The organism is Paeniglutamicibacter quisquiliarum (assembly GCF_019084045.1).
Lineage (GTDB): Bacteria > Actinomycetota > Actinomycetes > Actinomycetales > Micrococcaceae > Paeniglutamicibacter > Paeniglutamicibacter quisquiliarum.
In genome coordinates, this window is sequence record NZ_JAHRED010000002.1 from 1 (window position 1) to 459,985 (window position 459,985).

The window sequence follows — 459,985 nt, forward strand, 5'->3', positions numbered from 1 at the left end:
CCGATCCCTTGTGAAACAGGGGATCGGGGCCGAAATGTGCCCGAGGTGGGACTCGAACCCACACACCTTTCGATACTGCATTTTGAGTGCAGCGCGTCTACCATTCCGCCACTCGGGCGGGCACATTCGGAAGCAGCGAGAATAAGCGTAGCCGATAATAGCTTTGCGCTGAAATCCTCGCGTCCTTGCGGTTATCCACTGTACATGCAGATAGGCTTAACGACGAAACCGAGTATTGATGATGTCCCCGGTCACGCCGGGATTGAAGGAGCACGATGAGCGACCTGCCCGAAGTAACCCGTATTGAGGCCGAGCCCAACACCGGCGCGCCCCGCCGCGTCATTGTCGCCGAGGACGAGACCCTGATTCGCCTGGACATTGTCGAGATCCTGCGCGGAGAGGGCTACGAGGTCGTTGCGGAGGCAGACAACGGGGAAAAGGCCATCGAGCTGGCCCGGGAACACAAGCCCGACCTGGTGCTGATGGACGTCAAGATGCCGGTCATGGACGGCATTACCGCCGCCGAGACCATCGTCAGGGAGCGCATTGCCCCGGTCGTCCTGTTGACCGCCTTCAGCCAGAAGGAACTGGTGGAGCGCGCCCGCGAGGCCGGAGCCATGGCCTACGTCGTCAAGCCCTTTACCCCGGCCGACCTGGTCCCCGCCATCGAGATCGCGATTTCCCGGCACGAGGAGATCCGCGCCCTTGAAAAGGAAGTCGGAGACCTCACCGAGCAGTTCGCGACCCGCAAGCTTGTGGAGCGCGCCAAGAGCCTGCTGACCGAGAAGATGGGACTGACCGAACCAGAGGCATTCCGCTGGATCCAGAAGACCTCCATGGACCGCCGCCTGTCCATGCGCGAAGTCGCCGAGACGGTCATCGACCAGGTCAAGTAACCACGCACGAAACTTGCTCCAACCATGCGCCAGCGGGGTCGCGCGGACCACTCGATGGTTCACGCGACCCCGCTTTTGTTCCGGGCCCCCTGAAACAACGGGCGAGGGTTGGACAGGCTTCCATCCAGGCCACATGACAGTGGACCGCCGCGACGAAAGGCCCTTCATGACAGAGCAGGGTTCCCCGATGGGTGAACGATTCGTACTCGCCGGGACCATCGCCGGACGCAGCCAGCACGCGGTGGTGAACCAGGTCGGGGCGTCGCTGCGCAGGCTGGTGATTGACGGAGTCGAGCTGGTCCATGACTATCCCGGGAATATCGCCGCGCCCTCCGCTGCCGGAGTGGTCCTGGTGCCATGGCCGAACCGGGTGGCCGGAGGGACCTGGACCTATGAGGGCGCGGAGGAACGGCTCGCGGTCACGGAGCCGGCTCGGGGCAACGCCATCCACGGCCTGTTGCGGCACAGCAGCTATCGCGAGGTCGGGCGGACCGAAGGCAGCGTGGTGCTGGCGGCGGATATTTCCGCGGCGCCGGGGTACCCCTTCGAGTTGGCCACGTCCGTGCGCTACGAATTGGTGGCGGACGGCTTGCGGGTAACCCACCGGCTGGAAAACCTCGGAGACCGGAAGGCTCCGGTCGCCGTCGGCGCCCACCCCTACCTGCGGGTCGGTGATACTCCGGCGGCGGACCTGAAACTGCTGGTCAACGCCGAACGGCACCTGGAGGTGGACGGATCCATGATCCCCACCGGCGGGCAGGACCCGGTGGCCGGGACGCGCTACGACTATCGCCAGGGCCGGCCGCTCAACGATGTCGCGCTGGACGACACCTGGAGCGAACTGTCCCGCGACCCCGACGGAAACACGAGGCACTCCCTGGAGGCCCCCGACGGCAGCCGTGTGGAATTGCACATGGACGCGAACTACGGTTTCATCCAGGTGTTCACCGCCCCGGCATTCCCTGGTCCTTCCGGACCGGTGCGCGCCGTGGCCATGGAGCCAATGACCGCGCCGGCGAACGCCTTCAACAACGGGCTGGGCCTGCGCTGGCTGGCGCCGGGCGAAGTGTGGGAAAGTTCGTGGGGGATCAGGCACGTCACCGCGGCCGGTCCCCGATGAATAATGGTTCCAAGACCCTGTACACCCCGTGGAAGGAAACCGAAGCCCGATGAAAACCCAAGGTGTTGTCCTGAGCCTGGCCGTGGCGGATGCCGGTCGCTCCCTGGCCTTTTACCGAGACGTCGTGGGAATCGAAAGCGCCAGGCTGGAGATGGGCATGGTCTGCCTGGAGCTGCCGGGGATGACGATTTTCCTGGCCGAGACCGAGGCGTTCACCAAGTACTCGCGCGAGGCCAAGCGCACGCCGTTGCTCCCGGTTCCGGCCACCGACGCCTTCCTCAGCTGCGCCATCGCCACCGTCGCCGAGGTCGATGAGATTATTGCCGCGGTTTCCGCTTCAGAGGGGAAGGGCTTCGTGCCCCGCTCGATCGGGCACACCAGCGGCCGGCTGCAGTATGTCGGGACCTTCACCGATCCGGACGGCCACCTCTGGCAGTTGGCGTGCAACCTCACCGACACCCGGGGCGAACCAATCTAGGGGCGCCCCCGTGCTATTCGAAGCGCGAGGGGTCGCCCAGGCCGACGCGGGCAACGACTGCCTCGCCGCTGGAATAGTCGATGACCGTGGTGGGTTCGATGCCGCATTCACCGGAATCGATGACGCCCTCGACCACGTGGTCAAGGGCCTCCTTGATTTCCCATCCCTGGGTCATCGGATCCTCTTCGCCCGGAAGCAACAAGGTGCTGGAGAGCATGGGCTCGCCCAGTTCCTCCAGCAGGGCGCGGACCACCGGGTTGTCGGGGATGCGCACGCCAATCGTCTTCTTCTTGGCATGCATCAGGCGCCGCGGCACCTCCTTGGTCGCGGGGAGGATGAAGGTGTAGCTGCCCGGGGTGACCGCCTTGATGTTGCGGAACACCTGGTTGTTGACCTCCACGTATTGGCCCAACTGGGCGAAGTCCTTGCAGACGAGTGTGAAGTGGTGCTTGTCGCCGACCTGGCGGATGGTCCGGATGCGATCCAGCGCCTCGTGGTTGCCGATCTGGGCGCCCAGCGCGTAGCAGGAATCCGTGGGGTACGCGATCAGCCCGCCGTTGCGTATCAGGTCAACGGCTTGTGCAATCGCGCGTGGCTGCGGGTTATCGGGGTGAACGTCAAAGAATCTGGCCATTTCACGAGCTTACGGCCCCGCGCCGATTCACGCACCCGAAACTCCGGGATAGCCACCTGGTTCATTGCCGTCGGCCGGCTGCTCGCAACGGTGCGGCACCTCGCACGACCGGGTCAAGTCGCGCGTGAAGTCGCTCACGTCGCTGCGGCCGGGTCCCCGCGCCATGCCTGACCACGGGGCAAGCAGGGGCGTTGATCCACGCTGCGTGAATTGACTAGTTCGGAGCAGGCCATATGATGAATCTGCGACTTAGGTGAACGGAACCCCAACATTGGGTAAACAATGAGGGCATCCGGAGCAACCAGCGCGACTCGGCCCTCGCCCGCAATCCCACGATTGGTTTATACATGGATCTGACGCTTATCGTCGTCCTGGTCATTGCACTTGCCCTGTTCTTTGATTTCACCAATGGCTTCCATGACACAGCAAACGCGATGGCCACGCCCATCGCCACCGGTGCCATCAAGCCGAAGACCGCAGTCGCGCTGGCCGCGGTCCTGAACCTCGTTGGTGCCTTCCTCTCGGCAGAGGTCGCCAAGACCATTTCCGGCGGCATCATCAAGGAAGGCGGGGAAACCGGTGTGCAGATCATGCCGGCCATGATCTTCGCCGGCCTGATGGGCGCCGTCGTCTGGAACATGATCACCTGGCTGCTGGGCCTGCCGTCCAGCTCCTCGCACGCCCTCTTCGGCGGGCTCATCGGCGCCGCGATCGTGGGCGCCGGATTCGGTGCCATCGACTACAACGTGCTGATGTCCAAGGTGCTGCTTCCGGCACTCGTGGCTCCCGTGATCGCGGGAACCTCGGCATATCTTTGCACGAAGCTCGCCTACTCCGTGACCAAGCGCCAGTCAGGCCTGGCATCCCCGAAGCGCGGCGGATTCCGTTACGGACAGATCTTCTCATCCTCGCTCGTGGCACTGGCCCACGGCACCAACGACGCACAGAAGACCATGGGCGTCATCACCCTGACCCTGGTCGCCTCGGGACTGCAGGATTCCGGCACCGGCCCCCACTTCTGGGTCATCGCCTCCTGTGCCCTGGCCATAGCGCTGGGAACCTACATGGGCGGCTGGCGCATCATCCGCACCATGGGCTCGGGCCTGACCGACGTCAAGCCCGCCCAGGGCTTCGCCGCCGAAACGTCCACCGCCGCCGCCATCCTGGCTTCCTCGCACCTGGGCTTCGCCCTGTCGACGACGCAGGTCGCCTCCGGATCGGTGATCGGTTCCGGACTGGGCCGCAAGGGAGCGGAGGTCCGCTGGGGAACCGCGGGCCGCATCGCCCTGGGCTGGCTCTTTACGCTTCCGGCCGCGGGGATCATCGGCGCAGCAGCCGCAGCACTTGCCCACTTCGGCACCGGCGGACTGGTCATCGTGACCATTCTGGGAGTTGGCTCCCTGCTGGTGATCTGGGTGCTCTCGCGCCGTGAACTCGTGGGCCACAACAACGCGATCAGTGATGTGGATGTCTCCGGGGCCGCAGTGAACATCCCCAGCAAGAAGCAGCGCCGCAAGATGGAGCGCGCCAAGGCCGAGCAGGAGGTCAAGTAATGACAATTCAGTGGGATGCATTCCTGATCGTCGCCGTGACCACCTGGGTCTCCGCACTTTTCATCGTCGGTGCATACTCCCTGGGCGTGCGCATGCTTGCCGTTGGTGAGGATGCCAAGCGCTCGGCAATGCCGGCCAGGCTTGCGGCCTACGGCTGCTTCGCGCTGTGCGGCATCGTGGTCATCTTCGGCATCATTCTCATCGTGCCGTCGCTCAGCGAAAGAATCCTCGGCGCCTGAGCAACAACACGACTGCGAATTCGCCCGCCCGGATCCAAGGATCCGGGCGGGCGAATGGCGTTAACGCCCGTCGGCACCGTCCGTCGGCCGGGAAAAACCCCGTGGCGAATGCCTTCGACGGCGGCGCCTGCGTGGTTAGGATGGGCACCATGACGCAATTTAGGTATTACGTGGCAGCCTCGGCAGATGGCTACATTGCCGATGAAAACGAGCGACTCGACTGGCTCATGGACTTTGACGGCTTCGCCGGCCAAACCGAAAGCTACGATGCGTTCATGGCGGAAATCGGTGCAATCGCCATGGGGGCGGACACCTATTCCTGGATGCTCAATGAGATACGCGAGGAATGGCCCTACCAGGGGCTGCCGGTCTGGGTCTTCGCGCACCGAGAACTCGCCGCCTTCCCGGGAGCGGATCTGACCTTCGTCCGGGGGGACGTGACCGAATGGGCGGGGGACATCGCCCGCAGCGCCAACGGCAAGGACGTCTGGGTCGTGGGCGGCGGCTCGCTGGCCGGGCAGTTCGTGGACGAGGGACTGCTCGACGAGGTTCTGCTCTATTCCATGCCGGTCCTGCTCGGTGGCGGGCGGCCGCTCTTTGCCATGCGCGGAACCGCAAGGCTCAACCCGACATACACACGCGAATATCCCGGCGGGATCCGGGAGACCCGCTACGCGGTGAAGAAGGCCCCCGGGCAGAGCCGCGAATACTAGGAACCCGGCGCGCGCCGATGCGCCTCCAACCCCGCGAGCCACCGTTCGGTTTCCCGGGGGCTGGAAAAACGCCTGACGCGCTCGGGCCCCAGTGCGTCTACCAGCTCACGCATGTTCCGGCGCTTCGCACCGAAGGTCTTGAAGTGCCAGAGCACGATGGAGTCGCGGTCCAGGACCCTTCCCCAGGTCTCAAAGTTGCCATTGCACACCGGTTCGCGGTGCCTGATTCGTGTCGCGGTGCGCAGCAGAAGCCGAAACAACGAGACGGCGCGCGGGTAGTCAAGACAGACGATGAGATCGCAGCGCTCAATGATGTCCTGTCGATAGTGGCCATAAGCCGAATCAAAGATCCACCGAGGGGCGGCGGCGGCCTCCAGTGCAAGGGCCTTCTGCTCCTCCGGGTCGCGCTGCACCCAGCCGGGCAGCCACCCGATCTCCTCGTCCACATAGTGCACCGGTATCTGCAGGATGCGGCCAAGGTCCCGCGCGAGCGTGGATTTTCCGCTTCCGGTGACACCGTGGCAGAGAATGCGTTCAGGGGCATTCCGCTCCGGGGGATTAGCCATCCAGCAGCATGTTGGTGATGCGCGAGGTGCACAGGCGCCGGCCGGCCTCGTCGCTGATGACGATTTCATGGGTGGTCAAGGTGCGGCCCAGATGGATCGGCGTGCACACGCCGGTCACCAGCCCGCTGACCCCGGCGCGGTGGTGCGTGGCGGAAATATCCACGCCGACCGGCTTCTTCGCGCCCTTCCCGTGCACTGCAGCGGCAAAGGATCCCAGCGTCTCGGCCAACGCCACCGATGCGCCACCGTGCAGGATGCCGGCGACCTGTTGGTTGCCTTCGACGGGCATGGTGGCGACCACGCGGTCACGCGTGATTTCCGAAAAATGGATCCCCAGCTTCTCCACCAGCGGCCCGACGCCGTGGCTTGCCAGCATCGGCCACATTGCCTCCGGAACCCCGTGCTCGGAGAGTTGCCGGGCAAAGGGATTGCCCCGGTTCGCCCCGTTGGAGGCAAAGGTGCCAGATGTCTCGAGTGCCGACGCGTTGTCTTCAGTGAAATTATTGCCCATGCCAACTAGGCTGGCACCTGTGAGCGAATCAACCAAACTTGTGGCAACCGATCCCCAGCGCCTGCTCGTCATTGACGGGCACTCCATGGCCTTCCGTGCCTTCTACGCCTTGCCGGCGGAAAACTTTTCAACCGACACCGGCCAGTACACCAACGCCGTGCACGGATTCGTGTCGATGCTGCTGACCATGATTCGGCAGCAGAAGCCCACCCACGTGGCGGTTGCCTTCGACCTTGACACCCCCACGTTCCGCTCACTGGAATACACCGAGTACAAGGGCGGGCGCAACAAGACGCCCGAGGAATTCCACGGCCAGATCGACCTGATCCGCAAGGTCATGGAAGCCATGAACATCCCGTCCATTTCCATGGACGGCTACGAGGCCGACGACATCCTCGCCACCCTGGCCGCCAAGGGCGAGGCGGCGGGCTTCGAGGTCCTGGTGGTCTCCGGGGACCGCGACGCCTTCCAGATGATCACCGAGAAGACCCTGGTGCTCTACCCCAAGAAGGGCATCTCCGACATTCCGCCCATGGACGGCGACGCGGTCGAGGCCAAGTACTTCGTGCGACCCGAACAATACTCGGACCTTGCGGCGCTGGTCGGCGAGACCGCCGACAACCTCCCGGGTGTTCCCGGGGTCGGCCCGAAGACCGCGGCCAAGTGGATCAACCTCTATGGTGGCCTGCCGGGCATCCTGGAGAACATCGATGCCATCAAGGGCAAGGTCGGCGACTCGCTGCGCGAGCATGTGGACAACGTCACCCGCAACCGCCGCCTGAACCACCTGCTGCGCGACCTTGAGCTGCCGGTGGCCTTCGAGGCGATGGTCCTGGACCGCCCGAACCGCGAGGCCATCGAGGAGCTGTTCGACGCACTGCAGTTCAACACCCTGCGCAAGCGCCTCTTCGACCTCTTTGGCGACGATCCGCAGGACGCCGCCGAGGAGGCGGAGATCCCCGCCCACGAGCTGCTCGGCGATGCCGCCGCACTCGAGGCGTGGTTCGCCGCCCACGGCGGGCAGCTGCTGGGCCTGCACGCGTCCACCGTCGGCGGCACCGACGTGGCGGGGCTGGCGTTCGCCTCGAACGATGCCACCGCGTTCGTCTCGCTCGAGGAAATCGACGGGGAAACCGAGGGTGCACTGGCCAAGGTGCTCTCCTCGGTGAGCCATTCCAAGGCGGTGCATGACTTCAAGGGCACCTACAAGCTGCTGAAGAACCGGGGGCTGGAGCTGGCCGGGGTCGTGGACGACACCATGATCACCGCATACCTGATCCAGCCGGACCGCCGCAGCCACGAGTTGCCCGACATCGCCCAGCAGCACCTGCGGATCGCGCTGGATGATTCCAAGGCGCAGGCCAATGGCCAGTTGGCCCTGGACTTCGAGGGCCCGGACCTGGCAACCCCGGCGGTCCGCGCCGCCCACGTGGTGCGCTCCCTGAGCCTGCATTTGGCGGGCATGCTGGTCGAGCGCGGGGGAGAGAACCTGCTCAAGGACCTGGAAATGCCGCTCTCGCTGGTCCTGGCCCGCATGGAAATGGCAGGCATCTGCATCGACTCCGCCAAGCTCGACGGCCTCTACGAAGACTTCACCGCGACCATCAACCAGGCCACCGAAGAGGCCTATGCGGCCATCGGCCACGAGGTCAACCTCTCCAGCCCCAAGCAGCTGCAGGTGGTGCTCTTCGAGGAACTCGACCTGCCCAAGACCAAGAAGATCAAGACCGGCTTCACCACCGACGCCGAGTCCCTGCAGGACCTGCTGGTCAAGACCGGGCACCCGTTCCTGGTGGCGCTGATGGCCTACCGCGACGCCACCAAGCTGCGCCAGACCGTCGAGGGCCTGCGCAAGGCCGTGGCTTCCGACGGCCGCATCCACACCACCTACGCGCAGACCGTCGCCGCCACCGGGCGGCTGTCCTCGCTGAACCCGAACCTGCAGAACATCCCGGTGCGCTCCGAGGAAGGCAGGCGCATCCGCGAGGTCTTCGTCGTCGGCGAGGGCTACGAGACCCTGCTGACCGCCGACTACTCGCAGATCGAAATGCGCATCATGGCGCACCTCTCCGAGGACGAGGGCCTGATCCAGGCCTACCAGGACGGCGAGGACCTGCACCGCTTCGTCGGCTCCCACGTCTTTGGCGTCGAGCCGGCGGAGGTCACCTCCGAGATGCGCTCCAAGGTCAAGGCCATGAGCTACGGCCTGGCCTACGGGCTGAGCTCCTTCGGCCTGTCCAAGCAGCTAAAGATCTCCGTCGACGAGGCCCGCACGCTGATGAAGGACTACTTCGCCCGCTTCGGGGCGGTGCGCGACTACCTGCGCGCCGTGGTTGACCAGGCACGCAAGGACGGCTACACGGAGACCATTTTCGGGCGCCGCCGCTACCTGCCGGAGCTTGCCAGCGACAACCGCCAGCTGCGCGACATCGCCGAGCGCGCCGCGCTGAACGCCCCGATCCAGGGCTCGGCCGCGGACATCATCAAGCGCGCGATGCTCGGGGTCGAGGAGGGCATGGCCGAGGCCGGCCTGAAGTCCCGCATGCTGTTGCAGGTCCATGACGAACTCGTCCTCGAGGTCGCCGCCGGCGAGCTGGAAACCGTGGAAAGGATCGTGCGGGAGAAGATGGGCGCCGCCGCCGAGCTCAAGGTGCCCCTCGACGTGCACGTGGGCATCGGCACGTCCTGGCAGGACGCCGGGCACTAATGTTCGACCGGCCGCTGCGCACCGAGGAGGTCCCGCTGGCCCGCGACGCCGACACCGGCGCCGCGTCCGGCGGGTATGCCGCATGGCTGAACACCGGCTGGGAGGGGTTCCACCAGCAGCCCGCCACGGCGGACCAGCTGGAGCAAATGCTGCAAGCCCACGAGATCGATGCGCGGGTGCTCACCGGGGTCTACGACGACTCCCTGCCCGCCGACCTGGTGGACCCGCTGCTGCCGGTGGCCACCTACGCCAGCTTCGCCAAGACGCTGAACATCGGGGCGGGCCTGGTTCCCGCGCACCTGGTCACCCTGGTCACGGTGCGCCCCACGCACCGGCGCCGCGGCATCCTGCGCCGGCTGATGACCGGGGACCTTGCCCGGGCCAAGGCCGCGGGATTCCCCGTCGCGGCACTGACCGCGTCCGAGGCGACGATCTACGGCCGGTTCGGCTTCGGCCGGGTCACCGAGCAGCAGACCCTGCACCTGGACGTCCGCGGGGAGGTGGGCTTCCACGCTGCCCCCGTCGGTTCGGTGGTCCAGGTCGCCCCGTCGGCACTGGCGGGAATCGCGCCCCGCGTGTTCGAGGCCTTCCACGCTTCCCGCCGCGGCTCGGTCGGCCGCCAGGAGGCCTACCTCCGCCACGCCACCGGGCGCTGGGGCCAAGAGGGCCCGGACCCCGATCCGAAGCTGCGCGCCGCCGTGTACCGGGACGACGCGGGGGAGATCCAGGGCTACGTGACCTACGCCTTCGACGGCTGGGACGCCAAGCCCCTCACACTCAACGTCCGCGACCTCGTGGCCACCGGCGATCCTGCCCGGCGCGAGCTGTTCCGCTTCCTGTCCCGCATCGACCTCATCGAGCGGGTCAGCCACCCCTACGCCGCGGCAAACGACCCGCTGGGCTGGGCGCTGGAAGACCCCGCGAGGATCAGCTACAGCGGGCGCCAGCACGGCCTGTGGGTGCGCGTGCTCGATGTCCCCGCGGCCTTCGCCGCCCGGGAGTACCGCGGATCGGGGAACTTCACGCTGCGCGTTTCCGACCCGCAGTCCCTGGTCGCCGGCAGCTACGCGTTCGAGATCCGCGACGGCCGGGCAACCGTCACGCCGGTGGCCGGCGACGCGCCGGCCGACCTCTGCTGCGGCGCACCCGCCCTGGGTCCGCTGCTGCTGGGCGCCTGCGGGGTCGGGGAGCTGGTCTCCGCCGGAGTGCTGGAAACCTCCGGGGCCGCCCCGGCGGCCACGCTTGCCGCCCTGCTGGACCTGCCCGGCGTGCCACACGCCATCAACGGCTTCTAGGAACGATCCGCCACCACGTCCCCCCCCCAACCCCGGAAGGCAGCCCACGAGCATGAGCGACAACTCCGCGATCCGCGTTGAACGATTCGAACCCGAGCTCATCGACGGAGTCCCGGCCGCCGCAACCCTCGACTTCCTGAGGGCCGTCAGCCGCGGATTCCACGAATCGCAGCTGGACGCCGACGACCTGGGGGTGCTGGCGGGGCTGGAAATCTCGGACAACACGGTGTTCACCGCCGTCTACGACGAGGCGGCCGTGCAGCCCTCCCTGCACGCCGATGCCCCCGTCGCCACCTACGCGGCCTTCCCCGGAACGCTGAATATCGGCGGCGGAAACCTGATGCCGGTGCACCAGATCACCTCGGTCACCGTCAGCCCCACGCACCGCCGCCGCGGCCTGCTGCGCCGGATGATCACCCCTGACCTCGAAAGGGCCCGCGAGTCGGGTGCCGTGTTCGCCGCATTGACGGCCTCGGAGGCCACCATCTACGGACGTTTCGGGTTCGGCCGGGCCACGCAGCGGGCCCGGTTCAAGCTCAAGACCGACCAGGGCGTGCCCCTGCGCGGCCGCGCCGAGGGGAGCGTCGTCGCCGTTGCACCGGCCGAGCTGAAGAAATATGCCCCCGCGATCTTTGCCGCGGCGCATGCCCGCACGCTCGGTTCCATCAGCGCCACCCGGTTCGACGTGGGACAGGCCGCGGGCGAATGGGCCGACTACGACTCGCTCAAGCCGGTGCCCAACCTGCGCGCCGCCCTGCACCTGGATGCGCAGGGCAAGCCCGACGGATTCATGAGCTACCTGTTTTCCGGGTGGAAGGTGGAGCCGCCCACCATGGAGATCGGCCAGATGTGCACGGTGGGCGGTGCCGCGCGGCGCGAGCTGATCGCCTACCTGGGCGCCCACGACCTGGTGGAGAAGATCACCGGCCGCGGCCCGGTGGACGACGTGCTGCCCACCGCGCTGGAGAACGCCAGGGCGTACAAGGCCACCGCCCTCGGCGACCACCTGTGGCTGCGCATCCTGGACCTTGAAACGGCGCTGACCGCGCGCACCTACGCCGGCGACGGGAGGATCGTGCTGCGCATCCGCGACTCGCTGGGCATGGCGGAGGGAACCTGGGAGCTGGCGGTCGAGGATTCCGCGGCCAGCGTGCGCCGGGCCCCGGAGGGCGTCGAACCCGCGGCGGGCCTCGATGTCCGCGATCTCGGCTCGCTGTATCTCGGCGGCTTCAGTGCCGCGCACCTGGCGGGGGCCGGCGTGCTTGAGGTCCACGACCCCGGGGCCGTGCGGATCCTCGACTCCCTCTTCGCCACCGCCACCGTTCCGTATTGCCAGGCCGATTTCTAGGCCTGCCGAGGACCCCGGCCCGGCTTGACAACCGAGGCGGTTCCCGTTTTGACCCTGCGGGCATGGAGGAATAGACTAAGGGGGCGTGTTTCGGCTATTGCCGTGCCCGCACCCAATCTAAATTCGGAATATGCCGGGGCTTCCGGCTGACCGACTCACACAGACTATCCACATCGGAGTCCCTACTACATGACCATCACCTCCAACGAGAAGACCAGTGCCCCGGTCGTTGCAATCAACGACATTGGCTCTGCTGAAGACTTCCTCGCTGCCGTCGACGCCACCATCAAGTACTTCAACGATGGCGACCTCGTCGAAGGCATCGTCGTCAAGGTTGACCGCGACGAAGTTCTGCTCGACATCGGTTACAAGACCGAAGGTGTCATCCCTTCCCGCGAACTTTCCATCAAGCACGATGTTGACCCGGGCGACGTTGTCGCCGTCGGCGACAACGTCGAGGCCCTCGTCCTCACCAAGGAGGACAAGGAAGGTCGTTTGATCCTGTCCAAGAAGCGCGCTCAGTACGAGCGTGCTTGGGGCGACATCGAGAAGATCAAGGAAGAGGACGGCGTCGTCACCGGCACCGTCATCGAGGTGGTCAAGGGCGGCCTTATCCTCGACATCGGCCTGCGCGGCTTCCTGCCGGCATCGCTTGTCGAAATGCGCCGTGTGCGCGATCTGGCTCCGTACATCGGCCAGGAAATCGAAGCCAAGATCATCGAGCTGGACAAGAACCGCAACAACGTTGTGCTGTCCCGCCGTGCATGGCTCGAGCAGACCCAGTCCGAGGTGCGCTCCACGTTCCTCAACAAGCTGGAAAAGGGCCAGGTTCGTCCCGGCGTCGTTTCCTCCATCGTCAACTTCGGTGCATTCGTGGACCTTGGCGGCGTAGACGGCCTCGTCCACGTTTCCGAGCTGTCCTGGAAGCACATCGACCACCCGTCCGAGGTTGTCGAAGTTGGCCAGGAAGTCACCGTCGAGGTTCTCGAGGTCGACCTGGACCGCGAGCGTGTTTCGCTCTCGCTCAAGGCCACCCAGGAAGATCCGTGGCAGACCTTCGCCCGCACCCACGCCCTCGGGCAGGTTGTTCCGGGTAAGGTCACCAAGCTTGTTCCGTTCGGTGCATTCGTGCGCGTCGAAGACGGAATCGAAGGCCTCGTGCACATCTCCGAGCTGGCCGTGCGCCACGTGGAGCTTGCAGAGCAGGTCGTCTCCGTTGGCGACGAGCTGTTCGTCAAGGTCATCGACATCGACCTCGAGCGTCGCCGCATCTCGCTGTCCCTCAAGCAGGCCAACGAGGGCGTCGATCCCGAAGGCACCGAATTCGATCCGGCACTCTACGGCATGGCCGCAGAGTACGACGAAGAGGGCAACTACAAGTACCCGGAGGGCTTCGACCCGGAGACCAACGAGTGGCTCGAAGGCTTCGAGACCCAGCGTTCGGCTTGGGAGCAGCAGTACGCTGACGCCCAGACCCGCTGGGAAGCCCACAAGAAGCAGGTTGCACAGCACCTTGCCGACGACGCTGCAGCAGAATCGGCTCCGGCCGAGTCCGCTTCCAGCAGCTACTCCTCGGATGCTCCGGCAACCGAGGCAGGCACCCTGGCATCCGACGAGGCCCTCGCAGCACTGCGCGAGAAGCTTGCCGGCGCCTAAGCCACACACTTTTGATGGATCACCGATCCACCTGAAGTAACGCGAAAAGGACCACCCGTTCCAGCAATGGAACGGGTGGTCCTTTTGTACGCCCGCCTAGGTGGCGGTTGGCCCCTGCACCGGTCTGTCGACTACCAGAGCATGATCGCGCTTTGCCCCGAAGCCCCCGCCCAGTAAAGCCGGACGCGTGCCACGTACTTTCTGTCCTTGAAGAGCTTGACCTCGATCTTCGAGTTGAGATTGGTGCCGCTGTCGTCGTCGGCAGCCAGCTGGCGCAGCTGCCCGTCGACCTCCTCGAACAGGACCAGGACGGTGTCGGCCGTGCCAAAGGTTCCCAATTCGTACCGCCGGGTCTCGCCCGGCACGATGCTGAAATCCGCCTGGTCACCGGGGCCAAGGGACAGCGGAACCGAAACGAAGGGATTCAGCGCCGGAACGGTTGTCTTGAGCGTCGGGTAGAAGCGCAGCGCCCACTCCTTGTCGGCGGCCGAGAGCCCGCCGGGCGGTTCGAGCCCGTTCTTGTACTTGGCAGGCTCGACGATCAACCCTGCCGGGAACCAGTACTCCATCACCGAATCGGGGTCCCAATTGGATCCCTCAACATCGTTGGAGTCGATCTTGCGCAGGACGTTTGAAAAGGCCTGTTGCCGGGTCCAGTTGTTTGGGGCGCCGGTGAAGTAGTCATAAACCTTCTGCTCGTCCCAGACGATCCCCGCAAAGGGGTTCTGGTGCTCATGGGGCATGCCCAGGGTGTGCCCGATTTCGTGCAACGCGGTGGTGCGTCCATACTCGGTCGTCAGGTCCCAGCCGAAATTCATGGTCGCCTGCGTGGTGGGGATTCCCAGGACATCGCGGCCGACATACGACCATGAGCCATCGGCCTGGTCGAAGCCGATGCGGATCTCGGCCTCGCCGCTGTCGGGCACCTCGACGAACTCCAGGCCGATGGCCAGCGACTTCCATTCGGTGAAGGAATCCCTGACGGCCTGAAGCTGGGCGGCGGGGCCGTTCAGGAACCAGTAATGCAACACCGTGCCGTTGACCCATGCGGTGGCAAAGAGCCGTATGAGGCGTGAGCGCTCTTCGGGCAATCCGGGCGGCAAGGTCCGGGGGGTCCGTGGCTTGACGGTGCAGGCGGGCCTGTCAATCTTTCCGCCCATCGGGGGTCTCCTTTGCTTCGGTTCCGTCGGACCGCCGGAATGGTGCGGCGGCCCGGTTCTCTCGCCCGTGGGGGCGGAAGGTCCTTATCCGGTCTCGCCGGGCATCAGGCCCTGGCCCTGTTCGCCGTTGGCCGGTGGCCCGGGCTTCTCGCCGGGCATCAGCCCCGGTGCCGGCGCCCCTGCTGCCGGTGCGTCATGGTGCTCGCCGGGCATTGAGCCGCCGCCAAGCCCCAAATCCCGCGGTGCGGCGTTCGGCCCGCCCCCGGCCTCCTCGCTGGAGCGGGCGGCAGCCTTCTCGGTCAGCTGGCGCGGGGCATCCTGGGGCACCGCCGACAGCGCCACCTTCCGCACCCCCGCGTCATTGTCGTCCACCAGGTCCATGAGGACCGGCGCGGCGGAGTCCGTCGGCAGGTTTCCGGCCGCCGCGGCGGCGGCGACCCGTACGCTCGCCGTGTCGCTATGTGCTGCCGCGGCGACCACGTCGCGTCCCGCACCTCCCTCGAGGAGGCTTGCGGCATAGGCTGCCTTTGCCGCCAGCATCGGGTCGTTTCCCCCCACCAGCGTTCGCAGGTGGGGCAGGCTTTCCGGCCCCAATGCCGCGGCCTTGGGATAGCTCGGTTCGTCGGGCTCGAGGACCTCGAGCACTTCCTTCATTGACACGCCCATGATGTCCTCCTAAATGTCCTGTGTGAGCGGGCTGCCGATCATGGTCGAAACCTCGGTGCTGACCAGATCGGGCGGGGGATTGGTGATGTTGCCGGTGCCGTTGCCCGTCATGAGGCGGTTGTTGTCGTTGACGTGCCGGAGATTCAGCACGTGGCCCACCTCGTGCCCGAGCGTCCACTGCGTCGCGCCCTGGGCGACGACCGCACCGGGGCGTCCCGCGGGATGTGCGGCACAGCCGTTGAAGGGAGGCACCGTGGATCGGACGAAGTACACCACGACGTCGTTGGCGCCGACGTTGTTGCGGTTGGCGAAAAGCTGGTTTTGCTCGGCCGTCGTCGTCCCGCTGACGCAGCTCCCGACGTCAATGTCGTTCAGTGGCGGCAGGGTCAGGTTCTCCGTGGAAACCAGTTCCACCCCGATGCCGGCGGTGGCATAGACATCGCGCATGCGCTGCACGGCCGTGGCCACCGGCACGCTGGGCGCCGTCAAGACCTTGGCATGCAGCCTTACCGTTTGCCGAACTGCCCACCACCGGTGCCACATGGCGCTGTCGGTTCCCGCGCCGAATACGTCGATCCGGTTCGGTCCCCAGGCCACGGCACCCGGTGCACTGGTGAGCGTCCCGCCCAGGGATTCCCAGCCCGACCAGCCGTTCTGGAACCATTTGTGCCAGAGCGCCGAATCGGTGCCCACGGCAAAAACATCCAGACGGCCGTGGGCCCAGCTGGAGACCGTGGGGGCGCTGGTGAGCGTCCCGCCCAGGGATTCCCAGCCCGACCAGCCGTTCTGGAACCATTTGTGCCAAAGGGCCGAATCCGTGCCCACGGCAAACACATCGATCCGGCCGTTGCTCCAGGAGACGGCCGCGGGGGCGCTGGTGAGTGTTCCTCCCAGGGATTCCCAGCCCGACCAGCCGTTCTGGAACCATTTGTGCCAGAGAGCCGAGTCCGTGCCGCGGACAAAAACGTCCAGCCGGCCGCCGGCCCAGCTGGAGGCGCTGGGCGCGCTGGTCAGCAGCCCGCCGAGGGACTCCCAGCCGGACCAGCCGTTCTGGAACCATTTGTGCCAGAGAGCCGAGTCCGTGCCGCGGACAAAAACATCGATCCGGCCATCGCTCCAGGAGACGGCTCCCGGGTCCGAAGTCAGGACCCCGCCCAGGGATTCCCAGCCGGACCAGCCGTTCTGGAACCATTTGTGCCACAGCGCCGAGTCCGTGCCGCGCACGAACGTGTCAAGCCGCCCGGACGACCATGACGAAACGCTCGGGGCGCTTGTCAGGACCCCGCCCAGGCTTTCCCACCCAAACCAGCTCATTTCGCAACCTTTCACCTTGACGGCCCGCCAGGGGCGGCCGTTTTCCACTGCGCATCGAGACGACATATGCCCATGCGCCTAGCAGCTGCATCCAGTTCAGCCCATGCCGCGTTATTGCGCCGTTACTGTGGTGTGCGGCCACCGGGGCAGTCGCGCAGGCAGGTCATTTCGCCGCACGGTGATGCGCCGGGGTGCGCGCAGTGGGCCCTCCTCACGGGGGCGGGAAGTCCGGGCCCATGGGTTCGTTCCCCGCCGGTTGCAGGCCATTTACCCGATCAGAGGAGTTCATCGGGACCGGCGTCGCGGTGTGTTTGAGTGCCCGGGGAAACTGGGCCGGCTGCCGGTTCCCGAGGGCCCGGGGGATGGCCGTGGTGATGGCGCTCTCAAGGCGACCCGCTTATACCACCAAGGAAGCTTGTTGTCAGTAGTCTTTCGACCAATAGTAAGCGGTTGGGATGGCTTGTATGGTGGCGTTGTCTATAGTCTTATTCTCTTTGGGGGACGCCATGACTTTGGGGCTGGTCCGAGCGTTGGAATCTGGCTTCCTGAATGACGTGCGTCCTCTGCTTCACCTCTTCGGGCCACCTGCCGCCACCCTAGGCGGGAGGAGGCAGCACTTGACGGACGGCCATTCCCGGCTGCTCGGATATCTTGCATTCAACCGTGGGGGACACGATCGCCGTTTTGTGGCCAGTACCTTGTGGCCGGACGTTTGGGCGGATCGGGCCGCGGGCAATCTGAGGGCGGAATTGTGGCGGCTCCGCCGCGACGGCATCGAGTTGGTCGATTCCGATGAGCACCTCTTGTCCCTCCGAGACGGAGTCACGGTGGACGTCCAGTTGCTGGACGACTGGGCCACCAGGCTCATCGCCGGCAACCCGCGGACCAGCGATCTGGCCTGGGTGCCCAGAAGCGTCGATACGGAGGAGATCCTGCCCGGACTCTGCGACGTTTGGATCGATCTGGAACGCCAGAGGCTACAACAGCGATTGCTCCACGCCTTGGAATGCATGAGCCGCGAACTCAGGCTGGCCGGCCGGCTCGCTGAGGCCCTGGACGCCGCCCTGGTCGTGTGCCAGGCCGATCCGCTGCGCGAGTCCGCCCAGGAATCGCTGATTGAAACGTATTTGTGCGAGGGAAATCCGTTGGTGGCCCAACGCCGGTATGAGAAGTACCGACACCAAGTGCTGGACGAGTTGGGAATCGAACCGTCCCCGGCATTGGCAGACCGCCTGGCATTGCATTTCCGCGGCAACCGTCACTGACAGGGGTCCCCGGTCACCGGATCGGAATGCAGGCGGTCCCCGCATCCCCGCTCGCCGCGGCCACCCCGTTTTCCGGCCCTAGAAACGCATCAGGTGGGCAACCGCAGGTCCCCAGCTCCCGACCCACGTCGCAACCGCCTGGATGGGACCGATCAGTGCTTGTCCCGCGACAGCAATTGCGCCTGCAGAGGTCAGGAGCCCCGCGACTTTCTCCAGGGCTTCCCCGACCCTGGAGCGGTCCGGTTCCCTTGCCTGGACCTCGGATTCGATCTCGCCCAGTCCGGCGGAAACCGCAGCAGAGGTGGCGGGATCGAGGCCCGCGTCGTCGACGGCACTGCGCAATTTCCGCACCGCCTCGCGAACGGTGTTGGGGCCGATCGCTTGTCCCCGCTGGTCTCCGTATATTTGCTGGTTGCCTGCGACGTTGTTGATCACGCCGCCGGTTTGGTTGCTGATGTTGAAGCTCATGTTGTGTCCTCAAATATTCAATACGGCGGAGGAAGCGGCAGCTCGCGATCCACGCGTTTCTGCCGCCCGATGGCCACAAGGTGCAGCACGCCTCCAACCAGCATCAGGACCATCCCAATGCCCGCCACCGCCCAGCCGATGAGTCCGGATGGAAACCCGAGGATCTCAACCCCGAACGGATCGATGAAGTTCTCGGGCACCTCTCCACTGCCTGCCGCATCGGTTATGGCCATGAAGAAGCGAAGGATGCCGGCCGCGAAGAAGGCCGCACCGGCCAAGGAGATGAGGAAGCCGGACAACAAGATCCAGCGGGCCCTCGTCTTGGCGGCGGCCACATCCAGGAGGAGACTGCGCCGTTCCTCAAGAATGTGCGTGTTGTATTGGTTCCCGCCAATCATGTTGATCCACTCCGCGCGCTGGTCCCGAACCCCAAAGTGCGCCCCGGTCTCGGTGGGCGGAGCGTTCCGCCGGGACGAATTGTCTTCTAGGGGATTTGACGGATCGGGAGCACCATCAACCGTGACCCCCGTCGACGCGAAGGTGATGACATCGCCGACACGCAGCGCTTGCGGACCGGTCAGTGGCGTCCCGTTTACCCGGGTGCCGGCGGTGGAACCCAAGTCCTCCACATAAAGTTGGCTTCCATCGCGCCACAGCAGGGCATGCCGCCGGCTCACATCTGGACTACCCAATAGCAGGTCGGAGCCCGCTTCGCGGCCCACGAGCAACGAAGCGCCGGAAAATTGCACTTGGTGGCCGCGATGCCCGTTTTCGTCGAGCATGTAGAGACGAGGTTGACTGTCCTGTGAAGTTTCGCCCATCCCAATGCGCCTCTGTAATTCGTGCGCCAGCCCGATTACTCCAAGAATACTCCCGGCGCCGGCGAAAGCGCCTCCCTCGACAGCCACTCGCGGACGCCGTCTTTTTGGGTCAAACAACCGGATCCACGCGGCAGCGCTTCCTGCCGGAATCGGTGACCCGGTGGCAGGATCCGGCCTCCGCCTATTGGACCTGGCTGTCGGGCGGTGGGATTCGAACCTGCCGTGCCGGGTCGACGGATTGCACGCCTTCCACCCCGGCCAGCGTCGGGCGCTTTGCCTCCTCGGCGCGGCCGATGATCTGGCCGAGGGTGCCCAAGACCCGTTCGACCTGCATGCCGGCCGATTCGAGCATCTCGGTGACTTCCTGCACCCTGCCCAGGTACTGGCTTTGTACGGTGACGATGTAGCCAATCGTCTCCGGCGTCGAATCCTCCAGCTGCTCACCCATGGCCGTAAAAGCTTTCCGGCGAATCGTCCTCTGGCACGGGCACGGGCACGGGTTCGGTGGCCGGTGCCGGCGCGGGCTCGGCCGGAACCTGGGCAGGTGGCGGGGCCAGCGCCAATCCGGAACCGACGTCGACGGAGAACCGCTCGAGCCGTTCGGCTTCCTGGACGAGTTCCGCCCAGAGTTCCCGGCCACGGAAACCGGTGGCCTCGGACAGGAGCGCCGCGATGCCGGCGACGTGCGGCGTGGCCATCGACGTGCCGCTGATGGTGTTGTACCGCTTGGGCATCGGCCACGAGGAATGCACCCGAACGCCGGGTCCGGAGACGTCTACCTGGCCGCCCCGGCCCGGCAGGGTGCGGGCGGAGAAGTCCGCGATGTCCAGTTTTTCGTCCAGCGCGCCGACGGACAGGACATAGGGGCTGTTGGCCGGTGCGCCGACGAATCCCGGATTGCCCGCCGAACGCCGGGCGTTGTTGCCGGCGGCCGCGACGATCAGGGTTCCGCGCTCGAGGGCCCGGTGGCCGGCGGCGACATAGGGCGGGTGCACCTCCCGCACGTCGGCACCCAGGGACATCGAGATGATGTGGCAGTCGTTTTGCAGGGCCCAGTCGATGCCGGCGAGGATTCCGGTGTCGGAACCCGACCCCTCGTTGCTGAGCACCTTGCCCGCAAAGATGGAGGCCCCCGGCGCCACGCCGTAGCCGCGGGCGCCCGGCAGCGGGCGCGGACCGCAGGCGGTGCCGATGCAGTGGGTTCCATGGCCGTGGCCGTCGTGGGAGTCCTCGCCTTCGATGAAGGACATGGTGGTGACGTCGCGTCCGGCGAAATCCGGGTGCCCGGCGTCGAAACCGGTGTCCAGCACCGCCACGCGGATGCCGCGGCCGGTGTATCCGGACTCCCGGGCGCGGACCGCCTGCAGGCCCCAGGTAAGGTCGTCGGTGTCGGTAAATGGCGGTCCCGCCGGGGTCTCGGGCTCTTCCGGCGGGCTCGACAGGATCCGGTAGACCAATTCCGGCACGATGCGCAGCGGCATGCTCCGAGATGCGCAACGGGCGCGCAATTCCCCAAGCTGCGCGGAATCCCCGTCCACGACCGCCACGCCAAGGCGCGGGAAGTACGTCTCGAGTGAGAAGCCCTCCTGTTCCAGCATGCGCGGCGCCTCGTCCTGCAGCACGCGGGTGCCCAACCTGTCGCCGGCGGAGGGATGCGGGTCGGCGAAGACGACCACATACCGTCCAGGGACGGGAGTGGCGCCGTTGGCCGAGGGGGATTCGTCGGTGTTGAACATGGCTTGCTCCTCAAGGGTGCGTTGCCGTCCGGCAATGGCCATGGCGGCAACTCAGGCTGGTTCTCCTGCGGACACGTTCCTAGCACCATACCGCCCGCACCGGTGACTTGGGTAGCCAATGCGCGGGGCGGTTCGGCGACTGCCGGCACCTCAGTCGTTCAGCACCACGGGACGGAAGCCGATCTCCTCGGAGCGCTCCAGCGAGAACTCCTGGTTGGGGTAGTCCAGCGAGGCAAAGTACGCATTGGTGTGCGCAATGATTTGGTCCCCGGTCAGTGACTGGCCCTCGAAGGTCGCCGCCCCGGTCGTGTGGGCATCGCGCACCACGGTGACGTCGTAGCCCATGGCAGCCGCGCGCCCGGCCGTGGTGCGCAGGGAATAATCCGATTGCGCGCCGCAGACCACCAGCCGTCCCACGTCCTCGGCGATCAGCGAGGCGTGCAGCCCGGTGCCGGTGAAGGCGTCGCGGTACGTCTTGTGGATCCGGTGCTCCCGGTCCAGCGGCTCCAACGGGGAAACCAGCCGCCAGGCAGGGGAGTGGCGCTCGAATTCACGTTCGTCCTGCACCCAGTAGACCGGCGTGCCGGTGTCGCGTGCCCGCATCAGGAGGTCCTGGATGCGCGAGATGACCTTCTTGGGATGCACGCAGTATTCCATCACGCCGTTTTGCATGTTGATGATGAGAAGTGCAGTTTTTGATCCTTCGAGTTGCTCGTCCATGGAAGCAGTATTGCACCCCGCGGGCCGCTGGCCCGTGATTCGCCCCCGGGCGGGTCCGCGCCCTGTCACGTGGCGGCCGCCGGGACTAAAATGTGCCCATGACCGAGCCGCATTCCATCGCGGTCATCGTCGCCCATCCGGACGACGATGCCTACGGGTGTGCCGGTTCCATTGCACTGCACGAACACGACCCCGGGTTCCGGTTCGTGCTGGTGCTGGCCACGGACGGGGCAGCCGGCCAGATCTCCGCCGGCGTGCCCGCCACCCCCGAAACCCTTGGTGCGTGGCGCCGCGTGGAGAGCGCCAACGCGTGGCGCGCCCACGGCACGATCCCGGTGCGCCACGAATGGCTGGGCTACGACGACGGGCATGTCCCGGAGGTGGACTTCGAGGAGCTTGTCGGGCGGGTGCAGGGAATCCTGCTGGCCGAGCGGCCCCAGGTGGTGGCGACCTTCGGTCCCGACGGGATCACCGGGCACCGCGACCACATCGCCATCGGACGCGCCACCGACGAGGCGTTCCTGCGTGCCCGGCAGGTTCCGGGACCGGGGTTGCGGCGCCTGGTCCACGGCGCCGTCCGCGCCTCGGTCTTTGAACGGTGGAACACTGCCCGGCGGCGCGCAGGGGGCGAGGCGTGGGACCCGAGCCGGGAATACCACCTGCGCCCGGTCCCTGACGATGCCATCGACATCGAGGTCGACACCTCCGCGGTGCGTTCACGCATCGTTGCCGGGCTGCTGGAGCACCGCAGCCAGCGCGAGGTGCTCATCGAACCGGGAGCCAGCGTGCGGCGCTGGGAGCGGGTGGTCTCCCGGGAGCCCGCGGTCATGGCCTGGCCTGCCCGCGCCGCCTGGGAGCCGGTGCTCAGCGACCTTTTTGAGGGCCTCTGAGCCGCCCCGGGTGCGCGGGGACTACGCCCGCGTCGACACCGTCACGGTGAACTTCGGGTTCCGCGCGACCTGGCGGGTGGGGCCGACCAGTTTTTCCAGCTGCCCGCGATAGCCCAGGTGCGAATTCCAGACGCACCACAGCTCCCCGCCGGGGGCCAGCACCCGGCCGGCGTCGGCAATCAGCTTCAGGGCGATCCCGGCGTGCACGGTGTTGCCCATGTGGAACGGCGGGTTCAGGACCACAAAGGACTCGGAGGCGGCGGGCAGCGAGGCCAGCGCGTCGTCCTGCACCGCGGTGATCCGCTCGGCAACCCCGTTGGCGGCGGCCGTGGCGCGGGTGGAGGCCACGGCGGATGCCGACTGGTCCGAGGCGTGCACGCTCAATTGCGGGTGGCTCACGGCCAGGAAGGCGGCGATCGTCCCGTTGCCGCAGCCCAGGTCCACGGCGTGGCCGGCGTCGCGGGGAACCTCGAGGTGCGCCAGCAGGAAGCGGGTCCCCGGATCGAGCTTGGCCCCGCCAAAGGTCTGCGCGTGGGCGCGCAACTGCAGCGGTTCGGGCAGCCCGAGGTCGTGGCTCGATTGCAGCGGAAAGCGCGGGGCGGGGAGCTGCGCCGCGGGGCGAAGGCCGGTGGCGGTGAGCACCCGGGACTTCTGGCGTCCCAGCGAGGCGGTGACCGACGTGAAATAGCGGCCCAGCACCTCGTTCATCGACAGGCTCATGTGCTTGATTCGCCCGGCGGCCATTACCGTCACCTCCGGCCCGGCGTGTCCGGCCACGAAGCCAAGCATCTCCTCCAGGGCGTCAAGGGACCGCGGCAACTGCACGAGCACCAGCGAGGCGCCGGCAAGCAGCTCCCCGCCGAGGCCCAGCTGCCGGTATTCGCCGGCCAGCCCGGGCAGCAGGCGGGCGGCGTTGGCGTCGGTGGCGCGGGCGCCGGAGAGGGCATCCTGGTGCACGCGCAGCCCGCGGACCCCGGCGTCCAGGGCGCCGAGCGCCAACGCACCGTAGTGGTCGCCCAGGATCGCCACCCGGCCCGGCTCCGGCGGCCATCCGGCCGCGCCGGCAACGTCAAGCAGCAGCCTGTCGGCTGCATCGACCGCCTGCAGGTTTTCCGCCTCCACGTCCGGCCAGCGGCGCAACTTCCCAAAATCAAGGCTCATCGGACATCCACCCACTCGGTTCCAAGGTTTGTTGCGGCGCTGGCCCCGGAGCTCAGGGTCGCCAGCCGGTCGCGGAACGCGGCGAGGACCGCGGGATCGTCGTTCAGCGCCAGCCTCAGCGTGGCGAGCCGCGGCCCGTAGTCGGTGCCCAGGACCTGGACGCCGCCGGCGCGCAGGTCGTTTTCCAGCCTGCCGGCCGCGGCATGGTCGGCATCGACGCCCAGGATCCGCAGGCGTTCGCGGCGCAGCAGCGGGGCCGCATCCAGGGTGCCGGAGACCGACTCCGAGTAGGCGCGCACCAGCCCCCCGGCGCCCAGCAGGATCCCGCCGAAGTAGCGCACCACCACCGCAACGATGTCCGACAGATCGGTGACACCCGGCGCGGTTTCGCGCTTCGCCAGTGCGTCGAGCATCGGGATGCCGGCGGTGCCCGAGGGCTCGCCGTCGTCGTTGCTGCGCATCGCGGTGCGGTCCGGGCCCAGGATGAAGGCGCTGCAATGGTGGCGCGCGTCGAAGTGCTTCTTACGCAGCTCGGCCACCAGGGCGCGGGCCTCGGCCTCGGATTCGACCCGGCGCAGGTAGGTGATGAAGCGCGAGCGCTTGATCTCCAGTTCGCGGACGAAGTCGCCGTCCACCGTCGTGTAGGCCGTCGCCACAGAATCGTTGTCCATTACCGATCCAGTCTAGTCAATCGGCGCCGGGGCTTCTCGCTCCCGGGCATTGTCGGTAAAGGTGCGCGGTGGAAGAATCGGTGCGGGGGACGGGAAGCCGAATTGGGGCGGGAAAAAGTGCTGCGACTGAGTCTGCTGGGCGAGCAACGCCTCACCCGCCGGGGCACCGACCTGGCGGCGGGCGGGTCTCGGGCCGTTGAGCTGCTGGCCTACCTGGTCCTGCATCCGGGGATCCAGGTGCCCCGGGCGGTGCTTGCCGGGACCTTCTGGCCCGACACCCCGCAGCCGCAGGCCATGACCAACCTGCGCCGCGAACTGCACAACTTGCGCCTGCTGCTGGGCGGCATCGAGGTCCTTGGCGCGTCCGACGGCGCCATCGGCTGGGTGCCGCGGGCGGGGCTGGGCGTGGACGTGCACGTCTTTTCCACCGAGCGGGCCGCCGCGCTGCTGGCGGCGCAAGCGCACGACCCTGCCGGTTTCCTGGCCCATGCGCAGGCCGCGCTGCGGCAGTACCGGGGTGATTTGATGCCGGGCAACTACTCCGACTGGGTGCCCGAGCCGCGGGAGCGGATCCTGCGGGAATGCACTTCCCTGTGCGACGCGACCGCCGCGGCACTGAGCGCGGCGGGCGAGGGGCAGGCGGCACTGGAGGTTGCAGGGCGGCGGGTCACCATCCAGCCGCTGGAAGAGGTCGGGCACCGGGGGCTGATCCGCGCCCACCTGGCGCTCGGGGACCGGCCCGCGGCGCTGCACGCCTTCCGCCGCTGCGCCGAGGTCCTCGAGGGCGAGCTGGGCGTGTTGCCCGCGGCCGAGACCCGCGCGTTGCTGGGCATGGCGGTGCCGTCCCGGGGCGAACGCCTGGCGAACAGGGGCACGCCTAGCGTGGGCACCGGCACCGAAACCCACACCGCCACGGGAGGCAAGACCATGGAAGAGCAAAGCACGAGCGCCACGGGAACGCAGGAACTTTTTGCCCCGCTGCGCGCATCCCTGCGCGGGACACTGGCCCTGCCGCAGGATCCGGGGTACGACGCGGCACGCGCCGTCTACAACGGGATGGTCGACCACCGCCCGGCCGCGATTGCCCGGGTCGCGGACACCGCGGACATCATCGCCTGCGTCAACTTCGCCCGCGCCAACCAGCTGGAACCGGCGGTGCGCGGCGGCGGCCACCAGGCCTCCGGCATGTCCGTGGCCGACGGCTCGCTGGTCATCGACCTGGGCGCCCTGCGCTCCACGACCGTCGACCCGGCGGCCCGCACCGTGCGGGTGGACGGCGGAGCCGTGTGGGGCGATGTCGACCACGCCACCGTGGCCTTCGGGATGGCGGTGCCCAGCGGGTTCATCGCCTCCACCGGGGTCGGCGGGCTGGCCCTGGGCGGCGGCATCGGCTACCTCACCCGGCGCTATGGGCTGACCGTTGACAACCTGCTGGCGGCCGACGTGGTGCTGGCCGACGGAACGCTGGTCAAGGCCGACGAGGCGCACAACGCCGACCTGTTCTGGGCGTTGCGCGGAGGCGGCGGGAACTTCGGCATCGTCACCTCCTTCACCTTCCGCATGAACGAGATCGGCGAGCACGGGACGATCATTGGCGGGCCGGTGTTCTACGACCTGGCCGACACGCCCGCGGTGATGCGCTGGTACCGGGAACTGCTGCCCGCCCTTCCCGAGGAGCTCTCCGGCTGGTTCGGCCTGCTCACCATCCCGCCGGCCCCGCCCTTCCCCGAGGAGCTCTGGGGCCGGAAGGTCTGCGGCATCATCTGGTGCTACACCGGGGCCCACGAGATGGCCGAGAAGGTGCTGGCCCCGGTGCGCGGGTTCGGGTCCCCGCTGGTGGTTGGCCTGGCCCCCATGCCGTTCGACGCCCTGCAGCGGACCTTCGACCCGCTCTTCCCGGCCGGCCTGCAGTGGTACTGGCGCGCGGACTTCGTCAAGGAGATCTCCGACGCCGCCATCGGGATCCACGCCAGGTACGGGGCGGCGCTGCCCACCGGGTACTCGACGATGCACCTGTACCCGATCGACGGGGCAGCCGCCAGGGTTCCCGCCGATGCCACCGCCTTCGCCTACCGGGACGGCGGCTGGGCGGGGGTGATCGTGGGGGTCGACCCCGATGCGGCCAATGCGGACCTCATCACCGCATGGACCAAGTCCTACTACGACGAGCTGCACCCCACCACGGCCGGCGGGGCCTACGTGAACTTCATGATGGAGGAGGGCGCCGACCGGATCCGCGCCTCCTACCTGCACAACTACGACCGTCTGGCCCGCGTCAAGGCACAATACGACCCGGCGAACCTGTTCCACCACAACCAAAACATCGCCCCCGCGACTGTAGGCTAGGTGCATGCTCAATGTTGGTCTGACAGGCGGAATCGCCGCCGGTAAATCCGCCGTGGCGCGCCGGCTGGTGGAGCTCGGCGCCGTGCTCATCGACGCCGACGCGATTGCCCGCGCCGTTCTGGAGCCCGGGACCCCGGGACTGGCGGAGGTCGTTGCCGCCTTCGGCCCCGGCATCCTGGACGATGCCGGGGCCCTGGACCGCCCGGCGCTCGGGGCGCTGGTCTTTGCCGACGAGTCCAAGCGCCAGGTGCTGAACTCCATCGTCCACCCGCGCGTGCGCGCAGAGGCGGAACGGCTGCGCGCCGCCGCCGCGGGGGATGCCGTCGTGGTCCAGGACATCCCGCTGCTGGTGGAGACCAAACAGGCCGGCAGCTTCGACGTGGTCCTCGTGGTCGCCGCCCCGCAGGCCGAGCGCCTGCGCCGCATGGTCGAAGACCGCGGGATGGCCGAGGCCGACGCCCGGGCCCGCATTGCCGCGCAGGCCACCGACGAGCAGCGTGCGGCAGTCGCCGACGTGGTCATCAACAATTCCGGCACGCTCGAAGAGCTGCGCCAACGCGTCAACGAAATCTGGGAGACCCACATTGCCCCATCCACCAGCCATGCCCGCTGAGAACGCCGAGCACGAGGGGGCCAGGGAGGAACTGGCGGCGCTGCTGGCGGCCGAAATGGCCAAGGCCCGCACCGAGATGCGTGTGATCCGCGGATTGTGGGTGCTTGCGGCAATCACCCTGGCCGCGGCCGTGGTGCTCTGGCTCCTCTTCGGCGGGCGCGACCAGTTCATCGCCCGCGCCTCGGGCTACGACGCGCAGGTGCTGCTCCCGGCCTGGCTGGCCCTTGCCGGGCTGCTCGCCGCCTCGGCCGCAACCGTGCTGTTCATGGTCCGGCTGATGCGCGGCGCCCTGGGCAACATCGTGGAGAAACAGGCCCGCAAGTGAACACCGCCATGGTCGCCGAGTCATTCCTCCGGCACGCACCCGCCGACGGGTCGGCGCCCCACCTGGTGAGCATCCAGCGCGACCCCGAACGCGCAGCGGCGCTTGAAGGCACCATCGGATCCATCCAGCTGCGCTACCACTCGCTGCAGCTGGTCCCCGTGGACCTTCTCGACGACCTGCCCGGGACCTGGCACGCGCTGCTGGACACCGTCGAGGGTTTCCTGGCCGACGGCCTGGCCGAGGCGCGCTACCCGTCCATCGATGCCGGGTTCCGGCTGGATGCAAGCGGGGGCGTCGCCAAGTTCACCGCCGGGAAGGTGCGCCACATCGTGGACGCCGGCGAGCTCATCGACTGCATCCTGGGCGGGGCGGCAGAGTACTTCCGCTTCGCGCCGGGCACGCAGGACGCGGCCATAGCCCGCATCGGCCGGCTGCGGACCAGGGCCGCCGCTGCCGGTCTTTCAGCCTGAGGCGAGAGCGCGGGCATAGCGGGGGTGCCAGGGCGTAGCCTAGATACATGAGTCTTGCGCAGCAGATCAACCGCGTCGTCGCCCCCTTCGAGGTCATCAGCGAGTTCAAGCCCGCCGGCGACCAGCCCGCGGCCATCAAGGAGCTGACCGGCCGCATCAAGGCGGGGGAGAAGGACGTGGTGCTCCTCGGCGCCACCGGCACCGGAAAGTCGGCGACCACGGCCTGGCTCATCGAGCAGGTGCAGCGCCCCACCCTGGTGATGGTGCAGAACAAGACGCTGGCCGCGCAGCTGGCCAACGAGTTCCGCGAGCTGCTGCCCAACAACGCCGTGGAGTACTTCGTCTCCTACTACGACTACTACCAGCCCGAGGCCTACGTCCCGCAGACCGACACCTTCATCGAGAAGGACTCCTCCATCAACGAGGAGGTCGAGCGGCTGCGCCACTCCGCCACCAACGCGCTGCTCACCCGCCGCGATGTCATCGTGGTCGCCACGGTCTCCTGCATCTACGGCCTGGGCACCCCCGAGGAGTACGTCGCGGGCATGGTCACCCTGAGGAAGGGCGCAGAGCTGAACCGCGACACGCTGCTGCGCAAGTTCGTCTCCATGCAATACGCGCGCAACGACATGGACTTCCACCGCGGCACCTTCCGGGTGCGCGGGGACACCGTGGAGATCATCCCGATGTACGAGGAGCAGGCGCTGCGCATCGAGTTCTTCGGCGACGAGATCGAGTCGATCCACACGCTGCACCCGGTCACCGGCGAGGTGATCCGCGAGGAAAACGAGATGTACGTGTTCCCGGCCAGCCACTACGTGGCGGGTGCCGACCGGATGAACCGCGCCATCAAGGACATCGAGGACGAGCTGCAGCAGCGCCTGTCCACCCTGGAGACCCAGAACAAGCTGGTGGAGGCCCAGCGCCTGCGCATGCGCACCACCTACGACCTGGAGATGATGGAGCAGATGGGCTTCTGCAACGGCATCGAGAACTACTCGAGGCACATCGACGACCGTGCCGCCGGCACCGCCCCGCACTGCCTCATCGACTACTTCCCCGACGACTTCCTGCTGGTCATCGACGAATCGCACGTCACCGTCCCGCAGATCGGTGCCATGTACGAGGGGGACATGTCGCGCAAGCGCACCCTGGTCGAACACGGCTTCCGGCTGCCCTCGGCCATGGACAACCGGCCGCTGAAGTGGGACGAGTTCCTCGAGCGCATCGGACAGACCGTGTACCTCTCGGCGACCCCGGGCAAGTACGAGCTGGGCAAGGCCGACGGCGTGGTGCAGCAGATCATCCGCCCCACGGGACTGATCGACCCGGAGATCATCGTCAAGCCCACCAAGGGGCAGATCGACGACCTGCTCGACGAGATCCGCGCCCGGGTGGAGCGCAACGAGCGCATCCTGGTCACCACGCTGACCAAGCGGATGGCCGAGGACCTCACCGACTACTTCACCGAACACGGGGTGCGGGTCCAGTACCTGCACTCGGACGTCGACACGCTGCGCCGCGTGGAGCTGCTGCGCGAGCTGCGCATGGGCCTGTTCGACGTGCTGGTGGGCATCAACCTGCTGCGCGAGGGCCTTGACCTGCCCGAGGTCTCGCTCGTGGCGATCCTGGACGCGGACAAGCAGGGCTTCCTGCGCTCGGCGACCTCGCTGATCCAGACCATCGGCCGCGCCGCGCGAAACGTCGACGGCCAGGTCCACATGTACGCGGACAAGATCACCGACGCCATGGCCCAGGCCATCGAGGAGACCAACCGCCGCCGCGAGGTGCAGCAGAAGTATAACCTGGACCACGGCGTGGACCCGCAGCCGCTGCGCAAGAAGATCGCCGACATCACCGATTCGCTGGCCCGCGAGGACGCCGACACGCAGGAGCTGCTGAACAACCAGCGCCTGGCCAAGACCGCCAAGCGCTCGGCCGCCGGCACCAAGAAGGCCCACGAGACGGTCCGCGCCGACGGCCTTGCAGCGGCCCCGGCGGAGAACCTGGTGGACATGATCGAGCAGATGACCGAGCAGATGCACGCCGCGGCGGCCGAGCTGCACTTTGAGGTCGCGGCCCGGCTGCGCGACGAGGTCTCGGAGCTGAAGAAGGAACTGCGGCAGATGAAGAATGCCGGCCACGCGTAGGGGGGCGTTCACGGGACTGAAACATGGATACGTTAGACTGGTTGCAGCGTAGGGGAGTATCCCACTTGTGCTGTGATCGTCAACACGCGGGGCAACGATGCCCCGCCGGGCGCAGCAGCCGACCCAATCTGAACGGGCGGCGGAGAGACTTGCGGTAATTCCACGTACCCCGTTTTGAAAGGCCCCACATTGGGAAACCACGGCTTGTCGCTGCAGTTTGAGATTATTTCGCTCTCTGCATTGTGCATCATTCTTCTGCTTGACCTGCTTTACGTGGTCAAGAAACCACACGAACCCTCGATGAAGGAATCCGGCCTCTGGGTCGGTTTCTATGTCACCCTGGCACTGATCTTCGGCGCCGTGGTCTGGTGGCAGGCGGGCCCGGACATCGGCCAGCAGTTCATCGCCGGCTGGGTGACCGAATACTCGCTGAGCATCGACAACCTCTTCGTGTTCATCATCATCATGGCCCGCTTCTCGGTGCCGCGTAAATACCAGCAGGAAGTGTTGATGTTCGGCATCATCATCGCCCTGATCCTGCGCGGCATCTTCATCATCCTCGGTGCCGCTGTCATCGAAAACTACTCGTGGGTCTTCTACATCTTCGGCGCGTTCCTGCTCTGGACCGCCTGGAAGCAGGCCACCGACGACGGCGAGGACGAGTCCGAGGGCGCCAACAACGGCCTGGTCTACAAGCTGACCAAGAACCTGCCGATCTCCAAGGACTACGACGGCAACAAGCTGCGCACCACGATCGACGGCAAGCGCATGTTCACCCCGATGGTCATGGTCTTCGTGACCATCGGCATGACCGACCTGCTCTTCGCGGTCGACTCGATCCCGGCGATCTTCGGCCTGACCCAGTCCCCGTTCATCGTCTTCACCGCGAACCTGTTCGCGCTGATGGGCCTGCGCCAGCTGTACTTCCTGCTCGGTGGCCTGATGGACCGCTTGATCTACCTCAAGCACGCGCTGTCGATCATCCTGGCCTTCATCGGCATCAAGCTGGTCTTCCACGCGATGCACGTGAACGAACTCTCGTTCATCAACGGCGGCCGCCACATCGAGTGGGTTCCGGATATCTCGATCACCGTCTCGCTTGTGGTCATCCTGGGCACCATCGTGATTGCCACGGCAGCCTCGCTGCTTTCCCCGGCAGGCCGCCGCGCCGCCGAGGAGCACAAGGCCACGAAGGCGGCACAGGCCGCCGAAGCGGAGCAGGTCGGCAAGGGCGAGTAGCCCTCCGGCCCCACCCCGCACTGCGCGCCCGTCGGGGCCCGGCTTCCACCACGGAAGCCGGGCCCCGACGGCCGTTAAGCCGGACCGGGCATTGGTAGGCTGGGGCGCGTGAACACTTCCCCGATCCCCGCAGCCGTCCACGTCGCGCCCGAGCGGGCGCGCGCCCAGCGCCGCACCGTGGCGGCCCTCTCCGCCTCCCAGCTGCTCAGCGGCGTGGGCAACGGCGCGGGGCTGGCCATCGGCTCGCTGATGGCCGTGGAGCTGACCGGGTCCAATGCCTTCGCCGGGGCGGCGACCACCGCGATCTCCGTCGCCGGCGCGCTCAGTGCGCTGCCGCTGGCCGCCCTTGCCGTGAAGCGCGGACGCCGCGTGGCGCTGTCCTTCGGCTACTTCCTGGCCGCGCTGGGTGCCGTCGGCATGATGTTGGCGCCGGTGCTGCAGAGCTTTGCGGTGCTGATGCTCGGGGCGGCGCTGCTCGGCGTGGGGTCCGCGGCAAACCTGCAGGCCCGCTTCGCCGCGACAGACCTGGCCGACGACGCGACCCGCGGGCGCGACCTGGGCCTGGTGGTCTGGGCCATCACCATCGGCGCGGTGGCCGGCCCGAACCTCATCGGCCCCGGCGCGGTGCTGGGCGCCGGGCTGGGGCTGCCGGCAATGAGCGGGCCGTTCCTCTTTTCCCTGGCCGGCATGGCGCTGGCCATCCTGGTGCTGAACATCGGGCTGCGCCCGGACCCCATCGACCTGGCGCGTGCCTGGGAGGCCGCCGACGGCGTCGCCCCGCACGCACCTGCCGTGGGGCGGCGCCGCGGGTCGCTGGCCACCGGGCTGGTGGCCGTGCGGGCCTCTCCCGGGGCCGCCCTGGGCATCTCCACCATCGTGGTGGCGCACCTGGTGATGGTCGGGGTCATGTCGATGACCCCGGTGCACCTCAAGGACCTTGCGGCCATCCCGGGGCACGAGATGCACGGCGGGACCGCCGACATCCTGGTCGTCATCGGGTTCGTGATCTCGCTGCACATCGCCGGCATGTATGCGCTCTCCCCGCTCGTCGGCTCGCTGGCCGATAGGATCGGGCAGCCGCGGATGATGCTGGCGGGCCAGGGCGTGCTGGTGGCGGCGGTGCTGGTGGCCGGGCTGGGCGCCGACTCGCGTGCCGCTGTCACCACCGGGTTGGTGCTGCTGGGCCTGGGCTGGTCCATGTGCACGGTGTCCGGTTCCGCGTTCCTGGCCTCGCGGGTCGATCGCGGCCGCCGGGTGCTGGTCCAGGGCGTCTCGGACACCCTGATGGGTGCCGCCGGGGCGCTGGGTGCCGCCGGCTCCGGGCTGCTGCTGGCCTGGCTGGGCTACGCCGGGCTCGGCTACCTCTGCCTGGCCTTCATCGTGGTGGTTGCCGCCTTCTGCCTGCGCGAGGTCCTGCGCCCCTAGGCGCGGACGGGCGTTTCCTCGTTGGCCATCCCCAGCAGCTTCGCGAAGATCATGGCGCCCTCGTCGCCGATCCCGTCGTGGTGGAATTCGTCGGTTTCCCACACGCGCATGTTGCCCACCGCGGCGGCGGTTTCCAGCGACAGGTCCCGGTCCACGTACACGTCGTGGGTGTAGACGGCCGCCGCGACGGGCACGGTGTTGGCAGCAAGCACCTCGGGGTCGTAGAGCGGTTCCCAGCCCTCGTGCTCGGCCAGGACCCGCGCGGTTTCCTCCAGCGGGCGCAGCACCGGGTCCGCGTCGAAGTACCAGCGGTACACCATTTCCCCGGTCAGCAGCGGAGGAGCTGCGTCGGGGGAGAATGCCGGGAACTCGGCCAGCACGCGTTCGGCGGCCCAGTTGGTGGCGGACCCCTGGGCGTAGATCGACTCGTGCAGCAGCGCGTAAAGCGGGTTCGCGGCCCGGTCGGCCTGTTCGGCGATCGTCGCCAGGAAGGTGTCCGAGAGCCGCCTGCCGCCCGGGGTGTCGATGAAGGCGCCCTCGAAGACGTGGTGCAGCGCATGCACCCGGGTGTTGCCGCCCAGGAACTGGCCGAGCATTTGCACCAGCGGCACGGTCAGCGCCCGGCCACCGGGCAGGTGCTCCTCGGTGTGGGCCAGGTGCTCCACGATCTCACCCAGCACCCGGCGGTCGCGCGGGTACCAGTCGAAGTATTCCGCGTTGCGCTCGGCCATGCGCCGGTAGGTCGCCCGGTAGACGGTGTCCGCGTCGGCCCCCAGCGAGGCCAGCCCGCCGGTGACCAGTGCGCGGTCCAGCGACGCCGGGGCCAGCGACAGGTAGGTCAGCGTGCAGAAGCCGCCGTAGCTCTGCCCGAAGGTGCTCCAGGAGGAGATCCCCAGCTCGCGGCGGATCGCCTCGGCGTCGCGCACGATCGAGTCGGCGCGGAAGTGCGTGAGGTAGGCGGCCTGGGCCGCGGCGTCCCCGCGCAGCGGCAGGGACTGCCGGTTTGCCGGGGTGCTCAGGCCGGTGCCGCGCTGGTCAAGCAGCAGGATCCGGAAGGTCTTGGCGGCCTCGGCCATCCAGCCGGTGAGGGATGCCGGGCGCGGGGACTTCCCGCCCGGCCCGCCCTGCAGGAAGAGCAGCCAAGGCAGCGCCGCGGGGTCCTCGTGTGCGGTGGAGGAGATCTCACGCGCGAAGACCGTGAGGGTTTCACCCTCCGGGCGCGCATGGTCCAGCGGGAGCTCGAAGAAGTGCTCGGTGCTCCGCATCCCGCGGAAGACGTGGGTGGTGCTCATGCCGGGTTCCCCAGTTCGGCCAGGGCGGCCCCCTCGAGCCGGCGCACCGTCCAGCCGTCCATGGAACCGGCGCCGAGCGAGTCGTAGAAGCCGATCGCGGGGGCGTTCCAGTCCAGCACGCTCCATTCCACGCGCCGGTAGCCGCGCTGAACCGCGATCTGCGCCAGGGTGGCCAGCAGCGCCTTCCCGTGTCCGGCGCCGCGCTCGGATTCGCGGACGTACAGGTCCTCCAGGTGGATCCCGTGGGTGCCTTCCCAGGTCGAATAGGTCAGGAACCACAGGGCGAAGCCGAGCACCGTTCCCTGCTCCTCGACCACGTGGGCATAGACCTGGGGCTCGGGGCCGAAGAGGTGGGCAACGAGGCCGGCCTCGGTGTTCCTCACCGCGTCGGGTTCGCGCTCAAAGATGGCCAATTCGTGGATCAGATCCAGGATTGCGGCGGCGTCGGAGGGCTGTGCTGGGCGAATCAGAGGCATGTGACCAAGCCTACCGGGAGCCAAAGCGTGCCGTGAATCCAACGCGTGGGTGCGCGCCCCTAAGGTAGGGGGCGATCGAGAAGCAAGAACAAAAGCAAGGACGGCACCAAGCAATATGATGGGCGGCCACCACGCGGCCACCGGCGCAGCAGCCTGGATCGCGTTGACCACGAATTTCATGCTCCCCACCGGGAGCCTCCCCGAGCACCTTCCCTGGCTTCCCGGGGCCATCCCGCTGGGCTTCGGCCTGCTGGAACAGAGCCCGATCGCCGGGGTGGCCGGCGCGATGGTCTGCGCCGGGGCGGCGCTGCTGCCCGACGCAGACCACCGCCGGGCCACGATCGCGCACTCGCTGCCGCCGGTGTCCAACGCGATCTGCGCCGGCATCGGCGAGGTTTCCGGCGGGCACCGCAACGGCACGCACTCGCTGCTGGGCATCGCGGCGTTCACGTTCATGGCGTGGGTGCTGGGGCTGTGGACCATGGAGACCGCCCGCTTCGGGTTGATCTACCCGGGTGCCGGGTTGCTGGCGGTGCTGCTGGTCTCCTTCGCGCTGAAGGCCCTGAAGTTCATTCCCGACACCATGGCGAAGCTGCCGTGGCTGATTTCCGTCCCGGCAGGGATCTTCGTCGCGGTGTTCTCGCCGGACGAACAGAACTGGCTGGTGATCGCGGTGGCCGTGGGCTGCGCGGTGCACATCGCCGGGGACATGCTCACCGTCGGCGGCTGCAACCTGATCTGGCCGGTGCGGATCCGTTCGCCGCGCCTCATCCGCCGCCTGCCGCTGCTCAAGGACGTGTGGAAGCCCGGCGGACGCATTGCCATCCCGGTGCTGGGGCGGGCCGGGTCGGTGCGCGAGTGGCTGCTCTGCGTGCCCGTCTCCGCGTACGCGCTGGCCGGGCTGGTGGTGCCGATCGTGCTGCTGGCCCGCAACCAGGTGCTGCCGATGACCAAGCTGCTGGGCTTCTAGGCACACGGGATGCGCCCGCCGGAATCTTCCGGCGGGCGCATTTGTCTCTGCGGAACCTAGTCCTGGCGTCCCACGCCGGTCACGGTGATGACCGGGTACCCCGCCTCGTCGGAGTCCGCGAGGTTCACCGTCGCGTCGATGCCCCAGTCATGGTGACCGGCCGGGTCCGCGAAGACCTGGCGCACCTTCCATGACTCCCTGGACGGGGTGATCAGCAACAGGTTGGGACCGCGGCCGCCGGGGCCGTCGTCGATGTCCTCGTGCTCCTCGAAGTACGCGTCCATGGCGTCGGCCCACTGGTCGGCGCCGAAGCCGCTGTGCCCGTCCAGCTCGGCCAGCGCCCCGTCCTGTTCGTCGGCGAAGAGCTTGACGCGGCGGAACATCTCGTTGCGCACCATCACGCGGAAGGCGCGCTCGTTGGAGGTCAGGCGCTCGGGCGCCGGCGGGATGATCTCGGCGTCGGGCTCGTGGAGCACCCCGTTGGCCAGTTCCTCCCATTCGTCCAGCAGCGAGGAGTCGATCTGGCGGATCAGTTCCCCGAGCCATTCGATGAGGTCCTCGAGGTCCTCGCGCAGCGCGTCCTGCGGCACGGTCTGGCGCAGCGCCTTGAAGGCGTCGGTGAGGTAGCGCAGCAGCACGCCCTCGGAGCGGGCCAGCGAGTAGAACTGCACGTATTCGCTGAAGCTCATGGCGCGCTCGTACATGTCCCTGACCACCGACTTCGGGGCCACCTCGAAGTCGCCGAGCCACGGGGCGCCGGCGCGGTACTGCTCAAACGCGTTGCCCAGCACCTCGGCCAGCGGCTGCGGGTAGCTGACCTCCTCGAGCGCCGCCATGCGGTCGTTGTACTCCATGCCCTCGGCCTTCATCGCCGCGATCGCCTCGCCGCGGGCCTTCTTCTCCTGGGCCGAAAGAACCTGGCGCGGCTTTTCCAGCGTCGCCTCGATGACCGAGACCACGTCCAGCGCATAGCCGGGGGACTCGGCGTCGAAGAGCTCCAGGGCGGCCAGCGCGAACGGGGACAGCGGCTGGTTCAGCGCGAAGTTCTCCTGCAGGTGCACCGTGAGCGCCAGCATGTTCCCGTGCTTGTCGGGGTGTTCGAGGCGCTCGACGACGCCGGTGGCCAGCAGCTCGCGCAGGATGCCCAGCGCCTTGCGCTGCAGGGCGCGTTGGCGCGCGGGCGGCTCGTGGTTCTCGGTGAGCAGCCGCCGGGCCGCGGCGAAGGAGTCGCCCTCGCGCGCCAGCAGGTTCAGCAGGATCGAGTGGGTCACGGCGAAGGAGGAGTTCAGCGTCTCGGGGGTGGATTCGATGATCCGCTCATAGGTCTTCTCGCCCCAGGTCACGAAGCCCTGCGGCGGTTTCTTCTTGACCACCTGGCGGATCTTCTTGGAGTCGTCGCCGAACTTCGCGACCGCCTTCTCCATGGCCTTCTTGTTCTCGATGGAGTGCTCGGGCGCCTGCACGACGACGGTCCCGGCGGTGTCGAACCCGGCGCGGCCCGCGCGTCCGGCGATCTGGTGGAACTCGCGGGCGTTGAGGATGCGGGTGCGCACCCCGTCATACTTGGACAGCGCGGTGATCAGCACGGTGCGGATGGGGACGTTGATGCCCACGCCCAGGGTGTCGGTGCCGCAGATGACCTTGAGCAGTCCGGCCTGGGCCAGCTGCTCCACCAGTCGGCGGTACTTGGGCAGCATGCCGGCGTGGTGCACGCCGATGCCGTGGCGGACCAGGCGGTTCAGCGTCTTGCCGAAGCCCGGGGCGAACCTGAATCCGGCGATCAACTCGGAGATCCGGTCCTTTTCCTCGCGGGTGCACACGTTGATGCTCATCAGCCCGCTGGCCCGGTCGATGGCTTCGAGCTGGCTGAAGTGCACCACGTAGATCGGCACCTGCTTGGTGGAGAGCAGTTCCTCGATGGCTTCCTGCACGGGGTCCTGCGAGTAGTAGTAGTGCAGGGGGATGGGGCGCTCGGCGTGCGCGACGGTGGTGGTTTCGCGCCCGGTGCGCAGCGTCAGCTCGTCCTCGAACCTGCCCACGTCGCCCAGGGTGGCGCTCATGATGAGGAATTGCGCCTGGGGCAGTTCCAGCAGCGGCACCTGCCAGGCCCAGCCGCGCTGCGGGTCGGAGTAGAAGTGGAACTCGTCCATCACCACGGGCCCCAGGTCGGCGTTCTTGCCCTCGCGCAGGGCGATGTTGGCGAGGATCTCGGCGGTGCAGCAGATGATCGGGGCATCCTGGTTCACCGACGAGTCGCCGGTGACCATGCCGACGTTCTCCGCGCCAAAGATCTTGCACAGGTCGAAGAACTTCTCCGAGACCAGCGCTTTGATCGGGGCCGTGTAGTAGCTGCGCTCCCCGCGTGCCAGCGCGTGGAAGTGCGCGGCGACCGCAACCAACGACTTGCCGGATCCCGTGGGGGTGGCCAGGATGACGTTGTTGCCGGCCACGAATTCCATCACGGCCTCGTCCTGCGCCGGGTAGAGCCCGATGCCGCGGTCCTCCACCCATTTGATGAAGGCTTCGTAGGTCGATTCGGCGGTGGCACCGCGTGGGGGAGTGTTGGGCAGCAACTCGGTAAGTTTCATGATGTGTCCAAGACTATCGGTTTACGTGGGCCTTTCCGCCTACGCTGTGGTTATGAAATGGGACCCGAACAAGTACGTGCAGTTCGCCGATCACCGAGATCGTCCGTTTTACGATCTGACGGCCCGCATCACCGCCGCGACACCGCAGCTGGTGGTGGACATGGGGTGCGGTCCCGGACCGCTGACCCATTCCCTGGCCGAGCGCTGGCCGGACGCCCGCGTGGTGGGCCTGGACTCGTCGGTGGAAATGATCGAGCGGGCGCGCGCCAAGCACCATGCGGAGAACCTCTCCTTTGAATCCGCCGACGCGACGCAGTGGATGCCCGAGCCCGAAACCGACGTACTGGTCTCCAACGCCATGCTCCAATGGATTCCCGAACACCGGCAGTTGATCGCCCGCTGGCTGGAGGCGCTGGCCCCGGGGGCGTGGTTTGCCGCGCAGGTCCCGGGCAACTTCCATTCTCCCTCGCACACGCTGATGAGGCAGCTCGCGGAATCGGAGCGCTGGGCGCCGCAACTGTCCGGCGTGCTGCGGCACGACGACGCGTCGGGGGAACCCTCGGACTACCTGAAGATCCTGCTGGATGCCGGGTTTGAACCAGACGTCTGGGAGACCACCTACGGGCAGATCCTCTCCGGACCGGACCCCGTGCTGGAGTGGGTCCGCGGCACCGCGCTGCGGCCTGTGCTGGCCCGGCTCAGCGAGAAAGACGCCGCCGAATTCGAGACCCAGTATGGAGATTTGGTCGGCGAGGCGTATCCGGCCGTTGACGACCATCGTGGCGGAAGCATCACGCTCTTCCCCTTCCGTCGCATCTTCATGGTGGGCCGCAAGCGCTAGATTGCCCCAATGGCAGTGCCCTCTCATAGGGTGGGGGCATGCGAAGAAAGCTCTTGCCTGCGCTCGCCGTGGCCACCTTGATGCTCGGTGCCTGTGCGGGCCCATCCGCTGACGAATTCCGCCAGCGCGATGTCCAGGGAAACACCGCCTGCATCCACTTTGGCAGCGGGTACACGGACGACGGAAACGTAGGACGCGCCAATATGGCCAAGGCAGCGGAACATGGTGCTGCGTCGTCAACGGAGTCGATTCGAGCGGCGGTATCCACGGATGCCGCCGGAGTCCCGGTCATCACAGAAGAGGAATCATTCAAGAGCGCGTGTGAAGCGCAGGGGATGCGCTTCAGGTAAGCAGGACGTCCAACGTGCGTCGCCGCACGCTGCCCAAGGTGGATTTTTGAACCCGGGTTGACATGGATTTTTGGGAGCCAGAAAATTCATCAAGCTCTTCACAATCACCTCCAGCAGGCGTATAGTAGTAAATATGTTCGAAGAGTGCGAAAGCTACTTGTCGAACCCGAGCTCGCTCTCCGCCGAGGCCGCCGGGGAAATACTCCTTGGCCACCGCCATATACCCGTAGGCATGGAAATGCCCGCCAGGGAACGCGCGTTGGCGCAAAGGCCCGGTGACGAATACGTAGATTTCATCGATGACGTTGGCGTTGCCATGACTCTCCTGCCGCAAAATGTGGGAGAGCAGGTCAGGGTGGCGCGGATTTCGGCACTCGAAAGGGCCAAGTCGGCAATCTGCGCGGCCCAGGCCAAGGAAGCCTACGGGCTCGAGCAGGACATCATTGCCCGGCATGAGGACGAGGGGATCTACAAGGAAAACCCGAACCGCGGTGCAGGCGCCGAAGTAGCACTGGCTCGCAAGGCCGCACAACGTCTGGGGTCGAGCTTCATCTCCTACTCGAAATCCATGATCGAGCACATGCCCTATACCTACAACGCCCTGGAACGCGGAGAACTCAACGAAGATCGGGCCATGCTCCTGGTGCGCGAAACGAACCAGTTGGACCCCGGCGTCCGCGAAATCATAGACCGGGAAATCGCCGGTGAGCGCGGGGCGTTGGAAGGCGTAGGCGACAAGCAACTGCTGGCTCGGGCCAAGAAGGAAGTTCTGGCGTTCGACAACAGCAAAGACATGAACAACCACGCCGACGCGATGAACAAGCGACGCATATCCGTAACGCCCACCCCCGACGGGATGATGCGAGTGAGCGGCCTGCTCCCGGTGATTCAAGGCGTCGCATTCCAGGAGGCGTTGAGCAAGGAGGCTGCCAGGCTCCGCTCGACAAATGACGAGCGCACCGATGCGCAGGTCATGGCCGACACCGTCGTGGAGCGTGTCACCGGGCAGGAACTGGCCTCGCGCCCGCCACTGATGATTCACGTCGTGATGACGGACCGATCCCTACTTGCCGGTGATGGGGAGCCGGCGTTCATCAAAGGCTACGGGACTGTATCCGCAGCATACTCACGTTGGCTGATCGCTGGTGACCGCACCGGTCCTGACGGTGAAAACGAAGCCGAAGCCTGGGTCCGACGCCTCTATACGGCGCCGGTCAGCGGTCAGCTGGTGGCCATGGAGTCGGAGGCCCGGATTCTTCCGCAGAAACTCAAGGACTTGATTTCTGTACGTGATCAATTCTGCCGCACGCCCTATTGCGACGCTCCGATTCGCCACTATGACCACGTTTACCAAGTGGCCAGGGGCGGAGAGACGACGGAAGTCAATGGCGATGGCCGATGCGTTCGGTGCAACCACACGAAGGAAACATCCGGTTGGGAAGAATTCGTGATTCTGGGTCCCCGGCACACGATCCTGATAAAAACGCCCAGTGGGCAGATGTACCGAGCCATGGCCCCGCCGTTGCCGGGGACACCGGAATCACCTCCGCCTGGCTCGACCGAAAGTGTTGTGACTACCAGCCTCTAGCGCGCCAATCCTCCAGGCTTGGCCGCTCCGCACCCAACGTCGTCGTGGCCCCGTGACCCGGAAGCACCAGGGTCTCATCGGGATACTGCTCGAAGAGCCGCGTGGTTACGTCATCAAGCAACGAAGTGAAGCGCTGGGGATCGTTTTCGGTGTTTCCCACACCGCCCGGGAACAGCGAGTCGCCACTGAAGATCACCGTGGTACCTCCGCTGTCGCGAAGTGCATAGGCGATGGATCCGGGAGTATGGCCACGCAGGTGCACGCACTCCATGATCGTCGTCCCCACCGTCACCGTGTCGCCGTGATTGAGCGGAACGTCAATGGCCACATCGGCACCGTCCGCAATTCCCTTAACGTCCTCAGTACCCGCATAGGTCTTGGCCCCGGTGCGCTCCGCGTACTCACGCAGCGCCCTGACGTGGTCCCAATGCTGGTGGGTCGTGGCAATGCCCTCAAGCTTCGTGGCAACCCCTGCATCGGAGGAAGCCGACTCGACCAGGCGGTCGATGGCCGGCACATCGTCGGCGGCATCAATCAACAGCTGCGAGCCGTCACCCTTCGACGTCACCAGGTAAATGTTGTTGGCCATTTCGGAGACGCTCACGGACCGTACGGTAACGTCGGTGAGGTCAAGGAAGAATTCACTCATGACAACACCTTACGTGGCGCGTCCATGGCTGCGCGATAGTCTAAAACCAAGGCCTTGCCCCCAGTATCTACGAAGGACGGCTCGCATGGATAGCAAACCACTGGCATTCATCACTCTCGACAGCACCGACAAGATGCCTCCCTACCAACAAGTCAGGCAGCAGATCCTGGTCGCCATCTCGAAAGGGCGCCTCAAGGCAGGAACCAAGCTGCCGTCGGTTCGTGCGCTCGCCGAGCAGCTGGGCCTCGCTGTCAACACCGCGGCCAAGGTCTACAAGGAACTGGAAGCCAGCGGAGCGGTCGTGACCCGCGGGCGACACGGCACCATTGTCCAGGCCACCGGCGACGAGGGGTCGGTTGCGGTGGCTGACGCCGCCTCGGAATTTGCGGCCGTTGCGACACGCTGGGGGATCTCCGAAAAGGCGGCTGTTGGCTACGTTCGCGCAGCGTTCAGTTCCCAGGTTGGATAGACCCAAGTCTTGTTCCTCACAAGGACGCGCAATTCGAAGCAGTTTTCGATTAGCATGTTCTGGTGGCTACTTCCCGCTCCCCTGAAACCCTCCGTCCGCACGACCTGACCCGCTTGGTGGTCAAGGGCGCGCGCGAGCACAATCTACGCAATGTCGACCTGGATTTGCCGCGCGATGCGATGATCGTATTTACCGGCCTCTCCGGCTCGGGCAAGTCCTCCCTCGCGTTCGATACCATTTTTGCCGAGGGGCAGCGGCGCTACGTCGAATCACTGTCGGCATACGCCCGCCAGTTCCTCGGCCAGGTGGACAAGCCCGACGTGGACTTCATCGAGGGACTCTCGCCGGCGGTGTCGATCGACCAAAAATCTACCTCGAAGAACCCGCGGTCCACCGTGGGTACCATCACGGAAATCTACGACTACATGCGCCTGCTTTGGGCCCGCGTGGGCCGGCCGTACTGCCCGGTCTGCGGCGAGGCCGTCACCAAGCAGACCCCGCAGCAGATCGTGGACCAGCTGCTCGAGCTCGCACCCAAGACGCGCTTCCAGGTCCTGGCCCCGGTCGTGCGCGGCCGCAAGGGTGAATTCGTTGACCTGTTCAAGGAGCTGGGATCCAAGGGCTACTCCAGGGCTCGGGTCGACGGCGAAACGATCCAGCTCAGCGATCCGCCCAAACTCGGAAAACAGTTCAAGCACACCATCGAGGTCGTCATTGACCGGCTGGCCATCAACGACAGCGTTCGCCAGCGCCTGACCGACTCGATCGAAACCGCGCTCAACCTTGCCGAGGGCCGGGTCCTGATAGATTTCGTGGACCTCGATCCGGAAGACGAGGGCCGCGTGCGCGCCTTCTCCGAAAACCTTGCCTGCCCCAACGAACACCCGTTGGCCATCGACGAGATCGAGCCCCGCTCGTTCTCCTTCAACAACCCCTTCGGCGCCTGCCCCGCCTGCAGCGGCATCGGCACGCGCCTCGAGGTCGACGAAGACCTGATCATTCCCGACGTCGAGATGCCGCTGGGCCAAGGCGCCATCGCCCCGTGGTCCCTGGGAACCGCAACCAGCGAATACTGGAACCGCCTGCTCGAGGGACTTGGGGCCGAGCTCGACTTCACGCTCGAGACCCCCTGGAACAAGCTGCCCGCGGTGGCCCGGCAGGCGATCCTGCACGGCAAGGACCACAAGGTCGTCGTGCAGTACAAGAACCGCTTTGGCCGGGAACGGAAGTACTCCACCGGCTTCGAGGGCGTGGTGCAGTACATCCACCGCAAGCACCTGGAAACCGAGTCAGACAATGCCCGCGACAAGTACGAAGAGTACATGCGTCAGATCCCGTGCCCGGAGTGCAACGGCGCGCGCCTGAACTCCGCGTCCCTCTCGGTGCTGATCAACGGCAAGTCAATTGCCGAGGTCTCCGCCCTGCCGATGCGCGAGTGCGCAGACTTCCTCGACAATCTGGTGCTCACCGGCCGCGAGGCGCAGATCGCCACCCAGGTGCTCAAGGAGATCCAGGCCCGCCTGCGCTTCCTGCTGGACGTGGGGCTCGAATACCTGAACCTGGAGCGCGCCGCCGGAACGCTGTCCGGAGGCGAGGCCCAGCGCATCCGGCTGGCCACGCAGATCGGCTCCGGCCTGGTGGGCGTGCTGTACGTGCTCGACGAACCCTCCATTGGCCTGCACCAGCGCGACAACCGCCGGCTCATCGAGACCCTCACCCGCCTGCGTTCGCTGGGCAACACGCTGATCGTGGTCGAACACGACGAGGACACCATTGCCGAGGCCGACTGGATCGTCGACATCGGTCCCGGTGCCGGGGAACACGGCGGGGAGGTGGTGCACTCGGGGTCCCTGGAGGACCTGAAAGCCAACACCCGCTCGATCACCGGCGACTACCTCTCCGGCCGCAGGCAGATCGAGGTGCCGGCCAAGCGCCGCAAGATCGACAAGAAGCGCCAGGTCACTGTCGTCGGAGCTCGCGAAAACAACCTCGAGGACCTCACCGCGCGCTTCCCGCTCGGCGTGCTGACCGCCGTCACCGGCGTCTCCGGCTCGGGCAAGTCCACGCTGGTCAACGACGTGCTCTACAAGGTGCTGGCCAACCGGCTCAACGGCGCCAAGCAGGTGCCCGGCCGGCACACCCGCGTCGAGGGCCTGGAGCACCTGGACAAGGTCATCCACGTCGACCAGTCGCCCATCGGCCGCACCCCGCGCTCGAACCCGGCCACCTACACCGGGGTCTTCGACCACATCCGCAAGCTCTTCGCGGAGACCAACGAGGCCAAGGTCCGCGGCTACCTGCAGGGCCGCTTCTCGTTCAACGTCAAGGGCGGGCGCTGCGAATCCTGCTCGGGCGACGGCACGCTGAAGATCGAGATGAACTTCCTGCCGGACGTGTACGTTCCCTGTGAGGTTTGCCATGGTGCGCGGTACAACCGCGAGACCCTGGAGGTGCACTACAAGGGCAAATCCATCGCCGACGTGCTGAACATGCCCATCGAGGAAGGCGCGGAGTTCTTCGCCGCCTTCACCCCGATCGCCCGCCACCTGCGCACGCTGGTGGACGTGGGGCTCGGCTACGTCCGTCTCGGACAGGCCTCCACCACGCTCTCCGGCGGCGAGGCGCAGCGCGTGAAGCTGGCGGCCGAATTGCAGAAACGCTCCAACGGCCGCTCCATCTACGTGCTCGACGAGCCCACCACCGGCCTGCATTTTGAAGACATCCGCAAGCTCCTGCTGGTGCTGCAGGGTCTTGTCGACAAGGGCAACACGGTCATCACCATCGAGCACAACCTCGACGTGGTCAAGTCCGCGGACTGGGTCATCGACCTGGGGCCCGAGGGCGGTTCCGGCGGCGGCGAAATCATTGCCGTCGGCACCCCGGAAGAGGTCGCCAAGGTGAGCGGCAGCTATACCGGAAAGTTCCTCGCGCCGCTGCTCGGCTAGCTGCCGTGGCCGTTCGTGTATGCCTTCGGAGGCATGCACGAACGGTGGCAGCGCCCAGTCCATGCGAGAATACAACAGTGATGATTGCTCCCTCCGCCGTGCTCCTTGACCTCGATGGAACCCTCGTGGATCCGGCCGGGGCCATCACCTCGGGTATCCGCCATGCGTTGACGCAGGCACGGATCGCCGACCCGGGTGAAGAAAAACTTCGTTCCCTCATCGGACCCCCGCTGACCATCGGGCTGGCCACCATCGACGGCGTCACCGCCGAGGACATCGGCTTCCTGATCGCCACCTACCGCGCACAATATGCCGAAACCGGCATGGCCGCCTCGCGCCCCTACCCCGGGGTGAAGGCCGTGCTGGCCGCACTGCGCGCCGCCGGCACCACGGTGCTGGTCGCCACGGCCAAGCCCACGCACATTGCCCGCGAACTGCTCGCGGTGCAGGAAATCACCCCGCTGCTCGACGGCATCTTCGGCAACGACGACGAGGGCGACGGGACTTCCTCGTCCAAGACCCACATCATCGCCGCGGCCATCCGCGCACACGACCTGGATCCGGCACGCTGCGTGATGGTGGGGGACCGCCGCTACGACATCGAGGCCGCCCGCGAGAACAACATGGCGTCCATCGGCGCCGGCTGGGGGTTCGCCGAGGCCGGCGAACTGGCCGCCGCCGGGGCAGGGGCCCACGCCGCCGACCTTGCCGAACTCGCCGACCTGCTGCTGGGCAACGCCGCCGGGGAAGCGGTGCGCAAATCGCTGATGGCCGCCACCACCAAGGGAGCCAGTGCCTAAATGAGCCTGTACACCATGACCCGCTCCTCGATCCGCGGGCTGCTTTCGGGGCTGTGCCGTCCCACCGTCACCGGCCTGGAGAACGTGCCGCGCACCGGTCCGGTCATCATCGCCTCCAACCACCTCTCCTTCCTGGACTCGATCATCATCCAGGCGCTGACCCCCCGCGACGTGGCGTTCTTCGCCAAGGCCGAGTACTTCACCACCCCCGGCCTCAAGGGCAAGGCGATGAAGACCTTCTTCGAGTCCGTGGGCTCGATCCCGGTGCAGCGCGGGGAACAGGCCGCCTCCGTGGCGGCACTGGAATCCCTGGTCGACATCCTGGAAACCGGCGGCGGCATCGGCATCTACCCGGAGGGCACCCGCTCCCGCGACGGCATGCTCTACCGCGGGCGCACCGGCGTGGGCTGGCTGGCCCTGAGCACCGGGGCCCCGGTGGTCCCGGTGGGATTGATCGGCACCGAGAACCTGCAGCCCGCCGGGCGCAACACCATCAAGCCGCACCACTTCACCCTCGCCTTCGGCAAGCCGCTGCAATTCGAGCACCTGGGGCGCAAGCACCCGCTGCCGCAGCGCCGCGCCGCCACCGATGCGATCGTCGACGCCATCGCGGAACTCACCGGCCAGGAACGCGTGGACGCCTACAACCAGACCCCCATCACCGACTAGCACCCAAGGCGAACCCGTGGCAGACCCAAGCAGCTACCGCCCCGCGACGGGGGACATCCCGACCAACCCCGGGGTGTACCGCTTCCGCGACGAGGTGGGACGGGTCATCTACGTCGGCAAGGCCAAGGTGCTGCGCTCGCGGCTGAACTCCTACTTCGCCAACCCCGGCGGGCTCACGCCCAAGACCCACGCCATGGTGCACACCGCCACGAGTGTGGAGTGGACGGTCGTGGGCTCCGAGCTCGAGGCCCTCCAGCTGGAATACACCTGGATCAAGGAATTCAACCCGCGCTTCAACATCGTCTTCCGCGACGACAAGTCCTACCCGTACCTCGCGGTGACCATGGGGGAGAAGTACCCGCGCGCCCAGGTGATGCGCGGGGACAAGCGCAAGGACACCAAGTACTTCGGCCCGTTCTACCCGGCCAAGGCCATCCGCGAAACCCTTGACACGCTGCTGCGCGTCTTCCCGGTGCGCAGCTGCTCGGCCGGGGTGTTCAGGCGCGCCGAATCCTCCGGACGGCCCTGCCTGCTGGGCTACATCGACAAGTGCGCCGCCCCCTGCGTGGGCAGGATCAGCCCCGAGGACCACAAGCAGCTCGCCGCGGACCTCTGCCAGTTCATGGGCGGGGAGGGCACCCGCTTCATCAGGGAACTCGAGGGGAAGATGGCCGATGCCGTCTCCAGGCTCGAGTACGAGCAGGCAGCCCGCCACCGCGACGACATCGCCGCGCTGCGCCGGGTCTTCGAACGCAACGCCGTGGTGCTGGCCGAAAGCACCGAGGCCGACATCTTCGCCGTGCACGAGGACGAGCTCGAGGCGGCCGTGCAGGTCTTCCACGTGCGCAACGGGCGCATCCGCGGCCAGCGCGGCTGGGTCGTGGAAAAGGTCGAGGACTCCACGCCCGCGGAATTCATCGAGCACCTGCTCACCCAGGTCTACGGCGAGGCGGCGGGCGACGACCGGATCCCGCGCGAGGTGCTGGTCCCGGTGCTGCCGGAGAACGCCGGGCAGGTCGCCGCGTGGCTCCACGAACGCCGCGGCTCCGCCGTCTCGCTGCGCGTGCCGCAGCGCGGGGACAAGGCGACGCTGGCCGAAACCGTGCGGGAAAACGCCGAGCAGTCGCTGCGCCTGCACAAGTCCCGGCGCGCCGGGGACCTGACCACGCGCTCGGCCTCGCTGCAGGAACTCCAGGACGCGCTCGGGCTGCCCACCCCGCTGCTGCGCATCGAATGCTACGACGCCTCGCACACCCAGGGCACCAACGTCGTCGCCTCCATGGTGGTGTTCGAGGACGGGCTGCCGAAAAAGAGCGACTACCGCAAGTTCGCGATCACCGGGGAGGCCGCGCGCGACGACACCGCCTCGATGTACGACGTGATCTCGCGCCGCTTCAGGAACTACCTGGCGGAGATGGCCGACACCGTGCCCGTGGTCAGCGGCGAAATCGACATCGCCGACGCCTCCGCGCGCATGCCGGCGCGCAAGTTCGCCTATCCTCCCTCGCTGGTCATCGTCGACGGCGGCCCGCCACAGGTCGCCGCCGCCTCCCGCGCGCTGGCCGACCTGGGCATCGACGACATCTACGTCGTCGGCCTGGCCAAGCGGCTGGAGGAGCTCTGGCTGCCGGAGGACGAGTTCCCGGTGATCCTGCCGCGGGCCTCGCACGCGCTGTACATGGTCCAGCGGATCCGCGACGAGGCGCACCGCTTCGCCATCACCTTCCACCGCAAGAAGCGCTCGGCCTCGATGACCACCTCGCTGCTTGACACCATCGACGGCCTGGGCCCGGCCAAGCGCGAGGCGCTGCGCAAGCACTTCGGGTCGATGAAGAAGATGCGCGCCGCCTCCGTGGAGGAACTCACTGCCGTCCCGGGCATCGGTCCGGTGCTTGCAGCTACGGTGTTCGACGCGCTGGCGGCCGCCGGCACCGGTGCGCCGGCAGTGAACATGACGACCGGAGAGGTGCTTGACTAGCCGGTTCCGGCCCAAAAGGCGACTAGGCTAGGGGTCATGACCTCCGAGCTTGCCCCCGTGAAACCCCCCGAGTCCGAACTCCTGGTAATAACCGGCATGTCGGGTGCCGGCCGCACCACCGCCGCCCACGCGCTGGAAGACCACGGCTGGTACGTCGTGGAGAACCTGCCCCCGACGCTGCTGGGAATGCTCACCGAGATCGTCGCCCACTCCGGGGGATCCATCCCGAAGCTTGCCGTGGTGATGGACGTGCGCTCCAAGTCGCTCTTCCCGCAGCTGCGCGAGAACCTGAACGCGCTCACCAGCGCCGGCATCGCCTACCGCGTGCTCTTCCTTGACGCCGACGACGACCTGCTGGTGCGCCGCTTCGAGCAGGGCAGGCGCCCGCACCCGCTGCAGGAGGACGAGCGGATCGTCGACGGGATCAAGCGCGAGCGCGAGGTGCTGCGCGAGCTGAAGGAAGCGGCGGAAATCGTCCTTGACACCACTGAGATGTCGGTGCACGACCTGGCCCGCTCCATCACCGAACTCTTCTCCGAGTCGGGACCCATCGTGCTGCGGCTGAACGTGATGAGCTTCGGCTTCAAGTACGGGCTGCCCACCGACGCCAACTACGTCGCCGACGTGCGCTTCATCCCCAACCCGCACTGGGTCCCGGAACTGCGCCCGCACACCGGCAAGGAAAAGCAGGTCTCCGACTACGTGCTCGGGGCCAAGGGCGCGGCCGAATTCATCGAGCGCTACATCGGCGCCCTTGAGCCGGTCTTCGAGGGCTACCGCCGGGAAAACAAGCACTACGCCACCATCGCGGTGGGCTGCACCGGCGGCAAGCACCGCTCCGTGGCCACGGCCGAGGAGATCGGGCGCCGGCTGGCCCAGCTGCCCAGCGTGCGCGTGAACATCACCCACCGGGACCTGGGGCGCGAGTAGTCCGCCATGGCGTTTTTCACCGGCCCCATCCCGATCCAGCCCCCCGCCCGTTCCGCCGAGGACAACCAGTCGGTGCGCGTCGTCGCCCTCGGCGGCGGCCACGGGCTCTCCGCCTCCCTCTCGGCGCTGCGCCGGCTCACCACGGACCTGACCGCCATTGTCACGGTTGCAGACGACGGGGGCTCCTCCGGGCGCCTGCGCGAGGAGCTTGACGTGCTGCCCCCCGGAGACCTGCGCATGGCCCTTGCAGCATTGTGCGACGACACCGACTGGGGGCGGACCTGGCGCGACGTCATGCAGCACCGCTTCACCTCCAAGCCCGGCACGACTGCCTCGCTGGACAAGCACGCCGTGGGCAACCTGCTGATCGTGGCCCTCTGGGAGCTGCTCAAGGACCCGGTGGCCGGGCTGCGCTGGGCGGGGGCGCTGCTCGGGGCCCGCGGCCAGGTGCTGCCCATGAGCATCACCCCGCTGACCATCACCGGGGACGTATTGCAGGAGGACGCCGGCTCCGGGCTGGTCAGGCGGCGCATCTCGGGGCAGGCGAAACTGGCCGAGGCCGGAGAATCCGCCCTGGTCTCCAACGTGCGCCTGGAACCCGACGGCGCCGCCGCCTGCACCGAGGCACTTGACGCCATCGAGCTGGCCGACTGGGTGGTGCTGGGCCCCGGGTCCTGGTACACCTCGGTGCTGCCGCACCTTTTGCTGCCGGAAATGCGCGAGGCGCTGCAGCACACGCCCGCCCGCCGGCTGCTGACCATGAACCTGTCCACCACCACCGCCGAGACCGGCGGCATGGACGCGGCGGCCCACCTGGAGGTCATCTCCCGGTACGCGCCCCAGCTGCGGCTGGACGCCGTGCTGGCCGATCCGGCGACCATTTCGGACCACGAGTCGTTCACCCGGGCGGCCGCCCGGCTAGGAGCCCGCACCTTTTTCGGTAAAGTAGGGGTTGGTGCCGGACGCGCAGTCCACGACCCCTTGAGACTTGCCGCCGCATACCACGACGTGTTCACCACGTTCAGCACAGACGAGCCCAGCAGTTAGGAAACAATCCATGGCACTGACGGCTTCCGTCAAGGACGAACTGTCCCGGCTTGAAATCCGGCGGTCATCCGAGCGCAAGGCAGAGGTATCCACCATGCTGCGCTTTTGCGGTGGACTGCACATCATTTCCGGACGTATCGTCATCGAGGCCGAGGTCGACCTTGCCTCCACCGCCCGGCGGCTGCGTGCCGCCATTGCGGAGGTCTACGGCCACACCTCGGAGATCATCGTGGTTTCCGGCGGCGGCCTGCGCCGCGGCAACCGCTATGTGGTCCGGGTGGTGCGCGACGGCGAGGCCCTGGCGCGCCAGACCGGCCTGCTCGACGGGCGCGGACGGCCGGTGCGCGGGCTTCCCTCGGTCATCGTCAACGGCTCCACCGCCGATGCCGAGGCCGTGTGGCGCGGCGCCTTCCTCTCCCACGGCTCCCTGACCGAGCCGGGACGCTCCTCCGCACTGGAAATCACCTGCCCCGGACCCGAGTCGGCGCTGGCACTTGTCGGCGCCGCACGGCGCCTGGGCCTGGTGGCCAAGGCGCGCGAGGTCCGCGGCGTGGACCGGGTGGTGATCCGCGACGGCGAGGCCATCGCTCAGCTGCTCACCCGCATGGGCGCCCACGACGCGCTGATGGTCTGGGAAGAGCGCCGGATGCGCAAGGAAGTGCGTGCCACGGCCAACCGCCTGGCCAACTTCGACGATGCAAACCTGCGCCGTTCGGCCCAGGCCGCCGTCGCCGCCGGGGCCCGGGTCGACCGCGCCCTGGAGATCCTGGGCGAGGAAGTGCCCGAGCACCTCAAGTACGCCGGCGCCCTGCGCGTGGCGCACAAGCAGGCGTCCCTGGACGAGCTCGGCCGCATGGCCGAGCCGCCCATGACCAAGGACGCGATTGCCGGGCGCATCCGCAGGCTTTTGGCCATGGCCGACAAAAGGGCCTCCGAGTTGGGAATACCCGGCACCGAGGCGAGCGTTCCCTTGGATATGCTCGAGCACTGATACACGAGTTTTCCGCCAGCTGCGCGGAGATGCAGTAACGAAGAACAGCGCACCCGCTTCCCGCGGGGTGCCGAAGAGAATGAGGAGTCATTTTGGCTATTTATACCTTGCCCGAGCTGCAGTACGATTACGCGGCCCTGGAGCCGAGCATTTCGGCGCGGATCATGGAGCTGCACCACTCGAAGCACCATGCGGCGTATGTCGCGGGGGCGAATGCGGCGTTGGAGCAGCTGGCCGAGGCCCGCGAGAAGGGCGAGTTCGGGAATGTGCCGAAGTTGTCCAAGGACCTGGCGTTCCACCTGGGCGGTCACACGAACCACTCGATTTTCTGGAACAACCTGTCCCCGGAGGGCGGGGACAAGCCCGAGGGCGAGTTGGCCGCGGCGATCGACGATGCCTTTGGCTCGTTTGACGCGTTCCGGGCGCACTTCACGGCGGCGGCGATGAGCCTGCAGGGTTCGGGTTGGGCGTTGCTGGGATTTGAGGGCCTGGGGTCCCAGTTGGTCATTGAGCAGCTGTATGACCAGCAGGGCAATGTGCCGGTGGCGACGACGCCGTTGTTGATGCTGGACATGTGGGAGCACGCGTTCTACCTGGATTACGTGAATGTGAAGGCCGACTACGTGAAGGCGTTCTGGAACATCGTGAACTGGGCGGATGTCTCGGCCCGCTTCGAGGCGGCGCGTGCCGGTGCCCCGAAGCTCGTGGTCCCCGGCAAGTAACGCGCCACCGCCGGAGACGTAAGCCTCCTCACATTTTTTGCCTTCATAGCGTAAGATGTAAACATCGTGTTTTGCGTGTCTTGCGGTGAATTCCGCAAGACACGCAACAACCCGGTCAGCATCCCGCTGACGACACAACGGAGTGTCCAATTTTTCCAAGCCACTCCGTTTCCTGTGTCCCAACACCGGGGCCCTCTTTTCGCGGCAGTGGCAACACCACTCTGTCAAGGAGAAATACACGTGACTACCCGTGTTGGCATTAACGGTTTCGGACGCATCGGTCGCAACTTCCTGCGAGCCTCCCTCGCGAACGGCGCAGACATCGAAGTTGTCGCAGTAAACGACCTCGGGTCCATCAACGACCTGGCCATGTTGGTCAAGTACGACTCGATCATGGGCCGCCTGGCCGAGGACGTAAGCGTTGACGGTGCCTTCATCGTCATCGGCGACAAGCGCATCAAGGTGCTCTCGGAGAAGAACCCCGCACACCTGGGCTGGGGCGAACTCGGGGTTGACGTCGTCATCGAGTCCACCGGCCTGTTCACCAAGGCCGCGGACGCCGAGAAGCACCTGCAGGCAGGCGCCAAGAAGGTCATCATTTCCGCCCCCGCTTCCAAGGAAGACATCACCATCGTCATGGGTGTCAACCACGAGAAGTACGAGGCCGACAAGCACCACATCATCTCCAACGCCTCCTGCACCACCAACTGCCTGGGCCCGGTGGCCAAGGTGCTCAACGACCAGTTCGGCATCGTCGACGGCCTGATGACCACCATCCACGCGTACACCGCGGACCAGCACCTGCAGGACTCCCCGCACAAGAAGGACCCGCGCCGCGCCCGCGCCGCCGCACTGAACATGATCCCGACCTCCACCGGTGCGGCCAAGGCCATCGGCCTGGTGCTCCCGGAGCTCAAGGGCAAGCTCAACGGCTACGCCATGCGCGTCCCGGTCCCCACCGGGTCGGCCACCGACCTGACCGTGAACCTGGCCCGCGAGGCCTCCGTCGAGGAGATCAACGCCGCGTTCAAGAAGGCATCCGAGGAAGGCCCGCTCAAGGGCTACCTGAAGTACTCCGAGGACCCGCTGGTGTCCACCGACATCGTCCACGATCCGCACTCCGCGGTCTTCGATGCCGGCCTCACCTCCGTCATCGGCACCACCGCAAAGGTCGTCGCCTGGTACGACAACGAGTGGGCATACTCCACGCGACTGGTTGACCTCACGGTTTATGTCGGCGCGCGGCTCGGCTAGTCCCGGACTCTTCCGATAACCTAGTCAAATGACTTCCCACACTCTCGACGAATTGATCGCCGATGGTGTCCTTGGGCGGCACGTTCTGGTCCGCAGCGACCTGAACGTGCCGCTCGATGGTCTCACCGTCACCGACGATGGGCGTGTTCGCGCCTCCATACCCGTGGTGCAGAAGCTGGCCGAGGCCGGCGCACGCGTCATAGTCATGGCCCACCTGGGTCGCCCCAAGGGCGAACCCGACCCCCAATACTCCATCGCCCCCGCGGCGAACCGCCTCGCCGAGCTCTCCGGGCTCAATGTGCGCACGGCAACCGACGTCGTGGGCCCCTCGGCCCGCCAGCTGGCCGGGGAACTTGCCGACGGCTCCGTGCTGGTCCTGGAAAACGTGCGCTTCGACGCGCGGGAAACCTCCAAGGACGGCGCTGCACGTGCCGAATTCGCCGCCGAGCTTGCGGCGCTGACCGGCGCGAATGGCGCCTACGTCAACGACGCCTTCGGTGCCGTGCACCGCAAGCACGCCTCGGTCTTCGACGTGGCGGCGCTGCTTCCGGCCTACCAGGGCGACCTGGTGGCCACCGAGGTGAAGGTCCTCAAGACCCTTACCGAGGCACCCAAGCGCCCCTACGTGGTCGTGCTGGGCGGGTCCAAGGTCTCGGACAAGCTCGCCGTGATCGACAACCTGCTCGGACGCGCCGACCACCTGCTGATCGGCGGCGGCATGGCCTTCACCTTCCTCAAGGCCCAGGGCCATGAGGTCGGCGGCTCGCTGCTGGAAGAAGACCAGCTGGAGACCTGCCGCGGCTACCTCAAGCGCGCCAGGGAACTGGGCTGCGACATCGTGCTGCCCACCGACGTGGTCGTGGCCTCCAAGTTCGGGGCCGACGCCGAGCATGAGGTGCTGGCGGCGGACAACATCACCGGCGGGGCCTTCGGCGCCACCGGCCTGGGCCTGGACATCGGCCCGGACTCCGGGGAAAAGTTCGCCAGCTACATCCGCAGCGCCAACACGGTGTTCTGGAACGGCCCGATGGGCGTCTTCGAGATCCCGGCGTTCGCGAACGGCACCCGTGCCGTGGCCGGCGCGCTGGCCGACTCGGAGGCATTCAGCGTCGTCGGCGGCGGCGACTCCGCCGCGGCGGTGCGCACGCTGGGCTTCCACGACGACGATTTCGGACACATTTCCACCGGCGGCGGTGCCTCCCTCGAGTACCTCGAGGGCAAGGAACTGCCAGGCCTGACTGCCTTGGAGGCGCGTAAGTGACCACATCGACCAACGGTAAATTCGACCGGAAGCCGCTGATTGCCGGCAACTGGAAGATGAACATGGACCATGTCCAGGGCATCACGCTGCTGCAGAAGCTGGCCTGGACGCTGGCCGACGCCGAGCACGACTTCGAGCGGGTCGAGGTGGCGGTCTTCCCGCCGTTCACCGACCTGCGCGGCGTGCAGACGCTGACCATGGGCGACGACCTCCCGGTGCGCTACGGCGCCCAGGACCTCTCCGCCCACGACTCGGGCGCGTACACCGGGGAGATCTCCGGGCAGTTCCTTGCCCGGCTGGGCTGCGGCTACGTGCTGGTCGGCCATAGCGAGCGCCGTGCCCTGCACGGGGAGACCGACGGGCTGCTGGCCACCAAGGTCGCCGCCGCATACCGCCACGGGCTCGCCCCGGTGCTCTGCGTGGGCGAGGGCCTGGAGATCCGCCAGGCCGGCACCCACGTGGAGCACACGCTCGAGCAGCTGCGCGGTTCCCTCGAGGGCATCACCGCCGAACAGGCGCAGACCCTGGTCGTGGCCTACGAGCCGGTGTGGGCGATCGGCACCGGGGAGGTGGCGGGTCCGAAGGACGCGCAGGAACTCTGTGCCGCCATCCGCGCCGAGCTGGCGCAGCTCTTCGGCGCCGAGACGGCCGCCCGGGTCCGGGTGCTCTACGGCGGTTCGGTCAAGGCGTCGAACGTGGCGCAGATCCTGGCCGAACGCGACGTCGACGGCGTGTTGGTCGGCGGGGCGTCCCTGGACGCGGCGGAATTTGCTAACATTGTTAGGTTCGAGCACCACCTGGTGACCGACTAATCGCCACCGAGCTGATTGAAGGGCAATTATGGACGTCATCAAGTTGGTATTGCAGATCTTGCTGCTCATCACGAGCCTGCTGCTCACGCTGTTGATCCTGCTGCACAAGGGCCGCGGCGGCGGCATGTCAGACATGTTCGGCGGTGGCATGACCACCTCGCTGGGTTCCTCCGGCGTCGCCGAGCGCAACCTCAACCGCGTGACCATCGTCCTGGGCATCACCTGGGCCGTCGTCATCATCGGGCTGGGCCTGGTCATGCGCTTCAGCGTCGAGTCCTAGCCTTCGGCAACCAGGCGCCAAGGCAACAAAAAGCGCGGCCCGCCCCATCCTCCGGGATGCGGCGGGTCGCGCTTTTGCGTGTGCGCTCCGGTGCTAGAGAAGGGCCGCTGCGGCGGCGTCCATGAGCCACCAGGTGCCCTGCGTGCCGGCAACCCCGGAGGCCGGGACGCGTTCGCGCGCCGCGGGGGCCTCGCCGAGGGCGACGCCGGCCGCCGGTGCCTTGTCGGCGCCGGCCACCACGAGCCACACGGCGCGGGCGGTGTTGATGGTCTCAAAGGTCAGCGAGACGCGCAGCGGAGGCGGCTTGGGCGATTCCCGCACGCCGATGACCGTTGCCCCGGTGCGGGTGGCGCCCTCGTGGTCCGGGAAGAGCGATGCCACGTGGGAATCCGGGCCCATGCCCAGCATCAGCACGTCGAAGACCGGGACGGCCCCCGCCGTGCCCTCGTTGCCCGCCTCCTCCGCGAGCAGCCGCGCGTAGGCCTCGGCGGCGAGCTCCGGGGTGGCGAAGTCGTCGGTTGAGCCCATCGGGTGGACGCGGCCGCGGTCAAGCCCGTGGCCATCGAGCACGCCCAGCAGCACCTCGGCCTGCACCGCATTGCGGTCGGGTGAGCCGGATTCGACGAAGCGCTCATCTCCCCAGTAGATGTTCACCCGGGACCAGTCCACCGCGCCCAGTGCGGGCGAGGCCGCGACCTGCGCGAGGGAGGCGATGCCCAGGGTTCCGCCGGTGAGCACGATGCTCGCCTCGCCGCGCGCGGCCTGGGCGTCCAGCACCGCGGTGAGCAGCCTTGCGGCAACGGCCGCCGCGGTGGCGGGAAGGTCGGGGTGGATGACGACGTGTCGCCTAGCGTTCGCTGGCACGGATGCTCCTCAGGTTGGTGCGTTTCAGGCCCTCGCGCACGACCTCGCCGAACACCTCGTCCGGGTCGAGGCGGCGCATTTCCTCGGCCAGGCAGTCGGAGACCGAGCGCTGCGGCAGGGAAATCAGCTGGGCCTTCTGGCCCGGCTGGTACAGCTCGGCCACGTCCCCGGGGGGACGGGACAGCTCGACGTCCCCGGAATCGCGCGTGAAGCGCACCGAGCGGACGCCGGTGCCCTCGGGGGAGGAGGCCAGGGTGACCGGGATCCCCAGGCACAGCCGCAGCCAGGCGGCGAGCAGCACGGTGGAGGGGGAGTCCACGGCACCGGTGACGGTGGCGGAGGTGACCTCGGCCGGGTCCAGCTGGTCGAAGACCGAGGCCAGCTGGGCGCGCCAGAGCGTCAGCCGGGTCCAGGCCAGGTCGGTGTCCCCGGCCCGGTAGGACTTGGCCAGGGAGAACAGCGCGGCGCGCGGGTCCTCCTCGGCGCCGGAGTCGGTGATGCGGCGGTGCGCGATCCTCCCCAGCGGGCTGGCCGAGGCGTCGGCCGGCACCCCGTGCGGCCACCAGGCCACGATCGGGGCGTCGGGCAGCAGCAGCCCGGAGACCAGGGATTCGTCCACGTGCGCGTCGGGCCCGAAGGTGTGCAGCACGATGACCTCCGCGGCGCCGGCGTCCCCGCCGAGGCGGATCTGCGCGTCCAGCCGGGTGGTCCCGGTGCTGGCGCCCTGGACCACCACCACGATGCGGCAGGGGTGTTCGCGGCTGGCCAGCGAGGCCGCGGCGATGGCGTCCTCCTCGAACCCGGCGCTGGTGATCACCAGCAGCGTGAGCACGCGGGAGAGCGCGGAGGAGCCGCCGGCCCGGCGCATGGTGACCAGTTCCTTGGAGATCTTCGAGGTCGTGGTGTCCTGCATCTGCACAATCATGGGCGGCGCCATGTCCTTCCGTCGCGGGCCATCAATTCGTCGGCCGAGGCCGGGCCCCACGAGCCGGGGGCGTAGGGTTCGGGCTGCTCGGGCAGCGCCGCCCAATGTTCCTCGAACGGGTCAAGGATGCGCCAGGACTGCTCGACCTCCTCGTGCCTCGGGAACAGCGGCGGCTCGCCGAGGAGCACGTCGAGGATCAGCCGCTCGTAGGCCTCGGGGGAGGACTCGGTGAACGCGTGCCCGTAGCCGAAGTCCATGGTCACGTCGCGCACCTCCATCGAGGTCCCCGGGACCTTGGAGCCGAAGCGGATGGTTACGCCCTCGTCGGGCTGGACCCGGATGACGATGGCGTTCTGCCCGAACTCGTCGTCCTTGTGGTCGGTGAAGAGCAGGTTCGGGGCGCGCTTGAAGGCCACCGCGATCTCCGTGACGCGACGGCCCAGGCGCTTGCCGGCGCGCAGGTAGAACGGCACGCCCGCCCAGCGGCGGGTGTTGATCTCCAGCTTGATCGCCGCGTAGGTCTCGGTCTTGGAGGCGGGGTTGAAGCCCTCCTCGTCCAGGAATCCGGTGACCTCCTCCCCGCCCTGCCAGCCGGAGGTGTACTGCCCGCGCGCGCTTGCCGCGGCCAGGTCCTCCGGGAGCCGCACGGCGGCGAGGATCTTTTCCTTTTCGCTGCGCAGGTGGTCGGCGTCGAAGGAGATGGGTTCCTCCATGGCGGTCAGCGCCAGCAGCTGCAGCAGGTGGTTTTGGATGACGTCGCGGGCGGCGCCCACCCCGTCGTAGTAGCCCGCGCGCCCGCCGATGCCGATGTCCTCGGCCATGGTGATCTGCACGTGGTCCACGTGGTTGGCGTTCCACAGCGGCTCGAAGAGCTGGTTGGCGAAGCGCATGGCGAGCAGGTTCTGCACCGTCTCCTTGCCCAGGTAGTGGTCGATGCGGAAGACCGCGTCGGGCGGGAAGACCGACTCGACGATCTCGTTCAGCTCGCGCGCGGAGGCCAGGTCGTGGCCGAAGGGCTTTTCGATGACCACCCGCGACCAGCCGGCGTCGGCGGAGTCGTCGTTGGCCAGCCCGTGCCTGGAGAGCTGCTCGCAGACGGTCTCGAAGGAGTTCGGCGGGATCGAGAGGTAGAAGGCGTGGTTCTTGCCGGTGCTGCGGCTTTGCGCCAGGTCATCGAGGGTCTCACGCAGGTTCACGAAGGCGTCGTCGTCGTCGAACCCGCCGGAAATGAACCTGAAGCCGCTGGCCAGCTGCTCCCACACGGTCTCGTTGAACGGGGTGCGCGCGTGGGCCTGCACCCAGGCCTTGGCCTCGGCGGCGAATTCCCCGGCGCTCCAGGAGCGGCGGCCGAAGCCGACGACGGCGAAGTTCGGCGGCAGCAGGCCGCGGTTGGCCAGGTCGTAGACGGCGGGCATGAGCTTCTTGCGGGCCAGGTCGCCGGTGATGCCGAAGAACACCAGGGCGGAGGGGCCGGCGATGCGGTCAAGGCGGCGGTCCCGCCGATCACGCAGCGGATTGGGGTGGTTGCGCGCGGGGCGCCGGGAGGTTTCGGGCATCAGGAGGGGAACCTTCAGGTGTTGGGAGGGGGGTGCCGGGGGGACGCGCACCGGGTGCTGGAGGCACCCGGTGCGCGGCGGAAAGCCGGGGCGGGGGATCAGGCCTGGGCCATCTCCCGGACCAGCTTGTCCAATTGCCGGATGCCGGCTTCCTTGTCCGTCAGGTGCAGGCGCAGCACCGGGCGGCCCAGGTCGGCCAGCACCTGCGCGTCGCCGCTTGCCTGCGCGGCAATCAGCTCCCCGAAGGTGAATGCCCGGCCCGGGATGGACAGGTCCATCGAGGATTCGGCGGTGAGCTGCAGGTAGCCGCCCGTGCGCGGCCCGCCCTTGTGGATCTGTCCGGTGGAGTGCAGGAAGCGCGGTCCCCAGCCGAAGGTCACCGGGCGGTCGGCCGCGGCGGCAAGCACCGGACGGATGGCCTCCAGCTCGGTGTCGGCCCGGCGGTCCAGGTAGGCCTGGATGCCAAGGTAGCCGTTGGCCGGCAACGCGGCCACCAGGGCCGCCAGCGCGCCGGCGAGCGAATCGCAGCCCTCCAACAGCCCCGCGGAGCCGCGGACCTCGATGGCGCCCTCGGTGAACGCCGCCGGAACGGGTTCCGGGGTGCCGTCGAGCAGTGAACGGGCGGCGACCTTCGCGGCCTCCACGTCCGGCTGGTCGAACGGGTCGATTTCCAGCAAGCGCCCGGCGATCGCGGTTGCGTACTCCCAGAGCAGCATCTGTGCGCCCAGGGCGCCGGAGATGGCGACCGAGGCGGCTTCGGCATCGATGTCGTCGTCGGTGAGCATGCCAGTGTCGGCGACCAGGCGCACCTGCAGGAAGTCCGCGGCGCCGGAGACGGTTTCCGGTGCCCGGTCCTCCACGACGACCGGCAGCACGCCGGTCTGCTCCTTGCCGGTGGATTCGGCAATGAGCTGTTCGGCCCAGTCGGCGAAACCGGCAAGTCCCGAGCCCTCGTCGGCGAAGATGAGCTTGTCGCGCAGCGGGGAGGTGCCCGCCATTGCGGCGCCCAGGGCCAGGGCGATGTTGTCCTCGTCGTCCTCGGCCAGGAACTCGGCGGCGGCCGCCGCCTCGTCCAGGAACGCCTCGATGTCAACGCCCGCCAGGCCGGCGGGAACCAGCCCGAAGGCGGTCAGCGCCGAGTAGCGCCCGCCCACGGACGGGTCGGCATTGAACACCGCGCGGTAGCCGGCCGCCCGGCTTGCCTCGTCCATCGGCGAGCCCGGGTCGGTGACCACGATGATGCGCGAGGCGGCGTCGAGGCCGGCGTCGTTGAACGCCTGCTCGAAGACCCGGCGCTGCGAGTCGGTCTCCACCGTGGAGCCGGACTTGGAGGCAACCACCAGGGCGGTGGTGGCCAGGCGGTCGGCCAGGATGCCGGCAACCATTTCCGGGTCGGTGGAGTCGCAGGTGACCAGTTCCACGTCGTTGGTCGCGCAGATGACCTCCGGCGCCAGCGAGGAACCGCCCATGCCCGCGAGCACAATGCGGTTCACGCCCTCGGCGCGCAGCTCGTCGCGCAGCGCCAGGATGCCCGGCACCAGGGCGCGGGAGACCTCCGGCGCGTCGACCCAGCCCAGGCGGACGGCGGCCTCGGCGCGGGCCGATTCGACCCACACCGTGGTGTCCTTGGCCGCGATGCGGCTGGCGACCTTCTCGGCCACCAGGGACGGCACGTGCGCCTCGATGGCCGCCTGCGCGGCCCCCGTGGCTATGAACCCGAGGGAGCTCATTTCACGTTCGCGTTCTTGAGCGAGGCGTCGAGGTCGGTCAGCAGCTCGTTCCAGGCGGCCTCGAACTTTTCCAGGCCCTCGACCTCGAGCTTGGCCACGACGTCGTTGTAGCTCACGCCCAGGGCGGCCAGGGCGTCGAGCACGGCGTTGGCCTGCTCGTAGGTCCCGGAGACGGCGTCACCGGTGATCTCCGCGTGGTCGGCGGTGGCCTCGAGGGTCTTCTCCGGCATGGTGTTCACGGTGTTCGGCGCGCACAGCTCGGTGACGTAGAGGGTGTCCGGCAGGGCCGGGTCCTTCACGCCGGTGGAGGCCCACAGCGGGCGCTGGGCGTTGGCTCCGGCGGCGGCCAGCACGTTCCAGCGCTCGGAGGTGAAGGTCTCCTCGTAGACCTGGTAGGCCAGGCGGGCGTTGGCCACCCCTGCCTTGCCGCGCAGCACCAGTGCCTCGTCGGTGCCGATGGCGTTCAGGCGCGCATCGATCTCGGTGTCCACGCGGGAGACGAAGAAGGAGGCGACCGAGTGCAGCTTGGACAGGTCGTGGCCGTTGGCCTTGGCTGCCTCCAACCCGGTGAGGAAGGCGTTGATGACCGCGCGGTAGCGCTCCAGGGAGAAGATCAGGGTGACGTTCACGGAGATGCCGGCGGCCAGCGTCTGCGCGATGGCCTCCAGGCCCTCGACGGTTGCCGGGATCTTGACCAGCACGTTCTCGCGGCCGACCATCTCGTGCAGGACCTTGGCCTCGGCAATGGTCTCGGCGGTCTTGCGGGCCAGGCGCGGGTCGACCTCGATGGAGACGCGTCCGTCGACGCCGTTGGTGGCGGCGGCGATCGGCGCGAACAGGTCGCAGGCCGCGGCGACGTCGTCGCTGGTGATCTTGAAGACGGCTTCCTCGGCGTCCATGCCGGCTGCCGCCAGCTCGGCGACCTGGGCCGCGTAGGACTCGCCGTCCTGCAGGGCGGCGTGGAAGATCGAGGGGTTGGTGGTGACCCCGACGACGTTCTTTTCCTTGATCAGGGCTTCCAGCGAACCGGAGGTCAGGCGTTCGCGGGAGAGGTCATCGAGCCAGATCGAGACGCCGGCGTCGGAGAGGGCCTGGGTGTTTGCGTTGCTCACGGTAAAAATCCTTTGCGTGTGGGGGGTGTTACTTGGCGGCCGAGATGGAGTCGAGGGCGGCGGCGGTGACGGCCTCCGCGGTGATCCCGAACTCGGTGAACAGGCGCTTGTAGTCGGCGGAGGCGCCGTAGTGGTCAAGGGAGATGATGCGTCCGGCATCGCCCACCAGCTCGCGCCAGCCCATGGCCACGCCGGCCTCGACGGAGACGCGGGCCTTCACTGCGGCGGGCAGCACGGATTCGCGGTAGGCGGCGTCCTGCTGGTTGAACCATTCCAGGCACGGGATGGACACCACGCGGGCGGGCACGCCCTGGGCCTGCAGCGCCTCGCGGGCCTCGATGGCCAGGGAGACCTCGGAGCCGGTGGCCAGCAGCAATACCTCGGGGGCGACGACCTCGCCGTTGGCGGTGGCGTCGGCCAGCACGTAGGCGCCCTTTTCGGTGCCCGATGCTGCGCCGAAGCCCAGTTCGCTGCGGTCGTAGACCGGCAGGTTCTGGCGCGAGAGGATGATGCCGGCGGGGTTGGAGGTGGTCTCCAGGATCTTCTTCCAGGCGAAGGAGACCTCGTTGGCGTCGGCCGGGCGGACCACGTCCAGGTTCGGGATGGCGCGCAGGGAGGCGAGCTGCTCGACCGGCTGGTGCGTCGGTCCGTCCTCGCCCAGGCCGATGGAGTCGTGGGTCCACACATAGATGGAGGGCACGCCCATCAGTGCCGAGAGGCGGATGGCCGGTCGCTGGTAGTCGGAGAAGATCAGGAAGGTGCCCGAGTAGGCGCGGGTCGGGGAAGCCAGGGTGATGCCGTTGACGATGGCTGCCGCTGCGTGCTCGCGGATGCCGAAGTGCAGCACCCGTCCGTACGGGTTGCCCTTCCAGGAGTCGGTGGAGCGCGATTCCGGGATGAACGAGGGCGCGCCCTCGATGGTGGTGTTGTTCGAGCCGGCCAGGTCGGCCGAGCCGCCCCAGAGCTCGGGCAGCACGCCGGCAACGGCGTTGATGACCTTGCCGGAGGCCGAGCGGGTGGCGACGTCCTTGCCGGGTTCGAAGACCGGCAGGTTCTCGTCCCAGCCGGCCGGAAGCTCGCCGGATTCCAGGCGAGCCAGCAGGGCGGCGTTTTCCGGGTTGGCCGCGGACCAGGCGTCGAAGCCCTCCTGCCAGGCGGCCCGGGCCTGCGTGCCGCGCTCCTGCACGGAGCGGGCGTGGGCCAGCACCTCGTCGTCGATGGCGAAGTGGGCCTCGGGGTCGAAGCCCAGGGCCTTCTTCAGGCCGGCGACCTCGTCGCCTCCCAGCTTGGAGCCGTGGATGCCGCCGGTGTCCGCCTTGGTCGGGGCGGGGAAGCCGATGACGGTGCGCAGGGAAATGATCGACGGGCGGGAGGTCTCGGCCTTGGCGGCGCGCAGTGCGGCGTCCAGCTCGGCGAGGTCCTCGACGTAGTTCCCGGTCTTGGTCCAGTCCACGCGCTGGGTGTGCCAGCCGTAGGACTCGTAGCGGCCCAGCACGTTCTCGGTGAACGCAACGTCGGTGTCGTCCTCGATGGAGATGTGGTTCTCGTCATAGACGACAACAAGGTTGCCCAGTTCCTGGTGGCCGGCCAGCGAGGAGGCCTCGGAGGTGACGCCCTCCTGCAGGTCTCCGTCGGAGGCGATGACCCACACGGTGTGGTCGAACGGCGAGGTGCCGGCAGCCGCGTCGGCGTCGAACATCCCGCGCATGCGGCGCTGGGCATAGGCGAAGCCCACGGCCGAGGCCAGGCCCTGGCCCAGCGGGCCGGTGGTGATTTCCACGCCGGCGGTGTGGCCGTACTCCGGGTGTCCCGGGGTCTTGGCGCCCCAGGTGCGCAGCGCCTGGAGGTCCTCGAGTTCCAGGCCGTAGCCGGAGAGGAAGAGCTGCAGGTAGAGGGTTAGCGAGGTGTGGCCGGGGGAGAGCACGAAGCGGTCGCGGCCGATCCACGCCGGGTCGGACGGGTCGTGGCGCAGGTGCTGCTGGAAGAGCAGGTACGCGGCCGGGGCCAGCGAGATCGCCGTTCCGGGGTGCCCGTTCCCCACCTTCTCAACCGCGTCCGCGGCGAGCACGCGGGCGGTGTCGACGGCTCGCTGGTCAAGATCGGTCCAAGCGAATTCGCTGTTGTCTGCTAGTGGCGCCACGTTGTGGGTCCTCCCTGTACGGTGTGCATTTCAAAGTCTGTTGGTTGCGCCGGCGTCCCGCCCTGTAAGCACAACGCCGCCGTCCGTCCGGTGGTTGACAGGACAGTTTCGGCGGCGGCGCAACGCTTCCAGCTTAGCGCCATTGGGTGCAAAAGTGCCTGTTTGAGACCGCTTGTTGAGGCATGGCGAAAACAATTGGTGCCGCACCCGGCGGGAGGATGCACCCGCGTGTCGCCCGCATGCAAAGATCGCGGCCCATTTCTACAACACGTAAAAGGGTATGATGGGGGGTGATTGTCCTAATTACCCCCGTAGAACTGAGTAGATGTCTGTGAAGACCGTGTCCGTTGACTCCGCAACGAGGGCTCGCGCAGCTCGCCAGCCGAACGAATCGGCCGGCGAATTCGTCTCGCGCAAGGCCAAGGCCTATGTGGCCCTGACGAAGCCGCGCGTCATTGAGCTGCTGCTCGTGACCACGTTGCCGACCATGATGTTCGCCGAACGCGGTTTCCCCTCGATTTCCCTGGTGCTGGCCACGTTGCTGGGCGGTGCTATGGCGGCAGGGGCCTCGGGCTCCTTCAATTGCTATATCGACCGCGACATGGACAGGGTCATGCAGCGCACCAAGGGGCGTCCGCTGGTCACCGGCGAAGTCACCGAGCGCGAGGCGCTGGTCTTCTCCTGGGTCCTGGCCATCGCCTCGCTGGCGGTGCTCTGGTTCGGGACCAACCCGCTGACCACCGCCCTCGGGCTGGCGGCCATCCTCTTCTACGTGGTGCTGTACACGTTGATCCTCAAGCGCCGCACCGCACAGAACATCGTATGGGGCGGGATTGCCGGCTGCATGCCGGTGCTGATCGCCTGGGCCGCCGTCACCAACAAGATCGAATGGCCGGCCATCATCTTGTTCCTCATCATCTTCCTGTGGACCCCGCCGCACTACTGGCCGCTGTCGATGAAGTACGCCGATGACTACAACGCCGCACGCGTGCCGATGCTCGGCGCGATTTCCAGCGCCCGCCGGGTCTCGGTGCAGGTCGTGCTGTACGCCTGGGCCACGCTGGTGTGCTCGCTGCTGCTGGTGCCGATGGGCTACGCGGGCATCGTCTACACCGTGCTTGCCGGCGTCTCGGGCCTGTGGTTCGTCTACGAGTGCCACGTGCTTTACCGCGAGGCGCAGCGCGACCACGAGCCGGCGGACATGAACAAGAAGGCCATGAAGGTCTTCCACATCTCCATCACCTATCTGACGCTGGTGTTCGTGGCGCTGGCCATCGATCCGTTCGTGGGCGGCCCGCTCTTCGGCTGACCCCACCCCGTCATTCACGCAAGCGGCCCCCGGACTATCCGGGGGCCGTTTCGTTGTCGGCTGCGCCGAGTTGCCTTGGGCGCGCGCCAGGGCCGGCGGCCGGCGCTCAGCGTGCCCCGCGGTTCTCCTCGCCCGCATCGGCATATCCGCCGGGGTGCCGGGTCCCGTCGACGGTGAGCGTGCCGGAAAGGTCCTCGGCGCCGCCCTCGATGTCGATGGCGGCCATGTTTCCGGGACGCAGCACCACGGCGGATGGGATCTCCAGTGCCGGCAGCGCCCCGAGGGGCCGGAATACGCCGGCACCCAGGCGACAGCTGCCGGTGCCGATGAGGCGGAGTTCGAGGCGCAGGGGCGCCGGATGCGCAAGGAGGCCCCGGCACGCTTTCAGCGAGCCGGGGCCTCCTCGGGACTGCGGGGGTTCGGGGAGTGTCAGAACGGGAACTTCCCGGTGGTCCTGTCCCAGACGTTCACGGCGGCCGCGGCCAGCAGCGAGGCTCCGAGCATGTGGGCGAGCACCAGCAGGATCGGCAGCCCGGTGAAGTGCTGGACGTAGCCGATGACGCCCTGCAGCAGCACGACGCCGGCCAGCAGCAGCAGGGGAGTGCGCAGCTTCGCCTCCGCTGCGTGGCGGAACGCCAGCACCAGGGCGACGAGGGTTGCCGCGACCAGCAGGTAGACCGGGACCACGTGGATGCGCGTGACGATGTACGGGTCGAACATGTGGCGCGGGGCATCGGCGTCGCCGGCGTGCGGACCTGTGCCGGTGACGATGGTGCCCAGCACCAGGGCCAGCGCGGAGGCGGCGAACATGGTCCAGGCCAGGAAGCGCTGCGTGGCGCCGGCGGGCGCGCCCAGCGAGGTTTCGCCGCGGCGCAGTGCGCCGGTGCGGTTGACCAGCAGCGTCGCGGCCATGACCAGTGCCGCCGAGACCAGGAAGTGCAGGGACACGACCCACGGGTTCAGGTTGGACCAGACGGTGATGCCGCCGATGACCGCCTGGGCCGGGATGACTGCAAGCAGCGCTATCGACAGGCGGTAGATGGTCTTGTGGGTGGAGCGCATACGCCAGATCGACACGATCATGGCCACCGCGATGGCCGCGAGGATGAAGGTCAGCAGGCGGTTGCCGAACTCGATGAGCCCGTGGATCCCCATCTCGGCCACCGGGGTCATGGAGCCGGGCACGCAGTTGGGCCACTGCGAGCAGCCCAGCCCCGACTTGGTCAGGCGCACGGCGCCGCCGGTGATGATGATGCCGATCTGGGATGCGAGGGAGGCAATGGCCAGGCGGTGCACCGTGGTGTTCACGGTGGCGGGCAACTTGTCCGTCCAGCGGTTGGCGGCGGGGGAGGTGGTGCTCATGGTGTTGTGCTCCAGGATTCTAGTTCCACTTGAACCAGCGGGTTGCGGCGAAGCCGGCAATGAGGGTCCATGCCAGCAAGATGAGGATTCCGGAGACCGACCCGGTTCCGGTGATCAGGGCGGCCCTCAGGGAATCGCCCAGGGCGGCCGAGGGCAGCAGGTCGACGATCGGCTGCAGGTAGTCCGGTGCCCGGGTGCTGGGGAACAGGATGCCCCCGACGGCCGCCAGCAGGACCCACGCCAGGTTGGTGATGGCCAGGGTGGCCTCGGGGCGCACGGTGCCGGCGACCAGTAGGCCGAGGGCGGTGAACGCCGCCGCGCCGAGCACCAGCAGCGCCAGGGCCCAGCCGATGCCCGCGGGCGCGGGCCGCCATCCGAGCAGCAGCGCGGTGCCGCCGATGACGAGGACCTGCAGGAAGAGGACTGCCAACACCGCCATGACCTTGCCGTAGATCAGGCCGGCCCGGCCCAGCGGGGTGGTGGAGAGGAAGCGCAGCACCCCGTAGCGGCGGTCGAATCCGGTGGCGATGCCCTGCCCGGTGAACGCGGTGGAGACCACGCACAGGGCCAGCACGCCGGGGGCGGCGGCGTCGATGGGGTTGGCGGCGACGTCCTTGAGCAGGTCGGTGAAGACCAGTCCGAAGAGGGCCATCAGCGGCAGCACCACGGCCACGACGAGCTGCTCGCCGTTGCTGATCATGCCCAGGGTCTCGTAGCGTCCCTGCAGCAGGATGCGCCGGAGGGTTCCCTGCGCGTTGGCGGCCGCCGGGGCGGCCTGCGTACTAGTTGGCATTGTTTCCCTTGTCGGCAATCTCCAGGAACACGTCTTCAAGCGTGCGCGGTTGCATGGTCAGTGCGTGGGGCAGGATGTCCTCGCGGGTCCACCACGTGGTCAGTTCCGCCAGGTCCCCGGGGGAGCGGACCCCGTCGAGCCGGTAGTGCCCGGGCGTCGCCTCGGCGAGGGTGAGGTGCTCCGGCAGGGCGGGCAGCGCCATGGCCGCCGCCGCGGTGAAGGTCACGGCCTGGGCCGGTGCCTCGTGCGCGGCGTGCGCGGTGAGCTCCGAGACGGTTCCCTGGGCGACGTTGCGCCCCTCGTCGATGATGTAGACGTAGTCGGAAAGCCGTTGCGCGTCCTCCATGAGGTGCGTGGTCAGCACGATGCACATTCCGGCCTCGCGCAGTTCGCCGATGAGCTCGAAGACGACCTGGCGCGATTGCGGATCCAGTCCGGCGCTTGGCTCGTCGAGGAAGGCGACTTCGGGGTTTCCGGCCAGGGCTGCGGCCAGGGCCACGCGCTGCTTTTGGCCGCCGGAAAGCCGGCGGATCGACGTGGTGGCGAACTCGTCGATGCCCAAGCGCTCGATGAGGGAGTCGATGTCCGCCGGGCGGCGGTAGAACGAGGCGACGTGGCGCAGCAGCGGGATCGGGCGCAGCGAGGGCGGCAACCCGCCGTCCTGCAGCATCACGCCCACGCGCGAGCGCAGCGCCGGGCTGGCGCCGTAGGGATCCTCGCCCAGCAGGCGCACGGTGCCGCCGTTGGGACGCAGCAAGCCCTGTGCGCATCCCAGGGTGGTGGACTTCCCGGCGCCGTTGGAGCCCAGCAGGGTGGTGACGGTTCCGGGGTCGGCCTTGAGACTGATGCCGTAGAGCACGCGCATCATGCGGCCGTCCAGGGCGGGGACGGGGCCGAAATCTTTGAGCAAGTCCTCGATCACGAGGCTTGGAGACACATTGGACACCCGGCTATTCTATGTCAGGTAGAAGATGGGGCGGTCGGGGTGTGGCGCCGGTCTCCCCGGGCCCCGGTGGCCGGGTGCGGCATTAAGCCCGCGGCGAGGTAAGCAGTGCCTTACTAGACGGGCGTGCTGGATTAGCGCATGCTTGTGTTGTGTATTCATCGAATCAGACAGTGCCGGTCGGCGACGCCCCGGCACCCAACATTCCCGCGACAGGGGAAGCCGAAGAACGCACCCGCGACCGAGTCCTGTATTCCGTGTTGGAAGACGGCCCGGTCAGCGCCGCCGAACTGGGCGAGCGCCTGGGCTTTACCCCTGCAGCCGTCCGTCGCCACCTCGATGCGCTCTCCAAGCAGGGGCTCGTCGAGGTCAAGCTCGTGGCCAACCAGCGCACCGGCGCCGGCCGGCCCTCACGCCGCTACGTGCTGTCGCACCGCGGCCAAACCAAGATGGGCAACGACTACCTGGACATCGCCACCGACGCACTGGCCGAACTTGGCCGGGCTGCCGGACCGGCGGCCGTCGAGGCCTTTGCCGCCCGCCGCTTTGCCGCCATGGAACGGCGTTACCGTCCCGTGGTGGCCGAGATCGAGGGCCTCGAGGAACGCGCCGACGCGCTGAGCGAGGCGCTCAGCGCGGACGGATTCGTTGCCTCCACCCGCAAGGTCGGCGCGGATTCGCCGACCGCCACCATGCTCAGCGTCCAGCTGTGCCAGGGGCACTGCCCCATCCAAGATTTGGCCAGGGAATTCCCCGTCTTTTGCGAGATGGAAACCCAGGCCTTTTCCCGTCTGCTGGGTGTCGATGTGCGAAGGCTCTCGACACTTGCCAGCGGCGGGCATGTGTGTACGACCCACGTCCCCGTGGGCCGGAACCAAACTCCTCAGCGTGCTGAGAAGAGAACTCGAATCAAGATCACGAAGCAGGAGAGGCCGCGATGACGGATCAGATTGCACAGGAGTCCCCCGACGCCGGCGTGATTACCGAGATCCTGGAGAAGAACCCAGAACTCCAAGGAATCGGTAATTACGAGTACGGATGGAGCGACAAGAACGACGCGGGCGCCAATGCGCGCCGCGGCATCAACGAAGACGTTGTCCGCAACATCTCGGAGCTCAAGTCCGAGCCCCAGTGGATGCTGGACATGCGCCTGAAGGGCCTGAAGTACTTCGACCGCAAGCCCATGCCCACCTGGGGCGCCGACCTCTCGGGCATCGACTTCGACAACATCAAGTACTTCGTGCGTTCCACCGAGAAGCAGGCCACCAGCTGGGAGGACCTGCCCGAGGACATCAAGAACACGTACGACAAGCTGGGCATCCCCGAGGCCGAAAAGCAGCGCCTGGTTTCCGGTGTTGCCGCCCAGTACGAGTCCGAGGTCGTCTACCACCAGCTGCGCGAGGACCTGGAGAAGCAGGGTGTCATCTTCCTTGACACCGACACCGCGCTGCGCGAGCACGAAGACATCTTCAAGGAGTACTTCGGCACGATCATCCCGGTGGGCGACAACAAGTTCGCCTCGCTGAACACCGCGACCTGGTCCGGCGGTTCCTTCGTCTACGTCCCCAAGGGCGTCCACGTGGAGATCCCGCTGCAGGCATACTTCCGCATCAACACGGAAAACATGGGCCAGTTCGAGCGCACCCTCATCATCGCCGACGAGGATTCCTACGTGCACTACATCGAGGGCTGCACCGCCCCGATCTACACCTCGGACTCGCTGCACTCGGCAGTTGTCGAGATCATCGTGAAGAAGGGCGCCCGCGTCCGCTACACCACGATCCAGAACTGGTCGAACAACGTGTACAACCTGGTCACCAAGCGCGCCGTCTGCGAAGAGGGCGCGACCATGGAATGGGTCGATGGCAACATCGGCTCCAAGGTCACCATGAAGTACCCGGCCGTCTACCTGGTCGGCGAGCACGCACGCGGCGAGACCCTGTCGATCGCCTTCGCCGGCGAGGGCCAGCACCAGGACACCGGGTCCAAGATGGTGCACATCGCCCCGAACACGTCCTCGAAGATCGTCTCCAAGTCGGTGGCCCGCAACGGCGGCCGCGCCGCCTACCGCGGCCTGGTCCAGGTGCGCGAGGGTGCCAAGGGCGCACGCAACTCGGTCGAGTGCGACGCGCTGCTGGTTGACCAGATCTCCCGGTCGGACACCTACCCGTACATCGACGTCCGCGAGGACGACGTGACCATGGGCCACGAGGCGACGGTTTCGCGCGTGTCCGAGGAGCAGCTCTTCTACCTGATGAGCCGCGGCATGACCGAAGAGGAAGCCATGGGCATGATCGTGCGCGGCTTCGTCGAGCCGATTGCCCGCGAGCTCCCGATGGAGTACGCCATGGAACTGAACCGCCTCATTGAACTGCAGATGGAAGGATCCGTCGGTTAATCATGACTGATACCGCAACTCACGTAACGGGCGAAAAGGCCCGTCTCGGTGCACCCAGCATTTCCGGTTTCACCGAAGAGGGCGAAAACCTCTCTCCGTTGAACGAAGCAGAAGCAACCGCGCCGTTGGGCGGCGACGCCTCCAAGGCGCACAGCCACGGCGGCGGGGCCGGAATCCCCGATTCCTCCCGCGCCGGTCGCAAGACCAGCTACAACGTCGAGGACTTCCCGGCGCTGACCGGTCGTGAAGAGGACTTCCGCTTCACCCCGCTCAAGCGCATGGGCGGCCTGCACAAGAACGAGCTGGCCGGTACCGCCCCCGAGCTGGCGCTTTCGGGCGCCAAGGCCGCCACCCTGGAAACCGTTGCGATGACCGACGCCCGCGTCGGTTCCGCCGGAATCCCGGAGGACCGCATCTCGGCCAACGCCTGGAAGCATGCGGCCGAGGCCAAGGTGCTGACCATTCCCGCGAACTCCAGCGGCGAACAGGTCACGCTGACCTACACCGGCACCTCCACCGAGGCGGCGGCCAGCCACCTCGTGGTGGTCGCCGAGGCCAACTCCGAGTCCGTGGTGGTCATCGACCACGTCGGGTCCGTGGTGCTGGCGCAGAACATCGAAATCGATGTCCGCGAAGGTGCCAAGCTGACCGTGATCTCGCTGCAGGCCTGGGCCGATGACGCGATCCACGCTTCCTCGCACCTGGCCAAGGTCCGCAAGGACGGCCACCTGAAGCACATCGCGGTGACCTACGGCGGCGACCTGGTCCGCCTGACCCCGTCGGCGCACTTTGACGGCGAGGGCGGCGAGGTGGAGCTCTTCGGGCTGTACTTCGCGGATGCCGGACAGCACCTGGAACACCGCCTGTTCGTTGACCACGCCACCGAGAACTGCAAGTCCAACGTGTTGTACAAGGGCGCACTGCAGGGCAAGGACGCGCACACCGTGTGGGTCGGGGACGTCTTGATCCGCAAGGAAGCCAAGGGGACCAACTCCTACGAGGCCAACCGCAACCTGGTGCTCACCGAGGGCGCACGCGCCGACTCGGTGCCGAACCTGGAGATCGAGACCGGACTGATCGACGGAGCCGGACACGCCTCCACGACCGGCCGTTTCGACGACGAGCACCTCTTCTACCTGATGAGCCGCGGCATCGACGAGAAGACAGCGCGCCGCCTGGTGGTGCGCGGCTTCCTGAACGAGATCGTGCAGCAGATCCGGGTCCCGGAGATCGAGGAACGCCTGGCCGAGACGATCGAGCGCGAGCTCGCCGCCACGGACAGCTAATCCAGGCTTTTCCCACCAACACAAAAACTTCGTCGATCCACATCGACATTCACGGAAAGAGAACGGACCCAAGGCATGTCTACTCTGGAAATCAAGGACCTGCACGTCTCCATCGAGACCGAGCAGGGCAACAAGGAAATCCTCAAGGGCGTTTCCCTCACCATCAAGACCGGTGAAACCCACGCCATCATGGGCCCCAACGGCTCGGGCAAGTCCACCCTGGCCTCGACCATCGCCGGACACCCGCGCTACACCGTCACCTCCGGCTCGATCACCCTCGACGGTGCCGACGTCCTGGAGATGAGCGTTGACGAGCGCGCACGCGCCGGCATGTTCCTGGCCATGCAGTACCCGGTCGAGGTTCCGGGCGTCTCGATGACGAACTTCCTGCGCACCGCCAAGACCGCCATCGACGGGGAAGCCCCGAAGCTGCGGACCTGGACCAAGGACGTCAAGAGCGCCATGGAAAAGCTGAAGATCGATGCCGAGTTCGCCTCGCGCAACGTCAACGAGGGCTTCTCCGGCGGCGAGAAGAAGCGCGTGGAGATCCTGCAGCTCGAGCTCTTCAAGCCGAAGTTCGCCATCCTGGACGAGACCGACTCGGGCCTGGACGTCGACGCGTTGAAGGTCGTCTCCGAGGGCGTCAACCGCGCCCAGGAGGAGAACGAGATGGGCACGCTGCTCATCACGCACTACACCCGCATCCTGCGCTACATCAAGCCCGACTTCGTGCACGTCTTCGTTGACGGCAAGATCGCCGAGCAGGGTGGCGCCGAGCTGGCCGACCGCCTCGAGGACGAGGGCTACGACCGCTTCCTGAACGTTCCGGCCTAGTCATGAGCGTATCGAACGAAACGACCAGCGGGTCGGCGGAAACCGAGCTTGAGGACGTCGAAGAGGCGCTCAAGGACGTCATCGACCCCGAGCTCGGCGTCAACATCGTCGACCTGGGCCTGCTCTACGGGCTGAAGTACGCCGATGACGGTGCACTGCTCATTGACATGACCCTGACCACCGCCGCCTGCCCGTTGACCGACGTCATCGAGGAACAGGTCAGCCAGGCACTGGAATCGGTTGTCGATTCCTACCGGCTGAACTGGGTCTGGATGCCGCCTTGGGGTCCGGAGCGGATCACCGACGACGGCCGCGACCAGATGCGGGCCCTGGGCTTCAACATCTAGCCAACCGCAACGCAAACAAGCGAGGTGCGCTTCCCTTCGGGGAAGCGCACCTCGCTTGTTTGCGTTGGGTGCTCAGGCTCCGGGCTTGTCCAGGCTGCGCGCCGAGAGCGTGTCGCACTGGTTGATGTCCCCGGTCGAATACCCCTGCAGGAACCACGCCTGGCGCTGCGCCGAGGAACCGTGCGTCCAGCCCTCGGGGTTCACCCGCCCGGTGGCCGCCTCCTGGATCCTGTCGTCGCCCACCGCGGAGGCCGCCGAAAGCGCCGACTTCAGGTCGGCCTCGGTGAACGGATCCATGAAGGTGTTGCCGTTGGCATCCTTGGTGTTCGCCGCGTGAGCGGCCCACATCCCGGCGAAGCAATCGGCCTGCAGCTCCACGCGCACCGCGCCGGAGGTCGCCCCGGTCCCGCCCTGCTGGGAGGCGGCCAGGGTGCCGATGGTGTTCTGGATGTGGTGGCCGTACTCGTGGGCCACCACGTATTCCTCGGCCAGCGGCCCGCCGTCGGCGCCGTAGTTGGTGCTCAGGTCGGCGAAGAAGCCGGTGTCGAAGTAGGCGACGCGGTCCGCGGGGCAGTAGAACGGGCCCACCGCGCTGGTGGCCGTCCCGCACTCGGTACTCACCTGCCCGTCGAAGACCTCGACCCCGGGGCGTTGCACCGCCACGTCGTATTGCGGCAGGTAGTTGAGCCAGAAGCTGTCCAGCGACTGCGTCGTGGCAAGGATCCGGCAGTCGGTGCGGGCGTTGGCGTCGGCCCCGGTCTTGCATTCGGAGATGGCCGACGGGCCGGTCTCGCCCGGGCCCTGCTCGATGCCGGGATCCCCGCCGAGCCCCAGCTGCGTCAGCATGTCGGGGTTGATGCCCAGCAACGCGGCGATCAGCACCACGATGATTCCGCCGCCCCCGGCGGCGATCTTTCCCCCGCGGCCGCGGCCGCGGGAGTCCCTGATGCGGCCCGAATCCAGTTGTGCGTCGTCGTTGAAACTCATGGTTCATACAATACGTGCGCACCTGGGTTTTTGGTGGCGTGTCGCGCTCCGGGTCCCCGTTTGCGTCATGACCTGCCGCAATGGCCCGGACGCGTCAGGGGCGCGGAGACGCCGGGCGCACAAGCGCGCCCGCCATGGAATCAGCCACGTAGCGGGCGAAGCGCTCGGAGTCCCATCCGCGCTGCAGCACGAGCAGTTCGTAGAGCTCGGGGGAGCTGTGCAGCCACATGATGTCGACGGCCTCGTCGAAACCGACATCGTCCCTGAGGTAACCGCGCTCCTGCAGGAATCGAGCGTTGTGGCGCATCCGTTCCAGTCGCTCGGCGTTGGACTGGGCCTGGAGCCCGGCCATGTTCGCATCGCTCGCCGCGGCGGAGCGCACCAGCAGCAGGATCGGGGTCAGCGTTACCGCGACCTCGGCGGTGAGCCGTCCCCACAGCGACATCAGCGACTCGGCGTCGGCTGCGTGCTGCCGGAGCCGATCCGAGCGGTCGAAGGCCGCCCCGGGACCACTGCCGCGCAAACCGCGTGCGTAGATGGCCCGGACCAGCCCCGGCTTGCCGCCGAACGACTTGTAGATGGTCTCCACCGAGACCTGGGCGTCGTCGGCGATAAGGGCGATCGTTGTTCCCGGGTATCCCCGGGCCAGGAGCCGCGCTTCGGCGGCGTCAAGGATCGCGTCCCGGGTCTTCTGTGCGGCCGCGCGCCGGCCTCGGGAATCATATCCACGCGGGGTCTTGACTGTGGGCATTTCTGGTTCCATACTTCGTATTGGTTACACCGTACTGTATCAAATAGGAGCTGTCATGGACGACCCGGCGACGCGCGACCTGGCGGCATTGCTGGGACGCCTGGTGGACGCCGTCAATGCACACGATCTCGACGCGCTCGTTGCCTGCTTCGCCCCCGGCTACCGCAACGAGACGCCCGCCCACCCCGCCCGCGGCTTCACCGGGTCCTCGCAGGTCAGAAGCAATTGGGGGCGGATGTTCGCCGGGATCCCCGACCTCGGCGCGCGGGTCCTGAGCCAAGCCATCGACGGCGGAACGGCCTGGACCGAATGGGAACTGCGCGGCACCAGGGTCGACGGTGCGCGGCAGCTGATGCGCGGCGTCATGATCTTCACCGCTGCCGACGGGTTGCTGGATTGCGTGCGACTCTATCTGGAACCGGTGGATGAAGCCGGCGGCGATGTCGATGCCGCCATCGAACTGATAGCGGGTGCCGCGGCGGCACCGGAAAAGGACTTGCCATGATTCTCGTCATCGGAGCCACCGGCCAACTCGGCGGCCTCATCGCCCGACGGCTCCTGCTTCGCGGCGAAGACGTGCGCGTGCTGGTGCGCGACCCTGACGCGCCGCCGGCCCGTGCCCTTGTTCGGGCCGGCGCGCAGGCCGTTCCCGGCGACCTGTCGGACCCTGCATCGCTGCGGGCGGCATGCGAATCGGTGCAGGGTGTCATCACCACCGCGAACTCGATGTCACGCGGCGGGCCGGACACCATCGACTCCGTCGATCGCCGCGGCAACGCGAACCTCATCGATGCGGCTGGCGGTGCCGGAGTGCAGCGCTTCGTCTTCATCTCCGCGCTCGGCGCGGATCGCCAGAGCCCGATGCCCCTGTTGCGGGCCAAGGGCGAGACCGAGCAGCGCCTGAGGGAGAGCGGGCTGGACTTCACGGCGCTGCAGCCGGACTTCTACATGGACCTGCTGCCGATGGCCGTCGTGGGTGCCCCGGCGTTGGCAGGGGACACCGTCACGCTCATCGGCGAGGGCCGGCGCAGGCACTCGATGGTGGCGATGTCCGATGTCGCAGACTATGCGCTTGCGGCATATGGCCGGGACGACGCCATGGGCCGGGCGCTGCGGCTCGGCGGACCCGAGGCCGTGTCGTGGCTTGATGTGATTGCGGCCTTCGAACGGCACATGGGCCGGGCGGTCCCGGTCCGCTTTATTGCGCCGGGGCTGCCCGTGGACGAAATGCCCGAGATGCTCGCCGGAATGCTGGCAGCGCTGGAGACCTATGATTCAGAGCTGGACACCGCTGCCTTGGCCCGTCGCTACGGGGTGGTTCCGACATCATTGGATGACTTCGTGCGCGGCGTGGTGGAGGCAGCCCGCCACGGCGACCGGCTGCGAATGGCGTAATTAGGCCGATGGGCAGCTCGCGCGGGGTGCACGGCTCCGGTTAGTTGCGCTCCATGATGCCGCGGGCGGCCAGCGCATCGGCGGTGCGCTGGGCGTAGGCCACGGTGTTGATGACCACCGGCGCGGCAAGGGTCGCCGGATTGCGTCCGATGCCGCGGGCCCTGGCCGCATCGGAGAGCTCCTGCACCGAGGTCGCGATCGCCGGGATGCTGCGCAGCATCAGGGCCACGGCCAGCGCGATGGTGGCGGGACTCCCTCCCACCAGGCGCACCGGGGCCGCCGCGCGCTCCAGTCCGTCGAGCAGGGCGGCCTGGGTCGTGGTCAGCAGGACCAGACGCCCGCACTGGATGACCGCGAGCATGCCGCTGACCAGGGTGAGGGCGAAGAGCGGGGTGTTCAGGATCGATTGGTAGATGCCCAGGATCGCAAAGATCCACCAGAGTTGGCGCAGCGGCGCGGCCCAGGCACGCAGCACCCGGGGACCTGCCAGGGCAAAGAGCCCCACGCCCAGCGCCAGCGTGCCCAGCCCGACGGCGGGGACGCGAAAGGCGAGCACCGCGGTGCCCACCAGCACGACCACCAGGTACTTGGCCAGCAGCGGGGCGCGGTGCACGGGGCTGGTGCCGGGCAGGTAGTGTCCCAGCAGCATCTGGTGGGAGGCGCTCACGAGGCCAGGCTCCCGTTGCGGACCAGTCGGCGGTATGTGTCCACGGCCTCCGGTGCTGCACCGTCGAAGACCACCCGGCCTCCGGCGACCAGCAGTGCGCGGTCGGCCGCCGCTGCGAAGTCCAGGTCGTGGGTCGCGTAGATGACCTGCTGCTCCAGCGTGCCCAGGGTGGCCTGCAGCAGTTCGTTGTTGGCCAAGTCCAGCAGCGTGGTCGGTTCGTCGGCGACCAGGATGTCCTGGCCCGCCGCCAGCACGCTGCACAGCGCCACCAGCTGCCGCTCGCCGCCGGAGAGGTCGTAGATGCTGCGCCGGGCCAGGTGTCCCAGGCCCAGCGAGGCGAGCGCCTGTTGGGCGGCGGCGCTGCGCGCAGCCCGGTTTCGGTGGCTGGCCTTGAGCGAGAGCTCGACGTCCTCGGCGACGATGGGCATCACCAGTTGCGAGAGCGGATCGGTGAAGAGGAAACCCACGCGCTGCCGCACGGCCTTGGCCTGCCGCACGGTGTCAAAGCCATGGACGGTGACGGTCCCGGTCGAGGGGGAGACCAGCCCGTTGAGCAGGCGCAGCAGCGTGGACTTGCCCGAGCCGTTGGCACCGATCACGGCAATCCGCGACTCGGTGAGCTCGAGGGTGCACGGGGCCAGGATGGTGCGCGGCTCCTGTGCCTGGTCGTCGGCGGGGACGAAGACTCCCGCGTTGTTGAAACGGATCACGCTTAACCGTATTCCCTGCTGCCGTCGTGGATGGAATTGTGCCGCTGTCGGCGGAAGCTAGGCCCGGAAGCGGCGGCGGGCGAAGGCCGGGAAGGCCTTGAAGACGCTGACGGCGATGGCGGCGGCAAGCAGGTTCTTGACCACGTCGCCGGGCCAGTACGCCATGTCGAGGATGAAGGCCTTTTCCAGCGGGATCTGTGCGTTCAGGCTCATGCCCAGGATGCCCAGCGGGTGGATCACCAGGATCGAGCCGCCCATGGCCGCCAGGAACAGCCAGGGGAAGCGGCGCCGTGTCGCCTTGCGCAGCACCAGCGTGGCCAGCGCGCCGGTCACCAGGGCCGCCAGCGGGAAGGCGAGCAGGTAGCCGGCGCTGGGCGCCGCGAGCGCGCCGAGCCCGCCGGAGAACTTGGCAAAGATCGGCACGCCGGCCAGTCCCACCAGCACATACAGCGCGGTGGCCGAGCCGCCGCGCAGCGAGCCCAGGATCAGCGCGGTGAGCGCCACGCCCATGGTCTGCAGGGTGATCGGAACGCCCAGGGCACCCACCGGCACGGCCGGAACCAGGGTCAGCACGGCGATGAGGGCGGCGAAGACCGACACGAGTGCGAGGTCGCGGGCGCCAATGCGGGCTGGGGACTGTACGTAGAGGTGCTGGCCGGGAGTGGTCATGGCGGTGGGGGATTCCTAAGCGTTCAGGGGCGGTGTGCGGGTGTGTGGTGTCGCTGCGCCGCGTGCGGGTCCTGCAAACAGAATACTTGAACACCGTTCAAATGTGGTGATCGACGTCCGGCGGATTCGTCACAAAAGTCAACGGCGGCACCGTGAACGGTCGCGGGTCGCGAGCCTCTGCGGGCGGGACGCGATGCCGCGGGGGAGAATGGAGTCATGGATACGGGTGATGGAACCTCGCTGGATTTGTCCGTGGGGCAGCTGGCCGAAAGGGCGGGCGTCGCGGTCTCGGCGCTGCACTACTACGAGCGCGAGGGATTGATCTCCTCGTGGCGGACCACCGGCAACCAGCGGCGCTTCGACCGCAGCGTGCTGCGCCGCGTGGCCGTGATCCGGGCCGCCCAGCGGGCCGGCATTCCGCTGCGTTCTATCGCCGAGCTCTTTGCCGGGCTGCCCGCCGACGGGACGCCGCGCAAGGAGGACTGGCAGGCGGTCTCGGCGGCCTGGCGCGAGGACCTCCAGGAGCGGATCCACCAGCTTCAGTCGTTGCGCGACGGGCTGGGTGGCTGCATTGGCTGCGGCTGCCTCTCGCTGGCCGAATGCGGATTCGTAAATCCCAACGACCGGCTCGCCGACGGCCGGGGCGGCGCCAGCTTGTTCCGGGAGGAAACGCAATTTGACCTCAACCAAGGTTGAGGTTCTAGCGTGGTGGAGTAACGGGCCAACCCGCCACACCCGGTGGACGCCCCGAAGAGAGGAACCTCGACCCGCCGTGCAAACCCACCTTCCGGCCGCCACGATCGCGGACCAGTTTCGCCTCGCCTTTGGCAACCATCCCGCTGGAGTCGCAGTGGTGACGGCGGCCGGATCCCGCGGACCGGTCGGAATCACCGCCTCGTCGCTGATTTCGGTTTCGGCCGATCCCGCATACCTGGCGTTCAACATTGCGCGGCGCTCCGGCGCCGCCGAGGCCATCCTGGACGCCGAGCACATCCTCGTCCACCTTTTGACGGCCCGGAACGCCGATGTGGCCGCTCTGTTCGCCGGCCCCGGCGAGGAGCGCTTTGCCAAGCTGCCGGGATGGGAGAAGCTGGCCACCGGGGAGCCGCTGATCCACGGCGTGGGTGTGGCGATGCGCTGTTCCATCGAGTCGCGCGTTGCCGCCGGGCCGGCCACGGTGGTCGTTGCCTCGGTGCTCGACGTCATTTCCGGCCAGTCCACCGCCGCACCGTTGGTTTACCACCGGCGCGGCTACCACAGCATCGGTGAGCACACCCGCCTCACCGCTTGACCGGCCCCCGGGAAATCCCGCGGCCGGGTGTCCACGAAACATGAGTTGAGGAGTCATTTTGGCTATTTATACCTTGCCCGAGCTGCAGTACGATTACGCGGCCCTGGAGCCGAGCATTTCGGCGCGGATCATGGAGCTGCACCACTCGAAGCACCATGCGGCGTATGTCGCGGGGGCGAATGCGGCGTTGGAGCAGCTGGCCGAGGCCCGCGAGAAGGGCGAGTTCGGGAATGTGCCGAAGTTGTCCAAGGACCTGGCGTTCCACCTGGGCGGTCACACGAACCACTCGATTTTCTGGAACAACCTGTCCCCGGAGGGCGGGGACAAGCCCGAGGGCGAGTTGGCCGCGGCGATCGACGATGCCTTTGGCTCGTTTGACGCGTTCCGGGCGCACTTCACGGCGGCGGCGATGAGCCTGCAGGGGTCCGGTTGGGCGTTGCTGGGCTTTGAGGGCCTGGGTGGCCAGCTGGTCATCGAGCAGCTGTATGACCAGCAGGGCAATGTGCCGGTGGCGACGACGCCGTTGTTGATGCTGGACATGTGGGAGCACGCGTTCTACCTGGATTACGTGAATGTGAAGGCCGACTACGTGAAGGCGTTCTGGAACATCGTGAACTGGGCGGATGTCTCGGCCCGCTTCGAGGCGGCGCGTGCCGGTGCCCCGAAGCTCGTGGTCCCCGGCAAGTAACACGCCACCGCCGGAGGCGGGCTAGAAGCGGGCCGTCGGCCGGAGCAGCTCCGACCGGCGGCCCGCTTGGCCCGTGGCCCGGCTGCGTCGATCGTTCGACGTCAACGGTGCCCACCGCATCCGGTCGGTGGCCAAGCGTCAGTGGCCAAGCATTGCCGCCAGCATCTGGATCGAGCCCAGCAGGGTCGGGGCTTGTTCGATGAGCAGCAGCAGGCCCAGCGCAATCATGATCAGGCCGCTTGCCAGGGTGATGAAACGTGCCGCGGTGGGGCGCTGGCGCAGCAGCGCCCGGGCGCCCAGGGTCACGCCCGTGTAGATGAACAGCGAGAGCACCATGTGGCTGGTGCCGAGGATCGCCGTTTGCACCGGGACCGGCAACGCTGCGTCCGCGTGGATGAATTGGGGGATAAGGGCCAGGTAAAGCAGCAGGGCCTTGGGGTTCGTGCCGCTGGTTCCCAGCCCGCGGAAGAAGGCGGGGCCGAGGAAGCGCTCCCTGGCCTCGGCGGTGGTTGCCACCATGGTGGTCGTTCGCCGGAGCGTGTCGGCCCCGCCGCCGGCCGTGCCCGGTTCCGTCGGGTCCATGCCGCTGCCATACGGCTCCGGTTCGGTGCCCTCCTCGGCGCTGAAGCCCGCGCCGCGCCAGGAGCGGGCGGTGCCGATTCCCAGCCAGAGAAGGTAGGCGGCGCCGATGAGCGTGAGCCAGGAAAGCAGTTGCGGCATCCCGGCAATCAGGGCCGCCATTCCGCCGACAATGAGCAGGGTGTGAAAGATGTACCCGCTGCACAGTCCCGCCACCGCCGAGGACACCCGGTGCCGGCCGAGTCCCGCGGAAATGGCGTACGCCCAATCGGCACCCGGCGTCATGGCCAGGGCAAATGACACCGCGATGAAGCCGTAGATGACTTGAAGGTCCATGACCGAATCTCTTTCCTGCCGGGAATCTACCCGCAAGCTTAGGAAGAAATAGACGAAATGTGCTTGCCGGTTCTCGCTCCGATTTCCGTCAACTAAGAAGAAATCTCCTGATATGTTTAATTGTGCGCAAGAATCTAGCGCGCAGATTTGAAATCACCGGGAAAACACACGAGGGGAGCCGCCGCATGGACGGAATCGACCGCGCTATCCTGCGACGCCTGCAGGACGATGGACGCATGACCGCAACCGCCCTGGCGGAGGACGTCGGTCTCACCTTGGCGCCCTGCCATCGGAGGTTGCGTGAACTGGAAAACCGCGGTGTGATTCGTGGCTACCGTGCGGACGTCGATCCTGCGAAGGTGGACCTCGCCTTCGAGGCGCTGGTGTTTGTCACCCTCCGGGACCGGTTGACCATGAAGGACTTCGAGCGCGAGGTCGGCCAGATCGGCCAGATCATCGACGCGCAGCGGCTCTTCGGGGAACCGGACTTCCTGTTGCGGGTCATGGCCGCCGACCTGCCGGCATATCAGCGTTTCTACGACGACGTGCTGGTGGCGCTGCCCGGGGTGGAAAAACTCACGAGCACGATAGTCATGAAAAACCTCAAGTCCGGCGGACGGCTCCCGATCTAGGCGACGAATCCGGCTCTTGCGGATTTCGGCCGGCTGCGTGAAGCTGGGGAGAACGCGGCAACTTCTTGCGTCGGCGGACAATCAGCGATCGAGGACAAGAACATGAAATCCCGCGAAGCCGCCACTGCCGATGACGCAGCGACCCCCGGGGTGCCAATGCTGTCTCGTCCCGGCGTCGTAGCCGGAGTCCCGGGAACGACGTCCCGACGATGACTACCGTTCTGGTGGTGTTGCGTGGCGGCCCGTTTGACGGCCGCCAGCTGACGGTCCCGGATTGGCCGGAACCGCTGACGGTGGAGTCCCTGCCCGAGGACCTGCACGTCGAGGCCCGGGTCCGCGCACGCTACCTGGCGGTCGCCGACCTCCCGCCGGATTCCGGGCCCCGGGTGATGGTCTGGGATGGAGCCCATCGTATCGGCGGGATCCACCACGCCTGAGGGACCGCGCACGCACGTGACGGCGAATGAGGGCAGTGCTCCGGACCAGCTGCCTCGCGCCGAAGGGAAACGGCCTTGACCGGGTAAACACCTGGTCAAGACCGTTTCTTTTGGGTGCCCCCGGCGCGATTCGAACGCGCGACCGACAGATTAGAAGGCTGTTGCTCTATCCACTGAGCTACGGAGGCGGGCACAAGAATCATAGCCCAAACCTGAGGCGGGTTGATATTTCACCGATGGCGATACTGGGTTTTGGACGCGCGTGGGACCGTGAAAAAGAATTACTCCGGACGTATGATGAAACAGTAAGAGAGCTGGCCGGGCAGGAACGGCCAGAGTCGCCCTGATCCACTGTTTCGAAGCCGAAAGGATGCCATTGCCACGCCAATCCGCTGCACCCGTTGAACTTGACCGAAGGCCAAACAGCGCGGCATGGCGCAACTCCATTTTCGGCATCTTCTTTTTGTGTGGCTTCGCTTTTGCCACCTGGGTTGCCCGCCTCCCGGCGGTTCGGGTGCAGCTCGACCTTTCCACCGCCGATGTTGGCATCCTGCTCTTTGCCCTGGCGATCGGCTCCATCGGTGGGCTGGCATTTGCGCCGGGGATCCTGGCTCGAATGGGCATCCGCCGCGGAATCATGCTGGGGCTGCTGATTCTGGGTGCGGCGCTGGCCGTGCTGGGCGCCGTGACCGAGGTGCTGGGCAGCACCGTGGGTGCGATGGCGATCCTGGTTCTTTACGGCTTTGTCTTCAGCACCACCGACGTGATGATGAACGTCGATGGTGCTGCCGTGGAACGATCACTGGGCAAGACGCTCCTGCCGCTGATGCACGCCTTCTTCAGTTTTGGCACGATCATCGGCGCCGTCCTGGGGGCCGGTGCCGCGCGCCTGGGGATCGATGTGATGTGGAACTTCGCCGTCGTCGGTGTCCTCATCATGGGCCTTGGCCTGTACTTCGTACGCAACGTTTCGGGTCTCGAGCCCCCGGCGGCGCTCGAGGCCGACAGGGCGCCGGAAGCCGAGTCGTGGTGGCGGCGCCTGGTCGGCACGTTCCGCGACGGCCACCTGATGCTGATCGGGATCATGGTTGCAGGACTGGCCTTCGCCGAGGGCACCGCCAACGACTGGCTCACCATTGCCTCCGTCGACGACCACGGATTCAGCGAGGCCTCCGGGGCCCTGGTGTTCGGCGCCTTCGTGGCCGCCATGACCGCCGGCCGCATCTTCGGCGGACCGCTGATTGACAGGATCGGGCACAAGCGCGTCCTGGTGTTCATGGGCGTGCTTGGGCTCTGCGGCATCGTGCTGTTCATTTTGGCACCTGCCCCGTGGGCGGTTTTTACCGGCGCACTGCTCTGGGGCCTGGGCGGATCGCTCGGTTTCCCGGTTGGCATGAGCGTGGCGGCGGCCCACCCCACCGACGGACCGCGCCGCGTGGGCATCGTTGCCGTCTTCGGCTACTCCTCCATGCTGATCGGTCCGCCGGTCCTGGGCTTCCTCGGCGAACACTACGGGGTGCTCAACGCCTTCGTCCTTGTCGCGGGAATCCTCTTCATCACGTTGTTGATCACGCCGAAGGCCACTGCGGTTCCGAGGACCCCGGAACCGCAGCGAGTGGACTAGTGCCCGAAGCGCATGGGATCGGACGGCTCGTCGCCGGTTCCGTCCAGCGCATCGATGGCGTGGATCTCCTCGGGGGAAAGATTGAACGTAAAGACGTCGAGGTTCTCGGCCATGCGCTCGGGGCTCGAGGTCTTCGGAATGGGCACGACCCCTCGCTCGATCTGCCAGCGAATCACGGCCTGCGCGGGCGTGACCTTGTGCGCGGCCGCCGCGGCCAGCACCGGTGCGGAGTCGAGCAGGTCATGTTTTCCGCGCCCCAGCGGAGCCCATGCCTCGGTGAGGATCCCGTGTTCGGCGTGGAAGGCCAGACGGTCGTCGTCAAGCCAAAACGGCGCGTGCTGGATCTGGTTGACGTCCGGAACGACTCCGGTGGCGTCGATCAATTCCTGCAGTTGCGGGACGGTGAAATTGGAGGTGCCGATGGCCCGGACCCTGCCGCGCTTCAGCAGCTTGACCAGTCCCTCCCAGGCCTGGACGTAATTGCCCTCCTGCGGGTTGGGCCAGTGGATCAGGAATAGGTCGAGGTATTCCATGCCCAGCCGCTTGCAGCTGTTCTCCCAGGCGTCCTTCACTCCCTGGACCGAATGCCACTGCACATTGAACTTTGAGGTAATGAACAATTCCTCGCGGGGAACGGACGTGGAGCCGATGCCCTCTCCGATGCCTTCCTCGTTGCCGTAGTTCTCCGCGGTGTCGATAAGCCGGTATCCGGCATCCAACGCGTGGGCGACTGCTGCTCCGGCCTGGATGTCATCCAGCGGCCACGTGCCCAGGCCGATGGATGGCATGAAGGCGCCATTGTTGAGTTCACGTAACGGGACCGATGCATAGTTGTCTGGCATTTGGCCATGCTATGGCACCGGCCGGAATACCGATAGGGGGGCGCACCGTGGTCCCAATGCTTCGATGTGCCGGCCCCGTGTCAGGACCGGGGCCAACTGCGGCCGGGGGATTGCGGAGGCGGGAAGGGGATGCCCGAAGCCCGTGATGGCTGCACAGACGGTGTGTCGTGGCCGATCGGACCGGCGAAGGCCATGGGGCCCAAGTTCCCCGCACAGCCGGCCCGCGGAAGGGTGCCCTGCTGCCTTGCCCCGCGGCGCTTGCCCACAGCCCCGGGCCCCCGCTGCGAGGTGGCCCGGGCGCGGGATCACACTGGGGTGACGAGGCAAGAAGTACTTGCCCAGAGTCGAACATTGGAGTGCACCATGACGGACCACATAACGTTGCGCGGTGTGGTGGGAACCGAGCCCCGCACCAGCGGGGGAAACAGCGGAACGCTAATTGCAAAGTTCCGGATGGTCAGCAACGAGCGGCGGCAGGACCCGGAGACGGGGCAATGGTCGGATGTACACAGCAATTGGTACACCGTCTCCTGCTTCCGGGCCATGGCCACCAACATGCTTGCCAGCATCCACATGGGCGACCACGTCGTGGTCTACGGCAAGATGCAGGTTCGTGAATATGACCGCCAAGATGGAACCCGGGGTTTCAGCGTGGACATCGAGGCCATGGCGCTGGGCCACGACCTGCGGTTCGGGGTCAGCCGCTTTGACAGGGTCAGGCGCGCCGGGGGAGACGACAACGCCGAGCAACACCTGCGCCACGGCCAACCGGCCCGGGAGCCAGCGGAATCGAGTGACGAATTCCCGGTGACCGGCTGGCCTGATTCCGAGTCCGGCGCGGATACCGAGGCGGCCTAGTTTCCCCGGGCGCCACGCGGCCGCGAATGTGTGCGCGGCCACGGTCCATGGTGGCCGTGGCCGCCCGATGTGCGCAGGAACATGCCGCATACGCTTAAACCGGGCGCGATAATTGGGAGTAAGTCTCCCCGAGGCACTAGCCTTGAGGGCATGGCGGAATTCATTTACACGATGACCAAGGCTCGCAAGGCCGTTGGCGACAAAGTCATTCTCGACGATGTCAGCATGTCCTTCTACCCAGGCGCAAAAATTGGCGTCGTGGGTCCGAACGGTGCCGGCAAGTCTACGATCCTCAAGATCATGGCAGGGCTGGACACGCCCTCCAACGGCGAGGCGCGTCTCAGCCCCGGATACAGCGTCGGGATCCTGTTGCAGGAACCGCCGCTGAACGAAGAAAAGACCGTTCTGGGCAACGTCCAGGAAGGCGTCGGGGAGATCTACCAAAAGATCACCCGGTACAACGAGATCTCCGAAGAGATGGCACAGGACGGTGCCGACTTCGATGCACTGCTCGAGGAAATGGGCCACCTGCAGGAAGCCATCGACACGGCCGACGCGTGGGACATCGACTCCCAGCTCGAGCAGGCCATGGATGCACTGCAGTGCCCGCCGGGAGATTCCTCGGTGACCACCCTTTCCGGTGGTGAGCGCCGCCGAGTGGCGCTGTGCAAGCTGCTGCTGCAGAAGCCGGACCTGTTGCTCCTTGACGAGCCCACCAACCACTTGGACGCCGAGTCCGTGTTGTGGCTCGAGCAGCACCTGCAGGCCTACCACGGCGCAGTCCTGGCCGTGACCCACGACCGGTACTTCCTGGACCACGTTGCCCAGTGGATCGCCGAGGTCGACCGCGGACGCTTGATCCCCTACGAAGGCAACTACTCCACGTACCTGGAGAAGAAGCGCGAGCGCCTCGAGGTCCAGGGCAAGAAGGACCAGAAGCTTGCCAAGCGCCTGAGCGAGGAACTCGAATGGGTTCGCTCCAACGCCAAGGGCCGCCAGACCAAGTCGAAGGCCCGTTTGGCCCGGTACGAGGAAATGGCATCGGAAGCCGAGCGCACCCGCAAGCTGGACTTCGAGGAAATCCAGATCCCTGCGGGTCCCCGCCTGGGTTCCCTGGTCATCGAGGCCAAGGACCTGAAGAAGGGCTACGACGACCGCGTACTGATCGACAACTTGTCCTTCTCGCTGCCGCGCAACGGCATCGTTGGCGTTATCGGCCCCAACGGCGTGGGCAAGTCCACGCTGTTCAAGACCATCGTCGGTATGGAGCCGATCGACGGCGGCGAGCTGAAGATCGGCGATTCGGTCAAGATCTCCTACGTCGACCAGAACCGTGGCGGCATCGACCCGGAAAAGTCGCTGTGGGAGGTCGTGTCCGACGGACTCGACTACATCCATGTCGGCCAGGTCGAAGTCCCCTCGCGTGCCTACGTCTCGGCGTTCGGCTTCAAGGGCCCGGACCAGCAGAAGAAGGCAGGTGTGCTCTCCGGTGGTGAGCGAAACCGCCTGAACCTGGCCCTGACCCTCAAGCAGGGTGGCAACTTGCTGCTCCTTGACGAACCGACCAACGACCTCGACGTCGAGACCCTCTCTTCGCTGGAGAACGCGCTGCTCGAATTCCCGGGTTGCGCAGTGGTCGTATCGCACGACCGCTGGTTCCTGGACCGCGTTGCGACCCACATCCTGTCCTACGAGGGCACCGATGAGGACCCGGCCAACTGGTACTGGTTCGAGGGCAACTTCGAATCCTACGAGGCCAACAAGGTCGAGCGCATGGGCCCGGAGGCTGCCAAGCCGCACCGCGTCACCCACCGCCGCCTGACCCGCGACTAACAGTCGCCCGGTGGCGGCCCGGGGATCCCGGGGCAGCCACCTGCGACAGGGGCCCGTGGTGCGGATGAATTTGGTTTCATCCGCACCACGGGCCCCTTTTTTGTGCAGCCGGGTCCTCTAGCCGTCCTCGGGCACGCGCACCATGCCCTCCTGGGCGACGGTGGCAACGAGCTGGCCCTCGCGGTTGAAGATCCTTCCGGTGGCCAGGCCGCGGGCACCGGAGGCGCTGGGGGACTCCTGCACATAGAGCAACCACTGATCCACCCGGAACGGGCGGTGCCACCACATGGCATGGTCCAGGCTCGCCACCGACATCCCGGGGGTGATCCAGGTCAGCCCGTGGCGGCGCAGCACCGGTTCCAGCAGCGTGTAGTCGCTTGCATAGGCGAGGGCCGCACGGTGCATGGCATCGTCCTCGGGCATCGCGGCCGTTGTCTTCATCCACACCGCGTTCACGGCACGGCGATCCTGGGGGCCCTTGAAGTACAGCGGTTCGCTGATGTAGCGGATGTCGAAGGGCCGGTTGAACGCGTATTCCTGCGCGACCGGATGGTCGAGGTCGCCGATGAGCTCGGCGGTGGTCGGCAGCGATTCGGGGTCCGGCACCCCCTCGGGCATGGTGTCCTGGTGGTCAAGGCCCTCCGCGGGCGCCTGGAAGGAGGCGATCATCGACAGGATCGGCACGCCGTTCTGGTATGCGTGGACCCGGCGGGCGGAGAAGGACCTGCCGTCACGCAGCCGCTGCACGCCGAAGGTGATGGGCAGGGCCGCGTCTCCGGCGCGCAGGAAGTATCCGTGCATCGAATGGATCGGGCGGTCCTCGGTGATGGTCTTGGACGCGGCCATCACCGACTGCCCCAGCACCTGTCCGCCAAAGACCCGGCTGCGGGCCTGGGGCGGGGTGTGGCCCACGAAGATGTCCTCGTCGGTGCGGGCCTCGGGATCCCCGCTGAGCTCCAGCAGCTCAATCAGCTTCTGCGTCGTGGTGTCGTTGATGGTCACGGGTCTGCTCCTTGGGGCCAGGAATATCGATCTGCTAAGACACTATCGCCCCCGCCGTGGGTTCGCCGTATCCGCTGGCGCGGCCGGCACCCGTGTTCCGGCGCATGTCACCGCGGGCAACGGCATTGAGCCGCGCGGTCCCAGACATGAAAGTATGAAGGCATGGCTAGTGAAACCGTTGTGCTCGAGGACCAGGAAACCGTTGCGGACCTGGCCACCTTCTTCTCCCGCGCCCGCTCGATCGAGGACGGCGCGGTTCTGCTGCAGGCCGCCGGCAGCGCCCTGGCGCTCTATGTGCCGGTGCTCTATCCGGAATTCCTGGGCGATCCGGTGCCCACCGTGCTGGGGATGCGCGCGGTGCGCCTGGGCCAACCGGCCAAGGCCGACGGGGTCTATGCCATCTCCGCGCTGACCGACAGGCTGGCCCGGATGGGCGGGTCCGCGCTGGAGCTTTCGATGCCCCCCGCCGAGGTCAGCGCGTCGTGGGCGGGCCAGCAGGTGCCGCGCGGCGGCTGGGAACAGCGCGAGACGGTTGACGACGACGCGCTGCTGGCCGAGGCGATGCGCGGGATCGGCGTGGTGGCCCAGGCGCTGCCCGAGAACGCCGGAAAGCCGGTGCTCAAGACCGTGCGTGCGAGGATCTGGTCCTCGCCCGTCGAGGGTGTGCAGACGCCTATTCCGCTGGGCATGGCCTTTGGCGCGCATGCCCTGGGGTTCCTGCGCGCGGGGGCGGGGTCCACGCTGTATGCCTCCGGGCCGTGGCTGCGCCTGAGCAGCGGCGGCGGGCACGTACTGGCACGCCAGGGCGGCATCCTGGGCTAGGGGGCCGGGGCGGAGGCGGGGCAGCCCGGCGCCTCGTCCGGCGCGTTCATCAGCGAATGCGCGGCGCGGTCGAAGTAGTCCCAGAGGGTCTCGGCCTGCATCGGGGGCAACTCCAGCGAGTCCACGGCAATGCGCATGTGGTGCAGCCAGACGTCGCGGTTGTGCGAGTTGATGGTGTACGGCACGTGCCGCATGCGCAGGCGCGGGTGGCCGCGGCGCTCGGAGTAGGTCGTGGGCCCGCCCCAGTACTGTTCCAGAAAGAGCTGCAGGCGCATGGTCGCGGGGCGCAGGTCGGTTTCCGGGTACATGGCGCGGAATTCCGCGTCCGCCCCGACCGATTCGTAGAACTTCTCCGCGAGCCGGCGGAAGGTCTCGCGTCCGCCGACCTGGGCGTAGAACGTGCCCTCGTAGGCGGCCGGGTCGTGGTCGTCGTTGGGGGAGAGCCTGCCCTCGGGCAACGCGTTGGACAGCGAGGCTCCCACCGGGCGCAATTGCGCCACGGGCTTGCCGAGGCTCTCGCCGGCCTGCAACAGGACCGGCTTGGGTGCGGATGCTGCCTGCGGGTTCTTCTCGTTCACGAATGTCCTTTCAGTTCCCGGCTGGTGCCCGGGACCCTTCTGTGCCCATTATCCCGTGGATGCGGCGCGGGCGGCCGGGCTTTCGCGCAGGGCGTGAGAACGCGGCAGCCTGGGCACCGATCCGGCTACGTCGCCTCGCCCAGGTGCCTGAGTGCCTCGCGCACCGACAGCGGGCTCATGTCGGCCCGGTGCCCGGCGACCCAGGCGCGCACCCATCCGGGGTCGGTCTTGCCGTATTGCCGCAGCGCCCAACCCATGGCCTTGCGGATGAAGAACCCGGGGTCGCCCAGATTGGCCAGCAGCGCCTCGTCGAGCAGGGCGGTGTCGGTTCCGGCCCCCAGGTGCAGCTGGCAGATCATCGACTGGCGGCGCTTCCACGGGTTCGCATCCCGCGACCACTGGCGCATCATTGGGGCGATGGTTTCCGGGTGGGCGCGCAGCAGCTCGCCGTAGCGCCGCGAACAGCCGTCGACGATGTCCCACCAGGCGCCCTCGGTGACCATGCGCTCATAGAGCGGCAGGAATTCCAGGCGCCCGCGGCAGGGTGCGGCGGCGCAGACTTCCTGGGCGGCGTACCAGTGTTCCCGGTGCGTGGCGTTTGACCAGAGCCCGGTGGCAAGTGCCAGTCGGTCGGCCGCGCTTGCCGCTCCCGCATCCCTGGCCAGCTCGCGGGCCACGCGGCGCACCTCGGGGAGGGGCACGCCCAGGAAGGGCTGCGTGGTCTTCATGTAGGCCTGCGCAGCCGCCGCCTTGCCGTCCACGACCAGGGGCAGCAGCCTCGCGGTGAGTAGGTCGACCGCAGCACGCTCCGCCGCCACGTCCATGGTTCAGGCGCCCGGGGCCACGGGGGCGTGGTGCACCGGGAAATTCACGCTGCGGGCGATGAAGCACACCGCGTTGGCTTCGGCATGCAGCGAATCGGCAAGTTCGCGCTGGGACTCGTCCTGCAGTTCCACACGCGGGGCAAGCGTCGCCTCAAGGAACTCGCCGCTGCCGTCGCGGTTCAGCCGCAGCACCCCGGCGGCAGCGTCGGTGTACCCGGTCACCACCACCGAATGCTTCACGGCCACGTGCAGGTAGGAAAGCATGTGGCACTGGGACAGCGCCGCCAGCAGCAGCTGCTCGGGGTTCCACCTGTCCTTATCCCCGTGGAAGGTCGGGTCCGCGGTGCCGGGCAGGTCCGGAAGCCCAGCCGCGCGGATCACGTGGTCGCGCCCATAGCCGCGATAGGAGCTGGTGCCCTCGCCGCGGTTGCCGGTCCAGGAAATGTCGACGCGATAGTTGTGCAGTGCCAGGTTCATGGCTCCATTCTCGCCGAAGGGCGGGGGTTCCGGTGCACCTGACGCTCCGGCACCCCCGCCTCCCGCGGCCGCGACGGTGCTAGGCGTCGGCTGCCTGGGCGGCCAGCGCGCGGACCACCGAATCGCGGGCCTCGATGACGAGCCGGCGCAGGGCGGGGGATTCGTCGCCCAGCCGCTGCAGGAACGCATCGGTTGCGGCCAGCGTTTCGGGGGTGGTTTGTGCCGCCGGGTAGAGCCCGGTCACGATCTGCTGGGCGATCTCGTAGCTCTTGGTCTCCCACACCGTGCGGGCGGCCTCGAAGTACTCGTCGACGTAGTCGGCGATCAGGGCCGCATCGTGCACGTGGTTGAAGCCGGTGATGGCCGCCCGCTGTTCGAGGTTCGAGAGCTTCCCGCCGATCACCGCGTCCCAGGCGGCGCGCTTTGCCTCGGCCGTGGGCATGGCTGCCCGGGCCGTGTGCGCGGCGAGCTGCCCGGTGGCGGTGGCATCGCGTTCCAGCTCGGCGTCGATTGCCGCGGCATCGGCACGGCCGCCGGCGGCCAGGGAGGTGAGCAGGTCCCAACGCATCTCCGCATCCACCGCCAGCCCCTCCAGCACCTGTTCGCCGGAGAGCAGCGCGGCGACGGCGTCGAGCTGCCCGGGGGTGTGCGCCAGGTGGGCGAAGGCGCCGACGAATTGCAGCTGCGCGTCGGAGCCGGACGCCGCCGCCCGCGCCAGGTCCCAGAGCCTGTCGGCGGCGGACTGCCGCGCGGCCGGGGCGTGGGCGCGGTCGACGTAGTAGTCAAGGGCCGTGTTCAGCTGGCGCAGCAGCACCATGATCACGGTGGAATCGGTTTCGTGCCCGATGTTGTTCAGCACCAGTTCCAGGTAGGCGCGGGCGCCGGTCTCGGCGTCGCGGACCGCGTCCCAGGCGGCGCCCCAGACCAGGGTGCGCGGCAGGGACTGGCCGAAGTCCTTCAGGTGTGCGGTGGCCGTGGCCAGCGACCGCTCATCGAGGCGGATCTTGGCGTAGGCAAGGTCGTCGTCGTTGACCAGCACCAACGCCGGCCGCCGGTGTCCCGCCAGCGCCGGGACGGAGGTGGATGCGCCGGCGACGTCGAGTTCCTCACGGTGCACGCGGACCAGGGAGCCTTCGGCATCAAGGTCGTAGAAGCCCACGGCCAGGCGGTGCGGGCGGATCACGGGGTGTTCGGCGACGGCGGTCTGGGTGATCGCGAAGTCGGTGATCAGCCCGGACTCGTCGGTGGAGATCACCGCGCGCAGCGTGTTGACGCCGGCGGTTTCCAGCCACAGTTTCGACCATTCGGACAGGTCGCGCCCGCTGGAGGTCTCAAGCTCGCGCATCAAGTCCGGCAGCTCGGTGTTGCCCCAGGCGTGCTTGGTGAAGTAGCTGCGCACCCCGGCCATGAATTCCTCCTGGCCGACCCAGGCGACCAGCTGGCGCAGCACGGAGGCGCCCTTGGCGTAGGTGATCCCGTCGAAGTTCACCTGGACGTCCTCGAGGTCGCGGATCTCGGCGACGATCGGGTGGGTGGAGGGCAGCTGGTCCTGGCGGTAGGCCCAGTTCTTCTCCAGGATGTTGAAGGTTGTCCACGAGGAGGTGAATTCGGTGTTCTGCGCGGCGGCGAGCGTGGACATGAACTCGGCGAAGGACTCGTTGAGCCACAGGTCGTTCCACCAGCGCATGGTCACCAGGTCGCCGAACCACATGTGGGCCAGTTCGTGCAGGATGGTGATGGCGCGGCGTTCGACCATGGCATCGGTGGGCCGGGAACGGAAGACATAGGACTCCAGGAACGTCACCGCTCCGGCGTTTTCCATGGCCCCGGCGTTGAACTCGGGCACGAAGAGCTGGTCGTACTTTTCAAACGGGTACGGCGTGCCGAACTGCTTCTCGAAGAACTCGAAGCCCTGGCGGGTGAGCGTGAAGATGTTCTCGGCGTCCAGGTGCTCCATGAGCGAGGCGCGGGCGAAGACGCCCAGCGGGATCACCCGTCCGTCGCTGCTGGTCAGCTCGGAGCGGACGCACTGGTAGGGGCCGGCGATGAGCGCGGTGATGTAGGAGGAGATGCGCGCCGTCGGCGCGAAGGCCCACGTCTTGGCTCCGTCGCGGGCGTCGACCGGCGCCGGGGTGGCGGCGTTGGAGATGACGTCCCAGTGCGCGGGTGCGGTGATCGTGAATGCGAAGGTGGCCTTCAGGTCGGGTTGCTCGAAGACCGCGAACATGCGCCGGGAATCGGGCACCTCGAACTGCGAGTACAGGTACACCTCGTCATCCACCGGGTCCACGAACCGGTGCAGGCCCTCGCCGGTGTTCATGTAGAGCGCATCGGCGTCGATGACCAGGGTGTTCTCCGCGGCGAGCCCCGGCAGGGCGATGCGCACGCCGTCGGAGACCTCGGCCGGGTCCAGCTCGGTGCCGTTGAGGTTCACCGAGCGGACGGCGGAGGTGACGGCGTCGATGAAGGATTCCGCACCCTCGGCGGCGGAGAAACGCACGGTGGTGCGCGAGGAGAAGACCGTGTCGGACCCGGTCAGGTCCAGTTCGACGTCGTAGGAGTGGACGGTGATCAATGCGGCCCTGGTGCGGGCCTCTTCGCGGGTGAGGTTCATTCCTGGCATGGTCGCTAACGCGCCTTTCGATGGTTGCCGGTGGCGAAAATCTTGGTGTTCCGGGCCTGCCACCCGGCGTGGCGCCGCGGCGGTGTGGATTGCGGGGCGGCACCGGAGTGTGAAACAAGCCTTGAACAGTGTGCCCATTGTCTCACCAACACCCCACGGTGCCGCAAGTGGCGCGGGACTGGTTTGATGGATGACATGGGAATTGATGTGGTTCTTCTGGGATATGGCGCAATCGGCCAGGCGGTCCACCGGATGCTGGCGCCGCATGCGCAGGTCGTGCGGGTGCTCGGGGTGCTTGACCGGGCCGCCCTGGAGGGCCGGACCGCAGCTGCCCGCGTGGCCGGGCCCGACGGGCACCTGGTCCCGGTGCTGGATCTGGAAACCGCCACGGAACGGGCCGACGTCATTGTCGAATGCGCCTCGCCGGCGGCGGTGCGCACCTATGGCCCCGGGATCGTTGGGGCGGGCACCGACCTGCTCGTCGCCTCCCTGGGGGCGCTCGTCGATGACCGGCTGCGCGCGACCTTGCTGGAAGAAGGGCCCGGACGCTGCCACCTGTCCACCGGCGCCATCGGCGGGCTGGACCTGCTCCGCGCCTCGGCGGGAACCATCGAGCGCATCGCCCTGGGCACGCGCAAGCCCCCTACGGCACTGCTTCACCCCGGACTGACGGATGAACTGCGGGAATCGATTGCCGCGGCCGGCACCGCGGGCGTGCCCCGACACGTCTTTGGCGGTTCCGTGGCCGATGCCGTCCGGCTCTTTCCCTCCAACATCAACGTCGCGGCGGCACTGGGGCTGGCGGCCGGGGACATGGGCCTGGTCCGCGTTGACATCGTTGCCGATCCGGGTGCGACGCTGACCAGCCATGTGATCGAGATGCGCGGGCGCGGCGGGAACTACCGGTTCGCGATCGAGAATTTCCCGGACCCCGCGAACCCCGCCACCAGCGTCCTGACCGCGCGCTCGATGGTCTCCGGCCTGCTTCGGTTGGGCGGGCGCGGGCCGCACTTCATCTAGCGGCCGCCCCGCCGCTCTCGCCCTCAATGCGGTTCCGTGCCCGTCGTCGTGGGGGATCCAGACGCCGACGAGCATGCCTCCGTGCGCCCGGAACCCGGGGCCCCCACCAAGCCTCGGGGCAGTCGACCGGCGCCCGGCGGGGTCATCGACTTAGTGCCATGGCGCACCCGGCGCTAGGCTTGTGCCTGCATCTTCCCCTCCACGGTCTAAGGACACAAAACATGCGCGTTCACATTGCCACCGACCACGCAGGCCTCGAGCTCAGCGCCCACCTCATCGAACACCTTGGCGCCAAGGGCTACGAGATGGTGGACCACGGTCCCACCGCATACGATGCCGAGGACGACTACCCCTCCTTCTGCATCAACGCCGCCCTGGCCGTGGTTGCCGACCGGGCCGCAGGCTTGGACTCGCTGGGCATCGTGCTGGGCGGCTCGGGCAACGGAGAACAGATCGCCGCCAACAAGGTCGCGGGCATCCGCGCCGCACTGGCCTGGAACCTCGACACCGCGCGCCTGGCGCGGGAGCACAACGACGCCAATGTCGTGGCGGTCGGCGGCCGCCAGCACTCGCTGGAGGAAGCCACTGGCATCATCGAGGCCTTCCTGTCCGAGCCGTTCTCCAACGTCGAGCGCCACATCCGCCGCATCGGCAAGATCGCCACCTACGAAACCACCGGCGAGGTCGTGGCCTAACCAGGCCACGGCACACCACCATGCCCGAAGGCCACTCCGTACACCGGCTTGCCCGCCAATTTGACGATGTCTTTGGCGGGCAAGTCCTTGCCGTTTCCTCCCCGCAGGGCCGCTTCGGGCCCGCGGCCCGGATGATCGATGCCCAACGCCTCATCTCCTCCCAGGCGCATGGCAAGCAGCTCTTCCTGGGTTTCGAAAACGACCTGGTGCTGCGGGTGCACCTGGGGCTCTATGGTGCCTGGAGCTTCGGCGGCGACGAACACTTCTCCGGCGCCTCCTCGATCGGAGCCCCGCGCAAGGTGGGGGAGAGCGAGCAGGGCCCCGACGAGGAGACCGGCCCCTACACCGGCCCTCCCGAACCCGTCGGCCAGGTGCGCGCCCGGCTGGTGTCCGAGCACGGCTGGGCGGACCTGCGCGGGCCCAGCGCCTGCGAGGTGCTTAGCGACGTGCAGGCGCTGGCCGTGCGTGCCAAACTTGGCCCCGATCCCCTGGTGGCTGCCGCCGGCGAATTCAACCTGGCCAAGGGCAGGGGCACGGGCGAGGCCAACCAGGCCGCGGCTCGTGCTGCCCGCAAGGACTTCGTGGCGCGCCTGGCACGCAAGAGGACCCCGATCGGAACCACGCTGATGGACCAGGGCGTGCTCGCAGGGGTGGGCAACATCTACCGCGCCGAGGCGCTGTTCCGCACGCGGATCGACCCGTTCCTGCCCAGTTGCGAGCTGTCAGCGCGGAAGGCCGGGATGCTGTGGGACGACATCGCCTCGATCATGGCCGACGGGGTCCGGGAGGGAAAGATCATCACCACCCTGGCCGAACACCGCGATGCGGTGGGGCCTCTTTGGCCCGACAACGCCTACTACACCTACCAGCGGCAGGGCCGCGGCTGCCGCCGGTGCAGCGCCGCCATTTCACTGGCCGAGGTCGCCGGGCGCAAGCTGTATTGGTGCCCGGGCTGCCAGCCCGCCGGCCGATCCCGGGGCTGAGCACCCTCGGTGGACATGTCCCCGTTCGAATCCCGAACACACGGATTGACAAGGATCTGTGCAAGTCCGGGCCCGGATTTGCACGGTGTGGAATTGTGGTGCTAAGGTTTTATCCGTTGCCACCGACGAGGTGGGCAAATGCGGGGATGTAGCTTAGTGGTAAAGCCTCAGTCTTCCAAACTGATGATGCGGGTTCGATTCCCGTCATCCCCTCCAAAAAGATCGACCTGGTTCAATGCGAACCAGGTCGTTTTTCTTTCCCCGGGCAGTGGAATTCCGCCCCCTTGCACCTAATTGTGACGTCGATCCCTTTTCGCCCCGCGGGGCGGCGCCGTGAGGGAATTCCCGTCTCCTTTCATGGTCGCCTGACCCCGGAAACTGCGGTAATTCGGGGCTTTTCCCCATGCGAAAGCACGAATTTTGTTTTCCCGCGATTGCTTGTATGGTTGTTCCGCGCCGTCGACGAAATCCAAACTTCTGGTTGACGGGCCGATTAGTGGAAACTTGTTTATTTTGCATAGACTGTTTCTGCACTTATCGGGGTGTAGCTCAGCTTGGCTAGAGCGCGCGCTTTGGGAGCGTGAGGTCGCAGGTTCGAATCCTGTCACCCCGACTCTGTACCTTCAACCCCGCAACGGATACCGTTGCGGGGTTGAAGTCCAGCTCAGACCAAACATCACACACCAGGAGTACACCGCTGTGAAGAGCGCCGTCGAAACCCTCACCCCCACCCGGGTCAAGCTCACCGTTGAAGTTCCCTACGAGGAACTGAAGCCGCGTATCGCTGAGGCCTACAAGACCATCGCCAAGCAGATCCAGGTTCCCGGCTTCCGCGCCGGCAAGGTCCCGGCCCGCATGATTGATCAGCGCGTCGGCCGTGGCTACGTCCTGGAAACTGCCATCAACGAAGGCATGAACACCTACTACCAGCAGGCCGTCACCGAGAACGAGATCGTTCCGCTTTCGCGCCCCGAGGTCGAAATCACCGAGCAGCCCTCCGCAGAGGTTGCAGGCGAAGGCCAGCTGGCCTTCCAGGTCGAGATCGACATCCGCCCGAGCATTGAACTGCCGGAGTACAAGGGCCTGGAAGTCACCGTTGACGCCACCGAAGCCGGCGAAGCCGACATCGAGAAGGCACTGGATGACCTGCGCGGCCGCTTCGGCACGCTCAAGTCCATCGAGCGCCCGGCCGCCGACCAGGACTTCATCACCCTTGACCTGACCGCTTCGGTCGAAGGCGAAGAAGTCGACTCGGCCACCGGCCTGTCCTACCAGGTTGGCTCCGGCACCATGCTCGAGGGCATGGACGAGGCCGTCACCGGCCTGTCCGCAGGCGAAGACGCAACCTTCGTCACCAAGCTTGCCGGCGGCGAGCACGCAGGTGCCGACGCACAGGTCAAGGTCACCGTCACCGCCGTCAAGGAGCGCGAGCTCCCGGAGGCCAACGACGACTTTGCGCAGCTGGCTTCCGAGTTCGACACCATGGCCGAATTGCGCGAATCCCTCGCCAAGGACGCTGCCGAGTCCAAGGTCATGGACCAGGGCGTTGCCGCCCGCGACCTCGTCCTGGACAAGCTCATGGAGCTCGTCGAGGTTCCGGTTCCGGAATCCGTCATCACCGAGCAGGTCGAGCAGCACTTCGAGCAGGGCGCCCACAACGAGGGTGAAGAGCACGACACCGAAGAGCACCGCACCGAGGTTCGCGAGAACACCGCCAAGGCCTTCAAGAACGAGATCGTGCTCGACGCCGTCGCCGAAGCAGAGAAGATTGGCGTTGCCCAGTCCGAACTGATCGACTACATCGTCCAGACCGCCGGCCAGTACGGCATGGACCCGAACCAGTTCGCGCAGATGCTCGACGGCGCCGGCCAGGTCCCGATGCTGGTTGGCGAAGTTCGCCGCCGCAAGGCACTTGCCAAGGTGCTGGAACTGGCTGTTGTCACCGACACCAACGGCAACGTCGTTGACCTGAGCGACTTCGTGCGCCCGGCAGGCGAAGAAGAAGAGGGCTCCGCATCGTCGGCCTCCTCGGCCTCCTCGGCTTCCTCCGCCTCCTCGGCCTCGGCGGCATCCGCCAAGTAGCGCGGCGCCGTTGACCCGGCATTGAACTCCCCAGGCGCGGAGCCACCTGCAAAAGGTGGCTCCGCGCCTGCTTTTAACCCCGGTTTTAAGCCCATGGCGATGGCGGCCCCGCGCACCATGCGCCGACAGCGAACAGCTGCCCCTGCACCGCCAAAGTCACTGGCCAAGGCAGTAATGTTCAAGGAAGTAAAGAGCCGGTGGCCCGACGGACAGAACATCGGGGCTCGGCATCACGGAGAGGTATCAGAACATGTCCAGTGACTCCCGCACTCCCACGATGGCTTCGGTAGATCCGGCCAATCGCGAGGACTACATCTACAATCGACTCCTCAAGGAGCGGATCATTTGGCTCGGCTCGGAAGTCCGAGACGACAACGCCAACGCGATTTGCTCGCAGCTGCTCCTGCTCTCCGCGGAAGACCCGGAGAAGGACATCTACCTGTACATCAACTCCCCGGGCGGATCCATCACCGCCGGCATGGCGATCTACGACACCATCCAGTACATCCCCAACGATGTCGTCACCGTCGCCACCGGCCTGGCCGCTTCCATGGGCCAGTTCCTGCTCTCCTCGGGCACCCCGGGCAAGCGCTACGCCACCCCGAACGCCCGCATCCTGATGCACCAGCCCTCCGGCGGCATCGGCGGCACCGCCTCGGACATCCGGATCCAGGCCGAACTGATCCTCCACATGAAGAAGGTCATGAGCGAGCTGACCGCCCAGCAGACCGGCCAGACCGTTGAGACCATCCTCAAGGACAACGAGCGCGACAAGTGGTTCACCGCCACCGAAGGCCTCGAATACGGCTTCTTCGACCACATCGCCCAGTCCTCCGGCATCGTCTCCGGTGGCGGCGGGGTTGCAGCAAAGTAACGCGACGGAACCCCGGCAGACCTAACTGATTTCCCAGGAGATACGATGAATTTCACCCCGCATGCCACCTCCGGCGAAATGCCCTCGGCACGCTACATCCTTCCGCAGTTCGAGGAGCGCACCCCGTACGGGTTCAAGCGCCAGGACCCCTACGCGAAGTTGTTCGAAGACCGCATCATCTTCCTTGGTGCCCAGGTCGACGACGCCTCCGCAGACGACGTCATGGCCCAGCTGCTCGTCCTGGAGTCCATGGACCCCGAGCGCGACATCACCCTGTACATCAACTCGCCAGGCGGCTCGTTCACCGCGATGACGGCCATCTACGACACGATGCAGTTCGTCCGCCCCGAGATCCAGACCGTCTGCCTGGGCCAGGCCGCCAGCGCCGCTGCGGTGCTGCTGGCCGGCGGCACCCCGGGCAAGCGCCTGGCGCTTCCCAATGCACGCGTGCTGATCCACCAGCCCGCCATGGGCGGCGGCGAACGCGGCACCGCGAGCGACCTGCAGATCCAGGCCGAGGAAGTCATGCGCATGCGTGCCTGGCTCGAGACCACCCTGGCAGGGCACAGCAACAAGACCGCGGAAGAGGTCGGCAACGACATCGAACGCGACCTGTACATGACCGCCGCCGAGGCCAAGACCTACGGCCTGATCGACGAGGTCCTGACCCCGCGCAAGATCAAGTCCCAGGGCAGCATCACCCGCTAGGCGCGGGACACGGCGGGCGGGCGGCTTCCGCGGGGCGCGAAACATGCGCACCACGGGCCGCCCGTTCGCCCATTCTGACGGCGCTCTGTCATAGAGTTAAGGCAGTTCAGCATTTCCGGTTCTCTCGGGCCGGTCTTACCGGTACCAGATAAGGGGACCAATACGATGGCACGCATGGGTGAAGGGTCTGATCTGCTCAAGTGTTCCTTCTGTGGCAAGAGCCAGAAGCAGGTTCGCAAGCTGATCGCCGGCCACGGCGTCTACATCTGCACCGAGTGCATCGAACTCTGCAACGAGATCATCGAGGAAGAGCTCGCCGAGGTCGAAGAGGGCGTTGACTTCGAACTGCCCAAGCCGAAGGAAATCTTCGACTCCCTGCAGGAATACGTCATCGGCCAGGAAGGCGCCAAGCGCTCGCTGGCGGTGGCCGTCTACAACCACTACAAGCGCATCCAGGGCGGCGCGGCGGCCAAGTCCGTTTCGGCACTCTCCGACGCCAACTCCCTCGACGAGGTCGAGGTCGCCAAGTCCAACATCCTGCTGATCGGGCCCACCGGCTGCGGCAAGACCTACCTGGCCCAGACGCTGGCCCGGCGGCTCAACGTTCCCTTCGCCGTCGCCGACGCCACGTCGTTGACCGAGGCAGGCTACGTGGGCGAGGATGTCGAGAACATCCTGCTCAAGCTCATCCAGGCGGCGGACTACGACGTCAAGAGGGCCGAGCAGGGGATCATCTACATCGATGAGATCGACAAGATCTCGCGCAAGAGCGAGAACCCCTCGATCACCAGGGACGTCTCGGGCGAGGGAGTCCAGCAGGCCCTGTTGAAGATTCTCGAGGGCACCGTCGCGGCGGTTCCGCCGCAGGGCGGACGCAAGCACCCGCACCAGGAATTCATCCAGTTGGACACCACCAACGTGCTGTTCATCGTCGCGGGCGCCTTTGCCGGACTCGAGGAGATCATTTCCTCCCGTGCCGGGCGCAAGGGAATTGGCTTCGGCGCACCGCTGTCGGCGCTGAAGTCCGAGGCCGCCTCGTATTCGGACGTGCGCCCGGAGGACCTGCTGAAGTTCGGGCTCATCCCGGAATTCATCGGCAGGCTCCCGGTGATCAGCACCGTGGAAAAGCTTGACCGCGAGTCCTTGATCAAGATCCTGTCCGAACCCAAGAACGCGCTGATCAAGCAATACCAAAAGATGTTCCGCATGGACGGCGTCGAGCTGACCTTTGAACTGGGTGCCCTGGAAGCCATTGCCGACCTCGCCCTGGCCCGCGACACCGGAGCCCGGGGACTGCGCGCGATCCTGGAGGAAACCCTCAGCGCCACCATGTTCGAAATGCCGAGCCGCGACGACGTCGCCGAGGTCGTCATCACGGCCGATGTGGTGCTCAATGGGGCCGAACCGTCCCTGATCTCCGCGCAGGTCGTCGACAAGCGCGGGAAGAAAACCGCCTAGCAATTACGTTGTAAACCCCGGGTCCGGCCCCACGGGGAAGCCCGGGGCTCGACCACTCATGTCATCCAATCGAAGGAGTAGTACGTTGTCCGAGAAGACTCACGTTGATTTCTGGTTTGACCCGGTCTGCCCCTTCGCCTGGGCGACCTCCCGCTGGGTCCTGGAGGTCGAGAAGGTGCGCGACATCGAGGTGGCGTGGCATGTCATGTCGCTTTCCGTGCTCAACGACGGCCGCGAGGGCCTGAGCGACCACTACCGTGAATTCGTGGCCAAGGGCTGGGGGCCTGTGCGCGTCCTGATCGCTGCCGCGCAGAAGCACGGCGACGCGGTACTTGGCGATCTCTACACCGCCATGGGAGAGCTGCTGCACTACGAAAAGGTCGAGGACTACAGCGAGGTCATTTCCCGTGCACTGGCCAAGGTCGGCCTCGAACCGGAGTTGGCCGACGCGGCCACCGGCACCGAGCATGACCAGGCACTCAAGGCCAGCCACGAGAACGGGATCTCCCAGGTCGGACAGGATGTCGGCACCCCGGTCATGGCCCTGAACGGCACCGCATTCTTCGGACCTGTCATCACCCGCGTCCCGGTGGGCGAGGAAGCCGGCAAGCTCTTTGACGCCGCCGTCACCCTGGCCTCCTTCCCGTACTTCTTCGAAATCAAGCGGAGCCGGACCGAGAGCCCGCAGTTCGACGTCCCGGCCAGCGAACAGGAAAGCCTGTCAAGGGCCTAAATATCCAATAAATAAACCAAGGGGCCGGAGCAAACCACAAAGTTTGCTTCGGCCCCTTGCTGGTTCGCAGGGCGGAGCGTATAAAAGTAATACGCATCACTACCGGAATGATGCCGAACAAAAACCGAATTCGCGGTGACGAGCTATTGGAATCTCTTCTAGCTCGGCTGCAGCAGCGAAGCAGCAAGACCCACGCAACGAGGATTTTGTCCGGTTCTCTAAATCAACGCTGTACGAGAACCATCACCGAGTCGAAGCCCCTCCGACATTAGTTTGTCAGCCGAAGGGGCTTCCCCTCTGTCTGCCGCCTGGTGCGATGCCGGAAGAGGGGACGGTCCCGGTTGAAAAGACGAGGGCGCCGTGCCCCACCCCGCGGGGTGGGGCACGGCGCCCTCGTTGCCGGGACCCCGGCACCTGGAAGCTAGGCCTGGACGGTGTCCTCGGCCGGTGCCAGTACCACGTCACTGACCGTCAGGTCGCCTTCGACCGCAACCAGGCTCATGTCCTTGGCGTTGCCGGCTGCCAGCAGGTCGCCCAGTCCGCTGCGCAGCAGCTCCAAGGTGGCCTCGGGCGCGGAGATCACGCCGGAGAGCACCGCGGTGCGCTGCTTGACCTTGGCCTCGGACTTGGCCTTGCGGATTCCCGAGAGCGCCTCGCCGACGATCGGCAGCACCGCGGTGTTGGCACCTTCGATGGCGCCGGCCAAGTGGGCGGAGCCGGGCCACGGAGCGCGGTGCACCGAGCCGGCGCGCCACCAGCCCCAGACCTCTTCGGTGGCGAAGGGCAGGAACGGGGCAAAGAGGCGCAGCACCGAATCCAGCGTGGTGGCCAGGGTGGCAAGCACCGACGCCTGTTCCGCGTCGCCGCGGGCACCGTAGGCCCGGTCCTTGATCAATTCGACGTAGTCGTCGGTGAACGACCAGAAGAACGACTCGGTGATGTCCAGTGCACGTGCGTAGTCATAGGCGTCGAAGGCGCGGGAGGCGTCGTCGATGACCTGCGACAGGCGGGCCAGCAGCGACTTGTCCAGGCCGTTGGTGACCACCGAGGCATCGCCGGAAATGACGTTGGCCTCGGTGGCGCCCAGGTTCAGCACGAACTTGGAGGCGTTGAGGATCTTGATCGCCAGGCGGCGGCCGATCTTCATCTGGTTGATCTCGTACGCGGTGTCGGCACCCAGCTTGGCGCTGGCCGCCCAGTAGCGCACGGCGTCGGATCCGAAGTCGTTGAGCACGTCGGTGGGGACCACCACGTTGCCCTTGGACTTGGACATCTTCTTGCGATCCGGATCGAGGATCCAACCGGAGATCGCCGCGTGCTTCCACGGGGCGACATCGTGCAGTGCGTCGGCGCGCACGGCGGAGGAGAAGAGCCAGGTGCGGATGATGTCGTGGCCCTGCGGGCGCAGGTCGAACGGGAAGACCTTGTTGAAGAAGTCCTCATCCCGGCTCCAGCGGCCCACGATCTGCGGGGTCAGCGAGCTGGTGGCCCAGGTGTCGAGCACGTCGGCGTCACCGACGAAGCCGCCGGCTTCGTTGCGCTGGGACTCGTCATATCCCGGGGCCACGTCTGCCGCGGGATCGACCGGCAGCATCTCATCGGTCGGCAGGATCGGGTTCTCGTAGTCCGGTTCCCCTGCCGCGTCCAGCGGGTACCAGACCGGCACGGGAACGCCGAAGAAGCGCTGGCGGGAGACCAGCCAGTCGCCGTTCAGGCCCGAGATCCAGTTCTCGTAGCGCGAGCGCATGAAGGCGGGGTGGAATTCGATCTGCTCGCCGCGCTTGATGAGGCGTTCGCGGCGCTCCTCGTCGCGCCCGCCGTTGCGGATGTACCACTGGCGGGAGGAGACGATCTCCAGGGGCTTGTCGCCCTTTTCGAAGAAGTTCACCGGGTGGCTGATCTTCTTCGGTTCCCCGTCGAGCAGGTTCGCGGCGGCCAGCAGCTCGACGACGCCCTCCTTGGCGGAGAACACGGTCTTGCCGGCGATCTGCCCGTAGGCCTCGGCGCCGGCCGGCGTGGTGATCCACTCCGGGGTCTCGGCGATGACGCGGCCGTCGCGGCCGATGATGGCGCGGGTCGGCAGCTGCAGTTCGCGCCACCAGGTCACGTCGTTCAAGTCGCCGAAGGTGCAGACCATCGCGATGCCCGAGCCCTTGTCCATCTTGGCCAGCGCGTGCGGGTAGACCGTGACGGGCACATCGAAGAGCGGGGAGGTGACGGTCTTGCCGAAGAGCGGCTTGTAGCGCTCGTCGTCCGGGTTTGCGACCAGGCCGGCACAGGCGGCCAGCAGCTCGGGACGGGTGGTCTCGATGAAGACCTGGGTGCCGTCCTCGGCGGTGAACGGGTAGCGGTAGTACGCGCCGGGCATTTCCCGGTCCTCGAGCTCGGCCTGCGCCACCGCGGTGCGGAAGGTGACGTCCCACAGCGTGGGCGCCTCGGCCATGTACGCGTCGCCGGCTGCCAGGTTGGCCAGGAAGGCGCGCTGGGAGACCGAGCGGGAAACGTCGTCGATGGTGCGGTAGGTCAGGTCCCAGTCGACGGACAGGCCCAGGGTGGAGAAGAGGTGCTCGAAGACCTTCTCGTCCTCGACGGCCAGTTCCTCGCAGAGCTCGATGAAGTTCTTGCGGGACACGACGTCCCAGTCGCGCTGGTTCTTCGCCGGGGTCGCCGGGGGGCGGTAACCCTCGACGTAGGCGTACGTGGGGTCGCAGCGCACGCCGTAGTAGTTCTGCACGCGGCGCTCGGTGGGCAGGCCGTTGTCGTCCCAGCCCATCGGGTAGAACACGTTCTTGCCGCGCATGCGCTGGTAGCGGGCCAGCACGTCGGTCTGGGTGTAGGAGAACATGTGTCCCACGTGCAGCGAGCCCGAGGCCGTCGGCGGGGGAGTGTCGATCGAGTAGACCTGCTCGCGCGTGGTCTCTGCGTTGAATTTGTAGGTGCCTTGCTCGCGCCAGCGGGCGCCAAGGCGTTCCTCCAGGCCCTCAAGAACGGGCTTGTCCGGAACGGAAACGATGACGGGCGTGTCTGTGCCCAAGGTGTCTTCTGCCATGTTGACCATTCTCCCATGAGCGCGGGCATTCCCCCCAGTCGGGCCCGGTTGATGCGCGCCACAGGGAGGCCGGGGGCGCACGCCACGATGCCGCGTGCGCCCCGGGCCCGGGACTACGGTGCGAACCAGAGCGTGGTTTCCCCCGGGACCAGCGCGGGCGGCACGGGCGGCGCACCGCTGGCCACGACGATCCTTTCCGGGTCCAGTCCCTCGGGCAGCGCCGCCGGCGTGGCGCCGAAGTTGGTGAGCACCTCCCACCCGTTGGGCCGGCGGTAGTGCGCGAGCGTGGCATCGGGTGCCGATACCCAGTGGAGGGACTCGGTGGTTTGCAGCGTGCGGCGCCATGCCAGGGCGCTGCGATAGAACTCCAGGGTGGAGTCCTTCACCCCGTCCTGGGCGTTGACGGCGTGGTCGGCAAACCAGTCGGGCTGGGGCAGCCACGGCGGGCCGCCGAAGCCCAGGTGCTCTTCCTGCGCATTCCAGGGCAACGGCACGCGGCAGCCGTCGCGGCCCTTGACCCTGTTCCCGGTGCGGAACCAGGTGGGATCCCGCAGTGCGTCCAGGGGCAGGTCCGCGGCCTCCAGGAGGCCAAGTTCCTCGCCTTGGTAGAGGTAGGCGGAGCCCGGCAGGCCCAGCATGAACAGCGTCGCCGCGCGGGCCCGTCGCAGCCCGCGCGCCGGATCGGTTGCGGGTTCCTTGCCGCCGGAGAGCAGCCACGCATCCTGGGCAGCGGCGTCGGTGCCGTCGGGCAGGGAGTAGCGCGAGGCATGGCGCACCACGTCGTGGTTGGAGAACACCCAGGTGGAGGATGCGCCGGAGGCTTCGGCCTCCTCCAGGCACCGCGCCACGATGTCGCGGAACGCGGCGGCCGCAAAGGGGGCCTGCAACAGATCGAAGTTGAAGGCCTGCCCCAGACCGGTGGGCCGGGCGTAGCGCAGGCGCCGGTCGGTGAAGGGAACCCAGGCCTCGGCCACGGCAATGCGCGGCGGGTCGTATTCGTTGAGCACCGAACGCCAGCCCGCATAGATCTCGTGGACCTCGTCGCGGTCAAAGAGCACGTCGCTGCCGTCATCGACGATGATTTCCAGCGAGGGCTTGGAGCGCAGCGGATGTGCCATGTCCTTGACCAGCGCATGCGCCACGTCGACGCGGAAGCCGTCCACGCCGCGGTCCGCCCAGAAGCGCAGCGTGGTGTGGAAGTCCTCGCGGACCTCCGGGTTGTCCCAGTTCAGGTCCGGCTGTTCGGAGGCGAAGAGGTGCAGGTACCACTGCCCCGGCGCCCCGGCGTTTTCCCCGGCGGCTTCGGTGACGCGGGTCCAGGCCGGTCCGCCGAAGTGCGAAGGCCAGTCCGAGGGCGGGAGTTCGCCGTTTTCGCCCAGCCCGTCGCGGAAGTGGTAGCGGGCCCGCTCGGGGGAGCCGGGTGCCGCTGCCAGGGCGGCGGTGAACCATTCGTGGCGGTTGGAGGAGTGGTTGGGCACCACATCGGCGATGACCTTGATGTTTGCGGCATGGGCGGCCGCGACCAGGGCGTCGAAGTCCTCCAGCGTTCCCAGGCGCGGGTCCACGTTGCGGTAGTCATCGACGTCGTATCCGCCGTCGGCCAGGGCGGAGGGGTAGAACGGGGAGAGCCAGATCGCGTCGATGCCCAGGTTCGCGAGGTAGCCCATGCGCGAGGTCACCCCCGGCAGGTCGCCCACCCCGTCACCCGAGGCGTCGGCGAAGCTGCGCGGATAGACCTGGTAGACGGCGGCCTGGCGCCACCAATTGGCATCGAGTGCGGTGGTTTCAGCGTGCTCGTTCATTATTTGATGGATCCTCTCATGACACCGGAAATAACCCAGCGTTGTGCAAATAGGTAGACCAGCAGAAGTGGTGCCATCGCCATCAGGTACGAGGCGAATGCGGTGGAATAGTCGGTGTTGAACTGGCTCTGGAAGACGTACTGGACCAGGGGGAGGGTGCGGGTGGTCGGATCGGAAAGAATCACCAGGGGTAGCAGGAAGTCGTTCCAGGCCCAGAGGCAGGTCAGGATTCCCACCGTCGCATTCATGGGCGTCAACAACGGGAAGATGACCTTCCAGAAGGTGGTCCAGTGGCTGGCCCCGTCCATGATGGCCGCCTCCTCGAGTTCCGGGGGGATCGACTTGATGAATGCCGTGTAGACGAAGATGTTGAAGCTCAGCCCGTAGACCGTGTAGAGAAGGAACAGCCCGACCGGGTTGTCCAGGCCCAACAGTGCGGTTTCCTTGGTCACCGGCAGCATGATGATGGGGAACGGGACAAAGAGCGCGGCGATGAAGAAATAGTAGAGGGCCTTGAAGAATGGCCGATTCATGTTGCGTGCGATGGCGTAGGCAACCATGGAATTGGTGATGATCGTCAGGACCACGGCCGAGGCCGTCACGATTCCGGAGACCAGCAGGGCGTTGGGGAAGTTGGTGAGTTCCCAGGCCTTGGTGAAGTTCTCGGGGTGGATACTGGTGGGCAGCTCGAATCCGGTTCCGCCGAGCTGGTCCGAAGACTTCAACGCGGTGACCACGGTGAAGTACAACGGGATGAGGACAGTCAGCGAAAGCACTGCCACCAGGGCGGTGAGCGGAACATTGACGTTGGAAATTCTTCGCTTCTCCACCGGACCGTGCGGCGGAGTGGATCCGGAATCCTGTTCGCCGCTCACGGACTGCTTGGTTATGGGTTGTGTGCTCACGAGAAATCGGCCTCCTTGCGTTGTAGGGTCCGCATCTGCAGCAGCGAAAGGACCACGATGACGATCAGGTAAACAACCGAGTTGGCCATTTGGTAGCCGTATTCCCCACCTTGGAATCCGCCCCGGTAGATGACCATGGCCACCGATTCAGTGCTGGTGCCCGGTCCGCCGCCTGTCAGTGCAACGATCTGGTCAAAGGCCTGCAGCAGGCCCTTGAGTGCGAGCACCATGTTGATGGTGAAGAACGCGGAAATCATGGGAAAGGTGATGGAGGTGAATTGCCGCCAGTGCGACGCCCCATCGAGGCTTGCAGCCTCGTAGAGTTCCGCGGGGACCGTTTGCAGTCCTGCCAGGTAGATGATCACGCTAAAGGCGATCGACTGCCAGGCCGTCACCCCGACGATGCCCAACCACGCAAGATCGGGGTTGGTGAGAATAGAGGAGGAAAGCCACTCGATACCCAGCGCCTGGCCAATGAGCGGCAGGTTGTTGGAGAGCAGGTAGTTGAAGACGTAGCCGACGATCAGCACCGAAAGCACGTTCGGGATGAAGAAGATCCCGCGGAACGCGGTCTGGAACTTGATTTTCGCATTCAGCAACAGGGCAATGAAAAGGGCGCCGACGTTCACCACGATCGTGGTGGTCGTGGCGAAGAGGAAGGTGAACGCGTACGAGGAGAGAATCCTGTCGTCCCTGAACAAATTCACGTAGTTCCCGAAGCCGACAAAATTCCATTCGCCGTATCCCGCGTAGTTGGTGAAGCTATAGAAGATGCCGGTCAGCGCCGGAATGGTGTGAAGTACGACGAAGAGCAGGAGGGCAGGGATCACCATCCAGTAGAACGTTCGATTCACTGTTTCGCTGCGCAGTTTGTTCCTTGCGGGGCCCGCGGCGAGGCGTGGTGCGCCCATGGTCATTCCCCTTTCTTCGTTGAGGTGCGGGCGGCGGCCTTCGCAAATTCGCGGTCCGCCCGGTCGAGGAATGCGGCCGTGTCGCCGTCAAGCATGAACTGCTGCAGCATTGCCGTGAACGGAATGCTGGTGGGTACCTGGTGGTCGAAGTAGCCGATCACCCTGCCCTGATCGAAAATTTCCTGGACTCCGGCCAGGGCCGGATCCGTGATTGGCCCGGCATCCGTCAGCGGCACGAGTGCGGACTGTCCCGCGGCGTATTTTTTCATCGCCTCGCTGCTCATCAGGAACTCTATGAACGCCGCGGCTTCCTTCGGATGCTTGGTGTCCCGTCCCATCGCCAACGTGACGTCGACACCCGTGACCAGGGTTGTGTCGGCCGGGTCGTTGGTGGTCGGGTAGGGGAACGACGCGATCCTTGCCTCGGGGTTTGCGGCCCGGATAGCGGGAATCGCGAAGCTGCCCTGGAGGTACATGGCCGATTTTCCCGCGGCAAAGGCGGCGTTCCCGTCGCTGTAGCCGTCGCTGTCTGCACCGGGCTGGCGGTAGCCGAAGAGCTGCTTGAGCTTCTCGGCGGCCTCCACCCCGTCCGCGGCGAAACTATGTGTCCCTGTCTGCGGGCTCCACGAGGAGGAGCGGATATCTTCGAAGAATCCAGCCGGTTTGAGATTTCCGGCAAGGTTCACATAGGTGGGCAGGACCGTCCATGCATCCTTGAGCGTCAGGTGGAACGGTGCCACCCCGTTGTCCTTGAAGGTGTCCGCCGCGGCAATGAGCTCATCCCAGGTACGTGGAACCTCGACGTTGTATTTGGCGAAGATGTCGGGGTTGTAGAGGATCGCGCTGGCGTTGTTTGCAAAGGGCAGGCCGTTGGTCTCGCTGCCGTGGCAGGTTCCCAAGGAGTTCAGGATTTCCTGGACCTCGGGTTTGACCCGGGAGGCGGAGGGAAAGGCCGATAGGTCAGCGAACACACAGGACCCAGCCAGGTCCGCGAAATTCCCGTTGCCGTTGAGCGTGAGCACGTCGGGGGTTTTGCCCTTGACGAGCAGTGTGCGGATGGCGGTATCCGGGTCGGGAACGGCATTGATGACCACGTCTACATCCGGATTCTGGGCTTCGAATTCGGCGACAAGGGCCTTGAATTCGGTGACGGCCTCGGGTTTGAACTGAAAGAAGTCCAACGTCACGCGGCCCTCGCCGGCCGGGGCGCAGGCAGCCAACGAGGCTCCGAGTGCCACCGTCAGGAAGGCGCCGGCGAGGCATCGCCAGGTGCTCGGGCGGGGTTTTTCGTTGTTCACGGTTGCTCCTTAGCCGTCGGTCCGGTCAAGCATGATCAGTACCGATTGCTCGGGGAACAGGACGGGCGACTGCAGGCCCATCGTTCCCAGGGTGGCACCACTGAGGACGTGCGGGGTTTGTGTCCAGGAAAGCGCTGACTGGCCATTGCCCACCGCATCATTCAGCGGTTCGCTCAGTCGCACCCGATACCTGGCCGCGGGGTTCAAGCCAGGCAGGGTGAAACGTCCGGCGGGGTAGGTGAGCGAGGCCTCCCGCAGCGTGAAGGCGAAGACTGCCCGCGTGGCATCGGCGGCAACCACGCCCCGGATGTCGATGGCGGCATCGGGATGATCAGCGTGGACGCTGTCCCCGCTGTGGAAGAGGGCTCGATTTTCCTTGTGGAAGTCCACCCACTGCGCGAGCTCGGCGCTCAGGGAATCGTCGATCCGGGCGATGTTCCATTCAATCCCAAAGTGGCCGAAGATCGCGGTGCGTGCCATGAACCCCAGGTCGTGCCTGCGCCCGGTGGAGTGGGAACGGGGCCCGCCGATATGGGCACCCATGAGTTCGTAGGGGATCAGCAGGTTGGTGTTTTCCTGGTTGTCCAGCCGCTCGATCGGATCGATGCAATCGGAGGTCCAGATGCGGTCGGTGTGTTCGAGGATGCCCAGGTCGACGCGGGCGCCACCGGATGCGCAGCTTTCAATTTCAAGTCCCGGGTGCCGGGCCTTGAGCTCGGCGAGCAGCCGGTAGAGCGCAAGCGTGGTTTCGCGGACCGCGGCGGTTCCGCTGTGCGCGTGGGACGCTTCGAGCAGGTCGCGGTTGTGGTCCCACTTGATGTAGCCGATGGGGTACTTCGTGAGCAGGCTGTCGAGGCGTTCCAGGAGGTACGCGTAGCAATCGGGATGCGAAAGGTTGAGGACCTGTTGCTGGCGCGCGGCCACCGGCCAGCGGCCGGCCGTGTGCAGGATCCAGTCGGGGTGGTTGCGTGCCAGGTCGCTGTCCGGATTCACCATTTCGGGTTCGAACCAAAGCCCGAATTCCAGGCCGAGCCCGGTCACGTGGTCGATGAGCGGGGACAGTCCGTGGGGCCAAACGCCCGGGTCGACAAACCAGTCGCCGAGTCCGGCGGTGTCGTCGCGGCGGCCATTGAACCAGCCGTCGTCGAGTACGAAGCGTTCGACGCCCACGGTGGCTGCCTTGTCGGCAAGGTCCTTGAGGGTCTGCAGGTCGTGGTCGAAGTACACGGCCTCCCAGGTGTTGAGGGTGACGGGGCGTGGCCTTCGCGGGTGCTGGGGCCGGCCCCGCAGGTCCTTGTGGAATCGGGCAGAGAGCTGGTCCGTTCCATGCCCCCAGGAGCCGAGCGCCCACGGGGTGCTGTAGCTGCTCCCCGGTTCCAAGGTGAGTTCCCCGGGCAGCAGCAGTTCCCCGGCGGTGATGAAGTTGTCGGAGGTGATGGTTCGCTCGGCGCTTAGCCGGTGGTTGCCGCTCCACGCCAGGTGGACGCCGTGGACAAGGCCCGAGCGGTGTCCGAACTGCGTCTCCCCGGCCAGCATCAATAGGCTGGCGTCGGCGCCGGGCCGGCCGCGACGAGATTCCCTCACGTGCGAGCCGACCGTCAGGGGTCGGCGCTGGGCGCTGCGTTCCTTGAGGTGGCGACCGGTGCTGTCCTGGATCGTGGTTGCGGTGTGCGGCAGCGGGAACACGGTGGAGAGCCTGTTGACCAGGTAGGCACCGGGACCGGAGTTTGTCAGCGTGTGGCGCTGGGAGAGCACTCCGTTGGCACTGAGCCGAAGCTCGGTGACCAATTCGAGGCCGGCGTCGGGGTCATCGGCGCTGATGGACAGGGCGTGTTCGTCGGACCGGATTCTGCTGGTGGCCAGGGCGGTGGCCCATGACCGGGAGGTGCGGTGTCCCTCGAGTGCAGGAGAGTGCTGCCATCCGAAGCGTTCCTGGGGGAAGATGCCCAACCGGGCAGGTTGGTCGATCCCGCCGGAGACGCGTTGGGGACGTGCTGCGCTGGCAAGATCCCGCAGTTCGTTTTCATCGAGCTCACCGGTGTCCGGGCCCCAGTGGATGATCGTTGGCATCCCGGCGGTGGTTGCATCGATGATGACGGAGGTGCCACCGCGGTGGAGCTGGTGGTACGGCGCGAAGGGGTGGTCTGTCGTGGTCATCTATTATTTTTACTCCAAAACTAATGAGTGTGTCAAGCACCACACAATCAGGCGAAAAGTGGGTATTTGATCGCCCGCGCCTAGATCCTTTGGCGGGTTGAGTCGATATTTATGACCGAAATGAAATAAACTGGTCGCATGTCACCCGAAGCCATGACGAGCAGCGACTCAATCGCCACACGCAACCAGCCCGCTGGGCAGTCGGCCGACCGGATTCCGTTGCTCAGTGAACCGGAATTGGAAGTGGCCAGGGCCATTCTGATCCATGGCCCCAGCTCCAGGGGGGAGCTCTCCCAGCGGCTGAATCTCAGTGCAGCCAGCCTGACCCGGCTGAGCAAGCCATTGCTGGATGCGGGAATCGTGAGCGAAAGCGAGCTGGTCCTCAATGGAAGCGTGGGGCGCCCCGTCCGGTTGCTCGATATCCGGCAGGAGGCCACCTTCTTCGTTGGCATCAAGATCACCGGCCAGTTGGCGCAAGGGGTGCTCACCGACCTGCGCGCCAAATCTCGGGTAAGCGCCACGCGTGACCTGCCAACCCGCGAGGTCGCGGACGTGCTTGAGGTCCTGGTGGAGCTGATCGGCGATCTCCGCGAGCGGGCCGGCCAGCAAATATCGGGGGTGGGCATCTCCCTCGGCGGCCAGATATCCGACGGGATGGCCATCGAACGGGCACCGTTCCTGGGCTGGCGCAATGTCCCGCTTGGAGACCTGTTGCATCAACGCACGGGCCTGCCGGTCCTGGTCGAAAACGACGTGACGGCACTCGTTGCCGCCGAACAGTGGTTCGGCGTGGGGCGCGAGGCGGCGAATTTCGCTGTGGTCACCATCGGCGCGGGCGTCGGGTACGGATTGGCCATTCACCGGCAGGTGGTGCGTGGCCGGGATGCAGGTTTGGGCCTGGGCGGACATTTCCCGCTCGATCCCAACGGCCCCCTGTGTATGGAGGGGCACCGCGGTTGCTCCACGGCGATGCTTACGATCCCCAGCATCTGTGCGCAGATTTCCACCGCCCTGCTTCGCGAAGTCGGCTACGGGGAGGCGTTTGCGCTGGCCGCTGCGGGGAACAAGGTGGCCCACTCGGTGCTTCAAGCTGCTGCGCTGGCACTCGGGCGGTTCCTTGCCGCCGCAGCGAACCTGACCATGGTCAATGTGGTGGTCCTGGGCGGGGAAGGCATCGAACTGTTCAGCAGGTTCGAGCAGACCGTACGCAGTGCACTTGCCGCGGATAGGGACCCCGAGGCATCCGAGGTGCGGATTGCGGTCCTTTCCCCGGAGTTCGATCAATGGGCAAGAGGTGCGGCGGCGGTAGCGATCCAAAAATACGCCTTCGCCTAGTGTCACGAAACCGAAACCACCACGGCCCGGTCCGCGCAACGCACCGGGCCGGATGCGACCAGCCGACTCTCTGGAAGAATTGCCGATTTGGTCCTAGGGTCTTGGGATGGGTACTTTTCGATTGCTGCGCGCCTACGAGCCCGCCGATGGCGGCTATCGGATCCTAGTTGACCGCCTGTGGCCACGCGGACTCGGCAAGGAGCGGGCGGCGCTCGATGACTGGGCCAAGGACGTCGCCCCCTCCACCGAGCTGCGCGTCGCCTTCAGCCACAAGGCCGAGCGTTTCACCGAGTTCACCGACCACTACCGCCACGAGCTGGAGGCCGGGTCCGCCGCCGCGGGGGCGCAACGGCTGCTGGGCATCGCGCGGGAACACCAGGACGTGGTGCTGCTCTACGCGGCCCGCGACACCGTGCACAACCACGCGGTGGTGCTCCTCGATTTCCTGCGCGAGGCGCAGCAGGGGACCTAGGCCGGGACGGGCAACCGGGACCGGTGCCTCCCCGCGCCACGAACCGACATGGCGCTTGGGGGCCGGCCGACCTGCTGGATAGGCTTTGGTCATGTCATCACAGAATCCAGTCATCCAGCACGCAGCCGTCGTCACCGGGGCCTCCAGCGGCATCGGGGAGGCCACCGTCCGCGCCCTGACCGCCTCCGGATGGAAGGTCTACGCGGTTGCCCGCCGCGCCGAGCGGCTTGCGGCGCTCGCCGGGGAAACCGGCGCCGTGCCGGTTCCCGCGGACGTCACCGACGACGCCCAGGTCGCCGCCCTGCTGGCGGCCGTCGAGGCCGGCGGAGGCATCGACACGCTGATCAACATCGCCGGCGGCGCCCGCGGCGCCGACTACCTGGCCGAGGCCAAGAACGAGGACTGGGACTTCATGCTCCAGGCCAACGTCATGGGCACGATGAAGATGACCCGCGCGTTCCTGCCGATGCTCCGCGCCCACGGCGAGGGCACCGTGCTCAACCTGACCTCGACCGCCGGGCTGGTCAGCTACGAGGGCGGGTCCGGCTACAACGCAGCCAAGGCGGCGCAGCGCGCACTCACCCAGGCGCTGCGGCTGGAGGAGGTGGAGCACAACGTGCGGGTCATCGAGGTGCTCCCGGGCCTGGTGCACACCGAGGAATTTGCGCTGCGCCGCATGGGCGGGGACCGCGAGTTGGCCCAAAAGCCCTACGCCGGGGTGGCCAAGCCGCTGACCGCGGAGGACATCGCCGACGTCGTTTCCTACGCCGTCAACGCCCCGCACCACGTGAACCTCGACGAGATCGTCGTCCGCCCGGTGGCGCAGGCCGCGGCCCACAAACTGATCCGCGGCCAGGCGTGAGCGGCACCGCCGGCGGCCCGGGGCCGGGGCGGCTGCACGTGGTTGCCTGCGCCCACGGCACCGACAATCCCCACGGGCGGCGGCTCGTCGACGGGTTGCGCGACGACCTTGCCGTGCAGCTCGCGGCCGACGGCATCGATGCGGCCGTCCACGAGGCCTACGTCGATGTGCAGGAACCCCGGCTGGGAGCGGTGCTTGCCGCACTGCCTCCCGGCGAGGAAGCCATCGTGGCACCCCTGCTGCTCTCCGAGGGCTTCCACAGCCGCGTGGACATCGCCGATGCCGCGGCCGCGCGCCCGCACACCGGCGTGAGCGCACCGGTGGGCCCGGACCCGCGACTGGCCGCGGTGCTGGCCCGCCGGCTGGCCGAGGCAGGGCACCGGCCCGGGGACGCGGTGGTGCTCGCCGCGGCGGGCACCCGCGTCGAGGCCGGAGCACTGCAGGCGGCCCGGATGGCCGGGCTGCTGGCCGCAGAACTGGGCCAGGAGGTCGCGGTGGCCTATTGCTCGGCAGCCGCGCCGTCGGTGCCCGAGGCCGTGGCCGCGGCCCGCGCCGAGGGGGCCCGCCGGGTGGGCGTCGCCAGCTTCCTGCTGGCCCCGGGGTTCTTCCACGACCGGCTGGCCGGAAGTGGCGCCGACTATGTGTCGGGGGCGCTGCTCCCAGGCGTCACAATCGCGAAATGTGTCGCCGGAAGACTCTCAGAGGCCCTGTCCGCGGGGTCCGCCGACACCGAATAGGTCGCCGCGTTACGGCGTGACGCCGCGGGTCGGTGGCGTTGGCGGGCCGCCGCGGACCCGCCCTAGTGTCGAAGCCATGACACAGGCAACCGACACCCCGGCACGCACCCGGCCCGCCCGCCCGGCGGCCAAGCCGCACGGACAGTGGAAGATCGACGGGCCCGCCCCGCTGAACGCCAACGAGGCGTTCAAGGCGGACGACAACGGGCTGAACGTGCGCGAGCGCATCGAAACCGTCTACGCCCGCGGCGGCTTCGACTCCATCGACCCCACCGACCTGCACGGCCGCTTCCGCTGGTGGGGCCTCTACACCCAGCGCAAGCCCGGCATCGACGGCGGGCGCACCGCCACCCTGGAGCCGCACGAGCTCGAGGACCGCTACTTCATGCTCCGCGTGCGCATCGACGGCGGCACCCTTTCCACCGACCAGCTGCGCACCATCGGGGGGATCTCCCGCGACTTCGCCCGGGACACCGCGGACGTGACTGACCGGCAGAACATCCAGCTGCACTGGATCGATGTGGTGGACGTGCCGGAGATCTGGCGTCGGCTCGAGGCCGTGGGCCTGGACACCACCGAGGCCTGCGGGGACGTGCCCCGTGTCATCCTCGGCTCCCCGGTGGCGGGCATCGCGAAGGACGAGATCCTGGACCCGACCCCGGTCATCGCCGAGATCCGTGAGCGCTTCATCGGGGATCCCGAACTGGCGAACCTGCCGCGCAAGTTCAAGACAGCCATCTCCGGTCACCCGTCCCAGGACGTGGTGCACGAGATCAACGACATCGCGCTCATCGCCGCCATTCACCCCGAGCTCGGACCCGGCTACGACCTGTGGGTCGGCGGCGGACTGTCAACCAACGCCCGGCTGGCCGAGCGGCTTGGTACATTTATCCGCCCCGAGATCGCCGCGGACGTGTGGCTGGGGGTCGTGTCGATCTTCCGCGACTACGGGTACCGGCGTTTGCGCAACAAGGCGCGGCTGAAGTTCCTGATGGCCGACTGGGGACCCGCGCGCTTCCGCGAAGTGCTGGAAACCGAGTACCTGGGCTACGCACTGCCCGACGGGCCGGTGCCGGATGCTCCCACCACGCCGGGGGACCACGTGGGGATCCACGAGCAGAAGGACGGACGCTTCTACATCGGCGCCAGCCCGAACGCCGGCCGTCTCTCCGGCACGCTGCTGCTGGAACTGGCCGACCTGCTGGAGCGCCACGGCTCCAGGCGCTTGCGCACCACCCCGCACCAAAAGCTGCTGGCACTGGACATCCCGGGTGAGTCGGTGGCCGCCGCAGCCGCGGAGCTTGATGCCCTGGGTCTGGCCACGGCTCCCTCGATCTTCCGCCGCTCCGCGATCGCCTGCACCGGCATCGAGTTCTGCAAGCTGGCGATCGTTGACACCAAGGACACCACCATCGCGGCTGTGGCCGAACTCGAGGCACGCTTCGCCGCCAAATCGGCGGTGCGGCTGCCCGCGGCCCTGAGCCTGCACGTGAACGGCTGCCCGAACTCCTGCGCCCGGATCCAGACCGCCGACATCGGGCTCAAGGGCCAGCTGCTGCCAGATGGCAACGGCGGGCAGACCCCCGGATTCCAGGTCCACCTGGGCGGGGGACTTGCCACCAGCGAACGCGGGGAGGCGGGGCTTGGCCGCACCGTGCGTGGACTCAAGGTCACCGCGCAGGAGCTGCCCGACTACATCGAGCGGGTACTGGAAAACTACTCGGCCGGTTCCCAGGACGGCGAATCCTTCGCCACCTGGTCACACCGCGCCGCGGATGAGGACGTTGTATGAACGCCGCCGACCTAAAGACCGCTGACAGCGTGGCCGCTGACCGCGCGCTGGCCGAGGCCGGCGCCGCCGAGCTGGGCCTTGACGCCTCCGCCACCGAGGTCATCGCCTGGGTGGCGGCGAACTTCTCCGTTGCGGAGGTAGCGGTCGCCTGCTCGATGGCCGACGCCGTGTTGCCGGCGGTCGTCGCCGAGCAGCTGCCCGGTGTCGACGTGCTCTTCCTGGAGACCGGCTACCACTTCGCCGAAACCCACGCGACCCGCAACGAGGTCGCGGCCTCCCTGGACGTGCGGATCGTCGACGTCCTGCCCGTGCGCACGGTCGAGGAGCAGGACGCCGAGTACGGGCCCAGGCTGCACGAGCGCGACCCGGGCACATGCTGCCGGCTGCGCAAGATGGAACCGCTGGCCCGGGCGCTCTCCGGCTACCGGCTCTGGTTCACCGGGGTCCGCCGCGAGGAGGCCCCCACCCGCACCAACACCCCGCTGATCACCTGGGATGCGGCGCACGGACTGATCAAGGTCAACCCGCTGGCCGGCTGGAGCTTCGACGAGCTGATTTCCCACGCCACCACGCACAGCGTCCCGGTGAACCTGCTGCTCTCCAACGGCTACCCCTCGATCGGCTGCGCCCCCTGCACCCGGCCGGTGGCCGAGGGCGAGGACCCGCGGGCAGGCCGCTGGGCCGGGGTCGCCAAGACCGAATGCGGCATCCACCAATGAGCCTCGCCCGCACCCCCTACCACTTCCCACCCACGAAGGAGCCAGAGATGAGCATCACCGCACCGGAGATCACGGCACCGTCCGTCGACGTGCTGGACGCGTTGGAGGCCGAATCCATCCACATTCTGCGCGAAGTCGTTGCCGAGTTCGAACGCCCCGCCATGCTGTTTTCCGGCGGCAAGGACTCGGTGGTCATGCTGCACCTGGCCACCAAGGCCTTCTGGCCCGGGGTTGTCCCCTTCCCGGTGCTGCACGTGGACACCGGGCACAACTTCGACGAGGTCATCGAGTTCCGGGACGCCACGGTCCGCGAGCTGGGGCTGCGCCTGGAGGTGGCACGCGTGCAGGACTACATCGACGACGGCCGGCTCACCGAGCGTGCCGACGGGACCCGCAACCCGCTGCAGACCACCCCGCTGCTCGACGCCATCGAGGCCAACAGGTTCGATGTGCTCTTTGGCGGCGGGCGCCGCGACGAGGACAAGGCCCGGGCCAAGGAACGCATCCTCTCGCTGCGCGACGAGTTCGGGCAGTGGGACCCGCGCAACCAGCGCCCCGAACTGTGGAACCTGTACAACGGGCGCCACACCCCGGGCCAGCACGTCCGCGCCTTCCCCATCAGCAACTGGACCGAGCTGGACATCTGGCGCTACATCGAGCGCGAGAACATTGCGCTGCCCTCGCTCTACTACGCCCATCAGCGCGAGGTCTTCGAGCACTCCGGCATGTGGCGGGCCGTCGGCGCGTTCAGCCGGCCCGGGGACGGGGTGCCCACGGTGCGCCGCACCGTGCGCTACCGCACCGTGGGGGACATGTCCTGCACCGGGGCGGTGCTCTCCGAGGCCGACACGGTCGCGAAGGTCATCGCCGAGGTCGCCACCACCACCATCACCGAACGCGGGGCCACCCGCGCGGACGACCGCATCTCCGAGGCGGCCATGGAAGACCGCAAGAAGGACGGGTATTTCTAATGAGCACCACGAACCTGGACATCGCCGCGGACACCGCCGCGCCGCAGCTAGGCCGACGCGGGCTCTTCCGCTTCGCCACCGCCGGCTCGGTGGACGACGGCAAGTCGACACTCGTTGGCCGGCTGCTCCACGACGCGAAGGTGGTCCTCGCCGACACCCTCGAGACCCTGGCCCGCACCTCCGCCGCCACCGGCTTCGGCGGCGGGGACGGCACCCTGGATTTGGCGCTGCTCACCGACGGGCTGCGCGCCGAGCGCGAACAGGGCATCACCATCGACGTGGCCTACCGCTACTTCTCCACCGGGGAGCGCTCCTTCGTGCTCGCCGACTGCCCCGGACACGTGCAGTACACCCGCAACACCGTCACCGGCGCCTCCACCGCCGATGCCGCCATCGTGCTCATCGACGCCCGCAAGGGGGTGCTGGAGCAGACCCGCCGGCACCTGGGCGTGATCGGCCTGCTGCGCGTGCCCAACGTGGTCATCGCGGTGAACAAGATCGACCTGATCGACTACGACGCCGGGCGCTTCGCGGACATCGCCGCCGACGTGGCCGCGGTGGCCGCGGGCCTGGGGCTGCCGGTGCCGCACACCCTGCCGGTCTCCGCGCTGGTCGGGGACAACGTGGTGGAGCGCTCCGCGCGCACCCCCTGGTACACCGGGGAAACGTTGCTGGGGTTGCTCGAGTCGCTGCCCACGCGCGATGAGGCACAGGCCATCGCCGAGGACTTCCGCTTCCCGGTCCAGCTGGTGCTGCGCCCCCAGGGTGCGCTGGCCCCGGGGCTGGCGGCGGAGGAGTTCCGCGACTACCGCGCCTACGCCGGGGCCATCACCGAGGGCTCGATCGCCGTGGGGGACGCCGTCACCATCGCCTCCCCGGGGGCGCCGCGCCGGGACACCACCGTCACCGCGATCGATGCCGCCGGGGTCCGGCTGGATTCCGCCGCGGCGCCGGCCTCGGTGGCGCTGCGGCTTGCCGACGAGCTGGACATCGCCCGCGGGGACACCATCGCGGCGGCCGGCACGCTGCCGGACTCCTCGGCTGACCTGTCCGCCCGGCTGTGCTGGCTCTCGCCCAAAACGCTGCACCCCGGCGCGAGCGTGCTCATCAAGCACGGGACCGCGACGGTGCGGGCGAAGGTCACCGCCATCGAGGGCCGGCTGGACCTGGAGGACTTCGGGCTGCTGCCCGCCGCCGGGCTGGAACTGAACGACATCGGCGCGGTGGCACTGCGGCTGGCCGGCGAACTGCCCACCGAGCCCTACGCCCGCCACCACCGCACCGGGGCGTTCCTGGTCATCGACCCGCAGGACGGCAACACGCTGGCCGCCGGGCTGGTCGGCGACCGGCCCGTGACCGCCGGCTAGCGCCGCCGGTCCGCACCGCCGCACCCCGCATTTCTCCCACCCCGCTCCCGCACCACATCGACTACGAAGGACACCTGCGCCATGGACACCATCCGGTACACCGCCGCCGGGCCGCACCGCGGCCCCGGCCGGCGTGCCCTGCTCGCCGGCGGCACCGGGCTGCTGGGCCTGCTGGTGCTCGGGGCCGCCGCCACCACCACGGTGCCGCGGCCCGGGTCGGCGGGCGCGGCGCCGGCCTCTGGCGCGCCCGCCCTGCGGCTGGGCTTCTTCGCCAATCTCACGCACGCGCCGGCGCTCGTGGGCACCGCCAGGGGCCTGTTCGCCCGCGAGCTGGAGGGCTCGGGCACCACGCTGGAAACGAGCATCTTCGGGGCCGGCCCCGCCGCCGTCGAGGCGCTGAACGCCGGGGCCATCGACGCCGCCTACCTGGGGCCCAACCCGGCGATCGCGGCGTTCACCTCCAGCGGCGGGCGCGGGCTGCGCGTGGTGGCCGGGGCCGCGGCGGGAGGGGCCCAGCTGGTGGTCCGCGCCGGGATCGCCGACGCCGCAGCCCTGCGCGGGGCGACGCTGGCCACCCCGCAGCTCGGCGGCACCCAGGACGTCGCCCTGCGCACCTGGCTCGCGGCCCGGGGGCTGGAAACCGACCTGCGCGGCGGGGAGGTGGCGATCACCCCCACCGCCAATGCGCAGACGCTGGAGCTTTTCCGCTCCGGGGCCATCGACGGCGCCTGGCTGCCCGAGCCGTGGTCCTCCCGGCTGGTGCTGGAGGCCGGCGCGCGCGTGCTGGTGGACGAAGCCGAGTTGTGGGACGGGAAGGACACCGGCGCGCCGGGCAAATTCCCCACCACGGTCCTCGCCGTATCCCCGGACTTCGCCGCCCGCCACCGGGAAACCGTCGACGCGCTGCTGCGCGGCCACCTTGCCGCGCTGGACTGGATCAACACCGCGGCCCGGCCCGAGGTGCTCACGACGCTGAACACCCAGCTGGAGCGGCTTGCCGGTGCAGCGCTGGAGCCCGCCGTGCTGGAACGCGCGCTGGGAAATCTGTCCTTCACGGCCGACCCGCTGGCAGGCGCCTACCCGCGGCTGCAGGCCAACGCCGTCGCCGCATCGCTGGCCGAGCCCGCAGGCCTCGACGGGCTGGTGGACACCTCGTTCCTGGATGCGGCCCGGACCGCACGCGCCGATGGCGGAGCGGGGGCGGGCGCATGAGCATCGTCATCGAGAACCTCTCCAAGGACTACGGCGCCGCGCCGGTGCTCTCCGGCATCAGCACCACAATCGAGACGGGCGAGTTCGTGGCGGTGCTCGGCGCCTCGGGCTGCGGCAAGTCCACGCTGCTGAACGTGATCGCCGGGCTCGAACCGCCCACGGCCGGATCCGTCAGCGTCCCGGCGGGAGGTGCCGCCTTCATGTTCCAGGACGCCGCGCTGCTGCCCTGGCTCACCGCCCGCGCCAACATCGAGCTCGCCCTGGAACTGCGCGGCATCCCGCGCGCCGAACGCCGGGAACGGGCCGACGGTCTGCTGGAGCTGGTCCACCTCTCCGATGCCGGGGCCAAGCGCCCGCACGAGCTTTCCGGCGGCATGCGCCAGCGCGCCTCGCTGGCCCGCGCGCTCGGGCAGGACAGGCCGGTGCTGCTGATGGACGAGCCGTTCGCGGCGCTGGATGCGATCACCCGCGACCTGCTGCACGACGAGCTCGAACGGCTATGGCGCGCCCACCGGCGCACCGTGGTGTTCGTGACGCACAACGTCCGCGAGGCCGTGCGGCTGGGCCAGCGCGTGCTGCTGCTCTCCTCCCGCCCCGGGCGCGTTGCCGCCCAATGGCAGATCGACGCATCGGTGCGCACCGACCCGGCCGCGGCCGCGGCACTGACCCAAGACATCACCGCCCGGCTACGCGAGGAGATCCGCCACCATGCCCACTAGCGCCACCGCGACCGTCGAAAACCGGATCGAGGGCACCGTCGAGGACCTGAGGGAACTCGAGGCCGGCCTGGACCACCTGCAGGAGGGCCCCGCGGCCCCGCGGCGGCCCGCCGCCACGCGGGTGCTGCTGCCGCTGGGCACGCTGCTGGCCCTGCTGAGCCTGTGGCAGCTGGTTGCCTGGTTCGCCTCCCCGCGCGTGGACCTGGTCCCGGGCCCCGGCGAGGTCCTGGGCGCCGCCGCGTCGCTGGCCGCCGACGGCAGGCTGGTCGAGGCCGTGGCGACCTCGCTGCAGCGCGGCGTGCTCGGCTTCCTGCTGGCACTGGCCATCGGCACCCCGCTGGGGCTGCTGCTCTCGGCCTCCGCCGTGCTGCGCCGCGGGATCGGCCCGCTGGTCTCCGGCCTGCAGGTGCTGCCCAGTGTCGCCTGGGTGCCGGCGGCCATCATCTGGTTCGGCCTCACCGACGCCACCGTCTACTTCGTGGTCGTCATGGGCGCCACCCCGTCGATCATCAACGGGTTGCTCTCCGGCGTGGACACCGTCCCGCCGCAATACCGGCGGCTCGGCACGGTGCTCGGCGCCTCCCGCGCCCAGGGCCTGCTGCGCATCGTGCTGCCGGCGGCGCTGCCCGGCTACCTGGCCGGGCTCAAGCAGGGCTGGGCGTTTTCCTGGCGCTCGCTGATGGCGGCGGAGATCATCGCCGTCGGCGGGTCGATCGGCTTCGGCCTGGGCTCGCTGCTGCAGCAGGGCCGGGACCTGTCCTCGATGGCGGTGGTCTGCTGCGCGATCCTGGCCATCCTGGTCGTCGGCATCGTGATCGAGCTGCTGGTCTTCGCCCCGCTGGAGCGCAGGCTGCTGCGCCGCCGCGGCCTGGCCCCGGGGGCCGGGCGATGAGCCGGCGGCAATCCCGCCACCCGCACCACCCCACCCACCATCGGACCCACCCCAGGGAGCAGGCCATGACGGCATCCAACGATTCACCCATCCACCCGCTGGCCCTGCGCCTGGCCGGGAAGGACGTGCTCTGCGTGGGCGCCGGAAAGGTGGCGGCACGACGCATCGCCCAGCTGCTGGAGGCCGGCGCGAAGATCACCGTCATCGCCCCGGAGGCCGTCGGGCCGATCGCCGAGGCCGCGGCCGCCGGGAAGCTGCTCTGGCTAAGGCGCGGCTATGCGCCCGGGGACCTGGAGGGCATGTGGCTGGCCCACACCGCCACCGGGAACACGGAGCTGGACGCCCGGGTCTCGGCCGATGCCGACGCGCGGCGGACCTGGTGCGTCAACGCCTCGGACCACGCGGCCTCCAGCGCCTGGACCCCCGCCGTCGCGCGGACCGGGGAGGGAACCACCGTGGCGGTCACCGCCGGCGGGGACCCGCGCCGGGCCGCCGGGCTGCGCAACGCCATCGCGCTGGCAGCGGACACCGGGCTGCTGCCGCTGCGCCGCCGCCGCTCCGGGCCCGGCTCCGTGGCCCTGGTCGGGGGAGGCCCGGGCGATCCCGGGCTGATCACCGTCACCGGGCGCCGGCTGCTGGCCGCCGCCGACGTGGTGGTCGCGGACCGGCTGGGCCCGCGCGGGTTGCTGGGCGAACTCGACCCGTCCGTGCGCGTCATCGAGGTCGGCAAGGCCCCCGGCGACCACCTGGCCACGCAGGATGAGATCAACGCGGTGCTGGTCGCCGAGGCACGGGCGGGCAACCGCGTGGTGCGGCTCAAGGGCGGGGACCCGTTCGTGCTGGGCCGCGGCGGCGAGGAAGCGGCCCACTGCCGTGCGCACGGCGTCGAGGTGTCCGTCGTCCCCGGGGTCACCAGCGCCATCTCGGTGCCCGCCGCCGCCGGGATCCCCGTCACCCACCGCGGGGTGGCCACCGGCTTCTCGATGGCCACCGGGCACGAGGAGCTGGCCGAACTGCCGGCCCGCCCCGACCACACCCTGGTCCTGCTCATGGGCGTGGCCCGGCTGGCACGCAACGCCGCCACGCTGCTGGGCCGCGGGCTGCCCGCCGACACCCCCGTGGCGATCATCGAGCGCGGCTGGTGCCCGGACCAGCGCATCACGATCGACCGGCTCGATGCCATCGCCGCCACCGCCGCGCGGATCGGCGTGGCGAACCCCGCGGTGATCGTCATCGGCGACGTGGTGCGCATCAGCCCGCACGCCGCCGGGGCCCTGGCCCCGGCCGCGAACACCCGGCAGCTGCTGCCCGCCGGCTGAGCACACCCCAACACCCCACCAAACCGGCCATACCCCCAGGAGGACCCCCATGCCCCAGAAACACCCATCCGCACCGGCACCGGCGGCGACACCCGCCGCCTTCGCCGGCCGCCCGCTGCGCGTTGCCATCATCGGCGCCGGCCCCGCCGGAGTGTACGCCGCGGACATCCTGACCAAGGCCGAGCGCGACTTCGAGCTCGCGATCGACCTCTTCGACCGCTACCCGGCACCCTACGGGCTGATCCGCTACGGCGTCGCCCCGGACCACCCGCGCATCAAGGGCATCGTCAAGGCGCTGCACAAGGTGCTGGACCGCGGGGACATCCGCTTCTTCGGGAACGTGGACTACGGAACCGACCTGTCGATCGCGGAGCTGCGCGAGCACTACGACGCCGCCATTTTCGCCACCGGCGCCATCAACGACGCGGACCTGAACATCCCGGGCATCGAGCTGGAGGGCTCCCACGGCGGCGCGGACTTCGTCTCCTGGTACGACGGGCACCCGGACGTGCCGCGCACCTGGCCGCTGGAGGCCACGGAAATCGCGGTGCTCGGCAACGGCAACGTGGCCCTGGACGTGGCCCGCGTGCTCTCCAAGCACCCCGAGGACCTCTTGGTCACCGAGATCCCCGAGAACGTGTACCGGGGCCTGGCCGCCTCCCCGGTCACCGACGTGCACGTCTTCGGCCGCCGGGGACCTGCCCAGGTCAAGTTCACGCCGCTGGAGTTGCGCGAGCTTTCGCACAGCCAGGACGTGGACATCGTGCTCTACCCGGAGGATTTCGAGTTCGACGCCGCCTCCGACGCCGCGATCAAGACCAACAACCAGGTCAAGACCATGGTCGGCACGCTGACCAACTGGCTGATCGAACAGGAGGAGCGCGAGGAACGGGGGGAGGCCGTCGACGCCACCGAGTCCGGGCGCCCGCGCCGCCGGCTGCACCTGCACTTCCTGCATTCCCCGGTGGAGGTCACGGGCACCGACGGCAAGGTCTCCGGCATCAGGTTCGAGCGCCAGGAGCTCGACGGCACCGGAAACGCGCGTGGCACCGGCGAGTTCGTCGACTACCCGGTCCAGGCCGTCTACCGCGCCATCGGCTACTTCGGCTCGGCGCTGCCGGAGATCGAATACGACGGGCGCACCGGCACGGTGCCCAACCTCGAGGGCAAGGTGCTGGATGCCGCCGGCACCCAGGTGCCCGGGCTCTACGCCACCGGCTGGATCAAGCGCGGCCCCATCGGGCTGATCGGCCACACCAAGTCCGACGCCGCCGAGACCATCGCCCACCTGCTCGCGGACCTCAACGAGCTGCCGGTTGCAGCGAACCCCGCACCCGATGCGGTGACCGCGCTGCTGGACGCCAAGAAAGTCGCCTACACCAGCTGGGACGGCTGGATCGCGCTGGATGCGCACGAGCAGGCGCTCGGGACCGCGGCAGACCCGGCGCCTACCCCGCAGGGACCGGTGGCGCGCGAGCGGGTCAAGGTCGTTGACCGCGCCGAGATGGTTGCAGTGTCCCGCGCGGTGGACGAGCCGGCGGCCTCCCGCGGCTGAGCCGGCGGCCACCGGGCCGGACGGGCGTTCGGCGGCGGGTGTCGGCAAAACGTGGTCGTGCCCGGCTAGGCTCGGGGGACAAGCGCGGATGGTCGGCACCTCGCCGGCCATCCGTTCGGCACCAGGGGGAGAAGCGTCATGAGCATGCAGGCCAGCGGAAACAACCAGCCCGGAACGGGTGTTGCGGCACTGGGGAACTTCCCGCCCGGAACACCGGTCTTCGAATTCCGCGGGGGAGCGGCAACGTGGTTCGGCACGCAATTGCTGGGCATGGCCATCACCATCTTCACGCTGGGGATTTGCTATCCCTTTGCGGTGGTGCTGGTGGAGCGCTGGCGGGCCAGGAACACCTTCCTGATGGGTAGGCCGCTGCAGTTCGCCGGCACCGGGTGGGGTATCTTCGGGCTGTGGGTGAAGTGGTTCCTGTTGTGCATCATCACCCTGGGCATCTATTCGTTCTGGGTGTACCCGCGCCTGACGGCGTGGAAGGTCGAAAACACCGTGTTGAACTAGACGTCACTTTTGCGCCGTGCCGCGGGCGGCCTGCCGCTCCCGAGGTGAGGGGATCAGGCCGCCCGCTGGGGTTCGGCCGCGGGGTGGAAGATCCAATTGAGCCGCGGCAGCTGCAGGGGATCGCGGGATGCGGGCAGGATGACATAGGGCCTCCCGCGGATCATCTCGATCCGGAACCTGCCCGCGTGGTACGCCTGGTGGCACATTGGACACAAGAGGCAGCCCCGCGAGACATCGGTCCTGCCGCCGAGGTTCCAGGCATCCACGTGGTGCGCCTCGCACCGGTTCGGCGGCATGGTGCACCCGGGGTTGGCACAGCCCTTGTCGCGCACCGCGATGGCGCGGCGCTGGGCGCGGTTGAAGTATCGTCGTGTCCGCCCAAGCTCGAGCGGGACCCCGGCACCGTCCAGCACGCTCGGGATGATCCCGGCGTTGCAGGCGATGCGCCGGCAGCTGGCCGGTGAAATGTCTTCGCCGTGGTCGGTGATCCCGGCGGCATCGAGCTGGCCCATGAACGTTTCCAGGGTGATGGTCACGTTCATCGTGAAGTTGGGGGCCAATGGCATCTGCCCGTCGGCGGCATCCGGGGAGCCGGGTTCCGCCGGGCTGGTGGTGATGCGCACCGAATCGATGATGAGCTGGTGCAGGCGGCGGGCCCGTTGGCGGCTCAGCGCAGCCTCGATCGATTCCCCGGGCCGCATCTCGACGGCGGGCTCCAGCTGCGGGGGCTGCCCCAGGTCGGTGAACCCTGCCAAGGGCCGTTCCCCGACCGGGGTGTTCTGGTCGATGGCCCATTCGGGGATGGGCGGGCCCGCCTCCGGGACGGGAGCGGGCGCAGTCCCGGCCCTGGTCCTGGGACTGTTGAGGATGTCGGCGGCGGTGGCCAGCAGTTCGTGGCCCTCCGCGGTGGTGATGACCTTGTACTCGTAGCCCTTGCGGGTGTGTCCGAGGTAGTAGGCGCCGACGAACATCTCCTCGGCCGCCTCGCGGCGGGTCGCCGTCGCATCGTCGAGCCGCTTCGCCTGGTCCTTGAGCAGTTTCTCGGTGCCCTGGGAATTGCGGGTGCGCGCGGCCTCGGCCAGCTCCGCCTCCAGCGCCCGGCCGGCCTCCCCGTCGTCCATCCGGTCGCGGGAGGGGGCGAGATTATCGAATTTCCGGGCCAGCGTGGCCAGCGCTTTCGGGTCCGCGGCGGCGTCGTCGAGCACCTGGCCCAGCAGCGGGAACCTCGGCGGGACGAGGGAGCCGTTGAACCCGGTGTGCGGGACCAGGTTCTCGGCGCTCTGCACGCGGTGCTGGGCCTGGAAGTGCGTGAGGTTCAGCTCGCCGGCCAGGAAATCGGTGTCGTCGCGGAACAGCGGCGTGGTCCCGGGACGCGTCGGCACATCGACCGGCAGCTCCGGTGCGGCGGCGAAGGCGACCGGATCGCGCAGGAGTTCGTTGAGTTCGGCCAGCGGCGCCTCGGTGATGGCGTGCACCTGCGCGTCGACGGCGCGGGAGGCGGCCAGCAGCTGGCCGTAGCCGGCCTGCCGGTGGATGGCCTCGGTGAGCGCCACGAAGGCCGCGGCAAGCACCGGGGACGAGCCGACGGAGGCGGCTGCCCGTTCGAGCACCGCCCGAAGCACCGGCGCGAGGATCGCCAGCTCGCGCAACCCATCGCCCCGGGTGCAGGGCTCCGAGGCCCGCTCGTCCGGGGTAGCGGTGGTGCAGGGAAGCGCCATCGACATGGCGTCCAGCACCGTCGCCGCAAGCGCTGGCGTGTTGGTCATGGATCCAGCATGGGCCGGGAACGCCGCCCGCGGGGCGGCCGCGGGGAAATTGTGGATAACCCGCTCCGGCGGCTCCCGGATCACCGCGATCGCCGGGATTGAGCGCCGGGCGCCAAGGCGCGCTAGACTTGTGGCAACATGACGTCGACCCGGCAATCACCGGCGAGTCCTTGGAAGAACGGTGAACACCCGGCGTGCCGGGGGAGAACCCGGTAGAACCAAGCGGGTAAGCCCGTCACAGCAGTCAACGAGCGGCCAGGGACGGTCCGGGTAATTCCGGGGCGAACCGGGCAAGCGGGGTGGTACCGCGAGGTGGAGCGACCAATTGCTTCGACTCGTCCCTGTGTTGGAGAACGCCTAAGCGCCCACGCGCCTTCGATCACCAGGACTGCCGCAGATGACCAGCTACCCCAAGGCCTCGACCGACCCGCATGGCACAACGCCATCCTCTCCCCGCTTCCCGGAGATCGAGGAACGGGTCCTTTCCTACTGGAAGGACGATTCGACCTTCCAGGCCTCCATTGACGCCCGCGATGCAGGTGTTGACGGGGCCAACGAGTTCGTCTTCTACGACGGCCCCCCCTTCGCCAACGGCCTGCCGCACTACGGCCACCTGCTCACCGGGTACGTCAAGGACCTGGTCGCCCGCTACCAGACCCAGCGCGGCTCCCGCGTGGAGCGCCGCTTCGGCTGGGACACCCACGGACTGCCGGCCGAGCTCGAGGCCATGAAGCAGCTGGGCATGAGCGACAAGGCGCAGATCGAGGCCATGGGCATCGACAAGTTCAACGACGCCTGCCGCTCCTCGGTGATGAAGTACGCCGACGAGTGGCAGGACTACGTCACCCGCCAGGCGCGCTGGGTCGACTTCGAGAACGACTACAAGACGCTGAACGTCGAGTACATGGAATCGGTCATCTGGGCCTTCAAGCAGCTGCACGACAAGGGGCTGACCTACAAGGGCTTCCGCGTGCTTCCGTATTGCTGGAAGGACGAGACCCCGCTGTCCAACCACGAGCTGCGCATGGACGACGACGTCTACAAGGACCGCCAGGACCAGACCGTCACCGTCTCCTTCCCGCTGCTGGCCGGGGAGTCCGCGGTCTCCAAGGAGCTGGCCGGCGTGCAGGCCCTGGCCTGGACCACCACCCCCTGGACGCTGCCGACCAACCTGGCCCTGGCCGTGGGACCCGACGTCGTCTACGTCGTGCTGCCCGCCGGCGAGAACGGCGTGAAGGCCTCCGGGGCGACCGGCAGCTTCATGCTGGCCGAGGACCTGCTCGGCTCCTACGCCAAGGACCTGGGCTACGCCGATGCCGCCGCTGCCGCCGCCGCCGTCACCGCGCGCCACACCGGTGCGGACCTTGCCGGGATCAGGTACGCGCCGCTCTGGGACACCTTCGCCGACGTGGACACCTGGAACACCGGCAATGCGTGGCAGCTGCTGGTCGCCGACTACGTCACCACCACCGACGGCACCGGCATCGTCCACCAGGCCCCGGCCTACGGCGAGGAGGACCAGAAGATCTGCGAGGCCGCCGGCATCCCGGTGATCCTCTCCATCGACGAGGGCGCGAAGTTCCTGCCGGTGTTCAAAGGTGGCGAGCTGGCGGAAATCGTCGGCGTGCAGGCCTTCGAGGCCAACAAGGCCATCACCAACGTGCTGCGGAGCGATGCGCGCCTCATCAAGCAGGCCTCCTACGTGCACTCCTACCCGCACTGCTGGCGCTGCCGCACCCCGCTGATCTACCGCGCCATCTCCTCCTGGTACGTCGAGGTGACCAAGGTCAAGGACCGGATGCTGGAGCTGAACCAGCAGATCAACTGGATCCCGGAGAACGTGAAGGACGGCCAGTTCGGCAAGTGGCTGGCCAACGCCCGGGACTGGTCGATCTCCCGCAACCGCTACTGGGGATCCCCGATCCCGGTCTGGGAATGCGACGGCGCGAACTGCACCCACCGCGAGGTCCACGGCTCGCTGGATGAGATCAAGGCGGCCTTCGGGCGCCTGCCGCTGAACAACGAGGGACAGCCGGACCTGCACCGCCCGTTCATCGACGATTTGGTCCGCGCGCATGAGGGCTGCGCCGATGCCGGCACGCTGCGCCGCGTCGAGGACGTGCTGGACGTGTGGTTCGACTCCGGGTCGATGCCCTACGCCCAGGCGCACTACCCGTTCGAGAACAAGGAGTGGTTCGACACCCACCACCCGGCTGACTTCATCGTGGAGTACATCGGGCAGACCCGCGGCTGGTTCTACACCATGCACGTGCTCTCCACCGCGCTCTTTGACCGCCCCGCGTACAAGAACGTGATCAGCCACGGCATCGTGCTGGGTTCCGACGGGCAGAAGATGTCCAAGTCGCTGCGCAACTACCCGGACGTCAACGAGGTCCTGGACCGCGACGGCTCCGACGCCATGCGCTGGTTCCTGATGGCCTCCCCGATCCTGCGCGGCGGCAACCTGGTCGTCACCGAGCAGGGCATCCGCGAGGGCGTGCGCCAGGTATTGCTGCCGATGTGGAACGTCTGGCACTTCTTCTCCCTCTACACCAACGCCGCGAACGGCGGCGCGGGCTACGAGGCGAAGATCGCGCACAGCTCCACCGACCCGCTCGATGCGTACATGTTGGCTGCCACCGGGGACCTGGTCCGCGAGGTCACCGCGTCGCTGGATGCCTACGACATCTCCGAGGCCGCCGAAACGATCCGCCGCTACATGGACACGCTGACCAACTGGTACGTGCGCCGGAGCCGCCAGCGCTTCTTCGACGAGGACACCCGCGCCTTCGACACCCTGTACACCGCGCTGGAGACCCTGACCCGCGTCGCGGCCCCGCTGCTGCCGCTGGCCACCGAGGAAATCTGGCGCGGGCTGACCGGCGGGCGCTCGGTGCACCTGGCGCAGTGGCCCGACGCGGAACTCTTCCTCCGCGACGACGACCTGGTCGCCGCGATGGAGACCACCCGCAAGATCGCCTCGGTCGGCTCCTCGCTGCGCAAGGCGGCGAACCTGCGCGTGCGCCTGCCGCTGGCCGGCATGACCGTGGCCGTGCCGGGCGCCGCGGCGCTGGAAGGGACGTTCGCCGGGATCATCCGCGACGAGCTAAACCTGCGCTCGCTCACGCTCCTGGACGCCGGGCAGGCCGACGCCGGGCAATACGGCATCAGCCAGCGCCTGGTCGTCAACGCCCGCGCCGCGGGCCCGCGCCTGGGCAAGAACGTGCAGGTGGCCATCAAGGGCGCCAAGTCCGGGGACTGGTCGGTGGACGAGGCCGGAGTGGTCACCGCCGGGGGACTGGGGCTCCAGGAACACGAGTACACGCTCGAGACCGTCGTGGAGGCCACCGAGGGCGCCGACTCGATCGCCGCGGCGGTGCTGCCCGGCGGCGGCTTCCTGGTGCTTGACACGCAAGTCACCCAGGAGCTGGCGGCCGAGGGCACGGCACGGGACATGATCCGCGCCATCCAGTCCGCCCGCAAGGACGCCGACCTTCTGGTCTCGGACCGCATCCGCACCGAGATCACCGCCGACGCCGCCACCGTGGCGGCGCTGCACGCCAACGCCGAGCTCATCAAGGGCGAGACGCTCAGCCTCGGGCTGGTCCTGGTGGCCGGGCCCGACGGCCAGGCCCCCGTGGTCAGCGTCGAAACCGTTGCCGCGGCCGAGGCCGCCGACAAGGAAATGGGACCCACCACATGAGCAACACCTTTGACAGGTTCTCGGTAGAGAGCGTCTACGCGGAGCTTCTGGCCCGCGCGCCGGAGAACAAGATCGAGCCGCGCATGGAACCCATGCGCCGGGCCATGGAGATCCTGGGGGAGCCGAACAAGGCCTACCCGATCATCCACGTCACCGGCACCAACGGGAAGACCTCCACGGCGCGGATGATCGAATCCCTGCTGCGCGCCCACGACCTGCGCACCGGGCGCTACTCCTCCCCGCACCTGGTCTCGGTCACCGAGCGCATCGCGATCGACGGGGAGTCGGTGGACGATGAGACGTTCGTGCGGATCTGGGACGAGATCCGCCCCTACCTGCAGATCGTCGACGACGAGCTCGCCGCGAAGGGCGAGAACCGGCTGACCTACTTCGAGGCAGTGACCATCCTGGGCTTCGCGGTCTTCGCCGACACCCCGGTGGACGTGGCGATCATCGAGGTCGGCCTGGGCGGGATCACCGACGCCACCAACGTGGGCGACGGCCAGGTCTCGGTGTTCACCCCGATCTCCCTTGACCACACCGACCTGCTGGGCGACACCGTCGAGCTGATCGCCGACGAGAAGGCAGGCATCATCAAGCCCGGCGGCTTCATGGTCTCCAGCGCGCAGCCCGCCGACGCGGCCCAGGTGCTGCTGGAACGCGCCCGCGGGCTCGAGGTCCCCTACAGGTTCGAGGGCGTGGAATTCGGCGTCGAAAACCGCACCGTCGCCGTCGGCGGCCAGCAGATCGACCTGCAGGGCCTGGCCGGGCGCTACCCCGGCATCCTGCTGCCACTGCACGGCGAGCACCAGGCGCAGAACGCCGCCGTGGCCCTGGCCGCGGTCGAGGCGTTCATCGGCGGCGGGGAAACCCCGCTGAACCACGACCTGGTGATGGAGGGCTTCGGCGCCGCCACCAGCCCCGGGCGCCTGGAGGTCATCCGCAAGGCCCCGACGGTGCTGCTTGACGCGGGGCACAACCCCGACGGCATCCGCGCCTCGGCGGCCGCGGTGAAGGAATCCTTCGGCTTCACCAAGCTGGTGCTGGTCATCGGGATCCTGGCGGAGAAGGACGCCCCGGCCATGCTCGCGCAGCTGCGCGAATCCTACCTGGACCTCACCGAGGACATCTGCATCACCCAGTCCAATTCGCCGCGCGCCATCCCCGCCGGGGAACTGGCGGGAATGGCGCTGGAGGCCGGGTTCAACGAGGAGGACATCTTCGTCACCGAGCGCCTGGACGACGCCCTGGAATGGGCCGTGGGACGCTCCGAGGCCGGGGAGGACTTCGGCGGCGGCGTGCTCGTCACCGGGTCCATCACGCTGGTCGGCGAGGCCCGCATGCTGCTGGGAGGTGCCTAGCCACATGGCGAAAATGACCAAGGCGCAGCGCGAATGGCGCCCGGGAGTGCCGAAGAAGCCCCGCTCGACCCGTGTGATGTTCGCCTCCACGGTGCTGGTGCTCGAGGCGTTCCTGGCGATCTTCGTGGCGCTTGCCCTCTTCGGGCTCAAGCGCGAGGAACTGTCCCCGGTCCTGGTGATCGGCGCCGGCGCGGTGGTCGCGCTCATCTGCGTCTTCACCTGCGCGCTGCTGAAGAAACCGCTGGGATACGCCATCGGCTGGGCGCTGCAGCTGCTGTTCATCCTCACCGGGTTCCTGCTGACCTCGATGTTCTTCATCGGGGCCGCGTTCGCCGCCACCTGGTGGTACGCGGTCACCAAGGGCCGGTCGATGGACCTGGAGACGGCCCGCCGGGCCCGCGAGCAGGCCGCCTGGGAGGCGGCGCACCCGCCGGAAGATCCCGGCGCACCGACTGCCCAACCGTAGAATCAAGACCAACGACACATGTGCACCACCACCACAGAAGGAGCCGCACCCATGGCCATTGAACGCACCCTGATCCTCATCAAGCCCGACGGCGTCAAGCGCCAGCTGACCGGCCAGATCCTTTCCCGCATCGAGGCCAAGGGCTACGTGATCGCCGAGCTCAAGCAGGTCTCCGCGACCCGCGAACTGCTCGAGGCGCACTACGAGGAGCACGTGGGCAAGCCGTTCTACGAGCCGCTGGTCGAGTTCATGCTCTCCGGCCCGCTCGTGGCGCTCATCGCCGAGGGCCAGAACGTCATCCCCGGCTTCCGCTCGCTGGCCGGCACCACCGACCCGACCACCGCGGCCCCGGGCACCATCCGCGGGGACCTGGGCCGCGACTGGGGCCTGAAGGTCCAGCAGAACCTGGTCCACGGCTCGGACTCGGTCGAATCCGCCGCCCGCGAAATCGGCATCTGGTTCTCCTGATCCAAGGGGGGATACCCACCCCCGCAGAGAGGGCCCGGCACTTCCACGCGAGTGGAAAATGCCGGGCCCTCTTTCGCCTCCGCGCAGGCCGCGTTCAGCCCGCGGTTGGCCGCCGGACCCGGATCCTGCCCGCCAGCACATCCGCGCCGAGCGCCAGCGCGGAGCCAATCGCGTAGGCCAGCAGGTCAAGGGGCGCGAAGCCCGTGCCCAACACCAGCCGGACCGGCGGGAAGGCGCGGGCCAGGTCCGCGGGAATGCCGGTGAGCTGCAGCAGCTCGATGAGCACGCAGAGCACCAGGGCGGCGGCGGCAATCGAGAGCGCCGCGGCCCGGGGGCGCAGCACCGTGAGCAGCAGGTAGATGAGCACCGCGTAGAACACGCCACCGGAAAGGTCGGCCGGCAACCCGGCACCCAGGAAACGCGAGGCAAGGCCCGCCGCGACGACCGGCGGCACCAGGGCGGCGGCCGCCAGCCGCCGCGCTCCGTGCCGCCGCCCGGCGGCCGGGGCCTCAGGCGCCAACGAAGGCGCCGGGGAAGCGCAGGACGACGGTGGCGGCGGTGATGACCAGCAGCACGACCACCGCAACCCAGGTCCATTCGCCGGCCGCGCGGCGCAGTGCCGCCGGCGCGGGGAGCACGCCGTGGGCGATGTTGCGGGCCGTGGTGTACATGAACATCGGGATCATCATCGCCCAAACCACCATGCAGTAGGGGCACAGGGCGTTGATTTCGTAGAGCGCCTGGGACCAGAGCCACACGATGAACACCATCGCCAGGGTGACTCCGACCTGCACGCCGACCCAGTACCAGCGGGCGAAGCGGGCCCCGGCCAGCAGCGCCATGCCGATGGTGACCACGATGCCGAAGCCCACGATGCCCAGGAACGGGTTGGGGAAGCCCAGCAGGGCAGCCTGGGTGGATTTCATGACGGTGCCGCAGGAGACCCAGGGGTTGAAGTCGCAGCTGGTCACGTAGTCGGGGTCCTTGTACAGGGCGATGCGCTCGAGCACCAGGATCCCCGAGGCGATCCAGGCCACCGCGCCGGCGAGCACCAGGAACAGGCCAAAGGGCCGGTCCCGGGCCATGCGCGGCACCGCGTCCCCGTCGCGTGGTGGCGCGGCTGCTGCTTCGGACATGCTCATCGGTGCTCCCTCGTGGCGGTTCGGTTTTCCCCCGGCGTGCGGCCACCCGGGATTTCCGGCGTGGATGCCACGCCGGGCCGGGAAGTTGCGGGTGGCCACAGCTGAAGTCTAGTGGCCCCCGGCGGCGCGGATCCTGCCCCGCGCCGGGGGTTGGCACAAGGGAAGGGGCAATGCGCGGCGCGCGCGGTGCCCGTCGGCGTGTCGATGTGAGACAATTGCAGTGGTTGTTCGTGGATCCACAGTCTGCTTTCAACCCAACGACAGGCTTTCAAGCCCGATTGCGATGCATCTGCTGCGTAGAGACCGCCTATACGAAGGTCTGAGCGAATACCGCGATATGGTCGCCGCAACGTAAAGCGGCTTGCTTGGAAAAGCGCCGTTGGCCTTGCACGGATGCCGCGCCCCGCAATGGTGGGCGCACCCGTTCAAGACATCTACAAGGACTTCCGCTGGGACACGCGGCCACAAGGCCCGGTCCGGCGAACCAACCAGGGGAGACGCGCTATCTGTGGGAGCAGCCGACCCGCCGAGGAGCACTCTTTTAACATGGCACTGAATCGCGACGAATCAAAGGCAGCAATGGGCCAGGGGCCAAAGGGCCGCAGCCGTACCTCCCGCCCGCCGCGCGGCAACTTCAACGAACCGTCACCGCCGCCGCCGCGCCGGGCCATGACCCTGGCCGAGCTCAACGACGCAGCAGCCGCACCGACGCGCAAGGTGCGCGCCAACGTTTCCCCGCGCGCCGCCACCGCGCGCCGCGCCCCTGCCACCCGGAACGCCCCCGCCCGGGAAGCGACGGTTGAATCGGTCGTCGCCGAGGCGACCGGCAAGGCCCCGGCCGCCAAGGTCCAGGCACCTGCCGCCGAGGCAGTGACAGCCCCCGCGAAGGCACCTGCCCGCCGCGGCCCGCGCCGCGCCACCTCCGGGGTCACCTCCCCGGGAGCGGCAGCCGTGGAGGCGCCGGCAGTCATCGAGGCCCCGGCCGCGCTGGCCGCCGCCGAGGCCCAGACCGAAATCGTTGCCGAGAAGTCAGCGGCCCCGGCCGCCGAGGCCGCAGAGCCGAAGACCGCCGCCAAGCGCCCGGCCCGCGGCCGCGGCCGCAAGGCCACTGCCCCGGCTTCGAACACCGAGGCGCCCGCCGCCGAGGAGGCCCCCGAGGTTCCGGCCGCCGAGGCAGCCGTCGAGGCCACCGAGGAGCAGGCCGAAGGCACCGAGCCGGCCAAGGCCACCCGCCGCCGTCCGGCCCGAGGCGGCCGCGGCACCCGCGCCGCCCAGGAAGCCGCCGCCGAAACCCCGGCCGCCGAGTCCGCCGAACCCGAGGCCGCTGCCGCCGATGCAACCACCGAACCGGATCCGGCAACCATCTCCGACCCGTTCGCCATCCCCGAATCCGCGCTGTCGCTGATCTTCCAGGCACCGAGCCTGCCCGCCGCCGGCACCCCCGCCGACGAGGACGAGCACCAGGAAGCGGCCGGCAGCGGCCGCCGTGGCCGCTCCGACGCGGCCGGCGAGGACGCCGATGACGAAAACGCGGACGGCTCCGGAGCCGTCTCGCGCCGCCGCCGTCGCCGCCGCCGCGGCGAGGCCGACCTTGAGTTGGCCGGCGGATCCGAAAACGACCCGCCCAACACCATCACCAGGGTCCGCGCCCCGCGCACCACCCTGGAACCGGTGGTCTCCAACAAGGTCACCGCCGTGCGCGGATCCACCCGCCTCGAAGCCAAGCGCCAGCGCCGCCGCGACTCCCGCGAGTCCGGCCGCCGCCGCCAGGTCATCACCGAGGCGGAGTTCCTGGCCCGCCGCGAATCCGTCGACCGCCAGATGATCGTGCGCCAGCGCGAGGACCGCATCCAGATCGGCGTCCTCGAGGACGGCATCCTGGCCGAGCACTTCGTCTCCAAGACCCAGCAGGACTCCCTGATCGGCAACGTGTATGTCGGCAAGGTGCAGAACGTGCTCCCGTCGATGGAGGCCGCCTTCGTCGACATCGGACGCGGACGCAATGCCGTGCTCTACGCCGGCGAGGTCAACTGGGACGTCGCGGGCCTGGACGGCCAGCCGCGCCGCATCGAGCACGCCCTGAAGTCCGGGGACACCGTCCTGGTGCAGGTCACCAAGGACCCGGTCGGCCACAAGGGCGCCCGCCTGACCTCCCAGATCTCCCTGCCCGGCCGCTACCTGGTGTACGTGCCGGGCGGCTCGATGACCGGGATCTCGCGCAAGCTTCCCGACGTGGAGCGCAACCGCCTGAAGAAGATCCTCAAGGACCACCTGCCGGAGAACGCGGGCGTCATCGTGCGCACCGCCGCCGAGGGGGCCTCCGAGGAAGAGTTGATGAACGACATCAACCGCCTGCGCGCCCAGTGGGAAGGGATCGAGGCCGCCTCGACCTCCACCAAGACCCTGGCACCCGAGCTGCTCTACGGGGAGCCGGATCTGACCATCAAGGTCGTCCGCGATGTCTTCAACGAGGACTTCACCAAGCTCATCGTCTCCGGCGACGAGGCCTGGGACACCATCGAGGCCTACGTCACCTACGTGGCCCCGGACCTGGTCTCGCGCCTGGAGAAGTGGGAGTCCGACGAGGACATCTTCGGCCACTACCGCCTCGACGAGCAGATCCACAAGGCCCTGGACCGCAAGGTCTTCCTGCCCTCCGGCGGCTCCCTGGTGATCGACCGCACCGAGGCCATGACCGTGGTCGACGTGAACACCGGCAAGTACACCGGATCCGGCGGAAACCTCGAGGAAACCGTCACCAAGAACAACCTGGAGGCGGCCGAGGAGGTCGTGCGCCAGCTGCGCCTGCGCGACATCGGCGGCATCATCGTCATTGACTTCATCGACATGGTCCTGGAGTCCAACCGCGACCTGGTGCTCCGCCGCCTGGTCGAGTGCCTGGGCCGCGACCGCACCAAGCACCAGGTTGCAGAGGTCACCTCCCTTGGCCTGGTCCAGATGACGCGCAAGCGCATGGGCACCGGTCTGCTGGAGGTCTTCGGCGAGAACTGCGAGGCCTGCAACGGCCGCGGCGTGATCACCCACGACGTGCCGGTGGAACACCGCCGGTCCTTCAACTCGGCCGGCGAGGCCCACGGCCCGAGCAGCCGCGCCGCGGAGAAGCCCTCGCGGGCCGAGCGCCGCCGCCGCAACCGTTCCACCGACGGCGAGGCCGGCACCGAAGGCGGTGCCGAAGGCGGTGCCGAGGAAACCACCGAGGCCCCCGCAGCGGTGTCCGCGCCGAACGAGGCCAAGGCCACCGCCACGCGCAACGCCTTTGCCACGATCGCCGCGGCGGCACATGCAGCCCACGAACACGACGATGCGGAAGCCGCCGACGGCGGCGCAACGCTGACCGTGGCAGGGGAGTCGGTGGTGGTTCCCGCCGCGCGCCGCAACCGCCGTGCCGCCTCCTCCGAGGCCAGCGCGCCGTCGCTGACCCTGGAGAACCTGGAAGCCGCGCTGCCGGACAACTCCCCGGTGGCCGACGCGCCAGCCGAGGCCGAGGAAGGCGAGTCCGCGCAATCGCGTCCGGCCCGCTCCCGCACCCGCCGCAAGGCCCGTGCCAAGGCTCCCGAGGCAAGTGCCGCCCCCGCCGCCGAACAGCCGGCTGCGGCATCGGCACCCGTGATCTCGGGTGTGGCCGGGCAGGCCTCCGACGATGCGCCTTCCGAGGCGCCGGCGGCAACCTCAACCAAAAAGACTTCGGGCATCGAGCCGGTGGCGCGCGCCAAGCGCAGCCGCCGTGCCACGAGCCCGCAGGGTGGATCCGACACCGCAGTTTCTGTGGCATCGGACACGCTTGCGGCATCGGGTACCTCCCATGTCGCTTCGCTCGCTGACCCAACCAAGGCCCCGCAGCCGCCAATCGCCGCCAATGCGCCGATTATGCTGGGTGTCGGGGTGCCGGTCAAAGAGTTGAAAGAGTAGGGGTCTTGACGACTCGCGGGGCAGTCTGTATTTGCCCCCGCAGCGCTTTTTAGCGTAGTCTAGATCCTCGGTGCGAACGCCAGCTATCGGATTCTTCCGCTCGGCGTGCCAGCACAGCGCAATCCCCGGTTTGTTTTGGGGTAGTGATGCGCAGCAAGACAGATTGAACGTCGAGTAGAAGTGAGTACCCACGTGGTGTACGCAATTGTCCGCGCTGGCGGCCGCCAGGAAAAGGTTTCTGTTGGAGACCTCGTTACCCTTGACCGCCTGAAGGCCGCCCCAGGCGCCTCCATTGAATTGCCAGCCCTGTTGCTGGTTGATGGCGAGAAGGTAACTTCGGCAGCCGATGAGCTTGCCAAGGTTAAGGTGACCGCTGAGGTCATTGAGAACCTTCGCGGCCAGAAGATTGTCATCCAGAAGTTCAAGAACAAGACCGGTTACAAGAAGCGCCAGGGTTTCCGCGCTATGTTGACCAAGGTCAAGGTCACCTCGATCGCTTAATTGCGGTTGATTCCAAGAATTCTCATTACCTGAAGGTAGGCATTTTCAATGGCACATAAGAAGGGCGCGAGTTCCACTCGCAACGGTCGCGATTCCAACGCCCAGTACCTTGGCGTCAAGCGCTTCGGTGGTCAGGTCGTTTCGGCCGGCGAAATCATCGTTCGCCAGCGTGGCACCCACTTCCACCCGGGCGCCGGCGTGGGACGTGGCAAGGACGACACCCTGTTCGCACTGGAAGCCGGGGCTGTCGAATTCGGCACTCGCCGCGGCCGTAAAGTCGTGAACATCGTTACCGCTGGCTAACTAGCGCGTAACCGCATTCATTACACTGTAGAGGGTGGGCCGCACGGCTCACCCTCTATGTGTTTTTCCAAAACCCCCAGTTTTTTGCCGCACCCCGCCCCCGGGCGGGCAGCGGAAAACACCATCCTTTTTTGCTAGGAGCTTTCAACCGTGGCAGCCTTCATCGACCGAGTGGTCCTCCATGTCTCCGGTGGTACCGGTGGGCACGGCTGTGTCTCCATCAAACGCGAAAAATTCAAGCCCCTCGGCGGACCCGACGGCGGCAGTGGCGGCGACGGCGGAAACGTGGTCCTGCGTGTAGACGCGCAGACCACCACCCTGCTTTCCTACCACCACTCGCCGCACCGCCACGCCGGAAACGGCGAGGGCGGCAAGGGCGACCTGCGCCCGGGCAAGAACGGCGAGTCCCTCGTCCTGCCCGTGCCCGAGGGCACCGTGGTCAAGAACCGCGACGGCGACATCCTGGCCGACCTGATCGGTGACGGATCCGAATACGTCGTTGCCTCCGGCGGCCTGGGCGGCCTGGGCAACGCAGGGCTCTCCAGCCAGCGCCGCAAGGCCCCCGGGTTCGCGTTGCTGGGCACCCCCGGCACCGCCGCCGAGGTCATCCTCGAGCTGAAGTCGGTCGCCGACGTCGCCCTGGTGGGTTACCCCTCGGCCGGAAAGTCCTCGCTGATCGCCGCGCTCTCCGCGGCCCGGCCCAAGATCGCCGACTACCCCTTCACCACCCTGGTCCCGAACCTCGGCGTGGTCCAGGCGGGCGACGTGCGCTACACCGTCGCCGACGTGCCGGGCCTGATCCCCGGAGCCTCGCAGGGCCGCGGCCTGGGCCTGGAGTTCCTGCGCCACGTCGAACGCTGCGCCGCCCTGGTGCACGTGCTTGACTGCGGCGCCCTGGAAACGGACCGCGACCCGGTTGCCGACCTGGAAACCATCCAGGCCGAGCTTGACGCCTACGAGGTCGACTCCTCGTTTGCCGGCGCCGACGGCCAGATCATTCCGCTGAACGAACGCCCCCGCCTGATCGCCCTGAACAAGGTCGACATGCCGGACGGCCGTGACATGGCAGAATTCGTGCGCCCGGAACTGGAGAAGCGCGGCTACCGCGTCTTCGAGGTCTCGGCCATGAGCCGCGAGGGGCTGCGCGAGCTCTCCTTCGCCATGTCCGAGCTGGTCACCGAGGCGCGCGCCAAGATCGAGGCAGCCCCGCTGCCCGTTCCCGTCGAGGTGCTGCGCCCGCGCGGCAGCAAGGCCAGCAAGGCCGGATTCGTCATCCGCAAGGAGGAGCGCAACCTCGAGCCGCTCTTCCGCGTCATCGGCGAAAAGCCCGAGCGCTGGATCATGCAGACCGACTTCCGCAACGACGAGGCAGTGGGCTACCTCGCCGACCGCCTGGCCAAGCTCGGCGTCGAAAACCAGCTGTACAAGCTGGGCGCCAAGCCCGGTGACGCGGTGGTCATCGGCTCCGAGGTCGACGCCGTGGTCTTCGACTGGGAGCCGACGATGGCCGCCGGTGCCGAGCTCCTGGGCTCGCGCCGCGGACAGGACGAGCGCCTGGCCGAATTCGGCGCACGCCCCTCCCGCGAGGAGAAGCGTGCGCAGCACGAGGCGCGCAAGGGCGCCAAGGCCGCGGCCCGCGAGGACCTGGAAGCCGAGCGCAAGGCCGGAATCTGGACGGAGTCCGTCAACTACAAGCACCAGCTTCCCAAGTCCGGGGAGTAACACAGCACCGTGCGCGCCACCCACCAGCCCTCGGGCATCACGCAACGCCAGGACCTGCCCCGTGCCTCACGCATCGTGGTCAAGGTCGGTTCCTCGTCCCTGACCACGCTGGCCGGGGGCATCTCCGAGGAGGCGCTCAGTTCCCTGGTTGACCGCCTTGCCGCGGTCAACACCGCCGGGACCGAGCTGATCCTGGTCTCCTCCGGCGCCATCGCCGCCGGGCTGGCACCCCTGGACCTGGGGCGCCGCCCGCGGGACCTGGCCACGCAGCAGGCAGCCGCCTCGGTGGGCCAGGGGCTGCTGATGGCCAAGTACACCCAGGCGTTCTCCGCCCACGGGGTCACCGTCGGCCAGGTGCTTTTGACGGCCGACGACCTGATCCGCCGCCAGCAGTACGCCAACGCCTTCCGCGCGCTGAACCGGCTGCTGGCCCTGGGCGTGGTGCCGATCGTGAACGAAAACGACACGGTGGCCACCCACGAGATCCGCTTCGGCGACAACGACCGGCTGGCGGCCCTCGTGGCGCACCTGGTCAAGGCCGATGCGCTGCTGCTGCTCTCCGACGTCGACGCGGTCTACGACGCACCGCCGAACGCCGGGGGAGTGCGCGTCTCCCGGGTCGACCGGGCCGAGGACCTGGCGAGCCTGCGCATCGGCTCCACCGGGGGAGCCGGGCTGGGCACCGGCGGCATGGCCACCAAGGTCGAGGCCGCCACCATGAGCGCCGAATCGGGCATCCCCACGCTGGTCACCTCCACCGCCAACGCGGCAGCCGCGCTGGCCGGGGCGGACGTGGGAACCTGGTTCTCCGCCCGCGGCGGACGGCGCTCCACCCGGATGCTGTGGCTGGCCCACCTCGCCACCACCCAGGGGCGGCTGCTGCTGGATCCCGGGGCCGTGCGCGCCGTGGCCTCGGGTGTCGCCTCGCTGCTGCCTGCCGGGATCACCGGGGTCAAGGGGTCCTTCGAGGCCGGGGACGCGGTGGAAATCACCGACGCCGCCGGGCGGGTCATCGCCCGGGGACTGGTGAACTTCTCCTCCGCGGAATTGCCGCAGATGCTGGGCCGCTCCACCCGGGAACTCGGCGAGGACCTGGGGAGCCAATTCGAACGCGCCGTGGTGCACGTCGACGACCTGGTCGTCGTCTAGGACCCGGGCACGCGATGCCCGGCCCGTCCCCGTGCTTAACATGGGGGCGGGCCGCTGTGCATCCACCGTAGAATGGGTGATCATGAGCCAGAACATTGACGCATCGCTGAATCTTACCGACGTAGCAGGTCCCGCCGACGGCATCGCGGCCGCCACGGTGGCCGTGGGCAAGCTCGCCGACCGGGCCCGGTCCGCCTCGCGCGTGCTGGCCCGCGCCGACCGCAACTGGAAGGACCGGGCGCTGCTGGCCATTGCCGCGTCGCTGGATGCCAACCGCGCCGCCGTCATCAAGGCCAACGCCAAGGACATTGCCGCGGGCCGCGCCAACGGCACCTCCGACGCGCTGCTGGACCGGCTCAAGCTCAACGACGCGCGCGTGGACGCGCTGATCGCCGCGCTCGAGGAACTGGCCGGGCTGCCGGACCCCGTGGGCACCGTGCTGCGCGGCCAGACCCTGCCCAACGGGCTGCGGCTGCGCCAGGTCCACGTCCCGATGGGCGTCATCGGCGCGATCTACGAGGCCCGCCCCAACGTCACCGTCGACATCGCCGGGCTGGCCCTGAAGAGCGGCAACGCGGTGCTGCTGCGCGGGGGAAGCGCCGCGGCGCACTCCAACGTGGCATTGCTGGCGCTGATCCGCGACGCCCTGGAATCCGTGGGTCTGCCGGCCGACGCCGTGGCCTCGGTCGACGCCTGGGGACGCGACGGCGCCGACGCGATGATGGGTGCGCGCGGGAAGATCGACGTGCTGATTCCCCGCGGCGGCCGCGAGCTGATCCAGCGCGTGGTCACCACCGCCAGCGTCCCGGTCATCGAGACCGGCGAGGGCAACGTGCACATCTACCTCGACGAATCGGCCGACGCCGCGATGGCGGTGCCGATCCTGCTCAACGCCAAGACCCAGCGCCCCTCGGTGTGCAACACCGTGGAGACGCTGCTGCTCAACGCGAACGCCAAGGCCTCCGGCGAGGTCCTCGCGGCCCTGCACAAGGCCGGGGTGCGCCTGCACGTCGACGCCCGCGCCAAGGCGCTTGCCGGCGCGACACCCACCGTCGACGCGGTCGAGGCGGACTGGGACACCGAGTACATGGACCTTGACCTGGCCGTTGCCGTGGTCGATGACCTGGGCGGCGCCATCAAGCACATCCGGGCGCACAGCACCGGGCACACCGAGGCAATCCTGACCAACAATCTCTCGCACGCCGAGCGCTTCATTGCCGAGGTCGATTCGGCCGCGGTGATCGTCAACGCCTCCACCCGCTTCACCGACGGCGGGCAGCTGGGCCTGGGGGCGGAGGTCGGCATTTCCACGCAGAAGATGCATGCGCGCGGTCCCATGGGCCTGCGCGAGCTCACCACCACCAAGTGGATTGTGCAGGGCGATGGGCATGTTCGTTCGTAGCCGCGTGCCAAGGTGGGTACGATAGAGGCTAACGAGTCATAAAAGATACAACACAGTGCCGCCCACGCATGTGCGCGTCCGGCACGCAACAACCTGGAGAAACATGTTTACCCAGTCCCTGAACGCGGCCCTCGCCGCTTCCGAAAACGCCGGTGGCGGCATGTCCACCGAAACGCAGGCACTGATTGTCGGCGGCGGCATCTTCCTGCTCTTCATGGTGATGCTGCTGATCACGATGTCCTACTCCAACGTCGGCAACCGCCACCAGGTCAAGCCGGAGCCCGAGGACACGCACCGCACGCACACCAACAAGCACGGCCATCACTAGCCGTCTGACGGCCGAACGAACGGACCGCCCATTTCGCCTGGGCGTCATGGGCGGCACGTTCGATCCGATCCACCACGGCCACCTGGTGGCCGCCAGCGAAGTTGCAGCGGTCTTCGACCTGGACGAAGTCGTGTTCGTGCCCACCGGGGAACCCTGGCAGAAGCTGGACCGCGACGTGGCCCCGGCCGAACATCGCTACCTGATGACGGTGATCGCCACGGCGGCGAATCCCCGATTCACCGTGAGCCGGGTGGACATCGACCGTCCCGGCCCCACGTACACGATCGATACGCTGCGGGACCTGCGCGCGCAGCGTCCGGACGCCGAGTTGTTCTTCATCACCGGCGCGGACGCCATGGCCCAGATCCTGGGCTGGAAGGACGCCGAGGAGCTCTGGCAGCTGGCGCACTTCGTGGGGGTCACCAGGCCCGGCCACGAGCTGCCGGTGCTTGACCGCAACGACGTTTCGTTGATGGAGGTCCCGGCCATGGCGATTTCCTCGACTGATTGCCGGGAACGGGTGCGGACCGGACATCCGGTGTGGTACCTGGTGCCGGACGGCGTGGTGCAATACATCGCCAAGTACAAGCTGTACAACGACAAGAACAACGCAGTAAGCAACGGCCAGGTATAGAGACGGCCGGGAATGGACAAGATGAGCGACGAGACCGGGCCCGCGCTCAGCAGGCGAGCCCTGCGGGAGCAGCGACGTGCCGAGGCCGAAGCCCAGCTTGCCCAAGAGCAGGCGCAGGGCCAGGCGCCCGCGACCCCCGCCGGCAAGCCGGCCAACGCCAAGCCTTCCGTGCCCGCTCCCGCCGCTCCGGCTGCAAAGACCCCGCCGGCGCCCAAGGCGCCCGCACCCGCGGCAAAGACGCCTGCTCCCGGGACCAAGACCCCAGCACCCGCGGCGAAGAGCCCGGCTCCGGCCGCCAAGCCGGCAGCCCCGGCCGCACCTGCGCCCGCCGCCAAGTCAGCGCCGCAAGCCGATGAGCCCGTGCGCAGCCGCCGCGCCGCCGCCGGCGTGGTGGACGCCGTGTCCCAGCGCACCGAACGCACCTCGCTACAGCGTGCCCGCGACCGCGAGGCACTGCGTACCCGCCGCCGGCTGGAACAGGAAGTCTCCGAGCTTTCCCCCAAGGATCCGTCTCCAGCCGACGACCCCGCACCGCTGACGCGCAAGCAGATGCGCCTGCAGGCGCTCAGCACCGCCAAGGAGGCAGGCTCCGGCGCCGAACCGGGCCCGGCCAAGGCCCCTGCACAGCCCCAAGCCAGTGCAATGGCCAAGCCTGCTGCATCCAAGCCAGAGGACGCCAAGCCCGCTGCCGCAGCGAAGGCTCCCGCCAAGCCGCGTGTTGATCCCGCGGCGCAGGCACCCGGTGCCGTGGCACCCCAGATGAGCGTCGAAGAGGCCTTGGCGCTGCGCCGGCGCTCCGGCGGGGCGGCCCCGAGCGAGCCGCTGCTGATCCAGCCCGAGGAAGACCTGGCCGACGTGGACCTGGAGGTCCTGGCCCAGCAACGCGAACTTGCCGCCCGTGCGGCCATCATTTCCCGCCGCGCCGCCGAACGCCAGCGCATGCAGGAAGAAAACAGCCAGCGTGCCGGCGCCCGCCGCTCCGACCCCTTTACCGGGGCGATGAACCACCTGCGCGAAGAGGACATCGAGAAGAAGCTGGTCAACACCGGCATCACCGGTCCGCTGACGCGCGGCTACAACATTGCCATGACCGACCAGGGCACCATCGTCGAGAATCGGCAAACCCCCGCGGCTCCGGCCACCAAGACTCCGGCATCGGCGCCCCGCGCGCCGAAGCCGACGACCCCGGCAGCGAAAGCCCCGGCGGTCACACCTGCGCACAAGCCAAAGGCTGCTACTCCGGCCCAGGCACCGGCTCGCGACTCCACGTCTCCCGCCGCTTCACAAGCTGCCGCAGCAGCACCGGCACGGACGGCGGCGGCCAGGCCCGCTGCCTCCGCACCCGCCGGCCCCAAGGCCCCCGTGGCCCCGGGCGCCGGCAAGGCAGGGCAAGCACCCGATACCAAGGATGCCCCCGCCGAAAATGGTGGGTCTTCGGTGGCTCGCCCACCCGTGCGTGCCGTTCGCGCGCAGGGGCTTGAGCCACTGGATGTGCAGACCGCCGGAATGCGCCGTGCCAACAACATGTACTTGATGGTCATCGCGGCTTTGTCCGTTGGAGGCGCGGCACTTGTTGCCGGTCTCATTATGTTCCTGAACTCAAACTAGCGCCCACCGCGTCGCACCCAATTTCTCAAGGAGAACCCCATGAGCGCCCACGAACATTCCATCGACCTGGTGCAGACCGCTGCCCTCGCCGCTGCCGAGAAGCAGGCTGAAAACCTGGTCGCATTGGACGTTTCCGAACGCCTCGGTGTCACCGATGCGTTCCTGATCGCCTCGGCCGCTTCCGAGCGCCAGGTCAATTCCATTGTTGACGAGATCGAAGACAAGCTCGCCGAGAAGTTCGAGATCCGTCCGGTTCGCCGCGAGGGTCGCGGCCAGGGCCGCTGGGTCCTGCTCGACTACGCGGATGTCGTCATCCACGTCCAGCACAACGAGGACCGCGTTTTCTACGCCTTGGAGCGCCTCTGGGGCGACTGCCCGGTCATCGAACTGCCGACCACGGGCGAGCCGGCCACCGACATGTCGCACGTCGAAACGCTCCCGGATTCGCTCTAGGTCCCTCGATTTGCGCCACACGTTTTGTGTGGCCTATGATGGTTGAGTTGCCCGCAAGGGCGGCTCTCATTTGGGGGTATGGCGCAGTTGGTAGCGCGTCTGCATGGCATGCAGAAGGTCAGGGGTTCGAATCCCCTTACCTCCACCAAAATGTATGAATGAAAAGGTCCCCGGCTTCGGCCGGGGACCTTTTTGCTTGCCCAAGGCCCTGTCTTCGCGGCCCCGGTTCCGGGCCCGGAAGCGGGAAGATGGCCCCGAGCGTAGCCGGGTCGCGTGCGGAGAAGGCCCTTCGTTTTCTGTGGATGGTGCGGGGCCTCGCATGTGCTCGCCTTTGTGAAAGGGACGACAAGTCCCAGGCATTGTGAATAACGGTACAAGTCTGTAAGTTTGTGTCATGATTGTCATCACCATAGACCAGCGTAGGTCCCGCTCGGGGCCGGACAAGGTCGAGTCCCTGCTGCGCCGACTGGACGGCGAGTACAACGCGGTGCGGGGATTCGAGAGAACCGCGGGCGATGAGCTGCAGGGAGTGCTCGACGACGGTGCCATGGCCGTTGCCTTGGCCCTGGACGTCGCACACACGGGGGAGTGGAGCGTAGGAATCGGGGTGGGGTCGGTGCAGACCCCGATGCCCCGGGAAACGCGGGCGGGACGAGGGCAGGCCTTTGAGTATGCGCGGGATTCGGTCGAGCGGGCAAAGAACTCAAGTGGCGCCCTGGCGCTGTCGGGCCCCGGGCCGGAAGCGGAGCGGATCGAGGCCGAACTGCAGCTCCTCGCGCTGGTCAACGCGCGACGAACCAAAACGTCGGCCGAGGCCGGCACACTGGTGTCACAGGGCCTGACCCAGCAGCAGGTCGCTGCACGCCTGGAGATCACGCAGCAGGCCGTTTCGGCGCGCCTGGCCTCGGGGCTCTGGTACGAGACCGCCAGGCTCACCGATCTGGCGGGTCGGGCGCTGGCAGACTATTCGATGACGATGGAAGGCGGGCAGGGTTCATGAGCTGGATTGCCTGGGCATTGCTGGTCAGTGTTATTCCGTTGGGCACCCCTAGATACTTCGCGGATTCCGGCTTTCGCTGGCCGTTGAAGCAGTCGACCGCCAGCTACCTGCTCGTGGCCGTGCTTGGCCTGGCAGGTCTCGCCGCTGCGATCGGCGACCACCTTCCCGCCGCATCCTCCATCCCGCATGAACTTGTGGTCGTGGCAAGCGTTGCGGCCGCAACCCTGGGTGGGGGCCCGGTCACCGAAACGGTCTTCCGGCTTGCGGCCTTCAAAAGGGCCGCCGGGGACGACGCTTCCGATGATGTGGAGCCGAGCCCGCTGCGCGGAGGCATGTGGATCGGGTTGTTGGAACGCGCGGCAATAGCCTCGACCCTGTGGGCCTCCTGGCCGGAGGGCCTGGCAGTGGTTCTGGCGGTGAAGGGTCTGGGGCGATTTTCCGAGCTTAAGCAACACGCGGCCGCGGAGCAGTTCATTCTGGGAACCTTCGTCAGCGTTTTGTGGGCATGCGCGGCAGTTGGAGTGGGCCGGATCATCAGTCTCTAGGCCAGGGACCGCGGGGATGTACTGCCGCGTGGCGTTTACGGCCAGGCGGACGAGTTCTGCGGTCGTACTAGAATGATGGGCATGAGTGACGTATTGCCATCGTGCCCGCAGTGTTCAAGCCCCTATACATATGAAATGGGCGCCCTGCTGGTTTGCCCCGAGTGCGCCCACGAATGGTCGGCCGAAGCCGACGCAGTGGACGAGCCGAAGGAAGCCGTTATCAAGGATTCCGTCGGCAAGGTGCTTTCCGACGGCGATACCGTCACCATCGTCAAGGACCTGAAAGTCAAGGGGCAAGCCCAGTCCATCAAGGTCGGCACCAAGGTGCGCAACATCCGTCTGGTCAACGGCGTCGACGGCCACGACATCGACTGCAAGGTCGATGGGTTCGGGCCCATGCAGCTCAAGTCTTCCGTCGTAAAAAAGGTCTAATACGCCGCATTCAGCCATTGGCCAAGCGCCACCTCTCCTGAAGGAGGGGTGGCGCTTTCGTTTGGGCCGCAGGTGAACCTGGCGACCGGTCATGAATTTGATATCGCTGAGCAAATCGGAAAGCACGACGGCAATACCCCGAGGCGTCTTGGTGCTCGCGAGCTCCGCCGCGAATCAGGCCAGTGGAGTTGCCGGCGCATCTTCCCCTGCGGCGGCCAGGTCGGTAATCCTTAAAAGCACCCCCGTCTTGTTGGCCACGGAGTTGTGGATCGACTGGATCGCGGCGCCGCGTTCGCGGGCCGGGACATTGGGTTTGTCTGCATGATGGGAATCCGTGAGAAGGCATAGAGCTCCAGTGACTGGAAGCGTATCGTAGCGACACAGCGACCAAGGCTTCAGGCAATGAGGAGACCGCCATGAAAAGCCGACGACAGAATCACTTCACCATCATCATTGGAGCTGGCCACTGCGGATTGGCCATGGCCCACGAATTGGCGGTGAAAGGTGAAGAATTCGTGGTGCTTGAAGCAGGGCAGACTCCGGGGAACAGCTGGAGTTCCCGGTGGGAATCCTTGGAATTGTTCACACCTGCGGAACATGACGGGTTGCCCGGCAAGAGGTTTCCGGCAGCACGCGGAACATTTCCCACCGCCAGGGCCGTTTCAGAGTACTTGCGGACGTACGCCGCGTCCTTCCAGCTGCCGATCCAGACCTCGACAACAGCCCGCCGACTGGAAATGGGCCCCGGCGGCGGATTCCGCGTACGAACCGATAGGGGAGTGTTCGAGGCCAGCCGGGTGGTAGTGGCCACGGGCGTGCAGCAAATGCCCCGGATTCCTCCGCTTTCGAAACAAATCTCCGCAGATGCAATGCAACTGCATTCGAGCGAATACCGGAACCCTGCCCAGATCCCGGATGGCCCCGTGGCAGTGGTTGGATTCGGGACGTCCGGTGCCCAAATCGCCTGCGAGCTGGCTCCTGGCCACCGGGTCACCATTTCCGGAAGGCCCACACCCCACGTCCCGGAAGCACTCATTCGCTACGCCCCCGCGCTGTATTGGCTCCTGGTCCATAGGCTGTTGACGCGATCGACTCCGGCTGGCCGGAAGGTCGCCCAGCGGATCCACAATCGAGGTGCACCGCTGATCCGGGTGTCCACCCAGGACGTTGCAGCCGCAGGCGTAGCCGCTGTCGGGAGAATCGAAGCGGTGCGCGATGGGGTGATGACGACCCAGGACGGGACCCCGGTCGAGGCGTCCACGATCATATGGGCCACGGGATACCGCCCGGACTATTCATGGATCGAGGGGCTCGGGACGGATGGGAACGGCTATCCATTCCACCGCCGGGGCGTCAGTACCGAGTTTCCCGGATTGGGGTTTCTCGGCATTCCCTTCCAGTATGGCCTGACCTCCGGCATCATCGGCGGGGCCGGTCGCGATGCGCGCCATCTGGCGCGTCGGTTGGATCCCGCCCCTGCGGTTGCGGCCAAAATGGGGTTCGTGCCGGATCCGGGAGGGACGGCGAACGGGTAAGGCCGGGCCCTGTCGGGACATGCTATCTTGGCGTTGGTGCACTGGCCATCCGAATGATGCGCCGTGCCTTCGACGCTCCTCATCGTGAAAGACTTTCCCCCTCCATGACACAGCCGCTAAAATCCTCCAACCCTGCCGCCGCCCAGGCCAACTCCATCGACGATTTCAAGCAAAACCTTGCCTCTGTCAGGTCCCGGATCGATGCCGCGGCGCGAAAGGCCGGGCGGGACCCCGCCTCGATCCGGTTGTTGCCGGTTAGCAAGACCGTGCCGGAGGACCGCCTTCGCCTGGCTATTGCGGCGGGAATGGATTTTCTGGGGGAAAACAAGGTCCAGGAGGTGGCTCGAAAGGCGGAGCTCCTGGCCGACATTCCGGGACTGAAGTTCTCCGTCATTGGAAGCCTGCAAACCAACAAGGCAAAATTCGTGGCGAAGTATGCAGACGAATTCCAGGCGCTGGACAGCCTTCGCCAGGCGGAAGCCCTGCAGCGCCGGCTCGAAGTCGAGGATCGCCAGCTCGATGTTTTTGTCCAAGTCAACACGTCCGACGAGGAAAGCAAGTCCGGTCTGGCCCCGGAAGACGTTCGGGAATTCGTGAACCAGCTGCCCCGGTTTGACCGGCTCCATGTCAAGGGCCTGATGACGCTCGCATTGTTCAGTGACGACAGCGAAGCGGTTCGCGCATGTTTCGTGCGACTGCGGGAACTCCGGGACTCACTGCGCGAAAGCGCGCCCGCCGGGATGTCCATCGAGGAACTGTCCATGGGCATGAGTGGCGACTTTGAGCTGGCCATTGCAGAGGGTGCGACTGTGGTGCGTGTAGGACAGGGAATCTTCGGCGCCCGGTCGCTGCCCGTCGCCGGCTAGCTGCCCGGGGCAGTCCGAAGCCCTCGGGTTTCGCCGCAATCCGGAAAAATCCGCGGGAAATGTTCCGATTGCCGTGGCAACGGTCGGGAATTTGACCTGAATCAGGGCCGGTGGAGACGGAATCCCGGTTTCGCTGGGAGCACGACTGCGGTGGGCGATTTATCTTTTGCCGGCACCCGGATCCAAGTTTTCAGTCGTGCACCGCCCAGCGTTGGATGCTGCACGGGTATGCCCTCTGTCCGTTTGACTTCCCCGGTCTCGGGGGCGCAGCGCGAACGAACGTTGAGTCAGGCGTCCATCATATTGCCAGCCGCCTAAGGGGAAAATTTTCTTCATGGGTGCGGCTCTCGACCCGCTGCGTTTTTTGTGGGGGAGAGTGCGGCGTTTGGCGGCCAGGTCTACTACCAGTAGTGCTAGCGTTCATGCTGTCGGGCCATATCTAGTGGTTTGACGCCAGGTACTCGACACGCCGTGCTGAACGACACGCCAGTTCTTTAATCTGTGGTTGATTGCTCCACAGGGTGTGGATAGATTTTCGATTTCGCTGGATTCATGCGGTTTAACGGCCGCTCTTTATCCACAAGGCTTGTGGACAGGTGTGGGGTCGAATGACAGGGGTGTAATACATCATGTTGGGGTCTAACGCCCCGACCCCTACTAGATGTAGTATTGAATTAGCTGGTGAGGCCTAGTGCGCGAACCTCCGGAATACGGAGAAATGTACGAATCCCCGCCTCCTGAGGGCTCAATCGCCCTCGGAGCAAAACGTTCGTATGTCTCTTCCCGCGGGGAATGCGCATAGGGACCCAGCCACTTCACATACACAGAATTTTTGCACGAGGGGATTTACGGATATGACCGTCACGGTTTACACGAAGCCAGCATGCGTACAGTGCAACGCAACCTACCGAGCTCTTGATAAGAAGGGCATCGTCTACCAAAGCGTTGACATTTCGCAGGATCCCGCTGCCCTGGAGCGCGTACGCGCCCTGGGCTACATGCAGGCACCGGTTGTCATCACCGATGCCGACCACTGGTCGGGCTTCCGACCGGACAAGATTGATGAGCTGGCCCAGGATTTGAGCTCCTCCGTGGCCTAACCAGCCACCTCCAGCCTTACCGATTCCAGTGATTTCGAGGCGATCAAGATGCCTGCTTCATCGTTGGCTACACCGCCAATGCATGATCACGCCGTTCCGGCAGAGGTACTTACCAACAGCAAATTGATCTATTTCTCCTCGGCCTCGGGTTATACCCACCGATTCGTGGAGAAACTGGATCTGGGATGCGCTCGCATTCCGTTGCTGAACCATGAACCGCACTTGGTGGCGGCTGAGCCGTATGTGCTACTGCTTCCCACCTATGGCGGTGAAAAGGGCGAAAGATCAATACCCCCGCAAGTCGTCAAGTTCCTCAACGATGAGCGCAACCGAAACCTATTACGAGGCGTAATTGGTGCCGGAAACACAAACTTTGGAACCACATATTGCTTGGCCGCAATCAAGATCGCAGCCAAATGCAACGTTCCGCTTCTATACAAATTTGAGCTCATGGGCACTCCAGAAGATGTGACCCGGGTTCGCGAAGGATTGGAAGTCTTTTGGACACGAAAGTCGCAGTACCTGAAATGAAGCAGGATTCTAAGGAATTGCCGGCCGCTTTTCAGGGCCTGGGTTATCACGAGCTGAACGCCATGCTGAACCTTTACGGGGCAGATGGGCGCATCCAGTTCGAGGCCGATCGTGCCGCGGCACGCCAGTACTTCCTGGAGCACGTGAACAACAACACCGTGTTCTTCCACGACCTGGACGAGAAACTCGAATACCTGGTCAAGCACGAGTACTACGAGCGCGAGACGCTCGACCAGTACACGATGAACTTCATCCGCGACCTCTACCGCGGTGCCTACGCCAAGAAGTTCCGCTTTGAGACGTTCCTGGGTGCCTTCAAGTTCTACACCTCGTACACGCTGAAGACATTTGACGGCAAGCGTTACCTTGAGCGCTACGAGGACCGCGTCTGCATGGTTGCACTTCACCTGGCACGCGGCAACGAGGAAATGGCAGTCGCCCTGGTCAACGAGATCATCGAGGGACGCTTCCAGCCCGCCACCCCGACGTTCCTGAACGCCGGCAAGGCCCAGCGCGGCGAACTCGTCTCCTGCTTCCTGCTGCGCATTGAAGACAACATGGAGTCGATCTCCCGCGGCATCAACTCCTCGCTGCAGCTTTCCAAGCGCGGCGGCGGCGTTGCCCTCTCGCTGACCAACGTCCGCGAGCACGGCGCCCCGATCAAGCAGATCGAGAACCAGTCCTCCGGCGTCATCCCCGTGATGAAGCTCCTCGAAGACAGCTTCTCCTACGCCAACCAGCTGGGCGCACGCCAGGGCGCCGGTGCCGTGTACCTCAACGCGCACCACCCGGACATCCTGCGCTTCCTGGACACCAAGCGCGAGAACGCCGACGAAAAGATCCGCATCAAGACCCTGTCCCTGGGCGTCGTGGTTCCGGACATCACCTTCGATCTGGCCCGCAAGAACGAGGACATGTACCTCTTCTCGCCGTATGACGTCGAGCGGGTCTACGGCGTGCCGTTCAGCGACATCTTCGTCACCGAGAAGTACTACGAGATGGTCGATGATGCGCGCATCAAGAAGACCAAGATCAACGCGCGCGAATTCTTCCAGACCCTGGCGGAGATCCAATTCGAATCCGGCTACCCGTACATTATGTTCGAGGACACCGTAAACCGCGCCAACCCGATCAAGGGCAAGATCTCGATGAGCAACCTGTGCTCGGAGATCCTGCAGGTCTCGACTCCCTCGGAGTACAACGAAGACCTCGGATACAAGACCGTGGGCAAGGACATCTCCTGCAACCTCGGCTCGATGAACATTGCCAAGGCCATGGACGGCAAGGACCTCGGGGCCTCGATCGAGACCGCGATCCGCGCGCTGTCCGCAGTGTCGGACATGTCCTACATCAACTCGGTGCCCTCGATCGCCCAGGGCAATGCCAAGACCCACGCCATCGGCCTGGGACAGATGAACCTGCACGGCTACCTGGCCCGCGAACGCGTCCACTACGGCTCCGAAGAGGGGTTGGACTTCACCAACATCTACTTCTACACCGTGGTGTTCCACGCGCTGCGTGCCTCGAACAAGCTCGCCATCGAAACCGGTGAGTCCTTCGACGGCTTCGCGGATTCGAAGTACGCCTCGGGCGAGTTCTTCGACAAGTACACCGAGCAGGAATGGGTTCCGGGCACCGAGCGTGTGCGCGAACTCTTCGCCGGGATCGACATCCCGACGCAGGACGACTGGCGTGCGCTGAAGGCCTCCATCATGGAGCACGGCATCTACAACCAGAACCTGCAGGCCGTCCCGCCGACCGGCTCGATCTCCTACATCAACAACTCGACCTCCTCCATCCACCCGGTGGCGGCGAAGATCGAGATCCGCAAGGAAGGCAAGATCGGCCGCGTGTACTACCCGGCCCCGTACCTGGACAACGACAACCTGGAGTACTACCAGGATGCCTACGAAATCGGCTACGAGAAGATCATCGACACCTACGCGGTTGCCACGCAGCACGTGGACCAGGGCCTGTCCCTGACCCTGTTCTTCAAGGACACGGCCACCACGCGCGACATCAACAAGGCGCAGATCTACGCATGGAAGAAGGGTATCAAGACGCTCTACTACATCCGCCTGCGCCAACTGGCTCTCGAAGGAACCGAAGTGGATGGTTGCGTCAGCTGCATGCTCTAATCGCAGCCGCTTCACCCCCGGTTGCCAGGTCGCGATAGCCTAACAACCGAATGCGTACGGCGGCGGGTTCCCACCCGCCGTCGTACGCGCACCCGTTACAACCAAAAACTTAGCAAGAAGAGGGACGGAAATGACTGAGAAGCTGAAGCTGGCCAGCCACGTCGAAGCCATCAACTGGAACCGCATCCAGGACGACAAGGACGTCGAGGTGTGGAACCGACTGGTCAACAACTTCTGGCTGCCGGAGAAAATCCCGCTGTCCAACGACGTCCAGTCGTGGAACACGCTCACCGAGGCCGAGAAGCTGCTCACCATGCGCGTCTTCACCGGCCTGACCCTGCTGGACACCCTGCAGGGCACGGTCGGAGCCGTCTCGTTGATCCCCGATGCACTCACCCCGCACGAAGAGGCCGTGTACACCAACATCGCCTTCATGGAATCGGTGCACGCCAAGAGCTACTCGTCGATCTTCTCGACCCTGTGCTCGACCAAGGAAATCGACGACGCATTCCGCTGGTCCACCGAGAACGAGAATCTGCAGAAGAAGGCGCAGATCATCGAGAGCTACTACTACGGTGAAGATGCGCTGAAGCGCAAGATCGCCTCGACCCTGCTCGAGTCGTTCCTGTTCTACTCCGGCTTCTACCTGCCGATGTACTGGTCTTCCCGCGCCAAGCTGACAAACACCGCAGACCTGATCCGTTTGATCATCCGCGACGAGGCCGTCCACGGCTACTACATCGGCTACAAGTTCCAGAAGGGCCTGGAGGGACTTTCGGAGGAGCGCAAGCAGGAGCTGAAGGACTACACCTTCGAGCTCATGTTCGAGCTGTACGAGAACGAGGTCCAGTACACCCACGACCTCTATGACGGTGTCGGCCTGGCCGAGGACGTCAAGAAGTTCCTGCACTACAACGCCAACAAGGCGCTGATGAACCTGGGCTATGAAGCCATGTTCCCGGCATCGGTCACCGATGTAAACCCGGCGATCCTTTCGGCACTGAGCCCGAACGCAGACGAGAACCACGACTTCTTCTCCGGCTCGGGTTCCTCGTACGTGATCGGCAAGGCCGTCAACACCGAAGACGAGGATTGGGACTTCTAGGTCCCACCCCAACCACATCGGCCCAAGGGCGCCAGCGTCACCACAACGGTGAAGCCGGCGCCCTTGGTGATTTTCAAGTTAGGTGGCGAAAACCGCTGGCGTTCCTGTCGGGACGCCAGCGGTTTTCGCGGTTAACAGTTGCATCGCGAAGAGCGATTCCTCGAATTTGCCGCCGCGGCCCGAATCGGGCGCACCCATTGCCCATGTCAACTACGTCGGGCGGACAGTATCCGCTGCTTTCATCCAGGTGCGGACCCGGAAGCATGATGAATCTGCTGATGCGCGGGGGAAGCCTGGGGCGACCTGCTCGCGGCCGATGACCTCCAGGGTCAGATTCTTGGAGCCCATGGCGGTCAGGAAGACGATGCCTTCCCGGTTGCGCTTCATGCAACACTCCTTCATGAAGCGCCCCGGTTTTGAGAACGCGCCCCAGGTCACCTATCTTTGACTTAAGTAAGCCTAACCTAAGTTCGAGAGCGCCCCTGTGATCATGACGCCTGCCCCCGCCAGCCCCGGCAACCACACCTCCGGCAATGTCCCCGGCTCGGGCACCTACCGCGATGGCTGGGGGATTCCGCACCTGCGGGCCGATTCCGCAGACCAGCTGGCGCATCTGCAGGGCCTGAACGCCGCCACCGACCGCTCCTGGCAAATTGAGCTGGAACGCTGGCGCTCCGAGGGGCGCACCGCCGAAATGCTGGGCGCCGACGGCGTGCCGTGGGACCGTTTCTCCCGCCAGTGCAGGCTCGACGACACCGCGCGCCGCTGCTTCGAGTCCCTCGACGCCGACACGCAGCGCTGGTGCACCGGCTACGTGGACGGCATCAACCAGGCGCTCGACGCCGGGCTGCGCGGCGGGCCGGAATTCGATCAGTCCGGCACCGCTCCGGCCCGGTGGAACCCGTGGACCCCCCTGGGCGTGTTCCTCGTCCAGCACATCCTCTTCTCCACGTTCCCGAACAAGCTCTTCCGAGCCCATGTCGCCCGGACCCTGGGACCCGAGGCCGTCGCCCTGTTCAGCATCGAGGCCCCCGTATGGTCCGGCAGCAATGCCTGGGCCGCCCACGGGTCGGCCACCGCGGGCGGGTCGCCGCTGATCGCCGGGGACCCGCACCGGATCCTGGAACTGCCCGGGGTCTACCAGCAGATTCACCTGTCCTGCCCCGAGTTCGACGCCGTCGGCTTCGCCTTCCCCGGCGTCCCGGGCCTGCCGCACTTCGGCCACACCGGCCATACCGCCTGGGCCATCACCAACGCCATGGCCGATTACCAGGACCTCTTCGAGGAAGAGCTGCGCCGGAGCGCTGACGGCGGCATCCAGGCGTATGGCCCCCTGGGCTGGGAATCCGCCGTCGCGAGCGTCGAGACGATCCTGGTCCGCGGCGGGGCATCCGAGGACGTGGAGGTTATCGAGACCGCCCGCGGCCCGGTCGTCGCCGGGGGACTCGACGGCGGCGCGTTGAGCCTGCGGATGCCGGCCCGGGTCGAGGGGCGGCTGGGTTTTGAGGCACTGCTGCCGCTGTTGCGCAGCCGCCGCGTCGCCGACGTGGAGACGGCCTTGGAGCGGTGGGTGGAGCCGGTAAACAGCGTTCTCGCTGCGGACACCGAAGGAACCGTGCGGCACTTCCTTGCCGGGCTGGTGCCGCGGCGAAACCACGAGAACCGGCGCGTGCCGGTGCCTGCAGCCTCGGCCGAACATGCCTGGGACGGCAGCTATGTGCAGCTGCCGAGGACCGGGGTGGACCGTTTCGCGGTGAGCGCCAACGACCGCGAAGCGGGAGGCGGGGACCCCGTCGGAATGGAATTCGCTCCCGCCCACCGCGCCCGGCGGATCCGCGAACTCCTGGAGACCGCCGATGCCGAACCCCTCACCGTGGCGGACATGCAGGCCATCCACTCGGACACCCTGCTCGGCTCGCTGCCCGCCTTCCGTGCCCTGCTGGGATCGCTCGATGCCCGGACGCTGGCGCCCGCCGCCGCCCGGCTCCGCGCCCGCATACTCGCTTGGGACGGCCACATGGCCGCGGGCAGTGGCGACGCAGGGGCGTTCGCCGCGTGGCGCTCGGCCCTGGTCCGCAGGATTGCCCGGCACCCGGCCCTGGAACCCCTGGCCACAGCGCACGGGTATTCGCCGCTGTTCGGGCCGTGGCTTTCGGTGGCCTCCCGGGTGGGCTTCGCCATTGAGACCCTGCTGCTTCGTGGCACCGAGCTGGGGATCGACACGGGTGCGGAGGCTGCGGCCGCCCTGGCCGAGGCCGCCGCCGGGCCGGAGGAAAGCTGGGGTGGGCACCACACGCTTCTGGCCGTGCACGAGCTTCCCGGCCGGCTCGCGGCCCGCGTCCCGGCCACGGCCCTCTCCGGCGACACCGGCTGCGTGCTCGCCACCGAGTCCCTGCCCGGCGTCGAGGACCGCAGCTTCCGCGGACCGGTGGCCCGCTACGTCTGGGACCTGGCGGACCGCGCGAATTCCCGCTGGGTCGTCCCGTTCGGCGCGGACGGCAACCCCGAACGCCCCCATTTTTCCGACCAACTGCCGCTCTGGGCGGCCGGCGGCCTCGTTCCGGTCATCACGGACTGGAACCTGCTGGTCAAAGACCCCGCTCTTGCCACGGAACCCCCATCCGGAAGGACCCCATGAAAACCACCCCCACAACGGCCCAGGACCTCGGCCTTCGCGCCGCCCTCTACACCGAGGACCTCGAATCCTGGGGGACGGTACGGGTCGTGCCGCTGTCCCCGGAGGGCGACCTCGACCTCATCCACGGCTGGGTCACGCAGGATCGTGCCCGGTACTGGGGCATGACCGAATACTCCCGCAGCGACGTCCTGGAGGTCTACCAGTTCCTCGAGTCGCTTCAGACGCACCACGCGTTCCTGGTGCTGCTCGATGGCGAACCGGTGGCCCTCTTCCAGACCTACGAGCCACTGCATGATCCCGTGGGGGAGGCCTACCCGGCCCGAGTTGAGGACATCGGGATGCACCTGCTGCTGGCACCGGCCACCCGTCCCGTCCCGAATTTCACGCCGCGGCTGGCCACCTCGCTGATCAATTTCATGTTCTCCGACCCCGCCATCGACCGGATCGTGGTGGAGCCCGATGCCCGGAATGACAAGGCGGTTCGCCGGCTGGAGGCCACGTGCTTTGAGCTTGGGCCCAAGATCCAGCTGGCGGAGAAGGAAGCGCAGTTGGCCTACCTGACGCGGGAACGCTTTGGGCGCACGGAAAGGTTGCGTACGCGCTGAGCCTTGATCCGTGGCCGATGCAGATACGACGTTCACGGGCCGGTTTTCGAATCTCCCGTCGGCCGGCAGCACGGCCCCCCGCTCATGGCTGGCGCGCCGGGCGGGCCGGTAGGCAAGGGCGTCACTGCCCGGTTGAAAGTCGCGTCGCTGGCCGCCGGGATGGTTGGCGGAGCTGGTTTCTCAACGCCATGGCCGAGGCCGCCGCGGGTAGCGGAGGCACTTCGACGACTATTCCATCGTCGACGCGGCCGCCGCGTAATTCGGGGTCAAGGCCGAGAAGGCGCAAAGCCATCCGGAAGGCCGGCGGATGAAGGTTTCCGTCACCCACTCGTCGGCAGCGAACGGCTCTCCTTGCCACCGGCCCTTGTTGGTGCCGTGGGCCAGCACCACCGCCACGTCGCCATAGACCCTGGCCTCGAGGACCTCGAAGGACATCTCGGAGTGGGTAAGGTTCCCCGACTCGACGGCCGCAAGGAACCCCTCCCGTTTTCCCGGACCCCCTTCGGGAGTGACCATCGTCCAGTCCGGTTCGGCGAAGGAGCCGATCCGTGTTGCATCGTTGGCGACTATGGCTTCGGCCCATCGGTCGAGGAGAAGTTGGAACGCTGCAAGATTGTCGGTTTCCATGTGCACAGTATGGGCCCGCCATGCACGGCAGGCAACAAACCGGGGCGGGCGGGATGAAGGAAAGGCACTTAGGGCGTGCCGGTGGTGCGGAGACAAGCACGGGGAACATGCCGGCGGCCCCGGACTGCACCGTCCGGACAGGGGAGTGGAAACTTAATTTGCCGGCACACCAGGGATCCACAGCGGCTCTCCGGCTCGGCCAGGTCCGGGCGCAGGGACGTGGTCCCGGTCGCAACCAGCGTGCGCGTGTCCGACCATGATTTGCCTCCACTGGCCACAAACCGGCACCCGAGCCGGCTGAGTGAACGCAGGTCGCTTCTCCAAGTCCCTAGGCATCGCCCCCGTGCCTCATCCCGGTTCAAACCTATGAACTTTCAAGGTCATCCAGGGTTCGGGCCTTCTCCGCCCGCGCGCCCGGGCACGCCAGGAACATGACCACCGTGACGGCCTTGCGGGGGCTCACCGTCAGCGCCATTCCCTCGAGGTTCTCCGCGCCCTAGGTCACCCCGACCTTTTGCCATGAGGCAACGCGTCCAGGCACGTGAAATCCTTTCGTGAGTCAATTCGGTCCCTCTAATCTGCGAGCACTTTTCATGAGTCTCGCCGGCCCCTTGAACTCCACTGGGACCGGGCCTAGCATTGCTGGCACGGGCACGGACGGGGCACCCGATTGTCCAGGTGCCGGTGAGGCCCGAAAACGAACTGGCCGTCCTCGGGACAGGGGACCGGCAGAGGGCTACGTCGATCGGATCGGGGGAACATCATGGGCGAGACTACGGCAGGGGTGTCGTCGGCGGAGCTAATGGTGGACCTGATCATTTCCCTGGACGGGTACGCCTCGGCCGAGGGATGGCCCGGCTGGTGGGGCCTTGAGGCGCCGGAATACCTTGCCTGGCTCGAGCGGGAAGGGCAGAAGCAGCACACCTACCTCCTCGGCGCGAACACCTACCGGTTGATGTCCGCCATGTCGGCGGAGGCGGCGGCCGCGGATTCCGGATTCTCCGAGACCGAAGCCGCCAGTCTGACGGGCCTTGCCGACGTGCCCAAAGTCGTCTTCTCCTCGTCCCTTCGGGCGCCCCTGAGCTGGCCGAATTCGAGGCTGGTGAGCGGGGATGCGGTCGAGGCCGTGGCCGAGATGAAGCGGAGCGGCAACGGTCCGATGAGCACCCTCGGGAGCCTCAGCCTGAGCCGGTCGCTACTGACCGCGGGACTCGTGGACCGCTTCCGGATAGTCGTTTTCCCCGTGATCACGGGCAGGACCGGCAAGGAACGCATCTACGACGGGTATCCGGACGTGGCACTCGAAATGGTGGACAGCAGAACCTTCGACGGACGGCTTCAGCTGCTCGAATACGTCCCCACCGTGCTCAACGGTCCGCCGGGCACCGCACCGAAGTGAGCCCATCCTAGTGAGTCTGCCTTTTTGGAAGTGGTCGGCCGGCAGGGCAGCCCCATGTGCCGGGTGTGCTAGGAAGCCGCAGGATTCTTCCGGGTTGGCCTGGCCCGAACATGCATGCGTTCGCCTTGCGGCCCAAAGAGGCTGAGGAACTCCACGCCCTGCCCGTCCGCCAGCCCAAACCAGTGCGGGGTGTGCGTATCGAATTCGGCCGCCTCGCCGGCCGGGAGGACGAGGTCGTGGTCCCCGAGCCGCAGTCTCAGGTTCCCCTTCAGGACATAGAGCCATTCATAGCCCTCGTGGGTCGCCAGCGGCGGGTCGGCAATGGTTTTGCCTGCCGGGATCACGTGTTTGAATGCCTGGAGCCCGCCGCCGGTCCCGCGGCTCAGCGGCAGGATGGTCATGCCGTGGCGGACGATGGGCCTGATGTGGATGCGCGGGTCCCCGGTGGCCGGAGCCCCCACCAAGTCGTCCAGGGGCACACCGTGGGCGCGCGCCAGTGGCAAGAGTTGTTCCAGGGTGGGTCTGCGCTGGCCGGATTCCAGTCGGGACAGGGTGCTGACCGAAATGCCGGTCTGCGCTGAGAGCTCCTGCAGGGTGAAGTTGCTGCCGTTCCGCAGGCTGCGCAGCCGGGGTCCGACTTGCGCGAGGGTGCTGTCCAGGTCTTGTTCCATGGTCCCATTTTGCCATACCGGCAAAAATGATTGCCAGATGTTGGGAGATGGATCCATGCTGGGTGGTGCACCGGATTTCCCCGGTGAAAAGACGATCCAAGGAGCATGAACCATGAACACGACGCCGGATACATTCGACGTGGCCATCATCGGCGGGGGAGCGGCGGGACTGGCCGCAGCCCAGGCGCTGGGACGCTCCCGCCGCAGCGTCGTCGTCATCGATGCGGGGGAACCGCGCAACGCCCCGGCCGAAGGAGTGCACAACTTCCTCACGCGCGACGGACTGCCGCCACGTGAGCTACTTGCCCTCGGCCGGGCAGAGGCGGGGGGCTACGGCGTCGAATTCCGCGACGCCCGGGCCACGGCAACGCGCCGCGACGACGCCGGCTTCGGAATCGAGCTGGAGGGCGGGCGGTGGCTTGCCGCCCGCCGTATCATCCTCGCCTCGGGTGTCAGCGACCAGCTTCCTGAGGTTGCGGGATTGGCGGCATACTGGGGCAAGAACGCGCTGCACTGTCCCTACTGCCACGGCTGGGAGGTCAGGGACAGGGACATTGCCGTACTCGACAGCCCCTTTGCCGTCCACCAGGCCCTGATGTTCAGACAGTTGAGCGATCGCGTCACTCTGTTCACTGCACCGGGGCGGGAATTTGATCCGCTGGAACGCGAAAAGCTGGAGGCTCGCGGCATCGGAATCATGGCGCAGGAAATCATCGCGGTGCGCGGCAACGAGACGCACCTGACCCACTTGGCCTTCCGGGACGGTGGCGAGCAGGCAGTCGATGCCCTGGTTGTCATGCCGCGCTTCACGGCGGGGATCGCGGCCCTGGCGGGCGTTGGCCTGCAGGCAACGGCGCACCCCTCGGGCATCGGCACACACGTGGCCGCCGACGAGACCGGCAAGACCGAGATCCCGGGGCTGTGGGCGGCAGGGAACACGCGGGATCCCATGGCGCAGGTGATGATGGCCGCCGCCGACGGGCTGCGCGTTGGGGCGATGGTCAACGCCGACCTCATCCAGGAGGAGACCGACGCGGCGGTGGCTGCCTTGCGTGCCCGTGCCGTCGTCTAGAAGAGCTGGCGCCAGTTGGTGGATGCAAGGTCCAACAGCTCGTCGCCCTTTCCCGACATCACGGTGCGGACGGCGTAGAGCGCAAAGCCCTTCGCCTGCTCGGCGGTGATGGCCGGGGGCATTGAGAGTTCCTGGCGATCCGTCACCACGTCGATGAGGGCGGGACCGTCATGGGCCAGGGCGTCGCGCAGGGCGTTGGGCAGGTCCTTCGACTTTTCCACCCGGAACCCGCGGATGCCCATGGCCGTGGCGACGTCGGCGAAGTTGGGATTGGACAGGTCGGTGGCGAAGGTGACGAACCCGGCCGCCTTCATCTCGAGTTCCACGAAGTTCAGTGACGAGTTGTTGAAGACCACGATCTTCACCGGCAGCTTCGACTGGACCAGCGTGAGCAAATCGCCCAGCAGCATGGCCAGCCCGCCGTCGCCCGAAAGGGTCACCACCTGCCTGCCCGGGTTCGAGGCCTGGACCCCGATGGCCTGCGGGATTGAGTTGGCCATGGTGCCGTGGTTGAAGGATCCCAGCAGCCTGCGCCGCCCGTTCATGGTGAGGTAGCGGGCCGCCCAGACCACCGGGGAGCCGACATCGGCCAGGAAGACGGCGTCGTCGTCAGCCAGCTCGTCCAGCGTGCGGGCCAGGTATTGCGGGTGGATCTTCGCGCCCTTGCGCGCGGGGGTGGCCAGGTCGTCGAGCTTCTCGCGGGTCTTGCGGTAGTGTTTCTGCGCGTCCTGCAGGTGCGTGGTGTCGGCCTTGCGCTCCAGCAGCGGTGCCAGCACCTCCAGCGTGTCGGCGACGGTGCCGACCAGCCCCGCGTCGATCGGGGTGCGCCGGCCCAGCTGTTCCCCGCGCACGTCGACCTGGATGATCTTCGCATCCCTCGGGTAAAACTGTTGGTAGGGGAAGTCGGTGCCCAGCAGCAGGATGGTGTCGGCGGCGTCCATGGCCCGGTACCCGGAGGCGAAGCCGAGCAGGCCGGTCATCCCGACGTCGTAGGGGTTGTCGTACTCGATGTGCTCCTTGCCGCGCAGCGCGTGCACCACCGGGGCGCCGAGGATCCCGGCGGTGTCAATGACCTGCGCGTGGGCACCCGCCACGCCGGCGCCGGCCAGGATGGTGACCCGCTTGGCGGCGTTCAGCAGCTCCGCGGCCCGGGCCAGGTCCTCGGCGTGGGGCAGGACGGCGGAGCGGCTGGCGTTGAGCACCGAGACGCGCGTGCCCTTGGCCTCGGCAAGGGCGACGTCTCCGGGGATGACCAGCACCGCGACCCCGCGCCGCTCGATGGCCGTGCGCATGGCGATTTCCAGCAGCCGCGGCATTTGCTCGGGGGCGGAAACCGTCTCGCAGAACACGCTGGCCTCGCGGAAGAGCTCGGCCGGGTGGGTCTCCTGGAAGTAGTTGCTGCCGATCTCGGAAGTGGGGATGTGCGCGGCGATGGCCAGTACCGGGACGCGGTTGCGGTTGGCGTCGTAGAGCCCGTTGACCAGATGCAGGTTTCCCGGTCCGCAGCTTCCGGCGCAGACCGTGAGCCTGCCGGTCATTTCCGCCTCGGCGCCGGCGGCGAAGGCGGCGGTTTCCTCGTGCCGCACCGGGAGCCAGGCGATCGACCCGTCCTTGCGCATCGCGTCGGTGAGGCCGTTGAGCGAGTCACCCGCCACCCCGTAGATCCGCTGGACTCCGTTGGCCTTGAGGGTGGCGATCATGGTTTCGGCGACAGTGGGCATCGGTATCTCTTCCTGGCGGGTCGGGACGATTGTTCCCCACCCTACGCCGGGGCCTCTCGGCCCGCCAAGGGTTTTTGCTGGTCACCGGGTGATTCCGCGGCTGAATTGTGGCCCGGGTCGCATTGCTCGCTAAGCTGGGTCCCGGATACACGGTGGCAGGAGTGCCACGCGGACGAGGGAATGGGAACCATGACGCAAACGGCGGCCGAACATAATCTTCCGGAACTCGCGGTGGGAGACTTCTACTACCTTCCGACCGGCGTGGGCACCTACCGCTCCACGGTGCACGCCCAGGGCGCCTGGAATCCGCACGAGCAGCACATGGCCCCGGCCACCGGGGTGCTGGTGCACGCCCTGGAGCTTTTCGCCCCGCGGCCCGACATGCGCATGGCCCGGGTGTCGCTGGACATCCACGGCATCATCCACGGCGGGGAATTTGAGATCACCACGCGGATGATCCGCCCCGGCCGCACCATCGAACTCATCGAGGCGGAGATGGTGTCGCAGGGCCGCACCTGCATCGTCGCCCGCGGCTGGCGCCTGTTGACCCTGGACAGCTCAGCGGTGGCGGCCACCGAGGACGCCGGCGTCGTCCACCCCGAGGAGCTGGTGACCTTCGAGGGCATGTCGCCATGGCCCGGCGGGTACATCGAGGGCCTGGAATTCCGCGGCGCCGACGGGCACCGGCCGGGCAAGGGCGTGGTGTGGATGCGCAACAACTTCGAAATGGTCGCCGGCACGCACACCTCCGACCTGGTCAGGCTGCTGGGGATGGTCGACACCGCCAACGGCGTGGCCCCCCGTGTGGAGCCGGGCCCGGAGTCCTGGATGTTCCCGAACGTGGACCTGCAAATCCACATGCACCGCAAGCCCGCGGGGCAGTGGCTCGGCATCGAGGCGCAGCAGACCTACGGAACCGACGGGATCGGGCTGACCAGCGCGGTGCTGCACGATGTGCACGGGCCCTTCGGGCGCAGCGAGCAGATCCTCACCGTGCGCCCGGCGCCGGCCGGACTGTAGCCGACGGGGCCCGGCCGAGGCGCTGCTCGGCCCGCCGGAAGGCGGATTCGAGTTCGGCGACCGCGTGCCCGTAGCCGGCCGCGGTGCTCCCGGGGCCCGGATCCGGCGGGTTGCGACGCAGGCGCTCGGCCCGGGCCAGTGCCCTTGCCAGCTCGCCCGTCTCCGGGACGCGCACGTCGTTCATCCCCGGGTTCTCGATGGCCGCGGCCGGGTCCAGCTCGTAGCGGCCCCACGCCCGGAGCACCCGGTCGTGGCGCTCCTCAAGGGCCAAGTGTTCGGCTGCCACCCGGGAGCGGGCGTCAGCCTCCGCCCGGAGGACGGCGGCGCGGCGCAGATAGCCGCAGGCGGCCAGGCCGGTGCAGGCCAGCGCCGCGAGCATGCCGGCCCCGGCCCACGGGTCCAGCAGGACGGCCCCCAGCACCAACGGTGCAAGCACGCAGAACCCGCAGAAACCGTACCAAAACCTGGCATCGGGATCCCGCTCCACGGTGGGGCCGGAGGCCATGAGCCAGGTCGTGCCGATGCCCACGGCCAGGGCAAGCAGGCCAAGTGTTGGAACCAGCATGCGCCACCTCCGGGTCACCGGCCCGGCATCGCGACCTGCCGGGCCTCCTGCTCCATTCCAGCCCGATCCGCAACGGCGGTCAAGGGGCAGGGGTGAACCGGCTCAGGCGGCGGCCAGCATCGCCTTCAGCGCCCGCTTGCCCACCGGGGCGAAGCCGGCCGCCAGGTGCCGGGCACGGATCTCGCGGTCGGCGCGGAACAGCGCGTATCCGCGCTTGAGCAGGAACGGCAGCGGCTTGCGCCGCTCCCGCACATCGCGCACGAGCCGCCGGATCGCGGTGCCCAGGGGCGAGACCTCGATGTAGTACGCCCGCACCGGAACGCCCAGGCGCTGCAGCGGGGCCAGGATCTCGGAAACGAAGATTCCCTCGGCGACCAGCGGGCCGCCGTTGAGCTCGATCCGGCGCATCGAGTCATAGCTGGAAGTGCTGATCGAATAGTTCGGGACCTCTGTCGCGCCGCTTTCGAGCAATTCGACCAGGGCGTCGACGGCCAGCGCGCAGTTCCACGTCCCGGCGTGGTCCCAGTCGATTTCGCCGTAGCCGGTCTGCGGCAGCGGCGTTCCGGGGGTGTGCTCGGAGATCTCGCGGTAGAAGTTGTCGAGTTCCACATGGGGTCGGCCGAAGCGGTGGGCCAGGTAGGACTTTCCGGATCCGGAGGCCCCTCCCAGCAAGATCAGGGGGGAATGTTGTTTCGGCACGACATCCATTATTCACTGCCGCGCATCCGGACCTAGAATCGTCCCCATGAGTCTTTGGAATCCCGATGCCGACCACCCGCTGCACGTGCGGATCGAGGATGCCTCGGGGGACCCGGAGGCCGACCTGGGGGCCGGGATCGAGCTGTTGGGTGCGGTGCGCAACGGGGAGGCGCCGGCGACGCTGCGCATCTACCGGCCCGATCCGACCCTGGCCTTCGGACAACGCGACGTGCGCCTGGCCGGATACGCGCTGGCCGTGGCGAGGTCCCTGGAACACGGCTTTGCCCCGGTGGTGCGCAAGGCCGGGGGTCGCGCCGCCGCGTACCACCGCGGCACGGTGATCGTCGACCACGTGGAGCCCGCAGCCGAGGCCATGATGGGCCACCAGCACCGCTTCAAGGCGCTGGGCGCACTCTACGCCGACGCCCTGCGCCGCGGCGGCATCGACGCCCGGGTGGGGGAGATCGCAGGGGAATACTGTGCCGGGGAATTCAGCGTCCACGGGGTGCCGGGTGCGGCCTCCCGGACACGGAACGAGGTGAAGCTGGTGGGCACCGCGCAGCGCGTGGTGTCCGGGGCGTGGCTGTTTTCCAGCGTGTTCGTGATCGAGGATTCGGCACCCATCCGCGCGCTGTTGGACGACGTGTACCTGGCCATGGAAATCCCGATGGATCCGGCCACCGTCGGCGCCGCCGACGACCTGCTGCCCGGCTACACGACCGAGGCGTTCATTGACGACCTGCTGGCGGAATACGCAGTGCATGCGGAGCTGGTCCGGGCGTAGCCCCGGGATTCATCGGGATCGCCTGCCCACGGCCAGGCCCGCCCAGAATGCGGCGGCGCAGGCGGCCAGGACGACGAGCAGCCAGCCGGTGATCTGCAGCGGGCCGAGAAAGAGCATCCCCGGGGCGAAGGCACCCGCGGAAAGGGGCGCATAGGCGAACCAGCCGAAGTCTGCCTTTTCTCCGCTGCCCGCGGCCAATGTCGCGACGCCCGCAACCAGCGCGAGCAGGGCAATGGTTCCGGCGAGCGCCGCCGCCCCGCGCCGGGGATGCTTCCGCGGGTGCCTGGGATCGTCCATGGGATGAGTATGCCACGTGGCAAAGCTGAAAGTGGTGGTGGGTACGGGTTTACGGGGTGCCTGCCGTTGCCGGGCCGCCGTGGGACCTGCCCCGCGGCGCGCACACGCCGTGTGCAGGGGTGTGCATTGCGCCGCGCGCCGGAGCGGGCAATACTCGTCCCTATTGCACCGAGCCTTGCCCGATCCCCGGAGGTACCTGTCATGGCCCAAACGCCGGCACCCGCCCATTGTCCGCCGCCCGCCGCGGACACCCCCGCCCTGGAGAACGGATGGAACGCCTGATGCGCGCGGCCATCCTGCGCGAACTGCCGGGGGACGGAAGCGGCAGCTATGCCCAAAGCCTGCCGCTGTCCATCGAGGAGCTGCCCACGCAGCTCCCGCGCGCCGGGGAGGTCGGCGTGGACATCGTCTACTCCTCGCTGTGCCACTCGGACCTTTCGGTCATCAACGGGTCCCGGCCCCGCCCGCTGCCCATGGCCCTGGGCCATGAGGCGGTCGGACGGATCGCCTCGCTGGGCGAGGGCGTGGGACACCTGGAAATCGGCGCCAAGGTCGTGCTGGTCTTCGTGCCAAGCTGCGGCGACTGCCGCGCCTGCGCGGCAGGGCGCCCGGCACTGTGCCACAGGGCCGCGGCGAGCAACGCCTCCGGTGACCTGCTCCATGGGCCGGCGCTGCTGCGCGGGGCCGGCGGGGAGCGGGTCAACCACCACCTGGGGGTCTCGGCCTTTGCCGACCACGCGGTCGTGGCAGCGGAATCCGTCGTGCCGGTCGATGAGGACGTGCCCGACGAGGTGGCGGCCATGTTCGGGTGCGCGGTGCTCACGGGCATCGGGGCCATTCGGCACACCGCGAAGCTGGAGGCGGGCCAGTCGGTGGTCGTCTACGGGCTGGGCGCCGTGGGGTTGGCGGCGATCATGGGCGCGGTGCTTGCCGGTGCCGGCAGCATCATTGCCATCGACCCCAACACGGCCAAGCACGAACTCGCGCTGGCGGCAGGGGCCACCGCCGCGGGCACGCCCGAACAGGCGCGGGAGCTGGTTGCGGCGGCCACCGGCGACGGGGCCGACGTCGCGATCGAGGCATCGGGCTCGGCCCGGGTGATTGGCGAGGCGCTTGAAGTGCTGACCCGCGGAGGGGCGGTGGTCTGCGTGGGACTGCCGCACCCGGAAGCCGAACTCACGGTGCCGGCGCTTTCCTTCGCCGGGGCGGGCAAGCGCCTGCTGGGCTCCTACATGGGGGACGCCCGGCCGGCGGAGGACATCGCCTTCTTCGTCGGGGCCTGGCGCGAGGGCAGGCTCCCGGTCCACCTGCTGCACAGCGACACCCGGCCGCTGGGGGAGATCAACCAGGCCCTGGACGCGCTGGCCGGGGGCAGGGTCATCCGCCGGCTGCTCAAGCCCTGAAAAGGGTGTGGGCGGCAAGGGAACGGTTTCCCGTTCACTTGCCGCCCACCCGGGGAGCTGCGCGTGCGGCTAGTGCCCGCGCTTGATCCATTCATCCAGGTTCGGGGCCTCGGCCCCGATGGTGGTGGCATCCCCGTGTCCGGTGTTCACCACGGTGGCACCGGGCAGGGTGAGCAGGCGTTCGCGGATCGAGTCGATGATCGTCTCGAAGCTCGAGTAGCTGCGCCCGGTCGCGCCCGGTCCGCCGTTGAACAGCGTGTCGCCGGAGAACAGGGTTCCCAGGGACTCGGCGTAGAAGCAGGTCGATCCGGGGGAGTGCCCGGGGGTGTGCAGGGCCACCAGGGTGGTCCCGGCAACCTCGAAGGTGTCCCCGTCCTTGATTTCCGCGTCAGCGGCGGTGCCCGGGAAGATGGCTTCCCAGAGCATCGCGTCGGCCGGGTTCAGGTGGATCGGCGCCTGCACCAGGTCGGCGAACGCGCGGGCGTAGCGGATGTGGTCGTCGTGCCCGTGGGTCAGCAGCACGGCCTTGACCGCGCGGTTGCCGACGGCTTCCTTGATCTTGGACGGCTCGTGGGCCGGGTCGATCACGAAGACCTCGTCCTCGTTCCCGATGATCCACACGTTGTTTTCCACGTCCCAGGTGCCCCCGTCCAGGGAGAAGGTGCCGGAGGTGACGAGGTTTTCGATCTGTGCCGGCATTAGAGTTCCACCACCGAGCGCAGGACCTTGCCCTCGCCCATCTTGGTGAAGGCCGCCTCCACGTCGCCGAGCCCGATGCGCTCGGAGACGAACGCGTCAAGGTCCAGTCGGCCGAGCTTGTACTGCTCGACCAGCATCGGGAAGTCGCGGGACGGCAGGCAGTCGCCGTACCAGGAGGACTTCAGCGACCCGCCGTGGCCGAAGACATCCAGCAGCGGCAGCTCCAGCTTCATCTCCGGGGTCGGGACGCCCACGAGCACCACGCGGCCGGCCAGGTCGCGGGCGTAGAACGCCTGCTTGTAGGTTTCCGGGCGGCCCACGGCCTCGATGACGACGTCGGCGCCGAAGCCGCCGGTGACGGCCTTGATGCCCTCGACGGCGTCACTGGTCTTGGAGTTCACGGTGTGCGTGGCACCCATCTTGGTGGCCATGGCCAGCTTGTCGTCGTCGATGTCCACCGCGACGATGGTGGTGGCCCCGGCCAGCTTCGCCCCGGCGATCGCGGCGATGCCGACCCCGCCGCAACCGATCACCGCGACGGACTCGCCGCGCTTGACCTCGCCGGTGTTCATGGCCGCGCCGATGCCGGCCATGACCCCGCAGCCCAGCAGGCCCACGGCGGCCGGGTCGACGTCCTCATCGACCTTGGTGCACTGCCCGGCGGCGACCAGGGTCTTCTCGGCGAACGCGCCAATGCCCAGGGCCGGCGAAAGCTCGGTGCCGTCCTCCAGGGTCATCTTCTGTGAGGCGTTGGCGGTGTTGAAGCAGTACTGCGGGGTGCCCTTGGCGCAGGCGCGGCACTGGCCGCAGACCGCGCGCCAGTTCAGGATGACCCGGTCGCCGACCGCGACGTTGCTGACACCCTCGCCGATCTTGGAGACCACGCCGGTGGCCTCGTGGCCCAACAGGTACGGGTAGTCGTTTCCGATGCCGCCGAGCTTGTAGTGCAAGTCGGTGTGGCAGACGCCGCAGGTGAGGATGTCAACCACTGCCTCGCCCGCGGCGGGGTCGGGAACAATGATGGTCACCGTCTCGACGGGGGCATCCTTGGCGCGGACGATTACGGCCTGGACTTTTTGTGACATGTCACTCCAATTCTTGCGGGGCGGTCGCGCACGCGCGCGACAAAAACTTTAACGTGGAAGGGGTGCCGCCTGCCTTTCGGCAAGTGGCACCCCTCCATCCAAGCACAGCCTGACTAGACGCGCTCGAGGACTTCCTCAATCCGCGGGTTTGTTGCGGCGGTTCCGTCCGGGAAGATCAAGGTCGGGACGGTCTGGTTCCCGCCGTTGAAGGCCTCCACCAGCTCGGCGGTTCCCTCGACTTCCTCGATGTTTACCTCGGTGTAGCCGATCCCCCTGGCATCCATGAGGCGCTTGAGGTTGCGGCAGTAGCCGCACCACGAGGTGGTGAACATCGTGACAGCGCCGGCATCGGGAATGTACGGGGCAAGTTTTTCATTTTCACTCATACCCCATGTAACCACGGACGTGAGAGTCTTATTTCATGTGCGGACGATATGTGATGGCCAAGGCAATCGGCGACCTGGTGGCGGAGGCGGAGGCCGAGGCCGACGCGAACCTGGAACTGCGGCAATCCTGGAATGTGGCCCCGACGACCGACGTGCCGATCGTTCTCGAGCGGCTCGTCGAGGGCGCGGTGCGCCGGCAGGTTCACGTGGCCAAGTGGGGGCTTGTTCCCTCCTGGGCGAAAGACGCCGCCGTTGGCGTGCGGGCCTTCAACGCCCGCAGCGAGACGGTCATTGAGAAGCCCACGTTCCGCTCCGCCGTCAAGGCCCGGCGCTGCGCCGTGCCGGCGGAGGGCTACTACGAATGGCTCGCCGGGGACACGCCCAAGGCCAAGAAACGCCCGTTCTACGTGCATCCTGCCGACGACTCGCTGATCTTCTTTGCCGGGCTCTACGAATGGTGGAAGGACCCGGCCAAGGAGGACGGGGACCCTGAAAAGTGGCTGCTCTCGACCACAATCCTCACCGGCCCGTCCCCGGAGCCCGATGCGGACGTGCCGGTCCTGCGGGAACTGCACGGGCTGCACGACAGGTTGCCGCTCCCATTGGCCAAGGATTCGCTGGCCGAATGGCTGGACCCGGAAAACAAGGATGCCGACGAGCTGGTGGAGATGGTTCGCGCGGGGGCCGATGAGGTGGCATCGGGCTGGGAGCTGCGCGAGGTCGATGCTGCGGTGGGCAACGTGCGCAACGACGGACCAGAGCTCGTCGAGGCGCATTCGGGCCTGTTCTAGGCAATGGGGTCCTTGAGTCCCGGCGGCAGGTGCCTCTGAAGGCGCCGCAGCCGGCGGATGGTCCTAACTTTCTTGATCTCGGCCATCCATTCCGATTCCGTGGGTGGCCTGCGCAGGGGGTCGCGGGCGGGCCACTTGATCTTCTCGCGTGAAACCTCGAGCCTCCACGTAATGATCCAGGCCGCGATGATTGCCGTACACCGCGTTGCCAGAACCGCTGGACGCGTCGGTTCCACTCCGAAAAATTCGAGCCACGCGCTGGCGCCGAAAAATACGGAAACCGCCAAACCGACCACGAGACCAGAGGCCAGTCGGGAATATCCCCGGACCCGTCGCCGGGCCATGTCCAATAGCGCATGAATGTGCTGGCTTTCTTGCTCCGTTGATCTGCGGTGTAATGCGCCCATGGATCTCTCAGCTTCGGCAAGCTCGGTTTGGAGGTCCGCGATCATCCGCGAGTCCTCGTGTTGTCTTTTCTGTGCTCGCGCGGCTGCTTGTTCGTCACGGGCCTTATGTGCCTTGGACTTCTGGGCCTTGAAGGTCGTGGTGATTGCTGCTGCAACGGCACTGGGCGTGATGAACGAAGCTACAGCGGCCCTATCTGCCAGTGAAACGTCTTCGGCATGGCCGACCGCTGTTACCACCGGCACCTCTGCAGTCATGATGAGGTCGGCAAGTTCCCTGCTTTCGAAAGCCTGCATCCCCAACCAGTGACCGCCGCCGCGGACAAGCACCACCAGCCCATGGCCTTCCTCCTTTGCGGCCCGGACGAGTTGGCTGAAATGCGCCAATGCGCCTTCGCGATGCCAGTTGATGCTTTGGTAATCGACGTTGCGAGGGCGGTTGTATTTGCCTTTCAATTCAAACCGCAAGTCGTTCCTCCCTTGGGAACGCTCTGGCCCGATGACCGTCACGCCTTCAAGCTTGTCGGCGGGAACGGGAAGCCCTCGGTCAGAGTTCCAATGGACCTCGTTTCGCGGAAGTCCGGCACGAGGATTGCTCGGATAGCTTCTGGCAAAATCAGCTAATCTCTGTAACTCTTCACGGTGCAATTTGCCAGTCCGACGAAACTCGGGACGGATGAGCGAAACATGAAGTTTCAGCGAATTGCGCCATATGTCGGTTTCGCCCTGCACTTTTAGACTCATGCCGTTGTTTAACGCCGCGGCTAGTGATGAACCTCGAGAACGAAGGTAACCATCAATATTGATCGCGTCAGAGTGCCGAATCTGGCAGGGGATGATGAATATCTCTTCGCTCTGGCCACGGCTCGATTCCTTGGTAACCAAGTCGAAACTCCACACGGAATTAGAGCTCTTCCAGGCGTTCTTACACTCTCCGGTCACCCAGTACCGCTGCTTGGAACAAGCAGCCTCAATCTTCCGGCTGAGGGCTCCTGCGGAGATAGTTTCTATCGGGAATCCTGTTGAACGCGTCATTGCCGGATCCTTTCACCGGGTTGCAGACATTGTTGGTTGTGAGTGTCCGATTGAGGCTAGCGCCCCGACATGTCAATTGGGCATTCCTGAACCAGTGGATCATGACTTGTCTGCAGTCCTCATGTCCTGACGATATTGCAGACGGGACAGGTCTCGCGGGCCCACGCCGACGCAGTACAGGTGCTGGACCGTCGCGGATTCGCTGACCTCTCGGCCAACCGGCTACGTACGAATGCGTATGGCACATGCCGGGTCCCGGGAGAAGACTTGGGCGTATCGGTGCGAAGGGTACGTACCGCCAACGGAAGAGGAATCGGCAAATGGGTATCAAGACTTGGGGGGTCCGGGCCGCAGCCGCCGCCGGGGCGGTTGCGTTGCTTTCGGTCGTGGCGGCCCCGGCGGCACTGGCGCACGATTGCTTCAAGAAGCAGTGGAGTGATGCTGCCTACGCACAGCAACTGAAGCAGGACCGGTGGATCCCGCTGGATGTCATTGCGGACCGGTTCGTCATTGCGGAGATCGCCCCGGACTGCGAGGGCAAGATCGATTTCGTCCCCTACCTGGAGCCGTGGATGGAGGCCGAGGGCATCTCGCATGTGCCCCTGATTTACCTGAACACCAACATCTCCGAAAGCTCGGCTGCCGCATGGGCCAACGAAAACGGTAACTCGATTCCGGCCCTGCTGGGTTCGGGCAAGGAGAGCCAAGCCATCGGCTACCTGGAGAACCACTTCGACGTCTTGGACCAGCTGGTCTTCGAAGCGCTGACGGACGCGGTGTCCAACGGGGTGTGCGAGCTCCAGACATAGCCGCGCACGTGATCGGCGCCGAAAGGTTGCCAGGGGGCGACCCGCTCCCGGTTGGCGCTACGGCGTTTCGTGCCTTTGGCTGCTCCAACCCGGTGGCACGTCAGTGGCCGCCGGCCATGGCCACCAGTGCGCCTCGGCTTTGCACCCCGCACTTGCCGAAAAGCGACTTGAACTGGTCCTGAACGGTGTACCTGCCGATGCCCAGCGCGCGTGCGAGCGCCGCGGTGTCCAGCCCGGTTGCCGCCAGCTCGAGCAGCCGGTATTCGCGCGGGCTCAGAGCGAAGCAGCGCGCAAAGACCGCCATGCGCTCGGCGGGCAACGCATCCTGGATGGTCACGGCGATGGGCGCCGTCCCGCCGTCGGCCGGTGAGTTCATGCGCGTTGCCGACAAGCGCGCCCACACACCTTCCCCCACATGGACCAACGCGCTGGCAGGGTGGGCGTCGACGCCGTGCTCAACGGCCAGCAACTGCGCGGCCACGTTGAGCACCTCCGCCGGGATGCCATGGTGGGGGCGGGGTCCGGGCTGCAACAGGTCCAGCCAGGCGACGGGCGAAGCCGTTTGGCTGATGATTCCCAGGTCGTCGCCCAGCACCAGCACCGCCTGGGCATGGGTTTGCGTCCCCGAATCGTTTCCGACCTGGAATTGCCGCGCCGACCAGTTCCGCAGACCGGTGGTGACCGCCGGGGCCAGCGCCGAGAGCTCGTCCGCTTCCTCGCCGGTGAAGGTGCCGGCACCGGCGCCCCGCCACAAATCAAGCCAGCCCCAGACACCCCACCTGTCCGCGAAAACAATCGAGAGGATGTCGGTGATTCCGTACCGGCAGAGGACCCTCGCCCAGGATTCGCTGCGTGACAGCTCTCCGGCGGTGGCTGCGGCCAGCGAGACGGCGCGGGGCGGACTCGTCGGCAGCGATGTCCACCGGTTCAGCGCCGTGGCGTACTTGAGGCTAATCAGCAGGGGCAGTTCCTCGGTGCACGGGATGCGGGCCATCGGGGAGATGCCGACGGTGGTGAGCGGATCGGCCAGCGGCTACACCCAGGCCTCGTGCCCGACGAAACCGGCGATTTCCCGAAGCACCGCACGCCGGTATTCGTGGCTCTCGAGCCGCGCGCCATCCAGGGCGGCAATGCGCTGAACGCAGCGGCCTTGGGCCCACCTGCTTCCCATGTGACAAGTATGCGCGCACGCCTTGCACGCAGGGGGGTGCGGAGAGACCGGGTATCCCAGAAAACTGGGATGGCGACATGCCTGGCGTCGCGCCTACGCTCAAGGCATCGGCCACGGAAACGGCCCCGAGGAAAGGAAAGCGTGATGTACACGCTCCAGATTGAACATGGCGTCAAGGACTTCGAGATGTGGAAGGGCGCATACGGCGCCGACCCGCTGGGACGCACCGGCTCCGGAGTCCTGGCCGAGCGCATCTACCGCCCCGTGGGCGACGAGCACTATGTGGTGCTGGACTTGGATTTTGCCACCCGCGGGGAAGCTGCGGAATTCCTGGAGCGGCTGCGGTCCAAGGTGTGGTCCATGCCCTCGGCATCCCCCGCGCTGGCCTCCGGTCCCAAGGCCCGCATCGTGGAGCAAGTGGACGTCGCAGGTCGCGCGTAGGGTCGGGGCGGGACATCGGCCGCCCCTGCGCTACGTACCAGTGCGTATGGCGCAGGGCGGGCTTGGGCGGAAGACTGGTGCCTGTCGGCGCGAAGGGAACGCGCCACCAAACTTGGAGGAGTCTGTAATGGGTATCAGAACTTGGGGAGTGAGGGCCGCTGCGGCCACCGGGGCCGTCGCGTTGCTGTCGGTGGTGGCGGCCCCCGCGGCGCTGGCACACGAATGCTTCAAGAAGCAGTGGAGCGATGCCGCCTATGCGCAGCAGCTGCAACAGGACCGGTGGATCCCGCTGGATGTCCTGGCGAACCAGTTCATCATCGCGGAGATCGCCCCGGACTGCGCGGGCAAGGTCGACCTCGTCCCGTATCTTGAGCCATGGATGGAGGCGGAGGGCATCTCGCACGTGCCGCTGATCTACAACAACTTCAACATCTCCGAAAGCTCATTTGCCGCCTGGGCCAATGAGAGCGGGAACTCGGGACCGGGCTTGCTGGGTTCGGGCAAGGAAAGCCGTGCCATCGGCTACATCGGCAACCACATCGGCTTCCTGGATCAGATGCTGACCGAGGCGTTAATGGACGCGGTGTCCAACGGGGTGTGTGAGTTCCCGGAGTAGTCTCCGGGACGTACATCGGCACCGGCGGGCTGCTGGGGGAGCAACCCGCATTGTTGGGCGCGGAGGACCGCTGAAAGGCGGTCCACCGCGCCCAATTTGCGGTACAGGTTCTCCTGGTGCTTGTGCACGGTCCGGGGCGAGACGCAGAGCCGGGCCGCGATGCCGTTGACCGTGCAACCCTGGGCGACCAGGACCAGAACCAGCTGTTCGCGGGCCGTCAGTGGACGCCCCGGTGCCGCGGCGGGGACGGAAGGCAAGGACTCCAGCAGGCGGATGTGTGTATCCAGGCCGCGGACGATGGGCTGCAGGCACCGGGCGGTTTCCCTGTCGCGCTCGAGGTACGCGCCGTCGCTGACGAAACCGTAGGTGGCCGACTCCGGACCGGAGATATCGAGGGGCAGCGAGAGCTGGTGCGGGCTGAGGCCGAGCTGCTCGATCATGGAAGCGGCGAACTCGGAAACCGGCCAGCCGCGCTCGCCGACCTCCAACAGGGTCACCGGGGTGGGGTCGGCGGTGGTGTTGTGGTAGGCAAACATCGGGTGGTCGGTCCCGGCGCGCTCCACGGCCAGTGGCCAGGCGGGAGTGTCCAGGGCGGCATACCGCCCGAAGATCGCCACCGCCCCGATTCCACCTTTTAGGGCCAAAGGGGCACGCGCCGCCGCGAAGGCATGGAACGATTTCAACAAGGCATCGTGCAATTGTTTCCGGGCAACCCGGGGGTCGGTTTCCTGCAAGATCCCGGCTGCCGTCTCGAGCCACCGCTCCCGCAGGCGGTCGGTGCTGTCCATGCAGGCTTTCCTTCCCCAAGTTCGCTGCGACGGAAGTACGCGTTGGGGATAGGTTACGCCGCGGGGCGCCCGCGCGGGAAGGGTACGCGCGCACCTGGCGCGAAAGGGCGGGAGGTCCTTGTGCCCGCGGTGCCCCGAGGAAGCTGTCCGGTGCCAGAAAGGGTGTCCCGGGAGGGTATCCCTCTTCCTGGCACCCGCCCGTACGCTTAAGGGCATGGATAATCGGTCGGAAGTGCGCGAATTCCTGATGTCGCGGCGGGCGAAGGTCACCCCGGAGCGCGCGGGGTTGCCAACGATCGGCAACCGGAGGGTTGCCGGTTTGCGCCGCGGAGAAGTGGCAAGCCTGGCCGGGGTCAGCGTGGAGTACTACGCGAAGCTCGAACGAGGGGCGATCGCCGGGGCCTCGGCGTCGGTCCTCGACGCGGTGTCCCGGGCGTTGATGCTCACCGAGACCGAGCGCGCACACCTGTTTGACCTGGCCCGCGCCGCCGACGGCATTCCGACCTCGGGGCGCCAGCGCCGTCCGAGCTCCCCGGCCCGACCGCCGCGTGAATCCCTGCAATGGGTCTTGGACTCGCTGAAGGACTCCGTGGCCTTTGTGCGAAACGAGGTCCAGGACCTGGTGGCCGTCAACGAACTGGGCCGGGCGTTCTATTCTCCGGTGATCGGCGATGGCGGACGGGTGCCCAACCTGGCCCGGTTCCAGTTCCTGGATCCGGCGTCCCGGGACTTCTACCCCGATTGGGAGCTGTTTGCCCAGATGTGCGTGGCCATCATCCGGAACGAAGCGGGCAGGGATCCGCAGCACCGCGGCATCCAGGATCTGGTGGGCGAGCTGTCCACGCAGAGCGATACCTTCCGTACGCTGTGGGCCGCACATGACGTGCGGACCCACGGCACGGGAACCAAGCGGTTCAACCACCCGGAGGTGGGAGAGCTGCAGCTGGCCTACGAGGAGTTGGCAATCACTGCGGATCCGGGCCTGGTTCTCCTGGTCTATACGGCGCGGCCGGACTCGGAGTCACACCAGAAACTCCAACTGCTCGGTTCATTGAACAAGACCCGACTGCTCAATCAACCCGCCCTTCGCGTAGAAAAAGGGAACTAGGAACCTTGGCACACAAAAACCTGCCCGAACCCCCAGAGGCGCCATGAACGCCCCCCGGGCAGCCACGGTCTGAGACGATGAGCGGAACTTTTGCAAACACCCGGACGAAGGGAAAACATGGAACTCACCGAATTGCTGGCGGAATTGGATGCGGGGCGCACCATCACGGGGGACTCGCCGTTGCACGGCCTGATGCACCGGGTCAGCCAGGAAGCATTGCGCCTCACGGGCGAGCTCAATGGCGGGTACCGGGAACCCGAACGGGTCCGGGAGCTGCTGGCGCTGCTGATCGGCAAGCCGGTTGACGATTCCGTGACGCTTTTCCCTCCGTTCAATGCCGACTTCGGCAAGAACATCACCCTCGGGAAACGGATCTTCATCAATGCCGGGTGCAAGTTCCAGGACCAGGGCGGGGTGTCCATCGGGGACGACACCCTCATCGGGCACAACGTGGTCATTGCCACGCTGAACCACGACCTTGCGCCGAGCCGCCGGGCGGACATGCATCCGGCCCCCGTGGCGATCGGCCGCAATGTGTGGATCGGATCCAACGCCACCATCCTGCCGGGGGTGAGGATCGGGGACGACGCCGTCGTGGCCGCCGCCTCCGTTGTCACGAAGGACGTTCCCGAAGGCGCCGTTGTCGTGGGTTCGCCGGCACGGGTGGTGCGGACCGTGGCCGGGTAGGGACGCCCGGTGTCGGTGCGGCCGCCATGCCGACACCGGGGCCGCGCTGATAACCTCGATCCCATGAAGCCGTACGAGCTCGAGGTGCTTACGGCACTGCGCCGGGCCAAGGACATGATCGACAGGGAGTACGCCAGGCCCCTTGACGTGCCCACCATGGCGGCCAAGGCCATGATGTCCCCGGCGCATTTCTCCCGGCAGTTCAAGGTTGCCTACGGGCAGAGTCCGTACGCCTACCTGATGACCCGGCGCATCGAGCGGTCCATGGCGTTGCTGCGCGCCGGGGTCAGCGTCACCGACGCCTGCATGGAAGTGGGGTGTACCTCCCTGGGCTCCTTCAGCACCAGTTTCACCCAGATCACCGGGGAAAGCCCGAGTGCCTACCGGAACCGGGAGCATGCCGCGGTGCACGCCATGCCTGCCTGCATCGCCAAGTCCGTCACCCGGCCAAAAAGCACCAAGGCGCCGCGTTTCTAGGTGCCCGGCGCTCGCCGAGGGGCAGATGCACCGCGCGGTGCCGAGCGAACCCCGGCGGAGGACATCGAGCAGGATCCAAGAAGCGCGCCCGGGCAGCGGGTGCCTATGGTGGAGCCATGGACATTTCACTGCAGTACTCGCACATCACCGTCAACGACGTCGACGAGGCCATCGGGTTCTACCGCGACGGGCTGGGCCTGAAGGTGGAGAACGACGTGGCCTCGGGGGAACACCGCTGGGTCACCCTGGGCACGGACACGCAGCCGGGGCTGGGCATCGTGCTCTCGGACCCGCATGCCGGACGCTCGGAGGCCGACGGCGATGCGGTGCAGGAGTTGCTCACCAAGGGCGTGCTGCCCATGACGGTCTTCAGCACCAACGACCTCGACGGGCTCTTTGAGCAGGTCCGCGCCACCGGGGCCGAGATCCTCCAGGAGCCCATCGACCAGCCGTGGGGTCCCAGGGACTGCGCCTTCAGGGATCCCTCGGGCAACATGATCCGCCTCAACCAGCGCTAGGAGCATCCCGGCATTCGAGACCAGGCAGGCCGGGCACCGCCGTGGTGGCGGTGTCCGGCCTGTGGTCGTGGTCTGTGCACCTACCGGATCGGCGGGTACGGACCGATGGGCTCGGGCTCGATCGGCGGATAGGGCGGCTCCGGATCAGGCGGATGGGGATGGTCCGGATGAGGCGGGCGGGGAACGGGGCCCGGGTCCGGTGGCGGCTCGTTCGGCGGAACAGGCGGAACGTGGCCGGGCTCGGCTGGCCGGGCCGGGGGCTCGGGAGGCTGTGGGATGGTCATGGTCACTCACTTTCTTCCGATAGTGGATGCAAGGCCAGTGTAGGGCGCGCACCGGTGGTGTCGGAACCCCGGTACCCCGAGCGCCGTGGATCATCACCGAGTCCGGGCAAATGCGCGTCTGCGGTCGTGCAGCACCAACAGGATGGCCAACCCCGTCAGCACGCCCGCCACGATGCCTGCCTCTGCGGCCAGCACGCGCGCCACCGGATATTCGGGAGCGGGCCTCGCGTCGACGCGGGTGGCGGACAAGCTGCTGAAGAGGCTTTGGGCAAAGAGGACCGAGGAGGAGATCCACGCCGTCGCCATGGGCGGCAGGAACCTGCGCGGCCCCCGGCGGGTGGCAAGCACCAGCACGCCCCATGCCCCGGCGAGCGCCCATGCGCCCGTGCTGAATGAGATCAGGTGCCACCACACATCGCGTTCTGCGAGCAGGATTGGGTCGATGCCCAGTGTTCCACCCACCGACCAGTACACCTTGGTGGCGCCGAGCAGTACGCAGCCCGCAGCGGCGAATCCGGCGAGGCCGATTTGCAGCTGGCTTGTGCTTCCCGGCAACCCCGGGTGGCCAAGCGGACCCCCGAGCGCTTCCGGCCACCGCGCCTTGGCGTATCCGGCCAGGCAGGCCGGCAGTCCGAGGCCCGTCCCGACCAGGGACACCATGACAAGCAATTGCTCCCAAGCCCAGACATCGGCGGCGCCGGCGGCTTGGTCCCGGGCCATGGCCGCCGGTCCGAGCACCGGTGCCAGCAAGGCGGCCGGAACCACCAAGCCGGTTCCCACCCAGACGGGCAGTGCCACCAGTGGCGCGGGCAGCCGTTCGCCCCAGGGCCTGCAGAACGCCATGGCCAGGACGATGGCGGTCGTTGCGAGCAGCACTGTGGCGGCGTTGACCATCCGCCAGCCCACCTCACCCATGTGTTCGGCCGGAAGGAAGATGCCCAGGGTCCAGGCGATCTTGATCAGCAGGTAGGGCATCAGCACGATGGCGACGCCGTAGCCGGTGATGCGCCGGAATGCCAGCAGCGGCGCGTGGGGGAACGCTGTATCGGTGTGCATGACCTTCAAGTTACCGAGTGCCCGGCCGTGACGGATCCCCCGGGGGAGCGATTCGGATCCCCCTTCCGAGGGAGGCGGAGGGCGCGGGCGTCGTGTCAGACTGGGTGGCATGAGGATCCTGTGGCGGCGGTGGTTGTTCCTGGTGGTCGGAGGGGCGTTGTTTACGCCGTACGCCATCCTCGCGGGCGTGGCGGTTCCCCTGGCTGCACCGGCACTGAAACCGGGAATCGACGGTGCGTTCGTCGCCGCGTTCATGGCGGTCATTCTCCTCGCCATTGCTGCAACCTCCCTTCTGCCGGTTGTCAGGACGCTTGAGGGTGCCCTGGTGCCGGTGTTGCTCGGCGGTGCGGCATCCTCCCTGGTGGTCACGCCGGCCCTCACCTGGGAAGAGCGGGGGCGGACGGCGGCCTGGTACCTGCTGCACACGATTTTCGGCGCGGTCATTTCGCTGGCCTCCGTTCTTGTCCCGACGACTGCCATGCTGCTGCTGTCGTCGTGGATCCGCGGTGACGCCGTGGTCCCGGCGGGTGATCGCGAGGTCTCGGTTCCCGATTCCTGGGCGCCGTTCCTGGCGCTCGGCATGGTGGTGTTGCTGCTGGCCGCCATCCGGGGTTCCGGCGCGGCGGCGGCGTGGCTGTCACCGCGGCTGCTCGGGCCGGGCCCGGCGGCACGAATCGCGGAGCTGGAACGGCGGAGCGCAGAGCTCACCGAACGCAACCGGCTGGCCCGCGAGCTGCACGATTCCATCGGGCACGCGCTGACGGTGACCACCCTCCAGGCCGGCGCCGCCCGCACGGTGCTGCACACCGACCCCGGCTTCGTCGAGCGGGCACTGCTGGCGATCGAGGAAACGGGCAGGTCGGCGGCCGCCGACCTCGATGGCTTCCTGGGGCTCCTGCGCGAGGACGACGACGCGCGTGCTGCGCAGCCGGGCCTGGGGGATGTCCAGGCGCTCGTTGCCTCGCACCGCAAGGCGGGTCTTCCCGTCACGCTGGGCATCGAGGGGGACCTCACCGCCGTTCCGCCGGTGATCGGGCGCGAGGTCTACCGGATCATCCAGGAGGGGCTGACCAATGTGCAGCGGCACGGTGGAGCGGTGCCGACCGAGGTCAGCCTGGCCGTTGACGGCGATGAGCTGGTCGCCCAGGTGCGCAACCTGGCCGGCCGCGGGCCGGGCGCACCCCGGGGACGGAGTGGCGGCCATGGCCTGGACGGGATCCGCGAGCGCGTTCAGCTACTGGGCGGGCGGGTCGAGGCAGGGGCGACCGGGCACGGCTGGTTGTTGCTGGCTATCGTGCCGGCGGGGACCCCGCGATGATCACGGTCCTGCTGGTCGACGACGAACCCCTGGTGCGCAGCGGACTGCGTGCGGTGCTCGCCGGCGCCGGGGACATCGAGGTGGTGGGCGAGGCCGCCGACGGGGCCGAGGTGCCGGGGTTGGTGGCGCGATTGCACCCGTCCATGGTGCTGATGGACGTGCGGATGCCCGGGATCGACGGGATCTCGGCGACCCGGCAGCTGATGGCGGCAGCGGAACCGCCCAGGGTGCTGGTGGTGACGACGTTTGAAAACGACGAATACGTCTACGCGGCGCTGCGCGCCGGTGCCAGCGGCTTCCTGCTCAAGCGAGCCCGGCCGGAGGAAATCGTGCAAGCGGTGCGCACCGTCGCCGCGGGGGATTCGTTGCTGTTTCCGGCCGCGATCCGGTCGCTGGCGCACTCATTCGGCGACGGCGAGGAGGCTGCGTCCATCAAGCGGCTGAGCGGGCGCGAGCGGGAGGTGCTGCGGCTGATGGCCCGGGGGATGTCAAACGCCGAGATCGCCGGTGAACTCTTCGTTGCCGTGGAGACCGTCAAGACCCACGTCGGCTCCGTCCTGGGCAAGCTCGGGGCCCGCGACCGCACCCAGGCCGTGATCCGCGCCTACGAGTCCGGATTCGTCGCCTCGTCCCCGCATTGAGCGCCGGCACGTCTCCCCGGGGGGAATGCCTAGCCGACGGCCTCGCCGACCTCCAGTGGCCGGGCCGGTTTTCCCTTTCTCGGGGCTTGGATCGCTGTCCCGGCCCCGAGGTAGGTACGGTCCCGGTACCCGGTGGGGCTCACCCCGAATCTTCTCTTGAAAGCCGTGCTCAAGGCGAAGGGGCTGCCGTAGCCGACCTTGGCTGCGATCTGCGTGGTGGTCAGCCGGGGGTCGGCGAGCAGTTCGCTGGCCAGCAGCATCCGCCAGTTCGCCAAGTACGTCATGGGTGGTTCGCCGACGCCGGCGCGAAACCTGCCGGCAAGGGTCGCCCGCGACACGTTCAGGCGCTGCGCCAGGGAATCAAGGCTCCAGGCCTCGGCGGGGGACTCGTGAAAAAACGTCAGCGTCCGGGCGATGAGCGGATCCGTGCCACCGGCGAGCCAGCCGCGGGCGGTGTCGGGATGGAGCGCCACCCAGGCGCGGATCGAGTGGACGAGAAGCACATCGAGCAGCCGGTCGATGGTACTGCCTTGCCCGGGTGCGTCGCTGATGATTTCGCCCTCGAGGAATCCCATGAGCGACGGGTTGACTTCGCCGGCCGGGACCACCGCGATGCGGGGCAGTGCGGTCGTGACGGCCGCGCCGATCTCGGCGTCGGTTTCGTAGGTGCCGATCAGCATCGTGGTCTGCCCGGCGGCGGCGTTGCCCCAGGTGCGTATTCCGTGGGTCATGCTCGTTTGGAGATCGGTCCCCGACGGGGAGGTGCACCGCTGGCCGGGATGAATGACCACATCCGGGGCGCGGGATGGATCATCCGATACGGTGTAGGGCTCCGGGCCGCGGACGATTGCCACGTCCCCCTGCCGCAACCCGAATCGTTCATCCCCGGCTTCCAGCCAGGCGTTGCCGGACATCATGGCCATTAGCGTCAGGGGAGCCCGGTCCTGCACCTTGATGGACCAGTTCGGGTCCATGACCACGCGGAGGGCGAAGGCGCGGCGGGCACGGGGGCCGTCGAGCAGGTGGGTGAGTGGATCCATACGCCCACTCTAGACGATCGCGTATGGATGTTCACCGTAGGACTATTCAAAGTGTAAACCGGGTGCGGTTGACTGGTGCCATGACCCATACAAATGTGCTTGTTCTTGGCGGTACCGGTCGCACCGGCCGCCGCATCGTCCGCCGTCTTCGGGACCGCGGCATCCCGAACCGAGTCGCCTCGAGGCGCGGAAGCAGTCCGTTCCGCTGGGAGGACCGCTCGACCTGGGACGCAGCGCTGCGGGGGGCCTCGGCCGCCTACCTCTGCTATTCGCCGGACCTGGCCTTTCCCGGCGTGGCCGAGCTGATCGGGGAATTCGCCCAACGGGCACGAAGCCTGGAGGTGAATCGCCTGGTGTTGCTCTCGGGCCGCGGGGAGGAGGGCGCCCGCGCGAGCGAGAAGGCCGTACAGGAAACGGCGGCCGAGTGGACGATCATCCGCTCGTCGTGGTTCGCGCAGAACTTCAGCGAACACTTCCTCCTCGGTCCCGTCCTGCGCGGACGGCTGGTGCTCCCGGCGGGCGATGTCAGCGAACCCTTCATCGACCTCGAGGACCTGGCCGAGGTCGCGACCGACGCGCTCGCCGGCGACGGGCATTTCAACACCGTCCACGAGGTGACAGGTCCGCGCCTGTTGTCCATGCACGAGGTGGCGGCCGGGATCTCCGAAGCCGTGGGACGGGATGTCGAATACGTGCCCAGCACGGCCGCGGAGTTCGTGGCCGACGTCGCCCGTGACGGCGTGCCGCACGATGAGGCCCTGCCGCTGGCCGAACTCTTCGAATCGATCCTCGACGGGCGCAATGCCTCCATCACGACGGACCTGGAATCCGCCCTGGGGCGACCGGCGACCGACTTCACCGACTATGCCCGGCGCGCTGCCGCGAGCGGCGCCTGGAATCCGCGCACCGAGTCCCGCCCGTGAGCGGCGCAATCCTGACCGCCGCCACCATCGCGTCCGCCGCCGGCGCAGGTGTCTCCGGCGGGGTGTATCTCGCTTTCTCGGCCATCGTCATGCCCGCGCTGCGCGGACTTCCCGCCGGCCAGCGAGTCGCCTCGATGCAGCTCGTCAACGCCAATGCGGTCCGGCTGCCCTTCATGACGGTCTTTTTCGGGGGCGCCGCGGCCTCGGTTGCCCTGGTCGTTGCCGAGCTCGGCTCCGAGACGGCCGCACCGGGGGCGGCACAGCGCCTCGTGGGTGCTGGCTTTCACTCGCCGCCTTCGGCATCACCATCGTGCGCAACGTCCCGCTGAACAACGACCTGGCCCGGATCGCGCCCGGCACGGCGGACGCCGCGGCGCCATGGGCGGCGTTTGACCGGGGATGGAGCCGGGCCAACCATGTGCGGGCGGCCGCCTCGATCGGGGCGGCGCTCGTGCTCCTGGATGCGCTCGCCAGGCCGGCGTGAGGAGCGAGGATCCTGCCCCCGAAATGGAACCCGGAGGACCGGAAATTTCGATCCTGCCCACGACTCTTTTCCCGTGGTGCGGACGTAAAATGAGAGGGCCGAAATTCCACCAAGGATGGTCCCCATGTCCCTCGCAAACAGCCCACTGACCACCATCATTCCCGTGACCAACGCGGATCGGTCGCGGAAATTCTACGAAGACTCGCTGGGTCTTCCGTTCCGGGAGAAGGCCCCGGACGGAAACCTGGTTTTCACCCTTGACGGATCGGGCTCGCTCGCCCTGATGACCGACCCCGAGGCAAGGCCCTCCCCGCACACCGCGGCAAGCTTCGAGGTCAATGACATCTCCGCTGTCATTGGCGAACTCGACGGCCGCGGCGTGGTTTTCGAGGACTACGACCTGCCGGACCTGAAGACCGTTGACCATATTTGTGTCCTCGGTTCGGAAAGGGCCGCCTGGTTCAAGGACCCCGACGGCAATATCCTGTGCCTGCACGAGGACACCGCCTAGATCTCCGCAATGGCCACCGCGCCCCTGCCCTCCGTGGGACGGCAGGGGCGGGTTTCCTCAGGTCGCGCACTGGAAGCGAAGTTCGTGCCCGTCGGGATCCTTCACATGGGGCAACACCCAGCCGATGGCCCCGGGATGGACGCCGGGATGGCGCTCCCCCAGGGCAGTCAACCTGGAGGCAAGCTTCTCCAGGGCCTTGCGGTTGGGCGCTCCGAAGGCAAAGTAGTCGAAGCCGGCGAGCGCGGCGGCCCGCTCCGGATCGAGCCACAGGCCAAGCGCCGGGCCACCCCGGGGATGGCTCATCAGCAGCCCGATGATGTTTTCGCCGTCGCGGAATTCCATGACCCGTTCATAGCCCAGGCGGCTCTGATACCAGGCGCGGCTGCGTTCCAGGTCCGTTACCGGAAGCTTCACGTGGTGGACGCCGTCAAGTTCGGGAACCTCGGAATTCATGTGCTTCCCCTTTCGCGGTCGGGCAATTTCAACAATATGTCCGCCGGAGGCAAAAGCACAGGGTGCGCCCGCGCAGGCGATCTGCCGGAAGGATGGCAGGATGTCGTTATCAACGAGAAGTCACCGGGGCTGCTTGGCATGAAGGGGGAGAACCATCAAGGATGAGATACGCGGCGCGGTCGACGCCGCCGAACAGGCATCGAATTCCCGGACCTTTGTGGCGATCGCGCGGGCAGGCTTCGTGGTCAGCGGCGTCTTGCACGTGCTGATCGGGGTCATTGCCTTCCAGCTCGCCTTCGGGGAATCCGGGGAGGCGGACCAGGGCGGGGCGATTTCGCAGCTCGCGGCCCAGCCCGCGGGGTATGCCCTGATCTGGATCGGTGCGTGCGCATGCCTCGCGCTGGGATTGTGGGAGGCCAGCGGGGTGGTGTTCGGATACCGGCATGCGCCGGCCAGGAAGCGGCTGGGCAGGAAACTGGCGGCCGCCGGGCGGGCAATCGTGTTCTTCGCCCTGGCCGCGAGCTTCGCCTCCTTTGCACTGGGCAACCGCAAGGACAGCGGTGAATCCACCAGCGATGCCTCGGCCCAGGTCATGCAGATGCCCGGTGGCCCGCTGCTCCTGGTGGCCGTAGGCGCAGGCATTGCGATTGCCGGCATCGTCTTCGCCGCCAAGGGCGTGATGAGGTCCTTCACCAAGCAACTGGACCTGCCCGCGGCGCGTTTGCCGCGCCAGGCCGCCGTCGTCCTGGGCGCTGTTGGCTACGTGGCCAAGGGCATCGCCCTCTTCCTGCTGGGGCTGCTTTTCATCGTGGCCACGCTGCAGGCGAATCCGGAGGAATCCACGGGCCTGGACGGCGCGCTCAAGTCGGTGCGTGCCCAACCCTTCGGACCCTATGCACTTGCCTTCATCGGCATCGGGCTGGGGTGCTACGGGGCCTACCTGGTCTTCAAGTCGCGCCTGGCGAAGATGGACTGAGACCCTGTCCCGGCAGGCGGCGGGGACATGCCCCGCCCCCGGGCGATGCTGTGGAAACCCGGCGAAAGGCGATAGCGTGGGCCACATGAGTGCAGATACGCCGAACCCAGCTGAAAATGAAGAGTTTGAGAACAACCTGACACCCAACACCGACGAACGGATGGTGAGCGAGAAACAGCTCTCCAAGTGGAAGAGTGAAGGCGGGGCGTTGCCGGCCGACTTCGACCCGGACCGGTCCGAGGGCGATTCCGGGCAGTAACCGCCGGTTGCTTTTCCGGGGGTGCAGGGCCACTGGCCCTGCACCCCCTTTGCTTAAAGGTGCCGCAGGTAGCGTCCCGGCATGTTCATGAAGGATCGCCAATTGGCTACCAGATCGAGGCCTTCCCAATCGCTGGCACGCAAACCCCATGGGCCGACCTCATAAATGTCCGCTCCGGGCAGGGAAGCCAGCAGCGGCGAGTGGGTGGAGAGGAGCACCTGGGAATCCCCCTCGGCAACCAGGTCCCTCAGGATGCCCACCAGGGCCAGCGAGCCGGAGAACGAGAGCGCGGACTCGGGCTCGTCAAGCACCCACAGGCCGCCCTCGCGGAACCTGTCCACGATGAGTTCAAGGAACGACTCGCCGTGGCTCATCGTGTGGAATTCCGGGTCGCTGCGCCGCGTGGAGGGGTTCTCTTCCAGGTAGGTGTAGAACCCGTGCATGGTTTCGGCGCGCAGGAAGTATCCGCGGCGGCTGGCGCCGACGTTCCTGGCCAGCTGCAGGTGCCGCTCCAGTCCCGACTCCGTGACCCGCGTGCTGTGTTGCGCCCCGGTGGATCCGCCCTCGGGCGAGAGTCCGTAGCACTGGGCGATGGCCTCCACCAGGGTCGATTTTCCCGAGCCGTTCTCGCCCACGAAGACCGTCGCCGGGCCCAGGTCCAGGCCCTGTTCCAGCAGCTGGCGCACCGGCGGCAGGGTGTGGGGCCACCGGTCGCGGGGTGCGGGGGCCAGCGGGTGCTCGGTGATGCGCCGGATCGGCAGGATGGAGGCCTTCACTGGGCAGGCGTCCCGACGGTGTCCGTGCGCCGGCTAGACACCGGTGACGGTTCCGTCGTCGTCGATGGCGAAGGACGGGTTGTGCACGAAGTCCCAGCGGAAGCCGTCGGGGTCGGCCACGCAGGCGCTGGTGCCTCCCCACTCCCGCCGGGTCGGGGCGCTGACCGAGGTCGCGCCGGCGGCCAGGGCACCGGCATAGAGCTCGCTGACCTCCTCGGCGCTGGCGGTGTTGTGGCCCACGGAGAGCGGCGGTGCCAGTGTCCCGTGCCCCACCTGCCCGTATTCGCCAGGCATCGATTCGACGTTCCAGAGCGCGAGGAGCAGCCCGAACCCGGCCTGGACGAAGAGGATCTCGCCGGGGATGAAGCTGATTTCGCGGAAACCCAGGCCCGTGACGTAGAAGTCGCGCGAGCGCTGGACGTCGCGCACGCCAAGGGTGAGCGCGGTGATGGACGGGGGCGTGATGGGGGTCATGGAGCCCAGCATAGGCCCATGTGAGACCCCGGCAACAGGGCACCAGGACAACAAATCGTCGTACACGTGTTCTAGTCTCACCTTGTATAGAACAAAGTTTCTAATAAAATGGTTGATGCACGGGTGCGACCCGCGGCCGCCGCACGCCCTCCCGGGGGTTGGCGGCGACGGGCGCATTGGTGCGAGGGGAAGGGTGGTGGGCGAGTGGGAATCTTTACCCAGTCGATCGAAGTTGACTGCACGCCGGCGGGGGTGCCGATCCGCCTGCGCTGGCAGGGCCGGGAATACAAGCTGGCGGCCGAGCCGGTGCGCTGGTTCGAGCGGCGCAAGTGGTGGACCGAGGAATTGCGCGCCGAACGCGGGCGCGGCCCGGGGCTGGTGGACTACGAGGTCTGGCAATTGCAGGTCAAGCTCGCCGGCGTGGGGCCGCTGCGCACCTTCGAGGTTTCCCGCCAGGTCGAGACCGGCCGCTGGCGCATCATCCGCATGCCCGAGGCCTACCGGGAGAGCGCCTAGCGTGAAATTGCGGGGGCGCCGATGCCCGGCCGGGGACGGGCGCGTCACCCCCCGGCTCTGGCCGCGGGAGGGGCGAGGTGCAAGGCTGGGGGGAAGGTGCCTGGATGACGGCAGCGAGGAACTCGAACACGGGAGTGCTCCATGGAAGAAGTATTCGATGCCGCGATCATCGGAATGGGACCCGGCGGCGAGGTCGCGGCCGACCGGCTGCTGAGTGCCGGCAAGAAGGTCGTGGTCTTCGAATCCGAGCTCATCGGCGGGGAATGCGCCTACTGGGCCTGCATCCCCTCCAAGACCATCCTGCGGGGACCCGAGGTGAACGTCGAGGCCGACGGGGCCGCCGGCGCCTCGGCGGGCGCCCTGGACTGGGAGAAGGCGCGGGACTACCGCGACTACATGGCCCGGCACCTCGACGACGGCGCCCAGGCCGAGGGGTATGCCAAGCGCGGGGCGACGGTGGTGCGCGGCAAGGCTGCCATCACCGGCCCCGGCCACGTGGAGGCCAACGGAAACCAGTACCTGGCGCACCACATCATCATCGCCACCGGGACCTCGCCCGCGGTTCCGGAATTCCCCGGAATGGACGAGATCACCGCCTGGGGCAACCGCGAGGTCTACACGCTCGACACGCTGCCGAAGTCGGTGGCCATCGTGGGCGGAAGCGCGGTGGCCCTGGAGACGGCATTCTTCCTGTCCGGATTCGGGGTCGAGGTCACCGTGCTCAATCGCGGCGCCCGGCTCCTGGGCCGCGAGGAACCCGAGGTCTCGGCGCTCGCCGAGGCCCACCTGCGCGAGCGCGGGGTCAAGGTCATGGCCAACAGCTCCGTGGCCCGAGGGCGGCGCGGGGAGGACGGAACCAGCATCCTGGCCCTGCGCGAGGGCGGGGAGGTTGCCGTCGACGCCGTCGTCTTCGCCACCGGCCGCACCCCGCGCATCGAAGGCCTGGACGTGGCGCGGGCCGGGGCGACCCTCGACGGGCGCGGGCACGTGAGGGTGGACGAGCACTGCTGGGCCGCCGAGGGGCTCTGGGCCATCGGGGACGTCACCGGGATCATGCCCTTCACCCATGTGGCCAAGTACCAGGGACGCATCGTCGCCGACAGCATCCTGGGCAGGGAGCGGAGCGCGAGCTACGACGGGATCCCGCGCGTGGTGTTCGCCAGCCCGGAAATCGCCGCCGTGGGCCTGACCCGCGAGCAGGCGGAGGGGCGCGGGATCGACGCGGTCTCCATCCGGGTCAACCTGCCCGAGTCGATCGCCCGCCCCTGGACCTACGAACAGGACCCGCACGGGGACCTGGGGATCCTGGTGGACCGGCACCGGAGGGTCCTGGTCGGGGCCTGGGCCATCGCCCCGCTGGCCAGCGAATGGATCCACCTGGCATCCATGGCCATCAGGGGCGAGACCCCGCTGAAGGTCCTGCGCGACATGGTGCCGCAATTCCCCAGCTATTCCGAGGCCTACCTGGTGGCCCTCGACAAGCTCGGGGCCACCGAGGGGATCTAGCCGCCCGGGCGTGGGGTGGGCATTCTCACCGACACGGGTCCCGGCTCAGGTCAGCGACGGGATACGCGCTTCCGTCCGGGCGGGGTGCCGGCCCTGCCGTCCCGCAAGGCTTGATTAGAACACGTGTTCTAATATGATGGAGTCATCCCCCCGCGGGCACGGCTCCAACAGGATGCCCGGGCCCCGAAGCCACGCCCCGGCACCCGCCGGAGCGCATGACCCAAGGGGGAGCGGGAAGCGGAAGGCAAGGGAGGCGCAGCGGCCATGGGATTCACCCACCTGCACGTCGCCTCGGCCTTCAGCGCACACTACGGGGTGTCCTGGCCCCGGGACCTGGTCGCCGCGGCGCTCGCCGATGGCGCCGACGCCCTGGCCATCACCGACCGCGACGGACTCTACGGAAGCGTCAAGCACCTCAAGTCCTGCATCGAGAACGGAATCGACCCCATCCTCGGGGTGGACCTGGCCATCCTTGAACCCGCGCCCGCGCCCGCACGCGCCGTGGGCGGCAAGCCCCGCCCCATGCGCACGGCGGGACGCATCGTCGCCCTGGCCAAGGGGCACGCCAAGGGCGCCGGATACGCCGCCCTCTGCCACCTGGTCACTGCCGCCCACCTGGACACCACCGCCACGGGGATGCGCAAGGGGCATGTCGGCATCACCCGCGAGGACCTGGCCGCCCATGCGCTCGGCCCGCAGGGGGAAACGCTGCTGACCATCCTGCTGGGACCGGGCTCCGACATCGGCCTGGCCACCGGACACCGCCACTACCCCCAGGCGCGCGCCGCACTGCGCACCTGGCGCACCCTCCTGGGGCCCGACGCCCTGAGGGTGGAGATCGCCACCCACCTGAACAACCCCGGGGACAGGCTCAGCACCGCCCACGCCATCCGCATGCTGCGCTGCGCCGACTCCCTGGACATCGCCCCCGTGCTGACCAACGCCGTCCGGTACGCGGAACCCGACGGGGCCGCCACCGCCGACGTCCTGGACTCCGCCCGGGCGCTGAGCTCCCTGGAAACCCTCAACGACATCCAACCCAACGGGCAGGGCTGGCTCAAGCCCGCCGGGCACATGCACCACCTCGCCGCCGAGATCGCCCGCGCCGCCTCCGACTCCGCGCTGGCGGCCACCCTGCTGCGCAACACCGCCGCGCTCGCCGACTGGGCGCGCCTTGACCCCGTCGCCGACACGGGATGGGGCATCCCCGTGGTCCCCGAGGCCCACATCATCGGCATCACCGCTGACCCCGACACCGAACTGGCCGCCCGCGCCGAGGCCGGCATCACCCGCCTGCTGCCGAACCAGGCGCACGACACCGTGCTGCGCCACCGCCTCCAGGCCGAACTGTCCACCATCTCCGACCTCGGCTTCGCCCCCTACTTCCTCACCGTTGCCGAAGTCAGCTCCATGATCACCGGGATGGGGGTGCGCTCCGCCGCCCGCGGGTCCGGCGCCTCCTCCCTGGTCAACTACCTCATCGGCATCAGCCAGGTAAACCCCCTCGCCCACGACCTGCTCTTCGAGCGCTTCCTCTCCCGCGACCGCGCCACCCTGCCCGACATCGACATCGACGTCGAATCCGCCAGGCGCCACGACATCTACCAACGGATCTTCGAGCGCTTCGGCCATGAGCGCGTCAGCCTCATGAGCATGCAAAACGGCTACCGCGCCCGGGGGGCTGTACGCGACGCCGGCCAGGCCCTGGGCATGGAGGAGGGGGACATCGACGTGATCGCCAAGCAGCTCTGGCGCTTCTCCGCCTCGTCCTTCCGCGAGGCCCTGGAGGAAAAGCCCGAACTCGCCCCCTTCGCCGACCGCCTCGGCACCGAAAAGCAGCTCGACCTGCTCGTGGACCTCACCGAACGCCTCGACAGGCTGCCCCGGCACATCTCCATGCACCCCTGCGGAGTCATCCTCTCCGACGCCACCCTGCGCGACCGCACCCCCATGGAGCCCAGCGGACTGGGACTGCCCATGAGCCAATTCGACAAACACGACATGGACCCCATGGGCATGCTCAAGCTCGACGTGCTGGGGGTGCGCATGCAATCGGCCATCACCTACGCGCTGGAGGAAATCGCCCGCATCCACCCCGATGCACACGCCGTCGCGAAGGCGGGGGGACACCGGGGGGAAGCTCCCGGGCAGATCCCCGGCTACATCGGGCCCCGCGGCGCCATCGACCTCGCCCTGGTCCCGCTCGACGACGAACCCACCTTCGAGCTCATCCGCTCCACCCACACCCTGGGCTGCTTCCAGATCGAATCACCCGGGCAACGCGAACTCATCGGCAAGCTCGCACCGCGCGAATTCAACGACCTCATCATCGACATCTCCCTCTTCCGCCCCGGACCCATGAAATCCAACATGGTCAAGCCCTACCTGGAAAACCGCCACGGCTTCGCACCCGAAAAATACCCCCACCCGGACCTCGCGCCCGCGCTCGCCGAGACCCACGGGGTCACCGTCTTCCACGAGCAGGTGCTGCGGATCTTCCACGTGATGACCGGCTGCGGGCTGGCCAAGGCCGATGTGTACCGCCGGCTGCTGGGCAACCCGAAGGCCGAGCCGGCGGTGGAGGGCCTCTTCCGCTCCCGGGCGCTGGCACGCGGCTACTCCCTGGAGGTCATCGACGAGGTCTGGCACACGCTGGCGGCCTTCGGCTCCTTCGGGTTCTGCAAGGCCCACGGGGCCGCCTTCGCCGTGCCCACCTACCACTCGGCCTGGCTCAAGGCCCACCACCCGGAGGCCTTCCTGGCCGGGATCTGGGAACACGACCCGGGCATGTACCCCAAGCGGCTGCTGGTCGCCGAGGCCAGGCGCATGGGCATCGAAATCCTGCCGCTGGACATCAACCGCTCCGCGCCCGGCTACAAGGTGGAGCGGCTCGACGGGCTGCTGCCCCCCGCGCGGCTGCCGGTGGTCCCGCGCGCCCCGGGGGCCGCGCCCCCGGGCAGGTACGGGATCCGGCTCTCGCTGCGCGGGATCCATTCGGTCTCCGAGCGCGAGGTCGCCCGGGTGGCCGCCGGGCAGCCCTACGACTCGATCGCCGACGTGCGCGCCCGCTCCGGGCTCACCCGCACCTCGCTGAACCACTTTGCCGCACTGGGGGCCTTCGACTCGCTGCAGGCGGGGATCGGGCGCGGAAACCGCGCCGACCTTCTCGAGCACCTGCGCACGCGGCCGGGCAAGGCGCCGGCGCAGCGCCACCGGCCGATCCCCGGGCAGCTGGCCCTGCCGCTGGGGGACGTGGAGCTTTCCAACATGGCCATCGGTGCGGCGCACACCCCGCTGGAGGAGGTGGTGCGCACCGAGCTGGACCTGATGTCCATCGACGTCAGCGCGCACCTGATGGAATCCCACGCGCCGCTGCTGGACTCCCTGGGCGTCTCGCGCGCGCAGGACCTGCTGGGGATGCGCAACGGCACCGAGGTCTTGGTGGCGGGGGTGCGGGTGGCCACGCAGACCCCGCCGATGCGCGGCGGACGCCGGGTCGTGTTCATCTCGGTGGACGACGGCACCGGCTGCGTCGATGCCACGTTCTTCCACGAGGCCCAACAGCGCTGCGGCCCGCTGCTCTTCTCCACCCGGCTGCTGCTGATCCACGGGCTCACCCGCCGCACCGGGCCCCGCGGCATCAGCCTCCAGGCGCTGGATGCCTGGGACCTCTCGGCCAAATCCACGCTTCCGGCGCCGGGCCATCTGTCGGACCCCGCCCGGGCGCGCAACGAGTCCTTCGGCAGCTCCGCCGCCAAGCCCGTGCCCTCCGCCCAGGGCAAGTCGCTGGCCAGGCTCATGGCCGACGAGGACCTGGACACCCGCGGCTACCTGGGAGCCTGATCTCGGCCGGGTCCCGTTGGCTCGCTAGCCCAGGCGTTCCCCGGTGAGCAGGTGCTCGCGCAACCCGGGGATCGAGTACCTGACCTCGCCGCGCCCGGCCGGTTCAATCAGCCCCGCCTCGATGAGGCGGGCGCGGTAGTTGGCGGCCAGCTGCAGGGATGCCTTCATGCGCGCGGCCACCGCGGCGGTGCTTGACGGGCCGTTGTCGTGGGACATCGCCCGAAGGTAGTCCATGTCCCTGTCGGAGGCCTTGGAGATGGCCGGTCCGACCACCATGCGGATGTTGCGCTTCAGGGCGGCGGCAACGGCCTTGTCCGCAGACTCCCGGTCAACCACGCCCGAGCCCCTCTCGGCTTCCTTCCACAGGAAGTAGCCGATCAGCTGGATGAGGAACGGGTATCCGAAGGACGCCTCGGCGGCCTCCTCCAGGAACCCGTCGGGAAGCCGGATCCCGGCCGCCGAGAATTGCCGGGCATAGGAATCCCTCACGTCGCGGACCTCGAGGGAGTGAAGGTCGATCTTGTCGGCCCGGCGCAGGAACGTGGCCACTCCTTCGTTGAGGATGTCGGAGATCGCCGCCGGCAGCCCGGCGCACACGAAGCTGATGGGCAGCCCGTCCCGCACCCAGTGCTGGATGACGGCGGCCAGTTGCAGCAATTCGCTGCGGTCGGCATCCTGGATCTCATCCAGCGTGATCAGCAGCCCGGTGCCGTTTTCGTCCAGGCGGCGCAAGAGCTTGGCCCCGAGGTTGCGGAACTCGACCTGGCGCCCCCGGGGAAGCTGCGTGGTGACACCGAATCCCGCAGCGGTGAACGCCAGGATCTTCCGCGGGGGAGGGCCGTCGCCCAGCTCCTCGTCGACCAGGAGTGCGGAATCGGCGATCCTGGCCAGGAAGCCGGGGGTGGACGTCTCGGAGATGACAGCCCAGCCCTGTTCCTGTGCCAGCCCCTGGGCCTCGTTGAGCATGACGGTTTTCCCGACGCCGCGGGCCCCGGTGATGATCGTGAGCAGGCCCAGCACGCCGGAGCGGATGCGCAGGCCGTATTCGAACTCCTCCAAGGTGTCGGAGCGGTCGATCAGTTCCGGGGGAGTCCTGCCGAAGGTCGGGCGGAACGGATTTTCCCTGTCGGGCATCGGGTTTCCTGTCGGTGAATTGGCGTGAACTCTATTTATTCACACTTTACACATCTATTCACAGGACACCAGCTCGCGGCGCTTGCGCGCCCGCAAGCCTTTACACGGGTTTGGCCGCGGCGTTAGCGTGTGCAGCATGGATTGGAAATTGGAGCTAGTCTTCGTCCCCGTGTCCGATGTGGACCGCGCCAAGGATTTCTACGTCAACAAGGTGGGCTTCAATGCCGACCACGACCAGCGGCCCACCGACTCGATTCGCTTCGTCCAGCTGACCCCGCCGGGCTCGGCCTGCTCAATCACCATCGGCGAAGGCCTGGTCGACGCGGCTCCCGGGACCGCGCCCATGCTGCAGATGGTGGTCAGTGACATCCAGGCGGCGCATGACCAGTTGAAGGCCAACGGGGTTGACGTCAGCGACGTGGTGGTGCTGGACTGGGGCCATTTCGTCTACTTTGCCGATCCCGACGGCAACAAGTGGGCGGTGCAGTACCTGCCGACCCGGCCCAACGGGTAATGCCCGGAACCGGCAATAAATTGCCGAATTGGGCCTGGATGCGGATTACTTGAGTGCCATAAGCCTCTTTCGGCAGGATATTGCCGAATGTGGGTTATTCGTGGATCATGGTGAGGGTAGACCACGATAGCGGCAGCATATTGCCGCCCACAGGAGTGACATGGACGCCGTCTCGGCCCTCGCCCGGGAGCTCCGTCGCGCCCGCAAGGAAGCAGGGCTGACCCAAGGGGACCTGGCAGATCTGGCAGGCGTCTCCGAGCGGACGGTCCGCGCACTGGAAACCGCCACCGGCAACCCGTCGCTGCGTGCAGTGGTGTCCGTATTCGACGTGCTGGGGCTTAAGGTCGGTGTCGCACGGTGAGCCTCGACCTGCAGGGCCTCAAGCGCATCCGGCGGGCCGATGTCTACAAGAACGGCACCCTCGCGGGGGAGCTGTCACGGCTGGATACCGGGGGCATTCGTTTCACTTATCTCGCCCGGTACCTCGCCGAGAAGCAAGTGCCCGTCGCATTTTCCCTGCCGCTCATGCCCGAGGCGGTCGAAACGCCCCATGGTGCCCTGCCCGCATTCTTTGCGGGCCTGCTCCCTGAGGGGCACCGGTTGACCGTGCTCAAAAACGCCGCAAAGACCAGCTTCGACGACGAATTGACCCTGCTGTTGGCCGTGGGGGCGGATGTCCCGGGCGACGTGCAGGTGGTGCCCGCCGGCCAGCCCCCTTCCGAGCCCGAGGTGTTGGCAGATGCCTCAACCCCCGCCGAACTCGACTTCGCCTCCCTGGCGAATTCGGTCGACCGCCACGGCCTGCCCGGGGTGCAGGACAAGGCCAGCGCCTCGATGCTCACCACCCCGCTGGCCACGCGCGGCCAGCGGTATCTGCTGAAACTGGATCCGGCCGAGAACCCGCACCTGGTGGACAACGAGGCGGCGCACCTCGCCGGGGCAAAAAACCTGAAGATCCCCGTGGCCTCCGGTCGGATCATCCACGACCGGAACCACCTGCCCGGATTGCTCATTGACCGTTTTGACCGGAGACCCGGCGCCGACGGCCGGTGGCGGCGCCTTCCGCTGGAAGACGGGACGCAGGTGATGGGGCTGCCGCCGGCCGCCAAGTACGGCGTCGCCTCCGAGGAAGTGGCCATGGCCCTGGCGCGCCTGTGCATCGCCCCCGTGGTGGCAAGCCGCAACCTCTACCTCCAGTTCCTCTTTGCCTGGCTGACCGGGAACGGGGATCTCCATGCCAAGAACCTCTCGGTCCTCGGCACCGAAGGCGGCGGTTTCCAGATGTCCCCGATGTACGACGTCCCGTGCACCCTGCTCTACGGCGATGACACCATGGCGCTGCCGATTGCCGGAAAGACCAAGAACCTCAAGGCCAGGCATTGGGCGGAATTTGCCGCGTCCCTGGGCCTGCCGCAGCGCGCGGCCGCCTCGGCCAGCCACCTGGCGCTTAAAGCAGCCTCCGCCATCGACCTGGCGGCGTTGCCTTTTGACGGCTCCCCGTTGCGCGGCGCGGAGCGGGAACTGCGCTTTCGCCGGCACGAACTCGAGCAATAGCGAAATCCCGATCGTCCCTGGCCTTGATGAACCGCCGGGGCCTTCAGTGTCTTGATCCTGGTCCGGGAAGCATCAGGGCTTCACCGGGTAGCGGGACGTGATTGCGATCCGGTTGAACATGTTGATGGCCGCGCTGAGCCAGGCGACCGCGGAAATCTGTTCGTCGGACAACACCGCGGAGGCCATCGTGTAGACGCCGCGCGGGACATGGTCAACCGAAACCATGGTGATGGACTCGCACAATGCCAGGGCCGCGCGTTCCACGGCAGTGAAGTACTCGGAGTCGGCCCACGCCGCGACCACCGCCAGCCGGTCGGTCGTCTCTCCGAGCTTGAGTGCGTCGCGGGTGTGCATGCGCAGGCAATAGGCGCAGCCGTTGAGCTGCGAGGCCCTGACCTTGAGCAGTTCGCGCAACTTGGGATCGATCCCCGCCGCATCGGCCGCCTCGCTGGCGGCCTTGTTCATGGCCAGTAGTGCTGCATAGGCCGCAGGGTCGGACTTGCTGAGATTCACACGGGTTTCCATGGCTAGATGCTAACCCGGGTTGCCGACAAGCAATAGGGGCCCCGTGCGGCCGTACTTGAACAATCTCCGGGTTCTCGGAAAGATGCTCCGCGTGTTGTGACTTCCCGGGCGTTTCCACAGGCGTTCAATACCCTTGATTGCGCCGGGCATGACCAAGGCTAGGGGCCTAACCTTGGACAACGCGTCGGATAGCCAAGGTTAGGGCCCACATCGTTGGATGACTCGTCGGCCATCCAACGATGGGGGCCCGGCGTCGGCGGCCCGAAGAGACCCGCCGGGGGTCGGATCGGGTGGTTCTGCCCCGGATTTTCGATGCTGGCCCCGGGCGGCCGGGAACGTAGGCCCGCGCCCGCGGCAGAATGTCGACGGGCCGTATGGCGCAGGGGACATGACAAGCCACGTTGCGGATTGGTTGGCAGGCTCGGAAGTCGGTTAAGCTGGGTGGTGGCTGGCTGTGGCCACCGTACGCCACAAGCCATGAAGCCGAACCACGAAACGAGGAGCCGTAGTGCTTGAGCAAATCACACTGACCGTCGATGGGGAACAACGCGAGGTGAATGCCGGCACTACCGGGGCCGAGCTGTACTTTGACGACCGCGAGGTCGTTGTCATGCACGTCGACGGCGTGCTGCGAGATTTGGCCCGCCCGCTGGAGGCCGGGACCGCCGTCGAGCGCGTGACCATCGATTCGCCCGCCGGGCTCGAGGTCCTGCGCCACTCCACCGCGCACGTCATGGCCCAGGCCGTGCAGCAGCTGCGCCCCGACGCCAAGCTGGGCATCGGCCCGTACATCACCGACGGCTTCTACTTCGACTTCGACGTCGCCGAGCCGTTCACTCCCGAGGACCTGAAGACCCTCGAGAAGATGATGCTCAAGATCGTCAACCAGAACCAGAAGTTCGCCCGCCGCGTCGTCACCGAGGACGAGGCCCGCAAGGCCATGGCCAACGAGCCGTACAAGCTCGAGCTGCTCAACAAGGCCAACGAGGCCGATTCCGCCGGCGAGGGCGTCAACGTCGAGGTCGGCGCCGGCGAAATCACCATCTACGACAACGTCGACCGCAAGTCCGGCGACACCGTGTGGTGCGATTTGTGCCGCGGCCCGCACCTGCCCAACACCAAGTTGATCTCCAACGCCTTCGCGCTGACCCGCACCTCGGCCGCCTACTGGCTGGGCAACCAGGACAACCAGCAGCTGCAGCGCATCTACGGCACGGCCTGGCCGACCAAGGATGCCCTCAAGGCCTACCAGGAGCGCATCGCCGAGGCCGAGCGCCGCGACCACCGCAAACTCGGCGTCGAGCTGGACCTCTTCTCCTTCCCCGACGAGCTGGGTTCGGGCCTGCCGGTGTTCCACCCGCGCGGCGGCATCATCCGCAAGGAAATGGAAGACTACTCGCGTGCACGCCACGTGGAGGCCGGCTACGAGTTCGTCTACACCCCGCACATCACCAAGGGCCACCTCTACGAGGTCTCCGGGCACCTGGACTGGTACCGCGACGGCATGTTCCCCCCGATGCACGTGGACGCGGAGCTCAATGAGGACGGCACGGTGCGCAAGCCCGGCCAGGACTACTACCTCAAGCCGATGAACTGCCCGATGCACAACCTGATCTTCCGCTCGCGCGGACGCTCCTACCGCGAACTGCCGCTGCGCCTGTTCGAATTCGGCTCGGTCTACCGCTACGAGAAGTCCGGCGTGGTCCACGGCCTGACCCGCGTGCGCGGCATGACACAGGACGACGCCCACATCTACTGCACCAAGGAGCAGATGAAGGACGAGCTCACCGAGACGCTGAACTTCGTGCTGGGGCTGCTCAAGGACTACGGACTGGATGACTTCTACCTGGAGCTCTCCACCAAGAACCCGGAGAAGTTCGTCGGCGACGACGCCATCTGGGAGGAAGCCACCCGGACGTTGTCCGAGGTTGCCGAGGCCTCCGGCCTGGAACTGGTCCCGGATCCGGGGGGAGCGGCGTTCTACGGACCGAAGATCTCCGTGCAGGCCAAGGACGCGCTGGGCCGCACCTGGCAGATGTCCACCATCCAGCTGGACTTCAACCTGCCCGAGCGCTTCGAGCTCGAGTACCAGGCGGCCGACGGCACCCGCCAGCGCCCGGTGATGATCCACCGCGCCCTCTTCGGATCCGTGGAGCGCTTCATGGGCGTGCTCACCGAGCACTACGCCGGCGCCTTCCCGGCCTGGCTTTCGCCGGTCCAGGTCGTGGGCATCCCCGTGGCCGAGGCCTTCAACGAGTACATGTTCGACGTGATCGACAAGCTCAAGGCCGCGGGCATCCGGGCAGAGGCCGACATCTCCTCGGACCGTTTCCCGAAGAAGATCCGCACCGCGTCCAAGGACAAGATCCCGTTCGTGCTCATCGCCGGCGGCGAGGATGCCGAGGCCGGTGCGGTGTCCTTCCGCTTCCGCGACGGCAGCACCGACAACGGCGTGCCGGTGGACGAAGCTGTGGCACGCATCGTCGCCGCGGTGAAGAACCGGGAAGCCTAGAGTCCATGGGGGAGTCCACGCGCGAACACGCCATCGAAGCACCGCAGGGTATTTCGCAGGAGGAACAGGACGCGGCCATCACCGACGATTTCGAGATCGCCGGGGTGCCCGATTCCTTCCAGCGCCTGTGGACTCCCTACCGGATGGCCTACATCAAGGCCGGCCAAAACCGGGACAAGGGCGAGGAGGCCTGCCCGTTCTGTGTCGGGCCGACCCGCAGCGACGAGGACGCGTTGATCCTGCACCGCGGCAAGACGGCGTATGTGATCCTGAACCTCTTCCCCTACAACCCGGGGCACCTGCTCATCTGCCCGTACCGGCACGTTCCGGACTACACGGACATCACCGAGGAGGAAACCGCGGAGATGGCGGCCCTGGCGCAGAAGTCCATGCGGGTGCTGCGGCACGTGTCGCGTCCCACCGGATTCAACCTGGGCATGAACCAGGGAGTCACCGGGGGAGCGGGCATCGCCGCGCACCTGCACCAGCATGTCGTGCCGCGCTGGGCCGGCGACGGGAACTTCTTCCCGATCATCGCCCAGACCAAGGCGATCCCCGCCACGTTGAGCGACATCCGCGACGATCTTGCCGCCGGATGGCTTGAGATCGACTAATTGACGACGAGAAACCCGTGAATCGGCCGCCGTGCGTGTGCGCGGCGGTCCATTCATTTAAGTCCCGCTGCGGAAAATGCCGCTCTGCCCGGACCGGGTGATTCAAGGGTGCCGACGGAAATCTGTCACGAAATCTTCCGCGGCTGCCCCGGCCCACCCATGGCGGGCAGCGACACGCCAACAGCCGCGGCAACCCGCCGGTAGCTATCCCGACCGCGAGAAACGCCCCGCGGGAATTCAGGGCCGGGCGCCCCGAAGTGGACTTGGGCTTGCGCTCGGCAGGTTTCCTGTGGCCCGCCGCCAAAACCCTATGATCCAGCGGTATTTGGTGCTTTGCTTGAAGGTGGGCAGCATCCAAAATCCAGGAGACTTGTCTACCGGTTTTGAATTGTGACGACATGCCCGAGGTCTTTGTTACGTCCTCGTCCTACGATGATTCGCATACTGCTCACCTTATTGAAAGGAAACCAAGGTGTCTGAAAACGAAGGCGTCTCGACCCCCGCAACTACCGTAGGTAGCGACCGCGTCAAGCGCGGCATGGCGGAAATGCTCAAGGGCGGCGTCATCATGGATGTTGTCACCGCCGAACAGGCCCGCATCGCCGAAGACGCAGGCGCCGTCGCCGTCATGGCGCTCGAGCGCGTCCCGGCCGATATCCGCGCCCAGGGCGGCGTCTCGCGCATGAGCGACCCGGACATGATTGACAGCATCATCGATGCCGTGTCGATCCCGGTCATGGCCAAGGCCCGCATCGGCCACTTCGTCGAGGCGCAGATCCTTCAGTCCCTGGGTGTCGACTACATCGACGAGTCCGAGGTCTTGTCCCCGGCCGACTACGAGCACCACATCGACAAATGGCCGTTCAAGGTACCCTTCGTCTGCGGCGCCACCAACCTCGGTGAGGCACTGCGCCGCATCAACGAGGGTGCTGCCATGATCCGCTCCAAGGGCGAGGCCGGCACCGGCGACGTCTCCAACGCCACTGGGCACATGCGCAAGATCCGCGCCGAGATCGCCAAGCTCGCGGCCCTTCCGAAGGACGAGCTGTACGTGGCGGCCAAGGAACTGCAGGCCCCGTACGAGCTGGTCAAGGAAATCGCGGCCACCGGCAAGCTGCCGGTCGTGCTCTTCACCGCCGGCGGCATCGCCACCCCTGCCGACGCGGCCATGATGATGCAGCTGGGCGCCGACGGCGTGTTTGTGGGCTCGGGAATCTTCAAGTCCGGCAACCCGGCACAACGTGCAGCCGCCGTGGTCAAGGCCACCACCTTCTACAACGACCCGGACGAGTTGGCGAAGATCTCCCGCGGCCTGGGCGAGGCCATGGTCGGCATCAACGTCGCCGACATCCCGGCACCGCACCGCCTGGCCGAGCGCGGCTGGTAGCGACCGGACGGTCGCCCGCTTCTTCCTCAGGTAGGAGCGCAAGCGGTGATCCGCGCCCTTCGCTCCCGCGGCGGGCGGTCGATTCATCCCGGAGCACGGCACCGGGGCCCGTTGGACTTTTCCATCGCGCCCCGGTGCCGTTCTCTTTGTCAATCCCTCGAATACCGCACCTCCACGGAACGGAGCGCCGTCGATGCCTGGTCCGGCGCAGCTGTTCCATACTCCGGGGCTGCCCGAGCGGCGGCGCGCCTTGGGCGGCCCAGCACGCGTCACTGAAGCTGCCCGTCCGTCGCACCTGGGGATGACTCTGTCCGCCCGACGGAGGGGACTAAGGGGTTTGTAGGTGTCTGTGCCTCTTTCTGGGTCGTGATCACCGCGGTGAGGTTCAAGTCGGGCTTCCGCTAGCGCATCGCCGCTTCTGGTGCTGAGTTTGGGAGAGCCCAGCCCTGCCCATGCGAACCTTGAGCGCGCTGTCACCCCAGCCGCGAGGGAAACGAGCTGTTGACTGGGACCTCAACGGCAGTCGATCTCCGAGTTAGGAAGACCGATGATTGGTGGCGTCGACTCGCTTAACGTCGCGGTCTCGACGGCGACCGCCCTATACGCAACACAGTAACGATGGGTGCCTCAGCATCATCCGGGTCGCAAGGATGCTAGAAACATCGACGGCGACGAGGTCTCCGGACAGAATCGGTCACGTCAGCCGCTTCCTTCCAATGTTGCTGCCGAACTCGGATGCTTCCGACGGCGGCCGTTATGACTATTTGGCGGCTATGTCGGCGTCATTGGGATTCGACTTCGCAGCGTCCAGGATCGAAGGGCAGGCCGGAGCCCGGGCGTCGCACGCGTCATCGGCGGGGCAGGACTTCAGGGGGCATTTTTCCCAAATTTTCGAGGCCAACGCGGCCACGGCGGCCGGCGACGCGCGGGTGTTGGCGCAGGCGTTGCGGCAGGTCGCCGGCTTTGTACGTCAGATGACTGAGGCTGCGCGTGAAGAAGACGCCCGGCCCAGGACGAACAACGAGTGGGTGCGCCAGCACAACGACAGGAACATCCTGGAGAAGGGCTGGGACTGGTTCGTCGGTGAGGAACCGCGCCCGGCGATGGCTGCGGGGGCGTCCCCGACATTCCCTCCGGCGGAGGCAAGCACGGGGCAGCGGCAGAATCCCGCGCCCGGATCCGGCGGCTCTTCCGGTGGGGTGTCGTCGGCAAGGCCTTCCGATTTGCGTTCCTTCGTCAGGGGTTCGCGTGGCTTGAACGATTCGCTGGAGGGTGAACCGGGGAGGCTCGAGCGCGCGCTGGCCGACTTCGCATCGACATGTACTTGGGGGAAGATCGAGGCGTCGGGCCTGATGCGCGGGTACCGCGAGTATCTGAGGGCCAACGAGGCGGACGCGATGTGGGCCTCGGTGGTTGCCGACGCATTCGAGGCCGCCGGCGGTGACGCCGCCGTATCAAGCGTCTCGTATGCCGCCTTGGCGCAGGCCCTTGCCGCAGCCGGGGTCGATGCCTCACGTGCCGTTCTTCAGGTCGATCCGCCGACGGCCGCGGGAGCGATCCCCACGACCGGGTTCGCCAACGACCCGGTGAACACGGCAACGGGAAACTTCATCGAACCGGAAACCGACCTGTCCTTCATGGGCATGGCCTCGCTACTGGACTTCTCCCGGATGTACAACTCGCTGCCCTCGGCCCTGGAGAGCCCCGGGGTATTCGGCCCGGGCTGGGCCTCGGTGCTGGACCAGCAGCTGAGGTTCAGCGACGAGGGGTGCCGTTGGGTGATGGCCGACGGCCGTGCCGTGGATTTCCCGCGCGAAGGGGCCGGGTATGGCCGCTGCGTGGGCGAGAACTACTGGCTGGCCCGCGAGTCCGCCGCGGCGGACGGCCTGGCGGAGTTGGATTCCCTGCGCGAGGGCACCTCCGAGCTGCTGGTCATCCGGGACAAACAGGGCGCCTGGTGGGCCTACACCCTGGCCGGCGTCTGGGTCGGGACTGGGGCCGGGCCGGGGCGCACCGTGTCCGTCCACCGGGACCGGCCCGCCGAGGGCGCCGGTGCCGGGCAGGTGACGCGGCTGACGCAGGTGCGGGGCAGGTTCCTCGAGATCGACTATGCCGACGGGCTTGTCGCCGTGGTCAGGGCCTCGGACGGGCGGCGCGTCGAGTACGGATACGACTCCGCCGGCCGGTTGACGTCCGTGGCCACGGAGCTGGGCGCACGCATGTACCGATGGAACGACCAGTGCCTGATCGACGCCGTGGTTTCGGCCGCGGGCGTCCTCGAGGCCGAGAACACCTATGACGAACACGGCAGGGTTGCCCTGCAGGTGACTCAGCACGGGCGCAGGACACGCTTCGCGTACCTGCCGGGCCGCGTCACGGCCGTCTCCGACGAGGACGGGTCGCGGTCGAACGCGTGGATCGCCGACGCCAGGGGCCGGTTGGTCGGCGTCCTGGACAGCGATGACCGGCGCCAGTCCATGGCCTATGACGCCCACGGGAACCTCGTCTCCTTCACCGAGCGCGACGGGTCGGTCACCGTCCACGCCTACGACGAGAGGGGCCGGCGGATCCGGACCGTGACTCCGGAGGGCGCCGACCTCACCTACGGGTGGGACGGACAGGACCGAATCACCACCCTCGTGACGGCATCCGGCGCCGTCGTGGCGTACGAATATGCCGACGACATCTGCCGCGATCCGTCGGCGATGATCGACGCGTTGGGCGGGCGCACCGAGCTGGACTGGCGCAACGGGCTGCTGGCCCGGGTCATCGACCCGGTCGGGGTCGAGATCGGGTTCGAGTACGACGGGTTCGGCGACCTCGTCGCGACCCGCAACGCGGTCGGCGATCTCGCGCGGATCGTTCGCGACGGCGCGGGCCGTCCCGTCGCGGCGATCAGCCCCTCCGGCGCGCAGACCCGTTTCGCCTACGACGCATCGGGTGCCTTGGTGCGTCGCGAGAACCCGGACGGCGGCGTCTGGGCCTTTGAACACGACCAGGCGGAGCGGATCACCGCCTCCGTCGCCCCCGATGGCGGGCGGACCGAGCTTCAGTATGCCGCCAACGGCGAACTGGCCCGGACGGTGGACCCCTTGGGCCGCAGTGTCGAGCGGATCTTCGATGAGCTGGGCAACGTGACCGGCACGGTGTTGCCGGACGGCGCCCGGTGGGGCTTTGTCCATGACGATCTTTCCCGCCTGGTCGGCATCAAGGATCCCGCCGGCCATGACTGGGCGCGGGAATACGACTCTCTCGGCAATTTGAGCGCCGTCGTTGACCCGACGGGCGTCCGCACGGATTCCAGTACGGACCGCAAGACCGGCACGGCGAAGCTGTCGGAGGCGTTTGCCTCCTCGACCATTCGCTTTGACGAGTACGGCCGCCCCCTGCGCGTGGAGGCCGAGGACGGCTCAGCGGAGCTCATCTCCTATGACGCGGCGGGGAACCCGGTCGAGCTTGTCGACGGCGAGGGCGGGCTGACGGTGTTGGGCCGCGACGTGGCCGGGAAGATCACCTCGGTCACCTCCCCGACGGGCGCGGTGACCCGGTACGAGTATGACGCGTGTGGTCGGCCGTGGCGGACCACGGACCCGTTGGGTGCCGTCACCGAGTTGGCCTACGACGCCGACCAGCGCGTCGCCGCCCGCACGTTGCCCACCGGCGAGGTGGAGAGGTTCGAGTACGATCCGTGCGGACGACTCTTGCTGCACCGCAATCCCGGGCGGGGCGTGTCCCGGTACGCATACGACAAGGCCGGGCGGCTGACGTTTTCGCAGGATGCCTGGAACGGCACGCGCCGGTTCAAGTACAACGTGGCGGGGGAGCTGACCGAGACAGTCAATGGCGTGGGCGGGCGGACCCGCTTCGAGTACGACGCTCGCGGGCGTTTGCTACGGGTCACCGATCCGGTGGGAGGGGTGGTGACGCGCACCTATACGGACACGGACCAGGTGGAGTCGTTGACCGATCCGCTGGGCCGGGTGAGCACCGCGACATATGATCCCGCGGGGCGGCTGCTGTCCCGGACGGATCCGGACGGGCAAACCACGTCCTGGGCCTACGATGCCGCCGGGCGCGAGGTTTCCGTCTCGGTGGACGGGGAGCTGGTTTCCGCGCTCCAGCGGGACCTGGTACGCCGCCGGGTGGTGGTCACCGATTATTCGGGCCCGGACGGGCTGGCGGTCGAGCAGGAGTTGTCGTTCGACCGGCGGGGGCTGCTGACGGGCCGCACCCGTGGTGGGGCGGGCCTGTCGTGGGAGTACGACGCGGATGGGAACCGCGTTCGGTTCACCGACGCCCAGGGGACGGTGACGGGGTACACGCGTGATGCCGCCGGCCAGGTGGTTGCCGTGGAGAATTCCCTGTTGGGCCCGGCGGTGTTCGCCCACGATGCATCGGGGCGGATCACGTGCGCGACGGTGGGGGACCTGGTGCAGGAATGGGTCTACCGGCATGGATACCTGGCCGAGCACAGCCGGTCTGATCGCAGCGGTGCTGGCGCAACGGATGTGACGCTGATCGGCCGGGATGCCGAGGGCCGGATCACGGGACTGACGCGTGCCGGGGCGGTGACCCGGTACGGGTACGACGGCGCCGGGCAGATGGTCACCGCTGCCACCACGCGGGCTGGTGGCGCCGGCACGCACTCGGGGTGGGAATACGACGCCGGCGGCCGCCTGCTGCGCGAGACTACGCCGGATGGCGTGCGGGTGTATGAGTACGACATTGCGGGACAGTTGCTCGCGGTGACGGAGCCCGACGGTGCCCGTGTCGAGTACGTGTATGACGGGTTGGGCCGGCGGAGTCGGTTGATCGCCCCGGATGGGTCGTGGACGGAGTATGCCTGGGGTTCAAATGGTTCCCTGGCGGGATCGACCGTGCGTACCCCGGAGGGTGGTGAGGTCTCCCGGCACAACTTGTGGGTCGATGCCCTGGGTGAGCTGGCAGGTGTCGACGGTGCCGAGCTCTGGTGGGATACGGCGAACCCGGTTCCGACGTTGGCCGGGATCGGCGGCGGGCAGGTTCTATCCTTGCCGGGCGGTGTGACCGGTCTCAGTGATGGGTGGGCGAGCGCTGGGTGGCGTGCGGCGCGTCCGACGGATCAGCTCGATCCGTGGGCCGTCATCGGTGCCCCTTACCTATTGGGTGCGACGCCTGGTGGCGAGGGGCCTGTCGGTGTGTTGCCGGCGGGTGTCGGCCTGACCGGTGGTGGCGGGCTGGAGGTTGCGGGGCTGGAGTGGCTGGGGGCGCGTGCGTATGACCCGTCCGTTCGCGGGTTCCTGTCGACCGATCCCTTGGCGCCGGTCCTGGGTGCGGGGTGGGATGATGCTGATCGGTGCCGGTGCGGACACGATCATTCAGAAGGCCACGACCGGCGATGTGAACTGGGGGCAGGTGGCCCTGACGGGAGCTGTCGGGCTGGTTGCCGGTCCTTTGGCCGGACGGGTGGGTGGCCTTGTCGCTTCCGGAGTCGGACGTGCCGGAACCGCGGTGACCTCGCGGTTGCTGCCGGCTGCGGGCCGCATCGGCTCCGCAGCTGTTTCGGGGGCAAGCCGGGCGGGTTCGGCCGTCTCGGCGGCTGCCTCGCGGGCTGGTTCTGCGGTGGCTTCGGGGGTCTCCCGTGTCAGCACGCGTGCTGGGAGCTACATCGCGAGGTTGCCGGGACGGCAGATGGTCAGGTCTGCGGTGTCCAACGGCATCGGCGGAGGTGCGGTCAACACGGGAATGTATTACGGGACCACGCCTCGAAATGATTGGTCGACGCGGGGCGGTTTGGGAGCCGCTGCCGGCGGGTTCCTCGGCGGTGTAGTCGCTGGCCAAGGCGGGTATCTCTTCCCTCGCGCAACAGGTCGAATCCTGCGCGCTGCCCAATACGTTGCGGGCGGAGGGGGAAGCTGGGCCGGCGGGTACCTCGACCATGCCATTACGGGGGAAGATTACGACGGGATGGAACAAGGTTACGACATTGCTGGTGGACTCCTTCTTTCACGGTTCCCGGGCGCTTCAGATATGGGCCCGATTTTGGGCTCGAACCCGAGTTGGATGACGCACTCCTTTGCTGCGTACGGTGGCGCCCACGCGGGCGCTATTGTTGAAAGCGCGAAATTCGTGGGTGGAGAAGTTATTGAGAGAGGGACAGGAGTAGAGCCGTGGTAGCACAAAATGATGGTGATGGTGTGGGTGCGGGTAACCAGGATCCGGATACTGAATTCAGTGAGCAGGATCTACTACTTGGAAGGAAAGCCTCGAAATTTTTCCAAATTATTTGTGTAGCCGCTTTTGTTGTGTGCGTAATCGCCGCAATTTTCGTTTTCATGAACGTGCCCTTGGACACCAGAATGCCTTACGAGGGAAAATATGATCGCAGTGGAAGCGGAATTCCCATGCCTATTGCTTTGATTATGTCCCCGGCCGTTCTTGTCCTTCTGTGGAGAACGGGAAATAAACCTGACTCGAATAATATGCGGAAAGGGTCGAGGATCGCCTTGTATATAATTGGACCGGTCTTCGTGGCTGTATGTGTTTATTATCATTTCGTTTTTGCGGAAGGGATTCTCGTCGAGGGGGGATATCTCGCGGGGTGAAATGATTCGGGGGTCCGGACCTCGGTGGTTTGAACCCAAGTAACTCGGCTCACCCCAAGACCCTTCCTTGATGGCGTATCGCAGAATCAGGTCGATGCCCGGTTTACTTCAAGATGGTTTTTACGAAATGAGGGAAAGTGGTCAACCCTTCCAGACGCCGTGAGCGACCAAGTGTGAAGAGCAAGATAACGTTCTTCTCGATTTTGGGAATGATCGTACTTCTTGGACTATTAATTATAGTGGGATTGCCGGCATTATTCGCGTATGACCGGAATAATCTGGACTCTATAGTGTGCACCGTTTCCAGTGTCGAAGAAGAGGTCGGTCCTCGCACAGGAACTTCCATCCTAATCAACACACAAGAGTGTGGCCAACTTAGATTCTCGGACGGAGTGACATTCGAAAATTGGAAATCCGTGGCAGAGAATCTCGAGCCTGATAGTCGTTATGAGTTTCAAGTCGGGAAGATTTCCAAGGCGGCAATGTCAATTGCCGGATCAATTGGATGGAGCGTTTCGGTGTGGTCATTTCGGGAGCTGTAGCGAGGTGTGCATCGTGCACCATGAATCCGGGCGATAACCAAGAAATGAGACGACGAGAACACCCTGCAGAGAGGGGATGACCATCTGTACATTGACGGTACAGTTCCTGACGACTCGGTGCGTACGATGATTTTAAGATCACCAGCCAAAAAGGTTGAGGGCTACTTTTCGAAGCATAGAAGAGCCAGTTTGGTCCTGCCGGACGGTTGGTACGGGCGACCTTTCGATTCGCTCTTTTCACTAACGCTTGCTGAAGATACGGCAAATGGTCTGAGGATTGAGCTTGAAGGCGGGCGACAGCTGATTTTTCAAGGCGACTTGGATATTGTCAAGACGGGCTTTGAAAAGTTTCCTGCTTTGAAACTAGACAGGTATCGATCATTTTCCTGGTGGCCGCATGACGGAATCTCTGAGGAACGTAAATTCGGAAAATCGGGTCCGGTGTTTTTTGTTTCTTAACGCTTGAACGGATAGGTGGCAGCTTCGGTTCGGCCGCGACGGAAGGGTTCTCGGTTCTTCAAGACTCGATATTTATTGGGACCAACCGTTCATGGCACAATTGCGGATGCTGAGGTGGAAGGTCCGGTCATTTGGTATACGAATGCTATTCGCAAAATTGCTCGCGAGTGCCCCAGGCCTTGTTGTGAAGGCGCTTTCTTGCGGCAAGAAGGAGAGCGATTCCTTCGAGGCCTTTTCGCAGTTGCCGACGTGGTCCAATTAATCGGGCAGCCCCGTCGCCGCCGATGCTGAGGTAGGTTCTGTCTGGGGTGTTGTGGTGGTCAAGCCAGGTTGACTGGGACAGCTGTGCCGTCTGGGTTCGACGTGCGGGAGTACGCAAAGATACATTCGTTGGTCCAGGTGCAGTGCGGTCGATCGACTTTTCGGTTGGCCCACGAAGTACGGGCGGATGAACTCCTGCTCCATATTCCGGCCGCCGTGAACTTCGCGGATTCCTCTCAAGTGCTGGCAGGCGAACGTGGTGTCAGTGATGAGCCGGAAGCGATGGGGCTCCTCGAGAAACTAACGCGGGATTGCACCTTGCAAAGCTTAAACACCTGTGAAGGCGTCACCCGCTCCCAGACCCCGGTTTCTTCCGGATGAAAGGCCATCTTGCGGCAGCCCATCGGCGCATTGGCCTTGTCACCGAGCAGACGTCTCTGAGCCCCGCCGCTGCGCTACACGAAGAACGACTCCGGGTCCATGTGTTACGCCTGGAGCCGTTCTTCGTGTACCACTTGTCGAGGCTGGATGTCAGCGCAGCACGAGGTGCCGTCCGCGGCCGAGCAGGCGCATGCCGTTGGCCTCAAAGAACGGTGCCGAGCGCGGGGAAGCGGCGGCGATTAGTTCGATGTTTGATTCTTCGTCCAGCCCCAGGGGGTTGACCATGCCGCGGGCCAGCCCGTTGAGCAGGGCCGATCCAATGCCAAGCCGGCGATGCGCACGCGAAACAGCCAAGCCGTGGATGGCCAATTGGCCGCCGAATGCCTGCTGGGCAAAGGCGCGGCCCACCAGATCACCCTCGAGGGTGCGGGCTGTGGCCTGTTCTACACGGCGCAACGCCGGGTGTCCGGCGCTAAGACCCGCGGTGGCCGGATCGCGCCACAGGTTGGCGACCTGGAGTTCCTTCGCATCGGGACCGACGGCCTCGGGGATGTCCGTGCCCAGGCGCACGCGCCCGTCCCAGGGCTCCTCGGGTCCCACCAGTTCCCCGGCATGCCAGGAAATCTGTGCGGCATCGGAGAATCCTGCGGCCTCCAGCGGGCCCGAGGGTGCACCGGAATTGACCCAGGCATCCACCCGGCGTGCACCGAGGCGGGTTCCCTCGGCCAGGCCCGGGCGCAGCCCGGCTTCCTGCGCGTGGGCTGGGAACAGCAATACCAGCCGCGCTCGGGCCGGCTGCCAGGCCCACGAGCACCCGTGGGTGGTGAAGAGCTTCCCGCCCGTGGCAATGGCTACCGCCTGGTGCCAGTGGGAGAGCGCCTCCTGGGCAAAACTAATGGTTGTCACGCTTTGATTTCCTTTGCCAGGCCGCGGCGAAGCAGCAACGGTTCGATCAGTGCCGGACGGCCGCGGAAGACCTCATAGGACTCCAGCGGGTCCCGCGTGTTGCCGCGCGAGAGCAGCTCCGTGCGGAACCTTTCCCCGTTCTCCCGCTTCGGCCCGCCGTTCTCGGTGAACCATTCAACGGTGTCGGCGTCGAGCACCTCGGACCAGATGTAAGAGTAGTACCCGGCCGAGTATCCGCCGTCGAAAATATGCTTGAAGTACCCGGTGCGGTAGCGCGAGGGGACCAGGTCCGGGATCAACCCGGCCTCGGTGAGCGCCCGCTGCTCGAATGCGAGCGGATCCACGACGAGTTCGCCGTCGGTGAGCGAGTGCCAGGCCAGGTCCAGGACGGCGGCGGAGAGGTACTCGGTGGTGGCAAAGCCCTCGCCCCACAGGGCAGCGGCCTCCAGCGCCTCGACCGTCCCGTCGGGCAGCGGTTCCCCGGTGCGGGTGTGTGACGCATAGCCTGGCAGCACCTCGGCGTGCAGGGCCCACATCTCGTTGACCTGCGAGGGGTATTCGACGAAGTCCCGCGGGACGCTGGTGCCGGACAAAGACGGATAGGCGCCATTGGAGAAGAGCCCGTGCAGCGCGTGCCCGAACTCGTGGAAAAGCGTGTTGACCTCGTCCAGGCTCACCAGGGCAGCCTCGCCCGCCGCCGGCTTGGGAATGTTCAGGGTGTTGGTGACCACCGGAAGCTCGACCAGCAGCGACGCTGATTCGCGGATGGAGTTCATCCACGCGCCGCCGGCCTTGGTGGATCGGGCGAAGTAGTCGCCCAGGAACAGGCCGAGTGTCGACCCGTCTTCGTTGAAGACCTCCCAGGTGCGCACGTCAGGGTGGTAGGTCGGCAAGTCGAAGCGTTCGGTGAAGCCCAGACCGTACAGCCGGGTGGCGGCGGCGAACACGCCGCGCTCGATCACCGTATCGAGCTCGAAGTATTCGCGCAGCGCCGCGGTGTCCAGTGCGTGGCGTTCGCGCGCCACAGCCGCCGAGTAATAGGCCCAGTCCCAGGGCTCGATTCGCCCGCCCGAGAGCTTTTCCAGCTCCGCCGCCTCGGCGCGGGCATTCGCCACGGCCGGGGGGATGAGTTCGGCCAGCCGGCGGCGCACCGCGTCCAGGTCGGGGGCGGTGGCCTCCTGCAGCACGACGTCGGCGTGCGTGTTGTGGCCCAGCAGCCGGGCCCGAGTCGAACGCAACGACGCCATCCGGGCCGCCAACTCAAGGGTCCGGTTCTCTCCCTCCAGCCCGCGGTTCACCGAAGCCTCAAAGAGCCGGCGGCGGGAATCGGAACGCACCAAGCGCTCCAGCAAGGGCTGGGAGGTGGGCAGCACCAGAGTCAGCAGGTAGCCGTCGGCGTGGCCGGCGGCCCGGGCTGCATCGGCCACTGAAGCAAGTTCCCCGTCGCTGAGCCCTTCCAGTTCCGCGGCATCGGCGAAGTGCACGGCTGCTTCGTTCATGGCGCCCAGCAGCCTGCGCGAGTATTCGCTGGACAGGTCGGTGATCTCGCTGTTGAGGGCACGCAGCCGTGCCTTGCTTTCGGCATCAAGTTCGGCGCCGGCGGCACGGAAGGTGCGCAGGGTCTCGGAGACCAGCCGGGCATCCTCGCCCGCGAGCCCGGCGGCGTCCAGGGAGGCCAGTCGTGCAAAAAGTTCCTCGTCCAGGTGGATGGCATCCTCGTGCGCCGAGACCAGGGCCTGAAGCTGGGGGTCGATCTCGCGCAACTCATCAGTGCCGTGCGCCGAGTACACCGTCCAGTACGCCATCAGGGCCCGGCGCAGCAGCGCGCCGCTGCGTTCCATGGCCACGAAGGTGTTCTCGAAGGTCGGTGCCTCGGGGTTTTGTGCGATGGCCCGGAGTTCCTCCAGCTGACCGTCCACGCCGTGCCGGACCGCGTCCAGGTAGTGGCGAGCTTCCAGGGCTGAATAATCTGGGAATTCAAACGGCAAGGTGCTTCGCTCAAGCAACGGATTATGCATGCTGTTAACCCTGTCATAAGCCCGCGGTGCTGTCCGTTTCCCGCGCCGCAAGACCCGGGGCAGGGTTAGGCTTTTGGCTATGTCTCATCGATTCGTGCGCGGCACCGTTGTCCGAAGACGCGCAGCCCTGTGCGCGGCGTTGCTGCTCGTCTCCGCGTTGGGTGCCTGCGCCCCCGCGCCGCCTTCGCCGGGGCCCTCCGGAAGCACTGCGGCGACGGCTTCAAGCCTCTCCGCTCCCACCGGACAGCCCGCGCCAACCGAAGCTGCGAGCGCGCCGGGGACCCCAACCAATGCCGCGTCGGCGTCCCCGAAGGACCCTGGCTGCCCGGGGGATGAGTGCATCGAGGTGGCCGTGGCCGGCGACATCCTGCTGCACCCGGCCTTGTGGGACCAGGCGGAGAAGGACGAGAAGGGATCGATGGACTTCGGGCCGCTGCTGGAGGGCATCGAACCGTACCTGGCGGACAGCGACCTGGCGCTGTGCAACCTGGAAACCCCGGTCGCCGCCCCGGGCGGGCCGTTCAAGGGATACCCCATGTTCAGCGTTCCGCCATCGGTCATCCCCGCCCTGAAGGACGTCGGCTACGACGGCTGCACCACCGCCAGCAACCACTCCATGGACGCCGGCGTGCCGGGGGTCAAACGGACCCTGGATGCGCTCGACGAGGCTGGGCTGGTCTCCACCGGTACGTACCGCAGCGCAGCCGAGGCCGCGAAGCCATTGGTGGTTCAGGTCGGCAGCGCGCGGGTGGCCGTCATCGCCGGCACCTTCTCGCTCAACGGGGTGGCAGAGGATGCGCCGTGGCGGGTGGACGACATCGCCAAGGCCTCGCTGGTTTCCCGCGCCAAGGCAGCGCGTGCGGCCGGCGCAGATATCGTGATGGCGGCGCTCCACGACGGGGCCGAGTACAGCAGCGAGCCCACCGCCTCCCAACTGCAGCTGAACCGAGCCCTGGCCGACAGCGGGGAATTCGATTTCATCTACTCCCACCACACCCACTCGGTCCTGCCGATCGAAAAGCGCAAGGGCACCTGGATCGTCTACGGCCTGGGAAACTCGGTGGCCAAGCACGCAACCAGGACCGTGCTGAACCAAGAGGGCCTCACGGTCAAGATGCAATTCGCGCGCACCGGGAAAAGCTGGAGTCCCGGGAAGCTGGTGTGGGCACCGCACATCATGAAGCAGGACCCGCTGCGGTGGTGCGCGCTGCCCGCCGCCGACGGGGAGCCCTGCACCACCGAGCGCCAGGACGCGGCCTCGCTCAAGCGCACCACCGACACCGTGAACTCCATGAACGCACGCACCGATGGCGCGAAAATGTGGTCGTTGCCATAGCCTTAGCCGTCCGACGCGCCGGAGCGAGTCATGAAAATATTGCCTGAAGCCTGCCCGGGTTTACGCTGAGCTGTCCACGCGCTGCATCGCGGCGCGCGCGGCACCAGCAGTCCACAGACAGTCAGAGAAGAAAGTGATCCACGATGGCGCCACGTATTGGGGTTCTTGCCCTTCAAGGGGATGTACGCGAACACTTGGCCGCACTCGATTCGCTGGGCGCGCTGGCGTTGCCGGTGAAGTCCCCGCGCGAGCTGGAAGACCTTGACGGGTTGGTCATCCCCGGCGGCGAGTCAACCGTGATCGACAAGCTCTCGCGCATGTACGGGGTATCCGTGGTGCTCAAGGCCAGGATCGCCGACGGTTTCCCGGTCTACGGGTCGTGTGCCGGCATGATCATGCTGGCCGACACCATCGCAGACCCCACGAAGAACCTCCGGGGCGAACCCCAGCAGAGCTTCGGGGGAATCGACATGGTCGTCAGGCGCAACGCCTTTGGGCGGCAGGTCGACTCCTTCGAGGTGGACCTGGCGATCCGCGGGCTCGAGTCACTTCCCAGCCAGGACCCGGAACGGGCCACGGCACCGGTGCGCGCGGCATTCATCCGCGCGCCGTGGGTCGAAAGCGTGGGCGAGTCGGTGCAGGTACTGGCCAAGATCCCCGCCGAGAACACGCCCTTGAGCGCGGATGGGCTTCGGGTGGATAGAATTGTCGCAGTACGTTCGGGAAATTTGCTGGCGACCTCCTTCCACCCAGAGGTGGGCGGAGAGCGCCGGATCCACGAACTCTTTATTCAAATGATCAGAGGAGACGCGTAAGCATGTCCGGCCACTCCAAATGGGCTACCACGAAACACAAGAAGGCTATCCTCGACAGCAGGCGTGCCAAGTCCTTCGCCAAGCTGATCAAGAACATCGAGGTCGCCGCCCGCGCGGGCGGCGCCGACCTGGCCGGAAACCCGGGCCTTGAGCTTGCGGTATCCAAGGCCAAGAAGACCTCGGTGCCCAGCGACAACATCGATCGCGCCATCAAGCGCGGCGCCGGCCTGACCGGCGAGGTCATCGACTACACCGAGATCCTCTATGAGGCACGCGGCCCGCAGGGTTCGGCGTTGCTCATCGAGTGCCTGACCGACAACAAGAACCGTGCGGCCTCCGAGGTCCGTCTGGGCATCACCCGCAACGGCGGATCGATCGCCGATCCGGGTTCCGTTGCCTACATGTTCACCCGCAAGGGCGTCGTGGGCCTGCCGAAGAACGGCCTGACCGAGGACGACGTGCTGATGGCCGTGCTCGACGCGGGCGCCGACGAGGTCAAGGAAGCCGGGGAATCCTTCGAGATCCACTCCGAGCCCACCGACCTGAGGGCCATCGTAGCGGCGCTCGAGGAAGCCGGCATCGCCTACGAGAGCGATGAGATCGAATTCGTTCCCTCGATGCAGGTGCAGCTGGATGCCGACTCGGCGCGCAAGTTCCTGAAGCTGGCCGACGCACTCGAGGAGCTGGACGACGTCCAGAACGTCTACTCGAATGCCGACATCAGCCCCGAGGTCATGGCGGAACTGGAACAGGACTAGTCCTCTTTCATGGCCTTGAGAGTGGTTGGCGTCGACCCCGGACTGACCCGTTGCGGGCTGGCCGTGGTCGACGTCGAACCCAACCGCCGCGCAACGCTCATCGACGTGCGCGTTGTGGGTACCCCGCCGGGCACGCCGCTGGACCAACGACTGTTGGCCATCGCCGACGGCATCGACGCGTGGCTCGACGAGCACAAACCCGACGTGGTGGCCCTGGAGCGTGTCTTCAGCCAGTTGAACGTCAGCACCGTGATGGGCACCGCCCAGGCCTCGGGCGTTGTCATCGTTGCCGCGGCCCGCCGCAACATCCCGGTGGCGCTGCACACCCCCACCGAGGTCAAGGCTGCCGTGACCGGCTCGGGCGCCGCCAACAAGAACGCCGTGGGCAAGATGGTGGCCAAGATCCTGCGCCTGGACGAGCCGCCCTCTCCCGCCGACGCGGCCGACGCCGCGGCCCTGGCCATCACGCACGGCTGGCGCGGGGCGGCATTCGGCTCCGCCGGTGCCGCCGCCTCCGCCTCGGGATCACGTCCCGCGGGCGGATCCTCGGGCCTGACCCCGGCCCAGCGCGCATGGATCGCCGCCGAGGCGAAGGCCCGTTCCGTCAAGTCCCGATAGCCCGGAAGGCGGAGCCTCCGCGGGAGGTGCCCGCCGAACCTGTAAGCTGTTCGTAGATATATTCGCATGGCTGGCGTGTTCGACGAACTTCCGCGCGGCCCGGTACCACGGAGGAACGCCCACATGATCAGTACGCTGCGAGGAGTGCCGCAACAGGTTAACCTGAACAACGCGGTCATCGAGGTCGGCGGCTTCGGCATGCTGATCCAGGCCACCCCGCAGACCCTGGCCACCTTGCAGGTGGGCCGCGAAGCGCTGGTGCACACCTCCATGGTGGTGCGCGAGGACTCGATGACGCTCTTCGGCTTTGCCAGCGGGGACGAACGCGAGGTCTTCGAGGTTCTCACCGGGGTCTCGGGCATCGGCCCGCGCACCGGGCTGGCGATCCTCTCGGTGCACACCCCGGAGGAGGTCCGCATCGCCGCGAGCACCAAGGACACCAAGGCCTTCACCAAGGTCTCGGGCATCGGGCCCAAGGGCGCCGAGCGCATCGTGCTGGAACTCAACGGCAAGCTCGTCCCCACCGGGGCCCCGGTGCCGGCAGGCAGCCCCCTTGCCGCCAGGTCCTGGGAGCCGCAGGTCCTCGAGGCCCTGACGGGGCTGGGCTGGACGGAAAAGGACGCGGTCAAGGCCCTGGACGCACTGGCCAAGAACGACCCGCAAATTGTTGCAAGCGGCAGCGTGCCGGAAATCCTGCGGGCGGTGCTGCGTTCCCTGGGGCGCGGGAACCGGCCCGGAAACTAGGAGTAGGACATGACCGAAACCGGCGCCCTGACCAATGCCGGCCCCGAGCCCGAGGAACGGGTGCTCGAGGCCGCGCTGCGCCCGAAGAACCTGGACGACTTCGTCGGCCAGGCACGGGTGCGCCAGCAGCTCTCGCTGGTGCTCGAAGCGTCCAAGATCCGGGAACGCACCGCCGACCACGTCCTGCTCTCGGGCCCCCCGGGTCTGGGCAAGACCACGCTGTCGATGATCATTGCCGCCGAGATGAACGCGCCGCTGCGCATCAGCTCCGGCCCGGCCATCCAGCACGCCGGCGACCTGGCCGCCATCCTCTCCTCGCTCACCGAGGGGGAGGTGCTGTTCCTGGACGAAATCCACCGGATGAGCCGCCCGGCCGAGGAAATGCTCTACATGGCCATGGAGGACTTTCGGGTCGACATCATCGTGGGCAAGGGGGCCGGCGCGACGGCGATCCCGCTGGAGCTTCCGCCCTTCACCCTCGTCGGCGCCACCACCCGCGCCGGGCTGCTGCCCGGGCCGCTGCGCGACAGGTTCGGCTTCACCGGCCACCTGGAGTTCTACAGCGTCGAGGAGCTCGAGCTCGTGTTGCGCCGCTCGGCGATGATGCTCTCGCTGAAGGTCAATTCCGCCGCGTTCTATGAAATCGCCTCCCGCTCGCGTGGCACCCCCCGCATCGCCAACCGGCTGCTTCGCCGTGTGCGCGACTGGGCGCTGGTCAACCGGCTCGAAAGCATCGACGCCCGCGCAGCGTCCGCCGCCCTGGACATGTACGAGGTCGATGCCCGCGGACTGGACCGCCTGGACCGCGCGGTGCTCCACGCGCTGTGCACCAAGTTCGGCGGGGGACCGGTGGGCCTGTCCACCCTGGCTATCGCCGTGGGCGAGGAGACCGAGACGGTGGAGACCGTCGCGGAGCCGTTCCTGGTCCGCGAGGGCCTGCTCGGGCGCACCCCGCGCGGCCGCATCGCCACCGCCGAGGCCTGGAACCACCTGGGCCTGCGCATGCCCGCCGATGCCATGTTCGCCGGCCAGGCCAGTCTTGAGCTCGAACCCGACGACGGGGAATAGCCGCCGGTTCACATCCGGCGGCGCCACCGGCCCGGATTCAAAGGACATTCGCAGGCCAAAACGCCTGCGTGGTCGGGGTTTGGCCAGAAACTCCCTATAGTATGGATGAGCCCACCGGCTGCGCAATTGCGATTGCGCGCGCCGTTGACCATGACTTAGAAACAGGTATCCACACGTGACCGAAAACGTTTTGGCCCAAGCCGCTGCCGGCGGACCGGCCCCGTTCGACCCGACCATGTTGATCATGCTTGCCGCCTTCGGCCTGCTGATCTTCATGATGATGCGTGGCCGCAAGAAGGCCGCGAAGGCGCAGGAGGAAATCCGTTCCAACCTCGCCGTTGGCGCCGAGGTAATGACCCAGTTCGGTCTCTTCGGCACCATCTCGAGCATCGACACCGAAGAAAACAAGATCGTCCTCGAAGTTTCCCCCGGCAGCTTCGTCACCGTGCACTCCCAGGTGGTCGCCAAGGTCGTGGCCCCCGAGCAGGCTGCGGCAGTTGAGGTCCCGAACGACGCGTCGTCGCTGACCCCGGAGCCGACCGAAAACACCGAGGCCGCCGAGGCCGAGACCGCGGAGGAGACCCTGCGTCGCCTCAACAACGACGACAAGGGCCCCAAGGCCTAAGCGAACCGGGCCTTCGGGCACCGCTTCCACTCCCAGCAGTGAACGGCGGTCTGTTTACCGCGGGCCACGGGCCCGCGGGTGGGCGAGCCGGCCTCGACCGACCTTCACCAAGCGGCCCGGAGCGGCCAGGTTCCCCTGCGGGGGAGTTGCGGCCGGCTTCGGGTTTTCCGCGGAATCTTCGTCCCCGCCAGGGCGACGGAACAACCAGAAAGCCTCACGATGTCATCTACTGGTCCGATCAAGCAGGCGCGTAAATCCCTGCTGTGGCTCGGCGTGATCTTCCTTATTTCGGCAGCCATCCTCATTACCGGTGTGCTGAGCGGGAAGGCAGCATTTGCCCCCAAGCTTGCCCTCGACCTTGAGGGAGGCACCCAAATGATCCTGGCACCGCGAGTGCAGGGCGGCGCCGCGGCAACGCAGGAGCAGCTGGAACAGGCGGTGGAGATCATCCGCCAGCGCGTGGACGGCACCGGTGTCTCCGAAGCCGAGATCACCACCCAGTCCGGACGCAATGTCGTGGTTTCCATGCCCGGCGTCCCCGACACCCGCACCCGCGAATTGATCCAGGCCTCGGCCAACATGGAGTTCCGCCCGGTCATCCTGGCCGGCCCCTTCACCGCCGTGCCCGCGGACCAGCGCCTGCCGAAGGCCGATTTGCCCAAGCCGTCGGCCGAGCCGGAAAACGGCTCTGACACCAACTGGATCGACGCGGCGCTCTACCAGAAGTTCGAGAAGTACGACTGCCCGACCGAGCTTGGCCAGGGATCCGAGGAAACCCACGACCCGGCCAAGCCGATGATCTCCTGCGACCCGGACATGGGCCAGAAGTACATCCTTGGTCCGGTCGAGGTCCCGGGTGCCGACATCGCCGATGCCTCGTTCGGCATGGTCCGCGGCAACCAGGGCGCAGTCACCGGCCAGTGGGGCGTGAACCTGGAATTCAACAACGAAGGCAAGACGAAGTTCGCCGAGGTCACCCAGCGCCTCACCGCCATGCAGGGCGCGCAGAACCAGTTCGCGATCGTCCTTGACGGCACCGTCATCTCCGCCCCGACGTCGAACGCGGTGATCCCCGACGGGCGAGCCCAGATCACGGGCAACTTCACCGAGCAGACCGCCAAGGCCCTGGCCGACCAGCTGAAGTTCGGCGCGCTGCCGATCAGCTTCGACATCCAGTCCGAGCAGCAGATCTCCGCAACCCTGGGTTCGGACCAGCTGCGCAGCGGCCTGATCGCCGGCCTCATCGGCCTGCTCCTGGTGGCCGTATACTCAATCTTCCAGTACCGCCTCCTCGGCGTGGTGACCATCGTGTCGCTGCTGGTCTCGGGCGTGCTGACCTACCTGGCGCTGGTGCTGCTGGGCTGGTCGATGAACTACCGGCTGTCGCTGGCAGGTGTTGCGGGCCTGATTGTCGCCATCGGCCTGATCGCCGACTCCTTCATCGTGTACTTCGAACGCATCCGCGACGAACTGCGCGATGGGCGCCCGCTGCCCTCCGCCGTGGAAATCGGCTGGAAGCGCGCCAAGCGGACCATCCTTGCGTCCAAGGCCGTGAACATCCTGGCCGCCGTGGTGCTCTACATCGTGGCCGTGGGCAACGTGCGCGGCTTCGCCTTCACCCTGGGCCTGACGGCCGTGGTCGACATCGTCGTGGTATTCCTGCTCACCCACCCGATCCTGCAGCTGCTGGGCAAGACCAAGTTCTTCGGCGAGGGACACCGCTTCTCCGGGCTCGACCCCTCGCTGCTGGGGGCCGTTCCGCTGTACCGCGGCGCCGGACGCGTGCGCAGCTTCAGCACCGAGGCCGAGGCGGCCCGCGGCAAGAAGAACGCCAAGGCTGCATCCGAGGCCGAGCGCCGGCAGACCATTGCCGAACGCCGCAAGGCCGCGACCAGTGTCTCGGCGACCACCCAGCAGGACGATCGCGCCGGTAAGGATTCATCAAATGGCTAATCTCGCAACATGGGGCAACGCGCTCTACACCGGCAAGCGCTCCTACCCGTTCACGGGCAAGCGCAAGCTATGGCTGGGAATCTCCGCCGTTCTGGTCCTGCTCGCCATCCTGGTGCCCATCGTCAAGGGCGGATTCAACCTGGGCATCGAGTTCCGCGGCGGATCCGAGTTCACCATCTCCAAGGTCGAACACACCGACGTGCCCACGGGCGAGGCCGCCGTGGTGGCGATCGCCCCGGAGCACCACCCGCGGGTCACCAACATCGCACCGAACACCATGCGCGTGCAGACCGACAAGCTCACCGACGACCAGACCCTGGACGTCGCGGAAGCGTTGGCCGGCGCCTACGGCGTCACCAAGGCCGAGGTGACCTCGACCTTCGTCGGCCCGACCTGGGGCGCGGACATCTCCAAGCAGGCCCTGATCGGGCTGGCGGTCTTCGTGGTGCTGGTGGCTCTGCTCATGGCGGCCTACTTCCGCACCTGGAAGATGTCCATTGCCGCGATTATCGGACTGCTGCAGGTCGTGGTCATCACCGCAGGGATCTACTCGCTCTCCGGCTTCGAGGTCACCCCCTCGGCGATCATCGGCTTCCTGACCATCCTGAGCTACTCGCTGTACGACACCGTGGTGGTCTTCGACAAGGTCCGGGAGAACACCGCCGGGTTCGAGGGCCAGACCAAGCGCAACTTCGAGGAACTGGTGAACCTGGGCATCAACCAGACCCTGGTGCGTTCCATCAACACCTCGGTGGTGGCGGTGCTGCCGGTCGCCTCTATCCTCTTCATCGGCTCCTACCTGCTCGGTGCCGGAACGCTGAAGGACCTGTCGCTGGCGCTGTTCATCGGCATCATCGTCTCGGCACTCTCCACGCTCTTCGTCCAGGCCCCGCTGTACTCGCTGCTGCGCGACGGGGAGCCGGAGATCGAGAAGCACAACAAGAAGATCGAGGCGAACCGACTGGCCAACGCCTGATCGATGCGCCAGCAGCGCCGTTTGGCGGTGCGTTGGACGGCGGGGACCCGGAGGATGGCTCCGGGGCCCCGCCGTCCTCCTTTGGCCCGGAAGTGCTATAACCTAGCAAGAGGAAGTTGGAGCGGCCTTCGTCCCGGTGGCCCCGCGGGGCGCCCGGCTGCGGGGGCCTGTTTCAACAGCGACGAACTTAGTGCGGCGCCAGCGCCACGGCGACGGACCCCGATCGAGAAGGAGGCACGCGATGGCCGAGAACCACGGTGTCATGATGCCAGGGGCCCCCAATCCCGTACCCAGGCGCGGAACGATCTCCCGGCTGGTCCGCCTGGCCGGTCGCGGGCCCAGCGCACAGCCCCCGACGCTGGAGCCGCTGCTGCGCACGGTGCGCGCGCAGAACCCCAAGGCCGACCTGGACCTGCTGGCCCGCGCCTACGCCGTGGCCGAGCACTGCCACGAGGGCCAGAAGCGCAAGAGCGGGGACCCGTACATCACCCACCCCGTGGCGGTTGCCACGATCCTGGCGGAGATGGGCATGACCGGCGCGATCCTTGCCGCCGCGCTGCTGCACGACACCGTCGAGGACACCGACTACTCCCTGGAGACCCTGACCCGCGAGTTCGGCGAGGAGATCGCCAAGCTGGTCGACGGGGTCACCAAGCTGGACAAGGTGCAGTTCGGGGAGGCCGCGCAGGCCGAAACCGTGCGCAAGATGGTCATCGCCATGTCCAAGGACATCCGCGTGCTGCTGATCAAGCTCGCCGACCGCCTGCACAACGCGCGGACCTGGCGCTACGTCTCCCCGGAGTCCAGTGCCAAGAAGGCGCGCGAGACCCTGGAGATCTTCGCGCCGCTGGCCCACCGGCTGGGCATGAACACCGTCAAGTGGGAGCTGGAGGACCTTTCCTTCGCCGCCCTGCACCCCAAGGTGTACGAGGAGATCGTGCGCATGGTGGGGGAGCGGACCCCGGAGCGGGAGAAGTACCTGACCACGGTGCGGTCCGCGATCGCCGAGGACATCACGGCCGCGCGGCTGCGGGCCACCATCAGCGGCCGGCCCAAGCACTACTATTCGATCTACCAGAAGATGATCGTGCGCGGCAAGGACTTCGACGACATCCACGACCTGATGGGCGTGCGGGTGCTGGTGGACACCGTCAAGGACTGCTACGCGGTGCTGGGGCTGATGCATGCGCGCTGGACCCCGCTGCCCGGGCGCTTCAAGGACTACATCGCGCTGCCCAAGTTCAACCTGTACCAGTCGCTGCACACCACCGTGATCGGACCCGGCGGCAAGCCGGTGGAGATCCAGATCCGCACCCACGACATGCACCAGCGCGCCGAGTACGGCGTGGCGGCGCACTTCAAGTACAAGCACGGCTCCGGCCAGGACGGCCGCAGCGTCGAGGAACAGGACATGGACTGGCTGCGCAGCCTCATGGACTGGCAGAAGGAAACTTCCGACTCCAACGAGTTCCTGGACTCGCTGCGCTACGAGATCAACACTGCCGAGGTCTTCGTCTTCACCCCCAAGGGACAGATCATGTCCCTGCCGGTGGGCGCGACCCCGGTCGACTTCGCCTACTCGGTGCACACCGATGTCGGACACCGCACCATCGGTGCGCGCGTGAACGGCAAGCTGGTGCCGCTGAATTCCGAGCTGCACCACGGGGACATGGTGGAGGTCTTCACCTCCAAGGCCGAAAACGCCGGCCCGTCCCAGGACTGGCAGGGCTTCGTCAAGTCCGCCCGCGCGCGCAACAAGATCCGCCAGTGGTTCACCAAGGAACGCCGCGAGGAAGCCATTGAAAAGGGCAAGGAGCAGCTGACGAAGGCGCTGCGGAAGAACAACCTTCCGCTGCAGAAGCTGATGACCCACGACGTGCTCTCGGCCGTCGCCCAGGAGCTGCGCCACCACGACATCTCCGCGCTCTATGCGGCGGTCGGCGACGGCCACACCTCCGCCCAGAACGTCATCGAGCACCTCACCGCGCTGGTTGGCGGCGAGGCCGGCGGCGTCGAGGAGGTGCTGGAGGAAACCCCGATCTTTGCGGTGCCCAGCCGGAGCGCGGACTCGGATGCCGGGGTCATCGTCCCGGGCGCCGGCGAGGTGCTGGCCAAGCTGGCCCGCTGCTGCACCCCCGTGCCGCCGGACCCGATCCGCGGGTTCGTCACGCGCGGTTCCGGGGTCTCGGTGCACCGCACCGACTGTGTGAACCTCAAGCAGCTCGAACAGCAGCCCGACCGCCTCGTCGAGGTGCAGTGGGCGCCGACCAAGTCCAGCGTCTTCCTGGTGGAGATCCTGGTCGAGGCGCTGGACCGCAAGTCGCTGCTCTCGGATGTGACGCGGGTGCTCTCGGAGAACCACGTGAACATCCTGGCCGCCAGCGTCTCCACCTCGCGCGACCGCGTCGCGTTCTCCCGCTTTGCCTTCGAGATGGGCGACCCGAAGTACCTCAGCCACGTGCTGAACTCGGTGCGGCGGATCGACGGGGTGTACGACGTGTACCGCACCTCCGGCGGGACCCGCCGCTCCTAGCGGGCGGCTCCCGCGAGGTCAGGGACCTCAGGCCGCCGCGGGCTGCTCGCGATCCATCAACCGGGTGATGGCGCCCAGCGCCCGGCGCCGGCCCGGGCGGCGCACCTGGGTGCTGATCTGCTCCAGCATCTGGGGGTAGCCGCAGCGCAGGCGGGCCGAGGAATTGATGGCGGCCAGCACCGGCAGCGATTCGCGCAGTTCGGAATTGAAGGCAATATCCATCGCGGTGCGCAACGGCGAAGTGACGGCGACGCCGCCCACCGTGCAGATCTGCTCCTCGTCCAGCGTCCCCTCGCTCAGACGCAGGATCATCCGCGAGGTCGGTGCGCAGGGGCGGTGGTAGCGCGGCACCACGATGTCCAGCTCGCGCGGCATCGGCGCGCAACCGTAGACCCAGGCCGCCGTGACCTTGCACAGGGCACGGCCGCTGGCGAGCTGCTCCCCGGCCACCGCGGCGGCGACCCGCGCCCGGGTGGCCGAGTTGTCGGGGTGCAGCACCGAGACATAGGCGCCCGGCAGCATCTCCCGCAGCGAGCCGCGCAGCCTCAGCGCCTGCAGCTCGTTGAGCGTGAACGGCTCGTCGACCAGGATGACCTGCGGGCCGCCGCGGCCCGGGGCCGGAGGCCGGGGTGTTCGTTCCGTCGGCCGGTGGCCGGAATCCGGATCGCTCCGGGGGATTGTGCGTTCCATCCCTCCACTTTCACAGGCCCGGGTTCCCGGCGGCAGGGGAGAGGCCGAAATTGTGGATAACCCCCGCTGTGGACGGGGACCGGCCGGGGACGGGATGCAGAGGTTAAACAACACCGGGCGGGTGCGGTTCCGTCGAACCGTACCCGCCCGGTGGGCGTTGCGTGTGTGCCGTTACTGGAAGTCCGCGGAGGACTTCTGCAGGGTCTCGAGCCACAGGCGACGGGCGTCCAGGGCTTCCTGGGCCGCCTTGATCTTGGACTCGACGCCCTTGGCCTTGGCCTTGGCCAGGTCCTCCTCGAGGCCGGCGATGGCGTCCTCAAGCTGCGTCAGCATCGAGTTCGAGCGTGCCTTGGTCTCCGGGTTGGACCGGCGCCACTGCTCGTCCTCGGCCGAACGGACGGCTTCCTCGACCTGGCGCAGCGAGGACTCGACGCGCTGCATGTCGGCACGCGGAACCTTGCCCGCGGCCTCCCAGCGGTCGCGGATCGAGTCCAGCAGCTTCTTGGCCGTTGCCAGGTCCTTGATCGGCAACAGCGCCTTGGCCTCGACCAGCAGCGCCTCCTTGACGATGAGGTTCGCGCCGAACTCCTCGTCGATGGCGGCGTTCGCGGACTGCCGGGCCTCGAAGAAGACGTCCTGCGCGGCGCGGAAACGTGCCCACAGGGCGTCGTCGTCCTTGCGCGAGGCGCGCTTGGAGGCCTTCCACTCGTCCATCAGGCGGCGGTATTCACCGGCGGTCGGTCCCCAGTCGGTGGAGCGCGAGAGTTCCTCGGCGCGGGCGATCAGCGCCTCCTTGGCGGCCTTGGCCTCGGAGTTGGTCGCATCGAGCTGCGAGAAGTACGCGCGGCGGTGGCGGTCGAAGGTGGTGCGTGCCCCGCGGAACCGCTTCCACAGGGAATCCTCGGTGGAACGGCCCAGGCGCACGCCCGACTTCTGCGCGGTCTTCCAGGCGTCGAAGAGGTCGTTCATGCGGTTGCTGCCCTGCTTCCACTGCACGGTCGTCGGGTCCGTGGCGGCCAGCGCCTCGGCCTCGGCGACGATGGCCTCGCGGGCGGCGAGCTCGGTGGCGCGCAGCTCCTCGTTGGCCTTGCGCTCAACGGCTACCAGTTCGGCGACGGCTGCACGGGCGGTCTCGATGCGCGTCTCCAGTGCGGGGATGTCCCCGACCATGGCACGCTCGGCCACCGTGGCGGCCAGGTGGTCCAGGGTCTTGTTCATGTCCGAGCTCGGGGCCTTGGCCGCAACGCGCTGCTCCAGCAGCATGAGCGAGGAGACGACCTCGTCGTGCTTGCGCACGAAGTAGGCCAGGGCCTCCTCGGCGGTGGCATCCGGGTACTGTCCCACGGGGTGCTCGGCACCGTCGATGATCACGAAGACGTGCCCGTCCTCGGAAACGCGGCCGAACTTGGCGGCTTCCTCCGGCGGGGTGGTGAACGTCGGGGGAGCGGCAACGGGGGTGGCGACCTTCGCGGCGTGCTTGCCCGAGGGGCGCGGCGACGGGGCCATGGCGGCAGGGGTCGGCACGGGGTGGGCGGGTGCCGCCGGGGCGGCCTCGGCTTCCGGTGCCGACTCGGCCTTGGCGGGAGCTTCTGCCGCGGGTGCTTCCTCGGCGGGAGCTTCTGCCTCTGGTGCTTCCTGGGCTTCGGCTTCTTCAGCTGCCGGGGCGTCCGTTGCCGGTGCCTCCACTGCCGCTTCCGGCTCGACGGCCGGGGTTGCCTCTACCGTGCTTTCGGTTTGCTGCTCCTCGGCCGCTGCTGCTGGCTGGAGATTGTCGTCGGATTGCTGACTGGTGGTCACCGCTGAAACTCTTTCGCTAGGTTCGGCCCCGGATATGCGCCGGGACACAACTGTCACCGCCACTTTACCCGCCTAGGCCCAAGCCCCGGTACTCCGCCGCCGCAAAACCGTGACGCATTCGCGTCGTTTCGCCCTCGGCGCAGTGACACGCCATTAGACTTGGTTCCCTACGTGCCCGCCGCCGGCGGCCGGGTTCCCCGGAACCGGCGCTGCGCGGGGCGTGGCAACCAACCAGCTTTCCCCTCATTAGGAGTACAGACTTCATGGCACGCAAGGCCTCACTATCCGGCTTCCCCGAATGGCTCCCGCAGGAGCGTGCGGTGGAGCAGCATGTAATGGACACGCTGCGTCGGATCTTCGAGCTGCATGGGTTCGCCAACATCGAGACCCGCGCCGTGGAGACCGTCGGACAGCTGCTGCGCAAGGGTGAAATCGACAAGGAGGTCTACGGGCTTTCCCGCCTGGCCGCCGAGGAATCAGCGAAGAACGACCCCAACGCGCTGGCCCTGCACTTCGACTTGACCGTCCCCTTCGCCCGCTACGTGGTCGAGAACGCCGGACACCTGCCCTTCCCGTTCCGCCGCTACCAGATGCAGAAGGTCTGGCGCGGAGAGCGCCCGCAGGACGGCCGCTTCCGTGAATTCACCCAGGCCGACATCGACGTGGTGGGCGACAGCGAACTGCCCTTCCGTTACGACGTCGAGCTCGCCCTGGTCATCGCCGAGGCGCTTTCGGCCCTGCCCATCGGGGACTTCCGCCTGCGCGTGAACAACCGCAAGCTCGCCGAGGGCTTCTACCTGGGCCTGGGACTGGAAGACACCGCCGGCGTGTTGCGCTCCATCGACAAGCTCGAAAAGATCGGTGCGGCCAAGGTCGCCGAGGCACTGAAGAACGAACTCGGCGCCACCGACGAGCAGGCCGCGGCCGCACTCGCGCTGGCCTCCATCTGCACCGCCGACACCTCCTTCGTCCAGCAGGTCCGCGCCCTGGGCGTCACCCACCCGCTGCTCGAGGAGGGCCTGGACGAACTCTCCCAGGTCATCGAGGCAGCCGTGCGCCGCGCCCCGGGCAAGGTCGTCGCCGACCTGTCCATCGCCCGCGGCCTGGACTACTACACCGGCACGGTCTACGAGACGGTGCTGGTGGGCCACGAGTCCCTGGGCTCGATCTGCTCGGGCGGCCGCTACGAGTCGCTGGCCTCCACGGGGAAGAAGAACTACCCGGGCGTGGGCCTGTCCATCGGGGTGACCCGCCTGGTCTCGCGGATGCTCGCCGAGGAAACCGCCACCGCCGCGCGCACCGTTCCCTCCGCGGTCCTGGTGACCCTGGCCAACGACGACTCCTGGAACGAGGCGCAGGACGTCGCCGCCGCCCTGCGCGCCCGCGGCATCGCCTGCGAGGTGGCCGCCAAGGCGGAGAAGTTCGGCAAGCAGATCAAGTACGCCGACAAGCGGGGCATCCCCTTCGTCTGGTTCACCGCCGAGGATGGAACCCACGAGGTCAAGGACATCCGCAGCGGCGAGCAAACCACCGCGGATCCGGCCTCCTGGATGCCCGCGGACGCCGACCTGTCCAACCTGGTCACTGCCGCCCGCCCCTAGCCCGGAGACGCGCAACGGGACCTGCCCCTGGCGGCGCCGGCGTGAGTCAGCGCACACCGATGCGGGTTCCGGTGCCGCCGGCACGACAGTGCCGGTAAACTCGCACTTAGATTCTTCCCTTTCCGCACCCGAGGCACACACCCGCCGCCGGCGTCACGCAGCCTTCGGAACACCTGCGGAAACAAGCACCCTTGTAGAAAGGAATGCAGTGCTACGCACTCATCAGCTCGGCACCTTGACCGCCGAGCACATCGGAGAAACCGTCACCCTCACCGGTTGGGTGGCCCGCCGCCGCGACCACGGCGGGGTCGCCTTCCTTGACCTGCGCGACGCCTCGGGCATCGCCCAGGTCGTGGTGCGCGAGGAGGAAGTCTTCCACCCGCTGCGCAACGAATTCGTGCTGCAGATCACCGGCAAGGTCGAGCGCCGCCCCGAGGGCAACGAAAACCCCGCCCTGGCCACCGGGCAGATCGAGGTCATCGCCGAATCCGTCGTCGTGCTGAACACCTCCGCGCCGCTGCCCTTCCAGATCGACGAGCACGTCGAGGTCGGCGAGGAGGCGCGCCTGCGCCACCGCTACCTCGACCTGCGCCGCCCCACCCCGAGCCGCAACATCCGCCTGCGCTCCGAGGCCAACCGCATCGCCCGCAACCTGCTGCACGACGACGGCTTCGTCGAAATCGAGACCCCGACGCTGACCCGCTCCACCCCGGAGGGTGCCCGCGACTTCCTGGTCCCGGCGCGCCTGGCTCCGGGTTCCTGGTACGCGCTGCCGCAGTCCCCGCAGCTGTTCAAGCAGCTGCTGCAGGTCGGCGGCTTCGAGAAGTACTACCAGATCGCCCGCTGCTACCGCGACGAGGACTTCCGTGCGGACCGCCAGCCGGAGTTCACCCAGCTGGACATCGAGGCGTCGTTCGTCGAGCAGGATGACATCATCGCGCTCGGCGAGTCGCTGGTGAAGGCCCTCTGGAAGCTGATCGACGTCGAGATCCCGACCCCGATCGCCCGCATCACCTACCACGAGGCCATGGCCAAGTACGGCTCGGACAAGCCGGACCTGCGCTTCGGCCTCGAGCTGACCGACATGACCGAGTTCTTCAAGGACACCGAGTTCGGCGTCTTCAAGGCGCCGCACGTCGGTGCCGTGGTCATGCCGGGAGGCGCCTCCCAGCCCCGCCGCACCCTGGACGGCTGGCAGGAATTCGCCAAGCAGCGCGGGCACAAGGGCCTTGCCTACGTGCTCTACAAGGAGGACGGCGAGCTGGCCGGCCCGGTCGCCAAGAACCTGACCGACACCGAGCGCGCCGGCCTGGCCGAGGCCACCGGCGCCAAGCCCGGGGACTGCATCTTCTTCGCCGCCGGCCCCAAGACCGAGGCGCGCGCCCTGCTGGGCGCCGCCCGCGTGGAAATCGGCCACCGCACCGGACTGATCAAGGACGGCGACTGGGCCTTCGTGTGGGTCGTCGACGCCCCGATGTTCGAGCCGGCCGCCGCGGCCGTTGCCTCGGGCGACGTGGCCGTGGGTACCGGCGCCTGGACCGCCGTGCACCACGCGTTCACCTCCCCGAAGCCCGAGTTCATGGACACCTTCGACACGGATCCGGAAAACGCGCTGGCCTACGCCTACGACATCGTGTGCAACGGCAACGAAATCGGTGGCGGCTCGATCCGTATCCACCAGGCCGATCTGCAGCAGCGCGTGTTCAAGATGATGGGCATCGACGAGGAAGCCGCGCAGGAGAAGTTCGGCTTCCTGCTCGAGGGCTTCAAGTACGGCGCGCCTCCCCACGGAGGAATCGCGCTGGGCTGGGACCGCGTGCTGCAGCTGCTCACCGGTTCCGATTCGATCCGCGACGTCATCGCCTTCCCGAAGACCGGCGGCGGATTCGACCCGCTGACCAGTGCCCCGGCGCCGATCACGGCCCAGCAGCGCAAGGAGGCCGGCGTCGACTCGAAGCCGGAGGCCAAGAAGGCCGAGACCAACGAGCCCGCCAAGGTCGAGGCGAAGTAGTCACGCACCGCCCATAGGCGGTTGCCCGGGGGCGTCCACCATCATGGTGGGCGCCCCCTTGCCTGTCTGCCGGGAATCCGTCGGGGGAGTGGCGGGGCCGACGGCGAGGGCCGGGTGCCGGTGGGGATTTCTGCCCGTGTGTTCCCCGGTTCGTGGTGCCCGGTGCGACGGGGGAATGCCGCGTGGTCGGCGGGGCGCACCCGACACGGGAAAGCCGGTGGGGAAAACCCGTGCAAATGGTGGACAACGTTAGTAGTGTTAGTTATCTAGATAAATTTTTGACTTAGTCCGATTTTTGCCGGCGTGCGTCACCAGCGCACCTCGCCCCCACAGAAAGGCCACGACATGGACCCCCTGTTCCCGCGGGTATCCGGCCACTTCGCCCCGGCACAACGTACCGAGGCCTGCCTTCTGGCGGGGGAGGGGGCATGCTGAGCGGCGGCAAGGAGTTTCCGGGAGCCTGGCAGCGCGCCCTGCTCCCGCTGAGCCTGCTCGACGCACTGGAGGCGGGCCCCAACCACGGTTATGCGCTGGCGCAGATGCTCGAGGCGCGGGGATTCTCGCCCGTCAAGGGCTCCACGCTCTACCCGGCGCTGGTCAAGCTCGAGGCCGCGGGGCTCATGGACAGCATCTGGGAAGACGGCGACGGGGCACCCGGCCGGAAGGTCTACACGCTCACCGGCACCGGTCGCGGGCACCTGGCCTCCCAGCGCGAGCTCTGGGCCTTCTTCCAGGACGCGGTGCTGCGCCAATGACAACTTTCGCGAACGCCGATGCCACATTGCCGCGTGGTTCTGTGCGGCGGGACCTGCAAACCGCTGGAGGACAACCATGAGCCGGAACGCACGCGGGACCACCGCCTGGGACGACGAACTGCGGAACTGGCCGGAGGGCCAGCGGGAGTGGGCGGAACTGGCGGCGGCCTCCATGCTTTTCGCCGATGCGGCGCAGGACGACATCGGCCCGGCCCTGGCCGAGCTGCGTCAAACCGTTTCGGCCAGCGGCCAAACCCCGACGGAACTGTTCGGGGAACCCGTGCACTACGGGCGCATCCGGCGCAGGCCGTCGCGGCGCTGCGCGAGGCACGGGAACATCGCCGTCTCTCCGGCACGCAAGACCACATCGCCCAGGATTTCGGGAACGTCGAGCTGTTCGCCGCGCAACTTGCCCCCCGGCACCCGTAGTTCGATCAAGCGCGGCGTGGTGCTGCGCCGGGCCGGCACCAGCCTTCTCATTGGGGGCTTCGGCGTGGGCCTTCTCGCTGAACTCCTCGAGGGACCCGTCACCGCGTGGCTCATCATCCGCGGTGCCATGTGGCTGTGCCTTGCGGCCTGGATCCTCTGGTCCTGGCTGCCCAAGCGGATCGACGCCGACACGGCAGGGGCCAGACGAGGCCGCGTGGCAGATGCCCGCGCGCTATCGGCCCAACAGTCGGAGGACTGACCAAGGAACCGGTGACGGGGCCGCGCTCAGCCCGGAAGATCGGCGGTGTCGACGATGAGCGTGTACGGACCGGAGTTCACCAACGACACCTCCATCATCGCGCCGAACACGCCGGACTCGACGTGGGCGCCGAGCGCGCGAAGCTGTTCCATGAACTCCTCGTACAACGGCTCGCTCACCGCGCCGGGGGCCGCGGCCGTCCATCCGGGACGCCGTCCCTTGCGCACATCCCCGTAGAGCGTGAATTGGCTGATCACCAGGAGCGGGGCACCGAGGTCCTCGCACGACTTCTCGCCCTCCAGCATCCGCAACCGCCACACCTTGGCCGCCAGCTTGGCCGCCAACGCCGGGGTGTCGCCGTACGTCACGCCCAGCAACACCACCAGGCCGGGGCCGTCGATCTTCCCGACGACCGAACCCTCCACCTCGACAGAGGCCCGGGAAACCACTTGCAACACAGCCTTCATGCATCCACCTTCACATCGTGGTCCAACGCCGCGGCGTCCTTCGCCGCCCACGAGCCGCCGGACGTAGCGAGCCTACCGTTTTGCGCACCGGCGGACACATTCGGGACCACGCGGGCGGACTGCGCCCACTTCTCCGCACAGATAGCCCCATCGCGGGGCAAGCGAGGCCCGGGAAGCGGACACTGGTGGACATGGGCACCCCACTTTTCGCGCCACCGACGGCGCACCGGAGCGCCGCGGAGCTTGGCCGGACAATGGCCGCCGCGGCACTTGCCCTGTCCGAAGCCATCGACGGGCTGGGACAGGTGCCGCTTGACGCCGCGCCCATCGGACCACCGCCTATGGCCAGCTCGTGGTCACCCGGCGTGCCGAGGCCGCCGAAATCCATCGGCTGGATCCCGTACTTGCCCAGAAGATCGACGAGCTCGTGGCCCACCCGGAGGAACTGGCCAATGGCACCTCCGGCATTCCGCCGGAGCAACTGCGCCCCGGGATGGCACCGCACCGCAATATCCTGGCCTACATGCAGGCGCACCTGCATATTTCCAGTGGCGATGGCCGCCGCCGCATCACCGGTGCGAAGCTCCTGGTCGCCTCGACCGGATCCGCGGACGACAACGGCGAAACCCCGGCGGCACCCAGCTACCCGATCCTGGCACGGGCCGCGGCCGACGGCAGCGCTGACGTCGGCAACCTCGCTTCGGTCGCTGGGCGCCTGGAATCCATGCAGCCGCGCATCAGTTCCAGGCCCGACGCGGGCAAGGTCAACAACGCCATCGAGGAATCCCTGGTCCATGAGGCACGCAACGGCGAGCCAAAAATGTGCGGCAAGGCCCTGCAGGACTGGGGCAGCTTCCTGGCGGAGAACGGCACCCCCATCAGCGACGAGGAAATCCGTGCCAAGCGCGGCTTCTTCTACCAAGGCTTCCGCGACGGCAGCGACGAGTACCTGCTGCGCTGCGACCCGATGGACTCCGAGGTGATCCTCGCCTTCGGCGAGGCCTGGACCAACCCCCGCTCGCTCAAGTCCCCGCCGTTCTCGGCCTCAACCAACCCGGACCTGCCAGCGTCCGGCCCGGAAGAAGCCGTCCCGGATATCGAGGACGTTTCGGCCTCGGGCACACCAACCTTCTCCCCGGCCGGCGCACCGGCACCGGAGTGGGCCAGGCCCGCCGGTGTTGCAGCCGAGGGCATGCCGCTGAGCGAACTGGCCTGCGGACTTCCGCCCGAGGGCTCGGGGCTCGCAGGATTATTGGCCCAGGACCCGCGCACTAGCCCGCAACGGCTGCTCGATGCCCTGGTTGCTGCATGTTCCGGGGCGTTGAACGGAACCGGCATCAGCGAAACCGGCGGCATGCGGGTCAAGATCGGGGTGCTGATCGGCTACCGCAGCTTGCTGGGTCAATGCGAAGATGCGGGATTGACCGCCCACAACCGCCCCGTCTCCGCGGCCAACATCAGAAGGTTCGCCTGCAATGGCGACATCCTGCCGGCAGTCATGGGAGAAAAGGGGGAAGTCCTTGATCTCGGCCGAGAGGTCCGCGGGTTCTCCAAGGCCCAGCGCAAAGCCATCGCCATTCGGGATCGCGGGTGCATCGTTCCGGGCTGCACCCGCCCGGCCTCAACTTCCGAATGCCACCACGTCATACCCTGGCTCGAGGGTGGCGAAACGAGCGTGGAAAATTCTGCCCTACTGTGCGAATACCACCACATCCAAGTACACGCGGGACTTATCACGCTGAAATCTATCGATGGCGTGCCCTATGTCATTGCGATCGACGGACAACCTCGCGGTGCGCCGCAGCGAAACCTCTATTGGCACCCCGAGCTTCGCACCATCGGGTTTACGGCGCCCCTGTTCGATTAGGTTCGCTGCCGACCCAAGACGGCAGACCGCCGATTGTGCACGGCCAAGTTCCCGGGTGCTGTCTCCCCGCCGGTGGGGTCACCCCCATGCCTCACCGCCGTGCGTGATGCGGCAGCACCCGGACCACCCCCGGCAGCGAGCAACCACGATTCCACTAGCCGACGTGGGGGAATCCACCGTCCCAGCAGGTTCCACGGCACGGTCAAGCGAAGGCGGAAGATGTTCCGGATTCGGCGACGGCAATGCTGAACTAGGCTGGTGGAGTGAACGATCTGCTCAGTGCCTTGGGTGACGACGAGGAAAACGACGAAGAACAGGTGCGCCCGCGCGCGCCCCTGGCCGTGCGCATGCGCCCCCGCTCGGTCGAGGAACTCGTCGGCCAGCAACACCTGCTCAAGGCGGGCTCGCCGCTGAGGCAACTTGCAGGAATCGCCGGACCCGGCCCGTCCGGCCCCTCAAGCATCATTCTCTGGGGACCACCCGGCACCGGGAAAACAACCATTGCCCACGTGATCGCCCGTGCCCCGGGCCGCCGCTTCGTCGAGCTCAGCGCAATCACCGCCGGAGTCAAGGACGTTCGCCGCGTCATGGACCAGGCACTGGAGGACCGCGATTTGCGTGGCTTCACCACCGTCTTGTTCCTGGACGAAATCCACCGCTTCAACAAGGCCCAACAGGACGCACTGCTGCCCGGCGTGGAAAACCGCTGGGTGGTGCTGGTCGCCGCCACGACGGAGAACCCGTCCTTCTCCGTCGTCTCTCCCTTGCTGTCGCGTTCGCTGCTGCTGACGCTCCGCCCCTTGGAAGAGGGCGACATTGCCGCGCTCATCACCCGCGCCCTGGCCGACGTGCGCGGGTTCAACGACGAGCTGGTCCTGGACCCGATGGCTCTTGACCATCTGGTGCGCATGGCCGGGGGAGACGCCCGCCGTGCGCTGACGGCACTGGAGGCCGCCGCGGGTGTGGCGTGGAGCGCGGCCGAATCACATGGACTCCTGGCGCGCCGCACAGCGCAGAAGGCGGACGCCACCTCCGACGACGACGATTCCGACGAGCAGTCCGAGCACGGCCCGGCAGGCAAGCAACCAGAAGAACCCCTGGAAGCCGGCCCCTCGGCTGCCCTCGAAACTGGCGGCAGCGACGGCGAAGGCAACGGGGAGACAAGCGCGAACGAGCCTCCGGCTTCCGTCGAAGCTGTCGCGGCGGACGGGAACCCTGACCAGAAGAACACACCGGATGCCGCGGGACTGAACCCCTCGGGCCAGATTGTCATCACCATCGAACACACCGAACGTGCCATGGACGCCGCGGTGCAGCGCTACGACAAGGCCGGTGACCAGCACTACGACATCATCAGTGCGTTCATCAAGTCGGTCCGCGGTTCCGACGTTGACGCCGCACTGCATTACCTGGCAAAAATGCTGGAGGCCGGGGAAGATCCCCGTTTCATCGCCCGGCGCATCATGATCAGCGCATCGGAGGACATTGGCATGGCCGACCCCACCGCCCTGCAGACGGCGGTCGCCGCGGCCCAGGCCGTGCAACTCATTGGCATGCCCGAGGCGCGGCTCATCCTGGGGCACGCCGTCGTACACCTTGCCACGGCGCCCAAGTCCAACGCCGCCTACAACGCCATCAACGCCGCCGTGGCGGACGTCAGGGCCGGACGCGGCAGGGGAGTGCCCATGCATTTGCGCGACGCCCACTACGCCGGCGCCCAGCAACTGGGCCACGGCAAGGGCTACCAGTATTCCCACGACGCCCCGCATTCGGTGGCCACCCAGCAATATGCACCGGATGACTTGTTGGGCGTCGACTACTACAAGCCCACCGCCAACGGGGCCGAGAGGTCCATCGGCGAACGCGTTGAGCGCATCCGCGGAATCATCCGGGCCAAGGACCGCCGGACCAGATAGACCCAGGGGGGGGCAATGGGCATATCTCACACACCCAACAATCAGCGGGCGTGAACGTTGGGTTTCGCGGCGGTGGTAGGATTGATCCTTGGCTGGCAAGCTGTCCAACCGCAAACCATCGGAAACCTCGGTCTCGGATGGTGCGCAACGTGGCAGTTGTAGTGAATAGGGAAGCGGCTTCCCACAACTCTCCATCATGGAGGCCAGATCCAATGACAGCCGCTCACAAAAGAAAAGGACACTCGTGGCTAACAACACTCGTGCCCGCCGCAAGGTTCGCCTCTCGCGAGCCCTCGGCCTTGCCCTGACTCCCAAAGCTGAAAAGTACATGGAGCGTCGTCCCTACGGTCCGGGCCAGCACGGCCGTGCCCGCAAGAAGCAGGACAGCGACTACGCAGTGCGTCTTCGCGAAAAGCAGCGTTTGCGCGCCCAGTACGGCATCCGCGAAGCACAGATGACCCGTGCCTTCGAAGAAGCCAAGCGCACCGCGGGCATGACCGGTGAAAACCTGGTCGCGCTCCTGGAAATGCGTCTGGACGCCTTGGTTCTGCGTGCAGGCTTCGCCCGCACCATCGCCCAGGCCCGTCAGCTTGTTGTGCACCGTCACATCATGGTCAACGGCCAGCGCGTGGACCGTCCCTCGTTCCGCGTGTCCGAGGGTCAGCTGATCCACGTTCACGAGCGTAGCGAAAAGATGGGCCCGTTCCAGATCGCCGCTGCAGGCGCCCACCGCGATGTTCTCCCCGCCGTTCCGGCCTACCTGGACGTCAAGCTTGAAGCCCTTCAGGCCAAGCTCGTCCGCAAGCCGAAGCGCTCAGAGGTTCCCGTAACCTGCGAAGAGAACCTCGTCGTCGAGTACTACGCACGCTAAATTCACCGGGCTCACGCCCAACGAATTGAGCTTGCAACACGAAGCCCGTGGCCCCGCGCCGCGGGCTTCGTGTTATCCAAGACGTTTCGGTTCCGTGCTACCGCCAACCTTTCGGTAAGGTGGAAAAGCACATGTCACCAACGGTAGAGGAAAAGCACATGACAGGGTCGGACATCGCCGGACTCATTGCGGCAGGCGTTTTTGCCGTGCTGGTGGCATTGCTTGCCATCCCCATCTGGAAGCTCGGGAAGGTGTTCGATGAGCTGCGCGGCGCCGTAAGGGACGTCTCCGACGGCACCACGCCGCTGCTGACCGAGGTCACCAACACCGTGGCAACCACCAATGACCAGCTTCGCAAGGTCGACGGCATCACCTCGCATGTCTCCGATGCGTCGGCCAACATCAGCGCACTGTCCTCCCTGACTGCAGCCACCGTCGGCAGGCCGCTGATCAAGATCGCGGCATTCACCGCCGGGGTCCGTTCGGTCCTCGATACCAAGCCGACCGGCAAGGGACGACGCTCGCGCTGATTCCGGCCCGAAACTTGGGGCCTTGGCAGCAGCCGCCTGATGGCCCCTGCCATGGGGCAGCGCACGTTCCAACCATCCACGAAACGAGGAAACCGCAGATGAAGAAACTATTCTGGGTCGGCATCGGAATCGGCGTCGGCGTCCTGACCGCCCGCAAGCTCGGCGAAGCCCGGGACCTTGCCAGCTCCGACGGACTGAACCGCACCGTTGGCCGCATCAGCGACTCGCTGCAGGAACTGGCCGAGGCCTTCCGCACCGGGATGAATGAGCGGGAAACCGAATTGCGCCAGGCCCTGGGCCTGGATGAAACACCTGGCCCAAGCCACCACTAGACTTGTTTTCGTGGCACGCGTGCCGATGACCGCCGTCATGGCGGTTCCCGGCAGCACGCACTTCCCCCGCCGAAAGGCCACGGGGGGAGCGGCAGACGAAAGCCACACCCAAGCACAGCGCCCGTAAGCACGAAGGGATCGAAGAGGAACGATGAAATCGCAGGAAATTGCACGCCGGTGGGTCGACTACTTTGAGTCGAAGGGCCACACCGCGGTTCCCAGCGCCTCGCTGGTCTCCTCCGACCCGTCGTTGCTGTTCACCGTCGCCGGCATGGTGCCGTTCATTCCGTACCTGACCGCCCGCGAGGAACCGCCCTACAGCCGCGCCACCTCGGTCCAGAAGTGCATCCGCACCGGTGACATCGAAGAAGTTGGCAAGACCGTGCGCCACGGCACCTTCTTCCAGATGGCCGGCAACTTCTCCTTCGGCGACTACTTCAAGGAAAGCGCGATCTCCTACGCCTGGGAGCTGCTGACCAGCTCCGTCGCGGACGGGGGCTTCGGCCTGCCGGCCGAGAAGCTGTGGATCACGGTTTACCACGAGGACACCGAGGCGCTGGAGATCTGGCGCGACAAGATCGGCATCCCGGCCGAGCGCATCCAGAAGATGGGCATGGAGGACAACTACTGGTCCACGGGCCAGCCCGGCCCCGCCGGCCCCTGCTCGGAAATCTTCTACGACCGTGGACCCGAGTACGGCATCGAGGGCGGCCCGGAGGCCGACGACACCCGCTACATCGAGATCTGGAACCTCGTGTTCATGCAGTACCAGCGCGGCGAGGGCACCGGCAAGGACAGCTTCGAGATCCTGGGCGAACTGCCCAAGAAGAACATCGACACCGGCCTGGGCCTCGAGCGCCTGGCGATGATCCTGCAGGGCGTCGAGAACATGTACGAGACCGACCAGGTCCGTCCCGTGCTTGACAAGGCAGCCGAGCTTTCCGGCAAGACCTACACCTCCACCGAGGACCCGGCGGACCCGAACCACGCCGACGACGTGCGCATGCGCATGGTCGCCGACCACATCCGCTCCTCGCTGATGCTGATCTCCGATGGCGTCTCCCCGGGCAACGAGGGCCGCGGCTACGTGCTGCGCCGCCTGATCCGCCGCGCCGTGCGCGCCATGCGCCTGATGGGCGTGGAAACCGCGGTCCTCCCCGAGCTGCTCCCGGCCTCGCGCGACGCCATGAAGGGCGTCTACCCGATCGTCGAAACCGACTTCGAACGCATCGCCCGCATCGCCTACGCCGAGGAGCGGGCCTTCCTGCGCACCATCGCCTCGGGCACCACGCGCCTGGAAGAAGCGCTGCAGGTCTCCAAGTCCAAGGGCGGATCGCTCTCCGGCGAGGACGCCTTCGCGCTGCACGACACCTACGGCTTCCCGATCGACCTCACCCTGGAAATCGCCGCCGAGGCGGGCCTGGCCGTCGACGAGCCCAAGTTCCGCGAGCTGATGAACGAACAGCGCACCCGCGCCCAGAAGGACGCCAAGGCCAAGAAGGCCGGCCACGCCGACCTGACCGTCTTCACTCAGCTGCACGAGCGCGGCGACGTCATCTTCACCGGCTACGAGGAACTCACCAGCGAATCCACCGTGCGCGGCATCGTGCACAACGGGTCCCTGGTCGAGGTGGCCGAACAGGGCCAGCAGATCGAGCTGGTCCTCAACGAGACCCCGTTCTACGCCGAGGCCGGCGGCCAGGCGGGCGACGTCGGATTGATCACCGGCGACGGCTTCGTGCTCGAGGTCCTCGACGTCCAGGCACCGATCCGCGGGCTGAACGTCCACCAGGCCATCGTGCGCGAGGGCGAACTGCCCTCCGGCGCCACGGTGCTGGCCGAGGTCGACCGGCAGCGCCGCCATTCCGGGGAGCAGGCGCACTCCGCCACCCACCTGGTCCATGCCGCACTCCACGAGATCCTGGGCCCCGACGCCCTGCAGTCGGGTTCCTTCAACAAGGCCGGCTACCTGCGCTTTGACTTCTCCTGGTCCGAGGCACTTTCCAATGCGGCCCGGAACGAGATCGAAGAGGTCGTGAACCTGGCCATCCGCAACAACCACCAGGTGAACACCAACGTCATGCCGCTGGCCGAGGCACGCGCCATGGGCGCCATGAGCCTGTTCGGCGAGAAGTACGGCAACACCGTGCGGATGGTCGAGATCAACGACGCCTGGAGCCGCGAGCTCTGCGGCGGCACCCACGTGGGCGCCACCGCACAGATCGGGTCCCTCACCCTGCTGGGCGAGGCCTCGGTGGGCTCGGGCAACCGACGCGTCGAGGCCCTGGTCGGCATGGAGGCATTCCGCCACGGGGCGGCCGAGCGCGCCCTGGTCTCCGAACTCTCCTCGATGTTCAAGGTCCCGGCCGCACAGCTCAACGAGCGCATTTCCGACACCGTGGCGCGGCTTCGCACCGCCGAAAAGGAAATCGAGAAGCTCCGCGGCGCGCAACTTGCTGCCCAGGCCGGTGCCCTGGTGGCCAAGGCCCGCGACATCAACGGGATCAAGGTCCTGGCCCACGACGCCGGCGAGGTTCCCTCGGCCGACGCGCTGCGCACCCTTGCCCTGGACCTGCGCGACCGCCTGGGTTCCGAGGCGTCCACCGTCGCACTTGCCGGTGCGTCCAACGGCCGCCCGCTGGTCCTGGTTGCCACCAACGACGCCGCCCGCACCAAGGGTGCCAAGGCCGGCGCCCTGGTGCGCACCGCGGCGAAGATCCTGGGCGGCGGAGGCGGCGGCAAGGACGACGTGGCACAGGGCGGCGGCCAGGACGCCACCAAGACCGCCGAGGCCCTTGAAGCCATGGTCCGTTCGATCCAGGAGCTGTCATAGCCTCGGCGTCCGGGTCCTGGGCGCCAACCCCGCGTCCCGGGGTGCTGCTTGGCGTCGACGTGGGCATGGCCCGCGTCGGCGTCGCGGCCAGTGACCGCGACGGGGTGTTGGCCACCCCGGTCAAAACGCTGAAACGCGATGTGAAGAAGTCCAGTGACATTTCCGTTCTGGTGAAGCTGGCCGCCGAGCGCGAGGCAGCGCAGATCTATGTCGGCCTGCCGCGCTCGATGTCGGGCGGGGAAACTGCCTCAACCACCATGGCCCGGGATTATGCCCGTGACTTGGCTAATGCACTTCTGCGCACCGGATCGGACGTGGAGGTGCGACTGGTGGACGAGCGACTGACCACCGTCAGCGCCCATCGTTCGCTGCACGATGCCGGACTGGACGGGCGCAAGCACCGTGCGGTGGTTGACCAGGTCGCTGCCGTGGAGATTCTCCAGCAGGTGCTCGAAATGCGCCGCAATGGCCAGGTTTCGCCCGGCCAGCTCGCGGCCCCTGGCGTCGACGGGCCAGGCGATGACGACTGAGGCGGGACGATCCGCCGACGCCGGCCGGAAACCCGGGAGCCCCGACGCCCCCGATGCACTGCCCTGCGACCCCGCTTTGGGTTACGATCGCATGAGATCTGAATCGGCTGAAGAAGTGGGCCCGCGTCGCCCCTCGGCTACTACGTTGCCTGCGGGCAAGGGAGAAAACCGCATGACTAACGAATCGTCCATCGATTCTCCGCGCCACGAATCCGGGGTTTCGCCCCGGCGTGCCGCCCGTGCCGCGCGCGAAAATGCAGAGCGCACCCGCAGCGAGGCGCAGCCCCCGGCTCCGGAAGCCGCCCACGGGCAGTCCGCCGCCCCCGACCCGGCCTTGCCGGAGCGTCCCTCCGCCGCCGAGGCGGCCAAGGAGGCGGCGGAACTCAAGGCCGCCGCGGCGGCAGAGGATGCCCGCGTCGCAGCGGAGGATGCCCGCATCCAGGCGGAGGGGGAGCGCACCAAGGCACTCGACGCCGCCCAACGAGCCCGCACCCAGAGCGCCCAACGTGCGCGCAAGGAAGCCATTGAGGCCCAGCGCGCCGCGGCCGAACGCGTTCGCCAGACCCTTCGGGCCAACGCCGCCCCGCTTCGCGACAGGTCGGCCGCCGCCCGAAGCGCGGTCACCCCCGATACAGCCACCGCTGCACCGCAGGCGCCGGACCGCAATCCGGTGCGGCCCGCCGCGAACACGCCCGTTGACCGCGATGCCCCCCGGGCAGGGAACGCCGGCCAAGCCGTCTCCGCGGTCCCCGACGCCACCCCGGCCCAGGTGTCCTCACCGGCAGGTGCCCGGTCCGTGCCGCCGGCCCCGTCCAAGCCGCCGGTAGTGAAGGCGGCCTACGCCCCTGCGGAATCGGCACCAGAGACAATGGACGGGACAATCGGCGGTGGTGCGGATTCCGCCGCGACACCTTCCGACGCCCTCCCGGGCCAGGCGCCCACCGGGCATTCCCCGGCCCCGCCGGCAACGGTGCGCGGCCATCAACCGCCGGCCGCAGCCGATGCACGGGCCACCGCGGTCACCAACGCCGACGAAGCCCGCCACCATGGCTCCGAGCAACTTTCCACGGACCTTCACGAGGGGCCACCTGCCCATCCGACGGAGCCGCACGGGTCGCTGGAACGCCAAAACCTGTTCCTGACCTCCACCTCGTCAAACCTGCAGGCCCGCAGGGCACGGCGTCGCCGGCGCAACTGGATCGTGCTGGCGGTGCTCTTGGGCTTCTGCGCAGTCATCTTCGGCATCGTGATCTCGCTCCAGGGCCTGATGGACCGAGTGAGCCCCCGGGACTTCCCGGCACCCGGCGGCGAGGCCGTCACCTTCGAGGTGAAATCCGGTTGGGGTGCCCAGCAAATCGGGCGCGAGCTCGAAAGCCGGGAGATCGTGGCCAGCGACAAGCTGTTCCTCGAGGCCATCCAATTGGTGGAGACAGAGAGCCGCGAGATCCATCCCGGCACCTACGAGCTGCGCCGCGAAATGCCCGCCCTGTCCGCGGCGGAGATCCTGATCGGCGAGCCCGCCGCCAAGGTGTCCTACGTGGCCATCAAGCAAAACACCCGCATGAACCAGGTACTGGAAGAAATCTCCACGGCCACCGGCCTGTCCTCCATTGAACTCGGGGCCCTCGCCGAGGATCCCGAGGCCTTCGGCCTCAACCCCGAGATCCCGAACCTGGAAGGCTACCTGCACCCGGGAGAATACCGCTTCCCGCTGGACGTCGATGCCACGACGGTGCTCAAGACCCTGGTCGATGCGACACTCAAGACGCTGGGGGACAACGGCGTCACCGACGCGGACCAGCAGTACCACGTGCTGCAGGTCGCCTCGATCCTGCAGGCCGAGGCCCGCCAGAACGACTACGGCACCGTGGCCGGTGCGCTGGAGAACCGCCTGCACCCCAGCAACACCGAGACCAACGGACTGCTGCAGGTCGACTCGGCGGTGATCTACGGGCTGGACAGGTACACCCTGCAGATCAGCGAAAAGGAAAAGAAGGATGCGGGCAACGCGTACAACACCTACGTGCACAAGGGCCTGCCGCCGACGCCGATCGGCTCCCCGGGCGACCCCGCGATCAAGGCCGCGGCGAACCCGGCGCCCAACGACTTCTACTACTGGGTCACGGTGGACACCAACAGCGGCCTGACGAAGTTCGCCAAGACCTACGCCGAGCACCGCGTGAACCAGAACGAATTCCGCGCCTGGTGCGCCGCCAACACGGACGTCTGCAAGTGAGTGTCCCCGCGGCAACCCGCCGTGCCGCGGTGCTGGGCCACCCGATCGGGCACTCCCGGTCGCCGCTGCTGCACGGGGCCGCCTACCGCGCGCTGGGCGTGGACATCGACTACAGCGCGATCGACATGCTCCCGGAGGATGCGGCAGCCTTTGCCGCCCGGCTGCGCACCGAACCCGGCTGGGTCGGCGTCTCGGTCACCATGCCGCTGAAGGCGGCGCTGATCCCGCACCTGGACGCCCTCTCCGAGCGCGTGCAGCGCCTGGGCGCCCTGAACACCGTGGTGGTGGAGCACGTCGCCGGATCCGTCCGGCTGACCGGGCACAACACCGACGTCGACGGGATCGTGCGCGCACTCCAGGAGGCGCTGCCCGCGCGCCGCGGGAGCACCGCGCCGCGGGAGCGCCGCGCCGCGATCCTGGGCGCGGGCAACACGGCCCTCGCCGCGCTGGAGGCCTGCTCCCTGCTGGGCCTCACGCACGTGGACCTGGCGGTCCGCAACGCGGCACGCGCAGAGCCGGCCCTGGCCCTGGCGCGGACGCTCGGCCTGGCCTGCGCCGCCGTGGAGGTATCGGCGGCGGCCGGGCGGCTGGCAGACTACGAGGTCGTCATCTCGACGCTTCCCGCGCATGCAGCCGACGAACTCATCGGCCCCCTGGGCCTGGACCGGGCAACCGGGATCCCGGCGCCCGGGGCGGTGCTGCTGGATGTCGCCTACGACCCCTGGCCCTCGGCGATCGCAACGGCCTGGGAGTCCTTTGGCGGCACCGTGGTGTCGGGAATGTCGATGCTGGTGCACCAGGGCGTGGAGCAGGTCAAGTACTTTTCAGGAATTCAGGACGCCGACTGGCGCCACGTCACAAATGTGATGTGCGACGCAGTGGGGCTATCCCGGCCCTAATCGGAGCGCGGGTACATGGCAGGATGGAGTACATGTTGCGTTGGTTGACGGCGGGCGAATCACACGGCCCCGCATTGGTTGGAATTATCGAGGGACTGCCCGCGGGCATTGCCATCTCTTCACAGGATGTGCGCGATGCCCTCGCACGCCGGCGCCTGGGCTACGGCCGCGGTGCGCGGATGAAGTTCGAGCAGGACCAGGTGTCCTTCATGGGCGGGGTGCGCCACGGGATCACCCAGGGCGGCCCGGTGGCCATCGAGGTGGGAAACACCGAGTGGCCCAAATGGGAAAAGGTCATGAACCCCGACGCGGTGGACCCCGAGGAACTGGCCTCGATGGCGCGCAACGCGCCGCTGACCCGCCCGCGCCCCGGACACGCCGACTTCACCGGCATGCAGAAGTACGGCTTCGACGACGCCCGCCCGGTCCTGGAGCGCGCCTCGGCCCGCGAGACCGCCGCCCGCGTGGCGCTGGGCTCGGTGGCGGCGAACTTCCTGGCCCAGCTGGGCGTCGAGCTGGTCTCCCACACCGTCTCGGTCGGCACCGTCGCCTCCCCGGAGAATTCGCCGCTGCCGCGCGCGGCCGACGTGCGCGCGCTGGACGCCGATCCGCTGCGCTGCTTTGACGCGGACACCTCCGAGGCCATGGTCGCCGAGGTCGACGCCGCCCACAAGGAGGGGGAGACCCTCGGCGGCATCGTCGAGGTGCTGGCCTACAACCTGCCCCCGGGCCTGGGCTCCTACGTGCACTGGGACCGCCGCCTCGACGCGCGCCTTGCCGGTGCCCTCATGGGCATCCAGGCGATCAAGGGCGTGGAGGTCGGCGACGGCTTCCTGACCGCCTCGCGCCGCGGATCCGCCGCCCACGACGAGATCGTGCGCGGCGAGGACGGGGTCATCGACCGCTCGGGCAACAAGGCCGGCGGCATCGAGGGCGGCATGAGCATCGGGGACGTGCTGCGCGTGCGTGCGGCCATGAAGCCGATCGCCACCGTCCCGCGCGCCCTGCGCACCATCGACACCGCCACCGGCGAGGCGACCACCGCGCACCACCAGCGCTCGGATGTCTGTGCGGTCCCGGCCGCCGGCGTGGTCGCCGAGGCCATGGTCGCCCTGGTGCTGGCCCAGGCCATGCTGGAGAAGTTCGGCGGCGACTCGCTCGGCGAGGTCAAGCGGAACCTGGAGAACTACCTTTCGGCCATCCCCGGGAACCTGGGGTCGGTCCGCCTTCCATGAGCACCCCGATCTTCCTGATCGGGCCGATGGCCAGCGGCAAGAGCGCCGTCGGCGCGCTCCTGGCGCGCCTGCTGGGCACGACCCTGATCGACACCGATGCGATCGTTGTCGCGGCCAACGGCCCGATCCCGGACATCTTTGCCGCCCACGGCGAGGAAGGTTTCCGCCGCTTCGAGGCCCGCGCGCTGGCCGAGGCCGTGCGCCCGGCTCCCGGGAACGATCCCGGGGCGTCCCCTGCCGCCCCGGCGGTCGTGGCCACCGGGGGAGGTGCGGTGCTTTCGGCAGCAAACCGCGAGGTCATCGCCTCCGGATTCAGCGTCTACCTGCTCACAGACGCCGCCACCGTCGCCCCGCGCATCGGGGGCGACACGACCCGGCCGCTGCTCGGCGGCACGCCGATGGAATCGTGGTGCCGCATCTTTTCCGAGCGCAGCGGGCTCTACGAGGCGACCGCGACGTTGACCATCGACACACGGGGGCTGACGGCGGAGGAAATTGCCGAGTCAATCCTCACTGCCTACCGTGATGCCGGACACTGAAACACCATCTGGGAGGCCGAAACACGTAGGCTTAAGTTCGGCGAGGGGCGCATTGGCGCGCCCCGAGCATGGCTAGAAGTCACCGGCGAAGACCGGTTGGCGCGTTTTCACTCACGCACCGAGGACCCACTGCAACACCGCGCAAGCGGGTTTCGGCCCCGGCGCGCTACGCAGCACTTTGGAGGATCCAACGATGAACCCAGCACCCACGACGATTCAGGTCACCGGCTCGGCTCCCGCCGAGAACTACGAGGTGATCGTGGGCAACGGCCTGCTGGGCCGCCTTCCCGGCCTGCTGGGCGAGCGCGTCAAGAAGGTGCTCATCATCCACCCCCGCGCCCTGCGCGCCACCGGCGACATCGTCAAGGACGACCTTGAGGCCGCCGGCTACACCGCGCTGAGCGCCGAGATCCCCGACGCCGAGGAAGGCAAGCACATCGAGGTCGCCTCCTTCTGCTGGCAGGTGCTGGGCAAGAACGACTTCACCCGCTCCGACGCCATCGTGGCGGTGGGCGGCGGCGCCGTCACCGACCTGGCCGGCTTCGTCGCAGCGACGTGGCTGCGCGGCACCAAGGTCATCCACATCCCCACCTCCCTGCTGGGCATGGTCGATGCCGCCGTCGGCGGCAAGACCGGGATCAACACCGCCGAGGGCAAGAACCTTGTCGGCGCCTTCTTCCCGCCGGCAGGGGTGCTGGTGGACCTGGACACGCTTTCCACGCTCCCCAAGAACGAACTGGTCACCGGCCTGGCAGAGGTCGTGAAGTGCGGTTTCATCGCCGACGAGCGCATCCTCGAGCTCATCGAAGAGGACCCGGCCGACGCGACCGACGCCACCTCCCCGCGCCTGCGCGAACTCATCGAGCGCGCCATCGCGGTCAAGGCCAAGGTCGTCTCCAACGACCTGCGCGAATCCGGGGAGCGCGAGTTCCTGAACTACGGGCACACCCTGGCCCACGCCATCGAGCTGGCCGAACGCTACTCGATGCGCCACGGCGCCGCGGTGTCCATCGGCATGGCCTTCGCCGCGGAGCTGGGCCGCAGCGTCGGGCGCACCTCCGACGAGGTCGCGGACCGCCACCTTTCCATCCTCAAGACCCTGGGCCTGCCCACCACCTACCGCGGGGACCGCTGGCAGACCCTGCTCGACGGCATGCGCCGGGACAAGAAGACCCGCGGGGACCTGTTGCGCTTCGTGGTGCTCGACGGCATCGGGCGGCCCCGCATGCTCGACGTGCCCGACACCTCCCTCTTGTTCGCCGCCTACCAGGAGATCGCAGAATGAGCACCGCCACGCACCTGACGCACACCGAGGCCCTGTTGCAGGTGCCGGCCGGCGGCCTGGCCAGCGCCCCGCGGCAGAACATCGAGTCCGGGATCCCCGGGGTGCGGCTGAACCCCACCCTGATGCGCCACGAGATCTCCGACGCCGAACTGGCCGAGGAGACCCTGCGCACCGGCGACCCCAGCTCCCAGGTGGTGGTGCTGCTGGCCAAGGGCGAGCTGCGCGCGGCCAGCGAGCTGGTCGCCGAGACCCGCTTCATCGACCCGCAGAACTTCGCGATGCGCGTGCTTGACACCTCGCTGACCCGCGCCGCGGGGGACGCACCTCGGGCCATCAACCGGCTGCGCGCCCTGCTGACCGAGTTCAAGGACACCGAGCACGAGGCCATCCTGCAACAGCACCTGGGCTTCGCCTACGTGGAGAGCGGGGACCTGCTGGCCGCGGCCAACCGCTTCCGCAAGGCCCTTGACCTGCGCACCGCCGCGGACGCCGACGCCCACCTGGTCGAGTCCTCGCGCGCCTGCCTGGAATCGGTGCTGGAGCACACCGCGACCGGGACGGCCGACGCCCCGCATCCGGCGGCCGTGAACGCGGCGGCGCAGCACCCGGCCACCGCGCCGATCGAGCTGCAGCACCCCGCGGGCGGCTGACGCGCGAGGCGTCCGGCAGATCACCATCGCGGGGAAACCCGCAGTGCGCACACGTGCGCTAAACTTAGTCTTGGATTTTTGACAACACGCCTGAGGGAGGCCGCCCACGCGGCGGCCTCCGTCCGCCGGCGCCTCGTGCGCATCGCGGGCCCCCGGCGACATACGGAAGAAGAGTAGATCGTGGCATCAACCACCGACATCAAGAACGGACAGGTCCTCAAGATCGAGGGCCAGCTCTGGACCATCATTGACTTCCAGCACGTGAAGCCGGGCAAGGGCGGCGCCTTCGTGCGCACCAAGATGCGCAACGTGCTCACCGGCAAGGTCGTCGACAAGACGTACAACGCCGGCGCCAAGATCGAGACCGCCACCGTTGACCGCCGCGACTACCAGTACCTGTACCAGGACGGCGAAGACTTCGTGTTCATGGACCTGAGCGACTACGACCAGATCACCGTTCCGGGCACCGTCGTGGGCGACCAGGCCGGCTACATGCTCGAAAGCCAGAACGCCACCATCGCCATGCACGAGGGCTCGCCGCTGTACATCGAGCTGCCGGCCTCCGTGGTGCTGGAAATCACCTACACCGAGCCGGGCCTGCAGGGCGACCGCTCCTCCGCCGGCACCAAGCCCGCCACGCTGGAAACCGGCGTGGAGATCCAGGTGCCGCTGTTCGTCGAGCAGAACACCAAGGTCAAGGTCGACACCCGCACCGGCGATTACCTGGGGCGTGTCTCCTAGTGAGCGCACGCGCCAAGGCCCGCCGCCGGGCACTTGACATCCTTTTTGAAGCCGAACAACGCGATGTCTCGCCCCTGGCGGCCATGCGTTTGCGCCGTGAAGCCACGGACATCACCATCAACGAGTACACCGTCACCCTCATCGAGGGCGTCATGGGCGAGCTGGACCGGATCGACGAGATCCTCTCCTCCTACTCCAAGGGCTGGACCCTGGAGCGCATGCCCGCCGTGGACCGCACCGCACTGCGGATCGGCACCTGGGAGTTGTTGTACAACGACGACGTCCCGGACGGCGTTGCCGTGGCCGAGGCCGTCGCCCTGGTCCGCGAGCTGTCCACCGACGAGTCCCCGGAGTTCGTCAACGGGCTGCTCGGACGCGTCCAGCAGATGAAGCCGACGCTGCTGGCCTAGCAGCGCCGCTTCCCTTCACCGCCGGCCGGCGGGGTCCCCGATCACCCGGGCTCCCCGCCGGCCGCGGTGCGTTAACGGACCGGGCGCCGGGTGCCCGCGGCCCCGGCGGGGGACCGTCGGCGTGGGCGGACCCCGTGCGGGGTGAAATGTGCCACACTGTGTGCTTGGGCCACGGAAACCGGCAGCTGCTTGGTTCTGTTCCCGGAATCACTCGCGTTCGCCACGATCTGAGGAGAAACCGTTGAATTGGCTTGACCGCTCCCGCTCCCTGGCCCCTCCGGGCTTCAACCGCTGGCTGATCCCCCCTGCCGCGCTGGCGGTGCACCTGTGCATCGGCCAGGCCTACGCGACCAGCGTCTACAAGTCCGCGCTCATTGGGCACTTCGAGGTCTCGCAAACCGCCATCGGGGTGATCTTCTCCATCGCCATCGTGATGCTGGGCCTCTCCGCGGCCTTCATGGGCACCTGGGTGGAGCGCAGCGGGCCGCGCAAGTCGATGTTTGTCGCCGCCACCTTCTGGGGCGCGGGATTCCTGGTCGGCGCCGCCGGGATCTTCACCGGCCAGCTGTGGCTGCTCTACCTGGGCTACGGCTTCATCGGCGGCATCGGGCTGGGCATCGGCTACATCTCCCCGGTCTCCACGCTGATGAAGTGGTTCCCGGACCGCCCGGGCATGGCCACGGGCATGGCGATCATGGGCTTCGGCGGCGGGGCGCTGATCGCCTCCCCGATGTCCACCGCGCTGCTCAAGGCCTTCGACGGGTTCGACCCGCTCACCGACGGCGCCGACTGGATCGCCTCGGGCGCCTCGGTCGGCAAGCTCTTCCTCACCCTGGGCGTGGTCTACTTCCTGGTGATGATGTACGGGGTGGCCAACATCCGCGTCCCGGCACCTGGCTGGAAGCCCCGCGGCTGGGACGAGACGAAGACCAGGTCCTCCGCCATGGTCACCACCGCCCACGTCTCGGCGGCCAACGCCATCAAGACGCGCAGCTTCTGGCTGCTCTGGGCCGCGCTGTTCCTCAATGTCACCGCCGGAATCGGCATCCTGGAGCAGGCCTCGCCGATGATCCAGGACTTCTTCCGCGGCGCCGACGGGAACTCCGCGGTCAACGCCGCGGTGGCCGCCGGCTTCGTGGGCATGCTCTCCATCGGCAACATGGCCGGGCGCTTTGTCTGGTCAAGCACCTCGGACGTGATCGGGCGCAAGCGGATCTACATGGTCTACCTGGGCATCGGCGCGCTGTTCTACGTGGTGCTGGCCTTCCTGGGCGGCGGCTCGATGCTGCTCTTCGTGGCCATGGCCGTGGTGATCATCAGCTTCTACGGAGGATCCTTCGCCACCGCGCCGGCCTACCTCAAGGACCTGTTCGGCACCTTCCAGGTCGGCGCGATCCACGGCCGACTGCTCACCGCCTGGTCCGCGGCCGGCATCGCCGGGCCGCTGATCGTCAACGGGCTGCTGGACGCCCAGGGCAAGCCCGGCACGATGGTCGCGGGCAACTACCTGCCGGTGCTGCTGACGATGGTGGTGCTGCTGGTCATCGGCTTCGTCGCCACCACCATGATCAGGCCCGTTGACGCACGATTCCACGAGCCGGAGGAAGAACTTGCCTCCGCCACCCCGAAGGGACACTAGATGCGCGCGCAACAGCCCGAATCGGGCGGCACAACGGACGTACCGGTGAACCCGGCCGTGGGCAGGCTGGTCTTTGGCTGGCTGCTGGTCGGCGCGCCGCTGGCCTACGGGGTCATCACCACCCTGTCCCGCGTGGGCCAGCTCTTCCAGTAGCCGGACCGCGTCGCGGACCCCGGGCGGGCCCGGGACGCGGGCCTGCGGCTAGAGCCCGGTGAGCAGCTGTGCCCGCTGCCGGTGCGACTGGTGCAGCAGCGCGGCCTCCCGGGCCACATCGGCCCCGGTTCCGTGGCCCGCGACGATGCGCTGGCGCACCGCGGCAAGGTTCATGGCGGTCGTGGTGAACTGCTTCATCTGCCGCCCGCGGCCGATGCCGGCGGCCCAGCGCCGGGCGCGGCGCCGCCCGGCCCGCGTGGCGAACATCGCCACCTCCGCGTCGGTGAACCAGCCGGCCCCCCGGTAGTCGGCCAGGCGCTGCTCGGCGAGCCTCCGCTCGCCGCGCTGCAGCAGGATCACGGCGATGACCGCGGCGATGAACAGTGGCACCTGCAGCAGGAAGTAGAAGCTCAGGAAGTCGTTGAAGAAGATGCCCACCCCGCCGTTCCACAAAAAGTGCCCGACAATCGCCGGGACCAGGCCCAGCCCGAGGTAGATCGGCCAGCGCCCGCGCCTGCCCGCGGCGGCGCACAGCCCCAGCGCAAAACCCGTCCATGCGGTGAACATCACGTGCGCGAAGGGGGAGAAGAGCCCGCGCAGCACGAAGACGGTCGCCAGTTCGCCCGGCGCCCCCGGATCGGCGTAGCTGGACCCGAAGTAGAGGATGTTCTCGGTGAACGCGAAGCCGGCGCCGACGATGCCGCCGTAGACGATCCCGTCGATGGGCCCGTCGAAGTGGGCGCGGTTGATCCAGAAGACCAGCAGCACACCGGCGCCCTTGGCCAGCTCCTCCACGATCGGCGCCTGCACGACGGCGCCGAAGAGGTCCATCTCCAGCCCGCCGGCCGGATCGAAGAACAGCTCCATGAACACGTCGCCGACCAGCAGCGACCCGGCGACCGAGGCGCCGGCGCCCCAGAGCAGGCCCAGCGCCAGCAGGGCGCGCGGCTCCGGGTCCCAACGGTCCACCCAGCGCAGCCCCAGCAGGCACAGCGCCAGCGGGACCATGGCCAGGGCGCCGAGCCACAGCACCGTGCCGGAGCCGAAGACCCCGGAGAGGAACCACGCGACCCCCAGCAGCACCGCGGTGCAGAGCACCAGTGCCAGGGTCACGATGCCGCCCGTGCGGGAGGCCGGGCCCGGGGCCGCACCACCGGTCCACGGGTCCAGCGGTGCGGTGTTCGGGGAGGGCTGCGGGGGCTGTGAGGTAACGCGCATGTCTCAAATCCTACGTGGCGGACGCCCTGTGCTAATTTTGATGGAGCAAGCAACCTTTAAATTCCGTCCAGTGAGGCGGGGAAGGAGGCCGCACATGAGCAACGAGCAGAACCATGCCCGTGCCACAGCGCCCGTCAGTGCCCGGATTGTCCTCTCCAGCGAAGACATCGACCGCGTCATCACCCGCATCGCCCACGAAATCATCGAGGCGAACAAGGGAACGGCGGACCTGGTGCTCCTGGGCATCCCCTCCCGCGGCTTCCCCCTGGCCCAGCGCCTCGCGCAGCGCATCGCCGCCACCGAACCCGGACTTGACGCCGCCGCAATCACCGGACAGCTCGACGTGACGATGTACCGCGACGACCTGCGCCACTCCACCACCCGCACCCCGGTGCCCACCCGCCTTCCGGCCGGCGGCATCGACGGCAAGGTCGTGGTGCTGGTCGATGACGTGCTGTACTCCGGGCGCACCATCCGCGCCGCCCTGGACGCCATTGCCGACCTGGGCCGCCCGCGCATCGTCCGCCTTGCAGTCCTGGTCGACCGCGGCCACCGCGAACTTCCCATCCGCGCCGACCACGTCGGCAAGAACCTTCCCACCGCCACCACCGAAAAGGTGCGCGTGCACCTTTCCGAGGTCGACGGGGAAAACAACAACGAGGTCGTCATCGAGGCCCACGCATGAAACACCTGCTCTCCACCGTTGACCTCTCGCGCGCCGACGCGATCCGGATCCTTGACATCGCCGAGGAAATGGCGGCCGTGGGCACCCGCGAGGTCAAGAAGCTTCCGGCGCTGCGCGGCCGCACCGTGGTCAACCTCTTCTTCGAGGACTCCACCCGCACCCGCATCTCCTTCGAGGCCGCGGCCAAGCGGCTGAGCGCCGACGTGATCAACTTCTCCGCCAAGGGCTCCTCGGTCTCCAAGGGCGAGTCGCTCAAGGACACCGCGCAGACCCTGCAGGCCATCGGGGCGGACGCGGTGGTCATCCGTCACGGCGCCTCCGGGGCCCCGGCACGCCTGGCCGCCACCGACTGGATCGACGCGCCGGTGGTCAACGCCGGGGACGGCACCCACGAACATCCCACCCAGGCGTTGCTTGACGCGTTCACGCTGCGCGCCCACTGGTCCAGGGTCCGCGGGGAGGCCTCGCTCGGGGCCGACCTTTCCGGCATGAAGGTCGCCATCGTCGGGGACATCCTGCACTCGCGGGTCGCCCGCTCCAACCTCTGGCTGCTGCGCACCCTGGGCGCCGAGGTCACCATGGTGGCCCCGCCGACCCTGCTGCCGCATGGCTCGTCCGCCTGGCCCTGCACCATCAGCTACGACCTGGATGCCACGCTGGCCACCGGCGTCGACGCGGTGATGATGCTCCGCGTGCAGGGCGAGCGGATGCACGATTCCTTCTTCCCCAACACCCGCGAGTACTCGCGGCTCTGGGGATTCGACGACGCCCGGCTGGCGGCGCTGGACGCGCAGCCCGGGACCGAGACCATCATCATGCACCCGGGCCCGATGAACCGCGGCCTGGAAATCTCCTCGGCCGCCGCCGACTCGCCCCGCTCCACCGTGCTGGCCCAGGTGGCCAACGGCGTCGCGGTGCGCATGGCCGTGCTCTACCTACTGCTATCGGGGGACCAGCAGCGTCCCGCCGGCCTCTAAAGAACTTGTCAAGAAACGGGAGCCAATCCTCATGAGCACCACCAACAACGCCTACCTCATCCGCGGCGCCAGGCCGCTGGGCACCGAGGCCAGCGACATCCTGGTCCAGGACGGCAAGATCGCCGCCCTCGGCGCGGACGCCGCCACGCACGCAGCCGCCGCCGACGCCACCCTCATCGAGGCCGCCGGCCAGATCGCCCTGCCGGGCATGGTCGACATCCACACCCACCTGCGCGAACCGGGCCGCGAGGACGCCGAGACCGTGGAAACCGGAACCCGCGCCGCCGCGCTGGGCGGCTTCACCGCCGTGCACGCGATGGCCAACTCCAACCCCGTGGCGGACACCGCCGGGGTCGTGGAGCAGGTCTGGTCCCTGGGGCGGCGCTCCGGCTGGGTCGACGTGCGCCCGGTCGGCGCGGTCACCGTCGGGCTGTCCGGCGAACAGATGAGCGAGATCGGCGCGATGGCCGATTCCCGTGCACAGGTCCGCGTCTTCTCCGACGACGGCATCTGCGTCTTTGACCCGCTGATCATGCGCCGCGCGCTGGAATACGTGAAAGCGTTCGACGGCGTCGTCGCCCAGCACGCCCAGGAACCCCGCCTCACCGAGGGCGCCCAGATGAACGAGGGCGAGGTCTCCGCGGTGCTCGGCCTGGCCGGCTGGCCGGCAGTGGCCGAGGAATCGATCATCGCCCGCGACGTGCTGTTGGCCGAACACGTCGGCTCCCGCCTGCACGTCTGCCACGTCTCCACCGCCGGGAGCGTCGAGATCATCCGCTGGGCCAAGTCCCGCGGCGTGAACGTCACCGCCGAGGTCACCCCGCACCACCTGCTGCTGACCGACGAACTGGTCAAGAGCTACGACCCGGTCTACAAGGTCAACCCGCCGCTGCGCGCCGAGGCCGACGTGATGGCGCTGCGAGCCGGACTTGCCGACGGCACCATCGACGTCATCGGCACCGACCACGCCCCGCACCCCTCCGAGGCCAAGGAATGCGAGTGGGCCGCCGCGGCCATGGGCATGACCGGGCTGGAAACCGCGCTCTCGGTGGTGCAGCACACCATGATCGAGACCGGGCTGATCACCTGGGCCGACTTCGCGCGCATCACCTCCAGCGCCCCGGCCGCCATCGGCCGCGTGGAAGACCAGGGCCGCGAACTCGCGGTCGGCGAGCCAGCCAACATCACCCTGGTGGACGCCGAGGCACGCTGGGTCGTGGACCCCGTCGCGATGGCCACCAAGGGGCGGAACTCCCCGTTCAAGGGCCTCGAGCTGCCGGGCAAGGTCACCACCGTGTTCTTCCACGGCCACCCCACGGTGCTGGGCGGAGAGCTGAACACCCCGCGCATCACCGAGGCAGCCTGATGGGACAGTACACCGCAGCGGTGGCCACCACCCTGGCGATCATCGTTCTGATGGTGGCGCTGATCCTGCTGGGCTGGCGCAACCGCCTGCGCCGCCAGGCCTCGGTGCCCGCACCGGCCCCGGTCCCGGTGGACGCCGACGGCGCGCCGGCACTCGGCGCGCCGCTGGGGGAGAGTACCGAGGGAGTGTACGTGTGCACCACCACCGCCGGCGACTGGCTTGACCGGATCGCCGCGCACCGCCTGGGCATCCGGACCAACGCGGACCTGTCCGTCCACGCCGCAGGGGTGCTGCTGGCCCGACACGGCGCGCCCGACCTCTTCATCCCCGCCGCGGACCTTGCCGCCGTCTCCCGCTCCAGCGGCATGGCCGGGAAGTTCGTGGAGAAGGACGGCCTGCTGGTGATCAGCTGGATGCTGGGCACCCAGGCCGTGGACACCGGATTCCGCCCCCGCTACCACCAAGAACTCCCGGACCTCGCCGCGCGCATCGCCGCGCTGGCAGGCACCGGAACCAACGACACGCAACCACCCGCCGAAACAAAGGAAAACCAGTGACAGCAGTACAGGGAACCGAGCAAGCCCTCTTGGTGCTCGAAGACGGACGGGTTTTCCGCGGCCGTAGCTACGGCGCGATCGGCACCGCCCTGGGCGAGGCGGTCTTCTCCACCGGCATGTCCGGCTACCAGGAGACCCTCACCGACCCCTCCTACGCGCGCCAGATCATCGTGCAGACCTTCCCGCACATCGGCAACACCGGGGTCAACGACGACGACGCCGAATCGACGCGCATCTGGGCCGCCGGCTACGTGGTCCGCGACGCCGCGCGACGCCCGTCGAACTGGCGCGCCCAGCGGTCCCTCGACGAGGAACTGCGGGCCTACGAGGTCGTGGGCATCCAGCAGGTCGACACCCGCGCCCTGACCCGCCACCTGCGCGACCGCGGCGCCATGAAGTCGGGCATCTTCTCCGGCGAGGCAGCCACGGCAAGCGTCGAGGAACTGGTGAAGGCGGTGAACGCCCAGCCGTCCATGGAGGGGCAGAACCTCTCCGCGCTGGTCTCCACCAGCGAGGCCTACACTGTCGAGCCGAAGGACCACGGCTTCACCGGCGAGGTGGAATACTCCATCGCCGCGATCGACCTGGGCATCAAGGCGATGACCCCGCAGCGCTTCGCCGAGCGCGGGGTGCGCGTGCACGTGCTGCCCCACAACGCCACCTTCGCCGAGATCACCGCCCTGGACGCAGACGGCGTGTTCATCTCCAACGGCCCCGGCGACCCGGCCACCGCCGCCACCCAGGTCGAGCTGGTCCGCCAGGTGCTCGACGCGCGGATCCCGTACTTCGGCATCTGCTTCGGCAACCAGATCCTGGGCCGCGCCCTGGGCTACGGCACCTACAAGCTGCGCTTCGGCCACCGCGGCATCAACCAGCCGGTGCTGGACAAGGCCACCGGCAAGGTGGAGATCACCAGCCAGAACCACGGCTTCGCCGTCGACGCACCCCGCGAGGGCGCCGCGAACGCCCCGCTGGAGCGCTTCGGCCGCGTCGAGGTGTCCCACATCTCGCTCAACGACTCCGTCGTCGAGGGCCTGGCCTGCCTGGACATCCCCGCCTTCTCGGTGCAGTACCACCCCGAGGCGGCCTCCGGTCCGCACGACGCCAGCCACCTGTTCGACAGGTTCATCACCAACATGCGCGCGGCCAAGAACACCGCCGCCACCGCATCCACCCAGGGAGAGAAGTAATGCCTAAGCGCGAAGACCTCAAGTCGGTCCTGGTCATCGGCTCCGGGCCGATCGTCATCGGCCAGGCGGCCGAATTCGACTACTCCGGCACCCAGGCGCTGCGGGTGCTCAAGGAGGAGGGCCTGCGGGTCATCCTGGTCAACTCCAACCCGGCCACCATCATGACCGACCCGGAGTTCGCCGACGCCACCTACGTCGAGCCGATCACCCCGGAGGTCGTGGAGAAGATCATCGCCAAGGAGCGCCCCGACGCGATCCTGCCGACCCTGGGCGGCCAGACCGCCCTGAACACCGCCATCGCCCTGGACAAGGCCGGCGTGCTGGAAAAGTACAACGTCGAGCTGATCGGCGCGAACATCGAGGCCATCGAACTCGGCGAGGACCGCGAGAAGTTCAAGGGCGTCGTGGAGCGCTGCGGCGCCGAATCCGCCAAGTCGGTCATCGTGCACACCATGGAGCAGGCCTTCGCCGCCGTCGAGGAACTGAACTACCCCGTGGTGGTGCGCCCCTCCTTCACCATGGGCGGGCTGGGCTCGGGCATGGCGTACAACGCCGAGGACCTGCGCCGCATCGCCGGCGCCGGCCTGCAGTACTCGCCGACCACCGAGGTGCTCCTGGAGGAGTCGATCCTGGGCTGGAAGGAGTACGAGCTGGAAATGATGCGCGACAAGAACGACAACGTCGTGGTCATCTGCTCCATCGAGAACTTCGACCCCGTGGGCGTGCACACCGGCGACTCGATCACCGTGGCCCCGGCCATGACGCTGACCGACCGCGAGTACCAGCGCCTGCGCGACATCTCCATCGCGGTCATCCGCGAGGTCGGCGTTGACACCGGCGGCTGCAACATCCAGTTCGCCATCGAGCCTGACACCGGGCGCATCGTGGTCATCGAGATGAACCCGCGCGTCTCCCGCTCCTCCGCGCTGGCCTCCAAGGCCACCGGCTTCGCCATCGCGAAGATCGCCACCAAGCTCTCGCTGGGCTACACGCTGGACGAGATCCCCAACGACATCACGCTCAAGACCCCCGCGGCCTTCGAGCCGGCCCTGGACTACGTCGTGGTCAAGGTCCCGCGCTTCGCCTTCGAGAAGTTCCCGGCGGCCGACGCGACGCTGACCACCACCATGAAGTCCGTCGGCGAGGCGATGGCCATCGGCCGCAACTTCACTGAGGCCCTGCAGAAGGCCCTGCGCTCCCTGGAGCAGAAGGGGTCCGAGATCGCGTTCAACAAGCCGATGGACTTCGAGATCGAGCAGCTGCTCGAGGACTCGGTCAAGGGCTCCACCGAGCGCCTGTACAACGTGCAGCGCGCGCTGCTCGGCGGCGCATCCATCGAGCAGGTCTTCGAGAAGACCGCCATCGACCCGTGGTACCTGGACCAGCTGGTGCTGATCAACGAGACCGCCGCGATGATCCGCTCCAACCCGGACCTCAACGAAGACGTGTTGCGCGAGGCCAAGCGCCACGGCTTCTCCGACGCGCAGATCGCCAAGCTGACCAACAAGACCGAGGCGGTGGTGCGCGGGATCCGCCACGCGCTGGGCATCCGCCCGGTATTCAAGACCGTTGACACCTGCGCCGCCGAGTTCGAGGCCTTCACCCCGTACCACTACTCCTCCTACGACGAGGAGACCGAGGTCGCGCTGCACGAAAAGCCCTCGGTCATCATCCTGGGCTCGGGCCCGAACCGCATCGGCCAGGGCATCGAGTTCGACTACTCCTGCGTGCACGCCACCATGGCGCTGCGGGCCGCCGGCTACGAGACAGTCATGGTCAACTGCAACCCGGAAACCGTCTCCACCGACTACGACGTCTCCACCCGCCTGTACTTCGAGCCGCTGACGCTCGAGGACGTGCTGGAGGTCATCCACGCGGAGGAATCCACCGGCGGGGTCCTCGGCGTGTTCGTGCAGCTCGGCGGGCAGACCCCGCTGAAGCTGGCGCAGGAACTGGCCGACGCCGGCGTCCCGATCCTGGGCACTTCCCCGGAGGCCATCGACCTGGCCGAGCACCGCGGCGCCTTCCAGCGCGTGCTGGATGCCGGCGGGCTCATCGCCCCGAAGAACGGCACCGCCGTCTCCTTCGAGGAAGCCAAGCGCATCGCCGACGAGATCGGCTACCCGGTCCTGGTCCGCCCAAGCTACGTGCTGGGCGGCCGCGGCATGGAGATCGTGTACGACGAGGCCAACCTCGCCCGCTACATCACCAACGCCACCGAGATCACCGCCGACCACCCGGTGCTGGTTGACAGGTTCCTCGAGGACGCCATCGAGATCGACGTCGACGCCCTGTTCGACGGCACCGACCTCTACGTCGGCGGAATCATGGAGCACATCGAGGAGGCCGGCATCCACTCCGGCGACTCCGCCTGCGTGCTGCCCCCGATCACCCTGGGCCAGGACGTGCGCGACCGCGTGGTCGCCGCCACCCGCGCCATCGCCGAGGGCGTGGGCGTGCGCGGCCTGATCAACATCCAGTTCGCGCTGGCGTCCGATGTGCTCTACGTGATCGAGGCCAACCCGCGCGCCAGCCGCACCGTGCCGTTCACCTCCAAGGCCACCGGCGTGCAGCTGGCCAAGGCCGCGGCGATGATCGGCGTCGGGGTGTCCATCGCGCACCTGCGCTCCGTGCACCACATGCTGCCGGAGTCCGGCGACGGGGCCAACCTGCCCGAGGGCGCGCCGGTCTCGGTGAAGGAGGCAGTGCTTCCCTTCGCCCGCTTCCGCACCCCGGAGGGCAAGGTCGTCGACTCGCTGCTCGGCCCGGAAATGCGCTCCACCGGCGAGGTGATGGGCATCGACAAGTACTTCGACACCGCCTTCGCCAAGTCCCAGGCCGCCGCGAACAACCCGCTGCCGACCAAGGGCAAGGTCTTCGTCTCGGTGGCCAACCGCGACAAGCGCTCCATCGTGATCCCGGTCAAGCACCTGGCCGACATCGGGTTCGAGATCGTCTCCACCGGCGGCACCGCCGAAGTGCTGCGCCGCAACGGCATCCCCTCCACCGTGGTCCGCAAGGTCCGCGAGGGATCGGTCGAGGGCGAGTCGAACATCGTGGATTTGATCACCGACGGGGAGATCGCCATGATCCTGAACACCCCCTCGGGCGGCGAGGCACGCGGGGACGGCTACGAGATCCGCGCCGCCGCCGTCTCGGTGGGCACCCCGATCATCACCACCGTCGCCGAATTCGGCGCCGCCATCCAGGCGATCGACGCGATGCGCCACTTCGAGTGGACCGTCACCTCGTTGCAGGAGCACGCCAAGACCCTGCAGGCCGCCGGCGTCGCCGAGGCCGAGGCCGCTGCGGCAGCCGCCGCGGTGACCAAGGACGGCGCCAATGCCTAGCGCGGAGGCACGGGCGGCCGCGGCGGCCGCCCGTGCGCCCTTCGGGCAGCGCCTGGCCGCCGCCATGGACGCGCACGGCCCGCTGTGCGTGGGCATCGACCCGCACCCCGGCCTGCTGGCTGCCTGGGGGCTGGAAGACGACGTGCACGGGCTGCGCAGCTTTTCGCTTTCCGTCGTGGAGGCCCTGGCCGGGCACGTCGCGGCACTGAAGCCGCAGGTGGCGCTGTACGAGCGCCACGGCTCGCGCGGCCTGGCGGTGCTGGAGGAAACCCTGGCGCTGTGCGCGGCCGGCCACGTCCTGTCGATCGCCGATGCCAAGCGCGGGGACATCGGCTCCACCATGGCCGCCTACGCGGATGCCTGGCTGGGGGAGGGCAGTCCGCTGGCCGCCGACGCCGTGACGCTGAGCCCCTACCTGGGCTACGAGTCGCTGCGCCCGGCCCTTGACCTCGCGGCGGCCACCGGCCGCGGCGTGTTCGTGCTGGGATTGACCTCCAACCCGGAAGGCAAGTCCGTGCAGCATGTCGGCGGCGCCGACTCCGTGGCCAGGGGCATCGTCGGCGCGGTCGCCGCGGAAAACGCCGGGGCGACCCCGTTCGGCTCCACCGGCCTGGTCATCGGCGCCACCGTGGGCGCGGCACTGGAGGAACTGGGCATCGACCTGGCCGCCTCCCACGCCCCGATCCTGGCGCCGGGGCTCGGCGCCCAGGGCGCCACGGGCGCGGACATGAAGGCGTCCTTCGGCGCGTTCTGGCCGCAGGTGCTCGGCACCTCCAGCCGCGACGTGCTCAAGGCGGGCCCCGACGCCGGGGCGCTGCGCGACGCCGCGGCCGCGACCCGGGACTCGCTGCTCTAGCCGGCGGGCCGGCGGGCACTGGTTTCCCGGTGCCATCCGAGGCCCCCGGCGCAACCCACGCGGGTCGCGCCGGGGGCCTCGTCGTCCCCACGCGGGCTCCCATGGGGAGCCCCGCAGCGGCCGGGGCAGGCCCGGACCGTCTCCCGGCCGGGCCCCCGACGCATCGGCGCATGTGGGGCCAGCATCCGCCCCAAACATGGATTGCGGGATGATCTTGCTTACACCCGCCGCCCCGCAACCTGCCCCATGACCGGAATTTGCCCCTCGTTCACGCATTACTGGTAGCCACAGCACGATTAACCATTGCATCGGGGCCCATCATTCGTTATCTTCAGTTCAGGGCTTGTTGCCCTGGTGCTTGACCCAATAGATGGAACGGCGGCAAAAGGCATGGTACTGCGAGAACTCTCAGACGAGGACCGTATTCGCGCGCGGGCAAAGGCGCTGGCTGCACGCACGCGCAGGGCCGAAATCAAGAACCAGTTCGGCACCGGAAAGCTGGGCATCAATGAACTTCTGGACCTGGTTCCCCACGACGAGGCCATCGGCAGGCTGCGGGTCATGGACCTGTTGGAGTCGGTCCCGGGCGTCGGGGAGATCCGGGCACACACGCTTATCGATAGACTAGGCATCTCACCCAGCAGGCGCCTGCGCGGGCTGGGGCGCAAACAGCGCATCGCATTGGTGGAACATTTCCAGCAATCGCCCCCCAAAACGAAAGAGTAACGAAGCACACCATGACGGTTAGCCCCCACCCCGCGGTCACAGTCCTCGCCGGTCCCACGGCCGTAGGGAAGGGAACGATCTCCACCTACATTCGCGACAACTACCCCCAGGTGTGGCTCTCGGTTTCCGCCACGACGCGCCAGCCGCGCCCGGGCGAGGTCGACGGCGTGCACTACTTCTTCGTGGGGCCGGAGAAGTTCGGGGAACTGGTCAACGACGGCGAAATGCTGGAGTGGGCCGTCGTGCACGGCCAGAACAGCTACGGCACCATCCGCACCAAGGTCGAGGAGGCCGTGGCCGCGGGGAAGCGGGTGTTGCTGGAGATCGACCTGCAGGGCGCGCGCCAGGTCAAGGAGAACCTGCCGGAGGCGACATTCGTGTTCCTGGCCCCTCCCAGCTGGGAGGAATTGGTGCGCCGACTTGTGGGCCGCGGCACCGAAACACCCGAGGAGCAGCAGCGCCGGCTGGAAACCGCTAAACTGGAGCTTGCCGCGGAATCGGAATTCGACGTGACCATCGTCAACGACGACATTTCGCGGGCCGCAAACGAGCTGGTGACCCTCATGGGGTTGACCCCGCACGCACGCTAAAAACTTTTGTGCAAGGCCCGCCGGGCCCTTGGTGCCGCACGGCACCGGGGCCCGGCGGATGCAGTACCCCCTACGTCTTGATCCACCACCTAGTTATTTGGAGGCTTCGTGAACACGAACCTTGAAGGCATCATCAGCCCGTCCATCGACTCGCTGCTGACCACCACCGATTCGAAGTACGCATTGGTGATCAACTCCGCCAAGCGCGCACGCCAGATCAACGCGTACTACGCACAGCTGCACGAGGGCCTCTTCGAGTACGTCGGCCCGCTGGTCGACACCCGCCTGAACGAGAAGCCGCTGTCCATCGCCCTGCGCGAAATCAACGAGGGCATGCTCAACGTCTCGAAGATCGAGGAAGCCGCCGAGTAGCCACTCGGCCGCAAACGATTACACCGCGTGGGTGCCGGCGCAGCCGGGGGTCGGGCCGAATCCGGTCCCTTCCGGGCCGGCGCCACGCACTAACGCATCGGTGGTAGCAGTGAAGCGCATTGTCCTAGGTGTATCCGCAGGGATCGCCGCCTACAAGGCAGCTTTGCTGCTACGGCTGTTTAAGGAGGCGGGGCACCAGGTCGATGTCATCCCCACCGAAGCCTCGCTGCAATTCGTCGGCATCGCGACCTGGGAGGCGCTGAGCGGGCGCCCCGTGCGCACCTCCGTCTTCGAGGCCGTGGACACCGTCAACCACGTCCGCCTCGGCCAGGAGGCCGACCTGGTCGTCATCGCGCCGGCCACCGCCGACGTGATGGCGCGGGCCGCCGCCGGCATGGCCAACGACCTGCTCACCGGCACCCTGCTGGCCACCGGCGCCCCGGTGGTCATGGCTCCGGCCATGCACACCGAGATGTGGGAACACCCCGCCACGGTGGCCAACGTCGCCCTGCTGCGCAGCCGCGGCGTGCACGTGATCGACCCCGCGGTCGGGCGCCTCACGGGCAAGGACTCCGGCGCGGGCCGGTTCCCCGAGCCGGAGGAGATCTTCGCGGCGCTCGCGCCGTACCTTGAAGCCGCTCCCGGCGTGTCCGGGGCCGACGCGCCGGGGCAGGTGGCGGCAGATGCCGGTCCGCTGGCCGGGAAGGTCGTCGCGATATCCGCCGGAGGCACCCGCGAGCCGCTGGACCCGGTGCGCTACCTGGGCAACCGGTCCTCGGGCCGGCAGGGCATCGCCCTGGCCAAGGCCGCCCTGGCCGCCGGAGCCACCGTGCGGTTCATCGCCGCCCACATGGACCTGCCCGCACCCGCAGGCGTGGAATTGAGCACCGCCTCCACCGCCCGGCAACTGCAGGACGCCGTCACCGAGGCCGCCCGCGGCGCCGACGTGCTGGTCATGAGCGCCGCCGTCGCCGACTTCCGGCCGGCCCAATACGTGGACGCGAAAATCAAGAAGTCCGAGGACCGCGCCGACCCGGTGATCACCCTGGTGCGCAACCCCGACATTCTGGCCACCCTGGTTTCGGAGCGCGCCGCCGCGGGCGGTGCCGGGGACCTGCCGCCGCTGATCGTGGGCTTCGCGGCGGAAACCGGCGACGCGGAGGCCGGCGTGCTCGAGTACGGCGCGGCCAAGCTGAAGCGCAAGGGCTGCGAAATGCTCGTCGTCAACGAGGTCGGGGAGAACCTGACGTTCGGCACCGACGAGAACTCCGTGACCATCCTCTTCGCCGACGGCACCGCGCCCGTGCACGCTTCCGGGTCCAAGGACCGGGTCGCCGCCTCCGTCATCGCCGCCATCGCCCGCGCCCTGGAGCCGGTGCGCCAGGGCTGATCCGCCCCGGCACCGCGGCGCGGAGTCAAGCCGGCATCCGCGCGGCGTCATGCAGGCGCCGCCGGGCGCCACGAATCGTCACGAAGCCGGTGTGGCCACTTCCACATGACCCCGACGTTCGGCCGATCCGGCCGGCATGTGCACTTACCGGTAGAGTGGCAAGGTGACTTTAGAATCCCCGCAGCTACGCCTCTTCACCTCCGAATCGGTTACGGAGGGCCACCCGGACAAGATCTGTGACCAGATCTCCGATGCCATCCTCGACGCCATGTTGGCCCAGGACCCCAACTCCCGGGTTGCCGTGGAGACCCTGACCACCACCGGGCTGGTGCACGTGGCGGGCGAGGTGACCACCGACGGGTACGTGGAGATCCCGGAGATCGTGCGCCGCACCATCCTGGACATCGGCTACGACTCCTCGGCCAACGGCTTCGACGGCGCGCGCTGCGGCGTGTCGGTGTCCATCGGGCAGCAGTCGCAGGAAATCTCCGACGGCGTGTTCAACTCCCTGGAGGTCCGCGAGGGCACCGCCGTGGATCCGCGCGACGCGCAGGGCGCCGGCGACCAGGGCCTGATGTTCGGCTACGCGTCCGATGAGACCGCGACGCTGATGCCCACCCCGATCCACCTGGCGCACCGCCTCTCCGAGCGGCTCACCCAGGTGCGCAAGGACGGCACGCTGTCGCTGCTGCGCCCCGACGGCAAGACCCAGGTCACCATCGGCTACGACGGGGACAAGCCGGTCTCTGTGCAGACCATCGTGGTCTCCTCCCAGCACGCCTCCGAGCTCTCGCTGGAGGACCTGAAGGACGGCCTGCTGTCCGAGGTCGTCAACCCGGTGCTCGCCGGCACGGAGCTTGACACCTCCGAGACCCGCATCATCCTGAACCCCTCGGGCCCCTTCATCATCGGCGGACCGGTGGGCGACGCCGGGCTGACCGGACGCAAGATCATCGTCGACACCTATGGCGGCTACGCCCGCCACGGCGGCGGCGCCTTCTCCGGCAAGGACCCCTCGAAGGTCGACCGCTCGGCCGCCTACGCCATGCGCTGGGTCGCCAAGAACGTCGTCGCCGCCGGCTTGGCGAGCCGCGTCGAGGTCCAGGTCGCCTACGCCATCGGCGTGGCGCGCCCGGTGGGCCTGTACGTGGAGACCTTCGGGACCGAGACCGTCGACCCGGTGCGGATCACCGCGGCGATCAACGAGATCTTCGACCTGCGCCCGCTGGGCATCATCGAGGACCTTGACCTCAAGCGCCCGATCTACCAGAAGACCGCCGCCCACGGCCACTTCGGCCGCGAGGAGGCCGACTTCACCTGGGAGAACCTGGACCGCGTGGATGCGCTGAAGGCTTTCTTCAACGCCTAGCCGAGACTCCGGCCGGGAGTCTGTCCGGCGGATCGGGTGCCGCGCCCGCGAGGCGATGCGGCACCCGATCCGCGGTTAAGCCCGTTGCGCGGCCGGCGGTAGGCTAAATCTCGAGGTGTCCAAGGGGAGGTGTGGTGCATGGAAAAGTCGGCTCAGCCCTCGTTGCTGGCGGGCTTTGACCTGTCCGCCCCGCTGCCCGGCATCCCGAACATGGCCGGTGAATTGCCGGTCGCGCGGGTCGTGATCGACTCCGCCGTCCCGCACCTTGACCGGCCCTTCGACTACCTGGTGCCCGCCGAGCTCGACGCGGCGGCGCAACCCGGCGTCCGGGTCAAGGTCCGCTTCGGCGGGCAGGAGCTCGCGGGCTTCCTGACCGAGCGGCTGGCGCACTCCGACCCCGGGATCAAGCTGCAGCCGCTGCGCGCGGTCATCTCCCCGGAGGTGGTGCTCAGCGCGCCGGTGCTTGCCGTGGCCCGGGCCGTTGCCGAGCGCTACGCCGGCGGGGTGTGGGACGTGCTGCGTTCGGCCGTCCCGGCCCGCATGGCCCGGGTGGAGACCGAAAAGTCGCCCGCAGGGGACGCCGCGGCCGAGCCCGCGGCGGCCGCGGATGCCCCCGCCGAACCCTCATCCGCGCTGCTGGCCGAATACCACGGGGGAGCCCAATACGCGGCAGGGCTGCGCGCCGGGGAGGCCCCCCGCGCGGTGCTCTCCGCGGTGCCCAACCGGCCCGGGGACTGGCCGGCGCTGTTGCTCGAGGCCGCAGAGCTGACCCTGGCCGCGGGGCGCGGGGTGCTCATCGTGGTTCCCGACGCCCGCGACCTCGCCCGGCTTGCCTCCACGCTCGACGAGCGCCTGGGCGCCGAGGGCTACGCGCGGCTCAGCGCCGAGGACGGCGCCACCCCGCGCTACCGCAACTTCCTGCGCGTCGCGCGCGGACAGGCGCGGCTGGTCGTGGGCACCCGCAACGCGGCCTTCGCCCCGGTGCGCGACCTGGGCCTTGCCATCATCTGGGACGACGCCGATTCCTCGCACGCCGAGCCGCGCGCCCCCTACCACCACGCCCGCGAGGTATTGCTGCTGCGCTGCGGGATCGAGAATGCCGGGCTGCTGCTGGCGGCCCCCGGGCGCAGCGCCGAGGCCCAGCGGCTGGTGCGCAGCGGCTGGGCAACCGAACTGGTCGCGGACCGGGCGCGGCTGCGCGCCCACGCCCCGCGGGTCATCGCCGCCTCCGACGAGTTCGAGGCCGACCGCGACCCGCTGCTGCACGCGGCCCGGCTCCCGGCCGCCGCCTGGCGCGAGGCCAAGGCGGCGCTGGCGCACGGCCCGGTGCTGGTGCAGGTGGCGCGGACCGGGTTCATGCCGGCGCTGCGCTGCGAACGCTGCCGCACCCCGGCACGCTGCACCGCCTGCAACGGGCCGCTGGCCCTCGACGACGCGCGCGGGGCCCCGGCCTGCGGCTGGTGCGGTCTCGTCGCCCACGCCTGGAACTGTGTCGAATGCGGGTTCATGCGGCTGCGCGCCGCGTCCATCGGCGCGGACCGCACCGCCGAGGAACTGGGCCGCGCCTTCGCCAACGTCAAGGTCGTTGCGGCCACCGGGGCCAAGCCGCTCTACACCGTGCCCGATGCCCCGGCGCTGGTCGTGGCTACCCCGGGCGCCGAGCCGGTGGCGGAGAACGGGTACGCGGCGGTGCTGCTGCTGGACGGGGACCGGATGCTGTCCCGCGAGGGGTTGCGCACCGGGGAAGAGGTGCTCAACCGCTGGATGGGGGCCGCGCACCTGGCCCGCGGACGCGACGCCTCGGGGGAGCGCCCGGGCGGCGGCACCGTGGTGGTGGCGGGGGAACCGGGGGAGCCGATGCGCGCGCTGGTGCGCTTCGACGCCGCCGCCTATGCGGAGGCCGAACTCGACGAACGGCGCGACCTGGGCCTGCCCCCGGCCGTGCGCACCGCCATGGTCAAGGGACCGGCGGCGGCGGCCGACAAGTTCATGGCGGCACTGGCGGTGGGCGACCAGGTGCGCCGGCACGGACCGGTGCTGCTGGGGGAGGGCGAGCACCGCTGGTTGCTGTTCTTCTCCTACGCCCAGGGTCCTGCGGTCACCGCGGCCCTGCGCGCGCTGCGGGCCACCTTCAGCGCAGCGAAGGAACCTGTCGTCTCGATCCGCATCGACCCGGACGGCGTCCTCTAGTTTTCTCATCCGACGGCCTGCCGGGTTGGCCCGGGCCGGTGCTACCGGGCGGTCGGCCGGTCCCTTGACGGGTATAGGGTGCGCGGCATCCCGCGCGGCACCCAGGGGTGCTCCGCGGCCAGGAAATCCTCGATGAGCGAGGCCGCCTCGGCGGGCTTCTCGTAGTGGATCAGGTGCCCCACCCCGCCAATGACCCGCATCGAGGCACGCGGGAACGTGCGGGCCAGGGACCGCTGGGCCTTCACCGACCCGAGCTCGTCCTGCTCGCCGACCACCAGCAGCGTGGGCTCGTTGATGCGGGCCGCAACGTCGCGCACGGTCTGGGTGATCGAGGCGGCGTAGGCCTCGCGCAGCGTGGCCCGGGATGTGAACCCGGAAAAGAAGCGCCGGTGCTGGTCCACGACGTAGGCGCGCATCGCCGGGTCCCGTGACTTGAGCATGGCCAGCGACATCACGTCAGTGATGAGCCGCGAGCGCAGCAGCGCCTCGCCCAGGGGGGCCGGCAGCCGTTCCCCCGCCGCGTAGTACGCCCCGGCCGCCCGGGACATCACGGCCTGGCCGCCCTCGAGCGCGGGCTCGCAGATCGGGTTGATGAGCACCAGGCGCGCAAAGGCGCCGGGATGCCGTGCCAGGTACGCCGCGGCGACGATGGTGCCGAAGGAATGGCCCAGCAGAATGGTGTCGGGGCCCAGCCCCAGCTCCTCGCGCAGCGCGCCGATGACCTCGCCGTAGCCGGCCACGTCGTGGCGCGGCGTCGCGGGGGTGGCCGCCGGGGAGGCCGCCGTCGGCGCGCCCGTGGCCGACACGCCGGAAGCCGGGGCCGGATCCGCGCCGAACGGGGTCGATGCGCCGAAGCCCGGCAGGTCGGGCACGACGATCGCGAAGTCCGGCAGCTGCCCGATGACCCGGGCCAGGCCGTGGTGGTCGCCGCGGAAGCCGTGGACCGCCAGGATGACGCCGCGGCAAGGGCCGGTGGCCGGGTAGGTCCAGGTGGATACCTGCGCGCCGTGGATGTGGTGGATGCTTTTCAGGGCGCGGCGAGTGGAATGCGGCGGGATCGGGGGCATGGTTCCAGCCTATCTCCAATGGGTGGTGGGGAGCCGTCATGCCGGGACGAAGATGCCCCCGCGGGATCCTTCATGCGCTCCCGAGAACGTGGCAAGGCGGTGCATCTGAGCAGGTGGACGAACAGTTGAAAGACCGCCAAGGGCCACAGTTAATCCGCACGGCAGGTCCTGCGATGACGCGCGGGAACCGGGCCGCCTTCCAACAGGCAGGGGAGCCCATGATCCCGGAATCGATGGCAGAAGTCCCGCAACCCCGGAGACCAGCTCCTGGAACAAGCCCCAAGCCCTCCGCCGCTTCCCCAACTGCGTCCACACCACCCCGATCGACTCCACGGCGAGCGCCCCGTCGGCTGACCGCAAACTGTCCTGCTCCCTTGCAATCATGGAGGGATAGGCACATCCTTCAACGCCCGGAACGGCGCTCACAACCTCGGAGAACAGCCCATGACGGATACCTGCCGTTCCACCCCGCCACCCCCACCTCTCCATCCAGAAGCCGGCCATGAGCACCAACGACCACCTCCCACACGTCACCGTCCACAAAAACCCCTATGTCTGCCCGTCATGGATCGTGTCCTACGGGGCCATCCACATCGGCTCGGCCCACAGTATCCACGTCGCCCACACGGCCGCAGAGATTGCCGCGTATTACTCGCGGATCATCAACCCGCCCAATTGCCACGCCGGCTACCTCATCACCAACGTGCAGCAGGCCCTGGCCACCCGCGGCTACGGCGAGTACTGGACTCCGGCCATGCGCTGCGCCCGGGGACACCTCGCATCGGCCGTCTGCGTCGCTGCGTAAGCGCCTGCCCTGTGAGCCGGTCGATGCCACTGTGCGGCCAGTCGCCGTTCAAATGCCACCCTGGCACGCCGATTGCCGGCCTGGAATGAGCATGATGCCGGACGACATGCACCTCGACACGTAGCCGCGGCGGTGCGGCCTCGAAAGGTGGATCGTCGTTGGAGACGAGGCCTGCGTCGAGGTGCTTGCCCGCCTCGAAGTCCGGCCTCCTTTGGAACACAACATCGTCAAAGCGGCGCTGTTCATTGCCGGCGCCCAGGCGCCGGGCAACGCTCCGGCATTCCCGCAAAGCACAGCCGAAGTGCTTCGGTCAGCGCATGCCCCTCACCAGGCAGGGGTTCCTAGCTGGGCACACGCGGGGCCGGTTCGGCAACGATTCGCCTACGCTTCACCCGCGGGGCTAGGCACCGGCCCGCGCCCCCCGGTAATGTCTACAAGACCATGTGAAGCCCGCTTTACGCCCGATGTGACACCGAAGGATGGCCCCGCCGTGGAAGCCGCAGCGTCCCACCGATCCGCACTCGCCGCCCTGCGCGCCCGGCCCGGCGCCAAGGTGCTCATCGTCGGCGGGGGAATCAACGGCGTGGCGACGTTCCGCCACCTGGCGCTGCAGGGGGTGGACGTGGCGCTGGTGGAGCGCGGCGACTACTGCCAGGGCGCCTCGGGCGCCTCCTCGCACATGATCCACGGCGGCATCCGCTACCTGGAAAACGGGGAATTCCGCCTGGTCCACGAGGCGGTGCGGGAACGCAACACGCTGCTGGAGATCGCCCCGCACTACGTCAAGCCGCTGCGCACCACCGTCCCGATCTTCTCCACCTTCTCCGGGCTGCTGGCCGCGCCGCTGCGCTTCGTGACCCACCGGCCCGGCCTGCGGGCCGAGCGCGGGGCAGTGCTGATCAAGATCGGCCTGATCATGTACGACGTGTTCGCCGGGGCCATCGGGCGCAACACGCCCTGGCACCGCTTCCGCGGGGCCAAGGCCTCCCTCGCGGTGCTCCCGAAACTGCGGGCCGACGTGAAGTACACCGCCACCTACTTCGACGCCTCGGTGCACGACCCCGAGCGGCTGACCCTGGACGTGCTGCGCGACGGGCTGGAGGCAAACCCGCACGCGCGGGCCAGCAACTACGTGGCCCTCATCGGCCACGGCGAGCGCGGGGCGCGATTGCGCGACGAGCTCACCGGGGAGGAATTCGACTTCGACGCGCAGGTCATCGTCAACGCCACCGGCGCCTGGGTGGATATGACCAACGCGGCGATCGGCACCCCCAGCAGCTTCATGGGCGGGACCAAGGGCAGCCACATCGTGCTTGACCATCCCGGGCTGCTGGCCGCCTGCGACGGACGGGAGATCTTCTTCGAGCACTCCGACGGGCGCATCGTGCTGATCTACCCGCTGCGGGACCGGGTGCTGGTGGGCACCACCGACATCGATGCGGACATGGGCGAACCCGCCCGCTGCACCGACGAGGAAGTCGCGTACTTCTTCGAGCTGATCGGCCACGTCTTCCCCTCCATCCCGGTGTCAGCGGAGCAGATCGTCTACCGGTTCTCCGGGGTCCGCCCGCTGCCGCGCCACGACGACACCGCCCCGGGCTTCGTTTCGCGCGACTACCGGATCGAACACACCAGGCTTGCCGGGGGTGCCCCGATGCTGTCGCTGGTCGGCGGGAAGTGGACCACCTTCCGCGCGCTGGGCAGGACCCTGGGCAACAAGGTGCTGGCCGAGCTCGGGGTCTCGCCGATCCCCGGCACCCGGTCGCTGCCCATCGGCGGGGGGCGGGACTACCCCCGGACCCCGGCGGAGCTGGAGGCCTGGTATTCCCGGCGCGCCCGGCAGGCCCCGCGGGCACGGCTCGAGGTGCTGTTGCAACGCTATGGCACCCGCGCCGACGCGGTGCTGGGGTTCATCGGACCAGACGACGCGACGCTGCCGGGCTGCCCGGAACTCTCCGCGGCCGAGGTGCGCTACCTGGGCACGCACGAGCAGGTCGGGACGCTTGCCGACGTTTTCATCCGGCGCACCTCGCTGGCCTTCCGCGGGCTGGTGACCGAGGCGCTGCTGGCGCAGGTTGCCGAGGCGCTGGCACCGGTGCTCGGCTGGGACGCAGCGCAGACCGCGGCGCAGGTCCAGGCGTGCCGGCGCGTGCTCACCGAGGAGCACGGGGCGCATGTGGCCCTGAGCAACGCCTGACACCGCGCACCGCACGGCGCTTCCCGCCGTCGAACGCCACCCCCTACTGAACGGCACCCTTGAAAGGCACCGACATGCACAAGTACGTGATCGCGATCGACCAGGGCACCACCAGTTCCCGGGCCATCGTCTTCGACCATGCCGGCACCGTGGTCTCCACGGGGCAGATGGAACACAAGCAGATCTTCCCGCATGCGGGTTGGGTTGAGCACGATGCCGTGGAGATCTGGAACAACGTCCGCAAGGTCATCGGCATTGCGCTGGCCGAAGGCAACCTCACCCGGCACGACATCGCCGCCGTGGGAATCACCAACCAGCGCGAAACCACCGTGGTGTGGGACAAACGCACCGGCAAGCCCATCCACCACGCCATCGTCTGGCAGGACACCCGCACCCAGGGCATCGTCGAGGAGCTGGCGGCCGACGGGGGAGTCGACCGGTACAAGGAACGCGTGGGCCTGCCGCTGGCACCCTACTTTTCCGGCACCAAGGTCAAATGGATCCTGGACAACGTGGAGGGGGCTCGCCGGGAGGCCGAGGCGGGGAACCTGCTCTTTGGCACCACCGACACCTGGGTGACCTGGAACCTGACCGGCGGCACCGATGGCGGGGTGCACATCACCGACGTCACCAACGCCTCGCGCACGCTGTTCATGGACCTGGAGACGCTGGAGTGGGACCAGGGGATCCTGGCCGACTTCGGGGTGCCGGTCGCCATGATGCCCGCCATCAAGTCCTCCTCCGAAGTCTACGGAACCGTGCACACCTCGCAGCTTCTGCGCCAGGTGCCGATCGCCGGGATCCTGGGCGACCAGCAGGCGGCCACCTTCGGGCAGGCTGCCTTCGGGCCCGGGGAGGCCAAGAACACCTACGGCACCGGCTGCTTCCTGATCTTCAACACCGGGACGGAAATCGTCCGCTCCAGGAACGGACTGCTGACCACCCTGGGCTACAAGCTGGGCGACGCCGCACCGGTCTATGCGCTGGAAGGGTCGATCGCTGTGGCCGGCTCGCTGGTGCAGTGGCTGCGCGACAACATCGGGATGATCGCCACCGCCGCGGAGGTCGAGGAACTGGCAGCCGGCGTGGAGGACAACGGCGGGGTGTACATCGTGCCCGCATTCTCCGGGCTGTTCGCCCCCTACTGGCGTGCGGACGCGCGCGGGGCCATCGTGGGGCTGACCCGCTACGCCAACAAGAACCACATTGCCCGGGCGGCGCTGGAATCCACCGCCTTCCAGACCCGTGAAGTGCTGGACGCCGTGAACGCCGATTCCGGGGTCCCGCTCACCGAACTCAAGGTCGACGGCGGCATGGTTGCCAACGACGCGCTGATGCAATTCCAGGCGGACCTGCTCGGGGTCCCGGTGATCCGCCCGAGGGTCACCGAGACCACCGCGCTGGGGGCCGCCTACGCCGCCGGGCTGGCCGTCGGCTTCTGGAAGGACCTCGGGGAGTTGGGCGCCAACTGGTCCGAGGACAAGAGATGGGAGCCGTCCATGGAACCGGCGGAGCGCGATCGGCAGCTGCGGCTGTGGAAGAAGGCCGTCACCCGCACCTTCGACTGGGTCGACGAGGACGTGCTTTAGGCCACTGTGGCTGGCGCCGGGGGCGGGCGTGCATCCGGCAAGCCCGCGGGGCCGGCGTCTTGTGGGGTAGAATATGGGGCATGAACGCAGTGCTCTTGCTAAGTTAGCCGCATGGGATAAACCCATGCGGCCGCCCCTTGATTGCCAAGGGGCTTTTGTGTGTCAGGGGGCCTACGCCGCCGATACACGCCAGCAACAAGCAGGACAGCCACGTTTCACCCACAGGCGCATGAACAGAAGAAGGCGAAACCCGATAGTGAGCACCCAGCCGACCGGCACCGAAACCGCTGACAACGAGTCCGCCGCAGCGGCCTACAGCTTCCAGGACATGGAAGCGAAGTGGGCACCGGTGTGGGACAAACTCGGCGTCTTCACGCCCAAGGACGACGGTAGCGCCGAACGCCGCTACGTGCTTGACATGTTTCCCTACCCCTCCGGCGACCTGCACATGGGCCACGCCGAGGCCTTCGCCATGGGAGATGTCGTCTCCCGCTACTGGCGCCAGCAGGGCTATGACGTGATGCACCCGATCGGCTGGGACTCCTTCGGGCTGCCGGCCGAGAACGCCGCCATCAAGCGCAACGCCCACCCCGCCGAGTGGACCTACAAGAACATCGACACGCAGGCCGCCAGCTTCAAGCGCTATGCGATCTCCGCCGACTGGGACCGCCGCATCCACACCTCGGACCCGGAATACTACCGCTGGACCCAGTGGCTGTTCACCCGCTTCTATGAAAAGGGCCTTGCCTACCGCAAGAACCACCCGGTGAACTGGTGCCCGACCGACCAGACCGTGCTGGCCAACGAGCAGGTCGTCAACGGCGCGTGTGAGCGTTGCGGCACCGTCGTGACCAAGAAGTCGCTGAACCAGTGGTACTTCAAGATCACCGACTACGCCGACCGCCTGCTCGATGACATGGAAGAGCTCAAGGGCCACTGGCCCGAGCGCGTGCTGGCCATGCAGAAGAACTGGATCGGCCGCTCGGAGGGCGCCCACGTCGATTTCGTCATCGAGGCCGCCGGCGACAAGGAAGCCCACAAGACCACGGTCTTCACCACCCGCCCGGACACCCTGCACGGCGCCACCTTCTTCGTGGTCGCCGCCGATGCCGAGCTGGCCAACGAACTGGTCACCGAGGAGCACCGCGAGGCCCTGGAGGCCTACCAGGAAAAGGTCAAGGCGCTGAGCGAAATCGAGCGCCAGGCCACCGAGCGCGAGAAGACCGGCGTGTTCACCGGCCGCTACGCCATCAACCCGCTCAACGGCGAGAAGCTGCCGGTCTGGGCCGCCGACTACGTGCTGGCCGAATACGGCACCGGCGCGATCATGGCAGTGCCCGCGCACGACCAGCGCGACCTTGACTTCGCCCGCACCTTCGACCTGCCGGTGCGCGTGGTCCTGGACACCGGCGAGGAAGACCCGGCGGCCACCGGCGTTGCCACCGCCGGCGAGGGAACCCTGGTGAACTCCGGGGAGCTGGACGGACTGCCCAAGGCCGAGGGCATCGCCCGCGCCATCGAGATCGTCGAGGCGGCCGGAACCGGCGAGAAGTTCGTGAACTTCCGCCTGCGCGACTGGCTGCTGAGCCGCCAGCGCTTCTGGGGCACCCCGATCCCGATCATCCACTGCGCGCACTGCGGCGAGGTCCCGGTCCCCGACGAGCAGCTGCCTGTCCGCCTGCCCGATGACCTGCGAGGCGAGGCACTGGCCCCCAAGGGCACGAGCCCGCTGGCCGCGGCCGAGGACTGGGTCAACGTGGACTGCCCCAAGTGCGGTGCCGCCGCCAAGCGCGACACCGACACCATGGACACCTTCGTGGACTCCTCCTGGTACTTCCTGCGCTTCGTCTCCCCCCACTACACCGAGGGCCCCTTCGACCCGCAGGCGGTGCGCGACTGGATGCCGGTCGGGCAGTACGTGGGCGGGGTCGAGCACGCGATCCTGCACCTGCTCTACTCGCGCTTCTTCACCAAGGTCATCTTCGACCTGGGGCTGATCGACGTGACCGAACCCTTCAGCGCGCTGCTGAACCAGGGACAGGTGCTCAACGGCGGCAAGGCCATGAGCAAGTCGCTGGGCAACGGCGTTGACCTGGGCGAGCAGCTGGACAAGTTCGGCGTCGACGCGGTGCGCCTGACCATGATCTTCGCCTCCCCGCCGGAGGACGACGTGGACTGGGCCGACGTGTCCCCGGGCGGTTCGCAGAAGTTCCTGGCCCGCGCCTGGCGCATGGCGCAGGATGTCGACAGCGACCCGGGCACCGACCCGGCCACCGGCGACAAGGCGCTGCGCCAGGTCACCCACAAGGCGGTGCACGAGGCAGCCGCCATGCTCGAGGGCGGCAAGTTCAACGTCGTCGTCGCCAAGCTGATGGAGCTGGTCAACGCGACCCGCAAGACCATCGACTCCGGCGCCGGCGCGTCGGACCCGGCGGTCCGCGAGGCCGCCGAGGCCGTCGCGGTCATCCTCTCGCTCTTCGCGCCCTACACGGCCGAGGACATGTGGGCGGCCCTGGGCCACGAGCCATCCGTCGCCAACGCCGGCTGGCCGGCGGTCGACGAGGCCCTGCTGGTGCAGGACACCGTCACCGCGGTCGTGCAGATCCGCGGCAAGGTCCGGGCGCGCCTGGAGGTCTCGGTGGACATCACCGCCGAGGAACTCGAGGCCCTGGCCCTGAACGACGAGGCAGTGGTGCGCTACCTGGACGGCGCGGCGATCAACAAGGTCATCGTGCGCGCACCGAAACTCGTCAACGTGGTTCCCGCCTCCTAGCGGGGGAAGGTAGCCTACAGAGATGAACGCCACCCAGCCGCCGCCCAGACCGCCGAGGCCCGCCGGCCCCGGCGGCTGGGTGGGGCGGCTGTGGGGCAGGCGCGGCGCCGAACCTGCCCGCCAGATGACACCGCCCCGGGGATTCGTGCCCGTGGGCGTGGTCACCGATTCGGCCGCCGCGCTTCCCGAGGTCTGGGTGCGTGAACACGCCCGATACCTGCGCGTGGTGCCCATGCCGGTCATGGTCGACGACCAGATCTTTTCCGAGGGCACCGACGACGTGCCCACCGAGCTGGCCCTCGGCCTGGCCATGGGCAAGGCCGTGCGCACCTCGCGGCCGGCACCGGGGCAGCTGCTGCGCGCCTACCGGGAACTCGCCGATGCGGGGGTGAAGGAAATCATTTCCATCCACCTCTCCTCGGTGCTCTCCGGGACGGTGGATGCGGCGCGCCTGGCCGCTGAGTCCTCGCCGGTGCCCGTCACCGTGATCGATTCGCTTACCGTGGCCCTGGCCCAGGGATTCGCGGTGATGGACGTCGCGGAGCTGGCCGCCGCCGGGGCTCCGCCGGCAGAGCTGGAGGCGGTGGCCAACCGCGCCGCCGAAAACCACGTGTACTTCGCCGTGCCCTCGCTGGAACAGCTCCGCCGCGGAGGACGCATCGGCACCCTGGCCTCGGTGCTGGGCACGTTGCTGAACGTCAAGCCGATCCTTTCGGTGCGCGACGGACAGATCGTCGCCCACGAAAAAGTCCGCACCCATTCGCGCACGCTGGCTCGCCTGGTGGCCATTGCCCGCGACGAGGCAGCCGCGCGTGGGCCCCAGGCGCGCCTGGCGGTGCACTACTTCGGGAACCAGGAAGCCGCCGAGGAAATCGTGCAGGAACTGGCCGGCGCCTCCCTGTTCGAGGTCCTGGCTGTCCCGGTCCCGGCCGTGCTCGGTGCCCACACCGGGGCCGGCGTGTTGGCCGTCGCGATTTCCGGCGGCATCGCGCCCCCGGCGCCCAGACCTGCCAAACCTGAATCCAAGGTAAAGCCCGAACCGAAGCCAAGGCCGGAGCCCAAGCCCCGCACCGAGGCGCAACGCCGGGAATCGCGTCGTCGCGCCGCCGCGCCCTTTCCGCAAGGTGCAGCAGCGCCCGCCACCCAAGAACCTGCTTCTCCCGCCAATCAGGCCAACCCCGAGGACACGGGAACGAACTAGCGCCCCCGGCAGCCGGACCCCGGCGCTACCGGGCCGTGGTTCTCCACAACCGGGCACCGCCGGCGCCGCACGGACCCGAGGATCGTGTGCACTGGAGGGCATGGGCTCTCACGAGTGGGTGGATCATGCCACAAGGAGCAACCTGGCTCCCGTCCCGGGTCGCCTGCGCGTGCTCATTGGCAGGTCCGCCGCGATTGTCCTGATTCTCGGGGCCCTGACCTGGATCTCGGTGTCGCTGTTGTTCAACCCGCCGCCGCGTGCGCCAGGAGCCGCGGAATCCATCCCGCTGGAGACTGCCCCCATATCGCAGGCAAATCCCGTGCCGGCTCCCGACAGAGCAGATGCGCCACCGGTAACGCAGGGGATCCAGTGGCCGGAGGAAGATCCGCAGGAGCCGGGCGCCACTGCCCCTCCGGTGGCCGGCGCGACAGCCGTGGTCCATCTGGTCGGCGCCGTGAAGAAACCCGGGGTCTATTCCCTGCCGCTGGGCTCCAGGGTCCTCGACGCGGTGGATCTGGCCGGCGGCCTGGCCAAGGATGCAGCCCCAGAGGCGATCAACCTTGCCGCACAAATCCGCGACGGCGAACAGATCCGCATCCCGCGCAGGGGCGAGACCGGGCAGCCGCCGGCTGCCGGGGTCCCGGCTCCCGGGACGTCGGACGGAACCAGCGGGACCGGGACCCAGCCGGGGAAAATCAACGTGAACACGGCCGACCAGGGGCAACTGGAGGAGCTGCCGGGCATCGGCCCTTCCCTGGCGGGCAGGATCCTGGAGTTCCGGCTGGCCAACGGACCGTTCAAGAACCTCGGCGAACTTGATGCCGTGAGCGGCATCGGCCCGGCGCTGCTGGGCAACCTGCGCGAACGCGTGGTCTTCGATTGAGCCGCCCGGGCTGCGGTCGGGCGGGCTGGATCTTGCCCGTTGGTTCCCGCCCGACGTCCCGGGAGACGGGCATCGCCAGCGCGACTATGGCACGGCGGCCCTTTGAGCACATCGTCGTCTAGATACTGGTGTTCAATGTCTTCTTCTTGCCAGAACCTGTCGAGTTCTGAGATCTTCGGTGCCAAGTGGGACAAGTCCACTTCCTTGTCGGGGGCTGGAATGCACGAAAAGTGGGTTCGGGACGAGGACACCGAGTACACGAATCTCGTGTATGAGCGCGATGCCTTGCTTTGGGCGCAAAGGAAAGGGTTGGTCTGGCACGGTAGGATACCGAGTACTCAAGAGGCGTTTACCAATAGCTTCTATTCCAGGCCTGACGGTGAAGGTGATCCGGTTGACGACCATAGTCAAATCCAGAGGGCCGACCCCGAGGGCCAAGGCAATCTCGAGGCACGCTTCGACATGATTAGGTGGGTAATGAAATGATCCGGACACGATTCACTGCTGCCGTGTTGGTGCTGTTGGCGGCGCTTACCGGGTGCACGTCCGGGGCAGCGACCGGCACGACCGGAACCGAAGGGACTGCCCCCGTGGAGAGTGAGCTGACCTAGCAGGACGCCAAGGCCAAGGCCCAGGCAATGGAGCTGGAAATCGCCGACCTGATTCCCCAAGACAAGGTGGCCAAGATCGAGCAGCGGGAGACGGGCCTGCTGTTCAGTTGCTCCGAGACACAACACAATTGGAGTGGGTCAACCAACGTCACCTTAGCTGAGGGGACCCAGGAAGAACCAATCTTGAAGGCGATTGAGGCGCATTACCGGGATGGCCCCTTCGCCATCAAATCCGATCTGGACATCGTTGGAGACTATCGGGTGCAATTACGCTCACGAGACGCCGCAGAAAGCTACATCTTCGGCATATTCGAGCCCGGAACGATTCGCATTGCATCGGGGTCTGCGTGCTTTACCTTGCCGGAGGGCGTGCCTTCACGCGGCGAGTTCTAGGCATCGATGGCAGGGGTGGCTACATCCTGGCTCGCCCGTATGATGACGTGCAGTTGGCCTCCGCGACATCCGGCGATGAAGCCGTCAAGGTAAATGGCGACGGACCGGTCATGGAGACGCCCACCAGGATGGTATTTGCGGAGCGTTCATGCTCAAGGCGGCGGCGCAATCGTCAGCGTTGCCGGGCGGGTTGTTCGCTGAATCCGCTCACCGCCGATTGCGCCACGGATTGATCCACGATCGCGTTTTGCGCCGAGCGGGCGGCCATTCGCGGCCGGGGTGGGGTTGCTCAGCGTGGGACCGCTTATGCCTGACGTAGGGGAGGCCGCACCATCATCGCTACCGCCATTGAAGACAATTGGAAAACTCTCGGAGACGCGCACAAGAAGGTGGTCAGATGATCCGGACACGATTCACCGGCGCCACATTGGTGCTATTGGTAAGTCTCACCGGTTGCGCACCCTCTGATCCGTCGGTGGCACTGAACTATACGAAGACAACGGGGGGCGAACCTGTGGAGAATGAGTTGACGTGGCAGGAGGCCAAGGCCCAGACACAATCCATGGAACTGGAGATCGGCAAGCTGATTCCCGAAAAAATAGCTCTGGGACATTCTCAGTAATTCTTGTCGGTGGTGCCTCGGCAATGCAGTTTTCCGGTGCTTGATCTTGGAGCCGGCTGACCGAAACGGGAAGGGCCGCCGACCCGGGGAAAATCACGGAACCGACTGCGCCCGGGCCCCCGGTAAATGGATCGGGCTAGGGCATGGTTGATTTCGGGCTTGCGGACAAGGCTGAAGGAGGTGAGTGACTATGACGTTGCTCGACGCCCGTACGGAAGATTGCATCGGCCCTGAGCGTCAAGAATAAACTCAAGTGACAAAATCCCATGGACGTGCGACGAGCACACCCCCTTTGCCATCAGTGCCTAGAAGTCGCCGCCCGGATAGACACCCTCAGGCAACGTGAAGCAGGGAGATCCAGAATCGATACGAATTGTGTCGGGGTCCCATCCTGCAGCCACGATATAATTCTCTGCAGTGTTCAATGACCGTAACTGGATTTCGTAATTTCCCACATTGTCAATATCTGTTTCGATATCGAACTCGCTGTCCTGGTAGTGCGCTTCGATATCTTTCACCAGTGGCTCCGGTTCAGTACCCTCCGTCAACGTAACTGTGGCTGATCCGAGCCAGTTATGTTGTGTTTCGCTGCAACTGAACAGGGTACCGGTTTTCTTGTTATGGATCTTGACGGCCTTGGCTTCGGGAATCAGCTCCGCGATCTCCAGTTGCATGGCCAACGTCCGGGCCTTGGCCTCCTGCCATGTCAATTCGCTCTCCACAGCGCCTCCCTCCTCCGTTGTCGTCACGCTGGTCGGGTCCCCAGACTGATCACTTGGCATGCATCCGCTGAGACCTGCCATCAGCACCACCGCGGCGATGGCTGTCAATCGTGTCCGGATCACTTCATTACCTCGTTGAGCACGTGCTTCAGCACCTTCCTATTCTCTTGGCTGTTGGTGGCGATGAGAGTGTGGTCGTCAATCGGGTTCCCATCAGGCAGGATACTTCCATGGTTAGGCCTGTTGTAGCCGTGATTAGTAAATGATTCATGTGTAATTGGTACCTTACCGTCCCAAACCTGACCCGTTCGTTGCGCCCAGAGTAGGACGTCGTCCTTATACGCGAAATTCGAGTACAGGGTCTCCGCATTCGGAACCCACTGTTCTTGCATCCCGGCCCCGGAGAGGGATATCGACTTCTCATACTCGGCACCGAAGATTTCAGAGCTCGTGAGGTTCTGGTACCCCCAGCTGTGCCCGATCCCGACCTGCTCGGTGCCCTGAAGGAGCGGATCGGTTTTCATCCCCGGCTGGAAGCTTGCCAGCTGCCGTCCAGCGTCCAATCCACGCCCTGGATCGTTAGCCTCACCAAGGCGGCCGAGATCCGTCCCGCGCTCACGCTGGTTTTCCCCCGGGAAGAGCCCGTCTTTGTACACGAACGCCACCGTACCCGGGGCTTCTTCCACCAGGTACCTGGAGAATTCCTGGGTTCCACCGTCGTAAAAACTCTTCAGGCTCGTAAACGTGCCCGGAACATACGTGGCCACCCGCCGCGTGTCCTCGCTCGGGGTGCCGATCATCTCAACACCGAATACCCGCTCGATGCACGAAGCTCCACCTTGCTGCCGGGGCCGCGTAGCCCGGCCCACCACTTGGCGACCCGTTCCGGGGGCACTGACGCCAGGGGGTTGACCCATTCCGGATTCCCCGACGCAACTTCCGCCTCCAGTGGAAAATCACGGAACCGACGGCGCCCGGGCACCCGATGAAAGATCCGGGCCAGGGCATGGTTGATTTCGGGCTTGCGGACAAGGCTGAAGGAGGTGAGTGACTATGACGTTGCTCGACGCCCGTACGGAAGATTGCATCGGCCCTGAGCGTCAAGAATAAATCCAAGTACCAAAGTCCCAGGGGCACCCGGCGAGCACCCATCTTTGCCATCAATGCTTAGAAATCACCACGCGGATACTCTCCTTCAGGCAAGGTGAAGCATGCAGAGCCAGAAGCGATACGAATTGCATTCGGGTCATCTCTGACGATGATGTAGGACGCTGCAGTGTCTGGAGAGCGTAGCTGCACCCGATAATTTCCAGTGATGCTGAGATCTGTTTCGATGGTGAAGCGGCTGTCCTGGTACTGCGCTTCAATCGCCTTGACGAGAGGCTCTGGTTCTGTCCCCTTGCTCAGAGTGACAGTGGTCGCCCCATTCCAATTGTGTTGTGTTTCACTGCAGCTGAATAGAGTACCGGTTTTCCCTTGGTCGATCTTCACCACTTTGTCTTCGGGAATCAACTTGGCGATCTCCAGTTCCATGGCTTGCGCCTGGGCCTTGGCCTCCTGCCACGTCAACTCGTTCCCCACAGGTGCGGCCTCTTTCGTTGTCGTCGATTTGGACGGTTCACCGTACTGATCACTTGGCGCGCATCCAGTGAAACTTACCATCAGCGCCACCGCAGCGACTGTGAATCGCACACGATTCATCTCTTCACCAACTCCCTCATGTCTTCGAGCACTTTCATATTCTCTTGGCTGTTAGTCGCGATGATGGTGTGATCTTTTTTGCTGTCAGCGGAGATACTGTTGTAAAAGGAGGTGGGTCTAATACCAGCAAGCATGCTTGAACAAGTTGCACGCGAAGCCCAGGGTCAGCCCTGCTTCTCCAACGGCTCCACCAGGGTGTGCACGCTGTGCTCCTGACGGGAAAGGGTAATCACGGCGCCGAAATGGGTCTCGGGGCATACTCAGTACTTCTTGTCGGTGGTTGCCTCGGCTATGCGATTGTCCAGTGCCGGATCGTGACCCGCGCAGTCGGCACTCCGCATTGGCGACCTGCTGGTGAAAGACCAACGCCCGGGACATGGATCTCGGCGTCACCGGCTCGCGACCTGGCCGCCAGCCGGCTGCCCGAAAACGGGAAGGGCCGCCGACCCGGGAAAATCACGGAACCGACGGCGCCCGGGTACCCGATGAAAGATCCGGTCCAGGGCATGGTTGATTTCGGGCGTGTGGACATTGATGAGGCCGGAGGCTGACTAGGACTTTGGTCGACGTCAGTACAGAAGGCCGCATCGGTCTTGAGCACCCAGGGGCATCCAGCGAGCACCCACCTTTGCCAGCAATGCTTAGAAATCACCACCCGGATACTCGCCTTCAGGCAAGGTGAAACAAGCAGAACCAGAATCGATACTGATCGTCCCCTGGCCATCCTTGACGATGATGTAATTCTCTGCAGTGTCCGGAGAACGAAGCTGCACCCGATAGTCTCCGACAATGTCGACATCTGTTTCGATGGTGAAGCGGCTGTCCTGGTAATGTGCTTCAATCGCCTTGACGAGAGACTCTGGCTCTGTCCCCTTGCTCAAAGAAACAGTGGTCGCCCCATTCCAATTGTGTAGTGTTTCACTGCAGCTGAATAATGTACCGGTTTTTCCCTGGTCGATCTTCACCACTTTGTCTTCGGGAATCAGCTTGGCGATCTCCATTTCCATGGCTTGCGCCCGGGCCTTGGCCTTCTGCCACGTCAACTCGTTCTCCACGGGGGTGCTCCTTTCTATTCCGACCGTACTGGTGGGTTCACCAGACTCGCTGGGCGCGCACCCCGTAGTACCTAACAGCAGCGCCACCGCAGCGACAGCCAATCGCACTCGAATCATTTCTTCACCAGCTTTTGCATGTCCTTTAGTACTTTCTTATTGTCTTGACTGTCGGACGCGATGACGGTGTGGTCGTCAGCCAGGCCGCCCTCACCGAAAGGCCTGGCGTAGACATGGTTCTCAAAAGCCTCATGGGCACGTGGCACTTTACCGTCCCAAACCAGCCCCGTATCTTGCATTATGTACAAGCCATCTCCCTCGTATACGTAATTCATGTATTGCGTTTCCGCATCGGGGACCCACTGTTCATGCATCCCGGCCCCCGACAGGGAAATGGACTTTTCGTATTCGGCACCAAAAATTTCGGAACTCGTGAGGTTCTGATACCCCCAACTGTGTCCGATGCCGATCTGCTCGGTTCCCTGAAGCAGCGGGTCCGATTGCATCCCGCGCTGGAAGCTTGCAAGCTGGCGTCCAGCGTCCAAGCCACGTTCCGGGTCGTTCGCCTCACTAAGACGAACATTATCTTGCTCGCCGGCGTAGGGGTCTTCCCCCGGGAAGATTCCGTCCTTATACACGAACGCCGTCGTACGAGGAGCCCAACGGACCAGGTACTTAGAAATTTGTTGAGTACCGCCATCGTAAAAACTCGCTCGGCTCGTAAAGGTGCCGGGAATATACGTGATCACGCGCTGAGTATCCTGATCCGGGGCTCCGATCATTTCAATGATCCGCGACTTCCCACGGTCATACAAATACAACTGCACATCCCCGGACCTAACCTTCTTCAGGTACTCGATCTCCTTCACGAGGAATTCCCGGCGCCCCTCGGTCCGGTACGCCATCGGGTCACCGACAGCGACTTTCCGAAGCATGGCGAGCTCCGACTCGGCCGCCTCGATATCCGATCCCGCAACCAATTCATTGGCATACACACGGTCCAGCGCAGGGATTCCGTCCAAGGACCCGAACACCTTGGGTGCAGATCCCAGTAGAACCCGCTGCTGCACCGAATAGCCGTTCGATGCATCAAGCTCCACCTTGCTGCCGGGGCCGCGTAGCCCGGCCCACCACTTGGCGACCCGTTCCGGGGGCACCGAGGCCAGGGGGTTGACCCATTCCGGATTCCCCGACGCAACTTCCACCTCCAGTGGCGAAGCCGTGGCGAGAAACGTCAGGAGGGTCTCCCCGGGCACCTCGCTCGGGGAGATAGCCAGGGCCAGAGACGTCGTGGACAACTCAATCGGCACGGTCAAATCGGCGCCTTGCCCGGCGGTACGGAACGCGTCCGCAATCCACCACAATTTCTCGTCATCATCGCGGTCATCCTTGTTAAACCGAGAGACGGCCGGAGCGAACGCGTCCACGTCACTCAACGCCCACGAGCATGAAGCCTGGAACTGACCAAGGGCACGCACGACGCGTTCGCACGTCTGTTCAACGACTTCGCGCTGTTCGGTGAACAGTGCTGACGCCCGCTTCAAAGCGTCCGGCACGGCGGAACTCGTGCCCGAGCCCCCGCCGGTTGCCCACACGTGAGGCTCGAAGACCATCGGTGGGAGAACCACTTCGGGGCGGCGAACCTCGGACTCGGAGAACCATCCAGGAAACGTAAGCCCCAGAACCCGGGCCCTCACATACTCGGCACCAACAGCCATGAAGCCGTCCTGGGCCAGATGCCACAGGGCCTTCGCCTGCTCGTTCTTTAGTTCCTGGCGGGCCTGTTCGGCCTGGGTCTTCGCGAACCGCACCTGACTTGTCAGATTCTCCAGCGCCCCGACCACTATGTTCCGTGCCGCCGACTGCGCAGCAGCATTCCGCTGGAACATCACGGCGAACGGCCCACGAAACTCATCCAGCGCCTCTCCGGTCACAGATGCTCGCGGCCCACGCTGCTCGCTCAACACCGCAACTGCCTCATCGCACGCGGAGATCAGCTGATCGGCGACACTTTCGTCAAAGTCCATTCGAAACCTTTCCCATACGGAACCTTGGAACGCCCACCCGTGCGCTGGCAATGCCCAGCAAGCGGAAGACGGCACGCTGGCAGTCCTCAACAGTCAGAAGTAGCCCGGTCCTGCGGCAGCAACGGTGTCGCTAGGCGCCGCACACCGTGGTGACAACATCTTGAGAAGGGCACTGCAGCCGGGTCCACGCTTCGCGCTCCGTGCGCGCTTCATCGAACGTAGCCATCGTATCCATATACCGACGAATGACCAAATGGTTTACTAACTGCGAGGTTCCAAGATTCGCGATATGGAGGAACTTCACCCTCTACTCGCGGACGTAGGCCATGTCCATCGCGGGTGTGAGGCCATCGGGGCCGGTCAGCCCGTCCTTCTTGAAGGTGTTGCGCAGCAGCAGGACTTCGCTCGGGTCGATTCCCGACACGTGGAAAGTGCTGCTGACCCTGAGGCGCCCCTCGAATCCGGCCACGGGCAGCGTCTAGCTTGGCAACCTTGAACGCGCGCTACTCGACCACGGAGAAGCCGAATCGTTGCCGCCAAGCTCCTATATGTGCGTCCGCATGTCCGAAACCAACCATGATGCCGGTTGAATCGGCCAGACCGAGCCAAGGTTGCGCCTCGGCAGCAGTGCCGATGTCGTGCTCCTTCCGCCTCCGATTCCCGGAAGGCACCGTTGTTGTCCACAGCCGGGCGCTGCCCGGACCGCATGGCAACGTTCATCGTATGGTCTTGAGTGCATGGGTTCTCACGAATGGGGCGATGCTGGAGCAGGAAGCAAGCGGCACCAGGATCCGGGCCTGGGGCGGCTTGCAAATTTCCTCCGCGCTGCGCTGGCACGGCGGCCGAAAGACGAACCGGAGCCGGAACCGGGGCCAATCGATGTGCGCGGTTGCTGGGCGTTGGCCGCGACCTGGGCCGCGGCGCTGGGCGGGGTGCAGCTGGCCGAAGCCCGCCAGCTGTATTGGGCGGTGGGGCTGTGGCTGGCCGGCGGCACGGGGTTGCTGGCGTTGCTGCGTCCCCGGCACGGGCGGCTGGGCGGAGTTGCGACGCCCAGCTTTGCAGCACCGGCACTGGCCTGTGCCGCTGCCGCGTTGGTCTTCACGCAATTGGTGCTGACCGGGGCTGGCAGCAACCCGGCCGAGCTGGAGGCAGCGGCGTCCGGCGGGTCGCCGGTGCGTGTCCAGCTCGCCTTCACAGCAGCCCCGAGGGCCGGGAGCGTCATCGACAGGTTCTCCGAGGACGCCCGGGAACATCGACAGTTCACCGTCGAGGCGCGCGTGCTCTCCGTGGCCCGGCGAGGGAACTGGGTCGTCTCCGGAGTGCCGGTGCGGCTGAGCTATGCCGAATCCCGCGCCGGAGGCGTCCCGCCGGCCGGCGGCAGCACCGTCGAGGTGCTGGCCAAGGTTTCGGCCGCCGAGCCCGGGGACCGGCAGCGCTTCTGGCTCAACGCCGCCGCGGACCTGCTGCCGGTGGGCGAGCCCAAGCCGCCTGGGGTGTTCGAGGCGATGCGCGCCCGCTTCGTGGCGGCCTGCGCATCGCTTCCGCAACCGGCCCGAACCCTGCTCCCCGGCATGGTGTTCGGGGACCGCAGCGGGACGGACGAGGCCCTTAATGAGGCCATGAAGGTGGCCGGACTTTCACATTTGAGTGCTGTCAGCGGGGCAAACTGTGCCATGGTGCTGGGCTTCGTCATTTCCCTTGGTCGCATGCTGGGACTCGGCCGGCTGCCTACGCTGGGGCTGGGTCTGGCGGCGTTGCTCGGATTCGTGTTCCTGGTGGGCTACGAACCCAGTGTCCTGCGCGCGGCGGTGATGGGGACCATCGCCGCGGTGGGCCTGCACGCTTCCCGCGGCAGAAACGCCCTCGCGGCCCTGATCCTCGCCGTCGTGCTGCTGTTGGCCATTGATCCCTGGCTGGCCGGCGAGCCCGCCTTCCAGCTATCGGTCCTGGCCACTGCCGGAATCGTGGTCATCGGCCGGCGGATGGCCGCTGGGCTGAATCGGTGGATGCCTGCCATCCTGGCGGAGGGGACGGCGATTGCGCTGGCGTCGCAGATCGCCTGTCTTCCGGTCCTTGTGGCGCTGAACCCCGCCTTCTCGCTGTACTCGGTTCCGGCGAATCTCCTGGTTTCGCCCTTCATTGCCCTCATCACCGTGGCGGGGACGCTGGCCGTGGTGGTCCTGATGGTGTTCCCGCTGGCGGGCATGGCACTGGTGTGGGTGGCCGGGATGCCCACCATGCTGGTGGGTCTGGTGGGAACCTGGATTGCGTCGCTGCCCGGGGCGCTGCGTCCGTGGCCGGTTGGGGTGGCGGGCGTTCTGCTCGCGTGGGGAATCGTGCTGGGAACGCTGGTGGCACTGGGCCACGTGCATCCGTCCTCCGGATCCTGGAGATCGCGCATGCCCCTGGCGGCACAGGGCGTGGTGACCGGGGTGCTGCTGGGCCTGCTGTTGCCGGTCACCGCGCTGGTGCCGGCACCCGTCGTCGACTGGCTGGTGGTTGCCTGCGATGTCGGCCAGGGCGACGGGTTGTTGATCAATGCCGGAGTCGCCGGGGCCGTGGTGGTCGACACCGGCAGGACCCCGGAGGACATCGCGGCCTGCCTGCAGCGGATGCGCGTGAGGAAGGTGGCCGCATTGTTCATCACCCACCGCCATGCGGACCATGACGGCGGGATTGCCGGGGTGGGTGAGCGGCGGCCCGTGGAGGACCTCTATTGCTCGACGGCCGATGACCCGGCGGACCCGCCCCGGCTCACCGACTCCCGTGGCATCAAGGTGCCCGCCAGCCAGCTCGGTTCCGGCGCGACAGGAACCGCCGGCACGGTGGCCTGGCGGGTCCTGGGCCCGATCCCCAACGGGGTGTTCACGGGAGAGAACGACGCTTCCCTCGTCATCCGCTTCGAGATCGAGGTGCCTGGGAACCAGCGCCGGATCTCCGTTCTGGCGACCGGCGACATGGAGGATGAAGCCATGGACCAGCTCATCGACAAGGGACTTATCGGGCACGCGGATGTGCTCAAGGTTTCGCACCACGGTGCCGAAAATGGCGGCGTTCGCACGGCGCCGACAGTCCGCCCGGCACTGGCGCTGGTCAGTGTCGGCAGGGAGAACACCTATGGGCACCCCTCGGACGAGGCCCTGCGGGCCTTGGAGGAGAACAAGGTGGCCGTGATGCGCACCGACCTCAGCGGAACCATCATTGTCGGCTGGGACGGGGAAGGGCTGCGGGTCTCCTCGCTGGGTCCGGCCGAGGAATCGACACCGACACGGATGCCGGCAAAGGGCCGTGGGTGACGAAGCTTTTTCGGGTTGGCGATAGGATCGATGGGGTTCGTCAAACACTAGGTAAAGGTCGGTCATGGCAGCGCCACGAGGAGCATCCAAGAACGCGGGCATTTCATGGCGGTCCGTGGCCCCTGCCCCGCTGATCCTGTTGCAGGGTACCGAGGAGTTGCTTGCCACACGGGCCTTCGACACCGTGCGCAGCACCCTGCGTGCGGGCGCCGAGATCGAGTTGACCCGCTTCGAGGCGAGCAGCTACGAGCGCGGGGAAATGCTGCTGGCATCCAGCCCGTCCCTCTTCAGCGAAACGAAGCTGATCGAGGTCCGTGGCCTGGCGACCATGAACGAGGATTTCCTCAACGACGCCCTGGCCTACGCGAAGTCCCCGGCACCCGAAGTCACCCTGGTCATGCACCACGGCGGGGGAGTGCGCGGCAAGAAGCTGCTGGATGCCCTCAAGGCCGCCGGGGCGGTGGTGGTTGACTGCCAGCCGCTGAAAAAGGACGCGGAAAAGATCGACTTCGTCACCCAGGAATTCCGGGCCGCAAAGCGCAAGCTCAGTGCCGAGGGCGCACGCGCCCTGGTTGCCGCCCTGGGCAGCGACCTGTCCGAATTGGCTGCCGCCTGCTCGCAGCTCTTGCAGGACACCACCGGAGCCATCGACCAGGACATGGTCGACAAGTACTACGGCGGGCGCGTGGAGGCCACCGGATTCAAGGTGGCCGACGCTGCGTTGGCCGGCCGGGCGGACATCGCGCTGAGCACCTTGCGCCACGCCCTGGCCACGGGCACCGACCCGGTGCCCATCGTTGCGACGCTGGCCATGAAGCTGCGCCAGGTCGCCAAGGTCGCCGGGGCGCGCAAGTCGTCTGGGCAGCTCGCCAGCGAACTCGGCATGCCGCCCTGGCAGGTCCAGCAGGCCCAGGAACAGGCCCGGCACTGGAACCCCGACGACCTCGCCCGCTGCATCCGGTTGGTGGCCGAAGCCGATGCCCAGGTCAAGGGCGCCTCGCGGGATCCGGAATACGCCGTGGAGCGTGCCGTAACCCAGATTTCCCTGGCCGCCCGCCGCTAGTACCAGGGCGGAGGGACGCTGAGTCTGGAGCACGGCGAAGAGCCTGCCATGTGCTTTCGATTTCCCCTCGCCGGCAGTCTCGAATTGCCGTGGAACGCAACCACGTCCCGCGCCAAAGCCGCGTCGATCGCTACCGGTTCCGGGCTATGCTCACAGCATGAAGCAGGGAAAGTCCGTTGTCCTGGCCGCCGGGTTGCTGGCGGTGTTCATCACCGTTGTCTTGGCCGTGGTCAAGCCCGGGGCCGCCTGCCCGGCTGTGGCGTATGTTGACGTGGGCGACGTGGAGATCGAATTTGCGGCCGAGCCCTACTCGGTGGCTGCCTGCTTCGGGATCGAATGCAGTCCGCAACCTGTCGCGAGGTCGGCTGAGGGAAAATGGGCAGTTCCGCAGTCCCCGCCGTACCTCCCGCCGGAACCGGGTGCCCGCGGTGGGGAAATACGCGGTCACGTCACGACTCTTCGGGTGGTGGCCACAGGCTCGTCGGGCCTTGCGGTGGATCGCTCAAATGCCATCTGGTCGGAATCCACCGGTGCTTTCCGATTCTGGACCGTTTGCCCCGGTCCCACAAGATACTTGCCGGTGCAGGTGCCCTGAGCGCAGGGGCGAACGAAGGGTTCTCGACTTCGCGGAACGATCCCCACCCGACTAGCCCGTGAAGCGAGGGGCCCACACTGGGCCCGGATGATGGACGTCCACCGGAATTCCCCTAGATCGGCCCACAACGACGCACGTCGCGGGGGAGGGCTGCCGTCATCAAACACGAAAGGCTCCCTTTCCCCTAGAAATGGAGGAAAAGGAGCCTGACGATTCAGTGAAGCAATCCTTAGAGGGCGTTAACCTTCTTGGAGATGGCCGACTTGTGGTTGGCTGCGTTGTTCTTGTGCAGCACACCCTTCGTAGCGGCCTTGTCGATCTTGCGACCTGCTGCAACCAGGGCAGCTGCTGCTGCATCCTTGTCTTCGGCTGCAACGGCAGTGTTCACTGCGCGGATTGCGGTGCGAAGCTCGGACTTGACGGCAGCGTTACGCTGGCGCGACTTCTCGTTGGTGAGAATGCGCTTCTTCTGGGACTTGATATTAGCCACTGTATTAAACTCTCTTGCTCATCGCTTGTATGGTCGGTGAGGGATATCTTCCGGGCCATTGACTGAGCGGCGTGGGGATACCTATGGCGACCCGGGAGAAGTGCCCGTCGACCTGCGCGGACACACAAGAAGTAATACTAGCAGGTTCGGATGGCCATCACGAGTCGAGATCGTGGGCCAGCGCTGTGAGCTACGACTGCCGTGGCGAAGCGGGGATCGCGGCTGTGCCCGTGCATTGCACGTGCCCGCACGGCGATGGCCGGCACCCGCAGTGCGGAGGCCGGCCATCGCCGTCGAGGTCGGGAGGCTAGTGGGCAAGTTCCATGAGTTCATCGATCGACACCGCAGGACCGGGGACCGGGCGCCCCAGGATCGAGGACAGCACCTCGAAGAGCGCGGCGCCGGGGTCCTGGACCATGCGGTGGGAGCGCCATCCGATGTGCTTGTCCGGGCGGACCAGGATGACGCCGTCCTCATCGACCTCGCGTTGGTGCAGCCAGTCGCCGTAGAGGTCCTGCACCTCGAGGCCCTCGCCGATGACGACTGCGGCAAGTTCGATGCCCAGCCGCGAGGCGACCTCGGCTGCGGCGTCGGCCCATGCCTGCCCGGTGATGCCGGTGAAGAGGGTGAACCCGGTGCCCTTGGCAATGTCGTGGGTGGAGAACTTCCGGTCCCTGTCGCCGATCCAGGCGTGCGGCAGGCGCAGCCCGGGGTATGTCGACTTCTGGTGATGGAGCATCGGGTCCTGCGTTGGTTCGGGCCGCGTGCCGCCGTCGGAAACCACCGCGCTTGATTCGTAGAACTGGCCGATCTCCGTGCCCTGGGCATTGAATTCGTAGTCCTTGTTGTCCAGTGCGGCCCGCAGCGCCTTGCGGCGTGCCGCGCCCTCGGGCGAGTTCTCCTTGCGCAGCTTCAGCTTCTCGGTGAACTCCTCGTCGGTGGTCGCATCGGTGACACCCAGGGCATCGAAGATCGGCTTGTACTCGCGTCCGGAGTCGTTGGCGCGGGTGACGATCTGCTTGGCCACCGGTGCCCGTTCGGCCGAATAGGTCTCCAGCAGCTCCTCGCCGGCCTGGCCCTTGATGACTGCCGCCAGCTTCCAGGCCAGGTTGTAGGCATCCTGGATGGAGGTGTTGGAACCCAGCCCGTGGCTCGGCGGGTGCTTGTGGATGGCGTCTCCCGCGCAGAAGACGCGCCCCTTCTGCAGGTGCGTGGCGTATTGCTCGTTGTTTCCCCAGAGCGAGTAGCCCAGGATCTCCACCTCGAGGTCCTCGATGCCGACCAGGTTGCGGATGACCCTGATGGCTTCGTCGTTGTCGAGGACCGGGGGCTCGCCGTTGATGTCGAATCCCCAGCAGATCAGCCACTCGTTCCACGGCCTGACCATGCGGATCAAACCGGCGCCCAGGCCGCCGATGTTGGAGCCGGGATTGAAGACCCAGTAGAGGATCGACGGACGGTGGGCGGCCAGGTGGGCGAGGTCGGCCTTGAAGGTGATGTTCATGGAGCCGCCGATGTCCATGGCGCCTTCCATCGGCAGGTCGATGTCCGCGGCCACCTTCGAGCGCGCGCCGTCGGCGCCGATGAGGTACTTGGCGCGGATCGTGTACTCGTGTCCGGTGAGCCGGTTCAATACCTGCACGCTCACGCCCTCGCTGTCCTGGGTGTGGCCGAGGTATTCGGTGGAGAACTGCGTCTGGGTGCCGCGCATGGTGGCGTTCTTGAGCATGATCGGTTCCAGCAGGGTCTGCGGGATGTCGCAGGGCATCGAGGGGGAGGCCAGCTCGTAGTCGGCGCGGCGGTCGGGGCGCAGGCCCCAGGTGGGGCGGCGGCCGATTTCCTCGCCCGCCATGGACTCGCAGTAGACGGTGTCACCCATCAGTTCGTGCGGCGTCGCCTCGGCCAGGACCTGGTCCTCGATGCCCGCGTCGCGAAGCACCTCCATGGTGCGCTGGTTGGTGATGTGCGCCCGCGGCGTGTTGGCGGTCCAGCGGTACTTGGTGATCATGATGTTCGCGATGCCCTGGTTGGACAGGAACAGCGCCGCGGAGCTGCCGGCCGGTCCGGATCCGACGATCAGCACGTCGGTCTGGACCACATTCGCGGTCTCCGGTGAAGCGGTTTCGGTGATTCCATCATTGAAAACAGGCATTTCGTGCCCCTCTTTCTTGGACTGGTGCTCATTGCCCTGGGGGGCGGAGCCGGGTATGCCTCGAGTGTTGCAGCTCACATGGCCGTCGCGGACCGGACTTGGCCCCGGTGGCCGCACAGTTCCAAAACATGTCCGTTGCGTGCAAATACCCGTGGCGAACCCGTTGGCTGCCCGGGCGGGACCTTTCGGGTGGCTGTGATTCGGGATACACTTTTGGGTCCATGGGCGAGAATCAAGATGATGTCACGCGGGTATCCGCTGCCGGGCAGGGAGTGGCCGGCGAGGCCCTCCCTGCGGTGCCCGGATCCAGGCCGGCCAGTCAGCTGCGTTTCAGCACCAATGGCATTCCGGCCACAAATCGGCTCGAGCTGTGGGAGCACCACAATGCCAGGGCATTGATTCCCCTGGATATCAGGACGATGGACGAGGCGCCGCTGGAGGCCAGGGAAATCAGCCTGCGCCACGGGGCGCTTCGATTCGGCGGGGTCACCGGCAGCGCGCAGGTGGTGGAGCGCAGTGAACGATTCATTCGGCAGAACCCCACGGACGCGATCGCCGTCTTCTTCACCCTGCGCGGGGAGGCCCTCTTTTACCACCGCGACGGCCACGAAATCGTCAAGCCGGGCCAGGCCGTGATCTGCGACGCGGACCGTCCGTTCATGCGCGGATTCAGCAGTGGCCTGAAGGAAATGGTCCTGACCATCCCGCGCGAGGACTATCTGGAACTTGCCGGAGGCGAGACGCTGTCCAGGCCCCGGATCACCGACTTCAACCAGGGAGCGGCGTCGAACCAGCAGATGCGGGCGCTGGCCACGCTCGTCAGCGACACGCTGTCCGGGCAGGCCGGGGACCCCCGGCATCGGCCGGGGGCCGTGCTGGACCTGCTCGCCCTCCTGGTTTCCGGCGACGGCGGCGCCTCCGGCACCGGGTACCTGGCCGCGGCCCACAGTCACATCGAGGACCACTTGTGCGACCCGCAGCTCGGCACGGCCCGGGTTGCCGCGGCCATCGGGATCAGCGAGCGGCACCTGTCGCGGATCTTCGCCGAGGCGGGGGATTCGCCCGGGACCTACATCCGGGAGCGGCGCCTGGAACTGGCTCGGGAGATCCTGGCCGATCCGGGAAGGCAGTCAACGCCGGTGGGGGCCATTGCCCTGAGGGTCGGATTCGCCTCGCAAAGCTACTTCGCCAGGGCCTTCAAGTCCCGGTATGGAATCACTCCGCTGGCGCAGCGCCGCGAGGCGCTCGGGGGTACCGCGCCGTAGTGCCGGCCGCGGGCGCTGCGGTGTGGTGCGGCCGGGACCCCGTCAGGAAGCGGCGAGGCGCTCGGCGACGCGGGCGAAGGCCTGCTGTCCCAGCACCGCACCCTCGCGCCGGATCCCGGCTTCCTGCAGGCGAATGATGCGGTCCAGTTTCACTTCGCTGGGGCGGCCCTGCCGGTCCCAGGACCCGGTGCCGATGTCCACGTAGTCCCGGTCCCGGGATTGCCCGTTGTTGCGGTCCTTCGAGGTGAGCATCAGCGCGAGCAGGTACTGCCCCTCCTGCCCGACCAGCAGCACCGGCCTGTCCTTGCCCTGGGCGTGGTCCTCCTCGTAGGGCACCCAGGCCCAGACGATTTCCCCCGGGTCGGGCCGGCCATCGGCGCGCGGGGAATACGCCGCATCCACCGTGCCGCGGAAGTCCCCGGGGTAGCCGCCGAATTCCCAGCTCCCCGCCCCGGCCGCCGTCTCGGGTGCAGTTGGGGCCGAGGGGCGCCGGCGGTCGGTGGCGGCGGGGCGCCGACCGGCCGGGCGGCCGGTGCCGCGCTGCTTGCTGGCCGCGCTTCGGAGGGCGGAGGAGAGAGCGCGGCCAAGGAACCTGAGGACGGAGGCGGTGTTGAACTTCATGTGGTCAAACTACCAGTTGGAGCATGTACCTGAGTCGCAATGCGACACCGTGCCCCAATCATGGGAGAATGGCCTGTGCGAAGTATTTTGCACCCCCAAACATTTTCGTCCCCCATTAGCGAGGTCCCTTACGTGTCACCCATGGCCCGCACCGCACCGGTGCCTGCCGCGACTGATCCGGCGATCATCAGAAACTTCTGCATCATCGCCCACATCGACCACGGCAAGTCGACCCTGGCCGACCGGATGTTGCAGCTCACCGGAGTCGTCTCCCAGCGCGATATGAAGGCCCAGTACCTGGACCGGATGGACATCGAGCGCGAGCGCGGAATCACCATCAAGTCCCAGGCCGTCCGCATGCCGTGGGAGGTCGACGGGCAGTCCTACGCGCTGAACATGATCGACACCCCCGGGCACGTCGACTTCACCTATGAGGTCTCGCGTTCGCTGGCCGCCTGCGAGGGCGCCATCCTGCTGGTTGACGCCGCCCAGGGCATCGAGGCCCAGACGCTGGCTAACCTCTACCTGGCCATGGAGAATGACATGACGATCATTCCCGTGCTCAACAAGATCGACCTTCCGGCAGCGCAGCCCGAAAAGTACGCCGCCGAGATCTCCAAGCTCATCGGCTGCGACCCGGAGGACATCCTGCAGGTCTCGGGCAAGACCGGCATGGGCGTCGAAGCGCTGCTGGACAAGGTCGTCCGCGACCTGCCGGCACCGGTCGGCGATCCGAACGCCCCGGCCCGGGCCATGATCTTCGACTCTGTCTACGACACCTACCGTGGCGTTGTCACCTATGTCCGGGTCGTCGACGGCAACCTCTCGCCGCGCGAAAAGGTCCAGATGATGTCCACCGGCACCGTCTACGATCTGCTGGAAATCGGTGTTTCCTCCCCGGAGCCAAAGCCCAGCAAGGGCCTGGGCGTCGGCGAGGTGGGCTACCTGATCACCGGCGTGAAGGACGTGCGCCAGTCAAAGGTCGGCGACACCGTCACCAACTTCGCCAAGCCGGCCGCAAAGTCCCTGGGCGGCTACCAGGACCCCAAACCCATGGTGTTCTCGGGCCTGTATCCGATCGACGGTTCTGACTACCCGGCCCTGCGCGATGCGCTGGACAAGCTGCAGCTCAATGACGCCGCGTTGACCTACGTCCCGGAGACCTCCGTGGCCCTGGGCTTCGGTTTCCGTGTCGGTTTCCTGGGCCTGTTGCACCTGGAAATCACCCGCGAGCGCCTCGAGGCCGAGTTCAACCTTGACTTGATCTCCACCGCACCCAACGTGGTGTACGAGGTCATGACCGACGACAAGAAGCTGCGCACCGTGACCAACCCGAGCGAGTTCCCCGACGGGAAGATCCTCGAGGTCCACGAGCCGATGGTGGCCGGCACGATCCTGGCCCCGAACGAATTCGTCGGCGCCATCATGGAACTGTGCCAGTCACGCCGTGGTGTCATGCGAGGCATGGACTACCTCTCCGAGGAACGCGTGGAGATCCGCTACTGGCTTCCGCTGGCAGAAATCGTCTTCGATTTCTTCGACGTGCTGAAGTCAAAGACCCGCGGTTACGCCTCGCTGGACTGGAAGGCCGACGGCGAGCAGGTCTCGGACCTGGTCAAGGTCGACATCCTGCTCCAGGGCGAACAGGTCGACGCATTCAGCGCCGTCACGCACCGCGACAAGGCCTACGCCTACGGGCTCATGATGACCCAAAAGCTGCGCGAACTGATTCCGCGCCAGCAATTCGAGGTGCCGATCCAGGCAGCCATCGGTTCACGCATCATTGCCCGTGAGTCCATCCGCGCCATCCGCAAGGACGTTTTGGCCAAGTGCTACGGCGGCGACATCAGCCGCAAGCGCAAGCTGCTGGAAAAGCAGAAGGCCGGCAAGAAGCGGATGAAGATGGTCGGCCGCGTGGAGGTTCCCCAGGAGGCCTTCATCGTTGCCCTGTCATCCGACGAGCCCAAGAAGAAGTAGCAATGCCCTCTGCCCTGCCCCTCGGGGATCCGGCGCCCTCGGACGGGTTGCTTCCGGCAACCTGCGCCGACGGCGCCGCGGAGCGCACCTTCTCGGTGTACGTCCACATTCCGTTCTGCGCGGTGCGCTGCGGCTACTGCGACTTCAACACCTACACGGCGCACGAGCTTGGATCGGGCTCCAGCCAGGACACCTACGCCGAGGCGGTTTCCGCGGAGATCGCCTTTGGCGCGCAGGTCCTGGAGTCCTCCGGCGTTCCCCGCCGCGAGGTTTCCACCGTCTTCTTCGGCGGGGGCACCCCCACGCTGCTGCCCGCCGGCGACCTGGTCCGGGTGCTGCGTGAAATCCGCACCCGGTGGGACCTGGCCCCCGATGCGGAGATCACCACGGAGGCCAACCCGGACTCTGTGACCCGCGAGTCCCTGCAGGAGCTGGCGGACGGCGGGTTCACCCGCGTGTCCATCGGCATGCAGTCCGCGGTGCCGCATGTGCTGGCCACCCTTGACCGGACGCACAACCCCGAGCGCGTGGGCATGGCCGTGCAATGGGCCAGGGAGGCCGGCCTGCAGGTGAGCGTCGACCTGATCTACGGGACCCCGGGGGAGTCGATCGAGGACTGGCGCACCAGCGTGCAAACGGCGCTGTCCTACGATCCGGACCACATCTCGGCCTATGCGCTGATCATCGAGGAGGGCACCCGGCTTGCCGGGCAGATCCGCCGCGGCGAGGTCGCCAACATCGACGACGACGACCACGCGGACAAGTACCTGATTGCCGACGAGCTCTTTGCCGCGGCCGGCTACTCATGGTACGAGGTCAGCAACTGGTCCAAGGACGAATCCACCCGCTGCCTGCACAACCTTGCCTACTGGCGCGGCGGCGACTGGTGGGGAGCGGGCCCCGGCGCGCACTCCCACGTGGGCGGTCTGCGCTGGTGGAACGTCAAGCACCCGGCCGCCTACCAGCAGCGGATCGACGCCGGCAGCTCGCCGGCCGCCGGACGGGAAACCCCCGACGCGGAGGCCCGCTACCTGGAGAAGGCCATGCTGCTGACCCGGATCGTCGACGGCATGGACACCGCCGACCTGGAACCGGCCGGCCGCACGGCCATTGCCGGGCTGATTGCCGACGGACTGGTGGTGCCGGAGGCGGCGTTCGCCAAGAAGGTCGTGCTCACCCTGCAGGGCAGGCTGTTGGCCGATGCGGTGCTGCGGCGCCTGCTGGATTTCTAGCCCCCCAGACGGACCGCACCCATGCAAAAAGCAAGGCGTGGCCGGTTGCCCCGAGGGGCACCGGCCACGCCTTCCTTGTGTGCGTGAAGTCGGGGCTGCTACCGGAAGAGGCGCAGGTTCAGCCCGTAGCGGTAGGGACGGGACTTGTTGGCGTTGATCCCGGCGCGCACGCCGCTGATGGTCAGGAAAAGCCAGATGGCCACCACCAGGATCGCGAAGAACCAGCCGATGCCGGGGATCATCGAGAACAGGTGCAGCACGATGGCCAGCACGGTCAGCGGGAAGGTGAAATTCAGCGCTTCCTTGGACTCCTGCGCAGTGAACGGTCCGCGGGCACGGAACACCGCGTAGATCACCAGCGAGGGAATGCAGCCGAGGATGGCGCCGAAGTGCGCGATCATGGCCCACTGGCGGTCCTCGGAGGGCGTCAGGGGCAAGGGTGCGGCCGAGGAGCCTTCGAATCGATCCGACTGGCTATCGCCCCCGGGTGCATTTCGTGCCTCGTTTACCACTGCTGATGTCCTCTTCGTTGGGTTGGGTGAACCGTTGGCCAGTTTATCCCCAATCCGGTGCCGACGGTGCACACGAAATGCCGCGTGGCGCGGAATCGGGGCCGGAGGGCGGGATTGGCCGGGAATCCGCGCCGTCCACGAGGCCCCACCTGCCCGTTCGCGTGCGACCGGTGAGGAACCTCACGCCGCACCCGGCCGGACGGGTGCCGGGTCCGGGTGTTTTTCAGTGGTCCTCGGCCGTCAGGAAGTCGATGACTTCCTCGACCCGGCCCAGCAGCGAGGGTTCCAGGTCCGCATAGGACCTGACCTGGCCAAGGATCCTCTCCCAGCCCTGGGCGACGTCGATTTGCTCGGCGTGCGGCCAGCCCAGTCCCTTGAGGATGCCCGTCTTCCAGTCGGTTCCGCGCGGGACCACGGGCCACGCCTTGATCTTCAGCACGGAGGGGCGGATGGCCTGCCACACGTCGACATAGGGGTGCCCGACGATCAGCACGTTGCCGGCGGCCCCGGGCACGCGCATGGCCTCGGCCGCGATCTTCGCTTCCTTGGTTCCCGCCAGCAGGTGGTCAACCAGGATGCCGAGCTTGCGTTGCGGGGACGGGGCGAAGGCGCGGATGGCTGCGGCAAGGTCGTCAACGCCGTGCAGCGGCTCGACCACGATGCCCTCGACGCGCAGGTCATGGCCCCAGACCTTTTCGACCAGCTGGGCATCGTGCTTGCCTTCCACCCAGATGCGGCTGGCCCGGGCGGTGCGTGCCTTCAGCTCGGTGACCATCCGCGAACCCGAGGCGCTGCGGGCGGTTCCCCGGGGGGCCGGGGGAGCGGCGGCCGGTTCGATGATTTCCACCGGCTCGCCCTCGAGCAGGAAGCCGAAGCCTGCGCGGAAGGACTTGGTGCGTCCGCGCCTGTCCTCGAGGACCAGCACGCGCATGCCGCCGGATTTCTCGGTGCGGACCACTTCGCCGACCCACCCGCTTTCCACGTCCTCCAGCACCAGTCCGCGCGCCAGCGGGACCCTGCGCAGTGCGCGTTTCTTGGGGGCGCTGATGTCCTGGGCGCCCCAGCCGTGGTTGCTCATCGTGTCACTTTCACCTAGTGGTCAACAGGTCCCGGACCGAGGCATGGGCCGGCGCCGATCGCCACGTCGCGGGCTTCGTGCCATGGTGCGACGAACCGGTGTGTCGAACGCGGCATCGCGGTCTGGGACCAAACCATGCTAACAAGCGATGTGAAACGTATTAGACTTGGCAGTTGAACGTGTCGAGTGCCAATGCGTGCCTCCGGACCCCGACCTTGCGCCGGGTCGAGGGCCGCACCCCGCCTCGGCCATGGTGACCCGGCTTGTCAGGAGAGGTGAGAATGACCGAACCGCGTCGGCTCGAAGTCCTTCGAGCCATCGTTGAGGACTACGTGCAGTCGCGCGAGCCGGTGGGTTCGCGCGCGCTGCTCGAACGCCACGACCTGGGTGTCTCCGCCGCCACGATCCGCAACGACATGGCATCGCTGGAGGAGGAGGGGCTCATCGTCGCCCCGCACACCTCGTCCGGGCGGATCCCGACGGAAAAGGGCTATCGGCACTTCGTCGACCAGATCGGCGACATCAAGCCGCTCTCCGGCGCCGAGCGGCGCGCCATCGCGGCGCTGCTGGAGGGTTCCCACGACGTCAACGACGTGCTGGAAAACACCGTGCGGCTGCTGGCCAGCATCACCCGCCAGGTCGCCCTGATCCAGGTCCCGCACTACTCCAACGCCACCGTGCGCCACATCGAGCTGGTCGGCCTCGGCGCCGGGCAGACCCTGGTGGTGCTCATCGCCTCCAGCGGCAAGGTCGAACAGCGCGTGATCCTGCTCCCGCCCTCGGTGGGGGAGACCGACCTGCAGCGGCTGCGCGCGGTGCTGCTCGCGGCGCTTGACGGCAAGCCGATTGCCGATGTTGCCCGGCTGGCCCAGGTCGTCCCGGAGGCGGTCGAGCCGAGGCTGGCCCCGGCCGCCCGCGCCCTGGCCGAGGTGCTGGGCGCGCTGGCGCGCAACAGCGCGGTGGACAGGATCCTCACCGCCGGCACTGCGAACCTGGCCAGGGCCAACATGGACTTCCCGCTGAGCATCACCCCGGTGCTGGAGGCCCTCGAGGAACAGGTGGTGCTGCTGCGCCTCTTCTCCGAACTCGAGCAGGACGCCCACGGCATTGCCGTGGGCATCGGCACCGAAAACCAATACGGGGCGCTGACCGAGGCCTCGGTGGTCGCCACCGGATACGGCCCCGGCGAGCAGGCAATGATCGGCGTGCTGGGCCCGACCCGGATGAACTATCCCACCTCGATGGCCGCGGTTCGCGCGGTCGCCCGATATCTTTCCCGAATCCTGGCCGGCTAATGCGGGTCGAAACACATTTTGTGAAGTACGAAAGGACACAGCGAGCACTGTGAGCACCCATTACGAAGTCCTGGGCGTCGGCAAGGACGCCACCGGCGAGGAAATCAAGAAGGCCTACCGGAAACTGGCCCGCAAGCTGCACCCGGACGTGAACCCCGGGGACGACGCCTCGGAGAAGTTCAAGCTGGTCACCCGCGCCTACGAGGTGCTTTCGGATTCCGACAAGCGCGCCAACTACGACGCCACCGGCCACGAAAACGGCACCGGCCAGACCGGCTTCGGCGGCGGCGGTGGATTCGGCGGCGGTTTCGGGGACATCTTCGAGCAGTTCTTCGGCGGCGGCGGGGCCCAGGGACCGGCCTCGCGCACCCAGCGCGGCCGCGACGCCTTGATCACCGCCACCATCGACCTGGCCGATGCCGTCGCCGGCACCGTGTACCCGCTGGAGATGGAAACGGCAGTCACCTGCCCGACCTGCGAGGGCAGCTGCTGCCGCCCGGGCACCTCCCCGGTCACCTGCACCATCTGCCGCGGCGCCGGCCAGGTGCAGCGGCCGGTCCGCTCGTTCCTGGGCCAGATGATGACGGTGGAGACCTGCGCGGCCTGCCGCGGCTTCGGCACCACCATCCCGGACCCCTGCAACGAATGCAACGGCCAGGGCCGCATCCGCGAACGCATCTCCAAGCAGCTCAAGGTCCCCGCGGGCGTCGCCAGCGGCACCCGCATCCACCTGGCCAACCAGGGCGAGGCCGGCCCCGGCGGAGGACCCAACGGCGACCTCTACGTCGAGATCGAGGTGCGCCGGCACAAGATCTTCGAACGCGACGGCGTCGACCTGCATGCCCGCATGAACGTGCCGATGACCGCCGCGGCGCTGGGCGCCGACCTGGAGCTGGAGACCTTTGACGGTACCCAGGTCATCGAGGTCGAATCCGGTGCGCAGTCGGGGGACACGGTCCGCCTTCCGGGCCTCGGCGTGCCGCGGCTGCGCGGCGGCAAGCGCGGGGACATCATCGTCCACCTGCAGGTGGAGACCCCCACCAAGGTCGATGCCGCGCAGCGCGAGCTGCTCGAGCAGCTGGCCAAGCTCCGCGGGGAGGAATTCGCCGAGGGGCGCATGGAAAACAGCGGCGGCATGTTCTCGCGGCTGCGCGGGAAGCTGGGCAACCTGGGCGCATGAGCAACCAGTGCTTCTTCCTGGCTCCCGGTGAGCTCAAGGACGCGCGCGTGGGCGCCGGGCTGAGGCTCGAGGGCCCCGAGGGCCACCATGCGGTGACCGTCAAGCGCGTGCGCGTCGGCGAAAGCATCGACCTGGTCGACGGCACCGGGGTGCGGGCGGTCGCCGAGGTCACCGCGACGCAGAAGGCGGCGCTGGACGCCGTCGTGCGCGAACTCGAATCCGAGGCGCTCCCGCCGCTGGCCATCACCCTGGTGCAGGCGCTGGCCAAGGGGGACAGGGACCTGCAGGCGGTGGAGTCGGCCGTCGAGCTGGGCATCGACGCGGTGCGTCCCTGGCAGTCGGACCGCGCCATCGTGCGCTGGAACGACGCGAAGGCCGCCAAGGCGCTGACCAAGTGGGAGGGCACGGTGCTCGCCGCGCTCAAGCAGTCCCGCCGCACTTTCCTGCCCGAGGTGCGCCCCATGCTCAACAGCGCCGACCTCGCCCGGGAGATCGCCGGGCGGGTTTCCGGCCCGGACCCCGTCCTGGTCATCGTGCTGCACGAGGCCGGCACCGAGTCCCTCTCCGCGGTCGTGGCCCGGTGGCTGGACGAGAACCCCGTGCCGGCATCGGCCGTGCCCGGGAAGCGTCCGGAGATCCAGCTGGTCGTGGGGCCCGAGGGCGGGATCTCCGATGCCGAAATCCAGAAGTTCACCGCCGCCGGAGCCCAGGTGGCGCTGCTGGGAAGGCACGTGCTGCGGGCCTCCACCGCCGGCCCCGCCGCCCTGGTGCTCACCCGGCACCTGGCCGGACAGCTCTAGGAACATTCCGCGCAATTGACGGCGCGGACGCACGGAACAAAAAGATCCCCCGGGAACCGGCCGGCATGCAGGCGGGTTCCCGGGGGATCTGCGTTGGGAAGCGGCGCGCCAACGCTACTGCTTGACGGTGAAGTCCTTCGATTCGGTCCCGGCGCGCTGGCCGGTCTGCGCATCGACGCCCCAGGCGGAGAACGAGTAGTCCCCGGGGGCCAGCACGTAGGTGAAGGAAAACTCGTTGTGGCCCAGCGCCTCGCCCCCGGTGTGAAGCGCCCCGGAGGCCACGACGGTGCCCTGGTCCCCGGATTCGGCCCGGCGGGTGATTTCCCAGAACTCCCCGCCGGAGAACATCGCGCTGACCCCGTGGAAGGTGACCTGGCCAGCCTTCTGGGTGGTGCCGAACTGCGGGTCGATGATCCACAGCGGCGCGGCCAGGCTCGCGTCGCGCGTGAAGTTGTGGTCCAGCGCAATGTGGCCGAAGGCCTCGTGCCCGGATTCCCCGTCGACAAGGATCCGCACGCTGGGTTCCAGCCCCTCGGTGAGGATCCCGGCATTGGAGGCCGCGGCCGTGGCGGTGAACACCAGCTGGGCAATGGACCGCTCGGCCAGGCCGGCATCGACCGCGGAGCCGAAGGCCTTGGCCGAGAGGTCCAGGGTGATGACGTTGTCCGGGCTGATTGAGGCACCCACCGCCGCACTGGGGCGCCAGGCGCTGAAGTAGCGCGGGTCGGCGGGTTTCTGCGAGAGCATGTAGCGCACCGAATCGGCGATCGGGTCCGCCGCGCCCTTGACGCGGACAAACTCGCGGTAGAGGGACACCGTCCCGTCGTTTTCCGCCAGCCAGTAGACCGGCACGTGTGCCGTGGTGTTCAGCGATTCCATTTCCACGCTCGGCAGCGGCGCGGGCGTCTGCACGCTGGTGGCAGCCTTCGGCATGGAATATCTCTCGCCGGGCACCCCCAGCCCGCAGGCGGCAAGGGTGCCTAGCACCACCGTGAGCCCCAGCACCGCAAGGCGGGACCGGGGGGATCGACTGGAACGGAACATCGGGATATAGGGACTTTCTGCAGGTAGCCGGGGGGACATGTCGGGACCGGGGTGGCGGGGGATCGCCGCCGGTCATTCCCCAGCTTGGCATAGGTTGACGAACGGTAGGGCGGGAAATCCGCGATTCGCGTGGACTGTTGCGTGATTGATATGTACGAATGGAAGTTGTGCCCGAATCGTTGCACAACCCCGCCAGATACCTTCCGCCCATTGGTTTTGGCCGGGTGCGGGCGCCGAAACGCGGCCGCGGTTCGTCCCGGCCGCCGTGTCCCGGTACCGGTGACGCCATCCACGATAGGATTGGGAGTGTGCAGGGAACCATGGCCGCGGAAAGACCGCAGGCGCCATTCGCCGGCACGGAATGCGGAGGCTGCAACAGTCGTATGGACCAACAAGTGAGCCAAGTCGGCCAGCCCCGGGGAACGGACGCGCTGGTCCAGTTCGACAGTTCGGACCAAATGGTCGCCACGCTCGGCGCACACGATGAATTGCTGCGCGTCATCGCCGGAGCCTATCCGCAGGTGGAATTGCACGCACGCGGCAACGAGCTGCGCGTCGCCGGCGACGCGGCCCAGGCCCACAAGGCGCTGCGCGTGATCACCGAGGCCCGCACGCTGGCCGGAAACGGCACCCGCATTTCCGCGCAGACCATCGAGCAGCTGGTGCGCATGCTGGAAAGCTCCGGCGCGGACGAGGCCCAGTCGGTGCTGGGGCTGAAGATCCTCTCGGGACGCGGCAAGGCCATCCGCCCCAAGACCGTGAACCAGAAGAGCTACGTCGACGCCATCGACGAGAACACCGTCATCTTCGGCATCGGCCCCGCCGGCACCGGCAAGACCTACCTGGCCATGGCCAAGGCGGTCGCCGCGCTGCAGGCCAAGGAGGTCAGCCGCATCATCCTGACCCGCCCGGCCGTCGAGGCGGGGGAGAAGCTCGGCTTTCTGCCCGGCACCCTCACCGACAAGATCGATCCCTACCTGCGCCCGCTCTACGACGCCCTGCACGACATGATCGAACCCGACTCGATGCCCCGGCTGCTGGCCGCCGGCACCATCGAGGTCGCCCCGCTGGCCTACATGCGCGGGCGCACCCTGAACGACGCCTTCATCATCCTGGACGAGGCGCAGAACACCACGCCCGAACAGATGAAGATGTTCCTCACCCGGCTCGGCTTCGGCTCCAAGATCGTCATCACCGGGGACATCACCCAGGTCGACCTGCCCGGCGGCACCAAGTCCGGGCTGCGCGTGGTCACCGAGATCCTCGAGGGCGTGGACGACATCGCCTTCTGCGAACTCGACGCCACCGACGTGGTCCGCCACCGGCTGGTCGGAGCCATCGTCGGCGCCTACGAGCGCTGGACCGCGCGCCAGGACCCCAACTTCAACCGTTCCAAGGCCCGCGCCCGCCGTCGCGCCACCACCGGGAAAAACCCCGAGCACCCGCCCGAAAAGAAACAGCAGGGCCGCGCGCCCGAAAACCAGGAGCAGTCCCCATGAGCGTAGAGGTCAACAACGAATCCGCGATCGCCGCGGACCTGGAGCGCGTCAGCGCGCTGGGCCGCCACATCCTGGCCGAACTCTATGTGCACCCGGAAACCGACGTCTCCATCATCCTGCTCGACGAGGAGCCGATGAGCGCGCTGCACGTGGAATGGATGGACCTGGAGGGGCCCACCGACGTGATGAGCTTCCCGATGGACGAGCTGCGCCCCGGCGTCCCCGGCTCGCCCACCGAGGCGGGCATGCTCGGCGACATCGTGATCTGCCCGCAGGTCGCCACCGTCCAGGCGCAGGCCGGCGGGCATTCGGTGGAGGACGAGATCCTGCTGCTGGCCACCCACGGCATGCTGCACCTGCTGGGCTTCGACCATGCCGAGCCGGAGGAGAAGGACGTCATGTTCTCCCTCCAGCGCCAGCTGCTCGAGGGCTTCCTGGGCCGCCCGGCTCCCCGGGAGACGATGGACTAGTGACCGCGGCCATCCTCGCGTTCGGCGCACTGGTCTTCATCCTCAGTGCAGCCCTCCTCACCGCCGCCGAGTCGGCGTACCTCTACCTCTCGCGGCAGCAGGCCGAAACCCTGCGCAACGACTACGCCTCGCCGCACCTGGCCAACATCCTGGCCGACTCGCAAAGCCACACCCACGCCGTGCGCTTCTGGCGGATCTGGTTCGAGACCGCCGCTGCCGTGGCGATCGCGATCCTCTACCTTGACCGCCTCGAGAACGTCTGGCTGGCCGGGCTGCTGGCCACCGCCACCATGGCGGCGGTCGGCTTCGTGCTGGTCGGGGTGTCCCCGCGCCGGCTGGGACGCAGCCACGCGGACACCGTGGTGCGCTACACCGCGCCGCTGGTCCGCTTCCTGCGCGTGGTCCTCGGGCCCATCCCCACCTGGCTGGTGGGCATCGGCCAGGCGCTGAGCCCGCGCTCGGTCGCCGAGGAGGACGGCTTCCTCTCCAAGGAACGGCTGCGCGACCTGGTCGACAGGGCCACCGAGGGCGACGGGCTGGAGGACGAGGCGGCGGAAATCATCAACTCGGTCTTCGACCTCGAGGACACCTACGTCCGCTCCGTCATGGTCCCGCGCACCGACATGGTCACCATCGACAAGGGCGAGGGGCTCAATGCCGCCATGGACCTGTTCCTGGCCTCGGGCTGCTCGCGCGTCCCGGTGATCGGGGAGAGCGCCGACGACATCTTCGGCATCGTCTACCTCAAGGACGTGGCCTACAAGCTGCACCTGGGCCCGGAGAGCACCGACAAGGTGGAGGACCTTGCCCGCAAGGTCCGCTACGTCCCGGAGTCCAAGTCCGTGGCGGAGCTGCTGCCCGAGCTGCAGCAGGAATCCACGCACATGGCCATCGTCATCGACGAATACGGCGGAACCGCCGGACTGGTCACCCTGGAGGACCTCATCGAGGAAATCGTCGGGGAGATCGACGACGAGTACGACAGGCAAAAGGTCGAGATCGAGGAGGTGGGCGACGGCAGCTTCGTGGTGCGGGCCCACACCTCCATCGACGAACTGGGCGAACTCTTCGACATCGACATCGACGAGGACGAGGTCGACTCGGTGGGCGGGCTGCTGGGCAAGGTGCTTGAATCGGTGCCGGTGCTCGGATCCCACGCCACCTTTGAAGGCATCGAAATGAAGGTCCTCTCGCTGAGCGGACGACGCAACCGGATCGGCAAGATCCTGGTGCGCAAGGTAGAAAAACAACCCAAGACCGGCGAACACCCCGCCGCCAAAGATGCAGGGCATCACAAGGAGCAATCATGAGCCGGAACATCAAGAAGCCACAGATGCTGCCCACCGGAGGCTGGCCCGAGGACTTCCGCGCCGGATTCACCTCCTTCGTGGGCCGCCCCAACGCGGGCAAGTCGACGCTGACCAACGCGCTGGTCGGCCAGAAGGTGGCCATCACCTCCTCGAAGCCGCAGACCACCCGCCACACCATCCGCGGCATCGTGCACCGCGAGGATTCCCAGCTGATCCTGGTCGACACCCCGGGGCTGCACCGCCCGCGCACACTGCTGGGCCAGCGCCTGAACGACCTGGTGGCTGACACGCTCTCCGAGGTCGACGCGATCGGCTTCTGCCTGCCGGCCAACGAGAAGATCGGCCCGGGCGACAGGTTCATCGCCACCCAGCTCGCGCAGCTGCAGAAGAAGCCCATCGTCGCCATCGTGACCAAGGCCGACACCGTGGACCGGGCAGCGCTGATGGCGCAGCTGATGGCCGTCACCCAGCTCGGGGTCGACACCCTGGGCGAGGGCGGCTGGGCCGCGGTGGTCCCGGTCTCGGCCACCGGGGACTTCCAGGTCTCCGAGGTCGCCGACGTGCTGGTGGCCCAGATGCCGCTCTCCCCGCCGCTGTACCCGGACGGTGAACTGACCGACGAGCCGGAGGCCAAGATGGTTTCCGAGCTGATCCGCGAGGCGGCCCTGGAGGGCGTGCGCGACGAGCTTCCGCACTCCCTGGCCGTGGTCGTGGAGGAAATGGTCCCGCGCGAGGGGCGCCCGGAGGACAGCCCGCTGCTGGACGTGCGGGTGAACCTGTACGTGGAGCGCTCGAGCCAGAAGGCCATCGTCATCGGCAAGGGCGGCGCCCGGCTGCGCGACGTGGGCACGCGTTCGCGCAAGGCCATCGAGGCGCTCCTTGGCACCCGGGTCTACCTCGACCTGCACGTGAAGATCGCCAAGGAATGGCAGCGCGACCCCAAGCAGCTGGGCAAGCTCGGCTTCTAGGCGCGCACCGCCCGGTGCCTCGGGATCCCCGGGGCACCGGCGGCTTTGTGACACGCAAATGCAATATTGTGCGACCGGCTTCCGGTGCGGCCGACACCTGGTGCTAGGGTGAAGTTGTGCATTTCGGACTACTTCTACTAAGCCGCCGCGGCGAGACCCAGACAGGACTCTAACGCGTCCTTCGGCCGACCCCTCGCTGCGGAGTCACCCACCGTCCCGGCCCACTTTCTCACCACCAAGGAAAAGGCCCCCTGAAATGCAAAACCTGCAAAAGCCCTCCGGAATGCCCGTCCACAAGTATGTGCCGTTCCAGGACCAGATCCACGTCTCGCTGCCCGACCGCACCTGGCCGGACAAGTACATCACCACCGCCCCGCGCTGGTGCGCCGTGGACCTGCGCGACGGCAACCAGGCGCTGATCGACCCGATGAGCCCCGAGCGCAAGCACAAGATGTTCGACCTCTTGGTCAAGATGGGCTTCAAGGAGATCGAGGTCGGGTTCCCCTCGGCCTCGCAGACGGACTTCGACTTCGTCCGCCAGCTCATCGAGCGCGGCATCCCGGACGACGTGACCATCCAGGTCCTCACCCAGTCCCGCGAACACCTGATCGAGCGCACCTACGAGGCCCTCGAGGGCGCCAAGCAGGCCATCGTGCACCTGTACAACTCCACCTCGGTGCTCCAGCGCCGCGTGGTGTTCAACCAGGACGAGGACGGCATCGTCGACATCGCGCTGACCGGCGCGCGGCTGTGCAAGAAGTACGAGGAGCAGCTGGTCGGCACCAAGATCACCTACGAATACTCCCCGGAGTCCTTCACCGGCACCGAGCTGGAATTCGCCAAGCGCATCTCCGACGCCGTGGCCGAGGTCCTCGAGGCCTCCCCGGAAAACAAGATGATCCTGAACCTGCCGGCAACAGTGGAAATGGCCACGCCCAACGTGTACGCCGACTCCATCGAGTGGATGCACCGCAACCTGGCCAACCGCGATTCGATCGTGCTGTCCCTGCACCCGCACAACGACCGCGGCACCGGAGTCGCCGCCGCCGAGCTCGGCTACCTGGCCGGCGCCGACCGCATCGAGGGCTGCCTCTTCGGCAACGGGGAGCGCACCGGCAACGTCGACCTGGTCACCCTGGGCATGAACCTCTTCGGCCAGGGCATCGACCCGATGCTTGACTTCTCCGACATGGACGAGATCCGCCGCACCGTCGAGTACTGCAACCAGCTGCCCGTCGCCGAGCGTTCCCCCTACGGCGGGGACCTGGTCTTCACCGCCTTCTCCGGCTCCCACCAGGACGCCATCAAGAAGGGCTTCGAGGCCATGGAGGCCGAGGCCGCCGCGGCCGGCAAGACCGTGGACGAGATCACCTGGGGCGTGCCGTACCTGCCGATCGACCCGAAGGACATCGGCCGCTCCTACGAGGCAGTGATCCGCGTGAACTCGCAGTCCGGCAAGGGCGGGGTCGCCTACCTGCTCAAGAACGAGCACTCGCTGGACCTGCCGCGCCGCGCGCAGATCGAGTTCTCCGGCGTCATCCAGCGCAAGACCGACGGCGAGGGCGGGGAAATCTCCTCCGCCGAGATCTGGAACGTGTTCCAGGACGAGTACCTGCCGGTCACCGAGGGCTCGGACGCGCAGGAGTGGGGCCGCTTCAAGCTGGGTTCGGCCACCGCCGAGACCGCCGAGGACGGCAGCTTCGCGCTGACCGCGACCCTGCTCATCGACGGGGTCCCGCACCGCCGCACCGCGGCCGGCAACGGCCCGATCAACGCGCTGGTGAACATCCTGGGCAACGAGGGCGTGGACGTGCGGGTGCTCGACTTCACCGAGCACGCCCTCTCCGAGGGCGGGAACGCCGCCGCCGCTGCCTATGTCGAGGCGGCAGTGGGCGAACGCGTGCTCTGGGGCGTGGGCGTTGACACCAACACCACCATGTCCTCGCTGAAGGCGCTCATTTCCGCGGTCAACCGCGCGGTGCGCGACCAGCACTGAGGCCGGGAAACGCAGTAGAGGGGGTCCCGTGCGCCGCAACGGTGCACGGGACCCCCATTATTTTGAGATGATGGACAGCGTGGCACGTTCAGGGTTTACCGCAAAAAGCTACCGCACCCGCGGCATTGTCCTGCGCACCCACAAACTGGGCGAGGCCGACCGGATCATCACGCTGCTGAGCCCCGAGTTCGGGATCGTGCGCGCGGTGGCCAAGGGGGTGCGGCGCACCAGTTCCAAGATGGGGGCGACCCTCGAGCCGTTCATGGAGGTCGATGCCCAGATCGTGGCCGGCCGCTCGCTGCACACCATCATCCAGGCCCAGCTGCGCCACCCCTACGGGCAGGCGCTGGTGGCGGACTACTCCGCCTACACTGCCGGCGCGGCAATGCTGGAGACCGCCGAGCGGCTCACCGATGCCGACGCCGAGTCCATCGCCCCGCAGTACCGCCTGCTGCACGGCGCGCTGGCCGCACTGGCCCGCGGCGGGCACGAACCCGGGACGGTGCTGGATTCCTACCTTTTGCGCGCCCTGGCCACCGCCGGCTGGGCGCCGAGCTTCACCCACTGCGTGCGCTGCGGCGCGGTGGGTCCCCACCAGGCCATCAACGTGCCCCTCGGCGGGGTGGTCTGCCACGACTGCCGGCCCGCCGGATCGATGTCCCCGCCGCCGGCCACGGTGGCCCTGCTTGCCGCCCTGCTTGACGGCGAGTGGGCAACGATCGACGCGGCCGACGGGGCCACCCGTGCGCAGGCGGCCGCGGTGGTGGCCAATTACCTGCAATGGCACCTTGAACGCGCAGTGAAATCCCTCAAACTCGTGGAGCGAAGATGAGCAAGGCCCCCAAGATCACCGGCAAGCCCGGACCCGTGACCCCCGCGATGCGTCCGGGCGATGCCCCGATGCCGCAGATCCGCCCCGAGCTGGTGCCGCAACACGTCGCCATCGTGATGGACGGCAACGGCCGCTGGGCCAATGCGCGCGGCCTGCCGCGCACCGAGGGCCACCGTGCCGGGGAGGCGGCGCTGCTGGACGTGATGGCCGGCGCCGTGCAGATGGGCATCAAGTACGTCTCGGTGTACGCCTTCTCCACCGAAAACTGGAAGCGCAGCCCGGAGGAGGTGCGCTTCCTCATGGGCTTCTCCCGCGACGTGCTGCGCCGCCAGCGCGACACCCTCAACGAATGGGGCGTGCGCGTGCGCTGGGCAGGGCGCGAGCCGAGGCTGTGGCGCACCGTGGTCAACGAGCTCAAGGACGCCGAGAAGCTCACCGCCGCCAACCAGACCTGCCAGCTGACCATGTGCGTGAACTACGGCGGGCGGGCGGAAATCGCCGACGCGGTGAGGGCCATCGCCGAACAGGTGGCCGCCGGCACCCTGAAGCCCTCGCAGGTGAGCGAGAAGACCGTGGCCAGGCACCTGGACGAGCCCGAGATGCCCGACGTCGACCTGTTCCTGCGCACCAGCGGCGAGCAGCGCACCTCCAACTTCCTGCTCTGGCAGTCGGCATACGCCGAGATGGTGTTCATCGACGAGCTGTGGCCCGACGTGGACCGCACGACGCTGTGGGACGCGGTGCGCGAATATGCCAGCCGCGACCGCCGCTACGGCGGTGCGGTGGACAAGCCGGTGGCCGCGGCCCCGGCCCCCGGAGCCTGATCCCGCGGGGCCCGGGGCCGGGGTCAGGGGCTCACGGCGTCCGCGCGCGCGGCATGTCCCGGCAGGTAGCCGGCGCCCCACCTGTCGATGGCGGCGTAGGCGGCGGCCCGCGGTTCGGGCTGGGACGCGAACACGTCGTGCATGGCCCCGGCGATGAGCGTGTTGGCCACCTCGGAACCCAGGCGAAGGGAGCGGTCGCGCACCACCTGCACCTCCAGCACGGAGTCGTGGTGAAGCATCGACTCGTCGAAGGCGGTGCCCAGGTGCGAGGTCTTCGAGGTCAGCACGAGCACCGGCACCTTGATGTCCAGGCCCCGTGAGACCTCGCGGTGCCCGGCCATCACCGCGGTGATCCAGCCCGCTGTCACCGGGAACGCCACCGCCGGACGCCACAGCGGATGCAGGTCCCAGGAACCCTGGGCCTGCCGGCTCATGGAACGCCAGTAGTTGTCCAGTTCCGGCAGGTGCAGCTTGGCCCGCGGCCGCCGCCGTGCGATGGGCTCGACCACGCCCTGGGCGGCGTAGCGCACCAGGTAGCTGCCCTGCATCTCCAGCCACGGGCTGTTGAGGATCAGTGCGTGGAAGGCGCCCGGGTGGCGGTTGACCCAGAGGCTTGCCACCAGTCCGCCGGTCGAATGCGCCACGCAGATCCCCGTCGCGTCCGGCCCCTCCAGCGAGCGGATCATGTGCAGTGCGGCGTCCAGGTCGGCGTCGTACTCGTCCAGGGACGCGGTGAAGCCGGGGTTCAGGTGGTGGGGGCGCAGGCTGCGCCCGTAGCGGCGCAGGTCCAACGCATAGAAGGCGTAGCCGCGCGCGGTCCAGTAGCGGGCCAGTTCGGCGTTGTAGAAGTAGTCGCTCCAGCCATGGACCGCCAGCACGAAGCCCGCCTTCCGGTCAGGTGTCCCGGACGCGGGCGCGGGGGAGGGCGAACTTGGCCGCGGCCACAGCCGGTCAAGGGCGGCACGCAACCTCGAACCTGCAGTGGTTCCCGCGTGCTCCGGTTCCGGGGTGGGGAGCCGGTGGCGCACCAGCGTGGCGCACAGCTCGCCCTCCGCATCCGCGCCCAGCGGCAATGTCGTGTAGCTGAACCCCTCGCCCAGGATGTCGGGCTCCCAGGCTCCGGGCCGGGTCGTTGCGCTGAAGTCCGGCCAGGCGGCGCTGGGATCGTTCTCCGGCGGGAGCGCCGACCTTGAACCGAGGGAGGAGGCGTGCGACATGTGTTGAGCATAACGAACTTGAAGTTGTTTGGAAGCGTGGTTGCGGGGAAGACTAGGAGTCATGCGCATATACCCCACGATTTTCCGCCTGGTCTTCACGAAGATGGACCCCGAAAAGGCACACCACTTTTCCTTCGATGCCCTGCGGCTGGCCGAGAAGCTCGGGGTGTCGGTCATCGCGCGGAAGCTGTGCGCCCCTGACCCGGCGCTGCGCCGCACGGTGATGGGCATCGACTTCCCCTCGCCCTTCGGCCTGGCGGCGGGGTTCGACAAGGAAGGCGCCGGCATCCCGGCGCTGGCGGACCTGGGCTTCGGCCACGTGGAGGTCGGCACCATCACCGGTGTCGCGCAGCCGGGCAACGAGAAGCCCCGGCTTTTCCGCCTCGTGGAGGACAAGGCCGTCATCAACCGCATGGGGTTCAACAACGACGGCGCGCGCGCGGTGGCGCCGCGCATCCGCGCCGCACGGCTGCGCCTGGCAGGGCGCTTCGGGGCCCGCCGCCCGGTCATCGGCGTGAACATCGGCAAGACCAAGACCGTGGAACTCGACGACGCCGTCGCCGACTACTTGGTCTCCACCCGCGAGCTGGCGGCCCATGCCGACTACCTGGTGGTCAACGTGTCATCACCCAACACCCCGGGGCTGCGCCTGCTCCAGGGCGTCGAAACGCTGCGGCCCTTGCTGGAAGCGGTGGGCGCGGAAGCCGACCGGGTCGCCGGGCGCCATGTCCCGCTGCTGGTCAAGATCGCCCCCGACCTCAATGACGCGGACATCTCCGACGTCGCCACGCTGGCCACCGAGCTGAAGCTCGACGGCATTATTGCCACCAACACCACCATTGCCCGCGAGCCGCTGGTCTCCGACGCCTTCAAGGTCGCCGAGATCGGGGCGGGCGGACTGAGCGGGGCCCCGCTGAAGGCCCGCTCGCTGGCGGTGCTCAAGGTGCTGCGCGAGAAGGTCCCCGCCGACATGGCGATCATCTCCGTGGGCGGGGTCAGCACCGGGGAGGACGTCATCGAACGCCTCCAGGCCGGCGCGGACCTGGTCCAGGGCTACACCGCATTCCTCTACGAGGGCCCGCTGTGGGTCCGCGGCATCAACAAGGCGCTGGCCGCCGCGCAGGCACAGGGCAGGTCCCTGGCCAGCAAGTAGCCGCCGCCCCGTGGGCCCCGTCACCGAGCAGTCGGCGACGGGGCCCACGGCGTTTGTGCCGTGCCCCGGGGGAGCACGGCGGGCGCGGCAGCCGGATCCCGGGCAGCGAAAAGGCGTGTGGCTCCCCGGCCGGATCCAGTCCGTGGGGTGCCACACGCCTTGGTGTGGATTCTTGAACGCCTGTGCGCGGTGTTAGCGCGGGTCCTCGCCGCGGCGGACCTGCGGCTTGGGCAGGCGCAGCTTGCGGAACTGCAGGCCGCGCATGATGCCGTAGTAGGTGACGCCGCGTTCGACCGAGCCGAAGCGGGCGACCAGGCCCTTCCGCAGGCCGCGGGACATGATGAACGCGTCCACGGCCACCAGCGCGACCAGGATCCACAGGGCAAAGGTCACGTACACGGTCACTTGCGGGTACCTGGAGAGGCTCAGCGAGACGATCAGGAACGCGAAGACCGCGAACATCAGGTATTCGCCGATCATGAAGCGCCGGTCCACGTAGTCGCGGGCGAAGCGCTTCTGCGGTCCCTGGTCGCGGGCAGCCATGAAGCGCTCGTCACCGGTCTCGTTGGCCAGCCGCATGCGGTTCTGCGCCTCGAGGCGCTGGGTGCGCTCGGCCGCGCGCGCCAGCTTGCGGTCGGTGGGCACCAGCGGGCGCTGGTTTTGCGCCTGCTGCGCACTGCGCTTCGGGGTCGGGGCATTCTTGCCGGCGGGCTTTGTGGTCTCTTCTGTGGGCGCTTCTATGGAAGCTGCCTGATCTTTCTTGCGTCCAAACACCCTGTCAGTCTAGCTTGCACCCGGCACGCCATCGTCATCGGGCGCCCGGCGCGGTTGTAGGCTTTTTCCCATGACTACCAAGAACACCGCCGCCCCGGCCACTTTCGGCGTGGATCGGGACTCCCTGGACGCACACGTTGAGATGGACTTCGAGCGCATTGTCTCCGAACTGGGCAGGCTCGTGGCAATTCCCGGCATTGCCTGGGAATCGTTCGACCCCGCCCAGCTTGACCGCAGCGCCGAGGCAGTGGCGCAGCTGGTGCGGGAGGCCGGCATGGAAAATGTCGAGATCCTCCGCGTGCCCACCGCCACCGGTGCCATGGGCGGCCCGGCGATCGTGGCCAACCGCCCCGCCCGCGACGGAAAGCCCACCATTTTGCTCTATGCGCACCACGATGTGCAGCCCCCGGGCGACGAGGAGCTGTGGAACACCAAGCCGTTCGAGGCAACCGAGATCGACGGCCGGCTCTACGGCCGGGGAGCGGCCGACGACAAGGCCGGCATCATGGTGCACATCGCCGCTCTGCGCGCGGTGCTTGACACCATTGCCGACTTCGGCCTCGGCGTCACGTTCTTCCTCGAAGGAGAGGAAGAGGCCGGTTCGCCCAGCTTCCGCCAGTTCCTGGAGACCCACCGCGACCGCCTGGAGGCGGACGTGATCGTGGTGGCCGACTCCTCCAACTGGAAGGTCGGGGTCCCGGCGTTGACCACGTCCCTGCGCGGCATGGTCGGGGGAGTGGTCGAGGTCCGCACGCTGAACCACGCGGTGCACTCGGGGATGTTCGGCGGGCCGGTGCTCGATGCCCCCACCGTGGCGGCCCGCCTGATCTCCACCTTCCACGACGCACAGGGCAACGTGGCAATCGAGGGGCTCGTGTCCAACGAGCACGCCCTGGTTGACTACCCCGAGGCAGCCTTCCGCGAAGATTCCTCCGTGTTGGACTCGGTGCAGCTCGCCGGCAGCGGCAACATTGCCGACCGCCTGTGGAACAAGCCGGCACTGTCCATCATCGGCATGGACATTCCCTCGGTGGCGGTGTCGTCAAACACCCTGTTGCCGTCCACGCGTTTCAAGCTGAGCCTGCGCGTGGCCCCCGGCCAGGACCCGGAGGCGGCCACCGAGGCGGTGCGCCGGCACATCCTGGGCCAGGACCTGGGAGGCGCGCAGGTCACCTTCGAGGCCGAGGAGGCCGGGCAGTCATTTGCCACCGACACCTCGGCGCCCGCAGCCCAGGCCAGCCTGTGGGCCTTGGGGGAGGCCTGGGGCGTTCCCGCCGTGGAGACCGGCATCGGCGGATCGATCCCGTTCATCTCCGACCTGCTGGATGTCTTCCCGGCGGCCCAGATCCTGGTCACCGGCGTGGAAGACCCGGATTCCCGGGCCCATTCGGCCAATGAGTCGCTGCACCTGGGCGATTTCCGTCACGCAATTTTGGCCGAGGCCCTGCTCTTGGCACGCTTGAACAACCACGGGCTATAGGACCCGCACTTCGTCGCCGCGCCAGCATTTGCGGTCTCGTCGTACCATTGAAGGTGAGGGGCCACGCTTGAGGCGTCGCCCAAGTGAGCAGTATATGGAGGATCACGCATGACAACTGCAGCCAATGAGACCACCGCGGACACCACGGAGCTTCCGAGCCACGAGGTCAAGCTTTCGGACGTCGCGGCAGACAAGGTCCGTTCACTGCTTGAACAGGAAGGCCGCACCGATCTTCGTTTGCGCGTCGCCGTTCAGCCAGGGGGATGTTCGGGCCTGATTTACCAGCTCTACTTTGACGAGCGCCTGCTTGAGGGCGACGCCGTCAAGGACTACGACGGCGTTGAGGTTGTCGTGGACAAGATGAGCGTTCCCTACCTGGACGGCGCTTCGATTGACTTCGAGGACACCATCTCCAAGCAGGGCTTCACCATCGACAACCCCTCTGCCGGGGGCTCTTGCGCCTGTGGAGATTCCTTCCACTAAGACGGAACCAAATGCACCGCCCATACGTTGAGACATCTTCGTCCCTGGGCGGTGTTTTGGTCGGCATTCGCATGCCCGAGAGGGTAAGCTCTACGATAAGTAGTAAAACTATGGTTTTCTTCGACCTCATCAGCGTTGATTCACTTGAGTCCGGCCGCTGGGAGGCGAAGACTCATTCAGCACCAACAAAGAGGAAGGGCCGTCTGTGAGTTCGCAAGACCGAACCAGCAGCCGCCGGAAAGGCATAGCCAAAGTCTTGGCGATTGCTGGTTCCGGTGCATTGTTGTTGACGGGATGTTCAGCGGAAGTCCAGCGAGGTTGGCTCCCAAACGTCGAACGTGACACCACCAACCACACCGGTATGATCCAGGATCTCTGGGTCAACTCGTGGATTACCGTACTTTTGATCGGTATCCTGACCTGGGGCCTGATGCTTTGGTGCATCATCGCCTACCGCCGTCGCAAGAATGACACTGGCTACCCGCGCCAGCTCAGCTACAACCTGCCCATCGAGATTTTCTACACGGCCGTTCCGCTCGTGCTGGTCCTGACGTTCTTCACGTTCGCGGACAGCACCGAGAAGTCGATCAACGCCAAGGTGGAATCCGAGCTCGTCGTAGATGTCCGTGCCAAGCAGTGGGCATGGGACTACAACTACACCTACGGCGGCCAGGAAAAGTACGACGCAACCGTTCAGGCGCACCTGACCGGCAAAGAGGGCGTCGAAGACACCCTGCCGACCCTGTACCTGCCGGTTGGAAAGAGCGTCACGCTTGAGTTGAACAGCCGCGACGTCATCCACTCGTTCTGGGTCCCCGCATTCCTGCAGAAGATGGACATGTTCCCGGGGCACACCAACTACATCTACCTCACGCCACAGGTCGAGGGACGATTCGACGGCAAGTGCGCGGAGCTCTGCGGCGAGTACCACTCGGAGATGCTCTTCAACGTGGAGGTCGTGTCCGAAGAGGAATTCCTCGACCAGCTGGCCCTCATGAAGGACGGCCACATTGGTGAGGAACAGGACCGCAAGCCGGGCGAGGTCAATCAGGCCTCGGCCCACGCCACGGAAGGGAAGTAACCCGTCGTGACTACTTACGAATACGCCACCGACGAGGTCAAGACCCTCGCGCCGCGCGTGGTCCCAATTTCCAAGGGACGGATCTTCGTCAACTGGATCACCTCCACCGACCACAAGACGATCGGGTACATGTACCTGATCACCTCGTTCATCTTCTTCTGCATTGGCGGCGTGATGGCCTTGGTCATCCGCGCCGAGCTGTTCGAACCGGGCATGCAGATCCTGCAGACCAAGGAACAGTACAACCAGCTGTTCACCATGCACGGCACCATCATGTTGCTGATGTTCGCGACCCCGTTGTTCGCGGGCTTCGCCAACGTCATGATGCCACTGCAGATCGGTGCACCGGATGTCGCCTTCCCGCGCCTGAACGCGCTGGCATTCTGGTTCTTCTCCTTCGGCTCGACCATTGCGTTGGCCGGTTACCTGACCCCGCAGGGTGCAGCCTCCTTCGGCTGGTTCGCCTACGCACCGCTGTCCAACACCACCTTCAGCCCCGGCGTGGGCGGGGATCTCTGGGTCTTCGGCCTGGCGCTCTCGGGCTTCGGCACGATCCTCGGTGCGGTCAACTTCATCACCACGATCATCTGCCTGCGTGCACCGGGCATGACCATGTGGCGCATGTCCATCTTCACCTGGAACACGCTGATCACCGCGATCCTGATCCTGATGGCCTTCCCGCCGCTGGCCGCGGCACTGTTCGCACTCGGTGCGGACCGGCGGTTCGGGGCGCACGTCTTTGATCCCGAGGCAGGCGGCCCGATGCTGTGGCAGCACCTGTTCTGGTTCTTCGGCCACCCCGAGGTCTACATCATTGCGCTGCCGTTCTTCGGCATCGTCTCGGAGATCTTCCCGGTGTTCTCCCGCAAGCCGATCTTCGGCTACAAGGGCCTGGTCTTCGCGACCATCTCGATTGCGGCACTGTCCGTCTCGGTGTGGGCGCACCACATGTACGCCACCGGCCAGGTCATGCTCCCGTTCTTCGGCTTCATGACGATGCTGATCGCGGTACCGACGGGCGTGAAGTTCTTCAACTGGATCGGCACCCTCTGGCGCGGATCGATCACCTTCGAGACCCCGATGCTCTGGAGCATCGGCTTCATGGTGACCTTCCTCTTCGGCGGCCTGACCGGCATCATCCTGGCGGCACCGCCGCTGGACTTCCACGTCTCGGACACCTACTTCGTGGTGGCGCACTTCCACTACGTGGTCTTCGGAACCGTTGTCTTCGCGATGTTCGCGGGCTTCTACTTCTGGTGGCCGAAGTGGACGGGCAAGATGCTCAACGAGCGCCTGGGCAAGATCCACTTCTGGCTCCTGTTCATCGGCTTCCACGGCACGTTCCTGATCCAGCACTGGCTGGGCGTCATGGGCATGCCGCGCCGCTACGCCGACTACATGCCGGAAGACGGGTTCACCACCATGAACCAGTTCTCCACCGTGTTCGCCTTCATCCTGGGCATGTCGATGATCCCGTTCTTCTGGAACGTCTGGACCACGCACCGCAACGGCAAGAAGGTCACCGTGGATGATCCGTGGGGCTTTGGTGCATCGCTGGAATGGGCAACCTCTTGCCCGCCGCCGCGCCACAACTTCCACTCGATCCCGCGCATCCGCTCCGAGCGCCCGGCTCTTGACCTCCACCACCCGGAACTGAGCGCACGCTCGACCCCGGAAACCGCGGTGGCCAAGATCTTCGGCCCGGCAGACCAGAAGGACATGTAGAGATGAAAATTGAATCTTGGCTCTTCCTGGGCGGACTCTTCTTCTTCACCCCGGTGGGGATCGTCTACGGCATCATGACCGAGTGGAACGAACCGGTCGGCTTCCTGGCCCTGTTCATGCTCTCCGGCATGTGCATCATGATCGGCTGGTACCTGCTGCACACCTCGCGTCGCGTCGGTGCCCGCCCCGAGGACCGTCTTGACGGCGACATCCACGAGAACGCCGGCACCGTCGGCCTCTTCGCCCCGTGGAGCTGGTGGCCGCTGGCCCTCGGCACGGGTGCGGCGATCGGCTTCGCCGGCCTTGCACTGGGCTTCTGGGTCCTGTACATCGGCGTTGGCCTCACGATCATCGGCCTCGTTGGCTGGGTCTACGAGTTCAGCCGCGGCAACCACGCCCACTAACCCGGGCCGGTAGCAAGCGCAGTACCTCGGCGGAAGCGGTGCTTCTTTCCCCTCGCGGGGAGGGAAACACCGCTTCCGCTGTTTAAGCGTCCATCGGCTGCATGCGGGACAATTGGAAGATGAGGGGCCGGATGCCGGCCCGCCGACACTGGAGCAAACGTGAAACCCTACGCGCCACAGCCCAAGGTGCATGGCCACATCGACGAGGACTCGCCGGTCAGCAAGTACCGGCAAATCCGCGAGATCCTGCGCACCCACGCGGCGACCGTCTGCAAGCCCGGCTACCGGCTGCCGCCCGAACGCGAGCTGTCCGAGGGATTCAACGTGGCCCGCAAGACCCTGCGACAGGCCATCGACTCGCTGGTCGAGGACCAGGTGCTCAAGCGGGTGGTCGGAGTGGGGACCTTCGTGGCACACCCGAAGCTGGACCTGCAGATCCGGTTGAACTCCTACAGCGAGGAAATGGTCCGGCGCGGCATGGTCCCCGATGCACACGTGCTGCGCTTCGAGGAAGCGCCCGCCTCCAGCACCCTGTCGCGGCACATGGAGATCGACGAGGGTGAACCGGTGATCCGCTTCAGCCGCCTCCTGCTGGCCGACGGCAAGCCCATGAGCCTGGATGAGAACTTCATGCCCAGCGCGCTGGTGCCCGGCTTCCTGAACGACCCTCCGCCCATTTCGCTCTACCAGTCGCTGCATGAACGCTACGGCCTGATCCTGGAGTGGGGCGAGGACCAGATCGAAAGCACGGCCGCGACGAGCGAGCATGCCGGACTGCTGCAGGTCGAGGTGGGTTTCCCGCTGCTGCGCATCACCCGCTACGCCTTCGTCGGCGAGGTGCTCGTCGACTACTCGATCTCCCTGTACCGCTCGGACCGCTACAAGCTGTTCGTCCCGCTGCAGCGCCAGGGAACCCGGAGCCCGCGCTACACCACCCTGAGGTAGTCCGGGAGCCCAGAGGGCGGCGCCAGGCCCTTCCGGCGGGCACAAGGCGCCGGAGCCGGTCCGGCGGGGCGGTCTCGCGACGGGACAGTGGCGCCAGGGGAGCATCCGTGCCAGGTCTTGCCGGTCCCGGTGACCGGGCGGAGACCAGGCGGGATGGGCGTGAGGCGCCCGCGCAGAGCGCCCGTGTCCAGGCGCGCGTGGGCAGCGGATGCATCATCGAGCGGAAAGACCTGTTCAACGCGGGCCAGAAGGACCCCCTGGCCGGCGAGCTGTTCGCCGTCCACCTGCTCATCCAGGGCGCCGACGCGGATGCCACGATCGGGGGCGGGCTCCTGTCCCGGCCACAATCCGCGATACGCCCCGGCGTCCCTGACGGCGGCCAGCGCCCGGTGCCCCAGTCCGGCGGCATCCAGCGCACCGTCGAAAGCGGCGTGGGTAGGCTCAGCGCCGCGTGGCAGGAAGTGCCCGTCACCACGGCCCTGCAGCAATTCGCTGTCCCGCTCCGACGCCAGCCCGGGGGCTCCAGCCCGCGGTGATGCGTCACCAGTTCCATGGCGTGCCCTCCGACGGCACCGGCCGCCCCGGTGACCGGCAGGCCCTGGCCGGGGCATCTCCAGGATTTCCGCGGGGCCTGGGCGTCGTCCAGCGAAGCGGGGGCGGGGGCAACGGCCGCGGCATCGAGCACGACGTAGTCGGCGTGCGTGCCCAGCGGCTTGCAGTGGCCGGTGGCCAGGTGTGTCACCCGGATGCCCAGGGTGAACTCGCTCCGGCCCCAAGGGCATCGACGGTGCCGGCGACATCCCAGCCCAGTCCGATTCGTTCCTGCGTGCAGCCGACGACCGCGGATCGCATGGCCGCGTCCACGGGATTCAGCGCACCGGCACCAACCTTGACGAATACCTGGTCAGGTCCGGTGCCGGAAGCGGGGTTTCCACGATGTCGACGGACTCGGGCCCTCCGAAGCTGGAGACGGTTGTGGCGCGCATGAGCATTGATTCTTCCGGTGCCGGGGCGGGTGGCCGCTGCGACCCTTCGGCGGGGTACTTGCGCTCCAGCCGGGAACACACAGCATGCGTTGGGCGAGAGGGCACCTTGCCAATGACTGCGCGAGGGCCGCCGCCGGCCGGGGGAGTGCCGGCATTTCGCACCTGGTCCATGTTGCCCGCCCGTTGATCCGGATCGAGGGTGGTTAAAACACTGCGGGGGCCCACCAATCGGTGGGCCCCCGCAGTCAGGATGATTTCCTGGCAGGTACTACTTTTCGATGGACTCCGTGGAGGAGCCTTCGATTTCTGCCGGTCCGTGTCCATGCTCGGCATGCAGTGCTGCCAACTCGGAAGGAGTCACCGGGGCGACGCGATCCTCGAAGAAGAACTTGGACAGGGCGCCGCGGCGCTTTTCGCTGCGGCTGACGTGGCCGGCTGCGTTCGGCTGGGCCGGGATGACCTTGCGGTCCTCGTAGTTGACCAGCGTGTGCAGCTTGTAGGCATCCAAGGCCTCGTGGCGTTCCGAGAAGGTGCCTTCCGGCGTCATCTCGATGATGCCGGTTTCGCGACCGTGCAGGACGATCTCGCGGTCCTTGCGCTGCAGCGACAGTGCGATGCGGCGGGCAACGATGAACCCGAGGATCGGGCCGAGGACGAACAGCACGCGCAACCAGTAGGTGACGTCGTTCAGCGACACGTGGAAGTGCGTTGCGATCAGGTCCGAGGAGGCAGCTGCCCACATCACGCAGTAGGAGACGACACCGGCAACACCCATGCCCGTACGGAACGGGGCGTTGCGCGGGCGATCCAGCAGGTGGTGTTCGCGCTTGTCCTTGGTGATCCAGCTTTCGATCCACGGCCAGGTGAACATGATCGTGAACATGATGCCGGCCGGGACCAGCGCCGGCAACAGCACGTTGAGCGTCAGGGTGTTGGTGCCCCACGGCAACGGGACGAGCCACTCGAAGGAGAAGTTGCCCAACATGCCCGGCATCAGGCGCAGGGCGCCATCGACGAAGCCGATGTACCAGTCAGGCTGGGTGCCTGCGGATACCGGCGACGGGTCGTACGGGCCGTAGTTCCAGATCGGGTTGATGGTCAGCAATCCGGAGATTGCCGCCACGATGCCGAAGACGATGAAGAAGAATCCGCCGGCCTTGGCCGCGTAGACCGGACCGACCGGGAAGCCCACGACGTTGTCGTTGGTGCGGCCCGGGCCGGGGTACTGGGTGTGCTTGTGCACAACAACCATGAACAGGTGCAAGGCAACCATGAGCAGGATGATCGCCGGAACGATCATGATGTGCAGCGAGTACAGGCGCGGAATGATGACGGTGCCCGGGAATTCGCCGCCGAAGAGGAACAGCGAAAGGTAGGTGCCGACGAGCGGGATCGACTTCATGACCCCGTCGATGATGCGCAGGCCGTTGCCGGAGAGCAGGTCATCGGGGAGCGAGTAACCGGTGAAGCCGGCAGCCATCGCCAGGATCAGCAGCACGCCGCCGACTACCCAGTTCAGTTCGCGCGGCTTGCGGAATGCGCCGGTGAAGAACACGCGGAGCATGTGGACCGACACCGCGGCGACGAACAGGATCGCCGACCAGTGGTGGACCTGGCGCATGAACAAGCCGCCACGCACGTCGAAGGAGATATCCAGCGACGAGGAGTAGGCGGCGGACATGCCGATGCCCTTGAGCGGGTTGTACGAGCCGTTGTAGATGACGTGTGCCATCGACGGATCGAAGAAGAACGTCAGGAACGTTCCGGAGATCAGCAGCAGGACGAAGGTGTACAACGCCACTTCGCCGAACATGAAGGACCAGTGGTCCGGGAAGATCTTGCGACCGAATTCCTTGACGATGATCGAGCCGCCGACACGCTGGTCGACGAAGTTGGCAATCCGACCGGTGGAGGTCTTCGGGGTGTACTCAGTTGTGGTGCTCATGGATTAGCCACGCTCCCAGTAGCTCGGTCCAACAGGCTCCTGGAAGTCGCTCTGGGCGACGAGGAAGCCGTTGGAGTCAACCGTGATTGGCAGCTGCGGCAGCGGGCGACCGGCCGGTCCGAAGATGACCTTGCATTCCTGCGTGAGGTCGAACGTCGACTGGTGGCACGGGCACAGCAGGTGGTGCGTCTGCTGCTCGTACAAGGCCACCGGGCAACCGACGTGCGTGCAGATCTTCGAGTAGGCAACAATGCCGTCCACGTGCCAGTCCTCGCGACCCGCGGAGACCTGCATCTTCGACGGATCCAGGCGCATCAGCAAAACAACGGCCTTGGCCTTCTCGTTGAGCATGTCCTCGGCCTCGTCAAGTCCCTCGGGAATGACGTGGAACGCCGAACCGATCTGAACATCCGCTGCCTTGATGGGGGTGCCGGACGGGTCGCGGGTAAGGCGAACATCCTTGTCCCACATGGTGTGGCGGAACTGCTCGATCATTTCGCCGGCATTCTTGCCGGAGCGGTCAAGGTCGCGGAACATGAAGATGGCCGGGATCGGAGCCAAGGCAATGGCGCCGATGAGGGTGTTGCGAATCAACGGACGGCGCTTGATGCCGGTCTCTTCGATCACCTGGTTGATGATTTCCTCGGCGTCCTTGCGATCAGCCTCGGTGGTGATCTCATGGCGCATTTCCGAGATTTCGTGGTCCGGCATCAGGGTCTTTGCCCAGTGGACAATGCCGATACCGATGCCGAGCATGGCAAATGTGGTGCCAAGGCCGAGCATCGCGTTCTGGACACGGATTTCCGAGATGTTTTCCGGACGTCCGAGAACGAAGTAAGCAATAAAGAACGACAGCGTTCCGATGATGGAGATGATAAACAGCAGCGCTACCTGACGCTCTGCTCGCTTCTCTGCATGCGGGTCGGTATCTGCCAAGCGCTTCCGATGCGGCGGAAGGCCGGGATCCTGGAATTTCTCCAGGGTTCCCGTGCCAGCCTTAGCAACGGTGCCCGAGTCGTCCGGACTGCCGTGACTATGGTCGCCCATGTTGTCTCTCATCCTTTTCTCAAGATTCATTAGTACGTAGTGATGTTGGCGGCACGGGCCGCCAGCGACCTAGGAAGGACGCGAGGTGAGCCAGATGGTGAAGGCGATGATGATGCCCAAACCACCGGTCCAGATGAAGAGACCTTCAGCGACCGGACCCAGCGAGCCAAGCTTGGCCCCGCCCGGTGAACCCTGTGCTTCAATTTCCTTCAGGAAGGTGATCACGTCACGCTTCTCTTCGGGGGTGATGTTCGAGTCGTTGAAGACGGGCATGTTCTGCGGGCCGGTAATCATGGCTTCGTAGATGTGCTTCTCGGATACACCGGCGAGGGCCGGGGCAAACTTGCCGCGCGTTAGTGCGCCGCCGGCAGCGGCGGCGTTGTGACACATTGCGCAATTCACGCGGAATACCGTACCGCCTGCGGCAGAGTTGCCATGGGATGTATCAAGCATGTCTTCGGACGGGATTGCCGGTCCGGCACCCAGGCTGGCTACGAATGCCGACAGCTGGGAGATCTGGGTTTCATCGAACTGTACCGGCTTGGCCTGAGCCTGGGGCCCCTGCATCTGCATCGGCATACGTCCGGTTCCGACCTGGAAGTCGACTGCAGCGGCGCCTACGCCAATCAGCGAAGGACCGTCAGCCGATCCTTCTGCATTCAAACCGTGGCAGGTAGCGCAGTTCGCGACGAAGAGCTTGTTGCCCTCCTCGATGTCACTTGCGCTATATCCTGTGGCCGCCTTGGCCTCGTTGACGCTGCCGGCGGCCATGTACAGGCCTCCAGTGATGAGCAGGCCCATCAACAGCAGTGCGACGGCGGCGAGTGGATGGCGGCGCCTTTGCGAAAGAGCCTTCACTTGCTGGTTCCTCACTTATTTCTTAGAACGGGGAAGTTGCCGAAAGCAGGCAACGTAGTTGGTTGCGCTACTTCAGGAAGTAGATGATCGCGAACAGGGCGATCCACACGACGTCGACGAAGTGCCAGTAGTAAGACACAACAATCGCACCGGTTGCCTCGTAGTGACCGAACTTACGTGCAATAAGCGCACGGCCGATGATCAGCAGGAAGGCAATGAGTCCGCCAGCCACGTGCAAGCCGTGGAATCCGGTGGTCATGTAGAAGACGGAACCGTAGGCATTGGAGTTCAGCGCAATACCGTGAGCGATGAGCTCGGTGTATTCGTAGGCCTGAACGGAAACAAAAATGGCACCGAGGATGAAGGTCAGGACGAACCATTCGACCATTCCCCATTCCTTCAAGTTGAACAGTCCGCCGGTGCGGCGAGGCTTAAGATCCTCGGCACGGAAGACACCCAACTGGCAGGAGAACGAGCTCGAGACCAGGATGATCGTGTTGATAAGTGCGAACGGAACGTTGAGTTTCTCGGTTTCGGTCGCCCACATTTCCGGCGATGCAGCGCGGAGTGTGAAGTACATGGCGAAAAGCGCGGCAAAGAACATCAGCTCGCTGGCAAGCCAGACGACAGTTCCTACCGACACCATGTTGGGACGGTTCGGCGCAGGATGCGCCGGGGCAATTAGGGCATGAGTCGCAGTTGTCACAGAGCCATTATGTCTATAAAAGTACCTCCGACACCAATGCATCTGGCCCCGCGTGGCGGGAAATTTCACCGCTTCACGCCTACAGCCGCGGAAACACGCGGGATTAACATTTCAGACTTTCTACGATTCGTAGATAACCTAGTGGCGTGTCAACGATTCGAACGAACCCAAAGTTCCCCACATGGCCGTCAATTCTCTCTGCGCTGATCGCCGGCGGCGATCTCGAGCGGGACCAAGCGTATTGGGCCATGGGCGAGGTGATGACGGGCAATGCCAGCGATGCGCAGGTGGCCGGGTTCCTTGTCGCGCTCCGTTCCAAGGGCGAAACCGTTGCCGAACTCACCGGCCTGGTCGAGGCGATGGTTGCCAATGCCCGGCCGCTTGTTGTCGAGGGCGAGCACCTGGACATCGTGGGCACCGGGGGTGACAGACAGAACACCGTGAACATCTCCACGATGTCGACGCTGGTGTGCGCCGGGGCCGGGGCGCGGATCGTGAAGCACGGGAACCGGGCCTCGTCCTCCTCGTCGGGTTCCGCGGATGTGCTCGAGGCCCTGGGCGTCCGCCTCGACGTACCCGTCGAGAAGCTGCATGACGTCTTGGACGCGGCGAACATCACCTTCTGCTTCGCCAACATCTTCCATCCCTCCATGCGCAACGCCGCAGTGCCCCGGCGCGAGCTGGGCGTGCCGACCGCGTTCAACTTCATGGGGCCGTTGACCAATCCCTCCGAACCGACAGCATCTGCCATCGGCTGTGCCGACCTGCGCATGGCGCCGCTGATGGCCGGCGTGCTGGCAGCACGGGGCGTCCGCGCGCTGGTCTTCCGCGGCGAAGACGGGCTGGACGAGCTGACCACCACGGCCGACAACCGGGTGTGGGAGGTGCGCGACGGAAAGGTCACCGAGTCGCGATTCGATGCCAGGGACCTGGGCATGGCCCGGGTGACGCTCGATGACCTGCGCGGGGGAGACGCGCAGTACAACGCCCAGGTGGTGCGCGATGTGCTCGACGGCGCCCAGGGCCCGGTCCGCGACGCGGTCCTGCTCAACGCCGCGGCCGGGCTGGTCGCGTTCGACCTGGACGGCTCGGGGTCGGTGCAGGAGCGACTGGCAGTGGCCGTCGGGCGGGCGGCGGAGTCGATTGATTCCGGTGCCGCGCGCCTGGTCCTGGAGAAGTGGATCCAGGCGACGGCCTAGCTTTTCGGGGCGTGCGGCTTCGCACCCCGGCTGGCGCGTCTCCCGTCCCTTGCGGATGGGAGACGCGCCAGTGCCGTTTCAGGGGCCCGGGACCCGGTTTGCCGGCCTCCGGCCGGGATTGCATTTTGCGGACGCTGGCGAGCGCCGTGTGGTTTTTGGGGCTGGGGCCGGCGGCGGGACCGCGTTTCGGGGTTAACCGGCGGTGGCGGGTGTGCCGCGGTCCCCGGTCGGGGTCGCGGCACACCCGCCACGGGTCGTGCGCCGTGCGAAAGCCGTTCGGCTACTCGAGACCGAGCGAGAAGGCAGCATCCAGGTCGTGGCTGGAGTAGGCCCGGAAGGCGATATGGGTTTGCGTCCCGGTGATCCCGGGGACCTTTGAGAGCTTGTTGGCGATGACCTCGGCCAGGTCCTCGTGGTGGCGGACCCGGGCGATGGCGATCAGGTCCCAGTCGCCGGCGACCGAATAGACCTCGGAGATGCCGTCGATGTCAGAGATCTTTTCGGCGCACTCGGGAATGCTGTCAGAAGCGGTTTGGATCATGACGAATGCAGTGACCACGTTGATACCTCCAGATGGTTATGGGCGGTGGTTTTCCGGACTTGATGCGAGCCTAGTTCAGGATCCGGGCGTGCGCACGCGGCGGCGCGCAATAAGGGTGGTGACCACTCGGCGGCCCACCAGGAGCACGCCCAGCACGATCGTCGCGACAATGATGAACGGCACCGCCGCGGTGGCGCCGAACAGCACGCGCAGGGCCAGGCCCAGGGCAACGGTTCCGAGCCAAACGAGGACCCCGGTGGGCCAGATTCGCGAGTGCGTGGTCCAGGGGCGCGAGAGCAGCGTCAATGCCGCCAGCGCCAGCAGGAAGGGCGCCGCCGTTTGGAGCACCCCGAGGATGGTCAGGGATTCTTGGTGGGAGCCCCGTCCGGTCAACGCGAAGATCAGGACGAGGACCACGTCGATCGCGAAGTACGCGATCCAGGTCTTACGAGAGGTCATGTATCTATTCTACGGCCCGTAGTACGGTGGTGCGCCCGCGAACGACGGGACCTCCGCTTGGCCAAAGCCTAGGTGTATTAACCACGGACGTTAGTGACATGCGGCGTGGCTAAGTGACAAAAAGAAGACCTCCAAGTGAAGTGGTGTTTGCGACAACATTCACGACATCCCGGAGGTCTTCTTCATGTCCCATAATAATGCCATCCTCGCGCCCAAGGGCCGCCTGAAGCTGGCCCGGTGCATCGTGGAGGACCGCTGGCCCCTGCGCCGGGCGGCCGAGCGCTTCCAGGTCTCCGTCACCACCGCCGCCCGCTGGGCCTCCCGCTACCGGGAGCACGGCGAGGACGGGATGCAGGACCGCTCCAGCCGACCCCACCATTCACCGCGGCGTGTCCGCGTGCGCACCGAGCGGCGGATCATCGGGCTGCGGGTGAACCGGCGCTGGGGCCCGGCGAGGATCGGCTACCTGCTGGGCCTGCACCCCTCCACCGTCCACAAGGTCCTCTCCCGGTTCGGTCTCTCCCGGCTGTCGTGGCAGGACCGCGCCACCGGGCAGGCCATCCGCCGCTACGAACACGAGGCGCCCGGGGACATGGTCCACGTGGACATCAAGAAACTCGGGCGGATCCCCGACGGCGGCGGCCACCGGGTCACGGACCGGGCCGCCGGGAACCGCAACAAGACCGGGACCCCGGCCAACCGCCGACCCGGCTAGGGGTGGGACCCAAGTACGCCTGAAACCTGCCAAGCCCGTGGTTTATCGGTCGGTGGGGAGGGTGTCGATGGCGTTTTGGCGGTCGGCTTCGGATGGTTTCGTGTAGCGGCGGGTGGTCTCCAGCCGGGCGTGGCCCATGAGTTCGGCGACGAGCACGACGTCGTGGCCCTCGCGCACGAGGTTGGTGCCGAATGTGTGGCGCAGGATCTGGGTGGTGAAATCGATGTCGGGGTTATCGGTGAAACCGGCGTCGTTGGCCAGATCCCCGAGGATGTCATCGCATCCCTTGACGCTCAGTCGTTCTCCGCGGTGGTTCAGGAAGACCGCGGGGTTGTTGGCCGCGCCCGGCCATGAGGGGCGTTCTTCGTTGATCCACAAGGCGAGGTTCTCCCGCAGCACGGGGTGGACGGGGACTTCCCGGTAGCGGCCGCCCTTGCCGGAACGAACGATCAGCAGGCCCTTGCGGGCCGAGAGGCGCACATCCCCGAGGTCGAGTGCGGTGATCTCGCTGATCCGCAACCCGGCATAGAACGGGATGTAGCCGATGGCCCGGTTGCGGGGGTGGGTGCAGCGTTCACAGGTGCGCAGCCAGCGTTTCTGGTTGCGTGCGTCCAGGGCCCTGGGCGCGGTGGAGGGCAGCTCGAGCCGTTTGGCGTTCGGGGCGCCCACGCCGGTGCGGGTGTAGAAGTCGGTCAGGGCCGCCAGGTGCGCGTTGATCGTGGCGGGTTTGCGCTTGAGGACTTTCTGAAGGTGGGTGCGCCAGTCCCGGACGGCTCCGTCGCGCGCGGCCGGGTCAAAGAGGGCCGAGCTGTCCACGCCGGCGCCATCGAGCCAGGCGAAGAAGGTACGCACCCGTGAGGCGTAGGCGCGGCGGGAATTGTCATCGAGCGGGGCGGACCCCAGAAGCAGGAGGTATTCGCCCCAGAGTTGTTCCAGATGCGGGGCCAACACGGCAGGGGCACGTCCCCGTCGGGGCTTTTCGTCTGCCGCCGTTGTGATATCTGAAGTTGCCCGGGGGTCTTCCCGCCCCGCAGATTTCGCGATATCTGAAGTCATTGCAGTATTCTACTTCAGATATTTGTTGTTATCTGAAGTTGTTTCGGCCTGTGCGCCTCGCTGGTGCCTCCGGTTCCCTGCGGGAGAGGAAGATTCGTGACGTCCGTGGGCAGGACCGCCTATCCGAGATTCACCGCTGCGGTATCGGAGCGGCAGCTGGCAGAGTCGTTCACCCCGACCGAGGAGGAGAAGGACTGGGCCGGGGAAAAGACACGGGACGAAGCCGGTCGTGCGGTGCTGCTGACGGTGCTGAAGTGCTATCAGCGGTTGGGGTATTTCACGCGGGCCGAGGAGGTTCCCGCGGCCGTCACCGGCCATGTTGGAGCGCTGTTGGGTGTGACGATCGACCTTGCCGACGCGTCCCGGGCAGAGAGGACCTGGTGGCGCTATCGCGATTATGTCCGCGTCCGCATGGGCGTCGTCTACGATGCCAAACGGGTTCGCCGGATGGCTGCCGAGGCGTTGGAGGCCGCGGTGGTGACCAAGGACCACCCTGCCGACCTGATCAACGTGGCGTTGGAGGAACTGCTCCGTGCCGGCTGCGAGCTGCCCGGGTACTCGACTCTCGACAGCATGGTCGCCAGGATCCGTGCCCGGTACAACACCGCGCTGTTCGCCGGGGTTCAAGAGCGGATGGCTCCCGGTGACCGGCTGCGGTTGGAACGATTGCTGTTGGTGGACCCCGTATCGCGGCGCAGCGAGTTCGAGACGCTCAAGGCGCCCGCGGGCTCGGCGATGAAGCTGGGGAAATTCAAGGACCGCATCGAGCTCCTGCGCCGGCTCGACGCGGTCGGCGAGACCGGCACCTGGCTCGGCGGTGTCTCGGCGCAGCGGATCTCCCATTTCGCCGGGCAGGCCCGCGCCGTCGATGTCGATGAACTCTCCAGGACCGGGGAGCCCAAGCGGCTGACCCTTATCGCGTGCCTCCTGCATGAGACCCGCATCCGCCTGCGCGACGAGACCGTCGAGATGTTCTGCAAACGCATGGCCCTCGTTCACAAAAAGGGACGCGAGCGGCTCGAGGAACTCAAACTCGCCCACCGCGCCGAGTCGGAGTACCTGCTCGATGTGTTCGGAGAGGTCCTCTCCCTGGCCCATGAGGTGTCCGGGAACGAAGGGAACCCCGAGGAAGGGTTCGACGCGGCCGCGACGGGGCAGAAACTCCTGGAAACGCTTCAGGCCGCCGGCGGCCTGAAGCGGCTGACAGCCGCACACGAAGCGGTCTCGGCCCACCACGGACGCAACTATTTGCCGCTGCTGGAATCGTTCTGCCGGGCTCACCGCTCTGCCCTGTTCGAGCTGTTGGAGGCCCTTGCCCTGGAAGCGACCAGCGCCGATGCCAGCGTGGTGAATGCCGTGAACTTCATTCGTGCCTGCCGCAAACGCACCGGCGAATACGTCCCCGAAACCCTCACGGTTGCCGGCGAAGATGGCACCTTGCAGACGCTGGCACTCGATCTGGACTCCTTCGCCACCGAGGCCTGGAAGAGGGTCATCCGTGACAAGAAGCACCCCGGCAAACTCGCGCGCCGCCACCTGGAGGTCTGCGTGTTCTCATTCCTCGCCGCGGAACTGCGCTCGGGCGATATCGCCGTGGTCGGCGCCGACTCCTACGCGGGGCTGCACCGGCAGATGATGACCTGGCAGCAGTGCCAGGACCTCGCCGAGGACTTTTGCTCCCAGACCGGCATCCCCGCAACCGGGAGCGGGCTGGTCGAGCACTTCAAGGCGCAGCTGGCCGACACCGCACGGGCCGCCGACGCCGGCTACCCGGCCAACACCGACCTCGTCCTGGAAGGCGACCGGCCCTTGCTCAAACGCCGGAAGGGAGCCGACCGGAGGCCATCGGCCATCGTCCTGGAAGAAGCCGTTCATGAGCGCCTGAGCGAACGCGGACTTCTGGACATCATTACCGTCAGCGCCCACCGGCTGGGCTGGCACAAGCATTTCGGACCGGCCTCCGGCGCCGACCCGAAACTACGCGACGCCTTGGGTCGATACTGCCTCACGGTCTTCACCTACGGCACCCTCCTTGGCCCCGCACAGGTCGCCCGCCATATGGAAGGCGCCGTCAGCGCCCATGAGCTCTACACCGCGGGGAACAAGCACACCACGGCCGAGAAGATCACTCGTGCCTCGGCCGAGGTCATCAATGCCTTTGCGCAGCTGGACGTCGCCTCCGTCTGGGGCGATGGGCGCACCGTCGCCGCCGACGGCACCCAGGTCGACACCTGGGAGAACAACCTGCTGGCCGAGTCCCATATCCGCTACGGGGGATACGGAGGCATCGCCTACCGCCACGTTTCCGACACCTACATCGCCCTGTTCAGCCACTTCATTCCCTGCGGAGTGTGGGAAGCGGTCTACATCATCGAAGGACTGCTGCAAAACGACTCCGAGCTGCAACCGGACACGATCCACGCCGACACGCAGGGACAGTCCCTGCCGGTCTTCGGTCTCGCCGCGCTCCTGGGCTTTGACCTGCTCCCACGTATCCGGGATTGGAAAGACCTCATTCTCTACCGCCCCGACACGGCCACCCGCTACACGCACATCGACTCGCTGTTCGGTGACACGGCCATCGACTGGGGACTGATCGAGACCCACTGGCCCGACCTGATGCGCACCGTCATTTCCATCCGCGAGGGCTGCCTGTCCTCGGTCACCCTTTTGCGCAGGCTGGGCAACCACTCCCGCAAGAACCGCCTCTACCGGGCCTTCCGCGAACTCGGGCGCGTCGTGCGCACCATCACGCTGCTGCGCTACCTATCCGACCCCGAACTGCGCGAACACATCACCGCGATCACCAACCGGGTCGAATCGTTCCATAAATTCAGCGACTGGCTGGCCTTCGGGAACGAAATGATCGGCCACAACGACCCCGAACACCAGGAAAAGATCATCAAGTTCAACGAGCTGCTGGCCAACATCGTCATCTACTCCACCGCCTGCGACATCACCGCCGCCGCCAACGAGCTCGCAGCCGAAGGCCACACCATCGACACCGAAGACCTGGCCACGATCTCCCCCTACATCACCAGGACCATCCGCCGCTTCGGAGACTACGTCCTCAACCTCGCCCCGCCGGACCAAGACCCGCAAACGAAACTGGACCTGCAACCAGGGGCACTATTCCCACCCACCAGTATCAGACCCCGAATCTAGAACCATGCATTCCCCGCCGTGGAGCGTGGCAGGTTTCAGGCGTACTTGGATCCCGTCCCTGGTACGGCCGACGCCATGCTGGGAGGTAAGCGGGGTCAGTTCAGGAAACGGCTCGACGCTCGGTAGAAGATCGCGTTGAAGCTGTGGTCCAGGTCGATGTCGCGGACGTTGAGCCGCAGGGCGCTGTACAGTCCACGCTCCTTGTTGATCAGCATGTTGGCCATCAGCCAGTACACCTCGTCCCAAGCCGCTGCTACTTCGGCAGTAACGGCATCGCCGAGCACATCCACGATCGCCCACATCAGGTTGTCGTGCACCACCTGGTATTGATCCGGGTGCAGGCCCAGGGACGCATGCTTATGGGCAATCCTGGACAGCAGATGCTCCGGAAGGTGCGTGGGGTCATTGACGAGAAAGCCAGCGAAGGCCGCAATAGACCCGGCCAGGGCCTGCTGCTGGCGCCCGTCGGCCTGGTTTCCCCGGTTGAACAGCCCGTCCAGCAGCTCCGGATGCCCTTCAAACATGTGGTCGTAAAACCGGGATGCTATCTCCTGAATATGCTCGCCCACTACCGGAAGGGTCGCCCTGATAACGGGCAAGGAACTATCAGACAACGTATTCTGGCCTCCTCCGGCACATGCTTCATCGCGCTTAGGTGAAGCCCGACTTCGCACTAACACCACCGCGTCGAACCGCACAGACCTCGAAAGCAGGGAGCCTTGCTACTCGGTGACGCCCGGTCAGGACCAATCCCTCCAGATCCCCAGCCGCCGGTTCTGGCTGGCACGACAGGCCACGCGACCCGTCGTTTAGCGTCTGAGTCCGCGGACAGGAAGAAACAGGGCATTCTGCAGCGGGCCGGCACCACCCGCTGCAACTGTCAGCTCCTGACATAATCTGCACCACCACGGGCTGGGAAAGAGGATGCCTTTCAGCCATTGCTGATATGCGGACATGATGGCGCAGCGGAGCCGCGAATCGAGCAGCCCGCATCTAAAATGATTGGGCCGCGTTTTGATCATTAGTCCGGAAACTGTAGCGGTTTGCGCCTTGCTGCCCCTAGGGTGGCAGCATGGCTGAGGATCGGTTTGTCCCGGGGCTCGACGGAGCAGCCTCGGATGCGATGTTGAAGCTGGGCCGTTTCTTCACGAAATGGGACCAGACGGAGGACGGCAGGGCGGTATTCAGGGAGGGCGGCCGTAAAGGCGACATCTTCTACCGCGACCGCTGGAGCCACGACAAGGTGGTCCGCTCCACCCATGGGGTGAACTGCACCGGCTCCTGCTCGTGGAAGGTGTATGTCAAGGACGGCATCATCACTTGGGAATCCCAGCAGACCGACTACCCGTCGGTGGGCCCGGACAGCCCGGAATACGAGCCGCGGGGGTGCCCCCGCGGGGCGGCCTTTTCCTGGTACACCTACTCACCCACCCGCGTCCGCTTTCCGTACGCCCGCGGTGTCCTGGTGGAGATGTACCGGGAGGCGAAGTCCCGGCTCGGCGATCCGGTGCTGGCCTTCGCGGACGTCGCCGGAGACCCGGAGCGGCGGCGCCGCTACCAGCAGGCCCGCGGCAAGGGCGGCCTGGTGAGGGTGTCCTGGCAGGAGGCGATCGAGCTCGCTGCTGCCGCGCACGTGAACACCATCAAGACCTACGGGCCGGACCGGTGCGCCGGCTTTTCGCCGATCCCGGCGATGTCAATGGTTTCGCACGCGGTGGGCACCCGCTTCATCCAGCTAATCGGCGGCGTCATGACCTCCTTCTACGACTGGTACGCGGACCTTCCGGTCGCCAGCCCCCAGGTGTTTGGGGACCAGACGGATGTGCCGGAATCCGGGGACTGGTGGGACGCGCGCTACCTGATGATGTGGGGCTCCAATGTTCCCGTCACCCGGACCCCGGACGCGCACTGGATGGCCGAAGTGCGGTACCGCGGCACCAAAGTGGTCACGGTCAGCCCGGACTACGCGGACAACACCAAGTTCGCCGATGAATGGCTTCCCGCCCAGGCCGGCACCGACGCCGCCCTCGCGATGGCCATGGGCCATGTCATGCTCAAGGAGTTCTTCGTTGACCGGGACGTGCCGTTCTTCTCCGACTACGTGCGCCAGTACACCGACCTTCCGTTCCTCGTCAGGCTGGAAAAGCGCGACGACGGCGCGCTGACGCCGGCGAAATTCCTCACCGCCAAGGACATCCGGGCCGAGGCCGGGGCTGAGGACGCGGCGTTCCGCACCGTCCTGTTCGACAAAAAGGCAGGCCGTCCCGCCGTCCCTAACGGCTCGATGGGCTTCCGCTATTCGGACAGCGGCGAGGGAAAATGGAACCTGGACCTGGAAGGGATCGAACCCGCACTGTCCTTACGTGAAGTCTCCGGTGAAAGCGCCGAGATCCTGCTGCCCTGCTTCGAACAGGCGGACGGCGCCGGCAGCGTGCTACGGCGCGGGGTGCCCGTCATCGAAGTCGAGGGCCAGCTGGTCACCACCGTGTTCGACCTCATGCTCGCCCAGTACGGGGTGGGCCGCGACGGGCTGCCGGGAGAGTGGGCCGCAGGCTACGACGACGCGAACACGCCCTACACGCCCGCCTGGCAGGAGGAAATCACCAGTGTTCCGGCGCAGGCGTGCATCCGCGTGGCACAGGAATTCGCCCGAAACGCCGAAGAATCCAAGGGCCGTTCCATGATCATCATGGGTGCCGGGATCTGCCAGTGGTTCCACGGCGATACCACCTACCGCGCCGTGCTGGCGCTGGTGATGCTGACCGGCTGCATGGGCCGCAACGGCGGCGGCTGGGCGCACTACGTGGGGCAGGAAAAGACCCGCCCGGCCACCGGCTGGGTGTCCCTCGCGAACGCCCTGGACTGGTCCCGGCCGCCGCGGACCATGATCGGCACCGGTTACTGGTACATGCACACGGACCAGTGGCGGCAGGACGGATACTCCGCGGACGCGCTGAAGTCCCCGCTCTCCACCGGAGCCCTGGACGGGATGCACACCGCGGACGCAATGGCCCAGTCCGCGAGGCTCGGCTGGATGCCGTTCTACCCGCAGTTCGACCGGAACCCGCTGGACCTCGCGGACGAGGCGGAGGCCGCCGTCGCCGCCGGTTCCGCGAAGGACACACCCAGCTACATCGCGGACGCGCTCAAGAACCGCACCCTGAACCCGGCGATCGAGGACGTGGATGCCCCGGAGAACTGGCCCCGGACCCTGGTGCTGTGGCGCTCCAACCTGTTCGGTTCCTCGGCCAAGGGCAACGAGTACTTCCTGCGGAACCTGCTGGGCACCCATAACAATGTCTTGGGCAAGGACCACGCCGAGGGGCTCAAGCCCACCAACGTGAAGTGGCATGAGCAGGCCCCGGAAGGAAAACTGGACCTGCTGGTCTCCGCGGACTTCCGGATGACCTCCACCACGCTGCTGTCCGACGTCGTGTTTCCCGCTGCCACCTGGTACGAGAAGCACGACCTCTCCTCCACAGACATGCACCCGTTTGTGCACGCCTTCAGCCCGGCGATCGACCCGCCGTGGGAGACCAAGACCGACTTTGACACCTTCCACCTGCTGGCCCGGGAGTTCTCCCGGATGGCCAAGACCCACCTGGGTGTGCGCCGGGACCTGGTCAGCGTGCCGCTGCAGCACGACACTCCCGGCCAGCTCGCCCAGCCCGGCGGGATCGTGCGGGACTGGCTGGAGACGGACATCCCCGCCGTGCCGGGGCAGAACATGCCCATTTTTTCGGTGGTGGAGCGGGACTACACGGCCATCGCGGACAAGCTTGCCGCCGTCGGGCCGCTGGCCGATAATCTGGGCTTCACGGTCAAGAACGTCACCTACAAACTCCAGGGCCCGTTGGAGAGGCTCAGCCGGTCCAACGGGGTGATGCTCGGCGGGGCCGCGGACGGCCGACCGGCGATCGACACCGACGCGAAAATGGCCGAGGCCATCCTGGCGTTCTCCGGCACCACCAACGGTGCCCTGTCTGTGCAGGGCTTCAAGGACCTGGAGATCCGCACCGGCCGGAAACTGGCGGACCTGTCCGGGGGCTCGGAGGAAAAATTCATCACCTTCGCCCAGACGCAGGCCGGCCCGGTCCCGGTGATCACCTCGCCGGAATGGTCCGGGTCCGAGACAGGCGGCCGCCGCTACGCCCCGTTCACCATCAACGTCGAAAGGCTCAAGCCCTGGCACACCCTGACCGGGCGGATGCACTTCTTCCTCGACCACGACTGGATGATCGACATCGGCGAGGCCCTGCCGATCTACCGGCCGCCCCTGGACATGCACCGGCTGTTCGGGGAACCCAAACTTGGCGCGAACGGGGAGCTTGAGGTGGTGGTCCGCTACCTGACACCGCACTCCAAGTGGTCCATCCACTCCGAATACCAGGACAACCTGCTGATGCTCTCGCTCTCCCGCGGCGGGCCCACGGTCTGGATGAGTCCTGCCGACGCGGACTCCATCCAGGTCAGGGACAACGAGTGGGTGGAGTGCCTGAACATCAACGGCGTCCTGGTGGCGCGGGCGATCGTCAGCCACAGGATGCCACCCGGGGTGGTGTACGTCCACCACGCGCAGGAGCGCACCATCGACGTGCCGAAGTCCGAGGCCACGGGACGGCGCGGCGGCATCCACAACTCAGTGACCCGGCTGCTGGTCAAGCCCTCGCACCTGATCGGCGGCTACGCCCAGCTGGCCTACGCGTTCAACTACCTTGGCCCAACCGGAAACCAGCGCGACATGGTTGCCACCGTCCGCCGTCGTTCCCAGGAGGTGCAGTACTGATGCGTGTCATGGCTCAAATGGGCATGGTCATGAACCTGGACAAATGCATTGGCTGCCACACCTGTTCGGTGACCTGCAAGCAGGCCTGGACCAACCGTGCCGGCACCGAATACGTCTGGTTCAACAACGTCGAAACCCGCCCCGGGCAGGGGTACCCCCGCCGGTACGAGGACCAGGAAAAGTGGCTTGGCGGCTGGGAGCTTAACAAGCGCGGCAAGCTGGTCCTGAAGGCCGGCGGCCGGGTCAAGAAGCTCCTCGGGATCTTCGCCAGCCCGGTCCAGCCCGAGCTCAAGGACTACTACGAGCCGTGGACCTACGACTACAAGACGCTCATCGATGCGCCCCTGGGGGATGACTTCCCGGTGGCCCGGCCCAAGTCCCTGATCACGGGCAAGGACACCAAGATCACCTGGTCCGCGAACTGGGACGATGACCTGGGCGGTTCCACCGAGCACGGCCATTTGGACCCGATCGTGGAGAAGGTCCGGCGGGAATCCGAGGACAAGATCAAGTTCGCCTACGAGCAGGCGTTCATGTTCTACCTGCCGCGGATCTGCGAGCACTGCCTGAACCCCTCCTGCATGGCATCCTGCCCTTCCGGCGCGATCTACAAGCGGGTGGAGGACGGGATTGTCCTGGTGGACCAGGACAAATGCCGAGGCTGGCGGCAGTGCGTTACCGGCTGCCCGTACAAAAAAATCTACTTCAACCACAAGACGGGCAAAGCCGAAAAGTGCACCTTCTGCTACCCCCGCGTGGAGGTGGGGCTCCCCACGGTCTGCTCCGAGACCTGCGTGGGCAGGCTGCGGTATCTGGGGCTGTTCCTGTACGACGCCGACGCCGTCACCGCGGCCGCGTCCGTCACGGACCCCCAGGAGCTCTACGACGCCCAGATGGACGTGCTGCTGGACCCCAACGACCCCGCCGTCCAGGCCGAGGCCCGGGCCCAGGGCATCCCGGAGGACTGGATCGACGCCGCCCGGCGGTCCCCGGTCTACGCCCTCGCCAAGGTCTACAAGGTGGCCCTGCCGCTGCACCCCGAATACCGGACCATGCCCATGGTCTGGTACGTCCCGCCGCTGTCCCCGGTAGTGGACCTGCTGCGGGACCAGGGGCACGACGGCGAGGATCACGGCAACCTCTTTGGCGCCATCGACGCGCTGCGCATCCCGGTGGAATACCTCGCGGAACTCTTCACGGCCGGGGACACCGACCGGGTCACGACTGTCCTGAGGAAGCTTGCGGCCATGCGCTCCTATATGCGCGGCATCAGTCTGGGCAACGATCCCGACGACTCCATCCCCGAAGCCGTGGGCATGGACGGGCAGACCATGTACGAGATGTACCGCCTCATGGCCATCGCCAAATATGACGAACGCTACGTCATCCCGAAGGCACACGTGGAACAGGCGCATGACCTGGAAGAGATGGGCTGTTCGCTGGATTTCGACGGCGGACCGGGCATGCAGGACTCGTCCCCGTTCGGTGAGGCCAGCGGCAGGCCCGTCCCGGTGGCGGTGGAAACGTTCCATGCCCTCCGGGACCGGCAGACCACGGACGAGATGGGGTCCGGGTCCGGCCTCAGCGGCCGGGTCAACCTACTGAACTGGGACGGGCGCGGGGCGCCGCCCGGGCTCTTCCCGGGACGCTCAAGCGCTTCCACAGACAGTGCCTCGGCGGGCGGGGAACAGCCGTGAGCCGGCGCGATCAGGTGGTCTACATGGCCGCCGCCTGGTGCCTGTCGTACCCGGATGCGGATCTGATTCTCAAGGTCCCGCTGATGCGGGCCGCACTGGCTGAGTTTTCCGGTGCGGTCCAGGACTTCGACGGCGTCCTGGACCTGTTCGAATCCTCGGAGCGATTGGAAATCCAGGCCCATTACGTGCGCGAGTTCGATCTCGGCAAGCGGCATGCCCTGCACCTGAGCTACTGGACGGACGGCGACACCCGGCGCCGCGGTGAAGTCCTAGGCAACTTCAAGAAGGCCTACCGGCAAAGCGACATCCTGGTGGACACCCACGGCGAACTGCCGGACTACCTGCCCATGGTCCTGGAATACGCCGCGCGGGTGGATCTTGCGGCGGGCCGTGACTTGCTGATCCGGTACCGGGCCAGCCTCGAGATGCTCCGCTTCGGCCTGCTACGCGATGAGTTGCCGCATGCCCGCATCCTCCAGGCCATCTGCGCCACGCTGCCCGGGAAATCGCCGGCCGATGAGCAGGCTGTCATGCGGATGGCCGGCTACGGGCCGCCCACCGAAGCCGTGGGGCTGGACCCGTACGATCCTCGCCTGCTGCCCGTGAAAGGGGTTTGACCATGCTGACCTTCGAAACCAGGCCGGGAGCAGCCGTCGAACTCACCGCCCTGGACATCGTCCTTTGGGGCGTCCTGCCCTACGTCATGGTGGTGGTGCTGGTGGGCGGCAGCATTTGGCGCTACAAGTACGACCAGTTCGGCTGGACCACCAGGTCCTCCCAGCTGTATGAGTCCCGGCTCCTGCGGATCGCCTCGCCGCTGTTCCACTTCGGTTTGCTGGCGGTCATCGCAGGCCACTTTTTTGGCCTGGTCATCCCGATGGCATGGACGCAGGCCGTGGGCATGAGCCAGGAGTTCTACCATTTCAACGCCCTGCTGGTGGGAGGCATCGCGGGGGTGGGAACCCTGGGCGGAATTCTGCTGCTGATTTATCGCCGCCGCACCACCGGACCGGTCTTCATGGCTACCACCAAAAACGACAAATTCATGTACGTGGTCCTCACCGCCGCCATCTTATTCGGCCTCTGGACCACCCTGGCCAGCGTTTTCGAGGGCGAACACGGGCACAACTACCGCGAAACCGTGGCCCCGTGGTTCCGCTCACTTTTCATCTTCCAACCTGACCTCGCCGCCATGGCAGCTGCACCGTTCTCCTTCCACCTGCACACCCTGGTGGGCATGGCGCTCTTTATGATCTGGCCTTTCACCCGGCTGGTCCATGCCTTTACCGCGCCGCTGCATTACCTGTTCCGTCCATACATTGTCTACCGCTCGCGTGACCGCATTCGCCCGGGCGGAAAGGCCGGCGGCGACGGGTCAAGGAACGCGACCCCGCCCGCCCGGCGCGGCTGGTCCGCCGTCGGAACCAGGGACCGGGATACCCGGAACCAGTGAACAGAGGAGCTCACAGTGACCGGGTCCGCTCAATCTACTGAGTCCGCCCGCACCGGCAAAGGGCTGCAGCTGGCATTGGCCACCAGCGCCTCGGTGATGGCCTTCTGGGCCTGGAACATCGTGGCGCCGCTCGGCGCCCGGTACACCCAGGAAATGGGGCTGACCCCCACGGCAACTGCCGTTCTGGTCGCCATGCCGATTTTTGTGGGATCGCTTGGCCGGATCGTGGTGGGAGCCATGGCGGACCGTTTCGGCGGCCGCGTCATGTTCACGTTCGTACTGCTGGGCAGTGTTCCCCCCGTCCTGCTGGTCGCCCTTGGCGGCACGCTCGGCTCGTACGCGGTGGTGCTGGGAGCAGGCCTGCTGCTGGGCATCGCCGGCACCGTGTTCGCCGTCGGAATTCCCTTTGTCAGTGCTTGGTATGAGCCCGCCCGGCGTGGTTTCGCCACCGGTGTTTTTGGGGCCGGCATGGGCGGAACCGCACTCGCTGCCTTCCTCACTCCGCGCCTGGTAAGCGCGATGGGTTACCTGGCAACGCATCTCCTGATCGCCGGGCTCCTTGTCGCCATGGCCGCCCTGGTCTGGTACAACGTCAAAGAGGCGCCCGGGTGGCAGCGGAACACCTCCCCGGTGGTTCCCAAGCTGAAGGAAGCGGCAGGCCTCGCGGTCACCTGGAAGCTGTGTTTCCTCTACGCCATCGTTTTCGGCGGATTCGTTTCCTTTGCTACGTACCTGCCCACCTACCTCCGGGACGTCTACGACTTTGATCCCACAGCAGCAGGCACGCGGACCGCGGGTTTTGCCGTGGCGGCCGTCATTTTCCGACCTATCGGCGGCGTGCTGGCGGACGGGATTGGTTCCAAACCGGTGGTTCTTGCGTCGCTGGCTGGCATTGCCGTCCTGGCCTACATCGTGAACCTTCGGCCCGACGGCGAGATCCCGGCCGGACTGACGTTTGTGGCGATGGCGTCAGCGCTCGGCCTTGGCGCCGGGGGTGTGTTCGCATGGGTGGGCAGGCTGTCCCCGCCGGGCAAGGTGGGCAGCATCAGCGGGATCGTCAGCGCCGCCGGTGGCATGGGCGGTTACTTCCCTCCACTGGTCATGGGCGCCACCTACAACGCGGCGGACAACAGCTACTTCATCGGGCTCATGCTGCTCGTGGTGACGGCTGTGGCAGCGTTCGTCTTCACACTTGCTGTCGTCCGCCTGCCCGCCGCGGTTGAAGCTCCCGGGCATGCGGACGAGGGTTACGGCCGTCCGGACAGCTAGCCTGATGCCGGGCACGGACCACCACGGTCAGGGACGACCAGTCAGGGGCAATCTGCGGGTATACGCTCCTACTCGGAGCGGCGTCCGCCATCATCCGTTGATCAACCAACGGGAGTATTTTAGAACGGATCGTGGGTTGTCCTTTACATTGCTCTACGAACGGCAGAAGGATGTAACCATGATGTTCTCTCATGATGACCCGATCCTTGTCCTTGACGATGAGCAGTGCTGGAAGCTGTTGGAGAACACCCAGCATGGGCGCTTGGTGCTGACCGCCGCCGGTGAAACGGACGTCTTTCCCATCAACTACCGCGCTCACGACGGCCTCCTGCTGCTGCGTACGGCACCTGGCACCAAGCTTGCCGAGCTGACCATCAATGAGAACGTGGTGTTCCAGGCAGATGGCATCACCTCTGACGAAGCTTGGAGCGTCGTAGTCAAGGGACGCGCCCGGGTCCTTGAGCAGGGTTCGGACATTGCCGCAGCCGAGGCGCTGAATCTCAAGACATGGATCCCCACGCTCAAGGACTTCTACGTGGAAATCAAACCGTCGCGTGTCAGCGGGCGGCACTTCAACCTGGGTGAGCAGCCAGAACGCTTCTGACCCGGCCCGAGTCCGTGTTCTAGGGTGCTGGCCGGCTCTCTGAGGATGCTCTCCAGCTTCACCGCGACGTCCGTCCCGGCGCATTCAGATAGATTCCGTGGTGATCCCCCTTTTGGGGGCAGAACCGGCGCTGTGATGGGAGCGGCACCAAAGCGCGAGCTTTCGCGCACCGGGGCACTTCATCAGGGACGCAGGGTGGGTTGGGACCTCGGGAGTGCTTCAATCATTTCGACGGGTGTCTGTGGCCGCTTGGAGGTGTGGCTTTGAGACGACCTGGCAGTTTGCCTGTCAGCTGCACCGTTGACATCGGGCGGCAGTTTCTCGACAGGGACGGGGACAAGCTTAAGGCCGCGCTAAACGGTTTTCCGCTGGCCGTAGAAGCTCAGGATCGCCGCCCAGGCGTGAACCCCCACTGAAGGCGCCAAGCACCCAGCAATTGGGTTAGGCAACCCTAGGTCCCTGCCCGCACCAAATGAGCTGATGCCGCTGACGGGCAGTAAGCATCGCCACGAGACAGCTTCGTCCGGCGGACACCATTGCCCTCAACCAGACGGAATTAACCAGGCGATCAGCCAACCATATCCATCCTGGCGGGGCCAGTGGCAGTTGATGCAACCAATCTAGAGCAGTTCTTCGTCCGAGATGGTTGGAGTGTCCGGCCGGATACACTGTTATTTTCCGGCTCGGATCGACGGGACTGTGGGCCTCGTCACGCATGCGGGACGCCGCTTAAGCTGGGTGCCATGACCATGCCCGATCACTCCCCGAGTTCCTTCGGTTCGCGCGTCGCCGAGGCAGTGCAGACCCTCACCCCGGGATATTTCGCTCTCACTATGGCCAGCGGGATCATTTCGGTGGGGCTTGAGCTCGAAGGCTTCCACGCGCTGTCCGCTGCACTCCTCGTGATCTGCGCGGTCTCTTACACAGTGATCCTCGTGCTTAGCCTGGTGCGTCTGGTCAAGTTCCGCGAGGATATGCGGCGCGACTTCATGGATCCCGCCCGGGCGTTCGGCTTCTTCACTTTCATCGCCGGGACGAATGTGCTCGGTGTGCGGCTCGGAATGATGGGGTGGCCGGGGGCGACGGCGCTGCTCCTCGTTGTCGCGGTGCTTGCCTGGGTGGTGCTCGGCTACGTCGTACCGTGGACGGCTGTGCTCGGCCGGGACGAAAGGCCCGTGGTCAAGGATGCTAACGGCACATGGTTCATTTGGTGCGTGGCGAGCCAGTCCGTGGCGGTCGCGGCGGCGTCCGTTGAGCCTCTCGCCGGGCCAGACTGGCGCGCGGCCTTGGCGCTGGTCGCCGTCGTGGCCTGGTCCGTGGGGCTGATTCTGTATGCCGCTGTGGGGATCTTCGTCTCGTTGCGGCTCATGACCTACCCCATCAGGCCGGAGGACCTCCGCCCGCAGTACTTTGTGGCCATGGGTGCCATGGCGATCAGCGTCCTGGCAGGCGCGCGGATTGTCGAGATGGCGGGTGCGCCCATGGTGGACGCAACCCTCGGGCTCGTGGCCGGTTCGTCCGTGGTGTTCTGGGCCTTCGCCTCGTGGCTCATTCCCGTGCTCCTCGCGGCCGGGTGGTGGAGGCACGTGACCCATCGCGTGCCGCTGACCTTCGAGCCCGGGCTCTGGAGCGTCGTCTTTCCCCTCGGTATGTACGCCGTGGCGGGAATTTACCTGGGGCGTGCGGACCGACTGCCGATTGTCGCTTTTGTCGGCCGTGCAGAGTTGTGGGTGGCCGTCGCAGCGTTCCTCGCGACCTTCGCCGGAATGCTCTGGCACCTGTGGGCCGCGCTGGTGCGCCCCGGCATGCGCCCCCGTGCGCTGGGTCCGGGTGCCGGGATGCCAGACCGTCGGGAACCCGGAACGTCGGGACGCCAGACGGAGGGACACTGACCGGCCGCAGCAGGGACCGGTCCACCGCATGAATACAGACCGCTTGAATAACGGTCGCTACCAGTATCAGACCCTGAATCTAGAACCATGCATTCCTCGCCATGGAGCGTGGCAGGTTTCAGGCGTACTTGGGTCCCACCCCGGCTACGCCTACCTGCACAACGCCGTCGATGACCACTCCCGCCTGGCCTACACCGAGATCCTCGCAGACGAGCGGAAGGATACCGCCGCCGGCTTCTGGGAACGGGCGAACGCCTACTTCGACTCGGCCGGGATTACGGTCAAGCGGGTCCTAACCGACAACGGGTCCTGTTACCGGTCCCACGCCTTCAGGGACGCCCTCGGACCGGAGATCAAGCACAAGCGCACCCGACCCTACCGGCCCCAGACCAACGGCAAGGTCGAGCGGTTCAACCGCACCATGCTCGAGGAATGGGCCTACGCCCGGCCATACAGCTCGGAGGCCGAACGCGTGGCCGCTTTTCCGGCGTGGTTAGACTATTACAACCACCGTCGAGGACACACCTCACTGAAGGGTCTGGCACCGGCCGACCGCGTTCCCAACCTCCGTGGTTAATACACCTAGGCACCGCCGGTCTTGGCCGGAGTGGGAGCTGCGGACTTGGATGGCGTCGGTGCGGGCGCCGGTGCAGGTTTGGGTGGCCTTGCCTTCGTGGGCGTGGGCGCGGGCGTGGGGACCGGGGTCTTGGTCTTGGGCGCGGCAGGGCGGGGGAGCAGGTCCAATTCCACCAGCACCGTCTTGTCGGTGTAGCCAAAGACCCGCCCCGAGGGCGTGGCGGCGAGCCGGGGGCCGAAGCGCTGCCTGCCCTTCGGGCTGCCGATGACGGCCTGGGTGCCGGCGCGGAAGTCGATGACCGTGGTGGTTCCCGTCGCGCTGTGCACGACCTTGGAGCCGTCGCCCACCTGGGCGATGTCGGCATTGGCCCATCCGGGGCGGTGGGCGGCGTTGCGGGCGGCGGTGAGGCGGTGGCGCCGGACGAGCTTGCCGTTGGCCGGATCGATGATGTTGATGCCCTCGACGTCGGCGACCACCAGCCACCCGGCGATGAGTTTGGGGGCGTAGAGGGCGCCGGAGGAACGCACCGGGGTGGTTTCCCAGACCTTCTTCCTCGTGGCGATCTCCAGCTTGAAGACCTTGGCAGGTCCCTTGGTGTCCGGGATGCCGTAGCCGTTGCGCACCGAGGAGGTCCCGTAGACGTAGCGGTCGTCGGCCGCCAGCCCGATGACGGAGTGGGCCTTGACGAAACCGGCGCCGCCGCCGTCGAGCACCCAGGCGACCTTGTTGGTGCGCGGATCGATCATGCCCAGCACGCCGCCGGCCCGCCCGTAGTCCGGGACGGTGCCGAAGAACACGTTGCGCGAGTTCGCTGCCCAGCCGAAGGGCCGGGACTGGTGGTACTTGCGGCTCAGCCGCTCCAGGCGCACGTAGCCCTCGGGCCCGTCCTTCTTGCGGCTGTCGACGCTGATGATGTCGGCCGATCCGTAGGAGCCGATGTAGCTGCGCGTGGCGTCGAACTCGATCATGCCCTCGATCTGGTTGACCAGGTGCTCGTCGTCGGGGGAGTTCCAGCGGCCGCCGGTGTCGGGGTTGACCGCGGCCAGGCCGTCGCCCATGTAGCCGCCGACGTAGACGTTGCCGTCGGAGTGGCCCAGCAGCGACTGGATGGTGAACTCGCCGTCGGCCAGTGAGACGGTGCGGACCTTCTCGACCTTGCCGGTGGCCAGGGTGAAGAACTCGATGCGCAGGCCGGTGGGGATCTGGCTGGCCACGAGCACCTGTTTGCCGTTGGATGCCAGCGCCAGGGGCGCATCGGTGCCCACGGCGCCCAGCTTCGCGTCGCGCCAGGTGGCGGTGTCGGTGGCGTAGAGGATGCCCTTTGAGACGGTGAAGGCGCGGGCGCCGCCGGTTGCCCCGGAGGTGCGGCGTCCGGCCCAGACGCGCTCGACCTTCCCGGCCCACTTGCCGGTGGCGGGATCCAGCAGCAGCTGGGCGGGGATGTCGCTGGCGCTGACCGCGACGCGGTCCCCGATCACGTCGATGGAGGAGATGAAGCCGTTGGGCATCGGGTCCGGCAGCTGGATCTCGGTGCGCCGCCCGGGGTTGTCGGCGGGGAAGCTGAAGATCCGCGGGTTGCGCGATCCGGTGCCGGCCCAGACGGTGTCGTCCGGGCCGATGGCCAGGCGCCTGACGTAGTCGCTGTCGGCGGCGAGCCGTTTGTGCACGCGGATCTTCTTCGTGGCGGCGGCGTAGGTGAAGGTGGCTCCCAGCGGGTAGGTGCCGCCCCAGAGGTTGCCGGAGGAATCCAGCTGCAGCTCGTACAGCGTGGTGGCGCCGGGGACGGCGCCGATCCGGCGCGCCTGCTTGGGGCTGGCCGGGCTCCAGCTAAGCAGGTCGCCGCCGGTGCAGAGGTAGAGCGTCTTGCTTTCCCGGTGCCAGGCCATGGACTCGATGCCGCCGTTGTGGCTTCCGGCGATGCTGACCACATGCACCGGCGCCCCGGCCTCCGGATTGACGATCTGCAGCTGGTTGACCGGCCCGACGATGGAGACCGCGAGCCAGGGGGCGGGGGCGGAGGTGAGTCCGGGCAGCGGCACCGCGGCCTTGACGTTCAGTGCCGGGAATGCCCCCTCGAAGCGGGAGATGGCGCCGCGGGTGTTCGCGGCGCGCTTCAGCGGGGCGGTCAGCCTCGGGTCGCGCGGGTGCCACGGCGGTGGCCCGGGCTTGGCGGTGGGGGTTGGTGCGGGCGTCGGCCCGGCGGTGGGGCCCGGTGCCGGCGGCGGGGGACCTGCCGGGGCCCGGACGGGGGATGCCGGGGGCGAGAGCGCCACCCCGCCGGCGGCAAGGGCAGCGAGGGCGAGCAGCCCGCGTCGGGTCAGCGGATGCGGATCCTGCGGGGCGTCGTGGTGCACTGTCATCTTCCGGTGGTCCCAAAATGGCTCTGACGGCCTTGAGACTAACAGCCGCACGTGGACGCTTGCCCGTTGCGCACGCCGGGACATGGCGCATCTCACAGGCGCATGTGCGGGATTCCGCCCTTCGGCCCGGCGATCACCCGGCGGCAACATTCCCGCGGGGCCGTCTGCGCCGCAGGGGGCTACGGGCCGTGCTCGAGAACATACGTATGTATCACGGTGCCGTTTTCCAGGGGCAGCGAACCTGCCAGCTGCAGCCGGGCGGCGGCCGTGTGGTGGACCAGGAGGCCGGCGTCGGGCGCATTGCCCAGGAAGAAGGGGTGGATCCACAGCCGGATCTCATCGAGCAGCCCGTGCTCCAGCAACGTGCCGGCGAGCCGTCCGAAGCCGTAGGTCACGATGTCCCGCCCCGGTTCGTCCTTGAGGCGCGCGATGGCCGCCGCCGCGTCGGCGCCGATGAGGACGCTGTTGTTCCAGGTGGCTTGGCGCAGGGTCGTGGACACCACGTATTTCCGCATCGAGTTGATGCGGTCGGTGTAGGGATCGCCCTCCCGGCCCTGCCACACCCCGGCAAAGGCAAGATAGGTGTCCCGGCCCAGCAGCACGGCATCGCACTGCTCAATGAGCTCCTGCTGGATCGCCGCCCGCTCCTCGCCGGGGTCCTCCAGGACCGGCCAGCGCTGCGGGTTGGTGATGACGCCGTCGAGCGTGACGTAGGTGGAGTTGATGATCCGCCGCATGGGGGCGCTCCCTTGACTCGTTGCCGTCGCCTGGTTGCCGTTGCACCAAGGTTCGCAGACCGGCGCGGGGAAGGGAACCCCGCCGGGCCCGCAAGCGCATCACCCCCGGAAGTACAGCCCGGAGTGCAGCTTGCATCCCGGATTGAACGCCGCGGCGCAACCCGGGCACGAGTCGACGCCGAGGTACTCGGCGATTCCCAGGACGCGGCCGCAGACCCCGCAGAGCACCGCCGGCTCGTCGCCGGAGCCCGCGGGCCACTGCGCCGCGTCGTGGCCCGCGGCCTCGGCGTGGCAGAGGTGGCACGGGTAGAACTCGCCGCAGCACACGAACCTGATCGCAATCACGTCCAGCGGGGTCCGGTAGTGGACGCAGCGCGTCTGGCCGTCGACGACGGGACCCAGGACCTTGGGCCGGCCGGGGTTCACCGCACGCCCCGCGCGGTCAGTGCATCCCCGAGCTCGTCGGCGTGCTTGAGCGCCACGATCAGGAACGGGACCACGAAGGTGCGCGGGTTGTTCCGCGCCCCGCGGGCCCGCTGCGCCTCGCGCACCTCGTTGGCCCGGCGGCCGAGCACCGGGATGGTGCCGATGGCCACCGTGAGCAACAGCGCGATCCGCTGCGGGTCCAGGCCCAGCCGCTGCAGGGGGCGCAGTCCGCGCTCGATCGCGTCAAGCAGTTCTGTCACCCGCGTGGTGAGCGCCAGCAGCGAGGCGAGCGCTATCGCCGCGGTGACGCGGGCGGCGTTGGCGACCGCGGGCTCCGGTCCCATGAAGACCAGCTGGCTGGCCAGGGTGATGCCGATGACCCAGCGCAGCGCGTGCACCTGGCGGCCCAGTTCCCGGATCCCTGCCATTCCCGGGCCGAGCCCGGCCAGCGCGTAGCCCAGGGCGGCGGCGGCCGCCGCGGCCGCCGCCGTCCACCAGTGCGATGGCAGCAGCGAGACGGCGAGCACGGTGAAGAGCACCAGCAGCAGCTTCGGGCCCGCGGGCAGCCGGTGCAGCCAGCCGGACCCGGGCCGGTAGAGCGTCAGCATGCCAGCACCGCCTCGTACCGGGCGATGACCTCGTCCGGTTCCCCGACGGCCACCGCGGAACCGCCGGCGAACAGCACCGCCTGCTCGCACCGTGCGGCCAGGGCGAGGTCGTGGGTGACGAGCACCAGGCGGTGGCCGGCGTCCTCGAACAGGTGGTCGGCGACCCGCCGGGCGTTGCGCGCATCCAGGTAGGCCGTCGGCTCGTCGGCGATCACCAGCTCCGGGCGGCGCACGAACGCGCCGCACAGCGCCAGCAGCTGCTTTTGCCCGCCGGAGAGGTCGTGGGAAGGCCTCGGGGCCAAGGCCGCGAGGCCGAAGCGTTCCAGCGCCGCGGCCACCCGTTCCTCGAGCTCGGCCGGACGGAGCCGGTCGGCGCGCAGCGAGAAGGCGACGTCCTCGGCGACCGTGGGCATGATGATCTGTGCGTCCGGGTTGCTGAACACGATGGCGATGCGGCGGCGCAGCTCGGCGGCCCGGCGCGCCGGGTCGATCCCCAGCACGCCCAGCTCGCCCGAGGTCCGCGGGACCAGGCCGCCGAGCAGCCGCGCGAAGGTTGACTTGCCCGAGCCGTTCTCCCCGATCACGGCCACGGTGCGCGCGCCAAGGGCCAGGGAAACATCGTGCAGCACGTCGGTGGCGCCCAGGCGCACCCCGACGCCCTTGAGGTGGATTCCGGGCGCGCTCACCGGATGACCTCCAGCACAGCGGCGATGCCCATGCCGCCGCCTATCGACGCCGCGGCGACGCCGAGGGTCCCGGCCGGTGCCCCGGCGCGCACCAGGCGGCTGAAGAGGCGCACCACGGCGATCGCCCCGCTGGCCCCCCACGGGTGTCCCAGGGCCAGCGCGCCGCCGTCGGCACACAGCCGCGGGTCGTCCTCCGCGAGCCCGATCCGGTCCAGCACGGCCAGGCTCTGCGCGGCGAACGCCTCCACGATTTCCAGCGCCGCGATCTCCGCCAGCCCCCGGCCCGCCGAGTCCAGGGCGGCCCGGATGGCCCCGGCGGCGCCGATGCCCGGCAGTGCCGGATCGCATCCGGTTATGGCGGAGGCCCGGATCGCGAGCCCCGGGCCGGACCCGGCCGGTGCGAGCACCAGGGCCGCGGCGCCGTCCCCGATGCGCGTGGCGGTGCCGGCGGTGAGTGTGCCGCCGGGGAAGAGTGCCGGCAGCCGGGGGAGCAGGCGCTCCGCGGTGCCGATGGCGTCGTCGTGCCGCAGCCCGGCCAGCGGCACCAGTTCGGCATCGAAGCGGCCGGCGTCCCGTGCCGCGCGGGCGTGGGCGTGGCTGCGTGCGGCGTGGGCGTCCTGGCGGGCGCGCGACATGCCGTCGTGTGCCGCGAGGTCCTGGGCGGCCCGGGTCATCTCCGGGTCGCTGAAGCCTTCCGGGGCAAAGGGCGCGCGGCCGTAGGCCACGCCGTCCACCGAGCGCACCGGTGCAGTCGACGCGCTCTCCACGCCGCCGGCCACGCGCAAGCGCCGGTCCCCGGCGCGGATCGCGGCCGCGGCGTCCATCACCGCGGCGAGCCCGCTGCCGCACTGCCGGTCAACCGTTGCCCCGGGCACAGCGTGCCCCAGCCCCGCCGCCAGCGCGGCGATGCGCCCGGAGTTCCCGCCCGGTCCCATGCAATTGCCCAGGATCACGTCGGCCACCTCGGGGGCCGAACCCGTCACCGCCGCGGCGTCGGCCAGCGCCGCCCGGATCACCGGTGCCGCCAGCTCCTCGACGCGCAAACGTGCCAGGGCGCGGCCCCGCGTGCCGACGGGGCTGCGCCGGGCGGCGATGATGACCGGATCGTGTTCAGGCAGCAAGGGGCTGCACCTCCCCGGCCATGACCAGGCCCGGGGCCTCGGCGCGTGCGGGCTTGCCCGAGGCGGTCCGCGGGATCAGCCCGGTGAACCAGCGCCGCGGCCGGTGTGCAGGCGCCAGGCGGTCAGCGGCCAGGGCCCGCACATCCACCGGCGCCCCGGCCTCCAGTTCCAGCAGCGCCGAGACCAGGGCGCCGACGGGTCCGCGCGGCAGCCCGAAGACGAGCGCATCGCGCACCCCCGGGATCGAGCGCAGCGCCGCCTCGACCTCTTCGGGAACGATTGTCGCCGAGGCGCTCAGGATCGCATCGTCGGCCCTGCCCAGCAGGCGCAGGCGCCCGTCGATGAGTTCGGCGCGGTCGCCGACCGTCGCCCACGCCCCCTCGCGGCGCAGCGGACCGGGGGAGCCGGCGTAGCCGGACGCGGTGAAGGGGGAGCGGACCCAGACTTCGCCCTGGCGGATTTCCACCTCGACCCCGGGGAAGGGGCGCAGCCCGTCGCCCTCGTCGCAGGCGACGAAGGACAGCTCGGCCGCTCCGTAGTAGGCGGTCACGCGGATGCCGGCTGCCTCGGCGCGGCGGCGCAGTTCCGGGTCCAGGTGGGACCCGCCGACCAGTGCCGCGCGCAACCGCGGCGGCGCCCCGGCATCGAGCACGGCCCGCAGCGCCTGCGGGGTGCAGTGCAGGGCATCGGCATCCGGGGCGTTGCCCGGCACCGGGCGCGGGCCGCCGGACAGCGCGTGGGCGAGGGAGAACAGGGTGAGGGAGGAAGCGGGCGGGGCCGGGAGCGCCACGGCGTCCCCGCTTCCGGCGCCCAGGAACGCGCCGACCGCGGCGAACGAATCCTCCCACGACGCCGCGCTGCGCAGCACGATCCGCGGGGCGCCGCTGCTGCCGGAGGTGAGTGTTGCCCAGGCCGTTCCCTCGGGAACCGCCGCGGCCGCGGCGGCCGCGTTGACGGCGTCGCGGTGCGCCGAGGGCCACCGGGGATCACCGACGAGGGGGACATCCCCTGCCTCGCGGATCCGTGCGAGCCGCCCGAGCAGGCCGGCTTCCGCGCCGTCCACCGGGATGATCACCGGACCCGCTCCGGGGCCGGGGCCGGCGTCGAGGCCCACACGCGGGCAAAGGCACGCGGGTAGGCCCGGACCAGCGTCATGACGATGACGGTGGCGGTCACTGCCTTGATCAGGTCGCCCGGGATGAAGGCGAGGCTCATCATCACCGTCTCGCCCAGCGGCAGGCGTGTCACCATGCTCTGCACGGGAATCCCGATCGCATAGATCACCAGGATGCCGCCGGTGAGCATGCCGGCAAGCGTGCGCCAGCCCACGGGCTTGCGTCCTCCCGCATGCACGACCAGGCCGATGACGAAGGCACCAACGATCCAGCCCAGCAGGTAGCCGGCCGATGGGCCGAAGAACACGCCGATGCCGCCGCGGCCGCCTGCCAGCAGGGGCAGGCCGATCGCGACCAGCGCCATCAGCACGGCCATCGACAGGGCGCCGAGCCGCGGTCCGAGAATGGCGCCGGCGAGCATCACGCCGAGCGTCTGGACGGTGATCGGGACGCCGCCGGCGACGCTGAAGCCGCCCGGCAGCCCCAGCACGGCGACCACCGCGGCGAAGACTGCGACCCGCGCAAGGCCGGTGGCGTCAAGCTGCCGGGTGCCGCCTCGTATCGAGAGGGGAGAAGGATTGGTCATGGGAGATTCCTTACGCGCAGCATGTTTGAACGGCGTTCAATTGAACAGTGTTCACTATAGTGATGCCGTCGCCAAAGCCAAAGCACTCGAAGTCACATTTCGTGAAACCGCCATTCCACCGGCCGTGCCCACCGTTGGCGGCCTCTGGCCGTCGGATACTCCCGCGCGGGGCCGCAGCAAATGCAGTGGGCCCGGCGTCGCCAGAAGTCAGGGACTGTTGTCCGCGTCAGGCCGGTGTCCGTTGGCTGTGGGGGAGTGGCCCCCACCCGTCCGAGGCCACGGCAAAGGAATCGGGGTCAAGCGCTCACTGTCGATTACTTGTCATTCATGGTGGCTCCGACACGAGCGGCTCGGCCCGTTGCCCTTCCGGCGGGCATCAGGAAGGTCATTGTTTCAGGACAACTCCAAAGAACATGGCCGACAACCATCACTACCCGACGGACGGCAGATGGTCCCGGTGAAGGCGTTGAAGGCCCATTGCTGTCGCGCCGCCGGCGTTGATTGATAGGATCCTGAGCATGTCCAGCCCGCCCGCCGTCAGGCTTCGTTCCCGTTCTGAGGACGACATTGACGTCTTATTCCGAATTGCCGACGATCTGGCCACTTGGGAGGAACGGAGCGCGGCATCGCCTGCGCCGCTGACTAGGGAAGCCTTCAGGAGCCGGCTGAAGCAGGGCGAAGCCGACGACGCAGGCAAGGACGTGCGTTTCGTGATCGATGTGGACGGCGCCGCCGTCGGCAGTGTTTCGCTTTTCGAGTTCGACGAGCTCGCCCGCCACGCAGAAGTCGGAATCGCGTTGGTTCCAGAAGCTCGCGGAAAAGGCATCGGGAGCGCCGCCATCTCACAAATCGTTGAGTTTGCCTTCGTGCGCTGCAACCTGCGCCGAGTCCACCTGCAAGTGATCGAGTCCAACCTTGGCGCGATCCGTGCCTATGAGAAGGAGGGATTCGTGATCGAGGGTCGTCAGCGCCAGCACGCCTGGGTTCGCGGAAAGTACGAGGATATCGTCATTATGGGGTTGCTACGCTCGGCGTAGCGATTTCACAATCCGGGAGAGGTTCGCCACCCCCCTCCGGGGCTGAGCGTCGCCGCGCGAAACCTTTCCGAACCCTCGCTACGTCGCGGCGGGCACGATCCTGTCATGGGAACCCGGCACCACAGGATCGGAGTGCAGGTTGGGCACCGGCGGCAAGGGTTCGCCGTCCCGGCACCGCTTTATCGGGTCAGTTTCTTCAGGCCCTTCTTCGGCGGCACCCGCACAGGATGGGGCCAACGGGGGCTCAGGGTATCGCCCAGAGTGGTGCCCCGAAGCTTGCGTCCGAACATGGGCAGTACCCACTCGGTGACCCACACCCGGTGTTCCCGTGCCCGTTGCCGCACGCCGCGCGGTGCCTTGCGTTTGTCCCGATGCGTGATGCCGTGCGGCACCTCGAGGACATCCAGGACCCTCGCTGCCATGTATTTGTGCCCGGCCTTGGACATGTGCAGCCGGTCGGGCCCCCACATGCGGGAATTCGCATAGGCCGTGAACGAGGCGTAATCAACCAATACGGCGCCGTACTTCGCGGCGATGAGCCGGACGCCGTCGTTGTAGGCATGGTTCTTGCGGCGCAAGGGCCCCAAAATGGGCGAGACCTCCACGTCGTAACCGGTAAAGAGCACCAGCGTTGCGCCCGTCTGCGCCAGCCGACTGACCAAGAATTCGTACTCGGCCAAGATGTCGGCGATCTTCGTCCCAAGGTCCATGACGTCGTTGCCGCCGGCATACAGCGTGATGAGCGTTGGCTCCATCGCGATGGCTGGCTCCAGCTGCTCCGCGATGATGTGCCGAAGCCTCTTGCTGCGGATGGCGAGATTCGCATACTCCCAACCCGGACTGTCGCAGGCGAGAGCCTCGGCTAGCCTGTCGGCCCAGCCCCGGACGCCATTGGGCCGCCGTTTGCTGCCATCTCCGACTCCCTCCGTGAAGGAATCTCCCACAGCAACATAGCGGCCCGGTCCACGATCAATCATGAGAAACTAAATGGCTTCCCGTCTCGATTGCGAGGCATGGGGCGGCAGGAGGGGCTCGTCCGCGCGCACCGGAACCGAAGAGTTCGGCTCGTGAGCAACTTCCGATTGTGGCGTCCCTATGAACGGGACCCTCGACTGGGCTACGGCCGGCTCCGCCAGATTGGTCGCAAAAAGGGGTTGCCCGCCGTTGTGCCAACCTCGAAGCGGCCCGGCAATATCAGGCCCGGGGGAGTAGGACGGGACCGGGCAATTGGCCAGGCAGGCCCTCGGAGCTGCCTCCGTGTCGAAACCACCCACCTCATGGCGCATTTGTGCCAGCCTGAGCACAAGCGCTGGGCCAGGATTGCGCGCGCCGGTAACCGAAATTGTCATCGGCTTCCTCGCGCGCCCGCCGGAATCCGCGGGTGCTCTTCAATGGCCTGGGTGTAGAGATTCATCAGCTGCTCACACACAACCTGCCAGCTGCGGCCTTGTACTTGCTGGAAGGCCGAGGCCGCGAAGGCCGCACGTTTGGCGTCGTCGCCGATGAGGTCCATCGCGTAATCACGCAACTGGGCCAGATTTCCCGGTGCGTAAAGCCAGCCCGTGCGGGAGGAATCCACGAGATCCACGGGGCCGCCGCGCCCGGTGGCCACGACGGGGACGCCCGATGCCATGGCCTCCTGGATTGTCTGGCAAAAGGTTTCGAGTTCGCCCGGATGCACAAACAGGTCAAAGGAGGCCATGGCGGCGGCCAGCTCCTCACCGCCAAGGAATCCGGTGAAGTATGCGTCCGGAAGAAGGGATTCGAGCGTTTCCCGCTGCGGTCCGTCGCCGACGATGACCAGCCGGGTGTTGGGGATCCCGGCCAGGACAGCCAGGTCCTCCACCTGCTTTTCGAGGGCCAGGCGCCCTACGTAGCCAATGATTTTTTGTCCCTGGGGCGCGACCGTGTCACGGAAGCCGGGGCTGCGCTTGTCAGGGTGGAAGCGGTCGGTATCCACACCACGGCGCCACAACTCCAACCTCGGAATGCCGTGGCCCTGCAGTTTCTGCAGTGAGTCGCTCGAGGGAACGAGTGTTTTCGTCGCTGCCACGTGAATCCGTTTCACCCTCTGCCATGCCCAATTTTCCAGGAATGGCATGCCGTAGCGAGCTGCATATCCGGGAACGTCTGTTTGGTAGACAGCTACCGTGGGAATGCCCAAGGCCGCCGCGGCCCGGACGGCTCGCCAGCCCAGGACAAAGGGCGATGCCAAGTGGACAACGTCGGGATTGAACTCAGCCAGCAGCGTCTTCACCCGAACCACCCCACCGATGGCAACCCGGATGTTCCGGTAACCGGCCAGGGGGACGGCGGGCAGCCGCCTGACGGTTGCACCTTCCATCGTAGGAGGCGCATTCTCCAGCGTCGACGGGGCGATGACCAAGACCTGGTCCCCGCGCGCATCCAGATGCTGCAAGACTTTCAGCAGCGAATGGGTGACTCCGTTCATCTCGGGAAAGAACGATTCAGCAACTATGGCAACCTTCACGCCTCAACCATGGCCGCCGAAGGTTGCCGCAGGGCGCAACTTCAGGAACACGGCGGTGAAGAGTGGGTTAACGGCTGCGTGCAGAGCTTCACTGACTCACTTCTTGGGCTTACCACGCGGTCGGTTGGCGCAGGACGCCAGCGCCCTATTGCCTGTTGGCGTCGATTTCTCGCATATGTACGCGAACAAGATCTGCGACCAGGCGACCGGGCAGGGTCTTGTCCAGCGTGAACTGGATCGAGTGTTCGGTGGTCTTGTAGTCCTTGAGCTGGTCCTTCAGCTCCTCGATCGCCCATGACGAGGGGTAGAAACTCATGTGCTTCTTGGATGCGGTGAAGTACACGAGTGCCCGGTTCCTGTATTTGAGAGTCGGCATCCCATAACTTATGGTCTCTTCGGTGTCCGGCACGAGCTGTGTTACGAGCGCGCGGATCCGGTCGAGTTCTGCCCGATACGCGTGGTCGAGCGCATTGAGATACTCTTCGACGCTCTTCGCTTTTTCACCCATGGCACGAGTGTATCGCCGGCCACCGTCCCGCTTCGCTCGGCCACCGGTTCATCAGAACTGTGCCGTCGGGTAGGTAGAAAAATGGCCGACAAACCGGCTCGCCGATCGGAGGGGCGGGTAGCGTCGTTCTTGGTCTGCGTTTCGATCCTCTCCGGCTCGGCCCGGCACAGAAATCCAAAGTCTCTTACACCCCGAAAGTCGCTACCGGAGGGATTCCGCACCAGACAAATCTGAATGCGTCAATCACGAACTCGGAGGCGCTACCCCGGTGGGCTCGAGGCCCGTTATCCCCGCCACCGGGCGCTCGAGGGGCCGTGAATGGCGGTGTGGGCCACGAATGGCGTTTGATCGGCCGGTGCGATGCGCGGTGTCCGCGTCCCGCAAACCGCATGCTTACCGGGCAATCGCGGAGATTGCCGCGTGGGGCCGGTCGCCTGGATCCTGGCGTGCTTCGGTATGTGTCACTTCGAACCCGGCGTCATGCAGCAGGCTACTCATCTGATCTACCGACCAGTAGTACGCCGGGGTAACAGCATGGTCGAGCGGTTCTGCGGGCCCGCCATCGAAAAAGCCTACGAGCAGGTGCCCTTGAGGCGAAAGAACGCGCGCGAACTCGGAGAGAACGGGCGGCAAGTCCGCTGGGGGCAGGTGAATGAGTGAATACCAGGCGAGCACTCCGTTCAGGCTTCCATCGGCTTCGTCGAGGGCGCGCAGCGAGGATACCTGGAATGGCACCTCGGGGAAGCGAAGACGGGCACTTTCAACGAATTCGGGTACGAGATCAATGCCTGAGATGTCTGCACCCCGTTTATGCAGAAAGTCAGTCCAATGTCCTGGTCCGCATCCGGCGTCGATGATACGGCCGCTAATCTGCTGAGCCCAATGCTCAATGCGGTTCCGATCCGGCTCAGGCATGTCATCGATTGCCCCAAGGATGGCCGTGTACTCGGACGCTCGAGCGGCGTAAGCCTGCTGAACTTGGGAGTCAGTCATGTAAATAAGCCTAGAGACTCGCTAGCGCGACCGTTGGCGCGACATGCTCAAGCGTCGTCCCGAAAGGCGGGGCCCGTATAGGTAGCAGAGGCACAGTCCCGTAAGTGGTTCGCTGACCGGATGGCAGATTCATTGCGTTCCGTAGCCCGAAACTCGGAACATGCTCCATTCCAAAAGAGGAACCTTCATCGGACACTTTCCTGCTTCTATCCCGGCTCCTCGTTCCCGGTGCGGTGATCATGGCCAATTGTGGGTCCGCACGGCCTACATTGGAACCAGGCACGGCCCGGCACGGCGAGAAGACGAGGACAAATGAAAGCATCCAAGCTAGCCATCTACCTGGACGACGAGGACAAAGGGTTTTGGGATTTTGACGAATCCGGGCCTCTGGATCTGAGCCATCTGGCCGAGTTGGGTCCCCTGTGGGCCGTCAGTGCGCCGCATGCCAAAGTCACCAGCTTGCCCGCAGGGTACGACTGGTCAACCGTCACATCGGTGGGCATTCGATGGCATGGATGTTGGGCACCGGTGCTTCAACAGCAGCAGGTCGGGGACATCTGGATTTCACACGCCACCCAGCAGGCATTGTCCCAATTGGACCGGAAGCTCACCCACGAAAGGTATGAAGGAGGGGCACACCTGGAAAGGCCATCGCTGTCCGCGGACGATGCCTGGTTCATGCCCAGGTTCGAGGCCGAGCGCGTCACCATCGACACCTGCGCCGTAGCCGATTTCGCCAGCGCCGGACCGTTCACCTCCATTGGACATCTCTCATTCTCGGACGTCGCGGCGGTGCGCAACTTGGCGCAGCTGTCCCGGCAAGGCCACCTGGAAGTCCTGTTCCTCCAGGACACCAAGGTCCTTGACCCCGAGACCTTCTGGGACATCCAGGCCACGCGCGTCGTCGTCCATGGCATCAACCACGCGAACGTCCAGTGGTTCTACGACATCTGGCCCGATCGCCCGGACAACTGGTTCGAGCGCTTCCGCATCACCGGGTGCCTGGCAGATGACCTGTACCCCCAGGGAAACATCGAGGATCCCTTCGAGGGCTACAATTACCATCCAGACCTCGACGAGGAGGAACCATGGTTCGGGGCACTCGAATTCGACGTTGAGCCCATGCCCCGCACATCGATCACCGAGCCAAGGTTCTGGCAGATCATCGACCAGGCGCATGAATCCTGCGACGGAGGTGCCGAAGAGTTCGCCGAGGCCCTACGCGAAGGACTGCGTCAGTCCGACCAACAGGAAGTCGTGGCCTTCGACCAGCTGTACGCCCTCAAGACCCAAGCCCTGTACTCATGGGAGCTGTGGGGCGTGGCGTACCTGCTGCTAGGCGGGTGCAGCGACGATGAGTTCACGGACCTGCGCACCTGGATCGTGGCACAGGGCCGGGACTTCTACCTCTCCTGCCGCAAGGACCCCACCATGCTGGCCAACGGACAACTCAAGGACCCCACCGAGGTGATGGACGCCGAAGAGGTCCGGTACGTCCCCGATGAGATCTTCATGGAAATGACCGGCACCTCGATCGAGGAACAGTATCCCGACCAGCCATCGGCATCGATGGCCGGACAGGCCCCGGCCGGGGTGCCGTGGGACGACTATCCAGACAGGCTGGAAGCTCGCTTCCCCCAGGTCCAGGCGCTTTGAACGTAGCGACTCGTGCCTGTTGGTCCAGCAGGCAGACCGATCTCCTTCTTGGGATGGCGGCTCCGGCGTCCCGAAAGCCGAGCCAGATGACACAGGTCTTTGCTGCCGAATCAGTGGCGTCGTCCCGCAAGGGGCTTGTCCGGTTTGGCATTTCGGACCGTTCCGTAAGGGGGTCGATGACCGGTGGCCAGACTGGGTAGGCGAACGTATGAAGTTCAACGTGTGGCCGGTCCGCAAGCGGAACCCTCAGCGGGACGTCACTCAGGCGGCAGAGATCTGGGCCAGCATTACAGCCGGACGGCGGGCGGCTGACAAGAGTGCTTTGGCCCGGTTCTCCCCGTCGGGCATCAGCCGGACGGACCGCGAGCCCGAATGCATCCCCGCTGGCCCTGAGCCGATCGCGGTCAGGACGGCTCGGGCTCGGTGGTGCCCGCCCTTGGGAAACTACGGGGACCGCCACGCCAGGTTGGCAATCCAAGCCAACAAAACCGTCGTGAGAGCATTGGAGGGATTCAACGTTTCCTTGACTTGCACAATGCTTGCCATTCACATGGGCGCTTGGAATCCTTGGAATCTTTACTGGAAGATCAGGTGGTATCCGATGCCTGCCCAAACTGCTCGGGCTGCACTCCCCAAATTGCTGACCCAACGGACCTTCCAGTGGGGCGTTGCATTTGCTCTTATCTCGGCCGCATCGGCTGCGTGCTTTGCCGTCTTGGGGGCATATGGTTCGAGTCTCCCGCCGGGGCAGATATTCCATGCCGGGCTGGAACAAACGCAACTGATGTTCATCGCGCTCACTGTCGGCGGGCCGAGCGCGGCCATCGGCTTGTTTCCCTTGGTTCCCCCGCTCGTGGGGCTGATCCCCGTCGGATGGGTGAGGGTGGTTATGGGATCGATGGTCTATGTGGCGATCTTGGCCGCTGCGGCGTTGTGGGCGCTCTATTTCTTGATGCTGTTCCTCGTCGCGTTCTCGTTCAATTCATCCAAGGTCACAGCCGAGGACGGACAAAGCGTCATCGTCGCCCAGCAGGGCGTGCGACATCCCGGCTACAGAATATACCGCCAGATTTCCCCGTTCATCTACGGGGCGAGCCTCAGCGGCGACTCGGGCGAACGCGAGTTCCCGACGCAGCACTGCACCCTGGCCTCCCAGGGACCGGACCTTGTCTTGAGCTGCGACGAGTACACCATCCGCGTGCCGCCCGCACCGGAGTGAAGAACACTCCCAGGACCGACATCGTTTTGCTTCCCGTGCACGTAACCCCACCAGGACAGGAACCCCATGAAGAAGATGACCCTTGCCGCCTCGTTGCTTATCGGGGCACTGGGGCTTGCAGGCTGCACCACTGCGGAGCCGACGCCCGATCCCGACACGGCCAAGCGTCAGGCATGGGCCGACCAGAAGATCAACCAGTGGCTCAGTGCGAACAACTCGCAAAACCTGGACCAGATGGGCGATCCCTTTGACTTGGTCAAGTCCTGGGAATCCCCGGAGGAAGGCAAACTGGTGGTCTACGTCGATTTCAACGAAAACGGCGTGGTCGACCTCAACATGGTCTCCAACAACATCGTGCGCAGCGTCCGCCACATGGACGACGACTTGCTGTCCGTCGAGGCGGTCAACGGCGCCGGGCTCGGCATCACGAACCCCGGCAGCATCTCCACCTACCCGCGGCCGGACTAACCATTGTGCCTGTGGCAGCGCCGATACAATCCCGTAACAGGAACCTTCTGTGGGACGGAATTCTAGATCTTGAGGTCTTCTCATTCGAAATGGGTCACGGGGTCCGGCAGCCGCAGTCATGCTTGATCTCACATGGGCCAGCCCCAAGTGGCGCCCGGCGGAACGTCCGCATAGGCTCAGCAGTAAACCCATCAAAGCTAGGAACGACATGAAGAAGACGGGGTCTGGGGAAGATCGGTACGGAAATTCACGCTAAGGAGTCCGCTGCCTGTTGAATGGGGGCATGGCGGTCGATTTTCTAAGTGATGAGCAGGCCGCGGGGTTCGGCAGATTCCCCGACGAGGTATCGGCGGAGGACTTGGAACGCTTCTGTTGGTTGGACGATGCCGACCTGTCAGTGGTTGGTCGCCGCCGGGGAATGCACAATCGTCTGGGATTTGCCGTCCAACTGATCACGGTGCGGGCGGTGGGACGGTTTCTGACGGATCCGCTGGCCGTCCCGTGGCCGGTGGTGGAATCCCTCGCCGGGCAGCTGGGCATCGCCGATGCCTCGGTTCTCAAGTTGTACGCGCAACGGGGACAGACCGGTTACGAGCACGCCGCGGAAATTTCCGCCGTGTACGGGTATGTGGAATTCGCCGATCCGGCCAGGCACGAGGAGCTGAGGCTGTTCCTTTCGGCCCGGACGTGGACCTCGACGGAGGGACCGGTGCGCCTTTTTGAACGGGCGGCGCTCTGGCTACGCGAGCACAAGGTCCTCCTCCCCGGCGTCTCCACGTTGACACGCCTGGTCTCGGAGGTTCGTGCCGGATCAAATGACCGCCTCCATTCCATGCTGGTCGACGCGGCCGGACCCGCCTTGATCCTGGAACTTGAAGGCCTGCTGCACGTCGGGCAGGGCTCCAGGCTGACCGCGTGGGAGCTGCTGCGGACCGGACCCTCGAGGGTATCGGTGCCGGAATTGCTGCGGCAGCTGGACCGACTGGCACGCCTGCGGGCCCTGGGTGCCGGGACCATCGATCTGGAGACGATCCCCGAGGGCCGGATGAACGCCCTGGCCCGATACGGGTTGGCGGGCAAGGCCTCATCGCTTCGAGGACTATCCGGCCCGCGCCGCGGCGCAACCCTGCTCTGCGCCGTGCGCGCCTTGACGGCCGAGGTCGCCGATGATTTGTGCGATGCCATGGACGCCATTGTCACAGAACGCGTTCTGCGCAAGGCGGCCAGGGAATCCACCGCCGCCCGGTTGAAATCCCTGCCGCGCCTGTCGAGGGCGTCACTGCAGCTGGCAAAGGCCGCGAAAACACTGGTCGAGGTCCTGGGCAGTACGGAATATTCCAGCGCAGAGGCCGCCTCGGCGCTGGCCGAGCAGGTTTCCCTGCCCGAGCTACGCGCCGCGGTGGACGTGGTGAACGAATTGGTGAACCCCGAAGGCACCGAGGGCGACACCGCGGCGGAGATGATGCGCCGGTTCACCACCGTGCGGTCGTTCCTGCCGGCGTTGGCAGCCGCGGCACCCTTCGGGTCCACCGCGGGCGGGGCGCCAACGTTGGCGGCGCTGGCAGCGCTGCCGGAGATTCTGGATGGCCGCAGGAAGGACCCGGGCGAGGTTGACCTGTCCGTGCTCTCGCCGGCGTGGCAACGCCTCGTCACGGCTTCGGAAGACATCAATCGCAAGGCCTATACGGTGGCGGTGATGGAGGCCGTCCATAAGGCGCTGCGGCGTAGGGACATTTTCGTGGTGGGTGGGCGTCGCTGGGGAGATCCCCGGGCGCGGTTGCTGACCGACCCGGCATGGCAAGCAACCAAGGACGAGACCTTGAGGGCGCTCCAGCTGCCGGAAGAGCCAGCGGACCACCTGGCCGATGTTCGCCACCGCCTTGATGCCCGTTATCTTGCGGCGGCCGAGCAACTGGCCGACAATCCCGCGATACGCATTGATGATTCCGGCAAAGTCCACCTCTCACCTTTGGAGGCCAAGACGATACCGGAGTCCCTGGCACAGTTGCGGGGGCTGGTTGCTGGGATGCTGCCGCGGGTGGACCTGCCCGATGTGCTGCTGGAAGTGCATTCCTGGACGGGGTTCCTCTCGGAATTCAGCCACGTCTCGGAGGCCTCCGCAAGGATGGGCCAGCTCGATGTCTCGGTCGCCGCCATCCTGGTTGCCGAGGCGTGCAACGTCGGGCTGACACCGGTGGTCAAGGACGGCCACCCCGCACTGTCCCGCGGCCGCCTGACGCACGTAGATCAGAACTATGTGCGCGCCGATACGCTTCGCGCGGCCAACGCCCGGCTGATCCAGGCGCAGTCCGGTCTGGGACTCGCGCAACGCTGGGGCACAGGCTTGTTGGCGTCCGTTGACGGGATGCGCTTCGTGGTGCCGGTGTCCACCGTCAATGCCGGGGCGAATCCGCGCTACTTCGGCCAGGGCCGCGGCCTGACCTGGCTGAACTATCTCAACGACCAGGTCTCCGGGCTGGGTGCCGTCGTGGTCCCGGGGACGGTCCGCGATTCCCTGCATATTTTGGATGGGCTGCTCGATCTTGATGGCGGCCAACGCCCCGAGATGGTCGCCACCGATACGGCCTCCTACTCGGACCAGGTTTTCGGGCTCTTCACCCTGCTCGGATACCGGTTCTCACCCCGCCTGGCAGGGTTGCCGGACCAGCGGTTCTGGCGCGTCGACGCCACGGCGGACTATGGGAAGCTGAACGCGGTGGCCGGCCGCAACCGAATCAACATGGAGCTCATTACGGCGAACTGGCCGGACATGCTTCGCCTTGCCGGGTCCTTGACCGCCGGGACGGTGCGCGCCTCGGAAGTCCTGCGGGTCACCCAGGGCGGTGGGACACCGACCCTGCTCGGAAAGGCGTTGGCGGAGTACGGCAGGATCGCCAAGACCGAGCATCTGCTGGACTTCATCGATGCCGACGAGGGTTATCGTCGGCAAATCCACACCCAGTTGACTGTGCAGGAATCCCGGCATGCGCTGGCCAGGCTCATCTTCCATGGCAGGAGGGGACAGATACGCCAGTCCTACCGGGAGGGCCAGGAAGACCAACTTGGCGCACTCGGCCTGGTCCTGAACGCCGTCATCCTGTGGAACACCCGCTACTTGGACGCCGCGCTCACCGAGCTCCGCCACCGGGGAACCGGTGTTGCCGATGAGGATGTGAGGCGGCTTTCGCCGCTGGTCTCGGAACACATCAACATGCTGGGCCGCTACTCGTTCGCCACGGACTCCACCGGCACGCAGCTTCGACCCTTCCGGAACCCCGAGGAGGATCGGGAGGCCTGAACGAAGCAGTACTTTGTTGACCGCTACCGGCCCGCGGGGCAACCTTTACCGGACAAAAGCCCATGGCACCAGTCCGGCGCGTGGGAAGACCTTGCGGGAAAACAGCTAGCAGGTCGTCCCCATGCAGGTCACACCGTAGGGCTTGCAAGTCCCGCGCCAAAGTTGCCTTCCCTCGCTGACCTTCCTGATATTTGATTTCATGGTTCGATGCCTTCGCTGCAACTCGAATCCTGAGATTCGTTCCAGCCCGATTTCGTGACCTCTGCTGCGGGTCCGAGTGTCGGAGATCCCGGCAACCGCCCTGCCCGGGTCTGCAAGGGAAAACCCGTGGATCGTTGGTGGGACTCGGCATGTCCAAGTCCCCGCGCATCTGCCTCATCCTTGGGCATCGAGGGAAGCCTCGGTCATAGAGTCATTTGTGCCCTTGGGGGTGCCTACTCCGGAAATTCCTGCACGAGGGGATGGTCGAATCCGGGTGTCCCTGGAGTCAATCGGAAGCGGTAGGTCTTGGCGGTCTCTCCGTCCTTGGTGGTGTGCTCGTGCACGGGAGTCCAGCCGAGCCGTTCGTAGAATCTCCCGGCACCGCCCGGACCGGTCTTGGTCACCAGCTCGGCCAGGGGCGCCCCCGCCTCCGCAGCCCGGGCGAGAAAATGGTTGACCAGTTGTCCACCTATGCCGTGGTGCCGGGATGCAGGGTCCACCACGAGAGCGGTGATGACGGCAATGCGGGGCAAGAGTGCCGGCATCGTGCCGGCGTCGGCCGCCGCAGTGGCAGGGCGTTTGAACAGTCGGCGAAGGTAGGATCTTCCACGGGTGCGCAGGAACCCGAGGCACAACCGTGGCCGTCGAGCCAGAGCGAGAACTCCGTGGAGGCCCAGTCGGGTGCGGTGCCATTGCAGAACGTCATCGACGTGCCGCAATTGGTCGCTGGAGCCAAGCAGGAAACCCAGCGGCACCGGCCCTCCCGGGCCCTGGGCCTCGGCAATGAACGCGACCCCCCAGGGGGCCTCGAGGAAGGTCGCGTGCCAGTGACTCACGAACCTGTGCCCCAACCGGGGAAAGAGCCCGTCGCGCAGGAACCTGCATTGCCAGTCGGCCGTCAAGGGGAGGTCCGCGGGTGCGACGGGGCGTATCGTGACGCCCGAATGCAGGGTTTTTGGCATGGTGTTTTCTCGGGAGTGGGGGCGGAAACCGAGGGGGATCATTTGCCGTCCGCGCTGAAGGTTGTTCCGCCATCGGTGGAGCGTTCAACGCCGGTGGGAGTGGCAACCCAGATGTGAGGGCTCTCGTCCGGGCCGGCGGCGACGAGGGCCGAGGGCTGTGCGATGACCGCCCCGGTCGCCCGCCAGGTCCTGCCCGCATCCGAGCTCAGGTGCACGGCCCCGTTCGGTTCGATGCCAACGACCGTTGAAGCAGTGGCAAAGGCCGTGAGCAGCAGGACCGGCCGGTCCGAAGGAGAGGTCCAGGTTTTGCCGCCGTCGGTGGAACGGTGCACGCCTGCCTCCGTGGTGGCCAGGACGACGTCACCGGTCGGAGTCCCGGACAAGTGGTAGGGGGCGAATCCGGCATCGCGGGTCGTCCAGGTTTCCAGGTCTGCGGTGGTCTTCAGGGTTCCGTCGAAACCAATGATCCCGCTGCGGGTGACCGCCAAGGCGTGGAAGTCGGAGATACCACCCTGGGAAACTTCTTGCCAGGTTTCCCCGCCGTCCTGGGACCGGAGCAGCCCTGCCGGTTCAGGCAGGCCGGTCTCCGGCGCCGGGTGTCCGGAGGCGTAGTAGTGGTCGTTGCCTGCTGCCGCGAAGCCCATCAGGTCGATGGTGGGGCCAATCTTTTCCGGTGTTCCGGAGCCAAGGCCAAAGAGCCCGTCGTGGGTGGCCAGCATCACCTCCCCGGTTTCGGAATCCACGGACATGCCATGGATGTGGGCGAAGGGCTGGACCGGTGCAACTTCTGGTTGCGGGCCTGGGGAGGACGCCGGTGTGCAGGAGGTCAGCAAGAGCAGGAGGGCGGTGGCGGCGGCCATGCGGCCCCTGGTGCGGGCAGCGGGAAGGGAAGGGTTGATCATGAGGGAGTTCTCCAGAACAGAAAAATGGGGGGGAAGCCATGACGAGGGTGTTGCGGGGCGCATCGTGCGCCCCGCAACCAGTTGGCAAGGCGGTTTAGAGGCCTGCCAGCAGTTCCTTCATCTTCTCGATTTCCCCGCTCTGGTCCCGGGCCATCTTTTCGGCCTGGGCTACGGCGTCCGGGTTGGACCCGTTGGCGGCCTCTTCCTCGGCCATGGTGACGGCACCCTCGTGGTGCTTGATCATCTGGGTCAAAAAGAGCTTGGCGGCCTCGGTTCCCTGGGCGGCTTCCAGCGTGGACATGTCGTCCTGGCTCATCATGCCCTCCATCCCGTGGTCACCGGACATGGTGGCCGATTCACCCCACGCGCTGAGCCATCCGTTCATGGTCTTGATTTCCGGTCCCTGGGCGGCCTTGATCTCCTGGGCCAGGTCGGTGATCTCCGGGTCGATGCCGTCCTTGGCGAGCACCACCTCGCTCATCTCCACGGCTTGCTCGTGGTGCGGGATCATCATCTGGGCGAACGTCGCATCGGCGCCGTTGTGGTCGGCGGCCGCGGGGGTTTGGGCGGACGGGGAGGCGGTCATGGTGCCGTGGTCCATGCCGGGCGTGGTGGTGGTGTCCGTTCCGGTGTCGGTGGCGCAGCCGGTCAGTGCCAGGGCGGCTGCAAGAGCGGTCACCGAAATAAGGGTCAGGCGTTTCATGGAGTTTTCCTTCACAAGTCATTTGGATGCTGTCGATCGGCCCGCAGGGGTGCGGGCGCGCGAAAACTGGCCCGCACCAATGTGGCGGGGACAAGGTTTTACGTGCGACTGATGGACAGTTCGATCAGTGAAGGAGTCGGTGGGATGTGATCGGTGGCGCCGGTGACCGGCGGCGGGCCACGCAACCCCAGGCTGCCGGGAAGCACCAGGAGCACCGGGAGGAAAAGCCAGGAGATGCTGCCGGCCACTGGTGCCAGGTCACAGCCCGCGGCCTGCGGTATGTCCCCGCAGCAGCTGGGGCATTCCATCTCCGCCCAGACAGTCGCCGGGGATGACACCAAGGAATCGTGGGTGTGGTCCGCGGGACCGGCATGGTGGTGGTCCCCGCCGGTCGCAGTAGCCGCCACCGCGGAGCCGGCCGTGGAGGTTCCGGCGTGGGCGCCGGTGATGGTGTGCATTCCCATCAGGCCCAGGATGAGCAGGACCAGCCCCAGCAGGGCCGGCAGCGGGAGGAAAGACGCAGCGGGACGACGACGCAGCGGTGTGCCGATGCCCATGTCTCCCGCCTTTCGCTCGATTGCCTGCCCTCCAGCTTACCGGGGCGTTCCGGGGCCCGGCGTCCCGGGTGGGTGGATGGTGGTCGGGCTTAGTGGTTGGTGGTCGGGTCGAGCCTGAGCCGGCGCAGCAGCTGCGCGTTCAGGGCGACCACAATGGTGGATACGGACATCAGGATCGCGGCCACCGCCGGGGAGATGGCGACTCCGGCGAAGGCCAGGGCCCCGGCGGCCAGGGGAACGGCGATGATGTTGTAGCCCGTGGCCCAAGCCAGGTTCTGGATCATCTTGCGGTAGCTGGCCCGGGACAGATCGACCATGGAGAGCACTGCGCGCGGGTCGTTGCCGGCCAGGACCACCCCGGCCGATTCCACCGCGACGTCGGTGCCGGCGCCGATGGCGATGCCGACCTCGGCCCGTGCCAGTGCGGGGGAGTCGTTGACCCCGTCGCCGACCATGGCGACCTTTAGTCCCCGGCCCTGGAGCTCGGCGACCTTCTTGTCCTTGTCCTGCGGCAGGACCTGGGCGAAGACCTCGTCGATGCCCAGCTGTGCGGCCACGGCCTCGGCGACCTGTGCCGCGTCGCCGGTGATCATGGCGACCTTGATGCCGCGGTGCTGCAGGGCGCGGATCGCCTGGAGCGACTCCTCGCGCACCTCGTCCTCCAGTGCGATGGCGCCGATGACCTCTCCGTCCCGGATGACGTGGAGCACCGAGGCGCCGCGGTCGGCCCACTGCTTGGTGCGTGCGGCCAGGGCCGCGGGGATTTCGTGGTGTTCCTCGGCGATCAGGTTCGGCCCGCCGACGGCCATCGTGGAGTCCTCGACCTCGGCGGTGACCCCGCGCCCGGTCAGTGATGCGAACCCGGTGGCCTGAGGCACCGCCATGGCCCCGGACCGTGCCGCTTCGACGATGGCCCGGGCGGAGGGGTGCTCGCTGTCGGCCTCGACGGCGGCGGCCAGCGCCAGCACCTGGTGATCCTCCACGTTCTCGGTGCCGGCGAATCCGGTCACGGCGGGCCGGCCCTTGGTCAGGGTGCCGGTCTTGTCGAAGAGCACGACGTCGATGGTGCGCATCCGCTCCAGGGCGATGCGGTTCTTGATCAATACCCCGGCGCGGGCCGCCTGTTCGGTGGAGATGGCGATGACCAGCGGAATGGCCAGTCCCAGGGCGTGCGGGCAGGCGATGACCAGCACGGTCACCGTGCGGATGACCGCTTCGTCGGGGTTCCCCAGCAGCATCCAGATGATGAAGGTGAGGATGCCGGCACCGAGCGCGAAATAGAACAGGAACGCGGCGGCCCTGTCGGCCAGGGCCTGGGCGCGGGAGGATGATGCCTGGGCTTCTGCGACCAGCCGTTGGATGCCGGCCAGCGCGGTATCGGCACCGATGGCGGTGACCCGCACCCGCAGGGCGCTGTCGGTGGACACGGTGCCGGCGATGACGGTGTCGCCGGGGCCCCGGGGAACGGTCCGGGATTCACCGGTGATCATGGATTCATCCAGCTCCGCCCGGCCCTCGGTGATTTCGCCGTCGGCCGGAAGGCGCGCCCCGGAGCGGACCAGCAGGATGTCCCCGGCGGCCAGTTCGGACAGGGCCACGGTTTGGGTGCCGGTGTCGGTGATGCGTTCGGCCTCGTCCGGGAGCAGTTCGGCCAGGGCATCCAGGGCGCCCCGGGCCGATCCCAGGGCGCGCATCTCGATCCAGTGCCCCAGCAGCATGATGACCACCAGCAGCGACAGTTCCCACCAGAAGTCCAGGTTGAAGCCGCCGATGCCCAGGGTGGTGGTCCATGAGGCGGCGAAGGCGACGGTGATGGCCAGGGAGATCAGCAGCATCATTCCCGGCTGCCGGTTTTTCAGTTCGCTGGCGCCGCCCTTGAGGAACGGGGCGCCCCCGTAGAGGAAGATGACGGTGCCGAGCACCGGGGGGATCAGGGACGAGCCGGGGAACACGGGGATGTGGTAGCTCAGCAGGTGTCCGACCATGGGGCTGAAATAGACCACGGGGAGGCTCAAGGCCAGGCTGAGCCAGAACTTGCTCCTGAACATGGCGGTGCTGTGCCCGGCATGCTGCCCATGGTTGTGGACGACATGGTCATCCTCGGCACTCGAGCGGGCATGCCCATGCGGGCGTTGTTCCCCCGCTGGCTGCCCGGCAAAAGGATGGTGGTCTTGTTGCTGATCGACGGGCATGGGCCCGGGGTCCATGCGATGGTGACCGGTGTTCATGATTCTCCTTCAATCCCGGCGGCGCCGCGTCCGGGGATTCGGCGGAAGTGGATCCTCCGGGCACCGGAATCCGATACCCCGAAGTTATACCCCAATGGGGTATGTGTCAAGAGGTCGAGCGCACCCGGGTATGGGGCTCGCGCGGAGCCAATATCCGTGACGGTGGCCGTTTCGCCGATATCCGACACTGGCTGCAATATGGGGCGGCGGCCCGCCCGCTGGATGGCTGATGGGCGCCTATCCGCCGGAAGGGTCCCGGATTCCCGCCAGGATGACCCCGACGAGCCGGCACACGGCTTCTTCGGAGGGCATTTCGGCGGCGGCAGCGGTTGCGTGCAGGCAGTAACCAGCCAGTTCCGCCGAGGTCAGGTCCCTCCGGATGGTCCCTGTATGGGGTTTCGGGAGTAACGACGTGAAATTGCGCGCTAGGCCTCAAATGACTTGTTAGGGTAAACCCCAAACAGACGTAAGCCTGATGAAACGTGTGGTTTTCAACGCTAAATGTCGTAGCCACAAACCTCGGAAGGTGCTTCGGCCCGCCCCGGCGCCAGTCCAACGGGCGACCATGAAGCCGCCAAGCCCTCGTGGGGATGCGCGGTCCATGGGCGCCCACCTTTAACGCCTGGCAGGTATTCCCGGCCGCGCGACCCGCAACCAGCGGGGTGGGACATCGATCAGATGTAGCGGCAGACCTGGTCGGCGGAGCAGGAATCCGGCTCCGGCTTGCTTGCCTTTTCGTGGAGCTGGAAAATGGTTTCCCGGAGGGCCAGGAGTTCGGCGATCTGGGCATCGAGTTCCCCGAGGCGCTGCCCGAGCAGGCCCTGGACGTGCGAGCACGGTGTCTGGCCGTGCTCGCGGATCTTCAGGATCTGGCGGATCTGGCCGAGGGTCAGCCCGGCGGCCTGTCCGCGGTGGATGAACGCGACCTGCCCCACGGCATCCTCGGCGTAGTCCCGATAGCCGGATGCCAGGCGCTCGGCGGGAGGGAGTAGCCTCGACTCCTCGTAGAACCGCAGGGTCTTGGTCGTCGTGCCTGTTGCTTCCGCGAGCTGTCCGATCCTCATGTTCCCCGATTCCTCCTTCGGTGGCCACCCAACTTGACCTTCCATTGTACTGGAAGGTTCATGATGGTTCATGGGAAGTCTTGAACGACAGTGAAGAGGTATCTTGATGAGCAACGAACAGTTCGATTTGGCGATTGTTGGTTCCGGGGGCGGCGCGTTTGCGGCCGCGATCCGGGCCACCGGACTGGGCAAGCGGGTCGTGATGGTGGAGCGCGGCACCGTGGGCGGGACGTGCGTGAACACCGGGTGCGTGCCCTCAAAGGCGCTCCTGGCCGCCGCGGAGGCACGTCACGTGGCGTTGGACGCGGCCCGCTTCCCCGGGGTGGCGGCCTCGGCGGGCCCGGTGGACATGCCGGCCCTGATCCGGGGCAAGGCCGCGCTGGTGGAAAGCATGCGAACGGAAAAGTACATTGAACTGGCCGCCGACCACGGGTGGACCATGCTCGAAGGGGAGGCCTCGTTCACCGGAACCCAGGACGAACCCCGACTCCGGGTCGCCTCCCCGGACGGTGCCGAAAAAACGATCGAGGCCGACCACTATCTCGTGGCCACCGGCTCCGCCCCCTGGACGCCTCCCGTCCCTGGACTGGACGAGACAGGGTACCTGACCTCGACGACGGCGATGGAACTGGACGAGGTCCCCGAATCAATGCTGATCATGGGCGGGGGCTATGTTGCCCTGGAAATGGCGCAGCTTTTCTCCCGGCTCGGTTCCCGGGTGACCATGCTGGTCCGTTCCCGGCTGGCCTCGCAGGAGGAACCGGAGGCATCCAAGGCATTGGCCGAAGTTTTTGCCGACGAGGGGATCCGGGTGGTCCGGCGGGCCTCCGCGGAGACTGTGGAGCGCGATCACGCCAACGGAGGGGTCCTGGTCTCGGCATCCGTGGCCGGCGGCAGGGAAACGTTCCGGGCATCCCGGCTCCTGGTGGCCACAGGCCGACGCCCCGTCATCGACGGGTTGAATCTTGACGCCGTCGCCGTGAAGACCGGCGCCACGGGCGAGATCGTGATTGATTCCCGCCTGGCCACGTCCAACCCGCGCATTTGGGCTGCCGGGGACGTGGCCGGACACCGGGAGTTCGTTTACGTCGCCGCGGCCCACGGCGCCCTGGCCGTGGACAATGCGTTCACCGACGCCGTCGCCGAGGTTGACTACCGGCACCTGCCCCGGGTCACCTTCACCAGTCCCGCCATCGGGTCGGTCGGCATGACGGAGAAGGAAGCCGTCGCTGCCGGGATCCGCTGCGAGTGCCGGGTCCTGCCCCTGGAGTACGTGCCGCGAGCCGTGGTCAACCGCGACACCCGCGGCTTCATCAAGGTCGTCGCCGAGCTCGGCACCGGACGGATCCTGGGCATTTCCGCCGTCGCCAGGGACGCCGGGGAACTGGCCGCCGCCGGCGTCTACATCCTCGAAGCGGGGATGACAGTCGCACAGGTCGCCGCCGCCTGGAGCCCCTACCTGACGATGGCCGAGGGCATCAGGATCGTCGCCAAGGCCTTCACCACCGACGTCGCCAAACTGTCCTGCTGCGCCTAAGCGAAACCCACCTGAAGCAGAGGACTTCAATCTCAGGTGTCCGCTGCACTACAACCGCAGTGGCGCACCTACCGACAGGGGAAAGCGGTCAGACCAACCGCTGACGGTCGCGAGGCGTCTTGAGACATAAGAACTGCACCAACTTTGGCAATCGGTCGCATTGAAGTCCCGGGAGGCAGTTTGTTCCAAAAAGTCGTCTTGCCGTAAAACGTCTTACGAGGTTGGCATCCAAGAGTTTTTGAGACAAAATGGCCATGTGAGACATTTGGGATACACGCGTGTGAGTACTTCGAGCCAGGATGCGCAGTTGCAGCTCGACGCGCTTCTCAAGGACGGGGTGCAAAAGCGGGATGTGTTCGCCGATGTCACCTCCGGCAGCAGGACGGCGATCGAGCGGCCCGGGATGAAGAAGCTGCTGGAATACGCCGAGGCCGGGGACACCGTGGTGGTCTGGCGGGTCGACCGGCTCGGCCGTTCCTTGATCGATGTGCTGAACACCGTGAACCTGCTGCGCGAACGCGGTGTGCAGGTCCGGTCTATTTCGGACGGGATCGACCCGGCGACCTCGACCGGGCGGATAATGCTGAACCTGCTGGCTTCCTTGGCTGAGTATGAGCGTGAGCTGATCGTTGAGCGCGTCAACGCAGGGATCGCCGCGGCCCGGCAATCGGGCACCCGTTTCGGCCGGCCGCTCTCGGACCCGGCCGTGATCGCGGACAAGCTCGCGATCGCGAAGGACGCCCGCGCGAGGGGACGCACCGCAGAGGACGCAGCACGCTTGGTCGGGTGGAGCCGCGCGACGCTCTACCGCCATCTCGGGCAAGACTCCGGATCCGTCAAGGGCCAGTGATCGCTGATTTCTCTGCGGAGTGCGGTCAAATTCTGAACGGCACATGTCCGAAGAGAAAAACCTCCGCGAGCGTCATTAACTTCACCCTCAGCTGGGGACCAGGATCATACGCTTAGCGCCAACCGCTGTAACGATGGTCCTACAGGCCAAATTTCAACATCCACATACGAAATCAATACCGGTCCGTCCTTAGCGTGAATTTCCGTAAGGATCTTCCCCAGACCCCAAGACTGCGCTCTCCACCGCATTATTGATCAGCATAATTGGCCTGGCTGGATGCACCACCGCCGCAGTTGAACCTTCTCATTCAACCCCGGAGGCAACTAATGCCGAAGCAAGCACGCCCGCACCGACCGAGGCGGTAACGGCCCGGACACCGGAGGACGTGAAGGCCTCTGCCATGGCGGCAGGCCGCCCTGAAGCTGCCTTCGACAGGAACTGCGAAGTCTGGAAATCGCCCGAGGCCACTACAGAGCCCGAAGCATGGGCCAACGAAATCGGCGGAGCATGGCTCGAGGCCAAGAAAGCGAAGTGCCCGGACGGAATCACTCTTCCTGGCTACTATGTCGAGTCGTGGAAGCCCAGTGCGCCTGGGGAAATCACCCTCATCGTTGACCGTGCCATCGACACAATTGAACTCAATGAGCATTTCAGCAATCTTGAATGGGTCGCTTTCGGGTTCATTTGTGAGCTGTACCGGGATAGGCCGGATCTTTCGAAGGTAGTCGCCATTACAGACGGGGGCGGACGAAAGGAAACGGTGACACGCGAGGATCTTGAGGCCCAAGGGAATCTGGACCTCACGTCGAACAGCAATTGCTAGTCTGAGCACCCTTGTGAACACTGGGGCCGAACCAGTCCCGTGCGCGGCTTTGAAAGCATGCGCGAATCAACACGGGCGGCAACCATTGATCCTGAAGACACATGCAGTGGGAGCCGATCATGCCAAGTGGCCGACCTGGAAAAGGGCCGCGCTATGGAAGCCGGTACACGCCCCTAACCGACAAACTCAAACGCAAAACATCGGTGCATCCTTAGAAAATCTAAGGGTGCAGCGATCTCATGTGCTACCGCATGGCATTGATTTAAGCCTGAATGATCCTGGTGTAGTTCTCCCAGTTGTAGGGCGTGTGGGCTACCTGCCGTTAGCCCGTGATGGAGGCTAGTGGATTGTATGGTCCGGATTCGTCGCGTCGTAGATGATCCGCGATGCTGCGATGTCGCTCCGATGGGTGAGGGACCAGTCCGCAAGCTGCTTGACCAGGTGGGTGAGGCTCGCTCCCAGATCGGTGAGTTCGTAGGTGACTTGCGCGGGCACCGTGGGGTAGACGGTGCGGGTTACCAGCCCGTCGCGTTCCAGACGCCGGACGGTGAGGGTGAGCATGCGTTGGGAGATACCGTCGATGGCGCGCTGCAGTTCCCTGAAACGACGGACACCCGAGGCCAGTTCGACGATCACCAGGACTGACCATTTGTCCCCAACACGGGTGAGCACGTCCCTGATGCCGCAGTCCGGATAGTCCGCCTTGCCGCATGGCTCCAGCGATGCGGTTACTTCCATGTGCCCCTGTGACATCAAAGTGCCTCCTTGTGCGCTTCCCATTGGTTACTGATGATGATCATAGTTACTTTTCATAACCATAGGCGGGAATGTTTCATGATCTTAGTTACCGGGGCCTCAGGCCAGCTGAGCAGTGCCATTGTTGAATCCCTGAAAGCAGCCAATGTGCCGGTGACTCGCGCCACACGCAGCCCTGTTGTAGGCGGTAGTGATCGGCTGGTCGATTTTGACGATCCCGGCACCCTGGACTTCGCCGGCATCGACACGCTGGTGTTGGTGTCTGCCGGCTACGCCGAGGATGACGTGGTGATTGCCCGCCACGAACGTGTTGTGGCCGCTGCGGAGCGGGACGGAGTGCAGCACCTCATTTACACGAGCGTGGCCACGGAGGGTGACCACCTGGGCTTTGCGCTGGCACATCGTTGGACCGAGCGCCGCATCCAGGGCAGTGAAATGCGCTGGACGATCCTGCGAAATGGGATCTACGCCGAACTCCTTGGGGCGTTGATGGCACCGGACGGCGGAATCATCACGGCCCCGCTTGGCCACGGTGGTATCGCCGCCGTGGCCCGGGAGGATCTTGCTGAGGCAGCCGCCGTCGTGGCTGGCAACCCCGATGCCCACGCCGGACAGGTCTATGACTTGGTGGGCTCCCGCGCAGTCACGGCCGAGGAAATTGCCCGGCATGAGGACCTTCGCTACCAACCCGAATCCTTCGAGGCACGACGAAAAACCCTTAACACCAGCGGACTGCTGCCGTTCCAGCCGAGCATGCTGCTCTCGATCTATTCCTCCGCCGCGAACGGGTTCCTGGCCACGACGGGCAACGATCTGGAGGGGCTTCTTGCACGGCCCCTGACGGACCCGGTCCAGGTTGCAGGAGCAATGCTTCAACAGCATTAGGAACAGACGGGAAGACTCTCCCAATACAGCGAACTATTGAGAGAGTCTTGTTCGTTGGGGGAACGCTCACCGGACCGCCTCGCCCAGCATGCTTCCGAGGAAACAAGACATAGACTGAGCCACTATGAAAGAGATCGACGATGAAGTTACTTACCTCCGGTTCGAGCATGTTGCCCCGGACGAAGTTTGGGCCGAGGTCGCGAGTCTCTTCGTCTTGAGTTTCGCAGCCCCTCCCTACAACGAACCACCAGACGAACTACAAAGCATCGATCAATGGGGCCCCGACAAACTTGCTAGCCCTGGTGGGCGACTTGTTGCGGCTAGACACAATGGACATCTGGTCGGCTTTGCGTTATCTCAGAGGCTTGACCAAGACAATGCCTGGCTGCGACGACTAGACACGATGCTGCCAGCGATAGACGCGGGAATTTCGCCTTCGAGAACCGTTATTGTCCAGGAACTAGCTGTTGACGAGAACTTTCGAGGTCGAGGGATAGCCAAACAGTGCATCCGTGAACTCCTCTCGAGCCGAATCGAACAGGATGCTGTCTTAGGTGTTTTCGGCCAGGCATCCCAGGTCCGAGAGATTTATAGACACTGGGGTTTTGCGGAGCTCGGCACCTCTCCCATTTACGGCGGAGCCGTGACCCTACATACCTTGCATCACAAACTTCCATGGACGGCCTAGTCATCCAAGCGTGTGGCTTTCAACGCTAAATGTCGTAACTCCAAACGCATTGGCTCTCGGTTCACACTGTTTCGCAAAGGGAACAAGGCCGAGTTTTGCTTTGTAACCGAATCCGTCGCATCGTCCCGCAAGGGGTCTGTCCGGATAAGGCTTCTGTAGCGTTCCGCAAGGGGGTGGGCTACCGGAACGCACTCATGGCTGACTTGGATTTTAGAAGTTTCTTAGATTCACAGGAAAGTCGACCGTCCCGTAACCCCCGTCCGGTGAAATGTCCGGTGAGCGGGCGCTAAACGGGGCACGAAATGCAGACGGTTCTAGCTTTTCGGCGGAGCATCGATCCACGTGGTTTGGTCGGAAGAATTGTGTTGGATCCGGGGCTTCGTGAAACCCGACCCTGTTCCATTCAGTGCCAAGGTGGGTGGAAGCCGCCTTGCGATTTTCAGCCACCGGTGATTTCGGGGCCAACCCGCCCCAGGGAAGAATTCCAAAGCAGCCGAGTATGCGACACGCATGCTAATACGGTGATGCGATCGCGGCTGTGAGACAAACCCATTGACGGATACGGTGCCGCGGCCACGAGCGCTTGGCCGCTCGCCTGCTGGGGGAGTGCTGCAGCCAGATCGACAAATGCGCCCGCGACTGAGCGGTGGTTCAGGAAATATTCATGCCACCTTCAATTGCTGAGATTGGCGGCTTCGAAGACCATATGAAGCTTCCTGTGTCCACGACGGGTGATGACGCTGGTGTGGTGGCACCAGGTAATGCCGATTTCCGAACAGTCACGACCTCGCTGAAGTGGTTGGTTTTCCGGTTTTGGCTTAAATGATCCAGATCACATCCATGGGCCATCGTGCCATGGGGCAGGTCGGGATCTGGATCCTATCCGAGGGCTGGCCGTCAAGTGGAGAGCGATCAGTTGACATGAATCTCGGGCCGCGATGTGGAGTCAACACGGTCAGTCGCGCATCAGCTCGATGAACTATTCCGTCTTCTTTACGGCTTGTAGTTGTCGAGCCAGTACAGGTTGACGACGAGGGGGCGGGGGAGGGGCCCGACTCTATGACAGCCACAGCCACAGCAGCCAGATTCGCAGATTGTTGCGTGGTGGAAAATACTTTCTGGTAGTGATCGTCGATGTTGTTGTCGGGACGAACGTTAACCGCGATGCAGGGGCTGCCGGCGGATTTCGTGAGGTTGACGGGAACGTAGAAAGAGGGTTCCTTTGATTTTGGAATCGTGTTGGAGCGGTTGCGAGAAAGAAGCCGACTACTTCCCGACGGTGGTCGAAGATGAGGAGTCGCTCGCGTTTGCGCCGCGATTGCCATCCGGCGTCGCCCAAGTTGGTCGCTCACCGCAGCGGTTCCTTCTGAACAGACATGACGTGAGCTGGTCGTAACTGAAAACGGCCAGGTTGTTGTCAACGCTTGAAGTGTGGGCGTATCCGAGCCGTATTTGCTCGCAGCCACACAGTGTGCGCTGGTGCCAGGCTCCCAATTTTGCCGTGGGATGTGTTCAGCGTAGATGAGCCGGGATGAATCGGCACTGCTGTGAGTTGCACCGGTCCGAGAGGGGCTCTCGAAACACTAGTTGACATAATGTAGATTATCGGCGGTTTATCCATAGTCGGGGAAGTGGCGAAATCTCGGGTTTTCCTGACCATCTGATGTTGCCCACAAGCATGCATGCGCACGCCCGAATTGGCCTGCGGCTACACCCGCGGTCGCCTGGCTGTCGGCTCGTCTCGGCGCGGCCTGGCGACTCGGGCTTCCGCGACGCAGGCGCCGCCGCGGAGTTCCCGAAAAATACCGGAGTAACCCTGAGGTATCTACACGTTTTCCCACAGCGGCCGATCTCCCGACGGCTTTGGCTCAGGATAATAAACACTTGACATAACTACCCGGCGGCACGTTTTGGCACTTGCATAGTTATTCAGGGAAACTCGATGGTATGCCATACCCAAAGTCGCCAACCCGGCGTTCAAGCCTGCGCGGCGCAGCCCTTCACATGCGTGACGCCATGCAGCACGCCGTCGGCGCACGCGCGACCAGCGAGCACCTGGAACTCGATGCCATGCAGCTCGAGACCATCGACCTGCTGACCAGCAGTGCCGGTGCTCACCTGGCTCCCCTGCACCGCTCCCCCGGGAAAAACCACGTCTACCTCTGGGGGCCGCCGGGCCGCGGCAAGACCTGGCTGCTGGGAGCCTTCTTTGATGCGCTTCCCACCGAGCGCAAGCTGCGGGTCCATTTCCACGATTTCTTCCGAGACCTGCACGCCACGGCCCACAAGGCCACCACCCTTGCCCTGGCGCAAATCGGCGAACCCGATTCCGTCGGGGAATCTCGCGGCCGCGCCGATCGCGTGGAGGCCCGCACCAGTGCCATCGAGGAATCGATCGAAACGATGCTCGGAGAAGTGCAGGTGCTGTGTTTCGACGAATTCCACTGCAATGATCCCGGCGACGCCATGTTGTTGGCGCGAACCGTCAAATACGTCATGGACCGCGGAATCTTGCTGGTTACCACCTCAAACTACCCGCCCGAGGAACTGCTGTCGGACGAGTATTATCACCACCTGGTCCTGCCGACGATCACCACCATCCGAGAGCAGATGACCGTGCATGAGCTCGATGCAAACCGCGACTACAGGACCATCGAACGCCAGGAGGGCGGGCGCTCAGGCTTCAGCAGCGGAACGCTGCTGCGCTCACCGGGCTCCGTCCAGCTGCTTCGTCTGGGGCTGACGGAGCCGCGCTCCTGCGACGCCGTGCGGCTGAGGCCGACCAGCCAGGAGATCCAGGCCCTGCGCATCTCCGGCCGGCAGATCTGGTTCGGCTTCGCGGACCTTTGCGAATCCCTGACCTCCACCCTGGACTACCTGGTGCTGGTGCGCGAGTACGACCACTGGATCATTTCCGGCGTCCCAGGTTCCGGGCGGATGTCCCCCTTCGGATTGCGCCGCCTGGCCAACGTCATCGATGTGCTCTACGACCACCAGATCCGCCTGGACCTGTTCGTCGAAGAGGGCTTCACCGATTCCTTCGGCCACCTGCCCGAACTCGAGGCAGCACGGCTGCGCAGCCGGATCAATGCCCTGGACTCCGGCACCGGAGAATCCGCGGGACGAACCACGTACCTGGAAGGTGCAAACGCATGAGCCCGCACGACGAATCGACATTTCCCGGTGCCTGGTCCCCCGAAACGATCCGGACCGAGGTGGACCGGATCGTCAGCGTGCACGAGTCTGGAGAGCTGCCCTCCATCGTGCAGCTGGGACACCCGGTGTTGCGCATGCCGGCTGCCGAGTTCACCGACCAGCTGGATCCCGCGGCGCTGCGCGCCTTCCTGGACACCATGCGCGCCGTGATGATCGATGCCCCGGGCGTCGGCCTCGCGGCCCCGCAGCTGGGCATCCCCCTGCGCATCGCCGTGCTGCAGGACCTCTACGAAACCGTCCCGGAGATCGCCGCAGCGCGCGAACGCGAGCCGCTGGAATACCTGGAAATCATCAACCCCCGATATCGTCCCGTCGGCGATCGGATGGCTAGCTTCTATGAGGGCTGCCTGTCGTTCAACGGCTACCAGGGGGTGGTGGAGCGTCCCGCCGACATCGCCACCTCCTTCCGTGACGCCCACGGCGCGACCGTCGAACGCCACTTCTCCGGGTGGCAGGCCCGGATCTTCCAGCACGAGACCGACCACCTTGACGGCATCGTGTACATCGACAAGGCACTGACCCGGTCGTTGTGCGCCAACCACGAATACCCTCGCTGGGCCAACCCGGGGATCGCCGGCGCCCGGGCGGGTCTCGGGTTCTAGGCAGGAAGCTTACCCGCCACGCCCGGGCCGCAGCTCCCCCGGCCGACGCGCAATGCAGGCTCCGGCCCGGTGGCGGGGATCGCAGGCATGGCAGGGCAGGACCCCGGCGCCGCTACAGTGGTCAGCAGGCCACGGCACACCGCCACCCACCGCAGCAACGACACCATTGGAGCAGTACATGAATCCGGACGACGGCCTTCGCTGTCCCGTATGCCGGCTGGCGTTGCACCTGCAGGCCCAGCCGGGCAGGCCATCGCGGCTGGGCTGCGATGCCGGGCACGCCTTTGACGCCGCGAAGCAAGGCTACTTCAACCTGCTCGCGGGCAAAGGAACAAACTTCCGGGAAGACGGTGCCCAGATGGTTGCGGCCCGGGCCGCCTTCCTGGACGCCGGACACTACGAGTCACTGGCCGAGGCCCTGGGCCACCGGGCCCGCGCGGCCTTGCGCGGAAACGAAGACCCGCGGATTCTCGATGCCGGTGCCGGGACCGGCTACTACCTCAACCAGGTACTGCAGGCCCTGCCCGAGTACGCCGCGGCCAGCGCCGTCGCCCTGGACATTTCCCGGTATGCCATGCGACGAGCGGCAAAGGTCCCCCGGACCCTGGCGCTGGTATGGGACCTGTGGCGCGAGCTCCCCCTGGAAGACGAATCGTTTGACGTGCTGCTGAACATCTTCTCCCCGCACAACGGCTCCGAATTTTCCCGCGTGCTGCGCCCGGGCGGCACGGCGCTGGTCGTGACCCCGCTGCCCGGGCACCTGGCCGAGGGCGCCGAGCTATTGGGGCTGCTGGCCATCGCCCCGGACAAGGCGGCCGGTGTCGTGGCCTCCATGGGCGACGGCTTCACGCTCAGCGCCACCGAGGAGGTGCGGATACCGTTGGTGCTTGATGCGGCCGCGGCCTTCGAATTGGCGATGATGGGCCCGGCCGGCCACCACCTGGATCCCGGGGAGCTGCGCGGCCGGCTGGCCGCAGCGGGAGGCACCATGCTTATCACCGCGGCATTCCGCATCCAGGAATTCCGCCGGAACCGGTAGCCCGCGCAAGGGCCGCGGGCATGCGGGCCGGCATCGCAATGATGAGTGTCCGGCGAGTGAACATCCTCCCTTGTGCTGATTCAATTTGGCCCCCCGATCAGGCAAAATGGAAGCTACGAGGTTGGTTTGCATCCAACGCATCCGGACTTGAGGGGTAAACATGTATGTGTGGCTTTTAGACAATGCTTGGGTGGTCTGGCTCGCGCTCTTCCTCTTGTTGGCCATCATCGAAATGATCTCCCTTGACCTGTACTTCATCATGCTGGGCGTCGGCGCCCTCGGTGGCGTGGGGGTCGCCCTGCTGGGCGGCGAATTCTGGTTGCAGGTCGTGGTCTTCTCCGTCGTCTCCCTGCTCATGATCATGTTGGTCCGACCCATCGCACTGCAGCACCTGCGCAAGGACCCGGAGGCGTTGCGTACCAATGTCGATCGGCTCATTGGCGAAGACGCGCTGGTGCTGGAACCCACTTCCAGGATGAACGGGCGGGCCAAGATCGGTGGGGAAACCTGGTCGGCGCGCACCGAGGACGAGGTGGCCCTCCAGCCGGGGACCTACGGTTCCGTGGTCCGCATTGACGGGGCGACCGCCTACATCACGTTGCGTACCAAGATGCTGGGCCTGGACTAAGGACCTAAGGAAAGTTTTTCGGTGCTCCGGACGGGGCGCCCCAACGAAAGAGAGAAGAGATGCAAACATCGGGTCTTGGCCTTACGGTCGTCCTGGTAGTACTGGCAATCTTCGTGATCATCGTGCTCTTGCGCTCCGTGCGCATCGTGCCGCAGGCGCGGGCCGGAATCGTGGAGCGGCTGGGCAAGTACCACCGCACCCTGCTTCCCGGGCTGACGATCTTGATCCCGTTTGTCGATCGCTTGCTCCCCATGCTGGACCTCCGCGAACAGGTTGTGAGCTTCCCGCCGCAGCCGGTGATCACCGAGGACAACCTGGTGGTCTCCATCGACACCGTGGTGTACTTCCAGATCACCGAGCCGCGTGCGGCCACCTATGAAATCGCCAACTACATCCAGGCCGTGGAGCAGCTGACCACTACCACGCTGCGTAACGTGGTCGGCGGGCTGAACCTCGAGGAGGCGCTCACCAGCCGCGACCAGATCAACGGCCAGCTGCGCGGGGTCCTCGACGAGGCCACCGGCAAGTGGGGCATCCGTGTTTCGCGCGTGGAGCTCAAGGCCATCGATCCGCCGCTGTCGATCCAGGATTCCATGGAGAAGCAGATGCGCGCCGAGCGTGACCGCCGTGCCGCGATCCTCACGGCCGAGGGCACCAAGCAGTCCGCCATCCTGACCGCGGAGGGCCAGCGCCAGGCCTCCATCCTGAAGGCCGAGGGCGATGCCAAGGCATCGATCCTGCGCGCCGACGGCGAGGCACAGGCCATCCAGAAGGTCTTCGACGCGATCCACGCCGGAAAGCCCGACCAGAAGCTGCTGGCCTACCAGTACCTCCAGACCCTGCCGAAGATTGCCGAAGGCTCCTCCAACAAGCTGTGGATCATCCCCAGCGAGGTCGGCGAGGCGCTGAAGGGAATCGGCGGAGCGCTGGGCAACTTCACCGAGGGCGCGGGCGACGACAAGCCCGAAAGCACGAGCAGCACCCTGATGTAACGACCCATCCGGGCCGGGAATCCTCGGGCGGGCGACCTCACAACCGAGGGCGCCCGCCCGAAGCCGCGTCGGGGCCGTATAATGGATACTTCGAGACTTGCGCCCCGCGGGAATTATAAGCTGGACCGGGACGTTTAAATCGGTAGCCGAACCCGTATGTAATCGCAGTAGGGAGACAATATGAGCGATCGCAGCCTGCGAGGAATGCGCCTTGGCGCACAGAGCATGGAAACTGAGGCTGGCGTCGAGCCAGCAGCGCGCCAGCGCGTTGAATATCGTTGCGAAGACGGCGAGCAGGTGTTCGTGATTTTTGCCGCCGAGGCAGATATCCCGGCAACCTGGACTTCCAAGACCGGCAAGCTTGCCAAGCTGGTCAATGGCGAGGCAGAGCCGGAGGAATCCAACGAGAAGCCGGTGCGTACCCACTGGGACATGCTCCTCGAGCGCCGCTCCGTTGATGAGCTGGAAACGATCCTGAAGGATCGCCTGGACAAGTTGCGCACCACCCGTGGTGCGGCCCAGGCGGCACTCAAGGGATAACGACCCCTGGATTCACAAATGGCGAGGGCCCGAATGGATTATTCCATTCGGGCCCTCGCCATTTGGGGATGCCCATCACGGCATCCGGGCGGCTACTTGCGGTTCGTGAGCTTCTTCCAGCGGGCGCTCAGACCCCACTTGGTCACGTTGAGCATGGCCTCGATGACGATGTTTCCGCTCATCTTCGAGACGCCAAGTTCGCGTTCCACGAACGTGATCGGAACCTCCACGATCTTCTTGCCCATTTGGGCCACGCGGAAGGTCATGTCGACCTGGAAGCCGTAGCCCACGGATTCGACGGCGTTGAAATCCAGGGCTTCGAGGGTTTCGCGGCGGAAGGCGCGGTAGCCGGCGGTGATGTCTCGCAGGTTCACCCCGAGCATGGTGCGCGAGTAGAAGCTGCCCACGCGCGAAATCATCTTGCGGTGCAGCGGCCAGTTGACGACCGAGCCGCCCTTGACCCAGCGGGAACCGATGACCAGGTCCGCGCCCTTGGGGATCTCGGCGAGCAGCAGCGGAAGCTGTTCGGGCTTGTGGGATCCGTCCGCATCCATTTCCACGAGCACGTCGTAGCCGGCATCCAGGGCCCAGCGGAAGCCCGCCAGGTAGGCGGCGCCCAAGCCGGCCTTGCCGGTGCGGTGCATGACGTGGATGGCCTTGTCGTCTGCCGCCATCTTTTCGGCAAGGTCGCCGGTGCCGTCGGGGGAATTGTCGTCAACAATCAAGACATCCGAATCGGGCACTGCGGCACGCAAACGGCCCACGGTGATGGGAAGCGATTCAAGCTCGTTGTAAGTCGGAATGATCGTGACTACGCGCACGCGGCAGTCCCTTTCTGCTGATGGAATGATCCGCGGAAGAGGGCCGCAAGGGGCCAAGTACCAACGTGCCGCTAGGCGGGAACCCGCTGCGACTGGTTTCAGGGATCGGGTGGGGGTCAGTGCTCAATTATACGCAACCGCCCTCGCGAAACCCGGACCCTCGCCGTGTGATGCGCAAGACCATTTCGCATTGCCCGCGGGTACAGATCGACCCCGCGGGCTTCGGTCCGTCCCCTCCCAACGGCATGCGGCGGGAAGGGTGTTATCTAGTGCCTACGGGGTCGATTTGTTCATGCGCACCGGAATGCCGGTAAGCCGGATCGAAGGATCAGACATTGGTTCCAGCCTACCGTCCAGTTTTTAACTGTCAACCGTTTCCGGACCACCGGCTTCATCAAACTACTCAAGTCAACCGATAAATCGCGGGCTGGCGCACTTTGCCGGAAAATAAACAAATCAACTGGCAATACTTCGTTTCAACCCTTGCAAAAACCAGAATCGTCTGATCCCCAGCCAGCGGCAAAGATGATTCTAGGAAACGCCGAGCGCATCGAAGAGTACATGCCCGGCACGCACCGTTCGCAGGCATTTGGGCAATTCGTCTTCCAGGACCGGCAGCATGGGGGTGCCGGCACGGGCGTCGGTGCTCCAGGAGGAAACACGGAGATCCGGTGTCTGCACCGACAGTTCGGCGGCGTCCCAGATTGCGAACGTGGCTTCGGCCCCGTTGACCAGTTGGCCTGCCATCGGGTTCGGTGCGCCAAGGGCGCGGAAGCCCGAACGGGTGTGCGCCATGAAGGCGGCCCTGGCCGAAACGCGTGCCTGCGGATCGCTGAGCTCCAGGCAGGCCTTGACGGTGCTCCACGGGCTCACCGAGGTGACCGGCGCATCGGAACCCACCACGACTGGCACGCCCGCAGCCAGGAGCTGTCCCACGCCATTCATCGCGGCGGCGCGGGAGCCCCCCAGCCGCCGCTCGTAGAGACCGCCCTCGCCACCCCAGGCGGCATCGAAGCCGGGTTGCATCGAGGCGGTCAGCCCGAAGGCCAGCATTTGGGCCCGAGCCGCCTCGTCCACCATCTCCACGTGTTCCAGGCGGTGCCTGCCGGCCTGGACCTTTGCCAGGCCCACGGATTCGGCGGCCCGGGCAAAGCCCTCAAGCGCCAGGTCCAGCCCGGCGTCCCCGATGACATGGAAGGAGGCCTGGATGCCGGCCAGCGAACAGGCAGCGACGTGGGCGGCGACGGTCTCAACGTCCAGGTAGGCAGTGCCCCGCTCCCCCGCGGCGTCGGCGTAGTCGCCGCGCAGCAAGGCGGTGCGGGAACCGATCGACCCGTCGATGTTCAGGTCCCCGCCCAGCCCCACCACCGCGGAGGAGTTGAAGGAGGCCAGGAGTGCCCGGGCCTCGTCCTCGGTGCCCACGGCCTGGCCCCAGTAGGCGTAGACCTCCGGAGTGGTGGCCTTCTCTTCGTCCGTGCGGGCCAGCAGCGACTCGAGGTCCGCGCGCCCGGAGATGTGCTCGGCGGCCATCTCCACCACGGTCCCGTGGCCGGTGGCCGCCAGGTGCTGCAGCGCGAGATCGCGGTTTTCGGTGTCCGCTGCCGGATCGCCGGCGAGGACCGCTGCCCTGACGCGCGCATGTGCACTCCCGCGGACGAGGCCATCGGAGTATTCGGGGCCTTCCGCGATGCCGACCCGCTGGGCGAGCCGGGGGCTGATGAGGGCCGAGTGGACGTCGACTCGCGCCAGGTAGACCTCGCGGTCGGGGGCGGCCTGTTGCAGCTGTTCGGCGGTGGGCACGGTGCCGGTGTCGAAGGTGGACTCGTCCCACCCGGCTCCCAGAATGGCCCCGCCGGTGGTTGCCGCGGCCGCCGCAAGTGCCTCGAGCAGCTCCGCGGCGCTGCGGGCCGCACCCAGGTCCAGGCCCTTGAGCCGGGCACCGAGCGAGGACAGGTGCACATGCGAGTCGACGAATGCCGGGGTGATGAGCGCACCTTGCAAATCGATCTCGGTCATTCGTGCGTCAAGCAAGGCACCTGCCGCGGCCTCGGTGCCGATCCAGGCCACCGTGCCGTCTTCGACGAGCATTGCGGTGGCAAACGGGTCAGCCGGGGAATAGACGGAGCCGTTGCGGTACATCTCAAGAGACAATTGTTTACCTTTACTTTTTCTCAAGCACGCCGCAGGTGTCGGCGTCCTTCAATCCTGCCGGTGCCGGGCCGGGTCCCGCCGTGGCGGGACTCAGTCGACAACGTTTGAATAAGCGACAACCCCGCGGCGGATCCTTTGCACCGCCTGGTTGCAGGAACGGGCCAGTCCGGTGTTCAGGTCAGGGATCTTGGCCAGTTGGTCCAGCACGTCAATGACCTGCTTGGCCCAGCGGACAAAATCGCCGCCGGCCAGGTCGGTGCCGCGGAGGCACTCGCGCAGGTCCGAACCCCGGGCCCACTTGTAGATCGGCCAGATCAGCCCGGAGTCAGGTGCCGCGGTCTCGGGCAGGCCGGCGTTGGCCTCCGCGTCCGAGAGGCGCGACCACAGGTTCACCGAGGTTTCCCAGGCAATCTGCACCTTAGCGGTGGGCATGCGCGGATCCGGACCGTGGTCCTCGCGGCGCGCCTGGAACACGAGGGCCGAGATGAATCCGGCAAGCTCCTCGGCGGTCATCTCGTTCATGGCCCCGGTTTCCATGACCAGGGAGGTCAGCAGGTCGCGTTCGCCGTAGATGCGCCGCAGCCGCTGCCCCGCCTCGGTGATTTGGGCCTGGCCCATGTCGTTCGAGGCCGGCACGAGGTACTCGAAGTCCTCGAGCACCTTGGCGACCTTGTCGAAGGTCTTCGAAATGGTGTTGGTGCGGCCGCTGATCTGGGACCGCAGCTTGTTGGTGTCGCGCAGCAGCTTCGCATGGCGCTCGCCCCAGCGCGCATGGTCCTCGCGTTCGGGGCACCCGTGGCACGGGTGGGCCTTGAGCGCGGCGCGCAACGCCGTGATGCGTGCTTCCTGCTCGTCGCTGCCGGTGAAGTTGAAACCGGGGACATCGTCCCGGGGCGGGCGGGACTCGGCCAGCGCGTTGTGCAGCGATGCTGCCAGGTCCCTGCGCTCCTTGGGGCTGCGGCCCGTGAAGCCCTTGGGGATCCGGATCCGGGAAATGACCTCGACGGGGCCGTTGAGGTCCTGGACGCCGACGCGCCGGATGTGCTTGTCCTCGGTCAGCACCGTGGGGCGCGGGTCGTGCCACGAATTGTCCAGCTCGATGACCACGCAGCGTCCTAGCTTGCGGGCGCCGTGGATTTCGATGATGTCCCCGCGCGCCAGGGTTTCCAGGGATTCGGTCGCCGCCGAGCGGCGCAGCCGCGACACGGTTTTTGACGCGTCCTTTTCCGCCGCAGAGAGCTGCTCGCGCAAGGACGCGTATTCGCCGAAGTCCCCCAGGTGGCAGGTCATCGATTTGGCGTAGCCGGCCAGCGACTCCTCGCGGGAGCGCACCTGGCGTGCCATCCCGACCACGGAACGGTCGGCCTGGAACTGGGCGAAGGAGGTTTCCAGGATGCCGCGTGCCCGCTCCCGGCCGAATTGTGAGGTCAGGTTGAGGGACATGTTGTAGGTGGGGCGGAAACTGGAGTTCAACGGGTAGGTCCGCTTGGAGGCTAGCCCGGCAATCGCCGCGGGGTCGGTGTCCTGTTGCCACAACACCACCGCGTGGCCCTCGACGTCGATTCCCCGGCGTCCCGCACGTCCGGTCAGCTGGGTGTACTCCCCCGCCGTGACCGACACGTGCGATTCGCCGTTGAACTTCTCCAGCTTTTCCATGACGACGGACCTGGCCGGCATGTTGACGCCCAGGGCCAGCGTCTCGGTCGCGAAGACGGCCTTGACCAGTCCGCGGACAAAGAGGTCCTCGACGACTTCCTTGAAGATCGGCAGCAGGCCGGCATGGTGGGCTGCGAACCCGCGCATGAGTCCCTCGCGCCACGGCCAGAATCCCAACACCTCCAGATCGTCCGGCGGCAGCTTGTGGGCGACCATGTCGATGGTCTGTTCGATTTCCGTGGCCTCGGCAATGGTGGTCAGGGCGAGGCCCGAACGAACGCACTGGGCAACGGCGGCGTCGCAGCCGTTGCGCGAGAAAACGAACACCAGGGAAGGCAGCAATCCGGCATGGTCAAGCGCCATGATCATGTCCGGCCGGGAGACCCGGGTGCCCAGTTGCTCGCGCTTCTCCCCCCAGGTCCCTCCGCCTCCCCCGCGGCGTCCACGTCCGCGCTGGACGCGACCCCGGGACCCGGTCAGGCTGCGGTGGGCCATCTTGGAGAGCTCGGGGTTGACCTCGGCCACGCGCTCCGGGGCGTCCGCGACCTGGTCGAAGGACACGTCCTCGGCGAACAGGTCAAGGAGCCGGCCTCCGACCATGACGTGCTGGTAGAGCGGGATGGGACGGTGTTCGGAAACGATGATGCGGGTATCCCCCCGCACGGCGTCGAGCCAGCCGCCGAATTCCTCGGCGTTGGAGACCGTGGCGGAAAGCGAGATGACCTGGACATCCTCGCGCAGGTGGATGATGACCTCTTCCCACACCGCGCCGCGGAACTTGTCCGCCAGGTAGTGGACCTCGTCCATCACGACGTAGCCCAGCGAATCCAGCGTGTCCGAGTCCGCGTACAGCATGTTGCGCAGGACCTCGGTGGTCATCACCACGATCTCGGCCTCGCCGTTGATGGTCATGTCGCCGGTGAGCAGCCCCACGCGTTCGGCGCCGTAGGTGGCCACAAGGTCGCTGTACTTTTGGTTGCTCAGCGCCTTGATGGGGGTGGTGTAGAAGGCCTTGCGACCGGAGCGGAGCGCCTGGAAAATGGCGAACTCCCCCACCACCGTCTTGCCTGCACCGGTAGGGGCCGCCACCAGAACCCCGGAACCGGACGCCACGGCCCGGCATGCTTCCTCCTGGAACGGATCAAGGTCGAAACCCAGGCTGGCACGGAACTCGGCAAGCCCGGATTCGCTCTCCTGGTCTTGTTCCTTGGCTGCGTCAAATCGCTCGGCCGGCATGCTCACGCTGCGACCCCTTTCAGGAGGGTTGTAGGTGCGCCCGTGTCCGTACACCGGACACGGGGCATCCTATGGAAGATCCGGCGAATCGGGAAGCTCGGATCCCTCGCCGGCAGTGGCGGCGTTCTCGGCCTCAAGCTGGGCCCGCTTCTTGTCGCGCTTGCGGTCATTCAGGTGGCAAATAAGTGTTGCCGTCGCAAAGGTCACGAACAACGGTCCGGCCAGGGCAAACATGGTGATTGCATCGCCGCCCGGGGCCGCCATGGCGGCCACGAGGGCAATCAGGAATACCGTGATGCGCCAATGGCGCAGGATCAACCTGGCCTTCAGCACACCGACCAAATTCAACCCGACCATCAGGACCGGTGCCAGCATGGCCAGCCCGAAGGCGATCAGAAGCCGGAACACGAACGGCAGGTACGTGTCGGTCGTCAGCCAGGACTGGGCGTTTTCCGGGGTCAGCGAGATAAAGAACTTCAAGGCATGGGGCAATACCCAGTAGGCCATGCCGACGCCCAGAATGAAGAGCGGGGCCGCCGCCGCGGCGAACCCGATGGCCGTATTGCGTTCCTTCTTCTTCAACCCCGGGACTATGAAGGCCCATAGCTGATAGATCCAGATCGGCGCCGAGAACACCAGCCCCAAGAGCAACGAGGTCTTGAGCATGATGTCGAAGGGTGCCATGACGGAGGTGAAGTTGACTTCTCCACCGTATGCGCGCACCGGGGCGATGATCAGGCCAAGGACCTCATCGTAGAGGAAGAATCCCCCGACCGTTCCCAAGACCAGGGCGATCAGCGAAATGAAGAGACGGTTCCTGGCCTCCACCAGGTGCGCCTTCAAGGCCATGCGGCCCTCGGGATTGTCCTTCCGCCCTTTTTTGGAGTTCACTACTTGTTCGCTCACGAAGGACTAGGCGTTGTTCTCACGACGGTCGGGATCAACGATGTTGCCCTCGACGGTTTCATCGCCTGCCGCGGGAGCCTTCTCATCGTCCTTCATCTGACGGACCTCGGACTTGAAGATACGCAGTGACTGGCCCACGGAGCGCGCCAGACCGGGAAGCTTCGGGGCACCGAAGAGAAGCAGTGCCAAAATTACGATGATGACCAGATGCCATCCTTGGATTCCACCCATGGGGAACCTACCTTTCAATCGTGTTAAGTCTACAGTTAGAACAGTTCGAGGTCGCCCACGCGTTGCGCTTGTCCGCGACGCGTTTTGCGTTCAATACGCGCCTCGCGCCTGGCGGCCGAACGACGCAATTTCCCTGCATCACGCGCCGCACGGGCATCCTCCGGGTCCTGGAACAGTGCTGCGACCCCCGAGGGGGTCCGTTCCAAGATCTCGGGGTACGTGCGCGGCTCGGGATCCGCATCCATCGAGGAACCCACCCGGTCCATGGCATCGCCGGCTTCGCTGGCCAAGGCCATGAAGCCGCGGAAGAGCCGAATTCCGGCCAGGACAAGGAACAATAGCGCGCCCAGCGCGAGCACCACCCACAGCAACAGCCAAAACCACCAAGGCAACATCGCTACTTCACCTCCCGGGTCGTCACTGCCGCACGGAGCCAGGACTCGACGTCGCTGCGCAAGGAGTCAGGTGCGATGACCCGCAGGTCGCCGCCGTGGTACGCGACCATCCCCGGAAGGGTGGCCGTGGAGGTCATCCGGATCTCGGCGATGTTCTCCTCGGAGCCCTTGGCCCACTGTTCCGGGGCATATTCATCCACCAGCGAAGCCAGGCGCGGCCCGAACCCCAGGACAACGAGCTCGTCGGTGGCGCTGGGGGTGAACAGAATATCTTCATGGTCATCGTGCCGGTGCGGATCGAGGGTGAAGCCATGCCCGCTGAGGGCCGCCGCCTGGATTCGGTCGATGCGGAAACTCCGGATTTCGTTGTTGGGCACCGAGAACGCACGCAGATACTGTCGGCCGGCATTCTCGACGAGCCGGATGGGCTCGACCTGCCTGACGCCCACCGCGTCGCTGGAGGCGCTGTAGTAGTCCAGCTCGACCACCTGGTGCTCGCGGATCGCCCGCACCAGGGTTGAGTAGATGTCGTTTTCCTCGGTTGAGCGCAGCGAGATGGACAGCACCGATTCGAGGCCCTCGAAGCCCACCGCAGCGGCCTGCAGCTTGCCGTAGGCCGAGTCGACCGCCGCCGCATGTTCAAAGTCCGGGAGCCCGCGCAGCGATGCCAGGCCAGCCAGCATCGTGGCGGCCTCCGTCAGGCTGAGACGGATGGGGGAATTCAGGGCCTCGGCGTTGTTGATGCTGATGGTTCCCGCCTCCCATTCCACGTCGATCAGTTCATCCGGCAGCCCGTTTGGCACCCCGCACATCATGATCGTCTGCAGGTGGGCCAAAAGCTGCTTTTCAGTCAACCCGAAGTGGGTGGCCGTTTGGTCAACGGTGGGTGAACCGAACTTGGCCACGTAGGAAATGATGTCGAGGTTTCGGGCCACGGCCTCGGTGGACGGCGGGCGCCCTGCATTGCGGCGCTTGCTGAGTTTGAAGTCGGGAACAGTGGCCTGTTGCGCCGCCAATGCGCCCTCCAGGCGGTGGCGCACCGCCGTTGCCAGGGGTGCCGGCTCCAGCACGCGGGCCGCCGCCCCCAGTTTCGCCACATCGGCCGCCAGCCCCATCAGGTCGTGGAATTGCAGCACGAGTACGTCGTGGTCATCGCCCGGGGTAATGGATTCGGCCCGGGAGCGCAGTGCCCATCCCGAATCCTTGGCCACCGAGATCCGTGCTTGCTCTCCGGCAATGTCCGGATCCAGCCGGCCCAGGGTCTCCGCCATGGAGAACCCGGCAGGACGCGAGGAGTGGGGCTGGCCGGTGCGGATGTCGCTAAGGATGCGGGTCAGGCGGAACATCCGCACGTCGTTGCGATCATGGTCGAGGCCCACCAGGTACCAGTTGCCGAAGCGCGAACCGATCCCCCAGGCGTCCACGGTCCGCGCGCTGGCGCGGCCCTGGGCGTCGAGGTAGTCGAAGGTGAGCACCTGGTGTGCCCAGACCGCCTCGAGGCAGGCAGCGAACGCCGGGCCGGCGGCATGCAGGCGCGGGACGTACTCGGTGAACCTCACCCCGCGGCCGGTGTCCTCCAGTCCGGCCGAGAGCCGGCCGGTGGCCCGGGTGGCGGAGGATTCCAGGTCGGTGTCCTTCCACAGCTGCGCCGCGAGTCCCAGCACCGCGGCTTCCTCGGTCGTGAAGCTCACTTCGGGCAGCCGGTAGCTGTCCGGGGCGATCAGGTAGCGTTCCTCGGAGCCTGTGCCAAGGGTCTTGACCGGGACGCCCATTTCACGCAGGTCCTTCTTGTCCCTGTCGAACTTCCGGTCGAAGGCGGCGTCGCTCAGCGACTGGTAGTCATCGACGATCTTGCGCAGTTCACGCTTGGAATATCCATGCGGGGTGTTGATCAACGCATAGGTGAGACTGACGAGTTTCTCGGCACGGGAAGGACCACCGGGGTTATTTTGAGCCACGCTCGCAAGATTACCCCGTGGCGCCAAGGCCGGGCCAATGCAACGCCGCGTTAACAGGCTTTGGCCGCGTTCTCCCTGTTTAACTTGGGAAAACACGGCCAAAGGCGTAGTGCGGTGCTTAGCGCACGGCCACCAGGTCGACCACGAAGATCAGTGCCTCGTTCGGGCCGATGGCCCCGCCGGCGCCACGCGAGCCGTAGGCCAGCTCCGAGGGGATTTCCAGGCGGCGGCGGCCGCCGACCTTCATGCCGATCAGGCCCTGGTCCCAGCCCTGGATGACCTGGCCGACTCCGGCGCGGAAGTCCAGCGGGGTGCCGCGGTTCCACGAGGCGTCGAACTCCTCGCCGGTGGACCAGGCCACGCCGACGTAGTGGGTCGAGACGGTGGAGCCCGGAACGACCTCGGCGCCGTCGCCGACGACGATGTCCTCGATCTTCAGCTCCGTTGGGGCGTCGCTTCCCGGGAATTCAATCTCGGGCTTGGTGCGGTCGTATTCACGCTGTCCAAAAGACATGGTGGAATCCTTTCGGTTGGTTGCTAAAAGCTTCTAGCTACTTTACTTCTTTGAGCTCAACAAAGAAGACCAAGGGGCCCGCCGGGGCTCCCGCGGCCCCGCCGTAGGCAAGGTCGGTCGGAATGGTCAGCATGACCTGGGTGCCGGCCTTCAGGCCATCCAGGCCCTGTGTCCATCCGGGAATGACGCCCGCGAGGTTGAAGTCCGACGGCTCGCCGCGGTCAAAGCTGGAATCGAACTGCTTGCCGTCTTCCCAGCGGACGCCGGTGTAGTGGGCAGAGACGTCAGAGGTGGCGGTGGCTGCCTTGCCGGTGCCTTCCTTGACGATGTCAACGACCAGGCCGGCCGGGACATCCTTGTCCTTCGGGATGGTGATGGCGGGCTTGGAATCCTTCATTTCGAAGGTGGGCAGCGAGCCTTCGTCCTTGAGCTTCTTGACCTCGTCGGCCCCGAGCTTCTTGGATGCCTCCGGGATCGGCTCCGAGGCCACGACCTTCAGCACGACCACGGTCTCGGCCTTTGCCGCGCTGGGGCTTGCCGAGGGAGTGGCGCCTTCGGCGGGTGCCGCCTCGGCAGCGGGCTCGACCATGGCCACCCACGATCCGACCTTCGCCTGCATGAGCGTCTCGTAGAGTGCCGGCAGCTGTGCCTTGAATTCCTCATTGGTCGGCAATGTCACCGGTTCCCCGGCAAAGCCGGAGCCGAGCAGGCTGGCATCCTCGGCCTTGTAGGCAATGGACTTGAACTTGATGTTCTGGTTTTCCTTGATTTCATCGCCCTTGCCCTCGACGATGACCTTGGCACCGGTTGCCGTGGCAACCAGCGGGGCGTCGAAGGTGACGGTCGGATCGCTGGAGTCATCCGCGCCGGGGGTGACCTTGATCGATTCCAGGGGGGCAACTTCACCGCTTGACGCCGTGGTGGTTGAGCCACAGGCCGTCACCAGCAGCAACGAAGCCGTTGCAACGAGTGCCATTACTTTGCGCACGAAATCAACTTTCAGTTGGGGATTATGGGACTGGAAACACCCACAGTGATTGTTGGGCTTTCGAGACTGTCTTCAGCCAGCTTAAAGGCCGAAACTGTGAATCACCTTATTGTGGGTGGAAATATGCCGCTTTAAGGCTGCCCGCCCATGGCCGAAATCAGCGCATCGACCCGCGAATCCGTATTGGCGAAGGGATCCTTGCACAGCACCGTCTGCCCCGGGTGGTCATTGAGCTTGAGGTGCACCCAGTCAACGGTGAAGTCACGCTCCGCATTCTTCGCTGCCCGGACGAAGTCGCCGCGCAGCTTGGCCCGCGTGCTTTGCGGCGGGTTGTCAACGGCGAAGGCGATGTCGGCGGGATCCACCACCGTGGCGACCCTGCCCCGGGATGCCAGCAGGTGGAAGAGCCCGCGCTGCGTGTCGATGTCGTGGTACGTCAAATCCAGTTGTGCCAGGCGCTGCGCGCCCAGGTCCAGCCGGTGCCGGTTTGCATAGGAATTTATCAGCTTGTGCTTGATGGCCCAGTCGATCTCCGTGTCGATGCCCGAGAAGTTGCCCGACTCCACGGCGTCCAGGGTTCGGGTCCACAGATCGAGCACTGCAGGGACCTGCTCGTGGTGGGCCCCCTCGCGGGCGACGAAGTCGGTGGCCAGTGCGAGGAAGCGGCGCTGGAGCGCGAGCGCGGTGAGGTGCTTGCCGTTGGCCAGCTTGACCAGGGTGGTGCCGTTGAAGTCGTGGGAGATCTCGCGGATGGACCGGATGGGGTTCTCCAGCCGCAAATCCTCCATGATCTTCCCTGACTCGATGATCCGCAGCATCAGGTCAGTGGCACCCAGCTTCACCAGCTGGGTGGTCTCGGACATGTTCGAGTCCCCCACGATCACGTGCAGGCGGCGGAAGTACTCGGCGTCGGCGTGCGGCTCGTCGCGGGTGTTGATGATGGGCCGGGAGCGGGTGGTGGCCGAGGAGACGCCCTCCCACACATGGTCGGCGCGCTGGGAGAAGGCGTACAACGGCTCGCCGTCGACGGTCACGATCTTGCCTGCCCCGGCGATCAGCTGCCGGGTGACCAGGAACGGAATCAGGATCTCCGCCAGCCGGGCGAACTCGAGCTTGCGCGGGATCAGGAAGTTCTCGTGGCAGCCGTAGGAGTTCCCGGCGGTGTCGGTGTTGTTCTTGAACAGGTAGAGCCGGCCGGTGAACCCGTCGGCCGCCATCCGCTCCTCCGCACTGGCCACCAGGTCGTTGAGGATCGACTCCCCCGCCCGGTCGTGGGCGATCAGCTGGGTGAGCTCGTCGCACTCGGCCGTGGCGTACTCGGGGTGCGAGCCGACGTCGAGGTAGAGCCTGGAGCCGTTGGTCAGGAAGACGTTGGAGCTGCGGCCCCACGCCACCACGCGGCGGAAGAGGTAGCGGGCGGATTCCTCCGGGGTGAGCGGGCGTCCCCCGGGGTCCGAGTAGGTGATTCCGTATTCGGTTTCGATGCCGTAGATCCTGCGGTCCATGCGGGCCTACTTCCCTGCGCCCAGGAACCGGGCAATGGTGGGGGTGTCGAGACGGCGGAAATGGCGGTGCGAGCCGGATGCGGTGACGCGCTCGAGCACCGCGACCTCCAGCAGCCGGGCGTCCTCGGGGCTTACCCCGACGCCGGGCAGCACCAGGGCCGCGGCGCGGATGACCTCGTCGGTCCCGGCGGCGGCCAGGTCCTTGTCGGCCCAGTACCCGTTCCAGGCCTCGCGCAGCACCGGGGTGTCGCCGCCCATGATGATGTATCCGGGCTGTTCGGCAATCGAGCCGTCGAAGTTCAGCGAGAACAGCGTGTCGTCGGCGGGGGTCGCGCCCAGTTCCAGGACCGCCAGTTCCACCTCGAAGGGCTTGGCCTCGGCGGTGAACACCGCCCCCAGGGACTGGGCGTAGACGCTGGCCAGGCCGCGGCCGGTCACGTCGTGGCGGGAATAGGAGTAGCCCCGGGTGTCGGCGTAGCGCACCCCGGCCTGCCGCAGCGACTCGAACTCGTTGTACTTGCCCACCGCGGCGAAGGCGATCCGGTCGTAGATCTCCCCGATCTTGTGCAGCGATCCCGAGGGGTTCTCCGCGATCAGCGCGATCCCGTCGGCGCAGGAGGCCACGATGACCGCCCGGCCCCGGGCAATGCCCTTCCGGGCGAAATCCGCCCGGTCCTTCATGAGTTGCTCGGGCGAAACGTAGTATTGCGCGCTCATCTAGGCTTCCTTCCCGCTGGCGGTCCGTGCGGCAATGATCTCGGTCGCCATCCCGGCGAGGATGGGCTCCTCGACGCGGTGCGCTCCGGCGGCGTCAACGGTGTAGACCACCGGCCACAGCTGGCGCACGGCATCCGGTCCCCCGGTGGCCGTGTCGTCGTCCGCGGCGTCGTAGAGCGCCTCCACGGCGACGCGCACCGCGGCGGTGGCATCCATGTCCGGTTGCCAGAGCTTCTTCAGTGCGCCCCGGGCGTACGGGGAGCCGGAGCCGATCGAGTGGTGCTCCACTTCCTCGTAGAGCCCGCCGGTGATGTCGAAGGAGAAGATCCGCCCGGTCTCGGCCAGGGTGTCGAAGCCGGCAAAGAGCGGGACGACGCTCATGCCCTGCATGGCCAGGGCCAGGTTGGCGCGGATCATCGAGGCCAGCCGGTTGGCCTTGCCGTCGAGCGAGAGCCGGGTGCCCTCGATCTTCTCGTAGTGCTCGAGCTCGACGCGGAAGAGCTTGGCGATGTCGATGGCGACCCCGGCGGCGCCGGCGATGCCGACCACCGAGAACCTGTCGGTCTCGAAGACCTTCTCGATGCGGCGGCTGGCAATGACGTTGCCCATGGTCGCGCGCCGGTCCCCCGCCATCACGATGCCGTCCGTGTAGGAAAGCGCGACGATGGTGGTTCCGTGCGGAACCTGCCCCGCGGCACCCGCGGGTGCCTGGGCCGGGGCCCCGGGCAGCAGGTCGGGACGGTCCCGGTTCAGGTACTCCATGAAGGAGGGGCCGGGACCGAGCTCGATCACTGACCGCCCTTTTGCACGAACCCGCGCACGAATTCCTCGGCGTTGCGCTCCAGCACGCCGTCGATCTCGTCGAGCAGGTCATCGACCCCGGCGTCCTGGCCGGCCGCGGCCGTGACTTCCTGCTCGGTCTCCTGGGCCTGGGCTTCCTCGCGGCGCTGTCCCGAGTGCTGTTCCTGTGTCATTGCCGTGACGCTCTTTTCCGTCTCTCGCGTGCCCGGCCGCATTGGCTGCGGTGCCCGGCACTGTTTTCGCTGGTATTTCCATCTTGCCACTGGGTAGGGCTTTTAGCTCCGCAGCGTGGCAATGAACTCGTGAATCGACAATTGTTGGTCCAAGAGGTCCCCGACCAGGGCCTTGGTGCCGCGCAGCGGCTCCAGGGTGGCGATGCGCTCGAGCCGGCGCGCCCCGGGCACCGTGAAGGACACCGAATCCCAGCTGGCCGCGACCACGTGCTCCGGGTACTGGCTCAGCACCCGCCCGCGGAAGTACGCGCGGGTGTCGGTCGGGGGGTTCAGCGCCGCCCGGGCGATCTGTTCCGGGGAGTAGAGCGTTTCCATCAGCCCGCGTGCCGCCAGGCGGTGGTACAGGCCCTTTTCCGGGCGGATGTCCGCCCATTGCAGGTCCATCGCCGCGATCCGCGGATCGCTGAAGTCCAGGCCATGGCGCTGGGCGTAGGAGGTCATGAGCTTGTACTTGGCCACCCAGTCCACGGTGGAGGCGGCGGCCATGATGTCGGTTTCCAGCAGCTGCAGCGTTTCCTCCCAGCGCCGCTGGATCTCCACGGTGGCCTCGTCGGTCGCGTCGGTCGCCCCGCTGTGCTCGGCCGCCGCCCGGGCATAGATCCACTGGATCTCCAGGGCAGTGAGCCTGCGCCCGTCGGCGAGTTCGACCTTGGTCTTCAGCGTGGGGTCGTGGCTGATCGCCTGCAGGGCGGCGACCGGATCGCGCAGCTCGAGCTCCGGGGCGGTGCCCGCCTCGATCATGGACAGCACCAGGGCCGTGGTGCCGGTGCGCAGCAGCGTGGAGACCTGCCCGAGGTTCGCGTCCCCGATGATCACGTGCAGCCGGCGGTACTTCTCCCAGTGCGCGTGCGGCTCGTCGCGGGTGTTGATGATCGGGCGGCGGATGGTGGTCTCCAGGCCGATCTGCGCCTCGAAGAAGTCGGCCCGCTGGGAGACCTGGAAGCCCGGGTGCGATCCGAGCATGCCGCGGCCCACCCGCCCGGAGGCGCAGATGACCTGGCGGGTGGCGAAAAACGGGATGAGCCCGGCGGTGATCGAGTCGAAGGGCACCGAGCGGGGCATCAGGTAGTTCTCGTGCGCCCCGTAGGAGACCGACTTGTTGTCGGTGTTGTTCTTGTACAGGTGCACGTCCGGCAGCCCGGCCAGCGACTCGATGCGGCGCACCGCCGCGAGCGCCACGTGGTCACCGGCCTGGTCCCAGAGCACCGCGTCGAACGGGTTGGTGGTTTCCGGGGAGGAGTACTCCGGGTGGGCGTGGTCGACGTAGAGCCGGGCGCCGTTGCCCAGGACCATGTTCATCAGCACCTCGTGGTCGTACTCGCCGGCATCGTACAGGGTGGAGCCGATGGTCACGTCGCCGCCGGCCAGCGCCACCTGCTCGGCGTCGAGCTCCGGTTCCACGTCCGTGAGCTGGGAGGGGTCCGCCTGCGCGCGGGGCTGGACGAAGCCGCGGGCGTCGTTCAGCGGGGTCTCGTCGGTGTAGTCCCAGTGGGTGCCGGCGATCCTTCCGCGGGCCTCGCGGATGGTCGCCGCGTAGGCGTTGATGACCTGGGCCGAGAGCATCGTCGCATTGGCCCCGGGCATGGCCGGGGCCAGCACCCCGTACTCGGTCTCCAGCCCCATCACGCGGTGCACGCTCACAGGTACTGCCCCGTCTCGTCGGCCCCCGGGGCCTGCAGCGTCTTCCCGCGCCCGTTCTTGTCCGCCACGATGGTGCGGATGAAGGTGATGCGCTCGCCCTTGCGCCCGGAGATCCGCGCCCAGTCGTCCGGGTTGGTGGTGTTGGGCATGTCCTCGTGCTCGTGGAATTCCTCCACCACCGCCGCCAGCAGGTGCTCCATGCGCAACCCGCGCTCCTGGCCGGTGAGCAGCGCCTTGATGGCCGACTTCTTGGCCCGGTCCACCACGTTGCGGATCACCGCGCCGGAGGCAAAGTCCTTGAAGTAGAGGATCTCGGTCTCGGTGTTGGCGTAGGTGACCTCGAGGAACTGGTTCTGCTCCCCGGTGGAGTACATGGCATCGACCGTCGCCTGGATCATGGCGCGCACGCAGGCCGCGGGGTCGTTGCCGTGCTCGGCCAGGTCGTCCGGGTGCAGCGGCAAGTCCGCGGTGAGGTACTTGGCGAAGATCTCCGCCGCGCCCTGGGCGTCGGGGCGGCGGATCTTGATCTTCACGTCCAGGCGTCCCGGGCGCAGGATCGCCGGGTCGATCATGTCCTCGCGGTTGGAGGCGCCGATGACGATGACGTTGTCCAGCCGTTCCACCCCGTCGATCTCGGCCAGCAATTGCGGGACGATGGTGGTCTCCACGTCGGAGGACACCCCGGTGCCGCGGGTGCGGAAGAGCGAGTCCATCTCGTCGAAGAACACCACCACGGGGTTGCCGCCGGCGGCCTTTTCCCGGGCCCGGGAGAAGATCAGCCGGATGTGGCGCTCGGTCTCCCCGACGTACTTGTCCAAAAGCTCGGGGCCCTTGATGTTCAGGAAGTAGCTCTTGGCGGTGCCGGTGTCGCCGTTGCGCTCGTTGGTGCGCTCGGAGAGCGAGTGCGCGACGGCCTTGGCGATCAGCGTCTTGCCGCAGCCCGGGGGGCCGTAGAGCAGGATGCCCTTGGGGGCGGTGAGCCCGTGCTCGCGGTAGAGGTCCGGGTGCAGGAAGGGCAGCTCGACGGCGTCGCGGATGGCCTCGATCTGGTCGGACAGCCCGCCGATGTCCGCGTAGGAGATGTCCGGGACCTCTTCGAGGACCAGCGACTGCATGTCGGAGAGGTGCACCTTTTCCAGGGCCAGGCCGGTGCGGGCGTCAAGGGTCAGCACGTCGCCCACGCGCACCACGTCCTTGGCCAGCGGGTGGGCCAGGCGGATGACGCGCTGGTCATCGGCCCGTCCCATGGCCACCACCCGGTGGTCCCCGAGGACCTCCTTGACGGTGACAAGTTCCCCGGACTGCTCGTAGCCCAGGCCGGCGACGATGACCAGGGATTCGTTGAGCAGCACGTCCTGGCCGATCGCCAGCTTCTCGAAGTCAAGCAGCGGGGAGATGCCCACCCGCAGCTTGCGGCCGCCCTGGACGATGTCGGCGGACTGCACCCCGGTCGAGGAGATCGCGGTGCCCGCGGCGGGATGGCTGCGCGGGTGCAGCTCGACGATGGTGCCGTGGCTGAAGGGGGTGTCCCCGTCCTTCTCCAGCCCCGACTTCAGGGCCAGGATCTCCTCGCGGGTGCGCTCGAGCATGGCGACCAGGCGGGAGTTGTTGGCCCCCGCGGAGGCGAGCTGCCTGTCGAGCAGGCGGTTCTTGTCCCGCACCACGTTCAACTGCCGTTCGGCGGCCGCGATCTGGCCCTCCAGCCGTGTGCGGTCAGTTTCGTCGCCCATGTTCCACCCGTTTCACAAATATTCCGAGAACGCGTGTGCCGGGGTGAACCGGCACACGCCACTGCTGTTCCCATCCTATGCACGGGCGCCGCCCAAAGGCGGAAATGTGACCGCCGCCTCCCCCGCGGCGGGCGGGCTATGCCCCGGGGGCCTGGGGGCCGGATTCGGCGTCGGTGCCGGTTTCGGCCGCCTCGGGCAGCGAGCCGCGCTGGGTCATCGACTTGGCGTCCTTCGCGGCGCGGCGCAGCTTGCGGGCCGAGACGCCGCGCTCCCCCAGCGCCTCGTGGTGCCAGGCCTCGGGCTCATCCGAGCGGGTCCAGGTCGCCAGGTCCTCGGCGGAGTAGGTGTGTTCCTTCACGCGCTTGGCGCCGGGGATGCCCACGGCGCCGTCGGCCAGCCGGCGGCAGGTGATCAGGAAGGCGGTGTGCGCGACCATGCGGTGGTCCGGGCGCACCGCCAGGCCCTCGACGTGCCAGCCGCGGACCATGGTCTCGAAGGATTCGGGCTCGGTGTACAGCCCGGTGGCGCGGATCGCCTCGACGGTGCGCGACATCTGCGTCACGGTGGCCACGTAGTTGACCCACACCCCGCCGGGGGCCAGCACGGTGGAGACCGCGTCGACGCATTCCCAGGGCGAGAGCATGTCAAGGACCACGCGGTCCACGGAGCCGGGCTCCTCGGTTTCCAGCACCTTTTCCTGGAAGTCGCCGATGGAGATCTGCCAGGCCGGGTGCGGGCCGCCGAAGACGGTGTCCACGTTGCCGCGGGCGATCTCGGCGAATTCCTCGCGGCGCTCGAAGGAGTGCAGGTAGCCGCCGTCCCCCACGGCGCGCAGCAGCGACATCGACAGGGCGCCGGAGCCGACGCCGGCCTCCACGACGCGGGCGCCGGGATAGATGTCGCCCATCTGGATGATCTGGGCGGCGTCCTTGGGGTAGACCACGGTGGCGCCGCGCGGCATCGAGAGCACGAAGTCCTTCAGCAGCGGGCGCAGCGCCTGGTAGCGGACCTCGGCGGTGTTCTCGACGACCGAGCCCTCGGCCAGGCCGATCAGGTCGTCGTGGAAGAGCACGCCCTTGTGCGTGTGGAACTCCCCGCCCGGGGTCAGCGTGATGGTGTTGATCCGGCGCTTCTGGTCGGTGAGCTGGACCCGGTCTCCGGGGCGGAAGGGGCCGCGGCGGCTGGTGGCCCCGTGGGGGGTGGCTGGCATGTCGCTCATACTCGGTTCTGTGTCCTTAGGTCCTGTGCTGGTGGTGAAGTTCGGTGGTGTTCCCGCTGGCCGGGGCCGTGCGGGATGCCGCGCTAGTGCGGCTTGCCGGTGATGGCGGAGACGATGCGCGCCTGGGACAGCAGCCCGATGACCCGGTGGGAGTCGTCGATGACCGCGTATTCGCTGCCGTGCAGCGTGGCCAGGTAGCCGATCAGGGCGCGGCCGTCGGCGTTCGCGTCGACCACGGCACCGGGGTCAAGGGCGCGGGCGGCGGAGAGCGCGGGGGTTTCGGCGAGCACCGCGGGGTCGATGCCGTGCAGCGTCGCCTCGTCGATCACGGCGACGGGGTTGCCCGCCGTGTCGATGAGGATGACCCGTCCGCCGCGGCTGGCCAGCCGGCCGGTGACCTCCGCGAGGGTGGAGTCCTGGCGGATGGCGGTGGCGGGCTCCATCAGCGCGCGCACGGAGACCAGCGGCAGGCGCAGGCGCAGCTTGGCGTGCGCGATGCCCTGGGAGGCCCCGACCCACATGAACCCGCCGACCAGGATCGCCACGACGAGGACCTGGAAATTGAGGGGTTCGTTGCGGGTCAGCGGGACGATGACGAACCAGCCCACGACCAGCACCACCAGCACCCGCCCGGCCCAGCCGGCGGCAATGGTGCCGCGGTCCTGCGAGCCGGTGTAGCGCCAGACGGCCGATTCGACCAGGCGCCCGCCGTCCAGCGGAAGGCCGGGAAGCACGTTGAAGATCGCGACCAGCAGGTTCGCCCAGATGAGGATGTCCCAGAGCAGGAACACCACGCCGGCCGGCTGCACGAGCAGCAGCAGCAGGTACCCGGCGCCGGCGATCACGAAGTTGGCGGCCGGGCCGGCCATGGCCACGGCCAGCGAGCGGCCCGGGGTGGCGTTGAAGGAGGAGAACTGGGTGTGCCCGCCCCAGAGGTTCAGCGTGATCCGGGCCCCGGGCCAGCCGAAGGACTTTGCCGTCAGGGCGTGCGCGAGTTCGTGGATGAGCACCGAGAAGGCCAGCAGCACCGCGTAGGTGAAGGCGACCAGGTAGGCTCCGGCCCCCAGGTCCGGCCGGGAGCGGGCCACGGTGGGCCCGAAGACCATCACGATGAGCCCGGTGATGACGAACCAGGACCAGGCCAGGGACACGGGGACCCCGAAGACGGAACCCAGCGGAATCCCGTCGCGCTTGGTGGCCGGTTCGCTCATGCGCGCACCCCGGTGGACGCCAGGGCGTCGAGGGCGTTGATGTCCAGGTCCAGCAGCGAGTCGGCGCGGTGCCAGGCGGCGGAGTCGGGCACCGGGGCGATGTGCTCGACGAGCAGCGCGGTGATGCCGCTGGCCGCCGCCGAGGCGATGCCCGGGGCCGAATCCTCGATCCCGATGACGCGGGAGGGCTCCAGGTCGGGCACGTGCCCGCCGAGCAGTTCCAGGCCCAGCAGGTACGGGTCGGGGTGCGGCTTGCCGTGGGCGACCATATCCCCGGTGACGCGGAAGGCGAAATAGTCCTTGGGCAGCGCCTCGAGCACGGCGGCCGCCAGCGGCTCCTCGGACATGGTCACGAGTCCGCAGGGGATGGACGCGGCGCGCAGCGCCTCCAGCAGTTCCAGCGCACCGGGGCGCCAGTCGACGTGGCGCCGGACCCCGGCCAGGACCTCGCCGGTGAGCCGGTCGATGATCTCGCGCTCGGGCAGCCGGACCCCGGCGCGCTGGAGCGCGGCGGCGGCGTCGGGCAATGCGTTGCCGACCAGCGACAGGGCCTGGGCGTGGCTCCACTTGCCGCCGAATTCGGCCACGAGCCGCCCCTCGGCGGCCATCCAGTGGGGTTCGGTGTCAAGCAGGGTTCCGTCCATGTCCCACAGCACGCCCTGGATCCCGGTGTTCCGGGGGCGCGCGGGCATGGGGTCGCAATTCTGGGTTGGCATGTCCCAATTCTAGTCGGTGCGCACTTGCCCCGGCGACCGGTGCGCGCGCTAGGGTGAGGATGTGAGCGAAGATATGAATGATCCAGTGACACTTTCCTCCCTGGTGGCCGCATCCACGACTCCCGGGCCCGTGCGCCCGGCGATCATGGTGGTGGCCTTCGAGGGCTGGAACGACGCCGGGGACGCCGCCAGCTCGGCCCTCAAGGACATCAAGGCCGCCACCGGCGCCGTGAGGGTCGCGGGCATCGGCGACGACGACTACTACGACTACCAGTTCTCCCGCCCGCAGGTGCGCCGCAATGCCGCCGGCAAGCGGATCATCAAGTGGCCGACGACGCGGATCTACCGCGCGTCGCTGCCCGACGGGCCGGTCGATTTGTTGCTGGTGCGCGGCGTGGAGCCCACCTACCGCTGGAAGGCCTTCATCACCGAGATCCTCACCCGCGCCGAGGAGGAAAACGTGCAGGGCGTGATGGCGCTCGGTTCGCTGCTGGCCGATGTGCCGCACACCCGGCCGATCCAGGCAGCGGTCTCCTCCGACGACGCGGCGGTGCGCGAGGCCCTGGGCGCGCTGCCCGCCACCTACGAGGGACCCACCGGGATCCTGGGGGTGCTGGCCCAGTTCTCCGAGGCCGCGGGCCTGCCCACGCTCTCGATCTGGGCGGCGGTGCCCCACTACGTGGCCCAGGCCCCCTCCCCCAAGGCGCAGCTGGCACTGCTGCACCGGGTGGAGGAGCTGCTGCCGCTGGCCCTGGACCTGCACGAGCTCGGCGAGGACGCCCTGGCGTGGGAGCGCGGGGTCGATGCGCTGGCCACCGGGGACGCCGACATCGCCGCCTACGTGCAGCAGCTGGAGCAGGCGCAGGACGAGACCGAGCTGCCGGAGGCCACCGGCGAGGCGATCGCCCGGGAGTTCGAGCGCTACCTCAAGCGCCGGCACCGCCCGGGCGCGGCGGGGGGACAAGGCCCGGGTGCCCCGGAATCCCCGGGGCCGGGCGGCCCGGCAAACAGCCCGGATTCGCCCGACGGCCCGGATGGGCCGCGGCCCGGCGACTAGCGGCCGCCCACGCAAACGCGTCCCCCGTCCCCTGCCCCGCGAGGGGTCCGGGGACGGGGGACGCGTCTTGGGGCGTGGCCCGGTGTCCGGTTGCGGCTAGGAGAGCTTGAGGCCCAGCAGCGCGTCAAGCGCGTCGGCGAGCAGCTGCCCGCCGGCTTCCAGCGATCCGTCGTCCTCCGCCGCTTCCTGCGCGGAGAAGGCATCGAGCACCGCCAGGGCCGCCGGGGCGTCCAGGTCGTTGGCCAGCTTGGAGCGGATGCGGGTGACGACCGCGGTGGCCTCGGCCAGGGTGGCGGAGCCGATGCGCCGGCGCCAGCGGGCCACGCGCACCTGCGCCTGGGCGAGCAGCTCGTCGGTCCAGAACCAGTCGCTGCGGTAGTGCTGGCCCAGCAGCACCGTGCGGATCGCCACCGGCTCCACCCCGGCGGCGCGGAGCTTGGAAACCAGCACCAGGTTGCCCAGGGACTTGCTCATCTTCTCCCCGTGCAGGCCGACCATGCCGGTGTGCACGTAGGCTTCGGCCAGCGCCTTGCCGTCAAGGGCCGCGGCGTGTCCGGCGGAGAATTCGTGGTGCGGGAAGATCAGGTCCGATCCGCCGCCCTGCACGGTGAAGGGGGCGGGCAGGAAGCGGCGGGCGATGACCGAACACTCGATGTGCCAGCCCGGGCGCCCGGAGCCCAGCGTCGCGCCGTCCCATTCCGGTTCCCCGGCGCGGGCCACGCGCCACAGCAGCGGGTCAAGGGCGTCGCGCTTGCCCGGGCGCGCCGGGTCTCCCCCGCGCTCGGCGAAGAAGCCGAGCATGGTTTCGCGGTCATATCCGCTCACGGTGCCCAGTTCCCAAGCCTCGGATGCCGCGGCGGCGGCGTCGAAGTAGATGTCCCCGTCGGGTTCCCCGTTCTCCCCCGGGACGGCGTAGGCCAGGTCCTTGGCGACGAGCTCCTCGACGAGCGGGACCAGCCAGGTGATGGATTCCACGGCGCCGATGTAGTGCTCCGGCGGGATGACGTTCAGTGCCTCCATGTCGGCGCGGAACAGGTCGGTCTGCTCCTTGGCCAGCACCTGCCAGTCCACCCCGGTGGCGGCGGCGCGCTCCAGCAGCGGGTCGTCGATGTCGGTGACGTTCTGCACGTAGGTGACCTTTCGGCCGGCGTCGCGCCAGGTGCGCTGCAGCAGGTCGAAGGCGACGTAGGTGGCGGCGTGCCCCATGTGGGTGGCGTCGTAGGGGGTGATGCCGCAGACGTAGATGCTCGCCGGCGCGTTGGACGCTTCGGCCGGGGCGGTGTCCTTCAGCCGTCCGGCGGAGGTGTCGTGCACCTGGAGGATCGGTGCGTTTCCCGGGACATGCGGGACGGTGGGCGCGGACCATGCAAGCACGGGGCGTCCTTTCTCTTAGGTGATTGCCCGAACGTGGCCGGGCGCAGTGCAGTTACTTGGAACAAGTCCAAAGGACCCCGCGGTTATTCCGCATTGGGGGATCCGGTTTTGCTAGGCGTTGATCACACCGAAGCCCAGCAGCAGGTACAGGGCCAGGCCAAGGGCCACGCGGTACCAGACAAAGATGCGGTAGCTGTGCGAGGAAACGTACTTCAGGAACCAGCCGACGATCACGAAGCCGACGACGAAGGCGATGAGCGTGGCCAGGCCGGTCTGCGGCAGCGAGTACACGCCGGGCTCGTCAAAGGACTTGGCCAGCTTGTACAGCCCGGAGGCGAAGACCGCGGGGATGGCCAGCAGGAACGAGTAGCGGGCCGCCGCTCCGCGGGTGTAGCCCATGAACAGCCCGGCGGTGATGGTGCCGCCGGAGCGCGAGACCCCGGGAATCAGGGCGAGGGCCTGGGCGAGGCCGAAGAGGATGCCGTGCCTGGTGGTCAGCGAGGTCAGCTCGCGTTCCTGGTTGCCGTAGTAGTCGGCAACCGCCAGGATCAGGCCGAAGACCACCAGGGTGGTCGCCACGATCCACAGCGAGCGGAACGAGGTGTCGATCTGCTCCTCGAAGAGCAGTCCCAGCACCGCGATGGGGATGGAACCGACGATGATCAGCCAGCCCATCCTGGCGTCGGGGTCGCTGTGCGGCACCCGGCCGCGCAGCGCGTTGAACCAGGCGCCGATGATCCGCACGATGTCCTTCCAGAAGAACACCAGCACCGCGCTCTCGGTGCCCAGCTGCGTGATCGCGGTGAACGCGGCGCCGGGGTCGGCCGCGTTGGGCAACAACTCCCCGACGATGCGCAGGTGGGCGCTGGAAGAGATGGGGAGAAATTCTGTCAAACCCTGGATGAGCCCCAGGAATGCCGCTTCAAACCAATTCACGTACCGACACTACTTCACCAAGGCGCGGCAACGCCCATTGGCACTCCACGCGGAGCCGAACTTAATACCGTGGTCGCAGCCGCGCGGACGGCTCCGGCGGGTCGGCCGCGCCGGTGCTCCCCGGGGGCCGGTTTGCCCGCCTACCGGGTGCGGGGTTCGACCTGGTCGTCCCCGTCGTACGGATCGTCGTCGTCGCTTTCCTCCACCACGCTCAGGGGCAGGAATTCCTCGTAGGCCTCGTAGAGTGCGTCCTCGTACTCCTCAAATGCGTCGGCAACGGCCAGGAACGCCGAGCTGATCGAGGCGTCCTGGGCGCCGCGTTTTGCGGCAACCGCCGAAAGGTGTTCTTCGAGGCAGCTGGTCAATACACTGAGGGCAACACGCGGGTCTGTACTCATGTGTTCGACGTTACAGGCACAAGCCACACTATGGACAGGGTCATGATTGAAAAGAAAATCCCCGTAGCACGCCCCGGTGACCAGATGCCCGGGGACCCCGGGCACCTCTTCGAATACCTGGTCATCACCGCCCGCCCGGGCGAGCACCGCTCGGTCGCCCGCGCCGCGCTGCGTGAGCATTCCGAGTACGGAAAATGGGAATTGGTGCGCACCTGCCTCTACGAGGGCGGCGGCCAGAAGCACTGGATGCGCAGGCGCGTCATGCGGGTCAAGCCGACCATGAACCTCAGCGCCTGAGCCCCGCCACGCCCGCGGCGGCTACGCGCTGGGCGGGCCCAAAAGCCATGAGGCCACAGTGGAGTGGGCCGATTCGGCGTCCGAGGGGTGGTACAGGCTGGCCAGCGCGTCGCGGTAGAGGCGCTCGAGCTCCGAGCCGCGGAAGTACTGCCCGCCGCCGGAGACCTTGGCGGCGATGTCGATACAGGACCGGGCCGCGTCCCCGGCCGCGGTGCGCAGCGTGACCAGCCGCGGGAACCAGGATGCCCCGTGGTCAACCAACTCGTCGAGGTCCCGGGTGGTCATCCGCAGCATCGAATCGAGCCTCAGGACCTCCATCCCCGCATTGGCCACCTGCCACCGGATGTCCGGGTCCTGGTCGTAGGTGCGCCCCCCGAACTTCAGCGAGCTGCGCCTGGCGGGGTTCGCCGCGGCCAGCTCCATGCCGCGCTCGGCCAGCCCCACGTAGACGGAGGCCGTCAGCGAGAGGAACGAGGCGAAGATGCCGAAGACGAGCGGATCGGGCACCGGCCCGACGGGCAGCCTGGTATGGATGTGCTCGGCCGGCACGCGGGCGTCGGTGAGAACGGTGGAGTTCGACTGGGTGGCGCGCATGCCCAGGGTGTTCCAGTTCTGCGGGATCTCGATGCCGGGCGCGTCGCGGTGCAGGAAGCCGTGGACCAGCTGCCCGTCGGCGGTGCTATCGTCCTTGCCGAAGACCCCGAGCCGGGTCCACACCGGGGCCAGCGAGGTGAAGACCTTGGTGCCGGTGAAGGCGTAGGAGCCGTCGGCGGCGGGCACCGCGCGGGTCACCGAGTCAAAAAGGACCTCGTCGTTGCCGGCCTCCGACACGCCGAAGGCCATGACCTCCCCCGCCTGCACCCAATCCAGCACCATCTCCAGGCGGTCGTCCCCGCGGGCGGCCAGCAAAGTGGCGACCCCGGTCCACACCAGGTGCATGTTCACCGCCAGCGCCGTGGCCGGGGCGTGGGCTCCGAGCAGGCGCTGGGCGGCCGTCATGCTTTCCATCCCCCAGCCCAGGCCGCCGCGCGACTCCGGCAGCATCGCGCGCAGGTAGCCGGCCTCCGTGAGTTCGGCAAAGTCCTCGGCGCAGAAGGTGTTCTCGGCGTCGTAGTGCGGCGCCCGGCCCCGGAACCGCTCGAGCATTTCGGGTACGAGGACCTCGTTGATGGTTTTCATGCGTGTGGACTTCACTTTCGGCTGGGGTGGAGGTCGGCGCTTTCCGGGCGGCGGGCCCGGGGAGCCGTCAGTAGGTGGTCAGCAGGTCGCGCAGCACGCGGGTGCCGAACTTCAGCGAATCGACGGGGACGCGCTCGTCGACGCCGTGGAACATGCCGGTGAAGTCCAGTTCGGCCGGCAGGCGCAGCGGCGCAAATCCGTAGCCGGTGATGCCCAGCCGGGACAGTGCCTTGTTGTCGGTGCCGCCGGAGAGCATGTAGGGCAGCACCACCGCCTCCGGGTCCTCACGATTCAGCGCGGCGACCATGGAATCGACCAGGTTCCCGGCAAAGGGAACCTCCAGCGCGCGGTCCAGGTGCAGCGCGGACAGCTCCACATCCGCCCCGGCCAGGGCGCGCAGCGTTTCCATGACCTGCTCGTGTTGTCCCGGCAGCGTGCGGACATCCAGCAGCGCCTCGGCGGCCCCGGGGATCACGTTGTGCTTGTAGCCGGCGGAGAGCACCGTGGGGTTGGCGGTGTTCTGCAAGGTGGCGCCGACGAAGCGGGCGACGTTGCCCAGCTCCGCCAGCAGCACCTGCGGGTTGTCGTCGGTGAACGCGATGCCGGTCATCTCCGAGACACCCTGAAGGAAGGCGCGCGTGGTGTCGGTGTAGGAGATCGGCCAGTCGTGTTCGCCGATGCGGGTGATGGCCGCGGCCAGCCGGGTCACCGCGTTCTCCTCGTTGATCTGCGAACCGTGCCCGGCGCGCCCGGCGGCGGTGAGCTTGAGCCAGGCGATGCCCTTCTCCGCGGTCTGCAGCAGGTAGGCGCGCCTGCCGTCGATGGTGGCGGAGAACCCGCCGACCTCGCTGATGGCCTCGGTGGCGCCCTCGAAGAGCTCGGGGTGGTTCTCCACCATCCAGCGTGCCCCGTAGTCGCCCCCTGCCTCCTCGTCGGCAAAGAAGGCGAAGACCAGGTCGCGGCGCGGCCGGGTGCCGGTGCGCCGCATCTCGCGCATGACGGCCAGGATCATCGCGTCCATGTCCTTCATGTCCACCGCGCCGCGGCCCCAAATCATCCCGTCCTTGATCTCCGCGCCGAAGGGATCCACCGACCACTCGTCCTTGAACGCCGGCACCACGTCCAGGTGGCCGTGCACGATCAGGGCAGGCAGGGACTTGTCGGTGCCCTCGATCCGGGTGACGACGTTGGCGCGGCCCTGGGCGGATTCCAGCACCTTTGCCTCGAGCCCGACCTCGGCGATCAATTCGGCCACGTATTCGGCGGCCTTGCGCTCCCCCGAGCCTTCGTTGTTGCCGTAGTTGGTGGTGTCGATCCGGATCAGCGCCTGGCAGATGCCGGCGACCTCATCCTCGGCGACAACGGTGGCCGGGGCGTTCTGCGCAGCTGACATGGGGGAATCCTTCTGTCTCTCGGGGTGGGAGGTCGAACTGCCTCCACCCTATCGAGGTATGCGTTCACCGCGCGAGGGGTATCACGGCGCGGGTCGCGGGGCGGGCTCCCCCGGACACGAGAAAACCCCCGACCTGACTTTCGTCTGGTCGGGGGTTGATCCGTGCGAAGGAGGGGACTTGAACCCCCACCCACTTACGTGGACTAGCACCTCAAGCTAGCGCGTCTACCATTCCGCCACCCTCGCTGGTGGCCGCTGCACCGGAGCAGTTCGTGAAGAACTTTGTTTCCGTTGTCCGCGGCGAGATAAGACTCTAGCACGGGTTTGGGGCGCACTTCAATTCGGGGTCTCCCGCGCCCAAAAACCCCGGGTTTACAAGGCTATTTGCGCTCAAATCGGCGGAAAACCCCGCCCTGCCCGGGAATTTGTGAGCAGGGTCATATCCGCGTGCCGCCAAAACGGGTTTTCCCGCGTTCCGGGCAACACGACGCCGGGCCCGCGGCGTTGCATAGGATGGTCGTGTTCCCTCGCCCGATGACAGATCGGACGGCACACGGGAACCCAGATTCCACATTCTCGTTTGTAGGCGGCCGAGTACCGATGTCAGATTCCAGCACCCTTCCCACGCGCATCGCGATGATTTCCCTGCACACCTCCCCGCTGGATCAGCCGGGAGCCGGGGACGCGGGCGGGATGAACGTCTACATCCGCCACCTGGCGCTCGCCTTGGCCGAGCGTGGCGTGTGCGTCGATGTTTTCGTCCGGGCCGCCGGCGACACCAGGGCAGTGGAAATGGCCCCGGGGGTCACCTGCCACGAGGTGCGCTCCGGCCCCGCCGGCAAGCTGGGCAAGGAGGAGTTGGCCGACCACCTGGACGAGGTGGCCCTGGCGATCCGGCGATATGCGGCAGGCCTTGCCCCCTATGACGCGATCCACTCGCACTACTGGCTTTCCGGGATCGTGGGGCTGCACCTGCGTGCCGCGTGGCAGGTTCCGCTGGTGCACACCATGCACACCATGGGAAAGGTCAAGAAACTCTCCGCGCACACCGAGGAATCCGGTGCCCGCATCCGCGGCGAAATGCTCCTGGCCAAACAGGCCGACCGGCTCACGGCCAACACCCCCGCCGAGGTCGAGGAACTGGTCCACCTCTACGGCGCCGACGCGGCGGCACTGGACGTCGTTGAGCCCGGCGTGGACCTCGGCGTCTTCAGCCCCGGGGTGTGCGCGAAACGCGAAGGCGTACCAAATTCGCTGCGCGTGGTCTTCGCCGGGCGCATCCAGAAGCTCAAGGGCCCGCAGATCCTGGTGCGGGCGCTGGCGATCCTCGCCCGGGAACGGCCCGAGCTCGATGTGAAGCTCTCGGTCATTGGTGCGCGTTCGGGGTCCAAGGAGCTGAACCTGCAAAAACTTGTCGAGGAAGAGTCGGTGGAGCACCTGGTGCGGTTCTCGCTGCCAATGCCCGCCGCGCACCTGGCCAGGGCCTTCCGCCTTGCCGACGTGGTGGCGGTCCCCTCCTACAGCGAGTCCTTCGGGTTGGTGGCCCTCGAGGCACAGGCCTGCGGAACCCCGGTGCTGGCCAGCCGCGTCGGCGGGCTGCCCTATGCGGTGCAGGACGGGCAAACCGGCATCCTGGTCGACGGTTCCGAGCCAGCCGCCTGGGCCGTGGCCCTGGCGAAGCTCGCGGCCGACGAGCCGCTGCGCCGCATCCTGGGTCGGCAGGCGGCCGAATTCGCCGCGGGGCACGGGTGGGAACAAACCGCCGTGGCTGCCTTGTCCTCCTATGCCGGCGCGATCCTGCGCAAGACCACGCGCGGGGCGGGCGCCTCCCACGCCGGATAGCGAGTCAGGTGCCGCGGGCCGGAATTGCGGCGCCCCGCGGACCCAAGAGGCCTGCGGGGCACCGTCCGCGGGCCGGAGGCACCGGCGTGCGTGCGCGTTCCCTAAAGCGCGGTGATCGAGCCGCTGAAGTGCGGCTTGCCGCTGCGCGCCCCCCACCCGCTGAAGGTGGTGCGGCCCGCGCCGACGTCGAACGCCACGTCCACGGTGGAGGGCAGGAACACCGGGGTGGCGAACTCGATCTCCCAGTCGTAGCCGGTGCCGTGCGGCGCGGCCGCGGCCAGCGCGCGCCCGGCCAGGTACATGCCGTGCGCAATCGCCCGCTTCATGCCCAGCGCCCTGGCCGAGGCGGCCGAGAGGTGGATCGGGTTGTAGTCACCCAGCACCGCCGCATAGGCGCGCCCGGTGTCGGCCGCCAGCTTCCACGAGGCGGTGCGCCCCGGGGCGGCGAAGGCCGCATGCGGTTCGGCCGGTGCGCCCGGCCCGGCGCCGGGCCAGACCCCGCGGGCCAGGTAGGTGGAAACCCCGCGCCAGACCACCTCGGAGCCCTCGCCAACCTCGACCACCAGGTCGAGCTGGGTGCCGGCGCGGTGCCCGCGCAGGTTCTCGGCGTGTGCGGTGGCCGAGAGCGTGGCTGCCGGCGAGATCGGCCGGACGTGGGTGGCCTTGTTGGCCAGGTGCACCATGCCCAGCAGCGGCAGCGGGAAGTCCTCGCGCACCATCACCGACATGGCCAGCGGGAACACCATCCCGTGCACGAACACGCTGGGCAGCTCATCGCGCACGGTGTCGCCCATCATCCGCTGGTAGTCAACCAGCTTTCCGGGATCGACCCGCAGTCCGTCCAGGTGGTGTTCGACCTGCGGCAGCGCTCCGCCGGCGGGTTTGGCACCCGGAAAGAGGGCGGTAAGCCGCGCGCCGGCGGCCCTGGCATAGAGCGTGGCCAGCGAGGGGGCGGCGGCGAGCACCACCCTGGTGCGCGCGCTCATGCCCCCACCAGCGACTGCCCGCACACCCGCAGGGTGCGCCCGTTGATGCCCGCTGCCGCGTCGGAGGCCAGGAAGCCGATGGCCTCCGCGACGTCGACCGGCAGCCCGCCCTGCATCAGCGAGGGCATCAGCATCCGAGCCACGGCCCGCGTTGCCACCGGGATCTTGGCGGTCATGTCGGTCTCGATGAAACCGGGTGCCACCGCGTTGATGCCCCCGCCCTTGGCCGCGAAGGCAGCAGCGGAGGCCCGCACCATGCCGATGACCCCGCCCTTGGAGGCCGCGTAGTTGGTCTGTCCGCGGTTCCCGGCGATGCCGGAGGTCGAGGCCAGCGACACGATGCGCAGCCCCGGCAGGTCCGCGGCGAGGAATGCCTCGTTCATGGCCAGCTGCGAGGAGATGTTCACCGCGATGACCGAGTCCCAGCGGGCCGCATCCATGTTGGCCAGCAGCTTGTCGCGGGTGATCCCGGCGTTGTGGATGACGATGTCCAGGTGCCCGTGGCGCGCCAGGGCGTGCTCGATGATCTTTTCGCCGGCGTCCGGGCGGGTGATGTCAAGTTGCAGGGCGGTGCCGGCGACCTGGTTGGCGACCTTCGCCAGCGCGTCCCCGGCCGCCGGGACATCGACCACCACCACGGTGGCGCCGTCGCGGTGCAGCGTGGCGGCGATGGAGGCCCCGATGCCGCGGGCGGCGCCGGTGACCACGGCGACCTTTCCGGCCAGCGGCCGGCCGAAGTCCTCCGGCAGCTTTCCCTCGGCCGAGTCGACGGCAAGGAACTGCCCGCTGACGTAGGCGCTGCGGCCCGAGAGCAGGAAGTGCAGTGCGGCAAGCGCGGAGGGGGCGGTGGCGGGAACGCCCTCGGCGAGCACGATGCCGTTGGCGGTGGCCCCGCCGCGCAGTTCGCGGCCGACCGAGCGCAGCGCACCGTCGATGCCCTGGCGCACGGCGGCAACCGCGGGGGCGTCGGCGGGCAAGGCCGGGCGGCTGATGCCCACCACGCGTCCGCCCGGCGCCAGCTGGCGCAGCGCCGCCCCCGCCGCGAGCATCGGCGCGGACAGTTCGCCCGGGTCGGCAAGCTCGTCGAGCAGCAGCACGATCCCGCCGAGCCTTGCCACCCCGACGGCGTGCCGGCGCACGTCAAGCCCCCAGGCCAGCAGCGTGTCGGCGAGTTCCTGCGCGCCGGAGGAATCCCCCAGCAGCAACAGCGGTCCGGGGACCAGCGGCGCGCCGGGTGTGTGGCGGCGCAGGATCGAGGGGCGCGGCAGGCCCAGGGACTTGGCCAGGTTCTTGGTGAAGCCGGAGTTCACGAGCTCCAGGTACTTGTCGGCCATGATCAGCGTGCCTCCAGGATCGCCACGACGCCCTGCCCGCCGGCGGCGCACACCGAGATCAGGCCGCGGCCCGAACCCTTTTCGTGGAGCATCTTCGCCAGGGTGGCCACGATGCGTCCGCCGGTGGCGGCGAAGGGGTGGCCGGCGGCCAGCGAGGAGCCGTTGACGTTGAGCTTGCTGCGGTCGATGGACCCCAGCGGGGCGTCCAGGCCCAGCTTGTTTTTGCAGAAGTCCTCGCTTTCCCAGGCTGCCAGCGTGGAGAGCACGGTGCCGGCGAAGGCCTCGTGGATCTCGTAGAAGTCGAAGTCCTGCAGCGTGAGGTTGTTGCGCTCCAGGATCCGGGCCACCGCGTAGGCCGGGGCCATCAGCAGACCCTCGGCACCGTGCACGAAGTCCACGGCGGCGGCCTCGAAGTCCACGAAGTTGGCCAGCATCGGCAGGTCGTTTTCGCGGGCGTACTCCTCGGAGCCCAGCAGCACCGCGGAGGCGCCGTCGGTCAGCGGGGTGGAGTTGCCCGCCGTCATGGTGGCATCGGCCCCCAGGTTCCTGCCGAAGGCGGGCTTCAGGGTGGCGAGCTTCTCCAGCGTGGAGTCGGCGCGCAGGTTCGTGTCCCTTGAGACCCCGGCAAACGGGGTGATGAGGTCGTCGAAGAAGTTCCGCTCGTAGGCCGCCGCCAGGTTCTTGTGGCTGGCCAGGGCGAGCTCGTCCTGGGCCTCGCGGCTCACGTTCCAGGCCTTGGTGGTGATCGCCTGGTGGTCGCCCATCGACAGGCCGGTCCGCGGCTCGCCGGTGCCCGGGGCGTGGGGGGCGAGGTCGCGGGGGCGGAACTTGGACAGCGCCTTGAGCTTGGCGCTGGTGGAACGGGCGCGGGACAGGTCCATGAGCACCGCCCGCAGGCCCTCGGAAACGGCGATCGGGGCATCCGAGGTGGTGTCAACGCCGCCGCCGATGGCCGAGTCGATCTGGCCCAGCTTGATCTTGTTGGCCAGCGACCCGATGGCCTCCATGCCGGTGGCACAGGCCATCTGCACGTCGTAGGCGGGGGTCTGCGCGGACAGCGAGGTCCCCAGCACGGATTCACGCACCAGGTTGAAGTCCTTGGAGTGCTTGAGCACGGCGCCTGCGGCGACGGCTCCCAGGCGCTGGCCCTGCAGGCCGAAGCGGGCGATGAGCCCGTCAAGGGCTGCGGTGAGCATGTCCTGGTTGCTGGCCTTGGAGTAGGCGCCGTTGGATCGGGCAAAGGGGATGCGGTTTCCGCCGATGACGACGGCCGGACGGATGGCTTGCAATGGTTCGGACATGCTGTGGTGCTCCCGGGGCAGATGTGAGGTGGATTACTGATACCCAGCGTACCTGATACGCTGGGTATCGTGAACAACCCCCAACCCATGGACACGGCGGATGCGCAGTCCGAGACAGCCGGCGACGGCCGCTCGGCGCGCTGGGACACCCATCGCGCCGCCCGCCGCCTCGAATTGATCAAGCTTGCACGGCACACCATCCACCGGCAGGGCCCCGGCGCCTCCATGGAGGACATTGCCGCGCGGGCCAACACCTCCAAGTCGGTGTTCTACCGGTACTTCGGCGACAAGGAGGGCCTGCGCCAAGCCCTGGGAGCCTATGTCATCACGAATTTCCGCGCCCAGGTGATCGCCGCCGCCCGCCAGAGCACCGGCGAGGGCGAAGCGCTGCACGCCATGGTGCTCGCCTACCTGCAGATGGCCTCCACCTCGCCGAACATCTACTTCTTTGTCACCGCCAACCCGGTCACCGACCTGCTCACCGACCCGGCGGCCGAACCTGACCCAAACAGCGGCAGCGGCGCGCTGAACGGCTTCTTCGACGAGCTCACCTCCATGATGCGCACCCGAATGCACTCCTATATGGGCATCCCGGAGGGGCAACACGCCTCGGCAGCCCTGGAGCTGTGGCCGCGCGCCTCCATCGGCATGGTCCGCGCCGCCGGCGAACTCTGGCTGCGCGCCCCCGACACGCCCGAGCGCCCCGGCATCGAGGAGCTCGCCGCATCCATCACCTCGTGGCTCACCCGCGGCGTCGCCCCACAGGTCGACCGCGGGTTTGCCCCGGCACCACCAGCGTCACCCCACAACCAGGCAAGCCCCACCGAAAGGCAGACACGCCCGTGACAACCGAACAAATTTCCCCCCAGGCCACCGATACCGCCGTTGACGTGGCGGCCCTTGGCGAGCAGCTGCTGGGCCGCTGGGCGTCCATCCGCAAGGAAGCCCGCGCCCTGGCCGGCACCGAGGCCGTGCGAGGCATCCCGGGCCTGGGCATGGACGAGCACCGCGAACGCGTTTTCACCCAGCTGCACGAGCTGGTCAACGCCGGCAGCGTGCACCGCGCCTTCCCCACGCACCTGGGCGGGCAGGACAACCACGGCGGCTCCGTCGCCAGTTTCGAGGAACTGGTCACCGCCGACCCGTCGCTGCAGATCAAGGCGGGGGTCCAGTGGGGCCTGTTCGGCTGCGCGGTGCTGCACCTGGGCACCGAGGAGCACCACAACAAATGGCTGCCGGGCATCATGAGCCTGGAGATCCCCGGCGCGTTTGCGATGACGGAGATCGGCCACGGCTCCGACGTCGCCTCGATCGGCACCACCGCCACCTACGACCCCGACGCGCAGGAATTCGTTGTCAACACGCCGTTCAAGGCCGCCTGGAAGGAATTCCTGGGCAATGCCGGGGTCCACGGCAAGGCCGCGGTGGTCTTCGCGCAGCTCATCACCAATGGCGTGAACCACGGCGTGCACGCCTTCTACATGGACATCCGGGACGAGAACGGCTTCCTGCCCGGAATCGGCGGGCAGGACGACGGGCTCAAGGGCGGGCTGAACGGCATCGACAACGGCCGGCTGCACTTCACCAACGTGCGCATCCCGCGCACCAACCTGCTCAACCGCTACGGGGACGTCACGGCCGACGGGACCTATTCCTCGCCCATCCACTCCCCGGGCCGCCGCTTCTTCACCATGCTCGGCACCCTGGTACAGGGCCGGGTCTCGCTGGACGGGGCGGCCACCGCCGCCTCGAAGATCGCGCTGCAGATCGCGGTGACCTACGGCAACCAGCGCCGCCAGTTCAACGCCTCCTCGGACGTGCAGGAGGAAACGATCATGGACTACCAGCGCCACCAGCGCCGGCTGATCCCGCGCCTGGCCCGCACCTATGCCGCGTCTTTCGCGCACGAGGAATTGCTGGAGAAGTTCGACGGCGTGTTCTCCGGGGCCACCGACACCGATGCGGACCGCCAGGACCTGGAGACCCTGGCCGCGGCCCTGAAGCCGCTGAGCACCTGGGACGCGCTTGACACCCTGCAGGAGGCCCGCGAGGCCTGCGGCGGCGCCGGGTTCATCGCGGCAAACCGCTTCGCCGCGCTGCGTGCCGACCTGGACATCTACGTCACCTTCGAGGGCGACAACAACGTGTTGCTGCAGCTGGTGGGCAAACGCCTGCTCACCGACTACGGCCAGGAGTTCCGCCAGCTCAACGCCGGGGTGCTCGCCCGCTACGTCGTCAAGCAGGCCGAGAACGTGGCGCTGCACCGCACCGGGCTGCGCTCGGTCGGCCAGGCCTTCGCCGACACCGGGGACGAGCGCAAGAGCGCGAACTTCTTCAAGGACGAGGCCAACCAGCGCGCCCTGCTCACCGACCGGATCGGTTCCATGGTCGGGGAGATCGCCGATTCGCTGCGCGGGGTCGACACCAAGGACCGTGCCGCCGCGGCGGCCGCCTTCAACGTGAACCAGGACGCGCTGATTTCCGCCGCCCGCGCCCACGGCGAGCTGCTGCGCTGGGAGGCCTTCACCGCCGCATTGGGCAACACCGCCGATGCCGGAACCCGCACGGTGCTGACCTGGCTGCGCGACGTGTACGCCCTGTCCCTGATCGAGGAGAACCTCGGCTGGTACCTGATGAACGGGCGGCTGTCGATGCAGCGCGCACGCACCCTCACCGGCTACATCAACATCCTGCTCGCCCGCCTGCGCCCCCACGCCCAGGACCTGGTCGACGCCTTCGGCTACGGGCCCGAGCACCTGCGCGCGGACATCGCCGACGGGTCGGAACAGGAGCGCCAGGACGAAGCCGCGGAATACCACCGCCGGCTACGTGCCAGCGCCGACGCGCCCATCGACGAGAAGGTGCTGATCGCCCGCGAAAAGGCCGCCAAGAAGGCGGCGCACCAGGCGGCGAAAAACAGGTAGCCGGCCGGGCACCCTTTCGGGGAGGGCGGCGCGGGCCAAGCGGCAGGCAACTGCACGCGGGCCCGCCCCGCCCTCCCCGTCCATGTTGGGTGGCGCCTAGCAGCGCGCCCGTTGGACGAAGGTCGCGGCGCCCGGACCCGTGAGCTCACCCTCGCCCACGGGACGGCCCGAGACCGCCAGCAGCAGCGTGATCGCAGGGCCGCGAACCTCGTTCCCGGCACCATGTTCGAATGCAGCATCGGTGGCAACCAACGTGAACCCCGCGGCCAGCTCCTTCCCGCCGCCCATCTTCACGCTCGTGCGCACCTGGTGGGCCAACGCCGTGGAGACCTGGGCGGCCGGGTAGTCACCCTGCATGCCCAGCGGACGACGAATGTCCTCCCCGTGCACGAAGGCCTCGACCAGCCGCGTGGCAGGGGCGGCCGGCGGGGTGCTGGTGCGCGTGAGCACGTCGCGGAACCCGGCCAGGGTTTCCGCGGGGTCCTGGCGACGCTGCGCGGTGACGCCGGCGGCGTTGTCCTTGTCGAAATCGAATCCGGCAAGGACCAGGCGGCGCATGAAGCCCAACCTCGTGGTCTTGGCGGTGTCCGTCAGATGGGCCAGCACGTCATGGACATCCCAGCCGGGGCACAGCGACGGTGTCTTCCATTGGCCTGGTTCCAGGCCTTCGAGGTCCTTGAGCAACGCCAGCCTTTCGGCGTGCACCACGGGCCAGACATCAAAGTTGCGCCGAGGGGTCATGGAACCACCCAAGCAGCGGCGCAGCGTGTTGGCAAGAAGACCGGTCATGGCCGCTGGGCCCCGCGGCGGACACGGCACGCCGCGATTCCCGTTTTTCGGCCGCCACCTCGGGATACGCCCGGCTCCGAGGTGCCCCAAATCCGTGGATTCCGGTTCAGCCGGAGTGCGCCGTCGCATAGAATTGATGCAACGCGGCTTATGAAAGGGCGATACTCCCCCATGAAGAAGAACTCAATTTTTGCTCGACTGTTCCGGATTGGAAAGTCCAACGCCAACGCTGCGCTGGATGCGCTGGAGGATCCGCAGAAGATGCTGGACCAGCAGGTTCGCGACTACTCCAACAACATTTCGCAGGCGGAGACCGCGGTGGCGCAGACCATCGGCAACCTGCGCATGCTCGAGGACGACTACAAGATCGCCGTAAACGATGCGCGCGAATGGGGCCAGAAGGCGTTGGCCGCCTCCAACAAGGCCGAGGAATACACGGCCGCCGGCGACAGCGTCAACGCCGAGAAGTTCAACAAGCTGGCCACCCTGGCCATCCAGCGCCAAATGGCCAGCGAGAAGCAGGCCAGCAACGCCGAACCGAACATCGCCTCGCAGCGCGAGATCGTGGAGAAGCTCAAGACCGGGCTGAACACCATGGGCACCAAGCGCCAGGAACTGGTTGCCAAGCGCGACGAGCTGGTGGCACGCGCCCGCAACGCCAAGACCCAGGGCCAGATGATGGACGCGGTCAAGGCCCTGGACATGAACGACCCGACCTCGGAAATCAACCGGTTTGAATCCAAGATCCGTGCCGACGAGTCGCGCGTGCGCGGCGCGGCGGAACTCGCCGCATCCTCCCTCGATGCACAGTTCGCTTCCCTCGAGGACCTGGGCGAGGCCACCGAGGTCGAGGCCCGCCTGGCCGCCCTGAAGGGCGAAAGCAACATCCTGGAGCAGGGCTCTGCCGCGCCCCAGCTCGAGGAAGCCGCGGCTCCCTCGGAAATCGAGGCCCGCCTGGCCGCACTGAAGGCCAAGAACCAGTAGCGCCCTGCCCGGAGCGGAAACGGCCCCGCTACCGGCACCAAAGGTGGCGGATGCGAACGACTCGCGTCCGCCACCTTTGGCGTGCCCCGAAGACGGCCCGCCCAGAGATCTGTGTGCAGCCGGCCCGAACGGCAGTGGCCTCGTCGCTGCCTCGCCGTCCGGTTGCGGCGCCGGGGGCCCTGCTCCCCTTCATCAGGTGCCCGGCACCCCGTGGGCCGCTTCAATAGGAAGTCTTCATGGCCTTCCTGACCTCTTCCAAGGTTGCCTCCGCCACGGCGTTGGCGTGTTCGTTCCCCTTGCGGAGCACGCTGCGAATGATGCCCGGATCCTGCGCATAGTCCATCCGCCGTGCCCTGATCGGCGCCAGGAACTCATTCACGGCCTCGGTCACCACTGTCTTGAGGGCTCCGGATCCCCCGTCGCCGATGTCCTCGGCGACCGCGTGGGGATCCCTGTCCAGGCACAGCGCGGCCAGCAGCACCAGGCTGGAAACCTCGGGCCGGGCCGCCGGGTCGTAGGAGATGCGCCGGATCGAATCGGTCCTTGCGCCGCGAATCAGTCGAGCGGTTTCATCGGCGTCGTCGGCTAGGGCGATGGCGTTGCCGCGGCTCTTGCTCATCTTCCCGCCATCTGTGCCCAGCAGCAGCGGGGCGGCCGACAGCAGTGCCGCGGGTTCGGGGAAGATGTCCGCCCGCGGGGAATACCGGGCGTTGAAGCGCCGCGCGATCGTGCGCGTGAGTTCGAGGTGCGGCAACTGGTCCTGGCCCACCGGCACGACGGTGGCCTTGCAAAACAGGATGTCCGCGGCCTGGTGCACCGGATAGGTGAACATCAGCCCGCTGACCGAGGACTGCCTTGAATGCGCGATCTCGTCCTTGACGGTGGGGTTCCTGCCCAGTTCCGCAACGGACACCAGGGAGAGGAAGGGCAGGAGCAGTTGGTTCAGGGCCGTGACGGCGCTGTGCGTGAAGATCGTCGCACGGGCCGGGTCGATGCCCACGGCGAGGTAGTCAAGCACCAGGCCCTGGACCGCGGCGTCGAGGTTCTCCGCCACGTCCCGGTCCGTCAGGACCTGGTAGTCCGCGACGAGGATGAAGGACTCGACGCCGAGATACTGCAACCGCACCCGGTTCTGCAGCGTGCCGAAGTAGTGGCCCAGGTGCAGTCTCCCCGTGGGACGGTCTCCGGTCAACACCCGGTAGCGGCCCGGGTCGGCGTGCAGTCCTTGCTCGATCGGGGATCTGCCCCCGGCGGCGGAGGTACCGACGGACGAGGTCGTGGTGGCTTGCTGGTGCTGTTGCAACTGGTGCTCCCTGGGATTGGTTCTTGTCGCCGTTCGCCCGGCCGGACACAGAAGCCCCTCCAGGGGGCACAAAAATGGCCGTCCTTGCGAACGGCCTGGTGTGAATCACGAAACGCGGCTGTTCCTAGGGGGAACGCCACCACGCAAGACTCCGTGTATTGATCATGGACCAATCCTAAGCCCGCGACGCGGCGGTCCCGTTCGGTGCGTGCCGATCCGGCCGGGAAGTGCCGTTGGTCGCATGCGCCGAACGGTTATCCGCCCGCCGGTGGCGGCCGGTAGACTTGATGGCGACATGACTGAGAATTATTCTGCGGCCGATGCGGCCGGCAACGACGAAATCTTTACCGACGCCGAGCTCCAGGCGGCGCTCAAGGTGCTGGGCCAGGTGCACCGCCTGGACGCCGAGGACGAGCGCCACGTTGCCGTGCGCCGGGCCACGGGAAAGATGTTCAAGGCTGCCAAGCGGCACCGCAAGAACGAGAAGCGCTCGGCCATCAACGCCGCGGACCGCGCGGTCGTTGAACGCACCGCCACCGGCTCCCCGCAGCGCCTGGACGACGAGACCCTCGGCCTTGACCTGAGCACTTCGACCGAGGAGCACACCGCCGGGGAGTACATCAAGCCGCGCGGCTGCTATATCTGCAAGCAGCGCTACACCACGGTCGACGCCTTCCACCACTACCTGTGCCCGGAGTGCGCCGCCGCCGGGCGCGAACGCCGCGACGCCCGCGCCGACTTGACCGGCAAGCGCGCGCTGCTCACCGGGGGACGCGCCAAGATCGGCATGCACATCGCGCTGCGGCTGCTGCGCGACGGCGCCCACACCACCATCACCACGCGCTTCCCGCGCGACGCGGCCCGCCGCTTTGCAGCGCTGGAGGACTCCGCCGACTGGATCCACCGCCTGCGCATCGTCGGCATCGACCTGCGCGATCCCTCCCAGGTGATCTCGCTGGCCGATCGCGTCGCCGCCGAGGGCCCGCTGGACATCTTGATCAACAACGCCGCGCAGACCGTGCGCCGCACCTCGAACTCCTACCTGCACCTGGTCGAGTCCGAGTCCCAGCCGCTTCCTGCCGAGCTCGAATACTCGGCCGGCGGCCCGGAGGTCTGGGGCGAGGCCAATCCCCCCTCCGAGCACCCGCGCGCGCTGGCCAGCGCCTTCCGGCTGGAGGACTCGGCGCTGCTGGTCCCCGCCACCCCCACCACCTACGACGCGCAAGCCGTGGCCGACCTGGCGATGACCGCGGGCTCCGCCTCGCTGGAGCGGATTGCCGCCGGCACCGCGATCGACGCCGGCGGGCTGGTGCCCGACGTGGTCACCGAGAACTCCTGGACGCAGATCCTGGGCGACGTGGACGCACTGGAAATGCTCGAGGTGCAGCTGTGCAACGTCACCGCGCCCTTCCTGCTGGCCTCGCGCCTGCGCCCGGCGCTGGCCGCGTCCGATGCGCACCGCAAGTACATCGTGAACGTCTCCGCCATGGAGGGCCAGTTCTCCCGCCGCTACAAGGGCGCCGGGCACCCGCACACCAACATGGCCAAGGCCTCGCTGAACATGCTCACGCGCACCAGCGCCGAGGAAATGCTGCAGACGGACCGGATCCTGATGTCCGCGGTGGACACCGGATGGATCACCGACGAGCGTCCACACGACTCCAAGGTCCGCATGGTCGCCGAGGGCTGGCACGCGCCGCTTGACCTGATCGACGGCGCGGCCCGGGTCTACCAGCCGATCGTCGACGGGGAACGCGGCATCGACCTCTACGGCTGCTTCCTGAAGGACTACGAGCCCTCCCCCTGGTAGGAACTGCGCCTGCGCCGCCCTGCCCGGCGCTTCCGGAGCGGCTCAGCTGCCCTCGCCGGCCGCGGTGACGCGCCCGGTGCCGCCATCCACGGTGACCCGGTCCCCGTCGGCCAGCAGGCTGGTGCCGGTACGGGTGCTCATCACCGCGGGGATGCCGTATTCGCGGGCCACGATGGCGGTGTGCGAGCCCATGCCGCCGGTGTCGACCACCACGGCGGCCGCCCGCTGGAACAGCGGCGTCCAGGTCGGATTCGTGTAGGGGCAGACCATGATCTCCCCGGCGCGGAGCTCCCCGAAGCCTTCGGGCCCCATGATCACGCGCACCGTTCCCGTGGCGGTGCCCCGGCTGGCCGGCGTGCCGGTCAGCAATGCGCTGCCGTCCGAGGCACGCGGGGCGAAGGCTGCATCCAGGTCCAGCAGCGGGACGCCTGCGAGCCCGTCGCGCTTGGCGGCCCGGGCACGCACGATGCCGCGTGCGACAGCTGCAGCTGGGCCGGCGCAGGGATTGTCAAATGCTCGTTTCATGTTTGAATGGTCTGGTGGATCACATGCGCAGAAACCCGGGCCCGAACGAAAACCTCTCACGCGACGAGGCCGCCTGGCGCGCCGCCACCCTTCAGGTGGTTTCCTGCGAGGTGGACCTGGACCTTTCGCAGGCGCAGGACCCCGCGGTGACCGGGTACCGTTCCGTCACCACGCTGGCCTTCAGGGCCACCGGCACCACCGGCACGTTCATCGACTTCATCCACGAATCCATCGGGTCGATCACGCTCAACGGCTCCCCGGTCGACCCCGCAGACGCGGTCGCCGGCTCGCGCATCTACCTGACCGGGCTCACCGAGGGCGACGGTGCAGTGAACACCGTGGTCATCGACGGTTACGCGAAATACTCGCGCAGCGGCGAGGGCCTGCACCGCTACGTCGATCCGGCCGATGGCCAGACCTATTGCTACACGCAGTTCGAACCGGCCGACGCCCGCCGGGTCTACGCAAATTTCGAGCAGCCGGACCTGAAGGCGCCGTTCACCTTCAGCGTGCGCGCCCCGCAGGACTGGCACGTGGCCTCCAACCAGTCAGCGGCCCGGGTTGACCACCACGGCGACGGAACCGCCACCACGCGCTTCGCCCCCACACTGCCGATCTCCACCTACATCACCACGGTGCTCGCCGGGCCCTATTTCGTGGCCACCGACACCTACACCCGCGCCCTGCCCGACGGGACCGAGCTGGTGATTCCGCTCAATGCCACCTGCCGCGCCTCCCTGGCCGGGCACTTCGACGCGGAGAACATCCTGGCACTGACCCGGGCCGGGCTTGACTACTTCCACGAGCTCTTCGACTACCCCTACCCGTGGGGCAAGTACGACTCGGCGTTCGTGCCCGAATACAACCTCGGCGCCATGGAAAACCCCGGCCTGGTCACCTTCACCGAGCACTACGTCTTCACCTCGCGCGCCACCGAGGCCCAGCACGAGGCCCGCGCCAACACCATCATGCACGAGATGGTGCACATGTGGTTCGGCGACCTGGTGACCATGGCCTGGTGGGACGACCTGTGGCTCAAGGAGTCCTTCGCCGACTACATCGGCACGCTGGCCAACGCCGAGGCCACCGGGTTCGACACCGCCTGGGTTGCCTTCGCCAACCGCCGCAAGGGGTGGGCCTACGTGGCCGACCAGCTGCCCACCACCCACCCGATCGTCGCGGACATCACCGACCTGGAGGCCGCCAAACAGAACTTCGACGGCATCACCTACGCCAAGGGCGCCTCGGTGCTCAAGCAGCTCGCCGCCTACGTGGGCGCCGAGGCCTTCCGCGACGCGTCCCGCGCCTACTTCCGCACCCACGAATACGCGAACACCACGCTGGCCGACTTCCTCGACGCGCTGGGCACGGCCTCGGGCAGGGACATGGGCTCCTGGGCCGACGCCTGGCTGAAGACCGCCGGCGTCCCGCGCCTGGGCGTGGAGCTCTCGCTCACCGATGCGAAGATCACCGCCGCGACGCTCACGCAGGCGGGAACCGACCCGAGAACCGGAACGGGCATCACCCACCCGCACGTGCTCAACGTCGGGCTGTTCAACGTGGTCGACGGGACGCTGGCCCGCACCGCTTCACACCGCGTGGAGCTGGCCGGAAGCTCCGTGCAGCTCCCCTTCCTGCTCGGGGAAGCCCGCCCCGACCTGATCCTGCCCAACGACGGCGACGACACCTACGCGATGGTGGATTTCGACGAGGTTTCGCTGGCGACGCTGCTGGCGCACCTGGGCACGCTCTCCGATCCGCTGGCCCGCGCGACCTGCTGGGCGGCGCTGTGGAACATGGTCCGCGACGCGAAGCTGCCGGCCCCCGAATTCCTGGAGGCGGTGCGCGCGCACGCCGAATCGGTGACCGAGGTCGGGGTCTTCGCGCAGCTGCTCGCCCAGGCCACGACCGCCGTCAACCGCTACCTTCCCCCGGCGCTGCGCGATGCCGAACGCGCCGCCCTGGCCGAGGCGCTCACCGACTGGCTGGGCCGGGCGGAACCCGGCGGCGACAAGCAGGTTGCCGCCGCGCGCGCCCTGGCCGTGCTGGCCCGCGGCCGGGTCGCCGGGGAGCTGGTCGACTCCCTGCTGGCCGGCGGGCAGCCCTTCGACGGGCTGGAGCTGGACGAGGACCTGCGCTGGGCGCTGTGGCAGGCCAAGGCCGCCTCCGGCACCCTCGATGCGGCGGCGCTGGCCCGGCTCGAGGCCGACGCCGCGGCACACCCCTCGGCGGTGGCAGTCTCCGGCCGGCTGCTGGCCCTGGCCGCACGACCGGATGCCGCCGTGAAGAAGGCGGCGTTCACCGCCGTGCTCACCGGACGCGATGCCGACGGTTCGGCCCTGTCCAACGAGGCCGTCTCCGCCACCGCGGCAGGTTTCCTGCTCGGCACCCACAAACTGCTCGACGGGCACTACTCCGAGTACTGGCCGGCACTCGAGGCCATCTGGGAATCGATGAGCATCGGCATGGCCACCCGCGTCATCTCGGGGCTCTTCCCCGCGGCCCAGGACCTCGGCGAGGAACCCGTCCACCCGGTCATGGCCCGGGTCGATTCCTGGCTCCTGGAGCACCCGGACGCCCCCGCGGCGCTGCGCCGGATCCTGCTCGAGGAACGCGACTACCTTTCCCGCTCACTGGCCGCCCAGCGCCTCAGCGCCGGCTAGCGAGCCGGTGCCGAAGCTGGCGACTTGGCCAGGTTCGGCCGGCCACGAATTCACGCGTGGCCCCGGCCTCGCCGGAAACGCGCAGGCGGGCCCGGCGGCGCGGGGTCATCGGATGCAGAACTCGTTGCCCTCTGGATCGGCCAGCGTGTACCAGGCGAAGGGGCCCTGTGCGGCCGCATGCAGGAATGTCGCACCACGTTCCACAAGCCTGTCGCGCACCTCGTCGCGGTCCCCCAGATTCAGGTCAAGGTGCAGGCGGTTCTTCACGGTCTTGGGCAGGTGAACCAGCTGAAAGAGGATCCGCTGGCGCTGCTGCTTGCCAAGCTGGTCCAGCGGGCAGATTCCCGCCCCGCTCCTCCAGGCCAGCTCGCCGTCGAAGATCAGGGTCTCGTCCTCGCTGGCGTGCCCCTCGTCGATCATCTTCTGGATGAAGTCCGGGTCGCTGGGTTCCACCGTCCAGCCGAGGGTTTCCGCCCACCACACCGCCTGCCTGTGGGGGTTGATGCTGTCGATGGTGATCTGCAGTGGGTGGTCCATGACCACACGTTATGCCGCCGAACCGCCCGATTCAAGGGCCCGTGCCCAACGTGGCGCGCTTCGGGGCGACAGGGCGTGCCGAAGGTGGCGTGGAACCGGTCGCTGCGACCCCTTCCTCGCCACCGTGCCGCGGGGCCATGTCCACCGTGCCCATTGCCTCCCATGCCCGCCGGCCGTACTCTGGGCCGTGGAATGGCGGCGCGGCAATGCGCCGGCCTGCCGACACGGCCCTGAAAGCGAGCAAACCATGTCACGGGTGAGGGTCCACAACTTCAGCCTCTCGATCGACGGCTACGGCGCCGGCCCCGGGCAGGGACTCGCGGAGCCGCTCGGCGCGGGCGGCGAGGAGCTGCACGGGTGGATCTTCCCCACCGCCTACTGGCACGAGCGGAGCGGGGAGCCCGGCGGGAGCACCGGGCGGGACGACGCGTGGCTGCGGGCCGGGGACGAGGGCATCGGGGCCACGGTCATGGGCAGGAACATGTTCGGACCCGTGCGCGGGCCCTGGGAGGCGTGGGATGCCGCGGGCGACGCCGGGCCGTGGCGCGGCTGGTGGGGCGAGCGCCCGCCCTTCGGGCACGAGGTCTTCGTGCTCACCCACCATGCCCGGGACCCGGAGGTGATGGAGGGCGGCACCACCTTCCACTTCGTCACCGACGGGATCCGTGCGGCGCTCGAGGCCGCCCGGGGCGCCGCGAACGGAGCGGACATCCGCATCGGCGGGGGCGTGCACACGGTGCGCGAGGCCGTCGCCACGGGGCTGGTGGACGAGCTGCACGTGGCCATCGCGCCGGTGCTGCTCGGCGGCGGCGAACGGCTCTTCACCGGCAACTGGGCCGAGGACGGCTACCGGCTGGCCGCCTCGGAGCAGGGCGAAGGGGCCATGCACGTGCGCCTGGCGCGCTCCTGATCCCCTCTTGCCGCCGGCGCCGGATCGCGCCGGCGACGCAAGCTAATCTGGTTCACATGTATTTGGAAAACATCGTTTTCGACGCCGTTGACCCGCGGCGCGTTGGCAGGTTCTGGCAGGAGCTCTTGGGCTGCGTGCAGCTGAGCGACTCCGCGGAGGGATTCGAAACGCGGCTGGCGATCGACGGCGGCCCGGCCCTTGACCTGTGCTTCCAGCCGGTCCCCGAGGCCCCGCGGGATCCGGTGCGGCTGCACCTGGACCTGCGCGGCGGGCCCGGGCGGGACGCGGTCGTTGCCGCGGCGCTGGAACTGGGGGCGGTGCGCCTGGACATCGGCCAGGGGGAGGTCCCGTGGGTCGTGCTGGGCGATCCGGAAGCCAACGCCTTCTGCGTGATGGAGGACCGTGCCGCCTACTCCGACACCGGGCCGATCGCCGCGCTCCCGCTGGACAGCGCCGACCCGGACGCCGACGCCGTCTTCTGGTCCTGGCTGACCGGCTGGGCCGCGCTCCCGGCCGATGCCCGCACGCTGCGCCACCCCTCGGGCCGCGGCCCGCTGCTGGTGCTGTGCCCCGAGCCCGCGGCCAAGGCCGGCGCGAAGAACCGGATGCACCTGGATCTGCGGTTGGAGACGGGCGACGATGCCGACGAGGTCGCCGCCGGCATTCTCGCCCGCGGCGGCAGGGAAATGCACCCGGACTGGGGCGAGCTACCCTGGCGCATCTATCAGGACCCCTCGGGCAACGAATTCTGCGTGCTGCCGGCCGGCTAGCCTTCACCCTGCCAAGGGGCAACGGCCGGCCCGCCGCCGGTTGGTGATCGGGCGCACATCTGGCATACGGTGGCATGTATCCATGTTCTGCCGTTCCAAGGAGTGCCCATGAGTGTTTACGCTGTCACCAATCCCGCCACCGGCGTCGTCGAGGCGACCTACCCCACGGCCACCGATGCCGACATCCAGGCGGCCCTGGGCCTCGCCCACGGCGCCTTCGGGTCCTGGAACACCACGGAGATCGCCGTGCGCGCTGCCCTGCTGAACCGCGTCGCGGACCTCTACGAGGAGCGCCGCGACGAACTCTCCGCGATCATCACCCGCGAGATGGGCAAGCCGATCTTCCAGTCCGGCAAGGAAATCGACATCACCGTGTCGATCTACCGCTACTACGCGGCCAACGGGGCGAAGTTCCTGGCCGACGAGGAGCTGGAGGTCGCAGCCGGCGGCACCGCACTGATCCGCAAGGAGGGCGTGGGCGCGCTGCTGGGCATCATGCCGTGGAACTTCCCCTACTACCAGGTGGCCCGCTTCGCCGCGCCGAACCTGATGAACGGGAACACCATCCTGCTCAAGCACGCCCCGCAGTGCCCCGAATCCGCGCTGGCCATGGAGCAGATTTTTGCCGACGCCGGGGCGCCGGAGGGCGCCTACGTGAACATTTTCGCCACCAACGACCAGGTCGCCGGGATCATCGCCGATCCCCGCGTGCAGGGCGTCTCGCTTACCGGCTCCGAGCGCGCGGGCTCCGCGGTCGCGGAAATCGCCGGGCGCAACCTGAAGAAGGTCGTCCTTGAACTCGGCGGCTCCGATCCCTTCCTGGTGCTGGAGGACGCCAACGTGAAGCGTGCGGCCAAGCAGGCGATGGTGGGCCGCTTCGGCAACACCGGCCAGGCCTGCAACGCCGCCAAGCGCATCATCGTCGACGCATCGGTCTACGACGAGTTCGTCGAAAACTTCACCGGCGCCGTCGCGGGCATCAAGGTCGGGGACCCGGCACACCCGGAGACCTTCCTCGGCCCGCTGTCCTCCGCCGCGGCCCGGGACGGGCTGGCCGCCCAGGTGCAGGACGCCATCGACAAGGGTGCCACCGTGCTCGCCGGCGGTGCCGCGCTTCAGGGCGACGGGTCCTTCTTCGCTCCCACGGTGCTGGCCGATGTCACCGAAGACATGCGCGCCTACACCGAGGAGCTCTTCGGCCCGGTGGCCGTGCTCTACAAGGTCTCCGGCGACGCGGAGGCGGTGGCCCTGGCCAACGCCTCGGCCTACGGCCTGGGGGCCTCAATCCAGACCGAGGACATGGACCGGGCGCACTCCATCGCCCGGCAGCTGGAGGTCGGCATGGTCTCGATCAACCAGACCAGCGGGTCCGCCGCGGAACTTCCCTTCGGCGGCGTGAAGCGCTCGGGTGTCGGGCGCGAGCTGGGCAAGTACGGCATGGAGGAATTCGTGAACCGCAAGCTGGTCACCTTCCGCGGCTAGCGCCGGTCCCCCGGCCGGTCCGCGCGTGCCCCGGTGTGGCTCCTGCACACCGGGGCATACGGGCCCCGCGCCGCGCGATGCCGGCGGATGTGAGGCAATCGGCAACCGCCACACCGCGCACGGCGGATAGAATTGGGGCAGCAAGTACCGCGCCCGAGCTGGCCCGGCGTTGAAACCCCGGCAGGAAAGCACAACCATGAACCCTGAACGCATGAACGTTGAGTCCTTCAACCTCGACCACCGCACCGTTGCCGCACCCTATGTGCGCGTCGCGGACCGCAAGCAGCTGCCGCTCGGGGACGTGATTACCAAATATGACGTGCGCTTCACCCAGCCAAACGTCGCCCACCTCGAGATGCGGGCGATCCATTCCCTGGAGCACCTCTTCGCCGAGGCCTCCCGCAACCACTCGGCCTCGGTCATCGACTTCTCCCCCATGGGCTGCCAGACCGGCTACTACCTGATCCTGCAGGGCGAACCGGACGTGGCCGCCGCGGCGAACCTGATCGAGGCGGCCCTGACCGACGTGCTGCAGGCCACCGAGGTGCCCGCCGCCAATGAGATCCAGTGCGGCTGGGGAGAAAACCACTCCCTCGCCGACGCCCAGGACGCCGCCCGCGCGTTCCTGGCCCAGCGCGCCGTCTGGGAGCAGGTCACCGCGTGAGCCGGATCGACGTCGTGGTCATCACCGCCATGGGAGAGGAATCCACCCCCTTCCTCCAGCGCGCCTCCGCGGTCGGGGACCCGGTGCGCGTGGGCAACTCGGTGCAGCGCACCGGCACCCTTGACGGGCTGGGCGCGCTCTTCGTCCAGGGCGGCATCGGCCTGGTCAACGCCACCGGGGCCGCCACTGCTGCCCTGCTGCGGGCCGCGGCCGAGGACCCCGAGGCCCCCGCACCGCTGGTCATCAGCGCCGGCAGCGCCGGCGGGCTGGGCGACACGGTGCGGGTGGGAGACGTTGTCATCGGCTCGGTGGTCATCAACGCCGACGCGGATGCGCGCGCCTTCGGCTACGAGCTCGGCCAGGTGCCGGGCATGCCCGCCTCCTACGCGGCACCCGAGGTCCTGCTCGAGGCCGGCAACGTCGGGAACCCCGGGCTCGGCATCGTGGCCACCGTGCACCACGGGCTGCTTGTCTCCAGCTATTCGTTCGTCGGCCACGACCGCGCCCCCGTCATCAAGGGGCAGTTCGACGGAGTGCTGGCCACCGACATGGAATCCTCGGCGATCGCCCAGACCTGCGCCTCGTTCGGGGCACCGTTCCTGGCCATCCGCGGGATCTCGGACCTCTGCGGGCCGGCCTCCGATGCCGATTTCCTGGTCCACGTCGACGACGCCGCCGAGCGCTCGGCCGTGATCACCGCTGCGGTCCTGCGGTCCTGGCAGGATGCCGGATCCCCGCGTGCGGAAAACGAGTTGGCCCTCGCCTGATCCGGCGGCCTGCGGCGCCATCGCGGCCGCAGTTCCCCGGCACCCTGCCCGGACCCGCGCAGCAGCGGGCCCGGGCAGCGTCGTCTACGGGACGCGCGCGGTCCATTCGGGGGTGGAGAACTTGGTGGCCGCCAGTTCCCGTGCGGTTTGCCGCGTGGCCTCGTCGACGGTGCCGGCGGTGGCCGCGTAGCGGCGCGTGAACGTGTCAATCATCGCCGAAATGATCTCCGCGCGGCCCATCTTCGCCTGGCTCTTGAGCGGGTCCACGCGCTTGACCGCGGAGGCGATGCCCTTGTCGGAGATCTTCTCCCGGCCGATGCGCAGCACCTGCAGCATCTTTTCCGCGTCGATGTCATAGCTCATGGTCACGTGGTGCAGCACCACGCCGCCGGCCAGCCGCTTTTGCGCCGCCCCGCCGATCTTCCCGGCCTCGGTGGCGATGTCGTTCAGCGGCTTGTAGTGCGCCTTCACGCCGATCGAGGCCAGCGCCTCCATGACCCAGGCGTCCAGGAACGGGTAGGAATCGGCGAAGCTCATGCCGTCAACCAGCGAGGAGGGCAGGTAGAGCGAGTAGGTGATGCAGTTTCCCGCCTCCATGAACATCGCCCCGCCGCCGCTGATCCGCCGGACCACCTGGATGCCGTGCTCGGCCGCTGACTGCGCGTCGACCTCGTTCTGCACCGACTGGAAGGAGCCGATGATCACCGCCGAGTCGTTCCAGTCCCAGAGTCGCAGCGTCGGGCCGCGCGTGCCGGCGGCGACCTGCCGGGCCAGCACCTCGTCGAGGGCAACGTTTTCGACGATGGGCATGGTGTCCGGGCCCAGGACCTCCCAGGCATGGTCGGCCCAGGTCGTGGCGTGCCCCAGTGCCCGGCGCACCACGCGGGCCACGGCATCGGCGTCGAAGCCGAACATCACCGCGCCCTCGCGCAGCCCCGCGTTGACCGCGTCGCGGACCGCTGAGTGTTCCACTGTCGCCGGCAGGCCGACCAACGCGTCGTTCAGGTCGTAGAGGGCCTCGTCGGGCTCCAGGAAGAAGTCCCCGTTGATGGAGGCGGCGGTGATCGCCCCGTCCTGGACCAGCAGGTCGGCGACGACCAGCTTCCCGCCGACAACCTTGTATTCACCGTGATGCGTGTAGCCCTGAGTCATGGACTCCATCCTAGTCACCGGGCACCGCACCCCGCCAAGCGGGGGCGGGCCCCGCCGGCTGGCGGGCGCCCGGGTCGCGGCGGGGTTAAGCAACAACGGGACCCTCCCAAAAAGGAGGATCCCGTGTGCAGGCGTGAAGGCGGAATTACTTCTTGCCGCCGAAGCCCTTGAAGCGGGCGTTGAAGCGCTCGACGCGGCCGGCCGAGTCCATGATGCGCTGCTTGCCCGTGTAGAACGGGTGCGAGGCGGCGGAGATTTCGACGTCGATGACCGGGTAGGTGTTGCCGTCTTCCCACTCGATGGTTTTCTTGCTCGTGGCCGTCGAACGGGTCAGGAACTTCTCGCCCGAGGCGAGGTCATGGAACACCATGGTGTTGTACTGCGGGTGAATATCAGCCTTCATGCTAAACCTTTGCTCACGTCACTGGATTTTGCCAGCAACCAAATGTGCCAAACCGGCCCGTGGGATCACGAAGCCGACGTTCCAGTGTAGCGGAACGGGACAAGGATTTTCCAATTCAGGCGCGGGTTGCTGCCGCTAGCGTGCGCGCAGCTCCCAGAAGGCCACGGCCGAGGCAGCCGCGACGTTCAGCGAGTCGACGCCGGGGCGCATCGGGACCATGACGTGCAGGTCCGCCCGTTGCAGCACCGCCTCGCTGACCCCGGCGCCCTCGGTGCCCAGGACCAGTGCGAGCCGCTCGTGGTTGCCCGCGGCAACCTCGTCGATGCCCTGGGCATGGGCCGTCAATTCCATGGCGGCGATGGTGAACCCGGCCGCGGCCACGGCGCGCAGGTCATCGGGCCACGCCTCCAGGCGCACCCACGGCACCTGGAACACCGCGCCCATGGAGACCCGGATGGACCGGCGGTACAGCGGGTCGGCGCAGCGCGGGGTGACCAGCACCGCCTCGATGCCCAGTGCCGCCGCGGATCGGAAGATCGCGCCGAGGTTGGTGTGGTCGACGATGTCCTCGAGGATCGCGATCCGCTTGGCCCCGGAGAGCACCTGGTCCAGCGCCAACGGGGCGGGGCGGTCCATGGCCGCCAGCGCACCGCGGTGCAGGTGGAAGCCGGTGATGGATTCGAGCACCGCGTCGGAGCCCACATAGATCGGTGCCTGGGGGTGGGCGGCAAACACGTCGCGCAGTGAATCCAGCCACTTCGGCGCCATGAAGAAGGAACGCGGGCTGTGCCCAGCGGCCAGCGCCCGGCGCAGGACCTTGGAGCTTTCGGCGATGTAGCGCCCGTTGGCCGGGTCCGCGACCTGGCGCAGCGCGGCGTCCGACAGACCCACGTAGTCATGGGCCCGCGGGTCCTTCCCCGAGTGCAGGAAGACCAGGCGTCGGGCGAGGTCTGCGCCGGCCGCCGCGCGCACCGCGGCCTCGGCTTCGTGCCCCGCATCGAATCCGGGGGCTTGTCCGGGCGCGGGCATCAGGACCCCGTGAGGAGCTTGGCGACCATGTTGGCCAGCGCCACCAGGCCCAGCGCCACGATGACGGCGCGCAGCCAGCCCGGGGAGAGCCTACGCCCCACCTTTGCGCCGATGAACCCGCCGATGAGCGAGCCCACGGCGATCAGCAGCACCACGGGCCAGTGGATGCGCTCGGGGGCGAAGACCAGGTAGGAGATTGCCGCGACCAGGTTGACCACCAGGGACAGGATCACCTTGATGGCGTTGGACTGCTGCAGCGAGGCATGCAGGAAGATCCCGAACACGGCCATCAGCAAGATGCCCTGGGCGGCGGTGAAGTAGCCGCCGTAGATGCCGATGAGGAACACCAGGATGTACAGGGTGGGCCCGATGCGCGTGCGGTCGGCCTCGTCGGGGTTGATCCCGACGCTGGTTGCCTGCCGCGTCTTGGCCCAGGCCGAGAGCCGGGGCTGGAAGATCACCAGCAGCAGGGCCAGCACGATCAGCACCGGGGCCACGTACCCGAAGACGGTGTCGGGCAGGTGCAGCAGCAGCCAGGCGCCGATGAGCCCGCCGACCAGCGAGACCGGGACGAGCTTGAGCATCGTCCGCCAGACGCTGGCGGCCTCCCGCCGGTAGCCCCAGGCGCCGGAGAATCCCCCGGCGACCAGGCCCATCGCGTTGGAGACCACCGCGTTGACCGGTGCGAACCCGAGGGCCACCAGCACCGGGAAGGTCACCAGGGTGCCAGATCCGACGATGGTGTTGATGGTCCCGGCCCAGAGGCCCGCGAAGAAGATGATGATGTCGCGCCACAAGTCCACGCCGGAAACCGCTCCCCTGTTGATGATTGTTGCTGTGGGCCACGACCCGCAGGGCGGTGGCGGCGGCGATGCCGCGGTGCTCGGCTAGTGCTTGGCGACGGCGCTGAAGCGCCCGCGCTCGGCGCGCAGGCTCAGCGGCGTGCCGAAGGTCTCCGACAGGTTGTCCTCGGTCAGCGTCTCGGCGATGGGGCCGGCGGCGACCACGTGGCCGTCGCGCAGCAGCAGGGCGTGGGTGAAGCCCGGCGGCACCTCCTCGAGGTGGTGGGTAACCAGCACCATCGCCGGGGCCTCCTCGTCGTTGGCCAGCTCGCTCAGCCGTGCCACCAGGTCCTCGCGGCCGGCCAGGTCAAGACCGGCGCCCGGCTCGTCGAGCAGCAACAGCTCGGGATCGGTCATCAGCGCACGGGCGATCTGCACGCGCTTGCGCTCCCCCTCGGAGAGGGTGGCGAAGGGGCGGTTGATCATGGTGGACATGCCCCAGTCGTGCAGCAGGGTGAATGCCCGGCGCTCGTCGAGCTTCTCATAGGCCTCGCGCCAGCGTCCGGTCATTCCGTACGATGCGGTCAGCACGACGTTCAGCACGTTCTCGCCCTCGGGGATGTGGTTGGCCAGGGCCGCGGAGGACAGGCCGATGCGGGGGCGCAGCTCAAAGACGTCGACGGCGCCGAGCACCTCGCCCAGCACGCCCGCCACGCCGCGGGTGGGGTGCATCCGGGCACCGGCGATCTGCAGCAACGTGGTCTTTCCGGCGCCGTTGGGTCCCAGGACCACCCAACGCTCGCCCTCCTTTACCTGCCAGTTGATGTCAGTCAATAGATCTTTGCGTCCGCGTACCACGGAGACGTCGGCGAGGCCCAGCACTTCATTCATGGGTAAAACACTAGGCCAGTGAACCGCCTTTGACCCAACCGGCCGCGCCAGACATGCCGTGGGAACGCCCCCGGGCGCGCCCCGGAGCCCCGCTCGCCCGAAGCACGCGCGGCGCCCCGGGACCGGAACCGGGGGTGTGATGTCGAACAAGAAGCCGCGCAACAAAGCGTGCGACGTTTTGGGCGGGCGCCCGCGGCCGCGGGAGAATAAACGAATGCATTCCACTGCCTTCATCGTGTTCCATTCCGCCGCCACGCCGTGTGCCGAACCCGCCGGCCTGCGCCGCACCCTGGCCGCCGCCGGCCACGAGGTGATCGACGAGCAGGCGTTCGACGGTGCCGGCCGCAGCGGGGCGCGCTGGGAGGTCACCGGGACGGTGCGCCAGCTGCGCGCCCTGGTGAACCCGCTTGACAACCTGTTGGCCCGTTCCGAGGACCCCGCGCTGCGCGCCTCAGCCATCGCCGTGGTTCCGGCCGGGCTCGTGCGCGCGAAAAAGATGCTGCTTGTCATGGACGTGGACTCCACGCTCATCAAGCAGGAGGTCATCGAGCTGTTGGCGGCCCACGCCGGACGGGAAGCGGAGGTCGCGGCTGTCACCGAGGCCGCCATGCGCGGCGAACTGGACTTCGCCGCCTCGCTCCACGCCCGGGTGGCAACCCTGGCCGGACTCGATGCGGGGGTGATCGATGCGGTGCGCTCGCGCCTGGAGCTCAGCGACGGTGCGGCAGAGCTCATCGCCGCCTTCAAGGCGGCGGGGCACCACGTGGGGGTCGTCTCCGGCGGCTTCGCCCAGATCCTTGACCCGCTGGCGGCCGAGCTGGGCCTGGACTTTGCCCGCGCCAACGACCTGGTCGTCGTCGACGGGCAACTCAGCGGCACGGTGAACGGGCAGGTGGTGGACCGGGCCTACAAGGAGACCATGTTGCGCACCTGGGCCCGCGAACTGGGCATCGACATGGAGCACACCATCGCAGCCGGCGACGGGGCCAACGACCTGGACATGGTCGGCGCCGCCGGACTCGGGGTGGCATTCAACGCAAAGCCGCTGCTGCGCGATGCCGCCGACGCCCGGATCGACCAGCCGCGCCTGGACATCATCGCCAACTTGGTGGGGATCTCATAACGATTTGCTCCTAATCACCTGATATTTAGTCCCTCGTTTGGATGCCACCGGTAGGATGCAGGAGGCGGCCCAACCCTTTCGCGGGGTGCCGCAATCCCAAACACGGTACGCCGGCGTGCCCCCGATGGAAGAGAACGAATCGTTTTGCAGAGTGAAGAATTGGGTCGCAAACATCGCGCCCCGGAACGCAAGTCACGCCGTGGTTGGCTCATCGGCGGGGCCTGTGTCGTACTTGCCGGCGGACTGTATTCAGGTGCCGCCGCCTATGCCGGCTCGCAGATTCCCGCCAACACCACCGTCCACGGGGTGAACGTCGGCTCGCTGTCCACGGAGGCGGCGCGCCAGGTCCTTGAGCAAAAGCTCACCCCGGCAACCACGCAGGAAGTCGCCGTGCAGGTCAACGGCAAGCAGGAAGCCATCGACCCGGTGGCCGCCGGACTGGCGATCGACATCGAGGGGACCCTGGACGGGCTCACGGGCTTCGACCTGAACCCCGCCACGCTGCTGGAGCGCTTCACCGGCCAGCTGCACATCGAACCGTCCAGCCACGTCGACGAGGCCAAGCTGCGCGCCGAGCTCGATGCCCTGGCGACAAGGGTCGCGGCCAAGACCGCCGAGGGCAAGCTGGCCTTCGACGGCGCCACGCCGGTGCTGACCAAGCCGGTCACCGGCGTGGCGCTGGAAGTCGACGAATCCGCGGCCGTCGTCTCGGAGTCCTGGTTCGACGCTGCCGAACCGCTGGAGCTTCCTGCCGCGCTGAGCGAGCCCAAGACCTCCGCGAAGACGTTGGAGACCGCCCTGGAGGAGACGGCCAAGCCGCTGGTTGCCGGCCCCATCAAGCTCACCGACGGGAAGTCCAGCGCCTCGCTGACCCCGGAACAGCTGGCGGATGCGGCCTCCTTCAAGGTCGCCGACGACGCCGTGACCATGTCGCTGGACGCCAACAAGCTGGTCGAGGCCGCCGCCCAGGGCTCCGACGGGTTCAAGTCCACCGCGAAGGACGCGAGGATCGTCCTTTCCGGCGGGGCCCCGAAGGTCATCCCCTCCGAAAACGGCACGTCCATCGACTCGAAGGACCTGGACAAGCTGGTGCTGGCGGCTTCCAAGGATCCCCAGCGGACCGCCAAGGTCGCCCTGACCACGACGGTCCCGGAGCTGACCACCGCGGAGGCGAAGAAGCTCGGCGTGAAGGAAGCCATCGTGACCTTCTCCACCCCGTACCCGGCCGCCGACACCGTGCGCACCAAGAACCTCTATGCCGGCACCAAGCGGCTCACCGGCGTGCTGGTCATGCCCGGGGAGACCTTCTCGCTGGAGAAGGCGCTCGGCCCGATCACCACGGCCAACGGATACTACGGCTCCGGCGTGGTCGTCAACGGCTTCGCCACCGAGGCCGTCGGCGGCGGCCTGTCGCAGATCTCCACCCAGTTGTACAACGTCGGCTTCCTGGCCGGCTACGACGACATCACGCACAAGCCGCACAGCCGCTGGTTCGAGCGCTACCCCGCCGGCCGTGAGGCCACCCTCTGGGAGGGCCAGGTCGACATGGCGTGGAAGAACAACACCCCCTACGGCGTGATGATCGAGGCCTGGGTTGGCGGCGGGAAGGTCAACACCCGCCTGTGGAGCACCGACTACTGGACGGTCGGCAGCAAGTCCTCGGCCAAGTACAACCTCACCAACCCCGGCACCGAGTACAACCCGGCCAAGAACTGCAAGCCCGAAAGCGGCGGCAAGAAGGGTTTCTCGATCAACGTCACCCGCACCCGCACCTCGGCGGACAAGACCCTGCCGGTCGAGACGAAGTCCTGGACCTACCAGCCCTGGAACAAGGTCATCTGCGGGAAGAAGCCCTAGGCTCGGACCCCCGCAGCACGCCGACGGAGGCGCCGCCCCACCCGACACCGGGAGGGACGGCGCCTCCGTCGCGTCGGCCCCCGCCCCGCCCAAGCGCAGTCGCGTTCACGCCCTCCCATGTCGGCCGGGGGTCCTTTCACGTAGTCTGGAGCCGTGGGCCGCACGAGTGAACCTGCCAGGCCCGGTTCTATTCCTGTTCCCTACCCACCTGGAGCCCGAGATTGGATCCGACCGGCACCCCAGCGTTTCTCCCCCTCCTGCTGCTTTCCGTCGTCCTGACCGCGCTCTTCGCGCTGGCCGCGGCCTTCGCGGTGCGACGCATCCTGGGGGTCCCGGTCGGGTGGCCGCGCTCGTTCGCGGTCGGCCTCGTCGTCTGTTTCGGCGGCACCCCGCTGACCACGGTGTTCCTGGCCAATTCCGGGATCCACGACGCCGAGGACGCCGCGCTGGCGGTGGTCCCCACGCTGCTGCTCTTCGCTCTCTCGATTGCCTGGGCCTTCGCGCTGGGCACCGGGTTGCTGGTGGCGGTGGAGGTGCTGTGGCCCACCGGCAGCCTGGGCACGCCGTGGGGCGTGCTGCGCTCGCTGCGGGCCTCCGGCGCGCGGCGCAGGCGCTACCTGCAGGTCACCCGCACCGCCTTCCGTGAGGGACTGCTGCGTCCGGTCAGTGCACGCTCCATGCAGGGCGGAACCACCGAGGCCGCCCGGACGGCGCGCTCCCTGGCCGCCACGCTGGGCAAGTCCGGGGTCACTTTCATCAAGCTCGGGCAGATGCTTTCCACCAGGGCCGACACGCTGCCCGCGGAGTACATTTCCGAGCTTTCCCTGCTCCAGACGCGCGCCGAGCCGGAACCATTCAGCGCCCTGCGCCCGATGCTGGAGGCCGCGCTGGGCCGGGAGCTGGACGAGGTGTTCTCCTCGATCGACACCGAGCCGCTGGCCTCCGCATCGGTGGCCCAGGTGCACGCGGCGGTGCTGAAAACCGGGCAGGCGGTGGTGGTGAAGATCCAGCGGCCGACGGCCCGCACGCAGGTCAAGGTCGACCTGGACATCATCGAGCGGTTCGCCGGAATGCTCGAGCGCCGCACCGCGTGGGGCCGGGCACTCGGCCTCGAGTCGCTCGCGGCGGGATTCGGGGCCTCGCTGCGCGAGGAATTGGACTACACCGTCGAAATGGCGAACATGCGTGCCGTGGCGGCGGGGAACCCCGCGCTGAAGATCCCGCGGGTGTATCCGGAGTTCTCCTCGAACAAGGTGCTGGTCATGGAACACCTGGACGGCGATCCGCTGGGCGAGGCCTGCCTGGACGCCGCGACCCCCGAATTGCGCAGGACGCTGGCGGTGGAACTCTTCGACGGGATCCTGCAGCAGGTGATCGTCTCGGGCGTCTTCCACTCCGACCTGCATCCCGGAAACATCCTGGTGCTGCGCGGCGCCGGAACCGGAGCCGGCGCGCCCGCGGGCCCCGCCCTGGCGCTGCTGGACTTCGGCTCCGTGGGACGCCTCGGGCGCGACACCCGGATGTCGCTGGCCGGGTTCCTCGTGGCCGTGCAGGCCGACGACAACGTCGCGGCCACCGACCGCCTGCTGGAAATGGTGGACCGGGCTCCCGCACTGGACCGGCGGGCCCTGGAGCGCGGCATGGGGATCCTGCTCACGCACCTGGACGGCTCCCCGCAGGTGCTCTTCACCAAGCTCTTCCAACTGCTCCAACGCCATGGACTCGGCGTCCCGCCGCAACTTGCCGGCGCCCTGCGCGCCATTGGTTCCCTTGAAGGGACCATCAGGCTGCTGGATCCGGGGTTCGACGTCATCGGCGAGGCCCAGCAGCGGTCCCTGGCCTGGATCTCCGCCATGACCACGCCCGAGGCCCTCAGGAACCTGCTGGCCTCCAACGCCATCGGCTTCGTCTCGACGCTGCAGCGCATGCCGCGGAACCTGTCCATGCTGAACGAAAAGATCGAGAGCGGGAACCTGCAGGTCAATGTCCGGCAATTCGCCTCCCCCACGGACCGCGGCTTCCTCACGGGGCTGGTCCACGAGGGCATCATCGCCGGGATCTCCATTGCCGCCATCATCGGCAGCATCCTGTTGATGGTTTCCGACTCCGGGCCCATGCTGGCGCAAAACCTGCGCCTCTACGAGTTCCTCGGCTACACGCTGGCCCTGGGCGGATTCGTGTTCGGGCTGCGCTCGCTGCTGCGCATCCTGATACCGCGGAAATGAGCCGTGCAGGACCAGGTCCCGGGTACAGGAAAACCGTGCATTTCGCGCCTCCCCCAGGGAAGGTGGAAATGCACGGTTGCCTGCAAGGTGCCCGGATCCGGGAGGCCCGGCTACTTCTTCAGGAAGTCGCCCGCCCCGCCCACGTACTCGGTGTGCCCGGTGGGGACGTCGGCGGTGACCATGGCCGCGACCTCGGCGCCGAACTCCTGAACGGAGTAGAGCTTGCCGGCGGCGGCGCGGCGGGCCTCGATGGCGCCGGGCTCGGCGCGGTCCAGCAGCGTCGCGGTGATGGTGCCCTCGATCATGTCGCCGGAGACGACCACGAAGCCGATGCCCTTGGCCTCGAGTGCCGGGATGAATTCGCGCAGTGCCAGTTCGCCGGCGCGCTTGGAGCGGGCCACCGGCTCGTAGGCGTCCATGGTCTCGACCTGGTCGATGAAGTGTGCCTGGTGGCTGGTGACAAAGACGACGCGGGAGCCCGGGGCCATCTTCGCGGTGGCCGCCTCGAGCATGGCGACCTGGGCGTCGCGGTTCAGGCGCAGCGCGTAGTCCTCGCCGAGGCCCGATTCCATGCCGCCGGAGGCGTTGAGCACCAGCACGTCGACCGAGCCGAAGTTCTCGGTGGCCGCATCCACCAGTGCGGCAGGTCCCTCGGGGGTGGTCAGGTCGGCGCCCACGGCCACGGCGCGGCCGCCGGCCTCGGTGATGCCGGCAACGATCTTGTTGGCGCGCGGCGCCTTCTGGCGGTAGTTGATTACGACGCCGGCACCCTGCGCGGCGAGGATCTTTGCAACTTCGGCGCCGATGCCCCGGGACGACCCGGTGACGATCGCGGACTTGCCCGTGAGATCGGTCATTTACACTCCTTGTGCAGCACTGCTTGAAAGGTTTCGGTCCCCCGACGGTGCTGGGGAACTTGGGGTGTCCGTACAAAATACCGGACGCTGGTATCAATCCTGCCAGCATTCCATGGGGAGGAGACTTGTAGGAATCCTCCAAACGAGTCTAGTCCACCGGGGCCGGCGGGACCTTCCCGTGGGTATACCAGACGACGTCGTCGCCGAAGGGGTTCTTGTAGGCCAGGCGCGGAACCGAGAGGCCCTCACCCTGGAAGACCAGGTCCCCGACGGCGCATTGGCCCTCCTGCAGGGTGTCGCGGCGCAGCTGCGAATCGCTGTCCACGAGCCGCGCGGAGACATATTGCTCGTTGAGCATCACGAAGTCCGCGGGCGCCACGCTCCGCTGGGTTTCCGGCGGAAACTCCCCGGTCCCGGTGTCGCCGCCCGCGCAGAAGCGCACCTGCACCGCCACCTGCGTCTCGCGCTCCCCCGCGGCCGCCGGGATCCTGTCGAAGCCGGTGGCGGTGATGGTCGTCCCGTTGCCCAGCTGCGCCGTCTCGCCGATCGTGATCCGCGCCGTGACCTGCGGTTCATCGAGGCTGGACGCCACCATGGGGATCACCAGGAATCCGGCAAGTGCCACGGCACCGGCCAGCAGCCAGGCAGGTGGCCGCTTTGCCCGCCGCAGGCGGAGGGCAATACCCGCGGGGTCGGCGTCGTTGTTGATCCCCAGCCGGGGCAGCCCGTCGAGCAGCGGGTCCAGGAGCTGCTGCAGTGACCGGTGGTGCTTGAAGAGCCGGGGGTGGAAGGTGAGCACCTGCTGGTTCCGGTCGACTACCGCGAGCGTTCCGGCCGGGTCTTCGAGAACCGCCAGGGCGTCACGGACAGCGATGCGGGTCTCGAGCATCGTGCCTCCGCCATGTTCCGCCACCCTGGTGCGGAGGGCCAGCGCGCCCTGCCCCACGACCAGGGTCACGGGTCGTCCCGTGGACACGTCTCCGGTGGGAAGGGAACGGAAGGTGCGTTCGCGCCCCGAGGCCTCGCTCCCGGAGCGCTTCGGCCGGTCCGCGGACCGCGGGTCATGGGTGCCCGGATCCAATGCCAGGTGCAGGAACCGGGTTGCCTCGATGAGTACCTGGCGCACCCGGCCGGTGTCCGCACCGGCATCGTCCACGAGCCCCAGTACCCTGCGTTCCCGTGCGAGGCGCGGGGAGAGTCGGTGGTCGGTGTGCCGCACCGCATCCTCCACCCACGGATCGGGAACCAGTGCCATGCTCCGGCCGAAGTCCTTGAGCACGCGCTGCCGGGTGGCCTGCGCCAGTTTGCCTTCGGTGCGCAGGAAGACGCAGAATTCAGCGCCAAGCCCGAGCATGCCGATGCCGATGGCATCAGGGTCAAGCCCCGCATGGGTTGCGGTTTCCGCCAGCTTCGCGCGGAGCAATTCGGCGGCGGCCAATCCGGACGCCGAGCGGGGCACGAGCGTGGAGAGCAAGATCGTCTCCTCGCTCACGGGGAGCGACCCGGGTCCATTGCCCGTGGCGGGCTTCGCAAGCGCATCGAGGCCCTCGGGAAGGACGCCGTCGGCCCCGGTGGCCGTCCGCCTGTGGGTGCCGTCGGCCCACTGGAGTTCGGGTGCGGGACCCTTGTCTGCTTCCTGGACCGCGAAGCCCGACCCGATCAGGGATTCGGCGGTGGTGAAGAAGACGGCTCTGGTGCGTCCGGAGGCCGGGTCCAGCCGTGACAGCAACACACGGGCCCGTTCACGCGCGTCGGTCGCCGAGACCTGGAACCCGGCCAGCGCGGCCGCGTTGCGGCCGGTTCGCTGCACCAGGTCGGCGGGCCAGACCGGATGTTCCGGGCGGGCAGGGTCTATCTGGTCGGTGACTATCCAACCGGCGAAAAGCCCCGGCAGCCGACGCCAGGCCGCCCCGACGGTATCGGTGGCACCGCGGATCGTCACGGTCGATGTGTCGCTGCCGAGTTCGACTAGCACCTCGGGAAAGCCGGTGCGTCCGGCACCCAGCTCCACCGGCCGGGCCAATTCGGCGCGCAGCGCCGCCAGGGCAATCGACAGGGAGCCGGTGGCCGCAAGTTCCTCGTCGAGCAGTCCGAGGCCGAAGGTGACACCGATCCTGGTCTGGGTGTCCTCGTCGTCAAAAAACTGCCAGTTGATTCCGGCCCAGCCAGTCATCCAGATCCCACATCGTCTCGCGTTGGCGCCCGCCGCGTGGACCGCAACGGCAACACCATGCTATCGACACGGTGGGCCCGGTGCCTCCGGCACGCCGCCGGAGGTGTGAACCGCCGCCGACCGGAAACCCGGCTTCCGGGAAACCGCCTAGGCCAATTCCGCCCGCACCATGTTGCTCAGGGCCTTGCCGTCAAAGCGGCCGGCTACCTTTTCGGTGACCCGCTTCATGACGGTGCCCATCTGTCGCATTCCCAGTTCCGAGCCGTCGGCGCGCAACTCGGCCACGACCTCGGCGACGATGGACTTCGCGTCGTCCTCGGTCAGGGCTGCCGGCAGGTAGGCCTCGATGATGGCGGCTTCCTGCTCCTCGGCGGCGGCCCGATCTGCTTGGCCGGCCTCGGTGTAGGTGGTCGCGGTTTCGCGGCGGCGCGCGGCTTCCTTCTGGAGGAGTGAAATCACCGCTGCATCGTCGAGTTCAAGCGGGGTCTTGCCGCCCTTTTCGCGGGTGTTGATTTCTCCGAGCAGGTTGCGCACGGTGGTGAGCTCCACCTTGTTACCGGCCTTGAGGTGGGCGGTCATGTCCGCGCGAAGGCGGTCCTTAAGGGTTTCCATGATGGCGTCTTCTTCCCGTCGTAGCCCGGCAGATACGCTGTGCGGCTGCACCCGTACCGTTGCCGGTTTCACCACCAGTTTATTGCGTGGCCGGGGATCACGTCGCATCGGGTCGGTCCGTGGGCCTTGCCGTCCCCCGGGTGCCGGCTCCGGGGGTGTCTGGGCTTGTTTTGGGGGCCGGGTCCGTGCGTGAGGTTGCCGCGGTAAGAGTCGGACTAAGTCAAAAATTTATCTAGATAAATAAAATACCCATGGATTTCCACAACCGAGGAGCGAACTGGATCAATCCTCGGTTGTGTTGCCGGGCCGCCCTACCCACGCGGCCAAGGCGGCCCGGCTGTCGCGGCCTGCGCGTCATACGGGGTCCGCCGTTGGGGCGCATCGCCTCCCCGAGGCGGGGCTGAGGGCAAGGCGCCCAAACGGGCAGGCGGGAGTGAGGCACCAGATCCATTCCCCACTCCCCCGGCGTGCGTGGTCCCGATTATGTGAGTCCAGGTGGCGCCGGGAGGACCTAGTGCCCCATGCCCAGGCCTCCATCGACCGGGATGACGGCACCGGAGATGTAGGCGGCCTCGTCGCTGGCGACCCAGCGGACCACGTTGGCCACTTCCTCGGGCTCGGCGAAGCGGTTCGCCGGGATAGAGGCCAGGTAATCCTTCTGCGTGGCCTCGGGCAGGGCCGCGGTCATGTCGGTGTTGATGAATCCGGGGGCCACGACGTTGGCGGTGATGCCGCGCGACCCCAGTTCGCGGGTGAGCGAGCGGGCGATGCCGACCAGCCCGGCCTTGGAGGCCGCGTAGTTGATCTGGCCCGGGGATCCGTAGAGGCCCACGACCGAGGAAATCAGCACCACGCGGCCCTTGCGCATCTTGATCATGCCCTTGGAGGCGCGCTTGATGACGCGGAACGCACCGGTGAGGTTGGTGTCGATCACGGAAGTGAAATCTTCCTCGTTCATGCGCAGCAGCAGCATGTCGCGGGTGACCCCGGCGTTGGCCACGAGCACCTCGACGGGTCCGTGGGCGGCCTCGACCTCGGTGAATGCGGCATCGATCGACGAGGTGTCGGTGACATCGGCCTTCACGCCGAACAACCCCTCCGGAACCTCCCCGCTGCGGTAGGTGATGGCGACCTTGTCGCCGTTGGCTTCGAAGGCGCGGGCGATGGCCAGGCCGATTCCGCGGTTGCCTCCGGTGACCAGTACGCTGCGGCCGGTGGGGGTTTCGGACATGGATCCTCCATAAAGAAGTTCTGGGGTGGGTGGGGGTCTGCGGATCCAATTCTAGCCCGAGCGCCGCCGGCCGGATCCTGCGCCACTGGTCGGCGCGCCCCTCCGCGCCACGCAGCGGGTCTGGACAGGGCCGCCGCGTAGGTGGATCCGGGGTGCCTGAGGGATCCCGATGACCTGCGGGAATCCCGGACCGACGACCCCGCCGGCATTTCGCCGCACGCACATCGAACGGATTCGTATCGCGGTGCGGGTCGGTGAGAGAATGGTAGGTGACGGATCGACGGAAGAACCATGAGCGAGCCAAACAACACCCATCACCACCATGACCAGGGTCAACCGGTCCACCGGATCACCGAGGCGCAAGAGTCCCACACCGTGGAGCAGCACTCCCGTGTGCTCAAATACACCATCTCGATGTCGGTGCGCCTGGCCTGTTTCATCGCCGCCTTCTTCGTGCACGGCTGGCTGCAGTGGACATTCCTTGCTGCGGCCATCGTGCTGCCCTACGTTGCCGTCGTCATCGCCAACGGCGGTGCAGATGTGACCAAGCGCCAGCCACCGGCCGAATACTTCGCCGGCGACGGCCCGCGCCCGCTCGCCTCCGGCGGCACCGCGGGCACCGCACCCGCATCCGCGGACCCGGAACCCGACGCCAACGACACCGAAGCGGGGGAACCGGGCGCGGAAGCACGCGCCACCGATTCCTGGGTAGGAGGAGAAAGCTACGTGTTCGAAGAGTTCGACGAAACCGTCACCGAGCCCGCCGCCACGCAGGCCCACTCTGGAAGCACCCCGCAGGATGCGTCCCGGGAGTACTGGGTTGACCCGGCGTCCACCTACGCCGCCGAGGCGCCGAGCACCATCGACGGATCCTTCGTGGAGGAGCCCGGCGAACCCGGGCAGCCCGCCGGCGGACACCACCGGCACGGGGGCAACCGATGAGCATCTTCGACTCGCTCGGCGGCGGCACCGGACCGCAGGGGCCCACCGGGCCGCCCAAATGTTCGCGGAAGGGCTGCCGGGACGACGCCAGCGTGGCCCTGCTGTGGAACAACCCGAAGATCCACACCCCAGAACGACGAAAAACCTGGTTGGCCTGTGCCGACCACGCCGACTGGCTCGAGAACTACCTGTCCGAGCGCCTGCTGTTCAAGGAGCGCCTGCCGCTTCGGGACGCGGCCGCCGGCACCGGCACCCAAGGAGAATAAAGAAGCGTGTATCGATTCCTGGCCAGCACCCGCTGGATCGGCTGGTTGCTCCTGGTGTGCCTCTTCGCCACCGCCTTCACCTTCCTGGGCAAATGGCAGATGGACCGCCGTGAAGGCGCCCTGACCGAGATCTCCCATGTGCAACGCAACTACGACGCCGAGCCCATCCCCTTCGCCCAGGCGGAACGCCTCTTCGAGGAACTGCCCGCCGAGGGCAAGTGGACGCCGGTCCGGCTGCGCGGCAGCTACGTGGCCGAGGACCAGGTCGTGGTGCGCAACCGCATTTCCGGGTCGCGCCCCGGCTACGAGGTGTTGGTTCCCTTCCGCACCCTCGAGGGGGCCACCGTCATCGTTGACCGCGGCTTCCTGCCGATCGGCAACGACAACGCCGGGCGCCCTGATGCCGTCCCCGCGCCTCCCACCGGGACCGTCGAGGTCGAGGTCCGGCTCAAGGCCGCAGAGCCGAAGCTGGACCGCGGGGCACCGGAGGGCCAGCTGGCCTCCATCGACCTGTCCGCCTATGCGCAGCAGCTGGGCTACCCGGTGTCCACCGGCAGCTACGGGCTGATGTACCTGGAGGACCCGGCACCGGCCACGGCACCGACGCAGCTGCAACGTCCCGAGGAGGACGAGGGGCCGCACCTGTCCTACTCCTTCCAGTGGTTCGCCTTCGGCGTGCTGGTGTTCATCGGCTTCGGCTACGCGGCCAGGCAGCAGGCGCGCATCAACCGCGAGGACCGCGAGGAGCGGGCGGCGGCGGCGCTGCGCGGCGAGGAGCCGGTGCTGCACCAGGCGCACCGGCTGCGCAAGAGGCCCAAGAAGTTGGTCCGGCGCGACGGCAGCCCCACCGACGAGGCCACCGAGGACGCATATCTCGACGAGCTGGAGCGCAAGGCCGCCGCCGCACGGGATGCCGGGGTCCCCGGGGCGAACTGATCACGGACCCCGATGCGCCGGGCCGGAATCGCCGTCACCGCGCGATCCGTGCCCGGCTCCCGGGCCGAACTCCCGGGCCAGTTCTTCCCACACGATGAACACCGACTCGGTGTCAACCGTGGCGCCCAGGGACCGGTAGGCGGCCAGGGCCGCGACGTTTGCGCCTTCGGTCCCCGTCCACATGCCCGTGCAGCCCAGTGACAGGGCGGTCCGCGCCAGGGCGCGCAACAGCGCGGCGGCGATGCCGCGGCGCCTGTGGGCCTCCCCGACGCCCAGCTCGTAGACGAACATCTCCGGTTCCTTGTCCGGGTGCCGCATCAGCACCCCAGACACGAAGCCGACCGCGGTGCCGTCGAGGCCGCGCGCCAGCAGCAGGTGGTGCCCCGGCATGGCCAGGAATGCCCGGGCGCCGTCCGGGGTGACGGGAGAGTCGAAGAGCTCCGAGGCGGCTACCAGCTCGGCAGCCGAGGCCGCCGGGCCGATGTTCCATTCCGTGGCGTCCATCCCTGGCTCCTTCCCGTCGCGGGGTCCCGTCCGTGCCCGCCCGGTCGCCCGGTGCGGGTACGGATGAAGCTACCGCCGGAGCGTGCCGCGCACAAGGCACCGCCTGCCCGCGGACACACGAGCGCCGGGGCCCGGGCATCCCCGGGGCACGAAAAGGCCCGCCCTCCTGCGTCGCCCTGCCGGGGGCAGTGCAGCGCGGAGGACGGGCCGGGTCGTTGCTAGGCCAGGGTGACCAGTTCCAGGTAGGAATCGTTCCAGAGGTCCTCGTCGCCGTCGGGCAGCAGCACCACGCGGTCGGGGTTCAACGCTGCAACCGCGCCCTCGTCGTGCGAGACCATGACCACGGCGCCGGAGAAGTTGGACAGCGCGGAGAGGATCTCGGCGCGCGAGGCCGGGTCCAGGTTGTTGGTGGGCTCATCGAGCAGCAGCACGTTCGCGCTGGAGGCCACGATGGTGGCCAGGGCCAGACGGGTCTTCTCGCCACCCGAAAGCACGCCGGCCGGCTTGGAGACGTCGTCGCCGGAGAACATGAAGGAACCCAGGATGCCGCGCACCTCCGCGTCGCCCATGTGGCTCGGGGCCGCCGAGCGCATGTTTTCCAGCACCGAGCGGTCCACGTCCAGGGTGTCGTGCTCCTGGGCGAAGTAGCCGATCTTCAGGCCGTGGCCCGCGATCAGGTCCCCGGTGTCGGGGTTGGACACGCCGGCGAGCATGCGCAGCAGCGTGGTCTTGCCGGCGCCGTTCAGGCCCAGGATGACGACTTTGGAGCCGCGGTCGATGGCGAGGGAGACATCGGTGAAGATCTCCAGCGAGCCGTAGGACTTGGAAAGTCCCTCGGCCATCAGCGGGGTCTTGCCGCAGGGGGCCGGATCCGGGAAGCGCAGGGCGGCGACGCGGTCGGCCACGCGGACATCGTCCAGCCCGCCCATGAGCCGGTCCACGCGCTTGAGCATGGACTGTGCGGCGGAGGCGCCCGAGGCGCGCGCCTTCATCTTGTTGGCCTGGGCCAGCAGCGTGGTGGCCTTCTTCTCGGTGTTGGCGCGCTCGCGCTTGCGGGCACGCTCGTCGGTCTCGCGCTGGGCCAGGTAGCGCTTCCAGCCCAGGTTGTAGACGTCCATGGTGGCCCGGTTCGCGTCCAGGTGGATGACCTTGTTCACGGTGGCCTCGAGCAGCGAGGTGTCGTGCGAGATCACCAGCAGCCCGCCCTGGTGGTTGGCCAGGAAGCCGCGCAGCCAGGTGACCGAGTCGGCGTCGAGGTGGTTGGTGGGCTCATCGAGCAGCAGCGTCTCCGCGTCGGCGTACAGGATCCGGGCCAACTCGACGCGGCGGCGCTGGCCGCCGGAAAGGGTGGAAAGCGGCTGGTTGAGCAGGCGCTCGGGCAGGGCCAGGTTGTTGGAGATCGCCGCGGCCTCGGACTCGGCTGCATAGCCGCCGCCGGCGATGAACTCGGCCTCGATGCGGTCGTATTGGCGCATCGCCTTGGCCGCCACCGCCTCGTCTTCCGAGGCCATGTCGTCCTGGCACTTCTTGAGCTTGCCGACGATCTCGTCCAGGCCGCGGGCCGAGAGGATGCGGTCCCGTGCCAGCTGCTCCATGTTGGGGGTGCGCGGGTCCTGCGGCAGGTAGCCGATGGTTCCCGTGGTGGTGACCGAGCCGCCGGCGGGCAGCGACTCCCCGGCCAGCACGCGCGTCATGGTGGTCTTGCCGGCGCCATTGCGCCCGACCAGGCCGATCTTGTCGCCCTTGTCGATGCGGAACGAGACGCCCTCCATGAGAAGGCGTGCGCCGGCGCGCAGCTCCAAATCGGCAACGGAAATCACGGTGAGACCTTTCGGTAAAGTTTTGGGGCCCTGCTGGGCAACCTACCCAGTCTACGCGGGTCGGAAGCCCTTTGGCATGATGATGCGTTCAATCTCACGCCGGCCCGGGTGAAGGTGCGCGGGCCGGGCCGTTTCCGCGCCCGACGACGCACGATGTACCCGGCCGCGGGGCGTCCGGCGATCAGGGCTTGGCGTTGGCGCCCTTGGCCGGTTGTGCGTCGGCCTTCGCCCCTGCGGACCGTGCCTGACCCTTGCCGTCCGCCTTCGGATCCGGCTTGGGCCCGTCCCCCGGGGAACCGGCCGCGGTGCCCGCCGCCGCGGGGCCGGTCACGGCGGCCGCGGCGGAGGCCTGGGGTCCCGCGGCGGGTGCGGGCACCGGCTTGTCCTGGGCCTGCTTGGTCCGGTAGGAATCCATCTGGACCAGGCGGCGGCGCAGCGAATCGGCTCGGTGGGCATCCCCGCCGCTGGTGGCCTCGATGTGGGCGGTGCCGAAGTGCCACAGCAGCACGTCGTCCAACAGGCGGTCGGGGCCCGGGGAGTAGCGGTGGTCAAGGGCGGCGCGCACCGAGGTGATCACGTTGGGCTGCAGCAGGGCGGCGAATTCGCGGGTGCGGGAGAGTCCGTGGGCGGCGAGGAGTTCAGCGGCCCACCCCCAGTCGTCGTCGGATTTCCTGTCCACGTGCGGCAGCAGGGTCTGCCAGATGAACTGGATGCGCGCCGCGCCCAGCGGCACCGCTCCCTCGCCCTCGGCATCCCAGAAGCCGGTGACGGTCTCGAAGCGTTCGTGCAGCTCGGAGAACTGGTCCTCCACGGCCTCGAGCATCGCGGCGGTGGCGGTGAACTGCCGGTCAATGTGCGGGCTCCAGGCGCGCGGCTCGGCGTTCTTGAAGCGGATGTCGTGCTCGATCTCGCTCCACGCGTGGGACAGGATGGTGCGGATCTGCACCTCGAAGACGAAGTTCCCGGTGATCTTCACGTCCCCGCCCAGCTTGGCCTGGAAGTCCCGGACGACCTCCTCGCCGCGGGTCTTGAGGATCAGGTGGCGGGAGGAATAGCCGTAGGTCCCCGACTCCACCGAGCCGATGTCCTTCTCCCGGTCCGAGCGGCAGTCGAAGTCGGACCGCCGGCGCTTGATCAGGTTCGCCGCCTCGCGGATCTCGTGGGGCAGCTTCACGATCACCCGCACGCCCACCAGGTCGTGGATCTCGCGCAGCGGATTGGGGAACTCCACGGCTGCGTCCTCCCCCTCCTCCCCCACCAGCATGCGGGAGGCCTTGTCCCTGAAGGATTCGACGGTCTTGACCCGGCTGACGACGAACAGCGGCGTGTTCTCGGTTTCGTCGAAAAGCGACTCGATGCGGGTGCGCATGGCTTCGGCAACGTGTTCCAGCATCGGGCGGGCCGCGGCATAGCGCTCAACGCTGGCGCGAACCTGGTCGCGCAACGATTCATCAAGGGTTTCCCAGGGGGTGCCCACACGTGCCTCCTACAAACAAATGGCTGGTTGGGGTGCTCTTTGCCCAGCTTATCAACTGCCAGATGCCACCGAATGGGGCGGCGCGGAAAGCGGGCGGGAAGTTTGTCCCTGCAAGGATCGCGGCCTGCGTCGCACGGACGGTTCGCCTCGGTAGCGGACGACAAACCCCGCGGTGCGCCGCGGCGGGGAGGATCTCCCTGCCGCCGTTCACCGTGGGGTTCGGGGCGTGCACGCCCGGCCGCCTGGCCGGGCGTACGGGTGAGCGCGTTGCTCCGGGGTTGACCCCGGATGGCGCCCGGGTCAGTTCTTGGAGTCCAGCGACTGGGCTACCTCGTCGTAAAGCGGGGAGGGTGCGTTGGGATCCATGAGCTGGACCTTGCCCGCGGGGAAGGCCTTGGCACCCTTGGGGTTCGCGGCCGCCGGGTCCTTGGCGGCAACCGGCTTCGCGGTGCCGGCGGTCCCCTTGGCGCCGGGCGCGGACTTGATGGCGTCGGCGCGACCCTCGGCCCGTGCCCTTGCGGTGGCCTCGGCCAGCTGGTCCTTGGCCGCCACCAGGCGTTCGGCCTCGGCTGCCTGCGCGTCGCTCATCGCCGCCTGGAAACCATCGTCGTAGGCCAGTCCGTACTTCTCGTTCTCCACGGCCTGCTCGTCGTACTCCGCCGCCGCGCGACGCTCTGCGGCCTCCGACTTCTTTTGGTACATGTGGACCGTCAGGTGGGTGATGGCCAGCAGGACGACCGGCGGCATGGCGGCGACCAGCGCCGAGACCACCGGGGGAATGTCCGACTGCATGGCGCCCACGGTCAGGATCGCGTGCACGGAGTTCGCCGCGGTGGAGACGAAGGCGCCGAAGAAGAGCAGCGTCCAGGGGTAGATCATCGCGCGGCGGCTGTGCCCGTTCAGCGCGACGATGGCGACTGTGGAGGCAACGATCATGCCGTCGACGATGATCGGCCAGATCCAGGCGAGGTTCGCGTCGATGCCCGAGCGCTGGGCGAGGTCGGTCAGGGCGGCGAAGGAAAGCACGAAGGCGCCGACGGCGATCAGGACGGTGGCGGCCACCGCGGTGCGCAAGACGGCCTTGTGGGGCTCGTTCGGGATCTTTTCAGTCATTTGGCTGGATGCCTCAATCATTTGTGGGTCTGGTGTTGCGCTAACGGTGGCCCGCCGGACATGCGCGTGGCATGGTCCCCCAACGGCGGTCCGTCGACAATTCTATGCGCTGCTCCACGGCCCGCCGGACCGCTCCATCCCCTCCCCGACAGGCGCGCCGTGGTGTTTGGCGCACCCTGCCGGCGCCGAACCGCCGGTGCGGCTCGCCGGTGTGGCCGACGCTTCGCGGCTCGCCGGCCACACCGGCGAGCCGCCTCGACGCGGCCATGGGCGCGAGATCCCGGGGCGGGCGGCGCCCGGCGCTGCGGGCGGGCACAGCATCGGTTAAGCCCATCAATTGTTCGTCCTTCGCGGGCTCCTGTGCCAATCATCACCACTGGTTGGTGGCGGACGCGCCTGCCCAAACGCGCCCGGAGCGGCTATTGTTAAGCGTGGATCAACCCTGCGTTCACCTTGGGGCATGACAGCCACCGGAACCACTTCGATCCCACTCCCCCCGCTCTAGCAGCATTGACATGGTTATGGACGTGCGTCGCCACTTGGATGACGCGCGCCCGCAACGACGCCCCATGTCTCCGTACCACCAGCAGGAGAACCTCACCTTCATGACAGCCATTGCCCCGGACCACGTCGAACACTCCCTCATGGAACGCCGCTACGAGGAGCAGATCGAACCCGTGAACCGTCTTCTGGACGAGACCCGCGCGCTTCGACCCGCCACCTCCGTTTCCTACGTGGACCCGATGCACAACATCGAGGAGGCGCGGATCATCTCGCTGTACTCCAACATCGGGGTGGCCCATGAGAGCGGATTCATCGACGCCGGCTCGCAGGAAGCCGCGACCCGCATGCTGGGCATGCAATGGCAGCTGGGGCTGCGCCCCGAGTACATCCTGCCGTGGAACGTGCACCCGTGGCACACCCCGGGCGAGGCCAACGGCAAGTTCACCCCGCCGCAAATCACCTCCGGCCTCAAGCCGCTGCTGCGCCTGCTCAAGGTCGTGCCGCGCGCGTCGGTCCTGATCGCCCACGGCACCGAGGCGCACCGCCTCTCCGAGCAACTGGTCAAGACCCAGAACCCGCTGCTGTGGCGCCGCGGATTCAAGACCTACAAGGTCAAGTCGCTCGACGGACGCGCCTTCGCCGGTTCCCCGGAACGCCAGCAGGCCCACCTCGAGGAAATCTACGCGGCATACGCCGACGCGATGGCCCGTACCGGTCTGGCCCCCGCCAAGTAACACCATCGAATTTTCCACGCAGCGACTTGCGGATAAACTCGAGTCCATGCCCCACAACACCCCCGCTCCCGTGAGCCGCGCCCAGAAACTCCAACTGGGACTGGCAATGGCCCTGGCGGGGGTGTTGTACGTTGC

At 67.3% G+C, this 459,985-nt stretch carries 415 protein-coding genes, 6 tRNA genes and 3 pseudogenes (1 of these 424 cut by a window edge); 261 read left to right on the plus strand and 163 right to left on the minus strand.

The genetic code is table 11. The features are described from left to right. Nucleotides 1–37 precede the first annotated feature (37 nt). Nucleotides 38–118: transfer RNA gene (locus KRR55_RS03565), tRNA-Leu, on the minus strand. Between the two features lie 157 nt (nt 119–275). Here KRR55_RS03565 and KRR55_RS03570 point away from each other — a divergent pair. The 3 genes from KRR55_RS03570 to KRR55_RS03580 all read left to right on the plus strand — a co-directional run bounded on the left by KRR55_RS03570 (nt 276) and on the right by KRR55_RS03580 (nt 2,494). Then, complete coding sequence (locus KRR55_RS03570; RefSeq protein WP_217387700.1) at nt 276–896, plus strand: ANTAR domain-containing response regulator; 621 nt, start codon at nt 276–278, stop codon at nt 894–896. A gap of 187 nt (nt 897–1,083) precedes the next feature. Further along, nucleotides 1,084–2,016, plus strand: coding sequence for an aldose 1-epimerase family protein (locus KRR55_RS03575; protein WP_217387701.1), 933 nt, complete (start codon nt 1,084–1,086; stop codon nt 2,014–2,016). Nucleotides 2,017–2,065: 49 nt separating this feature from the next. Further along, nucleotides 2,066–2,494, plus strand: a complete 429-nt coding sequence (locus tag KRR55_RS03580; RefSeq protein WP_217387702.1) for a VOC family protein — start codon at nt 2,066–2,068, stop codon at nt 2,492–2,494. Between the two features lie 13 nt (nt 2,495–2,507). Here the strand turns inward: KRR55_RS03580 and KRR55_RS03585 are convergent, their stop codons facing one another. Beyond that, the gene (locus KRR55_RS03585) at nt 2,508–3,128 is read right to left on the minus strand and encodes an L-threonylcarbamoyladenylate synthase (RefSeq protein ID WP_217387703.1); all 621 of its coding nucleotides are present in this window, start codon (nt 3,126–3,128) and stop codon (nt 2,508–2,510) included. Nucleotides 3,129–3,475: 347 nt separating this feature from the next. Between KRR55_RS03585 and KRR55_RS03590 the strand changes: the two genes are divergently transcribed. The 3 genes from KRR55_RS03590 (at nt 3,476) to KRR55_RS03600 (ending at nt 5,633) form a co-directional block, all read left to right on the plus strand. Then, a complete protein-coding gene (locus KRR55_RS03590) occupies nt 3,476–4,681 on the plus strand; it encodes an inorganic phosphate transporter (RefSeq protein ID WP_217387704.1) in 1,206 nt (401 codons plus the stop codon). Beyond that, complete coding sequence (locus KRR55_RS03595) at nt 4,681–4,920, plus strand: hypothetical protein (RefSeq protein WP_217387705.1); 240 nt, start codon at nt 4,681–4,683, stop codon at nt 4,918–4,920. The genes KRR55_RS03590 and KRR55_RS03595 overlap by 1 nt, the downstream gene beginning before the upstream one ends. Nucleotides 4,921–5,069: 149 nt before the next feature. After that, nucleotides 5,070–5,633: a dihydrofolate reductase family protein gene (locus KRR55_RS03600; RefSeq protein ID WP_217387706.1), complete on the plus strand. Its 564-nt coding sequence runs from the start codon at nt 5,070–5,072 to the stop codon at nt 5,631–5,633. Here KRR55_RS03600 and KRR55_RS03605 read toward each other — a convergent pair. Together KRR55_RS03605 and KRR55_RS03610 are read right to left on the minus strand one after the other, a co-directional pair. Next, a complete protein-coding gene (locus tag KRR55_RS03605; RefSeq protein ID WP_217387707.1) occupies nt 5,630–6,199 on the minus strand; it encodes a P-loop NTPase family protein in 570 nt (189 codons plus the stop codon). The two genes, KRR55_RS03600 and KRR55_RS03605, sit on opposite strands and share 4 nt — an antisense overlap. After that, nucleotides 6,192–6,710, minus strand: coding sequence for a hotdog fold thioesterase (locus KRR55_RS03610; protein ID WP_336245027.1), 519 nt, complete (start codon nt 6,708–6,710; stop codon nt 6,192–6,194). Before KRR55_RS03610 ends, KRR55_RS03605 begins: the two co-directional genes overlap by 8 nt. Before the next feature lie 85 nt (nt 6,711–6,795). Between KRR55_RS03610 and polA the strand changes: the two genes are divergently transcribed. The 4 genes from polA (at nt 6,796) to rpsA (ending at nt 13,716) form a co-directional block, all read left to right on the plus strand. Continuing rightward, nucleotides 6,796–9,417: a DNA polymerase I gene (gene polA, locus KRR55_RS03615; RefSeq protein ID WP_254455864.1), complete on the plus strand. Its 2,622-nt coding sequence runs from the start codon at nt 6,796–6,798 to the stop codon at nt 9,415–9,417. After that, nucleotides 9,417–10,712, plus strand: a complete 1,296-nt coding sequence (locus tag KRR55_RS03620) for a GNAT family N-acetyltransferase (protein WP_217387710.1) — start codon at nt 9,417–9,419, stop codon at nt 10,710–10,712. Before polA ends, KRR55_RS03620 begins: the two co-directional genes overlap by 1 nt. A gap of 52 nt (nt 10,713–10,764) precedes the next feature. Beyond that, nucleotides 10,765–12,060 (plus strand): GNAT family N-acetyltransferase, encoded by a 1,296-nt coding sequence (locus KRR55_RS03625; protein ID WP_217387711.1) that lies wholly within the window; start codon nt 10,765–10,767, stop codon nt 12,058–12,060. A 189-nt stretch (nt 12,061–12,249) separates the two neighbouring features. Then, a complete protein-coding gene (gene rpsA / locus KRR55_RS03630; RefSeq protein ID WP_217387712.1) occupies nt 12,250–13,716 on the plus strand; it encodes a 30S ribosomal protein S1 in 1,467 nt (488 codons plus the stop codon). A gap of 131 nt (nt 13,717–13,847) precedes the next feature. Here the strand turns inward: rpsA and KRR55_RS03635 are convergent, their stop codons facing one another. The 3 genes from KRR55_RS03635 to KRR55_RS03645 all read right to left on the minus strand — a co-directional run bounded on the left by KRR55_RS03635 (nt 13,848) and on the right by KRR55_RS03645 (nt 16,922). Then, nucleotides 13,848–14,876 (minus strand): matrixin family metalloprotease, encoded by a 1,029-nt coding sequence (locus KRR55_RS03635; RefSeq protein ID WP_217387713.1) that lies wholly within the window; start codon nt 14,874–14,876, stop codon nt 13,848–13,850. An 84-nt stretch (nt 14,877–14,960) separates the two neighbouring features. Further along, nucleotides 14,961–15,542 carry a hypothetical protein gene (locus KRR55_RS03640; RefSeq protein ID WP_217387714.1) on the minus strand — a complete coding sequence of 194 codons (582 nt, stop codon included), beginning with the start codon at nt 15,540–15,542 and terminating at the stop codon, nt 14,961–14,963. Between the two features lie 9 nt (nt 15,543–15,551). Continuing rightward, on the minus strand, nt 15,552–16,922 hold the full coding sequence (locus KRR55_RS03645; protein ID WP_472857760.1) for a PLL family lectin: 1,371 nt from the start codon (nt 16,920–16,922) through the stop codon (nt 15,552–15,554). A gap of 737 nt (nt 16,923–17,659) precedes the next feature. On the opposite strand from KRR55_RS03645, the gene KRR55_RS03650 reads away from it, so the two are divergent. Continuing rightward, complete coding sequence (locus tag KRR55_RS03650; RefSeq protein ID WP_217387716.1) at nt 17,660–18,121, plus strand: AfsR/SARP family transcriptional regulator; 462 nt, start codon at nt 17,660–17,662, stop codon at nt 18,119–18,121. Between the two features lie 78 nt (nt 18,122–18,199). Here KRR55_RS03650 and KRR55_RS03655 read toward each other — a convergent pair whose 3' ends face one another. The 5 genes from KRR55_RS03655 to KRR55_RS03675 form a co-directional block, all read right to left on the minus strand. After that, a complete protein-coding gene (locus tag KRR55_RS03655) occupies nt 18,200–18,589 on the minus strand; it encodes a hypothetical protein (protein WP_217387717.1) in 390 nt (129 codons plus the stop codon). Between the two features lie 17 nt (nt 18,590–18,606). Further along, entirely contained in the window at nt 18,607–19,410 is an 804-nt protein-coding gene (locus tag KRR55_RS03660; protein WP_217387718.1) for an FHA domain-containing protein, read from the minus strand. Nucleotides 19,411–19,591: 181 nt separating this feature from the next. Next, a complete protein-coding gene (locus KRR55_RS03665; RefSeq protein ID WP_217387719.1) occupies nt 19,592–19,858 on the minus strand; it encodes a hypothetical protein in 267 nt (88 codons plus the stop codon). Then, complete coding sequence (locus tag KRR55_RS03670; protein WP_254455833.1) at nt 19,851–21,188, minus strand: S8 family serine peptidase; 1,338 nt, start codon at nt 21,186–21,188, stop codon at nt 19,851–19,853. The genes KRR55_RS03665 and KRR55_RS03670 overlap by 8 nt, the downstream gene beginning before the upstream one ends. 108 nt (nt 21,189–21,296) lie before the next feature. Next, a complete protein-coding gene (locus KRR55_RS03675) occupies nt 21,297–21,866 on the minus strand; it encodes an isochorismatase family protein (RefSeq protein WP_217387720.1) in 570 nt (189 codons plus the stop codon). Nucleotides 21,867–21,964: 98 nt separating this feature from the next. On the opposite strand from KRR55_RS03675, the gene KRR55_RS03680 reads away from it, so the two are divergent. Then, nucleotides 21,965–22,756, plus strand: a complete 792-nt coding sequence (locus KRR55_RS03680; RefSeq protein WP_217387721.1) for a PIG-L deacetylase family protein — start codon at nt 21,965–21,967, stop codon at nt 22,754–22,756. Between the two features lie 21 nt (nt 22,757–22,777). On the opposite strand, the gene KRR55_RS03685 is transcribed toward KRR55_RS03680, so the two are convergent. Together KRR55_RS03685 and KRR55_RS03690 are read right to left on the minus strand one after the other, a co-directional pair. Beyond that, nucleotides 22,778–23,917: a class I SAM-dependent methyltransferase gene (locus KRR55_RS03685; protein ID WP_217387722.1), complete on the minus strand. Its 1,140-nt coding sequence runs from the start codon at nt 23,915–23,917 to the stop codon at nt 22,778–22,780. Continuing rightward, entirely contained in the window at nt 23,914–24,588 is a 675-nt protein-coding gene (locus KRR55_RS03690) for an IMPACT family protein (protein ID WP_217387723.1), read from the minus strand. The genes KRR55_RS03685 and KRR55_RS03690 overlap by 4 nt, the downstream gene beginning before the upstream one ends. Before the next feature lie 117 nt (nt 24,589–24,705). On the opposite strand from KRR55_RS03690, the gene KRR55_RS03695 reads away from it, so the two are divergent. The 7 genes from KRR55_RS03695 (at nt 24,706) to KRR55_RS03725 (ending at nt 33,156) form a co-directional block, all read left to right on the plus strand. Further along, nucleotides 24,706–26,934 carry an FAD-binding protein gene (locus KRR55_RS03695; protein WP_217387724.1) on the plus strand — a complete coding sequence of 743 codons (2,229 nt, stop codon included), beginning with the start codon at nt 24,706–24,708 and terminating at the stop codon, nt 26,932–26,934. 4 nt (nt 26,935–26,938) lie between these two features. Next, the gene (gene coaE / locus KRR55_RS03700) at nt 26,939–27,547 is read left to right on the plus strand and encodes a dephospho-CoA kinase (protein ID WP_217387725.1); all 609 of its coding nucleotides are present in this window, start codon (nt 26,939–26,941) and stop codon (nt 27,545–27,547) included. Then, the gene (locus KRR55_RS03705; RefSeq protein ID WP_217387726.1) at nt 27,537–27,872 is read left to right on the plus strand and encodes a hypothetical protein; all 336 of its coding nucleotides are present in this window, start codon (nt 27,537–27,539) and stop codon (nt 27,870–27,872) included. The genes coaE and KRR55_RS03705 overlap by 11 nt, the downstream gene beginning before the upstream one ends. Continuing rightward, nucleotides 27,869–28,342 carry a hypothetical protein gene (locus tag KRR55_RS03710; protein WP_217387727.1) on the plus strand — a complete coding sequence of 158 codons (474 nt, stop codon included), beginning with the start codon at nt 27,869–27,871 and terminating at the stop codon, nt 28,340–28,342. The genes KRR55_RS03705 and KRR55_RS03710 overlap by 4 nt, the downstream gene beginning before the upstream one ends. 47 nt (nt 28,343–28,389) lie before the next feature. Next, the gene (gene uvrB, locus KRR55_RS03715; RefSeq protein WP_217387728.1) at nt 28,390–30,492 is read left to right on the plus strand and encodes an excinuclease ABC subunit UvrB; all 2,103 of its coding nucleotides are present in this window, start codon (nt 28,390–28,392) and stop codon (nt 30,490–30,492) included. 204 nt (nt 30,493–30,696) lie between these two features. Next, on the plus strand, nt 30,697–31,731 hold the full coding sequence (locus KRR55_RS03720; protein WP_336245028.1) for a TerC family protein: 1,035 nt from the start codon (nt 30,697–30,699) through the stop codon (nt 31,729–31,731). 108 nt (nt 31,732–31,839) lie between these two features. Then, the gene (locus KRR55_RS03725; RefSeq protein ID WP_217387729.1) at nt 31,840–33,156 is read left to right on the plus strand and encodes an MFS transporter; all 1,317 of its coding nucleotides are present in this window, start codon (nt 31,840–31,842) and stop codon (nt 33,154–33,156) included. On the opposite strand, the gene KRR55_RS03730 is transcribed toward KRR55_RS03725, so the two are convergent. Both KRR55_RS03730 and KRR55_RS03735 read right to left on the minus strand, forming a co-directional pair. Then, nucleotides 33,153–34,448 (minus strand): alpha/beta fold hydrolase, encoded by a 1,296-nt coding sequence (locus tag KRR55_RS03730; protein WP_217387730.1) that lies wholly within the window; start codon nt 34,446–34,448, stop codon nt 33,153–33,155. The two genes, KRR55_RS03725 and KRR55_RS03730, sit on opposite strands and share 4 nt — an antisense overlap. Continuing rightward, nucleotides 34,445–34,924, minus strand: a complete 480-nt coding sequence (locus KRR55_RS03735; RefSeq protein ID WP_217387731.1) for a GNAT family N-acetyltransferase — start codon at nt 34,922–34,924, stop codon at nt 34,445–34,447. The genes KRR55_RS03730 and KRR55_RS03735 overlap by 4 nt, the downstream gene beginning before the upstream one ends. Nucleotides 34,925–35,039: 115 nt before the next feature. Here KRR55_RS03735 and KRR55_RS03740 point away from each other — a divergent pair, with 115 nt between their 5' ends. After that, a complete protein-coding gene (locus KRR55_RS03740) occupies nt 35,040–35,894 on the plus strand; it encodes a metal-dependent hydrolase (protein WP_217387732.1) in 855 nt (284 codons plus the stop codon). 56 nt (nt 35,895–35,950) lie between these two features. On the opposite strand, the gene KRR55_RS03745 is transcribed toward KRR55_RS03740, so the two are convergent. Further along, nucleotides 35,951–38,482 (minus strand): DEAD/DEAH box helicase, encoded by a 2,532-nt coding sequence (locus KRR55_RS03745; RefSeq protein WP_217387733.1) that lies wholly within the window; start codon nt 38,480–38,482, stop codon nt 35,951–35,953. 52 nt (nt 38,483–38,534) lie between these two features. On the opposite strand from KRR55_RS03745, the gene KRR55_RS03750 reads away from it, so the two are divergent. After that, nucleotides 38,535–39,323, plus strand: a complete 789-nt coding sequence (locus tag KRR55_RS03750) for a trans-aconitate 2-methyltransferase (protein ID WP_217387734.1) — start codon at nt 38,535–38,537, stop codon at nt 39,321–39,323. A gap of 582 nt (nt 39,324–39,905) precedes the next feature. Next, nucleotides 39,906–41,261, plus strand: a complete 1,356-nt coding sequence (locus tag KRR55_RS03755) for an HNH endonuclease (protein WP_217387735.1) — start codon at nt 39,906–39,908, stop codon at nt 41,259–41,261. Here KRR55_RS03755 and KRR55_RS03760 read toward each other — a convergent pair. Further along, a complete protein-coding gene (locus KRR55_RS03760) occupies nt 41,248–41,910 on the minus strand; it encodes an MBL fold metallo-hydrolase (protein ID WP_217387736.1) in 663 nt (220 codons plus the stop codon). The two genes, KRR55_RS03755 and KRR55_RS03760, sit on opposite strands and share 14 nt — an antisense overlap. 85 nt (nt 41,911–41,995) lie before the next feature. Here KRR55_RS03760 and KRR55_RS03765 point away from each other — a divergent pair, with 85 nt between their 5' ends. From KRR55_RS03765 to secG, 13 genes are all read left to right on the plus strand, one after another. Next, nucleotides 41,996–42,379, plus strand: coding sequence for a GntR family transcriptional regulator (locus KRR55_RS03765; protein WP_217387737.1), 384 nt, complete (start codon nt 41,996–41,998; stop codon nt 42,377–42,379). 62 nt (nt 42,380–42,441) lie between these two features. Then, nucleotides 42,442–45,324 (plus strand): excinuclease ABC subunit UvrA, encoded by a 2,883-nt coding sequence (gene uvrA, locus KRR55_RS03770; RefSeq protein WP_217387738.1) that lies wholly within the window; start codon nt 42,442–42,444, stop codon nt 45,322–45,324. Nucleotides 45,325–45,404: 80 nt separating this feature from the next. Continuing rightward, a complete protein-coding gene (locus KRR55_RS03775; RefSeq protein ID WP_217387739.1) occupies nt 45,405–46,124 on the plus strand; it encodes an HAD hydrolase-like protein in 720 nt (239 codons plus the stop codon). Then, on the plus strand, nt 46,125–46,793 hold the full coding sequence (locus KRR55_RS03780; RefSeq protein WP_217387740.1) for a lysophospholipid acyltransferase family protein: 669 nt from the start codon (nt 46,125–46,127) through the stop codon (nt 46,791–46,793). Nucleotides 46,794–46,809: 16 nt separating this feature from the next. Then, on the plus strand, nt 46,810–48,771 hold the full coding sequence (gene uvrC, locus KRR55_RS03785; RefSeq protein WP_217387741.1) for an excinuclease ABC subunit UvrC: 1,962 nt from the start codon (nt 46,810–46,812) through the stop codon (nt 48,769–48,771). Between the two features lie 36 nt (nt 48,772–48,807). Then, nucleotides 48,808–49,701 carry an RNase adapter RapZ gene (gene rapZ / locus KRR55_RS03790; protein ID WP_217387742.1) on the plus strand — a complete coding sequence of 298 codons (894 nt, stop codon included), beginning with the start codon at nt 48,808–48,810 and terminating at the stop codon, nt 49,699–49,701. A gap of 6 nt (nt 49,702–49,707) precedes the next feature. Continuing rightward, entirely contained in the window at nt 49,708–50,748 is a 1,041-nt protein-coding gene (locus KRR55_RS03795; RefSeq protein WP_217387743.1) for a gluconeogenesis factor YvcK family protein, read from the plus strand. A gap of 10 nt (nt 50,749–50,758) precedes the next feature. After that, nucleotides 50,759–51,739, plus strand: a complete 981-nt coding sequence (gene whiA, locus KRR55_RS03800) for a DNA-binding protein WhiA (RefSeq protein ID WP_217387744.1) — start codon at nt 50,759–50,761, stop codon at nt 51,737–51,739. 92 nt (nt 51,740–51,831) lie between these two features. Further along, nucleotides 51,832–52,461 carry a superoxide dismutase gene (locus KRR55_RS03805; protein WP_217387745.1) on the plus strand — a complete coding sequence of 210 codons (630 nt, stop codon included), beginning with the start codon at nt 51,832–51,834 and terminating at the stop codon, nt 52,459–52,461. Between the two features lie 240 nt (nt 52,462–52,701). Continuing rightward, nucleotides 52,702–53,715 carry a type I glyceraldehyde-3-phosphate dehydrogenase gene (gene gap, locus KRR55_RS03810; RefSeq protein WP_217387746.1) on the plus strand — a complete coding sequence of 338 codons (1,014 nt, stop codon included), beginning with the start codon at nt 52,702–52,704 and terminating at the stop codon, nt 53,713–53,715. A 28-nt stretch (nt 53,716–53,743) separates the two neighbouring features. Then, nucleotides 53,744–54,976 (plus strand): phosphoglycerate kinase, encoded by a 1,233-nt coding sequence (locus KRR55_RS03815; RefSeq protein WP_217387747.1) that lies wholly within the window; start codon nt 53,744–53,746, stop codon nt 54,974–54,976. After that, on the plus strand, nt 54,973–55,788 hold the full coding sequence (gene tpiA, locus KRR55_RS03820; RefSeq protein WP_217387748.1) for a triose-phosphate isomerase: 816 nt from the start codon (nt 54,973–54,975) through the stop codon (nt 55,786–55,788). The genes KRR55_RS03815 and tpiA overlap by 4 nt, the downstream gene beginning before the upstream one ends. Nucleotides 55,789–55,816: 28 nt before the next feature. Then, nucleotides 55,817–56,068, plus strand: coding sequence for a preprotein translocase subunit SecG (gene secG, locus KRR55_RS03825; RefSeq protein WP_217387749.1), 252 nt, complete (start codon nt 55,817–55,819; stop codon nt 56,066–56,068). Nucleotides 56,069–56,161: 93 nt separating this feature from the next. Here the strand turns inward: secG and pgl are convergent, their stop codons facing one another. The 6 genes from pgl to tkt all read right to left on the minus strand — a co-directional run bounded on the left by pgl (nt 56,162) and on the right by tkt (nt 64,395). After that, a complete protein-coding gene (pgl, locus tag KRR55_RS03830; RefSeq protein WP_217387750.1) occupies nt 56,162–56,932 on the minus strand; it encodes a 6-phosphogluconolactonase in 771 nt (256 codons plus the stop codon). Beyond that, nucleotides 56,916–57,857 (minus strand): glucose-6-phosphate dehydrogenase assembly protein OpcA, encoded by a 942-nt coding sequence (locus tag KRR55_RS03835; protein ID WP_217387751.1) that lies wholly within the window; start codon nt 57,855–57,857, stop codon nt 56,916–56,918. Before KRR55_RS03835 ends, pgl begins: the two co-directional genes overlap by 17 nt. Further along, complete coding sequence (zwf, locus tag KRR55_RS03840; protein ID WP_217387752.1) at nt 57,854–59,413, minus strand: glucose-6-phosphate dehydrogenase; 1,560 nt, start codon at nt 59,411–59,413, stop codon at nt 57,854–57,856. Before zwf ends, KRR55_RS03835 begins: the two co-directional genes overlap by 4 nt. A 98-nt stretch (nt 59,414–59,511) precedes the next feature. After that, the gene (locus KRR55_RS03845) at nt 59,512–61,143 is read right to left on the minus strand and encodes a glucose-6-phosphate isomerase (protein WP_217387753.1); all 1,632 of its coding nucleotides are present in this window, start codon (nt 61,141–61,143) and stop codon (nt 59,512–59,514) included. Beyond that, a complete protein-coding gene (tal, locus tag KRR55_RS03850; protein WP_217387754.1) occupies nt 61,140–62,255 on the minus strand; it encodes a transaldolase in 1,116 nt (371 codons plus the stop codon). The genes KRR55_RS03845 and tal overlap by 4 nt, the downstream gene beginning before the upstream one ends. A gap of 28 nt (nt 62,256–62,283) precedes the next feature. Then, nucleotides 62,284–64,395 (minus strand): transketolase, encoded by a 2,112-nt coding sequence (gene tkt, locus KRR55_RS03855; protein WP_217387755.1) that lies wholly within the window; start codon nt 64,393–64,395, stop codon nt 62,284–62,286. A 325-nt stretch (nt 64,396–64,720) separates the two neighbouring features. Here tkt and KRR55_RS03860 point away from each other — a divergent pair, with 325 nt between their 5' ends. Beyond that, nucleotides 64,721–65,704: a heme o synthase gene (locus KRR55_RS03860; protein WP_217387756.1), complete on the plus strand. Its 984-nt coding sequence runs from the start codon at nt 64,721–64,723 to the stop codon at nt 65,702–65,704. Nucleotides 65,705–65,810: 106 nt separating this feature from the next. On the opposite strand, the gene KRR55_RS03865 is transcribed toward KRR55_RS03860, so the two are convergent. From KRR55_RS03865 to KRR55_RS03880, 4 genes are all read right to left on the minus strand, one after another. Then, nucleotides 65,811–65,951 (minus strand): hypothetical protein, encoded by a 141-nt coding sequence (locus tag KRR55_RS03865; RefSeq protein ID WP_217387757.1) that lies wholly within the window; start codon nt 65,949–65,951, stop codon nt 65,811–65,813. Between the two features lie 182 nt (nt 65,952–66,133). Further along, entirely contained in the window at nt 66,134–67,066 is a 933-nt protein-coding gene (locus KRR55_RS03870; protein ID WP_217387758.1) for a COX15/CtaA family protein, read from the minus strand. A gap of 19 nt (nt 67,067–67,085) precedes the next feature. After that, nucleotides 67,086–67,859, minus strand: coding sequence for an ABC transporter permease (locus KRR55_RS03875; protein ID WP_217387759.1), 774 nt, complete (start codon nt 67,857–67,859; stop codon nt 67,086–67,088). Continuing rightward, complete coding sequence (locus KRR55_RS03880; RefSeq protein ID WP_217388258.1) at nt 67,849–68,796, minus strand: ABC transporter ATP-binding protein; 948 nt, start codon at nt 68,794–68,796, stop codon at nt 67,849–67,851. The genes KRR55_RS03875 and KRR55_RS03880 overlap by 11 nt, the downstream gene beginning before the upstream one ends. Nucleotides 68,797–68,954: 158 nt before the next feature. On the opposite strand from KRR55_RS03880, the gene KRR55_RS03885 reads away from it, so the two are divergent. The 5 genes from KRR55_RS03885 to KRR55_RS03905 all read left to right on the plus strand — a co-directional run bounded on the left by KRR55_RS03885 (nt 68,955) and on the right by KRR55_RS03905 (nt 73,667). Then, on the plus strand, nt 68,955–69,743 hold the full coding sequence (locus KRR55_RS03885; protein WP_217387760.1) for a helix-turn-helix transcriptional regulator: 789 nt from the start codon (nt 68,955–68,957) through the stop codon (nt 69,741–69,743). Further along, a complete protein-coding gene (gene sufB / locus KRR55_RS03890; RefSeq protein WP_254455834.1) occupies nt 69,740–71,200 on the plus strand; it encodes a Fe-S cluster assembly protein SufB in 1,461 nt (486 codons plus the stop codon). The genes KRR55_RS03885 and sufB overlap by 4 nt, the downstream gene beginning before the upstream one ends. Before the next feature lie 2 nt (nt 71,201–71,202). Then, nucleotides 71,203–72,486, plus strand: a complete 1,284-nt coding sequence (gene sufD / locus KRR55_RS03895) for a Fe-S cluster assembly protein SufD (RefSeq protein ID WP_217387761.1) — start codon at nt 71,203–71,205, stop codon at nt 72,484–72,486. A gap of 75 nt (nt 72,487–72,561) precedes the next feature. Beyond that, nucleotides 72,562–73,320 carry a Fe-S cluster assembly ATPase SufC gene (gene sufC / locus KRR55_RS03900; RefSeq protein WP_217387762.1) on the plus strand — a complete coding sequence of 253 codons (759 nt, stop codon included), beginning with the start codon at nt 72,562–72,564 and terminating at the stop codon, nt 73,318–73,320. 2 nt (nt 73,321–73,322) lie between these two features. Further along, a complete protein-coding gene (locus KRR55_RS03905) occupies nt 73,323–73,667 on the plus strand; it encodes a metal-sulfur cluster assembly factor (protein WP_217387763.1) in 345 nt (114 codons plus the stop codon). Nucleotides 73,668–73,739: 72 nt separating this feature from the next. On the opposite strand, the gene ypfJ is transcribed toward KRR55_RS03905, so the two are convergent. Then, nucleotides 73,740–74,654: a KPN_02809 family neutral zinc metallopeptidase gene (ypfJ, locus tag KRR55_RS03910; protein WP_217387764.1), complete on the minus strand. Its 915-nt coding sequence runs from the start codon at nt 74,652–74,654 to the stop codon at nt 73,740–73,742. A gap of 94 nt (nt 74,655–74,748) precedes the next feature. Then, a complete protein-coding gene (locus tag KRR55_RS03915; RefSeq protein ID WP_217387765.1) occupies nt 74,749–75,405 on the minus strand; it encodes a TetR/AcrR family transcriptional regulator in 657 nt (218 codons plus the stop codon). A gap of 55 nt (nt 75,406–75,460) precedes the next feature. Between KRR55_RS03915 and KRR55_RS03920 the strand changes: the two genes are divergently transcribed. Together KRR55_RS03920 and KRR55_RS03925 are read left to right on the plus strand one after the other, a co-directional pair. Then, nucleotides 75,461–75,910, plus strand: a complete 450-nt coding sequence (locus tag KRR55_RS03920; RefSeq protein WP_217387766.1) for a nuclear transport factor 2 family protein — start codon at nt 75,461–75,463, stop codon at nt 75,908–75,910. Further along, the gene (locus KRR55_RS03925) at nt 75,907–76,800 is read left to right on the plus strand and encodes an SDR family oxidoreductase (protein WP_217387767.1); all 894 of its coding nucleotides are present in this window, start codon (nt 75,907–75,909) and stop codon (nt 76,798–76,800) included. The genes KRR55_RS03920 and KRR55_RS03925 overlap by 4 nt, the downstream gene beginning before the upstream one ends. 40 nt (nt 76,801–76,840) lie before the next feature. Here the strand turns inward: KRR55_RS03925 and KRR55_RS03930 are convergent, their stop codons facing one another. From KRR55_RS03930 to KRR55_RS03940, 3 genes are read right to left on the minus strand one after another with little or no spacing between them, the layout of a single operon-like run. Beyond that, nucleotides 76,841–77,467 (minus strand): energy-coupling factor transporter transmembrane component T family protein, encoded by a 627-nt coding sequence (locus KRR55_RS03930; RefSeq protein WP_217387768.1) that lies wholly within the window; start codon nt 77,465–77,467, stop codon nt 76,841–76,843. Beyond that, a complete protein-coding gene (locus KRR55_RS03935) occupies nt 77,464–78,177 on the minus strand; it encodes an energy-coupling factor ABC transporter ATP-binding protein (RefSeq protein WP_217387769.1) in 714 nt (237 codons plus the stop codon). Before KRR55_RS03935 ends, KRR55_RS03930 begins: the two co-directional genes overlap by 4 nt. Nucleotides 78,178–78,234: 57 nt before the next feature. Then, nucleotides 78,235–78,846 (minus strand): biotin transporter BioY, encoded by a 612-nt coding sequence (locus KRR55_RS03940; RefSeq protein WP_217387770.1) that lies wholly within the window; start codon nt 78,844–78,846, stop codon nt 78,235–78,237. Between the two features lie 216 nt (nt 78,847–79,062). On the opposite strand from KRR55_RS03940, the gene soxR reads away from it, so the two are divergent. The 3 genes from soxR to KRR55_RS03955 all read left to right on the plus strand — a co-directional run bounded on the left by soxR (nt 79,063) and on the right by KRR55_RS03955 (nt 80,825). Continuing rightward, nucleotides 79,063–79,542, plus strand: a complete 480-nt coding sequence (soxR, locus tag KRR55_RS03945) for a redox-sensitive transcriptional activator SoxR (RefSeq protein WP_217387771.1) — start codon at nt 79,063–79,065, stop codon at nt 79,540–79,542. A 76-nt stretch (nt 79,543–79,618) separates the two neighbouring features. After that, nucleotides 79,619–80,137, plus strand: a complete 519-nt coding sequence (locus KRR55_RS03950) for a flavin reductase family protein (RefSeq protein ID WP_217387772.1) — start codon at nt 79,619–79,621, stop codon at nt 80,135–80,137. Between the two features lie 58 nt (nt 80,138–80,195). After that, nucleotides 80,196–80,825, plus strand: coding sequence for a superoxide dismutase (locus KRR55_RS03955; RefSeq protein ID WP_217387773.1), 630 nt, complete (start codon nt 80,196–80,198; stop codon nt 80,823–80,825). A 138-nt stretch (nt 80,826–80,963) separates the two neighbouring features. Here KRR55_RS03955 and KRR55_RS03960 read toward each other — a convergent pair whose 3' ends face one another. After that, nucleotides 80,964–81,740: a LysE family translocator gene (locus KRR55_RS03960; protein ID WP_217387774.1), complete on the minus strand. Its 777-nt coding sequence runs from the start codon at nt 81,738–81,740 to the stop codon at nt 80,964–80,966. Between the two features lie 185 nt (nt 81,741–81,925). Between KRR55_RS03960 and KRR55_RS03965 the strand changes: the two genes are divergently transcribed. Continuing rightward, nucleotides 81,926–82,372: an Lrp/AsnC family transcriptional regulator gene (locus KRR55_RS03965; RefSeq protein WP_217387775.1), complete on the plus strand. Its 447-nt coding sequence runs from the start codon at nt 81,926–81,928 to the stop codon at nt 82,370–82,372. A gap of 209 nt (nt 82,373–82,581) precedes the next feature. Then, nucleotides 82,582–82,809 carry a hypothetical protein gene (locus tag KRR55_RS03970; protein ID WP_217387776.1) on the plus strand — a complete coding sequence of 76 codons (228 nt, stop codon included), beginning with the start codon at nt 82,582–82,584 and terminating at the stop codon, nt 82,807–82,809. A 115-nt stretch (nt 82,810–82,924) separates the two neighbouring features. Here the strand turns inward: KRR55_RS03970 and KRR55_RS03975 are convergent. Continuing rightward, nucleotides 82,925–82,997: transfer RNA gene (locus tag KRR55_RS03975), tRNA-Arg, on the minus strand. Between the two features lie 188 nt (nt 82,998–83,185). Between KRR55_RS03975 and KRR55_RS03980 the strand changes: the two genes are divergently transcribed. Beyond that, nucleotides 83,186–84,433 carry an MFS transporter gene (locus KRR55_RS03980; protein ID WP_217387777.1) on the plus strand — a complete coding sequence of 416 codons (1,248 nt, stop codon included), beginning with the start codon at nt 83,186–83,188 and terminating at the stop codon, nt 84,431–84,433. On the opposite strand, the gene KRR55_RS03985 is transcribed toward KRR55_RS03980, so the two are convergent. Continuing rightward, nucleotides 84,430–85,275 carry an aldo/keto reductase gene (locus tag KRR55_RS03985; RefSeq protein WP_217387778.1) on the minus strand — a complete coding sequence of 282 codons (846 nt, stop codon included), beginning with the start codon at nt 85,273–85,275 and terminating at the stop codon, nt 84,430–84,432. The two genes, KRR55_RS03980 and KRR55_RS03985, sit on opposite strands and share 4 nt — an antisense overlap. Nucleotides 85,276–85,638: 363 nt before the next feature. On the opposite strand from KRR55_RS03985, the gene KRR55_RS03990 reads away from it, so the two are divergent. Together KRR55_RS03990 and ettA are read left to right on the plus strand one after the other, a co-directional pair. Continuing rightward, on the plus strand, nt 85,639–86,133 hold the full coding sequence (locus tag KRR55_RS03990; protein WP_217387779.1) for a single-stranded DNA-binding protein: 495 nt from the start codon (nt 85,639–85,641) through the stop codon (nt 86,131–86,133). A gap of 150 nt (nt 86,134–86,283) precedes the next feature. Next, nucleotides 86,284–87,966 carry an energy-dependent translational throttle protein EttA gene (gene ettA / locus KRR55_RS03995; RefSeq protein WP_217387780.1) on the plus strand — a complete coding sequence of 561 codons (1,683 nt, stop codon included), beginning with the start codon at nt 86,284–86,286 and terminating at the stop codon, nt 87,964–87,966. A gap of 117 nt (nt 87,967–88,083) precedes the next feature. Here the strand turns inward: ettA and KRR55_RS04000 are convergent, their stop codons facing one another. Then, complete coding sequence (locus tag KRR55_RS04000; protein ID WP_217387781.1) at nt 88,084–88,968, minus strand: acyl-CoA thioesterase; 885 nt, start codon at nt 88,966–88,968, stop codon at nt 88,084–88,086. Nucleotides 88,969–89,130: 162 nt separating this feature from the next. Between KRR55_RS04000 and KRR55_RS04005 the strand changes: the two genes are divergently transcribed. Next, nucleotides 89,131–89,790 (plus strand): DUF8185 domain-containing protein, encoded by a 660-nt coding sequence (locus tag KRR55_RS04005; RefSeq protein WP_217387782.1) that lies wholly within the window; start codon nt 89,131–89,133, stop codon nt 89,788–89,790. Here the strand turns inward: KRR55_RS04005 and KRR55_RS04010 are convergent. The 4 genes from KRR55_RS04010 to pepN (KRR55_RS04025) form a co-directional block, all read right to left on the minus strand. Continuing rightward, a complete protein-coding gene (locus tag KRR55_RS04010) occupies nt 89,787–90,368 on the minus strand; it encodes a globin (protein WP_336245029.1) in 582 nt (193 codons plus the stop codon). The genes KRR55_RS04005 and KRR55_RS04010 overlap by 4 nt on opposite strands. Before the next feature lie 125 nt (nt 90,369–90,493). Beyond that, nucleotides 90,494–91,192, minus strand: a complete 699-nt coding sequence (locus KRR55_RS04015) for a DNA alkylation repair protein (RefSeq protein ID WP_217387783.1) — start codon at nt 91,190–91,192, stop codon at nt 90,494–90,496. A 3-nt stretch (nt 91,193–91,195) separates the two neighbouring features. Continuing rightward, on the minus strand, nt 91,196–91,669 hold the full coding sequence (locus KRR55_RS04020) for an OsmC family protein (protein WP_217387784.1): 474 nt from the start codon (nt 91,667–91,669) through the stop codon (nt 91,196–91,198). Between the two features lie 79 nt (nt 91,670–91,748). Continuing rightward, nucleotides 91,749–94,292 carry an aminopeptidase N gene (pepN, locus tag KRR55_RS04025; protein WP_217387785.1) on the minus strand — a complete coding sequence of 848 codons (2,544 nt, stop codon included), beginning with the start codon at nt 94,290–94,292 and terminating at the stop codon, nt 91,749–91,751. A 195-nt stretch (nt 94,293–94,487) separates the two neighbouring features. On the opposite strand from pepN (KRR55_RS04025), the gene KRR55_RS04030 reads away from it, so the two are divergent. The 10 genes from KRR55_RS04030 (at nt 94,488) to KRR55_RS04075 (ending at nt 102,845) form a co-directional block, all read left to right on the plus strand. After that, nucleotides 94,488–95,312, plus strand: a complete 825-nt coding sequence (locus KRR55_RS04030) for an aspartate dehydrogenase domain-containing protein (protein ID WP_217387786.1) — start codon at nt 94,488–94,490, stop codon at nt 95,310–95,312. A gap of 221 nt (nt 95,313–95,533) precedes the next feature. Beyond that, nucleotides 95,534–96,007: a ribose-5-phosphate isomerase gene (locus KRR55_RS04035; protein ID WP_217387787.1), complete on the plus strand. Its 474-nt coding sequence runs from the start codon at nt 95,534–95,536 to the stop codon at nt 96,005–96,007. 20 nt (nt 96,008–96,027) lie between these two features. Next, entirely contained in the window at nt 96,028–96,990 is a 963-nt protein-coding gene (locus KRR55_RS04040; protein ID WP_217387788.1) for an Fpg/Nei family DNA glycosylase, read from the plus strand. A 142-nt stretch (nt 96,991–97,132) separates the two neighbouring features. Then, nucleotides 97,133–97,206 (plus strand) — tRNA-Gly (locus KRR55_RS04045). 322 nt (nt 97,207–97,528) lie between these two features. Further along, nucleotides 97,529–97,603 (plus strand) — tRNA-Pro (locus KRR55_RS04050). Between the two features lie 86 nt (nt 97,604–97,689). Next, on the plus strand, nt 97,690–99,072 hold the full coding sequence (gene tig / locus KRR55_RS04055; RefSeq protein ID WP_217387789.1) for a trigger factor: 1,383 nt from the start codon (nt 97,690–97,692) through the stop codon (nt 99,070–99,072). A gap of 277 nt (nt 99,073–99,349) precedes the next feature. Then, on the plus strand, nt 99,350–99,946 hold the full coding sequence (locus tag KRR55_RS04060; RefSeq protein WP_217388261.1) for an ATP-dependent Clp protease proteolytic subunit: 597 nt from the start codon (nt 99,350–99,352) through the stop codon (nt 99,944–99,946). A 45-nt stretch (nt 99,947–99,991) separates the two neighbouring features. Then, nucleotides 99,992–100,654: an ATP-dependent Clp protease proteolytic subunit gene (locus tag KRR55_RS04065; RefSeq protein WP_217387790.1), complete on the plus strand. Its 663-nt coding sequence runs from the start codon at nt 99,992–99,994 to the stop codon at nt 100,652–100,654. Between the two features lie 165 nt (nt 100,655–100,819). Then, on the plus strand, nt 100,820–102,112 hold the full coding sequence (clpX, locus tag KRR55_RS04070) for an ATP-dependent Clp protease ATP-binding subunit ClpX (RefSeq protein ID WP_217387791.1): 1,293 nt from the start codon (nt 100,820–100,822) through the stop codon (nt 102,110–102,112). A gap of 58 nt (nt 102,113–102,170) precedes the next feature. Then, nucleotides 102,171–102,845 carry a mycothiol-dependent nitroreductase Rv2466c family protein gene (locus KRR55_RS04075; protein ID WP_217387792.1) on the plus strand — a complete coding sequence of 225 codons (675 nt, stop codon included), beginning with the start codon at nt 102,171–102,173 and terminating at the stop codon, nt 102,843–102,845. Between the two features lie 421 nt (nt 102,846–103,266). Here the strand turns inward: KRR55_RS04075 and valS are convergent, their stop codons facing one another. The 6 genes from valS to KRR55_RS04105 form a co-directional block, all read right to left on the minus strand. Then, complete coding sequence (valS, locus tag KRR55_RS04080) at nt 103,267–105,894, minus strand: valine--tRNA ligase (protein ID WP_217387793.1); 2,628 nt, start codon at nt 105,892–105,894, stop codon at nt 103,267–103,269. A 113-nt stretch (nt 105,895–106,007) separates the two neighbouring features. Then, nucleotides 106,008–107,696, minus strand: a complete 1,689-nt coding sequence (locus KRR55_RS04085) for a glycoside hydrolase family 13 protein (protein ID WP_217387794.1) — start codon at nt 107,694–107,696, stop codon at nt 106,008–106,010. Then, nucleotides 107,696–108,526: a carbohydrate ABC transporter permease gene (locus KRR55_RS04090; protein WP_217388262.1), complete on the minus strand. Its 831-nt coding sequence runs from the start codon at nt 108,524–108,526 to the stop codon at nt 107,696–107,698. Before KRR55_RS04090 ends, KRR55_RS04085 begins: the two co-directional genes overlap by 1 nt. Nucleotides 108,527–108,597: 71 nt before the next feature. After that, nucleotides 108,598–109,512, minus strand: a complete 915-nt coding sequence (locus tag KRR55_RS04095; protein ID WP_254455836.1) for a carbohydrate ABC transporter permease — start codon at nt 109,510–109,512, stop codon at nt 108,598–108,600. A 2-nt stretch (nt 109,513–109,514) separates the two neighbouring features. Next, nucleotides 109,515–110,810, minus strand: coding sequence for an ABC transporter substrate-binding protein (locus KRR55_RS04100; RefSeq protein WP_217387795.1), 1,296 nt, complete (start codon nt 110,808–110,810; stop codon nt 109,515–109,517). A gap of 9 nt (nt 110,811–110,819) precedes the next feature. Beyond that, nucleotides 110,820–112,967 carry an alpha-galactosidase gene (locus tag KRR55_RS04105; protein WP_217387796.1) on the minus strand — a complete coding sequence of 716 codons (2,148 nt, stop codon included), beginning with the start codon at nt 112,965–112,967 and terminating at the stop codon, nt 110,820–110,822. Between the two features lie 138 nt (nt 112,968–113,105). Here KRR55_RS04105 and KRR55_RS04110 point away from each other — a divergent pair, with 138 nt between their 5' ends. The 14 genes from KRR55_RS04110 (at nt 113,106) to KRR55_RS04175 (ending at nt 127,432) form a co-directional block, all read left to right on the plus strand. Further along, nucleotides 113,106–114,302, plus strand: a complete 1,197-nt coding sequence (locus KRR55_RS04110) for an ROK family transcriptional regulator (RefSeq protein ID WP_254455837.1) — start codon at nt 113,106–113,108, stop codon at nt 114,300–114,302. A 106-nt stretch (nt 114,303–114,408) separates the two neighbouring features. After that, complete coding sequence (locus KRR55_RS04115) at nt 114,409–114,774, plus strand: DUF488 domain-containing protein (RefSeq protein WP_217387797.1); 366 nt, start codon at nt 114,409–114,411, stop codon at nt 114,772–114,774. A 91-nt stretch (nt 114,775–114,865) separates the two neighbouring features. Further along, a complete protein-coding gene (locus KRR55_RS04120; protein WP_217387798.1) occupies nt 114,866–115,636 on the plus strand; it encodes an SDR family oxidoreductase in 771 nt (256 codons plus the stop codon). Then, on the plus strand, nt 115,633–116,373 hold the full coding sequence (locus KRR55_RS04125; RefSeq protein ID WP_336245031.1) for a sirohydrochlorin chelatase: 741 nt from the start codon (nt 115,633–115,635) through the stop codon (nt 116,371–116,373). Before KRR55_RS04120 ends, KRR55_RS04125 begins: the two co-directional genes overlap by 4 nt. Before the next feature lie 76 nt (nt 116,374–116,449). Next, a complete protein-coding gene (locus tag KRR55_RS04130) occupies nt 116,450–118,165 on the plus strand; it encodes a nitrite/sulfite reductase (RefSeq protein ID WP_217387799.1) in 1,716 nt (571 codons plus the stop codon). Continuing rightward, nucleotides 118,162–118,884: a phosphoadenylyl-sulfate reductase gene (locus tag KRR55_RS04135; protein ID WP_217387800.1), complete on the plus strand. Its 723-nt coding sequence runs from the start codon at nt 118,162–118,164 to the stop codon at nt 118,882–118,884. Before KRR55_RS04130 ends, KRR55_RS04135 begins: the two co-directional genes overlap by 4 nt. Before the next feature lie 47 nt (nt 118,885–118,931). Then, on the plus strand, nt 118,932–119,855 hold the full coding sequence (gene cysD / locus KRR55_RS04140; protein ID WP_217387801.1) for a sulfate adenylyltransferase subunit CysD: 924 nt from the start codon (nt 118,932–118,934) through the stop codon (nt 119,853–119,855). Further along, nucleotides 119,855–121,222: a sulfate adenylyltransferase subunit 1 gene (locus tag KRR55_RS04145; protein ID WP_217387802.1), complete on the plus strand. Its 1,368-nt coding sequence runs from the start codon at nt 119,855–119,857 to the stop codon at nt 121,220–121,222. Before cysD ends, KRR55_RS04145 begins: the two co-directional genes overlap by 1 nt. Nucleotides 121,223–121,303: 81 nt before the next feature. Beyond that, the gene (locus tag KRR55_RS04150; protein ID WP_217387803.1) at nt 121,304–122,434 is read left to right on the plus strand and encodes an ABC transporter substrate-binding protein; all 1,131 of its coding nucleotides are present in this window, start codon (nt 121,304–121,306) and stop codon (nt 122,432–122,434) included. Continuing rightward, nucleotides 122,431–123,153 (plus strand): ABC transporter ATP-binding protein, encoded by a 723-nt coding sequence (locus KRR55_RS04155; RefSeq protein WP_217387804.1) that lies wholly within the window; start codon nt 122,431–122,433, stop codon nt 123,151–123,153. Before KRR55_RS04150 ends, KRR55_RS04155 begins: the two co-directional genes overlap by 4 nt. After that, on the plus strand, nt 123,143–124,045 hold the full coding sequence (locus KRR55_RS04160) for an ABC transporter permease (RefSeq protein ID WP_217387805.1): 903 nt from the start codon (nt 123,143–123,145) through the stop codon (nt 124,043–124,045). The genes KRR55_RS04155 and KRR55_RS04160 overlap by 11 nt, the downstream gene beginning before the upstream one ends. Before the next feature lie 65 nt (nt 124,046–124,110). Continuing rightward, on the plus strand, nt 124,111–125,364 hold the full coding sequence (cobA, locus tag KRR55_RS04165) for a uroporphyrinogen-III C-methyltransferase (RefSeq protein WP_217387806.1): 1,254 nt from the start codon (nt 124,111–124,113) through the stop codon (nt 125,362–125,364). Nucleotides 125,365–125,413: 49 nt separating this feature from the next. Beyond that, a complete protein-coding gene (locus KRR55_RS04170) occupies nt 125,414–126,919 on the plus strand; it encodes an FAD-dependent oxidoreductase (protein WP_217387807.1) in 1,506 nt (501 codons plus the stop codon). 138 nt (nt 126,920–127,057) lie between these two features. Continuing rightward, nucleotides 127,058–127,432: a DUF898 family protein gene (locus tag KRR55_RS04175; RefSeq protein ID WP_254455838.1), complete on the plus strand. Its 375-nt coding sequence runs from the start codon at nt 127,058–127,060 to the stop codon at nt 127,430–127,432. Nucleotides 127,433–127,485: 53 nt separating this feature from the next. Here the strand turns inward: KRR55_RS04175 and KRR55_RS04180 are convergent, their stop codons facing one another. Beyond that, a complete protein-coding gene (locus tag KRR55_RS04180) occupies nt 127,486–129,198 on the minus strand; it encodes an HNH endonuclease signature motif containing protein (RefSeq protein WP_217387808.1) in 1,713 nt (570 codons plus the stop codon). 397 nt (nt 129,199–129,595) lie between these two features. Here KRR55_RS04180 and ileS point away from each other — a divergent pair, with 397 nt between their 5' ends. Genes ileS through ndk form a run of 4 tightly spaced genes read left to right on the plus strand, consistent with a single transcriptional unit; the run spans nt 129,596 to nt 135,196 of the window. Beyond that, complete coding sequence (gene ileS, locus KRR55_RS04185) at nt 129,596–132,901, plus strand: isoleucine--tRNA ligase (RefSeq protein ID WP_217387809.1); 3,306 nt, start codon at nt 129,596–129,598, stop codon at nt 132,899–132,901. Then, entirely contained in the window at nt 132,898–134,262 is a 1,365-nt protein-coding gene (locus KRR55_RS04190; RefSeq protein WP_217387810.1) for a bifunctional folylpolyglutamate synthase/dihydrofolate synthase, read from the plus strand. The genes ileS and KRR55_RS04190 overlap by 4 nt, the downstream gene beginning before the upstream one ends. 4 nt (nt 134,263–134,266) lie before the next feature. Then, nucleotides 134,267–134,728: a DUF4233 domain-containing protein gene (locus KRR55_RS04195; protein ID WP_217387811.1), complete on the plus strand. Its 462-nt coding sequence runs from the start codon at nt 134,267–134,269 to the stop codon at nt 134,726–134,728. A gap of 51 nt (nt 134,729–134,779) precedes the next feature. Continuing rightward, nucleotides 134,780–135,196 carry a nucleoside-diphosphate kinase gene (gene ndk, locus KRR55_RS04200; protein WP_217387812.1) on the plus strand — a complete coding sequence of 139 codons (417 nt, stop codon included), beginning with the start codon at nt 134,780–134,782 and terminating at the stop codon, nt 135,194–135,196. Nucleotides 135,197–135,290: 94 nt separating this feature from the next. On the opposite strand, the gene KRR55_RS04205 is transcribed toward ndk, so the two are convergent. Together KRR55_RS04205 and KRR55_RS04210 are read right to left on the minus strand one after the other, a co-directional pair. Further along, a complete protein-coding gene (locus tag KRR55_RS04205) occupies nt 135,291–135,716 on the minus strand; it encodes a ribosomal maturation YjgA family protein (RefSeq protein WP_217387813.1) in 426 nt (141 codons plus the stop codon). Next, entirely contained in the window at nt 135,706–136,332 is a 627-nt protein-coding gene (locus KRR55_RS04210; RefSeq protein WP_418888824.1) for a vitamin K epoxide reductase family protein, read from the minus strand. The genes KRR55_RS04205 and KRR55_RS04210 overlap by 11 nt, the downstream gene beginning before the upstream one ends. Before the next feature lie 552 nt (nt 136,333–136,884). On the opposite strand from KRR55_RS04210, the gene KRR55_RS04215 reads away from it, so the two are divergent. The 20 genes from KRR55_RS04215 to nrdF all read left to right on the plus strand — a co-directional run bounded on the left by KRR55_RS04215 (nt 136,885) and on the right by nrdF (nt 157,620). Continuing rightward, nucleotides 136,885–140,268 (plus strand): Rne/Rng family ribonuclease, encoded by a 3,384-nt coding sequence (locus tag KRR55_RS04215; RefSeq protein ID WP_217387815.1) that lies wholly within the window; start codon nt 136,885–136,887, stop codon nt 140,266–140,268. 192 nt (nt 140,269–140,460) lie between these two features. Further along, a complete protein-coding gene (gene rplU, locus KRR55_RS04220) occupies nt 140,461–140,769 on the plus strand; it encodes a 50S ribosomal protein L21 (RefSeq protein WP_217388267.1) in 309 nt (102 codons plus the stop codon). A gap of 48 nt (nt 140,770–140,817) precedes the next feature. Next, complete coding sequence (rpmA, locus tag KRR55_RS04225; protein WP_217387816.1) at nt 140,818–141,072, plus strand: 50S ribosomal protein L27; 255 nt, start codon at nt 140,818–140,820, stop codon at nt 141,070–141,072. 150 nt (nt 141,073–141,222) lie between these two features. Continuing rightward, nucleotides 141,223–142,794, plus strand: coding sequence for a GTPase ObgE (gene obgE / locus KRR55_RS04230; protein WP_217387817.1), 1,572 nt, complete (start codon nt 141,223–141,225; stop codon nt 142,792–142,794). Between the two features lie 9 nt (nt 142,795–142,803). After that, complete coding sequence (gene proB, locus KRR55_RS04235) at nt 142,804–143,943, plus strand: glutamate 5-kinase (RefSeq protein ID WP_217387818.1); 1,140 nt, start codon at nt 142,804–142,806, stop codon at nt 143,941–143,943. Nucleotides 143,944–144,025: 82 nt separating this feature from the next. After that, on the plus strand, nt 144,026–145,345 hold the full coding sequence (locus tag KRR55_RS04240; protein WP_217387819.1) for a glutamate-5-semialdehyde dehydrogenase: 1,320 nt from the start codon (nt 144,026–144,028) through the stop codon (nt 145,343–145,345). 103 nt (nt 145,346–145,448) lie between these two features. Then, a complete protein-coding gene (locus KRR55_RS04245) occupies nt 145,449–145,673 on the plus strand; it encodes a hypothetical protein (protein WP_217387820.1) in 225 nt (74 codons plus the stop codon). Nucleotides 145,674–145,677: 4 nt separating this feature from the next. Further along, nucleotides 145,678–146,307, plus strand: coding sequence for a nicotinate-nucleotide adenylyltransferase (gene nadD, locus KRR55_RS04250; protein ID WP_256449133.1), 630 nt, complete (start codon nt 145,678–145,680; stop codon nt 146,305–146,307). Between the two features lie 21 nt (nt 146,308–146,328). Then, the gene (locus tag KRR55_RS04255; protein ID WP_217387821.1) at nt 146,329–147,915 is read left to right on the plus strand and encodes a hypothetical protein; all 1,587 of its coding nucleotides are present in this window, start codon (nt 146,329–146,331) and stop codon (nt 147,913–147,915) included. Between the two features lie 39 nt (nt 147,916–147,954). Beyond that, the gene (gene rsfS, locus KRR55_RS04260) at nt 147,955–148,368 is read left to right on the plus strand and encodes a ribosome silencing factor (RefSeq protein ID WP_217387822.1); all 414 of its coding nucleotides are present in this window, start codon (nt 147,955–147,957) and stop codon (nt 148,366–148,368) included. Nucleotides 148,369–148,440: 72 nt separating this feature from the next. Then, nucleotides 148,441–148,516: transfer RNA gene (locus KRR55_RS04265), tRNA-Ala, on the plus strand. Between the two features lie 246 nt (nt 148,517–148,762). Continuing rightward, a complete protein-coding gene (locus KRR55_RS04270; RefSeq protein WP_217387823.1) occupies nt 148,763–149,368 on the plus strand; it encodes a SatD family protein in 606 nt (201 codons plus the stop codon). After that, the gene (locus KRR55_RS04275) at nt 149,365–149,913 is read left to right on the plus strand and encodes a hypothetical protein (protein WP_217387824.1); all 549 of its coding nucleotides are present in this window, start codon (nt 149,365–149,367) and stop codon (nt 149,911–149,913) included. Before KRR55_RS04270 ends, KRR55_RS04275 begins: the two co-directional genes overlap by 4 nt. A gap of 81 nt (nt 149,914–149,994) precedes the next feature. Continuing rightward, on the plus strand, nt 149,995–150,345 hold the full coding sequence (locus KRR55_RS04280; RefSeq protein ID WP_217387825.1) for a zinc ribbon domain-containing protein YjdM: 351 nt from the start codon (nt 149,995–149,997) through the stop codon (nt 150,343–150,345). 416 nt (nt 150,346–150,761) lie between these two features. Further along, nucleotides 150,762–151,880 (plus strand): flavin-containing monooxygenase, encoded by a 1,119-nt coding sequence (locus tag KRR55_RS04285; RefSeq protein WP_217387826.1) that lies wholly within the window; start codon nt 150,762–150,764, stop codon nt 151,878–151,880. Between the two features lie 53 nt (nt 151,881–151,933). Beyond that, nucleotides 151,934–152,746, plus strand: a complete 813-nt coding sequence (locus KRR55_RS04290) for a YggS family pyridoxal phosphate-dependent enzyme (protein ID WP_336245032.1) — start codon at nt 151,934–151,936, stop codon at nt 152,744–152,746. Nucleotides 152,747–153,600: 854 nt separating this feature from the next. Continuing rightward, entirely contained in the window at nt 153,601–153,846 is a 246-nt protein-coding gene (gene nrdH, locus KRR55_RS04295; protein WP_217387827.1) for a glutaredoxin-like protein NrdH, read from the plus strand. Between the two features lie 48 nt (nt 153,847–153,894). Next, nucleotides 153,895–154,377 (plus strand): class Ib ribonucleoside-diphosphate reductase assembly flavoprotein NrdI, encoded by a 483-nt coding sequence (gene nrdI, locus KRR55_RS04300; protein WP_217387828.1) that lies wholly within the window; start codon nt 153,895–153,897, stop codon nt 154,375–154,377. After that, nucleotides 154,374–156,515 (plus strand): class 1b ribonucleoside-diphosphate reductase subunit alpha, encoded by a 2,142-nt coding sequence (gene nrdE / locus KRR55_RS04305; RefSeq protein WP_217387829.1) that lies wholly within the window; start codon nt 154,374–154,376, stop codon nt 156,513–156,515. The genes nrdI and nrdE overlap by 4 nt, the downstream gene beginning before the upstream one ends. Before the next feature lie 130 nt (nt 156,516–156,645). Continuing rightward, entirely contained in the window at nt 156,646–157,620 is a 975-nt protein-coding gene (gene nrdF / locus KRR55_RS04310) for a class 1b ribonucleoside-diphosphate reductase subunit beta (protein WP_217387830.1), read from the plus strand. 210 nt (nt 157,621–157,830) lie between these two features. Here the strand turns inward: nrdF and KRR55_RS04315 are convergent, their stop codons facing one another. Further along, nucleotides 157,831–158,007 (minus strand): hypothetical protein, encoded by a 177-nt coding sequence (locus tag KRR55_RS04315; RefSeq protein WP_217387831.1) that lies wholly within the window; start codon nt 158,005–158,007, stop codon nt 157,831–157,833. Nucleotides 158,008–158,110: 103 nt separating this feature from the next. Here KRR55_RS04315 and KRR55_RS04320 point away from each other — a divergent pair, with 103 nt between their 5' ends. Both KRR55_RS04320 and KRR55_RS04325 read left to right on the plus strand, forming a co-directional pair. Further along, entirely contained in the window at nt 158,111–160,258 is a 2,148-nt protein-coding gene (locus KRR55_RS04320) for a penicillin acylase family protein (RefSeq protein WP_217387832.1), read from the plus strand. Continuing rightward, the gene (locus KRR55_RS04325) at nt 160,255–160,863 is read left to right on the plus strand and encodes a GNAT family N-acetyltransferase (RefSeq protein ID WP_217387833.1); all 609 of its coding nucleotides are present in this window, start codon (nt 160,255–160,257) and stop codon (nt 160,861–160,863) included. The genes KRR55_RS04320 and KRR55_RS04325 overlap by 4 nt, the downstream gene beginning before the upstream one ends. Nucleotides 160,864–161,091: 228 nt before the next feature. On the opposite strand, the gene KRR55_RS04330 is transcribed toward KRR55_RS04325, so the two are convergent. After that, nucleotides 161,092–161,490, minus strand: coding sequence for a nuclear transport factor 2 family protein (locus KRR55_RS04330; protein ID WP_217387834.1), 399 nt, complete (start codon nt 161,488–161,490; stop codon nt 161,092–161,094). A 763-nt stretch (nt 161,491–162,253) separates the two neighbouring features. On the opposite strand from KRR55_RS04330, the gene KRR55_RS04335 reads away from it, so the two are divergent. After that, a complete protein-coding gene (locus tag KRR55_RS04335) occupies nt 162,254–162,889 on the plus strand; it encodes a dihydrofolate reductase family protein (protein ID WP_217387835.1) in 636 nt (211 codons plus the stop codon). Nucleotides 162,890–162,957: 68 nt separating this feature from the next. On the opposite strand, the gene KRR55_RS04340 is transcribed toward KRR55_RS04335, so the two are convergent. Then, nucleotides 162,958–163,560: a helix-turn-helix domain-containing protein gene (locus KRR55_RS04340; RefSeq protein ID WP_217387836.1), complete on the minus strand. Its 603-nt coding sequence runs from the start codon at nt 163,558–163,560 to the stop codon at nt 162,958–162,960. A 112-nt stretch (nt 163,561–163,672) separates the two neighbouring features. Between KRR55_RS04340 and KRR55_RS04345 the strand changes: the two genes are divergently transcribed. After that, entirely contained in the window at nt 163,673–164,632 is a 960-nt protein-coding gene (locus KRR55_RS04345; protein WP_217387837.1) for an NAD(P)/FAD-dependent oxidoreductase, read from the plus strand. Here KRR55_RS04345 and poxB read toward each other — a convergent pair. Further along, on the minus strand, nt 164,629–166,353 hold the full coding sequence (gene poxB / locus KRR55_RS04350; protein ID WP_217387838.1) for a ubiquinone-dependent pyruvate dehydrogenase: 1,725 nt from the start codon (nt 166,351–166,353) through the stop codon (nt 164,629–164,631). The genes KRR55_RS04345 and poxB overlap by 4 nt on opposite strands. 189 nt (nt 166,354–166,542) lie before the next feature. Between poxB and KRR55_RS04355 the strand changes: the two genes are divergently transcribed. Continuing rightward, nucleotides 166,543–167,373: a thioesterase family protein gene (locus KRR55_RS04355; protein ID WP_217387839.1), complete on the plus strand. Its 831-nt coding sequence runs from the start codon at nt 166,543–166,545 to the stop codon at nt 167,371–167,373. Here KRR55_RS04355 and KRR55_RS04360 read toward each other — a convergent pair. Then, entirely contained in the window at nt 167,342–167,938 is a 597-nt protein-coding gene (locus tag KRR55_RS04360; protein WP_217387840.1) for a hypothetical protein, read from the minus strand. The genes KRR55_RS04355 and KRR55_RS04360 overlap by 32 nt on opposite strands. A gap of 102 nt (nt 167,939–168,040) precedes the next feature. After that, nucleotides 168,041–168,646 carry a uridine kinase family protein gene (locus KRR55_RS04365; RefSeq protein WP_217387841.1) on the minus strand — a complete coding sequence of 202 codons (606 nt, stop codon included), beginning with the start codon at nt 168,644–168,646 and terminating at the stop codon, nt 168,041–168,043. Nucleotides 168,647–168,683: 37 nt separating this feature from the next. Between KRR55_RS04365 and KRR55_RS04370 the strand changes: the two genes are divergently transcribed. Beyond that, on the plus strand, nt 168,684–169,421 hold the full coding sequence (locus KRR55_RS04370; RefSeq protein ID WP_217387842.1) for a lipoate--protein ligase family protein: 738 nt from the start codon (nt 168,684–168,686) through the stop codon (nt 169,419–169,421). A gap of 9 nt (nt 169,422–169,430) precedes the next feature. On the opposite strand, the gene KRR55_RS04375 is transcribed toward KRR55_RS04370, so the two are convergent. Then, on the minus strand, nt 169,431–169,718 hold the full coding sequence (locus KRR55_RS04375; protein ID WP_217387843.1) for a hypothetical protein: 288 nt from the start codon (nt 169,716–169,718) through the stop codon (nt 169,431–169,433). Between the two features lie 281 nt (nt 169,719–169,999). On the opposite strand from KRR55_RS04375, the gene KRR55_RS04380 reads away from it, so the two are divergent. After that, a complete protein-coding gene (locus KRR55_RS04380; protein ID WP_217388270.1) occupies nt 170,000–171,121 on the plus strand; it encodes a zinc-binding dehydrogenase in 1,122 nt (373 codons plus the stop codon). Nucleotides 171,122–171,190: 69 nt separating this feature from the next. Here the strand turns inward: KRR55_RS04380 and KRR55_RS04385 are convergent, their stop codons facing one another. From KRR55_RS04385 to KRR55_RS04395, 3 genes are all read right to left on the minus strand, one after another. Then, on the minus strand, nt 171,191–171,820 hold the full coding sequence (locus KRR55_RS04385) for an MBL fold metallo-hydrolase (RefSeq protein WP_217387844.1): 630 nt from the start codon (nt 171,818–171,820) through the stop codon (nt 171,191–171,193). Continuing rightward, nucleotides 171,820–172,905 (minus strand): S-(hydroxymethyl)mycothiol dehydrogenase, encoded by a 1,086-nt coding sequence (locus KRR55_RS04390; RefSeq protein ID WP_217387845.1) that lies wholly within the window; start codon nt 172,903–172,905, stop codon nt 171,820–171,822. Before KRR55_RS04390 ends, KRR55_RS04385 begins: the two co-directional genes overlap by 1 nt. 113 nt (nt 172,906–173,018) lie before the next feature. Next, nucleotides 173,019–173,291, minus strand: a complete 273-nt coding sequence (locus KRR55_RS04395) for a glutaredoxin domain-containing protein (RefSeq protein WP_217387846.1) — start codon at nt 173,289–173,291, stop codon at nt 173,019–173,021. A gap of 35 nt (nt 173,292–173,326) precedes the next feature. On the opposite strand from KRR55_RS04395, the gene KRR55_RS04400 reads away from it, so the two are divergent. Continuing rightward, nucleotides 173,327–174,082: an SOS response-associated peptidase gene (locus KRR55_RS04400; protein WP_217387847.1), complete on the plus strand. Its 756-nt coding sequence runs from the start codon at nt 173,327–173,329 to the stop codon at nt 174,080–174,082. Here the strand turns inward: KRR55_RS04400 and KRR55_RS04405 are convergent. Beyond that, complete coding sequence (locus tag KRR55_RS04405) at nt 174,079–175,521, minus strand: exodeoxyribonuclease VII large subunit (RefSeq protein ID WP_217387848.1); 1,443 nt, start codon at nt 175,519–175,521, stop codon at nt 174,079–174,081. The genes KRR55_RS04400 and KRR55_RS04405 overlap by 4 nt on opposite strands. 320 nt (nt 175,522–175,841) lie before the next feature. Between KRR55_RS04405 and KRR55_RS04410 the strand changes: the two genes are divergently transcribed. After that, entirely contained in the window at nt 175,842–176,330 is a 489-nt protein-coding gene (locus KRR55_RS04410) for a hypothetical protein (RefSeq protein ID WP_217387849.1), read from the plus strand. Nucleotides 176,331–176,430: 100 nt separating this feature from the next. Here the strand turns inward: KRR55_RS04410 and KRR55_RS04415 are convergent, their stop codons facing one another. Together KRR55_RS04415 and KRR55_RS20200 are read right to left on the minus strand one after the other, a co-directional pair. Further along, on the minus strand, nt 176,431–177,324 hold the full coding sequence (locus KRR55_RS04415; RefSeq protein WP_254455840.1) for a helix-turn-helix transcriptional regulator: 894 nt from the start codon (nt 177,322–177,324) through the stop codon (nt 176,431–176,433). Nucleotides 177,325–177,363: 39 nt separating this feature from the next. Then, on the minus strand, nt 177,364–177,501 hold the full coding sequence (locus KRR55_RS20200; RefSeq protein WP_254455841.1) for a hypothetical protein: 138 nt from the start codon (nt 177,499–177,501) through the stop codon (nt 177,364–177,366). 144 nt (nt 177,502–177,645) lie between these two features. Between KRR55_RS20200 and KRR55_RS04420 the strand changes: the two genes are divergently transcribed. Both KRR55_RS04420 and KRR55_RS04425 read left to right on the plus strand, forming a co-directional pair. Next, nucleotides 177,646–177,942: a hypothetical protein gene (locus KRR55_RS04420; RefSeq protein ID WP_217387850.1), complete on the plus strand. Its 297-nt coding sequence runs from the start codon at nt 177,646–177,648 to the stop codon at nt 177,940–177,942. Nucleotides 177,943–178,069: 127 nt separating this feature from the next. Further along, the gene (locus KRR55_RS04425) at nt 178,070–178,558 is read left to right on the plus strand and encodes a hypothetical protein (RefSeq protein ID WP_217387851.1); all 489 of its coding nucleotides are present in this window, start codon (nt 178,070–178,072) and stop codon (nt 178,556–178,558) included. Here the strand turns inward: KRR55_RS04425 and KRR55_RS04430 are convergent. Then, nucleotides 178,495–179,346 (minus strand): helix-turn-helix transcriptional regulator, encoded by an 852-nt coding sequence (locus KRR55_RS04430; protein ID WP_217387852.1) that lies wholly within the window; start codon nt 179,344–179,346, stop codon nt 178,495–178,497. The two genes, KRR55_RS04425 and KRR55_RS04430, sit on opposite strands and share 64 nt — an antisense overlap. Nucleotides 179,347–179,560: 214 nt before the next feature. On the opposite strand from KRR55_RS04430, the gene KRR55_RS04435 reads away from it, so the two are divergent. The 4 genes from KRR55_RS04435 (at nt 179,561) to KRR55_RS04450 (ending at nt 182,136) form a co-directional block, all read left to right on the plus strand. Beyond that, on the plus strand, nt 179,561–180,454 hold the full coding sequence (locus tag KRR55_RS04435; protein WP_217387853.1) for a helix-turn-helix transcriptional regulator: 894 nt from the start codon (nt 179,561–179,563) through the stop codon (nt 180,452–180,454). Nucleotides 180,455–180,571: 117 nt separating this feature from the next. Beyond that, nucleotides 180,572–181,141, plus strand: coding sequence for a DapH/DapD/GlmU-related protein (locus tag KRR55_RS04440; RefSeq protein WP_217387854.1), 570 nt, complete (start codon nt 180,572–180,574; stop codon nt 181,139–181,141). A 63-nt stretch (nt 181,142–181,204) separates the two neighbouring features. Further along, nucleotides 181,205–181,618, plus strand: coding sequence for a helix-turn-helix transcriptional regulator (locus KRR55_RS04445; protein ID WP_217387855.1), 414 nt, complete (start codon nt 181,205–181,207; stop codon nt 181,616–181,618). 116 nt (nt 181,619–181,734) lie between these two features. Next, nucleotides 181,735–182,136, plus strand: coding sequence for a VOC family protein (locus tag KRR55_RS04450; RefSeq protein WP_217387856.1), 402 nt, complete (start codon nt 181,735–181,737; stop codon nt 182,134–182,136). Nucleotides 182,137–182,513: 377 nt separating this feature from the next. Here KRR55_RS04450 and KRR55_RS04455 read toward each other — a convergent pair whose 3' ends face one another. Next, the gene (locus tag KRR55_RS04455; protein ID WP_217387857.1) at nt 182,514–183,476 is read right to left on the minus strand and encodes a hypothetical protein; all 963 of its coding nucleotides are present in this window, start codon (nt 183,474–183,476) and stop codon (nt 182,514–182,516) included. 109 nt (nt 183,477–183,585) lie between these two features. Between KRR55_RS04455 and KRR55_RS04460 the strand changes: the two genes are divergently transcribed. Further along, nucleotides 183,586–184,794, plus strand: a complete 1,209-nt coding sequence (locus KRR55_RS04460) for a sensor histidine kinase (RefSeq protein ID WP_217387858.1) — start codon at nt 183,586–183,588, stop codon at nt 184,792–184,794. Continuing rightward, a complete protein-coding gene (locus tag KRR55_RS04465) occupies nt 184,791–185,435 on the plus strand; it encodes a response regulator (RefSeq protein ID WP_217387859.1) in 645 nt (214 codons plus the stop codon). Before KRR55_RS04460 ends, KRR55_RS04465 begins: the two co-directional genes overlap by 4 nt. Before the next feature lie 29 nt (nt 185,436–185,464). Here KRR55_RS04465 and KRR55_RS04470 read toward each other — a convergent pair whose 3' ends face one another. Continuing rightward, nucleotides 185,465–186,475 (minus strand): AraC family transcriptional regulator, encoded by a 1,011-nt coding sequence (locus tag KRR55_RS04470; protein WP_217387860.1) that lies wholly within the window; start codon nt 186,473–186,475, stop codon nt 185,465–185,467. Between the two features lie 80 nt (nt 186,476–186,555). Between KRR55_RS04470 and KRR55_RS04475 the strand changes: the two genes are divergently transcribed. The 4 genes from KRR55_RS04475 to KRR55_RS04490 all read left to right on the plus strand — a co-directional run bounded on the left by KRR55_RS04475 (nt 186,556) and on the right by KRR55_RS04490 (nt 188,393). Next, on the plus strand, nt 186,556–187,398 hold the full coding sequence (locus KRR55_RS04475) for a Rossmann-fold NAD(P)-binding domain-containing protein (RefSeq protein WP_217387861.1): 843 nt from the start codon (nt 186,556–186,558) through the stop codon (nt 187,396–187,398). Continuing rightward, entirely contained in the window at nt 187,395–187,727 is a 333-nt protein-coding gene (locus KRR55_RS20610) for an anthrone oxygenase family protein (protein ID WP_217387862.1), read from the plus strand. The genes KRR55_RS04475 and KRR55_RS20610 overlap by 4 nt, the downstream gene beginning before the upstream one ends. Further along, complete coding sequence (locus KRR55_RS20615; protein WP_217387863.1) at nt 187,709–187,882, plus strand: anthrone oxygenase family protein; 174 nt, start codon at nt 187,709–187,711, stop codon at nt 187,880–187,882. Before KRR55_RS20610 ends, KRR55_RS20615 begins: the two co-directional genes overlap by 19 nt. 124 nt (nt 187,883–188,006) lie before the next feature. Beyond that, the gene (locus KRR55_RS04490; RefSeq protein WP_217387864.1) at nt 188,007–188,393 is read left to right on the plus strand and encodes a VOC family protein; all 387 of its coding nucleotides are present in this window, start codon (nt 188,007–188,009) and stop codon (nt 188,391–188,393) included. Nucleotides 188,394–188,450: 57 nt separating this feature from the next. Here KRR55_RS04490 and KRR55_RS04495 read toward each other — a convergent pair whose 3' ends face one another. After that, the gene (locus KRR55_RS04495; protein ID WP_217387865.1) at nt 188,451–188,846 is read right to left on the minus strand and encodes a VOC family protein; all 396 of its coding nucleotides are present in this window, start codon (nt 188,844–188,846) and stop codon (nt 188,451–188,453) included. Nucleotides 188,847–189,087: 241 nt separating this feature from the next. Between KRR55_RS04495 and KRR55_RS04500 the strand changes: the two genes are divergently transcribed. Next, nucleotides 189,088–189,822 (plus strand): DUF1206 domain-containing protein, encoded by a 735-nt coding sequence (locus tag KRR55_RS04500; protein ID WP_336245033.1) that lies wholly within the window; start codon nt 189,088–189,090, stop codon nt 189,820–189,822. An 85-nt stretch (nt 189,823–189,907) separates the two neighbouring features. Beyond that, on the plus strand, nt 189,908–190,081 hold the full coding sequence (locus tag KRR55_RS04505; RefSeq protein WP_217387866.1) for a hypothetical protein: 174 nt from the start codon (nt 189,908–189,910) through the stop codon (nt 190,079–190,081). A 53-nt stretch (nt 190,082–190,134) separates the two neighbouring features. On the opposite strand, the gene KRR55_RS04510 is transcribed toward KRR55_RS04505, so the two are convergent. Further along, nucleotides 190,135–190,857, minus strand: a complete 723-nt coding sequence (locus KRR55_RS04510; RefSeq protein WP_217387867.1) for an AAA family ATPase — start codon at nt 190,855–190,857, stop codon at nt 190,135–190,137. Between the two features lie 33 nt (nt 190,858–190,890). Next, nucleotides 190,891–191,331: a VOC family protein gene (locus tag KRR55_RS04515; RefSeq protein WP_217387868.1), complete on the minus strand. Its 441-nt coding sequence runs from the start codon at nt 191,329–191,331 to the stop codon at nt 190,891–190,893. Nucleotides 191,332–191,535: 204 nt separating this feature from the next. On the opposite strand from KRR55_RS04515, the gene KRR55_RS04520 reads away from it, so the two are divergent. The 3 genes from KRR55_RS04520 (at nt 191,536) to KRR55_RS04530 (ending at nt 197,196) form a co-directional block, all read left to right on the plus strand. After that, complete coding sequence (locus tag KRR55_RS04520) at nt 191,536–191,847, plus strand: hypothetical protein (protein ID WP_217387869.1); 312 nt, start codon at nt 191,536–191,538, stop codon at nt 191,845–191,847. A gap of 141 nt (nt 191,848–191,988) precedes the next feature. Next, nucleotides 191,989–193,353, plus strand: a complete 1,365-nt coding sequence (locus KRR55_RS04525) for a dihydrolipoyl dehydrogenase family protein (RefSeq protein ID WP_217387870.1) — start codon at nt 191,989–191,991, stop codon at nt 193,351–193,353. Nucleotides 193,354–193,617: 264 nt separating this feature from the next. Then, nucleotides 193,618–197,196 (plus strand): DNA polymerase III subunit alpha, encoded by a 3,579-nt coding sequence (locus KRR55_RS04530; RefSeq protein WP_217387871.1) that lies wholly within the window; start codon nt 193,618–193,620, stop codon nt 197,194–197,196. Nucleotides 197,197–197,220: 24 nt separating this feature from the next. Here the strand turns inward: KRR55_RS04530 and KRR55_RS04535 are convergent, their stop codons facing one another. After that, the gene (locus tag KRR55_RS04535; RefSeq protein WP_217387872.1) at nt 197,221–198,330 is read right to left on the minus strand and encodes an ATP-binding protein; all 1,110 of its coding nucleotides are present in this window, start codon (nt 198,328–198,330) and stop codon (nt 197,221–197,223) included. Between the two features lie 136 nt (nt 198,331–198,466). On the opposite strand from KRR55_RS04535, the gene KRR55_RS04540 reads away from it, so the two are divergent. The 3 genes from KRR55_RS04540 to KRR55_RS04550 all read left to right on the plus strand — a co-directional run bounded on the left by KRR55_RS04540 (nt 198,467) and on the right by KRR55_RS04550 (nt 200,398). Beyond that, nucleotides 198,467–198,844 (plus strand): glyoxalase superfamily protein, encoded by a 378-nt coding sequence (locus KRR55_RS04540; RefSeq protein WP_217387873.1) that lies wholly within the window; start codon nt 198,467–198,469, stop codon nt 198,842–198,844. A gap of 160 nt (nt 198,845–199,004) precedes the next feature. Then, entirely contained in the window at nt 199,005–199,205 is a 201-nt protein-coding gene (locus KRR55_RS04545) for a helix-turn-helix transcriptional regulator (RefSeq protein WP_217387874.1), read from the plus strand. Continuing rightward, nucleotides 199,202–200,398, plus strand: a complete 1,197-nt coding sequence (locus KRR55_RS04550; RefSeq protein ID WP_217387875.1) for a type II toxin-antitoxin system HipA family toxin — start codon at nt 199,202–199,204, stop codon at nt 200,396–200,398. The genes KRR55_RS04545 and KRR55_RS04550 overlap by 4 nt, the downstream gene beginning before the upstream one ends. Nucleotides 200,399–200,470: 72 nt before the next feature. Here KRR55_RS04550 and KRR55_RS04555 read toward each other — a convergent pair whose 3' ends face one another. Further along, nucleotides 200,471–200,923 carry a carboxymuconolactone decarboxylase family protein gene (locus tag KRR55_RS04555; protein ID WP_217387876.1) on the minus strand — a complete coding sequence of 151 codons (453 nt, stop codon included), beginning with the start codon at nt 200,921–200,923 and terminating at the stop codon, nt 200,471–200,473. Between the two features lie 508 nt (nt 200,924–201,431). Between KRR55_RS04555 and thrS the strand changes: the two genes are divergently transcribed. From thrS to KRR55_RS04590, 7 genes are all read left to right on the plus strand, one after another. Continuing rightward, nucleotides 201,432–203,435, plus strand: a complete 2,004-nt coding sequence (thrS, locus tag KRR55_RS04560; protein ID WP_217387877.1) for a threonine--tRNA ligase — start codon at nt 201,432–201,434, stop codon at nt 203,433–203,435. Between the two features lie 5 nt (nt 203,436–203,440). Then, entirely contained in the window at nt 203,441–204,049 is a 609-nt protein-coding gene (locus tag KRR55_RS04565; protein WP_217387878.1) for an HIT family protein, read from the plus strand. A gap of 472 nt (nt 204,050–204,521) precedes the next feature. Further along, nucleotides 204,522–205,436, plus strand: coding sequence for a pyridoxal 5'-phosphate synthase lyase subunit PdxS (gene pdxS / locus KRR55_RS04570; protein ID WP_217387879.1), 915 nt, complete (start codon nt 204,522–204,524; stop codon nt 205,434–205,436). Nucleotides 205,437–206,209: 773 nt separating this feature from the next. Further along, on the plus strand, nt 206,210–211,189 hold the full coding sequence (locus tag KRR55_RS04575) for a DUF6531 domain-containing protein (RefSeq protein ID WP_217387880.1): 4,980 nt from the start codon (nt 206,210–206,212) through the stop codon (nt 211,187–211,189). A 396-nt stretch (nt 211,190–211,585) separates the two neighbouring features. Then, nucleotides 211,586–212,020 carry a hypothetical protein gene (locus tag KRR55_RS04580; RefSeq protein WP_217387881.1) on the plus strand — a complete coding sequence of 145 codons (435 nt, stop codon included), beginning with the start codon at nt 211,586–211,588 and terminating at the stop codon, nt 212,018–212,020. Nucleotides 212,021–212,679: 659 nt separating this feature from the next. Further along, on the plus strand, nt 212,680–213,021 hold the full coding sequence (locus KRR55_RS04585; protein WP_217387882.1) for a hypothetical protein: 342 nt from the start codon (nt 212,680–212,682) through the stop codon (nt 213,019–213,021). A 426-nt stretch (nt 213,022–213,447) separates the two neighbouring features. Further along, the gene (locus tag KRR55_RS04590; RefSeq protein WP_217387883.1) at nt 213,448–213,663 is read left to right on the plus strand and encodes a hypothetical protein; all 216 of its coding nucleotides are present in this window, start codon (nt 213,448–213,450) and stop codon (nt 213,661–213,663) included. Between the two features lie 150 nt (nt 213,664–213,813). Here KRR55_RS04590 and KRR55_RS20620 read toward each other — a convergent pair whose 3' ends face one another. Further along, the gene (locus KRR55_RS20620) at nt 213,814–214,569 is read right to left on the minus strand and encodes a GNAT family N-acetyltransferase (RefSeq protein WP_217387884.1); all 756 of its coding nucleotides are present in this window, start codon (nt 214,567–214,569) and stop codon (nt 213,814–213,816) included. After that, complete coding sequence (locus KRR55_RS04600) at nt 214,566–216,587, minus strand: M3 family metallopeptidase (RefSeq protein WP_217387885.1); 2,022 nt, start codon at nt 216,585–216,587, stop codon at nt 214,566–214,568. The genes KRR55_RS20620 and KRR55_RS04600 overlap by 4 nt, the downstream gene beginning before the upstream one ends. Nucleotides 216,588–216,666: 79 nt before the next feature. Here KRR55_RS04600 and KRR55_RS04605 point away from each other — a divergent pair, with 79 nt between their 5' ends. The 10 genes from KRR55_RS04605 (at nt 216,667) to KRR55_RS04650 (ending at nt 228,013) form a co-directional block, all read left to right on the plus strand. Continuing rightward, the gene (locus tag KRR55_RS04605; RefSeq protein ID WP_254455843.1) at nt 216,667–217,923 is read left to right on the plus strand and encodes a CapA family protein; all 1,257 of its coding nucleotides are present in this window, start codon (nt 216,667–216,669) and stop codon (nt 217,921–217,923) included. 143 nt (nt 217,924–218,066) lie between these two features. Continuing rightward, nucleotides 218,067–218,738, plus strand: coding sequence for a pyridoxal 5'-phosphate synthase glutaminase subunit PdxT (pdxT, locus tag KRR55_RS04610; protein WP_217387886.1), 672 nt, complete (start codon nt 218,067–218,069; stop codon nt 218,736–218,738). A gap of 2 nt (nt 218,739–218,740) precedes the next feature. Beyond that, entirely contained in the window at nt 218,741–219,496 is a 756-nt protein-coding gene (locus KRR55_RS04615) for a YebC/PmpR family DNA-binding transcriptional regulator (RefSeq protein ID WP_217387887.1), read from the plus strand. Between the two features lie 9 nt (nt 219,497–219,505). After that, the gene (gene ruvC, locus KRR55_RS04620) at nt 219,506–220,114 is read left to right on the plus strand and encodes a crossover junction endodeoxyribonuclease RuvC (RefSeq protein ID WP_217387888.1); all 609 of its coding nucleotides are present in this window, start codon (nt 219,506–219,508) and stop codon (nt 220,112–220,114) included. Nucleotides 220,115–220,237: 123 nt separating this feature from the next. Then, nucleotides 220,238–220,858: a Holliday junction branch migration protein RuvA gene (ruvA, locus tag KRR55_RS04625; RefSeq protein ID WP_217387889.1), complete on the plus strand. Its 621-nt coding sequence runs from the start codon at nt 220,238–220,240 to the stop codon at nt 220,856–220,858. Between the two features lie 9 nt (nt 220,859–220,867). Then, nucleotides 220,868–221,926 carry a Holliday junction branch migration DNA helicase RuvB gene (ruvB, locus tag KRR55_RS04630; RefSeq protein WP_217387890.1) on the plus strand — a complete coding sequence of 353 codons (1,059 nt, stop codon included), beginning with the start codon at nt 220,868–220,870 and terminating at the stop codon, nt 221,924–221,926. A gap of 175 nt (nt 221,927–222,101) precedes the next feature. Further along, entirely contained in the window at nt 222,102–222,551 is a 450-nt protein-coding gene (yajC, locus tag KRR55_RS04635) for a preprotein translocase subunit YajC (protein WP_336245034.1), read from the plus strand. 219 nt (nt 222,552–222,770) lie between these two features. Beyond that, entirely contained in the window at nt 222,771–224,504 is a 1,734-nt protein-coding gene (gene secD, locus KRR55_RS04640; protein ID WP_217387891.1) for a protein translocase subunit SecD, read from the plus strand. Further along, nucleotides 224,497–225,480, plus strand: a complete 984-nt coding sequence (gene secF, locus KRR55_RS04645; protein ID WP_217387892.1) for a protein translocase subunit SecF — start codon at nt 224,497–224,499, stop codon at nt 225,478–225,480. The genes secD and secF overlap by 8 nt, the downstream gene beginning before the upstream one ends. A gap of 241 nt (nt 225,481–225,721) precedes the next feature. Next, the gene (locus tag KRR55_RS04650; RefSeq protein ID WP_217387893.1) at nt 225,722–228,013 is read left to right on the plus strand and encodes a RelA/SpoT family protein; all 2,292 of its coding nucleotides are present in this window, start codon (nt 225,722–225,724) and stop codon (nt 228,011–228,013) included. Nucleotides 228,014–228,040: 27 nt separating this feature from the next. Here KRR55_RS04650 and KRR55_RS04655 read toward each other — a convergent pair whose 3' ends face one another. Both KRR55_RS04655 and KRR55_RS04660 read right to left on the minus strand, forming a co-directional pair. Next, entirely contained in the window at nt 228,041–228,703 is a 663-nt protein-coding gene (locus tag KRR55_RS04655) for a type IV toxin-antitoxin system AbiEi family antitoxin (RefSeq protein ID WP_217387894.1), read from the minus strand. A 171-nt stretch (nt 228,704–228,874) separates the two neighbouring features. Continuing rightward, entirely contained in the window at nt 228,875–230,500 is a 1,626-nt protein-coding gene (locus KRR55_RS04660; protein WP_336245035.1) for a DUF349 domain-containing protein, read from the minus strand. 263 nt (nt 230,501–230,763) lie between these two features. Here KRR55_RS04660 and hisS point away from each other — a divergent pair, with 263 nt between their 5' ends. The 4 genes from hisS (at nt 230,764) to KRR55_RS04680 (ending at nt 235,555) form a co-directional block, all read left to right on the plus strand. Next, nucleotides 230,764–232,101, plus strand: coding sequence for a histidine--tRNA ligase (gene hisS / locus KRR55_RS04665; RefSeq protein WP_217387895.1), 1,338 nt, complete (start codon nt 230,764–230,766; stop codon nt 232,099–232,101). A gap of 208 nt (nt 232,102–232,309) precedes the next feature. Next, nucleotides 232,310–234,112 carry an aspartate--tRNA ligase gene (gene aspS, locus KRR55_RS04670; protein ID WP_217387896.1) on the plus strand — a complete coding sequence of 601 codons (1,803 nt, stop codon included), beginning with the start codon at nt 232,310–232,312 and terminating at the stop codon, nt 234,110–234,112. A gap of 428 nt (nt 234,113–234,540) precedes the next feature. Beyond that, complete coding sequence (locus tag KRR55_RS04675) at nt 234,541–234,867, plus strand: PadR family transcriptional regulator (protein ID WP_217387897.1); 327 nt, start codon at nt 234,541–234,543, stop codon at nt 234,865–234,867. 76 nt (nt 234,868–234,943) lie between these two features. Next, on the plus strand, nt 234,944–235,555 hold the full coding sequence (locus KRR55_RS04680; RefSeq protein ID WP_217387898.1) for a hypothetical protein: 612 nt from the start codon (nt 234,944–234,946) through the stop codon (nt 235,553–235,555). A gap of 26 nt (nt 235,556–235,581) precedes the next feature. Here the strand turns inward: KRR55_RS04680 and dtd are convergent, their stop codons facing one another. Continuing rightward, on the minus strand, nt 235,582–236,022 hold the full coding sequence (dtd, locus tag KRR55_RS04685) for a D-aminoacyl-tRNA deacylase (RefSeq protein WP_217387899.1): 441 nt from the start codon (nt 236,020–236,022) through the stop codon (nt 235,582–235,584). A 352-nt stretch (nt 236,023–236,374) separates the two neighbouring features. Here dtd and KRR55_RS04690 point away from each other — a divergent pair, with 352 nt between their 5' ends. The 17 genes from KRR55_RS04690 (at nt 236,375) to KRR55_RS04770 (ending at nt 254,688) form a co-directional block, all read left to right on the plus strand. Then, on the plus strand, nt 236,375–237,889 hold the full coding sequence (locus KRR55_RS04690; RefSeq protein ID WP_217387900.1) for an HNH endonuclease signature motif containing protein: 1,515 nt from the start codon (nt 236,375–236,377) through the stop codon (nt 237,887–237,889). A gap of 263 nt (nt 237,890–238,152) precedes the next feature. Then, complete coding sequence (locus KRR55_RS04695; RefSeq protein ID WP_418888825.1) at nt 238,153–239,805, plus strand: replication-associated recombination protein A; 1,653 nt, start codon at nt 238,153–238,155, stop codon at nt 239,803–239,805. 244 nt (nt 239,806–240,049) lie between these two features. Further along, on the plus strand, nt 240,050–240,676 hold the full coding sequence (rpsD, locus tag KRR55_RS04700) for a 30S ribosomal protein S4 (protein ID WP_217387901.1): 627 nt from the start codon (nt 240,050–240,052) through the stop codon (nt 240,674–240,676). A gap of 158 nt (nt 240,677–240,834) precedes the next feature. Further along, nucleotides 240,835–241,206: a DUF948 domain-containing protein gene (locus tag KRR55_RS04705; RefSeq protein ID WP_217388276.1), complete on the plus strand. Its 372-nt coding sequence runs from the start codon at nt 240,835–240,837 to the stop codon at nt 241,204–241,206. A gap of 98 nt (nt 241,207–241,304) precedes the next feature. Continuing rightward, complete coding sequence (locus tag KRR55_RS04710) at nt 241,305–241,538, plus strand: hypothetical protein (RefSeq protein ID WP_217387902.1); 234 nt, start codon at nt 241,305–241,307, stop codon at nt 241,536–241,538. 151 nt (nt 241,539–241,689) lie between these two features. Next, nucleotides 241,690–244,371, plus strand: a complete 2,682-nt coding sequence (gene alaS / locus KRR55_RS04715; RefSeq protein ID WP_217387903.1) for an alanine--tRNA ligase — start codon at nt 241,690–241,692, stop codon at nt 244,369–244,371. A 41-nt stretch (nt 244,372–244,412) separates the two neighbouring features. After that, nucleotides 244,413–244,901 (plus strand): Holliday junction resolvase RuvX, encoded by a 489-nt coding sequence (ruvX, locus tag KRR55_RS04720; RefSeq protein WP_336245036.1) that lies wholly within the window; start codon nt 244,413–244,415, stop codon nt 244,899–244,901. A 172-nt stretch (nt 244,902–245,073) separates the two neighbouring features. Continuing rightward, nucleotides 245,074–247,137 carry an endolytic transglycosylase MltG gene (gene mltG / locus KRR55_RS04725; protein ID WP_217387904.1) on the plus strand — a complete coding sequence of 688 codons (2,064 nt, stop codon included), beginning with the start codon at nt 245,074–245,076 and terminating at the stop codon, nt 247,135–247,137. Beyond that, nucleotides 247,134–248,036, plus strand: a complete 903-nt coding sequence (locus KRR55_RS04730) for a shikimate dehydrogenase family protein (protein ID WP_217387905.1) — start codon at nt 247,134–247,136, stop codon at nt 248,034–248,036. The genes mltG and KRR55_RS04730 overlap by 4 nt, the downstream gene beginning before the upstream one ends. A 32-nt stretch (nt 248,037–248,068) precedes the next feature. Further along, nucleotides 248,069–249,271 carry a chorismate synthase gene (gene aroC / locus KRR55_RS04735; protein ID WP_217387906.1) on the plus strand — a complete coding sequence of 401 codons (1,203 nt, stop codon included), beginning with the start codon at nt 248,069–248,071 and terminating at the stop codon, nt 249,269–249,271. Then, complete coding sequence (locus KRR55_RS04740; RefSeq protein ID WP_217387907.1) at nt 249,268–249,810, plus strand: shikimate kinase; 543 nt, start codon at nt 249,268–249,270, stop codon at nt 249,808–249,810. The genes aroC and KRR55_RS04740 overlap by 4 nt, the downstream gene beginning before the upstream one ends. A gap of 193 nt (nt 249,811–250,003) precedes the next feature. Further along, a complete protein-coding gene (gene aroB, locus KRR55_RS04745; protein WP_217387908.1) occupies nt 250,004–251,095 on the plus strand; it encodes a 3-dehydroquinate synthase in 1,092 nt (363 codons plus the stop codon). Beyond that, nucleotides 251,092–251,745, plus strand: a complete 654-nt coding sequence (locus KRR55_RS04750; protein ID WP_217387909.1) for a hypothetical protein — start codon at nt 251,092–251,094, stop codon at nt 251,743–251,745. The genes aroB and KRR55_RS04750 overlap by 4 nt, the downstream gene beginning before the upstream one ends. A 180-nt stretch (nt 251,746–251,925) precedes the next feature. Then, entirely contained in the window at nt 251,926–252,486 is a 561-nt protein-coding gene (efp, locus tag KRR55_RS04755; RefSeq protein WP_217387910.1) for an elongation factor P, read from the plus strand. Then, entirely contained in the window at nt 252,486–252,896 is a 411-nt protein-coding gene (nusB, locus tag KRR55_RS04760; RefSeq protein ID WP_217387911.1) for a transcription antitermination factor NusB, read from the plus strand. The genes efp and nusB overlap by 1 nt, the downstream gene beginning before the upstream one ends. Nucleotides 252,897–253,137: 241 nt before the next feature. Next, complete coding sequence (locus KRR55_RS04765) at nt 253,138–254,535, plus strand: OFA family MFS transporter (RefSeq protein ID WP_217387912.1); 1,398 nt, start codon at nt 253,138–253,140, stop codon at nt 254,533–254,535. Then, nucleotides 254,536–254,688: an MFS transporter small subunit gene (locus tag KRR55_RS04770; protein WP_217387913.1), complete on the plus strand. Its 153-nt coding sequence runs from the start codon at nt 254,536–254,538 to the stop codon at nt 254,686–254,688. Between the two features lie 48 nt (nt 254,689–254,736). On the opposite strand, the gene KRR55_RS04775 is transcribed toward KRR55_RS04770, so the two are convergent. Beyond that, nucleotides 254,737–255,906 (minus strand): PrsW family intramembrane metalloprotease, encoded by a 1,170-nt coding sequence (locus KRR55_RS04775; protein WP_217387914.1) that lies wholly within the window; start codon nt 255,904–255,906, stop codon nt 254,737–254,739. 94 nt (nt 255,907–256,000) lie between these two features. Here KRR55_RS04775 and pyrR point away from each other — a divergent pair, with 94 nt between their 5' ends. From pyrR to KRR55_RS04840, 13 genes are all read left to right on the plus strand, one after another. Next, a complete protein-coding gene (gene pyrR, locus KRR55_RS04780; protein WP_217387915.1) occupies nt 256,001–256,591 on the plus strand; it encodes a bifunctional pyr operon transcriptional regulator/uracil phosphoribosyltransferase PyrR in 591 nt (196 codons plus the stop codon). Beyond that, nucleotides 256,588–257,568 (plus strand): aspartate carbamoyltransferase catalytic subunit, encoded by a 981-nt coding sequence (locus tag KRR55_RS04785; protein ID WP_217387916.1) that lies wholly within the window; start codon nt 256,588–256,590, stop codon nt 257,566–257,568. Before pyrR ends, KRR55_RS04785 begins: the two co-directional genes overlap by 4 nt. Nucleotides 257,569–257,599: 31 nt before the next feature. Beyond that, nucleotides 257,600–258,934 (plus strand): dihydroorotase, encoded by a 1,335-nt coding sequence (locus KRR55_RS04790; RefSeq protein WP_217387917.1) that lies wholly within the window; start codon nt 257,600–257,602, stop codon nt 258,932–258,934. Further along, nucleotides 258,934–259,491, plus strand: a complete 558-nt coding sequence (locus KRR55_RS04795) for a PH-like domain-containing protein (protein ID WP_217387918.1) — start codon at nt 258,934–258,936, stop codon at nt 259,489–259,491. Before KRR55_RS04790 ends, KRR55_RS04795 begins: the two co-directional genes overlap by 1 nt. Next, nucleotides 259,488–260,681: a glutamine-hydrolyzing carbamoyl-phosphate synthase small subunit gene (gene carA, locus KRR55_RS04800; protein WP_217387919.1), complete on the plus strand. Its 1,194-nt coding sequence runs from the start codon at nt 259,488–259,490 to the stop codon at nt 260,679–260,681. The genes KRR55_RS04795 and carA overlap by 4 nt, the downstream gene beginning before the upstream one ends. Beyond that, nucleotides 260,681–264,031 (plus strand): carbamoyl-phosphate synthase large subunit, encoded by a 3,351-nt coding sequence (gene carB, locus KRR55_RS04805; protein ID WP_217387920.1) that lies wholly within the window; start codon nt 260,681–260,683, stop codon nt 264,029–264,031. The genes carA and carB overlap by 1 nt, the downstream gene beginning before the upstream one ends. Beyond that, nucleotides 264,024–264,887: an orotidine-5'-phosphate decarboxylase gene (gene pyrF, locus KRR55_RS04810; protein ID WP_217387921.1), complete on the plus strand. Its 864-nt coding sequence runs from the start codon at nt 264,024–264,026 to the stop codon at nt 264,885–264,887. The genes carB and pyrF overlap by 8 nt, the downstream gene beginning before the upstream one ends. Nucleotides 264,888–265,277: 390 nt before the next feature. Further along, the gene (gene mihF, locus KRR55_RS04815; protein ID WP_217387922.1) at nt 265,278–265,613 is read left to right on the plus strand and encodes an integration host factor, actinobacterial type; all 336 of its coding nucleotides are present in this window, start codon (nt 265,278–265,280) and stop codon (nt 265,611–265,613) included. Between the two features lie 11 nt (nt 265,614–265,624). Next, nucleotides 265,625–266,203 carry a guanylate kinase gene (gene gmk / locus KRR55_RS04820; RefSeq protein ID WP_217387923.1) on the plus strand — a complete coding sequence of 193 codons (579 nt, stop codon included), beginning with the start codon at nt 265,625–265,627 and terminating at the stop codon, nt 266,201–266,203. A gap of 108 nt (nt 266,204–266,311) precedes the next feature. Continuing rightward, entirely contained in the window at nt 266,312–266,575 is a 264-nt protein-coding gene (gene rpoZ / locus KRR55_RS04825; protein WP_217387924.1) for a DNA-directed RNA polymerase subunit omega, read from the plus strand. A gap of 109 nt (nt 266,576–266,684) precedes the next feature. Beyond that, nucleotides 266,685–267,965 carry a bifunctional phosphopantothenoylcysteine decarboxylase/phosphopantothenate--cysteine ligase CoaBC gene (gene coaBC, locus KRR55_RS04830; protein WP_217387925.1) on the plus strand — a complete coding sequence of 427 codons (1,281 nt, stop codon included), beginning with the start codon at nt 266,685–266,687 and terminating at the stop codon, nt 267,963–267,965. A 163-nt stretch (nt 267,966–268,128) separates the two neighbouring features. After that, a complete protein-coding gene (gene metK, locus KRR55_RS04835; protein WP_217387926.1) occupies nt 268,129–269,334 on the plus strand; it encodes a methionine adenosyltransferase in 1,206 nt (401 codons plus the stop codon). Between the two features lie 138 nt (nt 269,335–269,472). Continuing rightward, nucleotides 269,473–271,524, plus strand: a complete 2,052-nt coding sequence (locus KRR55_RS04840; protein ID WP_217387927.1) for a primosomal protein N' family DNA-binding protein — start codon at nt 269,473–269,475, stop codon at nt 271,522–271,524. Between the two features lie 41 nt (nt 271,525–271,565). Here the strand turns inward: KRR55_RS04840 and KRR55_RS04845 are convergent, their stop codons facing one another. Next, nucleotides 271,566–272,591: an alpha/beta fold hydrolase gene (locus KRR55_RS04845; RefSeq protein ID WP_217387928.1), complete on the minus strand. Its 1,026-nt coding sequence runs from the start codon at nt 272,589–272,591 to the stop codon at nt 271,566–271,568. A 502-nt stretch (nt 272,592–273,093) separates the two neighbouring features. Between KRR55_RS04845 and KRR55_RS04850 the strand changes: the two genes are divergently transcribed. The 8 genes from KRR55_RS04850 to KRR55_RS04885 all read left to right on the plus strand — a co-directional run bounded on the left by KRR55_RS04850 (nt 273,094) and on the right by KRR55_RS04885 (nt 283,665). After that, nucleotides 273,094–273,396: a hypothetical protein gene (locus tag KRR55_RS04850; RefSeq protein WP_217387929.1), complete on the plus strand. Its 303-nt coding sequence runs from the start codon at nt 273,094–273,096 to the stop codon at nt 273,394–273,396. A gap of 490 nt (nt 273,397–273,886) precedes the next feature. Next, the gene (locus KRR55_RS04855) at nt 273,887–275,593 is read left to right on the plus strand and encodes a glycerol-3-phosphate dehydrogenase/oxidase (RefSeq protein WP_336245037.1); all 1,707 of its coding nucleotides are present in this window, start codon (nt 273,887–273,889) and stop codon (nt 275,591–275,593) included. 74 nt (nt 275,594–275,667) lie between these two features. Then, a complete protein-coding gene (glpK, locus tag KRR55_RS04860; protein ID WP_217387931.1) occupies nt 275,668–277,182 on the plus strand; it encodes a glycerol kinase GlpK in 1,515 nt (504 codons plus the stop codon). 256 nt (nt 277,183–277,438) lie between these two features. Beyond that, nucleotides 277,439–279,955 carry a leucine--tRNA ligase gene (gene leuS, locus KRR55_RS04865; RefSeq protein ID WP_217387932.1) on the plus strand — a complete coding sequence of 839 codons (2,517 nt, stop codon included), beginning with the start codon at nt 277,439–277,441 and terminating at the stop codon, nt 279,953–279,955. Between the two features lie 22 nt (nt 279,956–279,977). Further along, nucleotides 279,978–281,156, plus strand: a complete 1,179-nt coding sequence (locus KRR55_RS04870) for a DegV family protein (protein WP_217387933.1) — start codon at nt 279,978–279,980, stop codon at nt 281,154–281,156. Between the two features lie 100 nt (nt 281,157–281,256). Continuing rightward, nucleotides 281,257–282,039 (plus strand): ComEA family DNA-binding protein, encoded by a 783-nt coding sequence (locus tag KRR55_RS04875; protein ID WP_217387934.1) that lies wholly within the window; start codon nt 281,257–281,259, stop codon nt 282,037–282,039. A gap of 638 nt (nt 282,040–282,677) precedes the next feature. Further along, nucleotides 282,678–283,043, plus strand: coding sequence for a hypothetical protein (locus KRR55_RS04880; protein ID WP_217387935.1), 366 nt, complete (start codon nt 282,678–282,680; stop codon nt 283,041–283,043). A gap of 397 nt (nt 283,044–283,440) precedes the next feature. Continuing rightward, on the plus strand, nt 283,441–283,665 hold the full coding sequence (locus KRR55_RS04885; RefSeq protein WP_217387936.1) for a hypothetical protein: 225 nt from the start codon (nt 283,441–283,443) through the stop codon (nt 283,663–283,665). Nucleotides 283,666–283,970: 305 nt separating this feature from the next. Here the strand turns inward: KRR55_RS04885 and KRR55_RS04890 are convergent, their stop codons facing one another. The 5 genes from KRR55_RS04890 to KRR55_RS04910 all read right to left on the minus strand — a co-directional run bounded on the left by KRR55_RS04890 (nt 283,971) and on the right by KRR55_RS04910 (nt 289,167). Continuing rightward, nucleotides 283,971–284,495 carry a hypothetical protein gene (locus tag KRR55_RS04890; protein ID WP_217387937.1) on the minus strand — a complete coding sequence of 175 codons (525 nt, stop codon included), beginning with the start codon at nt 284,493–284,495 and terminating at the stop codon, nt 283,971–283,973. Nucleotides 284,496–284,506: 11 nt separating this feature from the next. Then, nucleotides 284,507–285,187 carry a hypothetical protein gene (locus tag KRR55_RS04895; protein WP_217387938.1) on the minus strand — a complete coding sequence of 227 codons (681 nt, stop codon included), beginning with the start codon at nt 285,185–285,187 and terminating at the stop codon, nt 284,507–284,509. Nucleotides 285,188–285,554: 367 nt separating this feature from the next. Further along, a complete protein-coding gene (locus KRR55_RS04900; RefSeq protein WP_217387939.1) occupies nt 285,555–286,088 on the minus strand; it encodes a hypothetical protein in 534 nt (177 codons plus the stop codon). Nucleotides 286,089–286,729: 641 nt separating this feature from the next. Next, a complete protein-coding gene (locus KRR55_RS04905) occupies nt 286,730–287,143 on the minus strand; it encodes a hypothetical protein (RefSeq protein ID WP_217387940.1) in 414 nt (137 codons plus the stop codon). Between the two features lie 113 nt (nt 287,144–287,256). Then, complete coding sequence (locus tag KRR55_RS04910; RefSeq protein WP_217387941.1) at nt 287,257–289,167, minus strand: hypothetical protein; 1,911 nt, start codon at nt 289,165–289,167, stop codon at nt 287,257–287,259. 737 nt (nt 289,168–289,904) lie between these two features. Here KRR55_RS04910 and KRR55_RS20570 point away from each other — a divergent pair. The 3 genes from KRR55_RS20570 (at nt 289,905) to KRR55_RS04925 (ending at nt 294,121) form a co-directional block, all read left to right on the plus strand. Further along, nucleotides 289,905–292,463 carry a ComEC/Rec2 family competence protein gene (locus KRR55_RS20570; protein WP_217387942.1) on the plus strand — a complete coding sequence of 853 codons (2,559 nt, stop codon included), beginning with the start codon at nt 289,905–289,907 and terminating at the stop codon, nt 292,461–292,463. A 64-nt stretch (nt 292,464–292,527) separates the two neighbouring features. Next, nucleotides 292,528–293,526 (plus strand): DNA polymerase III subunit delta, encoded by a 999-nt coding sequence (gene holA, locus KRR55_RS04920; protein ID WP_217387943.1) that lies wholly within the window; start codon nt 292,528–292,530, stop codon nt 293,524–293,526. Between the two features lie 157 nt (nt 293,527–293,683). Beyond that, nucleotides 293,684–294,121 (plus strand): hypothetical protein, encoded by a 438-nt coding sequence (locus KRR55_RS04925; RefSeq protein WP_217387944.1) that lies wholly within the window; start codon nt 293,684–293,686, stop codon nt 294,119–294,121. Nucleotides 294,122–294,350: 229 nt separating this feature from the next. On the opposite strand, the gene rpsT is transcribed toward KRR55_RS04925, so the two are convergent. Both rpsT and KRR55_RS04935 read right to left on the minus strand, forming a co-directional pair. After that, nucleotides 294,351–294,611 (minus strand): 30S ribosomal protein S20, encoded by a 261-nt coding sequence (rpsT, locus tag KRR55_RS04930; protein WP_217387945.1) that lies wholly within the window; start codon nt 294,609–294,611, stop codon nt 294,351–294,353. Nucleotides 294,612–294,918: 307 nt separating this feature from the next. Next, nucleotides 294,919–296,763: an FAD-dependent oxidoreductase gene (locus KRR55_RS04935; RefSeq protein WP_217387946.1), complete on the minus strand. Its 1,845-nt coding sequence runs from the start codon at nt 296,761–296,763 to the stop codon at nt 294,919–294,921. A gap of 221 nt (nt 296,764–296,984) precedes the next feature. Between KRR55_RS04935 and KRR55_RS04940 the strand changes: the two genes are divergently transcribed. Next, complete coding sequence (locus KRR55_RS04940; protein WP_217387947.1) at nt 296,985–298,028, plus strand: AraC family transcriptional regulator; 1,044 nt, start codon at nt 296,985–296,987, stop codon at nt 298,026–298,028. A gap of 42 nt (nt 298,029–298,070) precedes the next feature. On the opposite strand, the gene KRR55_RS04945 is transcribed toward KRR55_RS04940, so the two are convergent. Next, nucleotides 298,071–298,649, minus strand: a complete 579-nt coding sequence (locus KRR55_RS04945; protein ID WP_217387948.1) for a type II toxin-antitoxin system PemK/MazF family toxin — start codon at nt 298,647–298,649, stop codon at nt 298,071–298,073. 132 nt (nt 298,650–298,781) lie between these two features. On the opposite strand from KRR55_RS04945, the gene lepA reads away from it, so the two are divergent. Continuing rightward, nucleotides 298,782–300,626: a translation elongation factor 4 gene (lepA, locus tag KRR55_RS04950; RefSeq protein WP_217387949.1), complete on the plus strand. Its 1,845-nt coding sequence runs from the start codon at nt 298,782–298,784 to the stop codon at nt 300,624–300,626. 2 nt (nt 300,627–300,628) lie between these two features. Beyond that, on the plus strand, nt 300,629–301,858 hold the full coding sequence (hemW, locus tag KRR55_RS04955) for a radical SAM family heme chaperone HemW (protein ID WP_217387950.1): 1,230 nt from the start codon (nt 300,629–300,631) through the stop codon (nt 301,856–301,858). Nucleotides 301,859–301,956: 98 nt separating this feature from the next. Here the strand turns inward: hemW and KRR55_RS04960 are convergent, their stop codons facing one another. Further along, nucleotides 301,957–302,370: a DUF4870 domain-containing protein gene (locus KRR55_RS04960; RefSeq protein ID WP_217387951.1), complete on the minus strand. Its 414-nt coding sequence runs from the start codon at nt 302,368–302,370 to the stop codon at nt 301,957–301,959. Between the two features lie 223 nt (nt 302,371–302,593). Beyond that, a complete protein-coding gene (locus tag KRR55_RS04965; protein WP_217387952.1) occupies nt 302,594–303,448 on the minus strand; it encodes a DUF3097 family protein in 855 nt (284 codons plus the stop codon). A 281-nt stretch (nt 303,449–303,729) separates the two neighbouring features. Between KRR55_RS04965 and hrcA the strand changes: the two genes are divergently transcribed. The 3 genes from hrcA to KRR55_RS04980 are packed head-to-tail and all read left to right on the plus strand — an operon-like array spanning nt 303,730 to nt 306,723. Next, entirely contained in the window at nt 303,730–304,743 is a 1,014-nt protein-coding gene (hrcA, locus tag KRR55_RS04970) for a heat-inducible transcriptional repressor HrcA (protein WP_217387953.1), read from the plus strand. 49 nt (nt 304,744–304,792) lie between these two features. After that, nucleotides 304,793–305,923, plus strand: a complete 1,131-nt coding sequence (gene dnaJ, locus KRR55_RS04975) for a molecular chaperone DnaJ (protein WP_217387954.1) — start codon at nt 304,793–304,795, stop codon at nt 305,921–305,923. Next, complete coding sequence (locus tag KRR55_RS04980) at nt 305,920–306,723, plus strand: 16S rRNA (uracil(1498)-N(3))-methyltransferase (protein ID WP_217387955.1); 804 nt, start codon at nt 305,920–305,922, stop codon at nt 306,721–306,723. Before dnaJ ends, KRR55_RS04980 begins: the two co-directional genes overlap by 4 nt. A 114-nt stretch (nt 306,724–306,837) precedes the next feature. Here KRR55_RS04980 and KRR55_RS04985 read toward each other — a convergent pair whose 3' ends face one another. Next, nucleotides 306,838–307,656: a GerMN domain-containing protein gene (locus KRR55_RS04985; protein ID WP_217387956.1), complete on the minus strand. Its 819-nt coding sequence runs from the start codon at nt 307,654–307,656 to the stop codon at nt 306,838–306,840. Nucleotides 307,657–308,150: 494 nt separating this feature from the next. On the opposite strand from KRR55_RS04985, the gene KRR55_RS04990 reads away from it, so the two are divergent. The 7 genes from KRR55_RS04990 to KRR55_RS05020 all read left to right on the plus strand — a co-directional run bounded on the left by KRR55_RS04990 (nt 308,151) and on the right by KRR55_RS05020 (nt 315,666). Continuing rightward, the gene (locus KRR55_RS04990; protein WP_217387957.1) at nt 308,151–309,266 is read left to right on the plus strand and encodes a PhoH family protein; all 1,116 of its coding nucleotides are present in this window, start codon (nt 308,151–308,153) and stop codon (nt 309,264–309,266) included. Further along, nucleotides 309,263–309,736 (plus strand): rRNA maturation RNase YbeY, encoded by a 474-nt coding sequence (gene ybeY, locus KRR55_RS04995; protein WP_217387958.1) that lies wholly within the window; start codon nt 309,263–309,265, stop codon nt 309,734–309,736. Before KRR55_RS04990 ends, ybeY begins: the two co-directional genes overlap by 4 nt. Beyond that, nucleotides 309,736–311,046 carry a hemolysin family protein gene (locus KRR55_RS05000; RefSeq protein ID WP_217387959.1) on the plus strand — a complete coding sequence of 437 codons (1,311 nt, stop codon included), beginning with the start codon at nt 309,736–309,738 and terminating at the stop codon, nt 311,044–311,046. Before ybeY ends, KRR55_RS05000 begins: the two co-directional genes overlap by 1 nt. Then, nucleotides 311,043–312,014 (plus strand): GTPase Era, encoded by a 972-nt coding sequence (era, locus tag KRR55_RS05005; protein WP_418888826.1) that lies wholly within the window; start codon nt 311,043–311,045, stop codon nt 312,012–312,014. Before KRR55_RS05000 ends, era begins: the two co-directional genes overlap by 4 nt. Nucleotides 312,015–312,270: 256 nt before the next feature. After that, the gene (gene leuA, locus KRR55_RS05010) at nt 312,271–314,010 is read left to right on the plus strand and encodes a 2-isopropylmalate synthase (RefSeq protein WP_217387960.1); all 1,740 of its coding nucleotides are present in this window, start codon (nt 312,271–312,273) and stop codon (nt 314,008–314,010) included. Nucleotides 314,011–314,077: 67 nt separating this feature from the next. Further along, on the plus strand, nt 314,078–314,842 hold the full coding sequence (recO, locus tag KRR55_RS05015) for a DNA repair protein RecO (RefSeq protein ID WP_418888827.1): 765 nt from the start codon (nt 314,078–314,080) through the stop codon (nt 314,840–314,842). Between the two features lie 47 nt (nt 314,843–314,889). After that, entirely contained in the window at nt 314,890–315,666 is a 777-nt protein-coding gene (locus tag KRR55_RS05020) for an isoprenyl transferase (protein ID WP_254455900.1), read from the plus strand. Nucleotides 315,667–315,689: 23 nt separating this feature from the next. On the opposite strand, the gene KRR55_RS05025 is transcribed toward KRR55_RS05020, so the two are convergent. After that, nucleotides 315,690–316,883 carry an alpha/beta hydrolase gene (locus KRR55_RS05025; RefSeq protein ID WP_217387962.1) on the minus strand — a complete coding sequence of 398 codons (1,194 nt, stop codon included), beginning with the start codon at nt 316,881–316,883 and terminating at the stop codon, nt 315,690–315,692. Between the two features lie 61 nt (nt 316,884–316,944). Between KRR55_RS05025 and KRR55_RS05030 the strand changes: the two genes are divergently transcribed. Continuing rightward, nucleotides 316,945–318,036: a quinone-dependent dihydroorotate dehydrogenase gene (locus tag KRR55_RS05030; protein ID WP_217387963.1), complete on the plus strand. Its 1,092-nt coding sequence runs from the start codon at nt 316,945–316,947 to the stop codon at nt 318,034–318,036. A 192-nt stretch (nt 318,037–318,228) separates the two neighbouring features. Here KRR55_RS05030 and KRR55_RS05035 read toward each other — a convergent pair whose 3' ends face one another. Continuing rightward, nucleotides 318,229–318,810: a DUF3043 domain-containing protein gene (locus tag KRR55_RS05035; protein ID WP_217387964.1), complete on the minus strand. Its 582-nt coding sequence runs from the start codon at nt 318,808–318,810 to the stop codon at nt 318,229–318,231. 70 nt (nt 318,811–318,880) lie between these two features. Between KRR55_RS05035 and KRR55_RS05040 the strand changes: the two genes are divergently transcribed. The 7 genes from KRR55_RS05040 to KRR55_RS05070 all read left to right on the plus strand — a co-directional run bounded on the left by KRR55_RS05040 (nt 318,881) and on the right by KRR55_RS05070 (nt 325,464). Continuing rightward, nucleotides 318,881–320,290: a dipeptidase gene (locus KRR55_RS05040; RefSeq protein WP_217387965.1), complete on the plus strand. Its 1,410-nt coding sequence runs from the start codon at nt 318,881–318,883 to the stop codon at nt 320,288–320,290. 108 nt (nt 320,291–320,398) lie between these two features. Then, on the plus strand, nt 320,399–320,773 hold the full coding sequence (locus KRR55_RS05045) for a HesB/IscA family protein (RefSeq protein WP_217387966.1): 375 nt from the start codon (nt 320,399–320,401) through the stop codon (nt 320,771–320,773). 205 nt (nt 320,774–320,978) lie between these two features. Then, the gene (gene ctaC / locus KRR55_RS05050) at nt 320,979–321,854 is read left to right on the plus strand and encodes an aa3-type cytochrome oxidase subunit II (protein ID WP_217387967.1); all 876 of its coding nucleotides are present in this window, start codon (nt 320,979–320,981) and stop codon (nt 321,852–321,854) included. 6 nt (nt 321,855–321,860) lie between these two features. Beyond that, the gene (gene ctaD / locus KRR55_RS05055) at nt 321,861–323,579 is read left to right on the plus strand and encodes an aa3-type cytochrome oxidase subunit I (RefSeq protein WP_217387968.1); all 1,719 of its coding nucleotides are present in this window, start codon (nt 321,861–321,863) and stop codon (nt 323,577–323,579) included. A 2-nt stretch (nt 323,580–323,581) separates the two neighbouring features. After that, the gene (locus tag KRR55_RS05060) at nt 323,582–323,983 is read left to right on the plus strand and encodes a cytochrome c oxidase subunit 4 (RefSeq protein WP_217387969.1); all 402 of its coding nucleotides are present in this window, start codon (nt 323,582–323,584) and stop codon (nt 323,981–323,983) included. Nucleotides 323,984–324,142: 159 nt separating this feature from the next. Continuing rightward, the gene (locus tag KRR55_RS05065; RefSeq protein WP_217387970.1) at nt 324,143–324,928 is read left to right on the plus strand and encodes a GntR family transcriptional regulator; all 786 of its coding nucleotides are present in this window, start codon (nt 324,143–324,145) and stop codon (nt 324,926–324,928) included. 197 nt (nt 324,929–325,125) lie between these two features. Beyond that, nucleotides 325,126–325,464: a hypothetical protein gene (locus KRR55_RS05070; RefSeq protein ID WP_217387971.1), complete on the plus strand. Its 339-nt coding sequence runs from the start codon at nt 325,126–325,128 to the stop codon at nt 325,462–325,464. A 202-nt stretch (nt 325,465–325,666) separates the two neighbouring features. Here KRR55_RS05070 and KRR55_RS20730 read toward each other — a convergent pair whose 3' ends face one another. The 5 genes from KRR55_RS20730 to ctaE form a co-directional block, all read right to left on the minus strand. Then, the gene (locus KRR55_RS20730; protein WP_418888828.1) at nt 325,667–325,780 is read right to left on the minus strand and encodes a hypothetical protein; all 114 of its coding nucleotides are present in this window, start codon (nt 325,778–325,780) and stop codon (nt 325,667–325,669) included. 402 nt (nt 325,781–326,182) lie between these two features. Next, nucleotides 326,183–327,859 (minus strand): cytochrome bc1 complex cytochrome b subunit, encoded by a 1,677-nt coding sequence (qcrB, locus tag KRR55_RS05075; RefSeq protein WP_217387972.1) that lies wholly within the window; start codon nt 327,857–327,859, stop codon nt 326,183–326,185. 3 nt (nt 327,860–327,862) lie between these two features. Continuing rightward, a complete protein-coding gene (gene qcrA, locus KRR55_RS05080) occupies nt 327,863–328,906 on the minus strand; it encodes a cytochrome bc1 complex Rieske iron-sulfur subunit (RefSeq protein ID WP_217387973.1) in 1,044 nt (347 codons plus the stop codon). 69 nt (nt 328,907–328,975) lie between these two features. Next, nucleotides 328,976–329,764 (minus strand): cytochrome bc1 complex diheme cytochrome c subunit, encoded by a 789-nt coding sequence (gene qcrC, locus KRR55_RS05085; protein ID WP_217387974.1) that lies wholly within the window; start codon nt 329,762–329,764, stop codon nt 328,976–328,978. Nucleotides 329,765–329,831: 67 nt separating this feature from the next. Continuing rightward, nucleotides 329,832–330,470, minus strand: a complete 639-nt coding sequence (gene ctaE, locus KRR55_RS05090) for an aa3-type cytochrome oxidase subunit III (protein WP_336245038.1) — start codon at nt 330,468–330,470, stop codon at nt 329,832–329,834. Between the two features lie 146 nt (nt 330,471–330,616). On the opposite strand from ctaE, the gene trpD reads away from it, so the two are divergent. Further along, entirely contained in the window at nt 330,617–331,669 is a 1,053-nt protein-coding gene (gene trpD / locus KRR55_RS05095) for an anthranilate phosphoribosyltransferase (RefSeq protein ID WP_217387975.1), read from the plus strand. 280 nt (nt 331,670–331,949) lie between these two features. On the opposite strand, the gene KRR55_RS05100 is transcribed toward trpD, so the two are convergent. Continuing rightward, entirely contained in the window at nt 331,950–332,228 is a 279-nt protein-coding gene (locus KRR55_RS05100; RefSeq protein ID WP_113764831.1) for an Lrp/AsnC family transcriptional regulator, read from the minus strand. Nucleotides 332,229–332,285: 57 nt separating this feature from the next. Continuing rightward, the gene (locus KRR55_RS05105; protein WP_217387976.1) at nt 332,286–332,669 is read right to left on the minus strand and encodes a DUF3054 domain-containing protein; all 384 of its coding nucleotides are present in this window, start codon (nt 332,667–332,669) and stop codon (nt 332,286–332,288) included. Between the two features lie 184 nt (nt 332,670–332,853). On the opposite strand from KRR55_RS05105, the pseudogene KRR55_RS05110 reads away from it, so the two are divergent. After that, nucleotides 332,854–333,360, plus strand: a pseudogene (locus tag KRR55_RS05110) (leucine zipper domain-containing protein); the annotation flags it as partial. A 66-nt stretch (nt 333,361–333,426) separates the two neighbouring features. Here KRR55_RS05110 and KRR55_RS05115 read toward each other — a convergent pair. Continuing rightward, entirely contained in the window at nt 333,427–334,440 is a 1,014-nt protein-coding gene (locus KRR55_RS05115; protein WP_217387977.1) for a tyrosine-type recombinase/integrase, read from the minus strand. 96 nt (nt 334,441–334,536) lie between these two features. On the opposite strand from KRR55_RS05115, the gene KRR55_RS05120 reads away from it, so the two are divergent. Next, a complete protein-coding gene (locus KRR55_RS05120; RefSeq protein ID WP_217387978.1) occupies nt 334,537–337,605 on the plus strand; it encodes a Tn3 family transposase in 3,069 nt (1,022 codons plus the stop codon). A 179-nt stretch (nt 337,606–337,784) separates the two neighbouring features. Here the strand turns inward: KRR55_RS05120 and KRR55_RS05125 are convergent. Next, nucleotides 337,785–338,219, minus strand: a pseudogene (locus KRR55_RS05125) (globin domain-containing protein); the annotation flags it as partial. Nucleotides 338,220–338,677: 458 nt separating this feature from the next. Between KRR55_RS05125 and KRR55_RS05130 the strand changes: the two are divergent. The 8 genes and pseudogenes from KRR55_RS05130 to KRR55_RS05165 all read left to right on the plus strand — a co-directional run. After that, nucleotides 338,678–342,391 carry a nitrate reductase subunit alpha gene (locus KRR55_RS05130; protein ID WP_217387979.1) on the plus strand — a complete coding sequence of 1,238 codons (3,714 nt, stop codon included), beginning with the start codon at nt 338,678–338,680 and terminating at the stop codon, nt 342,389–342,391. After that, nucleotides 342,391–344,088 (plus strand): nitrate reductase subunit beta, encoded by a 1,698-nt coding sequence (narH, locus tag KRR55_RS05135; RefSeq protein ID WP_217387980.1) that lies wholly within the window; start codon nt 342,391–342,393, stop codon nt 344,086–344,088. Before KRR55_RS05130 ends, narH begins: the two co-directional genes overlap by 1 nt. Then, nucleotides 344,085–344,705 (plus strand): nitrate reductase molybdenum cofactor assembly chaperone, encoded by a 621-nt coding sequence (gene narJ / locus KRR55_RS05140; protein WP_217387981.1) that lies wholly within the window; start codon nt 344,085–344,087, stop codon nt 344,703–344,705. Before narH ends, narJ begins: the two co-directional genes overlap by 4 nt. Before the next feature lie 2 nt (nt 344,706–344,707). Beyond that, entirely contained in the window at nt 344,708–345,541 is an 834-nt protein-coding gene (narI, locus tag KRR55_RS05145; protein WP_217387982.1) for a respiratory nitrate reductase subunit gamma, read from the plus strand. A gap of 96 nt (nt 345,542–345,637) precedes the next feature. Further along, the gene (locus tag KRR55_RS05150) at nt 345,638–346,810 is read left to right on the plus strand and encodes an MFS transporter (protein WP_217388281.1); all 1,173 of its coding nucleotides are present in this window, start codon (nt 345,638–345,640) and stop codon (nt 346,808–346,810) included. Between the two features lie 178 nt (nt 346,811–346,988). Then, nucleotides 346,989–347,414 (plus strand): pyridoxamine 5'-phosphate oxidase family protein, encoded by a 426-nt coding sequence (locus KRR55_RS05155; RefSeq protein WP_217387983.1) that lies wholly within the window; start codon nt 346,989–346,991, stop codon nt 347,412–347,414. A 743-nt stretch (nt 347,415–348,157) separates the two neighbouring features. Then, a complete protein-coding gene (locus KRR55_RS05160; RefSeq protein WP_217387984.1) occupies nt 348,158–349,306 on the plus strand; it encodes a tellurite resistance/C4-dicarboxylate transporter family protein in 1,149 nt (382 codons plus the stop codon). Nucleotides 349,307–349,424: 118 nt separating this feature from the next. Continuing rightward, a pseudogene (locus tag KRR55_RS05165) lies at nt 349,425–349,883 on the plus strand (integrase core domain-containing protein); the annotation flags it as partial. Nucleotides 349,884–349,888: 5 nt separating this feature from the next. Here the strand turns inward: KRR55_RS05165 and KRR55_RS05170 are convergent. The 8 genes from KRR55_RS05170 to KRR55_RS05205 form a co-directional block, all read right to left on the minus strand. Further along, nucleotides 349,889–352,243, minus strand: a complete 2,355-nt coding sequence (locus tag KRR55_RS05170; protein WP_217387985.1) for a hypothetical protein — start codon at nt 352,241–352,243, stop codon at nt 349,889–349,891. A 179-nt stretch (nt 352,244–352,422) separates the two neighbouring features. Further along, complete coding sequence (locus tag KRR55_RS05175; protein ID WP_217387986.1) at nt 352,423–352,980, minus strand: dihydrofolate reductase family protein; 558 nt, start codon at nt 352,978–352,980, stop codon at nt 352,423–352,425. Nucleotides 352,981–353,079: 99 nt separating this feature from the next. Beyond that, entirely contained in the window at nt 353,080–353,406 is a 327-nt protein-coding gene (locus tag KRR55_RS05180; protein ID WP_217387987.1) for a CHY zinc finger protein, read from the minus strand. Next, nucleotides 353,403–354,014, minus strand: coding sequence for an energy-coupling factor transporter transmembrane component T family protein (locus KRR55_RS05185; RefSeq protein WP_217387988.1), 612 nt, complete (start codon nt 354,012–354,014; stop codon nt 353,403–353,405). The genes KRR55_RS05180 and KRR55_RS05185 overlap by 4 nt, the downstream gene beginning before the upstream one ends. Then, a complete protein-coding gene (locus tag KRR55_RS05190) occupies nt 354,008–354,700 on the minus strand; it encodes an energy-coupling factor ABC transporter ATP-binding protein (protein ID WP_217387989.1) in 693 nt (230 codons plus the stop codon). Before KRR55_RS05190 ends, KRR55_RS05185 begins: the two co-directional genes overlap by 7 nt. Further along, on the minus strand, nt 354,697–355,821 hold the full coding sequence (locus tag KRR55_RS05195) for a thiolase family protein (RefSeq protein WP_254455848.1): 1,125 nt from the start codon (nt 355,819–355,821) through the stop codon (nt 354,697–354,699). The genes KRR55_RS05190 and KRR55_RS05195 overlap by 4 nt, the downstream gene beginning before the upstream one ends. Beyond that, nucleotides 355,811–356,896, minus strand: coding sequence for a class I adenylate-forming enzyme family protein (locus KRR55_RS05200; RefSeq protein WP_217387990.1), 1,086 nt, complete (start codon nt 356,894–356,896; stop codon nt 355,811–355,813). The genes KRR55_RS05195 and KRR55_RS05200 overlap by 11 nt, the downstream gene beginning before the upstream one ends. Continuing rightward, on the minus strand, nt 356,893–357,522 hold the full coding sequence (locus KRR55_RS05205; protein ID WP_217387991.1) for a biotin transporter BioY: 630 nt from the start codon (nt 357,520–357,522) through the stop codon (nt 356,893–356,895). Before KRR55_RS05205 ends, KRR55_RS05200 begins: the two co-directional genes overlap by 4 nt. Nucleotides 357,523–358,040: 518 nt before the next feature. On the opposite strand from KRR55_RS05205, the gene KRR55_RS05210 reads away from it, so the two are divergent. After that, complete coding sequence (locus tag KRR55_RS05210) at nt 358,041–358,559, plus strand: GNAT family N-acetyltransferase (RefSeq protein WP_217387992.1); 519 nt, start codon at nt 358,041–358,043, stop codon at nt 358,557–358,559. Nucleotides 358,560–358,738: 179 nt separating this feature from the next. Here the strand turns inward: KRR55_RS05210 and KRR55_RS05215 are convergent, their stop codons facing one another. The 4 genes from KRR55_RS05215 to KRR55_RS05230 all read right to left on the minus strand — a co-directional run bounded on the left by KRR55_RS05215 (nt 358,739) and on the right by KRR55_RS05230 (nt 362,551). Beyond that, nucleotides 358,739–359,536 (minus strand): SGNH/GDSL hydrolase family protein, encoded by a 798-nt coding sequence (locus KRR55_RS05215; RefSeq protein WP_217387993.1) that lies wholly within the window; start codon nt 359,534–359,536, stop codon nt 358,739–358,741. A 368-nt stretch (nt 359,537–359,904) separates the two neighbouring features. Beyond that, nucleotides 359,905–361,050, minus strand: a complete 1,146-nt coding sequence (locus tag KRR55_RS05220) for a glycosyltransferase family 4 protein (protein ID WP_217387994.1) — start codon at nt 361,048–361,050, stop codon at nt 359,905–359,907. Between the two features lie 145 nt (nt 361,051–361,195). Then, a complete protein-coding gene (locus tag KRR55_RS05225) occupies nt 361,196–361,558 on the minus strand; it encodes an iron chaperone (protein ID WP_217387995.1) in 363 nt (120 codons plus the stop codon). Between the two features lie 393 nt (nt 361,559–361,951). Continuing rightward, nucleotides 361,952–362,551 (minus strand): class I SAM-dependent methyltransferase, encoded by a 600-nt coding sequence (locus tag KRR55_RS05230; RefSeq protein ID WP_217387996.1) that lies wholly within the window; start codon nt 362,549–362,551, stop codon nt 361,952–361,954. Nucleotides 362,552–362,863: 312 nt separating this feature from the next. On the opposite strand from KRR55_RS05230, the gene KRR55_RS05235 reads away from it, so the two are divergent. The 4 genes from KRR55_RS05235 (at nt 362,864) to KRR55_RS05250 (ending at nt 369,192) form a co-directional block, all read left to right on the plus strand. Continuing rightward, nucleotides 362,864–364,207 (plus strand): DUF4240 domain-containing protein, encoded by a 1,344-nt coding sequence (locus KRR55_RS05235; RefSeq protein WP_217387997.1) that lies wholly within the window; start codon nt 362,864–362,866, stop codon nt 364,205–364,207. Nucleotides 364,208–364,742: 535 nt separating this feature from the next. After that, complete coding sequence (locus tag KRR55_RS05240; RefSeq protein ID WP_217387998.1) at nt 364,743–365,426, plus strand: hypothetical protein; 684 nt, start codon at nt 364,743–364,745, stop codon at nt 365,424–365,426. A gap of 66 nt (nt 365,427–365,492) precedes the next feature. After that, entirely contained in the window at nt 365,493–365,894 is a 402-nt protein-coding gene (locus tag KRR55_RS05245; protein ID WP_217387999.1) for a hypothetical protein, read from the plus strand. Nucleotides 365,895–366,177: 283 nt separating this feature from the next. Further along, nucleotides 366,178–369,192 carry a Tn3 family transposase gene (locus KRR55_RS05250; protein ID WP_217388000.1) on the plus strand — a complete coding sequence of 1,005 codons (3,015 nt, stop codon included), beginning with the start codon at nt 366,178–366,180 and terminating at the stop codon, nt 369,190–369,192. Between the two features lie 434 nt (nt 369,193–369,626). Here the strand turns inward: KRR55_RS05250 and KRR55_RS05255 are convergent, their stop codons facing one another. The 6 genes from KRR55_RS05255 to KRR55_RS05280 form a co-directional block, all read right to left on the minus strand. Beyond that, the gene (locus KRR55_RS05255; RefSeq protein WP_217388001.1) at nt 369,627–370,355 is read right to left on the minus strand and encodes a GNAT family N-acetyltransferase; all 729 of its coding nucleotides are present in this window, start codon (nt 370,353–370,355) and stop codon (nt 369,627–369,629) included. Nucleotides 370,356–370,393: 38 nt separating this feature from the next. Continuing rightward, the gene (locus tag KRR55_RS05260) at nt 370,394–371,257 is read right to left on the minus strand and encodes a F510_1955 family glycosylhydrolase (RefSeq protein ID WP_217388002.1); all 864 of its coding nucleotides are present in this window, start codon (nt 371,255–371,257) and stop codon (nt 370,394–370,396) included. Nucleotides 371,258–371,351: 94 nt separating this feature from the next. Continuing rightward, nucleotides 371,352–371,960, minus strand: a complete 609-nt coding sequence (locus tag KRR55_RS05265; RefSeq protein WP_217388003.1) for a DUF305 domain-containing protein — start codon at nt 371,958–371,960, stop codon at nt 371,352–371,354. Between the two features lie 98 nt (nt 371,961–372,058). Next, entirely contained in the window at nt 372,059–372,517 is a 459-nt protein-coding gene (locus tag KRR55_RS05270) for a hypothetical protein (RefSeq protein ID WP_217388004.1), read from the minus strand. A gap of 89 nt (nt 372,518–372,606) precedes the next feature. Next, a complete protein-coding gene (locus KRR55_RS05275; protein WP_254455849.1) occupies nt 372,607–374,745 on the minus strand; it encodes a heavy metal translocating P-type ATPase in 2,139 nt (712 codons plus the stop codon). Nucleotides 374,746–375,419: 674 nt separating this feature from the next. Beyond that, nucleotides 375,420–375,809 (minus strand): heavy metal-responsive transcriptional regulator, encoded by a 390-nt coding sequence (locus KRR55_RS05280; RefSeq protein WP_047118362.1) that lies wholly within the window; start codon nt 375,807–375,809, stop codon nt 375,420–375,422. A 106-nt stretch (nt 375,810–375,915) separates the two neighbouring features. Here KRR55_RS05280 and merA point away from each other — a divergent pair, with 106 nt between their 5' ends. The 3 genes from merA to KRR55_RS05295 all read left to right on the plus strand — a co-directional run bounded on the left by merA (nt 375,916) and on the right by KRR55_RS05295 (nt 379,019). Beyond that, entirely contained in the window at nt 375,916–377,346 is a 1,431-nt protein-coding gene (merA, locus tag KRR55_RS05285; RefSeq protein ID WP_217388005.1) for a mercury(II) reductase, read from the plus strand. A 256-nt stretch (nt 377,347–377,602) separates the two neighbouring features. Next, nucleotides 377,603–378,196 (plus strand): recombinase family protein, encoded by a 594-nt coding sequence (locus KRR55_RS05290; RefSeq protein WP_047118360.1) that lies wholly within the window; start codon nt 377,603–377,605, stop codon nt 378,194–378,196. A gap of 250 nt (nt 378,197–378,446) precedes the next feature. Then, nucleotides 378,447–379,019, plus strand: coding sequence for a hypothetical protein (locus tag KRR55_RS05295; RefSeq protein WP_217388006.1), 573 nt, complete (start codon nt 378,447–378,449; stop codon nt 379,017–379,019). Nucleotides 379,020–379,358: 339 nt separating this feature from the next. Here the strand turns inward: KRR55_RS05295 and KRR55_RS05300 are convergent, their stop codons facing one another. Then, nucleotides 379,359–379,772, minus strand: a complete 414-nt coding sequence (locus KRR55_RS05300) for a winged helix-turn-helix transcriptional regulator (protein ID WP_254455851.1) — start codon at nt 379,770–379,772, stop codon at nt 379,359–379,361. An 81-nt stretch (nt 379,773–379,853) separates the two neighbouring features. On the opposite strand from KRR55_RS05300, the gene KRR55_RS05305 reads away from it, so the two are divergent. The 9 genes from KRR55_RS05305 to KRR55_RS05345 all read left to right on the plus strand — a co-directional run bounded on the left by KRR55_RS05305 (nt 379,854) and on the right by KRR55_RS05345 (nt 388,365). Beyond that, nucleotides 379,854–380,660, plus strand: a complete 807-nt coding sequence (locus KRR55_RS05305) for an NAD(P)H-binding protein (protein WP_217388007.1) — start codon at nt 379,854–379,856, stop codon at nt 380,658–380,660. A gap of 124 nt (nt 380,661–380,784) precedes the next feature. Then, nucleotides 380,785–381,348, plus strand: a complete 564-nt coding sequence (locus KRR55_RS05310; RefSeq protein ID WP_217388008.1) for a GNAT family N-acetyltransferase — start codon at nt 380,785–380,787, stop codon at nt 381,346–381,348. Nucleotides 381,349–382,012: 664 nt separating this feature from the next. Continuing rightward, on the plus strand, nt 382,013–382,174 hold the full coding sequence (locus KRR55_RS05315) for a hypothetical protein (protein WP_217388009.1): 162 nt from the start codon (nt 382,013–382,015) through the stop codon (nt 382,172–382,174). Between the two features lie 1,121 nt (nt 382,175–383,295). Continuing rightward, nucleotides 383,296–384,504 (plus strand): cell division protein ZapE, encoded by a 1,209-nt coding sequence (gene zapE, locus KRR55_RS05320; protein WP_217388010.1) that lies wholly within the window; start codon nt 383,296–383,298, stop codon nt 384,502–384,504. After that, nucleotides 384,501–385,166 carry a peptide deformylase gene (locus KRR55_RS05325; RefSeq protein WP_217388011.1) on the plus strand — a complete coding sequence of 222 codons (666 nt, stop codon included), beginning with the start codon at nt 384,501–384,503 and terminating at the stop codon, nt 385,164–385,166. The genes zapE and KRR55_RS05325 overlap by 4 nt, the downstream gene beginning before the upstream one ends. A 178-nt stretch (nt 385,167–385,344) precedes the next feature. Then, the gene (locus KRR55_RS05330; protein ID WP_217388012.1) at nt 385,345–386,205 is read left to right on the plus strand and encodes a putative RNA methyltransferase; all 861 of its coding nucleotides are present in this window, start codon (nt 385,345–385,347) and stop codon (nt 386,203–386,205) included. Nucleotides 386,206–386,395: 190 nt separating this feature from the next. After that, the gene (locus KRR55_RS05335; protein WP_418888829.1) at nt 386,396–386,833 is read left to right on the plus strand and encodes an NfeD family protein; all 438 of its coding nucleotides are present in this window, start codon (nt 386,396–386,398) and stop codon (nt 386,831–386,833) included. Between the two features lie 59 nt (nt 386,834–386,892). Then, on the plus strand, nt 386,893–387,825 hold the full coding sequence (locus KRR55_RS05340) for an SPFH domain-containing protein (RefSeq protein ID WP_217388014.1): 933 nt from the start codon (nt 386,893–386,895) through the stop codon (nt 387,823–387,825). A 180-nt stretch (nt 387,826–388,005) separates the two neighbouring features. Further along, nucleotides 388,006–388,365: an RNA polymerase-binding protein RbpA gene (locus KRR55_RS05345; protein ID WP_217388015.1), complete on the plus strand. Its 360-nt coding sequence runs from the start codon at nt 388,006–388,008 to the stop codon at nt 388,363–388,365. A 92-nt stretch (nt 388,366–388,457) separates the two neighbouring features. On the opposite strand, the gene KRR55_RS05350 is transcribed toward KRR55_RS05345, so the two are convergent. From KRR55_RS05350 to KRR55_RS05435, 18 genes are all read right to left on the minus strand, one after another. Then, nucleotides 388,458–389,186 carry a polyprenol monophosphomannose synthase gene (locus KRR55_RS05350; RefSeq protein WP_217388016.1) on the minus strand — a complete coding sequence of 243 codons (729 nt, stop codon included), beginning with the start codon at nt 389,184–389,186 and terminating at the stop codon, nt 388,458–388,460. Between the two features lie 531 nt (nt 389,187–389,717). After that, on the minus strand, nt 389,718–391,337 hold the full coding sequence (locus tag KRR55_RS05355) for an amidohydrolase (protein ID WP_336245039.1): 1,620 nt from the start codon (nt 391,335–391,337) through the stop codon (nt 389,718–389,720). Between the two features lie 90 nt (nt 391,338–391,427). After that, nucleotides 391,428–394,229, minus strand: a complete 2,802-nt coding sequence (locus KRR55_RS05360) for a DEAD/DEAH box helicase (RefSeq protein WP_217388286.1) — start codon at nt 394,227–394,229, stop codon at nt 391,428–391,430. 69 nt (nt 394,230–394,298) lie between these two features. Next, nucleotides 394,299–395,120 (minus strand): twin-arginine translocase subunit TatC, encoded by an 822-nt coding sequence (tatC, locus tag KRR55_RS05365; protein WP_336245040.1) that lies wholly within the window; start codon nt 395,118–395,120, stop codon nt 394,299–394,301. Between the two features lie 21 nt (nt 395,121–395,141). Continuing rightward, nucleotides 395,142–395,366 (minus strand): Sec-independent protein translocase subunit TatA, encoded by a 225-nt coding sequence (gene tatA, locus KRR55_RS05370; RefSeq protein WP_217388017.1) that lies wholly within the window; start codon nt 395,364–395,366, stop codon nt 395,142–395,144. 35 nt (nt 395,367–395,401) lie between these two features. Continuing rightward, a complete protein-coding gene (locus tag KRR55_RS05375) occupies nt 395,402–395,761 on the minus strand; it encodes a hypothetical protein (protein ID WP_217388018.1) in 360 nt (119 codons plus the stop codon). 2 nt (nt 395,762–395,763) lie between these two features. Beyond that, complete coding sequence (locus KRR55_RS05380) at nt 395,764–397,719, minus strand: helix-turn-helix transcriptional regulator (protein WP_217388019.1); 1,956 nt, start codon at nt 397,717–397,719, stop codon at nt 395,764–395,766. Nucleotides 397,720–397,837: 118 nt separating this feature from the next. Beyond that, nucleotides 397,838–398,233: an FKBP-type peptidyl-prolyl cis-trans isomerase gene (locus tag KRR55_RS05385; protein WP_217388020.1), complete on the minus strand. Its 396-nt coding sequence runs from the start codon at nt 398,231–398,233 to the stop codon at nt 397,838–397,840. A gap of 37 nt (nt 398,234–398,270) precedes the next feature. Continuing rightward, nucleotides 398,271–399,221: an FKBP-type peptidyl-prolyl cis-trans isomerase gene (locus KRR55_RS20625; protein ID WP_217388021.1), complete on the minus strand. Its 951-nt coding sequence runs from the start codon at nt 399,219–399,221 to the stop codon at nt 398,271–398,273. A gap of 131 nt (nt 399,222–399,352) precedes the next feature. Further along, a complete protein-coding gene (gene pafA / locus KRR55_RS05395; protein WP_217388022.1) occupies nt 399,353–400,726 on the minus strand; it encodes a Pup--protein ligase in 1,374 nt (457 codons plus the stop codon). 6 nt (nt 400,727–400,732) lie between these two features. Further along, nucleotides 400,733–401,443 carry a proteasome subunit alpha gene (gene prcA, locus KRR55_RS05400; protein ID WP_217388023.1) on the minus strand — a complete coding sequence of 237 codons (711 nt, stop codon included), beginning with the start codon at nt 401,441–401,443 and terminating at the stop codon, nt 400,733–400,735. Further along, on the minus strand, nt 401,444–402,205 hold the full coding sequence (prcB, locus tag KRR55_RS05405; RefSeq protein WP_217388288.1) for a proteasome subunit beta: 762 nt from the start codon (nt 402,203–402,205) through the stop codon (nt 401,444–401,446). A 26-nt stretch (nt 402,206–402,231) separates the two neighbouring features. Beyond that, nucleotides 402,232–402,417 (minus strand): ubiquitin-like protein Pup, encoded by a 186-nt coding sequence (locus tag KRR55_RS05410; protein WP_217388024.1) that lies wholly within the window; start codon nt 402,415–402,417, stop codon nt 402,232–402,234. A gap of 102 nt (nt 402,418–402,519) precedes the next feature. Continuing rightward, nucleotides 402,520–404,100 (minus strand): depupylase/deamidase Dop, encoded by a 1,581-nt coding sequence (gene dop / locus KRR55_RS05415; RefSeq protein ID WP_254455913.1) that lies wholly within the window; start codon nt 404,098–404,100, stop codon nt 402,520–402,522. Nucleotides 404,101–404,114: 14 nt separating this feature from the next. Next, nucleotides 404,115–405,848, minus strand: a complete 1,734-nt coding sequence (gene arc, locus KRR55_RS05420) for a proteasome ATPase (protein WP_217388025.1) — start codon at nt 405,846–405,848, stop codon at nt 404,115–404,117. A gap of 136 nt (nt 405,849–405,984) precedes the next feature. Further along, nucleotides 405,985–407,067 carry a tRNA (adenine-N1)-methyltransferase gene (locus KRR55_RS05425; RefSeq protein ID WP_217388026.1) on the minus strand — a complete coding sequence of 361 codons (1,083 nt, stop codon included), beginning with the start codon at nt 407,065–407,067 and terminating at the stop codon, nt 405,985–405,987. 83 nt (nt 407,068–407,150) lie between these two features. Beyond that, nucleotides 407,151–408,278, minus strand: coding sequence for a site-2 protease family protein (locus KRR55_RS05430; protein ID WP_217388027.1), 1,128 nt, complete (start codon nt 408,276–408,278; stop codon nt 407,151–407,153). Next, nucleotides 408,275–408,994 carry an HAD family hydrolase gene (locus KRR55_RS05435; RefSeq protein WP_217388028.1) on the minus strand — a complete coding sequence of 240 codons (720 nt, stop codon included), beginning with the start codon at nt 408,992–408,994 and terminating at the stop codon, nt 408,275–408,277. The genes KRR55_RS05430 and KRR55_RS05435 overlap by 4 nt, the downstream gene beginning before the upstream one ends. Before the next feature lie 73 nt (nt 408,995–409,067). Between KRR55_RS05435 and KRR55_RS05440 the strand changes: the two genes are divergently transcribed. Next, complete coding sequence (locus tag KRR55_RS05440; protein WP_217388290.1) at nt 409,068–410,051, plus strand: PAC2 family protein; 984 nt, start codon at nt 409,068–409,070, stop codon at nt 410,049–410,051. Nucleotides 410,052–410,147: 96 nt separating this feature from the next. Here KRR55_RS05440 and mshC read toward each other — a convergent pair whose 3' ends face one another. The 3 genes from mshC to KRR55_RS05455 all read right to left on the minus strand — a co-directional run bounded on the left by mshC (nt 410,148) and on the right by KRR55_RS05455 (nt 412,759). Continuing rightward, nucleotides 410,148–411,425, minus strand: a complete 1,278-nt coding sequence (gene mshC / locus KRR55_RS05445; protein ID WP_217388029.1) for a cysteine--1-D-myo-inosityl 2-amino-2-deoxy-alpha-D-glucopyranoside ligase — start codon at nt 411,423–411,425, stop codon at nt 410,148–410,150. Between the two features lie 111 nt (nt 411,426–411,536). Beyond that, nucleotides 411,537–412,361, minus strand: a complete 825-nt coding sequence (locus KRR55_RS05450) for an undecaprenyl-diphosphate phosphatase (protein ID WP_217388030.1) — start codon at nt 412,359–412,361, stop codon at nt 411,537–411,539. A 140-nt stretch (nt 412,362–412,501) separates the two neighbouring features. Next, nucleotides 412,502–412,759, minus strand: a complete 258-nt coding sequence (locus KRR55_RS05455; RefSeq protein WP_217388031.1) for a hypothetical protein — start codon at nt 412,757–412,759, stop codon at nt 412,502–412,504. An 84-nt stretch (nt 412,760–412,843) separates the two neighbouring features. On the opposite strand from KRR55_RS05455, the gene KRR55_RS05460 reads away from it, so the two are divergent. Then, nucleotides 412,844–413,056, plus strand: coding sequence for a DUF5703 family protein (locus tag KRR55_RS05460; protein ID WP_217388291.1), 213 nt, complete (start codon nt 412,844–412,846; stop codon nt 413,054–413,056). A 21-nt stretch (nt 413,057–413,077) separates the two neighbouring features. Here the strand turns inward: KRR55_RS05460 and KRR55_RS05465 are convergent, their stop codons facing one another. The 3 genes from KRR55_RS05465 to KRR55_RS05475 all read right to left on the minus strand — a co-directional run bounded on the left by KRR55_RS05465 (nt 413,078) and on the right by KRR55_RS05475 (nt 415,874). Beyond that, nucleotides 413,078–414,235, minus strand: coding sequence for an acyl-CoA dehydrogenase family protein (locus KRR55_RS05465; RefSeq protein ID WP_217388032.1), 1,158 nt, complete (start codon nt 414,233–414,235; stop codon nt 413,078–413,080). 67 nt (nt 414,236–414,302) lie between these two features. Beyond that, nucleotides 414,303–415,628 (minus strand): M20/M25/M40 family metallo-hydrolase, encoded by a 1,326-nt coding sequence (locus KRR55_RS05470; RefSeq protein WP_217388033.1) that lies wholly within the window; start codon nt 415,626–415,628, stop codon nt 414,303–414,305. Nucleotides 415,629–415,791: 163 nt separating this feature from the next. Then, nucleotides 415,792–415,874: transfer RNA gene (locus KRR55_RS05475), tRNA-Leu, on the minus strand. A gap of 354 nt (nt 415,875–416,228) precedes the next feature. Here KRR55_RS05475 and KRR55_RS05480 point away from each other — a divergent pair. Next, a complete protein-coding gene (locus KRR55_RS05480) occupies nt 416,229–417,470 on the plus strand; it encodes a glycosyltransferase (RefSeq protein ID WP_254455853.1) in 1,242 nt (413 codons plus the stop codon). A 101-nt stretch (nt 417,471–417,571) separates the two neighbouring features. Here KRR55_RS05480 and KRR55_RS05485 read toward each other — a convergent pair whose 3' ends face one another. Genes KRR55_RS05485 through KRR55_RS05495 form a run of 3 tightly spaced genes read right to left on the minus strand, consistent with a single transcriptional unit; the run spans nt 417,572 to nt 421,091 of the window. Beyond that, nucleotides 417,572–418,456 (minus strand): MaoC family dehydratase, encoded by an 885-nt coding sequence (locus KRR55_RS05485; RefSeq protein WP_217388034.1) that lies wholly within the window; start codon nt 418,454–418,456, stop codon nt 417,572–417,574. Further along, entirely contained in the window at nt 418,453–419,790 is a 1,338-nt protein-coding gene (locus tag KRR55_RS05490) for a 3-oxoacyl-ACP reductase (protein WP_217388035.1), read from the minus strand. The genes KRR55_RS05485 and KRR55_RS05490 overlap by 4 nt, the downstream gene beginning before the upstream one ends. A gap of 2 nt (nt 419,791–419,792) precedes the next feature. After that, complete coding sequence (locus tag KRR55_RS05495; RefSeq protein ID WP_217388036.1) at nt 419,793–421,091, minus strand: acetyl-CoA C-acetyltransferase; 1,299 nt, start codon at nt 421,089–421,091, stop codon at nt 419,793–419,795. Nucleotides 421,092–421,160: 69 nt separating this feature from the next. Here KRR55_RS05495 and KRR55_RS05500 point away from each other — a divergent pair, with 69 nt between their 5' ends. After that, nucleotides 421,161–421,937 carry a TetR/AcrR family transcriptional regulator gene (locus KRR55_RS05500; protein WP_336245041.1) on the plus strand — a complete coding sequence of 259 codons (777 nt, stop codon included), beginning with the start codon at nt 421,161–421,163 and terminating at the stop codon, nt 421,935–421,937. Next, nucleotides 421,934–424,015, plus strand: a complete 2,082-nt coding sequence (locus KRR55_RS05505) for an acyl-CoA dehydrogenase family protein (RefSeq protein WP_217388037.1) — start codon at nt 421,934–421,936, stop codon at nt 424,013–424,015. The genes KRR55_RS05500 and KRR55_RS05505 overlap by 4 nt, the downstream gene beginning before the upstream one ends. A gap of 96 nt (nt 424,016–424,111) precedes the next feature. On the opposite strand, the gene KRR55_RS05510 is transcribed toward KRR55_RS05505, so the two are convergent. Next, nucleotides 424,112–424,756, minus strand: a complete 645-nt coding sequence (locus KRR55_RS05510) for a maleylpyruvate isomerase family mycothiol-dependent enzyme (protein WP_217388038.1) — start codon at nt 424,754–424,756, stop codon at nt 424,112–424,114. A 219-nt stretch (nt 424,757–424,975) separates the two neighbouring features. On the opposite strand from KRR55_RS05510, the gene KRR55_RS05515 reads away from it, so the two are divergent. Continuing rightward, nucleotides 424,976–425,788: a PspA/IM30 family protein gene (locus KRR55_RS05515; RefSeq protein ID WP_217388039.1), complete on the plus strand. Its 813-nt coding sequence runs from the start codon at nt 424,976–424,978 to the stop codon at nt 425,786–425,788. A 220-nt stretch (nt 425,789–426,008) separates the two neighbouring features. Here KRR55_RS05515 and trpS read toward each other — a convergent pair whose 3' ends face one another. Continuing rightward, nucleotides 426,009–427,091, minus strand: a complete 1,083-nt coding sequence (gene trpS, locus KRR55_RS05520; RefSeq protein ID WP_217388040.1) for a tryptophan--tRNA ligase — start codon at nt 427,089–427,091, stop codon at nt 426,009–426,011. 295 nt (nt 427,092–427,386) lie between these two features. On the opposite strand from trpS, the gene KRR55_RS05525 reads away from it, so the two are divergent. Then, nucleotides 427,387–428,901 carry an SDR family NAD(P)-dependent oxidoreductase gene (locus KRR55_RS05525; protein ID WP_217388041.1) on the plus strand — a complete coding sequence of 505 codons (1,515 nt, stop codon included), beginning with the start codon at nt 427,387–427,389 and terminating at the stop codon, nt 428,899–428,901. Between the two features lie 42 nt (nt 428,902–428,943). Here KRR55_RS05525 and KRR55_RS05530 read toward each other — a convergent pair whose 3' ends face one another. Then, nucleotides 428,944–429,426 carry a PEP-utilizing enzyme gene (locus KRR55_RS05530; RefSeq protein WP_217388042.1) on the minus strand — a complete coding sequence of 161 codons (483 nt, stop codon included), beginning with the start codon at nt 429,424–429,426 and terminating at the stop codon, nt 428,944–428,946. A gap of 23 nt (nt 429,427–429,449) precedes the next feature. Between KRR55_RS05530 and pepN (KRR55_RS05535) the strand changes: the two genes are divergently transcribed. Then, nucleotides 429,450–432,089: an aminopeptidase N gene (pepN, locus tag KRR55_RS05535; RefSeq protein ID WP_217388043.1), complete on the plus strand. Its 2,640-nt coding sequence runs from the start codon at nt 429,450–429,452 to the stop codon at nt 432,087–432,089. 105 nt (nt 432,090–432,194) lie between these two features. Here pepN (KRR55_RS05535) and KRR55_RS05540 read toward each other — a convergent pair whose 3' ends face one another. After that, nucleotides 432,195–432,626: a VOC family protein gene (locus KRR55_RS05540; RefSeq protein ID WP_217388044.1), complete on the minus strand. Its 432-nt coding sequence runs from the start codon at nt 432,624–432,626 to the stop codon at nt 432,195–432,197. A 247-nt stretch (nt 432,627–432,873) separates the two neighbouring features. On the opposite strand from KRR55_RS05540, the gene KRR55_RS05545 reads away from it, so the two are divergent. The 5 genes from KRR55_RS05545 (at nt 432,874) to mtnN (ending at nt 437,219) form a co-directional block, all read left to right on the plus strand. After that, entirely contained in the window at nt 432,874–433,536 is a 663-nt protein-coding gene (locus KRR55_RS05545) for a dihydrofolate reductase family protein (RefSeq protein WP_217388045.1), read from the plus strand. Nucleotides 433,537–433,592: 56 nt separating this feature from the next. Then, the gene (locus KRR55_RS05550) at nt 433,593–434,306 is read left to right on the plus strand and encodes a VOC family protein (protein WP_217388046.1); all 714 of its coding nucleotides are present in this window, start codon (nt 433,593–433,595) and stop codon (nt 434,304–434,306) included. A gap of 108 nt (nt 434,307–434,414) precedes the next feature. After that, nucleotides 434,415–435,788: an NAD-dependent succinate-semialdehyde dehydrogenase gene (locus KRR55_RS05555; RefSeq protein WP_217388047.1), complete on the plus strand. Its 1,374-nt coding sequence runs from the start codon at nt 434,415–434,417 to the stop codon at nt 435,786–435,788. Nucleotides 435,789–435,984: 196 nt separating this feature from the next. After that, on the plus strand, nt 435,985–436,452 hold the full coding sequence (locus KRR55_RS05560) for an S-ribosylhomocysteine lyase (RefSeq protein ID WP_217388048.1): 468 nt from the start codon (nt 435,985–435,987) through the stop codon (nt 436,450–436,452). Continuing rightward, nucleotides 436,449–437,219, plus strand: coding sequence for a 5'-methylthioadenosine/S-adenosylhomocysteine nucleosidase (mtnN, locus tag KRR55_RS05565; protein WP_217388049.1), 771 nt, complete (start codon nt 436,449–436,451; stop codon nt 437,217–437,219). The genes KRR55_RS05560 and mtnN overlap by 4 nt, the downstream gene beginning before the upstream one ends. Nucleotides 437,220–437,303: 84 nt before the next feature. On the opposite strand, the gene KRR55_RS05570 is transcribed toward mtnN, so the two are convergent. The 5 genes from KRR55_RS05570 to KRR55_RS05590 all read right to left on the minus strand — a co-directional run bounded on the left by KRR55_RS05570 (nt 437,304) and on the right by KRR55_RS05590 (nt 441,476). Beyond that, nucleotides 437,304–438,371, minus strand: coding sequence for a lipoate--protein ligase family protein (locus KRR55_RS05570; RefSeq protein ID WP_217388050.1), 1,068 nt, complete (start codon nt 438,369–438,371; stop codon nt 437,304–437,306). 145 nt (nt 438,372–438,516) lie between these two features. Continuing rightward, on the minus strand, nt 438,517–438,774 hold the full coding sequence (locus KRR55_RS05575; RefSeq protein ID WP_217388051.1) for a type B 50S ribosomal protein L31: 258 nt from the start codon (nt 438,772–438,774) through the stop codon (nt 438,517–438,519). A 135-nt stretch (nt 438,775–438,909) separates the two neighbouring features. After that, nucleotides 438,910–439,803, minus strand: coding sequence for a TrmH family RNA methyltransferase (locus tag KRR55_RS05580; protein ID WP_217388052.1), 894 nt, complete (start codon nt 439,801–439,803; stop codon nt 438,910–438,912). Continuing rightward, nucleotides 439,803–440,606, minus strand: a complete 804-nt coding sequence (locus KRR55_RS05585; RefSeq protein WP_217388053.1) for a sulfite exporter TauE/SafE family protein — start codon at nt 440,604–440,606, stop codon at nt 439,803–439,805. The genes KRR55_RS05580 and KRR55_RS05585 overlap by 1 nt, the downstream gene beginning before the upstream one ends. Before the next feature lie 84 nt (nt 440,607–440,690). After that, complete coding sequence (locus KRR55_RS05590) at nt 440,691–441,476, minus strand: ABC transporter ATP-binding protein (protein WP_217388054.1); 786 nt, start codon at nt 441,474–441,476, stop codon at nt 440,691–440,693. A 214-nt stretch (nt 441,477–441,690) separates the two neighbouring features. Here KRR55_RS05590 and serB point away from each other — a divergent pair, with 214 nt between their 5' ends. The 3 genes from serB (at nt 441,691) to KRR55_RS05605 (ending at nt 446,681) form a co-directional block, all read left to right on the plus strand. Next, nucleotides 441,691–442,599, plus strand: a complete 909-nt coding sequence (gene serB, locus KRR55_RS05595; protein WP_217388055.1) for a phosphoserine phosphatase SerB — start codon at nt 441,691–441,693, stop codon at nt 442,597–442,599. A 159-nt stretch (nt 442,600–442,758) separates the two neighbouring features. Further along, nucleotides 442,759–444,456, plus strand: a complete 1,698-nt coding sequence (locus KRR55_RS05600; protein WP_217388056.1) for a VanW family protein — start codon at nt 442,759–442,761, stop codon at nt 444,454–444,456. Between the two features lie 221 nt (nt 444,457–444,677). Further along, entirely contained in the window at nt 444,678–446,681 is a 2,004-nt protein-coding gene (locus KRR55_RS05605) for an ABC1 kinase family protein (protein WP_217388057.1), read from the plus strand. Nucleotides 446,682–446,791: 110 nt separating this feature from the next. Here the strand turns inward: KRR55_RS05605 and KRR55_RS05610 are convergent, their stop codons facing one another. The 4 genes from KRR55_RS05610 to KRR55_RS05625 form a co-directional block, all read right to left on the minus strand. After that, nucleotides 446,792–447,538, minus strand: coding sequence for an SDR family oxidoreductase (locus tag KRR55_RS05610; protein WP_217388058.1), 747 nt, complete (start codon nt 447,536–447,538; stop codon nt 446,792–446,794). Nucleotides 447,539–447,686: 148 nt separating this feature from the next. Then, nucleotides 447,687–449,711 carry a hypothetical protein gene (locus KRR55_RS05615; protein WP_217388059.1) on the minus strand — a complete coding sequence of 675 codons (2,025 nt, stop codon included), beginning with the start codon at nt 449,709–449,711 and terminating at the stop codon, nt 447,687–447,689. Nucleotides 449,712–449,858: 147 nt separating this feature from the next. Continuing rightward, the gene (locus KRR55_RS05620; RefSeq protein ID WP_217388060.1) at nt 449,859–450,323 is read right to left on the minus strand and encodes a GatB/YqeY domain-containing protein; all 465 of its coding nucleotides are present in this window, start codon (nt 450,321–450,323) and stop codon (nt 449,859–449,861) included. A 511-nt stretch (nt 450,324–450,834) separates the two neighbouring features. Then, a complete protein-coding gene (locus KRR55_RS05625) occupies nt 450,835–451,554 on the minus strand; it encodes a beta-ketoacyl-ACP reductase (protein ID WP_217388061.1) in 720 nt (239 codons plus the stop codon). A gap of 291 nt (nt 451,555–451,845) precedes the next feature. Here KRR55_RS05625 and KRR55_RS05630 point away from each other — a divergent pair, with 291 nt between their 5' ends. Genes KRR55_RS05630 through KRR55_RS05640 form a run of 3 tightly spaced genes read left to right on the plus strand, consistent with a single transcriptional unit; the run spans nt 451,846 to nt 453,698 of the window. Next, on the plus strand, nt 451,846–452,496 hold the full coding sequence (locus KRR55_RS05630; protein ID WP_217388062.1) for a DUF3099 domain-containing protein: 651 nt from the start codon (nt 451,846–451,848) through the stop codon (nt 452,494–452,496). After that, nucleotides 452,493–452,762 carry an acetone carboxylase gene (locus KRR55_RS05635; RefSeq protein WP_217388063.1) on the plus strand — a complete coding sequence of 90 codons (270 nt, stop codon included), beginning with the start codon at nt 452,493–452,495 and terminating at the stop codon, nt 452,760–452,762. Before KRR55_RS05630 ends, KRR55_RS05635 begins: the two co-directional genes overlap by 4 nt. A gap of 6 nt (nt 452,763–452,768) precedes the next feature. Beyond that, nucleotides 452,769–453,698 carry an SURF1 family cytochrome oxidase biogenesis protein gene (locus tag KRR55_RS05640; RefSeq protein ID WP_217388064.1) on the plus strand — a complete coding sequence of 310 codons (930 nt, stop codon included), beginning with the start codon at nt 452,769–452,771 and terminating at the stop codon, nt 453,696–453,698. Here KRR55_RS05640 and KRR55_RS05645 read toward each other — a convergent pair whose 3' ends face one another. From KRR55_RS05645 to KRR55_RS05660, 4 genes are all read right to left on the minus strand, one after another. After that, nucleotides 453,699–454,202: a GNAT family N-acetyltransferase gene (locus tag KRR55_RS05645; protein ID WP_217388065.1), complete on the minus strand. Its 504-nt coding sequence runs from the start codon at nt 454,200–454,202 to the stop codon at nt 453,699–453,701. It abuts the gene before it with no gap. Nucleotides 454,203–454,420: 218 nt separating this feature from the next. Continuing rightward, nucleotides 454,421–456,022, minus strand: coding sequence for an ABC-F family ATP-binding cassette domain-containing protein (locus tag KRR55_RS05650; protein WP_217388066.1), 1,602 nt, complete (start codon nt 456,020–456,022; stop codon nt 454,421–454,423). Nucleotides 456,023–456,203: 181 nt separating this feature from the next. Further along, nucleotides 456,204–457,499 (minus strand): GTP pyrophosphokinase, encoded by a 1,296-nt coding sequence (locus tag KRR55_RS05655; RefSeq protein ID WP_336245042.1) that lies wholly within the window; start codon nt 457,497–457,499, stop codon nt 456,204–456,206. 300 nt (nt 457,500–457,799) lie between these two features. After that, nucleotides 457,800–458,612 (minus strand): DUF2637 domain-containing protein, encoded by an 813-nt coding sequence (locus KRR55_RS05660; protein WP_217388067.1) that lies wholly within the window; start codon nt 458,610–458,612, stop codon nt 457,800–457,802. A 605-nt stretch (nt 458,613–459,217) separates the two neighbouring features. On the opposite strand from KRR55_RS05660, the gene KRR55_RS05665 reads away from it, so the two are divergent. Both KRR55_RS05665 and KRR55_RS05670 read left to right on the plus strand, forming a co-directional pair. Next, a complete protein-coding gene (locus tag KRR55_RS05665; protein ID WP_217388294.1) occupies nt 459,218–459,850 on the plus strand; it encodes a uracil-DNA glycosylase family protein in 633 nt (210 codons plus the stop codon). 46 nt (nt 459,851–459,896) lie between these two features. Further along, on the plus strand, nt 459,897–459,985 hold the start of the coding sequence (locus KRR55_RS05670) for a DUF2079 domain-containing protein (protein WP_217388068.1). 1,378 nt of this gene lie beyond the right edge of the window; only the first 89 of its 1,467 coding nucleotides appear in the window; its start codon is at nt 459,897–459,899; its stop codon lies beyond the right edge, outside the window.

Coding starts and splice junctions, on each gene's coding strand:
- KRR55_RS03570 (WP_217387700.1), top strand. CDS start 276: ATGAGCGACCTGCCCGAAGTAACCCGTATTGAGGCCGAGCCCAACACC.
- KRR55_RS03575 (WP_217387701.1), top strand. CDS start 1,084: ATGGGTGAACGATTCGTACTCGCCGGGACCATCGCCGGACGCAGCCAG.
- KRR55_RS03580 (WP_217387702.1), top strand. CDS start 2,066: ATGAAAACCCAAGGTGTTGTCCTGAGCCTGGCCGTGGCGGATGCCGGT.
- KRR55_RS03585 (WP_217387703.1), bottom strand. CDS start 3,128: ATGGCCAGATTCTTTGACGTTCACCCCGATAACCCGCAGCCACGCGCG.
- KRR55_RS03590 (WP_217387704.1), top strand. CDS start 3,476: ATGGATCTGACGCTTATCGTCGTCCTGGTCATTGCACTTGCCCTGTTC.
- KRR55_RS03595 (WP_217387705.1), top strand. CDS start 4,681: ATGACAATTCAGTGGGATGCATTCCTGATCGTCGCCGTGACCACCTGG.
- KRR55_RS03600 (WP_217387706.1), top strand. CDS start 5,070: ATGACGCAATTTAGGTATTACGTGGCAGCCTCGGCAGATGGCTACATT.
- KRR55_RS03605 (WP_217387707.1), bottom strand. CDS start 6,199: ATGGCTAATCCCCCGGAGCGGAATGCCCCTGAACGCATTCTCTGCCAC.
- KRR55_RS03610 (WP_336245027.1), bottom strand. CDS start 6,710: ATGGGCAATAATTTCACTGAAGACAACGCGTCGGCACTCGAGACATCT.
- polA (WP_254455864.1), top strand. CDS start 6,796: ATGGCCTTCCGTGCCTTCTACGCCTTGCCGGCGGAAAACTTTTCAACC.
- KRR55_RS03620 (WP_217387710.1), top strand. CDS start 9,417: ATGTTCGACCGGCCGCTGCGCACCGAGGAGGTCCCGCTGGCCCGCGAC.
- KRR55_RS03625 (WP_217387711.1), top strand. CDS start 10,765: ATGAGCGACAACTCCGCGATCCGCGTTGAACGATTCGAACCCGAGCTC.
- rpsA (WP_217387712.1), top strand. CDS start 12,250: ATGACCATCACCTCCAACGAGAAGACCAGTGCCCCGGTCGTTGCAATC.
- KRR55_RS03635 (WP_217387713.1), bottom strand. CDS start 14,876: ATGGGCGGAAAGATTGACAGGCCCGCCTGCACCGTCAAGCCACGGACC.
- KRR55_RS03640 (WP_217387714.1), bottom strand. CDS start 15,542: ATGGGCGTGTCAATGAAGGAAGTGCTCGAGGTCCTCGAGCCCGACGAA.
- KRR55_RS03645 (WP_472857760.1), bottom strand. CDS start 16,922: ATGTCGTCTCGATGCGCAGTGGAAAACGGCCGCCCCTGGCGGGCCGTC.
- KRR55_RS03655 (WP_217387717.1), bottom strand. CDS start 18,589: ATGAGCTTCAACATCAGCAACCAAACCGGCGGCGTGATCAACAACGTC.
- KRR55_RS03660 (WP_217387718.1), bottom strand. CDS start 19,410: ATGGGCGAAACTTCACAGGACAGTCAACCTCGTCTCTACATGCTCGAC.
- KRR55_RS03665 (WP_217387719.1), bottom strand. CDS start 19,858: ATGGGTGAGCAGCTGGAGGATTCGACGCCGGAGACGATTGGCTACATC.
- KRR55_RS03670 (WP_254455833.1), bottom strand. CDS start 21,188: ATGGCCATTGCCGGACGGCAACGCACCCTTGAGGAGCAAGCCATGTTC.
- KRR55_RS03675 (WP_217387720.1), bottom strand. CDS start 21,866: ATGGACGAGCAACTCGAAGGATCAAAAACTGCACTTCTCATCATCAAC.
- KRR55_RS03680 (WP_217387721.1), top strand. CDS start 21,965: ATGACCGAGCCGCATTCCATCGCGGTCATCGTCGCCCATCCGGACGAC.
- KRR55_RS03685 (WP_217387722.1), bottom strand. CDS start 23,917: ATGAGCCTTGATTTTGGGAAGTTGCGCCGCTGGCCGGACGTGGAGGCG.
- KRR55_RS03690 (WP_217387723.1), bottom strand. CDS start 24,588: ATGGACAACGATTCTGTGGCGACGGCCTACACGACGGTGGACGGCGAC.
- coaE (WP_217387725.1), top strand. CDS start 26,939: ATGCTCAATGTTGGTCTGACAGGCGGAATCGCCGCCGGTAAATCCGCC.
- KRR55_RS03705 (WP_217387726.1), top strand. CDS start 27,537: ATGCCCGCTGAGAACGCCGAGCACGAGGGGGCCAGGGAGGAACTGGCG.
- uvrB (WP_217387728.1), top strand. CDS start 28,390: ATGAGTCTTGCGCAGCAGATCAACCGCGTCGTCGCCCCCTTCGAGGTC.
- KRR55_RS03730 (WP_217387730.1), bottom strand. CDS start 34,448: ATGAGCACCACCCACGTCTTCCGCGGGATGCGGAGCACCGAGCACTTC.
- KRR55_RS03735 (WP_217387731.1), bottom strand. CDS start 34,924: ATGCCTCTGATTCGCCCAGCACAGCCCTCCGACGCCGCCGCAATCCTG.
- KRR55_RS03740 (WP_217387732.1), top strand. CDS start 35,040: ATGATGGGCGGCCACCACGCGGCCACCGGCGCAGCAGCCTGGATCGCG.
- KRR55_RS03745 (WP_217387733.1), bottom strand. CDS start 38,482: ATGAAACTTACCGAGTTGCTGCCCAACACTCCCCCACGCGGTGCCACC.
- KRR55_RS03750 (WP_217387734.1), top strand. CDS start 38,535: ATGAAATGGGACCCGAACAAGTACGTGCAGTTCGCCGATCACCGAGAT.
- KRR55_RS03755 (WP_217387735.1), top strand. CDS start 39,906: ATGGAAATGCCCGCCAGGGAACGCGCGTTGGCGCAAAGGCCCGGTGAC.
- KRR55_RS03760 (WP_217387736.1), bottom strand. CDS start 41,910: ATGAGTGAATTCTTCCTTGACCTCACCGACGTTACCGTACGGTCCGTG.
- KRR55_RS03765 (WP_217387737.1), top strand. CDS start 41,996: ATGGATAGCAAACCACTGGCATTCATCACTCTCGACAGCACCGACAAG.
- KRR55_RS03775 (WP_217387739.1), top strand. CDS start 45,405: ATGATTGCTCCCTCCGCCGTGCTCCTTGACCTCGATGGAACCCTCGTG.
- KRR55_RS03780 (WP_217387740.1), top strand. CDS start 46,125: ATGAGCCTGTACACCATGACCCGCTCCTCGATCCGCGGGCTGCTTTCG.
- rapZ (WP_217387742.1), top strand. CDS start 48,808: ATGACCTCCGAGCTTGCCCCCGTGAAACCCCCCGAGTCCGAACTCCTG.
- KRR55_RS03795 (WP_217387743.1), top strand. CDS start 49,708: ATGGCGTTTTTCACCGGCCCCATCCCGATCCAGCCCCCCGCCCGTTCC.
- whiA (WP_217387744.1), top strand. CDS start 50,759: ATGGCACTGACGGCTTCCGTCAAGGACGAACTGTCCCGGCTTGAAATC.
- KRR55_RS03815 (WP_217387747.1), top strand. CDS start 53,744: ATGACTTCCCACACTCTCGACGAATTGATCGCCGATGGTGTCCTTGGG.
- secG (WP_217387749.1), top strand. CDS start 55,817: ATGGACGTCATCAAGTTGGTATTGCAGATCTTGCTGCTCATCACGAGC.
- KRR55_RS03835 (WP_217387751.1), bottom strand. CDS start 57,857: ATGATTGTGCAGATGCAGGACACCACGACCTCGAAGATCTCCAAGGAA.
- zwf (WP_217387752.1), bottom strand. CDS start 59,413: ATGCCCGAAACCTCCCGGCGCCCCGCGCGCAACCACCCCAATCCGCTG.
- KRR55_RS03845 (WP_217387753.1), bottom strand. CDS start 61,143: ATGAGCTCCCTCGGGTTCATAGCCACGGGGGCCGCGCAGGCGGCCATC.
- KRR55_RS03860 (WP_217387756.1), top strand. CDS start 64,721: ATGTCTGTGAAGACCGTGTCCGTTGACTCCGCAACGAGGGCTCGCGCA.
- KRR55_RS03870 (WP_217387758.1), bottom strand. CDS start 67,066: ATGAGCACCACCTCCCCCGCCGCCAACCGCTGGACGGACAAGTTGCCC.
- KRR55_RS03875 (WP_217387759.1), bottom strand. CDS start 67,859: ATGCCAACTAGTACGCAGGCCGCCCCGGCGGCCGCCAACGCGCAGGGA.
- sufB (WP_254455834.1), top strand. CDS start 69,740: ATGACGGATCAGATTGCACAGGAGTCCCCCGACGCCGGCGTGATTACC.
- sufD (WP_217387761.1), top strand. CDS start 71,203: ATGACTGATACCGCAACTCACGTAACGGGCGAAAAGGCCCGTCTCGGT.
- sufC (WP_217387762.1), top strand. CDS start 72,562: ATGTCTACTCTGGAAATCAAGGACCTGCACGTCTCCATCGAGACCGAG.
- KRR55_RS03905 (WP_217387763.1), top strand. CDS start 73,323: ATGAGCGTATCGAACGAAACGACCAGCGGGTCGGCGGAAACCGAGCTT.
- ypfJ (WP_217387764.1), bottom strand. CDS start 74,654: ATGAGTTTCAACGACGACGCACAACTGGATTCGGGCCGCATCAGGGAC.
- KRR55_RS03915 (WP_217387765.1), bottom strand. CDS start 75,405: ATGCCCACAGTCAAGACCCCGCGTGGATATGATTCCCGAGGCCGGCGC.
- KRR55_RS03920 (WP_217387766.1), top strand. CDS start 75,461: ATGGACGACCCGGCGACGCGCGACCTGGCGGCATTGCTGGGACGCCTG.
- KRR55_RS03925 (WP_217387767.1), top strand. CDS start 75,907: ATGATTCTCGTCATCGGAGCCACCGGCCAACTCGGCGGCCTCATCGCC.
- KRR55_RS03940 (WP_217387770.1), bottom strand. CDS start 78,846: ATGACCACTCCCGGCCAGCACCTCTACGTACAGTCCCCAGCCCGCATT.
- soxR (WP_217387771.1), top strand. CDS start 79,063: ATGGATACGGGTGATGGAACCTCGCTGGATTTGTCCGTGGGGCAGCTG.
- KRR55_RS03960 (WP_217387774.1), bottom strand. CDS start 81,740: ATGGACCTTCAAGTCATCTACGGCTTCATCGCGGTGTCATTTGCCCTG.
- KRR55_RS03965 (WP_217387775.1), top strand. CDS start 81,926: ATGGACGGAATCGACCGCGCTATCCTGCGACGCCTGCAGGACGATGGA.
- KRR55_RS03970 (WP_217387776.1), top strand. CDS start 82,582: ATGACTACCGTTCTGGTGGTGTTGCGTGGCGGCCCGTTTGACGGCCGC.
- KRR55_RS03985 (WP_217387778.1), bottom strand. CDS start 85,275: ATGCCAGACAACTATGCATCGGTCCCGTTACGTGAACTCAACAATGGC.
- KRR55_RS03990 (WP_217387779.1), top strand. CDS start 85,639: ATGACGGACCACATAACGTTGCGCGGTGTGGTGGGAACCGAGCCCCGC.
- ettA (WP_217387780.1), top strand. CDS start 86,284: ATGGCGGAATTCATTTACACGATGACCAAGGCTCGCAAGGCCGTTGGC.
- KRR55_RS04005 (WP_217387782.1), top strand. CDS start 89,131: ATGGCTAGTGAAACCGTTGTGCTCGAGGACCAGGAAACCGTTGCGGAC.
- KRR55_RS04015 (WP_217387783.1), bottom strand. CDS start 91,192: ATGGACGTGGCGGCGGAGCGTGCTGCGGTCGACCTACTCACCGCGAGG.
- KRR55_RS04020 (WP_217387784.1), bottom strand. CDS start 91,669: ATGAACCTGGCACTGCACAACTATCGCGTCGACATTTCCTGGACCGGC.
- pepN (WP_217387785.1), bottom strand. CDS start 94,292: ATGCCAGGAATGAACCTCACCCGCGAAGAGGCCCGCACCAGGGCCGCA.
- KRR55_RS04030 (WP_217387786.1), top strand. CDS start 94,488: ATGGGAATTGATGTGGTTCTTCTGGGATATGGCGCAATCGGCCAGGCG.
- KRR55_RS04035 (WP_217387787.1), top strand. CDS start 95,534: ATGCGCGTTCACATTGCCACCGACCACGCAGGCCTCGAGCTCAGCGCC.
- KRR55_RS04040 (WP_217387788.1), top strand. CDS start 96,028: ATGCCCGAAGGCCACTCCGTACACCGGCTTGCCCGCCAATTTGACGAT.
- KRR55_RS04060 (WP_217388261.1), top strand. CDS start 99,350: ATGGCTTCGGTAGATCCGGCCAATCGCGAGGACTACATCTACAATCGA.
- KRR55_RS04065 (WP_217387790.1), top strand. CDS start 99,992: ATGAATTTCACCCCGCATGCCACCTCCGGCGAAATGCCCTCGGCACGC.
- clpX (WP_217387791.1), top strand. CDS start 100,820: ATGGCACGCATGGGTGAAGGGTCTGATCTGCTCAAGTGTTCCTTCTGT.
- KRR55_RS04075 (WP_217387792.1), top strand. CDS start 102,171: ATGTCATCCAATCGAAGGAGTAGTACGTTGTCCGAGAAGACTCACGTT.
- valS (WP_217387793.1), bottom strand. CDS start 105,894: ATGGCAGAAGACACCTTGGGCACAGACACGCCCGTCATCGTTTCCGTT.
- KRR55_RS04085 (WP_217387794.1), bottom strand. CDS start 107,696: ATGAACGAGCACGCTGAAACCACCGCACTCGATGCCAATTGGTGGCGC.
- KRR55_RS04095 (WP_254455836.1), bottom strand. CDS start 109,512: ATGGGCGCACCACGCCTCGCCGCGGGCCCCGCAAGGAACAAACTGCGC.
- KRR55_RS04105 (WP_217387796.1), bottom strand. CDS start 112,967: ATGACCACGACAGACCACCCCTTCGCGCCGTACCACCAGCTCCACCGC.
- KRR55_RS04110 (WP_254455837.1), top strand. CDS start 113,106: ATGTCACCCGAAGCCATGACGAGCAGCGACTCAATCGCCACACGCAAC.
- KRR55_RS04115 (WP_217387797.1), top strand. CDS start 114,409: ATGGGTACTTTTCGATTGCTGCGCGCCTACGAGCCCGCCGATGGCGGC.
- KRR55_RS04120 (WP_217387798.1), top strand. CDS start 114,866: ATGTCATCACAGAATCCAGTCATCCAGCACGCAGCCGTCGTCACCGGG.
- KRR55_RS04130 (WP_217387799.1), top strand. CDS start 116,450: ATGACACAGGCAACCGACACCCCGGCACGCACCCGGCCCGCCCGCCCG.
- KRR55_RS04135 (WP_217387800.1), top strand. CDS start 118,162: ATGAACGCCGCCGACCTAAAGACCGCTGACAGCGTGGCCGCTGACCGC.
- cysD (WP_217387801.1), top strand. CDS start 118,932: ATGAGCATCACCGCACCGGAGATCACGGCACCGTCCGTCGACGTGCTG.
- KRR55_RS04145 (WP_217387802.1), top strand. CDS start 119,855: ATGAGCACCACGAACCTGGACATCGCCGCGGACACCGCCGCGCCGCAG.
- KRR55_RS04150 (WP_217387803.1), top strand. CDS start 121,304: ATGGACACCATCCGGTACACCGCCGCCGGGCCGCACCGCGGCCCCGGC.
- KRR55_RS04155 (WP_217387804.1), top strand. CDS start 122,431: ATGAGCATCGTCATCGAGAACCTCTCCAAGGACTACGGCGCCGCGCCG.
- KRR55_RS04160 (WP_217387805.1), top strand. CDS start 123,143: ATGCCCACTAGCGCCACCGCGACCGTCGAAAACCGGATCGAGGGCACC.
- cobA (WP_217387806.1), top strand. CDS start 124,111: ATGACGGCATCCAACGATTCACCCATCCACCCGCTGGCCCTGCGCCTG.
- KRR55_RS04170 (WP_217387807.1), top strand. CDS start 125,414: ATGCCCCAGAAACACCCATCCGCACCGGCACCGGCGGCGACACCCGCC.
- KRR55_RS04175 (WP_254455838.1), top strand. CDS start 127,058: ATGAGCATGCAGGCCAGCGGAAACAACCAGCCCGGAACGGGTGTTGCG.
- KRR55_RS04180 (WP_217387808.1), bottom strand. CDS start 129,198: ATGACCAACACGCCAGCGCTTGCGGCGACGGTGCTGGACGCCATGTCG.
- ileS (WP_217387809.1), top strand. CDS start 129,596: ATGACCAGCTACCCCAAGGCCTCGACCGACCCGCATGGCACAACGCCA.
- KRR55_RS04190 (WP_217387810.1), top strand. CDS start 132,898: ATGAGCAACACCTTTGACAGGTTCTCGGTAGAGAGCGTCTACGCGGAG.
- KRR55_RS04195 (WP_217387811.1), top strand. CDS start 134,267: ATGGCGAAAATGACCAAGGCGCAGCGCGAATGGCGCCCGGGAGTGCCG.
- ndk (WP_217387812.1), top strand. CDS start 134,780: ATGGCCATTGAACGCACCCTGATCCTCATCAAGCCCGACGGCGTCAAG.
- KRR55_RS04210 (WP_418888824.1), bottom strand. CDS start 136,332: ATGTCCGAAGCAGCAGCCGCGCCACCACGCGACGGGGACGCGGTGCCG.
- KRR55_RS04215 (WP_217387815.1), top strand. CDS start 136,885: ATGGCACTGAATCGCGACGAATCAAAGGCAGCAATGGGCCAGGGGCCA.
- rpmA (WP_217387816.1), top strand. CDS start 140,818: ATGGCACATAAGAAGGGCGCGAGTTCCACTCGCAACGGTCGCGATTCC.
- KRR55_RS04240 (WP_217387819.1), top strand. CDS start 144,026: ATGAGCCAGAACATTGACGCATCGCTGAATCTTACCGACGTAGCAGGT.
- KRR55_RS04245 (WP_217387820.1), top strand. CDS start 145,449: ATGTTTACCCAGTCCCTGAACGCGGCCCTCGCCGCTTCCGAAAACGCC.
- KRR55_RS04255 (WP_217387821.1), top strand. CDS start 146,329: ATGAGCGACGAGACCGGGCCCGCGCTCAGCAGGCGAGCCCTGCGGGAG.
- rsfS (WP_217387822.1), top strand. CDS start 147,955: ATGAGCGCCCACGAACATTCCATCGACCTGGTGCAGACCGCTGCCCTC.
- KRR55_RS04270 (WP_217387823.1), top strand. CDS start 148,763: ATGATTGTCATCACCATAGACCAGCGTAGGTCCCGCTCGGGGCCGGAC.
- KRR55_RS04275 (WP_217387824.1), top strand. CDS start 149,365: ATGAGCTGGATTGCCTGGGCATTGCTGGTCAGTGTTATTCCGTTGGGC.
- KRR55_RS04280 (WP_217387825.1), top strand. CDS start 149,995: ATGAGTGACGTATTGCCATCGTGCCCGCAGTGTTCAAGCCCCTATACA.
- KRR55_RS04285 (WP_217387826.1), top strand. CDS start 150,762: ATGAAAAGCCGACGACAGAATCACTTCACCATCATCATTGGAGCTGGC.
- KRR55_RS04290 (WP_336245032.1), top strand. CDS start 151,934: ATGATGCGCCGTGCCTTCGACGCTCCTCATCGTGAAAGACTTTCCCCC.
- nrdH (WP_217387827.1), top strand. CDS start 153,601: ATGACCGTCACGGTTTACACGAAGCCAGCATGCGTACAGTGCAACGCA.
- nrdI (WP_217387828.1), top strand. CDS start 153,895: ATGCCTGCTTCATCGTTGGCTACACCGCCAATGCATGATCACGCCGTT.
- nrdE (WP_217387829.1), top strand. CDS start 154,374: ATGAAGCAGGATTCTAAGGAATTGCCGGCCGCTTTTCAGGGCCTGGGT.
- nrdF (WP_217387830.1), top strand. CDS start 156,646: ATGACTGAGAAGCTGAAGCTGGCCAGCCACGTCGAAGCCATCAACTGG.
- KRR55_RS04315 (WP_217387831.1), bottom strand. CDS start 158,007: ATGAAGCGCAACCGGGAAGGCATCGTCTTCCTGACCGCCATGGGCTCC.
- KRR55_RS04320 (WP_217387832.1), top strand. CDS start 158,111: ATGACGCCTGCCCCCGCCAGCCCCGGCAACCACACCTCCGGCAATGTC.
- KRR55_RS04325 (WP_217387833.1), top strand. CDS start 160,255: ATGAAAACCACCCCCACAACGGCCCAGGACCTCGGCCTTCGCGCCGCC.
- KRR55_RS04330 (WP_217387834.1), bottom strand. CDS start 161,490: ATGGAAACCGACAATCTTGCAGCGTTCCAACTTCTCCTCGACCGATGG.
- KRR55_RS04335 (WP_217387835.1), top strand. CDS start 162,254: ATGGGCGAGACTACGGCAGGGGTGTCGTCGGCGGAGCTAATGGTGGAC.
- KRR55_RS04340 (WP_217387836.1), bottom strand. CDS start 163,560: ATGGAACAAGACCTGGACAGCACCCTCGCGCAAGTCGGACCCCGGCTG.
- KRR55_RS04345 (WP_217387837.1), top strand. CDS start 163,673: ATGAACACGACGCCGGATACATTCGACGTGGCCATCATCGGCGGGGGA.
- poxB (WP_217387838.1), bottom strand. CDS start 166,353: ATGCCCACTGTCGCCGAAACCATGATCGCCACCCTCAAGGCCAACGGA.
- KRR55_RS04355 (WP_217387839.1), top strand. CDS start 166,543: ATGACGCAAACGGCGGCCGAACATAATCTTCCGGAACTCGCGGTGGGA.
- KRR55_RS04360 (WP_217387840.1), bottom strand. CDS start 167,938: ATGCTGGTTCCAACACTTGGCCTGCTTGCCCTGGCCGTGGGCATCGGC.
- KRR55_RS04365 (WP_217387841.1), bottom strand. CDS start 168,646: ATGGATGTCGTGCCGAAACAACATTCCCCCCTGATCTTGCTGGGAGGG.
- KRR55_RS04370 (WP_217387842.1), top strand. CDS start 168,684: ATGAGTCTTTGGAATCCCGATGCCGACCACCCGCTGCACGTGCGGATC.
- KRR55_RS04375 (WP_217387843.1), bottom strand. CDS start 169,718: ATGGACGATCCCAGGCACCCGCGGAAGCATCCCCGGCGCGGGGCGGCG.
- KRR55_RS04380 (WP_217388270.1), top strand. CDS start 170,000: ATGCGCGCGGCCATCCTGCGCGAACTGCCGGGGGACGGAAGCGGCAGC.
- KRR55_RS04385 (WP_217387844.1), bottom strand. CDS start 171,820: ATGCCGGCACAGATCGAAAACCTCGTCACCTCCGGCACCTTCTCCCTG.
- KRR55_RS04390 (WP_217387845.1), bottom strand. CDS start 172,905: ATGTCACAAAAAGTCCAGGCCGTAATCGTCCGCGCCAAGGATGCCCCC.
- KRR55_RS04395 (WP_217387846.1), bottom strand. CDS start 173,291: ATGAGTGAAAATGAAAAACTTGCCCCGTACATTCCCGATGCCGGCGCT.
- KRR55_RS04400 (WP_217387847.1), top strand. CDS start 173,327: ATGTGCGGACGATATGTGATGGCCAAGGCAATCGGCGACCTGGTGGCG.
- KRR55_RS04405 (WP_217387848.1), bottom strand. CDS start 175,521: ATGACGCGTTCAACAGGATTCCCGATAGAAACTATCTCCGCAGGAGCC.
- KRR55_RS04410 (WP_217387849.1), top strand. CDS start 175,842: ATGGGTATCAAGACTTGGGGGGTCCGGGCCGCAGCCGCCGCCGGGGCG.
- KRR55_RS04415 (WP_254455840.1), bottom strand. CDS start 177,324: ATGGCCCGCATCCCGTGCACCGAGGAACTGCCCCTGCTGATTAGCCTC.
- KRR55_RS20200 (WP_254455841.1), bottom strand. CDS start 177,501: ATGGGAAGCAGGTGGGCCCAAGGCCGCTGCGTTCAGCGCATTGCCGCC.
- KRR55_RS04420 (WP_217387850.1), top strand. CDS start 177,646: ATGTACACGCTCCAGATTGAACATGGCGTCAAGGACTTCGAGATGTGG.
- KRR55_RS04425 (WP_217387851.1), top strand. CDS start 178,070: ATGGGTATCAGAACTTGGGGAGTGAGGGCCGCTGCGGCCACCGGGGCC.
- KRR55_RS04430 (WP_217387852.1), bottom strand. CDS start 179,346: ATGGACAGCACCGACCGCCTGCGGGAGCGGTGGCTCGAGACGGCAGCC.
- KRR55_RS04435 (WP_217387853.1), top strand. CDS start 179,561: ATGGATAATCGGTCGGAAGTGCGCGAATTCCTGATGTCGCGGCGGGCG.
- KRR55_RS04440 (WP_217387854.1), top strand. CDS start 180,572: ATGGAACTCACCGAATTGCTGGCGGAATTGGATGCGGGGCGCACCATC.
- KRR55_RS04445 (WP_217387855.1), top strand. CDS start 181,205: ATGAAGCCGTACGAGCTCGAGGTGCTTACGGCACTGCGCCGGGCCAAG.
- KRR55_RS04450 (WP_217387856.1), top strand. CDS start 181,735: ATGGACATTTCACTGCAGTACTCGCACATCACCGTCAACGACGTCGAC.
- KRR55_RS04455 (WP_217387857.1), bottom strand. CDS start 183,476: ATGCACACCGATACAGCGTTCCCCCACGCGCCGCTGCTGGCATTCCGG.
- KRR55_RS04460 (WP_217387858.1), top strand. CDS start 183,586: ATGAGGATCCTGTGGCGGCGGTGGTTGTTCCTGGTGGTCGGAGGGGCG.
- KRR55_RS04465 (WP_217387859.1), top strand. CDS start 184,791: ATGATCACGGTCCTGCTGGTCGACGACGAACCCCTGGTGCGCAGCGGA.
- KRR55_RS04470 (WP_217387860.1), bottom strand. CDS start 186,475: ATGGATCCACTCACCCACCTGCTCGACGGCCCCCGTGCCCGCCGCGCC.
- KRR55_RS04475 (WP_217387861.1), top strand. CDS start 186,556: ATGACCCATACAAATGTGCTTGTTCTTGGCGGTACCGGTCGCACCGGC.
- KRR55_RS04490 (WP_217387864.1), top strand. CDS start 188,007: ATGTCCCTCGCAAACAGCCCACTGACCACCATCATTCCCGTGACCAAC.
- KRR55_RS04495 (WP_217387865.1), bottom strand. CDS start 188,846: ATGAATTCCGAGGTTCCCGAACTTGACGGCGTCCACCACGTGAAGCTT.
- KRR55_RS04505 (WP_217387866.1), top strand. CDS start 189,908: ATGAGTGCAGATACGCCGAACCCAGCTGAAAATGAAGAGTTTGAGAAC.
- KRR55_RS04515 (WP_217387868.1), bottom strand. CDS start 191,331: ATGACCCCCATCACGCCCCCGTCCATCACCGCGCTCACCCTTGGCGTG.
- KRR55_RS04525 (WP_217387870.1), top strand. CDS start 191,989: ATGGAAGAAGTATTCGATGCCGCGATCATCGGAATGGGACCCGGCGGC.
- KRR55_RS04530 (WP_217387871.1), top strand. CDS start 193,618: ATGGGATTCACCCACCTGCACGTCGCCTCGGCCTTCAGCGCACACTAC.
- KRR55_RS04535 (WP_217387872.1), bottom strand. CDS start 198,330: ATGCCCGACAGGGAAAATCCGTTCCGCCCGACCTTCGGCAGGACTCCC.
- KRR55_RS04540 (WP_217387873.1), top strand. CDS start 198,467: ATGGATTGGAAATTGGAGCTAGTCTTCGTCCCCGTGTCCGATGTGGAC.
- KRR55_RS04545 (WP_217387874.1), top strand. CDS start 199,005: ATGGACGCCGTCTCGGCCCTCGCCCGGGAGCTCCGTCGCGCCCGCAAG.
- KRR55_RS04555 (WP_217387876.1), bottom strand. CDS start 200,923: ATGGAAACCCGTGTGAATCTCAGCAAGTCCGACCCTGCGGCCTATGCA.
- KRR55_RS04565 (WP_217387878.1), top strand. CDS start 203,441: ATGGGGGAGTCCACGCGCGAACACGCCATCGAAGCACCGCAGGGTATT.
- KRR55_RS04575 (WP_217387880.1), top strand. CDS start 206,210: ATGTCGGCGTCATTGGGATTCGACTTCGCAGCGTCCAGGATCGAAGGG.
- KRR55_RS04600 (WP_217387885.1), bottom strand. CDS start 216,587: ATGCATAATCCGTTGCTTGAGCGAAGCACCTTGCCGTTTGAATTCCCA.
- KRR55_RS04605 (WP_254455843.1), top strand. CDS start 216,667: ATGTCTCATCGATTCGTGCGCGGCACCGTTGTCCGAAGACGCGCAGCC.
- pdxT (WP_217387886.1), top strand. CDS start 218,067: ATGGCGCCACGTATTGGGGTTCTTGCCCTTCAAGGGGATGTACGCGAA.
- KRR55_RS04615 (WP_217387887.1), top strand. CDS start 218,741: ATGTCCGGCCACTCCAAATGGGCTACCACGAAACACAAGAAGGCTATC.
- ruvC (WP_217387888.1), top strand. CDS start 219,506: ATGGCCTTGAGAGTGGTTGGCGTCGACCCCGGACTGACCCGTTGCGGG.
- ruvA (WP_217387889.1), top strand. CDS start 220,238: ATGATCAGTACGCTGCGAGGAGTGCCGCAACAGGTTAACCTGAACAAC.
- ruvB (WP_217387890.1), top strand. CDS start 220,868: ATGACCGAAACCGGCGCCCTGACCAATGCCGGCCCCGAGCCCGAGGAA.
- secD (WP_217387891.1), top strand. CDS start 222,771: ATGTCATCTACTGGTCCGATCAAGCAGGCGCGTAAATCCCTGCTGTGG.
- secF (WP_217387892.1), top strand. CDS start 224,497: ATGGCTAATCTCGCAACATGGGGCAACGCGCTCTACACCGGCAAGCGC.
- KRR55_RS04650 (WP_217387893.1), top strand. CDS start 225,722: ATGGCCGAGAACCACGGTGTCATGATGCCAGGGGCCCCCAATCCCGTA.
- KRR55_RS04655 (WP_217387894.1), bottom strand. CDS start 228,703: ATGGAACGCACAATCCCCCGGAGCGATCCGGATTCCGGCCACCGGCCG.
- hisS (WP_217387895.1), top strand. CDS start 230,764: ATGGCACGCAAGGCCTCACTATCCGGCTTCCCCGAATGGCTCCCGCAG.
- KRR55_RS04675 (WP_217387897.1), top strand. CDS start 234,541: ATGCTGAGCGGCGGCAAGGAGTTTCCGGGAGCCTGGCAGCGCGCCCTG.
- KRR55_RS04680 (WP_217387898.1), top strand. CDS start 234,944: ATGAGCCGGAACGCACGCGGGACCACCGCCTGGGACGACGAACTGCGG.
- dtd (WP_217387899.1), bottom strand. CDS start 236,022: ATGAAGGCTGTGTTGCAAGTGGTTTCCCGGGCCTCTGTCGAGGTGGAG.
- KRR55_RS04705 (WP_217388276.1), top strand. CDS start 240,835: ATGACAGGGTCGGACATCGCCGGACTCATTGCGGCAGGCGTTTTTGCC.
- KRR55_RS04710 (WP_217387902.1), top strand. CDS start 241,305: ATGAAGAAACTATTCTGGGTCGGCATCGGAATCGGCGTCGGCGTCCTG.
- alaS (WP_217387903.1), top strand. CDS start 241,690: ATGAAATCGCAGGAAATTGCACGCCGGTGGGTCGACTACTTTGAGTCG.
- mltG (WP_217387904.1), top strand. CDS start 245,074: ATGACTAACGAATCGTCCATCGATTCTCCGCGCCACGAATCCGGGGTT.
- aroC (WP_217387906.1), top strand. CDS start 248,069: ATGTTGCGTTGGTTGACGGCGGGCGAATCACACGGCCCCGCATTGGTT.
- KRR55_RS04740 (WP_217387907.1), top strand. CDS start 249,268: ATGAGCACCCCGATCTTCCTGATCGGGCCGATGGCCAGCGGCAAGAGC.
- aroB (WP_217387908.1), top strand. CDS start 250,004: ATGAACCCAGCACCCACGACGATTCAGGTCACCGGCTCGGCTCCCGCC.
- KRR55_RS04750 (WP_217387909.1), top strand. CDS start 251,092: ATGAGCACCGCCACGCACCTGACGCACACCGAGGCCCTGTTGCAGGTG.
- KRR55_RS04770 (WP_217387913.1), top strand. CDS start 254,536: ATGCGCGCGCAACAGCCCGAATCGGGCGGCACAACGGACGTACCGGTG.
- KRR55_RS04775 (WP_217387914.1), bottom strand. CDS start 255,906: ATGCGCGTTACCTCACAGCCCCCGCAGCCCTCCCCGAACACCGCACCG.
- pyrR (WP_217387915.1), top strand. CDS start 256,001: ATGAGCAACGAGCAGAACCATGCCCGTGCCACAGCGCCCGTCAGTGCC.
- KRR55_RS04785 (WP_217387916.1), top strand. CDS start 256,588: ATGAAACACCTGCTCTCCACCGTTGACCTCTCGCGCGCCGACGCGATC.
- KRR55_RS04790 (WP_217387917.1), top strand. CDS start 257,600: ATGAGCACCACCAACAACGCCTACCTCATCCGCGGCGCCAGGCCGCTG.
- KRR55_RS04795 (WP_217387918.1), top strand. CDS start 258,934: ATGGGACAGTACACCGCAGCGGTGGCCACCACCCTGGCGATCATCGTT.
- carB (WP_217387920.1), top strand. CDS start 260,681: ATGCCTAAGCGCGAAGACCTCAAGTCGGTCCTGGTCATCGGCTCCGGG.
- pyrF (WP_217387921.1), top strand. CDS start 264,024: ATGCCTAGCGCGGAGGCACGGGCGGCCGCGGCGGCCGCCCGTGCGCCC.
- mihF (WP_217387922.1), top strand. CDS start 265,278: ATGGTACTGCGAGAACTCTCAGACGAGGACCGTATTCGCGCGCGGGCA.
- gmk (WP_217387923.1), top strand. CDS start 265,625: ATGACGGTTAGCCCCCACCCCGCGGTCACAGTCCTCGCCGGTCCCACG.
- KRR55_RS04840 (WP_217387927.1), top strand. CDS start 269,473: ATGGAAAAGTCGGCTCAGCCCTCGTTGCTGGCGGGCTTTGACCTGTCC.
- KRR55_RS04845 (WP_217387928.1), bottom strand. CDS start 272,591: ATGCCCCCGATCCCGCCGCATTCCACTCGCCGCGCCCTGAAAAGCATC.
- KRR55_RS04850 (WP_217387929.1), top strand. CDS start 273,094: ATGAGCACCAACGACCACCTCCCACACGTCACCGTCCACAAAAACCCC.
- glpK (WP_217387931.1), top strand. CDS start 275,668: ATGCACAAGTACGTGATCGCGATCGACCAGGGCACCACCAGTTCCCGG.
- KRR55_RS04870 (WP_217387933.1), top strand. CDS start 279,978: ATGAACGCCACCCAGCCGCCGCCCAGACCGCCGAGGCCCGCCGGCCCC.
- KRR55_RS04875 (WP_217387934.1), top strand. CDS start 281,257: ATGGGCTCTCACGAGTGGGTGGATCATGCCACAAGGAGCAACCTGGCT.
- KRR55_RS04880 (WP_217387935.1), top strand. CDS start 282,678: ATGGAGCTGGAAATCGCCGACCTGATTCCCCAAGACAAGGTGGCCAAG.
- KRR55_RS04885 (WP_217387936.1), top strand. CDS start 283,441: ATGATCCGGACACGATTCACCGGCGCCACATTGGTGCTATTGGTAAGT.
- KRR55_RS04895 (WP_217387938.1), bottom strand. CDS start 285,187: ATGATCGGCACCCCGAGCGAGGACACGCGGCGGGTGGCCACGTATGTT.
- KRR55_RS04900 (WP_217387939.1), bottom strand. CDS start 286,088: ATGAATCGTGTGCGATTCACAGTCGCTGCGGTGGCGCTGATGGTAAGT.
- KRR55_RS04910 (WP_217387941.1), bottom strand. CDS start 289,167: ATGGACTTTGACGAAAGTGTCGCCGATCAGCTGATCTCCGCGTGCGAT.
- KRR55_RS20570 (WP_217387942.1), top strand. CDS start 289,905: ATGGGTTCTCACGAATGGGGCGATGCTGGAGCAGGAAGCAAGCGGCAC.
- holA (WP_217387943.1), top strand. CDS start 292,528: ATGGCAGCGCCACGAGGAGCATCCAAGAACGCGGGCATTTCATGGCGG.
- KRR55_RS04925 (WP_217387944.1), top strand. CDS start 293,684: ATGAAGCAGGGAAAGTCCGTTGTCCTGGCCGCCGGGTTGCTGGCGGTG.
- KRR55_RS04935 (WP_217387946.1), bottom strand. CDS start 296,763: ATGCCTGTTTTCAATGATGGAATCACCGAAACCGCTTCACCGGAGACC.
- KRR55_RS04940 (WP_217387947.1), top strand. CDS start 296,985: ATGGGCGAGAATCAAGATGATGTCACGCGGGTATCCGCTGCCGGGCAG.
- KRR55_RS04945 (WP_217387948.1), bottom strand. CDS start 298,649: ATGAAGTTCAACACCGCCTCCGTCCTCAGGTTCCTTGGCCGCGCTCTC.
- hemW (WP_217387950.1), top strand. CDS start 300,629: ATGCCCTCTGCCCTGCCCCTCGGGGATCCGGCGCCCTCGGACGGGTTG.
- KRR55_RS04965 (WP_217387952.1), bottom strand. CDS start 303,448: ATGAGCAACCACGGCTGGGGCGCCCAGGACATCAGCGCCCCCAAGAAA.
- hrcA (WP_217387953.1), top strand. CDS start 303,730: ATGACCGAACCGCGTCGGCTCGAAGTCCTTCGAGCCATCGTTGAGGAC.
- KRR55_RS04980 (WP_217387955.1), top strand. CDS start 305,920: ATGAGCAACCAGTGCTTCTTCCTGGCTCCCGGTGAGCTCAAGGACGCG.
- KRR55_RS04985 (WP_217387956.1), bottom strand. CDS start 307,656: ATGCCGAAGGCTGCCACCAGCGTGCAGACGCCCGCGCCGCTGCCGAGC.
- KRR55_RS04990 (WP_217387957.1), top strand. CDS start 308,151: ATGGACCAACAAGTGAGCCAAGTCGGCCAGCCCCGGGGAACGGACGCG.
- ybeY (WP_217387958.1), top strand. CDS start 309,263: ATGAGCGTAGAGGTCAACAACGAATCCGCGATCGCCGCGGACCTGGAG.
- era (WP_418888826.1), top strand. CDS start 311,043: ATGAGCCGGAACATCAAGAAGCCACAGATGCTGCCCACCGGAGGCTGG.
- leuA (WP_217387960.1), top strand. CDS start 312,271: ATGCAAAACCTGCAAAAGCCCTCCGGAATGCCCGTCCACAAGTATGTG.
- recO (WP_418888827.1), top strand. CDS start 314,078: ATGATGGACAGCGTGGCACGTTCAGGGTTTACCGCAAAAAGCTACCGC.
- KRR55_RS05020 (WP_254455900.1), top strand. CDS start 314,890: ATGCGTCCGGGCGATGCCCCGATGCCGCAGATCCGCCCCGAGCTGGTG.
- KRR55_RS05025 (WP_217387962.1), bottom strand. CDS start 316,883: ATGTCGCACGCCTCCTCCCTCGGTTCAAGGTCGGCGCTCCCGCCGGAG.
- KRR55_RS05030 (WP_217387963.1), top strand. CDS start 316,945: ATGCGCATATACCCCACGATTTTCCGCCTGGTCTTCACGAAGATGGAC.
- KRR55_RS05040 (WP_217387965.1), top strand. CDS start 318,881: ATGACTACCAAGAACACCGCCGCCCCGGCCACTTTCGGCGTGGATCGG.
- KRR55_RS05045 (WP_217387966.1), top strand. CDS start 320,399: ATGACAACTGCAGCCAATGAGACCACCGCGGACACCACGGAGCTTCCG.
- KRR55_RS05060 (WP_217387969.1), top strand. CDS start 323,582: ATGAAAATTGAATCTTGGCTCTTCCTGGGCGGACTCTTCTTCTTCACC.
- KRR55_RS20730 (WP_418888828.1), bottom strand. CDS start 325,780: ATGCGATCCGCGGTCGTCGGCTGCACGCAGGAACGAATCGGACTGGGC.
- qcrB (WP_217387972.1), bottom strand. CDS start 327,859: ATGAGCACCACAACTGAGTACACCCCGAAGACCTCCACCGGTCGGATT.
- qcrA (WP_217387973.1), bottom strand. CDS start 328,906: ATGGGCGACCATAGTCACGGCAGTCCGGACGACTCGGGCACCGTTGCT.
- KRR55_RS05105 (WP_217387976.1), bottom strand. CDS start 332,669: ATGACCTCTCGTAAGACCTGGATCGCGTACTTCGCGATCGACGTGGTC.
- KRR55_RS05115 (WP_217387977.1), bottom strand. CDS start 334,440: ATGACTTCAGATATCGCGAAATCTGCGGGGCGGGAAGACCCCCGGGCA.
- KRR55_RS05130 (WP_217387979.1), top strand. CDS start 338,678: ATGGCTGAGGATCGGTTTGTCCCGGGGCTCGACGGAGCAGCCTCGGAT.
- narH (WP_217387980.1), top strand. CDS start 342,391: ATGCGTGTCATGGCTCAAATGGGCATGGTCATGAACCTGGACAAATGC.
- narI (WP_217387982.1), top strand. CDS start 344,708: ATGCTGACCTTCGAAACCAGGCCGGGAGCAGCCGTCGAACTCACCGCC.
- KRR55_RS05150 (WP_217388281.1), top strand. CDS start 345,638: ATGGCCTTCTGGGCCTGGAACATCGTGGCGCCGCTCGGCGCCCGGTAC.
- KRR55_RS05155 (WP_217387983.1), top strand. CDS start 346,989: ATGATGTTCTCTCATGATGACCCGATCCTTGTCCTTGACGATGAGCAG.
- KRR55_RS05160 (WP_217387984.1), top strand. CDS start 348,158: ATGACCATGCCCGATCACTCCCCGAGTTCCTTCGGTTCGCGCGTCGCC.
- KRR55_RS05170 (WP_217387985.1), bottom strand. CDS start 352,243: ATGACAGTGCACCACGACGCCCCGCAGGATCCGCATCCGCTGACCCGA.
- KRR55_RS05175 (WP_217387986.1), bottom strand. CDS start 352,980: ATGCGGCGGATCATCAACTCCACCTACGTCACGCTCGACGGCGTCATC.
- KRR55_RS05185 (WP_217387988.1), bottom strand. CDS start 354,014: ATGCTGACGCTCTACCGGCCCGGGTCCGGCTGGCTGCACCGGCTGCCC.
- KRR55_RS05205 (WP_217387991.1), bottom strand. CDS start 357,522: ATGACCAATCCTTCTCCCCTCTCGATACGAGGCGGCACCCGGCAGCTT.
- KRR55_RS05210 (WP_217387992.1), top strand. CDS start 358,041: ATGTCCAGCCCGCCCGCCGTCAGGCTTCGTTCCCGTTCTGAGGACGAC.
- KRR55_RS05215 (WP_217387993.1), bottom strand. CDS start 359,536: ATGATTGATCGTGGACCGGGCCGCTATGTTGCTGTGGGAGATTCCTTC.
- KRR55_RS05225 (WP_217387995.1), bottom strand. CDS start 361,558: ATGGGTGAAAAAGCGAAGAGCGTCGAAGAGTATCTCAATGCGCTCGAC.
- KRR55_RS05230 (WP_217387996.1), bottom strand. CDS start 362,551: ATGACTGACTCCCAAGTTCAGCAGGCTTACGCCGCTCGAGCGTCCGAG.
- KRR55_RS05235 (WP_217387997.1), top strand. CDS start 362,864: ATGAAAGCATCCAAGCTAGCCATCTACCTGGACGACGAGGACAAAGGG.
- KRR55_RS05240 (WP_217387998.1), top strand. CDS start 364,743: ATGCTTGCCATTCACATGGGCGCTTGGAATCCTTGGAATCTTTACTGG.
- KRR55_RS05245 (WP_217387999.1), top strand. CDS start 365,493: ATGAAGAAGATGACCCTTGCCGCCTCGTTGCTTATCGGGGCACTGGGG.
- KRR55_RS05250 (WP_217388000.1), top strand. CDS start 366,178: ATGGCGGTCGATTTTCTAAGTGATGAGCAGGCCGCGGGGTTCGGCAGA.
- KRR55_RS05255 (WP_217388001.1), bottom strand. CDS start 370,355: ATGCCAAAAACCCTGCATTCGGGCGTCACGATACGCCCCGTCGCACCC.
- KRR55_RS05260 (WP_217388002.1), bottom strand. CDS start 371,257: ATGATCAACCCTTCCCTTCCCGCTGCCCGCACCAGGGGCCGCATGGCC.
- KRR55_RS05265 (WP_217388003.1), bottom strand. CDS start 371,960: ATGAAACGCCTGACCCTTATTTCGGTGACCGCTCTTGCAGCCGCCCTG.
- KRR55_RS05270 (WP_217388004.1), bottom strand. CDS start 372,517: ATGGGCATCGGCACACCGCTGCGTCGTCGTCCCGCTGCGTCTTTCCTC.
- KRR55_RS05275 (WP_254455849.1), bottom strand. CDS start 374,745: ATGAACACCGGTCACCATCGCATGGACCCCGGGCCCATGCCCGTCGAT.
- KRR55_RS05280 (WP_047118362.1), bottom strand. CDS start 375,809: ATGAGGATCGGACAGCTCGCGGAAGCAACAGGCACGACGACCAAGACC.
- merA (WP_217388005.1), top strand. CDS start 375,916: ATGAGCAACGAACAGTTCGATTTGGCGATTGTTGGTTCCGGGGGCGGC.
- KRR55_RS05300 (WP_254455851.1), bottom strand. CDS start 379,772: ATGTCACAGGGGCACATGGAAGTAACCGCATCGCTGGAGCCATGCGGC.
- KRR55_RS05305 (WP_217388007.1), top strand. CDS start 379,854: ATGATCTTAGTTACCGGGGCCTCAGGCCAGCTGAGCAGTGCCATTGTT.
- KRR55_RS05310 (WP_217388008.1), top strand. CDS start 380,785: ATGAAAGAGATCGACGATGAAGTTACTTACCTCCGGTTCGAGCATGTT.
- KRR55_RS05315 (WP_217388009.1), top strand. CDS start 382,013: ATGCCACCTTCAATTGCTGAGATTGGCGGCTTCGAAGACCATATGAAG.
- zapE (WP_217388010.1), top strand. CDS start 383,296: ATGCCATACCCAAAGTCGCCAACCCGGCGTTCAAGCCTGCGCGGCGCA.
- KRR55_RS05325 (WP_217388011.1), top strand. CDS start 384,501: ATGAGCCCGCACGACGAATCGACATTTCCCGGTGCCTGGTCCCCCGAA.
- KRR55_RS05330 (WP_217388012.1), top strand. CDS start 385,345: ATGAATCCGGACGACGGCCTTCGCTGTCCCGTATGCCGGCTGGCGTTG.
- KRR55_RS05340 (WP_217388014.1), top strand. CDS start 386,893: ATGCAAACATCGGGTCTTGGCCTTACGGTCGTCCTGGTAGTACTGGCA.
- KRR55_RS05345 (WP_217388015.1), top strand. CDS start 388,006: ATGAGCGATCGCAGCCTGCGAGGAATGCGCCTTGGCGCACAGAGCATG.
- KRR55_RS05360 (WP_217388286.1), bottom strand. CDS start 394,229: ATGCCGGCCGAGCGATTTGACGCAGCCAAGGAACAAGACCAGGAGAGC.
- tatA (WP_217388017.1), bottom strand. CDS start 395,366: ATGGGTGGAATCCAAGGATGGCATCTGGTCATCATCGTAATTTTGGCA.
- KRR55_RS05375 (WP_217388018.1), bottom strand. CDS start 395,761: ATGTTGCCTTGGTGGTTTTGGCTGTTGCTGTGGGTGGTGCTCGCGCTG.
- KRR55_RS05385 (WP_217388020.1), bottom strand. CDS start 398,233: ATGTCTTTTGGACAGCGTGAATACGACCGCACCAAGCCCGAGATTGAA.
- pafA (WP_217388022.1), bottom strand. CDS start 400,726: ATGGACCGCAGGATCTACGGCATCGAAACCGAATACGGAATCACCTAC.
- prcA (WP_217388023.1), bottom strand. CDS start 401,443: ATGAGCGCGCAATACTACGTTTCGCCCGAGCAACTCATGAAGGACCGG.
- prcB (WP_217388288.1), bottom strand. CDS start 402,205: ATGGAGTACCTGAACCGGGACCGTCCCGACCTGCTGCCCGGGGCCCCG.
- KRR55_RS05410 (WP_217388024.1), bottom strand. CDS start 402,417: ATGACACAGGAACAGCACTCGGGACAGCGCCGCGAGGAAGCCCAGGCC.
- dop (WP_254455913.1), bottom strand. CDS start 404,100: ATGGGGCTGGAGACCGAGTACGGGGTGCTGGCCCCGGCCATGCCCGGG.
- arc (WP_217388025.1), bottom strand. CDS start 405,848: ATGGGCGACGAAACTGACCGCACACGGCTGGAGGGCCAGATCGCGGCC.
- KRR55_RS05425 (WP_217388026.1), bottom strand. CDS start 407,067: ATGAGCGACATGCCAGCCACCCCCCACGGGGCCACCAGCCGCCGCGGC.
- KRR55_RS05430 (WP_217388027.1), bottom strand. CDS start 408,278: ATGAGCGAACCGGCCACCAAGCGCGACGGGATTCCGCTGGGTTCCGTC.
- KRR55_RS05435 (WP_217388028.1), bottom strand. CDS start 408,994: ATGCCAACCCAGAATTGCGACCCCATGCCCGCGCGCCCCCGGAACACC.
- KRR55_RS05440 (WP_217388290.1), top strand. CDS start 409,068: ATGAATGATCCAGTGACACTTTCCTCCCTGGTGGCCGCATCCACGACT.
- KRR55_RS05455 (WP_217388031.1), bottom strand. CDS start 412,759: ATGAGTACAGACCCGCGTGTTGCCCTCAGTGTATTGACCAGCTGCCTC.
- KRR55_RS05460 (WP_217388291.1), top strand. CDS start 412,844: ATGCCCGGGGACCCCGGGCACCTCTTCGAATACCTGGTCATCACCGCC.
- KRR55_RS05465 (WP_217388032.1), bottom strand. CDS start 414,235: ATGAAAACCATCAACGAGGTCCTCGTACCCGAAATGCTCGAGCGGTTC.
- KRR55_RS05470 (WP_217388033.1), bottom strand. CDS start 415,628: ATGTCAGCTGCGCAGAACGCCCCGGCCACCGTTGTCGCCGAGGATGAG.
- KRR55_RS05480 (WP_254455853.1), top strand. CDS start 416,229: ATGTCAGATTCCAGCACCCTTCCCACGCGCATCGCGATGATTTCCCTG.
- KRR55_RS05485 (WP_217388034.1), bottom strand. CDS start 418,456: ATGAGCGCGCGCACCAGGGTGGTGCTCGCCGCCGCCCCCTCGCTGGCC.
- KRR55_RS05490 (WP_217388035.1), bottom strand. CDS start 419,790: ATGGCCGACAAGTACCTGGAGCTCGTGAACTCCGGCTTCACCAAGAAC.
- KRR55_RS05495 (WP_217388036.1), bottom strand. CDS start 421,091: ATGTCCGAACCATTGCAAGCCATCCGTCCGGCCGTCGTCATCGGCGGA.
- KRR55_RS05510 (WP_217388038.1), bottom strand. CDS start 424,756: ATGACCCCTCGGCGCAACTTTGATGTCTGGCCCGTGGTGCACGCCGAA.
- KRR55_RS05515 (WP_217388039.1), top strand. CDS start 424,976: ATGAAGAAGAACTCAATTTTTGCTCGACTGTTCCGGATTGGAAAGTCC.
- KRR55_RS05525 (WP_217388041.1), top strand. CDS start 427,387: ATGACTGAGAATTATTCTGCGGCCGATGCGGCCGGCAACGACGAAATC.
- KRR55_RS05530 (WP_217388042.1), bottom strand. CDS start 429,426: ATGAAACGAGCATTTGACAATCCCTGCGCCGGCCCAGCTGCAGCTGTC.
- pepN (WP_217388043.1), top strand. CDS start 429,450: ATGCGCAGAAACCCGGGCCCGAACGAAAACCTCTCACGCGACGAGGCC.
- KRR55_RS05540 (WP_217388044.1), bottom strand. CDS start 432,626: ATGGACCACCCACTGCAGATCACCATCGACAGCATCAACCCCCACAGG.
- KRR55_RS05545 (WP_217388045.1), top strand. CDS start 432,874: ATGTCACGGGTGAGGGTCCACAACTTCAGCCTCTCGATCGACGGCTAC.
- KRR55_RS05550 (WP_217388046.1), top strand. CDS start 433,593: ATGTATTTGGAAAACATCGTTTTCGACGCCGTTGACCCGCGGCGCGTT.
- KRR55_RS05555 (WP_217388047.1), top strand. CDS start 434,415: ATGAGTGTTTACGCTGTCACCAATCCCGCCACCGGCGTCGTCGAGGCG.
- KRR55_RS05560 (WP_217388048.1), top strand. CDS start 435,985: ATGAACCCTGAACGCATGAACGTTGAGTCCTTCAACCTCGACCACCGC.
- KRR55_RS05570 (WP_217388050.1), bottom strand. CDS start 438,371: ATGACTCAGGGCTACACGCATCACGGTGAATACAAGGTTGTCGGCGGG.
- KRR55_RS05575 (WP_217388051.1), bottom strand. CDS start 438,774: ATGAAGGCTGATATTCACCCGCAGTACAACACCATGGTGTTCCATGAC.
- KRR55_RS05580 (WP_217388052.1), bottom strand. CDS start 439,803: ATGCCCGCGCCCGGACAAGCCCCCGGATTCGATGCGGGGCACGAAGCC.
- KRR55_RS05590 (WP_217388054.1), bottom strand. CDS start 441,476: ATGAATGAAGTGCTGGGCCTCGCCGACGTCTCCGTGGTACGCGGACGC.
- serB (WP_217388055.1), top strand. CDS start 441,691: ATGCATTCCACTGCCTTCATCGTGTTCCATTCCGCCGCCACGCCGTGT.
- KRR55_RS05610 (WP_217388058.1), bottom strand. CDS start 447,538: ATGACCGATCTCACGGGCAAGTCCGCGATCGTCACCGGGTCGTCCCGG.
- KRR55_RS05615 (WP_217388059.1), bottom strand. CDS start 449,711: ATGACTGGCTGGGCCGGAATCAACTGGCAGTTTTTTGACGACGAGGAC.
- KRR55_RS05620 (WP_217388060.1), bottom strand. CDS start 450,323: ATGGAAACCCTTAAGGACCGCCTTCGCGCGGACATGACCGCCCACCTC.
- KRR55_RS05625 (WP_217388061.1), bottom strand. CDS start 451,554: ATGTCCGAAACCCCCACCGGCCGCAGCGTACTGGTCACCGGAGGCAAC.
- KRR55_RS05630 (WP_217388062.1), top strand. CDS start 451,846: ATGAGCGAGCCAAACAACACCCATCACCACCATGACCAGGGTCAACCG.
- KRR55_RS05635 (WP_217388063.1), top strand. CDS start 452,493: ATGAGCATCTTCGACTCGCTCGGCGGCGGCACCGGACCGCAGGGGCCC.
- KRR55_RS05645 (WP_217388065.1), bottom strand. CDS start 454,202: ATGGACGCCACGGAATGGAACATCGGCCCGGCGGCCTCGGCTGCCGAG.
- KRR55_RS05660 (WP_217388067.1), bottom strand. CDS start 458,612: ATGACTGAAAAGATCCCGAACGAGCCCCACAAGGCCGTCTTGCGCACC.
- KRR55_RS05665 (WP_217388294.1), top strand. CDS start 459,218: ATGACAGCCATTGCCCCGGACCACGTCGAACACTCCCTCATGGAACGC.